This is a genomic window from Vibrio sp. 1CM8B, from assembly GCF_023161685.1.
GTDB classification, from domain to species: Bacteria; Pseudomonadota; Gammaproteobacteria; order Enterobacterales; family Vibrionaceae; genus Vibrio; species Vibrio coralliirubri.
The window spans coordinates 1-461,373 of record NZ_JALNTU010000001.1; the positions used below are offsets into that span (position 1 = coordinate 1).

The following is a 461,373-nucleotide window of genomic DNA, read 5'->3' on the forward strand; positions in this document are numbered from 1 at the left end:
GAGTGCGCTTAATGTAGGTATTATTTGAAGTAGTCATAATTCGTCCTCAATGTGTAAACACATTTCAGGACGGGACAGAAAAATACAAAAAAGCCAGCTTTGTTAGCTGGCTTTAACTTCTATACGAATTGCTTTCTATGGCACACCGTGACCTTTAGATGCAACCCATACGCGATACCACTGTTCGCGCGTCAGCTCGATTTTCAGTGCATCAACCGCAGTCTTCACACGCTCAACCTTACCTGAACCAATAATTGCAATTGGATTCGATGGTAAACGACGAACCCAAGCGTAAATCACTTGATCAATGCTGTCTGCACCCACTTCTTGACGAATCGCCTCTAGCTCATCACGAACACGAATTGCTTGCGCGGAATCGCCACTGAAGATGCTACCACCACCGAGACAAGACCATGCCATCGGGCGAATGCGGTTCATCTGCAGTTGATCTAGCGTGCCATCATGAGCCACTTCAAAGTTCAATGGGTTGATTTCAACTTGGTTGGTCACTAACGGCTTACCGAGTCGAGATTGAAGCAGTTCGAACTGACGCGGTGAAAAGTTAGAAACACCGAAGTGCTTAACTTTACCTACTTTGTGTAGCTCTGCGAACGCTTCTGCTACTTCATCAGCATCCATTAACACGTCTGGGCGGTGAATCAACAATACATCGATATCGTTAACACCTAAGCGCTCTAATGAGTTATTTACTGATTGGTAAATATGCTGCGCGCTGGTGTCATAGTGATTGATCTTGCGATCTGGAGTGTGGTCACCACATAGGTTGATATCGCACTTGGTGACGATTTGAATATCATCACGAAGGCTTGGTTCAAGCGCTAACGCCTCACCAAACAACTTTTCACATTGGTAGTTACCGTAAATATCCGCGTGATCAACAGTTGTGATGCCAAGATCAATATGTTGCTTCAGGAAAGTCAGGCGTTGTTGCGGGGTCATGCCCCACTCTGCTGTACGCCAGTATCCTTGCACCAACTCAGAAAGTTCTGGGCCTTGTGGCGCTATCGTTACTCTTGCAACCATGGGTTGTCTCCTTTATCAATACTGAACGTATCCTAAGCTCGTTTTACCGAAGGCTCAACGTATAACAAATGGCAAAGGTAAACGCTTATTAAAAATGTGAGAGCCGCAGAAAAACGAACACTTAAATGAATTATAACTTGCTGTCTGCCCGCGAGCCGTTCTCCTGAAAGGCTTGTTTAGCCTAATAAATAACGAAACTATCTATAAATTTGAGCAATTAAAAACGATTAAGTTCAACCGTTAAGTTGTCACCATCACTCTGTAACTGGATCCAAGGAGAAGCAGATCTAGAAGAAGATAAGCTAGGCACATTCCATACACTCAGTTGCTCTGCTGAACCGTGAGGCGCGTTGATGAATTCGACCAGTTGTTTATCCACCTTATCGAAACCAACACCTTCATTTCGAGCTTGTTCGAGTTGAGCAGTAACATCGAATTCATCTTCACCAATACGAATTGAACTGAGAGCAAAGCCATCTTGGCGAAGGTATGCCTGAAGCTTTGTGTAACTTAGGTCCGAATATGGCAGGTTTAAGCGAACTGTTTCGACGCTTGAGTCGCCCAACTCCAGTTCAACATACACATCCAGATCGTAATATTGGGTTAAGTCACTGCACAACAGAGTACCTTCGATCTCACCACAATCCATCAACTCGATATCGTCAATATAGTTTTGAGAATTCGGCTGACTTGGGCTGCTGTTAAATACTGTTCTTAGCCACCAGCTTTCGGTTGCTTGCGCTGAAAATGAAATAGCATTGAGGAACAGCATTAGAGGCAAGATTAGAACTTGAAAGATTTTCATCGACTGGGCTTATTTAGCGCTATATGAAGTGTCCATTATACGTGACCAATCGACAAACAACCGCTCGAGTCGCAAATTTTAGGCGAAAAAAAACGGGCATACATGCCCGCTAGATAAATTCATCACCGAATAACGTAATCCGTCACGTTGAGAACCATTACGAAAGAGAGGATATCACTCTCCCACAACAGTTACAATACATCGTACTCATTACTTATAGCCACCTTCAATCGCAGGCTCTTCAAGAGACAATCTCACTTTGTTACGTTGAATAGCTTCTGGCGGTAAACTGATGAAGCCGTATTGGTTCAACACGCCTTGATGATCTTGTGACAAGGTAAGCCCAACAAAGAACTCCTCTTGTTCCGTAAAGCCTTTGCGATGCGCTGGAATATTCAAGTACATGTAATAAACCGTTGCTAACGGGTAACGACCAGAGAGGATCGTTTCCTTGTTTAGATCGTAGTTCACACCTAAGTTATCAACAACGCTCAACCATTTCACGTCTGAAATTTGATCTGAGTAAACGGTGTACCCAATAGCTGCATCTTCGTCTTCAATCTTATTAATCAGATCAGGCAGATCCGCTAAGAACTGAGTATGGGCATATTCGCCTTCCGTTCCACATTCGACCCAACTTGAAAAAGTAGTATGTCCTTTCAGGTTGTGATCAATGGCAAAGGGCAACATATGAGTATCTAGGCTTTCACCGTTACGAATATCACTGCTTGGTGACCATTTGGGATGTTTAGGATCGTTAGAACAACCAAACACATCAATTAATTCAGCGACGGTGATTGATGTTGCTGGGTTATTTTCATTGGCTAGAATCGCTATGACATCGGCAGTGAACATCAACTCTGTAGGCCTATAACCGTAACGCATATCAAACCTTGCCATCTCTTTGTCAGTCCACTTTTTGGAAGTGATACCAACACGCGAGCGCTGCATAATCATTTGCTCTGGGACGCTGTCACTCAACAAGATTTCTAAGTCGATCTCTTGGCTTTTAAGCAAGTCTTCAACAAGCCCCTGCATATTCGGCTCAATCGCGACCAAACCCATGTCAGTGGCGTCATTCGCAAACGTCGATACAGAGAACAACGCAGGTACAGCAGCAAGCAGCAAGCCCGATTTATTAGCTAGACATTTCATTACTGGCCTCCTAATGGATCAATCGACGTTTTAGACTCAACATCGCTATTACTATCGAGCTGCATTTCTGAAGTGAAGATGTTCCAAGATGGATTCACTTCCATGCTCTCTGTCTTAATCACCGCAATCGTTCTACGCTTACGCTTGTGAAGATGCTGAGTTAAGCTGGTTATCTGAGTAAACTCTTGTTCAAAGATTCGCTCACCATTGATTCCTCTATCAATCAATGCGTCTCGAATCACGCCAGTTCTTTTCTTAGCTAATGCCTTGTTATACACGTTTGTACCTTCAGCACTGGTATCTCCGACCAAGGTAACCGAAGCATCAGGCTGCTCTCCTAGTAAACGCACCAGCTCATTTAATACAACGGTATGATCAGGTTTAAGGTCATACTTATCAAAATCAAATGCCACACTTAATACTTCAACATCTTCGACAATTTTCCAATTGGCACACCCTTTAATGTCTACCGTTACACCTTCTGGCGTATCGGCACATAGATCTCGCTGGTTAATCACACCGTCTCGGTCATTATCGGCTAAGTCATCAATTTGATGGCGCGTCATCGTCGTATCAGGCGTTTCTGCACATCCCATTAGCAAGATAGAGCTAAGTAGCGCTAGTTTAAAATGTCTCATTACTTATCCTCCCCTTGCCACTCTTCTGGATGTTCAATCCTCAACGCATACGTCAACATACCCATCGCATTTAATACTCGATAAGCCGCTAACGTTTGATCATATTCAGTGCTGATGAAGTTTCTTCGAGCCAAGAACACTTCAACTTTTGCATCAAGTACATCAAGAAGGCTTCGTCTGCCAACATTGAATTGCTGGATATAGCCAAGCTCTGCAATTTTCGCTGCATCAACGTTCTGTTGAAGTAACGATTTCTGCTGCTCTAGCATCTTGTATGCGTTCCAAGCCAATTGTGTACCTTCTCTAACCTCACGCTCTGTTCGTAATCGGATCGCCCTTGCTTCTTCCACTCGCCAAGCTGACGATTCAACTCTAGAGTCGGTAGAGAAGCCATTAAACAGGTCATAATCCATCGTCAACATCAGTCGAGCGTCTTCATCGACACCGCCTGGTGGGTTAGATACGTTGTCATTCTTGTTCGCATGAAGCTCAAGTTTTAGCTCTGGGTAGTAATCCCCCTTCTCGCGGTGCATCTCTTTACGAGCCGCATCGATATCAAGTAAAGAGGCTTTGATTTCAGGGTGGTTCTCGACAGCCTGTTCTAGGGCGACTTGAGAAGAGCTTGGTAACAAGGCGTAATCAAAACGTGGATATACCAAGTTCACCGCAGGTTTGCCAACCAAGCGTAGATACTGAGTTTGCAAATCAAACAGGTTGTTCTGAGCGGCGATAAGTGAAGACTGCGCGGTCGCGACACGGGCGGAGATCTGAGCCAGATCAGAGTTGCTACTCAAGCCTTTGCTCTTTTTATCTTGGATATCTTGATAGATCTCTTGGTGCTCTTTTACATTACGCTTAGACAGTTCAAGTAACGTCTCTGCCTTAAGAATATCGAGGTAATTTCTCACCACATCTAACGATACGTTTTCAGCGCGAGAAATCAGAGTTAGACGCTCAGCTTCCGCTTCGAACGTCAGTCGATCGACATTCGATGTGGTTTTAAAACCATCAAATAGTAACTGGGATACTTTAACGCCAATTTCCGTTCTCGTTAGACCTCGATCATCGGTGTCGAGTTTACTACCACTGTTATAGCGCGTCTCTTCATAGCCTGCCGCCGCGTACAAGTTCACTTGTGGCATATACAAACCACTCGCCGCGTCTCCGTCTCTGACCACCGATTGGTATCGGGAGTATTGCGCCAATATCTCTGGGCTATAGTCGATGGCAAAGGCCACGGACTCTTCTAATGAAGCTGCTTGAGACAGCCCACTCATTAGCAAGCAAGAAGAGAGTAAGAATTTTGAATGCATTACACTTCCTTTTATATTTATGCTTTAACCCACTTCATCGTTCGCGAAGTGAGTTTTCCTTAGCTCGTAAAATAGGTTTTAACCAATAACTCAATACTGTTTTCTCTCCGGTTAATATATCAACCGCGACTTGCATCCCTGGGATAATGCTAAAGGCAGAGTTTTGTTGCTGGTCTTCGTTTAACTGAATATGGGCGCGATAATAGGCGTTTCCGTCTTCCGTTTGTAAGGCGTCGGCACTCACGTAAATCACCTCGCCTTTAAGTCCGCCATAAATGACGAAATCGTAGGCCGTGAATTTCACTGTTGCACCTAACCCGTTATGAACAAACGCAATATCTTGTGGAGAGATTCTCGCTTCAACAATCAGGTCACTGTTTGATGGGATAATCTCAATGATCGGCTCGCCGGGACGAACAACGCCACCAATGGTACGCACAAAGATCTCTTTGACTGTGCCATCAACGGGCGCAACAATTTCGGTACGCTTGAGTTGGTCGGCAATCGCCTGCTGGCTTTCGTTCAGCTGTGCTATCTTGCTCGCCACTTCATTCAACTGACCTTGCACTTTGGTACGAAAATCTAAGGCAATGCTTCGATGATCCGCTATCGACTCTGAGTAGGCGGCTATCTGCTTCTGCGCTGCCACTTTTGAGCTAGCAATATCACCTTTGAGTTTGACCACATCACGGTTCAGTTTCAGCAGTTCAACTTCTGCTACGGCACCACTCGCCACCACGTCTTTCAACATGTTGCGCTCTCGAATTACGATATCTAGGCTGCTCTCTAACGTCTGAATATTATTGAGCGTATCGACTCGAGCCTGGTCTTGTTGCTCGATACGAAGTGCCGCCTCTTCCAGTTCAGATTTCAACTGTCCTAAACGCTCTCGATAGTTCGCCTTAGCATTCATTAACGCAGGGTGGCTTGATACATCAACAATGATATTTTGCGGTACTAAGACTACTCGCTCATACCACTCTTCTGCAGCGTTATTTAAAACGACCGTCGACAGCTCCGCCTTTAATCTTAATTGCTGAGCAAGCAAGGTATCCGCTTGTTGAGCCGACTCTAAAAACGCCGCCTTAAAGCGTGTGTCTTCTAACTTAGCGAGAGGTTGCCCTTTCACAACAGATTGGCCTTGTCGCACCATGATCTCTTGAACCAGCCCGCCTTCTAAGCTCTGAATAGTTTGCACCGAAAGGCTTGGAACGACTTTGCCTTCACCGATCACGACTTCTTCGAGAGTTGCCCACGTCGCCCAGCCAATGATCGACACAATTAATAATGCACTTAGCCAAATCAGCTTTCGAGAGCGGAATGCTAAGTGGTTGTTGGTCCATTGAATATCGTTACTCATGACGGCCTCCCTTCACCACTGAAACAGTCTTAAATCGACTCGCCCCTTTGGGTACACTTTTCTTCTGTAGAGAGAGGATATCTTTTGGCTCACCTTCCGCCACGATCTGACCTTTGTCCAACACAATCACTCGATCACACATCATCAAGAACGAAGATTTGTGCGAACTGATCAGCATCGAAGTTTCTCTTGGCATACTTTGAAGTGCATTGAAGAACTGTATCTCAGCCTGATTATCTAGCGCGCTGGTTGGCTCATCCATGATCAATAACTTTGGACAGCGATACAGAGCTCTCGCGATGGCAACGGCTTGACGCTGACCACCAGAAAGTAACCGACCACCCTCACCGACAGGTGTTTCAAGGCCATTGCTTAAGCGCCCCATGTAACCATTCAAACCCGACTGTTGAAGTGCTTGTCTTAGCTTTTCTTCATCAACGTTGGTCGCACCAAGCGTAACGTTGTCGTAAACACTGCCAAAAATAAGATTGGTGGTTTGCCCCACCCAACCCATGCCACTACGCAGAACACTGGTTGGCCATAATTGCCCATCAATCTCTTGATAGAAAGCTTGTCCTGTTGTTGGCATATACTGGCGAGCAACAACCGATAGTAGGGTTGTTTTGCCCGCGCCTGCCGCACCAACAAGACCAACTCGTTCACCCGGCTTTATCTCCAGTGAGATATCCTTCAATGTAGGGCTTTGAGTTTCTGGGTAAGTGAACGTCACTTCATCAAGCCTTACCCCACCGTCAAAATCCCCCTTGTCTATCACCTGATGTTTCGACTCTTCCTGAGGCAGTTCCATTATCTGATTCAAGCCTTCGACTGCCGAACGGGTTTGTTGAAACCTCAGTAATAGAAGGGAAAGCTGATTCACTGAACTCGCGGCTCGCCCACTCAGCATCACCACTGCAATTAACCCACCCATGCTGAGTAGGCCTTCAGAGATCTGATACACACCGAAGATAATCAAAGTGATGGTGACGATCTGCTGACTCGATTGAATAGAGTGCGTCACGATATTGGAGTAGTGACGAGATTGAGTCTGCCATTGAGAGAGCGACGAAATCGTCTGTTCCCAGCGTTTTTGAGTAATACCTTCAGCGTTATTCTGCTTGATATCAGGAAGCGTTGTTAAACAATCAAACAGCTGTGCTTGTCTTTGTGTCGACAAACGTGCGGTTTCATCGAATGTTTTTTCCACCTTGCCTTTCATCGCAATGCTAAGCACGATCAGCACCAGCATGATGGCAACAGGAATAAACATCATCGCGCCACCGAGCCAGCCGATAAGCAAAAGGAACAGTAAGGTGAACGGTAGATCGACTAAGGTCACTAAAGAGATGGAAGTGAAGAAATCTTTTACGCTGTCGAAATCTTGAAGCTGCCTTGCGAAGGCGCCCACCGATTGTGGTCGGTTTTCTAGCTTCATGCCAAGGACTTTAGAGAACAATTGGGAAGATAGCTTGTTATCAATATAGCGCCCGGCCATGTCAGTCACAGAGCTTCGTGAGCTTCTCAACACCCAATCAAATATAACGACAATACCTACACCTGCCGCCAACACCCACAGCGTATTAAACGCTTGGTTTGGTACCACACGGTCGTACACATTCATAGTAAAAAGTGGAACCGCCAACGCCAGTACGTTGATCAAGAACGAAGCGATAAACAGGTCTCGATACCAAGGTTTCACTTCTTTGACCACACGCCACAACCAGCGCGTGTTCGATTTACTATCACTGCGTTCGTGAGATTGAACACGAGCATCGTCCAGAGCTTGTGCACCGACTTGCCAAACATAGGGTTCGACTTGAGCGACCAGCTCTTTTAACGAGGTTTGCTGGCTTGAATTCGTTTCACAATCCAAGACATCAAAGTCATCTCCGGAGCCTTGGGTAACGACAACAGGAGTCCCTGTCGCAGAGTTAACAGCAACAACAGGAAACTGACATTGAGTCAGTAATTCTTTTTTTACGTGGCTCAGAGTTAAACCCGATTTCTCAATCGCTCTTGGAAAAAGGGACTCATTAAGCCTTCCTTCATCTAAAGGAAGGCCAGACACTATTTTGGACGAGTGGCTACGAACATTAAAATGCTCACATAACCACTCCACACAACCTAGCCAGCTGTCTTTTTGTTCTACCAATCTAAAACTTCCTTTTATAGACTGTACATCTAACTTACAGCGTTAAATTATTGTCTTCTATCATTTTTTGTAGAATCTGTGCTTCTAATGCACTACTGCTATCACCTTGGTACAAGTCATCATATGTAACATCGGCGAGCAAAATATTTTGCTGAACGTCATCGTCTCCATTGGTCTTGATAGATATCGTTACGCCTTCCACTGATTCTTCTAGATCGAGGTATTGTGTTGCACCGATACCAGTCGCTATGCCTAAGCCTCCTAGAATCCCTGACAAATCAATCGCATCCGTGTCCGGTGACGCATCAAAGTCTTGAACCACATCGTAGCTTGGTGCCTCAGCGCTGCCCAAACCTGATGATTCAAACACAAAATTGTCAGAGCCTGTACCGCCAATCAGCAGATCGTTATCGTCTGTCGCGGTAATCGTAGAATCTCCTTCAGCGACAAACTCAATCGATACGGTTTGGGGTAACCCGACCGCTTGGTTATTGCCTATCTCTGCAGACGGCTCTATCGTTAGGTCAAATTGATCACCACTGTTGTAGCCTCCTGTTATCGCTAGGTTAGGCACATCTGCTAAGTCCACCACGTATTGTCCGCCGACCGTCGAACCATGTGAGAAGGTCAAACCTGCGGGGATGTCATAGATGGTGATAAAACCTTCCTCTGAATCAGCAGGGTTAACCAAAGCAAGATCTAAGCCTAGAGGAATCGTGCCGCTTGCTTCCGCGACTATTGATGGATATTCAACGCTCAGTAACGGAGCGTCAGGTTCTGGTGTGATAACCAAGGTCATATCTTGTGAACTTGGATCACCAATATCTGTGGCCAAGTCACCAAGCACCGTATTTTGGTCGACAGTTTGACCAGTGATCGTAATATCGAGGTTACCAAATGCGTCGCCCGCAAAGAATTCGAGCTCATCAACAGAGCTTGCTTTAACGAGAATCGTCGCCTGCACAATATCACCAACACGGATAAAAGAACTGGTTTCAGAGCCAATTCGAATTCGATCTAGCCCAACTAAACCTGAAGGATCCGAAGTCGAATTCACCGTTACCGTAATTGATAAGAATTCATCACTATTAGTCTCAAAACTATTGGCATCGAGCGGTATAACAATGCCGTCATCCTCACTACCAGATAGTTGCTCTGGCAAGTCGAAGAACTCAACCTTGTCACCTATAGGGTTAACACCTACAGTAAATTCAGATTGGGTATAACGGATATCCGTCGTACCAACTTCTTGAGTAATCGCCTCTAGAGACAGATTAATGTCACCACTAAAGTCTCGCGGAGGCAAAATAACTAAGTTAGCAAGCTGACTTGGATCCAGTTGCCACTCGTAAGTAGGGTTACCATCAAAGGTCCCTCCATCGACGCCATTGTTAGGAACTAATTGGTAGCTGTCGCCCACCTTTATCGCAACAACCGCACCTTCAGGCACGCCTTTCAATGCCAAGGACATATTTTCAGAGCCATCTTGGTCAATCAACTCCGCGCTCAGTGATGACAATGAAATGTAGTTATCTTCGTCACCTACTATATCCTCTGTTACCAAGTTCGCCGCATCAGCAACAGGTTCAACGGTGATAGTCACCACGGTCGTTTTATCTTGCGTATCCGTTTCAGTCACACAATCCGCTTCATCGGTAATATTGGCGGTTACTGTTAAGATGATTTCGCCACTGTAATGCTCAGGTGGCGTAACTAACACGTCACTCAATCGGCTAGGGTCTGTGACCGTCCAAGTGCCATCGCCATTGTCAACTAACAGCCCGGTGTCTGTTGGAGTTTCAGACAAGGTTGCTCCATTCGAAATGCTCACCGTTAGAGAGTTAACGGTTTCTTTACCAGTCGCGCTGTTACCTTCACCTGTTATTAACTGCCCAGTTTCAACACTGTCACCAAGGACTAACTCAAGATTAAGGTCTGTCGCGGTGTCTTCTTGAATGGTTGTAGTGTCAGTCACGACCGTAATGTCATCCACAACGGGTAGAACTTGAATACTGATGGTTTGGTCTGTTGTGACGGTATCTCCGTTACAAGGAGAGGTCTCAATGGTTTCAATCGTAAAGTTGATACAGCCAGCAAAGTCTTCATCTAAGCCCGTTAACGTTAGTTTCGAGAGTCCATCTGCAGTAATTGAATAACCGACGATCTCACCAGAAGCATCGTATTCAGCAATCACACCATCACCGGAGATCTCAACACCTTCAGGAAGTGAATCGGCAGGAATATAAAAAGAGATTTCATTGTCTGGATCACTGCCAACATCGGTGTCTAACAAACCAGTAAGATCAATATCTTCCCCTTCAGGTGTTTTAATTTCGCCATCGGGTTGAATCGGGCTTGGTGGACCAACAGGATCACAACTGCCGCCACCGCCATCATGACCAATAATTTGCAGCGGGAAAGTCGCATCAATATATCTCGCATCTTCGCCATCAATCACACGAGCACGAACCACAATATCCAGTACCGGAGTATCACTTGGACTGGAAATCGTCGCATTGTCTAAAATGTACGCAGCAAGCTCTTGGAAAGAGTCACTCGTTAGCCCATCCGCCGATATGATCCAGTTCCCCGAGCTATCTTGAGCGGCACCATTAGGGTGCTCAACAATCAACGAATAGCCGTCTGGAATCTCGATCAAAATATAATCGAGGTACTCTGAGCCATCGATATCCGCGTCGACGAACGTCACGGCGTTAGATATATCAACAGGCGAGCCATCTGTACTCTGTAACAGCTCTGTAGAACCTTCTAATCGAGTATCTAGTTCGACACGAGCATCTACGGTCACACTAATGGAGCCTGCAATGTCTTTAACAGCAGTTGCACCCGTTGGAGAGGTGTCGGTAACTTGATAGGTAATTGGTATTGAGAAGGTACCACTCAAATCTTCCGTTGCAGTTACTGACAATCTCCCACTGTTTAAAAGCTCAGCCAGAGTTGGCGTTGTGCTATCCAATAAACTTTCTAAGTCTAAACCTAAAGTAGGAACTTCAATTATACTGCCGTCGAAATAAAGAGTGAGATCTGCAGGTAGGCTATCAATGACATATCCCGTCAAGGATTCGCTGCCATCAATATCCTGATTCACTGAAGGCTCAAGGTTAAGGCCTATTTGACTATCTTCGATCCCTTGAGTACTCACCACTTGACCGTCTTTTTGATCAACAACCGGAGCCAGTTCTACACGAACCGTCATTGGGAACTCGCCAGTATCACCATCGGGTTCGGTCGAAATCGCGATTACCGTTAACTCAAGTTCACCACTAAAATCATCGACGGGCTTTAGGTAGAGGTTGCTTAATTCTTCATTTGAGACTTGAAGTACAGGGCCTGTCACACTATCAACTCGTGCAATAGTCAGCGATACAGGGTTACCTAATGCGTCCACCAGCAAAGTGCCTTCCGGAATGTTGGTAAGCAGTATGTTGATCTCTTCTGAAACATCGTCGTCCGAAGTTTGGACCACAAAATCCAGTCGAATTAAACCATCTTCGTTAAGCACCGATTGATTGCTGACAACTTTAGTATCGCTATCGTATTCCCAGTGTGCGTTGCCCCCGTCTACAACGATCGGCTCATCGACCACACCTTTAAGGAAAATATTGATGGTTTTAGTGTCGCTAACCGCCGTCACATTAATAGGCGCTAGCGAGTCAATCGTCGATTCATAAGAGACGGCCGTTACCTTAATGTATAGGTCTTCTGTAAATGAACTGATGTCTTCTTTTGGTATTAGATAAGCAGTACCGTTCTCGATCGCTTCAGCGGATACAAGGTATGTGTTGGGACCAATTAGATCAAATAACCCACCTTGAATTGACCAACCGTCTTGTACTTCAATTTGATAGCTTAAGGACTCGGAACCATCGGTATCAGTCAGCGCACCACTGATTACGTTCTTCAGGAAAATGTTCTCATCTTCCAAACCTTTGTAATCTTTAACAGATAAAATTGGCTTATCCGCATCAGGAGAAATATCTACGGTGACAGTATGAACATTATCAGCCGTTTTATCGGCAGGATCAGCAAAGGAGTTTCCCGATTCAGTGGCAATCGCAGTAATTTCAAATTCAAATCGACCCGCTAAGTTTTCATCAGCTCTGATTTCCATTTTGTCGATTTGATTCTGAGTGTACTCCTTACCCTCTTTAACGGCATTTCCGTTCAAGGTGATATTCAGACCATCTGGAATACCACTTATCGTATAAGTTAGTGTTTCCGACAAATCTTGGTCAACGAGTTGAGCGGTAATATCAAGCTTGATAGGGTCGGCGTCATCTTCCACTGATTGATAAGTGAAGACCGAATCAGACCAATCAGGTGCGTCAGCTACAGGCAAAACAGAAACAGCAATATCAGCGATAAGCTCTTTTGGTACTGTGTCAGTACTAATGATGGCATTGATTGCCAAAATAACCGTCGACGTAGTATTAGACTCATGAAGCGCAGGGCGATAGGTTAACTGCCCATTCGGCCCCGTAAACTGACTATCAATCATCGTCAGTTGGCTTCCAGATAAGGTGACCTTGCCGTCAACAACTTGAAGCAATACCCCATCAAGATACAAGCTACCGCCATTTAATGATGCTTCGGAGAACTCGATAGCGGTAACGGTTTCACTTTGGTCAATATCACCGGTTGAAACACTAACGACAATTATTGCATCGTTATCTTCCGTGGTTTCTGAGTCTTCATAACGAATGAAACCTTCGTTATCGTCCAATACGAGCTCTGCGTTACTGGTGACTTCATCGCCATCCGCATCTCGCACCAAATAATCAATGTCATCAACGATCTTTGGATCAGCTGGATTAGTGGTTACGTTAGGATTCGTAGTGAGTTGGTAGCTACCATAAGGTGAAAGCGTAAACTGTCCGTAAGTCGACCCACCATCATAATCATTAATCAGGTTGATCGTGATTGGCGTGCCTGCATTATCAAACGTATAAGTGACATTACGATAAGTGAAGCTAATGATTTCTGCACCGTCGGCGCCTGCGAATTCTTCGGTTAAGAATTGCCCAGTAAGGTTGTCACCCTCAACCATTTCAATAGAACCATCTCGAGCAGTCGGCACATCATCTTTTACGTTGACGGAATAAGTAGCAGGATCTGAGCTGTCTCCATCCGCATCGTTCACCACTAACTCAAAATTAAGAGCTAAGTTATTCTCACCATTATTACCATATGCATGATCTAGTGGCGCATAGAGATCAAATTCAGTGGTCCCGTCAGTATTAAAGCGAATCCTAAATACGTTATTGCCGTCAGTATCTTGCCCGTAATACCAACCATCAGAATCAACAGCTTGAAGAGAGATCGCTTTCCCAGCGCTAGTGTAGCTTAGTGCATCAAATGCAGCGGTGTTAACAGTGACAGAGACAACATCATCAGAGCCCTCAATAATACCCAAAGATGGGCTGCTATCTTCTACTCCAACTTGCTGACCATCCCCTAACAAACCATCTTCATCAACTGAGATGCTTCCAGTCACCGAGATTTCAGGATCTTTACCGTCATAGATTTTTATATCAGACGCTTGCGTGTCTCTCGAACCATCGGAGTCAATGGTGACGATAGAAGCAGGAATCGTCAGCTCCGTGTCTTTAGAACCAGAGCCATGATCAACGGACTGATAGAGCTCAATAACGACATCAACGTTTGTGGAACCATTGGCTTCAAGGCTGAAGCTATCTGGTAATTTGATTCTGAAAACAGCATCGCCATTACCAAGAACCGCATCAAAGGTACCATTACCATTATCACGCCAAGTCAGCGCTTCACCATTGCTGGTTACTGCTACACCATCGCTATCAAGAACAGCTTGGCCCGTGGTCACATCCAAACCTAAGAAAACCAGCGGGTCATTACCTGCGGTAACGGCTAAGCTCACGTTTGCTGTTGACCCAACTCCCGATGGAGTACTATCAGCAACAGGAATTTCACTCAATTCAACCATTCCAGAACCAATCGTGGGCTCGCCGCCATCAGTCACTGATACATTCAGGGTTAATTTGGTTTCATCGTTGTCATCATCTCTAGCGGTAACAACAAATGGAATTTGGTCCGTAGGAGAGCTTTGATCCAAGCCTTTGTTTAGAACAAATGTGTAGGTGACATTAGAGTCAACTTGGCTATCGGTTTGAGGGAAGCTAAGCGTAAAAGCAACGTTCTCTGCACTTACAGAACCAACGTAACCGGTGAGTAAGTTTCCGTTAGGCGAGATAGTGTAGACAATCTGTTCGCCTCCGCTAAACAACAAGGGTTGATCTGCTAAATTGAAAAAGAGTGCCCCCTCATAATCACTACCTAAATTGAGGCTGAAAACACCTGTGCTTGATGTGACGCCACTTGAGAGATCAGATTCATCAACGGCAGCATTGCTCACACTATCTAAGCTAGGATTCCCCCCATCTTTGACTACCCATTTAAAATTGCCGTCAGTTAATGCGGTACCATCCAAATCAGTCCCTTTAACGTTCAGTGATAATGTGAGTGAATCTCGGACAAAGTCGTGGTTAAGCGGTTTATTCAACACTAGGGTAACGTCTGCCAAGACATCATCACCACTCGCGCTTGCTGCTAGCGTCAGCGTAAAAATAGTTTCGCCGCCAACTTGTGCTGTAATCACTTTACCGTCAACTGACAAGGTGTAAGAGAGCGGTATCAGAATATCACTCGTAGTTATATTCAGCGCATCAAGTTGATTCAAAGTACTAATATCAAAAACTAGTGAGTCTGGATCAGGGTTATCAGAACCTCCTAAGACGGAGAACTGACCGACTACCGTTTGAATACCCTCTGCAACATCTGTTTCTATTGTTGTCGTACTACCATCTACAATTTGACCACCTGCACCATCAATAATATTGATAACAGCTGTACCACTACCAAAGTCGTTGCTGATATCCCCAGCGACATAATTAAATGTAATATTTTGGCTGACCGTATGATCAAGGTTTCTATTAGCAACAAAATTCCAATGACCATTCGCAAATACAGTCAAAGTACCTTCGCTAGTAGTAAATGAAACTGGAGAGCCACCGACAATCGTCTTAGTCATGCCATCAACTTCAACACTTTTTATCGTAAGTTGAGTATCTAGGTCTATATCGTTATTAAGAACGTTACCAGATGCTACTTCCCCCTCGACCATTTGATAAGATTCATCAAAAATAAGCGGCTCAGAATCTTTAATGACAATAGGCAAATGGCCGATGACCAGCTCCGTAGTACCATCTGAGTCCGTTTGCAAACCTTCAATAACCAAAGACGTTTGAATAGAATTTAAACCCGCTTCCTGATCAATCGCCTTATAGAATGTGATATTAACGTTATTACCAGAGATAGCAGCATCGAACACTACTTGCCCATCGCTTCGAGTACCCGTTAGGCTTTGTTTGTCACCTGATACAGCAATCGTTATTGACAAACCTTGAGATGTTAACGACTCAGCTATATTTTGGTCATCGCTAAATGAAAAATCTGCAAAATCAATCCGTATATCTGACGACTGGCTTTCACTTCCAAAGATCCCGACAATAGTTTCCGAAAACACCACTGACTCAGGAAGAATAATCGTCGGCATATCATCGATGGCTTGGTTGCCTACTGTATTGAAAACTTTTGCGTCGATCGTCCATTCCGAAGACGAATCTAGGGCAGAAATATCAATATTCTCTACCACCCAGTTACCCGAAGAATCAACAACCCCTTCAAAGACTAGGGTCTGAGTCCCATCGCTTACTTCAATGTAAACTGGGAGCCCTTCTGCAACATTGGTTGTACCCTGCATGGTGGTAAGTTGGCTACTACGAAAGGCCAAAATGCTAAAGCCGTCTAACGTATCAATATCAATAACAGGCGAGACGGTATCAATGACAATGACCCCTGTACTATTTACCGCAGTAGCTGGGTTACCAGCTATGTCAATAGTATCAGCCTCGATGGTAATACTACCGTCAGCAAAACTCGTTAAATCCACACCTTCCACAGACCAAGCGCCATTGACTACCGTTGCCGTCAGCACGATAACGTTGGTGGTGCTGTCTGAAATACGGATGTTTACCGTTTGGCCATCCTCAACATTTTGAACGATACCGAAAAATTTAGCGGATTGAATTTCGAAACTGTTGAGGACACCATCTCCGCCATCATCAACACTTGCAGTAATACTCGCAAGCGTATCTTTGACAATGGTGTCAGTCGCTGTGGTTGGGTTTCCGGCGATATCTATGGTGTTAGCAACAACCGTCAGCTCCCCTTCCGCAAAACTTGAATAGTCTTGAAGGGTGAGAGTCCATGTACCACCCGATACAGTCGTTGTGTATTCTTGGGTGAGGCCTTGGCTATCAGTAATGGAAATGCTTATCGTCTGACCATCTTCAACATTGGCAACGGTGCCGACTAGCGCTCCGTTGGCAATTTCGAACTGGTTGTAAAACTCATCACCAAAACCATCAAAATCGACATCGATTGTGGCTAGGGTGTCTTTGATTGTTGAGTCATTAGCTGCAATGCTATTGCCAAACTCATCAGCAATCACCGCATCGACCTTGAGATCACCCTCAGTTAATGAAGAGAGATCAACGCCGTTTACTACATAAGTTTCATCGCTTGTGATTGCCGTTGTGGTTACCGTATTACCATTAATGTCAGTGATCGTTAGCAGAACGGTACGCCCGTCTCGAACATCAACAGCAGTACCCGTTATCGTAACCGAAGGCACTTCGAACTGATTTTCGTACCCATCACCACCATCTAAAATATCTACGGTTAACGCGGCACTCGGTAAAAGTATGTCGAGGTTGCCTTCATTCGATGTTGCGTCGTCTTCAAAGTATTCTGTTGGTCGAGTATCAAAACCGGCTTCTGCCAGGGTTTCGTCTAGTGTAGATCGGACATAGGCAATAAAAGAGGCACTAGCGCTAGGTTGGTCGTTTGAAGCACTCGGCTGTTCTCGCGAGCTTTCAATGTTGTTTACAAGCTGTGTCACAACTTTTTCCAACTGTTGTTCTACCGCTTCTATTTGTGGTTCTGTCAGAGGTTGATTCTGGTCCAAGTTTTGAGGTTCAATACTCACCACTTGCACGCCATCGACCTTCGCTTGCGTAGCGGGTAATGGCTGCCAAGTACCGTCAGGAAACACCTGCCAAATTACCCCGCCAACTTCGATATATAAAATAGGATCCATCCTAAACCTCTTCATTCAAAAAACCCTGATTTGGCGAAGATTTTCAGCTTCATACAAACAGCGCAAATCAGCAAACAATCTCTTATTAATACTAGCAAACAACAAATCATTAACAGTTAATTAATTACCATTGATACGCTGTAAAGTAAACCGATATGCTGTGACTTGCATTCAGTTATATCTATCGTCACAAAATACATTCAATGAATGTGTCATAATGTTGAAATTACTGGTTAATTTTCAAGGAATGTCATGACTGCAACGAACTATCTCAACCAATTGAATCAAAAGTACCTTGCGACTCATAAAGCGAAAGAGGACTTCTTTTGGGATACCTATATGGGAATCAGTGACGACCACGATGGTTCGACACTCGCGCAGACTCAGTGGACCAAGTTTCTAAGCTCTGCCGAACAGATTACCGCTATTGAAATGCAACTTGCTGCTATCGATGAGATTCAAGATCCCCAAGAAAAAGAAAGTACGTTTATAGGCTTAAATGGTTGGTTAGCGACCTTTAGAGCTCACGCTATTGAGTCTGAGCAGTCACAGAAGCTTAAGGCAGACCTCATAAAATTTGAGGCTGAACTGTTTGAGAAAAAACAAAATCACGTAATGACTTACGTAAATGAAGCGGGACAAGAAACAGAAGGGTCACTGCCCGTTTTAGGTTCAGCCGTTAGAAGTAATGGTAATGAACAAGTTAGGCTTTCTGCACATCAAGCATTATTAGATTTAGAGCAATGGCTGCTGGCTAACGGCTTTATTGAGCTGATCAAAAAACGTAACCAATTTGCTCAATCACTGGGTTTTAAAACCTTCTTTGATTACTCGGTGGTTAAAACCGAACAGATGACGACAGAGCAACTGTTTACGATTCTGGATGACTTCGAAGCACGTACACGCGATAGCCATCAGCAAAGTCTAGCCAATTTGGCAGAGCAGAAAGGCGAGAATGCACTTCAAGCCCATAACTTTACCTACTCTTTTGCAGGTGACGTTATGAATGATCTTGATCCTTATGTTCCGTTCTCAAAGTCACTTCGACGCTGGATTGAATCTTTTGGTCGCCTCAACATCGAATACTCTCAAGCGACATTAAAATTGGATCTGCTTGATCGTAAAGGTAAGTACCCTAATGGCTTCTGCCATGGCCCTATCCCATCCTTCTACGATCAAGATACTTGGGTAGCGGCTCAAGTTAACTTCACGAGTAACGCCAAGCCCGACCAAATTGGCAGCGGTTATGATGGTATCAACACGCTATTTCACGAGGGTGGTCATGCAGCACACTTTGCTAACGTAAAAATGAACGCACCGTGTTTCTCTCAAGAGTTTGCACCAACCTCAATGGCTTATGCCGAAACGCAATCCATGTTCTGTGACAGCTTGTTGAATGACGCCGATTGGCTCAAACAATACGCGCTTAATGCAGATGGCCAAGCAGTACCTGACGAGTTAATCAAAGCAATCATCGATAACAAACAACCCTTCAGAGCTTATCAAGAACGTAGCATTTTAGTGGTTCCGTATTTCGAGCGAGCACTTTACGAATTGGCGGATGAAGATCTGACACCTAAAAAGATCACTGCTCTTGCTCGTAGCAGTGAGAAAACGATTCTTGGATTAGCTTGTAGCCCTCGCCCATTAATGGCGATCCCACATCTGTTGTCGGATGAGGCGTCTTGCGCGTATCAAGGTTACCTGCTGGCTCATATGGCGGTGTATCAAACTCGTGCGTATTTCACCGATAAGTTTGGCTACCTAACGGATAACCCAGAGATTGGCCCTTTGTTAGCTAAGCACTATTGGTACCAAGGAAATAGCGTGAATCATAATGGGACAATCGAAAGCCTGACTGGTGAAGGTTTTAATGCCAAATACCTCGCTGACGAGTGCAACTTATCGCCAGAGGAAGCATGGGCTATTGAAGAGCAAAAAATCAAACAGCTGTCGACAAGAGAGCGTGCACCAGTTGCTGATTTGAATGCGAAGATATCGATCGTTGATGGGGCTACCGAGTTGGCGAATAATGACAAATCAAACCATCATATGTGTGATGAGTTTGAGCACTTTATCGTTGGGCAATACGGTCGATAGATTGTGTTTGAGCCTCTGTAACAAAAATTGAGTTCAAAACTAAAATGAAAAAAAGGACGATAAGTTATCGTCCTTTTTAGATTCAGCTTGGGATCTATATCGTGAAACATGCTGAGCGAATTTTGCTATTAAACTCAACATCAACAGAATCAACACTTCTTAGTGATTTTCGATGAATGCCGAATACCTGCCCCGTCAAAACAATATAAAACTTTTCTGTTTTGAGTAAATTCCAAGCTTCATCAAGAGACTCAGCATAAACCTTGTTCTTGAGATCTTGTGGACGAGTACCAGCGGCTCTTCCATGTTTACGTGCCAATTCAAATAGTCCGTTTCGATTCGGTTTACATGTAAACAGGGTGTCATTTCCGTAAATAACACCCTTGGCTGTAATGCTTTTAATCATTACATTTCTCCAGATAATAATTTCACTCGTAGCACTTGAGTGACAAACCACATATCAATCTGTGGATGCTTACACTGCAAAAAGAAGAGAACATGGTGTAACGACCGGGCAAGCTATTACACCATTACCATCAAATGTCTTAGAAGTTCTTAAGAGGTCAAGTTCTTAGAAGTAGTAGTAAGCCGCAGCGAATACGTGTGTTTCTTCGTCGTATTGTGCGCTTGTCGAACCAATACGTGCACCATCGATGTCTTGCTTAATATCGATACCCATGTCAGCGTTGTCAGCGATACGGTACATTGCCGCGATGTTGATGTAAGAAGCATCTACATCTGCGTGGCCATCAAGTTCATTGTTGCTAGACGCGTAACCTGCTGCGATTGTTAGGTCTTCAGAAACCGTGTAACCACCTGAAACGTAGTAGCCTGTGTTCTTAGCAGAATCACTCTCTTCAATCCAAGAGTTCATACCCAGTTTAAGAGCACCAACCTTCACGTTACCTGTTACTGTGTAAACTTCGTAATCAGCATCGTCATCACGAGCTTCATAACCTGCGTATAGGTTGAATACCTCTTGCTCTAAACCGATGTAACCATTAATGCCTTTATCCGCATCATTATGATCATCACCTGTTTCAAAGTAAGAAATACCGTAAGCGATACCGCTTGTCGCACCTTGGAACTTAACCACGTTGAAGCCGTCAGAAGCATCACCAGCAGAAGCGCCAAACTCGTAAGTGTTATCGCCAGCGCCATCCACTTTGTCTAGTGCTGTGTCGTTTTCCCAACCGAATGAAGCGATACCGAAACCAGTATCGAAACCAAGCCATGCTTTATCTACATCGGTTGCTGGACCAGTATCGATACCGTTTGTCCAACCAGCTGTTGCCGCGTCATTCGCAGATACGTTATTGTCTGTCGTGTAGTTCACCATTAAGTCAGTTTCGAAGTAACCAACAATACGGTTGTTACGGTAGTTAACTGCAAGAGTAAGGCCTGTTGCCCAGTCATCGTAGAACGCTTTAGAGCCAGTATCGTAGTAACCACCAACACCGAAAGAACCTGATACTGAGAATTGATCTTTGTGCATTGAATCGAATGCAAACATGTCTTCGTTTTGGCTGTTTTGGCTGCTTGTGCTTACAGCGAAAGCTGAACTTGAAATGCTCGCAATCGCAAGTGCTACTAATGTCTTTTTCATGATAACCACTACCTATATATATTGATTCGGCCTTGTTAGTCCGGCCTTTTGGAGTGGCGCTATTGTTCAAAAAAACACGTTATTGATATACCGTAAATTTACTGAAAATTTTATAACTTTGGTGAATTTCATGAAATAAGAATATATTAATGTGTCGTTTATATTGAAAAACTTAATCCGAGTGTAAAACCTATATCCGTGCTGTTATCCATATTACGGATGTTCTCAATCATCAGCGCTTCGACTGCGAGTTTGTGTTGAAAGTACATTTGAATGAATGGGTGACTGAGCATACACAAACATTGGAGAATTATTTGCGTGTGTAGTCGGATGAAAAAAGCTCAACATCGAGACTGAAATAGGCAGTAACGTCCTTAAACTTATCACAGTGGTTACTCGGTTATAGAAGTGCCCGATTTTATTAAAAAACACCGTTCAATTAATGCAGTAGATGTACTGCTTATCACCCCTCCACATAGAACCAAGAGTTATAAAAAACTTTATATTAGAACCTCTGATATATATAAGAATCTTATCTTGCACTGAGCGATTCGAACGAATATCTTCTGTGCATTGATGAAATGAATGTATCTATAAAGGATAAATGTGTCTGCTTTAAAGCTAAGTTTTGAACAACTGTTAATGAAACAATCGACATCTCTCATTAACAGCGATCCAAAAAACTTTCAAACAACTTGGTCAGAAGCAAGCTTTGATGTACTCGATTGGTTTGGGATTGATCGTTTGACACTCTACCCTAATTCAATGGTCTTACTTGAAGAAGGGAAAACGTGTTCAGTTTCCAAAGCACACATACCTCCTGTCAATATAAAAAGCTTAGTCGGCGGTAACTACCTTGATTACCTCAAGCTTTTAAAAACCAATGAAACCTACCTCGCTTTTACCAGCAACGAACTCGTTTCAAGCAAAAACTATGTGTTAAAGAAACTCTATAAAGAAGGGGGAAGATGGCACTGCATCATCCCTTTGCAGCTCTTTAACCAACGCTGGGGTGCGTTGTCTTTTACTAACTTTCACGACAACGATACTACCTTCGACCTCGAAGACATCCAGCGCTTAAAATTAGTCTGTGAACTTTGGCTCTGTTATTGGCAACATTCAACGTTAGCCAGAACACTAAAGCAAAACGAGAACTTGTTAGAAGATGACAGTGAGAAGCTATTGTTACTCACCAAAAAACAAACCAAAGTTCTGGCGCTGATTGCTCAAGGATTTAGTGCAAAAGAGTGTGCTGACAAGCTTCACTTAAGCTCACGAACCATTGAGTCGCACAAATACCGCATGTTAGGTTTGCTGAATCTCAACAGCCACAATGACTTGATTCAGTTCGCCTTACGCAATGGTTTGGGGATTGCAGAGAACATACACACAACACGTTAGAACAAGTTGTTCGATGTCCTTCTTCTGTTTATATCTTAACGTTCGATGTTTCTTGAGTTCAGCTTTTCTTAAATTCAATCACGCACGCTACTCATTGCCTTCACTCAGAGCAAATTTGATCTCGTCTGAAGAGAACCCTTTTCGACTTAGCATCGCGTAAGCCTTAGAGCGTTCTTTATGATCGTTTAGATCATAAGATTTCTTCTGTAACTGTTCTAAACACGAAGAATAGAAATCTAGCTGCTCTTCATTAATCAATCGGTCGATGAGCGATGACAGTTCACTTGTGTCGATTTGTCGTTGTCTAAGTTCTTGCTGAATGGCAGTCAGTCCCTTGCCTTTACGAGCATACTTGAGTACCTCTTTTTCCAAGTCGGCTTTCTCGGCCTTAATTTGAATGTTACTTTTCAGTTGATGCGCTTGTGGGTGCTGGTCAATCGCTACCTTAACTTGTTGATAGCTAAAGCCACGCTTTTGCAGAGTCGCGACAAGCTTTTCACGGCTCATGGTAAAGCTTGAGTAGTAGTGGTTGATTCGGTCTATCAAGATGGTTTGTTCATCGATAGACTTTTCGAAAGACACTTTATGGATTGCATCAGAAATCACTGAGTCGGTCAGGCCCTTCTTCTTCAATTTTTCGACAATATATCGAGAACCGAATTCACCAGAAAAAGCTTGTTCTACGAATTGTTCTGCAAACACTTGATCAGACTTGAGATACCCAAAGCCTTTCAGAGCCCCTAAAGTTTCATCGATCCATTCTTGATTGTCGGTTTTCACTTTGAGCTTCGCAACCAACTCGCTTTCCGTCATATCTCTCTGAGTTAAATGCCACATCGCAGAGTTCATAACGCTTTCAATTCGCGTCGCTTTTCTTACCGTTGTATTTCTACTATTCGTTTTTTGCTGGGAATCATCCATTCGCTTTCAACTGTCCAAATTAAGCCTGCCCCATCATAACGTAATTCTAAGGCGGTTGAGTGACATAAAAGAATGAAGCTCAATATAATACCAATCGTAGTAAATAGCTGTTCACCCTAGCTGGTTAAAACGCTCGATAACTGCGTTAGAACTTTTGATTGTAGAATAACTACTTATCAAAAAGTTCTGCCTTGTTCTCAAGCCTTTTTCCTGCGCTATTTCTGATCACTTACTTACTGTGATTGGTATAAACTGACAGCCAATAAAAATGGACGCTTATTCAGCGTCCATTTGATATCACATTAAGAATGTCGACTCTAAGATGCGCTTAGCTGTTTCGTAGTAGCTCTTTTCGAAATCGCTTCTCGTAATAGCTCTTTCGTTTAGTTCTCTTCGTGATTGTAAATATGTACATCTCGTTGAGGGAATGGAATCGTGATGCCTTCTTCATCGAAGCGTTTCTTCACGGTTTCCGTTACATCCCAGTACACATCCCAATAGTCATCAGTCTTAACCCAAGGTCGTACTACGAAATCAACAGAAGAGGTATTCAAGGTATGAAGCTTGATCATATGTTCTGGTTTTTTCAACACTAGAGGGTGCGCAAGAATGATGTCGTTCAATACCGCTTTCGCTTTATCGATATCATCTGAGTAACCAATACCGAAAACCATATCAACACGTCTCACACGTTCTGCCGTGATGTTGTTGATCACGTCACCCCAGATCTTGTTATTTGGGATCACTAAGCGTTGATTATCGATAGTTTGAACGGTCGTCGACACTAAGCTCATGTCTTTTACCGTGCCTTGCACGCCCGCTACTTTAACCATGTCACCGACATCGTAAGGACGGTAGATCAAGATCATCAAACCCGATGCAAAATTAGATAGTGTGTCTTGCAATGCGAAACCAATGATGACACCGGCTACACCGAAACCAGTAAGAAGTGGTGCTAGCTCTATCCCTATTTGAGACAGTGCGATAAGCAAACCAATAAACACGACCGCTTTAGATGCGATGGATACGAAGAACTCCTGCATCAAAACGCTAAAGTCCATTTTAGAGTGCGAGACACTCTTACGAACGGTCTTACGAGCCACATTAGCAATAAGGCGAGTTACGTACAAAATACCGAGAAACAGAGCGAGTTTAACGACAAAGGAAGGGGTATTTTCGAAAGCCCATGAACTGAACGAACGAAGCCAGCCATCCAACAGTTCCAGTGCAACATCAACATCCAACACATCGGCGTTAATGTCACCTGTCGTCGCTAGCAAAACACGTTTGTATGAAGTCACATCGACGCCAAACGGTTCCATTAGCGTGATGGTTTCTTCTAAGCTCGCGACCATAACGCTAGTGCGCTCGCTGAAACGCTCAAGCTCCTTTTTAATCGTCGCTTTCTCTTCTTCATTCACAAAAGACAAACGCGCTTCTAGATCTTGTCGCTGTGTGTCTGTGTAAAGAATGGCATTTGTCAGGTATTTAGAACGAGCAATTAGCGCCGTTTTAAGTTCACCTTCAGGAACAGCAACATCAACACCACGCTCTTTCGACCAATTTAAGGTCTTAGCAAGCTGCTGATAATAGACATCCATCATTCCGATTCGTTTTTGAATACGCAACTCAAGGCGTTTTTTTGCGTCACCCTCAGCGGAACGGTTTTCTTTACTCATTGAAACGATTTTAGTTTCATTCAATGACAGCAATTTTTGTAGCAGTTCAACCTGCTGAGCAAGAGTGACATCCAGCCCCTCTTTTTTATCTGACGATAGCTGTGAAAAAATCTCTTCGCGTAGACCCTGATTCTTACGCCTTAAGATATCTTCAAGAAAGGGTTTCTCAGCATCATGCGCCGTTTCTAATGTTGCCAGATCGAGCATTAACTGATCTTGTACTTCTGCGATTTTCTCAACGCTCTGCGCATAACTTCCAAATGCGACAAACGCCAACATTAACAATAGACAACGCCAAACCTTCATCATATTAATTCCTATTACTGTCTAAATTGACCCTATAAATAGTAGTAAAAAGAATATGGATAACAAGCATTTAAACGTATGTTATGTTAAAAATTCGCAAATTAGCAGCCAGCTTCTAATATTTGAGAGTTCCAATCCCCTCTTATGACCTGTAGAGTACGCATCCAACAAAGAACAACGGCCAATATCTTCACTCTGGTGCATGTCCTAAAGCACCCTAAATACGATGTTGGCTCACAGCAAGAGAGCATAAAAATGAACAACGAACTTGATATTATTGAGTCTCTAGAAGAACTAGAGCAATTCCTAATTTCAGTGGAAGCTGGCGGTTTAGGCCTTGAAGGCGTTGAAGGTGTAGGCATGGCAACCAATAATTCAGATGGTCGTCACTTCGTTGCTGTATTCAACAGCAGCCACAAAGTTCTGCTTGCTCGCTGGATCACCAAAGAAGTGTTTGATAACGGTAAAGACTTGGTACGTAACGGCCCTCGCCGCACTCACTAAGCCTTTCCAATAGCACCAATGATTAAAGCCCAACACGTTCAACGACGATCTGTTGGGCTTTTTTGTATCGCCTCATGATGAATAAACAACTCGATAAAGAATAAATTAGCGATAACTTTCAGTTGAAGTGAACTTTAGCTAGAGCTCAATGTCCTATTCGCGTGAATTGGTGTTTATGCGTCGTTTATCGTGTACCTGCCGTTTTCCGCGTTTATACATAGTTTCACTTTAACCATTTTATGACTTGTGGCGCGAAGATAACTTATCTAAGCTAGCCACAATTCAATGAGCTGGCTTTAACTAATAACAGATTTGATTACTGACTAATTTGCTGAACACATCACTACTTTTCTTATCCACACAGAACCGCCGACAAAAGCATTCGCTTTGGGCGCTCTTCCTTACCGGGCTGGTTATCGTAACTTGTCTGGCGAGCACTTTGGTCGTAAAGAAAGTATCGTTATCTGCATCCGCTAATGGTCAATCAGTCCTAGTTGGCGCGCAAACTCATACAGAAACCAGTAATCCTCAAACCGACATCGCTTCTTCAGAAAAAATGGCCACTCTATACGCCAGTGTTTTCGGCTTAGAAGCGTCAAAAATGTTAACGTCCCCCAATTCAAGTTCATGCAGCCTGAGTTCGAAAATGCTGACCTTTGCCGCCCCAAAAACCGGCTGGCTGATCCCATTCGTACTTATTATTGCTGTTGCATTTAACTTACCTCCCCACATATCGAGATTATCTAGAGACAATCATCGCTCTACTCGACCGACAAAACACCGATTGCATCTAAAGCACTGTATATTTAGAGAGTAAATAAGCGGGCTACTACACCCTTTTATTTATTTTTTGGAGATACATTTGTGTACAACACACTACTAACTAAGTTTGTCGATTCATTGGCATTCTCTATGCGTACATGCGCGAAAACCTTAGTCACTGCCCTTTTGGTTATGACGTCATTTACCGCCTTGGCACAGACAACAGGCTGGCTTAGTGTGCCTGAGCATCCGCCTGTGAAGATGCGAATGATGTCGACGGGAGAACAGTCGGATGACGGCTCTAAGATCCAAACCGTGCTCGATGTCGTGCTCGACGGCGACTGGAAAACCTACTGGCGTAGCCCAGGCGAAGGTGGCATTCCGCCAAGCTGGGACTGGTCTGGTTCAACAAACATTGAGTCAGTAGAGTGGCACTGGCCGATACCTAAGTACTACGAGCAGCTTGACGTCATGACGTTAGGCTACAAAAAGCATGTCAGCTTTCCTGTCACGTTAACCCTGAAAGACAACACGAAGCCTGCGATATTCAGGGCGTCGTTTACCTTTCCGTCGTGTACCAATATCTGTGTGTTAACCGATTACGATATCGAACTGCCGATTGACCCACAAGCTTTAGCACTCGATGAAGAAGCGATGTTCTTGTTCAACCAAGGCATGAGCCAATCTCCACGAGAAGCTAACCGCACTTCAGTCAATGGTCTATTTTGGGACAAGAGCAAGCAGCAACTGGTTACTCAGCTGACAAGTAAAGATGGCTGGGATAAGCCGATGGTGTTGATTGACGGGCAAGAAGTGATTGATGACTTCTTCTCTCAACCAAGCGTCCACATCACAGACAATACAATGACTGCCGTATTTGATGTGAGCAACTGGATAGGTGAAGTCGATTTAACGGACCGTACAGTAAGTGTCACTGTTTCAGATACTAATTTCGCCGAAGAGATGACGGCCCAAATTGGCTCAGAGCCGATCGCTTACCAAACAAGCAACAACGGCTTTCTAGCAATGATTGGCTTTGCTTTAATTGGTGGTTTGATCCTCAACATCATGCCATGTGTGTTGCCAGTATTAGGAATGAAATTAAACAGCATCATTCAAAACCAAGGCGCATCTAATCGTCATATCCGACTCTCATTCTTAGCTTCTGCTTCAGGTGTCATTACATCATTTGCGCTGTTAGCCCTAGGTATGACCGCTCTAAAAATGGGTGGTAATGCGATTGGTTGGGGAATCCAATTCCAAAACGTTTGGTTCATCGGGTTCATGCTGATCATCACTTTGCTGTTCTCAATTAACCTGCTTGGGTTATTCGAATTCAGACTACCGTCAGGTTTAAACACTTGGATGGCAACCAAAGGCGATAACTCACATTCAGGCCACTTTGTTCAAGGCATGTTTGCGACGCTACTAGCAACGCCATGTAGCGCGCCATTCCTAGGAACCGCTGTCGCGTATGCACTCGGAGCAAGCTACCAAGAGCTATGGGCAATCTTCATCGCGCTTGGTATCGGTATGAGTGCACCTTGGTTGATCTTTGCACTATTCCCAAGCCTAACCAAATTGCTTCCAAAGCCTGGGGCATGGATGTTCAAAGTTAAGCTTATCTTTGGCTTAATGATGTTCATTACCAGCTTATGGCTAACAAGCCTTCTGAGCCCATTCATTGGCAAATTCCCAACTATCCTGCTGTCGCTATTTATCGTGATTTCAGTACTGGTTTGGATTGGCATGAAACTGGGTCGCAAGGTACTGATTCCTATCATGGCAACCACAACCTTGGTGTTTGGTGCTGCATTGATCGTCGGTAGTGTCACCGCTGATAACTGGGCGACTCCGATTGTTGACGATCTCGCTTGGCAAAAGCTGGATGCGAAGCAAATCCCTCAGCTCGTTGATGAAGGCAAAACGGTGTTTGTTGATGTGACTGCTGATTGGTGTATCACCTGTAAAGCCAACAAGATCGGCGTCATCCTTCAAGACCCTGTCTACAGCCACCTACAGCAAGAAGACATTGTTTTGATGAAAGGTGATTGGACAACACCAAGTGAAAGTGTCACTCAATACTTACAAAGTAATGGGCGATTTGGTGTGCCATTTAATATCGTCTATGGTCCGAGCTATAAAAGTGGTATTCCACTGCCTGTCATTCTCAACAGTGACACTGTCGTTCAAGCCATCGACGCTGCGAGATAACTGATGAAGACTCCCAACAATGAAGATAAATCTAGCACTACTGAAGACAACGTAGTAAAGGGTGAGGCAAAAAAGCCAAGTCGTCTTAAGAAGTGGGGAAAGGAACTGGTTTCAATGATCTTGATCGTTGGCGTGGTTTCATTTGCCATGGACTTTTATCACAGCAGAAGTATGCCTCAGGGTGATGCGATTCCAATTGTGGGTCAATCGCTCCAAGGCGAAGATATTGATGTTATCGAGCTAAGCAAAAATGGTAAGCCAGTCATTGTCTATTTTTGGGCGACTTGGTGTGGTGCCTGCAAATTTGTAAGCCCAACCGTCAATAGCTTCAGCGATTCCCATCAGGTGGTTTCGGTTGCTCTATCGTCTGGTCCAGACGAACGTGTCCAGCGCTACTTGGATGCAAAAGAGTATGACTTCCCTGTTATCAATGATCTTTCTGGATCAATCAGCAGAAGTTGGGGCGTTAATGTCACTCCAAGCATCGTCATCATCAAAGACGGAAAGATCAGCAGTATCGCAACAGGCGTTACTTCTCCTATTGGGCTGTGGTTAAGAACCTACTTTGCCTAACTCGCTCACAAAGAAAAACAGAGCAAAGCTAAGCGAATAAACCGACTCAGCCAGTTTAACAAACAATATTAATGTGAGCGCAACCCAATAAGCGCTCACGATTATCACGAATTAGAGAAAAGACAATATGAAAAAGCATCTGATAAGCGCACTGATTTTAGGCTCACTAATGAGTACTAATGCCTTCGCAGAATTAAACAAAGAACAAACTCAACAACTTGAAGAAATTAATCAATTCCTGAAAGAAAACCCATCGACGATCTCTGGATTGCATACCAGTTTAGAGCAGTACGTAGCAGGTCAAGAGCAAGCGAAGAAAGCCCAAGCGGAGAGCCATAATTGGTTATACAACAATGACGCTCACCCGATCCTTGGCAATCCAGATGGCAAATCGGTCATCGTTAATTTTACCGACTACAACTGTCCTTTCTGTAAGCGTTTAGAAAAAGGGTTAACTCAACTCACCTCTGAAAATAGCGACATTAAGGTAATCAATGTCTACCTATCATTTAAGCAGCAACAGGTTTCGGGTCTAAACACCAACGCAGCGCTATACGCGATGAAAGTATGGAAAGATAATCCAGAAGCGTTCCCTGAAGTAGACCGACTATTAATGGCGAAAAGCGGTAGCCACACAAAATCGTCACTGCAAGCTGTAGCCAAGAAGACGGGAACAGAAGCGCAACTAGACACCACCACAGAACAAAGCAACACACTAATGACCAACCACCAAACCTTTAGCGCATTGGGTTTAACTGGCACACCAACATTAATGATGAACGGGCAGATCTTACCGGGATACGTGCCTTACGACCGATTAAAAGAGATCGTAGATGACGCTTTTTAATCGGGTGTAGTTAGAGATAAAAATTCGAAAGAGAAGTGAATAAAAAGCCGACTCGCGTAACTCGCAGTCGGCTTTTTTATGAGCTTAAGATAATGTTTTCAATATTATTTTTGAAACAGAAAAGCAGTCGAAGTGTCACTATCTTGCAATGGATTCTTAATCTAGCCTCGCTACTCTAAAAGCAGTTCTCTCGATGAGTCCAAGACGTGCTTACTCTAGACAACTGTCCTTTGGCCGAGCCCTGCTCGGTCTTTTTTTTCGTGTTTTAAATGGCGACACAGTGCATTAACACGGAAATGTCCAATCGACTGAGCCTTAACTTAGCAAGCGACAAACAAGCGCACCCGGCTCCCTTAACGCATCCACGTTATAGCTAAGGACACGTCCAGCAGACGGCGCGTGATAACGGCGACACTCATTACCAAAAGCGTCATATTGAATGGCCAATAAATCATCTTGTTCTACGCTCTGTAGAAGCTCAACCTGCGGCAATACAAAGCCACCAATATCAGCGCGGATAGAAACCACATCATTACCCTCTATCCAATCCATGCTCGGCAGTTGCATTTTCTCGGGATGATTTATTTCAATCTTGAACATTTCATAATAAGACAGCATGTTAAAAACACCGTCTACCGCTCGTTGAATCATGTCAGGCTGAGTAAATTTCCCCATCCCAACTTCCACCGTGATGCTCGGAATTCCACTTCGATTCCAAACTGTTTCTAAAATACCTGGGTCGCCAGGGTCATTCAGAACACAATCGGGCTGCATCAGCCTCGCCATCTCCAAACATTGTTCTATGCGGTAATCAGCAAACACGTAAAGTGGGTAGACTGCGCCACGAGTTTGAGTGTGGAGATCAACGGCGAAGGTGGCATTATGCTTAAGCAAACGCTCCCACAAAGACGCAACAAAGCGCTCCGCTGCCAAGCCATTAGCATCACCCGGAAAGAGTCGATTAAGGTTGGCAGGGCAAGAGCCCGGATCCGAAGAGATAAAATCGCGGCTGTGGTTAAGCAAACCCGACAAGTTCACAGTAGGCACTATCGTGACCGTGCCTTTGAGAGTTTTACCGACTAAGTCTCTGATAATTTGCTGAGCAGCCAACACACCGTTGAGCTCATCACCGTGAATACCGGCGGTGATCATCAACTTAGGACCTGCTTGACTGCCTTTGAAAACAGAAACCGGCATGTTCTTGGGTTGCCCTAGCCCATCACTGGTTACTTGAAACCAAAACTGGTGCTCTCCAACGGGTAGGTCTTCAACATTCAAGGAGCCAATAACCTGCCTACCTTGTAAAACGTCGCCTAAGTACTCTGTTTTCATCCAACGTCTCCATCTTGTTGAGCAAAATCTATTCTCTTCTAAGTTTTTGCATCATAGAGGATATCTTAATCAGTACAAACAGTTAATAAGATGAACAAGCTCTGACTTTCCCATAATACTCACGCATATCATCATCACTTCTCCTAAATAGAAGCTTGTGAAAGTCAGCTCTCAAGAACAGATAAGTTGTATAACCATTCACAAACCGCTCAGTCTATTGAAATAAAAATGCAATAAAATCAACACTTAAAAAGTTCCCTATTCACGAAAATGTAATTTTATAGAAATGAAAGCTTAATTTAGCTGCTCTAAATTAGCTTCATATCGAAACGGAGAGCACATTGCTCACGGATTTTAAAATACAAGGTAAGTGATTATGAAAAAGGCAGTTCTAGCTTCTGCAGTGGTAGCGGCACTAGTTTCAGGTTCATCTCTAGCAGCAACAGTTTACAGCTCTGATGGTACTGAGCTTAAGATTGGTGGTCGTGCTGAAGCTCGCTTCAACATCTCTGACAATAATGAAAGTGCATCTGATAGCACTTTCAAAGATAAGTCACGAGCTCGTCTAAATATATCTGGTAAAACTCAAGTTTCTGATGAGCTATACGGTTTCGGTAAGTATGAAGCTGAATTTACTGGAGATACGGCAGTTGGTGTAAATGGCGAAAAAACAGATTCACTTACTAACCGTTATTTCTACGCTGGTCTTGGTACAAACTTTGGTGAGTTCTCTTACGGTAAGCAAGATTCTGCACAGGTAATGTTAACTGACATTACAGATACAATGGCTACATTTGGTGCAGATGCTGCTGATGCCGTTGATGGCAACAAAGATAAGCGTGAGAATAACTTCCTTTACTCTGGTGAGTTTGACGCGTTGACAGTACAAGCTAACTACATTGCCGCAAACGAAAAAGATGCAGATAGTTTTGGCCTCGCTGCTATGTACAACCTAGGCGCTTTTGACCTTGGTGCAGGTTATGTTTCTCAAAAGAATGGTAACTTCGATGACGATCAAATCAACCTTGTAGCTCAGTTCTCTATGGATGCGTTTACTGTTGGTGGCCTATACACTATGGCTTCAGTTGAAGATGACGATTACACAGGCTACGAGCTTTCAGCCATCTTCAAAGCAACTAAACAGCTATCATTAATTGGCGTATACAACTACGGTGAGTTAGATAAAGCAGATGAAGAAAAAGCAAACAACTTTGCTATCGAAGCTGTGTATAAATTCAACGGCCACATCCGTACATACGCAGGCTACAAATTTGAACAACTAGACGACCTAGATGACCAACTACAAGCTGGTATTCGCTACGACTTCTAATCTAAATCGACTTTAGATACAGACTAAAAGGTTGGGCAATGGCTCAACCTTTTTTCATATTCAAATATTCTGACTGACTTCATCAATGCTTTTTCTGGTTAAGTGGTGCTAAATCCGTATCATAGGTGGACCACATCAAATAATTAGAAGCATCATGTCACAACACCATCCGATCCAAGGCGCTAGCTGGATGCTAACCGCAGGCCTAGCCTTTGCCGTTATTAACAGCCTAACTCAAATTGCTAGCATTCATTTCGGACTTACTTCTACCACCGTTGCCGTCATTCAATACGCTATCGCGTTGTTCGCTATTCTTCCTTATCTGAAAACGCTGGGCATTCGCCGTGCGCTAAAAACCGACAACCTAAAATTGCACGTATTCCGTGTCTTCTTGTCTGTTATTGGTATTCAACTTTGGATATGGGCACTGGCTTACCCAGTACCAATTTGGCAAGGCATTGCCCTTCTCATGACGTCGCCATTGTTTGCAACCATAGGTTCAGGGCTATTCTTAAAAGAGAAAGTTGGGGCTGCTCGCTGGGGCGCAACCTTAGCCGGCTTCGTAGGTGCGATGGTGATTCTAGAGCCGTGGGCTGAAGATTTTAACTGGGCAACGTTATTACCAGTCGGTGCCGCTTTCTTCTGGGCATGTTACTCACTCATGGTGAAAAAGCTATCTTCGCAAGACAGTCCTTCAACCATGGTGGTGTACCTGCTGCTATTAATCACACCATTTAACATCCTGCTTGCCGCGCCAGATTGGCAGACGCCAAGCGGCGGTACAATTTGGGCTATCTTGATTGTTATCGGTGTTATGACGGCACTCGCTCAATGGGCGATTGTAAAAGCCTACTCAGTCGCTGATGCTTCGTTTGTGCAACCTTTTGACCACGCCAAATTACCGCTAAATGTTTTAGCAGGTTGGATTGTGTTTAGTTGGGTTCCACCGGGTCGTTTATGGCTAGGGGCTGCTATTATTATTGCGTCAGTTGCATTTATAACGCACTGGGAAACCAAAAAACCTTCAAAAGTGAAGAAAGTTTAAGGTTGGTGAAATAAATAGTTCGACTGTCCGTTCTATATGGATAAGAGAATTCAAACGAGGCCGTAACCATGAAGAAACCAGTCAAGATTACACTATACCGTTGGGCAGGCAGCTGGGGTCCATTTAAAGTTAATATCCCATGTGGGGAATGTACCCTTACCAAAGACATTCTGAAGGATACTTTTGAGAATGAGTTGGCTGATGTCGATGTCGAACTGGAAGTGAAAGATTGGTTGTCTCACTGGTGGGAGCCGCTAAAACTAGGGTCTTGGCATGCTCCAATTCTTGTTGTTGAAGGCAAGGTTGTAAGCCAAGGTGAAGCGCTTAATCGTGGAGTCTTGGTTCAATCGGTGATCAAAGAGTGGACCAAACGAGACAGCCTAAAAGGAAACATCGTTTATGGTAAGGCGACCTGCCCATTCTGTGTTAAAGCAAAGAAAATGTTGGATGAAGCGGGTGTTGAATACCAATACCACGATGTCGTAAAAGACAGCGCCGCTTTGTACCGTATGATTCCAGAGGTAAAAGCACACATTGGTGAAAAAACACCGGTCACCGTCCCGCAGATCTGGCTTGATGGTAAGTACATCGGTGGTGCCGACAACTTAGAAGCGTGGATGAAAGAGAATGGCTTAGATAGCATCCCTAATAACGTAGTCGACTTATCCAATCAATCTGCTGGCTGATTTCATTAAAAGCCATTAGTCAGAAGCTTAATCAGTATTTTTTGTGTCCATCCACAACAAAACAAAGCGATAACTTTCACCAATCGCTAAAACGAAAAAGGCCTTAAACTTCATCGAGTTTAAGGCCTTTTAAAATTCCGTTTTTGAAAATGCTTATTTAGCCATTTTCTTCATCATTCGCTTAAAGAACGATGGTTTCTTTGGCTTTGAAGTGCCGTACAATGCTTCGTGCATCATGTTTTTTGCTGCCATTTGACCAAGGTATGCGTGGCCTAGTTCGTAATTCATGCTTATCTCCGCACATAATCAACTTTCTTTAGCGCGGATTTTACACTTAAAACGCCCAAAAACAAGATCTAAATCACACTTTAATGCAATGTTAGCTATTAAATTGCAATAAACCTAATTTTTTCTGTGTGCTAGTCAGCATTGTATATGTATATCAATGAGTTAACCTGATGTCCGGTTTGGCTTTAATGCTCCATTCCTAATATCAATCCAAGACATTGGTTAAGACACTTATAAAAAAAGCAGCTCAAGAGAGCTGCTTTCTAAAATGCTTTACTGAGAAACCTAGCTGCGCTTCGGCTGTCTGTAAGTTTTACCGGCAATTTGGTATGTGTCTTTTTGCTTCAATTCAAACATCGTTTCAAAGAACCAAGCTGCAAATTTGATTAAGTCATCGCCTTCATTCATGACATGTTCGATGTACTCTTGCTCTTCGCCTTGTTCATTTTCTTGAAGCGTGACGTGGTAAATACGCTTTTCGCCTTCCACTTCAGCAAGTGCAAATTGACCAGTCAGTGATGCAGCAGCCTCAGCGACTTCTGTATCCTCATTGGATTTCAATAGCTCAAGCGCTTGAGGCAGGCCATCTAGTGCGCAGATAGCTTTTACCAGTACTTCAAATTCATTTTGCTGCATTTTGTTTTTACCTATTCAATGGACCGAAGCATTGTAGAAAACCATCAGCACAAATACAACGTATTAACGATGGTGCGTTAAACGATAGTGAATTTAGTGTTTAGCTATATTCCACTTCAACAGTATCACCTTTGTTGTTCATTTTGGTTGAAGACCAAAGCACTCCGCCCATGGCTGCGCCAATAATGAGGTAGAACACGCCTAACTGTAGATGAGTCGTGACCCAACTTTCTACTAGATACCCACCCAATAAACCCGCTAAACACATCTGAATTGAGCCTGACAATGCCGACACTGCGCCCGCTTGCTTCTTATGAGGTTCTAACAACATACTGATCGATAGAGGGAACGAGATACCTTGCGCTATCGCCAACCAAGTAAACGCCCAAACCAAGTTAAAGATGGATAACTCATGAGTAAGAAGCCAAGTTCCCGATGCTAAGATAATCAAAATAGCTAGGCTCATAAGTTGGGGCGTACTAAACCTACGATTGAGTAAGTTTAAAGCGACGCTACCTATCAGTAAGCCTGCCGAAGGAACAATCATCAATGAACCATATTCAGCGGCAGTCAGCCCCAATTGCTCTTGCATTAAGAATGGAAACAATGATAACGATACCAAACTCGCCATGTAGCTCATCCAGTTGTAACTGGCACTGCTCAACACTTGGCGATTGGTCAACAAGCGCCCGTAGTTCTTCACTACTTGGCACACATCAAAGCGGCTCTTTCCGTATGGCAAAGTTTCATGCAGAACAAAGTAACCCAGCGTAAATATCGCTAATAAGTACAATAAAACGAACAGGAACACCGCCTGCCAACCGAGGTGAAATGAAATCCAACCGCCGAATACCGGCGCAATGATCGGCATGATCGAAGCGGTGATCGATATATAAGACAACGCTTTGGTAAGCTGCGAACCATCATAGCTGTCACGAAGCACACTTCGCCCAAGAACCGAGGCACTCCCCGCCCCTAAACCTTGCAGCAAGCGACCAACTTCTAGCGCCGTCATATTGTCAGAAAACACAACACAAACGACTGTACCAATCAAATAAACACCCTGACCTAACAAGAAGATAGGTCTTCTTCCCACCGCATCAGACATTGGTCCGTAAAATAGCTGAGACAAGCCAAAACCCACCAGAAACAGCGTGACGAGAAGCTGTACATCTACTTGAGTAGCACTTAAATCAGAAGCAATTAACGGCAATGCTGGCAAGTAGATGCTCACACCCACCTGCCCCGTAGCAATAATCATCATTGCTAAGAGTAACGGCGTTTTTTTAAAGGTCGATTGGCTCAAAAAATTCCCTATTCGTTTGATATTTGTTCATTAGATGAGTTTACATTCAAAACCAATAATTGATAATTAGCTAAATTGGAATTTTATTAAGTCCCAACAGGAAATAATATGGATTGGATTCTTAACGTAAAAAGCTACGTCAGAGTAGTCGAAGAAGGCAGCTTCAATGGTGCTGCTAGAAAACTGAACACCACCAGCTCGGCGATCAGCAAAAGAGTGAACTGGTTAGAAGAGCGTATTGGCACTCAACTATTAAAGCGCACCACACGCTCAATTAGTCAAACCGAAGCCGGCGCGCTCTTTTACCTGCGAGCCAAGGATCAGCTCGATAATTGGCAGTCCATAATTGATGAGACTCGCTCGGTTAACCAAACCCCAGCAGGCCTATTAAAGATAGGTGCAACGATAGCGGTTGGCTCTAAGTTTCTCGTGCAATACATGGACGACTTCTTAGAAAAGTATCCGGACATTAAGGTGCAGCTGATCACGACCACGCCAGGGCAATTACCAGAGTTGGGCTTAGATCTAGTGATCAGCCGTGAACTGGAACAGCTCAACTCTTTAAGCTTCAAGAAAACACCGCTGTTTGAGCACAAAGCCAGCTTCTATGCGGCGCCAAGCTATTTAGCTAAACATGGTTACCCCACCAACGAGCAGGACTTAGAACAACACAACTCTTTAATTTGGGGAGAGCGCCCTACCCGAGAAGTCACACTTACCAAAGGGCAACGCATCACCCTCAATGGTAACTTTGCTACCACCAATCCGGAGGCTTTGTTTCATGCTGCGAAGCGAGGAATGGGCGTACTGTTAACCATCAAAGCGATGATCAAAGAGGATCTAAAACAAGGGACATTAGTTCCAGTATTGCCAAATATTACTGCCGACGAAGTGATGGTTTACGCGTACTACCCTAAGCTTGATTACTCACACACGCGAACCAAGCTCTTTTTGGACCATCTGAAAGATAGACTAGACAAAGAGCGTAGCACGCAAGCTCTGTGAAATAAGTCACATTTTAATTTGAAAAGTTATACGACACGGCCGATAATAAACTTGACGCATATAGATTATACGAGTTCGCACATATACAAGATAATACGTATACCGCTTACACAGTGAATCTGGTTAACTAGGGATGGTGACTATGACTCAACATACGCACAACAGCATGATAGACACAGAGCGCATTGGCCGTTTGCTGAAATTGGAAGGTATCGACCTTTTAGAGTCAGCTGTGCTTACTTTACATCAGACCTTTGATACTCAATACACTAGCATCATTGAGAAGAAGCACTTCCCTGACCAAATCGTTCCCTTGGTGATCGCCCATTCTGACCATGTATTGCATGACAAAATCAATGCGCGCCATGGTCACATCTACCAACAAGCCGTCAATCAAAGACACCCAGATTGCTCGTTTGCTCAGTATGTAGTCCAGTCATTGCCAACATCGGCATTTAGGCAGGAAATCACCTCACAAAACTCCATCGCGATCCCGACTCGAACTCAAAGTGGCGAAGTGATGGGCGTGCTGTTTTCAACGTTTACCTCGCCTCTTAGTCCTGATCAGCAGCAAGACGTAATAAAGCATCATCAATTGTTCGCCGACATCATCATTCACACCTTACGTGAAATGTGGTTTAACGATCGCTCCGAACAACTTGTAAATCAGCTTAGTTATGAGGTGTCACACGACAGCCTAACCGGGTTGCTCAACCGAAGCTGTCTATCAGATACCTTAGAGTCTATTACTCAACAGAGCGTCACTCCGTTTACATTGGCTTTACTCGATATCAATAGCTTCAAAGCCATCAATGACATGCACGGCAATTATATTGGCGATAAAGTGCTTCAATTTGTCGCAGAAACCTTGCGTCGAACCTTACCCGAAAGCAACCTGACTTTCCGGACTGCTGGCAACGAGTTCGCCTTCATTACCTACCATTCCGATCCAATATCCGTTTGCGAACAAATATTGGCTAAGATTAAACAAGGTTACAGCAGTGTCGATATCAAGATCGATGTCAATCTCAGCATTGGTATTGCGCGCTCAGACGGAGACATCAAAGACATTGAGCAGATCATCTTCAACACCAGTTTAGCGCTTAAAGAGTGCAAACATAGCCAAGATACTCACATTCAATGTTATGACACCCATCTAAGGGTACGCTACCAAAGAAAGGCTGAGTTAGTCGCCGCTTTACGAAATGAGCTTGAAAACCCAATTTCAAATAATTATGTACCTAGTGGCAATGGTATGTACGTGGTTGTGCAGCCAATTGTCAGTCAAGGTGATACACAATGGGAATACTTCGAGGTACTGACTCGCTGGAAAACCGCCAGACACGGTGATATATCGCCTGTGGAATTCATTCAAGTGGCTGAAGAGTCTGGGCTGATTGTCGAGCTAGGTGAGCGTATTATTGAGTTAGTGTGTCGCGCTAAAACCACCTTAGAGCAAGGCTTAGGTTACAAGGTTAAGCTTGGGATAAACTGTTCCGCTCATGAGCTTACCGACTCGAAACGCTATATTTCCTACCTCACTCGAACCATTGAGGAACATCACTTTAAAGCTGAAGAGTTTGTTATTGAGTTAACCGAAACAGTGTTGTTATCTCCAACCCAAGAAACCAAATCGGCACTTAACTTTTTGAGAGGGCAAGGCTTCACCATTGCGCTCGACGATTTCGGTACTGGATACTCCAGTTTGAACTACATTCACAGCTACCCCATCGACTGCATTAAAATTGATGCCACCTTTATCCGTAACTTGCTGACTAGCTCAACATCTGAGAGCGTCGTTTGGTTGATTGTTCAGCTTGCTCATAGGCTTGATGTGTCATTGGTTGCGGAAGGCGTAGAGAAGCGTGAGCAACTAGAAAAGTTGCACGCTATGGGATGTGACAAGATACAAGGTTACCTCTACTCACCACCGATGCGACCAGAAGCTATCGTCAGCCATATCACGCATTCGGAACCCTTAGCTTAGACCGCTATCCTTGTTTTAGCCTAGGATCAAAAAACCGCGAGATCATCACTCTACTCGGAGTGATGCTCTCGCGGTTTTAGTTGGCTGCTTGGTGAGTAACAGCCTTATTCAGGGTTATCTCTAAACGATCTGGCTAGCTGTTATTAGCTTGGGCTAACGCGACCTTTAGTAACTTATCAGCTTCATCTCTTGCTGCTACAAACGTCGCTTTTTCCTTTTTAGGCACAGAATCTGCCATCGGGATATTTGCTGTCATTGCATTGACAGGGCGACCACGCTCAATCAGCTCGTAGTGCAAGTGTGCACCTGTCACTCGGCCAGTTTTGCCAGACAAACCAATACGCTGACCACGCGATACCGTTTGTCCTTTACGAACCAGAATCTTACTCAAATGTAGGTAACGTGTTTTGTACGTGCTGCCGTGCTGAATGACCACGTAGTTACCCGCGTATGGGTGCTTACGCGTCATAATCACTTTGCCGTCACCCGTTGCTTGAACCGGCGTGCCAATTGGCGTCGCGAAGTCTGTACCGTTATGCGGCGAGACTCGGCCTGTCACGGGGTGTAAGCGCTTAGGGTTAAACTGAGAACTTTGTCGCCAACTACTGCTCACTGGGTAACGTTGGAAAGCACGTTGTAAGCTATCGCCATTGGCATCGTAATATTGCCCATCAGTGTGTAAGTAAGCTGACACTACGCGGTTACGATTCATGATCTTAATTGCTTCAATTTCACGTTTGCCAGTTGCAACACCATCAACATATTGTGCTTTTTGAAGTACTTCAAACTGATCGCCAGCGCGTAGGTCTCGGCTAAAGTTCAGCTTGTCCTTAAGAAGAGTGACAATATGGTCAATCTCAAGACTGCTCAGGCCAACCTTGTTCGCCGACATAGAGAAGCTGCCTTGAATATCACCGACTAAAGGTTTTTGTTTCCATTCACCAGGAATAGAGATGTCTTCGAATTCGTAGCTGCCGTCATCCAGCAGTCGGTAAACCACTTTGTCCGCGACGCTAAATTGAAGTTCCATTTTAGAAAGGTCGCCGGTCGCTTCATCACGCCAAAAGCGTAATGTATTACCCGGACGAAGCGTATCTAAAGCAAGGAAGTTCAAATCGGTTTCCATCACGCTCATCATCGATTTATAAGAAAATCCAAGTTGCGTGAAGATGCTACTCAAGTTATCGCCAGATTGAATTTGATACTCAAATGTCGGCGGCTCAATAACGGTAACAGAAGATGGTGACAGAATAGACTCAATAACGGTTGAGTCTGGTAGATCAAGCTCGATCGTTTTCGTCAGATTTGATTGCGAAGATTGCAGAGCAACTCCAATCGCTGCAATAAGTGGCAGTCCTAAAATAGCTACTTTTTTTACAGGTGAAAGCTCGGCAAACGGAGAGGAAAATATTTTTGAATACACGGTAAACAGGTCTTTCTACGATATAAAGGCATAGGATATGCTTTTCAAACGCATAAATCATCAATGCATTGTCATAATATGATGTGAATCTGCCCAACTTAGCCTAAGTCATTGAGTTGCCGTAGATGAAGGCCATTAAATGAAAAGTAAAATTAACCGCTAAATTTAAAAATAAAAAAGCAGAAACGGCTAGTTTCTGCTTTCTATTGGTTGACGTTATTCCGTTTCGAATAATTAATAAACGAAGCGAATTAGTCGCTGGTTTTAAAAAAGACTATGCGTTTACCGTCGACACTAAGCAGTTGTCTTCACCAAACTCATTTGGGATGTAACGGTCAGCATTCGCATCGTTCACCCATTGTTGATCATCAACTAGGTAGCGGAATTGAAACTCGCCATCTTTAGGTAGACGAGTTTTAAACTTGTAAACCTTACCTTTGGCCAGTTTTTTCATTGGGGTGGCTTTCCAATCAAGAAAGTCAGCAACGATGGATACAGAGTTCGCTTCTTGAGCTTCTAGCTCGAAGGTCACTTCAACTTCATCTTTCGTCTTAAAAAAACGTTTATTAATCATTCGCAAGCTCCATTTGTAAAAATAAGCGGACACAAAGCTAAGTGTGTCTAAATTTCATTCATCTAACTAAGATAATATGTAATTTGGCTCACATAAACAACAGATCCTTACATTCACGCAAACGTTATTGCTTACCAATTGATTGCGTATCAAAAGAAAAACTCATTAACACCTTTTCAGAAGGGGGTTCTGCAAATGATTGTTCCGCAGAATGCTGAGTAAAGCCGATAAAACCTTCCCCAGTGAGTTTATTCTGTGATTGCGAATCTGGCTGCTGAGCGACCTCCAATGTCTGAATTTGTATACGATCACCCAGTAAAAGTTGGTCGACTAACACCACGCGGCTTCGTTGCTGGTCATGTTTAAACAGGCCAAGATAATAGAAAACACCGCTGCCTTGGTTAGATATCCACATCGGCGCGACAAAGAAACTCGCCTTGCCCAGCGTGACAGCTGAAAGATTATTGGTGTCTACCGTTACCACACCGCGCTCAACACCTGAGTCATAACGTCCAAACGCGATGGCTCTAGGCTCATCAACTTCATTGATAAACGCGTAGGCGTTAGTTTCAGGAACTTTAATTGTCCATGGGTTGGTCGTCTTCAAATCAAAAACGGCTTCTACGACTGGCTCATAACTCACTTGAGAAGAAGGAAACTTCGCCAAGATCTCTTCATCACTTAAGCTAAAGCGATAAATACCCGCTACTATCACCACAACCAGCATGACAATTGGAATCAGTAGAATCAGGGGAATAGGTAAGATTTTCTTTTTCATGGGCATTTATATTCTTTTGTTTTCATCCAGTTGTGCAGACCATAAAGGGCTTTAGTATAATTATCAATACAGGGTTAACCAGAAGTGGAGCATGGATGGATATCAATCATATTAAAGATAGAAATATCAGAAGTTGCGAATGCCGCTGTGGAGCAGTCAACCTAGTATGCCGAGGCGAACCTCAACGTACCTCTGTCTGCCATTGCTATGAGTGTCAGAAACGCACCGGAAGTGTGTTCGGCGTTCAGGCACGGTTCCCAATAGAACAAGTCACACTCAGCGGGGAAGTGACCTCTTTCTCACGCATCAGCGATACGGGTAATGAAGTCACCTATCAGTTTTGCCCCAAGTGTGGCACCACCATGCTTTTGCAGTCGGTTGCCGCCGCCGATTTTTATATCGTCCCGCTCGGATTATTTAAAGAGCAAGACTTCCCACTGCCGAGCTTTTCGGTTTATGAAGAACGCAAACACGGTTGGGTTAAGTTCGACCACCAAATGAGCCATTACAGCTAGTTTGTCATTGAGCGTTATCTTTACCTCGTTATTGACCGTTATCTTTATATCGCAACAGTATTAAAACAAACTGCAATACTGTTGCCTAAGATCAAATATCAACGCTCCACAGCGCTAGCGTATCTTTTGTCTAGCGTTATAATCTTGCTCCTCTATTTAACCCAGGGTGAACCACATGATTTCTAAGCTACCTCGCTGGGTTGAATACGGCGCCCTTTTGTTAGCTGGTCTTGCTGGCAGTGTTAATGCTATCGGCTTACTTGGCTTCCAACATCAAGCTATCTCCCATATCTCCGGCACCATGTCTTTGCTAGGCAGTAGCCTGCTTACACCGACCTCGGCTTCTGTTCACCTCCTATTGGTGATCATGAGCTTCATGTTAGGTGCGGCGTTCAGCGGGTTCTTTATTGAAAACCAAGCATTGAAGTTAGGACGCCGTTACGGTGTTGCGCTATGTATTGAGGGGGGATTGCTGTTTTTGGCGCTGTGGACACTGTTGCAAGGCTATACTTCAGGTCAGTATTTCGCTTCAGCCGCGTGTGGTTTGCAGAACGCGATGATCACCACTTACAGCGGGGCGATCATTAGAACAACACACATGAGTGGGATCATTACCGATCTGGGGATCATGATTGGTGCTCGCTTAAAGGGGATGCCTTTTGACCGCCGTAAAGCCAAACTACTGATGTTCATTGTGGTTGGCTTCCTGTTTGGCGGCTTAAGTGGCGCTTGTCTGTTCCAACGCTTCGAAATCTTGGCATTGGCTTTCCCAGCCTCTTTCGCCTTCATTATTGCGTTTAGCTACTGGTTATACTTGACCTATCGAACTGAAACCCCAGTCAATTTATAAATATCTGGCAATATAACCTCAAACTACGTAACATCCGCAACACTTTATTCTAAACTCTTAATACGTTGCAGAATAACCAGCATGAATATTTAGCGATATTTGATGAATAGTATTGCAAGCGATATTAATACTGGGTAATCTTGCACCCAATGAGAAAATACGGACGTTTAGTGAATAAAAATGCCAAGGATGTGGCTTTTTTACGTGTAGAAATTCGAGAACAATAACATGTCTAACAACACGAATACTGCTCAAACAGAGAAATCTAAAGGCAGTTTCTGGGTTTTCTTAATCCCATCATTGATTGGTTTATTCCTTTTCATGGCGCCAATCAGCTATCAAGGTGATCTAACCATCCCTGTAGCTATCTTAGCCAAATCAATTCAAGCGGTTTTCGGTGAATATCTAGTCCCTATCATCACTGCGATCGTTGCCTTCATGTCTGTAGCTTCAGTTTTAAGCACCATTTTTAAGCCTACATTCATTACATCAAATTCATTTTTAAACGGCCTTTTCAACCCATCTCCACTATGGTTGCTGGTTCGTTTAATTGGTGGCGCTGCAGCCGTTATGGCTTTCTTCCAAGTTGGCCCTGAGGTTATTTGGGAAGAAAACACCGGTGGTCTGGTTCTAGAAGGCCTGCTTCCAACACTGTTCTCGGTATTTATCTTTGCGGGTTTACTACTGCCTCTTCTACTTAACTTTGGTCTACTAGAGCTGTTTGGCACGCTACTAAGTAAAATCATGCGTCCAATCTTCAACCTACCAGGTCGTAGTGCTATTGACTGTATGGCTTCTTGGTTAGGTGACGGCAGCGTTGGTATCCTGCTTACAAGCAAACAGTACGAGAAGAAATTCTACACTCAGCGTGAAGCCGCGGTTGTTGGTACGACTTTCTCAGCAGTATCTATCACATTCAGTCTTGTGGTTATTGCTCAGGTAGAACTAGAGCACCTATTCCTACCTTTCTACGCAGCAATCTGTTTAGCGGGTATTGTGGCAGCGGTAATCATCCCTCGCCTTCCACCACTAAGCATGAAGAAAGATACGTTCATTGACGGCAGCAAGCCTCACAAAGACGCTGACGCGATCCCAGCGGGTCACTCAACATTCTCTTGGGGTCTTGAGCTAGCAGTAAGCAAAGCATCACAAGTTAAGTCTGCTAAGTCAGTATTTGCTGAAGGCATCCGTAACGCCGTAGATATGGTATTTGGCGTACTGCCTGTTGTTATGGGCCTTGGTACGATGGCGCTGGTTATTGCCGAATACACGTCTGTATTCTCATTCCTGGGTCAGCCTTTCATTCCATTCCTAGAGCTACTTGGTGTTCCTGAAGCGGTTGCAGCATCTGAAACCATCGTTGTTGGTTTTGCGGATATGTTCATTCCTGCGATTCTTGCCGCTTCTATCGACAACGAGATGACTCGCTTTGTTATTGCAGCAATGTCGGTTACTCAACTGATCTACATGTCTGAAGTGGGCGCTCTACTTCTTGGCAGTAAGATTCCAGTGAACATCTTAGAACTGTTTATTATCTTTATTCTACGTACGTTAATTACGCTTCCAGTTATCGCTGGTGTAGCGCATCTAATATTCTAAATTAGATACTACTTATATAATTCAATAAAGATTCAGTTTATAAAGCCTCACTTTTGTGGGGCTTTTTATTTGCGAAAATATATACACAGTATTATTTGGAGTTCAATCAATTTATAAGTTCTGCATATCATTCGATTTCATATCGTTTATTCACCCCGCCTCTTGTTAATAGAAAACCGAACGCATAACTATCAAATTAATACATTCTTAATTCCCCCTTAAACTCCGTCTAGCCCCGCCCCCCAACTTATTGAACCAAATACTAAAAGTAACAAATATGTGATTTAGTGAATTTTGTATTGTTTAGGTTGTTGTATTTTTGTAGTCTATTTTGTGAAATTACATTCAAGTAAAATTCAATCTAGTCGATATATATAATTACAAAAACACGATTAACTTTAGTCTTCGCAAAGCCTGTGAGAAGGGGAAAACTCAATGAAATTTAGCCATAAGGTGGTTGCTGCATCATCAGCCTTGCTGCTAGTGACAGTATCATTGCTTTCAATACAACAACTGTACACTGTAAGAAGTGCAGTAGAAAACCACGTCAATGCGAGCCTAGAAGAGATGGTCTCGGGCGTGAAAAATACCGTCGTATCAGAGATGAACGCCAAGAAAGCGTTGGCTCAATCGACGACTGAAGTCATCGAGATCAACCCTGAAGATCGCGCTTACGTTAAAGAAATCTTAGAAAAGCCAAAGCTTAAAAACAGCTTCCTAGCGGTTGGTTTTGGTTATGAAGCAAACGGTTTCGTTATTGAAAATGATGATGGTTGGGATGCAGGTCCAGATTACGACCCGCGAATTCGTCCTTGGTACATTGATGCTAAATCCAAAAACAGTTTAGTTGTTACCGCTCCTTATGTGGATGCATCAAGTAAGAAAGTCATCATATCAGTGGGCACTCCAGTTAAAGACAATGGCCGCTTTACTGCGGGTATGTTCTACGACCTAGAACTGACGAACCTTGCTACCTTGGTCAACCAAGTGAACTTGTTTGATGCGGGTTACCTGTTCCTAGTAACAGCCGACGGCACCACGATTGCTCACCCGAATGCGAAAAACAACGGTGAAATGCTTTCAAGCTACATGCCTCAAGCGACTATTCGTGAAGGCTCTCAGGAGATTGAAGTCGACGGTAAAATGTTCCTAGTTAACTTCACCCACATCCCAAGTGAAGATTGGTACATTGGTGCCATCCTTGATGAAGAGATCGCCTTTCAAACCGTTGAAGAATTGAAGAACAGCTCAATGATCTACTCTTTGATTGCGGTGATTCTCAGCATCATTGCTCTAACAGTTCTGATTCGCGTGTTAATGCGCCCACTGGATGCACTTAACCAAGCGATTCAAGACGTAGCAAGCGGACAAGGTGACTTAACTAAGCGCCTAGATACCAACACAGACAAAGAGTTCTCTGACCTAGCGAAAGGCTTCAATACCTTTACTGAAAATCTGCAAAATCAGATCATTCAATCGAAAGCGATTGGTGTTGAGATTAAACGCGGTACTGAAATCACAGTGAAAGGTGCGGGCGAATCAGCGAAAGCAATGAATACCCAGCTGCAAGAGCTTGAACAGTTAGCGACTGCAATGAACGAGATGGCGGTTACTGCAACTGAAGTTGCAAACAATGCTCAAGGCGCAGCAGCGGCAGCCCGTGAAGCAGACGAAGCAACGCTAGACGGCACATCTGTAGTCAGTGACACCACTCAAGCGATTGATAATCTTTCAGCACGTATCGACCAAGCGGTTGCCGAAGTACAAGTACTTGAATCAGCAACAGCCAACATCGAAACGATTCTAAAAGTAATCAACGATATTGCAGACCAAACCAACCTACTGGCATTGAATGCGGCTATTGAAGCGGCGCGTGCTGGTGAGTCAGGCCGTGGTTTCGCAGTCGTTGCCGATGAAGTTCGAACTCTGGCGCAACGTACTCAAGAATCGACTACTGAAATCCGCAACATGATTGAACAGCTCCAAGCGGGTGCAAGCTCAGTATCGAACGCGATGAATCAAAGTAAAGACACAGCCACTGACGCCGTTGAACGCGCTCAGCAAGCGAACTCTTCACTTGACCGTATCCGTGACGCGATTCAACGCATCTCAGATATGAACATTCAGATTGCTTCAGCAGCAGAAGAGCAGAGCTTGGTAGCGGAAGAGATCAATAACAACACTGTTAAGATCAAAGACCTTTCAACACAAGTATCCAATGCAGCCCAAGAAGCGAACACAGCTATGCAGGTCCAAACGGACAATGTTCGCCAACAAGACGAGCTATTGAACAAATTTACGGTTTAACCGCCTTACCGTTGAACTAACGCTCTTGTTTAGTAACTAATAAACAGCTTCAAATAAAAAGCCCCACTTACTGATTGCCAGTAGCGGGGCTTTCTTTTCAATATTTTCTTACTTACCGATTGGGCTTAACTCATAACAGATTCGGTCGAGTTGGTTGTCAGCATCATGCACTGATTAGGCTCAACCTTAATGGTTAACTCCTTACCAACACAGTCGAACACTTCTCCAGACAACAAATCGGTCACTGCACCAGTCCAATTTAATGAAGCTGTTTTGCTTCGTTTCGACTTGTTGATCACCACAATGCCTTTATCGCCACGAACAAACACCAACAAATCATCATTCGCTTCAACCACACGCATCGCTTCGCCATGAACATGGTTATGGAATTGAATCATGTTTTTCATGTAAGGCGCTTGCCAGTCGTTGAGCCAACGAGGCTGACCGCTCTTGTCCAGAATACCGCTGGTGCTCAGTTCACTGTAAACAAGCGGCACACCGCCGTCTCGACCAAGAATGAAAGCATGAGCCAATCGCTCATCCACTTCATCCATCACATGCTCCAAAAACACCTCGTTATTGGGAATATCATGAGTGACCGCAAACGTGATAGCTCGCATATTCGACAGTGCCTGACCAAAACAGTATGGGTTAATCAGAGACTTAAAGCTGCCCTGCTCTTCAAATGCTTTGAAGATGGTGTTGAACAGCGGGAAATCGTACGCCCCTAAACGAGTGTGTTTAAGGTAAGGCTCAAGGAACAGCTCATACTCTTCTTCTGTCGCACCGCCATCGGTAATGATCTCACCGAAGATGTGCATTTCTTCACAGATGTCATCCGTCCACACCTTGCGTAGGTGGGCCAGTGTCATATGCTTTGCCGCATCAATGCGAAATCCTTTCACACCGATGTCTTTCAGTGCTTTTAGGTAGGCTCTTTGTTGTGCCACCACATTATCGTTGTCCAACAGCGTTGGCAGGCCAGGATCGCTAGCGCCGCCAGTAATACGTCCGTTTTGCACTTCCCACGTGTCTTTCCAGTTCTTGATACCAAACGCTTCCACGAAGTCGTTCTCATCAAAAAGAGGCTCAGAAAGGTCACCAAACAAACGTATGGATTCATAATAGTCAGCATCTTTTTGATAAGACGCCATGTCTTGCTGATTGGGATACGTTAGATCACCGCGGATACCCGATTCGTTGGCCATGTGGTTAAACACGACGTCTACATAGGTACGAAGCCCGTGTTGCTTTAACGTGTTCACCATCGCTGTGAAGTCTTGAGTGTCACCAAGTTGATTATCGATCACACGGTAATCTTGGGGCTGATAACGTTGCCACCATTGGGTGCCAGAATCTCGGTCGCAACCTTTAGGGCCGCGTAGCGATTTCATCGCTGGTGAAACTAAAACCGATTTATAACCCAACTCTTGGATCAGTGGGGCGTTCTTCATTACGTCAGCGTAGCACCAGTCAAAAGCATGCAATATGACATCTGTCGCTGGGTTGCTTAACATAGCTGAACTCTCCATGTTGTTCTCCTACCAAACTCGTTTACAGCTTTCTAGATAAAGACAAAGGCTAAAAGGCAAAGCTGCATAAATTTCCTTAAGAATGGTATTTATTATATGAGTTACTCATTAAAACCCCTCCTCCTCCTACCAATTAGTCACGGCGGATGGTTGAGGGCGTAGCACCAATTATCGCATAACGTCTGGGATGAACACTCAACCATTGTGCTTTTAAATGCACCAAAAAGTGACAAAAAAGGAGCGTATATACGCTCCTTTTATTCAATCTAACACATATTTATGACTAAGTTCTGTAAAGAACCTTCACCACATGCCAACCGAATTTTGTTTTCACAAGGTGTGGTACAAGCGTCTCGCCAGAGAAACAAACCTTATCAAACTGAGGCACCATTTGACCTTTTTTGAACTCACCTAGGTCGCCGCCCTTCTTACCAGATGGACAGGTTGAATGTTTCTTCGCTAGCGTTTGAAATTTAGCGCCCTTTTTAAGCTGCGTCATGATGTCTTCTGCTAGTTCTTTATGCTTCACCAAAATATGAAGCGCTGCTGCTGTTCTTGCCATGATAATTCTCAGTTTGTTGCTGCCAGTTTACTTGCGACGGTTGCTTAGAATATCGCTAATGTACTGACTGTTGTAAATCTGTTTGCCGCTAACGACTTATCGACATAAATCCATCGACAGCCTGCGTTTAGCGTGATTTTAACCCAAGAACCGCTATTCTTCACTCTATAACCGAAAACAACTGCCTTAAAGGCCATTAAAAACCGCATCGCGACTTGCTGCGGCTTCCATTTCCCTTTAAATTAATCCTTATAAATTAAGCGCGTATTAAGTAGGAGCCACTTATGGCCAAACCGATCAGTAAAGCGAGTCAGTCACAGGGAATGTTGATGTTCAAGTTATCCCTCACTCAAAGTTTTGCGATTGGCACGCTTAAGGTCAGAGAAATCGTCCCTTTTCAGCCGATGACTCAGATCCCCTACTCCCATCATCACGTGATTGGTACAGTGACTATCCGCGACCTTACGGTTCCAGTTATTGATATGTCCGCTGCGATTGGCTTCCGCCCGATAACACCCGCTGAATACCAAGATTGTGTACTCATCGTTACTGACTGTTTGAGAACAGTTGTGGCGTTCTTGGTTCGTTCGATTGATAAAATCATTGAATGCGACTGGAAGAGTATTGAGTCTCCACCCACGAGTGTGGGTCGCAATGTGTTTGTTACCGGTATTACACGTTTCGAAGACCGTATTGTGCAAATGCTCGACGTGGAACTGCTGCTTTCTAAGATCTACCCAGCTTATGAAAATGCGCACATTCCGATGCTGACCGATGTAGAAAGGGAACGCCTCAAAGCGTTGAACATCTTATTGGTGGATGACTCTTTGATTGCGCGTAAACAGTTATCAGATGCCTTAGACAGCATCAACATCCCTTACAGCATTTGTAACAACGGCTTAGATGCCATCGACCTGATGCGACGCCAAGCCAGCGCTGGCAATGCCATTGATCTTCTGGTGAGTGATATCGAGATGCCGGGATTAGATGGTTATGAGCTTGCATTTGAAGTGCAAAACGACAGCGCTTTAAGTCACGCTTATTGTATTTTGCATACCTCACTATCCAGTGAGATCTGTGTTGATCGTGCCAATCAGGTAGGGGCACATGAAGCGCTTGAGAAGTTCAACGCGGGTGAATTAATCGAAGCTATGCTACGCGGTACAAAAGTCTTAAACGGCGCCTCTACGGCTGCTTAGGCTCTGTTTTAGAAGCTAAACCTAGCATAGTGCTCAATGGTTTAGCTTCTTAGTCTCTTCTTTCTTCAAATCTTAATAAGAATAGAGCTAACCGTTAGTCTTTGTTTTCTGGCATAGACTTTTTCGGCATAGAGTAGCTCTTACTCACAAATTCCACTTCCTCGACTTCATTGACATGATTGGTAAAAGAGGCCAGTGCATAGAGAGTGTTCGCCACTAGGTTTGCGTATTTAAAAAGAATCGGGTCTGGCGACTTTTTACTTTCATGATGTTCAATACTCACCAAAGCTCGCACGACCTTTTTAGCCTGACAACGACACAAGTGAAGTTCACTAGATACTCGGTGTCCACCGGGTAAGACAAAACCTTTAAAACCCCCTTCTAACTGCTCACGGATACGATGATAGTCTTGCTTGAGCTCGACCAATTCAGACTCGGTGATGGCAAGCTTACCGCGCACAGAGCCATTCAAGTGATAGATGTTTGGCTGCAAGCGTTGCAGGATCTCACGAACCTGAGGCTCTAGCTCTAAAGACAACACCAATCCAACTCGACAACAAAGTTCATCCGACAAAATCTCAAAATCACAGATAGGACTGTCTTCATAGATAAATGGGTAACAGAACTCGTCCCAATCTCGACTTACTGGTTTCACGTACCGATCCTTACACATAAATAGTCATCAAACGCCAATATACCAAACTCTTTAATTTAGACATAAAAAAGCCCTCACATTGGAGGGGCTCCTAAAGAAATCGGTTAAACGAGATTACTCGTTAGATACTTTTTTATGGCCTTCTTGTAGGTGAACGAAATCCACCAGATCGTCGCCTGACACTTGATATGCTTGACCAAAGCCTTTAACGAACAGGCCGTTCTCTGCTTTAAGGTTGAACAGAGAGAAGTCTTGAAGTTGGCTTAAACCATCAATGATTTCACCAAAACGCTCTTGCATCTGGCCGATCACTTGAGTCCAAAGTTCCGTTTCACGCTCCACAACACTTGCTTGAGCATCAAACGTTAAACGCTTACGTGCGTAAAGCTGCTTCGAGCTCTCTTCGTCTTCAATCATCATCAAAGATACCTGAGGGTTCGCTTTCAAGTTACGAGCATGACGAGCAATATCAGAAATTAGAACAAAGTAACCTTCTTGGTTCTGAACGAAAGGTGCGTAACTTACGTTCGGGCGACCTTCTTCATCAACCGTTGCAAGTTGAAGGGTACGGCGCTCTTGGCGAAACTCTTTGATTTCTGGACCTAGGCGACCTTGTAGACGTTCTTGTTTTACTTGCTGTTCCATGGGTAATTCCTTTCTTCACTTTCTCTGATTTATTATTTTTGCCCGAGGTTGAGCGATCATTAGCGAACTAAACGATCCTCGAGCATTGATGTCTTGTTTAAGCCAGTTGGCAACCCTATGTCAGATTGCTGCTGATTATTTACTATTGCCTATACTTAAGCTTGTTCTTTTAACGCTTTGAAGCGTTCTACTTGGTCGGCAATAAGCTCACGCTTTTCGTTGCGGCCTAGGTAAATCTTAAAAATGTTCTCACCGGTTTCACTGAAGAAGCCAAAGTAATGGCTTTCACGACCCATGAACGCCTTGCTCACCAAACCGATATGTTTAACGTTATCCAGTTTTAGGTGGCCATGAAGCTCGCCCTCTTTGCCCATCAGGTTGTAGTAACCACGCGCTACTTTACCTTTCGGGAATGGTGCTTTTACTTCAAAGATAGAACCAAACGAATGCACGATAGTGGTCACAGGGCCCCAACCCACTAAACCTTCTAGAATCTCCTGAGCACGGCTGCCATCTAGCATTACCGCCATGTCGTTTGGAAAAGCAGCAACCACTTCAACCTCTGAAACACCTAGCTTCTCAGCAATTGCTGTTGGCAGTAGTTTTGGCTCTTCTTCTAAAATTAAAGCTACGCGTTGTTCTAGAGTTTCTGTCATTTCTAATGTTGTATCTGTCATTGAATATGTTCCGTATAAACGAGTAATTTACGTAAGTTATAAACCAAAAATTCGATATTAAGCGTGCTTCAAACTTGCATGCGGGTGTACGCCCGAACCTGACGCTTTAGGCGCTGGGTGCATAGCTTGGTATTCAGCGTTAAGCACTTGAATTACACTCTGCGCTAGGCTTACCGCCCAAAAGCTGCCAGCAATAGTCAGGCTCAGATAATCTTCCGAAAGCTCAACTAAACCGTTATTTTCCCAATGTGCGAACAAAGGTTTTAGGTAGTCGAACGTGTCTTGTCCCATAAAGCTCGGTAGCGTACTTCTTCTAACAACACCAGAATCGAAACCGGCCTTTAATGTTGAGAAGATAGGCTCTAATGAGCTTTGTTTCGTCATCATGGCAATAGGTAATTGACCTTGCTTTATAGACTCCATGTAGCTGTCTAAAGTTCGATGCTGCATCACACCATGACCGCCGATGTTGCCACCAGCGCCACAACCAATGGGTAGAACTTCGGCATAAGTTTTCGCTAAGCTGTTGTAAATGCTGCGTTCGCGGTTATCACGAGTCCAGTGGTTTACGCTCAGTTGCTTGACCTTAGTTTTTGCCATGAACTCCACACCCGCCAAATACATGCTCGCCTTATCTGGCGTATTCGCAGGCGGTGGGATTTTTCCTTTCTCAACAAGATTCAGCATAGGTGCATTGCCCGCAACAATCAGTTGGTAGAGGTCAATGCCGTGTGCGCCAGTAGACATGTAGTCTTCTAAATCTTGTTGGAACACTTCCATAGATTGGTGTGGCAATCCGTATAGCAGATCAAGAACGATTGGCGCTTGCTCGGTACGACTCAGTGAACTGATACGTTCTAGCACAACCTCTCGGTCATCAAGGCGCTTAGCACTACGTCGAACTTGAGTATTGAAACTTTGAATACCGAATGAGAAACGATTGAAGCCACCTTCAAGCGCACGATCAAACATCTCGTCACCAAATCGATTGATGCGCCCTTCCAATGTCATCTCAACATCGTTTGCTAGTGGGAAATATTGACGAATCGCTTTACCCAACTGTTCAACTTGCTGAGGTGACAAATCGGTGGGTGTTCCGCCACCAATATAGACGGCGTGAAATAGTCCAGACTGAGCCCAAGGCGTTTTGGCTTTCTGCTTTAGCTCGACCATCAGTGCATCGAAATACTCATCCACTAATTTACGGCTTGCGGCATTTTGGAAGAAATTGCAGAACGTACAACGCACACGACAGAAAGGAATGTGGATATACAAGCAACGCTTATCCTGTTTTTTCCCTTCACTCAGCATCAGTTCGTCAAAGAGTTCTAACTTCTTACTGGGGTCGACCGGAATTGAACTTCCTCCGGCATGTGCAGAATGCTTTTTCGCAAACGCAAAACGAAGCGGATCAGGGCTAGAAATGCCCAAGATTGATTCGTCAAATTTATAAATATTAAGACTCATATAATCTCTCTAAACACTTACATAGCAAAGTCTGGAAGACTATTCGCTAAAAACTGAGAGAATCATAAATACACGCAAATGATAATGCAATTGATAATTGATCTTATTTAGATTCTAAGCAATAATCCGATACAGAATTTTGATTTGGTAAAGGATTGATTGTGAACGTTCCTAGATATGTTATTGCAGGCGGTGCATCGTTAGTGATTCATGCAGCGTTGTTGTTTGTCGCTCAAGAATCCAAAGTATTTGCAATGCCTGCAGGTAGCCAATCAAACACGGTATCGATCAACTTCACTCCTAAGAGCGTTCCTTCACAAGCTCAGCAAAAAACAATCACAGAGCCAGTTGAACCAGAACCAGTAAAAGAAACCGTCTCACAAGCTGAACCTAAACCAGTCGAACCAAAAACAGTTGAGCCAAAGCAAGCTAAGCCAACCCCAAAGAAAAAAGCGATCACCAATAAACCTCAACCGAAGAAAGTAGAGAAAAAGGTTGTTGAAAAGAAAGTCGAGAAGAAGCCGGTTCAAAAGAAACCTGTGACTGAGAAAAAGGTCGTGAAGAAAGAGCGCCCAGAACCAGTACCGCAACCAGTCACTAAACCAGAGAAGCTGGCCGACAAGAAAGTCGATAAGAATATGGACGAGTCTGCGAACCAACCTCAGGAAGTAAACCAAGGCGTATCAAACCAAGAGCCAGTTTTGGTCACTAAACCTTCGTTCTCTGCGCGTCCTACCCCACCGAATTACCCTCGCCAAGCAAGACGTCGTGGCGTTGAAGGTGTCGCGACTTATGAGATCTGGCTAGACGCTGAAGGTAAACAAATTAAACAAGCATTAGTAAATTCATCAGGCGCACTAATGCTCGATAACGCCGCATTAGATGCCATTAAACAATGGAAATTCTCACCTCACACTGTCAATGGTCGAGCGATTGCTCACCGAGTACAAATACCTGTTCGTTTTAGGTTGGATTAATCATGCAACAAATCAGTTACTTACAAGATCAACTTGGCTTAATGACTTGGCCTCTTCTTATCTGTTCAGCATTAACAGCAATGATCATCGCTGAACGTGTCTTCCAAGTCATGCTCAGCATTGGTGTGGGCAAACGTGCCATTCGTCGCGAGCTAAACCAAATCTCACCAACCAACAGTAAAGAAATTGAAGCGCTTGCTCAGTCGATTTCAGGTAAACGCCCGCTACTGTACAAGGGCGTGTCAATGTTGCTTGCTCACCACTCTTTCTCAAAAGGGCTACGTGAAGATGCTGCTGGAATCTGGCTACAAGAAAAACGCCACCAGCTTCATGCCGGTTTAAGACTGCTTGGTTTGATCGGCGTGATCAGCCCACTCATCGGCTTGCTTGGTACGGTACTTGGTCTTATTGAGATGTTTAAAGGCGTTGCCGCCACAACAGGCAGCATCACGCCCAATGATTTGGCAGACGGTCTTGGATTAGCAATGAGAACCACAGCAGCAGGTTTGATGATTGCGCTTCCTGCTATTTCTGGTGCTCAGCTACTAGGGCTCTGGGCTGACCGAGTGCTGGCTCAATTGGAGCATACATTGAACTATGTGAATGTGTGGCTAGAAGGCATGTCGATTCAAACCAATCAGTCTGATGATACTCAAGGTAAGCCTGTCAACAAAACCTCTATCGGTGATGTGAGCCAAGCATGATTAAAACGCCCCACTCATCTCACACACAGAGCCTAGCGCCGGACTTAACACCGCTGCTCGACATCATTTTTATCGTGATGGTTTTTCTATTGCTTACGGCATCAGTAAAGCTGGAGTCACTGGAAGTTGAGCTGCCAAGCTCGGATGTCAAAAACGTTTCTGAAGTCCACAAGGATTCGATTAGCGTCAATATTTTAGACCGCGAACCCTACTGGGCAATTAACGGCCAAGAATACATCGACTGGGAAAACTTTAAGATTGCCCTGTTAGAAGAGACTGGTTCAACGGATAAAAAACCGATCATCATTGGCGCGGATAAAGCCGCCAACGTTGAAAACTTAGTGAAATTGCTGTCATTCCTTCAAGAGAACGGAATACCAGCGACTCAACTGCTCACGGACGATGGCTAGAACAATACTCAATTTTCACGAGGTTTGGCTTCTGGTTAATAAGACTAAACAAGCAGAACTAAGCCTCTCTATCGATTCGAACTCACAATGCGAACGGACTGCTCACTGAGTATCTTCGCGATACAAAAAGAAAATATAAAGAACTTATTATGAACAACTTAAACGTGCTCAATAAAATAAAGACCAAGACACATCTCCTTTCAATTGCCGCTATGAGCTTGGCACTTAGCGCACCCGCAATGGCCAACGATGCTGAACAACCTCGAATCATCAGTGCTGGCAGTGCCGTTACTGAATTGGTTTTGGCATTAGGTGCTGAAGAGCAGCTAGTCGCGATTGATGTAACCAGCCACTTTCCTCAAGCAGAAAACCTGCCAAAGATTGGTTATCACCGAAACCTGTCAGCGGAAGGCTTACTTGCCCTAGAACCGACCACATTGATTGGCTCAGATGAAATGGGACCAGACAACGCGATTTCTCAATTGAAATCGGCGGGTGTCGATGTAGAGATCGTCAACACTGAAGCAAACGTTGAAGGGCTATTAAAACGTATCGACCAAATCGCTAAGATTACCCATACCGAAGCACACTCACAGCAAGTTAAAGCTGAAGTAAATCAGAAGATTGCTGCACTGAAGGCGAACCAAGTACCAAGCGACGAAGCGAAGAAGGTGCTTTTCTTATTGCTGCATGAAGGCCGTCCTGCGAACGTTGCTGGCGGTGAAACTTCGCCAAATGCAATCATCGAGTTAGCTGGCGGTGTGAACCCTGCAGCTCAAAGTCTAACGTCTTACAAGCCATTATCGATGGAGTCACTGGTAGAAATGCAGCCAGATGTGATTTTAGTCAGTGGCCGTAGTTACCAAAAAATGGGCGGTGCTGATGCCATCCTGAAATCGCTACCTATGTTAGCGGCAACGCCTGCAGGTATGAACAAGAAAATCATTACCGTAAATGGCAGTGCTTTGGTTGGCGGGCTTGGTCTCGAGAGCCTTTCAGAAGCTAAGCGATTAAACGCACTTATCTATCCGCTATAACTTATCTACCCGCTATAACGCGACTACCCTATTTTTACTGTTGCTAGTTCAATGCCCGTCACCAGCCTACTTTCGCAATGTTGGTGATGGATATTGAAGTTAGCGACAGACATTGAGGCCCTTTATGTTGTTACGATCCGTCCCGCTGAAAACATCGATGTTAGGCCTAGGTGCTACCCTAGTCTTCGTCGCACTGTTTTCAATCACCGTTGGGCCAATGAACATTAGCTTGGCTGACAGCGCAGCGAGCTTACTCCAGCCAAACAATGACTTAGCCCCCCACATCAACTTAGTGATTCAAGAGATTCGCTTACCTCGAACCATTTTGTGCATGTTGATTGGTGCGATTCTCGCATTATGTGGCGCTGTCATGCAGGGCTTATTTCGAAACCCGCTTGCTGAGCCTGGGATCATCGGTGTGTCTGCTGGTGCGGCGCTAGGTGCAGCACTGGCCATCGTACTTTTCTCTGAGCTATCACTTCAATACCCTGCTTTCATGAACTTTGCTGCGGTTCCTGTGTTCGCTTTTCTTGGCGGCGCTTTAACCACGCTGCTGGTGTATAAACTGGGTACAGGTAAATTCGGCACCTCTGTCACCATCATGTTGTTGGCGGGTGTGGCGATCAGTGCGCTCTCTGGCGCAGGTATGGGCTTCTTGAATTTCATTGCTGATGACCAAATGCTGCGCGATCTTTCATTGTGGTCGATGGGTTCATTGGCAGGCGCTAAGTGGTCAGGCATTTTGCTGGCTGCTGTCACGCTCGTTGGATTGTTTGTTGTTTTCTACCGCCAAGCGATGTCTCTAAATGCTCTACTATTGGGCGAGTCAGAAGCGCAACACCTTGGCATCCCAGTTCAAAAGCTTAAACGAAAGCTGATTCTACTGACGGCTGCAGGCGTTGGTATCACGGTTAGCCTGTCTGGCATGATTGGTTTTATTGGATTGGTTATCCCACATTTAGGTCGCATGTTGGCAGGCCCTGACCACCGAGTTCTGTTGCCACTATCAGCGGTACTAGGCGCACTACTGCTAACCGCCGCAGACATGTTCTCACGTGTGGTACTTGCTCCGGCAGAGCTACCTGTAGGTATTGTCACTGCGATTATCGGCGCTCCATTCTTCTTGTATCTACTATTTCAACAGAAAGGGAGAATCCTTTAATGTTTCCTTCAGCTTTAAAAGCGACCGATATCGAAGTGAAGTTCGGCAGTAAAGTGATATTAGATGGCGTTTCTATTGAGATTGAAGCGGGAAAGGTAACCACACTGCTTGGGCCAAATGGCGCAGGTAAAAGCACGCTGCTTAAAGCTTTGTGCCAAGAGATATCAAGCAACGGCGATATCCAGTATTTTGGACACAGTAAAGACAAATGGCCTTCTCAAAAGTTAGCTAAGCACCTTGCTATGCTTCCTCAACACAGCACATTGACCTTCCCATTCTTGGCACATGAAGTTGTCGAGCTTGGTGGGATTCCCCTACAAGAATCCAACAAAAAACTAACTAGCATTGCGAGCCAAAAAATGGATATTGCTGATGTGACTCACTTGAGTGAAAGGCTTTATCCTTCGTTATCAGGCGGTGAAAAGCAGCGAGTGCACTTGGCTCGAGTATTAACTCAGCTTCACCACTCTGGTGACCAATGTATTTTGATGCTTGATGAACCAACGTCTGCACTGGATCTTGCCCACCAGCACAACACCTTAAAGATTGCGAGAGAATTAGCCGATAACCACAATGCCGCGGTTATCGTGGTTTTGCATGATCTCAACTTAGCCGCGCAGTATTCCGATCGATTGGTGGTATTGAAAGATGGCAATTTGGTGTGTGATGGTAAGCCCTGGGATGCGCTGAAACCTTCGATGATAGAAGATGTGTATGGTTACAAAAGTATCGTAGAAAAACACCCAACCATGAGTTTCCCTCAGGTTCACCCCGCACAATAAGTCCGATTAAGGAGCGACTCATTTTGAGTATTCGTTCTTGATAACAATGACGTAATCCTAAGCCTCGATTTGTTCGAGGCTTTTTATTGGCTCACAGCTACTCTCTCGGCTTAAACTCAATTTTATTAATAACCATGGCAGCAAGCACCAAAACGCCTCACCTTGAACGTTTGAGGCTCTAGAAATGAACACTACCCGTTAGGGTTACTTAGCTTTTAACACTAAAGAGGAAAACAAGTCACGGGCGTAAGCATATAAAAAGAAAAGAAATAACATCATTCAGCATCAATCAACATCATTCAACAAGACAGCGACATCGGTGTGGGACTGAGAGAAAAACGCACAAGAAGTGAAACTGCAGGCACAAAAAAAGCCCCCGCAGGAGCTTCTTTTATTGAGTGCTGATTATTGGCTCATACGAATCAATGATTTACCAATCAACCACTCTAGTTCTTTACCGCTAGTATCGCCAAACTGAGTTTCAGTCAGCTTGTATAGACGATCAATACCGTTTGCAGCGAACTCATGCGCGCTCTCAGCAGTAACGATATGATGGAAAAGTAAACGTAAGATTGCTAGGAACTCAGCGTCTTCAAGTGCTGCAACCCAGCTAGCTGAAAATGCGTCAAGGCCATTTTCAAAGTCAATGTGTTCCATGAACATCTTGAAAATACGACCGTCTAGAGCAGCAGTAAAATCCGTTTTCTTTGGAAAGTGATGACTTATACCTGTACGAGAAACACCCGTTTGTTGACTCAACGTCGTGTATGACATCTTGTCGTAACCCAATCTTAGTAGCTGGTCTACAACGGCATCCATGATTTTCTGGATCGTGATTTCTGTATCTTCTTTACTACGCTTTGGCATATTCAGGCTCTTCTCTTTGTAAATCCATCTAACTCAATCAAATGAAGTCAGAATGAAAATCGTTATCAGCATTATGTGAGCAAGGTATTTTTTCGCAAGTATTTCCATTAAATACCAACAAATACTTTGTACGAACAATTTTACAGTGCTGCCTCTTTGGGCACTTTGTCTAATTATTCTTCGAAAGTCACCTTACCTCTCTAAGTGGTTAATCTAAAATAACAACTTAGAATATCAAATACCCAACAATAAATTCATTGTATAAATACCTATCAAGCAATAGATAGTCTTATAAAATTAGTTACGACGCAACTAACTGAATGATATTCTAACAAATTAATGACACTGCTTATCAACAAAACATGAGATAGATCACATACATATTTGGCGACGCGAATGTACACATTCATTTAACCCCTTCAACAAACAACATAGCATACCAGTACAAATTAGTTCAAAGATTTTAATTTTTGTAGATACAGTTCAAATTGCTCGTTAGAATAACCTCAGACTTTGTAAGAGGATTATTATTATGAGCCAAGATATTGGTAACAACGATGTATGTGAAGCTTGCGGCTGTGCAGGCGAAATCGGGTTCATCATTAAAGAAGGCGACGATGTTGCTGAAGTAACGGTTTACGGAAACTCAAAAGCACTTATTGAAGCTGAGTTTGCTAAGTACGTTGAACTTGCTAAACAAGTGTCTAGCAACGTTGAATTTGAAGCATCAGAGATGAGTGAAGAAAGCACAGAGTTGCACGCTCGCTTTAAATTTGAAGTTAGCGCTGAGAAGATTATTTTTGAACTTAAGACTCGCTCTCTAGCGCGTTAATATAAGCATTTATATTCTTATTGAAAGACGAGTGAATTACTCGTCTTTTTTTAATTGAACCCAAGCCAGTGAACCATTTTGCTCAAAATCGTTTTCTGCAGCGCACTGAATCACTACGCCCCCCACCTCTAACACCGCCCCAATGCTATAAGCCTTGTCATCATAATAACAAACTCGTTGCTGTTGACCGCCTTGTGTCACTACCACCGCAGCTTTACCGGGCGTTGAAATTACTTTGTTGGCACTCGCAGACATTGAGCCAAACATTGAAGCGGCTATCAGAAAGACCTTAACAATTCGTATATTTACTCTAATCATTGATTTACCTACCATCTTTGTTCCATTCCTCGTTAATCTACCGCCAAATGGGTAAAACACTATGCGAGATTAATTTTTCCATTATAGTGTAAGCGTCTATCGTAATAAGAAGCCTGTTATGCTCAGAATAATTGCACTTATTATTGGTTCCTTAACCATAACAAATGTCAGTGCTGAACCACTCGATCACTATCAAATATTGAACCATCTCGATAATTACGGAAACTTATATCTAAGAAATAAGCCTTACACATCACTTCCAACGGGCTTGGTGGTAGATGGTAATCTCAATATAGAGAACACTGCGATCACACGCCTACCCAAAGGGTTAGAAGTGAACGGCAGCCTTAAAGGCTCTAACAGCCAACTCGCTCGAGTCCCGAGCGGGGTTAAGATAAAAGGTTACGTCGACTTGATTGGCAGCCAAGTCACCAGTTGGCCAAGAGGTGTAAGAGTGGGCGGCTTTATCAACCTCACCGACACTCCACTAGAAAGGCTACCGAATGGCTTTAGAGTGAAAGGCGATCTGAGCGTGATCCGTACTCCTTTAACCGAGCTACCCAACGGGATCGTGATTGATGGCGACTTATATATAGGCGGTTCTGGGATTACAACATTCCCCGAGACCATGACAGTCAAAGGCAACATCTATCTGGGTGGTAACACTGTAACCACATGGCCAACCAATCTAGAGCTCGGTGGTGCAGTCGCTCGCTAATTCAGGCTGAAGCTCTATTGCTCTATTGCTCTATTGCTCTATTGCTCTAATACGTTAATGCTCGATCGCAGCAGCAAGTAGCGATTTAGAAACAAAAAAGGAGCCCAAGGCTCCTTTTTCAATTCAATCAAGTTGCTAATCAACTGGCAAGCTAACGTTCGTTAACCAATGTTCTTCACTGGGTTCGCGTAGCTATCGATCAAGTACTGACGCGCACCCTGTGGCAGGCTCGATAGTTTAGCTTCAAACTCTTGCTTAACGGCCGCTGTAATCGACTCATCTTCTTTTTCTGCTGCCAGCAAGTTCACTGGGAACAGTTTGTAGTTATCGTGGATCTGACGATCGATCTCTTCAGCAAGCGCTTCAGGGGTATCAAAATCTTGGTCGATAACCTGACCGAAGCCAACGTGAACGCGTCCTTTATTACCGATGATGCCTTGAATGATACTTTCGATATCTTCAAACTCACCCTTTTCGTAACTGCCGTTTACGTCTTTCTCGAAAAGCTCTATCGCTTTAGCCGTGTCACATGGGTCGTTCTCGTAAGAAATAGCGACAGGAACAATCTTTAATGACTTCACGTATTCAGGGAAAGCAATTTTTTGCTTACGTCCTTCAACGTGGAACATTTTCAAAATTGCTGGCTCAGTAAAATCGTTACCGTCTTTCGCACGACCTTCCTTTTGAGCGATCCAGATTGAGTTGCCTGTTTCTAGAGAGTGCTTAATGTAGGAAGACAACTGCCCTAGCGCTTTCATCATCTCACGCGGTCCTTTCAGAGAACGCTTTACGATGAAGCTCTTGTTTAAACGCATCAATTCAGTCGCACATGGCTTCTTCAACAGGTTGTCACCGATAGCGATACGACAAGTCTGATGATTATTTTGATGCAGAGCGTAATTTACCAACGCAGGATCCATAGCAATGTCACGATGGTTTGATACAAACAGATAAGCTTGGTTCGCATCCAGTGACTCGATACCAGTGTACGTCACACCGTTAGTGGTTTTCGCTAACGTGTCGCGTAAGTACTTTTTCACTTCAATCTGAATGGATTCAACGCTAGTCAGCTTGCTCCACTTCATTTTTAAGTACACACGCAAAATCGGGCTCATTAATGCTTTGAACCAAGACGCATGGTTTGAAAAACGGTAGTGCAAGATTGCACTGATAAATTCTTCATCATTAATAAGACGGTTTAGTGCCGCTGGAATTTCATCATCGCCGTAAGGACGAATATCAACATATGGATCGGTTGGAGAGGTCATTTTTTAATTCATATAATAAAAAGCTGGCTCATTCTACGCGTTGTTTTGACTTCTCGCAGCTACAGAGCCCATACTTTTGACAAGGTCAGACCAGAAACATTGAAAATCCCCTGTTATTGTTGGCATTCTTTAAGATTAACGGTAATCTTGACGCCCCAAAATTAAGGTACTATCTATGAACTTCGCTATTGAATATACATCGGCTTACTTTTCACACTTGGTGATCACACCACGCAAGAAAGTACTTAAACATAGCCTTGTATCGGTTCAAAGTGGCTTGGTTTTGATTAAGTTAGGCAAACAAGAGTATGCCGTTGAACCAGGACAAAGCGTCTGGATTCCGCACGACTGCCTAACGTCACTGACCTACTTTCCAAACACTCAGGTTAACCGCGTCGACTTTTCTGTTCGTTTGACGGATTCATTCCCAAGACAAGCGGGTTACATCACGCAAACTAACCTCTCTTCGGCACTACTAGAAAAGCTAGAACAAACCAAAGCTCGCGCTTCCAATGCCAATAATACGGAACAAGCGTTTAAAGATATGCTTTCTGTATTGAAGCAAGAAGTGTTGTCGTTTAAACCCCTGCTTTGCGAAAGTGCTCTTTCTCAGCGATTCAATCAATGGAACATTGATGATTCAAACCTGCCACAAGAGCACACTCTGGTGATGGTGATGCGAGAAGCGAAGAAACGCATGCAGTCAGGCCAGAAACGTTCACTTGTGATTGATGATCTGTTCTCAGGTAAAGAAGAAGAGTTCGAGCAACTGTGTATGCTTGTTTTTGGTGAAGATTTATAGCTTGGCGGAAAGTGAGTGCTGGTATTAAAACTAGCAAGCCAGATACTAAAAAGCCGCAAAAACTGAGTTTTTGCGGCTTTTTTAATTCTTAGTGTTTAGACGTAGTTAGCAATCTATCTGTATATCTAGAATCTAGAATGGCAACTCAACCTGCATCATTAGGTCGGCGTCACGTGAGTCATGCCAACGATAATCAAAGCGCATACGCGGCTGCCCTTCTACTTTCTCGCCAAACCCGATGCTGAGTTGAAGACCATGATTCATCAACCACTCTTCAGTCGACATATCATACTGCTCGTCTTCAAGGTCTTCTGGAAACCACATACCCAAGCCAACATAGTTTGACTCAATGCTTTGTGTCAGCAATGGCGAGTCTTTACTTTGAAGAACCCAATCAGACCAATAGTCCGGTGTGCTTTCAGGCTCATCATCGCTCAGTCCGCTGATTTCCATCATACGTTGGCCAAAAGACTCGATGCTGGTCGAGAAATCTAGACAATTGTCATCTTCATCAGAAGTCAGCATGATTGAATCTAGGCTAAAAAAATCACACTCAGCATACGCAGGCATACTGCATGCTGCCATGATCAACGTCGCTGGTATCGCGCTCTTTAGCATAGTCCTCTGACCTCTTGATTAGTGAACTTACATTATCTGATACAGTCCACTATCTTGCAACATCTTTGTAACTGACTTTGTACTCAGTTTTGCCACATCGCTTCCACTTATCAGTGCATTACGTATGTCTGTGCTGCGAATTTTCACTTTTTCAGGGCAAGCCATTACAGACCACTGCTCGGTAATCTCATCTGATTTATAGAAAGATGAGAACTTGGAGAAGTTATCTGGGCCAATAACAAATGTCAGTTCAGCGTCACGATGTAACTTTTGAAGTTCACTGAGCACCGCGTAAGTCGTGACGCTTTCACCTGGCGTAAATAGGCTCTTTTCGATCAAAGAAAGCTCCACTTGATCCAGTGAAAGATCGCTAATAAATGCGTTAACTAACTGACATCTCGTATCAAAGTCTAGCATCTCTTTTCCCCAAGCATGGGCAATACTTGGAACGAGTAGAATTTTGTCAAAGTGAGCCAACGAATCAATCACACTTTTGTGCCCTAAGCTCGGTGGATTAAACGCACTACCGAAAATGGCTATTTTTTCCATTATTAATTACTGCCTTCTCTTTCTAAGCTTGTGCAAAGAGGTTTTTAAATCGGATGATTTAGGTATGATAACACTAGATTTTTAATTTGCTTGCAGGAAAGGAATACGAATGGAACAGTTAATTCGTGACGAAATGCGCGTACTACCTTCAATTGACCCTCACTTCGAAGTGACTCGTCGTGTGGACTTTATCAAAACGAAACTTCAGCAGTCAGGCTGCAAGTCTCTGATCCTTGGTATCAGTGGCGGTGTGGATTCGACAACTTGTGGCCGCTTAGCACAAATGGCCGTTGATAGCCTAAATGAAAGCGCTGGTAGCAACGACTACCAATTCATCGCGGTTCGCCTGCCTTACGGTGAACAAAAAGATGAAGACGAAGCGCAACTTGCTCTGTCTTTCATTCAGCCTTCTCAATCTGTTTCTGTAAACATTAAAGCGGGTGTTGATGGGCTTCACGCTGCATCTCACGTTGCTCTAGAAGGCACAGGCCTGCTACCAACAGATTCAGCAAAAATCGATTTTGTGAAAGGCAATGTGAAAGCTCGCGCTCGCATGATCGCACAATACGAAATTGCAGGTTACGTTGGCGGCCTTGTAATCGGCACCGACCACTCAGCGGAAAACATCACAGGCTTCTACACTAAACACGGTGATGGCGCATGTGATTTAGCACCTTTGTTCGGCCTGAACAAACGTCAAGTTCGTGAACTAGCAGCAACACTGGGCGCTCCAGAGCTACTGGTTAAGAAAGTACCAACCGCTGATCTAGAAGAGCTTGACCCACAGAAAGCCGATGAAGCAGCATTGAACCTTTCTTACGATCAGATCGATGATTTCCTTGAAGGCAAAGCCGTTTCTCAAGACGTATCCGATCGCTTAGTGAGCATCTACAAAGCAACACAGCACAAACGTCAACCAATCCCAACGATCTACGATTAATTCGTTTTTGAATTAGTCTCAGAATCAAAAAGGCCGGAAGCTCATTCACGAACTTCCGGCCTTTTCTATTTAGTGCTTTTCCTTTTGACCGAACGCGTCGTTAATCAACAACTTCGATATCGGTTTGAGGCACGCTGCAACACGCCAGTATCTGACCCATATTACGTTCATGTTCTTGCAATGCTGGTACATCCGGTTGGTGAACTTGCCCAGACTCAAGGGTCACTTTACAAGCGCCACAGAAACCAGCACGGCAGCTTGAAGCGATAGACACACCCGCCGACTCCGCTTGCTCTAGCAGGGTTAATTGGTTATTACCTTCAAACAGGTAACCATTGACACTTAACTGCAGTTGCTTCACCGCCTCTTCGGTAGACTGAGCAACACCAAACGCTTCTTGATGATAATGTTGAGGGTTAAGCCCCATTTGAATCAGCAGTTTCTTGGCATTATCCATAAAGCCGTCAGGGCCACACACGAAGGCTTGGCGCTTGTGTAACTCTTCAATTTTAGCGACATGAGACACGCTCAAACGTCCTGATAAACCATCCCACTCTTTCGCTGGCTGGCTTAACGAATAGATAACACGCAATCCTGCATGGTCATTGGCAATTTGATCGATCTCCGCTTGATAAGGGATATCTTCTTCGCTGCTGCATTGATGATAGAAAACCACATCATCAATCTGGCCATGGTCGGCTAAATAACGAAGCATCGACAACATTGGCGTAATGCCGCTACCCGCAGACAAAAGCAGTAGTGGATGCTTAGGGTTTTGCTCTAAATAGAAAGCACCATCTGGATTTTGAGCAACAAGCGTGTCACCGACTTGGAAGTGATCATTGAGCCAGTTTGAGATTTGACCATCGTCCACTCGCTTCACGGAAATCGCCAAACGACCTGCGCGTGAAGGACTAGAAGATAGCGTGTAACGACGAGACACTTTTTCGCCATCAATCACCATCTCAATCGGTAAATGTTGCCCTGGCTGATAGCTTGGTAATGAATGGTTCTCTTTCGCTGGCTCTAGCCAGAACGTCGTGAAGTCGCGAGCGATCTCTTCACGCTCGACGCAAGTTAAGTGCAGTGATTCTACCCAAGTGTCTTCGTAGTGCTCTTTCTCTTTGGTTTCAAGTACCTCAACCACATCACCCGCTTTCACCAGACCTTCATTTTTTGCGACAAGGTTCTGACCAAAGAAAACACCACCACGCTCGTTAGCTCTGAATGTAGAGAAGGTATTGAGTGGTTCTTTTGTTGCTCTGAATTCTCCACTCTCAACATCGACTGTTGTTAGGATACAGCGCTCGCAAGGCTTCACTGCTTCGAATTCAACCTCACCAATTCGGATACGCTTCCAGCCGTCTTCGGCAAAGGCTTCTGTATTTGAAACAACAAAGTTAGTGCGGAACTGATCCATTGAATGAACTTCAGGGCTGCGGCGATTCAACTCATCAAGAGAAGCTTGGCTGATGATTAACATTGGATAGCCGTCGGCAAAGCTCACGTTATGACCAAGTTTTTCACGAACACGATTCGATTTTTCGCCCGAAAACAGTAATTCAACACGCACGCCCAACACATCGCTGAACCAATCATCGGCTTCATCACATGTCGTGTATGCCGTGAAGCTGTCTTTCCACACCGTTGCTGGTGCTTCTTGCATCTTGAAGTTTGCATATTTCAGGCGCAGCGGCTCTTTGCCTTCGTAAGTAAAAATCAAACCATCTGGCTGCAAGCTTGAAGACACCTTGACCATTTTCGGATATTTACGCGCCGTCACCATTGAGCCGTCAGCCAACGCCAACATAAAACGTCTGTCGAAGGTAAGGCCCTGTTTTTCGACCCAAGCAGAAGAGAGTGCAATCCCGCCCACAGATTTAACCGGAAACACGTTGATTTGAGATAAGGAAGGAGCTTGCTCTGAAGCCTTTCGATCTATAGGTGACTGCGACATAACGATTCCAATGTTTTGTTGTTTGTCCCAATGCTAACAAATGGTTATAAATAGATAAACTGGCAGCTATTAAACACTTGATACTAAGTAGACATAGGTAAAATGTTAGAGTCACAATATGTTCTAGTAGATCTACAATCTTAGAAGCTAACGACGATGATGCTAGACAAACTAATATCGCCCCTTTGTTATCCAACAGCATCAATATTTTCTTGCTATAACAACCAACAAAATTCAACTTCAGCGCCAAGTCCCCTTACGGTTCAATAAACACAATGAACCCAAAACTACATTTAAGGAGATGAGCAATATGCTGTATGTTTTTTTGACAACTGATTCAGTGAGCCCGGCTTACCCAAGTAATACCCTTGGAAGTAAGCTATGCCCTGTGCCTTGGCAAAACGCAGGTCTTCATAACTTTCAATCCCTTCTGACAGCAATTCAATTTGATATTTTCGAGATAAAAACCTAAGACGCTCCCAAAAAGCCGAATGCTGACTCCTGTTTCTCATTAAAGACCTATCAATCTTTAACACGTTTGGTTTTACGACACTAAGTAGAGCTTCTCCGACGTTATACCCGCTGCCGTAATCATCGATTGCAATCTTACTCCCAAGGCCACGACATACTCCAAACTGAGAAATCATACGTTTTTTATCGATACCCTCTGGATATTTTTCATTTTCTGTCAGTTCGATCCACGGAGTGATACCTCGGTTATTACACTCTCGCCAAATTGGAAAGATGTCACGTATGAACGTAAAGATCAAAAGGTGCAGAGGAGAAATATTAATCGTCAAAAATCTCAATTATATGGGCACATTAAACTTAGCAACAAACATCAATGCCTAGTTGAAGTAAGAGTTGGCTACAGATTTTTAAATCTAGAAATGATCCTACACCTCAAACTACGTAATAATCTAAGTACTTGGCTACACAAAAACTACGGTTTCCCTCTATACTAAACGAAGTGCTTTATATCAATGGATTGAATATGTTTGGAAAATACCTAAAACAGATCAGAGGAGAGCTTGGGCTAACTCAAACAGAACTCGTGGCCAAGCTCAACCTCGCTAACGAAGAATTCCTTTCGCTTGACGTTGTCACTCTAAGCCGTTGGGAAAGAGAGAAAACCAAACCTCACCTCTCTAAGTGCATTCGCATACTACGCTGTCTAAAAACCGACCTCAGCGAGTTCTATGACATGCTACCAAACCCCAATGATCATGAATTGTATAATGACGTATCTAAGGTACGGTTTAACTCTCCTTTGTCCAAAATTTCATCATCCGGTTATAACGATGAAGAGCGAAACGACCACAACAAAATCTTAGAGCAACCGCTACTGCTAAATGACAATGATAAAATGTGGGATAACCTTAGATATTTCTACGATCAATTAGGGTATACCCCACAGCAGTTGCTGGAAATAAATCTATTTGAATATCACAAAAGCCGCAAAGCCGTTGGTAAAAAGTTCGTATCTAAATTGGATGAACAAGTTTTAGGGCATTCGATTAGTTTTATCTTTCCTGCAGATTATTTTAAACAAACAATCAAAGCGAAGACATTTAACCTAGACCTTTCGAATTCGATTACCTATCGAGAAAACGTTAAACTTGCCGGCTTCAATTATGATAGATACTCAACGAATTTCGAGGTATTCAAATGCATGCTTACCTCTCAGGTCAAGAACTTAGTAAAACATACAAACATCCACCGTTACTACTATTTCAGTGCAATCGATATTATGGACCCATTTTTTGAAAAGCTTGGATTTGAAAGAATTGCTGTCGACGTCGAATCAAAATTTGGTGGAGTAAAACTCGGCAGTAAACGCTTCGAACGCTGTCTCTATGGTATTGATAGTGATAAGTTTATCTCAAGACCTGAAGTCATAACCTTGCTAAAGACTGTCCATTGGGAAAGAGACTATTGATATCATCATGCTTAGCTAACTCATGCAAACAAAGCAGCATTGAATCTTTCTTACGACCAAATCGATAATTTCCTTGAAGGTAAAGAAGTCCCTCAAGACGTGTCTGACCACTTAGTAAGTATCTGCAACACAACACAAGCGTCAACCGATCCCAACGATCTACGATTAATTATCTGAATTAGTCTCAGGCTCAAAAAAACCGGAAGTTCATTCAGTGAACTTCCGGCCTTTTCTATTAAATTGTCCCGTCCTGAAATGTGTTTACACATTGAGGACGAATTATGACTACTTCAAATAATACCTACATTAAGCGCACTCAGCGTGATTACACACTAGGCTTTAAATTACAGGTTGTCGCCGCTGTAGAAAGAGGTGATATGACATATAAACAAGCCCAAACCATTTATGGTATCCAAGGCCGCTCAACTGTTTTAACTTGGCTTCGAAAGCACGGTAAGATGAATTGGGCGCAAACTCCAAGGATCCATACCATGCCCCAATCAACTAAGCCTAAAGAGTCACCAGTACAGAAAATAAAGCGTTTTGAGAAAGAGTTGGAAGACGAAAAAATCAAGAATCTCTTTTTAAATAGAGTGGTTGATATTCTTGATGCTGAACACGGAACTAGCCTCAGAAAAAAGTATCTCACCAAGGAGCAAGAAGTCTTCAAGAACAAGAAGGAATAAGTTTAGTTCGAGTATGTAAGCTATGCGGGATAACGAGACAAAGCGTTTATCAACGAGAAAAGCGAGCTGCTCATCGCCAGTTAGAACTTAAACCCATCAAACAAATGGTGTTGGATATTAGACGCTATATGCCTAGGGTTGGCACTAGAAAACTCTACTTTTTACTTAAACCAAAGTTGCAAGAGCAAGGTATTAAGCTAGGTCGAGATGCTCTTTTCAACTACTTACGTGATGAACAATTGTTGGTAAGACCTAAACGTAGTTTTACAAAAACGACAAACAGTAAGCATTGGATGAAAAAACATCCGAACTTATTAAAGAACTACAAGCCATGCAATCCAGAGGGTTGATCTGCTCCAGTAAGACTGGACACCGCATTAAGCGACATATTGTTTTTCAAAGTTAACTGGGCTTAGATACCCAAGAGCACTGTGCCTTCTTGTTCGATTATAATCAACTTCGATGTATTCAAAGAGTGCTTGACGCATCTCTTCTCGGGTCATTATCGGCTCGTATTGGACGGCTTCTACTTTCATTGAGTGGAAAAAGCTTTCAACACAAGCGTTGTCCCAGCAATTTCCCTTCCTATTCATACTTTGCTTTAGATCATGAGCTGCGATTAAGTCGCGGTAGTCTTTTGAACAATATTGGCTACCTCTATCACTATGGATAATCACTTCTTCTGGCATGCCTCTGCGGAACAATGCCATTGATAGCGCATCACAGACCAGAGTTGCGGTCATTCTGGTACTCATTGACCAACCAACTACTTGCCGTGAGTACAAGTCGATAACAACGGCTAAATACATCCAGCCTTCGCTTGTCGCTAGATAAGTGATATCTCCAGCCCATTTTTGGTTTGGTGCTGTCGCATTAAAGTCTTGCTCAAGCAAATTCGGGGCTACAGGAAGTCTATGCTTACTGTCTGTCGTACATTTGAACTTACGGGCGGCCTTCGCGACTAAGCTCTGGCGCTTCATGCTCGCGGCAATGGTTTTTACATCGTGCTTATTACCATTTGCCTCAAGTTCTTTTTGAATGCGCCTTGCACCGTCGCGTTCCTTTTTATCATCAAAGACTTCTCGAACTTTGTTATCAAGCTGCTTGCGGTGCTCGTTGCGTTGAGTGACTTTATGGCGATTATCAATCCAATAATAAAACCCACTTTGAGAAACCCCAAACACCTTAGCCATACGGACAATCCTATATTGCATCAGGTGTTCGAGCATAAACTCATAGCAATCTATTTTAGATTTTTCGCGAAGTAGGTGGCGGCCTTTTTTACGATATCTAGCTCTTCAGCTTGCTCTGCTAATAATCGCTTGAGCTTGGCATTTTCAGTGGCGAGTTCTCTTTCTCTATCGCTGATTTTCGCATCTTTTTTGACGGCTTTACGCCACCCATAAATTTGAGATTCATATAGTGAAAGCTGTCGTGCGGCGGCAGCGACACCGACTTTCTCTGCTAACTTAAGCGCTTCGGCTTTAAATTCAGGAGCATGTTTAATTCGTGTTTTCTTAGTTGTCATTGTTCACCTCGTTAGTGATTGTACTCACTTAACTCAGTGTCCAAAACTTCTGGTGCGGATCAGAGTCGACATAGGTAAACTGTTAGAGTCACAATATGCTCTAGTAGATCGACAATCTTAGGAGCTAACGACGATGATGTCGAACAAACTAATATCGTCCCTCGGTTATCCAACAGCATCTATGCTTTCTTACTATGAAAACCAGTAAAACTCTACTTCAGCTCCTGCTCCCCTTCTTGAGCAATAAACATAATCAACTCAACACTGTATTTAAGAAGATGAGTAATGTGCTATATCTTGTTTCGACAGTTGATTCAGTGAGCCCGGTTTACCCAAGTGATAGCCTTGGAAGTAAGCGATACCCTGAGACTTTGCAAAACGCAGATCTTCATGGCTTTCTATGCCTTCTGATAACAATTCAATCTGATACTTTCGAGCTAAAAATCTGAGTCGTTCCCAAAAGGTCGAATTATCGCTCCGATTTCTCATCAACGATCGATCTATTTTCACGATGTTCGGCTTGACGACCCTAATCAGAGCTTCGCCAGTATTATAACCACTGCCGTAATCGTCTATCGCAATTTTGATCCCAAGACCACGACATACCCCGAACTGGGACATCATCCTTTTCTCGTTGATTCCAACAGGATATTGCTCATTCTCGGTAAGCTCAATCCATAAGGTTACATCTAACTTATTGCACGCTTGCCAAATTGGATAAATATCACGTAGAAATGTGAAACTTAAAACGTGACCAGGCGATATATTAATAGTCAGAAAATCAATCATTTTTTCCCGAGACAATAGTTCCTCGGACACTCTTAACAAGAATTTTTGAGTAAACAACGCAATCTTATCAGAGTCTAATAGGCAGCGGATTGACGCTTCAACATCATGCCCTCTTTTCCAACGCAATAAAACCTCAGCACCGACAGTTCCATTGCCATTAGTTATCGGTTGAAAAACAGGATAAAACAGCCCCTGGTTAACCTCTTCAATAAGTGCTTCGGCTTGCAAATTCTCAGGCAACATATTCGTATTCATAAACAAACCTCTTTTTGTGATTGATCGATAGTACAGATCAATAAATAGCAAGGTTTAGCATGAGCAAATCGAATGTCACTTTGAATGCCTATTTTCTAACCGAAGAAGAAGTGAACGCAACAAGTTAAACGAATACCTGAGTGAGCTACTTTTAGGTATGTTACTAAAAATACGCAAGATCTATCTTTGCTAACTATACTTCAATAAATTCAAATTAAGCATAGGGGTAGTAAATGTTTGGTGACTATTTAAAAGAATTGAGACTCTCACTTGGCCTAACACAGAGTGAACTTGCTGCTAAGTTAAACCTGGCTGATGAAGAGTTTAGATCACTAGACGTGGTAACCCTAAGTCGTTGGGAGAGAGGAAAAACCAAGCCAACACTCGCCAAGTGCCTCAGGGTTTTACGTTGCTTACAACTTGATTTGAGCGATTTTTATGAATTAATACCAAACCCAAACGAATCAAAACTATTAAATGAGTTTTCTAGGCTACGCTTTAATAGCCAATTAAGCAGGCTTTCATCATCAAATTACGAAACGGAGCAAAAACCACAAGTATGTTTGATTACTGAGTTACCACTTCTGCTGAAAGACGATGACAAAATACTATATAACCTTAAAGCCTTTTACGAAACTTCTAGCTATATCCCAAAAGGGTTGTTCGATATCAATTTATACGACTATCAACAAAACAAACGAGCTATTTTCAAAAGGTTTACAACACAAAGTGGTCGACTCATAGGCCATTCTCTTAGTTTTATATTTGAAAGTGAATATTTTGACAAAGCTATCCATTCCAAAAACTTCGACATTAACCTAAAAAAACTGTCGGTTATAAAAGTACGACTCAACTAGCCGTCTGTAACTATAACCGTTACTCTACTAGTTTCGAGGTGTTTCGGTGCATGTTAGTTTCTCAGTATATAAACCTAATTCGCTATTCAAATGTGCAACGCTATTACTTCTTTAATGCCCTACCTGAAAGTGGACAAATTTTAGAGCAGCTTGGATTCACCAAGGTAGCGTTTGATATTGAATCAGATACCGGAGGTTTTAAACTAGGTAACCGAACATTGTTTGTATGAAATTGACACTGCGACACTGCTTTCTCAACCAGAAATAATAACCCTCATAAAACGACCCAGTGGAATAACAAATACTCAATAAAAAGTCATTAGGCATACCCAAACAGCCTTCAACTTAAGATGCCTACCATCTTAAGTTTCTACACATAATAATACTTCGTCTTATGCAAAAGATTGGAGAAAACTACTGTGTTTGGCGAATACTTAAAAAAATATCGAATCGCGAATGAACTAACACAAAGTCAAGCCGCTACAAAGCTCAACTTACTCGGAGGAAATTTATCGAACATTGATACCGTTACACTTAGTCGATGGGAAAGGGGAACAACTAAACCAACTCTCAGCCGTAGTATTCGTGTCTTGCGGGAATTGACGAACGACCTTGAGCCTTATTTATCTGAAGTTAGTCTTACACAACAACAAGAAGTTACTTATAAAAACAGAGTTGCTCAGTTCGATACTCTGATGGAAGAGAAATACCATAGTTTAAATAACTTGATCGCCAGAGCAAACTATCAGTCAACATCGATGTCCGAACACAATTCTGTTTGTGAATGTCCGATTGGAAATTCTAATGATAGTGATACTGTAAATTCTGTACTTGTTTTTCATGATAAAACCTCTGATGAATATATTAAGCATGGACTCTATAAAATCGATCTTTTAAACTATTGCAATGAAAAACGTTTCATTGCCTATAAATATGTCGACAGCGTCACAGGGGAGCTATTAGGACATAACATAGGCGCTATATTCACGACTGAAGGCATGATCTCCGAAATTGAAATACTTTCTAAAAAGTCGATTGATGAAATAGATTTAAGAAAAACCGTTCCTTATAATCAAAGCCGAAAATTAGCTTATTTTGCGGCGAGCCAGCATTCACTGTACGAGCGACCTTTTCGCCTACAATTAAAAAGAGAATTCAGGTTTCTAGCAAAACACGCTAACATTACCGACTACTACACAACAGTTGCTATAAAAAGCTCAGCAGAAGTACTCGAAAAAATGGGATTTTCTGTTGTTTCGTACGAGAAAAAATCAACCAACGGTGCAATCAAAATTGGTAAACACTATTATTCTAAAGCTTTAATGCACATAAAAACAAGGCAGCTATTTACTCAACCCGAGTTCTTGAACTTGCTTACAGGCTGTCAAACCTGTTCAAACCAATGCTCAATTAGCTCTCAGTGTTGCTAAGCGGTCTCTTTCAGCGCACATAGGAGTACCAATCCATCGAAAGATAGTTCTGATGGATGAACTCCTACTTGCTTCAACCTTTCAAAACACAGCTCTACAGTTTTGACATTCGTATTCGATATTATTGAACCAATATACCTCATTATTTGCCCACTTAAATTATCAGTACAATCTATATACTATGTAATTAAGCGATTGAGTATTAAAGCATATGGTAAAAAGTTAGAATCTAATATGCTATGTTCGCTTGACTACATGTCAACCTCACGAACAATTACATCATCTACTTCATTGTTTAGTAATGTTACATAACTGCTCTGAGTCATGCCTCTTACAGCTTTCGTGTTTTGCATGCCATCTACATTCGTTAGACTCTTGTCAGAATAAATTGCTCGTATATCTCCACCGACTCGGCCTGAAAATGTAACATCATCGGTACTAATAGAACCATGCGCTGAGGTTACCGAAAACAAAAATGAACATAAAAAGACCAAAATATTAACAAACGACTTCATAAACACCTCAAATGTAATTGGTTACACATGAGAGTTTAGCTTATTCGCAAAAAAAAGAAGTCAAATGCCTACCACTCACCCTTCCATCCATGAATTGGACTTATAAGCATTCATTTGCAATAATTTGTTCAGCATAGTGACACTTGTAACAATCAGCCATTAACATAAATATATGTCACATCAATTCACCAAAAAATCTATGAATGTGATGATAACTATTTGATGGCAGTGAAACCTTAGAGAAAAGCCGGAGAATGAATAGCTAATACATATCTTGCAGAACTTCATAATAGTTCAATGATTTTCACATTAAGAAAATTTAAGTCTATCTATCTTCGTAATCTTTAATACCCGAACCTAAGATCTGGTATGTAAACAATGATTCTTGGCAACACTTGATTATTCACATCAACGTAAGCTATGTAAGATCATAGATGAAGAGTTAGACAGATTTAATCGAGTGCAAAAAAAAAGGTTCATCGCGGATTAGCGGGAACTAATAACAAAAACGGTAGTAAGTGATATGGTTTAGTCGCCAAACAAAAATCATACACAAACTACCGTTTTCATGCCGAATCATACTTTCCTATCTTCATTCTGGGAAGGCTTTCAAATAGTAAAGTCTCACCAAACAGCATCACTTATTACCCTGACTCTTAAACCTAACTCTGAGGCTAAGTGCCTTTGTGGTCTTGAAGCCGAAGCTATCCATGAGTATCAATGGCGTTATGTGAAAGAAGCATGTTGCTCGGTGTTCCTGTTGAACTTTCCGTTCAAACTCGAAGAATTAAGTGTCGTGACTGCGGCATAAAAACAGAGTCTCTATCTTGGCTAGAGCCTTATGCTCGCATCACGAAGCGCCTAAAAAGTTATATAGAACAACTGCTGCCTCTTCTTCCCATTAAGCATATCTCCCAGTTAACGAGTGTACATTGGCACACCATTAAAGAGATAGATAAACGCCGACTTCGACAAGTTGTACCGTCAAGTGAAATGGGAAGAGCTAAGGCAACTCGTCATGGACGAGTTCGCTATCTTTAAAGGGCATAGGTATGCCACGGTCATTGCTGACGCTAAGACTCATCAAGTCATTTGGATAGGGTTAGGCCGTAGCCGCAAGGACATACGACCGTTCTTCGAGCTGTTAGGCAAGCATGGCAATAATATCGAAGCGGTCGCGATGGACATGAATACGGCTTTTGACCTTGAAGTTCAAGCGCACTGCCCGAACGCAAAAATCGTTTACGACTTATTCCATGTTGTTGCTAAGTTCGGTCGTGAGGTCATGGATAGAGTCAGAGTCGACCAAGCCAACAAACTCAAGCAAGATAAAAAAGCGAGGCAATGGGTCAAGCGTTCACGCTGGGTGTTGTTGAAAAATAGAGGCAACTTAAATACACAGCAAGACAGCTATCTTACAGAAATATTGAATATCAATAAGGACTTAATGACCACTTACATCCTCGGAGCACAACTCAAAGAGCTTTGGTATTGAGAATCAGAAGTGCATGCCAAAGGGCTCTGGGAGGCGTGGTGGGCACAAGTACAAGAGAGTGGGATTAAGCCATTGAAAGAGTTCGCACGAAAACTGAGTCCTTATCTTCATGGGATTCTCGCATCGGCAAGTTATCCGCTCAACACCTGCACATTGGAAGGGATAAACAACAAGATAAAGCTAATCAAGCGAATGGGGTATGGCTATCGAGATACCGACTACTTCTTCTTGAAGATAAAAGCGGCTTTCCCCGGAAAGCCGCGATGAACCAAAAAAAAGCATCACCATACCTTATAAAAACTAAGTCTAGTAATACTTTTAATATTGATCAGGTTACCGGTAAGAAGTTTATTCTAATACTTGGCCTGGGTAGATTAAGTCTGGATTATCAATTCCATTACGTTCAATGATCTCATCCAAGTCGAACCCAAACTTTCTGCGCAGCTTGTATAACCAGTCACCCTCTTGCACGACATAAGGTAAGCTCGACTTAGCATCCACTTTCGCCTTGGGTTTTTCTTCTGTTAACGTCTCAGGCTCTACATCAGGAGTACATTGACCTTTCTCCAAGTTCGTCGAGCATTGTGGCTTTTCATCTATATCTAATGAGGAAGGGCGGGGTTCAATGTCTTTCAATTCATGCTCTTTACGGCTGTCGAAAAAGTAGTAAGCTAAACCAACAACTGCCTCTCTTTGATTCTGTCCAAAATCATCGTTTAGTGTCTGGTTGAGAGCAATGGTCGCGCCAAGATTCTGAGTCAACGCATAATCCACCACATATTCTAAAGTTGGGTACTTATCTTCAAGACCAAGGCCGATCTTCAAATCAAGCACATCACCATCATGAACGCTATAGAGTGCAGAGAGGTCGGATATATATTCAGAGCTACCCTCAAACTGATAGTGCTTCGCCCCTAGATTTACTTGAACTCGTTTGTATTGGTAAAGTAGTTGGAGTGATTGAGAGTCTTCATACATTCCCCCATCAAAGTTATAGCCATAAGTTGCGCCAACACCAACACGGTGTAAATCTGATTCCGCAGCGTTCACCGACCCACATGCAATCAAACATATTAAAAAATGAAAAGTTATTGAAATATGGTTCACAGGTTTACCTCATAAACGACATTGAACGACCCTTGATAATTCCCCGAATTAATCGAGTTGCCATCAACATCAAAACTGATGTCATACTTAACGTTAACCTGATTGCTGCCCACCCCATTGACAGTAATCACTTTTGAATCTGGAAATGAGCTGGTATTCATTAGACCATCTTGAACAATGACTTTATCAGCACTCGCACATCCAGCCGTACAAGTGATACTGTAGGGGATTTTGTCTAACGAATTTTCCGTATTGGTCATCTCATAGTCACCGGATGTGGGACTAAACGTCATAACAACTCCCGAAGGAAGAGTACCGCCTAACACCACATCATACGACGTTGAGCCTGTAATCCTTTTTGTAGCAGTGTCATACTCAGGTTCAATATCCCCTGTTCCAAGGACTGTTAACGATTCAAGAATCGCTGCTTGATAATCAATGGTAATCATTAACGTTTCCGGAACTCGGGTGTAAGTCATCGTGCCTGTCTGACTGGTAAAGAAGTACGTCGGCGCAATATTGATAGAAGCAGTGTACGTGCCAGTTCCTACCGGCGCGGTAAATATGTCGCTACTAATGTTAGGTAACGAAAAGGCTGGACGATAAAACTTGAATGGCTCAACTCGGGCTGCAGATACATATCCCGTTCTTGAAACACAGAGCGTAGACTCCTGAACCACTTTCGCGATTGGACCACCAGTGCTTGTGCCTGCACATCCGTTGGCAACTCCCATGCCGACATTTGAGCCATAATCATTTGCGATAAAGTGGCTAGCGGAACTTCCTAAGTTATATTCAACACCCAGTAACTCCAAGCTAGTGGTAAAGCTTTCACCTGTCGTATGATTGACGAAGCTAATCGTATTTGTGGATTGGTTATCCATTGTTGCCGGATACCACTCTGCGGTAGTTCGCTCTTGCGCTATAGTCCATGCTGAAGGTGATATCGCTTCACTTCCAAAATAGCTGTTTGCCGCAGCATTGTTCCATACCACCGGGGTGTTCGCTGTGATCGTTCCATACACCTCTGCTGCATAACTCGTGTTTACGGCAGTAAGTAGTAATACTATCGAAAGAAAGCTACTTCTTTTGAATAGTGATTTTTTTGTTGTAACTGTAGTCATGGGTAGCAACCTTTACGAATAACGAATCTACATTTGTTAGACCTTCTGCCAACTTGATGGTTTTCTTTCGGCCGGCTAGTATTGTGTTAGTTTGCTTACATTTATTACTAATCGAGTCAGGTCGGCAGTTATCTATTTGCATATAGAAAAAAGTGTTCCCCTTATTTTCCACAGAAACTTCAGAACCATTGTATTGGATTTCATATTCAACCTTTGCGTTCTCCGCAGGAACGATATAATAAGGTGCATATCCATAATTAATTCCTACCCTACTCTTACTCTTTTGACCGTCCATAACACTCGGCATAAAAGTCACTTGGTAGACCTTATCTTTTTTCAAGTTGTCACAGTCAACTTGACACAAGTTTTTTACAGAGACTCGGCGCCGCTCACCTGGGTTGAGGATCAATTTATTGGGTAATAGCGCGAGATCCCATAAAGGTAAATTGTCTTTAGTCAATTCTATTTTCTCTAATTCGCCATTAACTACATTAACTTGACTAACACTTCCCTTTATATATTCCTCTTCACCTTTAGAACTAGTAAGTGTAAAGACACCATTTCCGTCACCGCTTGAGATCAACAGCATCTTGTCGATACTAAAAGCATGGCTCAAGGAACTTATTATCAATAACATTGGGGTTATTACTACACGTTTCATAATTTTCTCTTTTAATAGTTTGAAGCATATGGCGTCAATTCCATATAGACAGCATAATTAATAAGCTCATCAACATACACTTTATGTACAGCTGTTAATAAATCAGTAGATTTAGCAAATATATAAGAGTAATCACCCAATTTTTTATTGATAATTTCAACTCCAGATTCACTAATTTTTCTTTGATAATCTAAAACAATATTACTATCCTTGTATTGACCTAAATAATAGTAATAGACACCACCTACTGAGGCAACCTGATAGCCTTCGCTATTTTCTTCAAAAGAAGGCATACAGAAATTGTTCCCCAAGTTTAGATTATTTACTGTTGACAACTCGGGTATCACACATTGATTAGCTTTGGATATTATTTTATATGGTAACTTACTTTTAACTTTAAACTGGTAGACTCCTTCGACTAACCTATCTGAAGAAAAGCAACCTTCTCCAATACATTCCACATTATCGATAGGGTTGCCGTTAATATCACTAAATGTTGAAAGAAATGATTTCAACTCTGATAGTGAAGTATCAAGGCGAATAACCGTGCCCGGGTAGCTCGTCGCAAAAACATGAGACTCGCCGTTGTTATAGAAATCCGATGCTTCTGTATCCAACTCAAATTCATACTCTTGATATTCTTTTAACGGGTAAATATTTGAAGCATCCTCACTAACATATGCATTACTTTGCTTGCCATTTTGCTCAGAGTTTACGACTGCTAAAAACTTGCCCTCAGCCGAAAGATTTCCAGTGTCATTGGCAGATATAAAATAACTTGAAGATCTTTCACTAGTAAGATCAAAACCTGTTGAGGTGATAATATTATTTGTTCCAATATACGCCGAAATACTTGCACTACTATCAGAGTTAACATAAAAATATGAGTTAGAGTCAATATTTTTATTTTTATAATTTGCAGACAAAGACAAATCTGCATTATGTGAATCTTTTTCTCCGTCTTGGTAGTAAATACCACCAGAGCTTGAGACACTAAGGCCTTTTTTATTTAAAATAGTGGTTGAGACTGTATCTCTATGTGATAATGTGGTATCACCGTTATCGTCAAACTGAATTTGTGTACTATGCATGTAAGTGTTTTTTTGCCCCAAAGGTATCGTCACAGAAGCCATAACACCATAGTTTATATAGTATGATTCACTAGCTGAGAACTCCACGTTTAGCTTTGAATCAAGGGGCAATGATGAAATCTGGACGCCACTTCTAGCGGACCAACTTTCTGAATCGTTAACGTAAATATTGGTAAAATCTCGATATTGATTTTTGGTGTATACCCCTGAAATATACGATGACACATTCCTCGATAAATACTTGTTATAGTTGAACGATAAAGACATATAACTTGAGTTACCAAATAACAAATCAGAGAGCCTTATATCTCGAAAACTAGCATATTCAGTCTCAAAATTTGTATATGATAGATTTAGGTCATAAATTCCTAAGTCCACATTATAAAAGCTAGCACCATCATTAAACACTCCTGCAACTGCTGATAATCTAGAGACTTCACCCAGCGATAAATTTCCGCCAATATAATTATAGTTATCATCAGCTGTGACAAATGACCCACCGCCTAACGCAAAAAAATCAGCTACCTGATAACTCAGTTTTCCATTGGTAAAGACTGGACTTTCATAATTATCATACGCAAACCTGATTGAATTTTCGTCAAAATTCTCATCTAAACCTGAGTTAGTTAACTCGCGAGATAGATAGCCAGCAGTGATATGATAATCAACCTCTCCGGAAACTAATGAGGACGAATCGTTATTCACAATGAGTCTGTCTTCATTGTAAAACTCTTCTCCTCCATCAAACATTCTGACTGTAGCGGTATAAGTACCGACAGGAAGCTCGTTATAATCAAAGAAGTCTTGGCCCGCACTCACATTACGACTGAGGAGTACGCGCCCTCGGTCGTCATTTATTTCCAGCCGCCCGTCTCTTGGGATATTCAAATAGACACGTCTAGATTTTCCACTCAGCTTTTTAACTAACTCCTTTGTTGAACCAATGGATGTCATGTAACCAGAAGTCTTGCTATTATTCTCTAAAAACTGAGTACTATTCCACGAACGTTCTTGGTATTTATACCCCACTGAAACACGCGTATTACCGTCAACATAGTTATATGATGAGTCATCCGAGCTAAAACCGTTCACGTCGCTAAAGTTGACGTCATTGTGTAAGTAACCGTACTTACCAAAGCCAACGTAATTTTCATGTTGGTAAGAGTATGCTGACGTATAATTTGTGGTATCACTGTATGAACTAGATACATTCAAGCCATGTGACATAATGATTGAATCATGATCAGTTTCCGCTCTCACAAACTCTAACGCGACTTGCTCTTCTTTATCTTCAAGAAACTGGGAGTTAACATGAGCAATTAAAGAGTGACTTTCTGGGACATAAACAAAATCATAAAACTCAGGTAATAAACCACATTCACTTCGGTAGCCTATACACTCTTTGCTAGATTCGACCCCAATTACTAGCGATTCAGCCATAGCTAGGCTCATCGCTCGTTCTACCCCAAACGCTTCTTGTAACATTTCTTCTACTATTAGTTGTTGAGAAGCTTGAATTCTAATCTCATCACCAGCAACAAGTGCTTCCAAAGGAAATGATCGGTTTTTATCAGCAGATAGAATTAACTTTAACTTCAAAGACTGCTCTGAGAGTAAGTCCTCAAATCCTTCTGGGATATTAGCACTCACTTTTACGCTATAAGTTATAATAGAGGTAATTATAATCAGGCTGCTTATACTTACCCATAATTTTAAAAACATTATAACTTTAACTCCATGTTAAATGTAACATTTCCGTTACAAGTTAATGGCTGAACATTTGATATATTTTGGTTAGTTACTAATGAAAACACGTTAGTTGCCCTCTCAAACTCAGTGCTATTATCAGCGTCAAAAGAAAATTTTTTAATATCATTCACATCCTGATAATTAACTCCATCAATATAAAGATCAATGAAATCATTAACTATTACTGAACCAGTTCCATTAATCTCACATGATGAGCTGAACTCAGATATGTTATAACTATATTCAAATGATTCACCTAAATTTATAGGAATCGTTGTCGTAACATAGGACAAAAACAAACCGTCATGAAAGCTCTCATTGTCATCATCATATTGAAGAACAATGTGTTCTTTTGATAACCTCACACTAATGGAATATTCATATAAATTAGCTCTATTAATCTGCGTACTTAGAGGAAATAAATGACTTTCAGCACTAAAAGCATAGTGACTAAATATAACTAATAAACAAAGAAATAAAAAATTCATATTGATATTCCTTTAGGACAGACGTAAAAATAAGGTACTAAAATTAAGTACCTTATGAGAAAATAAGGCTTTTATTAAGGCAAAGTTGCAACAAGATCCACATTAACACTTACTTCTGAACCAGCAATATCATCGGCATTAGAGTGGGGTGTGTTGTTAGATACATACAATTGAATTGTATGGGACCCTGAGAGTTGTTCTGAAGCTAAGTATTCCGTTGCTGTAAGCTCTTTGGTTGAGATCCTATCACCTACAACAATATTTGGTTGAACCTCACTCATTGTAGCGGGAGCTATCATTACTTGAGATACCGTCCAATTCGCTTCTGTAAGATCACCAACTGTATCACTTGTATAGCTATGAGTTTCTAACACGATAGGCGAGCTGGAAAATGTGCCGTCAGCATTAATCAAAAGTGAACCTGTATAAGCTGTTAAATCCGTATTACCACCAGCACCTGTGATGATAATATCACCATTCGAGACAAAACCTGGGACGAATCCGCTAAATACCACAGAACCAACTGAAGTATCTCCAGATGCTGCGAATGTTGGAGCAGTAGCAATTGTCGACAGTAATGTAATTAGAATTAGTTTTTTCATTATATTATCCTTTGTATATTTATGTACCTGTTGTATTGGCGTCGTTCCAAGGAACTAAGTAATAGTAACGAACGAGCAACACTTTGAGTTAGCATTCTAACTTCTTACTACCAGTAACATGCCTAGTTATCAATTGAGCATGTAAATAATAATTAAGCCAATGTTTTTGTTATTAACTTCGAAAGTAATAGTAGTAATTTAATTGATAACTACCTGTTTTGATTTTTAATGTGCATGAAAAAAACCACCTATTTTAATAGGTGGTTTTAGTGGAGGTTGTTCTTATCAAATTGCAATTCTACTTTTTAATGAATGATGAAAACCTTGCTGAACTTACAACAGCATTCGTACCGTCTGTATCGTTTCCGTTATAGCCTCCAAACCCAACCCAGTAAGTAGAATTTTCATCAATATTTCCCCATGGCATTGGCAAAGTGATAACCGGAGTCAAAGGTTTCCACCCAATCAGACCATTACGAGTGTATACAGAGAAGTTACCGTCGCGGCTTTCGAACCACAGTTTGCGTTCTCCCGATAAGTCCGTGTTATACACGGCGATGCTGTTTCCATAACCATCAAAAATTTCAACTTTTGCATCCCATACATTTATGACGATAGAAAATACTTTTGTCGAATTAGGCGCTCCAGGCTGCGTATGATTTGGTCCCCATGATGCCTGTGGAGCGTCCCCTCTAACCTGTTGAACATAGAATGAGTATTTCCCTGAGACGATGGTATTAGTTGGTGACTCAATAATAAACTCCCCTATAAACTCTGAACCTTCATACGCCTCGGCAGAATAAAGATTGGTACATTGGACTTGGTTAAACATAATCGGAAGTCCCGCCGCGGTGTGTGGACGTAATGCACTTTGGGCATTATTTTGATGTGTGAGAGCCATTCGAGACCAATTCGAAGGCGTTGCGACATCGAGTTCACCGGTATCTGGCTCTACAACGGCATAACCAAATTCATTGTAAATACTGGTACGAATAACGCTATTTTCCATCGAGTAATCAAAGTAGGTAACATCAAAATCACCGGATGTATCAGACGTAACCACATCTTCTGATAAATCTCCCTTTGTTTCGTTCTCTAACTTTAAGTTTGCCTTTTGAAATGGCGCAATGTTTCCGTCAGGATCATAGGTGGTTGCACTTAAAATGTAAGTCCCACCTACTTGCTCAGAAGTAACGAGATCCCTGACGGCAAAGTTTTTTACCGCTTCAGAGTCGAGCAGCACACATGTTACTAACCGCCCTTCAGATGGTTCATCTATTAGCGCTACGTTACCTGAATCACTCACTAAACTGTAAGTCTTGGCCTGATTTCCTGCCGCTTTATCTGCTAACCAGAAAGACTCAGAAGCAGGCCAGTTGTGAGATGAATAAACATTTCCAAGTACACTAAACAGCGTTTGCATTTCGCGCTCGATCGGAAGCCTTCCACCTACATCGATGCAGTGCTGGTAAGCATCGTTGTAAGTCATGGTGATGTACTGCTCACCCAGTGGCGCATTAATACCGTCTCCTGTCAGGACTTCGTGATAAGGAACCTTGGATAATTCTGCATAGGCCAATGACATTGGAGCGGTGAAGGAAATCGGTGCGCTGATGTACGGGTCGGTGATCGTAATATCACCCCAACTTTGAAGAACACTAATATCAGTCTCGACGTTAACTTTGATTGTTGATGATGCATAGCCACCATTTTTGTCCGTCACGGTATAACTTAGGTAGTGGTCACCAAACTGACTGGTTTCAAACGTGAATGAGTTCGAGTCAAAGTTAGATGTAGATCCAGGCTGAATGATATTCGTCGAGTTGTAACCAAACACATCAATTAGCTGCAGAACGTCCCCATCTGGGTCGCTTATCACACTCGATAAATCGATGCTTGTCGGCGTGTTCACTCTAACTAAACTCGGATGCTCGTATTGGTCGGCAACTGGACGGCTGTTTAAGTCCACCGAGACACCAATATCAATGATTCCACCAGCCACACTGCTTAAATCGTTACTTAAGTAGCTATAATTAATACGCTCTACGCCAACAAAACTATTACCAGGAGTATAAGTGATAGTATTACTCGCACTATCAAATGTTGCGCTTGAGCCTGTAGTCCCTTGGTCGGGTAACGTCACAGAATCCAATGTAAAATTGGCCGTATCGAGCTCTCCGCCTACCTTAGCGAGTTCATACCTAACATTGATAGGTTCACTCCTGTTCACTTGAGTTTGGCTATGAATTGGAATCAATTGTTCAGTCGTATTACCCACCAATGCACGAGTAGTCGCCGAAGATAATTCATCATTGGTTGACGAATAACGTGTCGCGTTCACCAAACTTGTTTTCTGAGCAACCTCTCCCCCTCCCACCGAGAATTGATAATCACACGCTTTAGCGCTATCTGCAGTTATACTAAATCCATGACTATCCAGCGACACAACGGTACACTCGGGGTTTTGCGATAACGGCGTCACGCCCATTAGTGCAGTAGCGCTACCATCAGAAGCCTCCATATTTTCAGAAAGATCGATATACAATGACTGCTGGCTTATTCGAGATTGCACCATTTTATCTTTCACGTAGTAGATAACACTACCGTTATTGGAACCGGAAGCCGCTCCAGAATCACCAGAATTAGATTCACCACCATTACACCCAGATAGTGTTGTTAATAAAATAATTGATAATAAACTTCTATTCAGCATAACTACGCTCTAAATTACGATTAGCCTTCTATCATTGGAAAGGCTAAAAATTGAAATCTCTAAGTCTTTATAAGACAAGCAATTTGGTTATTTAGCTAGCTTTTCAGCTTTATAACTCCGCTCGAAAACTGGCTTCATTTATATAGGTTTCACACGCATCATACGCACGTCCGCCAAAACCTATCCAATATTCAGAGTTTGGGTTGATCGACCCCCAATCCATTTCAAAATCAAATAACGCTGTTTCAGGTTTTTCTGACACTAATGAGGTATAGAGCTTGAATCTATTGTTTTTCACTTCGAACCAAACATATCGATCTCCCTGTAGATCAATATCGGTTACCGTATATTTAGGCGTATCGCTATCAACAAATATATTCACTTCTTTTCGAAATATATCGATAACCACTTCAAAGTTTTTGCTGGCTGGGCCACCCGGCCTCCAGACCTCTTTCCCCCAATTACTAGCCGGCGTATCGCCCACTTGTTGAAGATAAAATGAGTATGTGCCGCTTCCGACACCAACATTTTGGTAGCTGTAATAATGACCGATTAATGTTGACCCGGTATAAGACTGAACGTTGTAAACTGACGTGAGTTTTATACCCTTAAACGTGATGGGCAAACCGAAATTGGCGTCTACAGCAGGCATGCCGCTTCCTGACGTAACCCTCCGGTTCCATGAACCCGCATCTTTTACACTCAATGCATCAGCTTCACTATCGATACTAATAAGTTGCTCTTTGACAATGTCGTAGACGGACACCACACCAACGTTGTTTTCGAAAGAGAGGTCCGTATAGTCAGCATCAACCCAGCCAAACTCATCGGTATCGTAGTACTCTTGCTTGAAGTATCCATTCTTCTCGATGCCCGCAGTCACATAAACATTTTTGGCGTAGTGCGCGGGCTGTAGATCAGGTGTCAGTACTTGAAATCGGTATGGAGTTTTACCGTCTACCACTTGTAGGCTAGTTTGGTCGATGGAATATCGACGCACCTCTGGAGAGTCGTATAGCATACACGTGACCAAATTAGGGTTTGGCCTCAACTCTTGAGATACAGTCACTACATTTGTGGGTGAAATATCAATAGACCAGCCTTGGTCAGCCCCTATGAGGTTTATTCCTTGATCTGTTCTTGAACCAACCCAGTAGCTACCATCCGTTGGCCAATTATTGGATCGAAAAAGCTGAATTGACTGCTCAAGCTCCCCTTGAGTTGGTAGACGCCCACCCATTGATTTACAGATTTCCATTGCCTCATCGAACGAATGAAGGGTTATTTCACTATACGCAGGGCTGTGTACTCCATCTCCAATATGCGTATCAGAGTATGGCAATCTAACGTAGTCAGCTTCGGCTTTAGACATAGGCGCCGTAATGGTTACATCAGTAGTATTAGCGGTGTCGTTGTACGTTATATCTTGCCAATCTCTTACCATTGAAGGCTGAGGTTCAATTGTGACACTGACGACTGCGGAGCTGTAACCACCTTTGCCGTCTGATACAACATAGGTGACATAATGCACACCTGACACCGTTGAACTGAACTCTAATGTCGAGTCGCTTGTGACTGAGACAGTAGCGTCATAACTGATCACATCTTGCAGAGTCACAGCATCTTCATCGGCATCCGAGACAAAACTTGATACATCGATAGCTATTAAAGCTCCGTTCTCTACGAGAGTAGAACCCGTTACTGAGTCTTGAAATTGGAAATTACTGCTCGTTGGTGCATTGTTACTGCTGGTTGAAACAGAGACATCAATGTCACCGGTTAGAATGTTGGTGCCATCGCTGTAGCTGTAAGAAATACGTTCTACACCTAAAAAGCCTGCGCCCGGTGTATAAGTGATCTTATTTGTTGACGGGGAAGCAACCGCGCTTGACCCTGAATCAGTGCCATAAGGCATAGTGACGTCGCTAGACAAGGTATAAACGCCTGTGTCGATGGCACCACCATTTGAAACATCAATGGGAATTGCGATGCCTTCTGAAGTTGCGGAAGACAGCGGCGCTAGTATTGTGACAGTTTCACCGACAGCAGCTCTAGCCGTAGCCGTTGAAGCACTCTCTTCAGTCTCGGCCATAGCCATTGGCGTAATGCTTCTAGTACTCTTTGCCCCCACACTATAGCGATATTCACAGACATTCGCTGAAGTCGCATCTATAGTGAAACCTTTATCGTCTACGGAAATTGGAGCACAAAAACTATCGGAGCTCATTGAAGCAACATGAATAACTGAAACTTCGCTGCCATCATTAGAACTTATATTGCTCGAAAGGTCTAAATAGAACGTTTCAGATAAAGGGCCTGTACGTATCGCATCAACTGCTTGATATAACGTTTCGGTATTAGGTGAGGCTGTATCAAGCTCTTGATTGTTAGCTGTGTTATTACCTTCCGCTCCACATCCGTATAGCACGCTAACGAAAAGAAATAACAATATGTTATTTGTAGTATGTTTTTTCATGTCTAATATCTGCTTCCAATGAGTACGCCTTAATTTACCGAAATACATAGCAACAAAGTTAGCATCAACTCATCACGCAAAGCCCAGCATGCCTAGTTAAATCATGCAAAGGAATTATATAGTCAGCATTAAACACTTGATACTAAGCTAGTATCTTGAGATGTTTAGCTTTCTATCTTGATACATTAAGGCAGCAATGCAGTAACACTCTCCATACGTTCTATAATGTGAACACGGTTATCGCATTGAACTTTCATTGAATAAAAAGGATTTATCATGAACAAACTCGTCATTATCATTTTATGTGTATTGCTTCCGCCTGTTGGTGTGTTCTTCGCTCGTGGCGCAGGTAAAGATTTGCTGATTAACATCGTCCTGACCTTCTTCTTTTGGGTACCAGGAATGATCCACGGACTCTGGGTGGCGACTCGCTAACCCGTATCCAAAAATAAATACCGAATTAAAACGCCATAAAAACAAGCTCCTAGCCCTGAAGAGTTAAAAATAGGATGAAATGAAAGTGCTTTTCCACTATCATCCTGTCGCCTAAACGTAAGCGATTGCTTTCACAGATTTCGCCGAGTTTAGGCTCCAACTACATAACACTTCAAATGGTGGGAGCCTTCAATGACACAACTTACGATTACTCGTCCTGACGACTGGCACGTTCATCTACGCGATGGCGAAGTATTAAAAGATACAGTGCGCGATATCAGCCGCTACAATGGTCGAGCGTTAATCATGCCAAACACCATCCCACCGGTAACCGATACCGAAATGGCTTTAGCTTACCGTGAACGCATCATGGCAGAGCAGCCAAGCGAGCAATTCCAGCCTCTAATGGCACTTTACCTGACAGACAACACAACACCTGAAGAAATTCGCAAAGCGAAAGAGTCTGGTGCAGTAGTGGCAGCAAAGCTTTACCCAGCGGGCGCGACGACTAACTCTGATTCAGGTGTAACGTCAGCACAAAAGATTTACCACGTGTTAGAAGCAATGCAAGAAGTGGATATGTTGCTATTGGTTCATGGTGAAGTTACCACTCACGATGTTGATATCTTCGACCGTGAGAAGCAGTTCCTAGACACAGTGCTAGCGCCGATTGTGAACGACTTCCCTAACCTAAAGATTGTTCTTGAGCACATCACAACCGCTGACGCAGCAAACTTCGTTAAAAACGCGAATGGCAACGTAGCGGCAACCATCACCGCTCACCACCTGCTTTACAACCGCAACCACATGTTGGTTGGCGGCATTAAGCCACACTTCTACTGCCTTCCTATTCTGAAGCGTAACACGCACCAATTAGCGCTTATCGAAGCTGCAACAAGCGGTAGCAAGAAGTTCTTCTTGGGTACAGACTCTGCACCACACGCAAAAGGCGCAAAAGAGTCAGCATGTGGTTGTGCAGGTTCTTACACAGCGCACGCTGCCGTTGAACTGTACGCAGAAGTGTTCGACCTAGAAGGTAAGATTGAAAACCTAGAAGCGTTTGCAAGCCACAACGGCCCTGACTTCTACGGTATCCCACGTAACACGGACACCATCTCTCTTGTTAAAGAAGAGTGGAACGTTGCTGAAACTATGCCTTTCGGTTCAGACATCGTTGTGCCAATCCGTGGCGGTGAGACGATTGCTTGGTCTGTAAAGTAAACGCTTAGTCGGTAAATAAGCGCTCATATTGCAAAATAAGAGCGTGGTGTTAATTAAACACGACTCATTAGATTAAAAGGAGCGCCATAGTGATTATGGTGCCCCTTTTTCGTTTCGTGGAGAGAGGGTTTTATTAAGACTGATAATGAGCGATTACTTACCGCGAATTTTTCCAACCACAGTCCAAACAGCAACAACGATCAATCCAGCTAAGACACCGATAACACCGTTCAATAACGTTGGAACAACCGCTGTCGCTACCGTATGTCCACGAAAATCCATAATAATTGGCTCAATTAAGTGATGAATCGCAGGAACGTTGTGCACCACAATACCACCACCAACCAAGAACATCGCAGCCGTCCCAACCACCGCAAGCGTCTTCATTAACTTTGGCGCAAAGACAACAAGCCCATTGCCAAGCTTTGTTTTTACTGCACTACCGTTAGATGTGCGTTGAAGGTAGAAACCTAAGTCGTCCAACTTAACGATCCCTGCCACTAAACCATAAACACCAATCGTCATCACAACTGCAATTAAACTTACGACAAGAACCTGAGTAAGGATACTTGTACCTGTCACAGTACCCAGTGCTATCACTATGATTTCTGCGGATAAGATGAAGTCGGTACGAATCGCGCCTGCGACCTTTCTCTTCTCATATTCCTCTATGGATTCACCAGTACTTGTGTCCTCCCCCTTTTCATCGTCTTGATGAGCATGAGGAAAGAGCTTCTCTAAGATTTTCTCGGCACCTTCAAAACAAAGAAACAGACCACCAATCAAAAGCAAAGGCATGATCAGCCAAGGAATAAAGGCACTGATCAATAATGCCGCGGGCACCAAAATCAACTTGTTTTTAAATGAGCCTTTGGCAACCGCCCACACCACTGGGATCTCTCGTTCAGCAGAAACACCAGATACCTGCTGGGCATTCAGCGCTAAATCATCCCCCAGCACACCAGCGGTTTTTTTCGCGGCAACCTTAGACATCAGTGCGACATCATCCAGCACGGTTGCAATGTCATCCAGTAGCGTTAATAAACTTGCTCCAGCCATTTTATGGTCTCTTTTAAGGGATTAAACAATTGATAAAATGTAACACCATCAATCCAGTCATCAAAGTTATGAGTCTGTAAAAAATAGAGTCACAAGTTGTGTTTTCTATTGCCGTCTCAACTAGACAGGACTAGTCTGTCTTCATCTTTCGCGAACATAAAAGAAGAAGTATAGATGAAAAGTGAATACTCCTACCCAATTGGTAAGCCAGGACAAAAATGGCAAGAAGCAGAACGTCAAGCATGGTTCGCTCAAAGAACCGTTAAGCGTGAATACCAGCAAGAAGTCGTGCCAAAAATCCAAGCATTGGCAGACCGCTTTGACATCGAGCAATACGGCGCACTGAGCTACGATGAAGCTCGCTTCCCGCTTTTCGCAATCAAAAGCAAAAACTGGGACGCATCAAAACCGACGATCCTTGTAACGGGTGGTGTTCACGGTTACGAAACCAGTGGTGTGCATGGCGCGATCAAGTTCGCCGCAACTCAAGCAGAGAAATATGCAGCGCACTTCAACATTGTTGTTGCACCTTGTGTGAGCCCTTGGGGTTACGAAGTGATCAACCGTTGGAACCCAAATGCTGTCGATCCAAACCGCTCTTTCTACGACGGTACGCCAGCAGAAGAATCAGCAAACCTACGTGCGTTAGTCGCTTCTTTACCAGAAGTGTTGGTTCACGTTGATCTACACGAAACGACGGATTCTGACGAAACAGAATTCCGACCAGCACTCGCAGCGCGTGATGGTATTGAGTACATTGAAGGTATGATCCCTGACGGCTTCTACACGGTTGGCGATACAGAAAATCCGCAGCCTGAATTCCAAGCGGCGGTAATTGCTTCAGTTGAAAAAGTAACGCACATTGCGCCAGCAGATGCAGATGGCAAGATCATTGGTTCTGAAGTTACTCAACATGGTGTAATTAACTACCCAATGAAGAAGCTTGGCTTATGTGGCGGTGTGACTGATTGTAAGTACGGCACAACCACTGAGGTTTATCCGGACAGCGACAAAGTGACAGACGAAGAGTGTAATGACGCTCAAGTTGCTGCGGTAGTCGGTGCTTTAGATTACGTAATTCAGCATGAATTAAACGCGTAAGCTAGTACTTAGACCTGCTCCCTAAAACTAAAAAAGAGCCACAAGTGACGATTCACTTATGGCTCTTTTTTTACTTTTCTGCTTGCCTGTAATTTCTTCTTGGGCATAAAAAAGCTCCCTTGCACACAGTACAAGAGAGCTTTGAAATAACGCTTAACAAGGAGTCATTCACTAACTCCCTGCTTGGTTTCTTTAGTTAGCCGTTTCGCTAACGCTTGCTTGCCCTTTATCTACTTCAGTCAGTAGACCTTTCAACAAGCTGAAACAACCAATCAGAAGAATGATCGTAAACGGCAGTGCTGCAATGATCGTGATCGATTGCAGAGCTTGGATAGATTGAGTACCACCAATCCACAACATCACCATTGCGATAGCACCTGAGATAACCGCCCAAACCACTTTCTGTTTAACAGGAACTTCAAGCTTACCGCCCGCCGTCATGCCATCGATAACGATAGAACCTGAGTCTAGCGTAGTCACGAAGAATACGATGATCAGTGCGACTGCGAGAACTGACAGAATGCTACCGAACGAGTAAGCATCTAGCATGTAGAACAAGCTTAGAGATACGTCTGTAATGCCTTGGTCGAGGCCAAGTTGTCCCACATGGTTAATTACTTGCTCGATAGCCACGCCACCGAAGATCGACATCCAAGCCGACGTTACCAATGTTGGGATAATCAGTACGCAAAGTAGGAACTCGCGAACCGTACGGCCCTTAGAAATGCGCGCTACGAACATACCGAAGAATGGTGCATACGCAACCCACCATGCCCAGTAGAACACCGTCCAGCCATGCAGCCATGTTGTGTCTTCACGGCCAGAGCTTTGGCTCAGTGCAATGATGTTTTTCGCATAGCCCGTCACAGCAGTCGCGACAGAATCAAGCACAGTTGTGAAGTTCAGAACAGCGATCAGACCAAGGAATACGAACGCAATAACCATGTTCAGGTTACTTAGGAATTTAACACCACCGTCCATACCACGTAGTACAGAGATGATCGCTAAGCCCATGATCAGAACGATGATAGATTGCTGAAGAAAGATGTTGTTATCCAAGCCAAACACGTGGCTGATACCACTTGCTGCTTGTGTACCACCTAAGCCTAGTGAAGTCGCCAGGCCAAACAGAGTAACCAGTACCGTTAGTACGTCGATCACATCACCGGTTTTACCCCACACTCGCTCACCCAAAATTGGGTAGAACACAGAACGCATTGATAGCGGTAAGCCTTTGTTGTAAACAAAATATGCAAGGCAAAGTGCCGTCATGCCATAGATAGCCCAAGCATGGAAGCCCCAGTGGAATACGGTCGCACCGAGTGCCAGTTCACGGCCGGCTGCCGTAAAAGGTTCTGCATCGAGTGGCGTTCCGAACCAGTTGGTGAAGAACGCGGTTGGCTCTGCAACACCCCAGAAAATAAGTCCAATACCCATACCCGCAGCGAATAACATCGCAATCCAAGATGACATTGAATAATCCGCAGTTGCATCTTCGCCACCTAAGCGAACTTTACCTAAAGGTGAGAATGCAAGAATAACGGCAAAAACTAACATGATGTTGGCTCCCCACATAAAGAGGAAGTCAAACTTTGATAAAACAGCACCCTTGATAGAATCAATCGCAGCTTTGGCATCTGCAGGAGGAAGAGCAAGAAGAGTGATGATGAAGAGAAGAGATAAGCCTACTGAGGCTACGAAGACTGTGTTATGGACATCCATGCCCCATTTACTGACGTTATCTTGACCAACTTGATAGTCAGTAGAATCAATACTGTATTTTTTTGATTTAAAACTCATAAATTATGATGTTCGCATATCCGAATCAACGAATATAAGGACGCTCTCCGTATCCAATTACTACTTGATTGGCTCGCCGAACCGCCTAAATAAAAGGCAATAAAAATCACAATAATTAGTGACAAATGGACTTACTGGCTCAATCCCAAGGCGCGCATTATAGCACAGCTCAAAGCATTTTGACTGAGTTTTAGCTCAATAGTCAGCCAAACCACCGCTGATAGTGATAGTTAATCCAATAAAAACAGAATAAAATAAAAGAGCAAAAACCTTTAAATACAACAATTTAAAATAAAATATCGCACCGTAAAATCTCATTCAAACTTTCTAAAGATAAATTTAACAACAGCCTAATTTATTTATAGCTCTAACAAAAAAGCCCCGCTATAGGGGCGGGGAAATTACCAAAGGTAAAAGAGAAATGGATATTAGCACTGCGTACTGCAGCGCTCGATATTAGAGTGCGAAACAAAATCCAAGATTGTAGTCATCACCATTTTTCGCGGTGAACTCTTTGTCTTCACTTGATGCGTTTGGTCGGCCGCTTTCGTCGCCTTTTACTAGACTCACCCAGTGTCGGATTCCAGAAGAAATGCTTGCGTCTGTTTGGCCGAAGGTAGTGCATGTCTCTAGTTGGATATCTTCAATATCAACAAGCTCTAGATTACCTGTACCTTTTCGAGCACCAATCGTCACTTCAACGTGCGTACCACTTTCATCACGGAATAGGATTGCTGAAGGCTTAGACTTGTCACCCGTGTAAGCTACAAAGTGCTTAGCACGTTTCAGGCCTGTATGTTCGCCATTTTTGAAGTAAACCTGAACATGTCGGTAGTCAATCTCGTAGCTCACTACATCTTCATGCGAACCTGTCTCTAGAGGAAATAGAGTATCAAGCAACTGTTTCGCCATTATTTGTTTTTCGACTTGCTTGTCTGCTTTCACCATTTCGACGGCAAAGACAGCTTCAGCAATAAATGTTGAATGGTTTCTGTGAAGTTCTGTTTTGTCTAGTGTCAGCATATTCATAGTCTATCCCTCGTACGGCTTTAAGTTTCATTTAGGTCAAACATCCCAATTGACCCTTTTCAGATTTGTTCTTTACTGCGTGGTTTCCATGTTTTTCATACTACTGTTATTTCTGAAACAATTTCACAACAAAAATTACACAGTGTGAATTTTACTAAATCGCTTTTTTACACAAACCGGCATTTCGAGCCCCCAGCCCTTTATTTAACTGGGTTGAGGGTTCCATAGAAACGCGTTTACGTGTTGTTTGAATTTGTGTAATAACCCACCCCAACCAACTTATTGTCGATCACTCGATAGTAAGTGTGCTTGGTTTCCACTTTGCTCGACAGCGGGTTTAACCATCGATAGGTGTAAACACCTCGGCCATTTTCTTTGGCAAGGTTCAACATCTCAGTAAGAATCGGCTTATCGTCAGGACTTAGGATTTCGTTGTGTGATCGCCCCACAAGCTCAGGAGACACACCATGTGCGAGCAGTTTTCCAGAGCTCATATCCATCACAAACACATACAAATCCCCTTCGACAAAACTGCCTTCAGCGTCATTAAACTCAGCAAGGCTCTGTTGCTCAGACTCCACTATCGCGGTCATCGCTCTCGCCAGTAGGTTCTTAGCCTCGGCCGCACTGGAACGCTCTGGGTAAAAGCCCACAGCAACAATCACATCTCCAACACGCTCAAAGAAAGTGGTTTTCGGCTCACCCATGCGATCAGTTGGGTTGGTCCAGTGATACTTAACTTCACCAAAGCCGTTGTGAACCGCTTTAGTGATCATTTCACGGAAAAAAGGATTGCCGTAAACGTCTTGGGTATCCAACACACTGTCGCCCACCAACACCATCGAAGAGCCGCCACTGGCAAGGAATTGGCCATCAATACCAAGAGCAAACACATAGAGTTCACCGTCTATATATTCGGCATCACTCATGAAGTCTTTCACGCTGTCGTCACCTTCTTTTTGAACGTGCACCACCGCTTTCGCAAGCAAGGTTTTGGCTCTTCTTTCCGCGTCACTGACCACATGTGGCTCAGAAATGTCGAGAACATTGACTGGCTTGGTTTCTTTCTCAACTTCTGAATGTTCGGCACGTAAACCAATGCCACTCACTACAGTAAACACGGCACATCCAATGAGGATTAATCTGGATAAATTCATGGTTATCTCTCCTAATATCCGACTAAGGACGGTAGCCAAAGCGTAATTTGTGGGAAGAAAGCGATAACAAACACGCCCACAACAGAAGCAAGAACAAAGGGATGGATCTTCGCGGTAATTTGCTCAACCGTGGAGCCACCGATCCCCGAGGCGACAAAGATGTTTTCGCCGAGCGGCGGCGTTGCAAAGCCTATAGATAAGGTACACACCACCACAATACCCACGTGAGTTGGATCCGCGCCCAACATGTACATGATTGGTAGCAGTACTGGCACAATGATCATGATCGCCGCCAAGGTTTCCATAAACATGCCGATGAACAACAACAAGGTAATCGTCAGAGCCCACACCATGTACATGTTGTCGGTGAAACTGAGTAGTGATTCCGCCACAACAACTGGGATTTTTTGCTCAATCAACAAGCGTCCGAACACAGTGGCAGCAAAGAGGATTAACAATACGCGTCCGGTGATCCATGTGGTGGTCGACAAAGATTTCATCACGCTTTTGAACGATAATTCTCGGTGAATAAACACACCCACAAATAGCGAATAAAAAATCGCCACAACCGCAGACTCTGTTGGTGTGAACATACCGCTGTAGATACCACCAAGAATCAGGAATGGCGCTAATATCGACCATAAACCGCGGCGCAAGTAATGCCTTACATCACCAAACGACCATGTTTCGGTTAACCCTTTATAGCCTTCACGCTTAGCAATAAAATAGTTAGTGACCACTAGCGTCGATGCCATAATGAAACCCGGCACAACCCCAGCAACAAACAGTTTTGGAATAGACAAAGAAGCAAACTGCCCATGCTGAGCAATGGCTTCTGGCGGTGCCATTAAGCCCATCGCAGAAATGCCGAAAATAACCAAAGGAATGGATGGCGGAATGATGATGCCCAAGCCACCTGATGCGGCCGTTACTGCCGATGCGTAGCTCTTATCGTAGTCTCGCTTAACCATCGCGGGCACCATTAACATACCCACCGCTGCGGTTGTTGCAGGGCCTGAACCTGAGATAGCGCCAAAGAAAAGACACGCCATTACCGTTGCCGCGCCAAGGCCACCCGTTACTGGGCCAGCTAAGCTTTCGGCGATATCCACCAGACGTTTGGAGATCCCCGCCGCCTCCATTAGTGCGCCAGCAAGAACAAAGGCTGGCAGCGCCATTAATGGGAAGTTACCCACCGAAGTAAACGCAATTTGTACCAAAGCGATGGGATTTTTGTCGAGCAACATATAGGCCGCCATTGAAGCGCCGGCCAGTGATACTGTGATTGGTGCACCCAGAATTAACAGGGTTAAGAAGCCACCAAATAAAATTAGAGTTAAATAGGATTCCATTATTACATCTCTCTATTACGACTATTCTCTGTGATGACTACTGCGCTGACTTTTGTGCCGTCATTTTTCGCAGCTCTTTGACTTCTGGATCTTCGTTGGTTGCGCCTTTGAATAGACGCTCGTAGTTGTTCCAGATAATTCGAATCATCATTAGGGAAAACGCGATAGGTAAAATCATGTAGAAATACTTCATCGGGATGCCTGTGGTTTGAGATTTCCAAAACAGGTTCATTTTGTTAAACACGAAGTCGTAACTGAGGTAAACAAAGTAACCGTTGAAGCAGAGCCATAAGAAGTCAGCGATGGTTTCGCTAACGGTTTGTACGATTGGCGGAAAGAATTTGAAGTGAAAGCTCACTCGGTTATGAGCCGACATCTTGGCCGCAACAACAGCCCCTAGATAGGCAAACCAAACGAACATGTAGGTCGCCACTTCATCACCCCAAGGGATAGAGTAATCAAAAAACTGACGAGTAATAATTTGTGTAAACAGCAATAGGACAAAGCTTGCAAGCAACAAACAACAGGTATATTCCTCAATGTTGTTCAGGTGTTTTTTTATTGTTTTAGCGACTGACATATAACCTCCAATGTTGATTTTTACATGACAACCAGTCGCTCACGGTCCTAAAAGATCAGGTACAGAACAGATCAACGAGTACAGCCATGTAAATGCCCTATCTCACTGTTCTACCGCTAGGTGATTAAGTAGCGGAGAACAGCAGATAGGGCGAATCTAATCGTTACTTTCTACCTAGTAACTCAAGAACGTCGTCTAGCTTGTCTTTGCCCCCAATACTTGAGTAGAACTTAGGCCAAACTGACTTAGTCACTTTGTTGATCCACTCTTGCTCGTTGTCTGCTGGGTCTGTGAATACCATGCCTTTCGCTTGTAGCTCTTCGCGAATCTTGTTTTCCGTATTTTCTAGATAAGCAAAGCTGTGCTCTGTTGCTTCCTGACCCGCTTCAAGAATGATTTTTTGCATTTCAGGTGTCTGTTGTTGGAAGACCGTTTCACTCACGATTAGAGGTTCTAGAGAGAAAATGTAGCGAATGTTGGTCACGTACTTTTGTACTTCGTTGAACTTCATCGCGTGAACTGTGATGTAAGGGTTATCTTGTCCGTCTACCACGCCTTGTTGCAAACCAGTGAAAGTCTCAGACCATGCCATAGGCGTTGGGTTTACACCCCATGCTTGGTAAGACGCGATCATGATTTCGTTACGAGGTACACGAATCACGAGCCCTTTCAAATCTTCTGGTGAAGCTACGGGCTTTTTCGAGTTAGTCAAAACCCTAAAGCCTGAATAAGCCCAACCGACAATACGGACACCAGCATCACGAATCGTGTTATCGACTAAGTCCTGACCTACTTGCCCTTGAGTCAGTAGTACCGCTTCTTCTGCGCTTTGAATCACGTAGGGCATGGTCAATAGACCAACAGTTGGAGAGAAAGGCGTCACGTTGTTAATCGCCAGTACAGAGAAGTCGAGAAGACCTATTGCAGCATCGTTTACGGTGTCTTGCTCATTGCCTAATTGGCCGTTCGGAAACAGATCGATTTTCACTTTACCGTCTGTTTTTTGCTCCATCAGTTCCGAGAATGAAGTCGCTAATTCCCACTGCGTACCACCAGCAGCATCGCCGATAGCCATTTTAAAATTCGCTGCTGCCGCGGTATGAGATAGCACCGCTGTTGCTACAATGGTGACACCAGCAATAATTTTATTTTTAATCAATTTCATAGTCTTAACCTTTCCTATCGTACAGACTTCCTGCCTGTACTTTGCTCACAAGGTGACCTGGTACAACTTTCCTGGTCGTAGTTCTATTTCCCTATTTTGGAAACAATGTTCGGGTAGTTACAGCCTTTCATCCTTTAACGAATACCACTGATAAAGGAACCGCTGCCCCATTCTTCGAAACGGTGCAAACATCTCTGATTCCACCACTTCCCTCACGTTGGGGAACGGAAGTTTTGATTCAAATATTGGTAGGTCGAGCTTGTGACCTTCACCTGCTATCCATTGAGCAAGGCGTTTACCTGCTTGAGCGGAATACATCACGCCATTGCCGCCATAACCCAATGCGTAGAAAATCGATTGCTTTGGATTCGGCTGATAGATTCTCGGCATCATGTCGTGGCTAACATCCACCCAGCCCCACCATGAATAATCGATTTTTATCTGATCGAGAGACGGGAATTTTCGGGTTAAATCCGCTCTCAGCATGTCTTCATATTTCTTGTCAGGTGCGTTCTTGCCACTGATGGCACTACGTGTACCAATCTGTACTCGGTTATCCGGTAACAAACGGTAGTAGTGGCGCAGAATTCGAGTATCAGTAATCACTTGATTGGTTTTGAAGTTACACGCAGCGATCTCGTCTTGAGTTAAAGGACGTGTCACCATCGAGTTAGAAAGCACTGGCAGAAGGCGATTCTTAAGCTCGGAATGCAAACCTTGGCTGGTATACCCACCCGTACAAACACCGACAGAACGCGCCTTCACCACACCACCTGGCGTTTTCAGGTAATGCACACCGCCACGAGTTTCCCAACCCATAACTGGGCTCGACGGGTGAACTTTCACACCGAGAGCTCGCGCCTTTCTTAGGTAACCAAACGCCAGTTTTCCTGCATGAATACCAATCCCTTCGGGTTCATGCATCGCGCCTGCCGCTTCTTGGTCACCAACGTAATCACGCTTTACGGTTTCCGCATCTAAGATCTGCGCATCGTAATCGAACGTGTCACGCAGCAACTTGGCTTCTTTCTCGAGTGTTGACATCACTTTTGGACGATGAGCCACATATAAGTGGCCGCCCGGTTGTGGGTCACAATCGATGTCTTTGATCAGTGACTTGAACGTTTCCATGCCATCCACACACTCGCGGTGCATTTTTAGCGCGGTTTCTAGGCCCCAGCGTTCAATCCACTGAGAACGCTTCAAACGCCCAGAAGCACACTGTGCTTGGCCACCATTTCGGGTACTGCAGCCCCAACTCATACGGTTAGCTTCAATCACAGTCGCTTTAATGCCGTACATTTCAGCAAGGTGTATCGCGGTACTCAGGCCTGTGTAGCCTGAACCGATAATAGCCACATCGACATCCATGTCTGACGTGATTGGGCCATCATCTTCAGGTGGTGCGCCTGCCGTATCTACCCAGTACGTTGGTGCGTATTCCTTACCGTGACCTGGGCTCTTGTCTTTAAGTGGATCGTATTTTGGATCGTATTTATCTCTTGCTTGGGTACTTTCTTTTGCTTGGGTGCTTTTCACCTTTGGCGGCACATCGGCTGCCGGTTGTTCCATTACTAAACTCATAATTCGACTCTCCTAGTCATAACACGTGAACGGGTTGTGGTTTCGTGTCTAGCTCTTGGGAGTATTGTTGGGAGTCAAAAGAGGTCGTGTTTTACGGAAGGCATTTTTTACGCTGATTTTTCCATCTTTCAGGGTAAACACGTCGACCATGCGAGCTTCGATGATGCTGCCATCAGGATTAGTCGCAGAGAACGTCGATTCACTCACCGCGCGGTCACCACACACAAAATGGACAGGATCGCTCCAAGCTGCATCTGGAAAGTTCTGCCAAACCAATTCAAAGCTATTGCGAACGGCTTCGTACCCTTCAATAGTATTTCCAAGCAAGCCTTCACCTGCCACGGTGTGGAAGACACAGTCTTCAGTCACAAACGACATCAGTGCTTCGATGTCGTGGTTATTCCACGCATCACTGAAAGACTGTAAAAAGGCGGTGTCGACTTGGTTTTCCAGCACGAATGTCGCTGCATTGGTTTGCATATTCATATTCCAGAATCCTTTATGTTTTCGTTATTGGTTTAAATTTCAGTGGCTTTGCGCCACTTTTTTATTAGATTGTTTAAACTAGATCTGTGGAAATTTAACAACTTGATAACAAGCTTCGTCACTCTAACTTCGAGTTACTTTGTAAACAATCTCTAAGCTCACAGATTTCATCTTTTTATAAACTAATTAGTGTTCTAATTTTATTTACCTGAAAACTAACTACGTTAAGTCTAAAACTAATTTAATATAGATATTAGCCTTTAGTCGAAGTCAAAATCTTGATGATACTTTCGGCCATACTGCTCAAGTTTACGGTTATGGGTATTCACTTGTAATTCAATATTACCCTCACCTTTATTAATAACTTGATTGTTATCTACATGGGCTTCATTTTTTATATCAGTTAGCGTCTCTTCGATATAATCAGTCGGTTCATTTAAAACATTCATGGGTATTAACTCCTTTATCAGGTTTACTTTTGCTGATGGAAGAATATGAACGGACACTAGACCGTTTGAATATTCTTTCTCATCGTACAAAGGTTGAATGGCATCATTACTGCCGTCCTTAAATGGATGAATGGAATACCACTTATCCGCTCGTTGCTCCTGCTTATCGCAGTCCGCCACTTTAAAGATCTGAGTTCTTTCAAGTTCATAGGGTGAGTTAAAAACACTAACCCTATGATAATTATCCGCTTTAATAATATTAATGCAGTCTTTACTTTGGCTATGACACACAGACCATAACGCATTAATCAGGCTATCGGTCCATTCAAGCAAGCGGGTTGGAAACCCCTGCTTCTTGGCTAAACACATCAGTAACCAATCGTTTATCTCGTGTGAACTCAGTGAATGCCCACCGTAAACTCTCACAGTTGAGAGCAACTCTTGTTCGACACAGCGAATGTTTTTACGATTTGACCGGCCTAAACTTGGCATCAGATTACTGTTTTCATAATCACACACGTTATAAATCAAACCACGTTCTCCACGACACCTCGAGATAAGTGAATCGATTATTTCATACAGCTCTTCGAGTGAGCTTATATAACGTTTATTGTTCACAGTATGCATGTAATAGATCGCTTAATTTAAAATCCTGACAATTAAAAGTTTAATTATCAGGATTAATCAGTATCGTTACGAATTATTCTGAAAAATGATAACAGCTATATATCCTCATCAATAACTAACAGTTATAAAACCATTAACTAAAGAGAAACTATATAAGGGTCGATTAATAAAGAACGACAAAGTTTATATAACTAAAACCACTTATATGTACAACGGTCATTTAATTCGTGTTCTAACGTTTGACTAAGATTTATTGAAATACGGGTTGGCGGTCTTCACTTAAGTACATTGCCAATCCCCGTTCGTATTGCCCGATCACATTCTCGATTGCACTTCCTCTAACACTCTCGAAAATACCGTGGCCGGGCAAACTTCCTATGCCTTATACGTAATCTTTGTATTTATCTAGGAAACGAACCGGTGTTGATAGTGCATCTCGGCGGAACGGGTCGCCCAATTCCTGAGTACACATAATTTCAATAATGGTTGTTTTGCCTTCGTTCATTTGCATGTCGATGGCTTTTTGTAAGGTTGGTCCTACATCTTCTAGCTTATCAACCGTGATACCTTCGGCGCCCATTGCTCGTGCTATTTCCGCAAAGCTCTGGTTATCCAATTCACCAGCAACAAAGCGTCGGTTGTAGAAGTCGACTTGGTTCTTCTTCTCTGCACCCCATTGACGGTTGTGGAATACCACGGCTGTCACAGGAATGTTATGACGAACACATGTCATGGTCTCCATCAAGCTCATGCCCCACGCACCGTCGCCTGCGTATGAAATGGCTGGACGATGAGGTGCCGCGGCTTTCGCACCAATGATGGTAGGGAAGGCGTAACCACAGTTACCAAAACTCATTGCAGCAAAGAAGCTGCGTGGTTTTTCAAAACGTAAGTAGCTGTTTGCAACCGAGTTGATGTTACCGATATCCGTTGAGACCATTACATCTTCAGGCATCGCTTTTTCTAGTTCACGAAGTACTTGGCGTGGGTGAAGATATTCACCACCAGAGAACGGAGTCTCATGTGAGTTTTCTTCAATCATGTCCAAGCTGAACGAGTCACGTTCGTGCGTCCACTCATCAAGCTCTTTTTCCCACAGCGCTTTTTCTGTTGCGACTGTGTCTTGGCGAGCACCTTTGTTGTCATCACACAACAATGCACGACCTTCTAGTCTTTCAGCTAATGCCACCGCCGCTGCTTTTGCATCACCACAAATACCAACAGAGATCTTCTTAACGAGGCCAAGCATCTTGTTGTCTGCATCGATCTGAATGATTTTCGCGTCTTTCGGCCAGTAGTCCATACCATGTTGAGGCAAGGTACCGAATGGACCAAGACGTGTACCCAAGGCAATAACCACATCCGCTTGAGCCATCAACTTCATTGCGGCTTTCGAACCTTGGTAGCCTAAAGGACCACACCATAATGGGTGACTAGCAGGGAAAGAGTCATTGTGTAGGTAGCTGTTTACTACGGGTGCGCCTAGTCGTTCTGCCAGTGCCGCACACTCTTGAACTGCGTCAGCCATTACCACGCCGCCACCAGAAATGATGACTGGGAATTTCGCTTCAGCAATCAGGTCTGCCGCTTCATTCAGAGACTTCTCGCCGCCCGGGCCACGGTCTAAACGCGCTGGTTTAGGGATCTCGGTTTGAGTTTCACCATAGAAATAGTCACGTGGAATATTCAGCTGAGTCGGCCCCATTTCGCTCATTGCGCGGTCAAAACATCGACCTGTGTATTCCGCCATACGGTCTGGGTGCGTTACGTGTCCTTGATACTTAGTAAACTCTTGGAACATTGGAAGTTGGTTACACTCTTGGAAACCACCTAAGCCCATTGTTTTTGTGCCAGTCTCTGGCGTCACAATCACGACCGGGCTGTGTGCCCAGAATGCCGCTGCAATCGCAGTTACACAGTTACTAATACCTGGGCCATTCTGCCCGATAACCACACCATGGCGACCAGATACACGAGAGTAACCATCTGCCATGTGAGCAGCACCTTGCTCGTGTACCACTGGGACCAATCGAATGCCAGCAGGAGCAAAGATATCCATTGCGTCCATAAATGCTGACCCCATGATGCCGAACATGTCGGTAACATCATTAGCAACCATAGTTTCAACGAACGCTTCTGATGGTGTCATTGTTACTGTGCCGGAAACAACCGTACGTTTTTCTTGCTCACTCATTCTTCCATTCTCCTTGAGTTAACCAAAATTTCATTTTTCGGAATGAATTGTCTCTTTTTCGAATTCATTTTCACCTTAGTAGTAGATTTTTTGCGCGTCAACTTTTTATATTAAATTGGAACAATTCATTCTAATTAATAAAACTGGATCACATTATTGATAGTTTTTCGTACAAAAAGTGCCGTTAACTTAGAGTGAGCTGTTAATAATCGATGACATATCGCCCATCGCGGCAGTCATGGAAGCTATTAAGAGGGAAGAAAAATGAATGATGCGGAATTGATACCAACACAACCAATAAGTGTGAGAGAGTGTTTTGGCATCGACAGCAACCTAACCGTATTGGCGTTTGAACATGCGGGAGAGTATGTACCGAAGATCGATCCTAACTACTGTTTTGATCCTGAAGTCACGCTAGCGATATTGGCGGGTTTCACCTCTAATCGCCGCACGTTGATACAAGGCACACACGGAACTGGCAAGTCTTCTCATATAGAGCAAGTGGCAGCACGATTAAATTGGCCATGCTTGAGGATCAACCTAGATGGACACTTAAGCCGATTGGATTTCATTGGCAAAGATTGCATCGTCATTAAAGATGGAATGCAGGTAACGGAGTTTAAGGAAGGCATTCTTCCACAAAGCATTCAGCAACCCATCGCATTAGTATTGGACGAATACGATGCGGGTCGCCCTGACGTGATGTTTGTGATTCAACAGCTGTTGGAGCAAGACGGCAAATACACTTCTTTAGAACAAAACCGAGTGATCACGCCTCACCCTTCTTTCCGCCTGTTTGCTACTTGTAACACGCTAGGTTTGGGCAATTTCTCGGGGTTGTATTCGGGCACTCAAATGCTTAACCATAGTCAGTTAGATCGTTGGAACATCATTGCTACGCTCAACTATTTAGACCCACAACATGAAACCAAGATCGTGTTATCCAAGCGCCCAGAGCTGAACAATGAAAGTGGTCAGCAGTTAGTAGAGAAAATGATCGCAACCGCTGGTTTAACTCGAAATGGCTTTAGAGCAGGCGATCTGTCGACAGTAATGTCCCCAAGAACCGTGATCACATGGGCTGAGAATATTAGAATATTCAACAATGTAGCCACGGCATTTAGGCTTTCATTCCTAAACCGTTGTGAAGATGAAGAGAAAGAGTTGGTAAGCGAATATTACTTCCGCTGCTTTGGTGAGGCCCTAGAGACGCCTACTCAGAGTTATGCGCAGTCGGAGTCTTAATCGATGGCTAATATTTCCTCCCAACAGAAAAAGATCCTCGATATTGGCGTGTCGGTTGCCAGAGCTATCAGCGGTGAGTTGAACCTGAATTACCGAGGAGAGCGCCTCTATAAAGGTAGTCGTCCTTGTTATCACTTATCGGCACACACCAACGATCTCACCTTTGTTTCTCGCCATGATTTAACAAACAGCAAGCTCTCAATGCAAGGCAAGATCGATTCATCGGCACTGAGACTATTGTTGTCAGATACTGATCTTCACTATTCATTACGACCAAAAAACGAAGTCGAACGTCTGTTATATGATTTCTGCGAACAAGTACGAATCGAATCGCAAGTTCCGCTTTATCTAAAAGGCGTGATTAAGAGCATTCAGTTCAACTTTGCGTATTGGAGCGATCAATATCATCAGAATGGCTTTACCGAATCACGAATCGGCATGTTGCTGTTCACGCTGATGCAGGTCATCCATACTCGGTTAACCGGTGTTCCCGTTTCTGAACCGATTGCCGAAACCATTGAATCAACTCGTGCGGGCATCGTGCCTATTTTCGGAAGCAGTCTGAAGCGCTTGAAGGAACATCGAGCAAACCAACAGCAGTTTGCTCACTGCGCCAATGAACTGGCCTTTTTAGCGCAAGAGCTCATCAACCAAGAGCAAGAGAGTAATAGCTCAACCACGCCAACGGTTGAAGAAGACATCAAGATCCTCGCGCAGCTTGCCCTTATCGTTGATGGCGACATTCAAGATGAAGACGTCGATACCGATATCACGGGTAGTAGTAAGGTGTTTGAACTGTCGGGCGCCAATTATCAGGTCTTTAATTCAGAATTTGACCAAGTGGTTGCCGCAGATAAACTCGTCAGGCGCGCCCTGTTACTCGAGCTTAGGCAAAAGCTCACCGATGACATTATGGCGAGACAAGTGAACACCCGCCGTTTAGCCGCTATGCTCACCAGCTTTGTTGCGACGCCCCAAAGGAATCGACGTCAGGATCATTTGGAAGAAGGCATCGTCAACGCCACCACTATCACCAAACTCATCACATCACCGTTGGATCGTGCTGTCTTCTATCAACCTGACATTGGCGCATCTCATCAATGTGCCATCACATTTCTAATGGACTGCTCAGGCTCAATGCAAAAACACAGTCACAAGCTCAGTCTACTGATGGATACGATTCTCAAATCCGTCGGGCTAGCCAACATCCCTTTCGAGATTATCGGCTTCACCACCAACAACTGGAATGGTGGCAAGGTTTATCGACAGTGGCTCAAGCAAGGTCAACCGGAACACCCAGGCCGTTTAAACGAGGTTCGACACATAGTGTTTAAGGATTTTGATACCCATTGGAGACGGTCTCGCCTTGGCATTGCGAGTCTTCGTAAAGCAGACATCTTTAAAGAAGGGATTGATGGCGAAGCGGTGCAGTTCGCTAGTCAGCGCTTGCAACAGCACACTGCACAAAGAAAGGTTTTAATCGTGTTCTCAGACGGCTGCCCGATGGATACCGCCACCAGCACCGCCAACGATCAGTTCTATTTGGACAACCATCTCAAACAAGTGATTGAGCGCGAGTCGATCAAAAACAATATCGAAATTCATGGCGTGGGAATGGGCGTCGATTTGAGTCCGTATTACCGGAACAACATTACCTTGGACGTACAAGAAAGTTGCTTGTTCGGGCTATGTAGGAACATCTTTGAGATGCTAAAGCGTGTTTAAACAGGGAAGCTTAGGCTAGCGAATCACTAGCCTCCTTTGTCGAAAATGGTTTAGGAAGAGCCAAGCAACGACCATGCAGAAACAGCCATCAAATACCCACCAATCAACATCAACACTATAAATACCAACTTTCTGAGTTGGTCATTCGACAACGGCGGTGGAAAACGTCGAGCAAACATGGTGACAAGCGCCACCAGAGGAACAGCAATAGCGGATAACCACAATATACTCTGTTCCATATCACCCGCCGCATAGACATTGACCGTACGGGACATAGACGTACAAGCGAAAACCATCAGCAGTGTGCTTCGCACCAAATCGAGCGTAAAAGGTTGCCGATAGAGATGATAAACAATCGGTGGACCTGCCATCCCAAATAACCCACCCGCTAACCCAGAGCTAAATCCTGAGGCAAGGAAAGATACGGTTGCCGAACGGACCGTTCTGGTTTTAGGTTTAAACATAAAGCTCAAGCCTGCGAACAACACCATGGCACCCAATAACCCTCTTAGGATTTGGGTTGCAGACTCGCTCAACTCATCCAGTAAGTACACGCCCATCGATACACCGGGAATAATACCGATGACTAACACCACCAGAATCTTGAGGTCCCCAAGCAGTGGCTTACCCATCAACGCAACCAAGCAATTGAACAAGGTCACAATACTGACCACCGCGGCAATAACTGGCAGCGATACCAAATTAAGGCTGACCGTTAACCCAATCACAATGATACCGAGACCAAATCCAGTGACAGTTTGGAAATAGGTACCTACCGCAATCGTGGCAAGAATGGCGAGTAAAACAGGTAACTCCATTAGCTATCCTAATTAGGTTATTGGGGGTAAATATGAGTGCAAGATTCAGCATTAGTTTAAGCAACGAGTGTTAATACCGGAATTCAAACTCCGACTCTTCTCTTTCTTCAACATCAGCCTTAGAGTCAGACGCTTTCCCTTGCTGCGCTTGTACCGCGGTAACGGCAATGACATTAAAGATATCTTCGGCACTACAGCCTCTGGACAAGTCATTCGCTGGTTGATTTAACCCTTGCAGCAACGGGCCAATAGCAACCGCGCCACCTAACCTTTCTGCTAGCTTATAGCCTATATTCCCCGCTTCTAAATTGGGGAAGATCAATACGTTAGATTGGCCTTTCACTTCTGAATCGGGCAGCTTTTTCTCGGCTATTTCAGTGACAATCGCGGCATCAAGTTGAACGTCCTGATCGACAGCGATTCCGGGACAACGTTGTTTCACTAACTGAGCGGCATTACGAACCTTATCGACTGATTCGTGTTTGGCACTGCCGTTGGTCGAAAACGACAGCATTGCGACTTTAGGTTCTTCCATCAGCAGCGTTTGAGCACTGTTTGATGCAGCCATGGCAATCGACGCCAGCTCCGTTTCATTGGGGTTAATCACCAAACCACAATCGCTGAAAATCATGCCGCCTTTAAGATTATGGAAAGGCTCGCACAACATCATTAAAAAGAAGCTCGATACCAATTCGCTGTCTGGTGCTGGGCCGATGATCTGCAGCGCAGCTCTCACCACATCAGACGTGGTATAAACCGCGCCATTGACCGTGCCGTCAACCAGCCCTTCTCTGACCATCAAATTGGCAAAAACAAGTGGATCTTGAACCAGCTCTAGGGCGTCATCATAGGTCATGCCTTTAGCTTTTCTCAATGTATACAGCCGCTCAGCGAGCACCTCTTTGAGTGGCGACGCTTGTGGAGAAACAATATGAATGCCAGCGAGGTTAATATGGTGAAGTTCTGCAGCAGCGATGATCGCCGATTCATCGCCCACAAGTGTGATGTGAGCGAGCTGTTTGTCGATCGCCATTCTTGCAGCAGCTAGCACTCGCGCGTCCTCCGCTTCGCTCAAAACAACACGCTTACGATCTAAATGAGCTTTATCAATAATCCGTTCAATCGCCTTCATCTTTAAATTCCATTTATTGAGATTAATTGTTCCATAATTTATATTTATATTATTGAAATAATAAAAAAGGTCAAATTTTATTCAGATAATTGAAGAATATTGATTTGGTATGTACACTCTTACACATAGACATATCGCAAGGATGAATCACTTTATGCAAACAGAAACACCACAAGTTCAAGGAGATACACCGACCCTCCGACTTTTTGCACTATTAGAGGTGATAGCCCAAAAAGACGAGTTTATTTCTCTGCAAGGTTTAGTCGAAGAGACCGGATTACCAAAGCCTACGCTGCACCGAATGCTTCAGCAGTTAGAAGCCGCAGGCATCATTCAAAGAGACGGTGACGAAAAGCACTACAGCTCAGGTATTCGACTCCGAAAGCTTGCCGAAAACCTACTATTGAATAGCACCATGCACAGCGCCCGACGCACCATCCTTGAAAGCCTAAGAGCAGAAGTCGGTGAGAGTTGTAACCTGACGGCTCTTTCAAGTGGTGAAATCATCTATCTCGATCGTGCCGAAACTGAAGCTCCCCTCCGCTTTCATCTGCAACCCGGCTCTCGTGTTCCTGTTCACTGCTCTGCGACAGGTAAACTGTTTTTGGCTCACATGTCGAAATCACAGCGCAGAAGACTGATTGAAAACGTGCCACTGACTCAGTACACAGTCAAAACCATCACCGACTACTCTGTGTTAGAGCAAGACATCGAAGAAGCAAAAATCCAAGGTTTTGCTATTGATGATGAAGAGTTTTTGCCGGGCTTAGTCTGTATCGCTGTGCTGATCCCGTCCCCGACAGGTCAATCAAACTTAGGTCTAGCGATACAAGCACCTGTGATTCGAGTGAAACCGGATGAAGCAATAAAATTCTTGCCCGCACTTCAAAAAGCAGCAAAAGCGCTAGCGAAGATCGAAGCTGATAATTGGAGTCAGCAGTAAGCACTTTCTTAGAGAATTTCGAAGTCCATGACTTAGCTGATCATGGATTTCGAAAGCCCTACTTTGGTAAACAATGCTTGCGCAAACAAGGGCTTCAAAACTATCGAATTAAACACCACAATCTGCGACTAATGAACATTTGGTCGAAGTGTTCTGAACACTCACCAACCCGCACATCAGCAACACGTCTAAAGTAATCACGACAAAGGAATCACGATGCTAAACATTGATAACCAGCACTTACTCTCTTTTATGGTGACAGAAGCGAACAACGCAGTTGCAGTCACAAACCCAGCAACGGGTGAACTCATCGGGCACGCACCGATATCATCAGAAACAGAGTTAGCGAGCGCGATTGAACGAGCTCATGTAGCGCAGAAAGAGTGGGCAAAAATTCCTGCTAAATCTCGTGCTGCACTACTTCATCGTTGGCACCAGCTGATCCTCGAAAACAAAGATGACCTTGCTCGAGTCATGACAATGGAACAGGGCAAACCGTTAGCCGAGGCGATAGGCGAAGTCGTGTATGGCGCAAGCTTTATTGAGTGGTTTGCAGAAGAAGCAAAACGCACTTATGGTGATTCCATTCCTAGCACGGTTGCAGGCAAACGCTTGGTGACCATCAAGCAACCGATCGGCGTAGCGTGTGCGATTACGCCATGGAACTTCCCGATTGCAATGATCACTCGTAAAGCGGCTCCTGCCTTAGCTGCCGGTTGTAGCTTTGTCGTGAAACCTTCGGATGAGACACCACTTTCTGCGTTTGCTGTGGTTGAATTGGCTTATCAAGCGGGTATCCCTAAAGATCTGCTCCAAGTAGTGCTTGGTGAAAGCCCAGAGCAAGTGGGCAACCTATTCACTTCGCATCCGCTTATCAAAAAAATCTCTTTCACTGGCTCTACTCGAGTGGGCAGTATTTTGATGGCTCAAGCGGCAAAAGGCATCAAGCGCACCTCTATGGAGCTCGGCGGCAATGCACCTTTTATTGTGTTTGACGATGCCGACATCGATGCGGCCGTGCAAGGCGCAATGGCCTCGAAGTTCCGTAATGCAGGTCAAACTTGTGTCTGTGCAAACCGATTCTACGTTCACAGTAAAGTGTACGATGAGTTTGTGGCTAAATTCGATCAAGCAGTTCAGCAGCTTAAGATTGGTAACGGCTTAGATGAGGGTGTCACGATTGGACCTGTTGTCAGCCTTAATGCAAAGAACAACATCCAAGCATTAATAGACAGAGCAGTAGAACAAGGTGCAACACCTGTAACACCAACTCAAGAGCTTGATGGGCTATTCCTTCAGCCTGTCATTCTTAAAGATGTCAAACACAGCATGGACATTGTTCAGCAAGAGATCTTTGGCCCTGTCGCTCCTGTGATGCAATTCGACACTGACGAAGAGCTTATTGAAATGGCAAATGACACAATTTACGGTTTAGCATCTTACTTCTACAGTCAGAACATTCACCGTGTATGGAACATTGCAGAGACACTTGAATACGGGATGGTCGGCATAAATGATGGCCTAATCTCAACTGAGGTCGCACCTTTCGGAGGCGTTAAGCAATCAGGTATTGGCCGAGAAGGTGCGAAAGAAGGCATCGATGAGTACATGGACATTAAATACTTATGTTTTGGTAGTAACTAGGTTTCAGTAGCAATTAGGTTTCGCAAGTAATTAAATCTTAGTGAGCACTAACCTGGACCACTCTTCCCCTTCCCACCACAAAAATGAATCAAAAAAAAGCCGCGCTATAAAAGCGCGGCACCTTGGGCTCGGTTAAAGGGGGGTTCTTTTTTTTAGTATTTTACATTCTCTGTTTTTGTTATTCGGTTGCTTCGCTATTCCTGCGCTTTCAGTTTTATACGCATCGCGTGCAGCACTGGTTCGGTGTAACCACTAGGCTGAGCACACCCTTCGAATACCAACTGACACGCCGCTGAAAATGCAATGTTGTTCTCAAAGTCAGGCGCCATATTACGGTAACTCGGGTCGCCAGCGTTTTGCTCATCCACCACTGCGGCCATACGCTTCATGGTTTTCATTACCTGAGCTTCCTCGCAAATGCCGTGACGTAACCAGTTCGCGATGTGTTGGCTTGAAATACGCAGTGTCGCTCGGTCTTCCATCAAGCCGACATCGTTAATATCTGGTACCTTCGAACAACCAACGCCTTGGTCAATCCAACGAACCACATAACCCAAAATACCTTGGGTGTTGTTATCAAGTTCACTTTGAATATCTTGCGCGGTAAGCTTTTGATCGCCCAGTAGTGGGATAGTAAGAATATCATCGACATTGGCTCTCACTCGCTCACGAAGCTCTTTCTGACGGCTTGGTACACTCACCTTGTGATAGTGCAGCGCATGCAAAGTCGCGGCGGTTGGAGAAGGAACCCAAGCAGTATTGGCACCCGCTTGTGGATGACCGATTTTCGCGTCCATCATCTTCGCCATATTGTCTGGCTCTGGCCACATACCTTTACCAATCTGGGCTTTACCTTGCAGGCCACAAGCTAAGCCAAGATCAACGTTTTGATCTTCGTATGCGCCAATCCAAGTCATGGTTTTCAGCTGAGTTTTAGGTGCAAATGGTCCCGCTTCCATACTGGTGTGAATCTCATCGCCGGTACGGTCTAAGAAACCTGTGTTGATGAACACAACACGATCTTTAGCTGCACGAATACATTCTTTAAGGTTAACCGAAGTACGACGCTCTTCGTCCATGATGCCGACTTTGATCGTAAATCGGTCTAAGCCTAATGCATCTTCAATACGGCCAAACAACTCATTAGTAAAGGCGACTTCTTCAGGGCCATGCATCTTAGGTTTTACGATGTTGATACTGTTCGCAGTCGAGTTTTGGTACGCGCTGTTGCCTTTTAAATCATGCATCGCAATTAACGAAGTGATCATGCCATCCATAATGCCTTCAGGCACTTCATTACCTTCGGCATCAATAATCGCAGGGTTAGTCATCAAGTGGCCGACATTACGGATGAATAACATGCTGCGGCCTTTAAGTGAAATCTCACCACCCGTCACGCTGGTGTATTGGCGATCTGGGTTAAGGTTACGAACAATGGTTTTGCCGTTTTTCTCTAGTGATTCTTGTAGATCACCTTTCATCAAGCCTAACCAGTTAAGGTAAGCCAATGCTTTGTCTTCACCATCAACCGCAGCAACCGAGTCTTCGCAATCCATAATGGTTGTTAAAGCGGCTTCGACTAATACATCTTTAATACCCGCCACATCAACGCTACCAATCGGTGCGCTCGGGTCAATTTGAATCTCGATGTGTAGATTATTGTGTTTAAGAAGAATGCACGAAGGGGAACTTGCGTCACCTTGATAGCCAATGAACTGGTCGCTATCAATGAGAGTGACTTCTTCACCGTTATCCAGTGTCGCTATCAGCTTATTGCCGATGCTAGCGTTACTGATGCTGTATTTAGTCACGTCTTTATGGGAGACACCGTTTAGCGGTGCAGCATCATCAAGGAATTCACGAGCATAAGTCACTACTTTAGCGCCACGAGCAGGGTTAAAGCTTCCGCCCTTTTCCGCGCCATCACTTTCACTGATCACGTCCGTTCCGTAGAGCGCATCATATAGGCTTCCCCAACGCGCGTTGGCTGCGTTAAGTGCAAAGCGTGCGTTCATGATTGGAACCACAAGCTGCGGCCCTGCTTGTGTTGCGATCTCAGGTTCTACGCTTGCTGTCGTCACTTGAAAGTCATCGCCTTCAGGAACCAAATAACCGATCTGCTGTAAGAACTGTTTGTACTCCACAGGATCTAGCGTTTGCCCTGCACGCTCTTGGTGCCAGACGTCAATTTGATGTTGAAGATCTTCACGCTTGATAAGCAATGCGCGATTTTTTGGAGCCAAATCTTCAAGGATGGTTGCAAATGATTGCCAAAAGTCTTCAGCGACAATGCCTGTTCCAGGAATCACCTGCTCATTAATTAATTGGTAGAGGGTGCTATCAATGTTCAAGCTTCCCTGTTGAATACGACTGCTCATAAAATCTCTCTCAAACTAATTGATGGCTACTCAATAAATTTTCGTGACTAGCTCAAATTTACTTTACTGATTTAAACTTACTTAACGGACATGAATTTAGCTAATTTATGCCGGTTATATTGGATATTCATATAAAAAATACCCTACAAACTGTGTTATTCCGTCACTCCACTCTCGATTTCATTGGCGACACTTTTAATCAAACGACGCATCCACTGATGGTCTGGATTGGTTTGTAACAATGGACTCCACGCCATCTTCACCTCAAAGGGTTCAATCGCAAATGGCGCAGGCTTGATCAACAATCTAGGGTTATTGCGCTGCAGTTGAGCCGCTTTGGTAGGAATAGTCAGGATCAGGTTTTTCTGTTGAGCGAAGAGAATCGCCGACAAATAGTGTCGTGTAAACACCGTGATGTTACGGGTTTTACCGATGCGCATTAATGCCTCATCTATCCAACCAAGCTTTTGTGCTTCACTTGGGTTTATTCCCACTCCCGTTCCCATACCCGTCTTACTTACCCAAATATGTTGCGCCTTTAGATAAGACAAAATATCGAAATTGTCGGCTATCGGGTTATCACAACTAAATAGGCAAGAAAACCCGTCGTGCCAAAGGCTCATCTGGTGAAACGACTGAGGAATATCGTCAAATCGGTTGATAATTATATCAACGGTACCTTGCTCTACATCCTGATAACTCACGTCACTTGGCGTCATGATATCCAGTCGTATTTTCGGTGCGATCTCACTTAGCCTTTTCAGAAGAGGTTGAATAATGGTCGACTCTGCATAGTCACTCGCCATGATACGAAACACGCGTTCACTGTCTTCTGCATTAAACTCTGTGGTCGGCTGCAGTGTCTTCTCTACATTCGCCAAGATGTTTCGAATCAGTGGCTGCAACTTATGCGCGCGTTCAGTCGGTATCATCCCTTCACTTGTTCTTACTAATAGCGGGTCTTCAAACAGATCACGTAATCGGCGAAGGCCATTGCTCATGGCTGGCTGAGTAATACCCAATTGATTTGCCGCTCGTGTAACGTTTCTTTCACGTAGCAACATGTCTAAATACACAAGTAAATTAAGGTCTATACGAGCAATATTCATAAGAAAAATACCGAATATAATAACTATAAATTAACAAAATTATCACATACATGATTATTATTTGTCCATGGTTAGATTTAATCCAAATCAAATGACCTCGCCAAATTGGCCAACATGTCCACGTGAAACTAAGGAATAGTTATGTCGCAAATTACACAAGATATCGAAATGATTGAAGTTGCAAAAAGCGCTGCTGGTGCTCCATGGGATGCAATTAACCCTGAATCTGCTGCTCGTATGCGAGCTCAAAACAAATTCAAAACAGGTCTGGATATTGCGCAATACACGGCAGATATCATGCGTGCAGACATGGCGGCTTACGACGAAGACAGCTCTCAATACACTCAGTCTCTGGGTTGCTGGCATGGTTTCATCGGCCAACAAAAGCTGATTTCTATTAAGAAGCACTTTGATGGCAAGACTGACCGTCGTTACCTATACCTTTCTGGTTGGATGGTTGCTGCACTTCGCTCAGACTTTGGTCCACTTCCAGACCAATCTATGCATGAGAAAACCTCCGTTGCTGGCCTAGTAGAAGAGCTATACACCTTCCTACGCCAAGCCGATGCTCGTGAACTGGGTGGTTTATTCCGTGAGCTAGACGCTGCGCGTGAAGCGGGCGATGTGAACCTACAAGATCGTATCCAAGACAAAATCGACAACCACGTGACACACGTAGTACCAATCATTGCCGATATCGATGCTGGTTTCGGTAACGCAGAAGCGACTTACCTAATGGCTAAGCAGATGATTGAAGCGGGTGCTTGTTGTCTACAAATCGAAAACCAAGTAGCCGATGAAAAACAATGTGGTCACCAAGACGGCAAAGTAACGGTTCCACACGCTGACTTCCACGCGAAACTTCGTGCGCTTCGTTACGCTTTCCTTGAGCTAGGCATCGACAACGGCATCATCGTTGCTCGTACCGATTCACAAGGTGCTGGCCTAACAAAAGAAATCGCAGTAGTGAAAGAGCCGGGCGACCAAGGTGACATCTACAACTCATACCTAGATGTTGAAGAGATTGATGTTGCTGATATGGCTGAAGGCGACGTTTGCTTCAACCGTGACGGCAAGCTAGTTCGACCTAAGCGTCTACCTTCAGGCTTATACCAATTCCGCCAAGGTACTGGTGAAGACCGTTGTGTATTTGACTGTATCGAAGCAATCAACGCGGGTGCTGACCTACTTTGGATTGAGACTGAGAAGCCACACATCGGTCAAATCAAAGAGATGATGGACGGCGTACGTGAAGTTCACCCTAATGCGAAACTGGTTTACAACAACTCTCCATCATTCAACTGGACGCTAAACTTCCGTCAACAGGCTTACGATGCGATGGTAGCAGAAGGTAAAGATGTTTCAGCTTACGACCGTGCAAGCCTAATGAGCGCGGAATACGATGAAACTGAACTTTCTGCAAGCGCTGACGAGAAGATCCGTACATTCCAAGCAGACGCATCACGTGAAGCGGGTATTTTCCACCACTTGATTACTCTACCGACTTACCACACTGCTGCGCTGTCTACTGACAACCTAGCGAAAGAGTACTTCGGCGACCAAGGCATGTTGGGTTATGTTGCGAATGTTCAACGTAAAGAAATCCGCCAAGGCATCGCATGTGTTAAACACCAAAACATGTCTGGTTCAGACATGGGTGATGACCACAAAGAGTACTTTGCTGGTGAGAACGCACTAAAAGCTGCAGGTGAAGCGAATACATCGAACCAATTTGATTAATCGCTAGCACTTTGATTAGTCGCTAACGCTAAAGCCTCCCCCGTCCTTCTCTCTTACTTAGGTAAGATCCGGGGGAAGGCTTTGAGATAAAGCTTGTACTGCCAGCTTTATCTCAAAGCCTCAGATTTGTGTTCCACACCACGGTTAACCGAACAACTTCTGTTTAAGCTAACCACATTGTTATTTTTTGAGATTCTTATTTGTTGAGAGTGCCTATGACTTCAATACCTACACACCTACAAGATGCAAAAACACTGTTATCAGAGAATGGTTTCGCGACGGGTGATACTTGGTATCACGGCACATCTTCAGCTTTATTAGCTTCTATTCAAGGCCAAGGCCTAAAACGCTCTGGTGACAAAGCGCTCAACGAAGCCGCTTCAAAAACCATGGCGACCATCGGCAACAACTATACCGAATCGGTTGAGCCAGTATTTCTCACTCAGAGTAAAGAACTGGCGTATTACTGGGCTCAACAAACCGTTCGTGAGCGAGGCGTTCGATTCGAAGGTGAAGAACAACCTATCGTATTAGCGGTAGATCTATCGGAAAAGCAACGTGCTAAAGTAAGACCGGACGTAGGCGCAATGAGCCTATTGATGATGAGTGTGGGCGAGCAATTCATGTCTCATCTCACTGAAATTTATCAAGCCAACAACATTGCAGGCCCTGATATCGAGCTTCGCACTGCCGATCGCATGGACTACCTCAATAAACTTGGTATGGCCTACATTGACGAAGACATCAGCCGTGCTTGTGTTCAAGAGTTAGCTGAGCCCGAGCTGGCCGACTGAAATCGTTCAGTGAATCAGTCTTCTTAAAAACAAAAATGGCTCCCAATACGGAGCCATTTTTATTTACTATCAGCCTATCTCACAAGATACAGGCGCATCTAGGCTATGAGCACAGAAGACCTTTCTGTGCAGGTTGCGTCATTTCGATGTCACCTTGTAGAGAACGGTAAACGATGGTGTTCCACACTTCACCATTATCCATTTCAAACTCAATAGCGTAATTCAAACCCGCGACAACCTGAGTTCGCACACTCAGGATCTGCTTGAGCTCAGCTGAAGTGTTCATTTGACCAAGAACTGCGTTTAAAGCTTGCTTAGCTTCTGGTGTAATCTCACTTTGCGACCAACCACCCGTCAGGTTTTTAGTACTGCAGATAGGGTTCGCATTCTCTTGTGGTTGAGTTGGTACCTCTGATTTCTGACTACACCCAGCTAACGCCACGACACTAAACAAGGTTGCTATTCCAAGTAATGATGTTAATCGTACTTTCTTCATAAATTCTCTCTACCTCAATCATTTACGAGGGATTACTCGCAATAATGTTTCATATTCAGGCAAGCTTAAACCTCGAATGTCATCACTTAATCAGAGATTATGGTGTAACTACTCTATAAACACAGGAGATTGTCAGGAAAACAAACCGTGCGCTGGAGCCCTTCGTTTATCCACCTGATATTTAGAACATTAAAATGGGTAGCGAGAGAATAGGCGAGTATAAGAAAGGCACAATTAATCAGTTAATTACATGCTTCACACCCAAAACATTCCCATTACGATTAATAAGATGAGCTCATCTTGATGTGGATTATGATATTGGTTCAAAAAATAGATATTTGAAATTATTTTATAAATTCAAAAGTTTATGCTCGGCTTAATCATGTCTGATTTTAAAACTGTGATCCAACCCTACAAGTTGTTGATAATAATGTATTTTGTTCATCTGTGAATTCATTCAAATATGGCAAATCTTTATTGTTAAGGGTGAGTGCAAGTAGTAAAATCTCGCCCGATTATGCAACTTACTTCTCACACCATAGACACAAGTAAAGTTACGATTGGCTCTCTCAAAGTAACGTAACTTCAAACACATACCTAAAATCAGTGTCCTATAGATAGTACAGATCAAATAAAAATAATTATATAAACCTAGGCTAGGTTAAACATGAAATTAACGTCGTCTTTAGGCTCACTGTTGGCTAGCAGTCTGTCTATCGAAATAAAACAGCGAGCGCTGATAGAGCTCGTCATCAGCACTTATCAGCCACAACAGCGCACTGAGCTTTTTCAAAACGTGACTGAATATCGTAGAAGCCAGTTAGAATTGCTTTTCCCAGAGCATCAAAACAAAAGCTACTCTGTATTGTTTGAGGTGATGGACTACCGCGATCTGATTCTGCGCTATCCAAATACACTATCTGCAGAGATTGCTCTTCTAGAGCAGGCCGTAGGGCAGTGCTATATGCATTGGCTAGATTTCTGGTGTGAGTGTGAAATTGCTGCGATCAAAGCAAAATCTCCATTAAATCCAAGCTCCATTTCTCATGTCGACCTCCCTATCAATGACAGTGCTTATTACGGTGCGATCATCGAACAGATAGAACATGAGCCACTTTTGGTACAAACACCGAGTCACCCACAGGGAATGCCAATCAGCGATGCCATTGCTTTAAGCAACCTTGAGGTATTCATCAAGGGTGAAAAATGGTTTGAGATGCTGCCTTTATTACACCTTTCTCAGGCAGGTAAGCATTTTATTCTGCTCAAACATCCAGTCGATGAAGCCTTTCCAACACTGGTTTCCTCTGCGCTGATTCAAGACTGGTCTAAGAATGACACTTGGCTAAGCTACGCACCGCCGTTCAGCAATGAGCAATGGCAATACTGTTTACCCAATTACGGCTACGATGAACTCTCAGGGTTACAACTTTTCACACCGCCTACACTGTCAAAATGTTACTCTCTCCCAGAATTTGACCAACAATTCCAGTTACAATTGTCCGACAAAAATGCCCTATGTGAAGTGTTGCGTCTGACAGTCAGTGGCAATACCCAACAAAAGCTCTATTTCCTCTACCTTGCTCAAAAAGAGCTGATGAGTGTGTTACACCAAATAGGCTATAAGATTGGCTTCACTATTATCGAGCAACCTTTCATGCTTCAGTTTTATCAAACCATTGATTCGAATGCGTACTTCCATGCTGGGTATTGCGAATTAAATGATGATGGCACAACAATTTATCGAGGGTTCTGGAATTTCGAGATGATGGTAAAAGCGTTCAATAATATCGATTTTCGGAGCTACAAACGCGCAGTGCGAGAGAGCAGAAAGTCATTAGAAAAGTCGCGCTCGGCAGGAAAAACTAGCTCGGTGAAAAAGGATGAACATGTTTGATTTCGGCCTAGAGGCGATCATCTATGCAAAAGCAATCACACTGCTTGCAACCGTGGCTGTGGTTGTCATGTGGTTGTTCTATTACTGCTATCGCCTGAAACAGAAGAACGAAGTGATCGCGGGGACACACCATGCCCCTTACATCGCGTATTCGATCTGCATTGTTGCGTGGATCAGCAGTAACGCTTATTTCCATACCGACTTATTACCAGAGCTTGGGGCCTCGGCCGCCGTGTTCGCCGCAAAGTTTGCCAACCTCGCCTCATTCTTTGCGTTTGCCTTTGCCTATTACTTCTCGTGTAAACTCGCCGCCGAACAACGTAACGGTAAGGTTCATGTGTGGCAACAAGCCATTTTCGTCACCTTAACCGTCTACTCCTTCTTTATCAATTTAAGTCCGGGGTTAACCGTTGAACACGTCACCATTGCAGGCCCAAGCCAGTTCGTGATTGAGTTTGGCCCGCATACGCCGTACTTCTTCATTGGGATGATTAGCTTTGTTATCCTGACACTGCTCAACCTAGTGGCCATGCGCGCCAACAGCAGCAAGCTGACCTTAGCTAAAACCAACTACATGATCGCAGGCATATTAGTCTTCATGCTGTCTACTGCGACGATCCACCTAGGCATGACCTACTTCTTGCGTGATTTCTCGCTCACTTGGCTGCCACCAGCTTTGTCGATAAGTGAAATGTTGTTCGTTGGCTATGCCCTGCTGACCTCACGCTTCTACAGCGTGAAATACCTGGCGTACATGAGCCTAAATGCGATGTTGGTTTGTGCTATTTTGGTGATCCCTTTTGGCGCGATATTTATCCCGCTGACAGACGACAGTCAATGGCTCGTTGCTATCCCAATCTGTGCGATTATCGGCATCACTTGGCATGTTCTCTACAAACGCGTAAGCCACTACGCCTCGTTCTTTGTCTACGGCAACAAGAAAACGCCAGTACAACAGATCCTCTCACTAGAAGACGATTTCAAGCTGTCGATTGATGATGCAATGCGTCGATTAGGCAGCCTACTGCAGATCCCTGAAGACAAGCTGCGTCTGGTGAACAGCAACTACAACGAAACCTTCTACGAAGATTATCTGTCTACCAACAAGTCCGTTTTAGTGTTCGATGAGCTGTCTCAGGAGCTTGATTACACCGCGCCAGCTAAGCGCTCGATAAAAGCCCTGTATGACAAGATGAGTTCAAACGACACCGCTTTGGTGATGCCTTTATTTGGTCAGGGGAAATCGGTCACGCACTTATTGGTCTCGTCACACAAGAGCAACGATAAGATGTTCTCTAACGAAGAGATCTCTGCACTGCAAACCTTGTTAACTCGTGTTCAAAGCACCATTGAAGCCGATAGACGCATTCGCCAAAGTCGCGCTCTAGCTAATTCTATCGCACACGAAATGCGTAACCCGCTGGCTCAAGTGCAGCTGCATTTTGAGGTGTTAAAACAGCACATTGATAACCAAGCCCCAGCTAAACAAATCCTAAAGGATATTGAGAATGGCCAAGCGGCGATTCAACGCGGGCGACAACTGATTGATATTATCCTGCGCGAAGTCAGTGACAGTACGCCTGAACACGGCCCTGTGACCATGACCTCTATCCACAAAGCCGTGGATCAAGCCGTAAGCCACTATGGTTTTGAGAATGAAAAGATCATTGAACGCATTCGTTTACCACAACACGCTGATTTTGTAGCAAAGCTGAATGAAACCTTATTCAACTTCGTCATTTTCAACCTGATACGCAATGCAATCTATTACTTTGATTCTTACCCAGAAAGCCAAATTGAGATCAGCACCAACACCGGACTTTACGAGAACGTTCTGATATTCCGAGATACTGGCCCCGGCATTGACGAAGCCATTACGCATAAAATTTTTGATGATTTCTTCTCGTACCAAAAAAGTGGTGGTAGCGGCCTAGGACTCGGTTATTGCCAACGAGTGATGCGTTCATTTGGCGGCCGAGTTGAGTGCCACTCTAAACTTGGGGAATTTACTGAATTCCACCTGTACTTCCCGGTGGTACCCAATGCACCCAAAGCAGACGCACTTCGTACGCCTTACTTCAATGATTGGAAAAGTAATCAAAACGCAACTGAAAACAAAACCAACGCAGAAGCTAAGCCAGATAACCAAGCGAAAACGCAAAGTTCAGAACCAACAAGTGCGCTAACCCCAGAGAACCATTTGGCTCCAACCGTGCTTATCGTCGATGATAAAGAAGTGCAACGCACGCTTGTTCAGATGTACCTGAGTCGACTTGGCGTAAATAGCTTACAAGCTAAAAACGGCGAGAATGCCGTCGAGCTGTTCAAAACACACAAGGTCGATTTGATCTTAATGGACGTACAAATGCCGATAATGAATGGTTTTGACGCAAGCCAAATCATCAAGGCACGCTCTCCTCAAACGCCAATCATTGCTTTGTCTGGCGAATCAGGACAGCACGAGTTAGATATGATCAGCAAGTTGATGGATGGTCGCCTAGAGAAACCAACCTCTTTGAACGCGCTGCAACACGTGCTCGATAACTGGCTTGAAAAAGGCTGGGCGTCGAATGCTCCCAAAGAAACCGAAAGTGAAGAGTAGCTAATGGCTAATGGCTAATGGCTAACAAGTTAATCAACGACTGATAAAAAATCCCCTCAAGAAAGGTTCTTGAGGGGATTTTTATTTGGGAACATTTCAGCCATTAGAAAAGATATTAAAGCTCTTTAATCTCAATCTGACGCAGCGTCTCCATGTATTCCAAAGTTTCATTCACATCGACTGGCTCGTACAAACGTAATACACCAGCCCAACCTTCAGACACTTCAAAATCATAAGCTGTACCGGTACCACAATTGAATGTGACAGACACTGTGCCATCACCGTTATCACGCATGGATTCACCAGAAGCATAGAAGTGCTCAGAGTCGATCCAACCATCCGCTCCATAAGTGGTTAGAGAGTAGTAACCACCGCGCCCCTCAAAGTCCAAATTTGGCGTTGGAATCGTCCACTCTTGGCACGTTGTTTTACCTTGGCCAGGAACACGCTCTAGATACTGCGCAGTGTCTGCAGGTAACCCAGCATAACCAAATGCCGTCACGTATTTGAAGTGGTGGTCTTCTACGTCATCCAAAGTCGCACCAAATCCCTTTAACCCTTCAATAGGCGCGCCGTGTTGCATCACGTTATTAATAAGTTTCAGTCGGTAGTTTTCAACGTCACTTGGGTTATAGCCTTTGCCCTGATAAGGCTTGTTAGAGTTCGCTTTGATAGAAAGTAAACTCTGACGGCGCTTAGTGTCTTCAATAGAATCTGCTATACGCGTTCTTGCTAGCACATGAACATGAGTTCCGGTCGTCAAATCATCTGCCGTTAGGTGAAGTGTTTCACCTCGGCGAACCACTTTATGCACAAGATGATTTTCGTCCATGATATGAATAATCTGGAAGTAATCGTTGTCTTCGCCTGGCACATGGAATGTTGCGCCTTCTGATACATCCACAACCATAGTTGAATAAACGACATCACGATTTGAGCGAATCACCGTTTGCGCGTCTTTGGATACTGGGTCAGCGTGCAGCCAATGGTTAACACCCACTTTGTTTTGCAGGCCAAGGAAGTTCCAGTCAGACTCCGCTTCAGGATAGTTATCCCAATTAACACCACCGATAGCCGCGTGGTCATAAACCGCTGAGCTGTTATTGTCTGCGGCCGTTACGCCAAATGCAGTTAACGCCAATAGCGTCACTAACGTCGTTTTCTTCATAATAGTTTCTCGTGTTTGTTTCGATGAGCTCAGTATGTAGATGCTGCGTGATATACTCCAATTGATTATATGAAATCAAGATATACAATATGGGTATATCTCAACAGTTTCGATGATGGAGTCTCGCGATGATGAGTAACCGCTTTAAACAACTAGACCTCAATTTACTTAAAGTATTGAAGGTGTTGGTTGAGGTAAAGAATACACGCAAGGCTTCAGATCTGTTGTTTACAAGCCAACCCTCTATCAGTCGTTCACTACAAAAGCTACGTGAGTACTTTAACGATGAGTTGTTTATACGCTCACAACATGGCCTAGAACCGACCGCCAAGTTGCTTGAAATTAAGCAGACCTTGTTACCGGTATTGCTGCAGTTAGAACAAGTACTTGAACCAAAGTCTGAATTTGATGTTGCTCAGTTTGATGGCACTGTGAACATCGCGATTAACGGATTTATTGCCAACAGCATCTCCGCAAAGCTAACTCAAATATTGTTAACACAGGCGCCGAAGGTGAAAGTGAACATTGTGGATTGGGGTGCCCATACGTTGGATTTGATCACCTCTGGCGAGGTTGATTTAGGGGTCAATTATTACCCATTAGAACTATCTAAACAGGTATACCAGAAACGTATCGCAAGTGATGATTTTGTATTGGTTTGCCGCACAGGCCACCCACTTGCCAACACATTATTGAAAAGTGACCAGCAAGAACCTTTGCAATTAGCGAGCTTGGTCGTCAGTGATTGGAACGACAATATTGCGTTAGCACCAAACGTGTTAGCCGATGTCGGCATCAAGACTGAGGTCAAAATACGTTCGACTTACTTACACAGCTTATTGTCTATAGTGAAACAGAGCGACGTATTATTCCCATGCTCAAAACTACTGGCTAATTCGCTTTCAGATGAATTTTCCTTTGTGCAGTTTCCTCATATGCCCAATATACCAAATGGCGATATTGGCATGACTATCGGGCGTAAACATCGCAATCAACCGAAAATGCGCTGGTTGGAATCGTGTATCGAAGAGGTATTCAGAGGTTAGTTACCGCATCTCTAAAAGTTGAAAAACAAAGCTAGCTCTTACTGGTGATTAGCCTCTGCCATCGCCGTTTCAATCAAATCCAGCAGCCATTTGTATTTGGCTGAGTGCTGGTTTTTCTTATGAAGATAGGCGAACACCTCCATCTCCTCGGGGCCCTCTTCCAACCCCTCAATCGCGATTGAGCGCAATACGCCTTTATGTTGTTCAATCACCGGAGGCATACAAGGAGCGATAATATTGGAGTGCTTGATCGTTTCAATTAACCCAACAATAGAAGTCGTTCGCAGTGCCATGTTAATTGTCTTACCTTGGCTTAATACTTCCTCTTCCAACCGCGAATGTTTGTTTTGGTCGAAATAAGCAAGGTCAACGTGAGCAAATGGAAACGACAACAAATCATCAATCGTTGCGATGGACGCCTTGAAAGGATGATCTTCTCTCACTGCCAATACAAACTTTAAGTTCACGAGCGGTACAGCAATGATCTCAGCAGGCAAATTCTCAGCTTCAAAGTGAATGACAAAATCAACCTCGTCACTTTTGAGCCTTTCTAAAGAATTTTGGGAACTCGTATGACTGATCAGCCTTGAAAATGGACTTTCTATTGATAGCTTATGAAAAAGAGCGGGCGTCAACCAAGGCAGGATATGAGGGTTTGCCTCTATCTTGAAATCTTCGCTTAAATCCGCAGGATTAAACTGCTTTCCTTCTTCTATCGCCGTGAATAGCCCGTCCAATAAAGGAAAAACTCGTCGATACAGGTTGTCTGAATAAGGGGTTGGCAAAAACTGCTTATGGGACAACACAAACAATTCTTCACCTAGAGACTCCTTAAGCTTCTTGATGCTTTGGCTAACGGCAGGTGTCGAAACAAACAGCTTCTCAGCGGCTTTTCGCAAGCTCTTCTCTTGATATACCACCACAAACACTTTCAATAAATTCAGGTCGACGTTGTTCAGTTTCATAGCTAACCATAAAGTATTGCTTAACGAATGGTTAAGTTTATATGAATTAACTTAACAAAGTCCACTTTGTATAGTTGTCCCACCTTCACGATGTACACGGATGTAGTGAGATAATTCTATGAGGCAGCTATGTTATTACAACGTTCTATCCTTTCCCTAACTCCTCTTTTGTTGGCCAGCGGTGTTATCGCTGAAGAAACAGAAGTTCAAGACATGTCAGACCCATTGGCGGTCTACACACAAGCTGGCTTCGGCTACACAGATAAAGGCTTAAACCTCAAAGTAGGACAAACCTACGACACAGGCAGCGACACAACCATGGGCATGAATGTCTTCGAAATCAAAGGCATCGCTGGTGAAGCTGTTGGTTGGAACAACCGAGGTGCCGACGACAGTATTGACTCGATCCGCTTTAGAAACTTTGGAGTAGACCTAACCAACGGTCGAGGTACTCAAGTTGATATGTCTTGGGATTTCGATAGCAACCAAGGTAGCGCGTCTTATAGCTTTATTCAGGCATTACCACAAATGGGCATGTTTAATTTCTACCCACTTGCGGGTGTCGGTGTTGCTGCTGGTGAAGAGTTGGTTGAAGGCACTGGAGGCGATCTCGACGCCGATCAGCTTCGCGACCGCTACAACATGCACGGTACTTTCTACGTGGCGGGTATGTACGCAAAAATGCAACTTACCGATAAGGTTTGGTTGAACTACAACCCCATGTATTTAGGCACAATGTCAGGGTCTTCAACGTTCAAAGATTTTGGGTTTGAGGGCAATGATTCAGTACTCGCACATGAATTTGCAGCGAGCTATCAAATCAATCCTAGAGCCAACGTTCGTTATTTCGCAAACTGGACAGAAAACACCAGTATCGAAGACGGTGATCACCGCATCGAATTTAACTACCAATTTTAAGTAGTGATTTCGGCTTTAACGAGCCGGTTTCGCTTGAACGAATAAGTTTAAGTTTTGAGGACACATTATGAACATGATATCTAAAGCCCTTACCGGTACTTTCACACATCCACTGCGATCAACAGCGATGCTCGTTTCTTTAACAGCCTTGTTTTCAGCAACGGCGATTGCTGGAAACGATAACCCAACAGAAACCCTTCAAACACGTGCGGGAGACTTCACTTTCGAAACCGACTTTCTTCATGGTATTCCAACACAAGAAAGCTCAGCAAAACTGTTCGAACTGATGGACTATCAACGCGCGTCACAAGCTTACATTTGGTCCGTCCCTTTGGTGTCAAACTACGCATGGAAACAAGCCTATGCCGACATGGGTGCAGAGGATGGTCAAATTACTTATGTTGAGTCTCATGAATCTAAGCTAGGAGGCTTAACTTACAACACCTCTACGCCTTACGCGATTACTTGGTTTAACGTAGAAAAAGAGCCCGTTATTATAGAAATCCCCACAAATGAACTGCGCGGCGCAGTACACACTATGTGGCAAATCGGTATTTCTCAGATGACTGAGCCGGGCATCTACGTGGTAAAAGCCAAAGGGTCTGAAACACCGAGCAACCTGCCAAAAGGCGCTAAGGTTTTTGAGTCAGACACCAACTATGTTTTCTTCGGCGTTCGCTTAATGGCAAATTCAGACCAGCAACGTATGAAAGACTTAGAGGCCCTGAAAATTACCGACCTTAACGGCAAGCCACTGAGTGATAACGGCGTAAACTTCCCTGAGCGTGGTGAAGATGCCAAACACCCAAGAGGTATGGCATTTTGGAATACGTTGAATGAAGCCATTCAAGCAGAACCAGTAGCAGAGCGTGATCGCATGATGCACGACATGCTACGCCCACTGGGTATTGAGAAAGGTAAGACGTTTGAACCATCAGGTCAGCAGCGTGAAATCTTAGAGCAAGCTGTAGTTATGGGGGAAGCTATGGTTAAGAATATCGACTTCAACAAAACAGAACGCTTGCCACACGCAGCTTACGGTAAAGAAGGCAACTTTTGGGAAGTCGCGACGGCTTCAACACCAAACCAAGATCGTTACTACGGTATGGATCTCGATGGACGTGCAGCTTGGTTCTATGAAGCTGTAACTAACGACGTAGCAATGCACGGTTTTGAAAATGGCGGCTGGGGTCAGATCTACCTAGACAACTACCGTGACGACAATGGCAAAGGGCTAAATGGCAGTAACCACTATACTTTGACGCTAGATGGAGATGTAAATTTCGCCGATTTGTTCTGGACAATTACAGTCTACAACGTAGAGAACCGCGCCATCATCGACAACGATATTGAGCGTGCCGACGTGGGTTCTAACATTGAAGGGACAGTTAAAGATGCACAAGGCAATTACACCTTCCACTTTTCACCAACTAAGCCAGCGGGCGTTAATGAGGCTAACTGGGTGCAAACTCGAGAAGACGAAAACTGGTTTGTTTACTTCCGCGCATACTCACCAAGTAAAGCATTTGTAGCGCAGCAGCCAGAAACCTTACTGCCTAACTTTAAGCGTGTGGACTAGCCGTTAAGTCTATGTACTAACGATTAAGCCCTTTACGACCTACGATAAAAGAGGAGCCTCAATGCTCCTCTTTTTTACTTTGGCCAAATTGTAAAAACCAAGGGTATCGTCTTAGGAACCTAACCAAAGATGAAGAGTAGATGGCTAACGGCTAACAAGCTAATCAACGACTGATAAAAAATCCCCTTAAGAAAGGTTCTTGAGGGGATTTTTATTTTGGGGTGAACTCGTAAAATTCAGCGAGTTACAATTCTTTAATATTGTTGTTCGATCAAACGAATAAAGTAACACCCGTTTCTTGGTTAATTGAAATAGATTGTGCCACTCCATTTCTTACCAACCTTAAATTGATAACGTCCGTTCGCCACTCGATATCAGAAACTCGAACCTCATCGTTTTGCGTCAAGTTATGTACCGTGGCAACTTTAAGAACCGCTTCTTGGCTACGCAAAATCGTGTAAGCTAAATCACTGGTTGCAGGGTTGTCTGGCGCATACCCCAACAACAGAGTCGCTGAACTATCCGTTATCAGCTGCTGATTAAATTCGGTTTGTCCATCAATCGAATAATGTAAATTAGTGGACGCTTTAAGAGGCATCTCATGGCAGCTCGTCATTCTTGCTAAAGGCCCATCTAGTGGATTGTCGCAACCTTGTGCCTCCATCAAAGCGCTGTGTTGCCCTCTGACATGCCAGACCAAATCTAGTTGTTGGTGGTGAGGGTTTTCCGCAGTATTGAATTCAATCGCCACATCCCCTAACCACAGAATTTGACGGCGAAACACAACGTCTTTGTACGCGGCTAAATCCCACTGAACAATAGTATGGCTATCGACCGTCGGTAACTCACCACACCAATCTGTTTGTGTGTCTAACCATGTGTAGGACTGTTCTTTTACAAACGTATTCACTTGAGGGTTGGCTGGCGGTTGATTCTTCTGATTCACCGCCAAGGTGTTGTGCGTCACCGTATTTTTATAATACCCGTAATGCAGTTCAGCACCGTACCCTGTTGTTCCCAAATCAGGCAAAATTTCTTTACCATTTCGAGTAATGATCATCCCTAGTCGATCATAGTGATCATGCTCACCACCATACGGAGAGTGCTTAATTAATAGCATGTTATCGTGCTCTCGATCGTGCATGATCGTGACGCCTGATTGTTCTGCATGAATAGATTGGCACATAAGCGGCTCTGCCACAGGTAATGCATCAACACCGTACAACAGCGCGTCGATATTGTTGCGTGGCTTATCTTGATAGATGCTCTGTAACGCCGATGCAAATAAAGGGTCTCGGAACTCGCGATACCCGAATTCGAACAGGTGGCTATGAGTTAACTTCTCTTGACCGGCAATACAATCGTTCAGACGTGGAAAGTCACCCGTATTGATGAGTAGCTTGAGCGGGAACGCCAACATGGTATGGAAGTTTGGCACCGATTGTAGTGAGTACCTTGTTTTACATGCCATTTTTTCGAAATTCAGAAGTGCTTGTAAAGCGTAGTAATGATAATGGATAGAACCTTCAAACCATAAGCCCTCCCCTTTTACACCATGCTCTAACTGATACTTCAAGCCATAAGGGGTGCTCACCGCAAAGTCGATGAATTCTCGCTCACCAAGTATCAAGCCTATCACGCCAATAGTCGCAGAAATCTTCATTTCATGGTTATGCAATTGATCAGCTCGATGTTGCATCAGGAACTCAGCGCCTTCACGTAACAAGCGCTGTTCAATGAACAATTGCTCTTCGGTATTCAACTGCTCTTTAACGAAATCATAGCCTCGGGCAAAATCAATATTGCAATTCGCTTCACAGAGAGTCTGCGCATTTGCTTTTCCTGGACCGTTATATGGAATACCGCCATGTTCTTCGTAATTCGGGTAATATTCTGCATAACCCAATAAGATCTCACGAACTTTTTCGAAGTATTTGCGGTCTTGAGTAATGTGCCAAAGCAAGCCTAGGTCATTACACGCTTTCGAATTGAGCCCATTAAGCCAACGCCACCATGCACCGTCATAAGGTTCCCCAGTAAGCACCTCGCCATCAACAGGACATACATGTTCAGTGGGTCGGTCTCTATCCCAACTTAAGCGAACCCCATGCGTGGGGCAAAAATAATATAAATTCCATGTTGCGCGGGCATCAGGTGGAACGAGAGTGTCTGAAGTAAGCACAACCTGATTATCATGAATAATTTGTTCGATGATCTCTTGGCTGGCATTTTGACGAATGACCGCCATTTCCTGAGAGGTAAACTGCAGCATAATGGATACCTATACTAAATCTTTAGATGAATGAAAATTGAAGTATTGTTTGGCGTTTTGATAACAGATATTCTCGACACTCTGTTTAAGCAAAGGCTCATCATTCGGTAATTCCCCGTCATCGACCCACTTACCGAGTAAGTTACATAGAATGCGACGAAAATAGTCATGACGAGAGAGTGAGAACACGCTGCGAGAGTCGGTTAACATTCCGACAAAACGTCCTAGAGCCCCTAAATTTGCTAGGTCTTGAAGTTGTTTTTCCATACCCGCCTTATGATCGTTAAACCACCACGCAGAACCAAGCTGCACTTTACCTGGCTGCGCATCACTGTCTTGAAAGGCGCCTATAATTGACCCAAGTACAGGGCTATCTTTCGGGTTAAGGCTATATACGATGGTCTGAGGGAGTTGGCGGTCTTGATCTAACAAACTCAATAAATGACTCAGGTTTTCTGCAATTGGGTTGTCACTGATAACACTGAAACCCGTACCGCCGCCTAGATCATCAAAGCGGCGCTTATTCACATTAGTTAACACTCCAATATGAATTTGCATCGACCAACCATGCTTATGATAAGCCTTGCCAAGCACTTCAAAAACGGCCGTCTTAAACTGCGAGATTTCTTCACTATTCAGCGCATCACCACGTTTGACCTTTGCTATAGCTTGATCAAGTACATCAGGGTGATAGTGTGAAAAATCTACAACTTTTAACCCTAGGTCAGATAATCGGCAGTTATGCTGTGCAAAATAGTCCACACGAGACGTGATTGCTTGAGCGTAGCTTGCAAAATCGACGATATTAATGTCACTGATGAACGCCAGTGAATCGAGTGTCTTTTGAAAACTACTTTGATTCTCTATTTCAATCAGACTGTCAGCGCGAAATGTCGGCAAGACTTGTACAGTAAATTCTGAACGATTCAGTTTATCGTGATACCTCAAATCGCTAAGTGGATCATCGGTAGTGCACAAGGTATCGACTCGACTCTCTTTAAGCAGACTTTGGAATCGGTGAGACTCTTGGCTGAGTTTTTGATTACAGTGTTGCCAAATAACCTCGCAATTCTCTGAGTTGAGTAGTAAATCGAGACCGAAGTATCTCTTAAGCTCCAAATGACACCAGTGATACAGCGGATTGCCGATAAGATACGGCATGGTCTCACACCACTTTTGAAACTTTTCATAATCACTCGCATCACCTGTGATGTAATGCTCATCGACTCCGTTACTTCGTAATGCACGCCACAAGTAGTGATCGCAACTCAACCAAGCCTGAGCAATATTGTCGTATTGATGGTTGTCATAAATCTCTTTGGCATCTAGGTGGTTGTGATAATCAATAATGGGAAGCCCTGCCGCGTAATCGTGATATAAACGCTTGGCAGTGTCCCCCTGCAATAGAAAATCTTTGTGTATGTATGAAGACATAATTCAAACTCTTGTAAAAAACTGTATTGATGAACTTTAGGGAAAAATTCAATCATGAAATTGTTTCCTAAAACCCCTCTACGAGGTGGTTCATATAAACCAGAGAGCGTCCCCTCTGGCCTATACCCTTGTTACTTTTACATGACTAGTTATTGCCGATTACTTGGATGTAGATACTTCTAACCGAGGCGTTTTCCTCGCACTCTTCAATAACAGAGAACCCACAGTAACAATCACTGCGCCACAGAAGATAAAGGCCATGCGACCCCAGAACGGGTTCGGGATTAGTACCATCGCAGTTACAAGTGCACCGAAAACCAGAATGAGTTTGCCTAGCATGTCGCGTTGTTGGCGATCCATTTCATCTTGTCCTTCCTCTTCGATAACAGGAGTCGCAACATCACTCCAAAACTCTTTAAGTTCTGTGTTTCGTTTGCCCACTGGCTCTTTGTAGAACTTAGTTGTTAGACAGAAGAAACCACCCGTGATCACAAGGTGACCAATAACCCCAAGCAGAACTTTTAGGTCACTCGCTTCACGTCCTGTGAACGGAACCTCTAGGTTTAATAGATTGGCAACGACGTCTGCTGTAAGCACAAAACTCACGATGTAAGACACCAACATGCCCACAGCCAATGTCGCCCAAGCTGCCCAGTCGGGCGTTTTCTTAATAAACATACCGAAGAATAGCGGCACTAGAATTGGCATCTGTAACAGCGTACTTACGTACATCATTGCATCGAAAAGGCTCAAGCCACGAAGAGAGTTAATGAACAACGCCACCATGATGATCAATATGCCAAAGACCATGGTCATAAACTGACTTACTCGCATCAGCTTCTTGTCATCCGCATTTTTGTCCATGATTGGCGCGTAAAAGTTACGCACGAACACACCTGAATTTCGGTTTAGACCTGAATCCATTGAAGACATTGTTGCTGCAAATACAGCCGACATAAGAAGTCCCACCATACCAACCGGCATGACGTTTTCGACAAACACTAGGTAGACTGCATCAGCTGCTTTACTACCAAGTTCAGCCGCGTGCACAGTTGCCGCTTCAGGATAGATAATTGCCGTTACCCAAGGTGGTAAGAACCAAATTGCAGGTCCAACCAGCATCAATACAAACGCAAGGAGTGCCGCTTTACGTGCGTTAACAGAATCTTTCGCCGTTAAGAAGCGATATGAATCTTGCATGTTGTTGATGTTTTGCAGCTGCTTAACGAACATGAAGATAAACCAAGATACGAACAGCAATGGATAGTTCATATCAGAACCCATGACACTGTCGGCAGGGAATTGCTCGATAAGATTCGCTGGACCACCAATTTTTGCCAATGCAGCCACAGCACAAACCACCGTCACCGCCATGATCACAACCATTTGTACAAAGTCTGAAGCAACAACCCCCCATGCTCCACCCAGAACTGAAATGAAGAGAACAATCAAGCCAGTCACAACGATCGTGGTTTCGATATCCACTTTAAACACAGCACTAACGAAGAGTGCGAGACCATTTAGCCAAATGCCGGTGTAAACCACACTTGTCGGCATTGTCGCCCACGTAAACACTTGTTCATTCGTTGCACCGAAGCGACGACGCACACCTTCAATAGGTGTAACAACACGCATTTGTCGAAAGCGGTATGAAAAGAACAACCACGAAAGTAGAAAGCCAAATGCGTTCGCCATGAAAATAACCATGATTGGGAACCCATCGGTAAAAGCTTTACCCGCAGCGCCAGTAAATGTCCAAGCACTAAACTGCGTCATGAATGCGGTAGAGCCAACCATCCACCACAACATCTTGCCTCCTCCACGAAAGTAATCACTGGTAGAGCTGCCTGCAAAACGTTTGAAGATGACGCCAATCGCTATCATAAAGATAAAATAGACACCAACAACGAGCATGTCGATATTCATTACGAACCCCTTTTCATTATTGTTCCGTTTAAATGATTTAATTTTTAAAATGCCGTTTCATTATTGCATTAACGACATTTTATTTAAGGGTGATCTGTGATTTTTGTGATCCAAATAATGCAAAAGTCATACAAATGAGATCGAGGTTGGATTATTGAGATCAGCGCTTTTTAGGTTGAAAAGATCATTGATGGATATTTGGATACATCGTGGCGAGAAGGAGCAAAAATAGATCAAGTAACCTAGGGATATAGCGACCAAATTACGAGCCTAGGAGGTATACCAAGCCATGACTCAGGCGCCTATCGCTTGGTATTTACTGAATATCAGCCACTAATTATCCAAACACCGGATATAAAAAAGCCAGCCTCATTGGGCTGGCTCTCTGAAATCAAGCGTTAGAATTAGTCCAAAAGCGAACGAACATAATCTGCAATTTCTTGGTTTTGGCAGTTATCAAAGAAACACTGTTGGAAACGAGGGCTACCCACAGCAGTCTTCACTAGATCTTGATCGATAGCGCGCAGTGAATCAATAAAGTTATCCTTCACTACCGCTGCTTTTACCTCATTAAGAAGCGCGGCATTGCGTTGTTGTGGCTCTGCTCGCTCTAACGGGTAACCTTGACCACGCTCACCTGTGAACGCTTTTTCAAAGATGTAACGAACGTTCAGTTCACCAGCCCAACCAAAACCTTTCGCAAAAGCGAGCGCGATAGCGTTGCCGTTGTTGATTTGGTTAAACAAGAACGCATCAGAAGGCTCTAAACAGTAACCACAAACCACGCCTGGATGTAAGTTCAGCGACATCAAAGCACCTTGGCCAGTGCCACATCCTGTCACAACAAAGTCAACCGCCTTTGAGTTAATCAGAATGCTCGCCATAATACCTAGATGAATATACGTTAAGTGGTGATCATTCTCGTCTGTCATTCCTAGGTTGAAAACATCGTGACCAAAACCACCAGCAACTGACTCTAGTTCAGCTGATACCATTGCATTTTTGCCTGCTTGACTGTTTTCCATCATTAGTGCGATTTTCATTTACTTTCTCCCGCAGCATTACTGCAAATTTAAAAATTAGTGCTCAAATGTTCGTTCTAAAAAATCTAGAGCTTAAACAAAGTCTTTACGCATTGGCGTAAAGTTATCAATTAATACGCCGGCTTCTAGGCAAACACAGCCATGTTCGATACCCGGCTCTTTGTACATAGTGTCGCCTGCGCACACCACTTTCGTTACATCGCCAATAGTGAACTCAAAGGCTCCCGACAAAACGTATGTGAGCTGCTCATGAGGATGGGTATGCAACGCACCAACAGCGCCTGTTTCGAAATGAACTTCTACAGCCATCACGTTCTCGCTATGAGCAAGCACCTTGCGAGAAACTCCCGCGCCAAGATCTTCCATTTTCACGTCTTCGTTATACACAAACATGTCGTTTTTATTCCTGTTGTTGCGGCGTAATTTTGCACTGGGCGTTATCTTGGTATAGACGAAAAATAGTAACGAGGTTAATCCCTATCACTGATATTTCCATCAGCGAGCCACCAATTGAACCAATAATCAGATTATTAGTTAGCCAGCATGCAGCTCCCAATAAAAAGCCGACTCTTAGTGCAATACCGTTCAATCTAAATATTGAGTACGTTCCAATAATCGTTCCCGCTAAAGGCAGAAGTTGATACCAATGCTGAGCAAAACCGATTCCGCTGCCAACCGCGAGGGCAATAAATAACCCTGCAACCCACGGCGATTTGGTATACATCGCGGTGCCAGTTCTTAATGCTGAAATCAAAGCACCGATTGCCGATGTAATGGAACCCAATAATAAAAAGTGAATAAGATGGTTAACGTTCAACATCAACATAACCACTTTGAGCTTTTTGTCGTCCTTCTGGTAAAAGGTCGAAAGGCCGAGAAGGAAACTTACTAGCCCTACAGCTTGTGCAACGATCTCGTTAACCATCTTATATTACAAAAATCTTTATCGTGCTAACCATCCACCATCAACAGCAATGGTATAACCATTAATGTAATCCGATGCCGGTGATGCTAAGAACACACATGGGCCAGCGACATCTTTTGGTGTACCCCAGCGATCAGCAGGAATGCGCTCAAGAATAGCTTGGTTACGATCAGCATCTTCACGCAGTGCTTGAGTATTGTTGGTTGCCATATATCCAGGTGCAATCGCATTAACATTAATGTTATCGCTCGCCCATTCGTTCGCCATTGCACGGGTGATGCCCATTACAGCACTCTTAGACGCAGTATACGAAGGAACACGAATACCACCTTGGAAAGAGAGCATTGATGCGATATTAATGATCTTGCCGCCAGTGCCTTGCGCTTTAAACTGCTTCGCAACCGACTGAGACATAAAGAAAACGGTCTTAGTATTGATGTTCATTACGTCATCCCAGTTTTGCTCAGAGAACTCAATCGCGTCTTCTCGGCGAATAATGCCGGCATTATTAACAAGGATGTCGATGTGGCCAAACTCAGTCAGCGCTTTATCTATAATTCCAGGAATATCTTCCTGCTTTAGAAGGTCGGCACGCACGTCTAAAAACGTATGACCCGCTGCATTCATTTTTTCAATGGTATCTGTTGGCTCAACACGATTTACGCCAACCACTTTACATCCGGCTTCAGCTAAACCAATTGCCATACCTTGACCAAGACCGGTATCACAACCCGTCACTATCGCTACTTTACCTTCCAGATTGAATGACTCTAACATCATGTTCGCTTCCTCAATTACGTTTAGTGTTGTGGCATTTCTGTAATGTCGCCCACTCGATTTAGTCATACAATAAAACATAAATTCGTTGCTGACAATTATTTTTGAAACGACATTTCAAAAATAATTTCTAATTAAGTTAAAACTTTGAAGTCGATCGTTCTCGTTTTTTATTTTTTTGAAAAGGCTTTTTAGAAATTACGAAAAGTGGTATTTTGTCTTGATATTAGATAGCCCAAAGGAAGAAAAATGGAGAAGTCCACCCAACCAGAAGCCGTTTCATCGGTATTAAAAGTTTTTAATATTCTTGAATCTCTGGGGGAACAGAAGGAAATAGGCGTATCAGACCTTTCACAACGTCTAATGATGTCTAAAGCCACTACCTACCGCTTTCTACAAACAATGAAAATGCTTGGCTATGTATCTCAACAAGGCGAAGCTGACCGATACTCACTCACATTAAAGATGTTCGAACTTGGTTCAAAATCACTCGAGTGGGTTGATATGATCACAATTGCAGAGAAAGAGATGCGTGTGATTTCAGAAGAGACTAATGAAACCATTCACTTAGGTGCGTTGGACCATGGCTCTATCATCTACATACACAAGATCGATTCTAGCTTCGCGCTGCGCATGCACTCGCGCGTTGGTCGAAGAAATCCTCTGCATACAACTGCGATAGGTAAGGTTTTATTGGCAGAACGTGACGAAGAATTCGTTCGCACTCAGTTGGCAGACGCCGAGTTTGTGAAAAGCACAAAAAATACCCTTGAAAACGTCGACCAACTTATCGATGAACTTAAAGCGGTTAAGCTACAGCACTTTGGCGAAGATAATGAAGAACAAGAGCCAGGCTTACGTTGTATCGCAGCTCCAGTTTACGACCGTTTTGGTACCGTAATTGCTGGCGTCTCAATTTCATTTCCTACCATTCGATTTGATGAAGAGAAAAAAGCTCACTATGTGGCGTTACTGCACAACGCAGGTAGAAATATATCCAAGCAATTAGGGTTTAATGATTACCCAATCAAATAATGAAAAGGCAGCAATTATTGCTGCCTTTTTTATTGCGAGTTGTCCCATCGATTACCTACCCAAGAATCATCGACAAATCATGCCGTGCGTAAATTGAACAACATAAAGCTCAGATAGATCACTCCCCCTTCCTCAAATCATGTGAAGACCATCAAGCCTATAACACACCATGAACCATGATCTCGAAGATCACCTAAAACAGATATTTTAGGGATTTGGCAACAATTCCATGATTTAAAAGAGTAAAAGGGTTATACATAATGATGTGTTATCTAAATTACTGAAATTATCATGACGCTCAAAGAGATCCTTAAAATTCCCAATGTCCGCTACTTCTTGATGTTTAGAAGCAGCTACTTTGCGCGTTTTTACTACCCTATATTCACCCTACTTTATTTAGATTACGGGTTAACCCTGTCTCAATTCGCGATGCTCAATGTAGTGTGGGCGGCCACCATTGTGCTTGCTGAAGTACCGTCGGGTGCATTCGCCGACACCTTAGGCCGCAAGAAACTGGTGGTGCTGTCTTCGATTGTGATGTTTGTTGAGATCGCAATGATCGCCTTAGTGCCAACCGGAAACCCCGACTTGGTGTTCATAGTCTTTCTGATTAACCGGATTCTCAGTGGCTTAGCGATGGCACTGGCCAGCGGTGCTGACGAGGCATTGGCTTACGACACCTTAAAAGAACAAGGCAATGAAGAGCTGTGGCCGCGAGTGCTGCAAATTCAGCTTCGTGTCGCCTCAACGGTCGGTATCTTTGTCACACTGATTGGTGCGGCGATGTACGACGTGAATTTTATGACGAACATCTTTCATTTCCTTGGACTAGCCGAACCAGAAAGCACTAAAGATCTGATGCGTATTCCTGTGTTCGCCACCCTATTTGTTGCGATGATCGCTATCTATGCCGCGATTAATATGCGCGAAGAGAAAAAGGTGATGCCAAGCGACCAAACCAAATTGGCAACCACCATCTCAAGTCTTAAATTGACGATCGATGCAGGTAAATGGGTATTCGCTACGCCTTACGTGCTGTTCATCTTGCTCTACTACAGCCTATTCGAACACACCTCACGCATGTTCCTAACCATGAACAGCCAATACTATCTGGCCATTGATATTCCAATTATCTACTTTGGTTTTATTGGTGCGGGTATAAGTTTGCTTAAGATTATATTGGCAGGACAAAGCCGAAGATTAGCAGAGAGTATTGAGCCTAAAACCTTCATTGTGGTCATGGGTTTAGCAAGCATGGCGACTTATTACTGGATCAGTTTAGGTTGGTCGATTTACGGGGTCATTCCGGCACTGGTATTAATCTTTATCATAATGACGATGAACATTTTCATCAGCTACCACCTAAATAAAAAGACCGAATCGCACAACAGAGCCACCGTTCTTAGTTTCAAAGGTTTGATGTTTAACCTCGGATACGGGCTGATCGGGATCTTGTACGCTTACTACTATAAGTTGGTGTCTCAGGGCTACACCGAACAAGAAATAGAGCAGAACCTTGCCTTCTTGGCCTCACTGTCTTCGTTTTTCTATTACTTCACCTTACTGTTCATTTCGATCAGCGCGCTGTTCTATTTCAAAAACAAGAAACAGCCGATCTTCTGAAGAAAGCATCGAACTGTTGAAGAGATCTCTACTGCCGAATAGAGAATAAAAGTGAGCCTGTGGCTATAAACAGATCATGACACTTCTTATCATGTGATTTTTTGTTAGTATCACCACCAAATTACATCACTCATGGAAGCGTCATGTCTTTTAGTTGGATCGCCTTTACTCTCCTTGCCGCCTTTAGCCAATCTTGGCGCAATGCCTTTCAAAGTAAATTAAGTGGTACCATGAGTGTGGCTGGCGTGACGTTGGCGCGTTTTATTTGGGCTGGCCCAATCGCCCTTATTTACCTCTACGCCCTCTATCAATGGCAGCCAGTCTCCGCACCGGATTTTTCGGGTGAGTTTGTTTTCTACATTATTGCAGCAGCCATTATGCAGATCCTCGCGACCGGCTTAATGGTGATGTTATTTAAGCTAGAAAACTATGCGATAGGCGCAGGATTAGCCAAGTGTGAAGCTCCCGTTTCTGCAGTGCTCTCCGTGTTGTTTTTTGGCACCGCATTAACAATGACAGGTTGGATTGGCGTACTTATTGGTACTTTAGGCGTGTTAATCATGAGTAGTGCTTCTGGTTGGCGAAGCTTGTCCCCGAGAGTGTTCTTATTAGGTATGGCTTGTAGCACCGCCTTTGCTTTAACGTCTCTTTGGGTACGGGAAGCAAGTTTGAGCATAGGGTTGCCCTTCCCTCATAGCGCTGCTTGGGTGCTGTTCCTCGTCATTTCCCTTCAGACATGCATTATCTGCACGTATCTTTTCTTCAAGGAACGCGACACGCTGCGCCTGATATTCAAGAAGTCGAAACTGGTCGTCATGACAAGCCTAGCGAGTGTTATCGGTTCTCTGGGTTGGTTTAGCGCAATGTCACTTCAAGCCGTTCCGTACGTAAAGACGCTTGGGCAAGTCGAAGTGATCTTCATGGTGTTGATATCCTACTTCTGGTTAGGGCAAAGCATCGCACGCAAAGACATTGTTGCACTCATCTTACTCTCTATCGCAGCGGTATTGGTGATGTGGCAGTGACTTGAACGTCGCCATACTTAGAGGTTGGATCAAAGAGAACTGGAAATCATACCCAAGTGACATATTCATCCACCGTATAAATATTACCGTGGCGTAAAATGATAAGAACGGCCTCCACATAATTTTTATAGTGCACGTATCAGCTATTAATCATTACCCAATAGGATACAGCCCAATGAAAACCCTTACTCAAATCGCACTAGCAACGATCTTTTTTACAACCTCAATGATGGCATTCGCCGAGCCCGCGACAACAAACCAAGCCCAACTAGAAGCGTCAACCACAACAGTGAAGCATGAAGGAATGACCGTGACGCTAACAGATAAGCATTTTACGCCTGCAGAAGAAACTGAAGCCACTGCTTCACAGACTTTAACGCAAAGCCAAAAAACAGACTCAGCGCCACAGCCAACAATATAATGGCTGTATCAAAATAGTGGCGGGGCAAACTAACACATAAAGACCTGTCATCATCAGGCAGTGACGAGCTCGTTAATATGGCTAGGACAAATTGAAGTCATATTGCGACCGTTTGTTTTCGCTTGATACAACGCTTTGTCGGCTCGGCTAATAAACCCATCCCAATTCTCATGTGGGTGAAGCTGAGCGACACCGAAACTCGACGTCAGAAACATCTCATTCCCTTGCACGGCTGAGATCTCTGAAATAGACAATCGCAGCTTACAAGCAATAGCCTGTGCTTGTAGGAAATTAACATTGGGCAATAAAATCATTATCTCGTCTCCGCCAAAACGGAACGCGCTGGCTGTTGGCGATGTTTTGATTGCACTTTGAACCATTTCAGCAAAAGACTTGATGACGAGATCACCCACAATATGTCCGTGTTGGTCATTGATCGACTTAAAATTATCAATATCCATCATAATGGCACTAACAGGCGTAGTCCCCGCCTGCTTCATGATGACTGGAACCATTTCATCTAATGCTCTGCGGTTTCCAAGTGCCGTTAGAGGGTCGCTGTAAGACAGGTCATGAATAGACCTAAGCAACCTTGCATTAATCAACCAAAGCATTGTGAAGCTCATCGACACGATAAGAACAATACTCATTAAAAAGGCAAGTTGATGAATGAGTGCGGCTGCCATGAAATCCTGAAGCTCAGCTGAAAATAGCGTCACCAAGACCCGGAAAACCATAAATCCGCCATATATCAAAAATGATAAGGCCATCATCCGAGTAGCTAAGTTCAAGTCATCACGTTGACCCTTTAACACCACAAAGGCAGTGCAAAGAGTGACAAAGGCTAAATAGAAACTAATGAGAATAATTCGAGCCTTGATGGAAGGTTCATAGTACGTGAAGTGAATAAAACCTAGCAGAAGAGCTAACATCATCAGACTGCTGAGGTAGGTACATTTTAAAGAGTATTCTCGGAACAAGCATAAACTATACAAAGCGAGATGAAAGCCTAGCGCAATGACCATATTGGCGCCAATAACAGTGACCCAATCCGGTAACTCCCCCCTTAGGCTCAACATCAACGGCCCAGTTCCAATAACAAATATTGAAAGGGAAAAGCTAGAGAGCCCTTTAATTGGCTGTTGGGTAAATTGGAACAGCAACAAGCCAATGCAGTAAATGAAAGAGAACAAAATAATAATAAAATTAAGTGTTCTCATATCCAGCGAAAAACCATCCATGATTTACTCTCTTCCCTAAGCCAATTAAATCACAATATGGTCAATAATTATCTAAACCATAAATTTATTCACTATATGAATCATTACACTTTGTAAAATAGGGGATGTGTCACATATGGGGAGATCGGTATCACATGAGTCCATAACATAGATTGGCATGTAAAAGTCGCCCCCCATATGGCTTCATAGCATCACTGAATCTACAGGCTTCTGCACTCGTTACTTGGTTGAATGACGACTGTCTGGCATTATGCGCCCAAGAAATCTCTAGGGGCTGTCGACCTTTCGAGCTGGGTTTGCAGCATCTTGTGGAAAATTTATACAAGGAAGAGGCTTTGACGTGTAGCTGGCCTACATGAAAAGGCGATAACGCAGTAGAAATGAACCACAAGAGCTGCCCGAAGGGTTCAGCTAGGCGCCCCCACAAAAATCGTTTTATGCTTTGTTGAAGAATATTTGCTTAGAATGCTAGGCTACATACTCTTCGCCGCGCCTAAAACGATTTTGACTAGGCGTCCCCATCCGAACAAAACTTAACCACGAAAGGTCAACAGCCCTTAGTTATTGCACAGCAAAGAATGAACGAAGGTAGTCAGTGGTAGAAAACAGCCAACAATTAAGTGACCGTTACGACGAACATGGTTACTTTGTTATCAGAAATTATTTCAATGAAGCTCAAATTGCATCGCTTAGAAAAGTCGTGCTGAAATTCCATGAATCATGGAAAGCAGACAACGAAGAATTCTATAAAGAAGAGGCATTTAACTCATCTTTAATTACGGGAAGCGAGTATTTGCCTGCCGACGATAGAAGCGTGCTTTTCGACTTCATCAGCTCGAAACAAGTGATGGACGTGGTTGATGCGGTGATTCCGAACAAGCCGGCATTCATGAATACACAGCTGTTCTTCAACCCAGTAAACCCGCAGCAAAAAGACTTCTGGCATCGTGACTGTCAATACGACTACGACATTGATGACCAGATGAAAGTCATCATGGAAACCCAAGTACTGCACCTGCGAGTGCCCCTTTTTGATGAGCCAGGAATGGAGCTTATCCCCGGTACGCACAAACGCTGGGACAACGAAGAAGAGTACAATGTTCGCCAAGAAGAAAACGGCAAAGTGAGCAGCGATGACATCTCTGGCGGTAAGCAGATACCGTTAGCCGCCGGTGACTTATTGGTGTTTTCAGCGGATATGATCCATCGAGGCCGATATGGCTTGGATCGTTTGGCTTTGGATATTTTGATCTTCGATTCGGCGGCAGATTATGTCGACTACGTTGATGACGACTGTTTACCAACACCAGCCATGTTAAACAATATTGCCGACCCAAGATTGTTTATGAACACGCTACACTTAAAATCGATGCAGTACTCATAACCCATAAAGGTATCCGAACTATGACTGACACTAAGCAAAACACCCGAATTAGCCAGTTCCGTTTCGGTCAGCCAAAAGAATCTCTCAAGTTAGAACATGTCGCTTTAGGCGCACTTGATAAAGATAAGGTGCGAGTACGAGTTGAAGCGACCAACATCAACCCTAGTGACCTATTGTCGATTTACGGTGTTGGGCAATACAAACACAGCCACCAGCCGCCAAGAGTACCGGGATTTGAAGCGGTAGGAAGGGTTGTAGAGTCCAACAATGTTGAGTTTGTAGTGAATCAGCGAGTGCTTGTGGCAACCAGTGGGACATGGCAGAACTATGTCGATGTATCACCAGATGATCTATTCCAAATTCCTCAGCATCTAGAAAATGGCTACGCCTGCCAGTTGTACATTAATGCGCTAACCGCATGGGTGCTGACGACAGAAATAGCCAAGCTGACCCAAGAAGATGTGTTGATCATCAACGCGGGCAGCTCTGCCATCGGTAAGATTTTTTTCCAGTTATCAGCATCACTCGGCTTCAAAATCATTGTTGTTACATCACAGCCGGAACAATACCTAGCCACTTCCAGTTGGGTATTAGATACGGACGATGATTTAGCTTCGCAAATTAAGGCGTTAGGCTTGCCGATGCCAACCGTTGCCTTTGATGCGATTGGCGGTTCACCCGGAACCAACCTTATTCACACCCTTGGCAACAATGGGCGTTTTATCAACTATGGGACGCTGTCGTTGGATTTTTACGAACCACGCTTCTTTGAGTACGCGAAAAGCCAAGACATCGATTTCAGCACCTTCTTCTTGCGTTATTGGGAGGAAGCGGAAGGTAAAGATATTCGCCGTAATAAGTTCACGACCATGCTAGATCACTTCATCACAAACGACATTCAGCTCGACGTTGACCGCTATCTGCCATTCGATGAAGTGCAAACCGCGATTGATCTCATTGAATCGAAAACCACACGCTTAGAGGGCAAGATCATCTTACTGCCACAGTAAGTGAGAGTTGGACGATATATACCTTGTTTATTTCAACAGGCAAGACGTTCAACAATTAATACCCCAACGCTTAGAAAGTTTGATTCAAGTAATTGAGTATTGAGAACGCAGTAAAGAGTTGTAATGCATTTCTCCATAACTTAAGTGGTTACGAGATAGTCATGAGTCACATTTATTTGAAACATCAATAAGTTGTATCACTAGAAATATGACACTGGTCACCCATAAGGTAATCTCGATTCTATATGGTAGCGTCATACTTAAAACCACGATGTGAACGTACTTATGAAAAGACACATACTATCAAGCGCCATCCTACTCTCTTTAGCCTTTCCCACCTTTGCAGCTGATGGCGACATACACGATGTCACGATACTGGGTACTTCAGATATCCATGGTCATTTTATGGCGTGGGATTACGCGGCAGATAAACTCAACACTCGTGGTAGCTTGAGCCAAATCGCGACCAAGGTTGGTGAGATCCGCAAAGATCAATCTAACATTATCCTTGTCGATGCTGGCGACACCATCCAAGGCAACTTCGTAGAAACCTTCAAAGACGAGCCTGTTGATCCAATGATGCTTGGCTTTAATCACATGAAATACGATGTATGGGTTTTAGGTAACCACGAATTCGACTTTGGCCTTAAAACGCTCAACAGAGCCGTTACCCAATTTAAAGGGCAGTCTCTCGGCGGCAACATCAAGAACAAAAACGGAAATCCATTCTTACCGGGTTACACCATTCTAGAACGCGGTGGCATTAAGATCGGTGTGATAGGAATGGATACCCCAATGACAGAGGTTTTTGCGCAAGGCACCAACCGTTTAGAAGGCGTCACTTTCACTAACCCAACCTTGGAAGTGAAGAAAATCGTCAAAGAAATTGATGATAAAGTGGATGCCATCGTATTGGTTGCCCATATGGGGATTGAGAACGAGAATGACATTGCCGACACCGGTGTCACCGACATTGCCAATGCAAACCCAGAGCTTGATGCCATCGTCGCTGGTCACATGCACACTCGCATTGATAAAGCCGTTGTGAATGGCGTTATCATTACTGAACCCGACAAATATGGCCGCGCCTTATCTCGTATTGATCTTCAATTTGAAGAGCGCGATGGCACATTCACTCTCGTCAACAAAGACAGTTTCACCTATAAAATTAAAGGTATCGACTCTGATGAGAATATGGACGAGTTATACCAGCCTTATCACAAACAACTCCGAGAAATGGCGAATAGACCTGTCGCTCAGCTTACCGGCGTTGATTTAGTCCCAGAAAACGAAATCCGCGGTATCCCTCAAGTCCATGTTCAAGACACAGGCATCAGTGCGCTATACCAAGAAGCGAGCTTCTTCTATGCACCTAAAGCCAATGTCATCGCGCTTCAAATAGACAACGACAATGCAGAGCTTGATGTTGGCCCAATCAAAGCCAAAGACATCGCGTACAACTACCAATACGCAGGTGGCGAAATCACTGTCTACCAGATGACAGGCAAAGAGTTAAGAACCTACATGGAATGGTCTGCGGGCTACTTCAACTCAGTCCAACCTGGCGATGTAACCTACAGTTTTAACCCTGAACGCAGAGCTTCAAAATACTCAACTAATGACTTCTTCGCAGGCGTGACTTATACCATCGACCTCACTCAGCCAGCAGGTACACGCATCACCAACCTCGCGTTTGCAGATGGCACTCCGGTTACTGATCAAACAGAAATCCGTATTGGTATGAATAGCTATCGAATGGGTCATCTAACCAAGAAAGGTGGCGTGCTAGAAGGCGAATCGTTCCCTGTACTTTTTGATACGGAAGCAGAGTATGGAGAAGAAGCAGGCACGATCCGTAACATGACTATCAAGTATCTTAAAGAGGAAAAGAACGGTCAGTATGAAGGCAAGCCTCAACAACGATGGACACTTTCTGGTTTAGAAAACCGCTACAATGAACAGCGAGAGATCGTAAAGTCGTTGATCAATGATGAAACCATATCAATCCCAACAAGCGACGATGGCCGCTACACAAACATCGCTTCTATCAACGTGAAAGAGCTGATGTTCAAATCTGACGAAGCCAAACAAGCAGACATAACCACACGCGAAAAGAAACTGGCGCAGGCGACTGAGCAAGAGAGTGAGCAAATCAAACGTGAAATCACTCTGATTGAAGCGCTCAATTAATCCCTGACCTCAAACCAATAACGACTTAACGACGCTTAGCGCGTGGTTAGGTCGTTGATAATAGCATCTTGTACTTGTCCTATAGCGTTCCTATGTTCTCTTAATACACATATTGACCAAAAGCATCTCATCCTCACCAAGTGAAGCGGTTTAGATTGAACATCCCAAAACGTTTCTAGACATAACCTTGTAGCAAACTTTATATTATTGAGTGAACTCGGATAGCTTCATCGGCTACACAAAACTTCCAATCGCCAACAAAGTCATGGTCAATTTTGCTCAACCAATACATGCAAACGGAAAACCTTTAAAGAGGGCTGAGTATCAGTATTAATTCATCCTTCCGGCAAAGTCCTAAAATGAGATATTCCTGACAAGTTCATTTGCTGTGACAGCCCTTAAGTGATAATACCCCTGCACCATGTCACAACCAACCTCTTCAAGGTAGCGCTTTTGTTGCTCAGTTTCGACACCCTCCGCGACAACAGACAATCCCAGGTTCTGTGCTAAGTCTACCACTGATTTCACTATCATCTTGTCATGCACACTGGTCGCCAAGCTATCAATAAATGACTTGTCAATTTTCAGAATCTGAGCGTTAATTCTTTTCAAGTACGATAGAGACGAAAACCCTGTACCAAAGTCGTCGATAGCGATACAGAATCCAACATGCTCTAACTGTTGCAGCACACACATTGTTTTTTCTGGGTTACTCATCAGTACCGACTCTGTCACTTCTAGTTCAAAAATGGTAGGTGATAGCCCCTCCTCAGCAATAATACTGGTGATGCCTTCAAAGAAGTCAGGGTGTTCTAGTTGTTGAACGGAGATATTTATAGCCATTCTACCTGGTAGCACTCTACCTTCAGATCGCCACTGACGCAGTTGTTTACAGGCAGCCTTGATGACCCATTTACCAATAGGGCACATTACTCTATGCTTCTCGGCAATAGGAATGAACTCTGCAGGGCTAATCATGCCTAGTTCAGGTTCCTCCCAACGAAGTAGAGCTTCAATGCCTGCAACTTCAGCAGTCGCTGTATAAAATTTCGGCTGATACACCAGATGAAATTGCTCTGTGTTGTGTATTGCCTGCTTTAATCTACACGATAAGTCAAATTCGCGATAAAAGTGTGTGCCTATCTGGTCCGTATAGGAGACAAAGTCCTGCTCAGCCGACTTTGCTTCATACATGGCTAAATCTGCATGCGAGAGTACATCATTAAATGTTATACCGTCCGAAGGCCATGTAGCGGAACCTATACTGACGCCAAGAAAGGCTTCTTCTTCTATATTAATTGAAATAGGTCGACTCAGTGCTGCTGCCAATTGAGCACCTAAGTTCGCTGTACTTTCTTTAGTTGCTCGTCGATGAATCACAACAAACTCGTCACCGCCCACTCTAGCAGCTAAATCACCTAGTGGAAGGGCTTGTTCAAGACGTCTAGCCACTTCTTTTAGTGCCCTATCACCAGCAAGATGACCACTACTATCGTTAAGTTCTTTAAATCGGTCTAAGTCTGCAAACAATATTGAAAAGCTGTTCTCTTCAGTTGGGTGGAAGGCCATTAGCTTATTGGCTTCTTCGATAAAGTACGCCCGATTAGGTAATTCCGTTAGGCTATCAAAATGAGTCAATTTTCGTACACTTTCCTCTGCAATTTTTTGAAGAGTAATGTCTTTTTTTTCTGCCAAGTAACCAATAACTTCTCCGGTATCGCACGTTATCGGAGATATAACAGCTTCTTCAATATATTCAGTGCCATCCCTATGTATATTGAAAAATACCCCCTTCCAGGAGTTCCCCGCCTGTAATGTGCGATACATATCGCGGTAGCTATCAACTGGGGTATTGTTTGATTTCAATATTCTTGGGTTCTTGCCAATAACTTCATAGAGTGCATATCCACTCAACTCTTCAAATTTTTTATTGGCGTAAATAATATTTTTATCAACGTTTGTGATGACAACGGCGTTTTCACTCTGGTTTACGATAGAGAAAAAAAATGAAAGTTTTTCTTGTTGAGTCATCATCGAGACGCTGTTATTTGGACTTAATGGGGACTCAGTGTAACCTTTATTAAGTGCGTCGATAAGACGACAACTACCTGACATAAAGATGGTTTTATCTATTTTCATATATACTTCTGCGATGTTACATATCGAATGGCGCACCATTTGAGGTCATTCAATATGCAATATGAATCAATTTAAAGCAGCCGCTTTATCTATACTTTAAATTCAGAAACAAGCTGACCTAAGCCTTCAGCAAGCCTTGCAATCTCTGTGCTTGAACTATTTGTTTGATGAGCTGCAAGCGAGTTTTCTTCTGCAATGCGCTTAACGTTTACTACATTCCTGTTAATATCCTCTGCAACGGTACTCTGTTGTTCGGAAGCGCTCGCAATTTGCATGTTCATATCATTAATGACGCTAATGGCATTGGTAATTTCTTCTAACGCCATGCTTGCTTTATTGGCCTGGTTAACGCAATTATCAGCCTCAATTTGACCTTGCTTCATTGCTTCTACCGTACTTTGAGTCCCCATCTGAAGTTGCTCGATAATGGATTGAATTTCTGAGGTAGATCCTTGTGTTCTTGCAGCCAAGGAACGAACTTCATCAGCAACCACAGCAAAGCCTCGTCCTTGTTCACCTGCACGGGCAGCCTCAATAGCGGCATTCAGCGCCAGCAAATTTGTCTGATCTGCTATCTCTCTGATTACATGTAGAATTTTACTGATATTAACGACTTCCTGCTCTACGTCATCGAGCTTTACAGATGAATCATTAACTCTTTCAGACAGAGAGTTAATGGAAGCAATGGTCTGCTGAACAACTTGAGAACCAGATATTGCTTCCGTATCCGCTTGATTGGCAGCGTCAGAAGCCTTAACTGCATTATCAGCAACGTCATGAACCGTTGTAGCCATCTCATTCATAGCCGTTGCCACCATTTCGGTTTCCGTTTCCTGTTGACTGATACCCTTGGATGTCTGCTCAGTCACCACCGCCAATTCTTCCGAAGCGGAAGCTAACTCACTACTCGCATTTGATATGGTTGAAATCATCTGTGTTAAACGATTTGCAGTATTTTGCACCGCATCTAAAAGTTTACCTGTTTCATCTTTGCTGGTTATTCCAACGTCAACTGTTAAATCGCCTTCAGCAAGTTGATTGGCCGCATCGACCGCTTTTTGAATCGGCCGGGTAATCGCATTAGTTAAGAAGTAAGCAGAAAGGATACCAACCATAATCGCAATCACAGATAAGGTTAAACTCAGCATCACACTTGCGTCGGTATTTGCTTTCAGTTCAGGCCCAAGCGTATCTTGGTCTTTCATGATCGACATCTTCATATCTTCAATGTATTTCGCCACCTCAGGGCCAAGTACATCCAACGTGTTTTGAATGATGTCGTTTCTTTTCACAATTAGGTAATTGATATCACGCATGTCCTGGACATAAGCTTCATGCGCATCGGAAAACTCTTTGAACAGCACCCTGAGCTTAGGGTTTTGCAATTTACCGTTCAGGTCTTCAATTTCCTCTGAAACCAACACTTGCATATTTTTAATGGCGATCTCAAAGTCACTGCTAAGATTCGATTGAAGAAATTTTACAACAAACAACCTACCTATCAGCATCTTTTGCTGAACATGGCCAGCATGATAAGCGGCTTCAGAGTCACCGTCTTGATATGCAGATTTTATAATATCATCGATAGCTACCCGCATCCTTTCACCATTAGGCACGAGGCGAGAGTCATATAAAATCTTACGTTCAACAATTAGGTCTACCGTTTTGTCAAAGGCACTTTGATAGCTCACCATCGCTTTGCTGACATCAGCAATTAGGGATGCCCGATCTGGTTGCTGGATCTCCTGCTTTGCATCATTAAGAAGGTCTTGCATTTTTGAAAGATACTCACTGTATTGTTGTAAGTCCTTCTCGCTATTAGTGATAATGTAATCTTTGACGTTCATACGAACCATAAGCATATTAGCTTGGATCCTTCCAGACAAGTTAGTGTCCCGTGCAAGCCCTCTATATTCTGATATACCCTCATCAGTTCGTTGAAGAGCATTAATGCTGATACCCAATACAATCGAAAGCATCGCCAGTACAAAGCCAAACATCAATCCAATCTTTGTTTTTAATCTTAAATTCTTAAACATAACCACCACATCTTTGCTGTGCGAAACTTAACTAGATCTACATCCAAATATATTCAACAGCTAAATATAAGGACATTCTTATATAACGATAACAGGAGGTGTCATTTACAAATTGATGCACATCAACAAAGAAAGCGCTTTCTTTGGTGTTATTTCGATTTGAACTGTTTTTTAAGTTTGAGCTTTTCTTTCGGTTGCGGTGTCACTTGAAGAAAACAAATACACGGGTGTCAACATGTCTTGCGTTCACATCAATTACATACCTAGTTATTGAATATCACTCACCAAGGGAAAGACTTAAATCTAAGATTAGGAGCCATTCTGATAGCCCTCCAACTGTAGCCTCCCTCCTCACACTGATCTATTTCCCTCTTTTCGAAGTACAAGTTATTAATAATTCGGTATAAATCGCTCTACTGTTTGAAATTGTTGTCTACAGTTTTATAGAGCTTGTCGCTTCGGTAATTGCCACAAGTAACGACACCTTTTGATGGTAAGTATTGGTTATAAGGAGAGGAAATGGAAAGCCCTATTGTCACACTCACACATGCCAGCAAAAACTTTATTGATGGTAAAGACACCCATAGCGTGTTGGACAGTGTCGACTTCACTTTAGCTACGGGTGCTAGTGTGGCTTTAACAGGAGCAAGTGGCAGCGGTAAAAGTACTCTACTCAACCTAATCGCGGGCTTTGAACCGCTTTCGACTGGTGAACTGTGGCTCGATGGCGAGAACACTTCAGATTGGAAAGATCCACAGTGGAGCCGATTTCGCCATCAAAAACTAGGCGTGATCTTTCAACAGTTCAACTTACTAACCCCACTCAACGTAAAACAAAACATCGCCTTCCCGCTCCATTTAAATCAACAAAAATGGAGCGACTGGTGCGATTATTTAGTTGATGCATTGGGCATCAGTGAGCTACTCGAAAGACACGTATCAGCACTCTCTGGCGGTCAACAACAACGAGTCGCTATTGCGCGCGCGCTAGCCCATAAACCTAAGCTACTGCTTGCCGACGAACCCACAGGCAACCTCGACCACAAAGCAGGCATTGAGGTAATGAAGCTGCTGAGTAAAATCACCACACAAGGCAACACTGCGGTGCTTTTGGTTACGCACAGCCCAGAATGCGCGAGCTTTATGCAGACAAAATTGGTGTTAGATGATGGTTGTTTAAGGAACGCAGATCTAACCCCAGGAGCAGCAACTTTGTGAGTAATCCAATGAAGCAAACTGCCTTCGCACAGAGTCAGCTCACCCATACAAAACTGACTCTGAATCTATTTTCGGCGCACTATCGACAATCGCCACTGCAAGCCGCAGCGATTCTGATAGGCATTGTGCTTGCGGTCACCTTGTTTGTCGCGGTGCAAGCCATCAACCTCAATGCCAAGCGCAGTTATGCAGAATCGACCGAGCAACTTAGCGCCCAAGCGCAGAACCTTATCATTCCACCAGCAGGGCAAAACTATTTGTCGGAATCGCTCTACTTCAGCTTAAGACAAAGTGGATTAAGCGCAGCGCTACCTGTTATAGAAGGGCGAGTAAGAGACGAGCAAGGTCGACGTTGGTCAGTTCAAGGCAGTGAGTTGATCGCCGCCCTCACTTCAAGATCTCGTCACGCTCGCATCGACGAAAAAAACAATACTCAAACCAAAGAGCCAAACATTTCCCTGTTCGACAATGTCTTACCTTTGCCGCAACTCTTAGCGGGTGAACCCATTGTGATGATGAGCCAATCTCAGCACCAGAGTTTGGACGAAGTGAACACGCTCACTTTGGATGAAGTAGTCACCAAGGTTGTGGTACTGCCCGATGAATGGCAGCTCGGTAGCCGAATATTGATGGACATTGGATTCGCTCAGCAGCTGCTTAACAAGCAAGGGCAACTGAGCTATATCGCTATTTTTGACACTAAGAGCGACACTAACAGCAATGCTCAGGATAAATGGCAAAGCCTTATTGGCGAGCAAGGACAATGGATATCCAACAACCAAAGCACAGATCTCGGTTCAATTACCGATAGCTTTCACCTCAATCTCACCGCCATGAGTTTGTTGGCGTTTTTGGTTGGCCTGTTCATCGCTTACAATGGCGTGAAGTACAGTTTGCTGAAACGTAATCGGCTGTTGGTACAAATTCAACAAGCTGGGATTGCGCCAAGCATCGTATTTTCAGCTCTGTTAGTCGAGCTGACTGTTTTAGTCACACTGGGCGCGTCGCTTGGTTTCATTCTCGGCATTCAACTCAGCCATTGGCTACATCCCACCGTCGCAATAACGCTTGAGCAACTTTATGATGCAACACTGCTTCCCGGCACATGGCAGTGGCAATGGTTAGTGCAGGCACTGCTACTCACGCTAGCCGCAACGCTTGTCGCGTGTTGGCAGCACTTTAAACAGCGAGTGCGACAGCCCCTCTCTTCCCATGGCGGTTTCTATCAAGCGCCGGAAACGTCTAACGAAAATCAGCTGTTTGTTATCGGGTCAGTATTAACTATTCTCGCGTTAGCAGGGTTATGGATGAGCGAACATCATCGCTTCACCATGGCATGGCTCGGAGTGTTAGTGGTGTCGATTCCTTTATATCTACCCAAAACACTCAGCGTGCTAGCGAACTGGAGCGAAAAACGCACCCAATCGGGGTTAATACAATATCTGTTCGCTGAGCTGCGTGAACTTATCTCCCCTCTCTCCCTTGCCATGATGGCGTTGCTTCTCGCCGTCACCGCCAATATCGGAATGAATACCTTAGTCGGCAGCTTTGAATCCACGTTAAAGCAATGGCTTGAACAGCGCTTACATGCCGATATTTACGTTAGCCCTGCCCAAGGTGAAATCGCGAATGTGGAACGTGCGTTAGAGCAGTTTGAAAATGTTGAAACCGTTTATAAGCAATATTATGTCGACGATAACTTGCAGGGCTTACCGACTTTGCTCGGCACCAAAGACAAAGACACACTTGAGCAAACCATGGTATTCCAATCCTACCTTGATGATTTCTGGACGCGCTTTTACCAAGGTGAGTTAGTGGCAATCAGCGAACCTACGGCAGTGAAGCTCGGCTTGTCCCTTGGAAGCCAACTCAAGCTCGACGCGATCCAAGACAAAACACTCATCGTCGGGGCGATTTTCCACGATTACGGCTCACCGAATGGCGAAGTGTTACTTGCACCTAATTTATGGCTCGAAAGCGGGTTTACTGACTTACCCACCAGCTTGGGAATCAAAGTCTCTGGCGACCCACAAGTGGTGTACGAACAGCTACGCCAACAACTCAATCTTCACCCAAGTCAGCTTTACGATCAAGCGCAGATCAAATCGATCGCTTTAGATATCTTCTCACAAACCTTTGCTATCACTCGGGCGCTTAATGGCGTCACTTTAATGGTGGCGGTGATTGGGTTGTTCTGCGCCTGTTTCATGTTGCTCGATGCACGCAAAGCCGCCATTGCAAGGCTGTATGCGCTCGGTGTTAGTCAGAAAAAATTGATGGCGATGGTGGTCGGGCAAATCGTTGTTCTGGTCGCCTTCACTCTGGTTATCGCCTTACCACTCGGCGCTATGGTCGGTTATGTGTTGACGGACATCGTTACCCTGCGCGCCTTTGGTTGGAGTTTAAATTATGTGTGGAATTGGAGTGATGCACTGAGCATCGCAGCCATCACCATTTTAGTGGCTGTGATTGCGACCTTGATCCCACTGTGGCGTTTGGTCAGTAAACCCGTGGTATCTAGCTTGCAAAGTGAGGTGTTGTGATGAATCGATCAATGAGAGTTTTCATTCTCACACTTGGCATCTTACTCCTTTTAGGGTGTGAGGAGTCCACTCAACCATCAGCTCAAAATATGGGTTCGATACTCGGTACTGAAACACAAACCGACGATGAAACACAAACCGACGATGAAACACAAAGAGAGGCTGAGCAATTCACTCCGGTAGTAAAAGGTATCGACATCACCTTCCCTGCCGACCATCAAGCACACCCTGATTTTCGTCATGAATGGTGGTATTTAACCGCAAACTTGATTGATGAGAATGGTAATGCTCTGGGCGTACAATGGACACAGTTCCGCTTTGCGGCTGCACCACAGGAAAGTGGCAATAGCACCAAGGAAACCACGTGGCAAAGCCAGCAAATCTACATGGCGCACAGTGCTGTCACCACTAAAAACAAACACTACGCCGATGAAAAGTGGTCTCGCGACCAAGCTGAACTGGCGGGTGTCAGCACTTCACCGTTTCGGGTCTATCTCGATGATTGGCAATGGACGTCGACGACCGATGACCTGTTCCCAGCTACATTGGTCGCCAACTCGGATCAATTTGGATACTCGCTTAAGTTAACCAACAACGCGCCTTATCAAAAGCAAGGCGAACAAGGCTACAGCACTAAAAGTAGCGATGGCAAAGTGGCTTCCTACTACTACAGCCAACCATTCATCGATGTATCGGGCGAGGTAACTATTGATGGCGTGACGCATCAGATTTCCGGTAAAGGTTGGATAGACCGAGAATGGAGCTCACAGTTCTTACTCGACTCACAACAAGGTTGGGATTGGTTTGCGCTAAGGCTGAGTGATGAAACCAGCTTAGTGGTATTTCAGCTTCGAAACTCAACATCAGGTAAAGCTAGTTATTCCCATGCAAGGTTAATGCAGCAAGATGGATCTGGCATCACGATTAAGCAGCAAGACATCAGCTTAACCGCTATTAATCAAACAGAAATCGATGGACGTGACTACCCAACAGAGTGGCAAGTTTCAATCCCAACTCAACAGATCGAACTGACCGTCTCAGCACTCAATCCAAATGCCAAAATGCCGCTGTCTGTTCCCTATTGGGAGGGGCCAATCGTGATTAAAGGTTCTCATTCCGGATCTGGCTATATGGAATTGACTGGGTACTAAGCCAACAGCATATTTCTGAAATGAGAAGCTTTAATTTTTAATTTTTAATTTTTAATTTTTAACAGACGAATAAGAATAAAATCAACCGTTACATCGGCTGCCATAAATATCGTTTACCCAGCTTGGGTTATCAATACAAGTTGCTCTAGTTTGTCACTCCCCAACAAACTAGAGCAACTTAAAAATCAACGCCGTAGACAAACATATCAATAGGTTTTCTATTCAGTCGATAGTGCTAGTGCAGAAATCCCTTGGAATATTTCTTGTCCTTTATCTGTTTTAATTTCAAAATCATCGAGCCAATAGATGTCAGTTAATAACCGAACATCTCCGATTAATTCACAGCGATCCTTTTCGCACAGTGTGTCGATTTCTCCACTCCAACATGTTGATATATCGATGACTATCATTCTTTCTATCTCAAGAAACTGATGGCTAAAGTGCTCATGCAATGACTCTATACCTTCTGCGTAACTAAGCACTAGAGTGCATCTCCCTTCACCAATATCGCAAACTCTATATTTGCGATCGTTTAAATATATTGTGCAATCCACGTAGATTTATCCTCAATCATTAATTCAGATTACATTGTTTTAAATAAATCGAATCTCTGCGAGGAATTAGAGAAATTCATATATGCAAAGTCGAGCAAACCAAATATGAATTTCTCTAACCCATAGTTCTATTGAATCAAGAAACTAAGATAGCTCAGTAACCAACAGTTAGGTTTATCGATAAAACCGAAAGCGCCATCGATAACCTTTAGGATCCCTTAGTTTCAACTCATACATGATTAATACTGGTGCTTATTTAATAAATAAGCTTGGTGCTATTTACGTATGCGTTAATCAATAAGATGCAACCAAAATGAAGTTAAAGCGCTCAATCGCACCCATAAATTATTCAGCTAAATGGAAGGTCATCGTTCTCGTGTTGTCTGTAGTACTGATGCTTCTCAGTGCCCTACCCTCTGCATTTGGTGAACGTGAAGCTTTGCACATTTCAAACCAAACGCATTCGACACACGCTGATGATGTATATCGTTATCTTGTGGACAATAGCATTGATGTTCACAGTGTTAGCGAAAACAACGATAGGTTAGTTGTGACGTTTGCTTCAAGCGGACAACAAGCCCCCGCACAAGCTTTGATGTCCGATTTTATCCAATCATCGGAGACCGTTGCCCTCACGCTCGAACCTTCAGCTCCTTCTTGGCTAACCTCGCTGGGCTTTCAGCCGATTAAGTTTGGATTAGATCTGCGCGGTGGTGTGCAATTTCTCTTAGACGTTGACCTAGCCCCTGTCTTTAATGCTCACGCGCAATCAGTGATCGACGACCTTCGTCAGGAGTTTCGTGTACGCGGTCGTGTAGAAAGCGGTGAGGTAGTCATTGCTCGATATAACGAAGCATTACTTGGCGATATTCGAACCCACTTAAGAACACAGTATCCAAATTGGACTCTGAGCCAATCTGGTGAGCGCTTAATGATCTCAATGGATGAGGAAGAGAAACGCGCAATTCGAACTTTGACCGTGACACAAAATCTTCAAACAATGCGAGGCCGCATAGAAGAGCTAGGGATCACGGAAGCCGCAGTCCAACGCCAAGGTGAAAATCGAATTCGCATCGAACTGCCAGGAGTACAAGACCCGACATCCGCAAAAAACATTATCGGCGCCACTGCATCGTTAGCGTTTTACCATGTGGAGCCTAATGTCAGCGCACGAACAAAATCCATCAATGACCAAAATGGTAGACCTGTCATTCTGCATAGAAACAGTATCTTAGGGGGCGAGCATATTATCGATGCACGCGCCAGCCTAGGAGAAATGGGAACACCCGAAGTTAACATCACTCTTGATAGCACGGGGGGGCGGCTGATGACCAATCACTCGCGCAGCAATATCGGAAACCCGATGGCGACTCTGTACAGTGAATACAGTCAATCAGAGACAGGACAATCCATTGAGCAAAGCGAAGTTATCAGCGTAGCGACAATTCAATCGACGCTGGGTAACCGCTTTCGCATCACTGGCGCGGGGTCAATGGCAGATGCTCAAAACCTGGCTCTTCTATTGAGAGCTGGCTCACTCACCGCTCCTGTTACCATTGTTGAAGAACGCACAATCGGGCCAACTCTTGGTGCTGAAAACGTCAAAAATGGCTTTGCTGCACTCGCCTTGGGGCTTGGTTTTACATTGGTATTTATCGCTTGTTGGTATCGACGCCTTGGCTGGGTTGCGAATGCTGCACTGACTATCAACTTAGTGTGTCTGTTTGGCCTATTGGCGCTCATTCCTGGCGCTGTGCTAACGCTTCCGGGCATTGCTGGGCTCGTGCTAACCGTGGGGATGGCTGTCGATACCAACGTGCTTATCTTTGAACGCATCAAAGACAAAATGCGAGAAGGCAGAAACTTTTCCCAAGCCATAGATCGAGGGTTCGATAGTGCATTCTCTTCAATTTTCGATGCCAACCTCACCACTATGATCGTTGCCATCGCTTTGTATGCAATAGGTAACGGCCCAATTCAAGGCTTTGCTATCACACTCGGATTAGGCCTACTGACTAGCTTATTTACCGGCGTATTTGCGTCTCGAATTCTTATCAATTATTTGTGGGGAAGAGACACCTCACATGAGGTGAAACTGTAATGACCAAATCAATTAGCGTCACCAAAATACGTCAATTGATGACGATGATATCTCTGATTCTTTTGACGCTTTCCATTACATCAATCGTTGCAAGGGGGTTCAATTGGGGACTCGACTTTACGGGAGGTGTTGTCGCCGATATTCAAACAAAACCAAACGTAACTCAAGTTCAGCTCAAATCTCACCTCGACTCAGCACTGAGCCAAGATGTTCAAGTGACAGCGGCAGGCAGTGAGGGAAATTGGCAACTGCGTTTCAATGATACAGACCTCGATTTGCGAGACGCACTTAACCAAGCACTGTTGCCAATAGACAGCAATTTTCACATTGCTAACAGCAGCGTAATTGGCCCTCAGGTTGGGTTAGAAATGGTCGAACAAGGCGGTTTAGCGATTTTGGCTTGTTTCGTTCTTACCTTGCTGTACTTGAGCTACCGATTTGAATGGCGATTAGCGCTAGGTTCAATTGCGGCGTTGATTTACGACATTGTTATTGTGCTAGGGCTCTTTGCGGTGACTCAAATTGAATTCAACCTAACCGTGTTGGCCGCTTTACTGGCAGTGATGGGCTACTCCCTGAATGACTCGATCATCATTTCAGATCGAATCCGTGAGGTATTTCGTGCGAAGCCAGACGGTGAAACCGATGCCCTTCTCGATCAGTCCATCGTGTCAACGTTGTCACGAACGCTTGTCACATCAGGCACCACCTTAGTCACAGTCTCAGCATTGTGGTTGTTAGGAGGGAGCGCACTAGAAGGTTTCGCCATTGCACTGTGTGTCGGGATTTTAAGTGGGACATGGTCTTCTATCTCTATTGGCACACTCTTGCCAACTCGTGTGGGCTTGAAACCAACCCACTATAAACCGGAAGAAACTGAATCCCTTGAAAGCATGCCTTAGCTTTTACTTACTGCGCTCATTGCTTACTGCTTACTGCTTACTTAGCACGCTATTAGGCGAATGTCGGTCGTCTGATAGCAACAAAGAATTTCTCTAATTCATAGTCTGAATCATCGGTTCACCTTAAGTTAGCAACATGGTTAGACGCATAGCTTTGTAGATATCGTTTTAGATGCAAAAGCTTAAACGCATAACTTGAAACGAACCGTTTGCTGCACAGGAAATTGCAGTATTCACCCGATTTACTCTCGTTAAAGGACATTAGCGAGCCTTCGGTTACTCAATAAAGGCTCAACATGCTCAACGTACTCAAACAAGAATACAAACTGCCACTTGGCATCGTTACCGTTCTATTTTTCAAACTGATCGGCGACAACTTACTCACAGGAGAGCTGTCTCAGTTCGCCTACATAATGGTTACTGCGGTGCTGTTTTACGCGGTGATGAGCGCCATTTTTTCGGTTGTTCGCCACTCAGATGCGCTGGCGATCAAGCTTGGAGACCCATACGGTACTCTTATATTAACGCTGTCTGTTGTCTTGCTCGAAGTCATTATGGTCTCGTCCGTTATGCTGACTGGAGAATCGAATCCCTTCCTAGCGCGTGACACCATGTTTGCTGTCGTGATGGCGGTGCTTAATGGCTTTGTCGGTATCACCTTGTTAATCGGTGGAATGAAATACCATACCCAAACCTACAACCTTGATGGAATAAAAGCGTACTTGGTGGCCATTATTCCACTCTCATTACTGTGCTTGGTACTGCCTAATTTCACCAGTATGGATTCACTGGGTAACATGTCGACCAGCCTAACTTGGACATTAGTGCTCGCTTCGATCGCCTTGTATGCCGTATTCCTGTTCATCCAAACACGCAGCCATACCGACTACTTCATTGATGGTGATAATGAAGATCATCACGAACATCACGGCCCTCTGCACAGCAATATATTCCACACGATTATGCTGGTGAGCTATTTGATGGTGGTAATTTTGTTAGCGAAAAGCCTCGCGATTCCAATTAACGATGGCATCACGGAAATGGGCGCACCTGCGGCTCTAGGTGGTTTGATTGTTGCCTTGATTATTCTCGCACCTGAAGCGGTTGGTGCCGTTAAAGCCGCCGTGACCAATCAATTACAGCGTGCGATGAACCTCTTCTTTGGCTCAGTTCTCGCCACTATTGCACTAACCGTTCCCGCTGTTCTGCTGATTTCAGGGGTAATGAACGAACCCATCCAACTCGGCCTCGCCCCTGCAGAAATGGTGTTATTAGGTGCAACGCTATTAATGACAAGCGTGAGCTTTAGCAGCGGGAGAACTAACTCGCTCAATGGTGCAACCCACCTCATCTTGTTCTTTGCCTACATCATCTTGATGTTTGATTAAAACGCATTGTGGGCTCCGGCTATCAACAGCCAGAGCCCACGTTAACTTGGAGTTTCCATGCAAGAGATTATTTCCGCGATTTGGCTGCAAGACTTCGATGCCTTACTTGAATTGAATTCACTGCACGTTTTATTGCTTTTGCTTGGTGTCGTGCTTTTTCTTGAGTCGAGTTTTGTTTTCTTACCACTACCCGGTGACGGCCTAGTGCTGTTTGTCGGGGGCATGGTTGGTTTGGGCGCGATTGATTTTTCAAGTGCTCTAATGCTTCTAACCAGTGCCTCTTTTTTGGGCAGTATCATTGCCTACCTTCAAGGGCGATGGCTGCACAATACTCCGTTCATGCGTAAAGCTGAACAAACACTGCCAGATGAATCGTTACCCAAGGCAAAAAAACTATTAAACCGATTCGGTTTTTTGTCCCTGTTCGTTTCGCGGTTTGTCCCATTTGTTCGCGTACTGACCCCAATGTTGATGGGCGTTGCACAACTCAGCGCAATAAGAACGCTGATTGTTAGCTTCACTAGCTCGATTACATGGGTCTTCAGTTTATTGCTGATAGGAAAGTGGATCATGCGACACCCATTCGTCTCGCAATATCAAGAGTTGATTACAAAGTGGTTCTTAATGGGCAGTTTAATCCTGATGGTTACTGCATTTATCGCCCTCTTTATTCGGCTTGCGACCAAGAAGCGACAACCACAAACATCCGAATAAAAATCGCTTCAATTGTATTCTCACTTATTGTCAAAGGTCTAACATATGACATTAATTACATTAGCTTTTTCATCAGAAGGGGCGGAAAAGCTGTACCTAAAAATACTGGAGTGTCTCACTCTGAGAAAGGCTAAACGACTGAATCAAACGCTTCTAGAGGCTGAACCCGTCGAACTGCCATCAGTCTTAAGGAAGCTCTCTGACCAGCAACGTATCGCCACTTGGACTCTATTAAGCGAAGTAAACCCAAGCCTTGCTGCCAACTTACTTGATCACTTATCTGATCCCGAGCTTCTATGGCTGATCAGTCAGCTATCTGAAAGTAGCACCATAGTGCTATTTCAATATTTGCATTCCGCAGACCGCCGGCTGCTACTCAATGAGCTGCCAAGCGGCCTACAAAAACAGCTCAGGCAAGCCCTACCTTCAACATGGAAAGACGAGGAGCGTGCAGCCTTGATCTACCCACAAGACTCTGCCGGAGGGATTTGTAAAAGCGAAGTCCTCAAACTGGCAGCAGACGCTACCATCGACAGTTTGAGCGCAATATTAAGCGCAGAAGAACACAACTTAGATCGACTAGAGTGGCGCTACGTTTACTTGCATGACACTGAAGGCAGCTATTTAGGCGGGCTGAAGATCCGTGATGTACTGCTGCTACCACGTGGTACGTCATTAAGGGAATACATAGATACCACAGTGCCCGTTATCAGCCCTGACACGGATCTAAATACGATTAAAAGTACGCTGGACACCACTTTACACCCCGTTGTTCCCATCGTTGATGAACAAGGTTTCCAAATAGGCATCGTCGGTTTTAAACATCTCAATGAAGCCTTATACCAACGTTCGAAGCAGCAAATGCTGGAGCAATCCGGTGTATTTGGAGGTGATGAGTCTCGCACCATGCCAGTACTAAAACGTAACCTACGTCGACTCGCCTTTTTATTGCCTTCAGTCGCCTTAAGTTATGCCGCGATTTCAATCATTGCTATTTACGAACCCATCATTGAACAAATTGCCGTCTTAGCGGCCGTGTTGCCGCTTGTCGCCAATCTTTCTGGTGCGGCTGGGAATCAATCCGTTGCAGTGTCGATACGTGAATTATCGATGGGCCAGATCTCGGCCAAAGACCTGCTGTATGTGGTCGCGAAAGAGATTCCAATCGGCGCGATCAATGGAATATTAATTGGTGGTGTTCTGGCTCTGCTTACGCTGTTCACGCTTGGCGGGGAGCACTCTGGATTGCCATTGGTTATCGCCATTGCTTACACACTTTCTTCCACTCTTGCCGTCGTGATTGGAGGTACATTGCCCTTGCTACTAAAGCGGCTCAACTTCGACCCAGCCATGCTATCAAGCCCAATGCTGACAACATTAACCGACGCAATTTCGTTCTTCAGTGTTCTGTATCTAGCACACGCTTTTTTACTGTGATTTAACTTTTTCTTCCACCACAAAATGGGGATTCTTATGCATTTAGAAACATTGTTCACCTATATGACACTCACGGTTCTTGGCCTATTACCCATCATGAACCCACCCGCAGCAGCAACGGTTTTACTCGGTTTGAGTAAAGGACGAGATAAGAGCTATATTGTGTCGCAAGCCAAAACGACTGGAGTCTATCTTTTCATTGCCTTGTGCATCACCTTCTTCATTGGTGCATCGGTACTCGAACTCTTCAGTATTTCAATACCGAGCTTGCGTTTAGGTGGTGGCATCATCATTGTCGCGATTGGTTTCAATATGCTGTTTCCTCGCCCCGACAATGGAGCCGCCGCCTCTGGGCAAGATTCAATCGCACTAGTACCTTTAACCATTCCTTCACTGTGTGGCCCTGGTTCTATGGCGATGATCATCAGCCTGGCCGCTCAAATTGCTACTTATGAAAACCACACAAGTATGACTAGCGTCTATGGTGGTGTAGTCGCAGGGCTTGCTCTCGTCGCACTTATTGCGACCTTCACATTAACCATGGCGTACCCTCTGCTCAAAGCGCTTGGTCAAAATGGCATCAATGCATTTACCCGAATTATGGGCTTCCTATTGATCTGTATGGGAGTGCAGTTTTTCACTCTCGGGATTCAAGAAATCGTTCTTGAGATCAATGAACTCTTATAAGTAAACAAATAGCCCAATTTTGAGCCTCAGCCATTTTTGGTTGGGGCTTTTTTATGTCTATACCCAAGTAACCTCAAGGTGCTTGGGTATATACGTTTAGCAAATATGAATCGCTGTAATTCATAGTCTATTCCCCGGTCAGTAAATAAAATAGCGGCATAAACAAACACAACTTGGATTTATATTTATGAAACTAACTAAAACATCTCTATTAATTGCATCACTTATTTCTTCACCTTTAGTACTTGCAAATAACAATGTTGATTTCTCTGACTCTAAACAACATTATTCGGGGTTTGATATTGGTTACGGCAGCAACGATTTTGATATTGGTCTTCAATATGCAAAGTCACTAAATAACGATTGGAGTTTGCTAAGTTCATATAGCAGTGACGACAATTTTTATAACCACGAATTGGGATTTGATTTTCAAAGAAGCGATGGCTTAGGGCTTGTTTTTGAGTATGAACATGATACCAACTTCCAATCCGATAATTTGCGCGCGAATGACTATAGCTTCAGTCTCTACAAGGCCAATACGGTTAACGAACAGTTTTCTGTTGTACCTCAAGTAACGCTTGGCAACCTGAAGCATCAACAGATGAGCAGCAGTGTTTACTACACCAATGCATCACTTGATATGACTTACAACCTGAACCCAAGCATGTGGGTAGGATTTACACCGGAATACACTTACAGCTTAGGTAAAGTGAAAGAAAAGAATGGCAACCAATCGACGCTTAGAGATTGGGATTACACGGCAGAACTTGGTTATCAATTAAATAGCACAAGCGCGTTCGTCTATAGCTATCAATATGATGATGGTAATAACCTTTCATTATTCTCTTTTAAACATTCATTCTAAATAATTAGAGCTGCCGGTAATAGGCAGCTCATTTTTTAATACCTAATTTTAAAATACTTAAATAAGTGAGCCACTTTGAAAACTAAACTAATATTACTGAGCTGTATTATCAGCGCTTATTCCATTGCTGATGAAAACACAATTGATTTTGAATCCGCGGTAGAAGAGTTTACAGAAGCGACCATTGAAACAACACCCATTGATTTCACCGACCCGACTGCCGCTTATAGCTCCCTTCAATTAGGGTACAGCAATGAAGGCCTTGATGCGGGATTTGGATATGCTAGAGCAATCAATGACGATTGGGCGGGATTGATTTTTGCTCAGTCTCTAAACAGTTTTGACACATACAGAGTCAGAGCCGCGGCACTGAGCACCAATTTCGGTAGTGGCGTTATGGGAGACTATTTATATGATGACCGACATGACACACACACTTTCGTATTGAACGCGATGCAAGTCCTGCCGCTGCATGAACGACTACTGATTGCACCGACTCTTGGCGCGGGTGTCATATCCAGCGATAACCTTAATAAAGACGTACCTATTGCTATGGCGCAATTGTACGGTGTCGTTACCATTACAGAGCAAGTCTCTATGATGATAGCACCTATCTACACGACGTCTTTGAGTGACAAAACACTTAAAATCAACACGTTAGACTGGGAAGGTAATTTTTCATACCAAATCGCAGATAACCAAAATATTTCATTTAAGTATAGTATCTACGATGAAACCGACAACAAGGTGGGCATTCACTACACCTATGCGCTGTAGCTACACTCATTCACTATAATGCCCTTGACTCTACCTAAAACGAGTACTCTAACTCGAAGCTCTTGTATCACATCAAGCCCTAAGCGCCTTTAGTAACACGGATGTTGCTAGCCCTCCTTTTACTTACTCAAGATATTTAGAACGCCTTTCGTTGAAAGCTAACTTCTGCTCACAGCGCATTGCTGCGAACCGTATCAAACATTCTTTAACACATATCGTTCTTAAACTATTGAACAAAGGCTAATTTCCCTTATTCTTAGGTTACGCTTTCGAACTTCATTACGAAAAGGTAACCCATGAAAGAACTTCAAGACTTAGACCTAAATCTGCTCAAGTTACTTAAAGCGGTTGTTGAAACTCGTAATACCCATGCAGCAGCAGACAAGCTTGGTATATCGCAAACCAGTGTCAGCAGAGGGATGGCGAAGTTAAGAGAAACTTTTGGCGACCAGCTTTTTCTTCGTAAAGCACACGGCGTCGAGCCTTCAGAATTGGCAGAGAAACTCGCCGAAGCGGCCGATGAAATGTACTCCCCTTTGATAAAAGTGGTTGAGTCCTACCACAACTTTGACCCTAAAATATTTACTGGCGAAGTCACTATTGCATTAAATATATTTCTACTTGAACTGTATGGCGACGGGGTTTTTAAGGTTCTGCAAGAAGCTTTACCACAAGCGAGCTTTAAATTGATCTACTGGCAAGATAAAAGCTTGGTAGAAGTACTGAATGGACAAGTCGATTATTTACTACAACTTTCAGGCATTCCATTACCTCAAGATATCTACCAACATAAGCTCACCGAAGTAAAATTGAGCCTAATTGCGCGTAAAGATCACCCTGTGTTAAGTAAAAGCAGTGAATGGGAAGATATTCATCACCTACCAATAACAAGAATCTTAATTGATGGCATTAACACCAAGCGTGCTCCGATTGAAGATCTCTATATATCAAAAGGCTACAGCGCGAATATTGTGCTGGCGACGCATAGCCTCACAGTATTACGAAGCAAGCTCAGAAATTCGGATGCCTTCTCTTTTGGCAGCAGTTTTATGACGGAAGATGATTCGGAACTCCGCTGTTACCCATTACCTAATTTACCAAAAGAAATGCGCCAAATTGGTGTAGAGGGCGGCTACCTGCAATCCAAACGAGGCTTCCCACTTCACCAACTATTGCATCAAACCATGCAGAGCTACTTTGATAGTATTGTTCAACCTGACGGTCGATAGCGAGCGGGATTTCTGGCCTCAATTGAAAAACTATTAACGATAAGCTCTGGCCCCTAAAGCGATATATAGGTCGCTTTAGAGGCACGTTGTCTTTAGGGGCAAGGTGTCTTTAGGTTAATCGTGTCTGAGGCTGCTTTAAGCAGAAGGTGGGCGCACAGCAGAGGTTGCCGCAGGATACATGATGGTATTTTTAATTTCGTACTTATATTCAAAGCTGAAATCAGGAAATGGGAAGGCTTGCTCTTCATGCCACTGCGCAACAACCTGTTCGGCTTTTCGTTTCTGTTCCTCATTGTCATTGGCATTTACATCCACAAGTTGATATTGCGTAGAGTGAGCTATCTTCGCACCAATGCTCTCGACTTGGGTCAATACAGAAAACAAAATATCCTCTTGGACAGCCATGAACTCTTCATGGTCACGACAGCTAATGTAAGCCATCAGATTAATATTGATGGAGTATTCCCCAACACCCATGAGCCTCACTCGAACTGGATCTTCTTCGATGATTGGATGTTGTAGTAACAACCGGCGCAGATTAACGATCAGTACGCGTAATTGCTCAAGGGTGGTTTCGGAACGCAATCTCAACACATGATCCATGCGTCGCTTATCACGTCGCTCCAAGTTATCAATTTCCATGTTGGCAAATTCCGAGTTAGGAATGGTAATTAAAGAGCGCTCTAGCGTCCGGACTCGAGTCGAACGCAAACCAATACTCTCAATGGTTCCTAGTTTGTCTCCATAACGACAAAACTCACCAATCTTTACGCCCCCGTCAGCATAGAGCGTTAATCCGTTGATTACGTTCTCCAATATAGGGCGAATGGCCAGTGCAACCGCTAAGCCACCCACACCCAAACCTGCCAATATTGGGGAGATTGAGAACCCCATAAATTCGATGACATAAATGCCAAGAATCGCGATCGTCAACCCGCCAAATATACGTGCCAATACGGTAATCAGTGACGAATCTACGTGCTTTCCATTGTGCTTTTTGAATACATAAATATCAGCGAAATAGTTGAAAATGGCCATAATAAGCCATGAGACGAAGAAGAACTGAGCCAGTAGGAAGAAGGTGGTGAACAGCTGATAAACACCACCTGTAATCCATATCCCATCATCAATCACCCATCTTGCTAAAAACAGCAAATTCACCACGCCCACCAGCGACAACAGTCGACCTGCCCGCCATTTCAAGCCTTTTCCTTCCCAGCGACGATTCCAGCGTTCACCAAGCAAAAAGCTAATTCTTATCATTATCTTACATAGTGACAAAACGCCAGTGAGTGCAAGCCATTGCCATAAAGGAAGCGGCCCATAAAGTTGATTAAAAGATGAAGGTAAAGAAAGAACAAATTGCTTAGAGAACATAGGTCCGGGGCTAATCAGAAATTCCTGATAATAGTCTGGACGTGCTTTGGCATAGTACGGAAGGACTGACATCGTTCTATACCACCGAGAAAGGCTTTGAATGGTGTTAGAACTAAATAGGAACTGATCGGTTCGATCGCCTAGAGTTTGGCGAGACAATACGATCTCAGTGTTGCCTAAACGCCAGTGATCAATATCTTCTCCCCTTATTTGCTCGACATTTGGCACTAGTTGATGAGTACCTTGATCGATTCGATCCAACAACTCACGAAGAAGAATTATTTTCTCCATCACGACAACTGTTCGGCTTCGATTCGGAACCATAGACAAATCCATGGTTCTGATCACTTGTGAATAAGCATGCTGCGCTTCTTTAAGATGCAGTGTTTCATTTTTCCAATGCTCGATAACCACACTCGAATCCCTGATGAAGCTCGAAAGAGTATGTTTGGGGCTCGACGTGTCGGCGAGCTCCAAAGCAATACTTTGCATGGCTAGCGCATTAGGTATGGTTAGACATAAGGGTATGGTTAGAAAAACGGCTACTAACATCGAATAAAAACGTCTTATCACAACGATCTCCCGTCATCACTTTGTTCCAATGAAAACATAGGGGCTAGCGAATAAGAATGATCCATGACAGATTGATGTTGAGAGTAATGATAATTAGCTTGTAGTAACGTAGATATACATTTTAAAAGTGAAGTGAATAACGTTGTCATTATATCCTCCAAATAAAAATCCACATCCATGTGATTCAATATTAGCTTGCTGAAATAAACTAGTTGATATGTTTATTAAAGAACTGGCCTAACTCATTAATAGCATCTTCAGACTCTGGCATGTCGATTAAGATACCAGTCATATAATCACCATGAGATTGGCCATCATATATATGCAGGTCAGTTTCTACGTCTGCACTGCGTAATAATCGATGCATACGAACCGTATCACTTAACAAGAGATCTCGAGTACCTGAAATGAATATCGTTGGTGGGAATTCATCAATATCAGCGTATATTGGTGAAATAAGAGGATTATCAAGCGCTTCTCCACCAGCATAGACATCGAAAGTGCCCTCAATCAACCCTTCTCGCTGACCTAGAGGGTCTAAGCCTTGCATCGTTAACCATGAATCCGATGTCTCTTTAAGGTCGACGGAAGGGGTCCCAACAAACAATGCGCCAGGTGCGGGAAGATCGAGCTCTTGCAGTTTAAGTGTCGTTGCTAACGTTAAGTTGCCGCCTGCGGATGTGCCAAAAATCGCTGTTGATTCTGGTGATTGAGTTTTTATTAGCTCTTTCCATACTGCAACTGCATCATCAATTGCCGCTGGGAATGGATGCAGTGGCGGTTGACGATAGTCAACAGAGATCACCTGAGCACCAAGCCCGTTCGCAACCCAAATAGCTTCTCGTAAAGCTGATTCACCCCCACCGAAAACAAATGCACCACCATGGATATGGACTAGCCACTTATCTTTGTATTCAGGGGCGATATTCTTCGGCGTAACAAAGAACGTATCGACTCCGGCAAACTGCTTAGCTTCATAAGTAACGTCCAAGCGCTCTAGAGCTTGTTGAGCAATCTTAATACCTGGCGCATCAAATTGGGCTTGTAACGCCAACCACTCTGCCGTGTTGTTAGGAACAGGAATTGCCGGTGAGATAACTCTGTTCTCAAATAACTGAGCAAACTCTGTCGATATTCCTGCTGGGGTCGGAACCTTTCGCTCTTGCAGTTCCATTCCAGCAAACGCCGCTGTGCTTGATAAGGTGAGTAGCAATGCAGGAATAACAGTGCGTAGTGATTTGGTTTTCATAGTAACTCCGGTAATGAATCTAAAAGCCGTGATTGGCGAACTGAGGCTATTATTCACGTCCGAATCCATTAGCACTATGAATTAGAGAAATTCAAATTTGATTATAGCTAAGTAGCAATAATGAATTTCTCTAATTCCTACTAATTCTAAAAATCAAATGCGATATTAAATGAAGAAAAGATAAGGAGCTTACATGAAATACTTACCAGAAAGTATGGTATTAACAGGCTATTTAGTTTTCTTTTTTATATTGGTTATGCGTTTAAATAGCTAAACAATATAAAAAGACAACACTCAATCACTTATTTAACTTCTTACTAGTTTAATAAATAAAATAGTAAGAGGAACATTAAATTTAGTATCGGTCATCAGAATTAATTCGGACAGTATTAAACCATGAGAAAACCAATGAAACTTAATTCAACAACAAAATCAATCAAGCTATTCATTCTGACAGCTTCATTAAGCGCAACTGCCATCGCTCAAGACACGATGTTTACCTCTCCACAAAACGTATATAACGACAGTGAAGTAGTGCTGACTAAGTATAACAATGGCGGAGTAGTGAATGCTTCGGTGATAGAAAACGTAGCAAAGACTCAGCCTGAAGAGGCGTACATCAAACAAGTAACAGATGGAGTTTGGGCAATCACTGGCTATCATTTCGGCTACAAAACAGTTATTGAGGGCGAAACTGGCCTTATCATTTATGACTCTGGTGACGACATTGAAGAAGCAACGGAGATCTTGGAATTAGTACGCAAACACATTAGTGAAAAGCCGATCCACACCGTCATTTATAGCCATTCTCATTATGTATTTGGTGCACAAGCGATTCAACAAGCCTTTGATGGCGAGCTCAAGGTGATTGGTCATCCAGAGATCAACAAAAACGTTCTAGAAAGCGGCGGCTTAGGTGCGTCGATTCCTGAATTATCACCAACGCTAACAGCCCGTGCCTATGAGCAATTTTCGGTGCTTCTGCCTGCTGAGGGGCCTGACGCAAAATCACCAACACCGATAGGTAAAACACAAGGGTTTGTGCCAGTAAATACTCCTGTAACACAAGGCCAAACAATGACGGTTGATGGTGTCGAGATGGTTTTCTACACCGACTTTGATAGTGATACCGACGATCAAGTGATCGTCTATCTGCCTGAGTCCAAAACGGTACTCAACAACCACCTATGGCCAACTTACCCAAACTTCTACACATTAAGAGGTTCAGTGTATCGTGATCCGACAGTCTGGGCTGAAGGTATCCGCCTTATCAGAGACTTAAATCCAGAACATCTTATCAACACGCACACTGAACCACTCAGTGGCCATGATGAGATCCAAACCACATTGAACGGTTACTATGATGGAATTATGTACCTCTATGACCAAACTATTCGAGGGATTCTGCAAGGTAAAACACCTGAAGAGTTAACCTACTCGGTTCAGTTACCACAAGACCTCGCCGAATTACCCCATAACCAGATGACTTATGGTGAGTTTTCTTATTATCCGAAAAACATCTATTACCATGCGCTTGGTTGGTTTAACGGTGAAGCTGAAACCTTGAACCGTATTGAGCCGAACCTTCAAGCTAAGAAAATCATTGAAGGGTTTGGGGGAGTAGACGCGGTAAAACAAGAGCTAAACAAGACTATTGCCAACAATGAACTCGCATGGTCAGCAGAACTCGGCGGCTACTTAGTCCGTGTTGTCCCGAACGATGAAGAAGCTAAACAGCTTTTGGCAGACACATTAAGACAAATGGGCTACCAAACAGAGGCATCAATCCCCCGATCTTGGTATCTAACCAAGGCTCTTGAATTAGAAGGAAAAGTCCAAATACCAAGCGTGGTGTTTTCAGATGCTAATTCAATCATAGGATCCCCAGCCGAGACGTTGGTGGGCCAATTTCGAGTGCGTCTAGACCCAATCGCAAGCTATGGGGAAGACCAAATGATGGCAATTACGATAAAAGACTCGGATGCCCCAACAATGGGATTGCATGTACGTAGCACTGTCGCTGAGTTTATCTCAGACACCGAAGACTACAATCGCCAAGCTGACCTTGAAATCAGCGTATCTAAACGCACTTGGGCAGAGTACTTTGTTGGGGAGAAGAGCTTAGATCAAATGCTAGAAAGCGCTGACGTGAGCACTAACCACAAAGATGATGTGAGAGGATTCTTTAGCCTCTTTGACCAATTAGACGAATCGAAAACCCGGTTTGTATCCCCATCGCAGTCTTAGACTTGAGCTTCGACATAGACTTAGTTTTTGGGCTTAAACATAGCGATAGCCATGGACTAAACCACTTTTATTCAAAGCCTCCACGACGGAGGCTTTTTGCTATTTATCATGTTCTATTTATCTAAACGCTTGTTACAAAATATCTAATTTAACCAAACACTGAGCTCCCCTAAAATACCAATCAAATGATTAGGGGAGATAGAACATGATTAGCTCAGCACACAATGACGAACTCAACAGATACATAGAAAGACTAGACTTAAACCTTACCAAGGCTCAGGTTCGTGAACTTGGTTGGCAGCAAAGCAATGAAGAGGTAGGAAAAGAAAAAACAGTATTAGGCTCGTGGTTTTTCTTTTCTTTCTTTGGTTTATGTACGTCTGCATGTCTTGCGCTGCTGATGTATATCTCATGAAGATAAACAAAACAATGACCACGTATAACCAGCATGGAACGTTCAATTGGTTCGAGGTCGATGGAGAAACGTACATACTGTTCAAGGTCGGTATCAACAGCGCGCTATTGAACCAACACTATGAGGATGTCACCGAACAACAGAGTAAAATATATAAGCTGTTAAAGACTAGTAAAGAACCCTAGGTGCCTCGCTTGTTAAATTGATCGCATGATGTTTGAGTTATGTTCCAGATAACAACAAAAAATAGATTGGCGATTCCACGATAATTCACACATCCTACTCCTTCATCTGGCGGGAACAGACTCACCCATGTACTATTGTATAAAAATCAACAAAATATAGTAGCTACGGTTATGGATGACGGTCTGTTAAGGAAACTGGATTTTAACTCTATTAAACTTCTCAAAATTCTTGGAGAAGAACGCAATACTAAACGTACTGCGGAACGAATGTTTTTGTCGCAACCTGCGGTTAGCAAACAGCTCAAAAAACTTCGTGAAGATATTGGTGACGAATTATTCATCCGCCGACAATACGGGTTAGAACCAACGCCTTATTGTTTAGAGCTTCTAGATAAATTACCGGCGCTATTCGAGTTACTGGAAGATGTTTTTTCTCGAAACCAAAATTTCAAACCTAGCGAGTACACTGGTGATATTTGCATAGCCATCAATACTTCAATGTATCGCCCTATCTCCCGAAAATTGTATACACACCTTAGCGCCTCAATGCCAAATGCAACATTGAAAATAATCAATTGGGGTCAAGATACCGAGCATAACCTGGCCATGGCAAGAGTGCACATCGGTATTAACTATCTTCCGCTCGATATTTCCAAACAAATAATTCAGAAGAAAGTGGCGCGATGTACCTTCAAGCTTGTCTGCAGAGAAGGACACCCAATCATCAACACCCAGCGTACTGCTCACGATGTAGGGCAATACCCTCTCGCTCTTCTCCAACTTCCAGATTTCAATAAAAAAGAGAATCTAATTGAAACAAAGTTACGCGAATCGGGAGTCACACCAAACGTGGCACTTCGAGCAGACCAGTTAAGTATCTGTTTGCACGTTGTATCTCAATCCAACGCACTAATGCCTTGCATCGATATCTTTGACACCGAACTCCCAAAAGGGACGAGGTTTATATCCCCGAACAAAGAAGACACACCAAGTAGTGATATTGGTGCTTTCATCCCATCGAAACTCTCTAGAACACCCTTAGTGACATGGTTGCACAAAGAAATCGATCAAATCTTTTCGCATGCTAATTAGGTCAATTAAATTCGTATCGGTAGCTCATGGGAATAAGGCGCTGTCCTTAGCTGCCCGATAAACATTAATTTCCATAGTTAAACGAAGCTTTCGGAACCATTAGACTTTCCAAAGGTGAGCCCTGATAAATCAAACTTTGCACGGTACTACCTGCTAAGCCTTCCTGAGGTAGGTAGTAACGAACGACAAAGTAGTAGTCTTCGCCATCCACTACTGGCATCCAGTAGGTTTCGTTCTCTGGATTATGGCTTGAGAACGTAATGGTGATATTGCCATCAGCGTCAGGTGACGTGTTTCCTCCAGCCCATACTTGTCGCTGTGACCCACCAATCGTTGCAGGATCGAGAGGCAAACGGGTCTCATCCGAGTAACGCGTGACAGACCAGAATTGTCCAACGGCTTGGTCATGAGGCATAGTCAAGACAAAATCTTCAGCTCCGTTCAACTTTTCGCCTTCAGGCGTCATCGGGATCAACTCATAATATGCATGCTCTGCAGGAAAGCCAAGATGCCCTAAATGCGTTAATACTGAACGTCTTCTTTCATCGGCAAGATCATCAACATGACCAGGGTGTTCAAAGCCAGACAAATTGTTCACTACTAGCCCGGACGAGGCTAAGTTATGCACGTAACTCCTAACCTCGGTTAGCCTTTCTTGGTCGAAGTTTTCATCTGCGATAATGGTTTGGATGTTGTCGTGAGTCTGAACCCAGCCATCGGTAATTTGGTCTGCAAAGCGGAGGACCTCTCGAACATTGGCACGATCAGGCAATACAACATTTGAAACAGCTGAGTGATTGTCGATAACAAGTTGCTTACGCCACTCATCAGCCCCTCCGTTGTCACGATACTCGAATGTTTGCACTCGAATAAAAGCAAAAATCAGGTCATCGTTGACCTCGATGGTGTCGATATAGTTCCCCTCTGGCGTGTCATAATCTGAACCAGAACGAATAATAAGGTAGGTTCCACCTTCATCAGGAGTCACTTCGTGATAAGCCGCGAAATGCTCAGCGTCCAGTAAATGGAATGAAGCATATCGACTAGATTCACGAGCTGGTACCGTCACTTCAATAGGGCCATTGGATACGTCAAGCATCGCTTTAGCGTAAATGTGGTCCAGTGCAGGCGTGATAACGTCCCAGGTATGATCGGCTAAGCCAGGAAATTCAAATTGATTTAGTCCATTTTTCTCCATGAAACCAATCATGTTTTCCATGTGGTGATACACTCGTTGCCCTGTTAATTCAGCATCCGTTGGTACAATTTCTTCTGCATTAACTACATTTCCAAGAGAAATAGATGCAATCAACAATGATATTGCTGTGTTTTTCATAATAATCCTATTTTTAAATTAATAGTTAAAATAATTTAATTGATATTGTTAGGTTGATTTATTTACTGTGGTTTTTTCTAAATTTAAAATTGATGGTTATATTCGATTCTAAAATCGGTACCAGTGATAACTTCACCAAAATTCCAGAATGCCCGTATATTACTCTGGCTATCTATTTGGTAACTTGCAGCCACTTCATGCTGCCAACCATAAAAATCGCTCGCGAGCTCTACACCACCAAGTTGGGTTGTATACATGGGGTTATAGTTGAGCCAAATATTGTCCGTGACGTCGATCTTGGAATACGAACCGATCACCGCAAAACTAGATGGAATGGTGTAGCCAATAGAGCCTTCATAGTCGGCGCCTGGTTTGATCAAGTGTGAATGCACATCTGCAACTGACAGTCCCACACCGGCAAGAGGATACAATTGCACTGGCCCTATGCTTGGTAATGCTTGAATAAAGGAGTAAGAAGTAGAACCTACTTTGTTATCGAAGTCCCAGTTCAAATCAAGTTGAGAGCCCAATCCACTCTCTATGTTTACGTTGAAGTGGCGATAGCGCAACGAGTCAAAACTGTCATCACCTTTTAGGCTTAAACTTTCGGCAGCAAAGCCTTTTACCTCTAGAACATGCATAGCCATTGTTTCATCATTTCTTGTGTCATAGGCTTGGCCAAACTTAAAATTAACACCTTTATTTGTAAAACCTAATCCTGCTTGAGAATAGACAGCCATAGGGTCAGACATGTCCTGATATTCATCCGCAAAAACTGAGGTGAATGATAATGATAAAATAGAAGCAAGTGCTAACGTCAAATTTGATTTGTTTTTATTTAATAATTTCATACTGTTCTCTCTTATTTATTATGCTCTCCTTTGCAATTGCAATTATTAATTTAACTGCATCATGATTTTTTAATTAACCCCGAAGCGAGATTGTTATTCCTAAACAACCTCGTTTCGATAGAACAATATTAAATAATTAAATTTAGATTCGGAAATGAACTAATGAACATCAAATATTACCCAGAGGCATATCTGACGTATCTTAGCTTTCGGATCCAAAGTTGTCAGAGGTCTAAAAAGAGGAAAAGTCAGCCATAAATGATTAAGGTGTAGTCAGTATTAACTGAAAAATAAGATGAAAAGCGTTGAAAGAATATGGAGAGAGGCAGGATATGCAGTTTACTACGTCCAAGAATAAAGAGTCTCTCTGGAGCTTTAGAGGTTTTCTGAGTGGTTAAGCAGTTAAGTAATCCAATGGAACAAAATTAGGAAACTAGGAGGGAGGCCAGTGGTGGTTCTACAACTTCACTATCCGAAACAACCGCGTATCGATTGAAATTCAAACACTTTATCTACGATACATCTTGAATTCATCGGCAAAATCTCAGATACGCCCAAACAGAGTTCCAGGACTTGATTGGGCATGTTGTAAAGTTTAAGTACATAGAACGAACTACAACAAACGGTTCTTATACTGCTCTGGCGTTTGGTTCGCGTAACGTTTGAACATGGTGATAAATGGACTTGCTTGGTTATAACCCAATGTAAGAGCGACCTCTTTAACCGATTGGCCGTTTCTCAACAAGTCCATTGAGTAAAGGTAGCGCACTCGCAGTCGCCACTCGGTAAAGCTCATTCCAAGCTCCGTCTGGCAGTGGCGAGAAAGGGTTCTTTCCGTGGTGTGGACACGTTCAGCCCAATCTTTCAGTGTCACTTCGTCGGTTGGGTTCTCTTCAACAGAAGCCAATATAGGCGCTAGATACTTATTGTCGGTTGAAGGCAAGAAGTGATGCTCAACCTCACGCTGCGCAAGCTGATCAAGCAGTACCTGGACAAGCCTTTGATCTTGTTCTGTTTCCGCAACATTTATTCCACGCTCGCGAAAGTCATCGATGATAGAAGACACAATCGGCGTGATCTTTATAAGACTGGTTTTTTCTGGCAAGTGTTGCGTGAGTTCTGGCGCGATATTTAGCGAGCAGTAGTCCAGAGGCTTACGGTTATAACTGCAATGCATCACCCCGGCCGGTACCCAAATCGCCAAATGTGGTGGCGCCAGAAATCGGGTGCTTTCCGCTTCCATCTCTAATATACCGCCACTGATCAATTGAACCTGTCCCCATGAGTGGCTATGAACTCGGGTTTCAGTATTCGAAAGAAACGCTTCAAAATTCATAAATACGTTGGATGGTGCCTTATCAATTGATAAGGATGGATGAAGGTTTCTGGAGTGTTTTTTCAAACTTGTCTTCCTATCGCGCCTGATGTCTTTCTAAAGATACTTGTAAGTATAACGACCTGTCAAACTAGCCGCATCAACTCATTTGCGACGGAATTCACATGCATTATCTCTTACCATTTTTTACAGTCTGTATCTGGGGCGCCAATGCAATCGTCAACAAGCTTGCTGCAAGCACCATAGAACCGAGCGCAATGAGTTTTTACCGCTGGTTTTTTGCGATGTTAATTCTCACGCCTTTCTGTATTCGCCCGGTGATGAAGCAGTGGACTGTCATTAAGCCAAACCTATCGAAATTAGCGTTCCTCGGCTTTTTGGGCATGGTGTTGAACCAATCTCTAGGGTACTACGCAGGCTTAACCACAACCGCTTCCAACATGGCATTGATCACGTCTTTAGTCCCGTTAATCAGTGTGTTTCTAAGCGTTCCTTTGTTGCACAAGTCGATTTCTAGTTTGAGTATTGTGGGTGGTGTGTTGTCACTGTCAGGCTTAGCTCTGATGTTAGGTAAAGGCGATCCTTTATTCTTCATGCATCAAGAGCTGACTCAAGGCGATGGCTATATGCTGATTGCGGCCTTTGTTTATGCGTCTTACTGTGTGCTATTGAAACGCTGGAAAATGCCGATCAGTAGCTGGGTGGTGATTTACATTCAGGGTCTGTTTGCTGTCGCGATGCTTACGCCACTTTGGCTTACCAGCGAACAGCTTTTACCACCGCAACAAGCGATCCCATTGATAGCTTACGCCGCGGTTGCCGCTTCAATTTTAGCGCCTTGGATGTGGGTGAAAGCGATTGACACCATTGGTGCTGACTCAAGCGCGATGTTCATGAACTTGCTTCCGGTTGTTGCGATCGTATTAGCCGCGACATGGCTTGGCGAAGAGATTAACCAGTTCCACATCATTGGTGGTGTTATGGTGATTTCAGGTGTCATTCTTGCTCAAATCAAAAGAAAACCAAGGCTTGAGGCTCCTCTCCCTCAACAAAGCTAAACACATTACCCAACGCTCACATTAGGGTAAATATTCAAACTCACTTTTCTCACAGTGCCTACTCCCCAGTAGGCACTGTTGTTTTATTCACAAGCCTTTCAAATGCTTTTAATACGCGTTCATTGTAGTTGCAACATGTTACCGACTCAGGTTTAATGCATTGAGTACTGTTTAAGTTGTAAAAGGAATTACAATGACTCAACCAACGATCCCTGCGATCATCTCGTCCCTGCTTGCTTTATCCTCGGCTTCAAGTTTTGCTGCGACTGTTCCTGCTAATGCACCATTAGCTGAAGAACTATTAGCTGAGGAACAACATTTTGTACGTGGCAACGGTGCAGAGCCCAACACACTAGACCCAAGCTTCGTAAATTCAGGTATGCCCGGTGACATTATCGTCAATGATATGTTTGAAGGCTTTGTGATTGAGGACAGTGACGGGCAAATCATCCCAGGGCAAGCCAAAGAGTGGTCTATCAGCAAAGACGGCAAAACAGTGACGTTTGTATTGAAAGAGAACCTCAAATGGTCGAATGGCGATCCAGTCACTGCATCTGATTTTGTGTTTGGTTGGCAGCGAGCTGTGTCTCCTAAAACAGGTAACAACACGGGTTTTGTTTTTTCGACGGCTAACATCGTGAACGCTAGCGAGATTCTATCAGGAGACAAAGATCCCTCTGAGCTTGGCATCAAAGCATTAGATGAGCGCAAGGTTGAAATTTCACTTTCAAAACCTACGCCCTACTTTATGAGTTTAATGAGCATCAAGACCTTTTTCCCTTTGCCTACTGAGTTGGTTCAAGAGAAAAGCGACCAATGGACTCGCGCAGAAAATATCGCGACTAACGGTGCTTACACTTTGAGTAAATGGGTACCCAACGAATACGTGGAAGTCGTGAGAAACCCAAATTATTGGGATAACACATCGACAGTCATCAACAAGGTGACCTATCTCGGTCTATCCTCTCAAAATGCCGAGCTTATCCGTTATCAAGCGGGTGAAATTGATATGACCAATCGCGTTCAGCTTGAGTACTACCAGAAATTAATCCAAGAAAGCCCTGAACAGATCAAAGCGCAAGCTCTACTGGGTTCTTACGTCTATTCATTCAATACACGTCAAGCACCCTTTGATGACGTAAGAGTACGCCAAGCACTGAGCATGGCCGTCAATCGTGAGATTCTGGTCGAGAAAGTGACAGGTCAAGGTGAGCCAGAAGCATACAGCGTGACGCCGAATAATATTCCTGACTACACAGCGCCTTTGTCCGAATTCAATTCTCTAGACAGCGAGCAGCGTTTAACCAAAGCCAAAGCGTTACTTGAAGAAGCGGGATACAACGAAAACAAGCCGCTCAAGTTCACCCTGACATACAACACCAGTGAGAATCATAAAAAGATCGCTATTGCGATTGCCTCAATGTGGAAGCCACTTGGCGTAAAAGTCGAGCTAGAGAACATGGAATGGAAAGCCTATGTTGCAGCGAAAGGGAGTGGCGACTATCAACTAGCTCGATCATGGGCATTTGGTGACTATCCAGAACCTTCTGCACTATTAGAAGCCTTCACTTGTGATCACACAGCAAATGAGAGTGGCTACTGTAATCCAGATTATGATGAGCTCTTACAGCAAGCGAGTAAAACGGAAGATCAGTCTAAACGCTTTACTTTATATCAGCATGCTGAGTCGTTACTCAACGATTCTGCAGCAGTTATGCCTCTGTATCACTACAATCACACACGATTAGTGCGAAATACACTAAAAGGCTTCCCAAACAATAATCCGAAAGGAAATATCTACGCGAAGGATCTATACTTTTTAAAACAGTAAAAGTGAGCTGATAAGAAAACAATAATCACTACCACTTTAGTGGTAACTGGGATACAGTCACTTTAACTAAACCAAATCAACAGCGGTTAGTTGGCTAACACAAAAAAGGTACCGACATGAGTACCACACGGCTTAGAAACACCTAGCATTGCGCTAGGTGTTTTTTTTTGCAATCGACCTATCTAGTGACTTAATCAGTATTTCTATTCTCTTGCTTGATATCACTTCATCCATGTTTGCCATTCGCCGGATACGCCTTTAAGCACCAATATTCATCAACTGATCATCTGTTTGAAAAAAATAGTCTTAACCGTGAAATTATCCGCTTTAACTTATGTCATCTTAAGTATATTGTTACTAGTAAGTAACAAGCATGTTATGCAGCAAAATAATAATGAAGGAAGATAGATGAGCAGTAGCAATAGCCGACAAGATGGTAAACGAGACGTTACTCTGCGTTTTTTAGCTGAACCCGGGGATGTGAACTTTGGTGGTAAAGTTCATGGTGGTGCAGTAATGAAATGGGTCGATTTAGCGGCTTATGCTTGTTCTGCTGGATGGAGTGGTAAGTATTGTATTACCGCTTATGCCGGTGGTATTCGATTCGTTGCCCCAATCCATGTAGGGAACCTTGTTGAAGTAAGTGCGAAGGTCATCTATACAGGCTCATCTTCCATGCACATAGCTATCGACGTTCAAGCCAGCGACCCTAAAGAGCTCAATAACCGACTAACGACTCACTGTATCGTTATTATGGTCGCTGTCGATGAAAATGGTAACCCGACAAAAGTGCCGGAGTGGACGCCAGAAACGCCAGAAGACATAGAATTAAGAGATTCAGCTATTCGTCTAATGAACATGCGAAAACAGATCGGCGAAGAGATGGAAGCGCACGTGAAGTACCTTAAGTAAAGCCCACCAACCGCTCTACCCTACAAAACCTTATTACTATGCCAAGTACCTGCTTGGCATTTGCTTATCTAACCCCTTAGCTCTATGTATCTATACAAGGCACGCCTATGAAAGCGTGATAGCCAGCCAAAGGTTGAAATGAATCGAAGCTGTCTCTCGGATTTATTTTAACTGTAATAAAGTCGTCATTTTGCTCTGTTTAAATACCGCCAATCATAATGGATGTATTTGAATTTCCCGGAGCCACTCTTGAGCGTCACACGCCCCACTCTTAGCGAATCTACACTGAACAATTTAAAGGCTGTTGAGTACCAATGGGTTAGAACTTTGTACGTCGAAGGCTACGACAGCAATGAAATCAACCACTACATCCAAACTTGTTTTGGCGGTGACCAGACGTTTGCGGATCTATTTCGCCGTGTGGCACTCGATCAAGAAAGCATCTATGTGCTGTTGCAGCATCTTGGTTGTGCTCCTTCTAGTAGAGAATTCTAATCCCAACATCTGATTCCCTCTTAGCTTTAAATCGAAACATGCTTCCAAGCAAATTAATAACCGGCAGTGATGATTACTCGCGATACATCAACAGTCGCCTGCCGTTATAGACATTTCCTGTGTAATCTGGCTAATCGTTGCATACAAATCATTGAAGTATCACGCATTGGATTATTAGCAATATATCAATAGATCGACAGCCCCTTATACTGAGTGTCTGATTTGTGAGACTCGTTCATGCCTTCAAGTAAGAGGAATGAGTCAAGAAAAGCGTAGAAGAGAAGTGACTCGAAGCTTTTAATACTAAAGCGCTTATCAGCACAATAACGGGGATGGATACAAGAGTTGACGAGTAACGCTGACACAAAAAACAAAAAGTAGTAGGCATAAAAAAACCCAAGTAAATACCTGGGTTAGAGTTACAAAAACCACTAATCATTAATAGCGTAAGGAACCTGATTAGTAGCCAGCTATGCGTAACCTGAGGGTTATTTTTATTACTGATCGGCGGCCAAACCAAATGATGTAATAAAAATGCCAATATAGAGCGACCTAACGGTCGCTCTTTTTCTTTCTTATAGGGTATAGCTTATCCTTTTACACCACCTGCCGTCAAACCGCCAACTAACCAACGTTGAGCAAGTAAGAACACGATAGTAATCGGAAGTGCTGATAGTACAGCCGCTGCCGCAAAGTCACCCCAAAGATAGTTCTGAGGGTATAGGTACTGCTGCATACCTACTGCTAGCGTATAAGAGTTCACATCTGTAAGTAGGATAGACGCTACTGGCACCTCACCCACTGTCGCGATGAAAGATAGGATAAACACAACCGCTAGGATTGGCACAGACAGCGGTAGTAGAACCAGTCTGAATGCTTGCCAAGGCGTTGCACCATCAAGGGCTGCAGCCTCTTCCAGAGAGTTATCAATCGTTTCAAAGTAACCTTTAATCGTCCATACGTGCAGTGCAATACCACCTAGGTAAGAGAAGATTAGACCACCGTGTGTGTTCAAGCCTAAGAACGGGATGTATTGACCAAGTTTGTCAAACAGCGCGTAGATTGCTACTAGAGCCAGTACTGCAGGGAACATTTGGAAAATCATCATCGCTTTCAGGATAGTTTCTTTACCTTTGAAGCGCATACGAGCAAATGCGTAAGCCGATGTCGTTGACAGTGCCACGATTAAAATCGAAGTAACACCTGCCACTTTAATCGAGTTCCACAACCAAGTCAGTACTGGGAACGGAGGTGCCGTTACCGAGCCATCTGCGTTCGTCACTGAAATACCCAAAGCTAGCTTCCAGTGTTCCAATGATGGGTTATCTGGAATCAAACTACCGGTTGCGAAGTTACCTTCACGGAACGAGATCGCGATGATCATCAGTAGTGGGAAGATAATCATTGCCAAGAAGCACCACAACACTGCATGCGTTGCCCACACTCGGTATTTAAGGCCTTTACCTTGTACCATAGCCATTGTCGAGCTCCTTAATCTTGAGACAGTTTAGTGAAACGAAGGTTTAGTAACGCTAGTGCACCAACCAATAGGAAGATAAGCGTTGCGATAGCACTTGCTAGACCGAAGTCTTGACCGCCGCCGCCTTCGAATGCAATTCGGTACGTGTAGCTTACAAGCAAGTCTGTGTAACCCGCTGGCTCAGAAGTACCAATCATGTTCGGGCCACCGTTCGTCAATAGTTGAATCATTACGAAGTTGTTGAAGTTAAAGGCAAACGCTGCAATCAATAGCGGTGTAAGCGGTTTAATCATCAATGGGAACGTAATGCGCTTGAAGTTATCAAGGAAGTTCGCACCATCGATTGCTGAAGCTTCGTATAAATCATCAGGAATCGCTTTAAGCAGACCCATACATAGAATCATCATGTAAGGGAAACCGAGCCATGTGTTAACCATCAACACCATGGTTTTCGCAAGAATCGGGTCTGAGAACCAGTTCGGGCTTAAGCCGAAGATATTCTCGAGCACCATGTTGATCTCACCAAAGCTTTGGTTGAATAGACCCTTAAAGATAAGAATCGAGATGAACGCAGGTACGGCGTAAGGCAAAATCAGTAGAACACGATAAATAGAACGACCTTTCAACTCTTCCCATTGCACGATGTTAGCCAGTACAAGGCCGATAACTAGCGTGAAGGCAACAGTACATACCGAGAAGATAACCGTCCAAATAAAGATGCTGATAAACGGTTCTTTAATGCCGTCATCTTTCCATACACGCTCAAAGTTATGCGTACCAATGCTAACCACGAAACCTGGAGAGATGGTATTACCCGTAAACTCACCGTTTGCATCAACAGGCTGGTAGAAACCCACATCCATATTTGGCTTCAGAACTTCACCCGTTTCATTGTTGATTAACGTTTCTTCATCGTCTTGTAGCGTGTAAAGCGGAGCAACAGAAGCAAACTTACGTAAGCCACTCATGCGGATGTCACCACCGTCCGGTAGATTGAAATCAACACCACTGATCGCTGCTCGGTTTTGGATGATTGCTTTGATCTTCTCTTTTTCACCTTGCGCAGACTCGATAACAGATAGGTCCATCTCTGTTTCTGTCATATTGTCTAGAGAAAATACGTCAGTCGCTAACAGTTGGTCGCCATCTTTTACAACGATCTGGTGACCGTCATCTGTCTTGTACAAAGTAAATGGGTAGCTCTCACCGCTTTGGAAAGAACGGTCTAAAAGAACGGTTTGAGTACGCTCTAGAGAAAGCTGGTTTTTCGCGCTGTAGTTAGTAAACGCAAGCCCTACGGTGTATGCCAATGGGAAAAGAATGAACAAGATCATTCCGGCAATACCTGGGTAAATATAACGGTGGGCGTAAGTTTTTTTACTACCAAAAATGTAAAGTGCCAAAGCCGTTAAGATCACCGTAAGCAGCGCAAAAGCGAGCTCACCGCGAGAATACATTAGAATTGTAGCGTAGCCGTTTATTAAGCCAACGCTACCAAGCAACCCCCATTTGATGAAGACGCTTTTACTGCCTGGAAGGCTTGATGGTGCTGGGATAGCATCTGTACCTTGAACTGACTGCATAGAGGAACCTGCTAGCGATATAGATAAAAAATAGAAAAGTAAGGAGAGGTTACCCCCTCCTTAAAAGGTAGTGCCTGGGTGTTACTTAACCATACGACCTTCAGCAGCTTTTAGTGCTTGGTCTACTGATTGACGGCCGTCAACTACGTTGCCGATCGCTTCTTCCATGCTGTACCAGAATGTTGTGAACTGAGGGATGTTAGGCATGATTTCACCGTTCATCGCGTTGTCCATTGTTGCTGCAATACGAGTATCGCTGTCTAGTTGACGTTGGAAAGAGTTAAGAGCAACAGCGCCTAGTGGCTTGTCGTCGTTCAGGCTCTTCATACCTTCATCAGTTAGTAGGTAGTTTTCCATGAACTCAACAGCTAGGTCGCGGTTTGGAGACGCAGTGCTGATACCACCCGCCCATACACCAACGAAAGGTTTAGACGCTTTACCGTTGAACTTAGGTAAAGTTGTTACGCCGTAATCTACGCCAGCTTTCTTGATGTTTTCCCAACCCCAAGGGCCGTTGATTGTCATTGCAACGTTACCTGCAACGAATTCAGACTCAGCTACTGAGTAATCCATGTCTGCAGAGATAACCTTGTCTTGTACCATCTTCTCGATGAAACCTAGAGACTTCTGAACACCGTCAGTCGCTACGCCCGCATCTTTAATGTCGTAACCTTCTGCAGTCTGTTTGAATGCGTAACCGCCGTCAGCTGCAAGTAGAGGCCATGTGAAGTAAGCGCCGCCACGTAGAGGCCACATGATTGCTTTCTTGCCGTCTTTTTTAAGTTCAGCATCAAGTGCTGGGATCTCTTCCCAAGACTTAGGTGGGTTAGGAACAAGCGCTTTGTTATAAATTAGAGAAACTGACTCAACCGCTACAGGGTATGCGATTGTTTTACCTTCGTATGAAACAGCGTCCCATGCGAAGTCTACGATACCTTCTTTAGTCTCTTTAGAAGGTTTGATATCAACAAGAAGTCCCGCTTCTGCATAGCCGCCAAAACGGTCGTGAGCGTAGAAGATCATGTCTGGGCCATCGCCCGCTGCTGCTACTTGAGGGAATTTCTCTTCTAGCTTGTCAGGGAAAGCGACTGTTACTTTAACACCAGTATCTTCTTCGAAGCGTTTACCTACTTCAGCCATGCCTTCATAAGCTTTGTCACCACCTACCCAGATTGTTAGTTGTCCTTCTTCGATAGCAGCATTTGCACCAAAAGAACCCAGAGCAACTATTGTACCTAGAGCTACAGCGCTTAGAGCGTTTTTCATGTGAATATCCTTTTTATATTTATACGTAGGGCACATCTACCAAGACGAGCCAGTTTTCGGAGGTTATGATCTGAGAAAACAGACCCTAGCTCATCATCCTAGCCACTACGCCCTAGCTATTATGGCTTAAATTCGTGATCGCCATCCGGTCAGATTAGAGACTGCAATCACAAAACGCATACTCATCGTGATCAACATCACCGTTACGTGGTGGATTTATTTGAACTGGATCGCCAATTATTAATAACCCCATTTATCTACTCCTCCCCTCCTACTCCCCCTAGTTAATTTTCCATTAGGAGGATGTACCCTTACGCCAATTCACCGAAACTGCATTCATCCAAGAGTGGATAGTAAGAACCCTTTACCGGCAAGTGTTATGCGTTGACGCATTATTCATTTAGTTGGCTTCACTGCCCGCTGGTGTCTTATATTAGCATCGAGCTAAATCTGTGATTGAATCACGGGGGAGGTTTAGCTGGATGTGGGGGAAATGGGCATCAGTTTGGCTATGACGGGTGGGCTTGGTTAAAGAAGCCAAGTCTCACCCACTTTTTTCTTACTCACTCAATACTTACCAATTCCTACAGTTACTGCTGACCCAAAAATTTCTTATAATGATAAGCAGTAAAACTTAAAATTTGATCGATCGAGGACAAGCTAGATGGCGAGTGTCACGTTAAAAAACGTTTATAAATCATATGGTGATGTACAGATTTCTAAGGACGTAACCTTAGACATCAACGAAGGTGAATTCGTAGTATTCGTAGGACCATCAGGTTGTGGTAAATCGACGCTATTACGTTGTATCGCAGGTCTAGAAGACATTACGTCTGGTGATTTGTACATTGGCGACCAACGCATGAATGACGTTGAACCGTCAAAGCGTGGTGTGGGTATGGTATTCCAATCATACGCGCTTTACCCTCACCTTAACCTATATGACAACATGTCTTTCGGTCTTAAGCTAGCTAACGCAAATAAAGCTGAGATCGACAAGCGTGTTGAACATGCTGCAGAAATTCTTCAGCTTGGCCACCTTCTTGAGCGTCAACCTAAAGCGCTTTCTGGTGGTCAACGTCAACGTGTTGCGATTGGTCGTACTTTGGTTTCTCAACCAAACGTATTCCTACTTGATGAGCCTCTATCAAACCTAGATGCTGCACTACGTGTTCAAATGCGTTCGCAAATCACGAAACTACAGCGTCAACTGGGTTGTACCATGATCTACGTTACCCACGACCAAGTGGAAGCGATGACAATGGCGGATAAGATCGTTGTTCTTGATGGTGGTTATGTATCTCAAGTCGGTAAGCCGCTTGACCTTTACCACTATCCTCAAAACCGTTTCGTTGCTGGCTTTATTGGTTCACCGAAGATGAACTTTATGTCGGTACACATTGAGCAAGCTGAAGCAGAGCGCGTATTGGTACAGCTTTCTAACGGTATGACTTTCTGGATTCCTGTTGACGGGACGACGGTTAATGCTGGCGATCGTATGTCGCTGGGTATTCGCCCTGAACACTTGATGTCTGCTGAATCAGGTGACGCGACGATTGAAGCTGACGTGATGATGGTAGAGAAACTAGGTAACGAAACTCAGGTTTACCTAAACCTTGAAAGTGCCGATGCTGATGTTATCTATCGCCAGCCAGACACGTTAAAAATCGAATCAGGTGACAAGTTGGCGATTGGTATTCCAGCGCACCGTTGTCACCTGTTCCACAGCGATGGCCGCGCATGTCGTCGTTTGTACAAAGAGTACGGCACAGACTAATCGCTTAGCCTTTTAGGATATAACTTGCCCATATCGAATCCCTCTTACTCAGTAAGGGGGATTTTTTTTATGCGCTGGAGACGGTTTCACTTACATTGAATAGTTCATGAGTCAGCCACTAGGTCTTTCGCTAGCGGCAATAAAAAAGGCCTAGCAACCGCTAGACCTTTATCTGTTAGTCAGGCTATAAACCCAACCGCTAATATCACTTCTTTCAGACAAAAGACCTGCCTAAATCAACTTAGTGAATTGGCGTATCATTCTGTTTGTTGAACTGGCCAAAATGCTTCTCTAACACTTCTGGTGTCAGTTTGCCTTCCGCTTCTAGTCGCTTGAACTCAGCAACAATTGCTTTTTGCTCTTCAAGTGATGGCAGTTTCACCTCAGGCTCATCACCCATCTCTTGAGTCATCTGCTCTAGTTCTTTTTCAAAATCGCTCATGATACATACTTACCTAAATATTAAACCTAATCAGATTTTACTCATTTCCGCCCTATGATGCTAGGTTGATTGAAAGCAAAGCCCGAAACCAGATCAAGCTAAAGGCAGTTAGAGGCAAATTAGCGCACCAATAAAAAGAGCCGGATTCACGATGAAATGACCCCAGCTCTTCGTCTATATCCCTTTCTAAGCCGTGTTATAGCTTGAAAGAATTAAAGCTTAAATGAACCAACCATCTTATCTAGACGAGACGAAAGGTCTCGAAGCTCTTGGCTCGCCTCAGCAAGTTGCTCAGCCGTGCCCGTTGTGACTTCGTTGATCGCGTTGATCTCTTCAATGTTCTGATTGATGGTGTGAACTACGGTTGATTGCTCTTCCGTTGCCGTTGCCACTTGAGTGTTACGGTCTGTGATATCAACGATACGGTCTGAAATGCCACCCAGCACGTCCACCGCTTCATCCGACGCTGATACACCTTCAAGAGTAATCACTTTACCCGCACTCATTGCGGTCACCGCGTCTTTAGCATCGCTTTGCAGTTGGTTGATCATCTTCTGGATTTCTTCCGTTGAATCTGCAGTACGACTTGCTAGGTTACGAACCTCATCCGCTACAACCGCAAAACCACGACCTTGCTCACCGGCACGGGCTGCTTCAATCGCTGCATTCAATGCGAGTAAGTTAGTTTGCTCTGAAATATCACGAATAACACCCAGAATAGAACCGATGTCTTGAGTTGTAGAAGCCAGTTGCTCTACTACCTGACCTGTGCTTTCAATATCTTGCGCCAAACGACTGATCGCGTCTTTTGCTTTGTTCACCACAGAGCGGCCTACTTCCGTATTGCCTGAAGCTTGAGTTGCCGTTTCTGCTGCGGTTGCCGCGTTCGATGCAATCTCGCTGATGGTCATACCCATTTGGTTAATTGCAGCAACTACTTGAAGCGTTTGGTCACGCTGTTCTTGGCTGTTGTCGTGAGTAATATGCGCTTTATTAGAGACACTCTCTGCTGCCACTTGAAGCGCCTGGCTTGTCGAACACACCTCTTTCATCGACTCGTGAATCTTTTCAATGAATCCGTTGAAGCCCTTTGAAAGCTGTGCAATTTCATCGTTGCCTTTCACTTCGATACGCTGTGCAAGATCACCGTCGCCTTCGCCAAGGTCACCGAAGCGCTTAGCCAACAGCTTAATTGGCTGGGTGATGCTATTTGCTAGCACTACGCCCATTAGGATAAAGACTAACGCCACAACCGCAGTCATGATCAGCATCTTTTGTGCTGTCGCATCTAACTCTGCAAATACTTCACCAGTCGGAACTACACCAATGACAAACCAGTCCATTGAAGACACATACAAGCTCGCTACAAACAGCTCTTGTCCTTGGCTTTCAGTGGTAATCAGATTGAAACCCGATTTGTTCAGTAGTTGATTTGCTTGAGGGCCGTAAAGTTGTTGAAGTGAAGAATCACTGCGAGAACGTTCACGGTGAATTTGAACATCACCTTGGCTATCGGTTAAGAATACGAAGCCTGTATTTTCAATCTTAAAACCGTTTAGCAGGTTAACCATGTCATCCATCGACTTTGATAGACCTGACATCGCCAAACCAGAAGGCTGTTGGTAGTTAGCAAACATCTTAACTTCGCCATTAGCTTCTTGGAACATGCTCACCATGGTTGGCTGACCAGATTGAGTAAAGCCAAAGAACCAACCATCTTGTTGTTGGTTTAGCTGACGCAAGAATCCGTTTTGGTTCCAGTAATATGCAGTTTGACGGTTCGCTACCGATGCATCATTCAACTTATATTGGTTGCGAACATTGTTCAGCTGTTTAACCAGTTTATTTTCTAGTGCTGGATCGCGATCGGTCGATTCAATAGCATCAGAAATAAATTCATTTGAAGCAATTTGCTCCGCCGCTAGTAATAGCTGAGAGACTTCTCGGTCAATTTCACCATTGATTCGCTCTAGCATTCCTGGAAGTTCAATATCGATCAATCGATGACTTAGTACATCTCTTGCTTGCTGTTGCGCCATCGCGCCGACAATCACTGTCGATGCAAGAACCGCGAAGGTAATTCCAAGTACAACTTTTTGCTTGATACTCAGAGAGTTAGTTTTAAACATATTGGGACCTTTAAAAAGAATCGCTCGTTATCGGTATACCCTGAACAGGACTTTTTAGTGCACGCCAACAGCAATGCACAATCTGAGTGATGTATCGGCCACAACCAATAAAACTAGAGACTTTTCTCTCAAAAAATTGCAAATGTGATGTAACAACTAAATTATTTAACCTTGGAGTAATCATCCATCAGGAAATGTGATTATTTAGCTTTATTCAAATTCATTATGTGTGACGCGATATTTACCTAGCTAACCCTTCCAAAATGAATGTATTTAGCTTGTCTTGATTGATGATATCAATACGGCGATAACCTATTTCAATCATGCCTTCCTTCGCTAGCAACTGGAGCGAACGACTCAGTGTCTGACGAGTACATCGAGATAGATGGGCAAGTTTGTCTTGGGTATACAAGATTGGATTTAACTCATTAGGAGCCCCATTCAAACGGCTTACCAATAGAAGTAATTTAGCTACGCGATAGTCATTTTTGAGAAGCACAGATTCTGTCGTCCACTCCATCAAGAGCCGGAACCGAAAACTGATTTCTCGAATCGCAATCTTATAAAGTTGAGGGTAACGGTCAGCGATAACTCTCATTTTTTTGACCGGAATGGCCACGACTATACAGTCAGACGAAGAGTAGAAGTTATGATTAGTAGGATGATCGTCAAAGCAGCCAATCCACGTCAACCAACTGCAAGGGCCTAACATGGCGATACATGCCTCATCACCACTTTCGCTATAACTCATCAATTCAATATGCCCCCTAACGACAAGACGCATGGTATCTACAACAGCATGAGCTGAATTCAGTAATGTCGGTACCTTATAGACTTCTATTTTCGCAGCACTAACTATTTCCTCAACAGCTTTCGGGTCTAGCTGATTTAGTGTTGGATCATTTCTTAAAACCAACTCAAGTATCGAGTGCTGCTCTTCACTGCCCATCGTAGGAACAAAATTAGAATGTAAAATTTTACACATTGTTCTCATCCAACCCCTGATAGCTTGTTAATTAATTGTTAAATACAGATTAGCAATTTATCGAATAGAAAAGCTAGGAAAACCACAAGGTCGTGAAACGAGGATTCAAGAATGCAAATACCATGCGTAATCACATTGAGCCGCTGGCTCATTAAAGGCTCTATAGCAACAGTTTTAATTACCTGCGCTAGTTGGAGTACGATCTCAATAGCCAACGATAAGTTTGGGGGGATCCCCGGCGAAAGAACATGCTTCTTCCGTTATGGCCCCGTATCTGCAGACCCATATATCAACGTTGCCTACCCCGATGCTGCGGTCAAATATTGGGGAGCAGCTTTTACAGTACCGGATGGTGCCAAACTAAGGTTAGAGGGACAATTCCCACATTCTCGCTACATGTCGTTCATTAGCTATGATGATCGTGGAAGGCCAGTGCAATCCTTACCGGATTATATGATCAAACCTAGCCAAAGCAGCGTGAACCCTTTCAGGGAGCAGAGTCAACGTGACAGCGTTCTTAGAAGCTATCAAATCAATATTCTCAACTCTCAACCAAAAACCGATTACACCGCAGGCCAAATACGTGATGGTGTTGAAATGGATGAGTTGCATACGCCGAAGTCCTCAGCCAATCAGCAGGTGGTCATTTACCGTATCTATGCAAGAGATGAAAACACTGATGGCACAGGGAACACTGCATTACCGCAACCAGTGGTCACTCTTGCTTCAGGAAAAGAACTGCGTGGACAGGAAGCGTGCGATTCTCTGCAAAGTTCACAACCCTTAAAAGCTCAGTTGAATGCGCTAGGAATCCCAGTCGAGAAATACCGAGAGTTAGTTACACAACCCAACAAACCCGCGGGTTTCCCTGCGACAAATCCATCTACATGGCATATTCAGTTAGATCGCAAAAGCTTATTAGGCATCTATACAGGGCAAATAAATCCAGAAGCTCGACGTAGTACCGGTGGCTTCTATCCCAACCTAGATAACAACTATATAAGAACCGTCGTAAACCGAAAACATGGCCCAGTATTCGTGCTCAGAGCCAAAGCGCCAGTGACGCCAAAAACTTTCCATGGCGAAAAGATAATGACCAGAGGTGACCTTCGTTATTGGTCGGTTTGCTCGAATAAAGGCTTCGCTGTAACCAAAGTAAACGACTGCCTGTACGATGAAGCGATTCCAGTGGACAAAGATGGGTATTACACCATCGCCGTAAGTCGCGCGGCCGATAGGCCACGTAATGCCTTTGCCCAGTGCGGTGTAGGCTGGTTACCAATGGCCGATGATGGCGATGGTATTATTGATAAAGATGCATCCATTGTTCAAATTCGTCACATGCTCGCAGCGCCAGAATTCAGCCACGCCATACAAAATATCCAACAAGATAAAGATATTGCCCCTGTGATGGGGGAATACTACCCAAGAACCTTCTACACCACGACCAACAACTTCGAGCTCATGATTCCTTGCTCGGGGTAATACTCTCCATCTGAATAACCAATTAATAAAACTATGAAATGGCAGGTTCCCCGCCTGCCATCTATGACCGAATACCATCAATTTCTGAGGTTGTCATGCTACCCAAGCTAATATTATGTCTTGCCGTTCTTTCCGTAATAATGACGGCACAAGCATCACCCACTTTAAAATCAAAACAAGTCGAAGACCTTGACGATCCTACAGCACTAACGTCATTTCTGGGGATACGAACCGGAACCAATGGATATGGCGCTATAGCACAATTTGGATTCAACAGCCCCGACAGTGCTTTGGGTCACAACAGCTTCATTCAATTTAAAGACGATTTTGAAACCGTACACTTGCGCCACTTTTCAATCTATAAACAAAGTGGGACAGGATTGTTTGTCGATATGCAGCGCAACAATGCCAATGCAATTCCCGTTAACCGAGCTTCTGTTGGCGCAATCCAGATAGTCCCTATATCAGATAAGCTTAGAATCAACCCAGCCCTTTTATACGGCGAAACCTGGACAGACGATAAGAAAGCTCAAAAAACACTATTTCCAAATACGTCGATCATGACCTTATATACTTTCATTCGCTGGCAGGTCGCCGACGACTGGTTCGTCAATTTGGTACCTCAATATACCTACAGCGTAAATGGACGAAAGATTCGCTTGTTTGAACTCGTGACACAACTTGGGCACAACATAACCAAGGAGACGAGCATGGCGATAAATACCGATGAAGACGACAACTTCTGGTTAACACTAAAACACGCCTTTTAAGTCTGACTATGGTAAAACTCATTGAGACTAGCTGTGTTGTGGCTAAACACTTGTAAATCTTTTCAATTTTGGAAAAATAAATTACGCAAATGTACTGGAACTTTTTCCTCGAAATCAGTGACCAATACTCAAAATAAAAATCAAATGGATACCCAGAGAGTCCAAAATGCACAAATCAAATTTCGAAGTCCTTCAAAACTATTTAGAGTCTCAAATCATTGGTCAGCAAGAGCTCGTCAAGCAACTGATGATCGCACTACTTGCTGATGGTCATATTCTTGTTGAAGGTCCACCGGGGTTAGCGAAGACCCGAGCAGTCAAATCACTCGCTGATTGCGTTGAAGGGGATTTCCACCGTATTCAATTCACTCCCGATCTGTTGCCTGCTGATTTGACGGGTACCGACATTTTTCGTCCTGAAACTGGAGAGTTCACCTTCCAATCAGGCCCGATTTTCAACTCACTGATTCTAGCGGATGAGATCAACCGAGCTCCGGCGAAAGTTCAAGCGGCAATGCTGGAAGCGATGGCAGAAAAACAAGTGACTGCCGGTCGAAAAACCTATGCGCTGCCTGAGCTATTCTTGGTCATGGCAACACAGAACCCGATTGAACAAGAAGGGACTTATCCGCTGCCGGAAGCTCAGTTAGACCGTTTCTTACTTCACCTAGAAGTTGAATACCCAGATATGGAAAGCGAGCTTGAGATCTTACGACTCAACCGTGGTGAGGCTCAAGGCAACGGATCAACTCAGCCACAAGAAATATCTCAGCAAACGATCTTTGAAGCGCGCCAAGAAGTGCTCAACATTCACATGGCAGACACCATTGAGCAGTACATCATCAGACTGGTAATGGCGACTCGCCAACCTAAGCAATACAGTGACCAACTTGATCAATGGTTAGACATGGGTGTCAGCCCGCGTGCAACCATTGCGTTAGACCGTTGTGCCCGCGCTCACGCTTGGCTTGCAGGACGAGATTACGTCACTCCACAAGACGTTCAAGCGATGGCATTCCCTGTGTTACGCCACCGTCTACTGCGCAGCTACCACGCACAAGCTGAAGGTGTCACCGCAAACCAAGTGATCGCACACCTTATTTCATTGGTTGGCAGCGCATAGGGATACGCGCATGAATAATCAACTACCCAACCATAGTGACGGCGTCACGTTGAATCTAGATGAGCTACTGCAATATAAAGCGCAGTCTGTTCGCTGGTTGCCTCCAGCCAAGAGCCTTTGGTCGCAACTTAACGGTCAACACGAGAGCAACCGCAAAGGTCGTGGGATGAATTTCTCTGAAGTTCGTCAGTATCAAGCGGGAGATGACATTCGCAGCATAGATTGGCGTGTGACGGCGAGAACGGGCAAGGCGCATACCAAATTGTTCTCTGAAGAAAGGGAGCAACCTGTCATTCTGTTCTTAGACCTTTCAAGCAGTATGATTTTTGGCTCAACCTTATTGCTGAAATCGGTTCAACTTGCACACTTTGCTAGCCAACTGTGCTGGCTCACTGTGGCTCAAAAAGACCGAATTGGCGCGGTGATCGATACTGGCAAAGAGGTCATTGAGATTAAGCCAAGTGCAAGCAACCATGCTCCACTGCGTATTTTGCAAAAAGTCATAGAAATCAACAATGCGGCACTGTCTAATCACGACAATCATAATGACACGACCTTAGAGCATGGACTGAAATCTCTGCACCAGCTTTGCCCTAAAGGAAGCGATATTATTATGCTCAGTGACTTTGTGCGTTACCAAGAAAGTGACTACTCACTTATCAGTCAAATTCGCCGACACAACAGAGTACGTCTGGTGCATTTCTACGATCCGCTAGAGCAAGGTGAAACCGCCTATAAAGGTTCTAAACAGGTCACCGATGGCAGCAAAACTCAATGGTTTAATTTCTCTTCTAATAAAGAAAAGCAAAAGCTTAACCATGCTTTTTCGCTTAAGAAACAGCAGCTGCAACAGATGGGGTTGTCTCTCGCGATACCTTATAGCTCGCTGTCGAGTGCGCAGTCACTCATGAGCCAGATATCAGGAGCTCAGTCATGAAACAGCCCTTAGATTTAAGTCCGGTTATTGCGCCAGACGCACCGACTTGGTGGCCTTTGGCGTGGGGCTGGTGGGTAGTGATTATCACAGCCATTGTCCTGATTGCCTTGGTGTTTTTTATTGTAAAACGCAGAAAAAACAATCAACAGGCGAAGCAAGAAGCGCTGTCCTACTTTAGTAATAGTCAGTCCCAAGATGGCTTGTCTCCGAGCAAAGCTCAAGACATCGTTCGTCAGGCAGCTCTGGGCTATTTCCCTCGTGAAAAAATTGCAGGCTTGTCTGGTAATGATTGGTTGGAGTTCTTAGATGCGCAATTAGCGAAGCCGTTGTTCGCCGCAAAACAATCCCAGTGGCAACAAGCGCTCTATCAAGATGCCGCCTTAATGAACGACGAACAGAAAAAGGCTCAACAGCAATTGGTTAATGACTGCGAAACTTGGCTTCGTAAAGCCCTTCCTCCTAAGCGAGGTCATTATGAGTGATTTTCTAAGCACTATGTTTCTAAGCAGGGACTTGCTAAACATCGAGTTCGTTTGGTGGTGGATGTTCTTCATCGCGCCACTGCCGTTGCTCGTTTACCTGTTCTCACCAAAGTCAGAATCAAGCAATGCCCTAAGGCTTCCATTTCTGCCAGAAGACAGCAATACCAAAACACCGAGCAGTCGCTTACCAAAGGCGTTGTCCGTGATTATCTGGCTTCTGTTGGTTACGGCGAGCGCACGCCCTGTATGGTATGGCGAACCGGTGGAGTTTCAGCCGAAGCATCGTGATTTAATGTTAGTTGTCGACCTCTCCTATTCGATGAGCCAAGAAGACATGCAGTTCAATGGCGAATACATCGATCGCTTGTCGGCTGTGAAACGCGTATTGAGTGACTTTATCGAGCGTCGTAAAGGTGACCGAGTGGGCCTTGTGCTATTTGCTGATCACGCCTACTTGCAGACGCCGCTTACGCTAGATAGAGATACGCTTTCACAACAGCTCAATCAAGCGGTGTTAAAGCTTATCGGTACTCAAACCGCGATTGGTGATGGTATTGGCCTTGCCACCAAAACCTTTGTCGACAGCGATGCCCCTCAACGTGTAATGATTCTACTCAGCGACGGCAGTAATACGGCCGGGGTATTAGACCCATTAGAAGCGGCGGATATTGCAAAGAAATACGACGCGACGATTTACACCGTGGGTGTCGGTGCAGGCGAGATGATGGTCAAAGAGTTCTTCATGACGCGTAAGGTTAATACTGCTCAAGATTTGGATGAACGCACACTAATGGAAATTGCCAAGCGCACTGGCGGTCAGTACTTCCGTGCGCGTGACAGCAAAGAGCTAGCGACGATTTACGACACCATCAACCAGTTAGAACCCGTGACGAACGCTACTAAGATCTGGCGACCACAACAAGAATGGTTTGTGTGGCCACTGTCGGCGGCAATGTTCTTCGCATTTATGCTGTTAGCCATTAGGAGAAACAATGTCTAACTTTAATTTTATCTACCCATATTGGTTCTTGGCGCTTGCCGTGCTGCCCGCTATTTGGTGGCTGAGCAAGACACAATCCAAGCAAGGATTACTCGCGTCACACATCGCTCGATACTTGGCGCCAGAATCGAGTAAGCCGTCGAAAAATCGCAGTACTTACTTCGGTATTTGGTGGCTGGTCGGCGTTATTGCGCTAGCTGGACCAAGCTTCGAGAAAAACGAACAGCCTAGCTTTGAAAAAACGCAGGCACGAGTTGTGATCATGGATATGTCGATGTCTATGTATGCCACCGATATTAAGCCGAATCGATTAACTCAAGCCCGATACAAGGCTCTGGATCTGCTTTCATTATGGAAGGAGGGGCTAACAGGCATGGTGGCGTATGCTGGAGATGCTTACACCATTAGCCCGCTAACGTCAGACATCAACACCATCAAGAACCTAGTCCCTAACCTATCGCCAGATATCATGCCTTATCAAGGCGGTGATGCCGCATCAGCCGTTAAGCTTGCGATTGATATGATGACTCGCGCTCATATCTACCAAGGCGATCTAGTGCTAATTGCTGACGATATTGATGCTCAAGAGAAGAAACAGATCGACTCGCTACTCTCTGGCAACGATTGGACATTGTCGATTCTAGCTGTAGGGAGTGAAAACGGTGCGCCAATCTCGTTACCTACGGGGTCGATGCTACAAAGCGACTCAGGACAAACCGTGGTGGCAAGAACCAACTTGAAGAACATGCGCGAGCTTACACGCAGCTATGGTGGCACGTTCACTGAAGTTCAATTTGATAACTCAGATGTTGAACACATCGCGAGTTACCTCGACCGCGTTGCAACAACATCAGAAGTCACCAAGACCAAAAACTCACTCAACACCAGAGTGAACAACGGTTTCTGGTTACTGCCTTTGCTATTACTTCCCGCACTTGGATTATTCAGGAAAGGGGTTATTTGGTGCGCTTTAGCCGGAGTGATCTCTATTAGCCAACCAAATACTGCGTTTGCGAACCCGTGGAAAACCGATGATCAAGTAGGCTATCAGCTGTATCAGGACGAGGACTTCCAACAAGCTGCTGAACAGTTCACCCAGCAAGAGTGGAAAGGCATTGCTCAATACAAAGCCGGTGATTTCGAAGCCGCAGAGCAGACGCTGCAAGACCTTTCTGGTGAAGATGCTCGCTACAACCTTGCTAACGCCCAAGCCCAACAAGGTAAGTACGACCAAGCGATACAAGAGTATCAACGTATTCTTGAAAGCAACCCTGAGCATGCTTATGCGAAGAAGAACCTAGAGATTGTCGAACAGGCTCAGAAGCAACAGCAACAGCAACAGCAACAGCAACAGCAAGACGATTCTGACTCCAAAGACCAGAAAGACCAAAATCAGCAAGGTCAGCAAGGTCAGCAAGGTCAGCAAGGTCAGCAAGGTCAGCAAGGTCAGCAAAATGATTCTTCGCAAAGCTCTCAGGATCAACAACAAAACTCTGCTGACAACGGCAAGTCACAAGATCAAAGCAGTAACCAAGATCAACGTGGTAGCCAAGATCAAAACTCAGCTCAAGGCCAACCTGAAAATCACTCTGACTCTGAAAAGTCTCAACAAGACGACAAGCAAGCCACTCAACAAAGTAAGAGTGATCAGCCGAAGCAGAGTGATCAAGAAGGCACTACACCTGAAAATGCTAGCGCACAACCAGCTTCAAAAGAAGATGGTGAGCAAAGTGGTCAGCAAGCTGTAGCACAAACCTCAGATCAACCTCTGTCGAGCGACCCTGACATGCGAAAACTTGAGCAAGTAGAAAGCGCCCGTGACCCGAGCCAACTACTTAAAGCTCAAATGATTTTACAAGCACGACAAAAAAGTGCTCCTAACAACCAGAACAAAAAGTGGTAACCATGCGATTTCTAAACAAGCCATTTTTATCCGTACTCCTAACATTGTTGTTGGGAGCTTTCTCGTCCTTCTCAGTATTGGCTGCCAACGCCGTGGCGAGTGTTTCACATAACAGTGTCACCAAAGATGAAGTCTTCCTTCTTAGAGTCGCAACCGATGAAAAGGTCTCTTCTGATGCTCTAGATCTAACAGCGCTCCAGCAGGATTTCTATGTCGGCACACCAAACTTTGGGTCATCGATGCGAATCGTCAATGGCAGCCGTTCGGTGTCAAGTGAATGGAACATCAGCCTTGCTCCTCTGCGTTTAGGCAAGATCCAGATTCCTAGCTTCGATATTGAAGGGGCGAAAACTCAGCCTATCACCATCAATGTTGCAATTAACAAAGCCGCTCCAACTCAACATGATATGGCAGAGTTCCAGCTTAATCTCAGCAAGAACTCGCTGTACCCACAAGAAGTGGCTGAGCTTGATGTAAAACTCATCATCAAAGCTGACCCAAGAAGGCTGCAAGATCCTAAAATAGCGCCACCGAGCTCGCCGGGCTTAGATGTGGAACCTATTGGTGAATCGAAGCAATTTCAAGATGTTCTCAATGGACAAGAGGTGACGGTAGTTCAACAGTCTTTCCGTATCTCTTCACAAAAGGCCGGACAGTTTAAGCTGAATGGACCGAAGCTGACTGGAGCCGTTGTTTACTCAACCAACAACTCCAGTGCAACGCGTCTGTTCCAGCTCGACACGCCCGTTGAAACCTTAGATGTCACCGTCAAAGAGGTGCCAAAAGGCTACCAAGGTGAGTGGTTACCAACATCAAACTTCAAACTGATTCAACAATGGTCAGATAGCCAAGGCAATCAACTGGGAAATAGTAATGGTTTAGAAGGCGACAACCAAACCATTGAAATGGAAGCGGGTGATTCGTTAACTCGTACCATAACCATGACGGCTAGCAACTTAACGCAACACCAGCTGCCAAAACTGAATATCACCTACCCTAATTCGGTACGTGTTTATGAAGAGAAGCCGCAATTTGGCACAACTCAGTCAGGTGATTCTGTCGTTGTTTACAAGCAAGTCTTGATTCCGAAAGAGGCAGGAAACATCTCGCTTCCTGATGTGTCTCAAGCTTGGTTTAACACCGATTTGCAATCAGAACAAACAAGCAAAGCGCAGGGGCTAGAGTTAGCGGTAAAAGCAAGTGATCGCGCAGCGTCAAGCACTCCACCAGTAACTGCTACGCCCGCCCAACAAGTAAGTCCGACGGTTGTAACTGTAGATAGCCCTGGGATCTGGCCTTATCTCACCGCTCTGTTTGCTGCTTTATGGGTAATCAGCTCAGCGATGGCTTTCTATTTCTGGTCACGACGTGGTGTAACGACAAAACCAACACACATAGTTGAACGTCAATCAGATACGGCAGACGCTCTGATTGAAGCGCTGAAAACGAAAGATGGCGTGATGACCAGAACCTTGTATGAACAGTGGAAAGCTGAAAACCCACACTTGGATGATGAAACGTTAGAAGCCGTCGAAGCCGAGCTAAGCAAGCTCAACCAAAGCCTCTATGCTGAAGCTGATTCACCAAGTCAATCATGGGATCCTTCTGAAGCAATCAAAGCAATTAAGAAGCCAAAGCGGGTCACAAGCAAAGCACGCAGGAGCACATTGGAAAAGCTTTAGTTAACTAGCAATCTAAGTAAGCATAAATCTAAGTAAAAAAAGAACGAAGCCGTGATGACCACATAGTGATCATCACGGCTTCATTCTTTTGCGTTAGGAAAAAACAGATACCACACTAAGAAATTAAAACTGCGACCTTTTTACGCTTTAAAGCAGAAACGATTCGATTTCTCCCAGAGTCTTTGGCTTGATACAAGGCTTTGTCTGCCTTGCCATACAGTAGGTCGAAGTCAAACTGGCGCTGATCAGAAGTTATCGAGGCATACCCGACAGACGCGGTTAGATACTGGCTGGTACTGCTTTCACAATGGAGGATCTTCGCCTCTTCAATGCATTTTCTGATCGACTCTGCTCGCCGCTTGGTCTCAGAGTGGTTGGTGCCGATCATCAACAACATAAACTCCTCTCCCCCAATACGACAGAAAGTCTCTTGCTCATCGTATACATGGTTATTCAGTATCTTACCTATCGAGCGTAAAGCAGCGTCACCTTCGGTATGGCCATAAACACTGTTGTACAAACCAAAGTGGTCGAGGTCGACAAGGATCAATCCAAATGTGACTTCATGTTGTGTGGCAAACGCACCTTGATCGTCGCAGTTCAAATCTTCTAACACTTGCGACAACATACGACGATTTCCGAGGCGCGTCAGCGGGTCTAATTTAGAAATGATATCCAACTGTTCATTGGCTCGTTCAAGCTCTTGAGTGCGTTTACTGACCTCTTGCTCAAGCGTTTCATTGAGCTTTTTAAGCTCCTCTTGCGCCATGGTTCTTTGCAACACCTCTGCGAGGCTAGAGGCAAAGATACGAATCACTTCGCGAAGCTGGGAAGTTAAGGGACTGCGAGTTAATAGGTTATCAGCAGCGATAAACGCAATCGGCTCACCTGTATTGGTGGTGAGCATGGTCATTGCCGTCCAACCTACCCCAACAATATTAAAGTCATGATAAATTGGCACTGATTCTTCAAATGCGACTTGATTAGGACAAGCGCGAGCCGCTGAAACAATGTTGCGCTCCACCAGCTCTGAACGATAGTAGGACTCGTCGACAATATCGCCTTTTATGTCGGTGCCCCATGTACCTTGCATGTAGCTGCAATTCTTATCCGTCAGGAAAACCGCCAATCGGTCGATGCCTAGGTGTTGAATAGCAAAGCTAACCGCAGACTTACACACCTCACTAACACTGTCGCAGCGAGACAACTCCACCATGCTCGAGTGCAGCATGCGTATGTTCTGCTCTTGGCGTTTACGAATGTATATCTGAGAGAGCAGCGAGCCGAAGGACTCAAGCATCTGCTTTTGATAATTGGTAATGGGTGAACGGTGGATGTAGTTATCCATCGCAATCCAGCCGACCGGTTTATCCCCTTCACGCAAGATAAGCATCCCATTCCAGCCCTGCCCCACCACCTTGCCTTCGGTGTAGAGTGGCGCTTGTTCAATAATGACTAAGTTGGTGTGGTTGTCAGACAGTGCCTCAATGTATTCGGCTTCAAGCTGGTGTAAATCATATTGAGTATGATGTTCGCTGTTGGTTTTACCCGTTTCGTCAGTGCCGTAAGTACCACTAAAGCAACGCTTTTTCATATCAAGCAACATGAAGATCGCACGATCAAAGCCTAGGCGATCGCGTACGGCTTCTACTGATGCTTTATAGAGTGCATCTAAAGTTTCGGGATTAGAAAGCTCTAACGCCACCTGATGAACTAGCTTCATGTTCTCGACAAACAATTCACGAAGCTTAATCTCATCAAGGTATTGAGCTTCACGTGTGTCTCTGTGTTTGATCTCAAGTGCCGCGTTCTTCTCAGCACGAATACACTGCCAGCGAGCGGCTGCAAGTTGAAGAACATCTAGATCTTGGTCGAAGGTTTGATTGATCTTTTCGGCATCGCAATTTTGAACAATTAAATAAGTTCTACAGGCAGGCGCATTGTCGAGCATCATGATGAACGACTCCCCACCGAGCACTTTTATGTGATCCCAGTTACAGGTATTGATTGCCATAGGTAAAACACCGTCTGCGGTGTCGAACTGTGAAACCCAAGGCCAAAATGTAGAGGGGTAATTCTCAAGAGAGGTTAATTCACCGTAACAAAACAACGGCAACGAATGGCTTTCCGGTATCGGCTCAGCAAATATCCCTATCCCTTTTGGAGCAAGCATTTTAGCCAAATAGCCAAAAAGAGACTCTGCCAATAAACGGTGATCACGCGTAGCAGATATTTGTTTTGCAAAGGCTTTTACAGGCACAGCTTCCGTCCGTTGGCTATTGAGAATACAGCAAAAATACAGAAGCCTTGATATGCAATCAATGTAACTAAAAATGAGATGTTAAGCGGGTCGCAATTTCACTTTTTACATTATCACAAGCATGAGAAGGACTACAAAAATGGGATTTCCTGCCCAAAATTTCATCGACATTGGGACTTTTTTAAAGGCATAAAAAAGCCCCACCTAAAGTGGGGCAAAACTTCCATCGCTTATAGTTATAGTGATAATTCTGTCGATCTATTCGATTATCTAACCTGCGTATCAGTTAGCGTGCTAGTTTTGCTAAAAGGCCAAACACAGCACTTGATTAATCAATTAACCAAAGTCACCGTTTACGTAACCTTTAGTACGATCATCTTTTGGCTCGCTGAAGATAACACTTGTTTCGTTGTGCTCTACAAGCTCTCCCATTAGGAAGAAAGCAGTACGGTCTGAAATACGACGCGCTTGCTGCATAGAGTGCGTTACGATAACGATAGTGAAGTCTTTCTTCAGGTCTTCCATCAATTCTTCAATCTTGTGTGTCGCGATTGGGTCAAGAGCCGATGTAGGTTCATCCATCAGGATTACATCCGGTTCCATTGCAATTGTACGAGCGATACATAGACGTTGTTGCTGACCACCAGACAAGCCAAATGCGTGTGCTTTAAGACGGTCTTTTACTTCGTCCCAAAGTGCTGCACTGCGCAGTGAACTTTCTACTACTTCATCAATGTGCTTCTTGTCTTTGATGCCTTGAGCACGCAAGCCGTAAGCCACGTTCTCGTAGATGCTCATTGGGAATGGGTTTGGCTTTTGGAATACCATGCCTACGCGAATACGCAGGTCAGCCACATCAATATTGCCGTAGATGTTTGTACCATCCATATCCAGCTTACCTTTGATAGTAACGCCTTCAATTAGGTCATTCATGCGGTTCAAGCAACGTAGTAGCGTTGACTTACCACAACCTGATGGGCCAATCAGTGCCGTAACCTGACGAGTTGGAATTGGCAGGTTGATAGATTTAAGCGCTTGGTTGTCGCCGTAAAACAGATCTAGGTTCTCAATATCAAATTTGTTCATGTTCGTAATCTCTAAATTCTTAAATTCGTGTCTAACTTGATGCTTTCTTTATCACGGGGGCTCTCTTTATTGATGAGCCAGCTAATGAGCTTAGTAAGTTGCCGTGTTGAAGCGTCTCGCAATCAGTTTTGTAACCATGTTGATCAAGAGAACCAGTACGATTAGGACTGTCGCCGTGCCGTAGGCTTGGTTCCACTCATCGATAGTAAATAGCTCTGTTGTCAGCTTATAGAGGTGAACCGTTAGTGTACGGCCAGAATCGAATACCGACTCAGGAACACGTGCCACCATACCTGCTGTTAAAAATACAGGTGCTGATTCGCCAATTACACGACCAATACTAAGAATGACCGAAGTTAAGATACCTGGCATTGCGCTTGGTAAGATCAAACGCCAGATAGTGTAGATTTTTGAAGCGCCAAGGCCATATGAGCCTTCGCGGTAAGTTTGTGGCACTGCCATCAATGCTTCTTCTGTAGTACGAATGATTACAGGAAGAATCAGGATACTTAGCGTTAGTGCACCCGACAGAATCGAGAAGCCAAGACCAAGAATCGAAACAAAGAAGGTCATACCGAACAGACCAAAGATGATCGATGGGATACCAGCTAACGACTCAGTACAGAATCGAATCACTTTCACCAATCGGCTACCTACTTTCGCATATTCAGTTAGGTATATCGCCGTCATGATGCCTAGTGGCGCGGCTACCGCAATCGATGCAATTACCATGTAGATCGTGGCAATGATCATTGGGAAAATACCACGTTCTTCACCAGTACGAGTGTAATCATCAGTGATGAAGTTCCAATCTACGTATTGCAGACCGTTCGATAGGATGTACCAAATAATCCAGAATAAGAAACCAACGGTTACAGCTGCAGCTGCCCAGATAAAACCTTTTAGGATGTTATCTTTGGTTTGACGTGCTTGTTTTAGTTTTACGCGATCCATATTACTTATCCTCGCCTACTTCGCTTTTTCACGGTTAAGATAAAGTAGAGCACCATTTAACATCATGATGAACACTAGAAGTACAACACCTGTTGCGTACAGTGCGTTAGCGTGAACGCCACTTGCGTAAGACATTTCAATTGCAATGTTTGCTGTTAGCGTACGAGCAGAGTCCAAAATGCCTTCTGGCATTGCTGGCGCGTTACCCATAACCATGATGATTGCCATGGTTTCGCCAAGTGCGCGACCAATACCCAAAATCACACCAGTCATAATGCCTGAACGTGCAGCAGGAACGAGTAGCTTAAAAATCGTGTAGATTTTCGAAGCACCCAGTGCAAGTGAACCTTCTTTGTATGTGCGAGGTACAGCACGAATCGAAGTTTCAGAAACCGTGATAACGGTAGGAAGAATCATGATACCCAGAACAATGATACCCGCTAGGATAGTGTTACCCGCTGGTACTTGGAAAACGTTCTGAATCATTGGAACGATAATTACTAGACCGAAGAAGCCGTAAACTACCGACGGGATACCCGCAAGAAGCTCAACTGCTGGTCGAATAATATCTGCAAGACGCTTTGGAGCAATCTCAGCAATAAAAATAGCGGTTAATACACCAACTGGCACACCAACAACTACAGCTCCAAGTGTCGAAACAATCGATGCAACAATCATGGTTGCAACACCGAATAGAGCTGGAGGTAACCAGTCAACACCCAGAACGATGCCAGAAACACCAGCCTCTTGGAATGCAGGGATACTCTCTGCAACGATAAAGTAAGCGATAACGGCTAGTGATACGATGCCGATTACAGCACTCGATAAGAACAAGCCGTGGAAGATTCTTTCTCTCCAGTCGATGCGCTTCTTAGCACGTAGACTTGGCTTGTTGATTTGAGTCGCTTCAGTATTCATAAGCTTTTCACTATTTGCGATGGTCATATATAAAATCTCAAACTTTGTGGCTCAATAAGAGCTCGAAATAAACAAAGTTGAAAGAAAAGGCTCAGCCTAAAGCAGGCTGAGCAATAATTAAGATTGAGTCAGTTAAGATTAGTTAACTGTGATGTAGCCTTTTTTAGCTGAGATAGCTTGAGCTTCGTCTGCAACCATCCAGTCTAGGAATTGTTGAGTTTCAGCTGATGGAGCGCCATCTTTGTAAAGAACTAGGAAAGGACGAGCAACTTTGTAAGAACCGTTCTTAACGTTGTCTACAGTCGCAGCAGCGCCGTCGATAGTTAGAGCTTGAACAGATTCGTCAACTGTACCTAGAGAGATAAAGCCGATAGCGTATGGGTTGCTTGCTACAGAAACTTTAAGTGCGCCGTTACCGTTTGCAACTTGTGCACGTTGAGAGATAGCCGATACTTTCTTATCGCCAATCTTCTTCTTAAGCTTCATGATGTCTTCGAATGCACCACGTGTACCAGATGCAGTATCACGAGTGATTGCTACGATTGGCTTGTCAGCACCGCCAACATCTTTCCAGTTAGTGATGTCGCCTTTGTAGATTGAAGTGATTTGCTCAGCAGTAAGAGCAGATACTTCGTTGTTCGGGTTAACAACAACTGCGATACCGTCACGAGCGATAACTAGCTCTTTCAGGTCAGCTGTTTTCTCTTCTTCTTTTAGGTCACGAGAAGAGATACCAAGGTCAGCACTTCCATTTTTTGCTGCTTTGATGCCTGCAGAAGAACCTGGTGCTTGAATTTCGATGAACACTGGTTCGCCTTTATTCATGTAGGTTTCTGCAAAAACTTCAACCAGTGGAGAAGCACTGTTAGAGCCAACTACAGAGATAGTTTCTTTAGCTGAAGCTGTATTCACTGTTAGAGCGCCTAGTAGTGCGATTGCACCGATAACTGTCTTTTTCATCACAAATTTCCTTTAGTGGCGTTATTGCCGTAATGTTGTGTTTTGCTTGAACGAGGCCTACTTTAGAATCTGAATATGACAGTTGTGTTTCACTTAATTGAAGCCTATATGACAACTACAACTTATTTTCTTGTTTCTCCCCTACCAAATAGCCTTAAAGTAATAAATTAGCCCCACTCATAGGCACCGAAAATTCATTCCAACCTATTTAAGCTAAACCGCTCAATATCTCGCCATCCCTTTTATTTTATTACCTAATACCACACAAGGTTCTGTGCCAAATAACCCTACCTTAAAAATGGCTAAAGCCTTGTTTGTACAATAAATATTCAAAATTTATCAAATATCTATCTCATATATCAAAATCGAATTCATTACTGATTGAATTGTCATTCTCAGAAGTTAGAATCACCTGCTAATTACAATAATAACAATTGCTTCTGCTCATTTATTTATTCAAAGAAGGACATTACATGCGCCAACTTCTCAGTGGCTTATCTATAAAAATACAAATTCTCATTCCAGTACTCTTTTCTGTCGTATTACTTTTGACGGGTGTCATTATCGGTGGTGACAAACTGGAAAGCGCTTTTAAAGATGTATCAACAGCAACCGATCAACTTATCCTACATAAAGAAGAACTCAGCGAAATCGTCGACAACAGCTATGGCATGCGTATCAAAGCAATTTACAGCCTATTCAATGCTGACGACGTAAAAACACTGGTTGAAACACTAAACCAAAAACGCGACCAAAATACTCGCCTGCTGAATTCATTAGACACAGTGCCAGGCATGCAAGATGAAGTAGCAGCGATGAACAAAGCGATGAATCACTATGTCGACTTTTCTCGCACCACCATGCTTCCGCTATTAAGAGCGAAACACGGCGATGCGTCACTCTCGTCAGATTTTGAAAACCGCTACCAGATCGCAATCGACCAATACCGACATGCGGGTAATGAAATGGTGCAAGCGATCAACACTCTGTCTAAGAAGCTGAACTTGCTTGCCGCTCAAGAGGTCGACATCAACGGCCAGCAACACGCTAGCACGCTGACTACTGCGACCATTGCACTGTTGGTGATCCTGTCTGTAGCTCTAATTATCAGTTGGACGCTGGCTGGCATCATTGTTAAGCCGATCAGCAACATTCAAGAAACCATGCGAGAAGTAGCAAAAGGTAATTTGTTAGTTAAAGCAGAAGAGTATGGCGACAACGAAATCTCACGCCTTGCTCAAGACGTAAACCAGTCTGTTGAACAGCTGCGTGACACGGTAAGCTCGCTTTCTCGAATCAGTATCGAAGTGGCTTCTGCGTCGACAGAGTTAGCGGCGGTAATGACCCAATCAAGCGTTAACTCAGACCAAGAGAAACAAGAAGTGGAGCAAGTCGCTTCTGCTGTAAACCAATTAGAAAGCACAGCAGCACACGTTAATGAGAACGCAGTACAAGCTGACTCAGCGTCTAAACAAGCTGACGAAATGGCGACACACAGCATGAGCTTGTTTAATGAAAGCAACAAAGCTAACGAACAGATGGCGATTCAGCTAAGCGAAGCTGCAAATGTTGTGGGTACGCTAAAAGAGCACTCTGAACAGATTGGTAAAGTGATTGAGGTGATTCAAAGTATCTCTGAACAAACTAACCTGTTGGCGCTTAACGCAGCAATTGAAGCCGCTCGCGCGGGTGAAAGCGGTCGTGGTTTTGCAGTGGTTGCTGATGAAGTTCGAATGCTAGCGGCACGTACACAAGATTCAACCAAAGAGATCCAAACCATCATAGAAGGTTTGCAGGTTCAATCCGGTAACGCGAATGAAAGCATGAGTAGCTCACTGACGATGTTAGAACACAACCAAACTCTTGAAGGTGAAGTAAGCGCGGCGCTTTCAGGCATTGCTAACTCGGTAACGGACATGACTGAGATTAATACTCAGGTTGCCTCTGCCGCTGAAGAGCAAAGCCAAGTAACCTCAGACATCAACCGTAATATCTCAAATATCTACAGCTTAGTAAGCCAAAACGTAACCGGCATTACTCAAGCCGCTGCAGCAAGCCACGAGCTATCTAACCTAGCTGAGCAACAGAAGCAGCAGTTGGACTACTTTAAGGTTTAAGCTTCAGGGTACGAAGTTCAAGGCAACAGATTCAAGCTGTATGCTCTTTAGAACTCGCCTATAAACAAAAAACCAGCCATCATGGCTGGTTTTTCGCTTTTAGACACTACTGACCAGATTCAGTCGCTCGAATTCTTTCAATCGCTTCTACCCTTCTAAGCTGTTCTGGTAGGAAATGCTCTGTCCGAAGTTGCGCAATTGTCTCTTGTTGTTCGGTTTCTGATAAGGCTGAGTCGTTCAAAACATCATTTCGTTCTGCGAAGTAGACCTCTAACGAGCCTTCAAAGGCCGCTCTTTGTTTATCAAGTGCTTCAAGTCTTTGGGTTGCTTCTTCACCAATAAGTTCGCTTCTCTTTAAGTATTTACCCTGTTCATCGAGACCTTCAGAGCTAGAGAGCTGTTGGAGTAACACCTGATTCTGGTGACTCGACTGAACATAATCGGGTTGCTCAGATAGATAGGATTCAAGTCTTTGTTGGTATTCTTCATCCTCTAATCCCTCCTGTTTCAGAAGTAACTTTTCTAAGGCGATTTCTCTCATTCTGTTGTCATGCGTAAACAGAATACTTATCTCGCTCTCACTGAAAAACTGAGCTTGAAGGTTAAGGAGCGCTTGATTGAGTGCGCGTAGGTCATCAGTGGAAATGGATGTGGTATCGAATTGTACGTCCAACGATGTCAGTGCCGACTTATACTCTAGATATTTGGCAAACAGTGCTTCATCGACCACGGCTGTTGATGATTGCTCGTGGTGTTTTGCTACATTGCCTCGAATATCTTCGAGGGTTAGTTCGGTATTACCGGACACGAAGTATTCCATCATGTCTTTGGCTGATGCGTTATCGATGTCGGTATCTTTCTGAGAGGCAACTTTCAATGCGGAGACGCGTTGTTCGTCGTCAGTATGTGTATCTTGATTATTTAGATATAAAAAGACCGCCGCCGTACTCATCAGGGCTATCGTGGTTATCGACAAAATGGCGGTCTTTTTCATCATACTTTCCTTGTTTTCTTATTAAACGGCTTTGCAGACTACAAACCAGCCAACTTCAATCGATTGGCATGTTGACGATATAGAGTTACAGGGTCGGTTTCAAACAAGTGGTGAATCCCCAATAACCCATTGATCTCATCTAGGTGGTTCATTTTGTAATCATCACCAATCACTTTGCCCAAATGGGCGCTGCATGCCCCTACTAACCCGTCATTAGGTTCATTGAAAGCTAAGCCTAGGATTGTCATGGCTCCGTCGGTAGGATCAAGAAGGTTGGTAAAAGTGGAAGATCCTGTCCATGAATAGTAATAAACGCCGTTACTTGCTTGCCACTCACCATCGCCACACTCAGACGTCGGAACGCCCTCAGGGTAAAACTGGTTGAATGCTAGCGAGCCTTCTGTGGTCAATGCTTCAAGAGAAGCGAGGCCGTCTTGGTCGAGATCCGTTCCACCAGATAAAAGGTTAATCAGTGTCGTTAACCCACCCGCTAATTTAACCGCAATACCTTCTGTGACTGAGCCTTCAGATACGTTCCCTCTAACGAGATCAGCAACCTTAGAACCTTTATGCACACCGCCAATACTGGTCACTGAAGCAACAAAATCCGGTCGAACCGACGCAACATAACGAGCCGTAGGCCCACCGTGGCTATGACCAACCAGATTCACCTTACTTGCTCCTGTTGCAGCTAACAGCGTTTCAACTTGGCTGAGTAACTGTTCACCACGGACCTCAGAACTGTTGGTTGCTGAGACCTGAGCGACATATACGCTCGCACCATCTTTAGTTAGGGATTCAGGTACGCCATAAAAATAGTCGACGCCCGCTAATGTATCGAAACCAAACAGACCATGTACCAACATAATGGGGTATTTCGTTTCAGTGTATCCGCTGGCTTCTAATGCTGATGCGCTCGTTCCGGCATATACGCCAAAACTGGATAGGCAGGCTATCGTCCAAATTAATATCTTTTTCAATGCTCTTTCCTTAAACAGATTAGACCTCTGATGAGTAAAAGAACCGTAGATGATGATTTTATAAAACAGAAAGTAACGATTTGATATTTGTGATGGCGAACTTGAATTAAACAGTTGCGATGAACATCAGACGACCAGAATCGTGATAAAAAATAAAACCATAAGCAATTGATTAAATTAATATTTAGTTAATATTAATGAGATTGTTCATTCAATATCCCGACTCAAATATCAATTCCAAATTCTCAATAAACCAAAATTTTTCGACAAATAACCGTTTGGAAACAGGTATTTTTCAACCATAAACTCGTTGAAAACTTGATACTTATGCCATTAACGACACACCACAATCCTGAATGTATTGACGTTAATTATTAATTTTAGATATAGGTCGTACCAGTTATTTACTTATCCAGTTATCAGCAAGAAACAAACAACAACGTTTTTGTTTGGCTCATCTAAATATAAAAGAGAATACAGTGATGAAAAATACGGCTTTAATACTCACGTTAGCCCTGCCTTTTGGCGCTTATGCCGCTGAAGACTCAATACCAACACCAGAATCGATTACATCTGCACAAGTACTCAGTACACAAGGCTCAGAGACCTATTCATATGTTAGATGTTGGTATCGAACCGATGCCTCTCATGACTCCCCAGCCACCGACTGGAAATGGGCAAAGAAAGAGAATGGTGATTACTACACGATCAACGGATATTGGTGGTCTTCTGTTTCTTTCAAAAACATGTTCTACAGTGATGCGCCTCAATCTGAAATCAAACAGCGTTGCGAACAGACACTCGACATCCAACATGACGCCGCCGACATCACCTATTTTGCGGCAGACAATCGCTTCTCTTACAACCACTCAATCTGGACCAACGACAACGCTTTTCAAGCCAATAGCATCAACCGTATTGTAACCTTTGGTGATAGCCTGTCCGACACTGGTAATCTATTTAATGGCTCACAATGGGTTTTTCCTAACGCAGATTCGTGGTTTTTAGGGCACTTTTCGAATGGTTTAGTCTGGACAGAGTACTTAGCAAAAGCGAAAGATGTCCCTCTGTATAACTGGGCAGTAGGCGGCGCAGCAGGTACCAACCAATACGTAGCATTGACTGGTGTTTATGATCAAGTCACCTCTTATCTAACCTACATGAAAGTTGCCAAAAACTATCGCCCGGAAAACTCACTATTTACTTTAGAGTTTGGTCTCAATGACTTCATGAACTACAACCGAGAAGTTGCCGATGTAAAAGCTGACTTTAGCAGCGCGCTGATCCGCTTAACGGAATCCGGTGCGAACAATATCCTGCTGTTCACCTTACCCGATGCAACCAAAGCCCCTCAATTCAAATACTCTACCGAACAAGAGATCATAAAAGTTCGTGGCAAGATCTTAGAATTCAACCAGTTCATCAAAGCTCAAGCCGAGTATTACCAAGGTATGGGGAAAAACGTGGTGTTGTTCGATGCGAGTGCGTTGTTCGCCAGCATTACCGATAACCCAGAACAACATGGCTTTCGAAACGCGAGTGATGCTTGTCTTGATCTCAATCGAAGCTCAGCGGCCGACTACCTGAAAAGCCACAGCTTAACCAATGATTGTACGACCTATGGTTCAGACAGTTATGTCTTTTGGGGCGTGACGCACCCAACTACGGCTACTCACAAATACATCGCAGACCATATCTTGGCGTACTCGTTCTCTACCTTTGATTTCTAAAGCCTTTAGAGTAACTCCGTAACCTGAGGCTGCATCTCTTAAACACAAAAGTCAGATACAAAAAAACCGCCTTTGATAGGCGGTTTTTATTTACGTTAGCATTTATGGAGCTGTGTTTTTGTAAACATCAGCTTTAACTCACGCGAGTTGATTACTCGTCGTCAGTTTTTGGTGCAACTTTCTTCTTAGGGATAAACACGGTATCGCCCACTGCCACATTCTGGTGGAAGCTCTTATCACGCTTAACTGGTTTCTTCGGCGTTTTCTTCGCTTGAGTGTTGGTTTTCTTCTTCGCCGGACCGCCTTTAGCAAACGCAGGTTTACGAGGTTTAATACCTTTGAACTTACCTTTTAGGCCTTCAAGCAGAGAGAAAGTAAGATCTTGTTGAAGGTAAAGCTCAACACGCTTGAAGCTGTCCCAGTCTTTTGGACCAACCAAAGAGATTGCATCGCCTTTGTTACCTGCACGGCCAGTACGACCAACACGGTGAACGTACTCTTCGGTGTGCTTCGGCATATCAAAGTTGATTACGTGGCTTACGTTTGGAATATCGATACCACGAGAAGCAACATCGGTTGTAACCAAAATCTTGTAAACCGCACGCTCAAACTGACTCATGATCGCATTACGCTGCGTTTGGTTTAAGTTACCGCTCAGTGCAACGGCTTTAAGCTTTTTCTCATTCAGCTTATCCGTTAGGCGGTCCGTATCAGCACGAGTTGCTGTGAAGATCATAACCTGACGGTATTCAGCTTCTTCCAGTACACGATCTAAAATCGCTTCTTTGTGATCTAGGTGATCACATAGGTAGAATTTCTGAGTGATATCAAGGTGCTGCTCGTTAGAGACACCCACCGAGATGCGCTTAGGTGCGTCTAGCATTTCATTGGCAATGCCGTTCACTTCCGCGTGATCCAGCGTTGCAGAGAACATTAGCGTTTGACGACGACGGTGCTTAGCTGCGTTTGCAATACGACGCAGTTCTGGAGCAAAACCAAGATCAAGCATACGGTCTGCTTCATCAAGGATTAGCGTTTCAACACCATCAAGGAACAATGAGCGGTGCTCTAGGTGGTCAGCAAGACGACCTGGCGTCGCTACGATAAAGCGAGGATACTTACGCAGTGCTTTAACTTGGTCGTTAAAGTTCTCACCACCTAAGATAAGCGCCGCTTCATAAGACAGACCACCAAGCATGCTACGCAATTCGCCGTAAACTTGCTTCGCTAGCTCACGAGTAGGAGCCAAAATTACACCACGAGGATCTTTAGCAGAAAACGCTTTTGTTTTTAATGCTTTATGTATCATTGGCAACACAAACGCCAATGTTTTTCCTGATCCCGTTTTTGATGAAGCCAATAGATCCTTACCAGCAATAGCAACAGGGATCGCTTTTGATTGGATCTCTGTCGCCTTCTTGAAGTCGTAATGTTTTAAGTTCTTCAGTAAGCGGTTATCTAAGCCTAAATCTTTAAAGTGCAAAGGACTCTCCAGTCATGATGGTATTGAATAAAATTAATTTAACGTGACATGATACCGCGAAAGTACTTTATAAGGATAGAGATCACAGTAAATTTATCCCTTTATCTATCTTTAGCTAGAACATTGTATGCATTGCTAGCAAAGGGATAGCTCTCCCAAAACACCTTCAAGTCGTCTCTAAATCCTTCATCTCATAAATGAGACACAACGTGATACTTAGCTAATTACCTCAAAAATTTAGCAATTTCTTTAGTTATTGTTTTTGCAGTTAAAAAATTAGTCGCTACAATCATTAATGAAGCGACTATATGATAAAGAATGTATAGCGCATCTTTTGATGATAAATAAGCAAGGAGTTCTTATGAATAAGACGTTAATCGCAGCTGCAGCATCAGTTTTCATTCTAGCCGGTTGTTCTTCAGAGCCAGAAGAAGCTGCAGTGTCAGAAATGGATCAACTAACTAACCAAGTGGCTCAACTTACAAGCGAAGTTGAAGCACTTAAGAGTGACAAAGCAGCAGCAGAAATGAAGGCTCAAGAAGCAGAAGCAGCCGCTATGGCAGCGAAAGAAGAAGCGGATCGTGCTAACGAACGTATCGATAACATCGCTGAGTCTTACACTAAGTAGTTTGAGATCTAATCGCGATTAAGCTGTAGATTAAATAAGTCGCAAAAAGCAGTATATAGACAGCACCACTTCTTTAGGGATGTGGTGCTTTTTTTGGGCGATACCAATTCGAGTAGAAGGTATTGATTCGAGTAGAGAAAAGATAAAACGCCCCTTGTTACAGAAGAAGCAGTCGAATTAAAACTCAATCACAGGTGGTGCTATCTCTACAGGCACGCCGTTTTGAGCAAAGATAACCGCTTTCGCCTTTGAATTTGGCAGTTCTGCGTCTTCAAGCCACCATTTTAGTTCCACAGGGATCTGTAATGATTTCTTTGAGCCGTCACTTCGAGTTAATGGTTCGTGCGCTTCAACAAACACACTTCTATCTGGTTCTAATGACACCTTAATCGGCTCATTGATAATAGTGACCTGTTCACCACGGTTCACTTGCTCAAATAGCCACTCAATGTCTTTAGGTTCCATTCGGATACAACCAGAGCTAACTCGTAAACCTATCCCGAAGTCTTTGTTTGTACCATGGATCAAATAGTCGCCAGCGCCATAAGCAAGCCTCAGAGCGTACTCACCCAATGGATTTTCCGGCCCAGCGGGAACCACTCTCGGTAATTCAATGCCTTTTTCAAGATACTCTTTGCGGATTGAATTTGGTGGCGTCCATGTTGGATTCGGTCTTTTTTGGCTTATCTTGGTGATCATCTCGGGAGTATCGCGCCCCACTCGACCGATGCCGACAGGGAAAACATGAACCTGATTTTTCTCGGGCTCAAAGTAATACAACCTTAACTCAGCAAGATTGATGACGATCCCCTTTCTTGGAGTATCAGGTAGAATCAAGCGGCTTGGAATGCTTAACACATAGCCTTCGGCAGGGAGAAAAGGATCCACCCCTTTGTTGGCTGCCATTAAAGAGAGAAAACCAATATCGTATTGCTTGGCAATGATGGCCAAGGTTTCGCCCGCCGCCACTTCGTGCTGCTGGATTCTGCCCACAATGCGGCTTTCTGTTGGTGGCAATTCAAAGGTTGCAGCAGACACCCACGATGAAGCTATCCCGCTGGCAAGCAAAGTAGTTCTTACAACAAGCGACACCGCCCTGTGAAGTCGTGTTTTCATTGACGGTAAAGGCGTCGAGTTAGCGCAATGCGACATACAAATCCTTGGTTTGTCTTTTATCAAAGTTTAGATTATCTCTGATCAAACGTCTCTACAACGTATTGTTGTCTCGAAACTGATAGGCAACAAGTTTATATGTAAGCCTTTTCCTCTCATTCGCTTGCAATTAACCCATACAAAATCGATTGCCTTTACGCTTTCAACAGATTTGGTTATCAATATTAATAAAACTATAATGACGGACCTATTTTGTGACTAAAGTCTCATGGAGCCACGTTCTAACTCGCTAATATTGCCTCAACAAAACGAATTCAATTCAACAGAATCGGTAATTGATTAAATCCTGTTCCTATAATTACCGTTTAAACTTTGGAGAACGACCATGGCTACACCTCATATTAATGCTCAAGCTGGTGATTTCGCAGAAACAGTACTTATGCCGGGCGACCCGCTTCGCGCAAAATACATTGCAGAAACATTCCTTGATGACGTGAAGCAAGTTTGTGACGTTCGCAACATGTTTGGCTACACAGGCACTTACAAAGGTAAGAAAGTTTCTGTAATGGGCCACGGTATGGGTATCCCATCATGCTGCATCTACGTACACGAGCTAATCGCTGAGTTCGGCGTGAAAAACGTAATTCGCGTAGGTAGCTGTGGCGCAGTACGTGACGACGTTAAACTAATGGACGTTGTTATCGGTATGGGTGCATCTACTGACTCAAAAGTAAACCGCATTCGTTTCAACAACCACGACTTCGCTGCTATCGCTGATTTCGGTCTTCTAGAAGAAGCAGTAAACCAAGCACGTGCACAAGAAGTTCCAGTTAAAGTTGGTAACGTATTCTCTGCAGACCTTTTCTACACTCCAGAAGCTGACCTTTTCGAAAAAATGGAAAAGCTAGGCATCCTAGGTGTTGATATGGAAGCGGCTGGTATCTACGGCGTTGCTGCAGACCTTGGTGCTAAAGCACTAACTATCCTAACAGTATCTGACCACATCATCCGTGGTGAAAAACTAAGTTCTGAAGAGCGTCAAAAATCTTTCAACGACATGATGAAAGTTGCTCTAGAGACAGCAATCAACATCTAACGATTTGATAAAAGATACATTGAAAAGCGTTACCCCGCAGCCAGGCTCGCTTGGCTGCTCAAATAATCCCGAGGGGGAGATCGTGTCTAACGACAAGCTGCCAAAAGATGCGGATGGTTTGCAACTCAACTTTTGTAAAACATTGGCGTGTGACAACTTTGGCTTGAGCGATGCAAAACGGTATGTTTTGCAACACGCGAACCCTAAGCGTCCAGCGATGGTTTGTCGTGAATGTGGAGCTTTCCCCCCCTTACTTAACAATCGTGAAGTGTTAAGCGAACTTCATCGCCTAAGACAACTTCACAGCGATGGGCTTCCTGCTTGTCGTAATGATGACTGCGATAATTTCGGCTTATCGGTTCATACCCACAAACATCTTTATCATGCCTTCGGCTACAGTGGCGACAGGCAGCGTTATAGATGCAAAGACTGCCAATCAACCTTCGTTGATAAATGGTCTGGATCCAATAAAAAACTCCAATTTCAAGAGAACCTCATGGGCTTACTGTTCATGGGCTATTCCGTACGTGAAATCTGCCGAAAATTAGAGATCAACCCAAAGACTTTCTATGATCATGTTGACCATATCGCGAGCCGTTGTCGTCGTAAATTAGCGATGATCGATGCACGATGGGTTAACCATGCGAAAGATTACGAATTCGCATCTCACTACCAGCGTCTTCAACCACAAAGTAACAACGGTGTGGTGTGGATAGCGACGGGCGAGGCGCATTCTGGCTATATACTTTGCCAACACGTTAACTACTCTCAAAATGAAGAACCATCAGGAAACGTCGACCACAACCCTTATGATGATGTGGCACGCTTTGTATCCAAGGAGCACTCTTCAGAAGCAAATCTCGAACTGCCTCAGCCCTCTGACAAACTAAAAGAGCGCATTGAACAGCAGTACCAAGTGATTCTTGCGAGAGGTAACGTTGAGGACCCTATGGGTAACCTCACCACATTTAGCTACCCTTCAAAAGGCGCACTCATTCGACCGCCTTATACCTCTTATGCTCACTTCTTACATGTGTTGGATATGTGTAACGAAGACAAGCATGTCGCCATCTATATGCCACAAGATCCATTACTAAGATCTGCCGCTTTGAGCGTATGTTTGCCGCGCATTCAGAGTCAAAATATTGACCTTATGTATGTCGAGGAAGATTCTGGCTGGCAAGACGATCAAAGTTTTGAAAAGATCGACATCGTTCACATGAGTTGGTGGCGAGATCGTTGGGCTATTGCGAATCAGGGTGATAACCAGAAAGGTATCTGCTACCTAACCGGTAACAATCCAGAACCAAAACAGTGGTTTAACACGGCCTCAATTCAACAAACTAAGTTCTATCAACAGCGCTTTCAGCTGTTATTTGATAGCTTTATTAATGAGCCCAGACGTAAGCTTCGTCCTGGGGGCATTCTTCCATTGCTCGACATATTTAGAGCTTGGCACAATCTGTGCTACCAAGATAAGCAAGGGCTCACGGCAGCACAACGCTTAGGCGTAGCGGAGCTGCCATTAACTCTAAAGCAACTACTTTCATAGCAACAAAGCCTCTAGGTAATTATTCGGGAACTCATTGATTTTAAAGCGACAACATGAGGTAACACCCATAATTAGAAAAGATCAATGTTCCTTTGACGCTCTAAGAAAGATAATTGGTGCTTATCTCTAATTACACTCTTATAATGATTGTGTTATCAATATGTTCGATAATCATGGATGTAAGTCTTGGACAAAAATCAGTACCTTCTTGAAACAGAATTAGAAAAACTTAAAACTCGTGTCGACTCTGAGCCGTCGGTGATCCTAGAGATTGCCCAGCAGTGCCTAGTCCGATCAGAGCAAGTTCTGTTTGAAGAGGGTGCCATCCAGTCATTAATGTTAATGACAAGATGTAGCTGGAACCTGATGGATTACCAAAAAGGTTTAAAATACATCAAGGAAGCCTACAAGCGCCAAAGCCGATTAGATACCGACCTTTTTCTCCCTGAAATCCTCCATTTACACGCGCTCCAGTTCTGGGGACAAGCCAAGTATTACTCCGCCCAACAGTTTTGGATCAATGCCTTAGAACAGTCCGCATTGGTTGATGAAGTCGAAATTCAAATTGAATGCCTCATTGGCCTTGGCAATATTTGGCGAATGACCCACGAATATAAACTTGCACGTTCAACCCACCAGCTTGCCGTGAAAGTGGCTAACAACAGCCGCATTGGTTGGTTAGAGGGCAAAGCCAGAATACTGCTCGCGTGGGATTACTACCTGCTCAACAACTATGTTGAAATGCTGTCGGTATTGGACGGTGCAGAAGAAGCATTAAAAGACCATAAAGATAACACTTGGCATGCAGAGGTGTGGGACTTTAGAGGCCTCGCCCTACTTGGTCTTGAACGCTTAGATGAAGCAGAGCGCGCCACGGCCAAAGCGCACAATCTGGCAGTTGAACACAACCTAGTTTGGATGAAGGCGCACTCATACATCAGCCGAGCGCGATTAGAGCTCCTGAGAAAAAGACCAGAACAAGCGGCGGAATTACTGAGGCTCGCAGAACAATCAGCAAACGAGTTCGATAATGGCGAGTTGCTGAGCCAAATCTGTTACCAACAATCCTTGGTGGCGGAAGAAAACCAAGACTTCCAAGCCGCGCTCGTCGCCTTTAAAAAGTACCGTCAATATTCTATCGGCATGCTCAAAGAGCAAACGACACGTGTTGGGTTAGATAAAGCGCGCAGTTCAAAACGCCAGCTAGAGCAGAGGGCGCGAAAACTGATTAACCGTATTCGTGGTCAGCACGAGTACGATCCTGAGAAGCACCTCTCTTACGTTGTCTCTGAAACCTTTTGGTGGGAAAAGTTGGTACTGTTTAAGACAGAGCTTAAACGCTCGAACCACAGCATCATTATGTTCCATCATGTCGATACTGATTACTTAGATGTCTGTACCGAGATTGCTCATGCTTTATGTAACCAGAATGACTTCATCGCAAGGCTAAGCTCTGAACGTGTGGCTCTTATGCTTTCCGAGAAAGGCGAAGCCGCAGAACAAACCTTCCAAACTCTCAGCACCATGCTCGATATCTATCCATGGCATAGAAAAGGATTAAAGGGTTCGAAACCGACCGTCAACCTCAATGATATTTTGACGTTCCCGTTCACGCTTGAACAACTCGAAGAAGACGATGCTGAGGTAATAGAATAATGGAAACTCTATTAAGCAAGATCACAGACGCCGGTTTAGACCCTTCATCAGTATCAGGTGAAGAAGCGATCATCTTCTGGAACCACATTCGTCAGCACGTTTCGACAACGCAAACAGAGCAAGCACACTGCTATATCATTAGCTCTGAATACCGTGCCGAGTTACAACAAAATCAAACCAGTATCGAAGAGTTGAGACGAGCACTCGATCTGCTCCACCTACCTGCCGATATCGAAGACATTCTGACAGTCAAAACCAGCCTAAGTGACCGCTTAGTTGAAATTGGTGATTACACGTCAGCACTCAATGAATTCGTCAGTTCATCGACAATCGCGGTTGAACACGGCCATATCGATGAGTATGTATTAGCCATTTTAGGCATGGGCAACCTGTGTGATTCCTATGGCGATCACAACAGAGCTCTTCGCTACTATCAAAAAATCAGCAGCATAGACCACGCGATAAGCAGTCGCTCACTTCGCCTCAAATTCAAGCTGCATATGGTAGCAAGCTTGCTTCTACTCAATCGCATTACTGCAGCCAGCGATTTACTGAATGAGTGCGAAGAACTGAGTATTTTGGTGAGTGACAAGTTGCTCACAGCTCAAATATTGCTTTACCAAGCGAAGGTGCTGCGCGCTAAGAAAAAATACCACGAAGCGCTACGCTGTCTGTCTAAAGTTCAATACCCAGCCAACAGCACTCAAGCAAGCTGGCTTGCGACCATGACTCGACTAGAGTTAGCACATTGCCTAAGTGCAATAGGAAAGCAAGACTATGCAAGCATGATCTTATCGAGCACAGACAAGCGTGTGAAAGCATACTCATCGCCAGTGCTTGCAAAGCGATTCTACGATTCGCTGAGTGATGTATGTATGAATCAAGGGCGTTTTCAAGAAGCGCTAAGCTATGAGAAAAAAGGCTACCGAATTGAAACCGATCTGATGAAGCAGATCCCGATCAGTGAACTCGGTGCAAGCCAACTACGCCGCCTGTCCCGTTTTGAATTACAACTCAAACTCATTCTCTCTGAACAAGAGAACAAAGAGCTGAAAGAGACAACTGAACAACACAAGAATGCGGTGGCTCAGCTTCAACAAGACGTATTCACCGATCCGTTGACAGGGTTACACAACCGTCGCTGGTTAGATGTGAAATTGAAAGACATGCTGCTGCACGATACCTCTTTCGCACTGATGGTTATCGATATTGACCACTTCAAGTCTATCAATGATGAACTGAGTCACTTAGTGGGTGATAAAGCGATTGTTAGTGTGTCTCAAGAGCTGCGTTCATACTTTAAGTTTAGAGGCGCGTCGTGTGTCAGGTTTGGCGGAGAAGAGTTCCTCGTCATTCTAGAGAACACTGATCTTCCTAAAGCGGAAATGCACTCTGAAAATTATCGAGAGCGCATCTTCCAATTTGGATGGCATGAAATACTTGGGGAGCGCGGTTTGACCGTGAGTATCGGTATCACTTTGCATCGTGACGGAGAGAATACTCAACGTACCTTCTACCGTGCCGATAAAGCGCTATACCGAGCGAAAGCCAACGGCCGTAACCAAGTGTGTACAGAATAGTGGCATGTCACTCTGTAGCTCTGTAGCTCTGTAGCTCTGTAGCTCTGTAGCTCTGTAGCTAAAGCCAACATCTTATTGATAAAAGAACAAAGAAATTCCCACAAGGGCGGCAAGCGTGCCGATGATACTTTGCTGTGACACCTTCTCACCTTTCAGCGCATAAATCACCAAAATAAAGACCGGGCTGGTCGCTATCAACGTTTGTGCAATCGCAGGGTTAGCATTTTTCAGCGCCACTTGTTGAAGCCATAGAGCGAGAAACGTCCCGACAAAGATTGCCCCTAATAACCAAAGTTTATCGAGCTTGGTCATTTCCCATAAATCTCTTTTTATCGATGAATACGGCTTCTTTTCAACAAAAGGGATAATCAGCATCACGGCAAATACGCCAATCGTCAGGCGAATCAGTGCACCTAACAATGGTGGAATGTCGCCCGCCACTAACGCGTAATGAGAAATAACCACACCAGATGCCTGACAGACACTCGCCACAAGTCCATAACCAATGCCACCCCACTGCGCTTGGTCATTCGATTCACCGCTCGCCGATTTTGATGGCTGAAAGACAACGAAGGTCACCGCCAATGTTGTAATCACAACACCGAGCCAACTTTGCACTGTCAATACAGCGCCAAGGAACATTAAAGCCAGCACACCAGAAAGAGGTGGGGCTAAAGATTCCAGTAACAGCGTCTTATTGGCGCCGATTCTTTTCAACGCTGCAAAATAGGCGCTATCTCCAATCGCAATGCCAATCACACCTGAAATTGCCAGTATCAGAAAATGGTTGGTACTCAGTTCAAACTCCGGCATCGGGATAAGAGGCATCACCAGCAACATCATCCCTGACGCCACTACACCCTTAACAATGTTCAATTGCATCGCAGAAAAGCGATGTCCAAATTGCCCATAGATCCATGTCGCACATGCCCACACAATTGCAGCGCCAATGGCCGCCAATTCACCTATATACATCCGTATTTGTCCCTTGTGGTTATGCTCGTCATTTAGAATCTTAACTGTCATCATTTCAGCTTAAATACCAACCAGAAAGCCGAAATAGCCTCTTCAAACGCGATGAGAATTTATAAGATTCATCAATGCTTTTATTCGCATTAGAAGCGACAACACATTATTTTCAACTCGGTAAATCATTTTTATAACAATTACTTGGATGATAGCGTAGTATATTTATAACTAATATCTAACATTACAAGGATCTGTTATGTTTTTAGACTACTTTGCACTCGGTCTACTGATTTTCGTAGCATTGGTTATCTTTTACGGCATCATCGTTATTCACGATATTCCCTATGAAATTGCGAAAGAACGTAACCACCCTCATCAAGATGCGATTCATGTCTCAGGCTGGGTTAGCCTATTCACCTTACACGCTATCTGGCCCTTCCTTTGGATCTGGGCAACGCTGTGGCGTAAAGATCGTGGTTGGGGCTTCGCTAAATTAGAAGAAGAGCAACACGATATTCATCATCGCGTCGATATTCTCATCGATCAAGTGAGTACCCTTCAGGAAGAAATCGCACAGCTCAAGCAAGCTGGTGCTGAGCAAAACAGTCCAGAGAAAGAGACAAACAACGTTCAAGATCAGGAGGCTAAGTAATGGATTTACTGCTGATAATGACCTATGCGGCACTTTGTATCACCATCTTCAAAGTATTTAATATCCCGCTCAATAAATGGACAGTACCTACCGCCGTTCTTGGTGGTGTCGTCATCATAGGTACTTTGATCCTACTGATGAACTACAACCACCCTTTCACGCAAATTGGTAATCAAGTTTACTCAACAACACCAGTCGTTTCAGGCGTTAGGGGTAAAGTTATCGAAGTGCCAGTAGAGGCAAACAAACCTCTAAAGGAAGGGGATATTCTTTTCAAAATCGACCCAGTTCCATTCGAAGCTGAAGTTGCAAGATTAGAAGCTAAAGTAAAGGAAGCAAGCCAAGGTGCGCTTGGAATGGAATCTGAAGTGGCTGAAGCTGAGGCTGCAAAAATCAAAGCCATCGCAGAGAGGGATAAAGCCCAACGTGAATTCTCTCGTTACAAGCGCGGTTATGACAGCGGAGCCTTTACCGAGCAACAATTAGATACTCGCAGACAAGCTTACAAGGCGTCAGAAGCCGCCGTGAAAGTGGCAGATGCTAATCTAGAACAAGCACAAATTGCCCTAGAGTCTGAAATTGGTGGCGAGAATACAGCCGTTTTAAGCTTATTGGCCGAATTGCGTAAAGCTCAGTTTGATTTAGAACAAACCGTGGTTCGAGCTCCCACTGACGGATACGTTACGCAACTAGCATTGCGCCCAGGCGTTATGGCAGTGCCGCTTCCCTTAGCTCCTGTGATGACGTTTGTTCACACAGAGGAGCAGTTCTATACCGCAGCGTTCAGACAAAACTCCTTACAACGCCTACAACCGGGTTACGAAGCTGAGTTCCTGTTTAGAGCATTGCCAGGGAAAATATTTAAAGGACGTATTGATGAAGTGATTCCAGCTATTGGTGAGAGCCAATTCCAAGCTAGAGGCGCGCTTCTAGGTACTGATGCGTTGCGTACCAGTGGTCGTGTGTTTGTTAAATTGAGCATCACTGATGATCTGTCTGACTACCATTTACCTATGGGTACCGCGGTTGAAGTTGCCGTTTATTCTGACAGCTTCACTCACGTGTCTATCATGCGTAAGGTCCTTATTCGCATGAAGAGTTGGCAAAACTATCTATACCTAGACCACTAAACGGGCGTAGATATGTGACAAACCCGCTTAACACATTGTTAAGACGAATGAAAAAGCCAGACCCGCTCTGGCTTTTTTGTTGCTTGATTAACCGTAAAATTGCGCTTTTTACACGATATTTAGGTGTTCAGATGGAATTTTAGACATCTAGACACTTACCTTCCCTTATGGAAGGGTTCTACTGTATAATGCGCGCCTTATTTTTTATATTTGCCCAAAAAACGTTCTCATTGAGACGCATATTAATAATGGCGAATATTCGTTCTTTATTAAGCTTTATCTTTCAGTATTCGAGGTTATCTATGAACTTTTCAGCTAAAACAGTGGTCGTTATTGCCATTGGCGCGGCACTGTACGGCATTGGTGGTTTACCTATGTTTGGTGTCCCAGTGTTTGCGAACACGACATTGAAACCAGCGATGGCAGTCCTAGCACTGTTTTCTGTTTTGTTCGGCCCAATTGTTGGCTTCTTAGTTGGCTTTATCGGTCACTGGGTAACGGATCTGTTCGCAGGCTGGGGCGTGTGGTTAACTTGGGTTTTAGGCTCAGGTATCGTAGGTATGGTTATCGGCTTATTCCCTATGATGACTAAGAACCGTCTTCAACAAGGCGAGCTGCCAATGAAAGATTTTGTGTTGTTCGTGATACTGGCCCTTGCAGGTAACGTTGTTGGCTATGGCTGCTCTGCGTTCCTCGACACCATCCTATACGCAGAACCGTTTACTAAAGTCTTCACTCAACTGTCTATCATCGCAGCGGGTAACACCGTTCTGATCGCTGTTGTGGGCTTCCTGATCTTAAAATCAGTCGCTAAACGCAACAAACAAAGCCGCAACCTGACTGAGGCATAAGCGATAATGACTATAGCATTTTCGAACTTCTCTTTTAGATATGAGTCGCTGGATAAACCGACGCTAAAAAATATCAATCTAAGGATAGAGAAAGGAGAGAAAATCGTCATTATTGGGCCAAGTGGTAGTGGTAAATCTACCCTAGGTCAGTGTCTCAATGGTCTGATACCTCATGCAATCAAAGGTGAGGTGACGGGCTCTTTAGAGATAAACGGCAAGAATATCTCTGAGTTTTCGATGCACGATTATACCGAGCAAGTCGGCACGGTATTACAAGATACTGACAGCCAGTTTGTGGGTTTGAGTATCGGTGAAGATATCGCTTTCGCACTCGAAAACCAGTTGATGTCGAACATTGACATGTACCCGTTAGTTAAGTCGACGGCAAAAATGGTCGACCTAGCGGACATGCTTGAACGTTCACCTCATGACCTTTCTGGTGGTCAAAAACAGCGAGTATCGTTAGCGGGTATCTTAGTTGATGACGTTGATATCTTGCTGTTTGATGAGCCTCTAGCAAGCCTTGACCCGAAAACGGGTAAGGCAACGATTGAGATCATTGATCAGCTGCATAAAGAAACCAACAAGACCATCGTGATTATCGAGCACCGCCTCGAGGATGTCCTACATCGCGATATCGACCGCGTGATCTTAATGGAGCGTGGTGAAATCGTTGCTGACACGACACCCGATGAAATCTTGGCTTCTGAATTACTTGATACACACGGCATTCGTGAACCGCTTTACTTATCAGCGCTTAAGGCGGCGAAAGCACCACTAACCAGCGAAGACAAGCTGTCAAACCTCAAAGCTTTAGACTACAAAAGGTTCCGCCCTGCTGTTCAAGCATGGTTTGCTGAGCGCCCAGCCCCGTTAGCAGAGAAGCAGTACCCACCTTTACTCGAAGTTCATGGTCTAACTTATTCTTACGACGGCGAGAAGAACGCACTCGAAGATGTGAGTTTCAAGATTGGCAAAGGTGAGTTCGTTTCGATTCTGGGCAAAAACGGTTCGGGTAAATCAACCATCACTAAACTCATCATGGGTGTGATCGATGCCGATTCAGGCTCTTCCTATCTAAATGGTGAAAACCTATCTGAGCTTTCTATCTTTGAAAGAAGCCAGAAAGTCGGTGTCGTGATGCAGAACCCAAATCATATGATCTCGCATCATATGATTTTTGACGAGATTGCTTTTGGTCTTCGTAACCGCAACATTGCAGAAGAACTGATCACAGAAAAAGTAGAGCATGTTCTCGAGCTGTGTGGACTGAGTAAGTTCCGCCACTGGCCGATCGAAGCCCTGAGCTACGGCCAGAAAAAACGTGTAACGATCGCATCTATCTTGGTGCTGGAGCCTGAGCTTCTTATCTTGGATGAACCGACTGCAGGTCAAGACTACCGTAACTACACATCCATGCTGGCATTCATCCAAAAGCTTAACCGTGATTTGGGTATTACCGTTGTGATTATCTCACACGACATGCACCTCGTTCTCGAGTACACCACACGTTCGATCGTAATCGCAGACAGCAAGTTGATTGCGAATGCAGCGATGACGGAAGTATTTAGTCAACCATCACTTCTAGAACGTGCAAATCTTTGTACCACCAGCATTTATGAACTCGCGACTATGATGAAAATCGACGACACCAATGCGTTTATGCAGTACTTCATCGACTACGAGAGAAGCGCTCAATGAACGCATCAAAAGTAAAATTCGGCATCAATTACATTGATACAAAATCACCGCTTCATGCACTCAACGGCATCACCAAATTTGCGCTCTTCTTAGCTTGGGTAACCGTGGTCTTAACTACGTTCGACCTAAGATTGATTGCACTGCTTATTGTGACTGGTTTATACCTGCTAAAGCTGACCAATGTGCCTGTACGCGTGTATAAGCCTTTGTTATTAGGAACGGCGAGTGTATTAAGCCTAAATGCTCTGTTCATGTATCTACTGGCTCCACAGCAAGGTACTGAGCTCATCGGCAGCGAGACCTTATTGCTGACATTACCGGGTAACTACTCGTTGAGCCAAGAGACTCTGTTTTACTTAGTCACTGTGACGCTCAAGTACATGAGCATGTTCCCGATAGCGTTGATTTTTGTCTTCACTACGCATCCAACTGAGTTTGCAGCTAGCCTCAACCGTATCGGTGTTCCCTACAAGATCGCCTATGCAGTCAGCTTAACACTGCGTTACTTGCCAGAAGTTAAAAAAGACTTCATCAATATCATGCATGCTCAACAGGCTCGTGGTGTAGAGCTTTCAAAGAAAGCGCCCCTAATTACTCGAATCAAAAATGTAGCTAAGGTTCTAGGCCCGCTCATTTTCTCTAGTTTGGACCGCGCAGACGAGATCTCTAACGCAATGACATTACGAGGTTTTGGTCGACACAAAGCACGCACTTGGTATAGCTATGCACCTTTGAAACGTATCGATTTTGTTTGTTTAAGTGTCATCGCTTTTATCGTGGTGTTAGCCATTGCGAAACGCATTCTAGAGCCGCAGTTATTTTGGTATCCGTTCTAGTCATCTGAATTATCAAAGATAAACAAAGACTTTAAATAACACACCGCTCAATAGGGCGGTGTTTTTGTTTATGCCAAAATCTGATTGATAATTGAACCAATGACACAATACTGACTATATTTAACGATAAATTGACCAGTTATTTACCCTTGGAGTTTGAGATTTAATTCAGAAACTCTTAATATACTGTGTTTACAGAATGTTACACTCAATAGAGATTTGTAATGGCTCGAATAACTCAAGTACAGAAATTAGAAAATCAAAAAAACTACGATAACATCGTACTAAACCTTTTTCTGGCTGAAGGACATGAAGCACTAACTTATGCAAGGATTGCTCAAGAAATTGGCATTAGTTTAACGACGCTTCAGGGCTATTATCCGTCGACCCGCGCTATTCGTTCAGTACTTCACGAACACATGCTATCGATCGTTATAGACAGTCTAGACTTTTCATCGGAAGCGCTTTTTATCCAGTCTTGGCAAAACGCTCTCGATGATGAGCAGTTTCGATACGTGATTAAATTGATGTTTTTCCATGCTTCGCAAATAAAGAACCCTGAGCAATTTAACCTCAGCTCAAGCGGCGAATTTCGTGAAAAGATGTTGGATAGTTTTGGCAACGACTCAGTTCGAATCCTTGAAATGGTAGTCGGACGCTCAATGTTCTATCTCACCAACTTCAAGTAACACTCACCAGCTTACTGAAATAGAAAAAGGGAACCCTAGGGTTCCCTTTTTTAGACTTTAAAAAAGTGAGCAGCGATGGCTTGCTCAACTTCTAGACCTAATTTAGCTTGTAAAAAACGGTCGATAATGGCGGTAAGCGTAGCTCAATCGAAGTGTCTAACCCTTCGCTTTCTACTGATTCAATCTCAGCTGTCTGCTTCACTTCAAAACCGCTGCCTGCATAGTCCACAGAGTCTGTATTCAACAGCAGTGAGTACTCACCTTTTGCAGGAACACCTAAGCGGAAATGCTCGTGAGGCACTGGCGTAAAGTTAGAGACAATTAATACACGCTCACCAGATTCACTGATACGCTCATGCGCAAGAATGCTCGCTTCTGCAGAATCCTGTAGACGCCATTCAAACCCTTTCGGATCAAAATCAAGATCGTGCATTGCAGCTTCAGAGCGATACAGATTATTCAGGTCTTTCGTTAAACGCTGAACACCTTGATGACGTTCGTAATCCAGCAAGAACCATTGCAGTTGGTCGTCATGATTCCATTCGGCCGTCTGACCAAATTCTGCACCCATGAAATTCAGCTTCTTACCCGGCTGCGCATACATGTAACCCATATAAGCACGCAGGTTTGCCGTTTGCTGCCATTCATCACCCGGCATCTTGTTGTGGATAGAGCCCTTACCGTAAACCACCTCATCATGAGACAGAGACAATACGTAGTTCTCACTGTGTGCGTACACCAGTGGGAAGGTAATCGTATCGTGGTGATACTTACGGTTGATTGGATCTTCTTGGATGTAAGACAAGCTATCGTGCATCCAACCCATGTTCCACTTAAAGCCAAAGCCCAAGCCGCCCATGAAGGTAGGTGCAGAAACACCTGGGAACGCTGTCGATTCTTCGGCAATCGTCATCGCATTAGGGAAGTGCTTGTACACTTCTTCATTCATCCACTTAAGAGTTGCGATGGCGTCATAGTTTTCGTTGCCGCCGTCTGCATTCGGTATCCATTGATCATGACTGCGCGAGTAATCGAGGTACAGCATCGAAGCGACTGCATCAACACGAATGCCATCAATGTGGAATTGCTCGAACCAGTACAATGCATTAGAAACTAAGAAACGACGAACATGCTCTTTGCCTAAATCGTAAATGTACGAGTTCCAATCTTGATGCCAACCGCGACGCGGATCTGGATCATGGAACAATGGCGTACCATCGAAGTTTGCTAGGCCGTGATCATCACTTGGGAAGTGAGCAGGAACCCAGTCCAGAACAACACCTAGACCCGCTTGGTGACATTGATCGACGAAATATTTGAAGTCATCTGGAGAACCAAAACGGCTAGTCGGTGCAAATAGACCTACTGGCTGATAGCCCCAAGAACCGTAGAATGGGTGCTCTGAAACTGGCATTAGCTCAACGTGCGTGTAGCCAAGATCCGTTAAGTATGGGATCAGCTCTGCTGCCAGCTCGCGATAATTTAAGAACTCACCTTCGGCGTTACGCTTCCAAGAACCTGCGTGAAGTTCGTAGAACGAAAGCGCTTCTTTACGCTTTTGTGTTACAGGCCGATTCTGCCATTGAGTATCTTGCCACTCGTAACGAGCATGATCGTAAGTCACGGATGAGAACGATGGGTATTGCTCAGAGTAGAAACCCCATGGGTCAGCTTTGTGTGGTAAGCCTTCGCCATTTGGTCCTTTTAATTCAAACTTGTATTGAGCGCCTTCTTCCAGTTCAGGAATGAATAGGCCCCACATACCGTAATCTAGGCGTTGCATTGGGTGGCGGCGACCATCCCAAGCGTTGAAGTTACCCACCAAGCTTGCCGCAGTTGCATGCGGTGCGTACACCAAGAAACGCGTACCTGAAATCGTCTGTCCATCACGCTCTAGCGTAATAAACTGAGCCCCCATGTGATGATACATATCTTTCGGTGTATGAAGATCTTCATAACTCGCATATAGATCGTGGTACTGGTACGGATCATCGATGATCTGTTCTACGCCAGCCCAATCAACCGCAAGCTTATAGTGAGTGAAACGTAAGTCTCTCTCTTGCTTAAGAATGAAACCACTTTCACCCTCTCGCGCTAACTCAATACGAGGTTCCTTTCCAACAATCAACTCGACTTTATCTGCCCCAGGAATCCACACACGTAATGCACCTTGCTCAGAAGGTAGGTATGGCCCTAAAAACGCGAATGGGTCTGTGAAACAAGCCTGTGATAGTTGGGTATATATTTGTTTTTGCTTTGAAATCGAACTTAGTTCCAAAACGTTTCTCCCTAACCAAACATCCAAAAAACATAATACAAAAATGCCCGCTATTAGTGCGGGCAATATAACAACGGTTTATTCTACCAGATGAGCATTCATTATTGAGTGACCGAGGTTGTAGTTTCGTATGGCGTAAGCAAAAAACCACCTAATTTCAAGTAACTCAACGTCATTACTTACCTGCTTTTTCTCGAACGTCAGTCAGCTTAGAAGCGATACGATTAACGCCTTCGTGAGCAAATATTTCGTCCAAGTTCATTGATAGTTTACGACGCCAGTTAGGGTACTCATCGACCGTGCCAGGAATGTTTACCGGCTTGTCCATCTCTAGCCAATCTTCTAGCTGAACGCTCAGTAGTGTTGAACCACCAGCCGCTACATGCAGTTGAAGTGCCTCAGCAAGGTAAGAGTCCATCGGAACTTGGCTCGCATCACGGCCCACACCTTCTGGTAGGAAACCATGCCACGCTACTGAATCTAAGATACCTTGCTTGCACTCTAGACGGTCATCGAACAAAGTTTCTAGTTGTTCTGCATCTGGGTATAAGCCAATCTCTTGGCCCATTTTCAGGTCATCACAGTGCCAGAAGCCACGAAGCGTTGGCATATCGTGGGTACACAGTGCCGCCATCGATTGTGATGCATAGTGTTTTGGTGAGATGAAACCACCGTCATCTTCTGATGTTTCGAAGAAGAACACTTTGTAAGAATGCACGCCAGCATCCGCTAGGATGTCGACAATCTCATCCGGTACCGTTCCTAAATCTTCACCGATAACGCTACATTGGTAACGGTGAGATTCAAGCGCCAGAATCGACAGCATATCTTGTACTGGGTAGTAGATGTACGCGCCCTTAGTTGCGTTCTCACCCTTTGGAATCCACCACAAGCGCAGTAGACCTAAAACGTGGTCGATACGCAGTGCACCACAGTGCTTCATATTCGCACGAAGTAGCTTAATGTAAGCGTCGTAGCTTGTTTCTTGAAGCACTTCTGGGTTTAAGGGAGGTAGACCCCAGTTCTGACCCAAAGGACCAAGAATATCAGGTGGAGCACCAATGCTCGCATCCATCACTAGGTTGCCTTCGTCAGCCCAAGTTTCGCTGCCTGAATCTGCAACACCTACCGCTAAGTCACGGTACAGGCCAACTGCCATACCTTTCTCTTCTGCAAGAGACTGTGCATCGTTGATCTGGCAATCTGCTAGCCATTGTAGGTACATGTACAGATGAACGTTTTCTAGGTTCTCTTTGATGTACTTCTGTGTCGCTGGGCTGTCGAATGTACGGTACTTCTCAGGGAATACCGGCCAACCCCACATGCCAGAATCTTCAGCGTGCAGTTCACCATGTAGAGCATCAAACGCGGCTTGATGCATCAGGCTATCGCCACCCTCTTCTACGAAGGCTAAGAACGCTTGAGCACGGTCGCTGTTCTTGTCTAAATGACGAGTCTTAAATTCTGCAAATAACAGAGGCAAGATGCTCATCTTAAGCTCAGACACTTCGGTGTAGTTTACCCAGTGTGCTTCACGCGCTTTTTGTAGACGCTGTTGGAACTCTGCGCTGCCGACTGTTTGTTGTGCTTCTGCACTTAGTGCAAATTCAGGAACTGAACTCACATCAATGTATAGGATGTTCAACCAGCGACGAGAAGACGGGCTGTATGGGCTCGCACCTTCAGGGTTCGCAGGGAACAATGAGTGAATCGGGTTTAGACCAACAAAATCACCACCGCGAGATGCGATATCAGCAACCAATTGTTTTAGGTCTCCGAAGTCACCAATACCCCAGTTGTGTTGAGTTCTTAATGTATAAAGCTGAACACTTGGTCCCCAAAGCTTTTTGCCTTGCTCGATTGGTGACTGCTTGAAACATGCTTTTGGCGTAATGATCAATGTCATCTCGTAAGGCTTCTTACGGCGCTTACGGCTCACAATGAGCTTGTGATAACCCCATGCCAAATCACTTGGCAATGCAAACACTAAAGGGCCACCCTCGGCACGCTCATCACGAACGACTTGAGATTGAAGATAGCCTTCAAGTACCTCTCCTTGCTCGGTTTCTAAGCGCCAGCTGAACTCACTTTCACGAGCACTTACACCTAGATTAAGCGCCACTTCTACTGGCTCACCGTCACGCAAGACAAGAACTGGGTCTAGTACATCTTTTTTGTGTTTTCTTTCTGCTGACTTAAGCAGTGCATCATCGCTGCTTGTATCGTAGCCCAACGAAGCCAATAGAGACGTGATCGTCTCGTCTGATACTTGTGCTTCATCGCCCCACGCACTAACGTAACTGTCGGCAATGTTTGCCATTTCTGCGACTTGTTTTAATACGGTCTGTTCTTTCATCGCTCTCTCCGAAAACGTTCTGACGCTTTCTATTTTGTAGGGTTGTTAATTTAATTTTTACTAATCAATTAGCTTGTGACAATCGGTTTGTAAGCAGCTTGTTTATAAACGAAACCTTTAAGCCTTTCGTTTGCTCACAAGCTAATTGAGCCAAGGCAGAAACTGCCTTGGCTACTTTGGAAGTATTAACGGTTAACCGCTTCAAGTTTCCAGATGTTGTTCACGTAGTCGCGGATAGAGCGGTCTGATGTGAACTTACCAACCAATGCTGTGTTAAGAATTGCTTTCTTAGCCCAACCTGCTTGGTCTTTGTATTGCGTGCCCATGTCTTCGTGCGCTTTCACGTAAGAGGCGAAGTCAGCAAGACATAGGTAAGGGTCACCACCATCTAGCAGGCTATCAAACGTTGCACGTAGAAGACCTGGTTGACCTGGAGTGAACTCATCGCCAGTCAGTAGGTCTAGAGATGCTTTCAGTAGTGGGTCTGCATTGTAGTAGTCGTATGGGTTGTAGCCCTGAGCTTTCAGTGCTTGAACACCATCAACGTCTAGGCCGAAGATGTAGATGTTTTCATCACCCACTTCTTCACGAATCTCAACGTTTGCACCATCCATCGTACCGATAGTTAGCGCGCCGTTTAGAGCCATCTTCATGTTGCCCGTACCAGATGCTTCTTTACCAGCTAGTGAGATTTGCTGAGAAACGTCTGCTGCAGGGATGATGATTTCAGCCATGCTTACACGGTAATCAGGGATGAATACCACTTTCAGTTTGTTACCGATGCGAGGGTCGTTGTTGATCTTCTCTGCAATCTTGTTAACTGCGAAGATGATCTCTTTCGCTAGGTGGTAACCCGGTGCTGCTTTCGCTGCGAAGAAACATACGCGTGGCTCACACTCGAAACCAGGTTCGTTAAGAATACGGTGGTACAGAGATAGAATGTGTAGCAAATCTAGGTGCTGACGCTTGTATTCGTGTAGACGCTTGATTTGAACGTCAAAGATAGCGTTAGTATCTAGCTCGATACCCATGTTCTCTTGAACCCAATCAGCAAGGCGCTGTTTGTTTTCTTTCTTAACAGCCATGAATTCTTTTTGGAATTTCGCGTCTGTTGCAAACTTAGCGATGCCTTCTAGCTGCTCAAGTTTTGCAGGCCACTCAGTACCGATCTTGCCAGTAATTAGCGTAGATAGACCTGGGTTACAGAACTTCAACCAACGACGTGGCGTGATGCCGTTCGTTACGTTAGTCAGTTTGCCTGGGAAGATTTCGTTGAACTCAGGGAACAAGTCTTTCTTAACCAGTTGTGAGTGAAGTGCAGCTACACCGTTTACTTTGTAAGAACCAATCACACATAGGTTTGCCATGCGAACCATGCGGTGGAAACCTTCTTGGATGATAGAAAGCTTCGCTTGCTTCTCACCGTCACCAGGCCACATCTTGCGAACTTCTTGCATGAAGCGGTGGTTGATTTCAAAAATGATTTCCATGTGACGTGGAAGAAGACGGTTGATCAGTGATTCAGACCAAGTCTCTAGTGCTTCAGGAAGTAGTGTGTGGTTCGTGTAGGCGAACGTATGTGCACTGATTTCCCATGCTTGGTCCCAAGATAAACCTTTCTCGTCAATCAAGATGCGCATTAGCTCAGGAATCGCAATCGTTGGGTGCGTATCGTTAAGCTGAATCGTTTCTTGCTTAGGCAGATCTTCTAGAGAGAAGCCTGCTGCTTCGTGACGACGTAGAATATCGCGAACAGACGCTGCTGAATGGAAGTACTGCTGCATTAGGCGCAGAGTCTTGCCTTTCTCGTGGTTGTCGTTCGGGTAAAGAACTTTAGTGATGTTACCTGCATCGATTAGCGAGTGTTGCGCTTCGAAGTAATCACCGTTGTTAAAGCTTGCTAGTGAGAATGGTGCGATTGCCTGACATTCCCAAAGACGCAGCGGGTAAACCGTGTTTGACTCGTAACCTACGATAGGTAGATCCCAAGGCATTGCTTTTACTTCCATACCTGGAACCCAAGTACGAACTTCTTTACCGTCGATGAATTCAACGTCTACATGACCGTAAAAACCAATGTGTTGTGCTAGCTCTGGACGAGCTACTTCCCATGGGTAACCTTCAACACCACGCCATGCGTCAGGTGCTTCTTGTTGACGACCGTCTTGGAAAGATTGTTTGAATAGACCGTACTCGTAGTGAAGACCGTAGCCTACTGTTGGGTATTCTTGAGCGGCACAAGAATCCATGAAACAAGCAGCTAGACGACCAAGACCACCATTACCTAGTGATGGGTCGCGTTCTTCTTCTAGAAGGTCAGTTAGGTTTTGACCAAGCTCTTCCATTGCATGAGTGATCTGTTCGTATAGACCCATGCTGATCAGGTTGTTACCTGTTAGACGGCCAATCAAAAACTCTAGTGATAAGTAGTTAACGCTCTTCGCGTTCTTAATTTTTTCATCATTTTCAGTTTCTAGCAGGTCAAAAGTCGTTAGCTCTGCAAGAGCACGACCCATTGCTAGATACCATGAACGGCTGTCTGCTGTTTCAACGGTTGTTGCGTAGGTTGCAGATAAATGTTTCTTAACACTCTCTTGGAATGACACTTTATCGAAAGTTTTTTGCTGAGTTGGTTTCATTTCAGAAATCTCGCTTTTAATAGTTCTAATTCATCTGTGACATATCGTGCATGGTCACCATAAACTAAACATCCTCCCGCTAATGCAACTGACTAGGAGTAGATGGGAGGGCGTAGGGGGCGTACCGACTTAGGGTTAGTGATCTGACTCTCATGTTCTGACTGCGAACAAAAACTTGGAGTGACTAAGATCACAAGCTCCCGTTCGATAACTTAACTTCAATTGATGTGACTTTTATTTAACCAGATTAAAGTCATTGTCAAATCTGATATTCAGATCACGAAAATAATTTCCAACTCTCATCTTTTGCATAGATTCCCGTGTAGGGATGAACGAAGTCACATTCACAAACCGACCCGCAACGTGAGCAAAGTCTCAAATAAAGGGCGTAGACACCCAAAAACATGCAGGAGCGCAAGGTTTCTGAGGAGGATCGTAGTCGGTAACGTTTTGCTTCACGTAATATGAGTAAAGACTTAAGTAATTAGGCTAATGTCATTGGAGTGCACTCAACGATAGATTGGGATATTCCAGAACATAGCCACGGAATAGGTGTAAAACTTCGATATGTGGATCCCTTCGAAACTGACTCGTCCCGGCCGCTTACATAATGCAATCCTACGACCTAGGGTTCTCGATCTGCTTCACAATGCAGATTGCTATAAGCTTGTGTTGTTCCGCTCTCCAGCGGGCTACGGCAAAACCACCATGGCTGCACAATGGTTGGTAGATAAACCTAATGTGGGTTGGTACAGCATTGATGATAGTGACAATGATGCCTTCCGCTTTATCAACTACCTACTTCAATCACTTAATAAAGCGACTCAAAATGCCTGTCCGAATGCCCAAAAACTGGCAGAAAAGCGACAGTTTTCATCGCTGCATTCTTTATTAAGTGAAGTATTTGCCGAGATGTCGGAATTCCATCACGAGTGCTTTCTGGTGTTGGATGACTATCACTTGGTCAACAATGACGACATCCACGAAGCCATGCGCTTCTTCCTCAAACACATGCCCGACAACCTAACATTGGTTGTCACCAGTCGTGGTACGCCACCACTTGGTACAGCAAACCTGCGCGTTCGTGACTTAATGATCGAATTAGGTAATGACTCGTTGGCGTTTGATACCGAAGAAACCACACGCTTTTTCAACCAACGCGTAGCCGACGGCATTGATGACACCACGGCAGACAGTATTTGTAGTTATGTAGAAGGTTGGCCTTCTGCGCTGCAACTTATCGCGCTGCAAGCACAACACCAAAAACGCACTCTTGCACAGTCCGCAGAGTCATTCTCTCACTTTAACCACGCCCATCTTTGGGACTACTTGGTTGAAGAAGTATTCGACCTGCTAGACAAAGAAACCCGACAGTTCTTGATGCAATGTTCTGTGCTTGATCACTTCAACGATGAACTTGTGTGTGCGCTTACACAGCGTGAAGATGCGTTAGGTATGATCGAATCACTCAACCGTTTTGGTTTGTTCATCTACCCGCTTGAAGGTGAAAAGAACTGGTATCGCTTCCATAACTTGTTTGGTGAGTTCCTCGCACATGAGCGTCAAGCTCGAATTCCTCAGCAAGAAGCAGAACTGCATCGAAGTGCTGCAAAAGCGTGGATCAAGCAAAACACACCACACCAAGCACTACGTCACGCACAGCGCGCTGAAGATCCAGAACTGATCATTCAAATCCTGACTGAACACGGTTGGCCGATGTTCAACCAAGGTGAGCTGTCGTCACTAGAGATGGCGATCAAGCAACTGACTACCGATCAACTCTACAGCGAGCCAAAGCTTTCGATGCTACGCGCGTGGTTGGCACAAAGTCAGCACCGTTATGATCAAGTGGGTACTTTGTTGGAAGAGGCTGAGACTCAATATCAAGCTCGAAACATTGAACTCGATACTCAGCAGCAAGGCCAATACAACGCCTTACGCGCACAAGTTGCCATCAACAGCAATGAGCCTGAGAAAGCATTGGAATTGGCTGAGCTTTCGTTGAGCCAATTGAACACCACAGTTTATCGCAGCCGCATTGTCGCAACCTCGGTTGTGGGCGAAGTGAATCACGTAATGGGTAACCTAAGCCGTGCGCTACCAATGATGCAACAGACAGAAAAACTGGCACGTCAGTATCAGGTTTACCATCAGGCTCTGTGGGCGATTCTGCAACAAAGCGAAATCTTGATTGCTCAAGGTTATGTTCAAGCTGCATTTGAGCTACAAGACAGTGCATTCAAATTGATTGAAGAACATCAGCTGCAATACGTACCTCTGCACGAATTCTTGCTGCGTGTTCGCGCTCAGATCTTCTGGTGTTGGAACCGACTAGATGAAGCGGAAGAGTGTTGCTACAAAGGATTAGATATCCTTGGCCACCACTCTCCGAGTAAACACCTGCACAGCTATTCTATGTTGGCTCGTATTTCATTGAGCCGCGGCGAGATTGATAAAGCGTCGAAATTTATCGACCAGATTCAGCACTTATTGCGTCAATCGACTTACCACGTAGATTGGACCGCAAATGCTTCTCTTTCTTTGATTCTTTTCTGGCAAGTAAAAGGCGATAAAGAAGCGATACGTGATTGGCTGAGTGTGGCTGTTCGACCTGAATCGGCAAGTAACCACTTCTGCCAACTTCAGTGGCGAAACATCGTTCGTGCTCACATCATCCTTGAGCAATACGAAGAAGCTGAAGAAGCGCTGACTTTCCTTAAGAGTGAAGCCCAGCGTTCGCACCTGATTACCGACACCAACCGCAACTTGATCGTTGAAGCCGTGTTACGCACACAAATTAACGATGAAGACAGCGCACGAGTACTGCTTGAAGAAGCGCTTCATATGACTAACCAAACCGGTATGGTTGGTAACTTCTTAGTCGACGGTGGGACTATCGGGCATATCCTAGATAAGTTGAGCAACAAGCCTGGCTTAGGTGATTTAGAACGTCACCGCGCGCAACAAATCATGAAGGATATCTCAACTACGCAACGCAGTCGTTCGGTGCATTTCGATGAAGACTTTGTTGAGAACTTGGTTAATCACCCGAATATTCCTGAGCTGGTGCGTACTAGCCCACTCACCCAGCGTGAATGGCAAGTGCTTGGTCTGATCTATTCAGGATTCAGCAATGAGCAGATCGCTCAAGAACTAGATGTAGCGGGTACCACGATCAAGACTCACATCCGCAATCTTTACCAAAAGCTCAACATTGCTAACCGTAAAGAAGCAATCAGCACTGCGGAGAACTTGCTGCAGTTGATGGGATACTAAAGCGGGTTCGAGATTCGAGATTCGAGATTCGAGATTCGAGATTCGAGATTCGAGATTCGAGATTCGAGAAAAGTTGAAGCTAGTCGCCAATGGTGGCTAGCTTTTTTTTGCTTGGAACATGGGAAAATAGCAACTTACCAAACGACAGGCAAAAAAATAGCCAACCGCAATAATCGCGATTGGCTCTATATATTTGTGAACAAATCATAAGTTCACTAACAACGTCAGTTGGCTAGGTGACCCTCGGCTTAAGAAGGGTCAATGAATATAATGCAGTTAGCGTGCCAACTTTTATTCGACGTTTTATAAGCCCTGCATCGCATAAAAACCATGAATTTATCATGCGAATTGCAAAGTGCATTTGCATAATGCAACCAAGATGCAATATCGATAAGAGATCAGTTTCATCGCTGCTGTTAATGACAAATCACTAAGTGGTTGTTATCTAAATGTTAGGCAAATATTCAGTTCAACTTATTGCCTTACAATTAATAGAGTAATAAAAGCCCTTCCCCAAAAGCATATTCATACTTTTTTTACACTAAAGTTTGTATACTGCACAAAATCATCCTCAACTCTATGAAGCAATGAACTACTTAAGTACTTTTTTCAAAGGCATGGCAATGGGCGCAGCAGACGTTGTTCCTGGTGTGTCGGGCGGAACCATCGCATTCATCACTGGTATCTACGATACGCTGCTAGAAAGCATTCGCAGAATTAACCCTAGCGTACTTGGCTTATGGAAACGCGAAGGCTTCAAAGCCGCGTTTAATCACATCAATGGTTTCTTCCTAATTTCACTGTTCGCAGGCGTATTCACGAGCATTGCGACATTTGCAAAACTGATTTCTTGGTTATTGGTCACCCACCCTGTTCCACTGTGGTCTTTCTTCTTCGGCCTGATCTTGGTGTCGGTTTTCCATATTCTTAAGCAAGTAGAAAAGCGCGATATGATTCGCTTCGTGTTTTTACTGCTTGGCGTTGCTTTCGCGTATAGCATTACCGTACTTAAGCCGCTGCAAATGGAACCGACCAGCATCAATGTTCTCATAGCGGGTGCGATTGCTATCTGTGCGATGATTTTGCCGGGTATCTCGGGTAGCTTCATTCTGCTATTGATTGGTATGTATGGCCCAGTTCTTGGTGCAGTTAAAGAGTTCCAAATCGATGTGCTTGCGCTATTCCTTAGTGGCTGTGTGATCGGCCTACTGACTTTCTCGCACGTACTCTCTTGGTTACTGCGCTCATTCCGCGATTTCACATTGGTATTCTTAACCGGTTTGATGATCGGTACGCTACCTAAGATCTGGCCGTGGAAAGAGACCATCAGCTGGCGCACAAACTCAAAAGGTGAACAAGTTCCTCTGATTCAAGAAAACCTATCACCATTTGATTTTGAAGCCGTAACCTCTCAGCCTTCTCAACTGGTCATGGCGATTGTGATGATGTTTGTTGCGATAGCCTTAGTTCTAGGACTAGAGAAGTTTGCAGAGCGTAACGCTGACTAATCATTCAGCGTACTTCTGGAACATGTTCAGAACGGATAGAACCTAGAAATACTAAGCTCACATATCTAATAAACAGACAAAAGCGAAGCCAATGGCTTCGCTTTTTTAGTTCTACCATACGCACAAAATTGCTTTTTGATACAAGCACGTATTGAGGGGTATGATAACATCGCCGCTCTTATAAAATTAGATGAGAACACGACATGCACTCTGCATTAAAGGTTGCTGCTGTTGGGATCGCTCTCGTGGCAGGCTTTTATGGGCCGCAAGCAATTCAGCAGTTTAAATCAGCAATGGAGCACTCAACTGCCGACGTCAACTTAGATGATTACTGCATGCTTTCAACCACATCATGTGAGCAAAATACCGTTGCGATGACACTCGATAGTGAGACGGCACAGCCACTCGTTCCAAGTAAAATCAAAGTAGTTTGGGAAGGCGCAGCCTCTGACACATTAATGCTGTCACTTACTGGCTTAGAGATGGAAATGGGCTCGGCACGTTTTCAATTAAAGAATATTGGCGACAATACCTATGAAGGTGACGTGATTTTACCTGTGTGCACCATGGATAAAATGACTTGGCTTGGCGAACTCACCGATGGTGTTGAAACCGTAAACCCTGCAATAAGGATGGCAAGATGAGTAAGAATTGGTCGTTAGCATTAGTGGTAGCGTTTGTACTTGGCTTTGGTGTCAAAAGCTACCTTGATGGGCAAAACGAAGCTCAAGAGCAACACGCTGCAAAGAAAGAATTCTCTGCAACAACCCTTTTCGGTAAAGACAACCAGCCAACGGAAATCTTTGACCAAACTGATGACAGAATTCGTATCGTTTACTTTGGTTTCACTCGCTGTCCAGATGTGTGCCCCACTTCTCTAGCAATGTTAGCCGGTGCACTTAACCAAGTTTCTGATGAAGCAAAAGCCAAGATTCGCCCGATGTTTGTCTCTCTCGATCCTGAGCGTGATGCAGCTGAAGCCTCATACGAATACGCACAATACTTCCACCCAATGATGGAAGGGTTAAGTGGTCCGTTAGATGTGACAACCACGCTTGCACATAACTACGGTGTTATTTTCAGAAAGACCGAGCTGGAAGGCTCAGAGTTGGAATACACCCTTGACCACAGCTCATATTTTTATTTTTTAAAGCCCGACGGCACCTTGATTACTAAAGTGCCGCATACGTTAACGCCAGCGCCGATTGTTGAGGCCATCAACCAATTGACGCAGTAAAAGTAACAATAAAGAACTTAACCAATAAAGTTCGAATAAAAAAGTCAGGTCCCAGACCAAAACATAAAAATTAAGGACAACAACATGAAGTTAAAAGCACTTGCTCTAGCAGGCTTATTGCTCACTCCTCTTGCTCACGCCAAAAGCGACATTATGGTTCATGACGCGTACGCTCGTGCAACACCGCCTTCAGCAGTGAACAGCGCGGTATTCACGACTCTGATGAACCACAGCGATAAAGATCGCGCTATTGTTTCTGCGACAACGCCAGCAGCAGGAAAGGTAGAGCTTCATGATGTTATCGTTGACGGCGACGTAATGAAGATGCGCCAAGTTCAAGAGATCACAATCCCAGCGAATGGTGAAGCGGTACTAAAACCAGGTAGCCTACACATCATGTTATTCGACCTAAAAAGTAGCCTAAAAGAAGGTCAGCAAATTGAGATGACGCTGACCTTCGCCAACGGTGAAACGCAGACCTTCGACGCACCAGTGAAGAAAGTAATGAGTGGCATGAAAAAGATGAACCACGACCATCATTAATCGTATTCACAATTGATAAAATAATTTAAGCCACGATGACTTCTCGCCATCGTGGCTTTTTGTTAAACTGAGCTCGCTTTTTATTCAAAGCCTGACACATTAATAAACCAAGGAGAATAGAAGATGATTGTAATGAACACACTAAAACTGGCAGTAAAAGTAACGCGTTAATTTGTTTGGTTAATCAAACTTAAACACCGATCTACCAACTTATCGTCACTCTTTGACGACCGCACACTTTTACCCGGTTTACTGTTGATCGTAAGTGATCAATATCTGCATGCCTGTAAAGCATGACTCAATCCGGGGTCCTATCTATTTTGAATTCGACCCAAGCTCAAACATTTTTGACGTCTCGACGCTTTTTGATCTGACTAACGCTTTTCGATCTCATCAACAATCTGGGGTCTTAACAAGAGGTTAATGCTCTCATAAGACTTTAATCCTCTCACAAGAAAAGAAAGCTCGCACGTCTGGGTAAATAGACATGAATTCACAAACTGCATTTTCTCATCCAATGTCACTTCAACAACTTGGATGGCAACCTGTATTCCAACAACAACTGACACTCGAAGACTATGACCATTCCGTCATTGCTCGTATCGTCGCACATCATCGTAGTGGCTATACCTTAGCGTCAGAGCAAGGTGAAATTGTTCTACCCATCCACCAAAACCAACCGGCAATGACCGTTGGCGACTGGGTGATTTTGAACTCTGATCTGCAATTCGACCGTTTACTAGACCGTCAATCGCTCTTCCGCCGTAAAGCAGCAGGCAGTCGCGTAGCTGAACAATATATTTCAGCCAATATCGACACGGTTTTTATCGTGGTTTCGTTAAATAACGACTTTAACCTAAGCCGCATCGAGCGTTATCTCGCTCTCGCTAATGAAGCGCAAGTTGAAGCCGTTATCGTACTGACCAAGAAAGACTTGTGTGACGACTACCAAGACAAAGTACAGCAAGTGCAAAGCTTAGATCCGATGCTGATGATCGAAGCCGTTAATAGCCTAGACCAAGACTCTACTCAAGTATTAGCACCTTGGTGTAAAACGGGAAAAACGGTGGCTTTGATGGGGTCGTCTGGTGTTGGGAAATCTACACTGGTCAACTCACTGCTTGGGGAGACTCAGCAAGCCACGGGTGGCATTCGTGAAGACGACAGCAAAGGCCGACACACAACGACGTCACGCTCAATGCATTTACTGACATCGGGCGGCTTACTGCTTGATACGCCAGGAATGCGAGAGTTGCAACTTGCAGACTGCGCCGAAGGGGTAAGCGAAACCTTTTCTGATGTCGAAGAGTTAGCTATGCACTGTCGTTTCTCTGATTGCCATCATGAATCAGAGCCTGGATGCAAAATACGCAAAGCCATTGAGAGTGGTGAGTTGTCTGAAAGACGATTTAATAACTATCAAAAGCTATTGCGGGAGCAAGCCAGAAATGGAGCCTCATTGGCAGAGCAACGTGCTAACAGTAAGCAGCTTTCGAAGATGTACAAAACCGTTCAATCGGAAAGTCGAAATCTTAAAAAAGCTTCTAACTAAACCTTTAAGTTAACGACTATAAGTTAACGACTATAAGTTATATTTGAGACAAGCTTAGCCCCATAGTGTTAAACACGTGGGGCTTTTTGTTTCAATTTGGTCTTAGTATGACTATTTATGCACACAATGTTCTTACCAATAGCCGTTTACATTTCCAAACTTACAGTATATTGAGTCTATTAAATGTCATTTTGTAGATTTATAGCTCAATCAAAACACATTAATTTAACATTTAGCTCTAAAAACACCACGTAGCGCAAACAATCACCCTAAAAGTAAACTATTCCTAGACACCCTCTTAGATCCCGCTAATATGACCGCCCATTCCACTAGTGTATAGTCGGATTTGGTACAACTTTATAAAAAGATACATCACTATAATAAATTAACAATTGCAGGTATTTTATGCAAAATCACAACATGCTCGCCCGCATCGCTCGTGGAAATCTCGTTCTACAGATCCTTGCTGGTATTGTTTTCGGTGTCGTTCTCGCCATGGTTTCTCCTTCAGCTGCTCAAGATGCAGGCCTACTAGGTAGCCTGTTTGTTGGTGCTCTGAAAGCTGTTGCCCCAATTTTAGTATTCATTCTTGTTGCAGCTTCTATCGCAAACCAAAAGAAAGGTCAGCATACTCATATGCGTCCGATCATTGTGCTTTACCTGATTGGTACGTTCTCTGCTGCACTGACTGCTGTAGTACTGAGCTTCATGTTCCCAACCACTTTGACACTGGTTGCTGGCGCTGAAGGTGCTAACCCTCCTCAAGGTATCGCGGAAGTTCTTCATACCCTTCTATTCAAGCTTGTAGATAACCCGGTTAGCGCGCTAATGAATGCGAACTACATCGGTATTCTTGCTTGGGCAATCGGTCTTGGTCTTGCACTGCACCACGCATCTGCAACAACCAAAGCGGTTTTCGAAGACCTTAGCCACAGTGTTTCACACATTGTTCGCTTTATTATCCGTCTTGCGCCATTTGGTATCTTCGGTCTTGTTTCGACAACATTCGCAACAACGGGCTTCGATGCACTAGCAAGCTACGGTCAACTGCTAGCGGTTCTACTAAGCTCAATGCTGATCATTGCACTTGTGGTTAACCCACTGCTTGTATTTGCAAAAACAAAACAGAACCCATACCCACTTGTTCTGCAATGTATTCGTGAATCTGGTGTAACGGCATTCTTCACTCGTTCAAGTGCTGCAAACATCCCAGTGAACATGAACCTTTGTAAGAAGCTAAACCTAGACGAAGATACTTACTCTGTATCTATCCCACTAGGTGCAACGATCAACATGGCGGGTGCTGCAATCACTATCACAGTGTTAACACTTGCTGCTGTGCACACAATGGGTATTGAGATTGATATCTTCACTGCGATTCTACTAAGCCTTGTTGCTGCAATTTCAGCATGTGGCGCATCGGGTGTTGCTGGCGGTTCACTACTGCTTATCCCACTAGCATGTGGCCTATTCGGTATTTCTAACGATGTAGCGATGCAGGTTGTAGCGGTTGGTTTCATTATCGGTGTGATTCAAGATTCAGCTGAAACAGCGCTTAACAGCTCAACAGACGTCGTGTTCACGGCGGCTGTATGTAAAGCTGAGCAAAACAAAGCTTAATAAGCTCTAAGCTCTAAAAGCAAATAGCACATAAATAAAAAGGGAAGCATCAGCTTCCCTTTTTGTTGTCTTGAGTGTCTCGATTAGAGCTAAAACGACCTATCAACCGTACACAACCAATGAGTGCAATTTACTGGTTTCTGTTCCAGTTAGACTCAACAGCAGACTGACTGAAATCTAGAGGATCACTATTTAGTGTCGCTTGTCTCTCTGTTGATGCTTGCTCGGTATTCACCTGTTGGCTGTAATCAACATTCGTATCTTGAGCACTCGGCGCTTGAGTCGCTATGTGGCTCGCATCTACATTCAACTCATTACCTTCTTCATCGAGCACTTCTTTTACTTTCTTCGGAATCGGTATATTGCGTTTGTAGAGCTTGTTGAGCGCTTTAATGATTGAGTGCTTAGTGATTGCTTCTTGGGTCAGCTTAGTCATTATCGGCTTAGTCAGAGCCTGTAAGCCCACGACTGCATCCACACCAAGCTCCCCGCCTACTTTATCTCTCAAATGTTTGGCTTCTGAATAACCAAAATGAGCTGATAGGAATAACCAGATATAAGCGATGGCGTTGCCGTGTTCACCATGGTCGATCCAAGCTTCGCCTGCTCTAAACATCGCTTCTGCACTGTTCTTTTCTGCAGCCGTCTCAAACCAGTAAACAGCCTCACCATGGTTAGGCTCAACACCCACACCGTTCAAGTAACTCATACCGAGTTTGATCTTGCCGTCTAGGTTGTTTTTTTCAGCGGCCTTTTGGTACCACTCGACAGAACTCTCAGCTGAGTAGTCTGGGTTTTCTTTATCGAGACACCAGTCACCGATAAACAGCATCGCTTCGGTATTGCCACCAGCCGCAGACTCTTCAATATAGGTATAACCCTTAGGGATGTTCTTATCGGTTCCACGACCAAAGACGAGCGCTTTGCCCATCTCGAATTTCGCCGATACGTCATTGTCTAAAGCAGAGATTGCTAACTGCCAAAAGTTGGCTTTCTCTCTTAAAATGAGGTCTTCTTTACGCTTCATGCTTAGGCGTACAATGCCGTACATACCATTGACATTATCGAGTTGCGCCGCTTTGTCGTACCAATACAGAGCTTCCTTAATATTGTTACGTTCCGCTTCTTTTGCCAAATACAGAATCGACGGTACATGGCCGGTTTCGGCTTTGAAGTGACGCTCTTTTTGCTCTTGTATGCGCGCTTTTTCAATCGCTTTTCGGTAAGCGACAGCACGAGCCTTACGTTCTTGTTCCAAGCGCTGCTTTCTTAGCGATAAAGAGAGCAGCCACACGGCGACAAGTATTAACGAAAGAGCCGTCGCACCAATTGCGATTCCCATTGTACTCATAAAATATTTTAACCTAACTCGGTTGATACCAGCCTCGGTGTCGAGGAGTTATCAACCTATAGTGAATGTTTCGAATTAAAGGGAAAAGCGCCGTTATTAAAACGTTCCGCCCTAAAATGAACTCAGTTCAGTATCTCAGGAATACATAACGATAAAAAGTCTACTTAGACCTATCCGTATGCACGCCATAAATGATGTGATCTTGCTTCAATATCGATGACTTATGAAGACCACCACTCATTAGAAAATCAGTAGTAAAGGGAATGATTTTCCACTCTCAATCTCTTACATTTATGGTTAGGTAAGCTGCCCATAAATGTATGCTAACTCAGCGACCGTTTTCGCAGAAAACTTCTTCATCAAGCTCGCTCGGTGCACTTCCACGGTTCTCATTGCGATGCACAATTCATCGGCTATTTTCTGGTTACGCTTACCGTCGATAATTTGTTTGAGGATGTCTATCTCACGCTCGGTTAATGATGCGTACGCTTGGCGATACACGTTCATGTGTAAGTGCTTTTCAGAAGCGTCCAAACCTTGCTTGATCGCCTCAGCTAACTCATTACCTTTAACTGGCTTTTGAAAGAAATTCACCGCGCCAGCTTGTAAGGCTTCAACCGCCATTGGCACATCACCGTGCCCCGTCAGGTAAATCACCGACAGTGGGCTCTGCGCTTTCACCATCAACTCATGAACTTGCTGCCCTCTCATCTCTGGCATTCGGCTGTCTAGTACCACACAACCCGGCGCACTCAAATCCACTGAGTCCAAAAAACTCGGGCCATCTTCAAAAGCTGACACAGTGAAATCATGCTCTTCTAATAAGAACACCAACGAGTCGCGCATCGACTCATCGTCATCAACCACATAGACAGGAAGCCTTTGATGAAGTTCAGACATAACAAGATTCCTTATGAATCATTTGAAAGAGAGAAAGGCAGTGTCACCGCAACATGACATCCATGTGGGGTAAGTGACGTGATCGTCATTTGACCACTGTGATCTTCAATAACATCTTGGCAAATCGCGAGCCCTAACCCCAAGCCGTTTTCTTTGCTGCTCACAAAGGCTTGAGTCACTTCTTGCTCAGTGAAATCTAAGCCCGTTCCGTTATCGATAATCGACAACATTATTTTATCCGGTTGATACTCGGTAATCACTTTAATTGTCGCCGGCTCACTATTTTTGTTATCAATATCAGACGCAGCGCTTTGTTCGCGATGCTGTTGTGCATTACACGCGTCCGTTGCATTGTTGATCAGGTTTACAATCACCTGTTGCAAACCCACAGAGTCAACATTTAGTTTGATAGGCTTACCTACGGCATAGCGTTCAATGGTTATCTTGTGCTTGTGTAATCGGAATTGCAGTAACTCAATGGTGTCTGTAAGCAGCTGCTCGATATCGGTCTGAGACTTCTCTGATGAGCGTTTTTTGATCATGTTTCTCAAGCGCTGGATGATTGCATCTGCACGGTCCACTTGCGACTGAATCTTCTCAAATACAGGCTCTATATCTGTCAGCGGTTTGTTCTTCGAAATCCGCAGTAAACCACCTTCGCTATAGTTACGAATCGCCGCCAAAGGCTGATTGATCTCGTGTGCTAAGCTGCTTCCAAGTTCACCAACCACAGCTATGCGCTGTGAATGTTCTAGCTGTTCACTCTTGCTTTTCAGCTTGTGCAACGTGGCTTCTAACTGTTTTTTGCTGCGGCTGAATTTGTATTCCAACCAAAAGTGGTAAGCATTCAATAGCACCACCAGAATAAAGAACGCCCATGCCCACTGCTGATTGTACTTGAGCCAGATTAACGCTTCTTTCCACCAAGGTTGTTGCAGTGGGTGCATGTCGAGTTGTTGATAAAGCTTGTCTATCGAGAGCAAACTTGTCGGTGACGTCCAACCCGATGCATTCGCTGCAATCGCCGGTGCACTGCCCTTAGGCATCGCAAATAATACCTGACTCATCTGTTTGGCCAGTGCCGAAGAAGCCCGCTCTGTTTTGGCGAACGACCAGTTGGGGTACAACGGCGTAGACACTTGGCATCTGAATCCTTCTGGCGCTTGATTCTCGATAATTCGATATTGCCCCGCCACCAGCAAACCTTCACTGATCATGTTCTCAACTAAACAACTAGGTACAACAGCCGCTTCAATGTGCCCTTCACGCAGTTGATACAAACTGGCGTCGATCGGGAAACCTAAAAATTGGGTGTTAGAGAAAAAGTGGTTGGGATTAAGCCCTTGTTGCATCACTTGATAACGCATTGTTAGATAGCCGCCAAATGCATTTTCAGATACTGCCGCAATCGGCTTACCGCTCAATTGTTCTAGAGAGATATAAGGTGACATTCTTCTCACCACCAAGGCAGAACCAATACTTCGGGTATTGCTGATGCTTCGATCTTCGAAGTTATGGCTGGTCATGGTCGCCATCCAAGAGAGGTCATATTGACGACCTAATCGAACCGCCTGACCCGGGTTGGTGATGACAAAGTCGACCTCAACACCTTTTACCGCGTCAGCCATCTCTTCTAAATTGAAAGGCTTGAGAACAAAGTGTTTGCCGGGAATGCGCTCCGACAACCAATCCATCGTCGGCTGCCAACGCTGCTGCGCAGAAAGCTTGCCTCGGATAGCCAGCACACCGACCTCAATAACCTGCTCCGACTCAACAGTGCTTGTCGTTGTAATCTCTTGCTCCGTTTGAGCGGCTAAACAGATTCCTGCGGTTAAGCTCAACCAACAAAGGCTAACGATTGATATTAGGTTTCGGACTGTCACTAAAATCTCTTTCTCCACACTGACGGCATGTCCACACTCGAATAACGCATTGACGACACGTTAAATAGAGCCTTTATACAAAGCATAACAGCTAGATTGGTAAAACCACATTTGTTCTAGATCAACTTTGATCTGGGTATGTGGAAATCCACAATACCCCGCGTACGCCCAAAATCTGACAATGAGCCCAACAGATAGAATAGCCATTTATAGGTACCAACATGGACTCATTGAAAAGACGGTTTCTCAGCCAATTCGGCAAGGTTTCCGCTGGTGCTGCGCTCATTCCCATCACCGGAATCAACACCGCAGTCGCAAGCACAGCCATCCGCAATAACAACCAACCTGACCGCAAAGGCGAAGTAGGTAAACGCTACGCCATGGCGGTTGACTTACGTAAATGCGTTGGCTGTCAGGCGTGCACCGTTGGCTGTAGCGTTGAAAACCAAGCGCCAATTGGCCAGTTCAGAACCACCGTAAAACAGTATGAAGTCTCCCTTGATGATGGTTCGACGGCTCAACAAGAGGTGAAGTCATTCATGTTGCCTCGTCTGTGTAACCACTGCGACGATGCTCCCTGCATCAAGGTATGTCCTGTTCAAGCGACCTTCCAACGTGAAGACGGCATTGTAATGGTCGACAACGAACGTTGCGTAGCTTGTGCTTACTGTGTTCAAGCCTGTCCTTACGACGCTCGCTTCATCAATAACGACACCCTTACCGCAGACAAATGTACCTTCTGTGCACACCGCCTTGAAGATGGCTTGTTGCCCGCTTGTGTCGAAACCTGTGTTGGTGGTGCGCGTGTCATTGGCGACCTCAAAGACCCAAACAGCGAGATCAACCGCCTGCTTAATGAAAACCAAGACGACATCAAGGTGCTTAAGCCAGAGCAAAATACCAACCCACATGTTTTCTATATCGGCATGAACGAGCGTTTCGTTAGCCATATCGAAGGTCAGCCTGCGATTTATGATCCAGCCGCCATCGATAACTCATCCTCTAGCAAACAAGAATTGGCAATCGCGACACAAGGCAAACAAGGAGAGACAGCATGAATATCACTGAGGTGTTAGTTCCCGCTCAAGAGATCGCTTGGCTACCGTGGGCGGTTCAATATTTCTTCTACATTGGTTCGGCTTACGCGGCCGCTATTCTGTTTTTGATTGCACTGATATTCAAGAACTCAACCAGCCACCAATTCCGTTCAGCGCTTGTGCTTGTGATGTCCATTGGCGCGATTGTTGGGCCATTAGCATTAACCGGTGATTTGCACCAACCCGGACGTGCGTGGCACTTCTATGCTCACATTACGCCTTGGTCATGGATGTCGTTAGGCTCTCTGTTTCTACCTTTGTTTTCTGGTCTGGCTGTTGCGACTGCTTGGGTTTACCTGCGTGATGACATCGCACAGCTCAAAGAGAGTGAAAACCCGCTTTTAAAGCGCTTGTCTTGGCTAACACTGGGGCAATGGCAGGTATCGACAAAAATGATGATTGCATTAGCCGCTGCAACTGCGTTATCAGGTCTAAGCATCGCGCTTTATACAGGTGCAGAGATTGCGATTTTGGCGAGCCGACCGCTTTGGCATCAACCGGCTTCTCCGCTACTTTGGTTTACGACCGCATTCTTTGCTGCAACGGGCTTAACCCTATTGATTTGGGCTCTACTACCTTCAAGTAAGCCAAGCTTAAAACCAACAGATCTCGCTCTAGTACAAAGAACCATTACCTTAACGGGTGGCCTTGCCATCATTCTTACGTCGATTTGGGCATCTAACCATGGTCACTTCAATCTGTATGAGAACGACGCTTGGGGTATAAACCTAGGCATCATGACCACCAGCATTTTGCTGTGCATGATCTTAGTGCTGCCACTGCAACGCCTATCGCAAAGTAAGCTAGGAATTATCTGTGTTGCGCTTGCGACCATCGTTTCAGCATGGGCGGTACGTTGGGTCACCATGATGGAAGTTCAAACCATTCCCCGTTTTGATGTGGGTGCATTCCCTTATGAACTGCCAATGGGTAGCGCAGGATTACTCGGCATTGTTGGTATGTGTGGCCTTTGGCTAGCACTTGCGTTGTTCGCCTCTGAGATCGTGTCAACTCGATCTACACCTAAGACAATATTGAAGCCAAACCAAAATACATCATCGTCACCACTTAACCGCTCACATAGCTTGTAGTCTGAGGAATCATCATGGATAACAAACGTCGTCAATTTTTGAAAACAGGCCTTGCTGCCGGTGGTGTTGGAGCTTTTGCTGCAGGTTATGCGACAACCACAAAGCACATGGTTCACGGTGCTATCGATGGCACCGCAGGTAAGAAAACCAATCACATCCATCACGGTAATTCGTTAGAGACGGAATACAGTGTCGATGAGCAAGGTAAGATCTCGCCAAATCCAAACCAACGCGTGGCACCTTCAATGTGTTTTGGTTGCTGGACACTGTGTGGCTTGCGTGTACGAATCGATAATCGCAATGACGAGATCTTACGTATCTCGGGCAACCCGTACCACCCGCTATCAAGTTATCAGCAAATCCCGTTCAAAACACCAGTAAAAGACGCCTACATTGGCTTGTCTGGTGAATCAGGCATCAATAACCGTTCGACAGCCTGCGCCCGTGGCAACGGCATGTTAGAGATTCAAAACAGCCCATACCGAATCACTCAACCGTTAAAACGTGTTGGTAAACGTGGTGAAGGTAAGTGGGAACCGATCAGCTACGAGCAACTTATCTCTGAGGTCACCGAAGGTGGTGACTTGTTCGGAGAAGGCGAAGTTGAAGGCTTACGATCGATTCGCGACATCGAAACACCACTTGATCCAAACAACCCTGAATACGGTCCAAAAGCGAACCAGTTATTGGTGACTAATGCCGGAAATGAAGGCCGTGACGACATCTTGAAGCGCTTTGCGTTTAACAGCTACGGCACACGCAACTTTGGTCATCATGGATCTTACTGTGGTTACGCATTCCGTGCAGGTTCAGGCGCGATCATGAACGATCTAGACAAGTTCTCGCACTTAAAGCCTGACTTTAACAACGCAGAGTTCATTCTTTTCATCGGTATGTCTCCGGCTCAAGCGGGTAACCCGTTTAAGCGTCAAGCAAGACAGCTGGCTGAGGCTCGTACCAATGGAAAGCTGAGCTACACCATAGTGACACCAAGCCTTCCAGCAGGATCGTCAAGCCTTGCGGCGGGCGATCGCAACAACTGGCTGCCGATCAAGCCGGGCACTGACTCAGCATTAGTTCTGGGTATGATCCAGTGGATCATCGAAAACCAGCGCTACAATCACGATTTCTTGTCTCGCCCAAGTGCGCAAGCGATGAAGAAAGCAGGCACCACACACTGGTGTAACGCATCTCACCTAGTGATCAGCGACGAATCGCACCCACAAAATGGGCGTATGCTTCGTGCATCGGATATAGGGTTACTAGAAACAGGCGAACCGATGTCTGACGATGACGGATTTATCGCACTAAATGTGACAACGTCACTATTGTCGTCACATATTCAAGTGAATGAAGCGGCTCTGTTCGTCGATCAAGATGTAGAAATCGATGGTCAGACTGTTCGCGTTAAATCTTCTCTACAAAGATTGAAAGAAGAAGCCTTCAAATATGACCTTGCTTACTACAGCGAACAGTGTGAAATCCCACAAGACCAGATTATTGCGCTAGCGAAACGCTTTACCAGCTACGGTACAAAAGCAGTCGTGGATACTCACGGTGGCAACATGCACACCAACGGCTTCTACAACTCGTTCTCTATTCTGATGCTGAACGCGCTGATCGGTAACATCAACGCGAAAGGCGGTGCGATGGCGAAAGCGGGCGGCTACCCGACTTCGGTTGCTGGTCCTCGTTACGACTTTACTAAGTTTAAAGGTAAGACTAAGCCTCAAGGTGTGTTCTTGTCCCGCAGCAAGTTCCCGTATCACAAAACCAGCGAATACAAGCGTCGCGTTGCCGCAGGCGAGTCACCTTACCCGACACGCGCCCCGTGGTACCCAATCTCAGCACCGCTTTTAACTGAGCACCTATCAGCTGCGATTGATGGCTACCCTTACCGAGCAAAGGCATGGATCAACCACATGGCGAACCCACTTTATGGTGTTCCGGGTTTAGACAACTTGCTGGGTGAAAAGCTTAAGGATCCAAAACAGCTTGGTTTGATCGTGTCTATCGATGCCTTCATCAATGAGACCACAGCATTATCGGATTACCTCGTGCCAGACACGGTGACCTACGAAAGCTGGGGTATGGCAACACCTTGGCATGGCGTCGCGACTAAAGCGATCACCGCTCGCTGGCCGATTGTTGAGCCTAAAACCTCACGCACTCAAGACGGGCGTGCCATCAACCTAGAGAACTTCTTTATTGATCTAGCGAAAACGCTTGGCCTAGGTGGCTTCGGCGACAACGTAATCAAAGACAATCAAGGTAACTGGCACGGTATTCATAGCGCTGAAGACTTCTACCTTCGCTCGGCTGCTAACTTAGCGTTCGTAAAAGGTGGCGTGCCGAATGTCGATGCGGAAGATATTGTTTGGTCTGGTCTCGAACGCCTAGTGCCTGTGATGAACAAAACGCTCAAGCCAGAAGAAATGCTCAAGGTAGCGTATATCTTTGCGCGTGGCGGTCGTTTCGAAGACGCCACCAATGCCTACACCAATGAAACCATGAAGTACAAATGGACCAAACCACTGGCAATCTGGAATGAAAAGCTCGGTACTTCTCGCAACACCATCAGTGGTGAGCGGTACATGGGTTGCCCGACATGGTATCCACAAAAGCTGGCAGACGGCACACCTTTGGCAGAGCAGTTCCCAGCAAAAGAGTGGCCATTTACGCTAACCAACTTTAAGTCCAACATTCACAGTGCGGTCTCTAATTTGTCACCACGCTTGGAATCTATTAAAGGAGTAAACCCTGTTTACATCCACCCGCAAGATGCTTCTTCTGCGGGTATCAAAACCGGTGACGTGTTTGCTATTGAAACACCGAGCTCAACCACACATGCGTTGGCAATGGTGATCGATGGCATCAAGCCGGGCACATTAGGCTTTGAACACGGCTTTGGTCATAAAGAACTCGGCGAACGTGCTCACTGGATTGGTGACACACAACAACCAGTGAAGATGAAGTCGAACGATGGCGTTAACATCAATGATATAGGCTTGATCGACCCGACCAGAGAAGGAAAAGGCGTGATGTTGGATTGGGTTGTGGGCGCAGCAGCAAGACAAGCGCTTCCGGCTAAAATCTACAAAGTCTAGGCGTTCAAACCTCCCCTATTTCAGTCAAATCAAGACTGGGCAGAGTAGAGCAACTTCGTCATTCGAGGTTGCTCTTCTTTTTCTAACCTATTCAACGCCAAAGCATCAATTCTTCACATCACTTCCCTGCAAGTTTCTCACCTAGCCCCATCAAGCGTCTATGCTTATACAATCGGTGCCATAAAGAGCCTTAACAAGCAGTCACACCGAGGCGAACATGGCAGTTCCCTTGCACTTCGTTAACGGCAGCTGGATTCGCCTATTGAAATCCACACTAATACCATTGTGGTGATTGAGGTTATTAATGTGAGACTTACCTCAAGTTCCCAGTGAATTAATGTGGAAATCCACAATAGCGCGAACAACCAATTATGTCGAAAATGCGTGCATTACAACCAATAGCGACGCCTCATGATTAAGCTAAACATAAAAACTCAAACTCTAACGCTTTGCATCGCTGCTCTGGGAAGCCTTTCTTTATCCGGTTTTGCACAAGCAGCGCCTAATCCAATGCCAGAAGCCGCAGAAACCTGTAGCGGTTGCCACCAAGCTGACGGGAAAGGCATGCCCAACATCGCCCCTATGCTTGCAGGGCTCAATGCTGACTACCTAGAACATCAACTGGTCTTATTCTCAAGTGGTGAGCGTCAAAGCGCGATCATGAAAGGCATGGCTGATGGTGTGTCGGATCCTGCGATTCGTCGTGAAGTTGCAGAATACTTCGCTTCACTTCCTTCATACAACTTCACCGATTTAGAACAACGCGGCTCACAAGCCGATATCGATAATCCCTATCGTAAACTTGTATTCCAAGGCGATTGGGATCGAAATATTCCTGCTTGTGCAACCTGTCATGGACCAAGTGGTATGGGCGTAGACAAATTTCCTCGCCTAGCGAGTCAGCATGCCGACTACATTCAGACTCAGCTCAACGCTTGGAAAAACGGCACTCGTAAGGGTGATGATTTAAACATGATGGGCAATATCGCCGGCAAGTTGACCGACGATGAGATCAAAAACCTCTCTTACTACTTCGCATCTTTCCGATACTAAAGGGCTCGCATGAAAACATTACTTCTAATTACCGCAACCCTTGCCTCTGGAATCGCTTATGCCGAAGCTGAGTTGCCCGATCGCCAAACCGAACTGCCCGCCGTTGAAAAACCACAAGATAATAAATATCTGGTGCCACGCGACTTGGTAGATATTCCTGATGGAGAATTTGGCGACAAAGTAAAGCTGGGCTATTCCCTGTTTGTCGATTCACAACAGATGCGTGGTACATTCGTCGGCAACGAGCAAAACTGTGTGAATTGCCACATGCAAGCAGGCATGAAGCCTAACGCAGCCCCTCTTTGGGGTGCGTACATGGCCTACCCTGCGTATCGTTCTAAGAATGACAAGGTAAACAGCTACGCAGAACGTATCCAAGGTTGCTTTACCTACTCAATGAATGGCCTACCACCGGCTGAGGGTTCAAAAGAGATGGTCGCACTGACGGCGTATTCATACTGGCTGGCAATGGGCGGCATCTTAGACAAGAACGGCATGCAAGATACACCCGTTCTTGAGATCAGCGATGCTGACTTACAAGTCGGTGGTAAAGCAGAAAGCTTCCCTCTTCCTGAAGAGCTGTTAAGCAAATACCCAATCGATGATCGCAGTAAGTTGGCTGGGCGTGGCTACCCTAAGATTGATAACCCTGAACAAGAGCCGTCAATAGCGCGTGGTGAAAAGGTTTACCAAACCAGCTGCCAAACCTGTCATGGTCAAAATGGTGAAGGCATTAAAGGATCAGACGGCCGTTCATACTTCCCACCACTGTGGGGGGAAAATGCGTATAACTGGGGCGCGGGTATGCACCGTGTGAACACCGCTGCTTACTTTATCTATGAAAACATGCCGCTTGGAAAGAGCCAGCAGCTTTCGATTCAAGATGCTTGGGATGTGGCTGCATTTGTGAATAGTCATGAACGCCCACAAGACCCACGATACAAGGGTGATGTTGCAGGTAATGCTAAGCGTTACCACAACCACCAAGGCTACTATGGCAAAGAAGTTGATGGTGATGTACTGGGTTCCAAAGCGTACTCAAGTGGCAAGGAAGTGATTCATGAGCATTAATAGGTAGTAGTAGATATGAGCCGTTCACGCCAGCTATAGCTAAGCTTTACATTGTAAATCAGTGATAGCCGGAACAATAAAAAAGGAGCCAGATCGTTCGACGATCTGGCTCCTTTTTTATGTTTGGTATATTTAAAATACAACTAACCTTGCTGCATCTTCTCCCAAATGGTCGGAGAGCCAATATAGTCTTGAACCGTAGTAATGAACTCTTTCACTAGCTTGGTCTGCTTACGGTGCGGATACACAGCGTAGATTGCGGTATCAATCGTCGAAATCGGGTAATCCGGAAGCAAAGTCACCAAGCCTAAATCTTTCATTGAGGCATACAGGTTTGATTGATCAAGGAAGCCATATCCTAGGCCATCTTTCACGCAAGAGACCATGGTACGAACATCACTCACCTTATAGTTGCCACGAATCGTCAGGCTTTGGAAAGTGTTGCCATGCGGCTCTTCACTGATACGTAAATGATCGACCGTCATATCGCCATTGGTATAAATCACAGCAGGCAGCGCGAGCAGATCTTGTGGCGTTTTCGGTTCACCGTGCTCCTTCACAAAATCGTTCGATGCGACCAACATGAAGTTACTGTCGGCAATCTTCTTCGCAATCAAATTCGATTCAACAAGCTTACTGAAGCGAAACGCGATATCAAACTGCCCTGCAATGATGTTGGCGATCTTATCGTCTAGTGAGAGTACAATCTGAACATCCGGGTACTTTCTCATGAACTGAGTGATGATAGGTTGCAGATATTGCTGCCCAAAATAGATCGGTGAAGTAATTCGTAGCACACCTTTGGGTTCAGACTGGTATGAATCTGCAATGCCTTGTATCTGATTGATGGTGTCTTTCAGCACATAGGTTTGTGCGAGAATATCTTCTCCCGCCGACGTCAACGAAAACGAGCGTGTAGAGCGGTTCAGCAGCTGAACACCTAAATCTTGCTCGAGCTTTTTGATCTGTTTAGAGAGTGATGAGTTGTCCATATCATGCAAGGTTGCCGCTTTGGTAAACGACCCTTGTTGAACCACATCTAAGAACAATAACAACTGATTGGTATTTGGCACTGCGCCTCTCCTGAAATAAAACTCGACTAGCGTTCGTCTTTAGGGGTATCCATCACAACCATAGTCGTAATCGATTGCACCTGAGCACATTCCCCAAGCACATCGGCATGAAACTTCTTATAGCCCGGTAGATCTTTGGTTTCTACCCTTAGCAAGTATTCGTTGGCACCGGTAATGTTGTGACACTCCACCACCTCTTTTTCCATACTGACGTGCTGTTCAAACTCCAGCTGAGCCGCTTTGCTGTGGCTTGATAAACCAATCGAAACATAAGCAATAAAACCGACCCCCATCAGCCCATTATCCAGAACCGCTCGGTAACCTTGAATGATACCTTTACGCTCAAGATCCTGGACGCGTCTTAAGGTCGCAGAAGCCGACAAGCCAATCCGCTCTGACAGCTCAATGTTGGAGATTCTGCCGTCCAATTTAAGCTCTTGCAATATCCTTTCGTCAAATCTGTCCATAAGTACTTATTATTGTGCATTTAGTGATAATAGAGGAAATAAAAGCACATAATTGCCTCACTTTCCACCTACTATGTTTCTCAACACGTGAAAGTCATGACCGGTCAGTCACTTCGTTCATTTTTTTGCTGGAGAACCATAATGCCTTTAGAACAACTTAGCGCACTTGCCTTGTTTGCGTTCGTCTCGACCTTCACGCCAGGTCCAAATAACATCATGCTCATGACATCAGGAGCCAATGTTGGCTTCGCCCGCACTATTCCGCACATGCTTGGTATTGCTCTAGGGTTTGCAGCCATGCTGCTGTTGGTTGGCTTCGGTTTAATGGGCATTTTCAACGCCTATCCGGTTACGCACCAAATATTGAAATACCTAAGCCTTGCTTACCTCGTGTACCTTGCAATTAAGATAGCACTGAGCGGCAAAGCCAAAAGCACCGAGGCTTATAAGCCAATGACCTTCATCGGCGCGGCAAGTTTTCAGTGGGTGAACCCGAAAGGTTGGTCGATGGCGCTGACGGCAATTTCAGTCTATAGCAGCGGCAGTTCATGGTGGGAGCTTGCGATCATCGCAGGTATCTTCACGCTCGCGAACTTACCATCCGTGACATTCTGGACAGCGGCAGGCAAGCAACTGCAACACTGGTTAACAACACCCATCCGCATCAAAAGCTTTAACTACGGTATGGCGGGGTTGCTGTTAGCCTCAACGATTCCGATGTTGTAACAAATAGCTTCCCTATGATGGTTAGTAAGTGATTACTAGCCATCACTTTACAAGTATCCAATAACCTCGCTAAGCCAACGCCCAAACGTCGCCTGCCCGCTCGGAGTTAACGTCCACACAAACGCCGCAACATTCATTGCCACTGTCACCCAATATATCGCTCTGAACGGCTGCTTCTGCGTTTTATGACGCAGCTTATCTTGAGCAATCAACGCCCCTAACCAGCCACCAACAACAGAAAAGATGTGCAAGGTTTTCTCTGGCACACGCCAATTGCCATTTATCGCTGCTCGCTTGTCCTTCGCGTACACAAAAAACGTCACCACACCGATAACCAAATACCACACCAACAGCGCTTTAGAGCTTTCTGTAAACAACACAGATACCGCCACCAGAACAAGATAAGTGATAACGATTTGAATAGATGAAGACAACATCAACTCCTTTTGGGTAACAGCTCACATACTGTAGCAATTACGCCCTGTAGATTTTGATAAGGATGAGTAAGGCATATTGTAATTCGGTTAGCCTGCAAAGAATAAACAAGCCCATTCATCCCTACATAACATGATGGAAGTTAAAGGAATTATAAATATGTACAACCAAAAGTACGCCATCTACCAAGTTTTTACGCGTTTATTTGGCAATAAAAACACCCAACATGTTCCATGGGGCACAATCGAGCAAAATGGCGTCGGTAAGTTCAGTGATTTTACCGACAAAGCGCTGTCTGAAATCCGCAAACTCGGTATGACTCATATTTGGTATACCGGAGTGCCACATCACGCCATCATCAATGATTACAAACATATCGGGATTTCAGACGATCACCCGAGCGTAGTGAAAGGCCGCGCAGGCTCACCTTATGCGGTAAAAGATTACTACTCAGTCAATCCAGACCTCGCTGAGAATCCTGATCGCCGTTTGGAAGAGTTCGAGGCACTAATCAAGAGAAGTCACGGCAATGGTTTAAAAGTGATCTTCGATATCGTACCGAATCACGTTGCGCGTCATTATAGAGGCTTAAATAACCCGCAAGGCGTCAGTGACTTCGGCGCTCAAGATGACACAACGCTGGAATACCACAAAGACAATAACTTCTACTACATTCCTAACAGCACCTTTGAATTACCAGACATAGAGCCCGCCTTTACGCCGCTAGGTGGTGAACAGCACCCTAGCCTAAGCTCCCCGTTTATCGAAACACCAGCCAAATGGACGGGTAATGGCTCACGCTTAGCTAAACCTAATTTCGACGATTGGTATGAAACCGTAAAGATTAATTACGGTGTGCGCCCTGACGGTTCAAAAGATTTTCCTGAGCTACCCAAAGACTATGTACAGCGTGACCACCTAGACCATTACCACTTCTGGAAAGGCGTGGATGTGCCAGACTCTTGGATTAAATTCCGAGACATCGCCTTGTTCTGGTTAGACAAAGGCGTTGATGGATTCCGTTACGATATGGCTGAAATGGTGCCAGTTGAGTTTTGGAGCTACCTCAACTCATCAATAAAGATGAAAAACCAAGATGCCTTTTTAATGGCTGAGGTGTACCAACCTCATTTGTACCGCGACTATATTCACCTAGGAAAAATGGACTACCTGTACGATAAGGTTGATCTTTATGACGCCCTCAAAGCCATCATGCAAGGTAAGGCTTCAACGGCAATCATTCCTGAGATTCAGCATCAAATGATGGATATTGAACACCACATGCTGCACTTCTTGGATAACCATGATGAACAGCGTATCGCGTCTCCCGAGTTCGTTGGCAATCCACATGTCGCAAAGCCTGCGATGCTAGTCAGCGCGTTATTGAGCAGTTCTCCAACCATGATCTACTTTGGGCAAGAAGTCGGAGAGCCCGGTGCAGAGAATGCAGGCTTTGGACAGCCCTCGCGTACATCAATCTTTGACTACATCGGCGTCCCACAACACCAGAAATGGATGAACAACGGTGCCTTCGATGGCGGGCTATTAAACGATAACGAAAGGCAACTGCGCCATTTCTATCAAAAGGTCATGAACTTTTCGCTTGAGCACTCTTCAATGATGGGGCTGTACCTAGACTTACACCAGAGCAATAATTTGAGTGATTCGGTTTACGCATTTCTGCGCTATAACGAACAAGAGCTGACCATCGTTGCTGCAAATTTCAACCAACATGCCACCGAGAATATTCACCTAGAGATTTCACATGACGTCATTCAAAAACTCAAATTAGTTGATGGGCGTTACATACTCAATGAACACATTGAAGGCATAGCGCAACAAGTGTTGGACATTAAGAACAGTGTTGGCAATTTTAATATTGAATTGAAACCGCTGGCGTCTTTGGCTTGGGTGCTATCCTTAAATGGATAATATATCTATCAATATAAATTACTGAACAACTATCTTTTAATTAATTGATAAATGACTTAATTTCCATATTAAATTAACACTCTCTCAATTCGATATCTTCCTCACATTAATAAGGATGAGCTCTCATCCTTATTATCTACTCCTATCCTCTACGCCTTGGGTTACTGATTCCGAACATATGAGTCATTGATCCAATTAATTCAGTACCAACCAAATACAAAGCGTGATATTGACACTAGGTTTCTTATAATTACGAATTAAAAATAACTTTATACATTGCCATCACAAATAGTTGACCTTAGTTAAAGCTAGGATATTTATCTTCATAAAAAGTGAAATATGGATATCAAAACGTGAACAACATAAATATTAATAAAATTATCTCTCTACGAAATACCTTCAATGTGACCAAAAAGAGAAGCTTCAAGCGCTCGACTTTGGCCAAAGCGATTTTACCTCTATTTACCGCTACTTTGATCGCAGGTTGTGGAAGTGATAGCGACAATGACACAGACGCAGGCAATGATGGCTTATACAAAGCAGGCGAAAACGAAGTCGTTGTGTATTACAAACGTGACGTTGCAGCCGCGAGCACTTCGGGCTCTACTTACGACGGTTGGGGACTTCACCTATGGAATGGCGAAGGTTGTACTAGCACAGACTTAGTCGCAATGGGGTTGAGTGAAACCGGAACCGATTGGAACAGCCCTTACGAATACGATGGTATCAGCGATACTTACGGTGCCTATTATGTATTGAAGGTAGATCCTGATGCTTCTGACCCACACAAATGCATGAATTTCATCTTGCACAATGGCGACGAAAAAGCGTTTGGTAGTGCCAATTCAAAGATCGAGTTAACCAAACTTGGTGATTCGCAAGGTGTATTCGGATTCCACGGCAGTAGCGAGTTATATTACGACCCAATTTCAGAGCGCCCTGTGAATATTGACGGTCAAAAAGCACATTGGTTAGATGCGACCACCATTGCTTGGGAAGCCGCTAGCAATGCCGACTCGGTGAAACTGTTCTACGCACTCGATAACAGCATCACGATGAACGACGACAAAGAGATCGTTGGTGGCACTGCAATTGAACTGAGCAAAGATGGGGAATTGTCTTCTGAATTGAAAGAGCGTTTCCGCCACCTTGCAAGCTTACCTGCCCTTGCTATCGACGTTGACGACAACACATTACGCACCATCTTAAAATCTCAGATAATTTTTGTTGCCTATAATGCCAATGGCGATGTTATCTCTTCAACTGAGGTTCAAAAGCCAGGTGTGCTTGATGCGGTATTTGCTAGCGAAGATGCTGGTAATGCAATGGGTGAAGAACTAGGCGCGATTGTTGAAGGCAGTGCTGCGACCTTCAAGCTTTGGGCACCAACCGCGCAAGATGTAGAACTCGTCTTGTACAGCGAAGATCTGCAAAGTTCACAAGTGATCCCAATGACGGAAAACACTGAGACGGGTATTTGGGCGACTGACGCGGTGTCTAATGCAGTCAACAGTTACTATCGTTACCAAGTGAAGGTCTACCACCCAACTACAGGCAATATCGAAACTCGCCTAGTAACGGACCCTTACTCACTCAGTTTGTCGAAAAACTCGGCATATTCTCAAGTGATTGACCTGAATGATTCAACCTTGAAACCAGCGAACTGGGACAACTACCAACGACCAACCGTAGAGAAAGACGAAGACCATGTACTTTACGAATCTCACCTACGTGATTTTAGTTTCAGCGATAAGCTAGGCACAGCTAACCTAAATGGAAAATACCTCGCTCTCACAGAAGCAGATCGTGAGTCGGTCAAGCACCTACAGGCTCTGCAAGAAGCAGGTTTAACAACGCTGCATATCTTACCAGCATTTGATATCGCTACCGTTGATGAAGATGCCGCGAGCCGTGTTGATATCACCGACACCGTAGGCAAACTGTGTGATGTAAAACCGACTGCTGCCTTATGTGGAAGCGAAGACGAAAACAAAGTCATCGAAGACGTACTCGATGGTTATGACCCTTCAACGGGTGACGCACAAGCATTAATGAATGACCTTCGTATGCTTGATAGCTTCAACTGGGGCTACGACCCATTCCATTACACGGTGCCAGAGGGAAGTTACGCGACCGATCCTAATGGTTCACAGCGTATTCTCGAATTCCGTCAGATGGTGAAAGCCACGCACGACATGGATCTCAAGCTGATCATGGACGTGGTATACAACCACACCAACGCGTCTGGTGTGAACGATAAGTCGGTACTGGATAAAATTGTCCCTGGGTACTATCACCGTCTTAACGTCAACACTGGTGGCGTAGAAAACTCGACTTGTTGTGACAACACTGCGACCGAAAACCTGATGATGGGTAAATTGATGGTCGACTCACTCAAGGTATGGGCTGACGATTATAAAGTGGATGGTTTCCGTTTTGACTTGATGGGTCACCAGCCAAAAGACGTGATGGTCGAAGCATTGGAAGAAGTGCGTAAAATTGACCCGAATACTCTGTTCTACGGTGAAGGTTGGGACTTTGGCGAAGTAGCGGATAACGCACGCTTCGATCAAGCAAACCAAATCAATATGGCAGGTACTGAGATCGGTACATTCTCGGACCGTCTGCGTGACGCCGTACGTGGTGGTAGCCCATTTGATGGCGGTGTCGACTCAGAAGGTAATCACCCACTTCGCTTTAACCAAGGCTTTGGTAACGCAGCGATTGCCAACGAAGAAACAAAGTCTGACCAAGACTCGATCAACGGTCGTTTACACAACCAAGACCTTGTTCGTTTAGGGATGGCGGGGAACCTCGCAGAATACGTGCTGATTGATTACAAAGGCGATACCAAACTGGGTAAAAACGTTGATTACAACGGCGCGCCAGCTGGTTACACCAAGATGCCTTCAGAGAACATCTCTTACGTGTCGAAACATGATAACCAAACGCTTTGGGATAACAACGCATACAAAATCGCCACTGGTACTAGCTCTGCAGAGCGTGCTCGCATGCAGTCTGTATCGCTTTCTACCGTGATGTTAGGCCAAGGCATACCATTCATCCATATGGGGTCTGAACTGCTGCGTTCTAAATCAATGCAGCGCGATTCTTACGATTCTGGTGACTGGTACAACCGCGTAATGTTTGATGGTACGGATAACAACTGGAACGTCGGCTTACCTCGTGAAGACAAAGATGGTGCGAACTGGGATCTGATCAAAACCATCATTGCTGACCCAACGGCGAAACCAGACGAAGAAGACATTAATCTGACTAAGCAGCAATTCCTAGAGCTATTAAAAATCCGTAGCTCAAGCGAACTGTTCCGCTTAGACACAGCTGACGAAGTTATGAAGCGTGTCGACTTCCGTAACGTTGGCGAAGATCAAGTCGAAGGCCTGATTGTCATGTCGATCGATGATGGTGTGTCTGCGGGCGACGATCTTGACCCTGCAAATGATGCGATTGTGGCAGTTGTAAACTCAACCAATGAATCTCAATCGTTCAAAATCACAGGAGCAACAGGCTTTACACTTCACACCGTTCAACAAAGCTCTGAAGATGACATTGTAAAAGGTGCAAGCTTCGCCGCTGAAACCTTCACAGTCCCTGCACTAACCACAGCTGTATTTGTACAAGCTCAAGGTGATGCACAGGGTGCTGGCCTTCCGGTTGATAATTCAGACAAGGATGTATCGAGCATTCCGCCATACGGCCAAACAACCGTTTACGTTCGTGGTGACATGAATGGATGGGGCGCAACGGATGATTGGGCAATGAGCTTTGTCGCTAATGGTGTTTATTCTGTAACAGGCAACTTGGAAGCCGGCGATTATGGCTTCAAGTTCGCAGATGCAGATTGGAAAACACCTAACTTTGGTTGTGATTCAGTCGAACTTGCTGATGGGTCAATCGACCTAGGTACTGATGGTAACTGCCAATTAAGCGTAACAGAAACTGGCAGCTACACATTCACTCTGAATGCGATTCACGAACTGGATGACGATGTAGATGGTCCAGTTGTTTCAGTAACCAAGAATTAAACTATAAAGCTTAGATTCTAATAAAAAGATAATAAAACCAGCGAAAGCTAGCCTTTGGGAGACGTCAGTCTCCCTTTTTTATCCTCAGTAGATACCCCCGTGCATGCACGGGGTACTTACTGTTACAACTCCATGCGGAGTTGACCAGAATCCTTTTCGCCCTGATGCCTAACATAATTCGCTATAACCTGTTCATTCACGCCTACGCTACTGACAAAGTAACCTGGCGACCAAACAATGTTCTCTTTCCAGTAAACCTTACTTAGCCAACTGAACGTTTTTCGCATGTGATGCGACGATTGGCTTTTTAGTTTACCCATGACGTCTGAAATGCTGTATTTCGGTGGGATAAGCATCATCATATGCAGATGATCTTCATCAAAGCCTATCGTCTCGATCTCAACGCCAGGTAAACTTCGCAGTAACTTTGGCATTACCTTCCGTAGGTAGCTGCACATACCAGGATTCAGGATTTTCCGACGGTACTTAGTCACCCAAACTATGTGATATTTCGTGTAATAGACACTGTGGGAGGAGGTGTAATATTGCATTTAGCCATCGTACCGCCTACAAAGGCATTCATCCACGGGTAAACCCGTGGTTTTCTGTATCCACAGAATAATAAACTCCAATCCCAGTTAACCACATCATTCCCTTACCTTCATTGAACCATCAATGTTAAGAGGTAACGAACCTCCTGAATTCTTAGTTCTTAGTTCTTAGTTCTTAGTTCTTAGTTCTTAGTTCTTAGTTCTTAGTTCTTAGTTCTTAGTAGAAAGTATAACGAGTGCATGTGAACATCTCATTCCAGTATACGTAAAATGTAGGAAACCGAGTTTAGGTCGGTAGATCAAATGGCGATTTGTCAAAGGAGTTCGTATTCAGCTATTTGAGAAAAGTAAAATAGACGAGAGTGTTTGTATTAGTAGTTAGCAAATCAAAACCATAAATAACGAATCACGCCCATTTATATTAACCATTGGTTATTATGTGTAAGTCTGTGATTATTTAAATTCAAGTATTCGGTTAATATCAGCATGACTTTTAATTTACTACAGGAAATAAAAAGGCTCCTAGTTAGGAGCCTTTTTCTTTATATCAATCGGTATTTACAAACTAGTTGATTACTTTTTATTGACGGCTTTTACAAATACTTCTTGTGCACCTTCAATACCAAGGGCTTTTGCTTCATCTAGTAGGCTCAGAGCTTTGGGAATATTATCTGCGTCTACTGCTGCTTGAATGGCATTATGGTAGTAAGTTTGTGTTTCTGGTTGAATTGTCTCAACCTTAGCTGCTGCCGCTGGTTTAGCGTTAGATTCACTGTTCGATGAACCAATTGAGAAGAAGCTCGCTTTATCGATTGTAACTTCTATTTTACCAACGTTAGCATTTGGAATCGGGATATCTTTCACTTCAGGTAAATAATTACCGCGGCCTTCCGCATCTAAACGTGCAGGGTGAATGACATCAGTAAAACCACCAAGATCTTCTTGATCTGTATAGATAACTAAATAAACTGATTTTGCTGTTGTCGGTGGGTAAAAATCGTTCTCAGCAACGAGACGGTTCCCCAAGTGTAGTCTTGGTTTAGCGTACTCGAAACTCTCTTTACCGTAACGCTCTAGCTCACTACCGTTTTCGTCATAGATAACCGCATTAGGAACAAACGCAGTATCGCCAATAATGCTCGTGATATTAATCGAGTACTCACCGCGATCTGCAGGCAGTTCAATCGCTACTACAGGGCTGTTTATTCCTTGATAGTTTAATACTTGGCTATTTGGTGTCACATCAAAAATTGTCGAGCTTGGAAGCTTCATCGGGGCAAATTGAAGACCAGCAATAGAATTAACTTGTTCAGCCTGTGCCACTTGCACTTGCTCGACTACTTGTGCAGATTGGCAACCGGCCAATGCAACACAGCCACTCAACATCAGAGCTTTAAAATACATAACCCTTCCTTTTTTTATTTTTTTAAGAAATTTACTAACTTTAATTACCACAAAGAGAACTATTCACCTAGGGAACGATCAACTTAATCGTACATTCCTTAAAAAAATAGCCGACGCAAGCCGGCTATGAATTAGGACAGTTTAGGATTTTAAGCTAAGTGGCTTACCACCAAGCTTCAACTTGGATACCAACAACGAAGTCGTTGTCAGCTCCTTTAGCTGTTACATCTCCGCTCGCATCTTTCACTTCGCCGAATGAATCACCTTCTAGATCCATTAGGTAGCTACCGTATACGCGGATTTCAGGACGAGCCCAGAAGCTGTCACCCATTGCCCATGCTTGAGCAACAGTAAATTTAGCGCCACCGAAGTCAACGTTGTCTACTTCACCAGCGTTATAGCCTGCTTCGAAGATAGTACGCATTGTGTCGTTCCACTTATACATTGGACGAGCCACGATAGAGTATTGGCTTGAATCATGCTTATCAACACCTAGGTCTGAACCTGCTAGGTATGCAAGTTGGTGACCCATTTCCCATGATTCGCCTAGGTTCATTACACCCCAGTTAAGGATACGGTAGCCAAAACCATCATTTTGATCACCAGAGCGATCATAGTATGCACCAGAACCCCAGAAGTTAGCCATTTGAACGCCGTAACCAGCAGTACCTAGCTGAACAACTGTTTGGTTAAAACCATTGCTCATATTTTGGTGGATAATACCTGTAGCAAGTAGGCCGTCATCACCATCGTATTTGCCATTCTTATTTTCAGTACCGAAGTTGTAAACAACGCCAAGCTCTAAACTAGCATCTTCCCATAGACCGATATTCGCTAGGCGAGCATCAGCCATGTAACCAGCGCCGTTCTCATCTTCGCCATCTTGAATAATTGCTAAAGAAAGCTTTTGGTTACCAACTGAAATGTTTTCGATACCACCACCAGTACCCGATGTATTTAGGAAGTAGAAGTCAGTAATGTGGATGTCTTTACGTTGGTAATATGTTTTACCAGCCCAAAGAGTTGCTTCTTCATCGAAAGATAGAACGCCTTTTGCTTTAACAGCGAACTGAGCAACGTTAAAGTCACCGTCTTCCCAACCATTCGCGCCATCAACACCAGAAGCAATCATTGACTCAAGACGCCAAGTTTGCTCACCAGTTTTTAGTTCTTCAGCCAAGCCAAACTCAGAGTAGTTGTCGTTTTCATTACCTAAACGGCCAATACCATTCTTCATGAATGAAACGTCACCACCATCATTTCCGCTAATACCAGTACCAGCACGCATGTAGCCATTAAAATCTACAGCGAACGCAGAGCCAGCAGCTAATGTAGTTGCCACTGCAGCAGCAATCAAACTTACTTTTTTCATTCTTAACTCCATTAAGGACGATTTATTTTAGGTTTTTATATTTTTGCTCTCTTGCGGCAACCAAAGGCAGTAATGGTAGTCGTAAGATAGAGAGGTTTAGGGTTTCCCCTGATTCGTTTCAACGGGGTCAATATTAAGAGGGGATGACAAGTTTGACTTCCTCCACCCCTAAGTTAATTAAGGGGGACTAGAGGGGAGTAGAAAATATACAGAACGGTGTTTTAAAGAGGTAGATCACTTAATCTAGGAGGAGTAGACAGCACACAGATCTAATTATTCAGCATAAGTGAGATCTACTTCAAATATATAATTTGAACTTCATCGATGAATTATTTTTTTAACCGTAATTATTCTGTGAAGTTGCTTGACCTTACTGTGACAAAGCTTTTTACTTATAGTTCACTGATGTCGATAAACGAACAAGAAATCAAGCAATGACTAGAACGCTCGCTCGCCCTTATCCACTAGGCGCAACGCTAGGTAACACTGGCTGTAACTTTTCAATTTATTCTCCTGACTGTAAATCACTCTCTCTCGCTCTTTTTGACGAGAACGACGAATTCACCACTTATAAATTGGAAAATGAATACGCTGATATCAGATATGTCTTTATTGATGGTATCAAAGCGGGACAAAAATACGGCTTCATTGCAGAAACGGACAATGGCCCTATCCTGCTTTCAGACCCGTATGCCAAGGCAATAAGCGAACCGCTAGATTACATCACGCCATATACCAATGAAAAAAGCTTTGCTATGGCGAAATGTGTTGTTGTTGATGACACCTTCGACTGGCAAGACGTAGAAAAGCCACGCATTAGCCGTGAAGATACTGTTCTTTTTGAAACGCATGTAAAAGGCCTATCTCAACTGCACCCAGAAGTGGCAGCCAATACTAAAGGTCGTTACTTAGGGTTAGTGAGCCCTGAAATGCTTGCGTTCTACAAACAACAAAATATCAACTCTCTACAGCTTCTACCCGTTGCTGCGTGTATGCATGAACCCCATCTATTGGACATGGATAAAGTGAACTATTGGGGTTACAACCCATACTTGTTCATGGTGCCAGATCCACGCTACGCAGAAAAAGACGCTGTTAATGAACTCAAAACCGCCATTCGTGAACTTCACCGCAATGGCATCGAAGTTATTCTAGACGTGGTGTACAACCACACGGCAGAGGGTGGCGAAGGTGGTACAACCTTCAACCTCAAAGCGCTAGATAGCCGTTACTACATTAAACATGGCTGCCATTACGCGAACTTTACTGGTTGTGGTAACACCGTTGATCTCACCCATCAACCAGCACTTAACTTAGTGATGGATACGCTTCGTTATTGGGTAAGTGAATTCCAAGTCGACGGCTTCCGTTTTGATTTGGCTGCAACACTGGGACGCGAAGGTGATAACTACAACCCTGAGGCTGCATTCTTTAAAGCTGTGGCTCAAGACCCTGTACTTAAAGAAACCAAGCTCATTGCAGAACCTTGGGACATCGGTCCGAATGGCTACCAAGTGGGTAATTTCCCATTAGGCTGGAATGAGTGTAACGACAAACTACGAGACATCACTCGTAGCTTCTGGCGTGGTGATCAAGGCTACCTAAAAGAGTTTGCAACCCGTTTGATGGGGTCACGTGACATCTACAGTGCAGCGCACTGGCCGTACAAATTAACCGTCAACTACATCACTTACCATGATGGCTTCACCATGCAGGATCTTGTTTCTTACAAGCATAAGCACAACGAAGAGAATGGTGAGAACAACCGCGATGGACACGGCGACAACCGTTCTGAAAACTACGGTGTTGAAGGTGAAACCGAAAACCTGTTAGTTATTGCGACACGTGAAAAGCAGAAGCGTAACTTCATGGCGAGCCTGCTGTTTGCTTTTGGTATTCCTCATATTTTGACGGCCGATGTGTTATCTCACACTCAAAAAGGTAACAACAACGCTTACTGCCAAGATGGCGTGACCAGCTGGCTTAACTGGGAAGATTCAGAGCGCAAGACTTACTTCAAGACTTGGTTATCTGAAATGATCTCTGCTCGTCAGCAATACATGGTGCCGTTTATTAAGGCATTCAGTGGCGAAAAGCGTAACTCTAACCGCATCTTCTGGAGCCGCGTAGATGGCACACTTATGGAACATGACGACTGGAACCGCTTAAGCTCAGTAGCTTTGCATTTAGGTATTGGTAAAGATGGCGACGAGTTGATTTATCTGATCAACCAAACCAATGCGCCCGCACGTTTCTCGTTACCTAATGATCGTGAACAAAACTGGGTAACCATTTGTGATACCAACTCGCGAAACGTCAAACCAGGTCATGCAGAAGGTGAAATGTTGTTGTCGCCAACTTCGATGGCAATTTTGCACTACTCGCCAGATAAAACTGATTTGATTAAAGCAAAAGCTAAGTCAGCTTAATAAAACACCGAAAATCATAGAGGCCAGTTATATTTATAGCTGGCTTTTTTGTTAGCTGAATATCTCAAAAATCATTCATCCATATGGAATCATTTGCATTGATGTGGTTAATGAAACTGTTTAGTATTGCCGTACTATAAAAATGAATCTATAACGTCTTTGGATATCATGGCTTTACCTAAAACATTAATTCGGCTTTTTAAACCATACATTATTTTATTAACTGGAGGGATGCTCTATCTTGCTGTGGCTCAGCTTGAAAAAGTAGAAACAGCAGCAACAGAACAATCATCAACAAACATTCGTATCGCAAGCTCTACCATTCGTTCCAACATCGAAGCCACATTCGGCAAACTCTATTTTTTAGAAACCAGTCTAGGCTTACCTAAAACGGCTCCAATCGGTGATAAAAAATTCAGGGAGTTGAGCGATAATATTCTAAAAAGAACACCAAACTTCTCTGATATCGTTCGTTACCAACCACAATCCCAACAATATATATCAAGTCGTGGATTACCTCTTTCCCGTGAACAAATTGACTCCATAAAATGGAACTCAATAGACAGTGTGGTTGAAGATTTCTACATCTCTTCGATTTACCAGAAAGCAGATGGTCGTTGGGTGTTCGCAGTTAAACACACCGCCGAAAAATTGAATGAAGAAATATGGATTGAGTTTGATCTTCTACACACCACACAAGGCTTGAGAGACTTAAAAACGCTTAATCACGGCTATGTGTTTGTCGTTGACCGAGCAACAGAACGACTGGTCTTCCACCCAGACCCAAAGCGTATCGGATCTAAATCAGTCAGCTATCACGCAGGTATCAGCCACCAACTCTCACAAGGTGAAACCGTTGGTAAGCACGAATACTACTATCAAGATAACTTCAAAATATCGGTGTTTGACGCTGACAACAGCTTGAACTGGGTATTCATCGCAGGCACCGATCGCCATGATATCTTAACCAGCTCACACCAGTTTACTTTAACTGGCTTGGTGCTTGGTTCACTGCTTCTATTGTGGATTGGCGCAAACTATTTGGCTTATCGTTTGAACGTGTCCTTGTCGCAACTGAATAAAGTCGATGACCTTGTAAGCTTTAAGCGAGAGTTAAAATCCATACTGGATAGCTTCACCTACCAAAAAGGCATTCAATTCTGTCTCTATCAGCCGGACAACCACTCATTCAGTACCATCGACTATCACGGAAACAAGTCAACGTTACATTGTGACAAAGCCCTTGCAGAGCGATTTACACCGGATACTATGGCTTACCGAAGTGGTAAGTACGCCGATCCACTGGCATGTAAACTCAAAATACACCAACGTCATTACTGTATTCCTTTGCACTCTCGTAAGCAGTTGATCGCAGTGTTGTACGTAAACGCAAACTTACCGATCAGCCAGAGTATTCTGCGAATGATCCGTGATTACACTGAGGTTTCTTTGTCTAACTTACTGCTTCAACATCAATTGAGTCGCAAAGACCTGATGACGCAGTTAGACAATAAAAGCAGTTTCAGCATCGCCATCGAAAACTACGTGAGCGAGCCCGACACCTATGTCGCACTGCTTGATATCGATAACTTCGACCACGTAAACCGTGCTTACGGTGAAGCAGTGGGCGACAAGATGATCAAGCTGACTGCAGAATCGATACGCTATTACTTCCCTAAACCGAAAGGCCTTTGCTTGGCGCGTGTTGGAGGAAAGGAGTTCGCGGTATTGTTCAAAGCCAATGATGTGAAAGATGCCAAATTCCAGCTAGACCAGTGCAGAGTCGGAATCGCAGAGAAAACCATCGTCACTCCAGATATCACTTTATCGCTAGGGGTTAGCGTGGGATACTCACAAATAGAAGGCGAAACAGACTCAGCTTTAGCGCTGGCGGAACAGGCAAAGCTTATCGCACAACAGCTTGGTAAGAACCGAGTGGAAGGCCATATCAGAGCCGTTGCCAAAGCATCGTAAACCTATACTAACCATTCTGTAGCCATCACACACCACAAAGCACCTAGGATTCACACCCTAGGTGCTTTTGTTTTTCTAGAAAGTCATTACAATGCGCCTTCGATAAGACAACATCCCTTTTCTAACGACGCGAACCTTATGAAGCTAAGTAACCGACTGCAAACTCTCCACTCCCTTGTCAGCAATGACTACCAACATATTTGGGACTGTTGTTGTGATCATGGCTTTTTGGGTGTTCAACTGTTGTCGGATAATAAAGCGCCTCAGATTCACTTTGTCGACATTGTCCCGTCTCTGATGTGTGAGCTTGAAGGCAAGCTAGCGCGCTACTTTCCACAAAATAATAAAGCCGAACAAACGGTTACCAGCCAATGGCAAGTCTACTGCATGGACGTCGCCGCTATCCCGCTTGAGAAACATACTGGCAAACACCTGGTGATTATTGCGGGCGTCGGTGGCGATCTCACTCAGAAGCTCGTCGATGATATTCATCGTCAACACCCAGACAAAGCGATCGATTTCTTGCTTTGTCCGGTGCATCAGCAATTCGAGTTGAGAAGCCATTTAAAGGCGCTCAATTTTGGTCTTATTGATGAAGTGTTGATTGAAGAAAACCGTCGTTATTACGAGATTTTATTGGTGAGTAATAACCAAGGTGATGCTAAAAAGAACCAAACCATTAGCGAGATATCAAACGTCGGTGACAAGATCTGGGCACCAAGCTGTGATGAAAAAATAAAGGTATCACAGCAATACAAAGCCAAAACATTGCAGCACTACTTGCGCATCCATCAAGGACAAGAGAAGCAAGGCAAACTGAGCCAAGTAAAACACATCATCGAGGCTTATCAAGCAATTTAACTTTACACTCTCTTTGAGTGTCTTCACCTTAAAGAGTTAAAAACATAGTAAGCACTAACTTCACGGTTCAAAACCAATGAAACCTATTCAATAAAAAAGCCGACAGTTCAGTGAACTGTCGGCTTTTTTGATGCTATCTGTTTGATTTGAGCTTACTGCTCTTGTTTCTTATGAACAGCATCAAGCCCATCAATCGTTTCAGCCTCACAGAGCGTATCAACCCCATAAACCGTATCAAGATAGGCGTCTTTCTCTTTCCACGTGCTATTCAACCAACTGTGGAAACGGCGCTTAAACGCTTTGTCTTCAAAGTAATTGCCGTTCACGTTCTCGTCCATCGGATGCAATTTAATACGCACCACGACCTTGGTCATTTTGCCTTTTAGCATGTCTTCAAACGGAGAAGTCTGGTTTTCTGGATAAGCCAGAGTGACATCAACAATGCCATCTAAGATTGGCCCCATTGCCGATAATGCAAATGCTACACCACCAGTTTTAGGCTTCAATAGGTGTCGGTAAGGGGTTTTTGCTGTCGCCAGTTTCTCATGATTGGCACGCGTCCCTTCAACGAAGTTAACCAAGGTTGTCGGCGCTAGCTTGAACTTAGTACACGCCTTGTTGATTGCATCGAAGTCATCATTACGACGCTCAGGATTACGCAGCAAAAACTCACGCGAGTGACGTCTCATGAAGGGCATATCTAGCCCCCAACATGCCAGTCCAACAAAAGGGACGTACAGCAGTTCATGCTTAAGGAAGAACTTAGTCATCGGCATCTTGTCTTTCAAGATAGAAGACAGAATAACAATATCCGCCCAGCTCAGATGATTCGACATCATCAAATACCACTGTTTGGTCGAGATATCTTCCCCGCCTTCGACTTGCCACTCGATGTCGTTGTTCACGTTCAACATCCAAAGGTTGAGCGAAGCCCAGCACCAAAATGTGAAGTTAGCTAAACGAGTACACGACTTCTGTACAACAGAGATTGGCAGAATCAATTTGATGAGGCCAAAGAAGCTCACGGTAAACGCAGTCATTGCGGTATTGATGGTCACGAACAATACGTTCAAGGCCATACGAAGATTATCAAGCATAAAACACGGCTATATTGAGATCGAAAGCCGCCATTATACTCATCTGCAAAATATTCTCTTTAGTAATTGGTTGAATACCCTAGGGGTCAAACCACTGCACTAATTTTGCTTGTATCTAAAGACCAATTCATCGTTCTTAATCAACAAAATCAGCATCAAAAAATACCAATAATGTCATTTAGACTCAAAGTTAAATAAGTCCATTTGACACAATTTCAAATTATTCTCACCACAAAAGCAGTATTGATAAGCGTTCTCATTATTGGCATGGTACATGCAACTCCAAAATGTAAATAGTTGAGTATCCTTAATGAGATAACTTCTCTACGTAAAGGTGATGATATGACAGATATTCCTCATGGTTTGGTAACCGGTAAAGTTTTAAACAAGACGGAATGGACAGATCAACTGTTCTCACTTCAAGTCAGTGCTCCTGTCTCTCACTATCAGGCGGGGCAGTTCACGAAACTTGGCTTGCTTAACAGTGAGGATGAGTTCGTAAGACGCGCCTATTCGATGGTAAACGCACCAGAGCACGAACAAGGTCATCAACATCTGGAGTTTTTGATTATTAAGGATCAGAACGGTCAACTTTCACCTCAACTTCATGAGTTGAAGGTGGGCGATGACATCTTTGTCGGCAAAGACCCAAGTGGCTTTATGACCTTGGATGAGATCCCAGAGATCGCCGACGATCTATGGATGCTTTCGACCGGAACCGCGGTTGGGCCTTTTATCTCAATGCTCGAAAGCATGCAGATACAACAGCAAAACGGCTCCGAATCTGAAAAAGTCGCCTCGTTCAAAAACCTTGTACTGGTTCATGCCGTAAGAACAGAACAAGACCTGACTTATCGAGACCGTATCGCTCAACTCGTTCATCACTTCCAAGGGAAACTACAATATGTGCCAATTATTTCTAGAGAATCAGTCACCGGAACTTTGCGCGGACGAATCCCAAGCTTGTTACTTGGAGGCGACCTTGAGCAAACCGCGTCTGTCGCTTTCAATCAAACCCGCAGTTTTTTCTACCTTTGCGGCAATCCGCAAATGGTTCGCGACACAAGTGAAGCACTAACCAGCTTAGGTTTCGAAAAGCACTTACGCAGAAAACCCGGTCAATTCAGTAGTGAGAACTACTGGTAAATAACAACCGCCACCCGTTAGACAGAAGCACAACTTTCAAAGAACAGTTAGAGAAGAGGTTTTATATGAGTCATTTACGTATTCCGTCACACTGGAAAATTCAACGTTCCACTCCATTTTTCACCAAAGACAACATACCAGCTGCGCTTCTCAATCATCACAATACCGCTGAGGGCGTATTCGGCCAGATCTGCGTAATGGAAGGCACCGTCACCTTCTACGGTTTTGCCGATGCAGAAGCGACAGAACCAGAAAGTGTTATCACAATCGAAGCTGGGCAATTTGCCACAAGCCCACCTCAATATTGGCATCGAGTAGAGCTTAGCGACGACGCACAATTCAACATTAACTTCTGGTCTGAGAAAGAGACCAAGAAGATGTTCAACACCCGAAAGTAAGATCCATTCAATATTGATGAACTTATAAGCAAGCTGCCTCGTACTGTGATTTTTAATGTTCAAGAACTGAAGAAAAAGACCAAATAACCATAGTAATTACAATGACTAATGGTGATAGACAAGAGAAAAAAACTCTAGCACACTGAACAGAGTTATTAGTTTTAATCCCGTTTCAGAGAATGAATCAGTGGGTTATTTATATTTTAGGTAAGAGAGGAAGCCATGCTCAACATTGCTTTTTTTAGCTCAAAATCATACGACGAAAAATCATTTGAACTGGCAAAAGGCGAACTCAACGCCGAGTTCCATTTTCACGATTTTCGACTCACCACAACAACAGCAAAAATGGCACACGACAACGAAGTGGTTTGTGCGTTTGTAAACGATGACCTATCGCGAGACGTGTTAGAGATTCTTGCTCAAGGCGGCACCAAGCTGATCGCGATGCGCTGTGCAGGCTTTGATAAAGTCGACCTAGAAGCAGCCAAAGAGTTTGGCCTGCAAGTGGTTCGCGTTCCGGCTTACTCACCAGAATCGGTAGCAGAACACACGGTTGGCATGATGATGTGTTTGAACCGTAAACTACACAAGGCATACCAACGCACTCGTGATGCGAACTTCTCTCTTGAGGGGTTAGTTGGCTTTAACTTCCACGGAAAAACAGTCGGTGTGATTGGCTCGGGTAAGATTGGCCTAGCGACCATGCGAATTCTGAAAGGTTTAGGCATGAACATCCTATGCTACGACCCATACCCAAACCCGTTAGCTGTTGAGTTAGGCGCTAAATACGTTGAACTCGACGAGCTTTACCAAGAGTCTGACGTGATTTCTCTGCACTGCCCAATGAGTAAAGAGAACTACCACCTGTTGGATGCAACGGCATTTGAGAAAATGAAAGATGGCGTGATGATCGTCAACACCAGCCGTGGTGAACTGCTTGATTCAACCGCAGCGATTGAAGCACTCAAACAAAGTAAAATCGGCGCGCTTGGCCTTGATGTTTACGACAACGAGAAAGAGTTGTTCTTCCAAGACAAATCTAACGATGTGATTGTCGATGACGTATTCCGTCGCCTATCCGCTTGTCACAACGTGCTGTTCACAGGTCACCAAGCTTTCTTGACCAAAGATGCGCTGTTCAACATCGCCAATACAACGCTCACCAGTGTCGATGCTTTCTTTGCTGACAACACCAGCGGCAACGAACTCGTTTAATAGCAGATTGAGTTAAAAACAAACTAGCTCTACAAATACAAAGCCACGCTATTCTGAAGTGAACAGCGTGGCTTTATCGTTTATTCAGTATTCTAAAACCGTTCCTAGACGCAGAAATGACAATCTTCGGTATCTAAACCATACACGCCTTTTCGAATCGCAAGGTGCTCTTCACCGGCTTTTACGCCCATCTCGTAACCTGCATTAAGAGTACTTTCATCCATAGTTAAACGCTTAACCGCGAAGGCTTCTGGCGGCGCTATCACTTTAATGGTCGCATCTTTGGGTGGGTTACGAATGAACTCCAAAGACTGGTTGTAGTTTTCAGCACGCACCGCCATCGATTCTGCAATATTTGGGAATTTCTTTAATAGTTTCTTCAGCATCCATTGGTGCTTTTGAGGCTTCATTCGGTAACTTAAAGGATGAGAAAGAATCACCGTAATGTCTCGCGCACCACGACGGTATGCTTCGCGCACCGGAATCGAATCCGCGACACCACCATCGGTATAACAGCCGCCAGAGAAACACGGTGTCTCGCGGTAAGCAATAGGTAAAGCGGTGGTCGCTTCCACCACGTTAGAAAGGTTTTCTGGCTTAATATGGTAGTAGTCTGCACTGCCCGTATCGACGTTTGTTACAGCAGCGATGAGTGGGATACTTGAAAAAAGCTCACCACAATCGAGCGGATAACGCTGATTGGATTCGTTCCATAACCATTTCACGTCCACTAAATTACCACCTTTGGCAAAGCGAGTAGGATTAAAGAAGGTCTTATCCGTCGCCATCGTGGTGATCACATCATAACTGCGTTTTGGTGCATGAGATAAGTAGCCAACCAGATTCGACACACCTGCAGATACACCGATGGCAAAGTCATAAGGACGGAAATCGTCTTGCATAAAGGCGTCTAAAACTCCGGCAGCAAAAATGCCTCTCATTGCTCCACCTTCAACGATTAATGCGCTCTTATTCATCTCAAACTCTTCTACTTTATAAACTGATAGTCGTAGAATAATCCCATCACTCTTACAAAGATAATGGGATAGATTTATCAATTCGATAGGTAAAAACTATCAATGAGGATTATTAAATTTTTCAATAATTTAGGGTTGCTTAATAACCGGCGAGATCAAAAAAGGCCATCAAATGATTCACTCAACGGCCTTTCAATTAATCAATCATCTTGATTACGACTTAAATTCACTCACATCGATTTCAAGCAGTTTACCAATGCCTTCACCATAAGCTGGATCGGCTTTGTAACAGTGTCTTAGATGACGCAGTTGAATCTCTTTTGGCACGCCGCCTAGGTTACGAGCTGTATTATCAAACAGAATCGCTTGCTTCTCTGGTGTCATTAGGCGGAACAAGTCACCCGGCTGCGAGAAGTAATCTTCATCTTCACGGTGATCCCAGTGTGCTGCTGCGCCATCTAGGTTCAGTGCTGGTTCAGCGAAATCTGGTTGCTCAGCCCATTGACCTTCGTTGTTTGGCTCATAACCTAATGTGCCACCGAAGTTACCATCGACGCGCATCGCGCCATCACGGTGGTAGCTGTGTACTGGGCAACGAGGCGCATTCACTGGAATGTGCTGATGGTTAACACCCAAACGGTAACGTTGCGCATCACCGTAAGCAAACAGACGGCCTTGTAGCATCTTGTCTGGCGAGAAGCTGATACCTGGAACTACGTTTGCAGGGTTGAATGCCGACTGCTCTACTTCTGCGAAGAAGTTTTGCGGGTTGCGGTTTAGCTCGAATTCACCCACTTCAATCAACGGGTAATCTGCATGAGGCCAGATTTTAGTCAAATCGAATGGGTTGTATGGAACCTTCGCTGCATCTGCTTCTGGCATCACTTGTACTTTCAACGTCCATTTCGGGAAGTCTTGGTTATCGATGCTATCTAGCAAATCACGTTGGTGGCTTTCGCGATCATCACCGATCACTTGTGCCGCTTCTGCATCAGAAAGGTTCTTAATACCTTGCTGAGATTTGAAGTGGAATTTCACCCAGAAACGTTCGTTATCAGCGTTGATGAAGCTGAACGTGTGGCTACCAAAACCGTGCATGTGACGGTAAGTTGCCGGGATACCACGGTCACTCATTACGATAGTAATTTGGTGCAGAGCTTCCGGAAGAGAAGTCCAGAAATCCCAGTTGTTTTTCGCGCTACGCATGTTGGTGCGTGGATCACGTTTCACCGCGTGGTTTAAGTCAGGGAACTTAAGAGGATCACGAAGGAAGAATACTGGCGTGTTGTTACCCACCATATCCCAGTTGCCTTCTTCAGTATAAAACTTCAATGCAAAGCCACGGATATCTCGCTCAGCATCGGCAGCACCGCGCTCACCCGCAACTGTTGTGAAACGTGCAAACAAGTCGGTTTTTTTACCCACTTCAGAGAACAATTTTGCCTTGGTGTATTTTGTGATGTCGTGTGTAACGGTAAATGTGCCGTAAGCACCTGAGCCTTTCGCGTGCATACGACGCTCTGGAATCACTTCACGATCAAAATGGGCCAATTTCTCCAAAAACCAAACGTCTTGAAGAAGTTGAGGACCACGTTTGCCCGCAGTTTGAACATTCTGGTTATGAGCAACAGGACAACCCGCAGCTGTAGTTAGTTTTTTACTCATCATCAATTCCTTATTACCTTTTAGGTGCAGCATCTTTGTTGCACCGCCACTTCTGTATGGTAGTTATTCATCACACAAAACCACGCAGTAACTAAGGATATAGAATAAGCTTGAATCAAAGTAAAATATAATCGTTTGTAATTATCGTTACCATGGACAAAACCTATCAAGTTAATGATCTAAATCATAATCATTTCATATTGATAAGAATATTTAAAATATAATAATCATGAACTTACGAAACACAGCAAACCAAACATCGGTTCACCCCATCTTGTAGATCCCCACTATTTTTGCGATATTTTGTGACCTAACCGTAAAGTCGCTGCAATATTTCTTGCCGTTCTCGTCAAGTTGATATCAGCCTCTTGTAGTACTTTTTCTAAGGTTTGAGGTGATCTCACGGTACCAAACAAGCTGTTCATTTCACCATACAAGGCTTCAACCTCTGTACCTAAAGAACCTGCAATCCCTATGGTCGGAATGCCCTGTAAGCTCGCACGTTTAGCAATCCCATAAGGCGCTTTTCCTTGCAGAGTTTGATTGTCCATCTGACCTTCGCCGGTAATCACAAGGTCTGCGCCTTTTAGTACTTCATCGGCTTGCAAAACATCAAGCACCATCTCAATACCCGGTTTAATCTGCATGTTAAACAACAAACCAAGTCCCATTGGAGCACCACCAGCCGCGCCATAACCAGTACGCTTGTGAACAGGGTCATCGCCACCAACAAGGCCTTGTGTTTCTGCAACTTGAGCAAAATTCGCAAGCGCCTTATCAAGCATCAAGACATGTTCTAGGGTCGCCCCTTTTTGTGGGCCGAATATATGGCTGGCACCGTTGTCACCACACAGCGGATTATCGACATCGCATGCCACAATCAATTCGATATCTGCACAGCGCGAATCTAAGCCGGTAAGATCTATTGATGCGAGTTCTGCAAGTGCAGCACCACCTCGGTTAAGCTCTTGCCCTGCATTATCTAACAGTGTCCCACCTAACGCTTGAACAATACCCGCACCACCATCATTAGTCGCACTGCCACCCAATCCAAGAATAATCGTTTGAGCCCCCTGCTCTATCGCTTCCAAAATCAATTGCCCAGTGCCAAATGAAGAAGCCACCAAAGGGTTACGCTGCTCTGGCGCTAATAAATCCAAACCTGATGCCGCAGCAATTTCAACCAGTGCCGTTTTGTTCGGGTTGCTATCGGATGGCTCAAGCATCGCCCATTCAGCATTAACCAATGCGCCCAACGGCCCTTCCACTTGATGTGTTCGCTTCTGCCCTACTAAACCTTGCAATAACACATCCACAGTCCCTTCGCCGCCATCGGCCAAAGGCAAGGTCACGTATTCAGCGTCAGGGAAGATTTCACGAAAGCCCTTTTCAATGCACGCCGCCACCAATACAGCCGATAAAGATTCTTTAAACGAGTCTGGTGCAATAACAATTTTCATACTGAGAGATCCAAAAGATTAGTAATTTTGTGAGTGTCCGATCCAAAAATGCCCCTATTGAAGATCAGCAAGCTAATCACTTAATAGGGGCAGTATATAAAGGTAAGCAGTATTAGTTAGTAACGGCTGTCTTTACTTGTGATTTCTCTTTGCTTTTTAGCCAAACGAATACAGCACCTAGAACCGCAATTGGAATCAGTGGGTCGATCAACGTACCGCCTTTACCAAACACTAAGTTTAGAATCATGATGATGCTTGCACCAATCGCCCATGCGATAGTTGAAGACACAGACCAGATCTTAATTTGGTCAGCAAGTTCAGTAATACCTAACGTACGGTTGATGATGTGGAAGTACGAATCGTTCAAATGAGAGAAGCCAACCGGACCTACCGCACATGCAAGTGCTACGAATACTGGGTCTAGACCTAACGTTTCAACCAATGGCAGCGTCATCGTTGCTGCAACCATCATTGATGCCGTTGCTGAACCTTGGATTAGACGAAGCATTGAAGCAATTGCTAGTGGTACAAGTAGAGGTGGAATACCGCTGCTCGCGATAGCTTCGGCTACTTGAGGGCCAGCACCTGATGCTTTAAGTACTGCACCCATTGCGCCACCACAGCCAGTTACCACAAGAATTAGACCTGTAGTAGACAGAGCATCATCCATAGAGCTAACCATGTCTTTGCGCTCAATATGACGAGTAAGACCGTATAGCGCCATAAGAACACCGATACCAACAGCAACCACTGGGTTACCAATCAACGAAATAACGTTGTGCATTGCAGTGTCACCTTGACCAACAAGCGTGTTGATTAGGATGAATGCGATTGGCAGCAGAATTGGACCGAATGATAAAAAGTTACTTGGTAGCTCTCTGTCATCTGTTTCTTTTACTTTCTCAAGGTTTGCCCAATCAGCTTGGTTAGTAATCCATGTCTCTCCGTTTGGTACGCGGTAGTACTCGTTACCTACTCGGCGAATATAAATCATAGAAAGAAGCATCATAGGGATAGAAACCATCAAACCCCATAACATGTATTCACCTAGGTCTACACCCAGAATTCCAGCCACAGCAACTGGACCCGGTGTTGGTGGCACAAGTGCGTGAGTGATAAGCAAGCCAAGCGCTAGAGTCACACCTAGGCCAACCGCTGACTTCCCCGTATCACGTGAAATTGCGCGAACAAGAGAATGCAAAATGATGTACGCAGAGTCACAGAAAACTGGTATAGCGACAAGCACCCCTGTAAAACCTAGCGCTAAGTCTTCACGACCTTTACCACACAGCTTTACAAACGTTTTTGCCATTCGAACAGCGGCTCCAGAGCGTTCGAAACACGCGCCCATGATAACGCCGAACGCGATGATCAAACCAATACCACCAAGCACGCCACCAAAACCAGCTTTAATTGCATCAATCAACTCTGTTGGCGCCATACCCGCAAAAAGACCCATGATGATACTTGCAATAACCATAGCAAGTGCGACTGGGATTCTCGTTTTAATAATCATACCCATCATGGCTAAGATGCCAATTACGATGCCTATCAGTGCTCCATCCATTTTTATATTCCTTTTGTCTCTTTCTTCATTTTTATGAAAATTGTAGGGTGGTGCATATAGGTGATATCGGGATCACCTATTGCACTTTATCGTTATGTGTTGGCTTACCTGTAAGCCGTGTTATCTAAATCAGTTTTTACTTTTATGGTTCGTTACATATAAACGCCATTCACACCGCGCTATAAGTAACTTTTTACCCAGCCAAGCCCCTCTTCTGTCGTGCCTCTTGGGTTATATTCACAACCAATCCAACCTTGGTAACCTGAATCATCCAAAACACTAAACAAGTGTGGGTAGTTCAGTTCGCCTTCCGATGGTTCATGCCTTTCTGGTACAGAAGCAATTTGGATATGACCGGTATAAGCAGCCACTTCACGAATCAAAGTACTTAAATCACCATCCATGATTTGCGCGTGATAAAGGTCGAGTTGCAGCTTCACATTTGGCCTATCGACTAACTTAATCAGTTCGACAGCGTCACGTTGGTGAGCAACGAAGTAATTAGGAACATCACGGCTATTTAGCGGTTCAATCATCAATTCGATGTTATGCTCAGCAAACTTATCTGCGGCAAAACGAATATTTGAGATAAAGGTTTCAACGTGTTGCTGCCTCGTGAAATTCGCATCATGTAGACCCGACATCGCGTGAACTTTCTTGCAATTCAGCGCTTTAGCGTACATAAGTGCCGTATCAACGCTGGCTTTAAACTCTTCTTCACGGCCAGGAATCGCTGCGAAGCCACGCTCGCCTGCGTCCCAATCACCTGGAGGCATGTTGAACAGCGCCTGTTCAAAACCAAATCTCTGCATTTTTGCTGCAAGCTCTTCGGCCTCAAATGCATAAGGGAATAGGTATTCAACAGCTTTGAAACCGGCTTGGTGTGCTTTTTCAAAACGCTCTAGAAATGGTACTTCTGTGAATAACATCGTTAAGTTTGCTGCGAACTTAGCCATTATTTGCCTCTCCCTTTTAAATCCATCACTTCTTCGTCCGTTAGGTAACGGATATCATTCCCTTTCAATAAGAATGCTAATTTGGCGGTCTCTTCTAGCTCTTCAGCGTTATCAACGGCATCAACAAAGTCAGTGCCTGTTACTACTGGGCCGTGGTTTGCTAACAAAAATGCTCGATAATCACCTGCTCGTTTTGCCAACTCTTCAGCGATTTGTGGGTCACCCGGACGTAGGTAAGGAATGACTGGTAACTCGCCAATTCGCATCACGAAATACGGTGTGAAAGCCTTAATCGCGTTGTTACGATCCAACCCTTCAAGGCAAGACAACGCGGTAAGGTAAGTAGAATGCAAATGAACAATGGCATTGCATACAGGATTATTACGGTAAATCGCTAGGTGGAATGCCGCTTCTTTAGAAGGCTTCTTACCTGAGATGTGGTTGCCATCGATATCGACAACCGACAATTCCTCAGCGACAAGGCGACCAAATGAAGAGCCTGTTGGTGTTGCTAGAAAATGCCCATTAGGTAATTTGATAGACAGGTTACCTGCACCACCAGTGGCGTAACCTCGTTCGAACATTGAACGAGCGAGCGTGACCATTTGCTCTCTTAACTGCTGCTCGTTCATCAAAACTTTACTCATTTGAATCTCGCTTATGAAAAGAATGATTGAGCTTTAGCGAAGAAGTTTTCATCACCAAAATTGCCCGATTTTAGCGCTAGTGATAGCTCACCTTCGACCGATTTAACCCAAGGCACACCTGGTGCGATTTGAGGACCAATATGAAAACCTTTCACGGCTAGGCTTTGCGTCACGACGCCTGATGTTTCACCACCAGCAACGATGAAGTTTTTCACGCCATGTTGTTGTAGTTTGATAGCGAGTTGACTAAAAAATTGTTCAACGGCGTGGCTTGAAGCTTGTGCGCCGTACTCTTCTTGAATTGCTTTTAGTGCGGCAGCATCTGCGGTTGCATAAACCAAAGGAGCAAACTCGCCTTGGTTATTGGTCATCACCCAATCGAACACTTCATTGGCGTATTGATCATTGGTTAAGCAAGCCTTCACATCGATAGCAAAGTGAGGAGCAAGCTGCTTGTATACCGCAACTTGTTGGTTAGTCATCACTGAACAAGAACCAGAGAACACAACGGTTGGTGCTTTGACTGGGCTACCGGCATGTTTTGCATCACTTTGGTCAGCAAGATGTTCTGTCCAATTTTTAGCGATACCAGCAGCTAGGCCTGAGCCACCTGTGATTAGTTTCAGAGATTTAGCCGCTTGACCTAACGTCACCAAGTGCTCTGCATTAAATGCGTCTACCACGGCGTAGCGACTACCTTGAGCTTTGAGTTCGTTAAAACGAGCGGTAACCGCATCAGCGCCCTGTTCAATCGTTTGAAAGTTAACTAAACCGGAAACACCTTCTGATTGTGCGTCCATCATTCGAACCACACTTGAATCCGTCATTGGTGTAACAGGGTGATTACGCATACCTGAATCACTGAGCAACTCACCAAAAACAAACAAATGACCGTTGTAAACCGTGCGACCATTTACTGGCAATGCAGGGCAAACCATAGTGAAAGATTCTCCAAGTTCAGCCAAAAGTGCATCTGTTACGGGACCAATATTGCCCTCAGCGGTACTGTCGAACGTTGAGCAGTATTTAAAGTAAAACTGTTGGCAGCCTTGAGATTGAAGCCATTTAAGCGCAGTAACCGAATCCGTCACCGCTTCGTCAACTGGGCAAGAGCGAGATTTAAGGCTGATCACCACAGCATCTGCTGATGTGTCAAACTCCCCCGTTGGAATCCCATTCAATTGAACAGTGCGCATACCGTTTTCAACCAAGAAACCAGCAATGTCTGTTGCACCTGTAAAGTCGTCTGCAATAACACCTAATAACATGATTATTTCTCCGCCTTTGACGTATTTACACCTGGTAGATCAATACCTTGGAATACTTTAATCACTGCGCTGTCATCTTCTTGACCAAAGCCAGCATTGCTCGCGCTAACGAACATGTTCAGTGCAGCACTTGATAGCGGGAGTGGGAATTTCAGGTCTTGAGCGGTATCTGATACCAAGTTCAAATCCTTCACAAAGATATCAACCATAGATTTTGGAGAGTAATCACCATCGACTACGTGCTTCATGCGGTTCTCGAACATCCAAGAGTTGCCCGCTGCATTCGTAACAACGTCGTACATCAAATCAAGCGGAATGTTTGCGCGTGCGGCTAGTGCCATCGCTTCAGCGCCCGCAGCAATATGAACACCTGCTAGTAACTGGTGGATAATCTTAACGGTCGCACCAAGGCCAATGGCCTCACCGATGTTGTAGACTTTAGCTGCAGTTGCATCGAGTACAGGAGCCAATACTTCGAATGTACTTGTCGAACCTGAAGCCATGATGGTCATTTCACCGGCTTCTGCTTTTACTGCACCGCCGGACACTGGCGCATCCAGCATCACAAGATCATGTTCAGCAAGCTGAGCTTCGATTTGTTTCGCGTCTTCTGCTGAGATCGTTGCCGAGACCATAACTGGCGTGTTAGGTCTTAGTGCCGCCGCAAGACCAGTCTTAAACAGTACCGTGTTAACTTGAGCTGCATTCACAACCAATACCAAAACTGAATCAAGTTTGTCTGCAAACTCAACCGCACTTGTCGAAACCGCTTTTGCGCCATATTCACCCAAGGTTTCAAGCGCTTGCAGATTCAAATCGAAACCATATACATCAAGCCCTGCACGCACGCATGACTTCGCTGCGCCCATGCCCATAGAACCTAAACCGATAACACCAACAGATTGAACTTCATTCATAGCAAGATGCCTTTCACGTAATTATTGAATTCTAGATTTGTTAATTCTTGTTTATGTTTGTGATTATATGTGAAGCAACCGAATGCGACTTAGTGATAAGTCACACTTTTAACAAAAGTTAACACAGTTGAGTAATTTAACCCTTTCGAGGCATTAGATAAGGGTAATTTCGGCAGCAATCACAGTTCTAATTGCTATTTCACAACAGATATTCACAGATATTCACAAAACAGCTAAAGATTGATAGGATGATGAAAAATAAGAACATAGAAGAAGAATCATGATTCCAGCGGAACGTCAGAGAACCATTTTGTCACTATTATCACACCAAGAAGTGATCAGTATTTCTGAGCTTGTTGAGCACTTAGAGGTGTCTCATATGACCATTCGTCGAGATATCGTAAAGCTAGAGACATCAGGGAAAGTGATTTCAGTTTCGGGTGGCGTTCAGCTGACTAAAGCACTTCACAGCGAATTGTCACACGACATCAAGGTAGAACAGCAAGCAAGCGAAAAAGCTCAAATAGGTCAACTAGCTGCTCAATTGGTTCCTGAGTATTCGACTATCTACTTAGACGCTGGAACAACCTCTTTGGAGATCGCTCACCAACTTGCAGGGCGAGATGATCTGCTTATCATCACCAATGACTTCGCGATTGCCGCGTACCTAATGAACAGCACACAATCTGAGATTTACCATACTGGTGGCAAGATTGACCGTGAAAATCAATCGAGTATTGGGGGCAAAGTAGCTGAGTTCTTGGCAGGGATGAATATTGATATTGCGTTTATCTCTTCTTCGTCTTGGAATCTAAAAGGGCTCTCGACACCTTGTGAAAATAAGGTATTAGTCAAACAAGCCATTGTTCAAGCAGCTCATTCAAACTATCTGATTTCAGACTCAACCAAATACGGACGTATCGCTACTTTCCACGCCTTAGATTTAAGTGCGCTTGATGGCGTGATCACCGACATTGATCTTTCGAGTAGCGTGATTGATGAGCTTCAAGACAAAGGCATCAAGGTCATTAATTCGTAACGGATCCCTCATCAAATTTCAGGCTCACCAACTAAACATTCAGAGCCTGAATGCCACCACTCCAAAACCATCTATTTATCTACTCGACAAAAATAATTCTTACAATTAAGCGTTTATATTCATTAATAATATTGGCGGCGGGCGGCATAATAGCCGCGAATCCTTTTAACGAGTTTGGTTATGTTCTACAAGCGTCTTTTGGTATTGGCTTTACCGCTTACTTTTGTGTTTCCCACCCATGCTGAAACGTTTGGTGAGCGAATGACGCGCATCGAACAAGAGAATGTACTGGCGAAAACCATGAGTGAAGAACAAGTTGAATTGATACAAAAAGTCGTACAGACCAACCACTGCGCTAAAGTGGCGTTAACCCATCACCAACGTATTTTAGGTCAATATAAGGTTGAGACATCTTCTTCTGAGTTATTCGTAAAGTGGCGTCAACTCGGTAAGCAGTTAGACGCTCAATACGAGACAGATTACCCCGGCTACCCTAAGCACGCTTTTCAAGAATATCCTGCGGCTTCAGGCAAAGTCGATGGCTACCTTTTTGCTCTAATCGACAATGGTTTAAACGAGCAATCCTGGATCGCCAAAGAGTTTAAGCAGTGTAAAAAGAATAAGCTCATATCCCGAACCTAAGCTCTAGTCTACTCTGGTTCGAGAGTACTCACTCACATTGGTTCTAATAAAGTAAGAAAAGCCCTTCATAACCGCCAATTTCTATTTCACTCACATAGTCACCAACGTTACCGCTAGCATCAACAGGTTTCATTGGAACATCCAGCGTAATGGTGAGTTTTGACGCTTCATAAAAGCTCGGATTCTTACCGTGGAAATCCGTGCGATACAACACACGACCATTGCTGAACTCTCTCGCTAACACCATGTCCTCAGGACCACCAGCAACCACCTGATTTTCAGATTGATACATAAAGTACGTGAACGTCGGTAGAACGTGAGTCATGCCATTGGGCAGATCAGCATGCACCATTTCGTTCATCGAGGAATCGCCAACGATGGTGTAGTCAGCGGGCTGAGGTGTCGTTGTCGAAAGCATCAAAGGAATCGGCTCAAAGCCTTGTGGGATGTGATGACTCGGCTCTCCCAAATCAACGGCCAATAAAGAACTGGGTTGGTAGGCGATGTTTTTAGGGACACCACTTTGCCAGAAAGTGTCAGCCGTCGTATTGCCACTTCCATAGACGTAACCATTGTTCCACTGATTGAAATAGCTATGTTGAGAATGTCGATTGAGGTGGTAGATCGCTAGGGTCGAGTATTGGTCTTGCTTCCAATTCTCTTCACTATTTCCAAGATACTGAACTCGCCCATAACGCGTTGTCGCCTGAAAAATAACACTTTGTCCATTATAGGCGAGCGCAGAATTATCCCAGAATTTAGAGATCCCTGAGTAACCACTAAAGCCAGTAGACGGAAAAATGTAGTGCTCGCGTAAATACAGAGATCCCGCCTCGCTAAGATGAGACTGTCCATTTCGACCCAGTAAGTTCGCGGTTCCGATATTCAACCCAATCGACGCATCACTTTCTAAAGCAGATAGATTTTTCAGAAACGCTGAAAATTGTTGCTTATAGAGATCATCCGCTTGATTAGAACCCGCAACTGCTCCTAACTCTTGAACATGCCCGCCAGAATGAACATAGAACTGGTTCGAACCAATAAGTTTATTTGTGTCGTCGTTGTACGCACCATTCAAACCTTGGCTTGCCCAACTTTGCTTGTAGTAGCGATGAATGGCAGATAGATAATCCGCGTTTGCGACGTTTGTTAGCGACCAAGATGAGTTAGCGCTCCACATTCGACCAAATGGCACCACTCTTGATTCCCAACGAAAACGCGCTGTTGCGTTCTTATTGGTTCGATTTCGATACTCGCTTGGCGACAAGTAGTTATCGCCATCTAGGTCTGCAGACACATCAAAACCGCGGATTTTTCGCCATTGGCTGATAGCATTGCCGTCCGGTGTTGTAGTCGGAGCGTCGGTTAACTTGACGGTTGGAAAACTGTTCTTGAGTTTCACTTCTTTTAAACGCGGCCTGTCGTCGGCGTTCTCACTTTGCCAACGAACTCTTACAACGTATAAGCGCCCGCCATCTCTCAAAAAAGTTGAACCAAAATACTGGCCGCCACCATAGCTCGCACCACTGCCATCATGAGTTGTGGCTCTTACCCAGTTATCCGGAAGGTTCCAAATCACCGATTGGTTTTTGGTCATGCTGAGCGTTTTGTCTTTCTTTACATCAAGCCTTTCCCATTGTGAAACCCTACCCTGAGAATCAATAGCCGTTGGGTATTCAATCCAAAATTCGCCGCTGCCAGCAAACTGTGAGAACTTAAAGGTCAGCCGTTCGAACTGCTCAGCATGATAGACATACAAAGCCCCACCCTGTTCGAAATTCTCAAACACATCGGCATCCCACGGAGGCTCTTGATACAGCCAAAAGCCAGCATGGTCTTCACTGGCTGTATAACCCAAGATCATAGGTTTTCGGTTTAAAAGAGTCTTTTCGCCGTGAGTTTTATCAACTTCGGCAATGACAGTATCTTCAGAAAAGTGCAGGAAATAGTCTTCGAAATTGAGGCCTTCTAACTCAGCTTGGCTACGGAGATCGTTCTCCAACCAACCCGAGTTCATCGCCATGACTTGGTTGTACATATAACCAATTGTCGTGGCCCGCTCATTGTCAGCTTTGTCGGCATAAGCTCCGAACACAATATCACTGTTGGAAATTTCCCAATCAATGACGGCATTCGCAGATAGTGGGGAGCCCGATAGATCAACACCAACTTCATGTTGCCCTGGCAGCACAACCGCTGTACCAACAGCAAAAGCGTAACCAGCGATTAAACATGACGGTATGAGTGCGAGCAGCCCAGAAATGTAGGTTTTCATGATTCAAATTTCCTAATCGATACTGTCATGCCTTAAATCACAAGACGAAAAGTCAGCCAACTTACGTGTCAATTTAGGAATCAAAATACGAAAAAAGTATCGACTACATGGCTCTATTGTTCAAGTGCTCGTCTGTCTTGTTTCATCGGTGGCAAGTAAAACGAGCAAATGCCGATTCAAAATCAATGCATTAAGGAAAAGATAAGTTTTTGTGATTTTAATTTTATTTGGAAACCAAGTATCTCCGGCTAACGAGAAATCAGCTCAGATTTTCTCAAAATGAGAATAATACGGTTTGGAAGATGAGAAGTTATCAGAGCCTAGAACTCAGAATAGGACTTGGATTTGCTGTATCGAATCTCAGTTTGAGCGCCACACTATTGAAACTCAATTTGGATAGGCTGTCTAAACAAGAACGATGACAACGCACCTTAAAGCCTCTTGTTCCACTTCCCTTGGTGGTCACGGTCGCAATTTTCTTGTGTATCGTAACTAACATGCTTATCGATATTCTTCAGTTGAATCCCAACTTGATTGAACGCGTGTTGGATAGCCCCAGAGGCACTCTGTTGACCTTCGCCACTTAAGAAGTTCGTTCTATCCTGATTGGTATCGAATACACAGACAATTTTCAAACTTTGCGGAAAAGATGAGAAGTTGACCGAGTGAGTCACCCATAAAAAACCATCGAAGCCTTTCAGCGTGTCTTCACAAACGTCAGTTAACACGTCTCTGATTTGATTTTCGATTTTCTTATCTGATTTACGCATACGGAAAGCTTCCTATTTAACACCTTAAAAAATAAGGTTTTTCAGTCAATATTGTTTGAACGACATTGGACACTGTGACTGTTTCAAATGCAAAGTATTTATTGGGAGAGTCGACTAGAAGATATAGAGGAAACGCCTCATGTTTGATAGCTTACGAGGCAATCAAACATGAGGCGAATATAGAATTTACGAAGATGTTAGCTCGCCGCTTGTTCCCAATCAGTCAGTAGCTTCATGATCACGCGAGAGTCTTGGTGGCTCGCCATTGGCGCAGCAAGCTGTGTCTTACCTTGCTCAACCGCTTGGCGGATATTGCGCACTTGATAATGGAAGCCATCGCCTTGCGCTTCGACTTTCACTTCACGTGTCGACGTCTCATAGATCTCTACCGTAAACGTGTTTTCTGCAGTCGGTAACCATGGGTTGGTATCTAGCGTAATACATCCTTTGCTGCCTAGGATCGTAAAGCCGTGCTTTAAACCGTGGTCTTCTGCAGTATGGATTTGCGCGGTAAAGCGGTCGTTGAAACGCATCATCGCCGACGACTCACAGATATTGTCATCTTCGCCTCGTCGACCGATTGCTGATATCTGCACATCATCGAACACACTCTCACCAAATTGCTGCTGCGCGACAGAGTGAATCAGCGACATTGGGTAGCAGCCAAGGTTGTATAGCGCGCCTTTACTTGCTGGGTTCACGAACTGATCAATCGCCGCAACGTAGGAACCTTGAATTGAGCGCACTTCGCCAATCTCACCGGTCGCTAGTTCTTGATGAAGCTTGGTGATAAGTGGATGGTTTAAATACATCAGACCTTCAGCAAAGAATACGCCCGCTTCTTTCACGGCTAGTAAAGCTTGCTCGGTTTTTTCCATATCTACCGACAGAGACTTCTCACACAAGATCGCTTTGCCTTTTTGAGCTGCTTTAATCACATACTCATGATGGACATGGTTTGGCAGAGCAATGTAGATAATGTCGACCGACTCATCTTCAATCAAGGCTTCATAGCTGTTGAAGGTTCGTGTTGGTTGGTATTGGGCAGCAAACTCGTTAAGTGTTTTTTCAGTACGACCAGCAACGGCATACAGATCGCTTTGAGCATCGCCTTTAATCGCATCCGCCATTACGCCTGAGATAAAACTGGTTCCTAGGATTCCCCATTTCATGTCTTAGATCTCCTGTTCTTGTGCTTTGATAGGCCCACGTTGCGTTTCGAATGCTTGCACTAATTCCGTAATATCACGCTCGATAAACGCTTGGGTATGAGGCATCACAAAGTGCTGATTAATCGCCTCGCGGTTTGCGTATTGCTCAAGCAAGATCACACGATCGCTTTGGCTTTGATCATAGGTTGCAATAGCTTGCAGGCAGCCCGGCTCGCTTTGCATGTCTAAACAAAACTGTTCGATAGCTTCGATCGCAGCAGCTCGCTCAATGTTGGTTTTGATCTTAAGTTCGGCAGTAACAAAGATGGTTTCATTCGTTTGAGGCATTTCACGCTCTTATTTTAGTTAATTATCGGTTTGCCATTAATATAATTAACCCCTAATAATTGATAAACTCGCGTTTTGTTTATTGTTTATCAACCAAGAGTGTTCAATGGATAAGTTAACTAGCATGAAAGTCTTCGTCTACGTAGTGGAACAGGGCAGCTTTCGTAGCGCCGCAAACCACTTCAACCTGTCGGCGACCATGATAAGTAAACATGTCCATTCCTTAGAAGCCAGTTTGAAGTCTCAGCTGATCCACCGCACCACGCGTAAGCAGTCTTTAACTGATTCAGGTCAGCTTTATTATCGAGAATGTAAGCGAATTCTCGAAGACATCAGCAATGCAGAGAACCTGATTCAAACCTTGGAAAACCAACCGCAAGGCACAGTAAAGATTAACTGCCCCGTCACCTACGGCAACAAGGTACTTGCCCCTATCGTAGCTAAGTTTCTCGCGCATCACCCAACCATTAACGTTGAGCTGATGTTGAATAATGACCTTGTTGATCCTTATTCATCTGACATTGATCTAATTGTGCGAATTGGTGACCTATCTGATTCAAGCTTGGTCGCAAGGTATTTAGGGGGTTATGAAATGTGTTATTGCGCGGCGCCCGATTATCTTAACCAGCATGCTGATATCAGAGTATTAGAAGACTTAGCGCAGCACCCGTCGCTTGGGTTCAGTTACAGCAGCCAAGCTCCTCACGCTACACCGAATAAAGAACGTGTGCGCTTGATGTCGAATAATGGTGATGTGTTGCGATATGCCGCTCTACAAGGCGTAGGTGTGTTGTTACAGCCGACTATCTTAGTTGCCGAAGAAATTGAGCGTGGGATGCTATTGGAGATCTTGCCCGGCATGGCGCCGTTACCAAAGCCTATTCACTTGCTCTACAAAACTAAGCAACTTTCTTTAAAGAACCGAACTTTTGTCGAATTTTTATTAGCCGCTCTTTCTGAGTAACTAACCACTTTCTAAACAACAAAGACCGCTAGACTGTTTGCCAATGGCTCATCAAGCGTTTACCAAGCTCAGAAGGTGTGGTGTTATGGACGATCATCTCATCACATTGGTTGAACACCATGAAGTGTTTAAGTTCTTCGCACAAAGCGTGAATCAATGACTCATGACTTTTAACTTTGTCTTCAACAACCAAGTTACGAATATTGAGTAAACGGGTCTTCCTATCGACCTTACAATCCATTCGCGCCACCAGCTTACCTTGCCACAGAATCGGCAAACTAAAGTAACCAAACTGACGCTTGGCCTCTGGCACATAGCACTCAAGGAGGTAGTCAAAGTTGAACAATGATTGCATTCGCTTTCGTTGAATCAACAGATTATCAAACGGAGACAGTATCTTTAGCTTGGTTCTGGAAAGGGGTTGATTCAACAACTCAAACGCATCAGGCAGGACATAGTAATCAGAGCCTTGAATCTCTACTTTCAGAACCTGCTTATCTTCAAGCATCTGTTGGAGTGTTTTCTGAATCAGAGGCTTAGTGTTCTTAAGTAGGTAACTCATTTCCGACGCTATTCCAACTCCGTTAGCCTCTAAATAACGTGTTATCAGATGCTCGATGTACTCTTGTTCTGTCGGTTCAGAGGTATCAATTCCGCTCGGTAAAACTCGCTCGGTTAGGTCATACACCTTATGAAAATTCACTCGGCTTGGCACCATTAAGTCACCTTGCATGAACAATGTTTCTAATGCTTGCTTGGCCGGTTTACCGCCCCAACCGCCGGGGTTTGGCCTATCCCCTTCAAAATCTTTCGCCATCAACGGCCCTTCATTCTCAATACGTTTGAGAACATGAGCCATCAGTGCGTCATCCTTTTTATACCAATGCTTTAGCTTACCGCTCGCAAAGCCATTCTTGCGATGTAGGCTGAATCGAAAGTCACGCATGGGTAAATACGCGGCGGCATGCGACCAATACTCAAACACCTCTCGACGCTCTAGCAGCTTGTCGAGATGATCAAGTTTGTAGTCTTGATTGCGATTCCACAACGTATGATGGTGTGCTCGCTGAATCACAGAGATGGTATCAATTTGCACATAGCCAAGGTTTTCAATCGCAGACAACGTGTTCGCCAAAGCGCCACTATTACGTTGCTTTTTAGGGGGTAATTTCTTAGGCGGCAGCTTTTGCGATAGCAATACCAGTTTTTGCGCTTGAGCGAGTGACAATGATTCCATGAAATTCAGACTCTAATTGATACCAATGACCCGTTTATGATTCAGCAAGAAGCTCTTGAAGAATCTGCTTGTAGGTTTCTACCGTCTGAGCGCCCGTTACTGCACTCTTACGATTGAACACCACAGTAGGAACTGCAGAGATCCCCATGCGTTGCCATTCAAACTCTTGCGCTTCAATTTGCTTCAAGTTGTCGGTGTTCTTTAGGCGCTTCAGTGCCTTCGTTGAGTTTAGCCCAACCGCTTGAAGTTCTTGTGCCATGACTTCAAGGTCAGACAGGTCTTTCTGCTCTGTGAAGTGAGCAGTAAAGAAGCGTAGCTTTAACTCAGTCTGTTTACCGTGCGCTAGTGCAAAATCCAGTAGCACATGCAGGTGACGTGAATTGACCATTCTCATGCTGTCATAGAAGTTGAAATCGAAACCAACCGCTTTGCCACGCGCCGCAAGCTGTTCACGTGAACGTTGGCTCTCTTCTGCGCTAGAACCATATTTTCTCATGATATGGTCACGCAGGTTTTCGCCCTCTTGCGGCATATCAGGATTAAGCTCAAACGGCTGCCATTCAAGTTCAATCTGTTGTTCTAAGTCAAGCTCTGAAACGGCTTGCTCTAGATTTTTGTAGCCGACCACGCACCAAGGGCACATCACGTCAGAAATAATATCAAGTTGAAGTTTCTTGCTCATAGTCATTCCAAATATCGTTACTAATGCGTATCCAATACAAAGTGAATACTCACCTTTCCTACTAGATTATCGTTCTACAACAGATTACAACAAACTGAACAATCGTTCAAATATCGGTATCTTCCCTCCAGAATAACTCCAACTTCTCTCAATCAACCTTTGACTTAAAGTTAACTTTAAGTTGTAGAGTTATGCAAAACAGAGACTATGAGACAACGATATGAAGAGAAAAACACCACCCTACCTTACCGGACGCTTCTTTGATGGCATCAGCTCAGGGCTGTTTATGTTAGCACTGCCTTGGTTAATGCTAGCGACACCTAACATGGGGACTTTTGTCGCGCTGACCGCCCTGCTTTGTACCGTTACAACTTTTCTAATAACCCCGTATTTTTCTGCGTTGATCGACCGCCATTCTCGTAAACACATTCTGATCATCGCGCAGATAATTCAAGCTTCAACCGCATTTACTGTCGCTGCTATATACTGGTTCGGATTTGGTTCGATTATGGTGTTAGGCGCAGCTCAGCTGATTTTTTGGGTCTCGAGTAGCCTTGCATGGCACACCAACAACGCCTTTACGCAAGAGAATTACGATCACCACGAATACGCCAAAATCTCGAGCCACCAAGAAATTATTCTGCAGTCGACAACATTAGGTGCAGGGGCTTTGGGCGTTGTGCTATTAGAACAATGGAGCATCAATGAGTTTGCAATTTTTGCAGGTATTGCTTCCACTATTTCAGCTATCAGTTACCTAATGACTCCCTACAGAAGACGAATCAAGGACAGCGTAAACACACCTTTCAAGCAGCAGCTAATCGAGATTAAGGATGTATTTGCTCAGTCACCACAATTCTACGGATTCCTGATTGTTTCTTGTCTCTCATATCCGATGATGACTTTTTTAAGTCGATTGGTTCCTATCTGGTTTTCAGAGCTCAATGTGACCGGAGATTGGCTCGCGCTTTACAACATCTCACTCGGCATAGGTGCACTGATCATTGGCGTGTCTTTACCATTAATTCTAAAGTCCGCTTCCCACAAAACAATCATCCAAATAGCCATGGTGATTATCGCCGTCTCTTTACTGCTCATGAGCCAAGTAGAAAACCCAGCATATATCATTGTGCTGACATTCATCTTCGGGGCATTCAACGCGCTCAATAGAATCGCACGTACCAATTGGATGCACCACGCGGTGGCAATGAAACAGCGAGGAAGAGTGGATGGAGGGCTAGCCCTATTCGCCACACTTACACAAAGCCTAAGCTATGTGTTGATTGCGGTATTGGCGCACGCAGATGCCATTGTGTATGGTTTTACCATTGCAGGAATTGTGGTTCTAGCTGCTACATTTTGGATGAGTAAACTTGGTAAACAAATCAAACCTGAATGCACGTTGGCCAATCAATGTTAAGACGGATTATAAATTTCAGGCTCAGCAACAAAAAAGCCAACTCCTATTACCGAGTTGGCTTTCATCAAAACCTGTTGGAGCTAAAGAGCGTTACGCTAGCAGCTTCTCAAGCACTTGGAATACACCTGCATCGACGTTACTTGGCGCGCCAAAACGAGCAATCTCTTTCAGCTTAGGATGTGCGTTTTCCATCGCGTAAGAGTGGTAGCTCTCTTTAAGCATTTCCAAGTCATTCAGGTAGTCACCAAAACTCATGGTCTGTTCGTAAGTGAAGCCAAGTGTGTTTTGTAGGTGTTTAATCGCCGCGCCTTTTGATGCCTCAGCGTTCATCACATCCAACCAAATTTTCGCACTGACAACCACTTGGTAGTTCTCACCAAACTTGGCATTGATGCTCGGGTTCACTTTCTCTTGTGAACCGTCAAAGTGACAGATAGCGACCTTGATGAAATCGTCTTCTACCGCCAGTAAGTCTTCTACTTGCTCACGGCGGTGGTAGTACTTAGAGATCTCCGCTAGAGCACGCTCATCTTTGGTTTCAATGTACGCCGATTTCTTACCACATAGCACCACATGCGCGCCTTCAATAGCACGCGCTTCTTTAATGATCTCTTTGATGGCATCTGTATCTAGCAAGCAACTGTAAAGTTCTTGGCCTTTGTGCATCACCAATGTGCCGTTTTCAGCAACGAACATCATGCGATCTTTAAGTGGAGCAAAGGTTTCCATCAGGCTGTAGTACTGACGACCCGATGCCGCAGCAAAAATAATGTCTTGAGCTTCTAAGCGCTCATAAAGATTGAAAAATTCTGGGTCTAACTTTCCGTGTTCATTAAGCAGAGTGCCGTCCATATCAGCAGCGATAAATTTGATGTTCTGTTGTGGCATTTCAGAGCTTACCTATAAGTAAATATTAAAGTGTAAATTATGATTCTTCGTTATCTTGTGTAACGGTTCTACGTTCGATTATATCGCTAGAGTAGCCAGTGAATGCAACGCTTTTCGGTTGATTTCTTTGTTTAAATCTAAGATCTTGTTTATGCGCAATAAGGGGGTGAAAACAAATAAGAAAGCGAGTATCAGCTTAACTAAAACGAATAATTTAATATGCCAATTTAAGCCGACTTTTAAATTTCGCGTTGACCAATAAAAGAAATAGGCTTACTATCAATCGTCTTTTAACGATTAGTAGTAAGTGAGTCCATTAAGTATGACTGCAACATGCCAAGCAACAGATAGCTGTTCTCTACCTCTTCCGCCGAGTAATGCTGAAGCAGAAAAAGAGATGGCTGCGTTAGCAAAAGCACTCGCTCATCCAGCGAGGATTCGCATACTTAGTATCTTGTCCGCTTTAGAAAAATCGGGCGGCTGCTTGAACAGTGATCTGGTGAGTGAATTGGGTTTAGCTCAATCAACCGTATCAGAGCACTTAAGAATATTGAAAGCCTCAGGTTTTATTACGGCTGAGTCGATTCCGCCGAAGATGTGTTACCGCATCGACCGCGACAATATTCAACGCTTCGAATCGGTATTTAGCAGCATTTTAAAATAGAAGTTCACGCTTGAATGATCGGCTTTAGTGGCCTTTACTTTTAAGCGTGTTTTTTTGCCACAACCAATCGTTTTTCGACGATTTGCGATATCAACAAAGAGAGATTATCATGAAACCAAAGTTAGGTTTTCTAGATCGCTACTTAACACTGTGGATCTTTATTGCCATGGGTCTTGGTGTATTGCTTGGCACCCTATTCCCACAGATCGAGCAGTGGAACGAATCTATGTCTGTTGGTACCACCAACATTCCGCTTGCGATTGGCCTTATCTTAATGATGTACCCACCTCTGGCTAAGGTTAACTACAACCTGCTCGGCACCGTGGTAAAAGATAAGAAAGCGATCAAGCTATCTTTGATCATGAACTGGCTTGTTGGCCCAATTCTGATGTTCGTATTGGCACTGACTTTCTTGGGTGACCACCCAGGTTACATGGTCGGCGTGATTCTGATTGGTCTTGCTCGTTGTGTGGCGATGGTTCTGGTTTGGAACGACATCGGCGGCGGTAACAAAGAGTACGGCGCGGCATTGGTTGCTCTAAACAGTGCATTCCAAGTGGTGAGCTACAGCTTTATGGCGTGGTTGTTCATCAGCGTTCTTCCACCAGTATTTGGTTACGAAGGCATGTTGGTTGATATCTCGATGATCGACATTGCACACAGTGTGCTTATCTACCTAGGTATCCCATTCTTAGCGGGCTTCCTAAGCCGTAAGATCCTTGTGTCGATGAAAGGCGAGCAGTGGTACAACGATGTGTTTATTCCACGTATCTCTCCAATCACACTGATTGCACTACTGGCAACCATCGTTCTGATGTTCAGCCTAAAAGGCGAGATGATTGTAGAACTGCCAATGGACGTATTGTTGATTGCGGTTCCACTGACTATCTACTTCACAGCGATGTTCTTCATCAGCTTCTTCATTGGTAAGAAGATGGGTATTGAATACGACAAGAACGCATCAATTGCATTCACAGCGACAGGTAACAACTTCGAGCTAGCGATTGCCGTTGCTATCTCAGTATTCGGTATCAACTCAGACCAAGCGTTTGCAGGTGTTATCGGTCCACTGATTGAAGTACCTGTGTTGATTTACCTAGTGAACGTGGCGCTTAAGATGAAAGACAAGTACTACAACGGTCAGACGGTTAAACCTAGCGTCTAGGATCTCCATCTAGCCCACACAAAAATCAGTATCACTTTGAACAGAAAGGCTCACACGTTAAACGGTGAGCCTTTCTTTTGTTAAGTTTCATCCAATTCAAGTCTCGTCCAATTTACGCTTCGTCTAGTAAGCCTTTCAAAGCTTGTTCAAGCCAAAGCAAAGCAGGGCCTTTTGAGCGTGTTTTAGACAGAACAAGATCAACGGGCGGCGACCATGTTTTGTGATCGAATGAGACATTAATTTCCACTAAACGCTGTTTATTCAGCTCCTCTTCGACAAGGTGTTTGGGTAAGTATGCCCACCCAATATCGCTGCCGAGCACCATCTCTTTGATAACAATAAAGCTGTTTGACCACCATACCTTTCCGGCAATCAGTGGAAATTGATCCATCACCTTACCTTTATCTCCCCTCAACATTAGCTGACGATGCGGGAGCAAATCAGAGAGTTTCGCCACACCTGTTTTTGCGAGCGAATGACTTGGATGACACACAGCAATAAACGGTAAGTGACCGATAAAGCAAGGCTCAGAACCGACATCAAAAGCCAAGTTAGTAAACATTAATCCAATGTCGGCCCTCTCTTCGATAATTAACGGATTGACCTCTGTCGTGGTACACGCAACCAGTTCCACTTCAGTCGCAGGGAATTGTTGACTGAACTGACTAAGGATCTTAGATAGGTTCGGAACCAGCAATGAATCATCTAATGCAATTTTGATGAGCCCCTCTTCTCCGCTACCCATCGCACTAACCGTCACATTCAGATCTTCAACCTGAAGCACGATTGCTTTCACCTGTTTAAATAACTGCTCGCCCGCTTTGGTTAGTGAAGGCTTTCGAGTCGAACGATCAAAAAGCTCAACATTAAAATCTATTTCAAGATTACTGATGCCTTGGCTCACCGCCGACTGCACCTTACCCAATTGACGAGCACTGGCAGAAAATGACCCTAATTCAACGGCATACACAAACATTTTCAGCTGTTCAATGTTGTACATTCGGTTTCTCCCAAAACTTACTATCACCATATGTGATGATAAACATCTTTATATTATCACTTAAGTAGATATTATCTAGCCAAGTCATTAGCCCATCGGCGGCTATTTAATCGTAAAGAGAGTTAGAAAAATGTCACATAAAGAACGCATGTTGCACATGGTGCTATTTGAATTGGTTGCTTTGGTTTTGATGGCAGGGCTTGCAACCTATGTTACAGGAAATGGCGCAGGTGAAATGGCAGGCTTAGCGCTCGCAATATCATTGATAGCGATGGCTTGGAACTACGTTTACAACTATGGATACGACAAAATTTACGGAACAGACAGAAGCAAAAGAACCACGAAAACACGTATCCTGCACGGATTAGGTTTTGAACTTGGCTTGATGACAGTGACTCTGCCTGTCTTGATGTGGGTTCTACAACTCGACTTCCTAACCGTACTGATCATGGACATCGGCCTAGTGATTTTCTTCGTACTTTACGCGATTGCGTTCAACTGGGCATATGACTCGGTTCGAGATCAATTGGTAGCGAAAGGAAAAGTGGCAGCTCTGGTTTAGAGCTGTATCCATTGAAATAAAAAGGGGCTAACTGGTAATCAGTCATCGTAAAAAGGAGAATAAATACGATGACCACATAAGCATAGACGGACGGGTCACATATCAGTTAGCCCATGAGTTTACTCTAACAATCTAAGCTGTCATGCGCCTGACATGACAGCAGTTAAGTTTCGATGAATCAGTGAGTGATGTAGGGGAAACCAATCACTCACCGATTTATTAGCTCACCATGAACAGAGGCACGTTGGTTTTACTTAATAATCTTCTGGTAACGCCACCCAGCATCTGTTGATGCATCTTCTTATGCGCAAGCGCGCCAGCCACTATCAAGTCAGCATGAAACTGCTCTGCATGAGCAAGGATCGCTTGAGGCGTTTTGATTCTGCCCTCTTTAAACGAAATACACTCCACTTCGATGTTATGCAGCCCCAAATAACGCTTTAAATCTTGTTGGTTAGGCTTTTTGTTGAGTGAACGCTCACTGGTTACCACCACGATGTTCTTTGCTTTTCTAAGCAATGGCATAGCTGCTTTCACAGCCCTCGCACCCGGATCATCTCCATTCCAAGCAATCATAATGCATTCTGGGTTAAAGCTTTTTTGCTCACGAGGCATCAGCAAAATGGGGCGACTGCCATGTTCTATCGCCACGTCAAAACTCACGCTACTTTTGCCATTAAGCGGTTTAGGGATAATGATTAAGTCAGACACCTTACCACGCTCAGAGACTACATCTGCTCGATAACCCGTTAGATTATGCCATTGAGCACTCACGTGTTTATTGGCCTCATTCATCACTAGGTTATCACTGTCACACAGCGGTACTTCGAGCTTGTCGCACAAGGTAGTGAACTCAAGTTCAGACTGGTTCATGTCTTCTGCAACGTAGTTATTCACCAACTGGTCGATGCGGCTTAACCACTTACTCGGTAACAGTTGACGCTCTTCTGGCATCAACTGCTGTGGGCTAATTTGAGCGTGTAACACATCCAAATGTGCACCAAAATATTGTGCAATGCTCAGCGCGCCTTCTAACCTTTCAGCGGAGTTTGCCGTAGAAGCGAAGGGCATAATAATCGTTCGAATCGTCATAATTACTTTCCTTCTATTATCCAATTGGCCAAGGCAGATTAACGGTTTCTTGTAGCAAGCCAATCGGCAAATCCAATACCATTAGGTGAGTCAAACCCAGTAAGAAACCGGTGGCAGCAACGGTAACCGATGCTGAACGCATCAAGCTCAACCCTGCTTTACTCATCAAGAACAAACAGAAGAACGCACTGATAGAAATCACATAACCCACAAAGTAGCAACCAAGGATCAATGCGCCTAGCCAGTACAGGTAGTGCATCATGCTGATACTGTTGGTATCAAAGGCGTACCCTTGCTCATACTCATTATCGAAATAGACAGCATCGCCTTCTGGTTTGGTCAGCAGTTGGAATAGCACCACAGCGGATAACACCCACATAATGCTGGCAATGATAATAGTGAACACACCACCTAAGAAGCTCTGTTGGTAGCCATCATAAATGCCATACATAAACGCGATATTGACCAAAGCAGCGAAGATAACTTGAGGCTTACGGTTACTGATTCTTACTGAAGGTTGAACCGTTTCGGTCGAAGTGTCTTGTGCTTCACTTTGCTTGTTTTTCTTCACGCTTTGACGCCACATGAAGAACAAAGAGAAAATTGTCAGCGCACCAATGATCATCACGCCAGGGCGTAGTAAGAACGCAACACCATCAAACTGCACAGCTTGATACAGGTAGGTTTCCATACCATTGGCCAGTACAAAACCAATCAAAAATGCAGGGCGAGGCCAGTCGAAACGCTTCATCAGCACACCCAACGTACCTATGCTTAATAGCGTGACTAAGTCGCCAAGGTCGCGTGTTGCTTGGAATGCCGCAAAGCAGATCACCATCACCATGAATGGAGCAAGCAAGGTGTAGCGAACCGTGGTCAGCCTAGCGACCCAAGGTGAAATCAGCATACAAGCGCCCGCACCGAACACGTTCGCTAATGCCAAAGACCACACGATAGTGTAAGTAATATCAAGGTCAGTACTCACCAACGCAGGGCCCGGTTCTAAGCCCACCAACACCATGCCACCGAGGAATACCGCCATGCTGCCAGAACCCGGAATACCAAATAACAGCGTAGGGACTAAACCACCGCCCTCTTTCGCATTATTCGACGATTCAGGGGCAATTACACCACGCACATCGCCTTTACCGAATTCAGGATCTTTCTTGGTCGTTTGCACCGCATGACCATAAGCGATCCAGTCCACTACGCTGCCACCAAGGCCGGGAAGTGCACCAACAATACAGCCGATCACGCTACAGCGCACTGCGAGCCATTTGTTTTCCAAGAAGTCACGAACGCCCGCAGACCAACCCTTGCCAAGTTTACTAGCATTGGCGATTGGCTTATTTTGACGAAGCAGATCAATAATCTCAGGAAGCGCAAAAATACCTAAGCCAACGACAACCAGAGGAATGCCATCCATTAGGTAGAAGTTGTCAAAGGTCATTCGATATTCGCCAGTTGCAGGAGCACTACCGACACTGCCAAGCAATACGCCCATGCCACACGCCGACAAGCCTTTTACCAAGCTCTTACCTGCCAGCGCGCCGACCATGCTCAAACCCAACAAGGTCAGCATGAACAACTCACCAGAACCAAAAGCGAGGATCACAGGTCGAGCGATCAGCACAAAACCCGTAAGTATCACCGCGCCAAACAGACCGCCAAATAGCGATGACGTAAAAGCAGCCGATAACGCACGCGCCGCCTCGCCTTTTTTCGCCATAGGGAAGCCATCAAGCACGGTTGCTTGCGAGCCACTTGAGCCCGGAATACCCATTAATACCGAGGTAAAAGTGTCAGACGTTGGGATAACCGCAACCAAGCCGATAAGCATCGCCAAGGCTGAGATTGGATCCATGCCATATAGGAATGGAAGCAGTAGTGATAAGCCGGCAATACCGCCAAGCCCCGGAAAGATACCAATCGCGAGACCCAGTAACACACCACCTAACATAAAGGTGATGTGCTGGACGCTTAATATGGTTTCCAGTGCAGCAAAGAGTTCGTTAAACATCGTTGAATCCTTTCTATCATGAGACTCACTTTCGCTTCGTTGACCACCGCTTACCTATCCATGGATGTCAAAAGCCCTACGGTTTAATCCGTATAAGCCACATGCTATTGGAGTTTGGCGCTTACTTTTTTACGTAGCGATATAAAAATTACGTACGCTATTGAAATTACGTAACAATATAAAAGTGAGATGAAAAGGCGTGAGCCACGATCTTGCGCCGCGGTCTCACTGCCAGTTAGTACTGAGCGTTGTTAAGACTCATGTTTTCTTGGGCTTCTGGATAGCCTGTTTAGAAACGAGTATTGTAGTTTGTGGTAAGCCAGTTTCTGACCCATTCAAGGTTGCTTTCATCAAGCGACAAGGCAGCGTTTAGCGCTAACTGTGCTTGTTCGCCAGTCAATTGCGGGTAATCACCCAAGACTTCGACTGCGCGTTTTTGAAAATCGGGTTGAGAGACCAACTCAGAAGCCGATGCGCGCCATGCTGCGACTGTCTCTTCTGGTGTCGACTTAGGCACAAAAATCATCTTTTGAGCAGCAAATCCAGCCATGAAGAATGAGCGCCACACTGCGTAGCCTTGAGTCTCAGCCTCTTCTGGGTGGAACATTTGGTAGACCTCAGCGAAGTGCGGAAGCTCAGGGAAGTTAGGGTCACGTTTCAACTTGCCGTCTTCACCCAATACACCGAAGCTAAACAATGGAATCGCTTTACCTTCATTGACTAGCGGTGTCACTTTGTCGATGTAAGATGAGCTAGTTTGAGAATCGATATTCACTTCACCACGCTCAAACGCCAGTCGACCAGCGCCACGCCCTTGCATGCCGAAAATTGCTTGTACCTCCAACCCAAGTAGATCCATGGCTAGCAGTGGTACCAAGTCAATCGAGGTCGCACCTTGGCTCGCGTATTGAAACTTGATTTGGTCTTTCTTATCGAAAAGACCTTGTACGTTCTCGATGCCCGTTTTAGGCGAAACATACACAACGCCGCCAGTTGGGGATGCGAGAATCACGCTCCAATCGTTGTAGTCGTAACGAACTCGGCGATCTTGAAGAAGATAGGGATATTGGGTTGATGCCGAGCTTGCAAAGATGTTGAGGCCGTTGTCTTTCGCACGGCGAGCAAATTGGTTAGCGCCTTTTGTTGAGCCGCCACCCGGGATATTTTTCACCACCACTACTGGATTGCCCGGTAACGATTGAGACAAATAAGGTGCATAGAAACGCCCCCATGTATCGGTACCGCCGCCCTCTTTGTAAGGCATCACAAACTCGACACGCTCACCTTTAAACGAAACCTCTTCGGCTTGTGCGTGATGAGATAATGCCCCCACACCAAGTAGTGTGACCAAGAGTGATTGGCAAACTTTTAACTTAGACAATTTTTGAGTCATAAGAAAAGAACCGTTCGAGAATAACGAACCCTTAGTAGATGGTTGTGTATTGCCGGGTAGTTGTACGTTCAGCATCGTGCCTCCTAATATCCATTTACTGCGTATTGCCTGCAGTTGGACTGTTTTTGTGGTTTCTGACAAATTAGTCGCCGAACCTGTCACCCAACTGACACGCTCCATTTTGATAACAAAAGTGTTACAAAGATCGCCCTTTAAGGCACAAAAACAGAGCAGAGTGCGCTGAATTGGTGCAGAAAATTTCTAGGTTTTACGTGGTTTGGGGGAAAGCGTTTAAAGCTAATAAAATATGAACGTGAGAATAAAAAATCGCCAACCCAAAGGCTAGCGACATGAAATAGCTAATAAAGCAGATTAGATTAGAACGTCGGGTAAACCTGACCTTTGAACAGTGGGCGAGCTGTACGTACCAGCGCTGCTTGGCGAACCGCAGGCTCAACTTCCCCCGGCTCTACTTTGATGTTGACTTGGATTTGTCCACTAGGGTGCTCAATCACAACTGTTTCAGAGTTAATGCCTTGGCTCACTTCATGTGCGACTGTGCCCGGAATCATGCAAGCCGCCGCCACACAAATCCCTCCTGTAACAGCATGACTTGCATGGCAGTTGTGTGGCACAAAGTATCGAGAGGTTATGTGTCCACCATACGTGGGTGGTGATAACAAGGAAACCTTAGGCACCACACTCCCCGTCACATCGCCCATACCCATTAATCGGCCTGCCGCCAATCGGATAGACTCAATGCGTTCTAATAAAGGATCATTTTCATCGAGCTGTTGCTTGGTTTCATTGCCCGTTAAGCCAAGGTCTTGAGCATTAATGTGTACCATAGGCACTGCCGCGTCTAAACAGGTCAATTCGACGCCTTCGACCTCATCACGCACCTTGCCTGTAGGAAATAGCTTGCCTGTTTTCGATCCGCCGACATCTAAGAAATTGAGCAAAACAGGAGAGCCAGTTCCAGGAACACCGTCCACACGCACATCACCGTCATAACGTAAATGGCCATTTGGGCTTTCGGCGGAAACTTCGATAATAGTATTGGTGTTGATGTTTCTGACACGCAACATGGTCGATGGACTGCTTAACTTAACCAAATTATTTTCACTGGCGAACGCCACGATTCCAGAGAGAATATTGCCGCATGAGGGGCGGGTATCGACTTCTTTTTCTTCAACGCCAACTTGAGCAAATAAGTACTCTAAGTCGGTACCTTCTTCTGAAGATTTAGAAACAATGGCGACCTTGCTAGTCAACGTTGTTCCGCCGCCGATGCCATTGATTTGTTGGCCTTCGCCTGAGCCCATAATACGCACGAGCAGTTCATCTCTTTCTTGCTCACTTTCAGGCAAATCACTGGCTAGGAAGTATGCACCTTTCGATGTGCCGCCGCGGATCAACATGCAGGAAATATTCTCATTCATGACCGTTTTCAACCTCTTACTCTTGAAGTGAAAGAGCAAAACCATGCTCATTTGTGGACTTCAAGAGTAAAAAACGAAACTGTCATGCAGCTGACTCGGTGACATTTAGCTGGGGCAGACAAACCAACATTTGGCTCATTCGCTTCGAAGGCAACATAACGAAGAATGAATGCCGAGGCTGAAACTGACCATAACTGAACAGACCTGACCTGACCTAAATAAAGAGTAAGCTAGTCGTAACTTTTTAAGGCACTCTCCCATTCCGTTATTACTAACGATTTTTTGCTTTGATCTGAGAAGATCAACAAGCTGACATCTAATGGCAAAGGCTTAAGTTGGTTCGCAAACTGTTCACGTAAGACAACCGCGGATTTTGCACTTTTAATATCAGTGCGCACTGGAGGCATGTTGGTTTCTTCTGCCATTAGCTTCTGTCCTGAATAGGAAAACAGATAATCGATAAAGGCTTGTGCTTGTGCTGGCCGCGGGGTGGTTTTGTTGATGAATGCAGTTCGAATAACCACAGGGGTGTAATCATTCGCAGCCACAATCACCACATCTTTGTGCTTAGATTCCCATGAGTTCGCATACGAGCCCATGATGTTGTAGGCAATCGAGATATCACCATTGGTCAACGCCTTGAGCATCGAGGCGGAGCTATCAAAGGTGCGCGCGTGATGAAGATTAAACAGCTCTAAAAACTGCCCGTAGTTACTTGTTTGTGCCCGTTCAAAGGACCAAAGTAAATAACCGATACCGACATCACGAATATCAAACAGCCCTATCTTCCCCTTCAGCTCATCACTATGCTGACGAATAAAACTCAGCAACTCAACACGGCTAAGCGGGATTTCTTTACCTTCAAGGAAAGCTTGATTAAACACAATCACTGCAGGTTCATAGCTAAAACCAAACAACTCATTTCGCCATTGGCTCCAGTGCGGAACAATCCCCGATTGAGAGCCATAGCCCGGCACATTGATTTGGTAAGGCAGCGCATAGCCATCATTAACAAGCCGCAATTGTAAATCCATCACCGAACTGATGGTGATGTCAGGTTGATCCGGCTTTTGGTCTCGAATATGAGCATCTAATACATTGCTGCTCATCGCTTGATAGCGCACCGTAATATCTGGATTTCGACGTTGGAAGTCATCGAGCAGTGGCTTCATTTCTGACAAGTAAGCCGCCCCATAGATAACCAACGCGTCTTCGTTTCCATCACCTTGGTTGCTATTGTCTTGGTGGACAGAGTTTGGATGAGCAGAACCTTGTTGACCAGTAGCTTGACTAGCTTGTGCAGTGACACCCGTAACAAACAAAGCGCTTGCTAACAACACAGTCGAGCTCAGTCCTGTTACCCAAGTTAGAACGAACTTGATCATAAAACCTCCCACCAATAAGTATGCGGGAACTGGATTTTCACCGTAAGACCACCGTTATCCGTTTCATTTGGGTTTGTGTCTTCTAAGCTCATAATCGCGTTAGATTTTTGGGCAACATCCAAAGCAATACTCATCCCTAAACCTGTGCCTTGGCTTAGTGCATTTGGGCTACGATAAAACATCTCGAACACGTGGGGTTTATCTTGCTCATCAATACCCGGCCCAAAATCACGAACGTACAGCACGGCTTTACTTCCTTGTTGCACCAACTCAACTTCGATCGTGCTGCCTTTCGGTGAATACTTGATGGCATTTTCGATGAGATTAGTCAGCATCTGAGTTAATGCGAAGCTGTCGCCTCGGATGTGAAACTTGAGTGATTCGATGTAGCTCAGTTCGATGTCTTTGCTCAATGCATTCATCGCTAAACCACGGCTGGTTTGCTTCACTAGCTCATTAAAATCAATCTCTGTGGGCTCAATACTTTGGTAACGATGGCGAATCGTCGCGTGGTTCAACAGCTGTTCAACGGTACGCTCAAGCACTTCACACGCGCCTGTGACTTTATCTAAGTAATCGAGTGTGTGGCTGTCATTGGCTTTGCTTTTGGCCAGTTCGATTTGAGCTTTAATGCCAGCGATTGGCGTCTTTAATTGATGCGCTGCTTCGCCGGTAAAGTTCTTAAGGTTTGTTAAGTTCTTATCGAGTTGAGACATAAACACATTGATGGTATCGACCAAATGCTCGACCTCTTCCGGCGCATCGAGATTAATAGGGGTCAAGTCGAGATTCGATCGCCTCTCCATCTTATTGTTGATTTCATTGACCGGCTTGAGCACCTTTACAATCAACACAAAGATGACCAATAGTGCACTCAACGTCACCGCGAGCAGTAGCTTTACCGCGTGGTCCGAGAGCTGTTTCTCCCATACTTGCCTTGCTTGTGTGGTTTGCCCCACAAGCACGTAAATGTTTTGCGGCCCTTCACGGGTATTCATGATGCGACTGACCAAAGACAAACGCACCCATTCATCTTTGAAGGTTAAGTAGAAATAAGCAGCCTCTGGTTCGAGTTTGATCTGATATTGCTCGATTTGGTCACGCACTAACTGATCATCAAGCAATTCTTTATAACCCGTGATGTAACCCGACTCCGATGAATTCGAAGAACTAGCAACCAGATAGAAAACCTTATCTCTAGGGGAATCAGCCAGCGATTTAAAGGCCGCGGTGGGGATGTCGACACTGAATGTTAAACCATTAAAACGAACCTGCTCTATGATCTGCAGGGCGGCGTTATTCAACTGGCGATCGTAAAACATCTGAGTGGTTTGATAGGCGTAGCGCTTTACCGCAACCAAAGTCAGCAAACTAATCAGGCACAATAGACAGGTCGCTGAGAACAATAATTGAAATCTCAGCGATTTTGTTCGAAAACGAAATCGGACAGGTTTGCTCAGTTCCGTCACTTAATACACCTCAGCTCAGTCTTCGACTTTATTGAGCACGTAACCAAGGCCACGCAGGGTTTTGATCTCGACATTGCTATTGGCTAGCGCCTTCCTCAAACGACCAACGTAGGTTTCAATCGCATTAGTATTGGGTGGGTTATCGAAGTTATATAAGTGGTCGATGATCTCTTCTTTGCTCATCACACGGTTGAGGTGGTTCAGGAAGATTTCTAATAAGCGATATTCACGCTGTTTAAGCTCAATGACTTCGCCCTTCACTTTCACAATGCAACCTGCACTGTCGAACTCAATGTCACCAAACGTCACTGTGTTCTGATCGCTGCCTTGACGACGTCGAACGATCGCGCGACAGCGAGCTTCCAACTCACCAAAATCAAAAGGCTTAGTAAGATAATCATCAGCGCCTAGATCCAAAAGTTGAATTCGGTCAAACACTTCACTGCGCGCGGTAAGAATGAGAACGGGGGTATCAGACGACTGGCGAATACGTTTGATGATCTGCTCACCCGATTTATTGGGCAGGTTTAGATCGAGAATAACTAAATCAAAATCGGTGTGGCTGATCATGGCGAACGCGACAGCCCCATCGTAGGCACAATCAACACCATGACCTAGGTCGATAAAGCGCTGTTCTATTGCTTCACTGATCAAGCGATCATCTTCAACTACCAATATTCGCATCTTATCCCCCGCATAAAGAAGACGATTGTTCTCAAGTATGGTGGCAATTTCAATAACAAAAGTAACAATAATAAAACAAAGTACAGTACCACATCACATTTAGAACATTCTGTTCAGTACACAAGGTAAAGTGTGTTAAATATCATCAAGCTACGTCTAATAATCCACCACTCACGAAGTAGCATCACAAATCCAAACATAAACTCCTCGTACCAGTTGTGCATCCGTTTACATACAGGTAGTTTTAGCGACCTCGAAACACATCCATTCGAACAATGACGTTCATGCGAGCGTCTTTTCCGAGCAAAAGTGTTCGGATTAACATTTCAAGTGACTTTAATTAACAATTTTATGCTCAAACGCTCATTTTTGATGTTCGTTTATTTTCGAGTTCGCAAATTTATGCACAATACGCGTGCTAGATAAGCAAAACTAAAAAGGACTCGAACATGACAACAAACAAACACCCTTCTTTATTTGGGCAATGCTTGGCTGAATTTATCGGTACAGGATTACTCATATTCTTCGGCGTTGGCTGTGTGGCAGCACTGGTACTAACCGGTGCAACATTCGGACAATGGGAAATCAGCATCATCTGGGGCTTCGGTGTTGCGATTGCAATTTACTGTACTGCCGGCGTGTCAGGCGCTCACATCAACCCAGCGGTGACGATTGCACTAGCCATGTTCCATGGCTTTGATAAAGCGAAAGTGCTGCCTTACATCATTTCGCAACTGCTTGGCGCATTCTGCTCTGCAGCTCTGGTTTACAGCCTGTACAGTAACCTATTCACTGACTACGAAATTGCACACAACTTCGTTCGTAGCAGCCAAGACGCACTATCAACTGCTGGTATCTTCTCGACTTACCCACATGCTTCACTCTCTTTCTTCGGCGCTTTTGCTGTGGAATTCGTGATTACTGCAGTGTTGATGTTTGCCATCTTAGCGTTAGGTGATGAGAACAATGGCGCATCTCGCGGTGCAATGAACCCGCTACTGATCGGTATTCTTATCGCAGTAATTGGTGGCTCTTTAGGTCCACTGACTGGCTTTGCAATGAACCCTGCTCGTGACTTCGGACCAAAACTGTTCGCTTACTTTGCAGGTTGGGATTTCGCTCTAACAGGTGCTCGTGATATTCCTTACTTCATCGTACCAATCCTTGCTCCAATTGCGGGTGCATGTTTTGGTGGCTGGTTGTACCCACGTGTTATCGGTGCTTACCTACCTATTGAAGGCCAAGGCTGCACAATTCCAAACCAATGTGAAACAGAACAAGAAGCTGAACAAGCTCAAGCTTAATCACTAAGCGCCCCTACATTTACTAAAATATAAATAACAAAAGAAAAAGGATTCTTACCATGACCGAGCAAAAATACATTGTTGCCCTAGACCAAGGCACCACAAGCTCTCGCGCTGTAATCCTCGACCACGATGCAAACATCGTAAGCTCTTCTCAACGCGAATTTACTCAGATTTATCCTAAAGCCGGTTGGGTTGAACATGATCCAATGGAAATCTGGGCGACGCAAAGCTCTACATTGGTTGAAGCGCTGGCTAAAGCAGGCATCCGCAGCGATGAGCTAGCGGGCATTGGTATCACTAACCAACGTGAAACCACCATTGTTTGGAACAAAGAGACAGGTAAACCAGTTTATAACGCCATCGTATGGCAGTGTCGCCGTACAGCAGACATCTGTGAAGACCTAAAAGCACGTGGCCTAGAAGACTACGTACGTGACAATACAGGCTTAGTCCTTGACCCGTATTTTTCAGGTACCAAAGTAAAATGGATTCTAGACAACGTTGAAGGTGCTCGCGAAGACGCTGAAGCTGGCAAACTACTGTTCGGTACGGTTGATACTTGGTTGGTTTGGAAGATGACTCAAGGACGTGTTCACGTTACGGATTACACTAACGCGTCACGTACTATGTTGTTCAACATCAACGACCTATGCTGGGATCAAAAGCTACTTGATGAAATGGGTATCCCGTCATCAATGATGCCTGAAGTGAAGCGTTCTTCTGAGGTTTACGGTCAAACGAACCTTGGTGGTAAAGGCGGTACTCGTATTCCAATCGCGGGTATTGCGGGTGATCAACAAGCGGCACTTTACGGTCAAATGTGTGTAGAAGCAGGCCAAGCTAAGAACACTTATGGTACTGGTTGTTTCCTTCTAATGAACACAGGCCAAGAGAAAGTCACATCGAAAAACGGCCTTCTAACCACACTGGCATGTGGCCCTAAAGGCGAACCTGCATACGCACTTGAAGGTGCAGTATTCATGGGCGGCGCATCAATCCAATGGCTACGTGATGAAATGAAACTACTGGCTGGCGCAGAAGACTCGGAGTACTTCGCAACCAAAGTAGATTCTTCAAACGGCGTATACGTGGTTCCTGCATTCACTGGCCTAGGCGCACCATACTGGGATGCTTACGCTCGCGGTACGATTGTTGGTCTGACTCGTGGTGTTAACTCTAACCACATCATCCGTGCAACCTTGGAAGGCATTGCTTACCAAACGCGTGACGTACTAGACGCGATGCAAGCGGATTCTGGCATCAAGCTAGCAAACCTACGTGTTGATGGCGGCGCAGTAGCGAACAATTTCCTAATGCAATTCCAATCAGACGTGCTTGATACTGAAGTTCACCGCCCTGAAGTAACGGAAGTAACGGCTCTTGGTGCCGCTTACCTTGCTGGCCTAGCGGTTGGTTTCTGGGACAGCATTGACGAGCTTCAAGACAAAGCCGTTCTTAACCGCACCTTCATGCCACACCACGACGAAGAGAAACGTAACCGCCGTTACAAAGGCTGGAAGCGTGCAATCAAGTGTGCACAGGTTTGGTCTGAGCTGCACGATGACGACGAAGAGTAATACTGAGTATTCAGCTCATCGTTAATCATTAATCGTTGACCTAGGAACTCGAGCAATCTCATCGATTAGATTGCTCGAACCTCAGCAAACGAAACTAAAAAGAGCACTATTTTGTGCTCTTTTTTGCGTTTCAGGCTCAAATTCCACGTTTTGACCAGCGTTTTTGCGGTTTAGACATGATTCCTTACCATCATTACTTCTCTCTTTTCATCAATTCGAGCACAATAGCGTGAGTTTATATTTTCGATTTTGACGCGCTAGAGCCCTTTGCGCGCAGGGAGTGGTAAGTTAAGTGAAGCAGATACCAAGACACCAGCAGATTGTAGATCTGGTAAAAACACAAGGATATGTGAGCACCGAAGAGCTCGTTGAAAAGTTCGATGTCAGCCCACAAACCATCAGGCGAGACCTCAATGAACTGGCCGATAGCAACAAGATTCGTCGCTATCATGGTGGTGCAACCATTCCTTTAAGCTCGGAAAACACCTCTTATAACACGCGTAAAGCGCTTAACTTCAACGAAAAAGACGTGATCGCCGACGAACTGGTTAAGCACATCCCAGATGGTGCAACCCTGTTCGTTGATATCGGCACCACGCCAGAATCGGTGGCACGCGCACTCAACAAGAATCACAAACAGCTAAGAGTCGTCACCAACAACATTAACGTTGCCAGCATCCTTCTGCCGAACCCAGAGATCAAGGTTATCTTAGCGGGCGGCGAAGTGAGAAACCGCGACGGCGGCATCGTGGGTGAAGCAACGCTCGATTTCGTTAAACAATTCCGCCTTGATTTCGGCATCTTAGGTATCAGCGGCATCGACTTTGATGGCTCACTGCTCGATTTTGATTACCACGAAGTTCGTGTGAAACAAGCTATCATCGAAAACAGTCGCAGCATCTTCTTAGCCGTCGACCATACTAAGTTTGGCCGTAACGCGATGGTTAAGCTCGGCAATATCTCTCAAGCCCACATGGTGTTTACTAATAAGCAGCCACCGGAAGAGATTCTCAACATCCTTAAAGATTCGGCAATACCATTAGAAGTGATCGATACCGCTCGTTCTATGAGCGAATAAATCAAAACAAGAGCTCAGTGACGCCACTTTCTTAAACGAATCACCATTCTTTATAGAAAAGTTAATAAAGTAAAACTTGCTCGCTGTCACTGTCGCTTCTATGCTCGAATTAGTCTTATTTGAACCTCTGCTTTCATAAGCAGAGGTTTTTTTATGCCCAAATCACATAAAACGCGCATAAACGAAAATAATAAATGACCGCAAACGAAAGTTCATATAGGATTCAATTATGTTCTAAAATGCTCGTTCGCTCAGAAAGAGGTCAAAACCATGAGTGCTCAACAAAATAATTCAAACAACAGTACATCTTCCACTTTAGACTTGATCGTGATTGGCGGCGGCATCAACGGTGCAGGCATCGCGGCAGACGCATCAGGTCGTGGTCTAAACGTTGGCTTATACGAAGCAAATGACTTTGCATCTGCAACGTCTTCTGCCAGCTCAAAGCTTATCCACGGTGGCCTACGCTACCTTGAACATTACGAATTTCGTTTAGTTTCGGAAGCACTCGCTGAACGTGAAGTCTTGTTAAGAAAAGCGCCTCATGTTGCTCAACCAATGCGTTTCCGTTTGCCTCATCGACCATTTTTACGCCCAGCTTGGATGATTCGCTGTGGCCTATTCCTTTACGATAACTTGGGTAAGCGCACCACTCTTCCGGGAAGCAAGACAGTCAACCTAGCGAAATCGGGCCTACTGAAACCAGAAATGAAGACGGGCTTCGAATACTCAGATTGCTGGGTGGATGATGCGCGTATGGTGTTGCTCAACGTATTAGCAGCAAAAGAAAACAACGCAGAAGTTCGTAACTACTGCCGAGTTGAAAAAGCGCACCGCGAAGGTGGTATTTGGCATGTGACGATCCTTGATGTGATGACAAACCAACGCTTTGAACGCAAAGCAAAAGCGCTTGTTAACGCTGCTGGTCCTTGGGTTAAACAGTTCTTTGATGATGGATTAGAGCAAGCTTCGCCTCGTAATATTCGTCTGATCAAAGGCTCGCACATTGTTGTGCCACGCATTCACGACGAACCACAAGCGTACATTCTGCAAAACAAAGACAATCGTATTGTGTTCATGATCCCTTACCTAGATAAGTTCTCGATCATCGGCACTACCGACCTTGAATACAAAGGCGACCCACGTAACGTCGCAATTGATGATGTCGAAGTGGATTACTTGATTGATATTGTTAACCAACACTTTGTTAAACAACTCGGTCGTGAAGACGTGGTTTGGACATACAGTGGCGTCAGACCGCTTTGTGACGACGAATCGGATTCACCACAAGCGATCACTCGTGACTACACGTTGGAATTGGATGCAGAGCTAGATCAAGCACCACTGCTTTCGATCTTCGGTGGCAAATTAACCACTTACCGTAAGCTAGGCGAAGCGGCACTTAAGAAGCTTGAGCCACACCTAACCAACATGGGTGCGCCATGGACAGCGAACGACACGCTTCCAGGTGGTAACTTTAGTTGCAGCAGAGAGCAACTTGCGAAGATGATCCACACTAAATACCCTTGGGCATCTGAAGCGTTGTTACTTCGCTACGTGACTCAATTTGGTACTTACACGTGGAAGCTACTGGAAGGCGCGAATAGTGAAGCAGACCTTGGCAGCCAATTTTCAAACGAAGCGCATGGCGTTTATCAAGTTGAGATCGATTACTTGATCAATGAAGAGATGGCGATGACTGACGAAGACATCTTGTGGCGCAGAACCAAGCTTGGCCTGTACATGAGTGAATCAGAGCAGCAAGCAGTAACGGATTACCTGAAAGAGAAACTACAAAGCAAGGTAGTGAGCTTTTCTCAAGTAGGCTAACCCCACCAGCCTAAACATGGTTCAAGAACATACTTAACAACGAAGCTTAGCGTCCCCCGCGCTAAGCTTTTTTATTGCCTGCTATTCCGGCCTAAGAACTCGATCAGATAAATCTCTCGATTGATCGTCTCCTTCGCACGGGCTGAGGCTTTGTTCACTCCCCCATTTTCAACAAAAACTAAATAGTGTTTTATTAATCAGCTTGATTATCAACTTTACAAAAGATTGCTATTCTTTACCTCAACGAAACGACACATTTAGAAACGCTCACTATGTCAGCGCTTTAATAAGGAATCTATTCCATGCAAAAAGTTATTCTGATCACAGGCTCTACCGATGGTATCGGCTTCGAAACGGCAAAAGTACTTGTTCAACAAGGTCACCACGTTTTATTGCATGGACGTAACCCAAGCAAACTCAAAGACGTTGAGCAGCAACTTGTGGCTATCTCTGCTGAAGCGAAAATTCAAAGTTACGTGGCAGACTTGTCTGTTCTGGTTGATGTGGATGCGTTGGCTGACGAAATAATTGCTGAGCACGATAAGATTGATGTACTGATAAACAACGCAGGTGTGTTCAACACTCCGAACCCAATCACTAAAGACGGTTTAGATGTTCGTTTTGTTGTGAATACCATTTCACCATACCACCTGACTAAACGTCTGTTACCTGTGCTAGATGCATCTAGCCGAGTGGTGAACCTGTCTTCAGCGGCGCAAGCAGCAGTGAACATCGAAGCGCTAGAAGGCAAGAAGCCAATGTCAGATGGTGACGCTTACGCACAAAGCAAGCTTGCGATCACTATGTGGACTCGTGAAATGGCAAAAGAGTTAGGCTCTACAGGGCCAATGGTGGTTGCGGTCAACCCAGCTTCGTTACTAGGCAGCAAGATGGTGAAAGACGCTTACGGCATTGCAGGCGGCGACCTAAGCATCGGTTCTGATATTCTAGTTCGCGCATCATTGTCTGATGAGTTCGCACAAGCGGGCGGTCAATACTTTGATAACGACAACAACACATTTGCGAACCCGCACCCAGATGCGATATACGGCGACAAGTCGCAGCAAGTTGTCGCTAAAATTGAAGAGATCATCAAAGCGACGCTTTCTTAATTGCGAAGACTCATGCTGAGTTGATTTGCAAATCTCAATAAAAAAGCCCTGTGTTTCTAATGTATTAAGTTAGAAACACAGGGCTTTTTCGTACAACGTTTGTCTCTACGTTTGCTCCCAATACGGCGGATTACCATAATATTCAGAGAAGTAGTCAATGAAGGCTCTCACCTTTGGCGCCAGTAACCTTGTGCTTGGGTACACCGCCCAAATCGCAGGTTCTGAGGTTAATGGGTAATCTTCTAATATCTGAATCAGTTGACCACTTTTCAGTTGCTCATACGCACACCAATTCGACGTCACCGTGATACCCATACCACCTGAGGCTGCGTCACGCAGTGCTTCTCCGTTATCTGCCCTGAACGATCCCGATGCCTTAATCGTCTTAGGCCCGCTTTCAGTACTGAAGGTCCAGTTTTCTAAACCAATCAAGCTAATACACTGATGATCGTTGAGATCTTGAGGTGTGGCTGGCTTACCGTATTTGATTAAATAATCAGGCGATGCACAAACAATGCGTTTGTCTGTCGCCAGTTTTCGGGCGATCAGCGTCGAGTCTTTCAGCTCCGAGATGCGAATCGCGATATCAAAGCCACCTTCAACAACATCCACCATCGAATCTGATAGTCTGAGATCGACTTTTAACCCAGGGTAGCGCTCTAAGAATCCAGGTAAAGCAGGAACAAGATGCAAACGCCCAAAAGACGCAGATGCGGTAACTCTCAGCGTTCCGGTTGGAGAGTCACAGCCCACACCAACCGCCGATTTGGCAGCATCGACGCTCGATAACACCTCTTCAGCATGAGGCAAGAACGCTTCCCCTTCTTCGGTTAAAGAGACCTTACGAGTGGTTCTATGCACCAAGCGAACGCCTAAATTGTCTTCCAGTTTACTAATGTGCGAGCTTGCAACAGCAGGAGACAAACCAAGCTCTTGCCCAGCCATGCTGATGTTATGTGTGGAAGCTAAACGAACAAACAATTTGAGGTGTTCAATATTCATGAGATTACCAATAAAATCTTAAAAATCGTGTACCAGTAACCCTCATTATGCGTCATTAACATAACAATACAACGTATTAACTCAGTTGAATTGTGAAGAAGTGATTGAGCCAAAACGAAAAAAAACTCCCGAAGGAGTTTTTGTCTAAGTCTGTAATTCGCCATTTAGCTAGTCAGCAAAATTACCAACTCACTAGCCCGTTAAACGAGCATGCAGTGAATCTTTAAGCTCAGAACGATCATGTTTCAATTGGTGCATTGAGCCGTCATCAATGGGTGAATCTTTCAGCTCTAGTTTACGAATCTCTTTATCAAGGTTGTCGTATGTCTTCATATCTTCTGCAAAGCCATCGTCAGTTTTAGCAAGCTCAGCAATTTTGTCTTTCATTTCAGGAAATTCGTGAACAAGAGAGTGATTTTCACCTAGCATAGAAACCTCTTAAGTTGAGTAAAGTGATTGGTAGTACACATTCATTATTTACCTTAGCAAGGGACTCAAATAACAAATGAGATCCAGTACACAGCCTAGAATATAGACAGTTCAGATTCACAAATTTACAACATAAATCGGCAGGGATGCGTTGTTTTACATAGAAGAAAGCCTCGCGTAATCGCAAGGCTTTGTAGAAGTGAGTTCTTTATTAGAACAGTGACAGAAATGATAATAACAGCAGCTAAAAAGTATTTTCAAAAAAGGATTAGCTGCTACAACCACCAGAATGAACTCGATTCATTTGATCATGTGAAGATGTTTCAGAGCCTGTTGATTGGCATCCCGCCACAAACAATAGCGTTACAGATAAGATAAGCCATTTCATAATTAATCCTCTTTTAGTCATGACTAAAGCATAGTGCTTAAAAGCGCGAATACCTCAGTCATTAACTAAAGCCTTACCTGCCGATAAAGCCTTAGTTAATGAACAAAGCATCGCTTCATTAATTAACGACCAGTCTCCGCGCAAAAAACTTTCACCAAACGAACAAAAAACAGTCACAACTCTCTCTAAGCTTCACAAAAACCGGTCTTTCAATTCCTTTTAGTTATTATCTAAATAACATCAATTCATTTTTAGAATCACCACCAAACCGATACATTAGTGTCATCTCCTAATGACGACCTCAAGGTAAACGATATGAAAAAGACCATTTTAGCAACACTGATTACCATCACATCAATGCAAACAATGGCAGCAGTTGAAGTAACCGACGAAAACTTCGCTCGTGCAGAAAGCGACCTTTACTTCACTCAACAGTTAGAGCATCAACCGGTTAATGTTTTTGAGCATAATCGCGAGAACGTAACGGTAGAGAACCAAATGATTATCCGCTCTAACACCGACCTGCTCTATTCAACCGCGGTTGTCGATGTCTCAGAAGGCGCAACATTCAAACTGGCGAAAGGCGATGCGTACCAGATCATGCATATCTTCAATAACAATCATGATAACCACATGGCCATTTATGGTGGCGAAGAAATTTACATCGACTCAGAAATCGCAGGTTCAGACTACATCTACATACTGATGCGAACTGCAACAAGTGCTGGCGCAGATGAAGCGCATCGACTGCAAGATGCGGCGGTCATTAATGCGAAATCAGCTAAGCCTTTTAAACCAGCTTCAGATTGGGATGATGCTTCTCGAGATAACGTCCGAGCAAAATGGGAGAAGCTAGTTAATGACATCAAGACAGAAGAAGCCTTCACACCAAACATCACAGCAACATCAGATAACAAGCAGTTTATGATTGGTACTGCGGTAGGTTGGGCTGGTATGCCGGCAGAGCATGCTGTGTATACATCACGAGCGGGTACAGGTAAAACAGAATGTGCAAACATCACGTTTGAAGCACCCTCATTACGTTATGACGAAGGCGGTTATTGGTCAATTACGGCCTATTCAAGCCAAGGCTGGTTGATGACGAACAACAACAGTGCTGATTCAACGACATCAACACCCAATAAAGACGGTTCTTACACGATCCACTTTGCGCCAAAAGGGCAAACCTGTGACGCTGAAAATAACGTAATTGAAGTAAACGATGATGGCTGGAACTTTGCGGTTCGTGCATACCGTCCTAGCGATGAAGCGGTAGCATCCGGTGAGATGCACAACTTCCCACAGGTCACGGCTAAGTAGCGGGGAATAACGACTGAGTTGCGAGTGATTAGTGTTAATTAACTGGCAATAATAACTGCTAACAATAACAGCTACTAACAATAACCTAGCCTCTCATTTGAGAGGCTTATTGCTTTTCTTTTATGATGGCTTGGGAGGTAGTGATAATTTTGCGCTTAAGCCATTGATTCATCGGGTGCATTCTCTTGTTATGAGATTCCACCAACACGATCTTTTTGAGCTCTTCCGGTGCATAATCAGGAAAAGAGAGATAATCGAACTCTTCATAAAGATAAAGAGCAAGCTGCTTGGAACACGGTAGAATCATGTCACTTTGTTTAATGACCTCTAATAGCGTGTGCAAATACGAGCTTCTTGCTTTCACTTTAAGCTGCTCTGTCGACAAATGCTTGGCGATATAAGGCTGAATATCATTCCACCCCGGTATCACCAAACTCGCGTATTCCGCTTCATCTATCTCTTGCTGTGAAATCACTTTGCCAGCTAATGGGTGGCCGGTTTTAACCAACCCGACAAAGTCATCCTCACCGATAATCTGATGGGTAAACTGCTTATTCGTGTCGATTGGAGAAAAGTTGATAGCTGCTTGTATCTCGCCATCCAACAATTTTTTCAGCGTTTGAGAGCCCCAATTAACAATATTGACTTGAGCATTCGGCGCTTCTTGAATGAGACCAAGGCATAAACGCGCCCCAAGCCAGTTCGAGATAAAACCGTTAATTGCAATCGTGATGTTGCCTTGATACTCGGCAGGGTCAAAGCTTGGGGTTTCAAGAATCACATCGTCCAAGCTTTCCATGATCATTGGCAGCCGTTCACCAAGCTCTAACGCACGTGGGGTTGGCTTCAAACCGGAATGGACACGAGTAAACAATTCGTCATCAAAGTATTCTCTCAATCGCCCTAGTGCTTTACTCACTGCGGGCTGACTCAGCGCCAATTTATTGCCAGCAATGCGAGTATTTTGGGTTTCTAGCAAAACCAGAAATACGCGGATTAAATTGAGATCCAATTGTTTCATAGTTACCTGTCATTAAAGTTTGGTCAGGGAGATATTTAGCCGTCTGGCGATAAAAGCTAACTTAGCGAATATCTCTCTCATTATGGCTCATTTGACGATTGATTCGCTTAACGATCTTTAACTCTTTCTTACTATCTAGACAAACTAAACAATAAATCATCATAGAAAAAGCAGAACTTCAATTCCTCAAAGTTCTGCTTTAACAATCCATGACTGCTTACGCTCTGCGCTTTTTGAAAGCGTGCCAGCCAGCGCTGAAAATTGTTTTTAACACCACACCGAGTGCGCTTAGTTTTGGGTCGGCGTTCTTGCCAGAGGCAATGCGCCACATCTGATGTTCATACCAAACCAGCCCGACCATAGCCACTTTGTCTAATGCGGGTTTTCCTGTGGTTGGCACCGTTAGCGGCATGCCGTGGCTAGGGTTTTCAATTAACTTGTTTGGGAAATCAGGATCAACCGCCATTGTGCGCGCAATACCAATAAAATCGGTCGCTGAGGAGTTTAATGCTTCATTCATTGCTTGCGCAGTTCGAAAACCACCCGTGACCACCAGCGGAGTGCTGACGAGTTTTCTCGCCTTCACCATGTAATCCATAAAATACGCTTCACGTTTTACCGTGCTGGCCTTGATTGGTTCAGCTTTGCTCTTTGAACCCATCATTGATGGACTTTCATAGGTGCCGCCAGAGATCTCAATCAGGTCGATACCGTTATCACTCAGTGTTTGAACAACCTGCATCGACTCTTCTTCAGTGAAGCCACCTTTCATGAAGTCGGCGCTGTTGAGCTTAATTCCGACAGGGAAATCTTCACCGACCTCTTTTCGAATCGCGCGATAAACCTCAAGCACGAAACGAAGTCTATTTTCAAGTGATCCACCCCATTTGTCTTGGCGTTGATTGTGTCTAGAAGACAAAAACTGACTTACCAGATAACCATGAGCACCGTGAATCTGCACACCGGTAAAACCCGCTTGTTTTGATAGTTTTGCACTCAGCGCGAATTTATCAATGATTGCGATGATTTCCGTCTCAGTCAGAGCTCGTGGCGTATTAAAGCCTTTTTCTAATCCACGCTCTAAAGAGATAGCCGAAGGCGCAACCGGGCTATCACATAAGAATTTAGGGATTTGCTTTCCTGGGTGGTTCAATTGCATCCATATCTGCGAACCATTCTGTGTCCCGGCACTCGCCCACTCACGAAATACGCTTAAGTCACTTTGCTCATCCAACACAACGTTTTTAGGTTCACCAAGCGCACCTCTATCGACCATCACGTTGCCCGTCATGGATAGGCCAATTCCTCCTTGAGCCCAACGCTGGTAAAGCGTGACTAAACCTTGCTTAGGGTTATGATGTTTATCACCTAGCTGTTCACTCATTGCCGATTTGAACAGGCGATTTTTGATCACTTGGCCATTAGGAAGAGAAAAAGGGTCGTTGAGGCAGATTGGATTCATGCGCGTGGTTACTTTCTTTGGTCTATATATTGCATCCAGTATGCCCTATTTTATTCGACAGTTCTGAGCATTTAGTGCCTATTTCGAAGCAAATTTCACTCAATAATAAAATGCCAGCGGCATAGCAGCTGGCATTAATCGATTATAAATAGAATCTCAAAAACTGGGCTGACGCTGCTGAAATATGTCAACCAGAAAGGCTCTAATGCCCTTTACGCTCATGGTAATTGTCGTTATTGTGATTCTCTACGTCATCACCACAAGGACTGTCTGAGAGTTATGAACAGCACGATTGAAACTATTCTGGGGCACCGCTCCATTCGTCAATATACAAATCAACCGATTGAAAAAGCACAACTTGATGTGATTATTCAGGCTGGTCTCGCGGCTTCGTCATCGAGCTTACTGCAGGCTGTTTCTATCGTGAGAGTGATAGACAAAGAGAAGCGTAAACTGCTAGCCGAATATGCAGGCAATCAAGCTTACGTGGAGAACGCGGCTGAATTTTTGGTGTTCTGTATCGACTATCAACGCCACGCTCAAATCAACCCTGAAGTGAAAACCGACTTTACTGAACTGACCCTGATTGGCGCTGTCGATTCTGGCATCATGGCGCAAAACTGCATGTTGGCTGCTGAGTCTCTAGGTTTAGGTGGCGTATACATTGGCGGGTTACGTAACAGCGCACAACAAGTGGATGAACTGCTAGAACTGCCACAACACACCGCCGTGTTGTTCGGAATGTGCTTAGGTCACCCGGCACAACAACCAGAGGTTAAGCCTCGCCTCCCTGCTCATGTGGTGATGCACGAAAACCAATACCAACCGCTGAGCCTAGATGAAATTGCCAGCTACGATGATTCAATGCAAAGCTACTACGCAAGCCGTTCAAGCAATCAAAAGCAGAGCAGTTGGTCACAGCAGATCACTCAAAAGCTGTCTGGCGAATCTCGCCCGCATATCCTGCCTTACTTGAACAGCAAGCAGCTGACCAAGCGTTAAGCCGTTAAGCCGTTAAGCCGTTAAAAAATAGCAGCAAACCACAGCAAACAGCAGTACAAACAAAAATGTCAGCGTATTATGCGCTGACATTTTTCATTATTCTGAGGTCGACTCTTTTAGAGGTATTTCTCTATCGGGAGAAGCTGTAGGAAGCCTGATTGCATGCGTTCCCACTTGCCAGTTTCTGGTTCACTGTCCCAACGTTGATCGCCTGAATACCAATACACATCACCGTCTTCCAGTTCCAAACGCCAGCTATTGTCGTCACTCATTGCTTGCTCAATAGTTTTTGCTAACGTTTCAGCAATCTCTTGATTCTCGATGATCAAAACCGATTCAGTATTGAGGTAGGTAGAACGCAAGTTGAAGTTAAATGAACCGATGCTCGCGATGCTGCGGTCGAATACGACTGATTTTGCGTGCAAGCCATAGGCCGTCTCAGGCGCACATTTAGACGCGTCTTGCGTCGATGCTTCACACAGCTTAGATTCTGGTTTTAGCTCAAACAGACCGATACCATGCTCCAACATGTCGTAACGTCTGCCTGCATAAGCGGAGTGATTAGTCACCAGATCATTAGAGGCCATAGAGTTAGTTAGCGCTTTTATCTCAACGCCCTTGTTGTTCAATACCTGCCACTCTTCAAGCTGACCATCATCGAATACAAGGTAAGCGGATTCCAATAAGATCTCTTGTTTCGATTCGCTCGCTAATTTCCCTAGAAGAATCGCGGTCGCTTTCGGTTCATCAGTATTATCGGAGTCATCAGGAACGGGTTGATCGTAAACAAAGCGCGCATTCACCCATGTCATCTCACCAATCACCTCTTTCAGTAAGCTATCCGCAGCCTTACGATCTAATGGTAACTCAGGGTAATTTTGATAATGCGGAACGACAATATTATCTATCTTTGAGAGATCAGGTTGTTCGTCATCACCCAGCATATCGACAGGGTAAGACCAACGGCTATTCCAGTACTCGACAAAGCTGGTTTGGATAGTGGTAACGACTGAGCCCATCACCAATACATCGCGATCTCGGAAATTGATTTCATCAGAAAGGTCGAAGTATTCATCACCAATATTACGGCCGCCAACCACAGACAAAGTGCCATCGACGGTAAACGACTTATTGTGCATGCGACGATTTAAGCGAGAAAAGTCACCGACAAAGCTCAGCCATTTGCTGAAGCCACGGCGTGTTGGTGTTGGATTGAAGATACGAATCTCGACGTTCGGGTGCGCATCCAGTGCCGATAATAAACCTTCACGTTCGTTGAGGTTGATATCATCCAGCATTACGCGCACCTTCACACCGCGCTCGGCCGCTGCTAATAAACGGCTGGCTAAGTAACTGCCCGATTCGTCAGAGTTCCAGATGTAGTATTGAATGTCGATGGTGTGCTCGGCACTTTCGACCAACGCTAATCGCTGTGCCAAGGCATCCCAACCCGACTCTTGCAGACGAACCGCAGTGGTGCCTTGCTCTAAAGCTTCAGGCTGAAATTCATTGGTTAGAACTGATAAAGCGCTAGGTGCAGGAGAGGTTGGCGGTTCTGTTGGATGATCGATGCCTTCAGGAAGTGAAGAACACCCACCTAAAACGGCGATTAAGATTAACGTTAAACTGATGCGTTGGAGCACAGGCATGTATCTGACTTCCTTTTCACGATGCGTCTTTAGAAACTTTCCGTACAGCTTTTCAATGAACAAGCTATTCCGATCTATTCATTGATTATTACTGCTAAAGTCTGAAATTTATAGGTAATTATCCAGTATAAATTTAAAGGTCAGTAAATTGCCTAAAGATCACTTAAGTTGAGTGAGCGCCAAACAGTATAAACTCAGCGGCTTTTCGACCATTTCAATAGTGAGTTCAGTTCGGTCTGGGTTGCAGTTCAACGCCAAAGCGTAGCCGTGTAAATAATCCACCAGCAAGTCCAACGCATTTTTGGTTTGCTCTTCGGTTAACGCTAACGGGTTCAACACCGCTTCAAAACGTTCACTAAACACTTCCATCGGCCCGAGGGATTTCATGGTCAATAAGGTCTCTAACAAGCCTCTATATTCGTTGAGCATCGACAAGTAACTCACACTGAGCCGATATAGGTTATCTTGCCAGTCTTGATTCAGCTCTGGCTGTGCCACTTCTTCAATCAAAGAAACTGTGATTGCCTCAAGCAGATCGTTTTTGTTTTTGAAGTAATGGTATATGGCCATCGCATCGACCCCGAGTTCTGTCGCCAACCCTCGAATACTTGGCACTTTGCCACTCTCTCGCATCATGCTTTTGGCAATAGTGAGAATTCTCTCTGCGCTGAGTTGGCTTGATCCACTCTTTGGTCGACCTCGCTTCTGATCCTTGACAGTCATACCGTCACCTTTTAAACTTTATTTCTACACTGTAGAATATTTTAATTTATTACCGTGTAGATGCCAAGTTTCTCATCGATATCGGAGTTAAAAATGTCAAATATTGTATTCATCGCAACCAGTCTTGACGGTTACATTGCAGACAAACAAGGCGGCTTAGATTGGCTGCAAGCGATTCCAAATCCAGACGGTGAAGACATGGGCTACAACGCCCACACCGATCGTATCGATGCACTGGTCATGGGACGAAATACAATGGACATGGTGTTGAGCTTTGGTATCGATTGGCCTTACAGCAAGCCAGTCTATGTACTGAGCAACACTTTGAATGAAGTACCTCAAGAACTTGAAGGTAAAGTATTTTTGATGAAGGGCGAGCTTAAACAGATTGTCGCGAATTTGAATAACAAAGGCCTAAAGAACTTGTACATTGATGGCGGCATCACCATTCAAAACTTCATCAAAGAAGACCTGATTGATGAGCTGATCATCTCGACCATTCCTGTCGTGCTTGGTGGTGGGTCCCCGTTATTTGGTGACTTAGTATCTCCGGTCGATTTTACATTGAAAGGCGTCACGACATACCTTGATGAGATAGTGCAAACGCATTACTTGCGTAAGCGCTAAAGCTGTTGTTGATCTAAGGGCATGAAAGGATCAACAACGAAAACATTGTTCACGCTACGTAACCTTTATCGTCTCTACACAAGCCTTCCTTATAGTAGTACTCTTTATCGTATTTCATTCTTAATGGTATTTATGTCTTATGAAGCTTTTAGTCGATCGCACTGGTGAACAGTTTTTAGAAATTCTGCAAGAATCGGGAGACACGCTGACGGTTCAATTCATTACCAATGAAGGCAATCGAAAGGGTAAGCCGTTCCAAGATAACTTGAGTGGATTGTTCCTCACAGGGTGGAAGCCGCGCACTACTTCAACCGCCATCGGATTAGAACGCTTTAAGCAAGGCAAACTTGAAGATCCCAAAGTGAGTTTCGCATTGCACCAACTCTATCCACTCGGTCGAGACGTAAAATTACCTTCTGGTGATATCGCCACAATCGCGAGTTACGCCAATACCCATGCCGATGGCTACTATATGTTTGTGCGCCTCAACGATGAGTTAACCCGACTCAAGATTACGCCTGATTGGGAACTTCAACCTTCCGATCAAAGATTGGCTCTGCCTTATTACCCAACCCCAAGAACTAAAGAAGAGCTCGACAACATTGACAATTTTGATGCGTGGGCGGACGGTTTCTAAACACTCTTACCTACGCCGATTAGCACACAATCCCCAGGTTATTATCAATTAATTTTTGACAATAATTCAAATGTAGCACTGTTTATCGCTTCAAATATTCCTACTATTATTTATCCATCGACACAGACTGCAGCTCAATGAACAAAGAGTGGCGCTGTAAAAACAGACAAATCACCATTTCGGTGAAAAATAATATAGGTACGAACATGACTCAACTAACTATCGTCGCAAACATCGTCGCTAACGAAGACAAAATTGAATTGGTTAAAGCAGAGCTGCTAAAGCTGATTGATATTACTCGCGCTGAAGAAGGCTGCATCAACTACGACCTTCACCAAGACAATGAAAACCCAGCACATTTCACTTTCTACGAAAACTGGACGTCGCGTGAACTTTGGCAAACACACATGGGTAATACCCACCTTGCTGAATACATGGCAGCAACCGAAGGTAGTGTGGCGTCATTTACTCTCAATGAGATGACTAAGATCGCTTAAGTGTGAATGAAAGCTAGCTACGAGCCTCCAAATATCCAGCCCTACAGTCTTTACTGTGGGGCTTTTTAGTTACTTTTGTTTTACCGTTTTTCTTATACAATGGTCTCTTATCCCCTCTGAAAATAGGCTCCGAGCTAATCACTTTATGCTGATCACTGAAGATGATATTTACTATACATCACATATCCTCGACTTCTTATCTGAAAACGGAGAAGCCTTGTCCTTTCGTAAGCATACAATTAAGAAAGGCGATCCTATATTTCAACAGGGGCAAGAGATCAACGACATCATCTTCATTACTGGGGGAGCTATTTCGTTGTCTCGCAGTTCACGTTACGGTCGTCGATATCAGGTAGGAACATTCAACCACAATGGTTTTCTTGGGCTTATGGAGTTGTTTTCAGGGAAACCCTGCTTCTACTCAGTGAAAGCAGAATCTGATTGTGAAGGATTCATTATGAATGGGGCGATGTTTGCCGAGCTCATCTGTAAAACCCCTATCTTGGCAGCACATACTTTTAAACACCTCACCTCCAAATGGTATTTATCGGTCGAGAGAATGTCGCGTAATATTCTCCATTCAATCACCTATTGTGTAATTGATGATTTGTTGCAGTTTCACAGCCTGAATCCAGATAAAGATTACATCGTAAACAAAAGCTTAGAGTGTGAACGACTAGGCACAAGCCTGCGCGTTTACAATCGAATTTTAAAGCAATTGAATGACAGCGGCGCGATTTCCGTTACAAGAAAAAGTATTCGAATCATCAATCTAGACAAACTCGAAGCGACTCGTTTGAAAGAGTCCGAAAAGCAATAACTTCATTCTAATACTTAGTAATTTATTCACTTATTCCAACGCTCCCACAAACGTAAAACGGTGACCCATAGGCCACCGTTTATTTTGATTATCGACAATCATTAAGACTAAGCTTGAAGAAACTATGAGTTAGTTCCACAGCTCATGTTCAATGATTTTCTCAGTAGTGAAATTGGGGTAAGCCATCTTCCACATGTTCAAACCTGAGTATTCATCACTGGAGTACTGAGCAAAAAATTCATCCAACGCTTTTATCATAGTATCTTGAACCGCTTGACGTGGTGGCTCTGCGATATACGCCTCACCCATTGGGTTACTCAAATCATACCAATGGTCGATCGGCTCATTGTTCTTATTATAGTAACGCACCAACTTCCAATGCCCGTTAGTGATCATTCGTGCATTACCACGCTCTGAGAATTGGTACTGACGCCAATCACGAACGCGCTCACCCTTCATCATAGGTAACAAAGACTTGCCTGGGCCATAGCTCGTATCATAACCTTTACCATTGCTGGCGAGCTCCATGATGGTGGTATGCAGATCTAAGATATCAACAAACTCACCACGCACTTGTTTCTGACGCACCATGCCTTCAGGACCTTTGATGATGAAAGGCACGCGAATCGTCTCTTCATAGAAATTGTATGGGAAGCTGGCGTTGATCTTACCGTATAAGCCATATTGCCCCATCAACAAGCCATGATCAGAAACAAAAGCGATCACGGTATTATCCATCAAACCACGTCCCTCTAAACCATCGATCAACTGGCCGACTTGCTCATCCAATAGAGTCACCGCCGCCAAATATTGCGCGAGTTTCTCTTCATGATCAGATGGCACTAAAGTATAAGCACTCATGTGTTCGAGTACTGAGTTACCACCATAAGAGACCACTTTATGTGCGATATCGCGATATTTCTCTACTAATCGCTCAGGTAAACCTTCAAATGGGAAATGCGGCTCAACATAGTTAAGGCTAACAAAGAAAGGCTTATCACTTGGCTCATCAATGAACTTGATCGTCTCTTTAGTTAAGAACTGAGCTTGAATACCTGTGTGCTCTTCGTTTTCGCCATCACGAGAAAACAACACAGTTCCAGAATGGAGGTATTGGTTTTTCCAACCCGCTTCTAACGCGTCGTAACTTAACCAACGATCAAAGCCACGAATTGGCTCTTTGCTGTCCGTCGTGGCGTGCCATTTACCAATTAATGCAGTGCGATACCCTTCCTCTTGCAAGCGCTCAGACAACAGTTTTTCGCCATCCAACCAATCAGCATCGTACTTAGGATCTTCCGCTAAGAAATCATACACACCATGCTGAGAGGGCATTTTACCAGTATGGAATGAAGCTCGGGCAGCAGAGCTAACAGGTGCTGGCGTCATACCATTCTCGAAACGAACACCGGTTTCTGAAAGGTATTCTAGATTGGGTGTTTCAACGTATTTGTTATGGTGGCTTGTCGCCCAATCACCAAGATCATCGGCCATGATGACCACAATATTAGGTTGTTGGGGTTGTTTGACTTCTTCAGCGATAACACTGCCTGAGCAGGTCATTGCCGCAAGCGCGAACGCTTTTGAAACCGCACTAAGCGGAAATTTTTTCATGTTCGACTCCATGAATATTCAGGGGATGAGTTATTGGGATTCTTTGTTTTTGATGATTTGCATGATGGCAGCAGGAGGATGCCCGGCTTGATAGAGCTTCTTCATAAGATCAATGTAAGGCGCTGAATACGAGAAAAACGTTTTATAGCCATGACAAAGGTAGTTTTGATCAGGCTTACCCGAAGAGGAGAAAGAAAAACGATGTTTAGGGCAGCCGCCATTGCACACCGCACGATATTCACAACGCAAACAATCTTGAGAAAGCGAATGCTTTTTATCTTGACCAAATTCTTGGTTCGCGCGGCTTTCGTTTATCTCTTTAATAGTCGTGGTATGGATATTCCCAAGCTTAAATTCTGGAAAGACATAATGGTCACAGGCGTAAATATCGCCATTGTTTTCCATCGCAAAGGCACTGCCACACGTTTCGGAAAACACACATAATTGTGCTGGCTGGCCACATGTCATTGCAAAGGTATTCTCAAATAGCTGTACCCACACCTTTCCGACATCTTGCCGTACCCACTCTCTAAAAATTGCAGCCATAAACAAGCCGTAATGTTCTGAACCCACACTCCAATCACAAAGAGCTACCGCTTCCGACCGCCCAGGATGTAACAGTGTTAAGCCATCTTCCGTTTGCTGCTGCGCTTCACGTTCCACCAACGGAATGAACTGCATGTGCGCACTTCCGATCCCCTTAAGGTAGTGATACACCTCTAACGGAGATTTGGCATTCACATCGCTGATAACGGTTAGTGTATTAAACTCAACACCAAAGGATTTAAGCAGATTAATCGCCGCTTCAACTTTGTGGTGGGTAGCTTTCCCTGAGCGTGTTTTACGATAGGCATCATGCAGATGTTGAGGACCATCAATCGAGATGCCAATTAAGAATTGGTGAGATTTGAAGAACTGACACCACGACTCATCAAGCAATAAGCCGTTGGTTTGCAGGGTATTGATGATGGTTTTACCCAAACCGTATTTGTTTTGCAAAGCGACGGCTTTTTCAAAAAAGGCCAAGCCAAGCAACGTAGGTTCACCGCCTTGCCAAGCAAAGGTCACTTCATTTGAGGATTGCGCTTCGATATGTTGAATAACATAACGCTCCAACGTCGCATCATCCATCTTCCAAGAGGTCGGTGAACTGGCAGATTCAGGATAGAGTTTTTCTTTTTCAAGATAGAAACAATAGCTGCAATCAATGTTGCATTTAGAACCCGAAGGCTTTGCCATAACATGACAGCCTTGAGGTGAAAAAGTATCTATACCCATCTTCGATTACCTACTCAATTTCGATATGGGCATGCTAAAAATTGATAAGCTTCGTCAATAGGACAAATGTCCGAAAAGCGGTGGTTTTAATCAGTGAAAGTCAGTAAACGCTATTGAGATCACATCCACCTATCGAATCTCAAGACAACAATATGTGCTCTCTAAACATTGATACGAATACCCGTTCTCAAACGATTCAAATGACGGTTTGACTGTGTGCTGCTAAAGAGTGTTTCATTCTTCCCTACAAGCTCAAACGGGGCTGTATAAAATCAATAAACGCCGAGATACGTTTAGAGACAGAGGACGACTTGTAATAAACCGCATTCACTCGCTCTCGGTCTGTGTTGGCAAGTTTGCCTTGTTCCAGAATAGGGATTAAACGCCCTGCTGCCATATCTTCCTGCACCATAAACCCCGATAAACAAGCAATCCCATTTCCAGCTAAGACTAGTTGACGCACGGTTTCACCATTACTGGCTGTCACAGTAGGCGCGACATCACTTTGGTTTGGTAAAGGCCAATGGTTAAGCACTTTGTTACCCGCAAATCCCACAATTTGATGCGAACTCAAATCTTCAGGTTTGGTGGGCAACCCACGCTTAGCGAGATAACCAGGTGACGCCACAATATGGAGTAAGCTTTTACCTAACGGTCGAGCGTGCAGTGTTGAATCGGACAGCTTACCGATTCGAATCGCAACATCAGTTCTCTTTTCGAGAAGATCAACGAAGCCTTCGTTGGAAGTGAGTTCCAACTCAATGTCTGGGTAAGCCTCTTTGAATGACTGCACCAACGGCACTAGCTGATGGAATACGAATGGACTGGCGGCATCGACTCTTAAACGACCTTTTGGCAACTCTCCGCGCGACACGATTTCTTCTTCCGCGCTCTGAATCATCTGTAACCCCACCCTGACTGAATCGACAAACTGCCGTCCTTCCTCCGTCAATTCCACGCGTCTCGTTGTTCGGTTGAATATTGAGACGCCGAGTTGCGACTCAACCTTACTCACCGAGCGAGACACCTTGGCGACCTGCACATCCAGCGCCTCTGCCGCCGCAGAAAAACCACCAGCATCGACAACGGTGAGTACCATTTCTAAATCATCTGAACGGGTTAACATAAGGATCCTTCGCTATCTTCATTTTGTTTAATGCCATCTCGCTTGTGCTCATCACAGCTCAAATCATCTATGTCTTTTCGATCTCATCAGCTTAATCCAATGAGCGGCTAACTCTTTAATTATTGCAAATTTCACAAAGGTTATTTGTTAATGATGGCATTTTTCACAAATATATTTTGCTAGATAATCCTCGCCATCAAACGAAGCGCTCCTATTGCAGTCACAAGCTGCCCCATTTTATCGCGCTCGGTATTTAACAAAGAACAGTAAGAGAGATGATTATGCCACTAGCATTACTAGCATTGACGCTCAGCGCCTTTGCCATCGGAACCACAGAATTTGTCATCGTAGGCTTGATTCCTACCATGGCGAGCGACTTGAATGTATCTCTGCCATCAGCAGGTTTATTAGTCAGTTTATACGCGCTTGGCGTTGCTATTGGCGCACCAGTATTAACGGCATTAACCGGCAAATGGAATCGTAAATCGGTGTTGCTGACCGTGATGGCATTGTTTGTCATTGGTAACTTATTGGCGTGGCAAGCTCCAGGCTATAACACGCTGATCGCCGCACGAATTTTGACTGGCCTTGCCCATGGTGTGTTCTTCTCGATTGGGTCGACCATCGCGACAGGTTTGGTTTCAAAAGATAAAGCAGCCAGTGCCATTGCGATCATGTTTACGGGCTTAACGGTTGCATTGGTGACAGGCGTACCACTGGGCACTTATATCGGCCAAACCTTTGGCTGGCAAGCGACCTTCTTGATCGTTGCTCTGCTTGGTCTTATTGCTCTTATCGGTAGCGCTATCTTGGTTCCAAGCAACCTTAAGCAACCACCAGCGGCGAAGATTTCGGCACAGCTAAAGGTTCTAACTCAACCACGCTTACTGTTGGTTTACGCTATCACAGCACTAGGTTATGGCGGCACATTCACAGCGTTTACGTTCCTTGCTCCAATACTGGAAAACGTATCAGGGTTTGATTCGAGCTCAATCAGCTTAATCATGTTGGTCTACGGTGTGTCAGTAGCGGTCGGTAACATCTGGGGCGGTAAAATGGCCGACAAGATGGGCCCAATTAAAGCACTGACCGTTATCTTCTCTGGTTTAGCCGCAGTACTGGTGGTATTCAACTTTACCGCAGTAAACCCTTATGCAGCTGTTGCCACCATTTTGGTTTGGGGTGCATTCGCATTCGGTAACGTTCCAGGACTACAAGTATATGTTGTGAAACTTGCGGAGAAATACACACCAGACGCAGTCGATGTCGCTTCTGGGTTGAACATTGCAGCCTTCAACGTCGGTATTGCATTGGGATCATGGGGCGGTGGTTTGATTGTCGCAAAATCTGGATTAATGAACACCCCTTGGGTAGGTGCTGTGATTGTTCTGATCGCTCTTGTTCTGACTCGATTCAGTGGTGCGTTAGATAAGAAGCAAGCACAACAAGCTGTTCCATCTAGCATCTAGCATCTAGCATCTAGCATCTAGCATCTAGCATCTAACAAGGATAGAAAAAACAAAGCCCGAACCTAGGTTCGGGCTTCGTCATTTAAATCTGATTATTGTCCGTTATCGATCGATTTCAGCACTTTACATGGGTTACCGACTGCAACCACATTGGCTGGGATGTCTTTAGTTACCACACTGCCTGCGCCAATCACGCTGTTTTCGCCAATAGTGACACCGGGGCAGATGATTACACCACCGCCAAGCCAAACATTGTCGCCGACGTTAATCGGTGTGCCAAACTCAACACCCTCTTCAACTCGGCCTTTCACATCGAGTGGATGACCTGCGGTCAGGATTTGAACGTTCGGACCAAGCAGCACATTGTCGCCAATGGTCACTTCAGCCACATCCAAAATCACGCAGTTAAAGTTAGCGTAGAAGTTCTTGCCCAGCTTGATGTTCGAGCCGTAGTCACAACGAAATGGAGGTTCTAGATGCGCGTTTTCACAGCCAGGAATAAGCTCTTGCGTTGCTGCTTCCCATTCAGGTGTGTCAGGAATACTGTTATTGAGTTTTTGAAGCACCTTACGACATTCGATACGAGCGGTATAAAGCTCTTTATCCCAAGCCTGATAAGGTTCGCCTGCTAGCATTTTTTGTTTTTCTGTTTTCACGTTACTTACCTGTTCTCACATCACTTAGCTATTTTCATATTACTTAGCTAGTTTCACATTACTTAACTGTTTTCACATTAACTAACTAATGCTGGTCAATTCATCGACCAAAAAACGCAATATCGCACATCTAAATAACAGTGAATAAGGAGTGTTTAAGCTTGGTTTAAGAGATGCGCAGCTCGTCACTTTTTGTAGGTGAAATATGAAATTCGAACAGTGCTAATTTAGCTTCGCTATCGAATCACGTAACACCAAACTACCAGTGGTATTGATAGTGGTCGCTTGCTCTGTTTCACCGACAATTTGCAGGATCGCCTTTTGCGTCATTTGCTCTAATGGCACACTCACAGACGTTAAGCTTGGCGTTAAAAACGCCCCCACTTTGCTGTTATCAAAACCGACGATAGAAACATCTTGAGGCAATGCATATTCCAGCTCCGTTAACGCCTTAATCGCACCAATCGCCATGTCATCGTTTTCCGACAAGATAGCAGTGAATGTTGTTTTGCTTTTTGCCAGAGCCTGAGCCGCGTGATAACCGCTCTCCATCGTCCAATCACCTTGAACAACTTTGGCCTCTTCCAATGCAATACCCTGTTTAGTTAACACATCTTGATAGGCTTGGTAACGCAGCTCATCGGTCGAAGAACCGGTTTTTCCTCGAATCACTGCAATGTCTGTATGGCCTTGCTCGATGATGTGTTCAACCATCAAACAAGCGCTCTGATAGTGGTCGGTGGTGATAGCATGATTGGGCTTCGACGGCATTTCTCGGTTGAGTACCAGAATCGGTGTGTCAGTGCTTTCGATGATCTTTGCAATCTCGCTTTCGGTTAAGCACTGTGGATAGATGATGATGCCCGCGCACTTCATATCCAGCAGGAAGTTGATCGCCTTTCTTTCGTCTTCAGCGCTGTGTTTGCCATCGGTGATCACCAATTGGTGATTCGACTTTTCGCTATAAGAAGCCGCGTGATACATCAAGGAAGAAAAGTAAGGGCCATTGAACAACTCATTGGTGATTACAAAGCCGATGAAATTGATCTTCTTGGTCGCCAATTGCTGAGCCAACAAGTTCGGTCGATAACCTGTTTCTTGAATCGCATCAAATACCTTTTTCACCACATCCGGGCGCACGATGTTCTTGCCATTTAAGACACGAGAAACGGTCGATTTAGATACGCCTGCGCGGTTCGCGACATCAAGCATGGTTACCATTCGCTTCTTTTCCTTTATAAAAAATTAGCCGACATAGGCCGACTAATTCATTGCAAAATGACAGCTCACAGTTCACATAACTGCGCTGGGAAATGCATTCTAAATAGTGGCACCGTTAGATGCAATCACGCCTTTATACCACTCGAACGACTTCTTGCGTTTGCGTTCTAGTGAGCCAGATTGATCGTTGTGCTTATCTACGTAAATGAATCCGTAACGTTTTTTCATCTCACCGGTGGTGAACGACACTAAGTCGATACATCCCCAAGGGGTGTAACCCATCAAATCAACACCATCAATCGCAACGGCTTTTTTCATCTCTTTGATGTGATCCCCAAGGTAAGCGATACGGTAGTCGTCATTAATGCTGCCATCTTCTTCAATGGTATCAACAGCGCCAAAACCGTTCTCAACGATGAACAATGGCACTTCATAACGTTCATACAGAGACGCTAAACAGAAACGCAAACCCGTTGGATCAATTGGCCAGCCCCAATCGCTAGACTGGATGAACGGGTTATCGACCGAGTTTTCGTGACCGCCGTCCATCGCTTCTTCAGTCGACTGATGCGAAGAAGAATCCAAGGTATTCGACATGTAGTAGCTAAAGCCTAAGTAATCGGCCTTACCTTCTTTTAGGATCTGCTCATCTTCTGGCTGCATCTCAATGTTGAAGCCTTTGATTGCCCAGCCACGCTTAGCGTAATTTGGGTAATGACCACGCACCATTACATCCGAGAAGAAATAACGGTCACGCATCGCTTGCTGTGCCGCCATGATGTCTTCTGGCTTTGAAGAGCGAGGGTAGAAAGGCACCATCGCACACATTGCGCCAATTTGAAGATCTGGATTGATCTCGTGACCTTTCTTAACCACTAAAGCACTTGCCACAAACTGGTGGTGAACCGCTTGATACATGGCTTCTTGTGGCTTTTCACATTGTGGGAACTTCACGCCAGAGCATAACCAGCCAAAGATATCTGCCGAAGTATTCATCTGGTTATTTATCTCATTAAACGTCATCCAGTATTTCACTTTGTGTTGGTATCGCTCCATCACCGTAGTTGAATACTTAACGAAGAAGTCGATCACTTTACGGTTCATCCAGCCGCCATATTCGTTAGCTAGATGGTAAGGCATTTCAAAGTGGCTCAGCGTCACTACTGGCTGAATGTCGTATTTCAGCAGCTCATCAAACAGATCATCGTAAAATGCTAAACCCGCTTCACACGGTTCTGATTCATCGCCATTAGGGAAAATACGCGTCCAAGCGATACTGGTACGGAAACACTTAAAGCCCATTTCAGCGAATAACTTAATGTCTTCTTTGTAGCGATGGTAGAAATCCACTGCGACTTGGTTGGGATAGTTTTCGCCATCAATCACGCCATCGGTGATTCGACGTTGTACACCATGAGCGCCCGCTGTTAATACATCAACAACACTTACACCCTTGCCATTCGCATCCCAGCCGCCTTCTAGTTGATGTGCCGCAACCGCGCCACCCCATAAAAAATCGTTCGGAAATTCGTTGTTCATACCATTACTCGCTACAAGTTATTCGCAAAAAAGATCAGGATTAGAGAGCTCATTGCAGCTCTGAAACCGATTTCAACATAGAATAAAGATACATATTGAAACCGGTTTCAGCAAGGTGGTTTTGATCTTTTTTGATCAAGCTTAGGAGCAATTTGAGCTCATACCTGCCCACACGACTCCTTTCATTAAAACCAACTCAAAAGGTAATTCCTTAATTTCCAGGATCAATCTAGGCTAAGGACTGTGCTTTGGCGCACACTCATCCCACTCGGGCTCACTAAAATAGCAAACGTTTCCTTCACTGACATGAGCACGCTATGAAAAACCTTAAAATGAAACCTTTATGCTTTGCTGTCTCCGTATTAACGACAGTGGCTTCAATGCCAACCTTAGCCGAAATAAAAGAAATCACCCTGCTTCATACCAACGATATTGAAAGTGTTTACGAGCCCGTAGATGCGTTCTGGAATGATGACATTGAGCTGATTGGCGGTATCCCTTACTTGGCGACGTTGATCAAAAACGTTCAAGCTGAGGAAGGAACCAGTTTCCTATTAGACGCTGGTGATATTTATACGGGCGCACTCTCTAAAAAGTCGAAAGGTAAGCTGCCTTTCGACCTATATAACTCAATGGGTTATGACGTAATCACACTGGGCAATCATGAATTCGAATACGGTTGGGAATCACTGGTAGAAACCATGCCTCGCGCTCGTTTCCCTGTGCTCAACGCGAACATCTTCCATGAAGCTTCTGATTCGATGTTTGCTCAACCTTACACAATCATTGAGCGTGATGGCGTCAAAATCGGCGTAATTGGTGTCATGGGAATTGATGCGTTCTACAACACTATGTGGAAGGGAAACCGTAAAGGGTTAACCATCAAAGATCCTACGGAAATCGCTCAAAAATGGGCTGATAAAATCCGCGATGATGTTGACATGATCGTAGTACTAACGCACCAAAACAAGACGGCGCCAATGCAAACCGACAAAGAAGCCGATGCAGAAGTTCAGCGCGGATTCGATGAAGACTACGAAATGGCAGGAAAGCTCAAAGGCGTTGATGTGATCTTCGGAGGTCACTCTGACAATGGCTTAGTTGAACCAGTCGTTCATCCAAAAACAGGCACCGTTATCGGCATAACCTTTGGTCAAGGCATGCACCTTGGCTACACCAAATTTACCGTCGATACCGAAAAGCATGATGTGACATTCTTAGGCGGAAAATTGATTCCCGTTGAATCTGCCAAATTAGAGCGTGACGAAGCGACTTACGCATTGATTCAGAAAATTCGCGATGCTCACCCAACATTAGCCGATCAGCTTTCTACCCTAGATAAAGCCGCATCACGCCGTTACTATCGAGAGTCGAATGTTGGCAACCTAGTGGCTGATTTGATGAAAGATGCAGGCCAAGCTGACATCGCGATGATCAGCTCAGGCAGCCTTCGTGTTGACCTAAATCCAGGTGCAGTCACTCGTGAAAATGTAATGAACCTTTTCCCGTTTACTGACACACTAACTGTGGTTGAATTAACAGGTGACAACGTTCAAGAGCTGCTGGAATACAGCTACACATTACCTTACGGTCTGGCGCAATTCTCAGGGATCAAAGCCACTTACGACAGTACACAACCGGAAGGTGAGCGTTTGATTAGCTTGAGTATCAACGGCGAGCCCGTAACCAAGAATCAGAAGTACAAAGTTGCGACGTATTCATACGCGGCAAGTGGCGGCGATGGTTACACTGTATTTAATAAAGGCGAAACACTATCGAACGGAGATCCGGTCATGCAAGTACTGATTGAAGGTTTCCAAGAACGTAAAAACATCACAGTTCCTGAACTTGGTCGTCAAGTCGATGTAAGTCGTCAGTAGCAGAGATATCCAACAACCTACGTCATAAGATACGTATCAGGGATTAGCAGGTACAACACTCATGAGAACTCAGTTCAATTGCTGTAAAACATATAACTGTTTTAACCTAGCTAATCATGATCTAAGCCTTTATCAGCGCAGCTCTCAATTAGGCTTCGCGTCTTATAAATGCCCCTTGTGTGGGGCATTTACTCCGATACTGGAAAACGAGCCGATCCTCGCTTTAGCGAAGCAAATCGAAACTAATCAACTCCGCTTACCTGAGATTGAATGCCCTACTTGCTTAAGACACACTGAAACCAGTGCCTATGGGAGCACAAAGATCGGCACACCGCGTGTTAGATGCAAACAATGCTCAACGGTGTTCAGCCTACTCAATCCGCACAAGACCAGTAGCAAACTGCAACCTTTGTTAACGCTGATCACTTCTGGCGTTTCACCTAAAGATCTTCAACGGCTATCTCAACTCAATAGCAAATTGTTCTACGCACGCATAAAACAGTTGGCTCAATTGCTGCAACAGTTCAATCAACTGCTGATTCAAAAGTATCTTAGCAAGGCCGAAAGCAGCATGTCGCTGCACACCTCAAGCTTCGTATTTTTATCACGCTCAGGAAAAGGAAATACCCTGAAATACTGGAACCTTTCGACTACCGAAAGCCAGTATGGTTTCCATGTCTTAGACACTGACAACTTTTATCGACATGACATACAGAACAGCCCCGCAGGGCTTTATTACTTAGACTCCGTCGAAACAACTGATGAGTCGTCAACTTCACCTTTAGCAAACGTTCAAGCGACTTACGACAAGATTTTCTCTCGAAGTAAATTTGATGAATTAGGTTACGCCTATCAAATGGAGTGTCATTCCAATGAAGGAAGTGTGCTTCGACCCGTCTATGCAGCCCACGCCCATTGGATAAGTTTGTCTAAGATATTGCCTCAGCATCACCGATTCGACTTCTTTCTAGAACACGAGAGTTTCATTCGCGGTAGCGCTATCACCAACCTTACCCAACAGATAGTGGCTGGTCGCTTCAACCTTTATTACCTATACACAAAACCCTCGGAAAAAAATGCAGAGACTGATATTGAGCAAAAGAGTATTGGTTGGTGGGGAGAAAACTGGTCGACTCAAACTAAGCAATATCCAAGCGGCTATTGGGATGTCACTCTATGCGCTCTAACTGAAAGCAAAGAACCTGACCTTGAATTCAACGGCACTGAATGGCACCAAGACTACTTGAACCAGCTAACTCAATGGCTTCCAACCCAATATCAAAAGAGCATCTCTTACCAGATGTCGCAGCATTGGCGTGCCATATTCAACTACTTATACAACTTCACCTATAGCCAAGATAGACGCCAATGTTTCGCTGAAGGTGAATTCGAATCAATTCTGAAAATAGTCACAACACTCAACGCCTCAGCTTCCAAATAAAGCTGTACAAACCTCTTATCATAATAAGAACGAATGGCACCCCAACATCAATGCTGCTCAAAATACTGGTCATGTTGTGATTTGCCAGATTGGTCTTGAGTTCCTGGGTAAAACTGGACGAGTGTCTGATCGGCTAGTGTGAGGTGAATCCAACCCTCTTTGACTTTCAGCCAATTGGTGCCGTTGGTCTTATAGACGGCAGGAAAATTGCCCCAGCCTGACTCTGATACCTGCAACTCTTGAAAGCGGTTAATCGGCGTTAGCTTATTGCTGGCAAAATCTGCGTCGGCATAGACTGTTAAAGGTTCGATAGCATCGTTTGGCTTAAACGTATAACAGCTGACAGAGGCTGAAGTGCGATCAAACCACTGGTAGGGCTGTGCACCGATTAAATCGTAGACCGTGCAATCATTGAATTGAATGGCCCACTCTTGATGGGCTTTGAAGCCAAGGTAACCTATGGGTTGGGATGGTTCAGGCTTCGAGTCAGCCTCTGGTTCATATACCGGTTCTGAGGTAGCACATCCCATCAGCCCAAGACTAAAAAGGAAAGTCAAAGCACGCTTCATCATTGTAATACCTCAGTTCCATTAGTGAGTTAAAAGCTATTCAAGCTCCCTCCATTAAACGGTAAGTTCTAAGCGATTACCATCCGGATCGAGTACACAGCTCTCATAATAGCCATCGCCTGTTCTTCTTGGGCCATCTAAGCGCTCATAACCATCTTTAACCAAGCGACTGGTGAGTTCATCCACCGCTTGTTCCGAGCCTAATGAAATCGCCATATGGATGAAGCCTGTGAATTGATCGTAGATGTCATCTTTCGATTCAGGCACCGAGTCCATTTCCATGATCTCTAAACGGCTCCCTGTTTCGAAAGAGAGGAAGTATGAAGAAAACCCTTTGGTTGGGTTGTGATATTTTACGTTGGATGTTGCGCCGAAATAGTTTTCATAAAACTGCTTCAACACGTCGAGTTGTTTCGTCCAAATAGCGATGTGTTCAATCTTCATTTTGTTCACCTAAGTTTGATGTCTAACGCTAGATTACTCATCAAATAAGGAACAATAAACAGAACGAAATCAATTAAAACTGTTCCTATTTAATGGACGCGATCTTATGTCCATAACTGCACAGTATTGGTATCTATGTTTGTGTAATAGTTATCTTTCCTACATAGTCGGTGTTTTACACATTCTGAGATATAAGCCGTGAACTTTATAAAACTAATAACTCTCGCTGCGATATGGGGCGGTTCGTTTCTGTTCATGAGAATTGCCGCTAATCCATTGGGCCCTGCGGTGCTGATTGAGGCGCGAGTTCTGTGCGCTGCCGTCACTCTACTCTTGGTTTCTTTTTATCTGAAAAGGAAGCTTTCTTTTAATGCCCATGCGAAACACTTTTTCATTCTTGGCTTGTTTAATACCGCACTTCCCTTTTTGTTTTTCGCTTATGCAGCGCAGACACTGAACGCCTCGACACTCGCTATTTTGAACTCTACCGCGCCAATATGGGCGGCGATCATTGGTGCGATATGGACAAAAACAACACTCGATGCAAGAGTTCTATTAGGGCTAGGTATTGGGGTAACGGGAGTTGGTGTGTTAGTTGGTTGGGACGCGATGAACATTGGCCGCGAAGCCATACTTCCTATTTTTGCAGCGGTGATGGCGGCCTTTAGCTACGGAATAGCGTCAAACTATACCAAACAAGCACCCAAAGTTGAGGCATTCAATAACGCTCATGGCAGCATGTGGGCTGCGGTATTAATCGTGTTGCCGTTTGTCTTCTTTATGCCGATGAGAGAGGCTCCTGATCTCACCATCACCACATCAGTTCTCTTGCTGGGTGCCGTTTGTACTGGCCTCGCTTACCTGCTTTACTTCAATCTCGTTTCAGAATTGGGGGCGCCTTCGGCTCTGTCTGTCACCTTCTTGATTCCTGTTTTTGGCATCTTGTGGGGCAACCTGTTCTTAGACGAAGCGATTGGCCTTAACACCATTTTCGGTTCGGTTCTTGTTATTACCGGCACCATGTTAGTAACCGGTATGACACCTTCTAGGATGATAGAGAGCGCAAAACAGAAACGAGCGGCAAGAGTAGCTCGCTAATCAAATGCCAATGAGCACTTAGAATCTCAGCAATGCATGTTGGAATAACGTTGGAGAGCTAGGCCGCTGACGGTTAACCAATCGAAACCATTAAACGGCCATGTATTGCTGAATCTTGTTTCTCAACCACTGATGAGCAGGGTTCGGTTCCGTTCTCTTATGCCAAATCATGTATTGCTGCACAGGCAACACCTCAAACGGCTGATCAAGAACTTGAAGCTGGAATCGCTCGGCAAATTGATTAGCAAAACTACGAGAAGTACTGCCGACACAATCAGAGCCTGACACCAACACACACATCATCATCAATGAGTCACATTCTGAGCTCACTTTTCTTTGTTTGATGGCCTTCTTGGCGAAATAATCGGCCGTATAAAGACGAGAACGACGCATTCTAAAAGTGATGTGCTTTTCATCGTAATACTGCTCTTCGGTCACGACGCCATCAATTCTTGGGTGCCCTTTACGAGCAATCAATACCAACTTATCCTCAAGCACTTGCTGGTTCATATAACCATTGACCTGCGGGTAGTGAATATCGATGGCGAGATCCGCTTGCTGCATGCTCAAACTCTGCAGAAGTTCTTCTTCGTTATTCGGCACCATATTGAATTCGATTGAGATATTTCCCAGCGTTTCATCTTGCTCGACAAGCGGCTGAAGCTTGGTTAAACCTATCTCATTAACCAGAAGTCGGAATACATGATGCTGCTGATTATCGAATTGCTTCAAGGTACTAACAGCGCTGGTGATGCCTTCGAGTGCAGGTTCCACTCGGCTTGCTAGTTGCACCGCAGCATTGGTTGGAATGATCCCTCGCCCTTCACGAATAAACAAGTCAGTATCAAGCTGAGATTGGAGTCTCTTCAAGGCTCCACTCACCCCGGGCTGAGTCATACCAAGCGATTCTGATGCAAGCGTGATCGACTTTAATCGATACACTTCTAAGAACACGCTCAATAGATTTAAATCCAACTTTTCCACGTCGCTCACCTTTACTCTCCCTGTCAATGTGGTCTTAATCAATCATAGGTCAGGATTCGTCTTCGTTCCCCAACCATTGCATGACTCAATACATAGCCAATCGTGATGTATTAAATAAAGCTTACTTTATTTTTTGCTATATGTCTTATTCCTATAATCGCCTCAACGAAACAAAATTCTGAAATGAAGAGGCTCTTATGACAACTTCTCGCACGTTCAAAAATGCATCACTGTTCCTAGCTATCTCGCTGGCATTCCCTGCGATTGCAGCTAACCATGATCACGCACACTTCAGCAAAATTGGCGACCAAGGTGGCAAAAGCGCAACCGAGATGACCACTAAAGCAAACCAAGAGTTCGCAAAAACACTGAACTTTGCCGACACTCGCGCTTTCGACAATAACAATAAAGGTCTTGTTGCTAGCTTTGATCAAGAGACGGGCGACATCATTCGTAATAGCTTTAACTTCATCGATCCAAGTGTGACGAATGCAGACCAAGCACCAGATTCAGTAAACCCTTCACTGTGGCGCCAAGCGGTATTGAACCAAGCGGCGGAAGGTTTATATGAAGTTGTTCCGGGTAAAGTTTACCAAGTTCGAGGTGCAGATTTGGCGTCTATCTCTTTCATTCGTAGTGACAACGGTTGGATCGCCTACGACGTTCTTCTGACCAAAGAATCAGCCGCCAAATCACTCGAATTCTTCAAGAACAATGTGCCTGATGGCGGTGAACTGCCCGTCGTTGCAATGATTTACTCTCACTCGCACGCTGATCACTTTGGTGGCGCAAGAGCAATCAAAGACGCGTATCCAGATGTAAAAGTGTACGGTTCGAAAAACATCACCAAAGAAATCGTCGACGAAAACGTATTAGCAGGTAATGCAATGTCTCGTCGTACTGCTTATCAATATGGCGCAACCCTGAACCGACACGAACACGGTATTGTGGATGCGGCACTGTCGAAAGGCCTATCAACCGGTAGCATTACTTACGTCCTGCCGGACTACGAGCTGAACCATAACGAAGAGATTGAAACTCTGGTTATCGACGGCCTAGAAATGCAATTCATGGATGCTTCAGGCACCGAAGCGGCATCTGAAATGGTGACGTATATTCCCAGCATGAAAGCACTTTGGACTGGCGAACTGACCTACCAAGGCATGCACAACCTGTACACGCTGCGTGGCGCTAAAGTACGTGACGGCTTGAAATGGTCTAAGAAGATCAACGAAATGTTAGTCACTTGGGGCGAAGAAACAGAAGTACTGTTTGCGTCTCACTCAGCCCCAATCTGGGGTGAGCAAGAGATCTCTGATTACCTAAAAATGCAGCGTGATGCTTACGGTTTTACTCATAACCAAACGCTTCGTTTAGCCAATAACGGTGTGGTTCTACAAGACATCGGTGACGAGATTTACAAGGTAATGCCAGACAGCATTCAACAGTCTTGGCACACCAATGGTTACCACGGTACCTACTCTCACAACGCTCGCGCTGTGTACAACATGTACCTTGGTTACTTCGACATGAACCCGGCTAACCTTAATCCATTACCAATCGAGCCAGAATCGGTGAAGTTTGTTGAGTACATGGGCGGCAGCGATGCTGTGATTGAAAAAGCGCAGCAAGATTTCCAAGAAGGTGAATACCGCTTCGTTGCAACAGCACTGAATAAGGTGATTCAAGCTGAGCCAGAGAACAAAGTTGCACGTGGCTTATTGGCAGATACATATGAGCAATTGGGTTATCAATCAGAAGGTGCAGGTTGGAGAAACATCTATCTAACGGGCGCTCAAGAGCTTCGCATTGGCACACAACCGGGCGCACCAAAAACTGCATCTCCGGATGTATTGGCTAACATGACCATTGAGAACTTGTTAGATTACTTAGCAGTTAAAGTGGATTCGCTAAAGGCGCAAGAAACACCATTTACGTTGAATATTCAGTTGCCTGATGTAAAAGAGTTCTACTACGTTGAAATGTCTAACGGCAACTTGAACAATATCCAAGTATCAGAGCTGCAAGATGCGGATACAACACTGATCATCAATAAGTCTGACGTGTCTGATATCGTACTTAAGAAAACAAGCCTAGGAAAACTGTTAGAAGACGGACAAGCAGGAGTGAAAGGTGACAAAACATCGCTTAACAAATTGCTGTCTTCACTGACAGAAGCTGACACCTCTTTTGAGATTGTGCCACGTCCAAACAAAGGCGAAGAAGTTGATGCCGAGCTATACCAAGATTCAGCGGTACACGCTCATTAAACGCCCGATACACTAAATAGATAAAACAACAGCAGTTAGCTAGAAAAACGTTCTATAAAGAACATAAAACAAGCCCCAACCTTTTGGTCGGGGCTTTCTTATTTGTTCTCAATAAGTGCTTCTGGAACGCTACTGCGTTTGCTCTCTGACTGAAGCTGAGAGCTTAATGAAACTGATAATTTGTTGAAGCTTATAGATTACTGAGTTTGCCCGTTTACTTCGCAATCCCAATAAGAAGGTGAACCATAATATTGAACAAAGTAGTCGATAAATACGCGAACCTTAGGCGCAAGTAACTGAGCACTTGGGTATACCGCCCAGATAGCCGCCTCATCCTTTAAAGGGTAATCTGGCAACACCTCAACCAGCGAACCTTCCGCGAGCTGCTTATAAGCAATCCAAGTCGCACACATGGCGATACCCAGCCCATCGACACATACATCCCTTACCGCTTCACCGTGATCAACACGGATAGCACCTTTTTTCTTGATGGTGACATCACCTTCTGGCGTATCGAACGTCCAACCTTCCAAGCCGGTTTGATTGATACATTGATGTTGCTTGAGGTCTTCTGGTGTTTTCGGATGACCATGACCCGCCAGATATTCTGGCGATGCACACAAAATACGTTTATCAGTCGAGAGCTTACGAGCGATCAGGCTTGAGTTTTGTAGCTTCGCATTACGAATCGCCACATCAAAGCCGCCATCGACCAGATCGACGATTGAATCACTGAGTGAAATGTCCACCGACAGATCTGGATACTTAGCCAAAAACCCTTTCAAAGCAGGCATAACATGCATGCGACCAAACGAAGACGGTGCAGATATTCGCAACACCCCTTTTGGTAATTCATTACCGGTTCCGACAGAGGCAACACCCGCTTCGACACTCAAAAGGATTTGCTTGGCGTGAGGAAGAAATGCCATGCCTTCTTCGGTCAGGGAAACCTTTCTCGTGGTGCGATGCACAAGCCGAGCACCTAGGCTCTCTTCGAGCTTTCCGATATGAATACTGGCTACCGGAGGTGACAACCCAAGCTCTTGTCCTGCTTGACTTATATTGTGCGTAGACGCGAGTCGCACAAACAATTTTAGATGTTCAATATTCATCAATAATGGCTAGCCTGCGCTGAGTACACGCTGCTTATTGGCCGCAGCGGCACGGGGAATAATGTGAGTTTTAATATAGGCATTAAGCTTAAACCATGCAAAAGCGCCCGCTAAAACATTGGCGACTGTCGCAGCAATAACCGCATTGACCATCTCTCCAGTTATCGAGCCAAGCCATAACGCTGGAATGTAGAAAACAAACAAGCGTAAGAAAGAGACATTCAAAGCTTTGCGAGGCACACCCAAAGCATTAAAGACCGAAGCAACCAACATGCAAAGCCCAAGCGGCCCATAGCTGAACGGAATAAATAACAAGGTCACTTCAAACCAGCTGCGTATGCTTTGTTCTTCCGAGATAACAGGAATAATCCAGCCACTAAACAGCGCCAGCAATGCTGCCATCACGGTGTGGAAAACCAATAAGAACTTCGCTGTTGTATTCAATAGCTCAGGGATTTTGCATCGCTGCTGCGCCCCTAGGTAACGACCAATCATAGGCGGGATAGACATCGTCAGAGCAAGAGAAAATACCAACATAAAACTTTCAACACGGGCGAGTAAGCTCCAAAAAGCCATCTCATCGGTTCCGATTCTCGCAATCAAAAGCATTGAGAAGAACGCGCTGACCGCAGGTAATATCTGATTCGCAGTGGTTGGCATTACCGTCTTGAATAACTCAAAACTGTAGCCTTTGATTTGGTTGCTGCACGCGCCATTGAAGCCAAACCAACCTTTACCGCGAGACTTGATTAGCATGTAGATTGCGCCGAATGCGTAGCCAATGCTCGATGCGATCGCCGCCCCTGCAATGCCCATATCCAATCCAAAGATCAGAATAGGGTCGAGAATTAGGTTAATCACGCTGGCAGCCAAGAACATGCTGCCGGTTGTTTTGGTATCGCCATTGGCTCGATAAACGCAGGTGGCCAGATAAAGCACTGCCACCATCAATGCACTGAACAGCCACAGCGGCCAGTACACATTAAAAATCGACAGCATGGATTGGTATTGAGCTTCGGAGACATCATTCACAAACGACGCGAAAACAGAATCGCTAAAAACAATCAGGCCTAAGCAGATTAAGGCTATTACCACCACACCAAACCCGACCGACAACGTGGCAATTGAGGTGGATTTACGTTGATCTTTTGCGCCTACCGCTTGAGAAATAATAGACGTTGCCGCCACACCGATGCCCACTTGAACACCGGTAAACGCCGCCTGAAATGGCAAGGTGATACCGTGAACCGCCAACTCATTAACCCCTAGCTGACCAATAAAGATCGAATCGACCAATTGCACCATCATGATCGCAAACACACCCAGCGTCAGTGGCAGTGTTTTCTCAATAATGGTTTTCAAAGTCGCGGATCTCATCTGCATAGGTCGGTTCACTCTTGTCTGTACCTTGGGGCTAATTACCTAGTTGAGCAGTATACGAAGCTAAATGAAAAGGATAAGAGCACTAACCAAAGAATGAGTTTTTAGATTTCGTTGACAATCGGATTGGCAAGATACTTCCAACGTCAAAATAACCCACTAACACACTGAATAAATTGAAATTATAGAACTAATCAACACTCTTAATAATTCGTTAATAGTGTTTCGTTTAATGGTTAATTGTTGGTTCGAACATTCCTCGTTAGCCTGAATTTAGGTCGCATTCACACTGAATAGGCTGAAATGAAATCTCTCAGAAGGAATATGGAAATGGCATATCAAGGTTATACAACGTTTAAAGCTCAAGCCGAGGATGGGATTCTTACCGTCACTTTTGACTTCGGTACTGTGAATGTTCAAGGGCAAGAGATGCTTGCCGACCTCAATGGTTTAGCAATGAGACTAGAGCGCGATCGTGACATCAAGGTCGTTGTATTTCAGTCAGCAAACCCTGAAATTTGGGTCTGTCACTACGACACCAATCTATTAAAAGACATGTCGACAGAAGCCGTTTCTCGTGAAGAAGCGAAGTTACTCGACCTACAAGTTGTATTGGAAAGAATCAGCAAACTGCCACAAGCCACCATTGCCAAGCTTGAAGGCTTCGCTCGAGGTGGAGGCCACGAATTTGCACTAGCATGTGACATGCGATTCGCAGCTCGTGGTAAATACAAATTCATGCAAATGGAAGTGGGTATGGGCATCCTTCCTTGCGGTGGCGGCGCATCACGTATGGCACGCCAAGTCGGCTTAGGTCGCGCACTTGAAATCGTCCTAAGTGCACGAGACTTTGATGCTGACGAAGCCGAAGCATACGGCACCATCAACAAGGCACTAGAGCCGGATGAAATTGGTGAATATGTTGATACGCTTGCCAAACGAATCTCAAAATTCCCTGCTGAATCGATCAATGCATGTAAGCAAGCGGTGTATGAGTCTATCGATAAACCGATCGACGAAGCACTCAAAGCGGAAGCTTACTGGTTGTATCAAGCTACGAGCAAAACCCCTGCGGTTAAGCGCTTCCAAATTGCCGATGAGCAAGGCCTAGAGCACGATATGGAAAACCAACGTAACTGGGAAACTCTGGTTATGAACGTTCAAGACATCAAATAACTCGGTCACTTCTCTTAATTTGGGTCAGCCACAAACTGACCCATAGTCTTACTTAATGGTTAAACGCCAACGGTTACCCACCAAGTGTTAAAATGGTCATTATTTGCCCCATAGACTCACATTTGAGTCTTCAGCTTGTGAGCCAAATGCAACTATGCGTCATTAATCTTTGTTATAACGTTGTTCAAACTATTTTTTGAAGGACGGAACATGCAAAAAATAATTCTGATCACAGGGGCCACGGATGGCATTGGTTTAGAGACCGCAAAAGCACTAACGCAGCAAGGGCACCATGTTCTGATTCATGGCCGCAACCCAGCTAAGGTCAATAAAGTCGTGACTGCTCTGTCTCGCCTGTCTAAGAATGCAATCATCGAAAGCTACATCGCAGACCTATCGACGCTCTCCGAAGTTGAGGCGCTCGCAACCCAAATCAAAAGCGATCACAAACGACTCGATATACTCATTAACAACGCAGGTGTGTATAAAGTGTCGGACATCACCACTCCAGACAATCTTGATGTGCGTTTTGTCGTAAACACCATTGCGCCGTATCTCCTGACACAAAAGCTGCTTCCTCTTTTTGATGCGACAGGTCGTATCGTCAACCTATCTTCAGCAGCCCAAGCCCCCGTAGATTTAGATGCATTGATTAGCCCGAATGCGGGAGAACTTGATGGTCCGGTTTACGCGCAAAGTAAGCTGGCGCTAACGATGTGGTCCATCGAATTAGCCAATACTCTTTTAGACAAAGGCACCGCAATTATCCCTGTAAACCCAGCCTCTTTCCTTGGCAGTAAATTGGTGAAAGATGCTTATGGCGTTGATGGTAACGACCTTGCGATTGGAGCCGATATTCTTTGTCGTGCTGCGCTCAGTGATGAGTTTACCAACGCTTCCGGTCGATATTTTGATAATGATTCTGGGTTATTTAAAGACCCGCACGCCGACGCATTAGACAACACCAAGAACCACAAGCTGGTGACAGTGCTTGATCAATTGCTCGAAGAAAAGTTGTGCGTTGCGCACTGATCATTCATCAGTAAAAAAACGACTACTAACACTCCCCCAACAATCCAAGCCGCAGTTCTATCCATCTAGACAAAGAACTGCGCGCTCTTTCGATTATTAAAATTTCTTTAATACTGATTCCCCGCTTTGCCCAATTATCACCCAAGATGCAGATTGCTAAACTTGCCCTCGTCGAAACAACACAGGCTACGGCCGAGGAGCATTTATGCGTTTTGAAGGTAAAGTTTATCGTCCTTGGATGGAAGCAGAGAGCGTACTCATCCAGACAACATTGGGGTGCAGTAACAACCAATGTACCTTCTGCACGATGTTTGATGATAAGCGTTTCAAAGTAAGAGATATCAAAGACATCTTTGAAGATATTGATGCAGCGAGAAAAATCTACCCGCATGTTGAATCTATCTTTTTGGTCGATGGTAATGTGATGGCGATTAGAACCGAAATGCTGATTTCGATTCTGGATTACATCAAGATCACCTTCCCAGAGATCAAGAACATTTCTCTATATTCAGGGTTCAATGACTTCCGTCGTAAGAGCTTGTCTGAATTAAAAGAGATTAAATCGGCAGGTTTAAGCATGGCCTATTCAGGTTTGGAGTCCGGTGACCCAATTGTGCTTGAACTCATTCAAAAGCGCATGACGCGTGAGCACGCAATTGAGGGCATGAACCTAGCCCGTGAAGCAGACATCAAGGTGCTGGCTTCTTTCATCTTTGGCCTTGGCGGCAAAGAACGTTCTGTCGAGCATGCAATTAATACCACTAGCTTGCTGAACATCATGCAGCCAGATGCAATTGCACCTATGGCTTTAGCCGTTCAACCGGGATCGGTGTTGGAAAAAGAAGTAAACCGTGGCGAGTTTGTTTTACCAACGCCATTGCAGATTCTGGAAGAAGAAAAATACTTACTCGAAAACCTAGAAGATTTCGATTGCTACTACTGGGGCGACCACGGCAACAACATATCACCAATGCGTGGCATGTTGCCTCAGGCTCGCAAGCCGTTTCTTGATAAGATCAATCAAGACATCGCGCATAACCCAATCACCAAGCAAAATGTTATTAAGACCTTTGCTTGGTAATAGCTCGATTTAATTCGTAACCAGTAAACGTAAACAGACCAAACGACAGGCGTTGCAACTCCATATTATGGAATAATCAAAGTCCAGCAGCGCCTAACGTATATCTTACTTTTTCAGATTCACAGCCCTACCTAAGCCAAAGCCGCTAACAACAAGTCAGTACTCGCTTCAACGTGAGCTGTAATCTCTTGTTCTGTGGGTGCAGGCATTCCCATCAACACACCCTCTCTGACACTCATCACCATACCAAGCCAAAGCTTAATTTTGGTTTGTGGTTCTTCAATATCGAATCGCTCATTGAAAAACTGAGCAAGCACGCGATCTGTATCATCTGGGCCAACGTCCATAAAACGACTCACTAATTCTGGAGACTTACTGCCTTCTGCTATCAACAGCTTAAAGGTCGCAATATGCTCGCTCGAAAGGTGAAACAAAACGAAGTCTTTTGCGAAGCCCAATAGCGCTTGTCGAGTATCGGCGTGTTGCAAATGCATCACCAACTTATCGTCTGTCTGGCTACCCATTTGTCTTAACGTCGCTTCAAACAACACATCTTTAGAAGAGAAGTAACGATAAAGCGTTTGCTTCGTCATTTCCGCTTCACTAGCGACTCGGTCCATGCTGGTTTGCACATAGCCTTCCGCGAGGAATATCTCCTTCGCCGCTTTTAAAATCGCGAGTCGTTTCTTCTCTTTGTTCTGCTCAATCTTGCTCATTACTTCATCCACCCCAAAACAGAGATCATACTTTAAAGTATGATTTATGTTGACTCAACTAATTTTTAAAATCATATTCACCAGTATGATTTATTGATAGCAGATAATTGGATAGAGAAATGACGACAATGAACCTCCCTAAAACTGAAGCAAGAAACACACGAACCCTCGGCTTTACGCTCGCGATCGCAGGTGCCGTATTAATGAGTATTGATCCAATCTTCATTCGTTATGCCAGTGTCAGCGGATTCGATACTGCCTTTTTGTTCGGCTTATTCAGCGCAATCTCGATGCCGATTTTGCTTAAGTTCAACGACAAACGTGGTATCCGAAAAGCAGTAACACAAAGCGGTTGGCCATTGTTAGCAGCGGGCATTCTTATGCTCGGCAGCGCCTCTGGCTTGGTGTTCAGCATCAAGATGACCTCGATTGCCAATACCTTTGTGATCCTCAGTGCGGCCCCTGCTGTTGCGGCTATTTTCAGCTGGTTGATCTTGAAAGAAGCCACTAGTCGATCGACTTTGGTTGCCATTGTTGCGGTGATGATTGGTATTACGATTGTCGTTTCGGGTTCGTTTTCTTCAGGCAATTGGATGGGAGATGCGTTGGCGGTATTCGCAGTGATCTGTTTATCTATGATGTTTACCTTGCTGCGTAAATATCAAGACGTCAGCCGATTGGCGAGCGTTGGCCTAGGTGGTTTGTTGCTAGCGGTTGTGATGTTTTTCTTTGCAACGCCATCAAGCTACAGCGTTGAAACGTGGTTAATCATGGGCATGATGGGCTTGTTTACGGCACCTGTTGGCCGAGTGTTATCTATGGTCGCAACGCGCCACATTACCGCGCCAGAAGTATCAATGACTCTGATGTTAGAAACCGTGTTAGCGCCAGTTTGGGGGTTTATCTTCTTCACTGAGATCCCGCCAATGACCAGTATTGTCGGCGGTGTGGTGATCTTGATTACGATCTTCATCTACACCTTAGTGACCATGAAAAGCGATGACAAATAAATAGATTAATAAAGAGACTAATAGGAGCTGAATATGGCTGCAGAACTGAAATTTATTGGCCGAATTACCACGCCTTATCACTCGGTTTCGGAGTGTCCGAATAACATCCAACCGGACAACGGCCCGATCTGTGAAATCATCTTAGATGACGTTTATCAGCAAGATTTGCTAGGACTAAACAGTGGCGACCACATCTTGATCTTGTATTGGTTAGAAGGCGCAAAACGAGATGAATTGATACAAAGCTGGGATGAAGAAACACCGACTAAAGGCACCTTTGCACTGCGCTCACCACACAGGCCAAACCCGATAGGTGCTGCCGTGTTACCGATTGAAAAAATCGAAAGTGGCACAGTGACAGTAAGAGGCTTGGACTGCTTGAACAACACACCACTGTTGGATATCAAGCCAGCGATCTATAGAGAGAAAGGATAAGCGAGAAGTTGGCCTTCCTAAACCAAAAGCGAGCTGTGCGTTAGCGAAAGGAAGACATTACGCATGCTTGATGAAAGCTTGGCTTAACCTCTGAAAGAGTGAATCTACGTTGGGAAGGCTCGTCAAATGCGCGGACAAGGGAGTATGAACCTGCGCATCCACCACGGTCGGGTTATCGCAAATTTGATTATAAAAATTCACTGGCGCAACGATGTTCTCTAGGTCGGCATCTAACAAGATACAAGCTTGCGAAAGTACAATTTGGCCGCCCCCTTGTTTAAGCAATACACGTTGCGCAGTACCCACTATTTTTTGTTTATTGATATTGAGGTTGTAGTCACCATCACAATAAGAGCCGGGGGTGGCGTGTACATCCACATCGATGCCCAATTCTTTGAAAAACAGGGTTAATACATTGCACAGATGTCGATACGCTTTTTGGATGTTGTAAGCTTCATCACTAGGCCAATGGTAGATGTGCGACAGGTTAATGATCCCCGGCAGTTGAGGAACGGGAGCGCCACCGGTTTTACGCGAGGTGAGCTGCCAGCCTTGTGCCGCGAGTTGCTTTCTAGACTCTACGGTCACTGGCCACTTTTTACCTGCCGGCAAAACGAGTGTTGGCGTTTTTGCTTGCCAAAGCATTAAGGCTTGCCCAATCTCACCCGCCTGTATCTGCTGCAATAACGCAGCTTCTTTTTCAAACGCACGATCAACATCAATGTGCGGGTAACGTACGAGTTTATTCGTTAACTTCAATGCACTTTCCTCTACAGATTGTGGTGACCTACCATTTAACGTTCTGAAATGGTTGATGATAGATAAGACTATATGGGATGGAAACAGCGCCAAAAGTTAGTTATTGGCGCCATAGTAGCTTGTCAGTTGCCCATCTCAAAGGTGAGTGCTAACATTTGTACACACACCAATAAAGGAATACATCATGGACACTAGAATTCAATTTCGTGTTGATGAAGAAACAAAACGCCTAGCTCAACAGATGGCTGAGAGCCAAGGTCGCACACTGAGTGGTGCTTGCCGTGAGCTTACTGAGCAACTCGCTGAGCAACAAAGACAAACATTATCTCACGATGCATGGCTAACTGAACAAGTAAACCTAGCATTTGAGAAGTTTGACTCAGGAGAATCCGTTTTCGTTGAACACCAAACTGCTAAATCTCGAATGGAAGAACGCAAAGCCAGAATCCGAAATCGAGTTAAGCAATGATTTTATGGGAAGAAGAATCACTCAATGATCGTGAAAGGATCTTTGAGTTTATCTATGACTTCAACCCTGATGCGGCAGAGAACGCTGACAACCTCATTGAAACAAAAGTAGAAAACTTGCTTGAGCAGCCTCTTATGGGTGTACAGAGAGACGGCATTCGTGGACGATTACTTATAATTCCTGAGATTTCAATGATCGTCTCCTATTGGATCGAAGGCGACATTATCCGAATTATGCGCGTACTCCACCAGAAGCAAAAGTTCCCAATGGATTGATTACTTCCTCTGGGCAACTAACGCCAAGATTGAATGAATGTGTGCCATGTCTGAACGAAGCGAGTTCGGCACGTGTTTACAGAATCACTCTTGAGCAATTTGTTATATTTACAAGTGAAGTTGAAGAAAGAGAAGTAGAGTGGGTAGCTTTATGACAAAGGGTGACTTTCATCACCCTTGCCAAAGGTTATACCGTTAACAGCAACACCAAAGCGAATGCTCTAGTAATTGCCGCAATATCGATTGAAACCATTATGTTTCGGGTCTTTACAGTAAACATACAATTCGTTGCCTGATAACTCCCGAGCCGGCTCAGGAAATAATTCCTGATTTTTCGTGGCTGGCCACCACGCGCAGAAAGAGGTTTGCAATCTCTAACGACGATTATTTTGTTGTCAGTTGCAATGACAACAGCAGCGTGTGCAACCATTAATTCTAATATCTATATCGTAAGACAGACGAGCGACCACAGATCGCTATTAGACTTAATGCACCCCTATCACACAAGGGCGCAACCCTTGTGTGAGTACTTTAATTCTCTTTTAATTTAGTAGCTTAGTCAAACAATTAAAGTGATTTTAAACATAAAATCTTAGTATCGTGCGAGCACAAACCCTTTCGCTAAACATGTCAAAAAGATTGCCTATAACCAACTAAGTGATATATAGAAAACTCTAAACTTTAAGTGTGAAATTGTTCACGCACACATTACCTCCTACGAAAGGCTCATTATCAATCTGAACTTCCCATTGAGTTATCTATTTATTAACTATCTAAAAGTGGTTGATCGTTCTATTCATGCTAAACCATAGTTAAAACCCGCTGTTGTTTAAGCCATGATTCACTCTAGGCAACACAGAGTCTTGATGGCTTCTGTCTGACAAGGTTGTCTGATATGGTGGCGGCAGAACTTCAGCAATTGTTTAGATAGTATTGAATATGAAAACACTAACCATACTTGATGGCGGCATGGGCCGAGAACTCAAAGAAATTGGCGCGCCATTTACTCAACCGCTTTGGAGTGCTCAAGCGCTGATTGAAGCACCCGAATTTGTCAGCCAAGCGCATCAAAACTTTGTCGATGCAGGTGCTGAAATCCTGATCACCAATAGCTACGCGTGTGTTCCTTTTCACTTGGGTGAAGAGCTGTTCACGCAACAAGGCTTTGAACTAGCCGCACAGTCTGGTGAGCTGGCTAAAGCAGTTGCAGACAATGCACCCCACACAGTGAAAGTAGCAGGCGCGATTCCACCGCCATTTGGCAGCTACCGACCAGACTTATTTAAGGTAGAAGAGGCGGCGCCAATCATCCAAACCCTTTACGATGCCCAGGCTCCAAACATCGACCTTTGGATAGCGGAAACCATCTGTAGCCTGCAAGAATTTGAATCCATTCATGCAGTACTTAAACAGTCCGATAAGCCGTGTTACTACGCATTCAGTTTGGAAGACACCAAGGGCGATTCTGCCAATATTCGTTCTGGCGAGAGCGTAATAGACGCGATCAAACTTGCCAGCCAATCAAACGCGACAGGCATTATGTTTAACTGCTCAGTGCCTGAAGTGATGGACCAAGCCATTATCGACGCCAAGAAAGTGATCGATGAGCTAGGCCGTGATTTAGAAATAGGTGTCTACGCCAATAACTTTGCACCTATCAGCAACGAACATGAAGCGAATGACATGTTTCAAGAAATGCGTGAATTGGATGGCAAAGGTTACTTAGCTTACGCAAAACGCTGGCACGCTCTTGGCGCGAATATTATCGGTGGCTGTTGTGGCATCGGGCCAAAACACATTCAAGCCCTAGCCGATTGGAAACGCTCCCTACAGAGCTAATCCTGAGCTTCAACTAGAATAAAATAAATAGAGAACAGGTTGAGAAATCTGTTCTCTATTTGTATGTGGCGTCTCTGAGTACACTGATACAAAACAACGATTTGGAGCAACAGATGAGCGACACGCAACGCAAAATAAAATGGGGCATCGCAGGGCTAGGTAATATTGCCAATCGATTCGCAACCGCAGTCACAGAACACTGTCTGCATGGTGAGCTTTATGCGGTTGCCGCCAGAGACCACTCACGCGCAGCCACGTTCGCCAACAAGTTTGCTTGCGACAAAGCGTATGGTTCTTATGAAGAGATGGCGCATGACCCAAGTGTTGAAGCGGTTTACATCGCTACGGTTCACCCATACCACCAGCCACTCGCTGAGTTGTTTCTAAAGAATAAAAAGCATGTATTGGTTGAGAAGCCGGCTTTCACCAACCTTGGTGATTGGCTTGAGATGAAAGCTCTCGCGAAGCAAAATGGCGTGATGCTGTTAGAAGCGATGAAAACCGTGGTGTTTCCCGCGTATCGTGAGCTCCAATCATTCTTGGTCGATAACAACATTCAGATAGATTCAATCGAAGCCAGCTTTGGTAACCATCACGACTATGAGCCCGATTTGTTTATCTTCAATCCGGACTTGTCAGGCGGAGCAACGCTCGATGTCGGCGTCTATGGGCTTTGGTTCTTCTACGACCTGTGTCGAACGCTGGGTGTAAATCCGTCAAAACCTCAGGTAGAGATGTCGTGTCTGTATGAGGGGGCGAATGTTGATACCAATGCATGCTTTACATTCTCTGGTGATATAAGCGGTAAGATATCGGCATCAACGGTGCAAAACCTTCCCCGATCAGCACACTTGAGTGGGCCTGATACTAAGATCACCATCCACGAAAAATGGTGGAATCCGGCCTTTATTGAGATTGAACATCAAGGCAACAAGTCGACCATCAACTACCGAGTGACGGGGAATGGATTCGAGTTTGAAATCGACCATTTTTCAGAGTTAGTCCTTCAAGGAAAAACTGAATCTAATATCCTAAGTTCAGAGATAACCTCTCGAGTTCTCGACACGATGGAAAAAGCACTCATTGACTCTGGCTATCCACATTTAACTCAACCTCGTCGTTAGGAAAAGAAAATTGGGCAACCTTAAGCGCAAGCTTGAACTGTATGAAAAGATATTTCAGGCTTTTGGGCCTGGAGTATCACATTGTCAGGTCAACCAACTGGCCACACTGCTGCACGTGAGTGAACGTCACGTTCAGACCTTACTCAAAGCGATGACAGCGCAAGGTTGGATTGAGTGGCAAGCTACCTCAGGCCGAAGCAAGAAGGCACAACTCACGTGTCTGGTTGAGCCCATTGAGGCATGTTACCAATACGCGCAAACCCAAGCTGACGCAGGCAACATAGAGCAGGTGTTTAGCACCTTAAGCTTCAACGGCCGCAATGCTAGCGCTGAGTTACAAGCCTTTCTAAGCAATACCAATCCGTCGGCGCAGAATATCGCGTACATCCCCTTTCACCGAGAACTCGAAGCGCTTCACCCTCAACGAGTACTTAGGCGCACCGAACGTTTCTTAGTGATGCAAGTTTGCCAACGTCTAACCTCAGTTAAGCACGGCAAACTCAGCGGCGATCTAGCGTATCATTGGCAGGCTAATCAAGATGCGACACGGTGGCACTTTCAGATTCGCAATGATGCTCGCTTTCATAACGGTCGAACGCTTGAACCTCAAGACATAGCGCGCAACCTTAACTCACTCTGCCAAAGCAAAATATGGCGTCGCTGTTATCAGCATATTGATGAGGTCTCTGTCTCGGCAGGCAATGTGGTTGTCGTGAAATTGAATCAACCTGATTGGCATTTACCGCGCCTACTTGCTAGGGCTGAAGCCTCCGTATTTGATCCCTCATCACCGACTGATAGGCTGATTGGATCTGGCGCGTTCTCATTAGACATCTTCTCAAGCAAGATGTTGAGATTGAGCCGTAATAGCGCCTATTCACACAACACGCCCATTCTCAATCGAGTCGAGTTGTGGGTCTATCCTGAATGGGCACAGAGTAAAGCCTGCGCTCAAAATCAGGTGTGCGTGAAACTGCCCGAGAAAACGACCACCGTGCGTGGCGATGACCATGCTTCCCAACCGGATTTCGGCTCAACGTTTTTCAAAATTCAAAACCCAACGTTGTCGAAAGCCGTTCGTGAGTTCACCGTTGAAGACACCTCTGAATGCCAAACCCTTTTCGAGCAGTTGTCAGTGTCTGGTGACCACAAAACCAGCGTGGAATATGGACACTACCTAACTAACTACCTAACAACCAAAGACGCCGCGCTATGCAGCATTATTGATGAGAACGACACCTTCACTTCGTGGCTAAGCTTTTTCACTCGCTTCCCATTTGAGGACTTAACTTTGTCTGCTGAGATGCTAGAGAAAATCGAACACGGCTTAGCCTCAATAACAAACCAACCCAACTTTGAGTTAGCGATGAATGCACTGTTGGAACTCAAGCATTGGTTGCATGAATCTGGGGTTGTGGTTGAGCTCAAGCAAGAGGCGTTCAATTTGGAGGTTTCAGAAAAGATACACGGATCGCAAGTGAATGGTTTCGGTTGGTGTGAGCTCGATAAGTTGTGGATTAGCCATTTGTAAATCTAGTCGTGTTCAAAATAAGTCATTAGGCACAGAGACTTATCTTTAACACTCCCCTGCCAATAGCAAAGAAATGGGGTGCTAATGTACTCTCGAAGTGAGACTCAACAAATATAAGCACAAACTAAATAGACCCAATAAGAAGGTAAACCATGACTCGACACCTAACAGGCTCATTACTGTTTCTTTGCGCACTCTCTTTTAACAGCATGGCAAGCACCCAATGCGACGCGCTAACTGGCTGTGAAAAGAAGTTCTGTGAGATCGAATATCAGATAAAGAAAGCGGAACAGTACGACAATCAGTACAAGGTGGAGCGATTAACAAAAGCGTTGAAAGCCGCGAAAGAGAACTGCACTAATGAAGGTTTGAAGGATGATCTCCGCGAGAAGATTGAATCCAATGAACAAGATTTAGCTGAATACCAAGCCGACTTAGAAGAAGCAAAAAGAGATGAAAGAGCGGATAAAATTCGAAAGTATGAGGGTAAGATCGAAAAGGAACTGCGTAAAATCGATAAATTAAAGCAAGAACTGGCTAAGATCCCTTAATCGATAATTGAAACAAAAATGGTCTTACTGCTTAGTAAGACCATTTAGAAAATACCGCTTTATGACGACTTCAGAATCAACCTAGCCAACGCCAGCCGTTATTATCCCACCAGTGCCAATTCAGACTCTTTATAGATACGGTTTGCCACTTTGTATGCCGCAGGCGACGTTAGCGTATCTTTGCATCTACGCTTAAATTGCTCGACTTCAACCGTTTGTTCTTCCAATAAATAGTACAACTCACTCAAGTAGTTAGCTTCAAAGACAGCTTGACCAAGTGGCGTACATTCGTATCGGCTAGACTCTTGGTAGCCAATTGCGGTCAACACAGATTCTGGCAGCTCCCAGAACTTAGCAATAGTGTAAGTCAGGCGAATAGAGTAGCTGTTCATCAGGCGCTTCAATGCTAACGAGTTAGGTGGAACAGAAGGATCAACATGCTTGAAGGCTTCTACCATCATCTGGAAAATGATCATCTTGCCTAAGTTTCGAATCAACCCAACAAAGTACGCAGCCGCTTGATCCTCTTGAGATGAAGAGTCTTTCATCAACTCCTTAGAAAACGACGCGGTTTGAACACTGTGATTCCAAATTTTCTCACCGAAGTGACGCCAGTAAATATTGTTCCCCGGCGTGAAGTTCTTCATGTAGCTATTCACCACCCCTTCAACAAGCCCTTGAGAACCCATATTTAGGAATGCTGTTTTTAGGTCGGTAACCTGTTTTTCGCCACGCTTATAGAAAGCACTGTTAGCCAGTTTAATCACATCGGCAGCCATACTCGGCTCGCGCTCAATCACTCTTAACAGAGCATCGACATCAAACTCATCGCTCTGTAATTCTGCCATTAACGTGGTCACAGAGGCTGGCATCACTGGCAATTCATTGAGCAAGGCTTTTGGAGAGCGAATCAAACGTTCGATCTGACAAGCGACAAAATCACTAAATGGGTCTGACTCCGTTCGAAGGCGAGACTCTCCAAACAAATAATCAAGGAACTCACCATCGTGAAGGCCAAGCGTATTATCGACGATTAATGATGATGGTTGAGCTGACGAAGGCGGAACAAAGATTGAAGACCGAACAGAATCAGTAGCAACGGTTTGTTGTTGCTCTTTTTGGACAAGCTCTGCAGAGGGTTTGTTTTTTGAATCAACAAAAGGCGAGAATAGTGCCTGCAATACCCTTTTAAACATCAATACGGCTCCTAGATGATTATCAAACAATTCGGGATATATAACGGCGGTGATTATCGCACAGTTAATTCATAAACCACACAATGACAAATGAATCATTAATTTTTCAGCTGTATAGGATCTGTTACTCAACAGGGTGCGAGACTAAACCCGCCTGTATTCGCCAGAAACAAAAAGAGCGAACACATAACGCTTGCTCGCTCTTACATAGATTAGATGTGTGACTTTCTAAAATTAGCTCTGGGCTACTTCCAACACGATCTTACCAACGTGTTTTTTCTTTAAGAACTCATCTTGCGCTTTATGGATATCGGCTAGCGGATAAGACTCTGCAACGATGGCGCCAATCTGCTGCTTCTCAATACGGTTGATTAGATTCTGGAAGACCTGTGGTTCTAAAACCGTGCAACCAAAAAAGCTGAGATCTTTGAGATACAAAGTACGAACATCAAGCTCAACCATAGCGCCACCAATTGCGCCAGATACAGCATAACGACCGTGTGGTTTTAGCACTTCAAGAAACTCTGGCCATTTGTCACCAGCGACTAAATCGATAACCACATGCACACTGCTTTCGCCTAACGCTTTAACCAAATCAGCATCACGGGCAATCACTTCATCAGCGCCAAGTTCAAGTAACTGTTGGTTCTTGCTTGGGCTAGTGATGGCAATAACATACGCGCCACGAGCTTTTGCTAGCTGAATAGCCGCAGAGCCCACACCGCCCGATGCACCTGAGATAAGCACGCGATCACCTTCAACCACATTCGAGCGAGTTAACATGTTCTCTGCTGTTGAGTAAGAACATGGGAAAGACGCTAGCTCAACATCCGACATAGAACTGTTCACCGCGTAAGCATGCTTAGCTGCTACTTTGGTGTATTCAGCGAAACCACCATCGCACTCAGAACCGAAATACCATGGCTGTGGTAGATCTTGTCCATAAACCTCGGTCAAACAAGGTTCAATCAGAACACGCTCACCAATACGCTCAGCCGAAACTTCGTTACCAACGGCTACGATGAAACCACACACGTCAGCACCTTGGATTCGAGGGAATTTCAACGCTTCACCCGACCAACTTGCGTCGTCCGAATCGTCACTTTTTGAGTACCAACCGATTCGTGTGTTGATATCTGTATTATTAACACCTGCTGCCATCACTTTGATCAGCACTTCATTAGGTTCGATTTGAGGAACAGCGATATCTTCGCGGTAGCCCAGCATTTCTGCTCCGCCGTGACCTAGCATCTCTGCACCTTTCATTGTTTTTGGTATCTCGAAATTCATACTGTTTCCTTGAGTAATTTTGTCACCATATTCTGTGCCGATGCCACTGCTTCTTCGCCTAAGACTGGCCACGCGCTTGATACGCCTTCATGAAGTAAAAACAGCGTTGTCGCGAGATCATCTCGCAGGCTCTGCTTGCCTATTAGCAAACGAACTTGTTCTTTATGCTGTGTAACCGCTTGGCTTATAAGCTCATTATCGGGAAACGCGGCCATCGCATTCATCGACATACACCCGTGAGGCGCATACTCTTCTAACCATTGTTGGAGCTTGTTGAAGATATGAGTAACCGATGCGAGCCCCTTTTCAGGCGACGTTTCCAACAAGAAATCTAGGTAACGTTGGTGTCGATACTCCAAGGCACCTACAATCATCGCTTCTTTTGAAGGGAAGTGTTTATACAAGGTTCTTAGGCTTACATCGCACGCCGTTTTCAGCTGTGCAACGCTCGGCTCAGCAAAACCTTGTTGGCTAAACGCCACCTCTAAGCTTGCTGCAATCTGTTCTCTCAACATAGTGCTCTCTTAATACCGAATACCAATCGTAGTAAATAACTGTAATTGGCATAACAATGGGTAGAATGATTGTTCTACTTACAGGGTAGAACAATCATTCTACCCCTGTCAATATCCAGATTTACAAACCAAGAAATGATAAATTCCGCGCCAAACAGGACACGGAATTTATCACTACAAATAAGAGACTTAGCGTTTAAGCTAGAGTCGACTGCGTATCGTCACCAGCACAGATAAAGCGCCGCAAAGTACCAGCACCACACCTAAATCTTGAATAATTCCCGCTAAAGCGAGCCCTGAACCGATCAAGGTGTAGTACATCAAACCAAACAGTGCGCCTGCACTTCCCGCTTGAGATTGGTAGCTGACTAATGCGCGACTCAACACATTGGGAATCGCAATACCAAACGCCATAACCACCAGCATCATCGGAAGTAAAAACCATATTGAGTGTTGTGAAAAATAGACACCCACCGCACCTAATGTTTGAAGCCCTGCTGCAATACCAATTAAAGACATTGAAGACACCTGTCGCTTCAATAATGTCTTGTTCACCAAGCTTCCTAACAGAGTCCCGAATCCAAGCACAATGCCGCTGTAGCCAAACTGCTCAACGCTAAATCCAAGTTGAATGAAGGCAAATGAACCCAATTGATAATAGGAAAACAGCGCAATATTGAACGACGCGACCAGCAACGCAGACATCCATATATCGCTATCTTTGATCATGTGAATACTGAGTGACTTTAACTGCAATGGCTGCTTAGATTGTTGCGTTTCAGGCAATGACCATAGGCTATGTGCCAACAGCGCTAACACCATAATAAACAAGGCAATAAACACATATTGATGCCCGCCCGCTTGGCTTAGTTGACCGCCAAGAAGCAGCCCGATGATTGGACTAATCGACAGCCCCATCCCCATGTAACCAAACACCTTGGCCAGTTCAGTACCGCTGAAAGCATCTCGCAGCATGGTTTGTGTCACCACCGAGCCCACGGCAAGCCCGAAAGCGCCCATGGCTCTGGCTATCATCAACCACGTAAAACTGTCGGTTTGCATAGCAATAAGTGCTGAACAGGCGAATAACCCCATGCCCAATAACATGGTTGGCCGGCGTCCCCATTTGTCTGCAAAAATGCCCCATACCACCACACCGAGCGCAAACGCTGAGAAGTAGATCGAGAGGGTTTGCGCCGCTTGTGCGTAACTCACATCAAAGGATTTCGATATTGAATCCAGAGTCGGGCTATAGATAGTTTCTGCGATTTGAGGGAACATCAGCAATAGCACCATTTGCCATAAAGAAGGTTTTGTTTTCATCATTTTTCCAAGACCAGTGAACTTGACGAGGAGTCTAGGGGAAACTAACCTTGGCTCGTTAACAACATTAAAACCAAAAACATCAAGATTGGGACAAATGGCATTAATCAGCGAAACCATTGAGTTTGATGCAGACAACTTACCTGCGCCCGTAATAGGGATTGCGGCAGAGCTAGGCCAGCATGATTCAGGAATACATCACCACGAAAAAGGACAGCTGCTGTATGCTCCGCAGGGTTGCATCACCTTGACCTTAGAAAACGCCATTTGCATTTTGCCGCCGACTAAAGCCGTGTGGATCCCGCCCTATACCAAGCATCGAGCTCAGATGACCAATGTGGTTGCTTATCGGTCGCTCTATTTTGATAGCAGTATTTACACCTGCCCAGAAGTGATTGAGATTGTGGAAGTGAATGAGCTTTTAAAAGCCCTAATCAATAAGATGGCTTTCTGGGATTGGAACGTTGCCCGCGAGCAAACCACCAATACCGCCAACCTATTTTGGGAAGAGTTTTACAGCGCTAACCAACACTCGTTTATCTTGCCACTACCGACAGATCGCCGCTTTAAAAGCTTTTGCAAACGAGTCCGAACCGCTTCCTTTCTTGCCCCAGCCCTCTCGACATTAGCGAACTCGGTTGGCGCAAGCACCAAGACGATTACCCGATTATTCAAAGCCGAAACAGGCATGACTTATCAAGAGTGGCGACAGCAATGGCGCTTGTTTAAAGCGATTGAACTGCTCTCAGAAAACCGACAAGTCGGTGATGTGGCACATTTGCTAGAGTTCTCATCCAACAGTGCGTTTATCGCTTTTTTCAAACAGCAAACCGGACAAACTCCGTTGGCCTTTACCAAGTTAGCAGCGTGATTGTTGTTATCCAAACTCTGAAGTTTTACTGAGCTCAGATACAAAAAAACCAGAACATGAGTTCTGGTTTTTAGGCGTATTTTAAAGCTAGATGCGGTCGTTACTTGGTGTAGAAAGCGCGTTTCAATGCCATCTCTAAACCACGAACTTCAGCTAAGCCTTTCAGTCGACCAATCGCCGAATAACCTGGGTTAGTGGTTTTCTTAAGGTCATCCAGCATTTGATGACCGTGATCCGGACGCATTGGAATTAAGCGGTGATCGCCCACTTCTGCACGACGATTTTCTTCATCCAAAATAGCCATCACAACGTTGTACATGTCCACATCACCATCTAGGTGCGCTGCTTCGTGGAATGTCATTGGATTACTCTCTTCACGCTTAGTTGAACGCAGGTGCGTAAAGTAAATTCGGTCACCGTGCTTTTTGATCATATTAACCAGATCATTGTCGCCACGAACACCGTATGAACCCGTACACATCGTCAAGCCATTCATTTTGCTCGGTACATGCTCGGTCAGCCAATCAATGTCTTCGATCGTTGAAACGATGCGAGGCAAGCCTAGAATCGGACGCGGTGGATCGTCTGGATGAACCGCCATCTTCAAACCATTCGCATCACAGATAGGCATCAGCTCAGCGAGGAAATAAGACATGTGCTCACGTAGCTTGTCTTTATCGATTCCCGCATAGCGATCTAGCTGCGCTTGAAACGCTTCTAGTGTGTAACCTTCTTCAGCGCCTGGCAGGCCAGCGATGATGTTATTGGTCAGTTGCTGAATTTGCTCAGGCGTCATGTTGTTGAAGTAATCCAACGCTTGAGCTTGCTCTGATTCTGAATAGTCCGATTCTGCACCTGGGCGCTTCAAGATATGCAGCTCAAATGCCGCAAATGCGATTTGGTCAAAGCGCAGTGCGCGCGAGCCATCAGGCATTTCAAATTCTAAATCGGTACGCGTCCAGTCCAGCACGGGCATGAAGTTATAACAAACCGTATCGATGCCACACTCAGCAAGGTTAGACAGAGTTTGCTTATAATTATCAATCCACTGCTGGTAGTTGCCAGTTTGAGTTTTGATCTCTTCGTGCACAGGCACGCTTTCTACAACCGACCACGTTAAACCTTTCTCTTCGATAATGGCTTTACGCTTAAGGATTTCTTCTTTTGTCCAAACTTCACCATTTGGAATATGGTGCAGTGCATTCACAATACCAGTTGCGCCCGCTTGACGAATATCGTCTAGCGAAACTTGATCATTAGGGCCGTACCAACGCCACGTTTGTTCCATGAGACTTACCTTTCTTTAAGACGCACTTAGCCGGCTCGAATTAATCAAGCTAAATGCAATAACGACTTCTTAATGGCAGCAATGAAAATTACTGCCCGAGATAGCACCGGTCTACGCCGGTCTAAAGACGATGACTTATTTGCAACCTAGTGAATGAATCAGCTTCCAAAAAGAGTCTTGAAGCTGAATTCAACGTTAGCTTTCAGAACTAACTTTCAGTACTCAGCAGCACCACTGGGTTTGAGCTAAATAAGTAACCATCAAAGTTTGGGTCATCAATGTCTGACAACGCTAACAAACGCTGTTTAACATTCTCAAGGTGTTGCCACATTGCGTTCTTAGCAGCGACAGGGTCTTTGCGCTGTAAGGCGGCGAGGATACGAGCGTGATCATCTAACCATTCTTCACGGTAATCTTGACCACTGATGTGAGAGTGGAGTTTATTCCACATTGGACTCTTTTCGCGTCGATCCCAGGATTGTTTCAGCATATCTACCAGCACAGAGTTTTGAGTGGCCTCTGCAATACACATGTGAAATCTTTCATCTCCGCTGCAATCGGTGGTGCCGCTTGCAAGCTCTTCGCGCTCGAGTTCGAGTGCAGAGCGCATCTTAATGATGTCGCCCGGAGTGACCTGAGTTGCCGCAAACTCCGCGATATTACTTTCCAGTAATTGGCGAGCCTGCAGCATCTCGAATGGACCAGCGTCATCGCTGACCACATTCTCGCGAGAATGAGTTGGAATGTTCAGGACATAAACACCCGACCCTTTTTTCACCTCAACTAAGTTTTCTAACTCCAGCATGATGATTGCTTCACGCACTACCGTGCGACTGACGTCTAAACGTTCAGCAATATCGCGTTCTGGTGGCAACCTATCTCCGACCTTATACAGACCTTCAATCAGTTCTCTTCTTAGTACTAACCCTATCTCCTGATAAGGTCTTTTCGGCTCGAAAGGCATCATGATGATATTGTCACTTCTTTCCATTGTATTTCTCTCGCCATCATAATGACCAAATATAATTGGTCAACCTCTATATCCTAAAATGCAGTAACACCTTGTTTTTGTATTACTATTTTTTCTATATTTGCTAGTTATTCAACAGACTGAATACGGTCAATAAGAGCACTCAACTCTGGATTCGTTTTCTCTAGATCGTCATACATTGGTTGTACCGCGAGTGCGAATGCTGCCTTGTCTGGCTCCACAAAAGTAACGCCCATTTTCTCAGCTTTAGCACGCTCTTTTGCTTCCGATTCAGCCCATAGTTTTTTCATCAATTCAGATGAATCACTTGCCGCTTTCATTAGCGCATCTTGTTGTTCTGTAGTCAGTTTATCGTATGCTTTGGTTGAGATAACCAACACATCCGGAACCATCGTATGCTCATCTAAGCTGAAGTATTTAGACACTTCACTGTGACGGCTCAAGCTGAAAGAAGGAATGTTATTTTCAGCCGCATCCACTACACCTTGCTGCAGTGCTGTGTACAACTCACCGTAAGCTAGTGGCGTTGGGTTACCGCCTAACGCTTTCACCATCGCAATTGCTGATGGGCTTGGTTGAACACGAACTTTCAAACCTTTCAGATCTTCTGGTGTGTTAATTGGCTTATTGGTATAGAAGCTACGCGCACCAGCGTCGTAGTAAGTCACACCAATAAAGCCGCTATCACGAGAAGAGTTAAGAATGTCACGGCCTACTTCACCATCAGTCACACTGTAGTAGTGCGCTTGATCGCGGAATAAGTAAGGCATGTTGAATGATGAATAAGCAGGAGAAAAAGCTTCTAGCTCAGCAGCATTACTTTTCACCATATCTAAAGCGCCGTTCTGCATCAGCTCCATAGATTCACGCTGTGTACCCAATTGAGCATCAGGGTAAATACGAATACGCACCTCACCATCCGTCAATTCACGTACTTCTTTCGCCATAAACGTCATCGCTTCATGTACTGCATGGTCACGAGGGTGGTTATGGCTCAGTTTCAATGTTGTCGCTGCATAAGCAGAAGCTGTTGCTCCAAAAGTGAAAGCAGCACCGACAACCGCACTAATCAAAGTTTTACGCGTCATCATCATTCTTATTCTCCGTGGATTGGTTATCCAAAATGTAGGGTGTTTTTTGTTATGGGCTCATATTGGGGCTCAAAAAAGGAACCGTCAAAGCTGAAATTAAAATTGATTGACCAATATCACAATAAAAACCCACAAATTGGTCAACCAAAATCATTTGTGAAGTTGCTCACGCCAACCAAAAAATGAATAGCTTATGATTCAGCCAGATTTTTGAACATCCCATCCCTACATAGAAACAATTTCTTACATTGGTAAACCAATTGTTATGAGATACGCAATTTTGTTGAAAGGAAATAAACATGAATAAATTGGTCAGTTACATAAATAGAGGGTTGGCCGCCTTTACAGTGTCTCTATCGTCTTTCTTAGTACTGTGTGTGATATGGCAGGTCTTATCCCGCTATGTTATTGGCAAACCAAGTACTGTTACCGACGAGCTCGCGCGTTATCTCTTTATGTGGGTAGCCTTAATTGGTGCTGCTTACACTACGGGTCTGAAACGCCACCTTGCCATCGACCTGCTTACGATGAAGCTGACTGGCAAACGCAAATTAATCAACGAAATCGTTATCCAAATAGCCATCGCTTCTTTCTCTTATATCGTTCTGGTACACGGTGGAAGCCAACTTGCTGCTAAAACGCTTGCGATGGGACAGCTGACTCCCGCTCTAGGTTTAGAAATGGGCTACATCTACTTCTGCTTACCGATTAGTGGTGCTTTGATGATTTTTTACTCCGTCGTATTTACCTACGAACGCGTTAAACAATTAATGTCAGGTGACGATTTGATCACCGACTCACAACTTGATTGATAGAAGGATTTCACAATGGAATGGCAAGTAATACTGACCTTATTCGGTAGTTTCGCTGTACTGCTTACAATCGGTGTACCGGTCTCTTTTGCGATTGGTTTATCGTCACTGGCAACCATCTTAATGAGCTTACCGCTTGAGCCTGCAATCGCTGTAGTTGCTCAACGTATGGCCGCTGGCCTTGATAACTTTGCTCTACTGGCAATCCCGTTCTTCATTTTGGCGGGCAACATCATGAACCAAGGCGGCATAGCACTGCGTTTGATCAACTTTGCAAAAGTGTTGGGTGGCCGTCTACCGGGTTCATTGGCACACGTAAACGTGATGGCAAACATGATGTTTGGTTCTATCTCAGGCTCAGCGGTTGCATCGGCGGCTGCAGTTGGTGGCACCATGTCTCCTCTGCAAAAGAAAGATGGCTACGACGAAAACTTCTCTGCTGCGGTAAACATTACTTCGTGCCCTACTGGTCTATTGATTCCGCCAAGTAACACGCTGATCGTTTTCTCATTGGTTTCTGGTGGTACTTCAATTGCGGCTCTGTTCTTAGCGGGCTACATCCCAGGTATCTTGATGGGATTAAGTATCATGATTGTGGCGGGTATCATCGCGAAACGTCGCGGTTACCCAGTGGCAGCGCGTCCTTCATTATCAATGGTTTGGGATACCTTCCTAAAAGCGGCACCTTCTTTAGCACTGATCGGCATCATCATGGGCGGCATCATTGGCGGTATCTTTACTGCAACTGAGGCTTCCGCAATTGCTGTGGTATACACGTTTGTTTTAGCTGTGCTTGTCTACCGTGAAGTGAAATGGGGTGATATTCCAAAGATCATCCTTGAGTCTGCAGTAACAACATCTATCGTTCTATTACTGGTTGGCGCATCAATGGGTATGTCTTGGGCAATGGCGAACGCCGATGTGCCTTACATGATTGCTGATGCATTACTGGCGGTTTCTGATAACCCGCTAATGATTCTGTTGATCATCAACATCATTCTGCTGATTGTGGGTATCTTCATGGATATGACACCAGCGGTACTGATCTTCACACCAATCTTCTTACCCATCGCACTAGACCTAGGCATCGACCCTGTGCACTTCGGCATCATGATGACTTTCAACCTTGCTATCGGTATCTGTACGCCGCCAGTGGGTAGTGCTCTATTCATCGGTTGTTCGGTTGCCAACATTGCCATCGACAAAGTCATCAAACCTTTGCTGCCATTCTATGCAGCACTGATTGCAGCCTTGATGGCCGTTACTTTTATCCCTGAGCTGAGCTTGTTCCTACCTGAATTAGTACTGGGCTACGGTTCGTAATTTGGTCACAGATACATTCTAGGACTCTAAACACTCAAACGTATAATCAAATAATAAAATCCCGTTGGTTCGCTGGCGGGAAAAGGAACTGAATAATGAAGACTGTTGCTAACTCTACGCTGCCAAACACTGTATTACGACCTGACTACGACCGTTCTGCACTCCAAAGCCGTATTGTGCACCTAGGTTTTGGTGCATTTCACCGAGCGCACCAAGCGCTATTCACCAATGAAATGCTCAGCAAAACCAACACTGATTGGGGCATTTGTGAGATAAACCTATTCGGCGGCGAAGACCTAATTGAATCACTTCGCGCGCAAGACCACCTTTACACCGTAGCTGAAAAAGGTGCTGAATCCACAGACGTTAAAGTGATCGGCTCAGTGACAGAGTCTCTTCATCCAAGCTTAGACGGCATCAAAACCGTATTAGAAAAAATGGCAGAGCCTCAAGTCGCTATCGTGTCTATGACCATCACAGAAAAAGGCTACTGCGCTGACCCTGCGACCGGAAAACTCGACAAAAATAACCCATTAGTCATCGCAGACCTAGCTAACCCAACTCAACCAAAATCTGCGCTTGGCTATATTGTCCAAGCCCTAAAAATTCGCCGCGAACGTGGCTTAACACCATTCACGGTGATGTCTTGCGACAACGTGCAAGAGAACGGTCATGTAGCAAAAGCAGCGATCATTGAGTTTGCTCAACTGCTTGACCCAGAATTACGTGATTGGATTGAAACTAATGTCACCTTCCCATGCACCATGGTTGACCGCATCGTACCTGCAGCAACAGAAGAAACACTGACAGAAATTGCAGAACTGCTTGGTTGTGAAGACCCATGTGGTATCGCCTGTGAACCCTTCCGCCAATGGGTGATTGAAGATAACTTTGTGGCAGGTCGTCCAGATTGGAATGTCGCTGGCGCAGAGTTCGTCGAAGATGTAGTGCCTTACGAAGAGATGAAGCTGCGCATGCTCAATGGCAGTCACTCTTTCCTTGCTTACCTTGGATACCTTGGTGGCTACGACCATATTTCCGACACCATGACAGATGCAGGCTACCGAAAAGCCGCTTTTGACATGATGATGAAATCACAAGCGCCGTCGTTAACGATGCCTGAAGGGACTGATTTAGAAGGTTACGCAAGCTTGCTGATCAACCGTTTCACTAACCCAAGCTTGAAGCATAAGACCTGGCAGATTGCGATGGACGGCAGCCAGAAGATCCCTCAACGTATGGGTGGCAGCTTACGATTCCATTTAGAGCAAGGCTCAGATTTCTCGTGGCTTGCAACCGCTATCGCTGGCTGGATGCGTTATGTATCTGGCGTTGACGAGCAAGGCAATGAGATTGATGTTCGCGATCCAATGGCAGATACACTTCGTCAGATCTGCGACCAGCATGGACTCAATGTTTCTGTGGTTCCGACATTGCTTGCGGTTGAAGCGATTTTCCCTGCTGAGCTAGGCCAAAACCCGCAGGTCATTGATGCAGTAAGTTCAGCGTACCAATCACTAATTGAACACGGTGCTGTTGCGACCGTGGCTGCGTTATAAGGAGTACAAACAATGAAGAATTTCTTATGTGAAGACTTTTTACTGTCGAATGAGACTGCACGCCGTTTGTACCATGAACACGCAAGCCACCAGCCTATTTATGACTATCACTGCCACCTAAACCCGGCAGAAGTGGCTCAAGACCGTCAGTTCGAAAATATGTCTAAGATTTGGCTTGAAGGTGACCACTATAAATGGCGTGGCATGCGTTCAGCAGGAATTGACGAGCGTCTGATCACCGGAGATGCAAGCGATTATGATAAGTTCATGGCATGGGCTAAAACTGTCCCTCAAACCTTAGGTAACCCTCTTTACCACTGGACGCACTTAGAGCTACGTCGCCCATTTGGTATTACTGGCACTCTATTTGGCCCAGAGACAGCCGACCAAATTTGGCATGAAGGCAACGAGCTATTAGCGACACCGGAATTTAGTGCTCGCGGCATCATGCAACAAATGAACGTTGTGATGGCAGGTACGACAGACGATCCGATTGATTCTCTTGAACACCATAAAGCGATCGCTCAAGACAGTTCATTTGATGTGAAAGTTCTACCGAGCTGGCGCCCAGATAAAGCGTTCAAAATTGAGCTTGATGGCTTTGCTGATTACCTGAAAAAGTTAAGTATGGTTGCTGACATAGAGATCACTCGCTTCCATCATCTACTAAGTGCTTTAGACAGCCGCTTAGCGCATTTCAATGACCATGGTTGCCGTGCAGCAGACCACGGTATTGAAGTGGTTCGCTACGCACCTATTCCATCGGAATCAGATTTAGATTCCCTATTAGCTCGACGCCGCAATGGCGAAACGCTCACAGAACTAGAATGTGCACAGTTTTCAACAGCGGTTCAAGTCTGGTTAGGCAAGCGTTACGCCGCAATGGGCTGGGTAATGCAGCTTCACATTGGTGCTCAGCGCAATAACAACACGCGTATGTTCCAACTGTTAGGCGCAGATGCAGGGTTTGATTCGATTAGCGATAAGACGTTTGCATTCGAATTAGCTCACCTGTTAGACGAGATGGATCAAAGCAACGAGTTGCCTCGCACCATCCTTTACTGCTTAAACCCTCGCGATAACGAGATGATGGCCACCATGATTGGTAACTTCCAAGGTGGCGGCATCGCGGGCAAAGTTCAGTTCGGTTCTGGTTGGTGGTTCAACGATCAGAAAGACGGCATGCAACGCCAAATGGAACAGTTATCTCAACTTGGCCTGCTTAGCCAGTTTGTCGGCATGCTGACCGATTCTCGCAGCTTCCTTTCTTACACTCGTCACGAATATTTCCGCCGTATCTTATGTGACATGGTTGGCCGCTGGGCTGAAAATGGCGAAGTACCAAATGATATGTCACTGCTTGGTCCAATGATTGAAGGCATCTGTTTTGGTAATGCTAAGCGTTACTTTGAAGAGAGGGTATAACTGATGAAACATATCGCCATTATTGGTGAATGTATGATTGAGCTGAACGGAAAACCGTTTGGCTCAATGCATCAAACATTCGGTGGCGACACACTGAATGCCGCGATTTATCTAAGTCGTGGCTGTGAAGCCAACCTCAATCAAGATGACATCAAAGTGTCCTACGTCACGGCTTTGGGCGCAGACCCGATTAGCAAGGGAATGTTAGAACGCTGGCAACAAGAAGGGGTGTCGACTGACCTAGTTCTGCAAGACAGCCAACGTACTCCAGGCCTATACCTAATTCAGCTTGATGACGCAGGTGAACGTACCTTCCTGTATTGGAGAAATCAATCGGCTGCGCGCTACCTACTGCAGCACCCAGATTTCAATCAGATAAAACAGGCACTGCGCAATGTCGATATGGTTTTTCTCAGTGGTATCACATTAGCGATTCTGCCTGAACAAGATCGTATCGAGCTATTAAACATCTTGGTTGAGTTGAAGACACAAGGCGTTGAGATAGCCTTCGACAGTAACTTCCGCCCTGCTCTTTGGCCACAGGACGAAAACCAAACCGTCAAAAACAGCTACCAAGCCATGTATACATTGACGGATTTAGCGTTAGTGACATTCGATGACGAAAAGTTAATTTGGGGAGATAGCTCTCCAGAGCAAACTATTGAACGTCTAACGGCGCTGGGGGTTAAGCGATGCATCGTCAAACTGGGTGCAGATGGCTGCCTCATTCAAGATGCCACCATTCAGGGTGACATAAATCCAGATTCTGGTACCGCTTCGGCTCCACGGGCGGTGCCGACCCTACCTGTTGAACATGTCGTTGATACGACCTCGGCAGGAGACTCATTCAATGGCGGATTTTTATCTGCTTACCTTGCGGGCGAAGACTTAATAACGTCGTGCCAGCGCGGCAATACTATGGCAGGCGTCGTTATCCAACATCGTGGTGCCATTATTGCAAAAGAACTAACTCAAGCGGCCATCACAGCCATTTAAGGAATACCAATGTCTAACATCAAACAACAACTGAAAACACTGAAAGTTATCCCTGTGATCGCTATCGACAACGCTGAAGACATCATCCCTCTGGGTAAAGTTTTAGCCGAAAATGGCCTACCAGCGGCAGAAATCACTTTCCGTTCTGAAGCTGCTGTAGAAGCAATTCGTCTACTTCGTGAATCACAACCAGATATGTTGATCGGCGCTGGCACCGTACTAAACCGTGAGCAAGCTATCGCTGCAAAAGAAGCAGGCGCAACATTTGTAGTATCTCCTGGCTTTAATCCAAACACGGTAAGAGCCTGCCAAGAGATTGGTATTGATATCATTCCTGGGGTCAACAACCCGAGTACAGTAGAAGCCGCTCTAGAAATGGGCTTAACCACATTGAAGTTCTTCCCAGCAGAAGCATCAGGTGGCATCAACATGGTTAAGTCACTTCTTGCGCCTTACACGGATATTGAGATCATGCCGACAGGTGGCATTAACCCAAACAACATCAAAGACTACCTAGCGATACCTCGAGTGCTCGCATGTGGTGGTACTTGGATGGTGGATAAGAAGCTAATTGAAGAAGGTAATTGGGAACAGCTGGCTCATTTGACTCGTGAAGCCGTTAAGTTGGTCAATTAAACCTAATGCAACAGCTCCTTTAACGTTATATCTAGCCCTCCTTTTGGAGGGTTATTTTATGGTTGAGCATTATTCTCTCAAAATTAATCGTTGATCGCGTTCTATAGCATCTTAGAAATAAAGGCTAAATATGGAAAACTGGATAACACAAGGAGTTGGCGGCCTCGCTTTTTGTATCGGTGTAATGGCCTTTTGGCAAAAAGATGATATGCGTTTTCGCTACCAGATGATGATCTTTTGTTTTGTTATGAGTATCCATTTCATATTAATGGGTGCCATAGTAGCCGCCATAGGCGTAATTATTAATGCTATTCGCAGTTACGTATCGATAAAAACTCAATCGCGCAAAGTGATGTGGTTCTTTATTGGCTTGATGTGGTGCATGACTTTGCCCAACATGAACCATTTCTTTGAGTTTATTACGGTTGTTGGTTCATCCGTTGCGACATGGGCACTCTTTTCAAGACAAGGCATCGCCTTGAGAACCTTGATCTTATTCAATTCCTTCTGTTGGGCCAGCCATAACACTTGGATTGGTTCGATTGGCGGCTCCTTTGTCGAAATCACCTTTATTGTCACCAACATGGTCACTATCTATCGTTTACATCAGCGCAGATTGTTAACTATAAAATAGGCAATATATTTTTTATTCTAAATTTAAAATATGGAAGTAACACACCACTAATTAAACGAAAGATTAATTGGATATCAAATGAATAACTCTAACTAAGTTTACGTTATTTAAACGTCGTCAATATATTTCCAAGACTAAATTGAATTAAATCACCAATTAAATTTATATGGTGATCCAAATCTTTAGTTTGCTTTATTTTGGTTAACCAATAATCCGTTAATTATTAAAATTGGTCATGTACTTATTATTATACTAACAATAGGATCGTGACCATGAAGCGTCTTACCCTGACACCTATAGCAATCGCGTTGCTTCTTGCAGGATGCAACTCATCTGATAGCGACAATAACCTCCAGCAACCCCAAGTTCACTCTCGTGTTCATGATGTATTGAACGTTGAGGGTTACCAATTCCGAGATTCTAACGGCAATGGAAAACTGGAACCCTTTGAAGACTGGCGATTATCTCCAGAAGAACGAGCAGCAGACTTGGTTAGCCGAATGACGCTAGATGAGAAAGCCGGCATGATGCTCATTGACACCTTAAATTCAGCCGAGGGTGGGCTTGTTAGCAGTGCCGGGCAAGACATGATTGCCGATGCCCAAATGACGCGCTTTATCTTCCGTAACAGCGTAGTTGAAACCCCAACTAACACACCTGATTGTGATGCTGGCCGTTCAGGCTGTCAGATAACCCCAACAGAAGCGGCCCAGTTCATGAATAGTGTTCAAGAACTGCGTGAACAAACTCGAATGGGTATCCCCGCTCTATTCAAATCCAATGCTCGTAACCACATAGACCCATCTGCAAAAGCAGGGATCAACGTTTCTTCAGGTGCCTTTTCGGCTTGGCCTAAAGAGGCAGGTTTAGCAGCCACTCGTGACATGGATTTGATCACTGAATTTGCTGGCATCATGAATGACGAATGGTCTTCAATCGGCCTGCGCAGTATGTACGGATACATGATGGATTTGGCGACAGAGCCTCGTTGGTACCGAGTACACGAAACCTTTACCGAAGATGCCGATTTAGCGTCTGACATTATGCGTTCACTGATCAAAGGCTTGCAGGATGGCGGTGAGGTCAACGAAGACAGTATTGCGCTAACCATCAAACACTTCCCTGGCGGCGGCCCACAAGAAAACGGCGGTGACCCACACTATGACTTTGGTAAAAACCAAGTCTACCCAAAGAACAATTTTGATTACCACCTAAAACCGTTTATTGCCGCGATTGAGGCTGGCGCTTCATCAATCATGCCTTACTACGGCATCCCTGTAGATCAAAAGTGGATGCCAAACGATGTTGGTATGTCCTTTTCAAAAGGCATTGTCACCGACCTGTTGAGAGACGAATTGGGCTACACAGGTAACGTGAACTCAGATACCGGCATTATTGGCGATCGAGCATGGGGTGTGGAGCACAAAACGATTGATGAACAAGTTGCAATGGCGGTCGAGGCTGGAGTCGATGTACTTTCAGGTTTTCATGATAAAGAAGTCATCGTGAAACTGGTGGAAAAAGATCTGATCACCGAAGAGCGTGTAGACCTATCAGTCACACGCTTACTTGAAGAACAATTCAAGCTTGGCCTTTTCGAAAACACTTACGTTGATGAGAAAAAAGCCCAAGAGATTTTAGGCAACGATAAGTACCAAGAACGCGCTGACTACGCACAGAAAAAGTCTGTCGTCTTACTTCAAAATACCAATAAGACTTTACCTTTAGCTGAATCAACCGCACAAAATCCTGTTGCTCTGTATGTCATGGGAATGGACGAAAACATTGTAGGAGACGACAAGTACAACTTTACCGTGACGTCTGGAGATTACGAAGCGGGAGAAACGCGTCCACCAGTACCAGCCGATACGGACTATGCGGTTATTCGTGTTCGCGTATCTAACGAAGGCTCAGATCCTGATCTTATCTTTGGTGGCGCGAACCCAGATGAACTCGATATTCTTGCGTTCAGTGAAATGGCTACAGCTGCATCTTGGCATATTGAACCAAGCCTAAGCGACATTAAAGCCGTTATGAACGAAGTGGGCGCTGGCAAAACGGTATTGTCCATCAACTTTAGACAACCCTTCGTGCTAGACGATCAAAGTAATCTTAAGCAAGCCGGTGCCGTGATCGCCACATTTGGTGTCTCGGACAGCAACCTAATGGAAGTACTTTCAGGTAACTTTGTTCCTCAAGGAAAACTGCCATTTGCTTTAGCGAACAGTGCCCAAGCCATTCAAAACCAAGACTCAGACTACCCTGGGTATGATCAAGCCGACACCCTTTACCCGTTCGGACATGGTTTAAGTTACGAATAATATTTGAGCTAATTCAGGCAGTGTTGAGCACTGCCTTTCCTTCTTAGATACCAAGGACAAAGTCATGGAACATATCTTACAACTGGGTTGGGATGATCACGCTATTCCACATAAAATCTGGATAGAACAATACTACGATGGGTGTCGTATCTGCTTGAAAGTCGTAAAGGACGTTGAGCCAGAAATGCTCTCATTGATTGTTCCAAATATTGATGTGCAAACCACTCATAAAGCGTGGCAAGGTAAAGCGACGAACATTACACCGGCCTATGATGACGGCGTGTTATTCACGCAAACTCGCTCGCTATTCAATTTGCCTCACGGCTGCGTGATCTGGGCGGTAACACATATCCAGATGCAAAACGGCTTAAAGATGTCGGCAGACAAATTGTGCTTCGTACCAAAATACAGCAATCAAGATTCTTGTTTTAAGGTTCCAGCGTAACGCAACGACAAGCTGAGTCACTAATCCAACTTGGCGCTAATCTGTAAAGAATCATAAAAAAGGCCAGCGTATAAACGTTGGCCTTCTGTCTGTCATCAGAATTAAGCACTAATCAATCAACACCAGCGAATCGAGAATCCCTTTTCCACTGTGGATTCCACCTTCATTTTCGCTAGCGGGTTTGCTGCGGATTAAGTAGCCCGCGTAGCCGCCAAGCTCTGTTACTGGTTCACCTTGGTAGTAAGCGGTGAACAAACCCACTTCGCTGACTAAGTCTGTCACGAGCGTTTGTTGGGTATCACGCACTGCAATAGTCGGCACGTCACGTTCGTGTGGGTATAAGCGCTGCATCAGTGCCCATGCGTCGTACTCTTCTGGCTTAAGTTGACTCAGTTGCTGGCTTATATCGTCACCAAAAACACAGTGGCCACCTCCCTCACCTTGGTTTTTCAACACCCACTCTTGCTTATTAGCTTGCGTGTTAAACCACTCTATCGATTCACTGGTAACTGGCTTCATATCGGCTAATACACTCTTGACCAGTTCGGCTTCTTGTAACGTTAAACCCCAGCGTGCGTATTCTGTTGCTGGCATCATGGTCAGCAGCATTTGCATGGTTTTACTGGTCGCTAACTGTTGGCTGATGGTCGCGTTCATTGCGACATGGTGTTGTTCCATAAATAAGCGAGTCTGACTTAGCGTGTGGCAACAAACCGATTCGTTGAGTTCTGGAGCCCTGTAATCAGAATACTGATAGCCAGCTCTTAGATACACCACATCGACCGCGCCAACATCTTGCAGCAACAAACGTTGGTTATCTCCTGTTGAAAGCTGACAGCTCAACTGTTCAAAAGTACGACGCACCGTGCGAATGCCTTGCTTTTGCAGTTCAACTTCGAGCAAATGTTGGTCATATACGTTGTCTTCGTTCTTCTGCACCACCATCAAGAAAACTGGTTTATCTTGCTCATTAAAATCGGTTTTCACTTGCCTTGCAGCATTAGCGATACCATAAGCCAACTGCGTTAAGCCTTGGTTTTCAGCCGGTGTTGCTGACAATTCTTCCAACCAATTGTTATAAACGTTTGGCCACTGATTTTGCATGAACGCATGAAATTCCGTTGCGCGTTGACCAAAAGGCGCCATTCCTGCAGCAATGCCATTAAACTCAATCACTTTTGCACCGTGTTGGCGGTCATCCATGAAATCAGTACGCATCAACAACAAAGGTTGTCGAGCTGGATTCAAGCGCTCATCGGCACTGCCATGGGCCTGTTGATGAAGCTCCATCAAGCGACCAAAAAACGGATCGGCTTTAGCCATATCGCTCAATGATGACTGTAAAAAGTCATGGTCTTCCGAGACATTGTTGATGAGCTTGGTGATAAGCGGCGTCACCTTCAACAGGTGTTCAAAAACCTCACGCTCAATACTCATTGGAGCAAGGCTAAAAGGGCAATGTCTCGCGGTATTGTCAGACTGACGAAAAGCGACACCGTGCATAATGGCCCACTCACAAGCATCTTCAATTACTTGCTGCGGAATCAATGGCATTGAATTCATTTAGATATCTCATTCTTGGCGGGCATTTGGCACCCGTAGTAAGACGATGCTCATTCTAAAAAGACGAAATAAATTTCAAAAAGTTATTTCACCGTTTTGCTCATCGTTGCTTGAAGTTTACAGCTGAGGTTCTTGAGTCTTATTAACAATGAGGTCGCGAAGCCATTTGTGGCTTGGTTCAGAGTCAAAGTAACGATGCCAAAGCAAAAACAAACCACCGGGAACCAACTCAATGGGAATTGGCTTCATCACCAGCTCGCCACTCTCAATATAGTCACGAACCGAGTTGTACGGATAACACATCAGCAAATCGCTTTGTTTGCACAGCTTTACTGCGCTGGTGATGTCCGACACGTTGGCGGCTTTGTTAATTTGAAGCTGTTTTGCTTGCAAGATCTCCAGAAGCAACCAGTCGCCAACGCCACCAGTGACTAACTGAATATGACGGTATTTAAGGAAGGCTTGCAGGTTCCAATCTTCTTGAAGCACCGGGTGATCATTACGCATCAAACACACAGAGTAATCTTGCAGCAATTCGACATGGTTTAGCTCAGCAGGGATATTTTGAATGTGAGTACTCGCTCTTTCATCGAGCTCAAAAATTCCAATCCCAAAATCGACCTCACGCTTTAGTAGGCGCTTGAAGGTTTCGCTACTCCAAGTAGTGCTGTTTACCGTAATGTTCGGCGCATCTGCCAACGCATTAGGCATAAATTTAGGATAGATCGCGGTATAAGCTGTTTCAACAAGATCGATATTAAAAGTGCGCTCGCTGTCTTTCGGCTCAAAAATGTCCGGCACGGTTAGCTGTTCAACTTGCAGAAGGATCTGATGAATCTTAGGCGCTAAAGAGGTGGCTTTCGGGGTTGGAAACAGACCTTTTGACTCGCGTTCAAACAAAGGGTCATCAAACAAAGAGCGTAGCTTGGTGAGTTGTTTACTCACCGCAGACTGGCTAAGGAACAATCGCTCTGCCGTTTTGCTCACGCTGCGCTCTTCAAGCAACACGTGTAAACACAGCAGTAAATTCATATCACATTTGAGTAAGCTCTTAACATCTACCATGATATTCCTTAGATTCAGATTAATGATGACTTTATGTCACTTTAAATCATATCACAAACTTGTTAATTTAAGCCCATGTAACCTATGAGTTAATAACTCAAAAAATAATAGACCTAAGGAATACTCATGAACTTTCTAGCACTCCCTAAGATTGATCTGCACTGCCACCTAGACGGAAGCGTTCGTCCAGACACCATTATTGATCTGGCGAAACAGTACGGAATCGAACTTCCAGAAGACCGTGAAGCGGTAGTAAAGTCTCTAACAGTGCCTGAAGATTGCAAAAACCTTGATGAGTACCTAGCTTGCTTTAGCCTGCCACTGCAAGTGATGCAAACGGAAGAAGCGATCGAACGTATATCTTTTGAGCTTTACGAAGACGCTGCACTAGAGAACGTTAAATACCTTGAAGTTCGTTTTGCACCGATTCTTCACGTAAACAAGGGCTTGTCTCTTGATGCGATCATCGCAAGTGCGGTTAAAGGCATGAAGCGTGCAGAAGAGAAATACGACATCAAGGGCAACTACATCATGTCTGTACTGCGTATGTTCCCTAAAGACTCGATCAAAGACGTGATCGACGCCGGCCAACCTTACCTAGGTAAAGGCGTGGTTGCATTTGATATCGCTGGCGGTGAAAAGCCTGGCTTCTGCGCTGAATTCCCGGAGTACACGCAATACGCGATCGAAAAAGGCTACCGTGTGACGGTTCACGCAGGTGAGCAATGGCATGGTCAGAACGTTTACGATGCCGTAACACTGCTTGATGCTGAACGTATCGGCCACGGTGTTCACATCCAAGGTAACGAAGACGCATACAACATCGTTAAAGAGAAGCAAGTTGCGCTTGAAACTTGCCCAACAAGTAACGTGCAAACTAAGTGTATTCACAAATTCAGCGACCACCCAATTGCTGAGTTCAAGAAAGACGGCATCGTTGTAACGATCAACACAGATAACCGTACAGTGTCGAACACAACCATGACTAACGAAGTGAAACGTGTGTGTGAAACATTCGGTCTAACAAAAGAAGATTACGCAGAAATCTACAAGTACTCTGTAGAAAGCGCTTTTGCTTCAGACGAAGTGAAACAGCACTTGATGGGTTTCGTTGAGCAAATCTAATTTAAGCAATCTTGATTGCTAAGTAGAAAAAACAGGAAGAGAAAGGCTGAGGCTTTTCTCTTTTTTTATGCCCGAAAATCGCTAATCTTGCAGTATTCGTCATTTATACCAATCACAGTAAGTAAGTGATCATAAATAGCGCAGGAAAAAGGCTTAAGAACAAGGCAGAAATTTTCGATAAGTAGTTATTCTACAATCAAAATTTCTAACGCAGTTATTGAGCGTTTTAACCAGCTAGGATGACCAGTTATTTACTACGATTGGTATTAAACCGAGACTCTCGGAAAGTGGGCAAGCATGAGTAATACAAACGTTAAAACTGAACTAGAAAAGATGCTATCTGGGCAAGTATATAATGGTGCAGACCAAGACATTGAAACCATGCGTTCCAATGCCAGAAAGTCGCTAATGGCTTTCAACAGCCACCAAGATCCAGACCAGCAACACACATTGCAAGAACAGCTATTTGGTAAGGTTGGTAGCAGCAGCTTAATCCAGCCCCCTTTTCATTGTGAGTTTGGTAAAACCATCGAGATTGGTGACGACACCTTCATCAACATGAATGTGGTGATGCTTGACGGTTCCAACATCAAAATTGGCAACAATGTATTGGTGGGACCAAGTGTCCAGTTTTACACTGCCTCTCACTCACTGAACCACCTCAGTCGTCGCAAGTGGGAAACTTTCTGTCTACCTATCGCAATCGAAGATGATGTGTGGATTGGTGGAAACTCGGTGATTAACCAAGGCGTGACCATTGGTGCTCGCTCTGTGATCGCAGCCAACTCTGTGGTCAACAGTGATGTACCACCAGACTGCTTGTACGGCGGCACACCAGCAAAGCTGATTCGACACTTGAATGCCGAACAAGCCCACGACTAAAAAAGCAAGTTGCGTATCCAAATCTAAAAACAAAAAGAGCCATGTTTCAATAACATGGCTCTTAATCTAATAAACAGCGTTGTTCTATCGTACGGTTAACTTTCTACACAGTTCATCTCATTCACTGCTCTGAGGCCTGCAATGGGCTCCGTTCTAAAGCCTTCTCATACTCGCTTTGTGGTGAGCTAAGATAGGTATTTTTCACGAAATCCTTCCACCCTGAAAATAGCGACTCTATCGGCTCATTCGTTATTCCAGATACATCACCGTTACTCTTTATGAGCTTGATAAAAGCCTCCTCCCCCCAAGAACGCTCGATAAACTCACCGATGGTATAACCGACTTCATAGATTGTTGAACCACCATTAGGGTTGATATATAACTCTTGAACAAGCCCATCAAAACGGGCTTTGATGGCATTCCTGTTATTCATGTGGAACCAATAATCTTCAGATTTATAGATAGCCACCGCTTCCCACAACCAACGAGGGTTATTCGCAAAATTGGGGTTGATGTGAAGTGTCAGTAAGTGCACAAACTCATGCAATGCTGTTCGTTGGATTTCACCACCAAAATAAAGCAGCCTGATTTCATTACTTTTAGGCTCGATGTAGCCTGTAGAAAACGCATATCGCTGTCCAATGCTACGCTCTTGCTCATCTAAATAGGCCTTTTGGCTTTGCCATACTCTCACTGTTATGACCGGTATTGAGTCCAGGCCGAAGCTCTTCATCAAAGGAGCCTGCTTGAGTAATAGCTCGTTGTGAATACTTGGAATTATCGCAGGTGAAGTTCCATCGTAAAGGACAAACTTAAACTGTCCTTTATCTGATTCATAGCAACTATCACATGCTTGTTCACCGCGGATTTGAAACACGAAAGCCACGACTAAAACCAGCACCGACATAGTCAAAAACAAGAATGTAACGATAGACTTAGGTGGGTATCTTTTCATTTTCTACATCCTCAAATTTAACTCACTCGCCAAGGTGTCAATCTATTAAATTAACGCCAAGCGCCTGCAAGCTGTTTTCACACTGAACGGCATCGGTAAACTGGATAGCAGCCATACCCACAGATCTCGCACCTTCAACGTTATAAGGCATATCGTCGAGGAAGACGGTTTCTGAAGCTTTAAGCCCATAATTAGATAAAAGCGCTTGGTAGATTTCAGGTTGTGGCTTAAGCATACCAAGCTCAGCGGAGACTGCCGCACCATCAAACAACGCCCAAAATTGATAGGTATTTTTTAAGTAATCAACAATCTCGACCACATTGTCTGTAAGCGCGTACACACCATACCCAGATCGCTTTACACGCTCGATGAGTTCAACTGAACCGTGCAGTAAGATCTGCGTTTGCTTAACGTAATAGAACAGGCGATCGCACTCTAATGGAGATAAGCCGAGCTCATGTTGATAACGCAGCTTAGCCTCACTTTCGGTCAAGAATCCTTTGTTCAAATCCAACCAAATCGTGCTTTGGAAAACAGAACGAGCTCGAGACTCCAAGTCTTCAGTATCACCAAAAGTAAGACGGGCAATTTCCAGAGGTGCCCAACGCACAATGACATTACCCACATCAAACACCACATTTTTGATTTCATTAGAACTCATACATACTCCTGTGAACGCCATGTTATTGATGAAAAAAAGACACAAAGTGCCACGTATCAAGATTCATAGCGAACGTTTATAAATTAAAAGTCTCGAGTAGAATATACAACCAATAGAGTACAAAAAAGACCATCATTACGACGGCCTTCTCAATATTCACTAACGAGTCAATCATCAACATAAATCAGCTTCAGATGGGAATATGGTCGGTGCTTTATAAGCGTTATACGTTTATAAAGCACCTGCACTCTTTTTGTTCTTTTTCCATTGAAGCGGTGTTATTCCGTTCGATCGCTTAAACGCTCTTATAAATTGTGAGGCATCTGCGTATCCCAAGTGAAGCGCAATATCTGAGATCGAATAGTCTTGCTCAGTCATAACGCGCTTGGCGAACTCAAAAGACAGAGCTTCTTTGATGGTCCGAAAAGTCGTCCCCTCTTCACTAAGCGCCCTTTGGATTGTGCGCTTACCCATTCGGTTTATCTGACCAAACGAGACCAAATCTACATCTACTCGACCGATATAAGGAAGTAATGCTTGTGTCACCTTGAAGGTAGAAGTAGTGGCCGTTGACACCGCTTTGATTGAGCAATCTCGATCAATGGGGTGATACGAAATGCACGTCTCATTTTGACCTATATACTGTGGCGTTTCCGTTTGTATTCTCAACTCACTTAACGCACTCGCCGACACCGAAACTAAATCGTAACGAATTGGCTTATCAATATTAGTCTGCTGAGTTTTGAAATAAGTGTGGCTATAAACAATCAAAAACAGCTCGGCTTCAATACCATTGAGCGAGCTATTAGATACTCGAAATGAAAGCTTCAATGACTGTGAAGACGATTCAACGGACCATTGTTCAAACGGAAAAAGGGCGAGAAAATCTTGAGCTGAATGGTTGGAAAAATCGAGTTCGAGAGCGGCTCGTTTAGCACTGCCTAATAACGAAGAAACAAACACCTCAGACGGTAATACCTTCCTCAAACCCTCTAAGAACTGAGTAAACACATTAAACGAGACATATTGAGCAACTGAAGTCTCCATTGAGAATGGCATGCTCACTTGAACTGCGAGCGCTTCTATCGCGGCATGATATAGATCTAATGACTTATCTTCCCGCACACACTGTTGAAAATGGCTCACAACACTCTTCGCAATCAATGGTAACTCAAGCATCAGTTCACGATTCCTTTATCTTGTTCAAAACAGGTAAAGTCCAAAACTCAACCCAATATCAGCATCAATATCTTCATCAATACCGGCTCTAAGCTCATTGGCACAAAATGCACATTTTACTTTTCTAGCTTAGCTACTATTACCTCAAGTTAACAAGAGACGCTTTAAGTTTTTGCATTAAGGCGAAATCACAATTCAGGACGTAACGCTTTGATTACAAAGTATGACAGGGTTATCAATTTTAAATGACTCAACTATACCGTCAGGGTCTACTATTAAATCTAGGCATAAATATAAATGGACTTAAGCCAGTAATTGAGAGGTTTTCATGTTTAAAAAGATCACGTTAGTAGCAGCAAGCATCGCAATGAGTGTTGGTGTTGCACAGGCAAGTGTTGAGAGTAAGACCTGGCCAGCATCAGACAAGGCTAAAACATTTGTCCAAGACACCATTGTCATTGGTATGCTCGCAAGCCCTTATGGTGCTGGTTGGCAGGACGAGCAACAACTGTTGGATTACTTCCAAGATGCTCGTGATGCAGGTATCACAGGGCATGAATACACCATTACCGCTGCTGATCACAACTTTGATGACTTCTTGTTTCACCATCATAAACACCGCTCTGCAATGGCAAAGCAACCTGACAATTTCATCATCGCGCATTCCAATAATGACATTGAAAAAGCGCACACCGAAGGCAAAACCGCTGTACTTTGGAACAGCCAAACCGCCACTATTCTGGAAGAAGATGTCACTAAGATGGCGATTCTAAAAGACATGGGTTTAAAAAGCATGATCTTGGCGTATAACGACATTTTCAGAACAGGTTCAGGGCAATTAGCAGCATTTAACGGTAGAGATATAGGCCTAACACCTTGGGGAGAATCTGTTATTGATTCGATGGTCGAGTACCAGGTCATTCTCGATCTCAGCCACACAGGCTCAAAGACTGCAAATGACGCGATGGATTACATGGAAGAGAAGTATCCTGGAACTCCATTTGTTTACACTCACTCAGTGCCTGCAGGGCTTTATAAGAGTGAGCCAGATGCAACACCACAAGGTTGCTACCGTGCTATTCCCGATGATGAGGCAATACGCGCGGCTAAATCAGGTGGCTACGTTGCCCCAACCTTCACGGAATGGATGATGGACGGCGTTTGGCCTGAAGATATATCTCCTGTTCAAGCTGCTGATATGATCGATTACTACGTAAAATTAGTAGGCGTTGACCACGTAGGTATTGCAACTGATGATATGTTCTCTACCGCAATGGTTGTGGATTTCGCAACCAAGAATGCAAAAATGTACGACGATGGCGGCTACATGATAGAAGCATTCAACAAAGGTGCGACCGGTAATGGTGAGCTGTCAAAGATCCTAGCGGCGATTACCGATGAACTGTGGAAACGCGGTTACAGCAACGATGATCTTGCTAAGATCTACGGTGGTAACAAGATGCGAGTATACGCTCAAGTATCTGAGGGTGCTGACCCAGACAAGTTCCAAAAAGAGTACGCAAAGCGTCTAAAAGCGCTCACCAAGTTAAGAAATGAAAACTTAGCTATGTAGCTCGCTACTAACAAAGCTCAAACACTCGAAGCACGTCCTATTGGGCGTGCTTTTTTCTTGCCTGCTTGTAGGCAATCTCCTCATTCCGCCTATCAAGCCAAGAGAGAAAGGTGAGATACCAAGTATTTTTAAGATCGAGTAATAAATAGGACAAATATATAGTAAGCTTAGGGAATAACTATATAATATGATTACGCTTCAATAATTAAACTCTCCATTTAACTAACCTCCTTACTCCTTATAACAATATTTTCACTGGTCACCTCCTCAATAAAATTCCAGTCAATCAGAAATATTTTGTGATATCAGTCTAGACTAAATTACCAAGTACAACTTTTTGATACTGCCCACCCAATAAACTAATCTCTCGTAAGAAAACTTTTACTAAAATACACCATAAACTTAATTTTACGCATCAAAACAATTATACTTATCGCATACTGACAAAGAGATAAACAGTAATAATGTTGAGTGAAACTTGTACAAATAACAACAAGTAAACACCTCAAGTTTGGCAATTATTTAACTCACAGTAAATATTAGAAATATTTGGAACCAGAATCACAAGAGTAGGACTCTCTTGAAATTATTATCAGGGATGCTGACAAAAATAAAACAGGCATTGTTAGATGAATAATTCTGCAACGTATTTACTTGCTGCTTTGCGAGAAAAAATCAAAGAGAAAGGTATTTGTTATTCCGACCTCTCTACTGGGATGGCAATTCCTCTCTCAACGATTAAAAGACAACTGCACAATACGTCTTTGGGGCTGGATAAAATACTTTCGTATGCCACTCATTTAGATACTGACTTAGTAGAATTATCTATGCGAGGCAAACAATTACAGCAAGAGAACGAGCAGTTTATTACCGACATCAACAGTGAAATATTTAACCAATATCCATATTTGTTTGATTTCCTGTATCTATTACGACGCAAGGAATGGTCACCACAAGATATTGCCAAAAAATACCAACTGAGCCATACGTCAGTCGCCATATATTTTCGCGCATTAGAAATGATGGATTATGTTGAATTGAAAGGTAATGACCAATACCGATTCAAAGATCAAGGCCGTTTTATTTTTGAAGAAGGTTCTAAGCTTGATACTTTATTCGCTAAACGTTTTCGAAATGAAGTTTTCAGCCATGATGTACGTCCCCCTATCTGTATGGGAAGCATTGCCATTACTGAAGAACAAGAAGAGAAACTGGCGAACGAAGTATACAACAAACTGATTGAGTTTGATGTACAAAACAAGAACAGTGAAGGTAGCGAACGACTCAGGAATGTGTTGATGACCTACACACCAGGCAATCAGATATTTCTTTCTGATACGATTCCAAATATTGATGGTGAATTATTAAAAGCTATATCGATGGCAAACGAAAAATAATTAATTACTTGTTGTTTAAACAAGTTTAATAAATAAAAGACGAAAATAAGCGATCTTTTCTCATACCAATAAGTGAAATAAATAAGGCTGAATCTTCTTCACGAAACTCGGCAGGGCATGTCTCGACCTTTTTTCGCCTGATCAGATTCAAAAACCAATAAATGAAGGATATAACATGCAGTTTAAAACGTCTTTATGTGCGATTGCTGTCGGGGTTGCTCTAACACTAAGCGGATGCAACAGTAGCGATAATAGCTCGAATGTGGATGCTCCACTTAAAGCGACCGAATTCCACAACACCATCGATCGTGCTGGGGTACCAGTGGCATTACGTGATTTGCACGGCGGTCACCTGCGCTACATTCCGATGTTCGATAACGGCTCATGGCATGGTCATACGCTAGACACCAAAGGTGGTGAAATAACTCTAGGTGGTACAGCACTGCTGACCGAAGAATACGTGTCATTCATGGCCGCACGTTTTGACCGTTTGGCCCTAACTGTCGACGGCCAGCCAATGCCGCTAGAACTGACAAAAGCATACTCACAACCAGGTGCGTTGATCCAAACGTATACTGGCGATAACGGTATTCAAGCCGAGCTAGAAATGCGTTTTGTGACTAATCGAACTTCTCTTGTGAAAACCACCATCAAGAACCCAAATAAGCTGGATATTCAAGGCGAATGGGATGGTGAATTGATGCAAAACTATCGTGCAGATGATGGCACGGCATACAAGAATGAAGACAGCACAGTCCGTAGTGTTGAAGAAGCTTACCCAACGTACTCTCGTGAAATTGCAGCAACAGACAGCGGTGTAGAAGTCTCTTTTGGCGCAGTTCGTGATTCCTGGTCGTTGCTGACTTCTGGCGATTCAAAATTCGAAGTAACGCGCTCTATCAAACCAGAAACTTCTACCATCAATGATGACAAGAAAGGTTTCGTGCAAACGGCCTCTCTAGGCGATGGCGAAGAGATCACCTTATACACGGCTTACACTCACGTTCAAAACACCAAAGAGCAAGCGTCTGAGTTTGCAAAACTGGATAAAGTGATGGCCGATCCAAAAGGTTACATGCACGATTCAGCAATGCGTTGGGAAGAATACCTAGAAAATGGTCTCACCAACGATGCGGCTTCAAAAGAGCATGAGTTCGTTGCAGTAAAAGCAATGGAAACATTGAACGCGAACTGGCGTGGTGCTGCGGGGGCGATTGACCATGACACGGTAACCCCTTCCGTTACGGCACCTTACTTCTCGGGCAATATGACATGGCCGTGGGATACGTGGAAGCAAGCTTATGCGATGTCTCACTTCAACCCAGATGTAGCGATGGAAAACATTCGCACTGTATTCCAATACCAAGTGCAATCTGATGATCCAGTACGCCCTTGGGATGAAGGTTACCTGCTTGATGTTGTGACGTACAACCTACCAGCAGAACGCTGGGAAGGCATGTCAGCGGAATACAAAAAAGTGTTCCCTCAAGCGACCGATGGCCTGAACTGGAATGAACGAAATACCAAACCATCACTGGCAGCATGGGCGGTATGGGAAGTGTATACCGCTCTGAAAGACGAACATAATCGTCCAGAAGAAGCACAAAGATGGCTGGAAGAAATGTATCCGAAGCTAGTTGCGTTCCACGATTGGTGGTTACGTGCTCGTGATACGAACAAGAACGGCATTCCAGAATACGGCGCAGCGAAAGATCCAATCCACACGGTTTTCACAGGTGACGTGAATGACGGTTCTTGGGGATCAGATGCGTCTGTTGACGATATGAAGTTCCAATACAAAGACGAAGCTAATGGCGACCAGTGGATCAAAGAAACGAGTATCGAGAAGTACAATGAATTGCTGACTACTGGTGATTACACAGCAATGAGTATCCCAGCGAAAGTAGCGGCGGGTTGGGAGTCGGGTCGTGATAACGCAGGCGTGTTCGGCTTTATCGACACTATCGATAACCTACAAGGATTATCTGAACAACCGACTCAAGAAAAAGCGGAAGTGATAGACCAAATGGGCCGCTACGCTCGTGACACTAATGGTTTCGACAATACGTATGACATGGCTATGGGTACAGACGGTTCAGTAGTGAGCTACCTTGATGATTCAGTTGAGAACATGGACAAACTGGCTCTGGCGAAGAAAGACTGGGAGGTGAAGTTCAACGAAAACACGAATGATTCAGACAGCTTATCTGGTTACTCATTGATGCAAGAGTCGGTAGACCAAGCCTCTTACTGGTACTCAGACAACCTATACCTATCTCAAATCGCCGACGTACTGGGTAAAGCAGACAAAGCCGCTGAGTTTGCAGAAAAAGCGGCCGACACCAAAGAGTACATCAACCGTTGTATGTACGATGAGTCAACGGGCTTCTACTACGATATCGAAGTGGTACCAAATGGACTCCCTAACCAATGTGCAGGTCCGGTACTGGTGAAGCGCGGTATGGGACCTGAAGGTTGGTCACCACTATTCAACAACGCAGCGACTCAAGAACACGCGGATAAAGTCGTAGAGAACATGCTAAATACCAGCAAGTTTAACTCACCTAAGATTCCGCTAGGTACGGCATCAATGGACAACCCAGCTTACGGCCCAGACATATACTGGCGTGGTCGCGTATGGCTGGATCAGTTCTACTTTGGTGTACGCGGTATGGACAACTATGGATACGGTGTGGAAGCGCGTCAAATGGTCGACAAGCTATTCCAAAATGCGCAAGGCTTAACAGAAGCTACCCCGATTCAGGAAAACTACAACCCAGAAACGGGTGAGGTTCAGGGCGCGAATAACTTCTCTTGGAGTGCAGCGCACCTTTACATGTTGTACAACGGTTTTGTGGGCAAATAGCAGCCACACTCATTAGATATTAGGCGTTGCAGATGCCCCCTATCATCTGCAACCACTTAAACATCTTCAAGTCAGGTTCAAAAGTCACAGTAAATGCTGTGGCTTTTTTATTATCTACTTACAGGTAACCTCGCCCTCTCCCTTATCTAACCAAGAAAGAGAATGAAGTCACACACCCAGAAGTAACCCTTGAATTCGCCCTCCAAAACACCCTATTTCTCATCATCTAATTGGCCTTCTATGTTAGAATTATCGGCTAGTTCGGAATGCGCTGAGTATCTGATTTAGTTAACTATAATTTAATCACCATGAGTGCTTTTTTAAGTTTTTAGAATGAAAAAATATGAATTAGTTGTTCAAGATATTGTGAGCAAAATTTGCCAAAACAGTATCAGCCATAAGCTTCCTGCAGAACGAGAACTGTCTGAAATATATGGATTATCTCGTTTCACGATTCGTAAAGCACTAGCCAAGCTAGAGGCTATTGGCATGGTGAAATCTAAGGTGGGTTCTGGTTACTTCGTCAACACTTCTCTCATTGGTACACCACTGGTGTACAACTCCATCACTGAAAACAGTTTTGAAGAGATCTCTTATAAAAAGCTCCAGTTGAATAAAGCGCTACCTGATAACCACGAACAGCAGATTTTTTCTTTAGACGACAATGACTACATCTGGAAAATTAGACGGCTTCGATTGATTAACAACAAAGTAGTTCAGATTGAAGAAGCCAAGATCCCTGTCAGTGTCTTCCCAGAGATGAATGCCGAGATCATTGAAAGCTCAATCCAGAAACATGCGCTAGCGAAAGGCCTTCAGATCGATAGCTACTTAACGACGTATCAAGCGATCAACGTTTCTAAAGAAGATGCGGAGTTGCTCGGCTGCAAAAAAAATGCGGCGGCGATGAATATCACCAACCGAGGTTTCTTAGCATCGGGTGAGCTGTTCATCATCAGCGATATCATCGACATCAACTACCAATGCACCTACCACACGCCTTTTAACAGTGAGAGCATGAGCTTCCGAGACAAAAAGTAACGGCTTAATTTGTATTGAGCCACTTTGTTTTCCCACGTTTAATTTCTCTAGTTTTCGTATCCCTCAAAAAACAACAACCCGCACAGTGGCGGGTTGTCAGTAGAATTGAATCAACTGTTATTAGAATTCGTAGTATAGACGTACGCGAGCACCAAAATCATCGTCTTCAGAGAACGCAGATGTATTGGTCGTTTCGTTGTCGACCGTCGTGTAGTAAGTACCAAGAAGAACAGAGAAGTCTTGTACTTCGAGCACATTCTGGAACTCATAAGATGCGTAACCCGTGTTAACCGTCACATCGCCTTTTGCCCATGTGGAATCATATTCGTTCGCACCGTAGATGTAACCTATACCGAAGTTGTTATATAGCGCGTTCAAACCCGCGGTTGCATTGGTTTCATCGACAGCATCTAAGTAAGCAAAGTTAGCGTTAACGCTCCAAGAATCATTAGACCAATTACCTGTTAGACCGTAGCCAGTTCGGTCAGAGATATCTTTACCCGAGGTGTCGACAACGGCGTCGCTGACTAAGTTAGTTTCCATTGAGGCTGCAACAGTAAAGTCACCCATTTTATATGACACAACCGGGCGAACAAGGAACGCATCTTTGGCGTTATCGTGGTCTACTTCCACACCATGGTAGCTATCAGAGAACAAATCCGAGCGATCGCCGATCATCGTTCCGACTTCGACATACAGATCCCCAAAACTTTGGCTATACATCAACTGACCATCAGAACCACGACCGCGAGCTTCTTTCATCTGATACACATAAGCGCTGCCACCCGTATAAAGTTCATTTGAGGTATCACCTGAATACTCTAGGAAAACATCGAGGCCGACAGGGAACATATCGTAGGCTTCAAAACGACCCGCTTTGATCGCCCACCCGTCTTTTTTGCCGAACTCAAAGTAGGCATCATCGAGTGCGACATTACCTGTGCTTTCAAATAGAGGCTGCGCTTTAACCCCAACATAATGACCATTACTGGTGTACTTTTCGCCAGCGAACTCAATCAGAACTCGACCATCTTGGTTGAACTCTGCGTCACCATTATCATTCGACTCTCTATCTTGGTAGTTGAAGTTCAGCTCAACGTTACCACCAACAGAGAAGTTACCTTCTTCTGTATCAATAATGGCAATGCCTGCATGAGCTCCCATTGCAGAAGTAACTAAAACAGCAGCTAAAGACAGTTTGAATGTGCTTTTCATATAAACCCTAATATTATTTTATTGTTATTAGTTGCATAGCAACTTTTTGATCTTCAAGTTGAAATATATGGACAGTATTCGACTCGATTTCTAGGGCGTATATTTACTAATTAACTCCTCACTCACAATATTATCCATCTGGAATTGCAGACCTAAATCACTGTTTTATATTTATAAAAATAGCCTTTAAATTCAATGCTTTAAATATAAAATGCAAAATTAAAAACTAAAATAATCTCTATTGCACAACACAGGTTAAATAACAGTCAAAACTTGGGTGGTTTTATAGCAATACGCTAAAAAAGTTTAATTTAAATTATATTATATTAAACTACTTTAATAACCATCAGATTATTTATTATAATTTAAATCAACCAAAGGTTAATGAAGAAATATTAATAGTACTAATTAATGTACATAATTACTTTTTTATGATTCATTTAAATAAAACTAGACCATATAAAAAAGATAAACTTTGAAAGTGGGAAAATTAATTTTCGAAATTATAGTGGAACATTTTTCATTAAAGTCAGTCTGTTATTACTGAACTATTTAAAGTCAGTTAATTGAAGAGATGTGAGAGGTAATACTAATAGTTTGGATATGAAAATTCTGATTACTTTCTGATTGATTAGCTAGTTAAGCAAAGCAACAAATTGAGAACGAAGACTGACAAAGAAGCTAAAACGAACGGTAAGTTTTAGACAAAAAAATGGCCGCTATCTGCGGCCATTTTGGTTAACTCAATGAGTTATGGAGTGTGAATCGCGCCATCAGGAAGGCGACTTTGAGTCCACTCGTGGGGGCGATACATAACAGGGAACTCGGCTGCAACCTCTCTGTCGATTTCAACACCAATACCTGCGATTTCAGAAGCGTATAAGTAGCCATTAATTGGCTCTGCAGCGTTCGGGAATACCTTGTGCGTATTCTCGTTGTACTCGACATGTTCTTGAATGGCAGCATTGTGTAAATGCACATTCAAATGCGTGTTTACCGCTGCGCCAATTGGCGTCATATCTGGTGGGCAATGCCATGCAATACGAACACCGAAGTTCTGACATAGATGGCCTAGTTTGAGGGCTGGGGTAATGCCACCAATCTGTGAAACATGGCAACGAATGAAATCAATACGACGATTAGCAATCAGAGATTTCCACTCTTCAGGGTTATTAAATAACTCCCCCAAACCTAATGAAACTGAGCTTTGGCTACGAATATTATCCAACCATTCCGTTTGATTTGGCGGCAGAATATCTTCAATGAAGTAAGGCTTATATTGCTCGACTTCTTTGGCAAATTGTATTGCTTGATTCGGGAATAGGCGCTCATGAACATCATGAAGAATATGAAATTGGTTACCATATTTCTCTCTCAACGACTTAAACATCGTTAGAGTATTGTCCATGTACTGATCTTGGTCGTAGTACGAACCTTCGGTCGGGTTTTGAGTGGTATGCAAATCGGTTGGAACACCTCCATAGAAACCAAGCTGACAACGAATGTGCTTGTAGCCTTTGTCTAGGAAAGATTCCACCAGCTCATAAATGCCTTCCATCGTGTCGCTAGTCGCGTGTGTGTATACAGGAATAGCATCACGAGACTTACCACCAAATAATTGGTGTAACGGCATGCCCGCCAATTTGGCTTTGATATCCCACAGTGCCATATCAACACCGGAAATTGCATTATTGATAACAGGGCCATTTCGCCAATAAGCGTTAACCATCATCATTTGCCATAAGTCTTCAATATTATTGGCGTTTTTACCAATAAGAATAGGTTTTAAATATTCATCGACCATTGTTTTTACAGCAAGCGGTCTTTGTTGGAATGTCGCACAACCAAACCCAGTCACGCCTTCATTCGTTTCAACTACCACGGTAATGAGATTGTGTCTGTCTGGTTTAGTAATAATACAATGGATATCAGATATAATAGTTTCTTTCACAATTAAATAACCTAAACTTAAGTCAACTCCTATTATCTAACCGCTTTAAAAACCACATTTCAAGCGCTAATTTTGCGTAAAAATAATTGGTACGTTAAGTGATTTTTTTTGATAAACAAAACATACCAATTGGCCAAAAACGGTGAAAAAATAATTTTTCGGATTTTAAGTGTGATTGAGATCTCTTTTTACTCCGTTGGATTTAAATTGGTTGTCGTTATGATTGCTCGAGTTAAATATATTCCAATAACAGGTGTAGTATGCAAATGGTAGAAAAGAGTGATGCCGTTATTAATAACTCGAAGTCATCATCGAAAAAGAAAAATTTCAAAGAAAATATACAGTTATTAATCACTGCACTTGGTGGTGAAGACAATATCGTGAGCATCACGCACTGTATGACAAGGCTGAGATTCAAATTAGCAGACGAGTCGCTGGTAGACGAAGAAGCGATCAAGCAGATCGCAGATGTGAAAGGTGTGGTACTTCAACAAGGCCAAACTCAAGTCATCATCGGTGTTGAGGTCGAGAAATGGTTCAACGCGCTATCAAACACTCAACAAGCTGACGCTAATCCGGCTGATGAGCTAGAGAAAGGCAAGCTGTTCCAAGGCGTGATGCGCATTGTCGCAGGCATCTTTGGTCCGGTTGTACCCGCAATCGCTGGCGCAGGTATGTTGATGGGCCTGTTGTCTGGTCTTATTGCAACCAATGTTATCTCTGAAACCTCAGACACAGTTTACTTCTTCCGTTCTATCTCTGTTGCTGTGTTCTTCTTCTTGCCTATGCTGGTTTCTTTCTCTGCCGCTAAGGTATTCAAAGTAAACGAATACATTGCGCTTGCTGTCTCTTCTGCAATGCTAGCGCCTCTGCTCGTTGATAAAGCAACAATGCTAAAAGATGCAGGTGCTGCTCCGGAGTTGACCGTTCTTGGCGTGGTTCCTATTGAGCTGCTCAACTACGGCGGCGCTATCGTACCTGCGATTCTAGCAATCTGGTTATTGTCTAAAGTGACTCCGTTAGTTGACCGTCTAGTTCCTTCTTCTGCGAAGCCTGTATTTACACCACTGCTTGCCTTTACGGTAACTTCGACCATCACGCTATCATTTGTTGGCCCTGCTGGTATCTGGCTAAGTAACGGCGCAGGTTGGGTGATGAGTTCACTACTGGAAATCTCTCCGACGTTAACAGGCTTTGTGTTTGGTCTAACTCGCCCGATTACCATCGTATTTGGTATCCACCACAGCATGACGCCAATCAGCCTGAACAACTTTGCACTGTATGGTAAGGATCTACTTATGCCGATCATGTGTTTGGGTAACATGGCAATTGCTGGCGCGACAATGGCTATCTGGCACAAGCAACGTAAAACGGTTTCTAAAGAGCAATCTTCAATTACGATGGGCTCAAGTGTTACCGCTATCTTAGGCATCACGGAGCCGGCTCTATTTGGTGTCCTCACTAAATACACCAAAGCGATGATGACCGCGAGTTTGGCTGCAGGTGTGTTCGGTGCTATCTCGGTAACAATCGATACGCACTTAACAAGCTACATTCTTTCTTCTGTATTCAGCTTGCCAGCTTACCTTGCAGGCGGTACGCAAAACTTCATTCAAGCACTGATGGGCGTGGTGGGTGTATTTGCACTGTCTTTCGTCCTAACGATGTTGTTCGTAAAACTAGACAACAAGTAATCGGCTAGTCTCACTCCCGTAAGATTAGAATCGAAAAAGCATGACCATATCTTGTTATGGTCATGCTTTCTTCAATACGAACAAATCCAACCTTTCCTTTCTAAGGCTATATTATGACCCACATCGCGATCATCGGTGAGTGCATGATTGAACTGAATGGGGCTCCATTTGGCAACATGCATCAAAGCTATGGTGGAGACACATTAAACGCGGCGATCTACTTGAACCGCAGCGCTGCGGTTAGCAATCCCATGAGCTGCAATAACACTGAAAATCCAGCGATACGAACAAGCTATGTCACGGCGCTTGGCTCAGACGCTATCAGCCAAGAAATGCTTAACCGATGGCAAGATGAAGGACTATCAACCGAGTTCGTGCTTATTGACGAGCAGCGTTCACCCGGACTCTATCTCATTCAGCTCGACGATGTTGGTGAGCGCACCTTCCTATACTGGCGCAACGATTCGGCGGCTCGCTACATGGTACAGCACCCCGATTTCGATAAGATAGCCAACCAACTTCGTGATGTTGACATGGTGTTTCTGAGTGGCATTTCCCTCGCGATACTGCCACACAGCGATCAGCTAAAGTTGCTCACTATCATCGAAGGCCTGCGTGAACGTGGCGTTACCATCGCCTTTGATAGTAACTATCGACCAAAGTTGTGGAGCTCAGAGGCCGCAACTAAAGAATGCTATCTATTGGGCTATAAAACGACCGATATAGCCCTAGTCACGTTCGATGATGAGCAACTGTTGTGGAGCGATCAAACACCACAAGACACCATAACAAGGCTGCATGCTCTCGGTGTCAAAACCGTTGTAGTCAAGCTTGGTGCTGAAGGCTGCTTGATCAGCGAAAGCCCCGTAAATGAGCCCGTAAAAATCACAACGACACCTGTCGAGACTGTGGTGGATAGCACCTCTGCTGGCGACTCTTTTAACGGTGGTTTCTTATCTTGCTATCTCGCTGGAGGTTCTATTGAAGAAGCCTGCCACCAAGGTAATGCATTAGCCAGATTGGTGATTCAACATCATGGCGCAATCATCCCAAAATCCATCACCGACACTCTTTCAAACTGATATTAAGAAGTACACATGTCTACAATTAACGAACAGTTAAAAGCACTTAAAGTTATCCCTGTTATCGCCATTGATAACGCAGAGGATATTATCCCTCTAGGCAAAGTATTGGCTGAGAATGGACTTCCAGCGGCTGAGATTACGTTCCGTTCAGACGCCGCTGTGGAAGCTATTCGACTGCTTCGAGAAGCTCAGCCTGACATGCTGATTGGCGCGGGCACCATCTTGAACCGTGAGCAAGCACTCGCAGCAAAAGAAGCGGGGGCTACGTTTGTTGTATCACCGGGCTTTAATCCGAACACAGTTAATGCATGCCAAGAGGTCGGTATCGATATCATTCCAGGTGTGAACAATCCAAGCACCGTTGAAGCGGCATTAGAGATGGGCTTAACAACCTTAAAGTTCTTCCCAGCAGAAGCATCTGGTGGCATCAGCATGGTTAAATCACTCGTTGGTCCATACGGCGATATTCGACTGATGCCTACAGGCGGTATCACGCCATCAAACATCGATAACTACTTAGCCGTGCCTCAGGTATTAGCTTGTGGTGGCACATGGATGGTGGACAAGAAGCTGGTTACAAACGGGGAGTGGGACGAGATCGCACGCCTAACACGCGAGATTGTTGAGCAAGTGAATCGTTAAGCGATACCGTTCTAGAAAGGACAAACTCCCTTGATTCCATAGCAACAAAGCCACAGCACATGCTGTGGCTTTGCTTTTATCGGGTTATATCAATACCGCTAACTGTCTGTCGTCGTTAATGGCCGCTTCCCATCACACGCCCCTTTCTCAAGGTCATATAGCGGGCTAGCCCCATGACTGCTCCATCGGTGATCTTCTCTCGCTAATTTTCTATATTGAGTCGGCGTGACACCAATGTACGTTTGGAAGGTTTCATAGAATCGGCTGCTCGAATTAAAGCCCACCGTGAGTGATATATCGAGAATGGTTCTATCCGTATCACTCAGTAAAGCACGAGCGTGGTTGATGCGCATCGCAGTAATATACTGCTTAATGGTCATCTGCATCGTTCGCTGAAATACGTTCATCGCATAGTTGCTGTGTAACCCGATATGTTCAGCGATACCTTTAACGGTTAATGGCTGATTATGGTGAGTCGCAATGTATTCCAACATCTGGCTGACATAGAATTGGGAGTGTTTCGATACCCCTTTTTTGGTCGACTTATCCTGCCGATTTACCAGCAGTTGTTGCCAACCATCAAGGCAGATTCGTTTAAGCATTAAGCCAATTTCATCCATAGCCAACTGTTGACGACTTTCGGACGAATGTTTTATCTCTTGTGCCCAACGGGAGATTTCAAACTCACTGATCAACGAACAGGAATTCGATTGCAATACACTGCCGTGAGTTATCTGATTAACAAAATCCCGACTGAGAGCCCACGACATAAAATGGTGAATCGGTATGTTAATGATCCCCATATTATGGCATTGCCCTGGATTGGTAAGTCGATGCGGTACCGATGCCCAAAACAAGCCAATCGATCCGCTTTTAACCACAACCGGACTGCCGTTAATGATGTACTCCACATCATCCCCAAAGGGAATATTCACCTCAACTTGACCATGCCAGTGATAGCCCGGCATGGAGTGAGGCGCTCTGAGTTCGATATCGATTTTCTCATAGGAAGAATAGAGAGAAAGCGGACTTACCGACACGGTCTCAGATGAGTACTTATCTAAAGTGATAATTCTCACCGTATCTGGGGCTGATTGCGGCATATCTCGCTCCTTAGGAAATCGTATAGCTGAGTTTTAGCAGTTCCTCGATAATAAAACTCTGAAGGCGATCATAGAGCCGTAGTACCCCAATTCATAAGATCATCACGATGTGATTAGAGTCAGTATCTTAAGTGCAAAACTCGCTTCATTGCATAAGCTCTCTCCTTAAAAGCCAGCAAGTTATCCCATTTCCTAAGATTTCTATGTAGTGATTTAAAAATATTAGAAAACAGGAGAGCTATTAGATTATCTGAGACGAATCAACATGGGTTCTAGGTGTAATTTATCTGCATCAACAAAGAACTCAGAGAGATAAAGGATTCCACTATGCAAAGCCCTAAGATCACATTCATCGGTGCCGGCTCAACCATTTTTGTTAAGAACATTCTTGGTGACGTTTTCCACCGTTCGGCATTACAAAACGCTCATGTCGCCTTAATGGATATTGATGAGACCCGTTTAGAAGAGTCTCATCTTGTCGTCAGTAAGTTGATGGAATCATCAGGCGCTACTGGCTCTATTTCATGTCACTTAAATCAGAAAGAAGCGCTACAAGACGCAGATTTTGTCGTCATCGCTTTCCAAATCGGCGGTTACGAACCTTGTACCGTCACCGATTTCGAGGTGTGTAAGCGCCATGGTCTGGAACAAACAATCGCAGACACACTTGGTCCGGGCGGCATAATGCGTTCACTGCGCACAGTCCCGCATCTTTGGAGTGTCTGTGAAGATATGACGGAGGTTTGCCCGAACGCCACCATGCTCAACTACGTCAACCCAATGGCAATGAACACATGGGCAATGTACGAGAAGTATCCGCACATTAAACAAGTCGGTTTATGTCACTCTGTACAAGGTACTGCTGAAGAACTAGCACGAGACCTAGACTTAGATTACGCAGACCTTCGCTACACCTGCGCGGGCATCAACCACATGGCTTACTACCTTACCCTCGAGAAGAAAACAGCAAGTGGCGAGTACGTCGACATTTATCCTGACCTACTGGAAGCCTTTGAGAGTGGCCAAGCACCGAAACCGGGTATTTATCACAATGGTCGTTGCACCAACTTAGTTCGCTATGAGATGTTTAAGAAGCTTGGCTACTTTGTGACAGAGTCTTCTGAACATTTTTCTGAATATACCCCTTATTTTATCAAGCCAAATCGTCCAGATTTAATTGAACGTTATAAAGTGCCACTTGATGAATACCCTAAACGTTGTGTCGAACAGATTGCCGATTGGAAAAAGGATCTTCAAGAGTTCAAAACGGCCGATAAGATCACCGTTGAAGAATCTCATGAGTACGCTAGCACCATCATGAACTCCATCTGGACAGGTATACCGAGCGTCATCTATGGCAACGTTAAAAATGAAGCCTTAATCGATAACCTGCCGCAAGGTTGCTGTGTTGAGGTCGCTTGTTTAGTTGATGCGAATGGTGTGCAACCGATCAAAGTTGGTCGCCTACCAAATCACTTAGCGGCATTGATGCAAACCAACATCAACGTTCAAACTCTATTAACCGAAGCCATTCTCACTGAAAACCGCGACCGTATTTATCATGCTGCGATGCTTGATCCTCATACCGCCGCAGTACTTGGAATAGAAGAAATATACGCGCTGGTTGATGACTTGATTGAGGCTCATCAAGGTTGGTTACCAGAGTGGGTTAACAAGTAATTTCATACTAATAAAAATACAATAACGTGAATATTAACGCCTTCTCAGTGAGGAGGCGTAAGGAGTGGCAATGAGTATCTCAATGAATACCAAGCTAAGTTACGGCTTTGGCGCATTTGGTAAAGACTTCGCAATCACCATCGTCTATATGTACCTAATGTTTTACTACACCGATGTGGTCGGTATTTCTGCCGCTGCAGTCGGTACTATTTTCCTCGTCGCACGTATCTGGGATGCGGTCAATGACCCAATTATGGGATGGCTGGTCAACAATACCCGCACTCGTTGGGGTAAATTCAAGCCTTGGATTTTAATCGGCACGCTCGCCAATTCAGTCGTTCTATTGATGGTGTTTAGTGCTCACTATATCGAAGGCCCTTGGCTAATCGCTTACGCTGCTGTCACCTATATTCTTTGGGGCATGACCTACACATTAATGGATATTCCTTTTTGGTCATTGGTTCCAACACTCACCTTAGATAAGCGTGAACGTGAAGAGCTCGTCCCATATCCTCGCTTCTTTGCTAGCCTAGCTTGGATTGTCACTGCGGCTATCGCGATGCCTTTCGTGAATTACGTAGGTGGTGACGACAAAGGGTTCGGCTTCCAGATTTTTACACTCTTGCTGATCGCTTGTTTCTTGGTATCAACTTTCATTACATTGCGTAATGTGAAGGAACGTTATTCAACCGCCAACCTAGACACAACTCAACCTGAAGAAAAGGTTTCACTCAAAAAACTACTGTCACTTATCTACAAAAACGACCAACTGACCAGTGTTCTGTGTATGGCGTTGTCTTACAACCTTGCGACCAACATCATTACCGCCTTCGCGGTTTACTATTTTACTTATGTGGTCGGCAATGAAGAGCTGTTCCCGTACTACATGGCGTATGCAGGTATCGCGAACCTTATCACTCTAGTGTTGTTCCCTAAACTTGCGAAAATGTTCTCACGCCGAGTTTTATGGGCCTGTGCATCCACTTTCCCTATCTTAGGCAGCGCAGTACTCATCTATGTCGGCATGTATGACAAACAAAGCATTCTGCTGATATCAACGGCAGGCGTCTTCCTACAAATCGGTACCGCTCTGTTCTGGGTATTGAACGTGATTATGGTGGCAGACACGGTCGATTACGGTGAGTTTAAACTGGGTTCTCGTTGTGAAAGTATCGCTTACTCAGTGCAAACCTTGGTCGTAAAGGCAGGTTCTGCGTTCGCCGCTTTCTTTATCGGCATCGCACTCACCGCTGTTGATTATGTGCCCAACGTAACGCAAAGCCCTGAAACCGTATTCGGCATGCAATGCATCATGGTCGGCCTACCTGCTTTCTTCTTTGCCATTGCGTTAATCATCTACTTCCGCTTTTACAAACTGAACGGTGCCTATCACCAAAAGATTCAAGATCACTTAACCGAGAAATACGATCACATTACAAATGATGGCTCAAGCAAAGGGGAAACCGCGAAACCGACAGAACCGGCACAAGCAACATAAATCATAAAGCGACGTCAATGGAGGTTTCGACCACATTGACGTTCATCCCCCCCCCTCACTAGCCTTTCTACTTCCAATAAAAGAGATCCGTATGAAACTCAAAGTACTTGCTTCTGCCATCACTTGTTCCCTCATGCTATCAGCTGGGGCACACGCACAAAAAAACGACAACATTCTTACTAACCCTAGCTTTGAAAATAAAGGGTTAGGATGGAGCTATTGGTTTTCTAATATCAAAAATGACTTCACTCATGAAGGAGAATACCGAGGTCGTATCGCTCAAGGCAAGAATCACCACATCAGTCAAATCGTAACGATTCCCGAGACAGGCTACTACGATTTATCCGCGTATTTTATTAGTCCTTCAAACGATGCCACCCTCGCAATGACTAACCTCACCGATCAAATATTAGTGAGTGACAAAATAAAACAAAGCACCAAATATCAACGAAAAAACCTAAAACACATCCCACTAGAAAAGGGCGAGCAGCTAAAAGTCTGGTTCTCAGGTTCTAACCAAGGAGGGGTCAGTGTCGACAGCGTTGCGTTAATCAAAAGTAATAAAAGTAAACCTCTACATTTCAACCAAATTATTCAGTTCTCAACTCAAGAACAAGTCGGTGTCACTAGCGTTAATAAGATTTCTAGGGATATAAAGTTCCAGGTCCCGTTTGGCACAGATCTAACCACATTAACCATAGGAAAATTCCTAATCTCTGAAGGCAGCTATTCGTCTATCAACACAGGTGATGTCATCGACTTCAGTCAGCCGGTACAAATAGCAGTGATAGATGACAACAATAAAGAACAGCAGTGGACGATCACGGCTATCGAGAAAGAAAAGCAAGTGGTGGTCACCTCTTCGAATACGAAGCTTCAAGACTCTTTCGAATGGGCTATGGAGAAAACTCAGCGCTTTGTAATGACAGGTCAACACGACCTCGTGAACCGGGATGAATACAATAACGATGGTGATGGCAGCGCAGATTACATTCCATCTTATTGGGCTGGCTATTTTGACCGAACAGCCTTTTACTCAAGAGACTTCTTACACCAAGCAAGTGGCGCAAAAATCGCAGGGCTTGAACCAGAAAATTTCTCAATGTTCAAAACCTTCGCCAAGCACTCAACAGAGTCAAGAAAGTGGTACACACTATGGGCTATTAATTTCGATGGTACGCCACACACTATTGATTATGATGACGACAATTGGTTTGTTCGTGAAGTGCCAGCACAGTTTGAATTTGTTGAAAAGGCATGGAAGCAATATCAATGGACAGGAGACAAACGCTATATAGAAGATGATGATCTCTGGCAGTTTTATACCAAGGTTCTCACCGATTACATCGAGCTACATGATGACCAAGATCCAAATGGTATCGCTGAAGGTTATGGCGGTATTTTTGAAGGCTCTGCAACGTACAACGAACGAGGAGAGTTTCCAATCGAAGCCGGTGACGGAATTGGCTCACAATACCAAGCTACTCTCGCTTACTCAGCAATGTTAGAAGCACGAGAAGAATATAATGACGCCACACTCTGGCGAGAAAAAGCCCAAGAACTTAAGCGTTATTTTAATGAAGACTGGAGCGTCGTAGATCCAAATAAACCACTAGAGAACTACGTTAACATTGTTCAAAAAGATGGGCTCCGCCTAAACGATTTTGGTAAGGAGAATAGTTGGTTCATGCCGATGAAACTCATCACTGAACCAGGAGAAAGAAACAACAGGTATCTTGATTTCATTGCTAACAATCTAGGCGATGGCATTGGTAGCACACCAGAGGCACCAAACAATATTGAAGCCTACACCTACATTCCTGAAACCTACTTTCCATATAATCGCAATGCCGAAGCATGGAAGTGGATGCAGTACATAATGGACACTAAAGATGAGCCACACGAACGTCCAACTCAAGGAACCAATGGTGACTACCCAGAAATATCCTTTACATTCATTTCAAATACGATTGAAGGCTTAATGGGCATAAAACCAAACGCCGCAGAGCACCGAGTGTCGACAGCTTCTCACCTCACCAATGACATAGAATGGTTAAGTGTGGATCAGTTACCAATGGGTGAGCATGAGCTAACCCTACGTCATGATGGGCTCACGAAGTCAACGCTTACCAACCGTTCTGAGCATGCCCTCGAATGGGAAGCATGGTTCTATGGCGATTACCCAACGTTAATCGTAGATGGTCAAGCCATCCGCAGTCAAACCAAACAAGTGAACGGGCAACAAGTCAGCTATGTCATTGTACCCATAGCGAAAAATTCTACTCGAGTTATTGAAAGGTAACGCTTAAAACAAAGCCTAGCGAGTAATCGCTAGGCTTTCGTACATTAAAACAATAAGTGAGATTAGGGGAAAGGTTGCCAATCATCAGTTCAAATCAGGTGAACTGCACCAGTATTCAGAACTTCTTTATTTTAGCGGGTCATTATCCGGCAGTGCCTTATGAAGCCAGAGTGCTAAACGCTTCTTAATGTTCGCGCCATCAAGCTTGTCGTCCGGTAACGGTGTGATCTGATTGACTTCAACAAGGAACAAGTACACCGCTTTAACCTTTATCGGTTGGGATGAATTTGGCAAATCAAAACCTTGTAGCTTTGCCATCTTAAAACCGACTTCAACTGCTTTTTTTACCAGCTTATCTTCATTAATGATCTTCGCGGTTTTCGACATATCATCTCCATCATCTTTATCGAATGAATACTGAGTATATCAAACCGAAAAACTCACAAGATTACTTCGTTCTCAATTTGAGGCGTCGCTTTGATAAATAACGTAAAACGAATAACAGGCTCTAGGCTGATTCTAATTCGGTTGGCATTTGCGATATCAATGGTTATACGCAAACGATCTCTTAATAAAATACTCAGTAAATGAGATCTTAAGTCAAGAAACAAAAAGTTGAATAATATTTGACTTAGCATTCCAAAGAATACGGAATACTATGTTTCTTATTTAGATGATAAACATTCTATATAATACAAATAACCTTCTGTTATTTAATCAGTTTTATACTAAAACGACTTAGATCATATTTACTGGTTCTTGTAACAGAATGTTATTTACAAAATACTCATTAAGAAAATAGAATAAACCCACTAATATTATACTGGTGTTAAAAATGCGTTACCTCTGGGCTTCATTCTGTCATAAAAACCCAATCATCGGACGAATCGTTCATATCTTGGTTATGTTAGTTGCATTAGCTTCTATCGTTGTTCCATTGATATCAAAAGACGCAACTACAATCATAGCTTCACTGTGTGTTGCTCTAGTATGCTTCGTGATTTTTGTCTTCTTTGCGCTCGCCGACAAAATGCGCTCAGGCATGCATTAATCAACCAATCAGTTCTCTATCACCAAGCATTCTCTTTTTAAAAATTCATTATAAAATGCTGGTTACCAGATACGGAAAAGCCCAAAGTTATTAGCTTTGGGCTTTTTGATACCAGTAATCATTAACTCAGCAACACACTTAATATAAGTGTGTAAATTCTTCGATACGACTCTTACCGCGCAATAATAAAAAGTTCAAAAATCGGGATGTTGAGGTCGTGATTATTTTGTCTTCTTCCACACCGTGCTTTTCAAGTAATGCTTTTACAAGACCCAGATGAGCAATCTCTTCACAGAAATGCGCATCAGAACCTGTAGAAAAGTAAACGCCAACTCGCTTGCCGATCTCGACAATTTTTGAGCATCGCACATCGCTTCCTTTTCGGCTCTTGCCTGTCAGTGACGTATTGTTCACTTCAATTGCAACATTGTGCTCCTTTGCGCACAGCAGAACCGCTTCCATATCGAACTTGTAGTTTGGGTTCCCTAAGTGCCCTAGCACATCAACTTTGCCACTCTTAATAACGTTGATTAACGCCTGTGTATGTTCTTGCTTCGTCGAGGGCTTGAAAACTGGCTCATGTAAGCTCGCAATCACCCAGTCTAAGTGTTGGTAAGAAGAGGGAGGAAGATCCAACTCCCCAGCAGTGTTCAGTGTGTTGGCTTCCACACCACGCAAGATACCTACATCGTGCAGAAAGCGGGGCAAAATCCTTTGGTTATTGAAAAACCAGTAGTGGGGGGCTCCCGGCATTTCAGGAGCATGATCCGTTGTACAAAGGAGTTTTAGCCCCTTATTTTTCGATGCCAGTGCATTTTCGATAATGGTGCTATAGGCATGGCCACTTGCCAATGTATGAGTATGGCTGTCGACAACAATCTCCATTATGACCTCCTAAATTGTTTAATTGATTTGAAACGAACCGTCTTTACTCATGAAGAGTGTTAGGTCAGCAGGAATAGAATTGTCTAACACTTTATCGACGTTTTTTGAGTCTGAATTTTTATAGAACTCGACCGCCTCTTCTAATGTGGTACCTCCTCGCACCTTGCGGTTTACTAAGCGCTCTTCGAGGAACTTAGCGTCGGTGTCTATGAAGATGGTGAAATCAGCCAACTCATGCAATCCATTCCAAACAGGCTCGTTCAGTAACAACCAGTTGCCTTCAATCACGACAATGTCCTTGTCTACCGAGATTGCGTCATCCACAGGATCATGAAGATTTCTATCGTAATACGGCCACGTAGGATTTTTTACTTTCAGCTGTTTCAACTTATCGATCAACGAGGTTAGGTTGAACGTTTCGTGAGAGCCTTTAATGGTACGGAGTTTAATTTTCTCTTCATCACGAACGATGTAGTTTGAGTCCAATATCTCATTGGGGTAATGAAAACCGTCAAATGGCAATACCTGAAGTGGCTCAACGTTGGTTTGGTGATGGGACAAATGCTCCCAAAACGCGGCTAACGTCGATTTACCACTGCCAGGAGGCGCACACAAAAAGATAATCGTACGCTCTTTTTTCTGCTCAAAAAGTCGCGTAAATTTTTCAACCAGTGGTTTATGAATCTGTTCAATATCTTTATCAGGGAATGTCGCTTCGGTTTCAAAGCCACTCACATTTAAGGAAACTTTCATGTTCAACCTTATCCTAATATCTCTTTCTCAATACTTTCCAACAAGTTCTCGCAACAGAGTTTCAGCACTGTTTTAATCAGCGATTCGTAACGTGTTTGAGTGAATGAATCGAATGACGAGAATTTTAATTGGTTAATTGAATCTAAGTAGAAGCTATCTTTGCCTTTCGAGAGGTTTGATTGATTACTGATGAAGTCGTAAACCATGTCATCGCCAAATGTCAGCACTTGCGATTGCTTACTAGTGTATTCATACATTTGATCGAATAAGCCAATATCTGCGTAGGTTTCCAAAGAGATCTTACCCATCGCAAACATCAATTTAGAGGCGACGTCGGTTGTCACAAGAGGCCCATCTTCTTTTAAAAGAGGTACGACGGCGTACTCCATCACCAAAGCATCTTGAACAAACACGTTCGGTAATAGCTTTTTCAGTTTTTGGTTTATTAACTTATTAGACGCTTCGATCAAACTCGTCGCGGAATCACACTGTTCCAATGCATCCAATAATTCATCTTGCAACAAAATATCAATTACCTCATGAAGCTGTGGTGGCAGGCTCGCCACCACAATAATGAACCATATTAAACGGTTAAGCTCACATCATAAAATTCAAGTAGCGCTTTTTCTGCCAATTCATTCCAAACGTAATTATTGGCTTTCAAGATTTCATCAAGCTCCAGGAAGAATGGAGACTGCTCTGCCAGTGTATGGAATTGGTCAATCGCTGTCAGCGGTAAGTCGATATGTGGGTAAATCAATTTCTTGCCACCCGGAATATCTAACTGATTGAGAATTGTATGCGGTGCTGCTTCTAGACCACCAACGTGTGTCAGCATAAATGAAGGGTTGATTTTATTCGCTTCTGAAAGCTCAATAGACTCGACCATATCACCCGTAGAGCCACCAGAAGTGCCAACAATGTGAGTCGCTTCGTAGTGAACGTTATAGAAGTTGAATGGTACTTTGAACTGCTTGTCCGTTGGGCCAGCAAAGAAATTTAAGCAACCATCATTGCCTAGCAACTCATCCGCTTGCTCAAGCACTTGTGCAACTGCGGCATACACCATGACATCATCATACCCCTTGCCATCATTCAACTGCTTAAGGTGTGAGACAGGATCTTCTAACTTAGCGGTATTCACATAGAACAGTTCGATACCGTTCTCTGCTGCTTTTGATACAGGAATTAGGCTCGCAGCTCGCTCTAGGCGCGCTTCGTCAATATCGGTGACAACGATTCGACTTGGTTTGACTGGACCATTAATCGCGTAGTCAATTGCACCAATACCCATAGGGCCTGCACATGCTAACAATGCAAGAGCACCGCCCTCTTTGATGCCCATTTGATGTTCATATACGTAAGGCGTTGTATGGTAGCTTGCGTGGAACGCACCAATGATGCATGACATTGGCTCTGCAAGCGATGCGTTTGCATAGTAAGAGCTCTTGTATGGCAGAACACAGTCTAAATCAATCGCTACCTTAGGGATGATTGAGTACGTCGCGTTACCACCAAATGTCTCATAGCTGTAGCCTGCTGAGTAGCCTGTTGGCAAGCCCATAGCAGGTTGCAGTACAAAAGGTTCGCCCGGCTTAAAACGGTCTTGTAAGTTAGCACCTACTTCTACAATCACACCTGCGTATTCATGGCCTGTCATTACAGGTACTTCAGCAATATTTCCCGGTACACGTTTATGGTTGCTGCCTAACAGTGCTGCTTTGTAAGTAGAAAGACAGATGCTGTTTGAGATATTTTTAACTAAAAGTTCATCATCAGAAATTTTTGGAAGATCGAACGTTCTAAGTTGAACATCTTTTTCACCACGGATAACAGCAGCAGTTGTTTGAGTCATGATTTTCTCTCCGAAAGTGGGACCACTGAGTGGCCCCAAAATTTAAATTAAGCTTGTTGACCAATGGTATTCATTAGGTTGTCTAATGCAGGGTCATGTAAGAAGTTCTTGATAGTCACTACTGGTAAACCCGTTGCTTTAATCGCTCTATTCTCTAGGCTCTCGTGAGTCACCACCACATCGGCATCAGTTGGGACTTTTTCGATGGCAAAGTTTTTAACTTGAACATCGTAGCCAGCTTTTTCTAGTTTGCGTTTGAAAGTCGATGCTCCCATGGCGCTTGAGCCCATTCCCGCATCACATGCAAAGGCAATAAATTTGATGTTCTTTGCTTCTTTTGGCTGTTCTGTTGAAGCCTGAGCTGATGCTTTTGCTACCACACCTTCTGCTTTCATATCTTTCATGTCGGTTATCGACTGTTCAAACTCGTCTTCTGATTGTTCTTTCTTGCTCACTTTCAGGATTGCACTTGCGACAAGGAAAGACACAACCGTTGCTGAAGCCACACCTGCGATGGTTGCGAAGAAGCTACCTTTTGGTGTGAGAGCTAAGTAAGAGAAAATCGAACCAGGACTAGGGCCAGCAACCAGACCACCATCAAGTAGGTTGAACGTGGCAATACCTGTCGCCGCACCAGCAATCATCGCAACAATCATGATTGGCTTCATTAGCACGTATGGGAAGTACAGCTCATGGATACCACCGAAGAAGTGAATGATGATTGCACTTGGTGCTGATTTCTTACTTAGACCTTGACCAAATTTCGCGTAAGCCAAAAGCATACCTAGGCCAGGACCCGGGTTTGACGCCACCATAAAGAAGATCGATTTGCCCGTTTCCGCCGCCGCTTGCAGACCTAATGGGTAGTAAATACCTTGGTCGATAGCGTTGTTTAGGAACAGTACTTTTGCTGGTTCATTAATAATGGCAAGTAACGGTAGAAAACCAGTTGCTACAAGCGCTTCGATACCCGATTTAACGAATAGGTTCGCAGCAGTCACAGCAGGGCCAACAATCGCGTAAGCAAATAGACACATCAACATGCCGAAGATGCCTAGCGAGAAGTTGTTTACCACCATCTCAAAACCTGAAGGGATCTTGTCTTGTAAGCGTTTATCGATTTGAACGATCACCCAGCCACTCAATGGCCCCATGATCATTGCGCCAACAAACATTGGAATCTCAGCGCCAGCGATAACACCCATGGTACCTATCGCACCAGCAACTGCACCACGCTTATCCCCGACAATTTGTCCACCGGTATAACCAATAAGCAGAGGAAGTAAATAAGTGATCATAGGGCCCACTAATTCACCAAAATATTCGTTAGGCATCCAACCTGTAGGAATAAATAATGCAGTAATAAAGCCCCATGCGATGAAGGCTCCAATATTTGGCAATACCATCGCAGTCAAATGACCACCAAAAGATTGCACTTTTGCTCTTATATTTGTAGACACGGTATATTCCTTATTTTCAAAGGTTATTCTTAGTAGCTTTTAATAATTTCAAGTACGTCAGCTTTTGAAGATGAACCCGCTAGCTTGGCAATGTTTTCTTCATCAACTAACATTTCACTAAGTGCTTGAATAACCTCGATGTGTGTATCTGAATCCTTTGCAGCTAATGTTAATAAGACATTCGCTGGTCCCATTTCTGAACCGAAATCAACTGGGGTTGAAAAAACATGGATACCTAACCCAGTCTTTAGTACACCTGCTTCTGGACGGGCATGAGGCATAGCAATGCCTGGACAAAGAACATAATAAGGTCCATTATCATGCGTTGACTGAATGATCGCGTCTGCGTAGTTATCGGTAACGTAACCTTTGTCTTGCAAATAACGAGTCGTTTCTTTAACTGCATCTTCCCACTTATATTCAGAGTGGTTAATGACATCAATTAGGTCGTGGTCAATAAGGTCATAAAGCATAATATATCCCAGTTATTCTTGTTCGTTGTTGTTGGGATTATTATCAATGGAAGTTGTCGAATCGAGAAATGGCAAAGAAACGTGACTTTAGTCACCTATAAATAACTGTCAATCGAATATTTCTACGTTACCCCTCAATTTCAACCTGTAATTAAATAACAAATTTATAATTAAAAACAAGTCAATAGTTTAAGTTTGACAGTGGACTCAATAACTAAAATTAATTTAAAACAACAAAATGAGATATGAGTTCAAATTAGACGGTTGACCATAAATTAATTGTGATAATGGTTATGTTTATATTCGTAAAACAGGGAATGTAACACGCCAAAATCAGTGACCAAGATCGCGTATGAAATCTAAACACCATTCAACTGAAATTTTACGACATAACAAACTGCTAACTCACTCATCCAGCCTCACGACATGAAAACGACCTGCATAAAAAGTCAGACGAAACTCCAAATACGGAAAAGCCCAAAGTTATTAGCTTTGGGCTTTTCTTCTAGCGACTGTGGTTGATTACAACCGAGTGATACGACAACCGAGGCTTACAGCGTCATATGCAGAATTGGAAATGGTTTTCCCATGTCATCAAGTGGGGAGCGTGATTCAATTTTGAACCCCATGTGCTGATAGAAACCTACCGCTTGTGGGTTTTGCTCATTAACGTCAACTTTGGTGGCTGCTAACTGCTCAATCGCATGTTGCAATAACACCGTGCCTACGCCTTGCCCTCGAACTTCATTTAAAACGAAAAGCATCTCAACTTTTGCATCATGGACACCCACGAAACCAACAATCGAACCACTTTCATTTTTAACGCATTTCAAAGAGACTGCAGGGAACGCATATTCCATGATGATAGGTTTAAAAAACTCAATATCTTCTTCTGTAATAAAGTCATGAGTTGCTCGGACTGAATTCTCCCAAACCTTAAGCATTTCTGCATAATCTTCAGGAAGCACATTTTCTATAGTCATAATTTTCTCTAGATTAAACTGAATATAAACATGTGCAGCCGCGAAGCTATAGTGTAACAGGCATTAATAATACAAAACAACAGCGTTCACTATCGACTCACTCTACCTCACTGCCTCTATTAATCGGGCATGACCACAATACCCATGCTTTCAAGCAGTTGCTCTTGCTGCCACGCGACGATTTTAATCCCCGATGTATCTACCTTGCGAGGATCTAACCCTTCTAATTCAGCATGGCATAAATTAGCACCTTGCATACTGAATTGACCCCATACGTCTTCCGAGAACACACCTCGGCTGAGATCAGACTCTTTCAGTGACGCGCCGCCAAGGTAAGTGCCTATCCAACGGTTCTCAAACAGCTCACACTTCTCTAAACAAGCTTGTTCAAAATTGGCGTATGACAGATTACAGCCCGTAATATACGCAGAGCAAAAATACATTCTATTGCTTACCTGATTGGCAAAGTTAGCACGAGTGAAGTTAGCCCCTTTCAAGTCGCATTCACGTAGCTCAATCCCATAGCAATTCGCATTACTAAAATTCGCCATCGCCAGCTGGCAATTCTGGAAGCTTGCATCTCGTAAGTCGGCAACATCAAAGTGGCATCCCTCAATATCGCCTTGTTCAATAAACTTACAGTTAATAAACGTTGCGTCACGTAAGTTCGAACGTCTGAAATCACAACGGATAAACGTACAGGCTGTAAATGTAAGCTCTGATAAGTCTTGCTGAGCAAAACTGTGGTGATGATAAGTGCTGTTATTGGTGTCCATTTAGCCCCCTAAAGAAATTACGCTAAGACTATCATTGCGATCTCAAGAAAACACTAAATTAAAAACCAACAAAAACAGCAACTTAAAACACCCCGATTTAGCTATTTTAAGGCACCAAACAAGCTCTTTAAGGTTGTTATTTTCGTTTTATAGCATGCGCTTATCTTGAAAAAAGTTTTGTCGCTTAGAAGTGTAAGCAAGAGAGAAATCAATTTGACGAAACGAGTCAATTATTGACCGGGTCCTAACGCGCTAGACTGGACGGTTGGTATGTTGCTGGTTACACTATTCCTCATTCTCAGCATAAAGAGTAAGAACAATGAAAGACATGCGACAAGCTATGCTCGATGCAGGGTTTAGCCTTATTAATGAACACGGGTTTGCTGGTGTTGGCCTGATGAAAATCATCAACCAAGCGGAAGGCACGAAGGGTTCTTTTTACCACTACTTTAAATCCAAAGAACACTTTGGTGAGATCCTTCTTACTAACTACTTTGATGAGCATCTCGCTAAGCTAGATGACTTTTTAAGTGATGAGTCGCTTTCTCGTCGTGATCGCGTTAAAGCCTATTTCGAGTTTTGGTGTGCATCGAAACTGACTGAAGACTTCAATATCCAATGTCTTGTCGTAAAACTGGCGGGAGAAGTATCTGGGTCTGCTAACCCATTGCAATCGACCATGGCAGAAGGCGCAGAAAAGATCATCCTGCGTATGGCAAAGCTGTTTGAAGAAGGTAATGCCGATGGTGATTTCACTATCGCAGAGCCAGAATCGCTATCTCGAACGCTTTATGGCTTATGGCTAGGCTCAACGCTCATGGCCGCGATGCAGCGCAACCGTTCGATTCTAAACAATGCCATGGATGAAACCATTCTTGCCATGAGCCCAACACAAGAATCAGCTGACTAGGTACCCGTTACTACATACCAAATACCAAATACCAAATACCAAATACCAAATACCAAAAGGCTCGCACAATTTAGCGAGCCTTCTATCTAACTTTAAATCTTGATTAAATCGATTCACGCCTACTCCGTTACCCCAGACGAGACGCAATATTATTGGCTTTGAGTAAGCCCTTAATAATAGGGTCGACATGCTTGAAGAAGCTCAGCCATCCTTCACAGAGATAATTTAACCCAGCCTCACCATCTCGGCTTGTGATGATTCTGTTTTTTGGGCACTCGCCATGGCATGCAAATTTAAACTCACAGGTTTGGCATTGTTTCGGCAGAGACTTCTGTTTGGCGAACCCAAAACTCTGCTGCTTTGGCGAGAAGGCTAAAGTTGAAAGTGCTTGTTCCTGAATATTACCCAGCTGAAATTCAGGAAAGACATAATGATCACATGAGTACACATCGCCATTGGGCTCAACTGCTAACCCTTTGCCGCAGATCTCACTCAAGGTGCACATGGTGCTTTCTCTGCCCATCCATACACCGACAAAATTTTCAAAGTACGGCACTAACACTCGACCAAAATCGTGTTCAAACCACTCATCAAAAACGGCAGTGAGGAATTGTCCCCATTGCGCAGAGCCGACACTCCACGGTTCAACCTCGCCTGATACAGGAATGATCGCTTGTTGGTTGCTCAACCATTTATTGTTGGTGTGAGCTTCGCGCTTATCGACCACAGGTATAAACTGCAATTGCTTCGAACCCACTTCATCGCGTAGAAAGCGATAGACCTCTAGTGGATACTTACCTGTTACGTCATTCACGCAGCTTAGAGTCGCGAACTCGACGTTATGTTGCTTCAAGTAGCGAATACCACGCATTGTTTGAGAAAAGGTTCCTTTGCCTGCACGGTTGGTTCGGTAGTGATTATGTAAGTGCTCTGGGCCATCAATACTCACGCCAATGATAAAGTTATTGTTCTTAAAGAACTCACACCACGCATCATTCAATAAAGTGCCATTGGTTTGAAGGTCGTTGCTGATCTTGCTGTAGCTAGGACAATATTTTTTCTGCAGCTCGACGACCTTTTGAAAGTACTCAATCCCCAACAAGGTAGGCTCTCCACCATGCCAAGAAAAGATGATTTCAGGCGTGTTCTGCCCCTCTATGTACTGTTTGATATAACGCTCTAACAGGACTTCATCCATCGTATATTGAGAGCCTTTTGGGTATTCAAGCAGCTGCTGTTTTTCTAAGTAATAACAGTAGGTGCAACTGATATTACACACCGCCCCAATCGGTTTTGCTAGCGCTTGAAGCTTGCTGTGTGCTTTACCATTGAACTGCGGAATTGAACTCAAATTTGATAGCGATAGTGTCGTCATGAAGAGTGCCTCGATGTAAAAGTTATTGTATTAGCCAAAACAATTCGTAATTCCTTTACACGGTGTTCATCGGCCAACCAAGCTTAATGGCATTAGGTTGGCCGAGTGGTTCATTTCCTCTATTTCACGTTTTCAAACGGATTCCACTCTTCGTCAACCGGGACGATGTTTTGCGCTTTTTCGTACTCTTGATATTCAGCGACCATTTCAAGGAACAGATCTGGCATTTGATTTCTCAAGTCATGTTGCTCGGCTGGGTCTTTCTTGGTGTTGTATAAGTGCCACTCGCTGTCACCGCCCATACCGGTAGAGATTCGAATGATCTTGTAATCACCTTTTAGCAGAATCCCGCTACCAAACAATTCAAATGGAATCGCATTATCGGCACTGTGCACCTCTGCCGTTTCACCTTTGAAGTAAGGCAACAAGCTCACACCACTCATCGGCGCCACTTCTCGACCTTGATATTCCGTTCCTGGATGCTCTACCTCTGCAATTTCAAGAATCGTGGCTGCAATGTCTTTCACTTGGGACAAGTCGTCTGTTTGAGTTCCCGGCTGTAACGCATCTTCACCTTCTAGAAGCGCTTTGGCTGGCTTAACAATAAACGGCACACGAATACCGCCCTCTGCTGTGTAAGCTTTGTACCAAGATAGGCCGCCGGTTGAAGCGCTTGCCCATTCAGGACCCAGTGACACACTGGAGTTCGCCTTACCTAAGTTTTCGGTCGAATTATCGAAGTGATGAGCGGTCCAGGTTCGGATCAAGTCACTGATGTTTTCACCGGTAATATCCGCCGCTTCTGGGCCGTTATCCGCTAGATACATGATGTAGGTATTATCGTATTCCCCGATTTCTTTCAGGTAATCGACTATCTGACCGACTTGTTGGTCCTGCATTTCCATCATGCCCATCGCGACAGCCATTTTCTTGCCGTACCACTTTTGTTCTTTCTCAGAAAGCGAATCCCAAGGGCGGCTTAATGAATTACGTCCTGAAATCTCAGCCTCTTTAGGAATCACGCCCATCTCTTTCATGCGTTGGAAACGATCTTCTCGAACCGAGTCCCAACCATGTTCAACGTAGTAATCGACTTTATCTTGATAAGCAGACTCAGGCGCTTGCAGTGGCAGGTGAATACCGGTGAATGGCACGTAAGCGAAGAAAGGCTTGCCGTCGTCTTTTTTACTGTCGATCATCTTGATGATCTCGTTGGTGTAAACTTGGTCTGAGTACTCGCCTTTGTATTTATCCTCAACCACTTCACCGTTGCGGTAAGTTGGCTCAACTTCAACACCAGGAATATCGCCTTTTTGCAGCGCATCCGCTGTCGCGGCATTTTTAGCCGGGAACATCATATCTCGGTTAAAGTGATTCGAACCGCCCGCTAAAATACCGTAACTCTCCCCAAAACCTCGATCATCCGGTAGGAAGCCATCCTCGTGTCCCAAATGCCATTTACCAGAGAGGTAAGTGTTATAGCCGCTCTCTTCAAGCAGCGTTGCGACCGTGACACCTTTCTTGGTGAGGTAACCTTCATAACCCGGCTTACCAATCGCGCCCGGATAGACAGCATAGTCGAAGGTGCCTAGCCCAACCTCGTGACTGTTTGCTCCGGTTAGCATCATTGAGCGCGTTACCGATGAGGTTGGTGACGCGTGAAAGTTAGTAAACTTGACCCCCTCTTCAGCCAGCGCCATCAGGTTTGGGGTATCCGCTTCTGAGCCATAAGGCTGTGTATCGGCAAAGCCCACATCATCGCCAACAATAACAACAATATTCGGCTTTTCTGATTCAGCCGCAAGAGCAGCACTGCTTGCCGCGGCCATTGCCGTGAACACTAAAGATTTCTTGAATGTCTGCATAAGACGTTCTCCAATTTCTGTGATTAATTTTTTTATGATTAACTTTTTCTGTGGTTAACCTTTCTGTGATTAACCTGAGTTAGGATTTGAATTAGTGCGCGGCTTGCGACATCCAATGTAATAAGTCGAGCGCAGGGTCATACTCTTGAGCTGCTGCCATGCCGATCCAGGTGACAGCTTCCGCTTGGCTGGCTTGAACGCCACTTCCAGAGATATACATCAACCCAAGCTGTGTTTGAGCTTCAGGGCTACCGTTATTGGCTGCGGTGACGAACCACTCCGCGGCTTTTTCATCATTCTGTTCTACGCCATCTCCGCTCAGATATAAGTAACCGACAGAGAGCTGGGCATCCAATTGCCCTTGGTAAGCCTCATCCAACAATTGCACGACATCTTGATGCTGCTGCGATTGATCCATGGTGGCTGCGTTCTTAGAGCTTTCGCTTCCAACGCTTGCTTTGGCAAAAAACAGAGCAGCCAAAACACCAGTCATAATCACGGTAGTTAAACGTTTATTGATCATTTATTTCCTCCTCGGGAATAAAGGTCACAACGTCCCTGTTGAATGAGTTAGGTGAAAAGTAGGAATGGCGCGATGATGCACAAGCTTGATAGCAATACGTTTTCAATTTTCATAATTGGCTCTCGAGTAATAGTTGTGAGTGAATCAGGGACTGAACTAAATGGTCATAAAATTCAGTCGATTAAGACAGAGACTTAAATCGCTTTCTCAATGATGGTTTCAATCGTCTGTTTCGAGATTGGGTAGAACTGAAAGCAAATGTCTTTTTCAATCGCTTCCGCAATGTTGCTCTTCTCTTGCTCATCAAAGTCCCAGCTGCTGAAACGCTTCATCGCACCGACACTGGTTTGGAAGTTGTTTAAGAAATCCAGCACTCTCTGGTAAACCATCTCATCGGTTCCCGTCGTGTCGACAGAGAACGCTTGAGCTAACTTCGCCGCATTCGGCATATAGAATTCAGGCAGCGCTTCAATCACAACCGGCATCAGTACCGTGTTGGCATCACCATGTGGAATGTGGCTAATCGCACCAAAAGCGTGAGCACAGTTATGAATTGGAATGCCGCCCAAAGACGAATAGAAAGCAGAGATCGCCATGGTGCTCGCTTGAAGAAGGTTGCCGCGTGCTGTTAGGTTTTCTGGCTCTTTAAGTGCCAAGGGTAAGTTTTCAACAATCAGTTTTGCAGCCTGAATGCCGTAAGCGTCAGTGAATGCATTACTCATTGGCGAGACAATCGCTTCAACAGCGTGTGTTAGTGCATCCATCGCGGTAGAACGAGTCAGGTGAGCTGGCAGCTTAGTGGTCACCGTTGGATCAAGGATTGCGATATCGGCTTCTAACCCAGACGCGACTAAGCTTGCTTTGATGTTTTCATGTTCGTTGTAAAAAACAGCAATCGGAGAGGCTTCTGCGCCCGTACCAGCCGTTGTCGGAACAGCAATGTGGGGCACTCGAATATCTTCATTGTTTGGCCATACATCCATATGACCACCACCTGCAATTACAGTGCGAATGTCATCTATCTTCTTATGAAATGCGTATTTCACACCTTTAGAAGCATCAATTACGCTGCCGCCGCCAACAGACAAGATCGCATCAGCATTGACGCTGTTTGCAAACTCAATGGCTGCATTGATGTTGTCGCAAGTCGCGTCTGGCGCGATATCGGTGTACACGCCAACAAGCTGAACCGATTGTTGGTTCGCTTCCTGATTCCCATTCTGGTTTACAAATAACGCCGAGAACTGCTCAACAAAACCAAGAGACTCCAAACCTTTATCAGAAAAGAGCACGACTCTTTGCGCACCTAAGCGACCAAACAGAGAAGGGATATTTTCAATGCCGTTCTCTTGAGCATGAACAATGGTTTTAAGTTGAAAGTTAAAATTATTGGTTGTCATGGTGTTTACCTCATTTCTAGTTGATGACTAAACAATAACCAAAACAAACCGGTCGGTCTAGAGTGTAAATGTCAAAGATATGTCAATTAAGATCTTTATAGATCATTGCCCCAAAACGAAAAAAGCCCGCAAATGCGGGCTGTAATCATAAGTAAGCTATTGATCATTAATGAAGTGTCATTGACTCACCCTGAGCAACTCACAAACGGTTAACGATTAACGAAGGTGAGCTGGGACCTTACTCTTATCTCTAGTGAGGTAGTAGTACAGATAAACCAAAGAATAAACGGTCACAAATCCATCGAGCGCAAACACGCCGCTCCAGCCATAGAACCACTCATAATCGTTGATACACACGTTGTATAAGAAGATGCCAACAAACATCGACTTCTCAAATGCGCTGTAAATCATGGTCGAGGTGCGCAGCGATTTGTACTTCGCAGAGAACATCAACAACACACCAATACAGCCAACCATCACACCCCAGTGTTGATAAGTCCCCAGCAAATACTCTTTGTTTTCCATCATCGTATCGTTGTATGAGAACAGCGTCTGCATACTCCAATCTGGCGCTAGGAAAGTGGAAAAAGCCGTCGCCGTTAAGAAACCTGTAATCATCAAATACGATTTGATCGTACGTTCAAAAAAACGTTCCAACATAAAAGTAACCTCTTAAAATAATTTCGTGAAAATAACTTTTTGAAAAATAAACAGTGTCATACCAACAGTGATTTACTGGCCAAGCATGCCCATCACTGCGGTTTTTAATTCGTTGTCTTCTTTTGAAAACAGATGCTTAACTCGATGATCTAAACCCGTTTCCAAGACTGTTTTGGCGTGGGAGAAAGTCAGGAAACCTTCTTTGCCGTGATAGTTGCCCTGACCTGATTCACCAATGCCACCAAACGGCGCGTCATCAACCGCTAAATGGAACACACAGTCATTAATACACATGCCACCGGAATGAACTTGGTGCTTAACCTGCGCCTGTAAGCTCAAATCAAAGCTCATCAGGTAGAGTGCCAAAGGCCTTGGTTTGCTATTGATGGCTTGGAACGCCTCTTCGACATTGCGATACGTAATCAAGGGTAATAATGGGCCGAAAATTTCTTCGTTCATCACCTTGGATGACAGGCTTGGTGCAACGATCAAATGTGTCGCCAAGCGATGAGTGTCTAAGTCCATCGCTTCGTCATGGCAAGCAACGATTCGTGTCCCTGCTTGCTGTTCTTCATTCAACAGACCAACAATACGATCACATTGGCGAGGGTTAATGAGCGAGGTTAAACTCTCAGAGTAAATCCCTTCATCGAACAATAATTGGTACTGTTTTTTGTACTCCAGAATGAAGGCTTCGAGCTTATCTTCAGGGAGTAGCACGTAATCTGGAGCGACACATACTTGGCCATTGTTTAGGCTCTTGCCATAAATGATTCGCTCTACCGCAATATCAATCGGCATGTCTTCTGCCACGATAACCGGCGACTTTCCACCCAGCTCTAGCGTGACTGGGGTTAGCGTATCAGCCGCTGACTTCATCACTTGGCGACCCACTTGGGTTGACCCTGTAAACAGAAGATGATCAAACGGCAACGCCGAAAATGCGGCTGCGATTTCTACCTCACCTTCAATCAAGCACACCTCATCGGCATGGAAAACTTCCTCCAATAGCGATCGTAATACTTGGTTTGTCGCTGGGGTAAATTCGCTCATCTTGATCATGGCGCGATTGCCTGCAGCCAGCGCCGAAATAAGCGGACCGACGGATAACATGATCGGAAAATTCCACGGAGCAATAATCCCTACGACGCCTTTGGGTTGATAAACCACCTCAACACGAGAGGTTGAAAGTAATGGTCCGGAATGACGAATTGAAGATGTCGACCAATGAGGCAAACATTCAATGCTGTGATCAATATTTCCGATACAAGGCAATATGTCAGCCATCAAAGTGTCTTGTCGGCTACGGTGACCATAGTCCTCACTCACGGCTACACACAAACGATCTGTGTAATCGATAAGCGCAGATTTAAGTGCGAGCAGCTGCTCAATTCTCTCCGATATCGCCGGCATCGGTTTCTGTGCAAAAGCTCCCTGCATGCTGTTCAACGTCATGGTCATTTGTGTTGGCGTCAATTCGTGTTTCATACATCACCTCGTGGTTAAGATGAGCACACAATAATACAAAACAGACCGGTCGGTCTAGCATTTTATTGTCAGAGAATCGTCAATGGAGTTTTGATTACAATCCAATGAGGCGGCTTCAAACGGGGCAAAAAGTCAGGGGAATTTAAAATAAGAAGGCGTAACTAACACGCAGGGCAAATAGAGGTTTTAAATGGCAGGATCAAAAATGGCCGCTTAGTGCGACCATTTGACAATTATTTAAGTTGTTGTTCTAAATAAACAATTTATAAATAAGGTTAGCTCTTGGCTACGTTTGCAATGCCTTCAAGTTGAAGTACTGGAGCGGCGTCGATGTCTTCTGCGTTCATCATTGATGATACTCGCTGCATTGAAGAAAGCAGTAAGCTTTGCTCCCACGGCTCTAGGTTTTGGAATTTTTTAACGAAGTTATCTTGCAGCGGTGGTGGCGCATTGTTTAGCAACTCTTGACCTTTTTCAGTCAGGTTTGCGTGTACTTTGCGGCGATCTGACGAGCTGCGAACACGTTGTACATAGCCATTCAGTTCCAAGCGATCGATGATCGTGGTTGTGGTGGCTTGGCTCACATTGGTGTGATTAGACAATTCTTTGATCGTCACATTACCCATTTCTTGGATTGCTCTCATTAAGATTAATTGAGGGCCAGTCAAACCATACTCTTTACTCAGCTTTTTCGAATGTAAATCGATAGCGCGAATAATTTGGCGAATAGCGACCAGGATTTCGTCATGTTTGTCCAAGATGCAGACCTTTGTACTAATATACTGTGAATGGTTTTACAGCGTCGAAGCGATGGTATGTCCTGATTATTTACGTCAGGCGAGCTCGAATTACACTGTAAATTGATAAATTACTTCATTGATTTTTCCGCATTGTACTGATGTTCATACTATTCTCAATCTTTTCTATACCACTAAACTTGCGTGGTACGGCACTTTTACTTAATGAAGGGGAAATGAAAGCTTCAATGAAGGCAAAAATAGTGAGTCAGAGAATACAAGTTCAAAGAATAATATATTTTAATAATCATAGAGGTAGAGAGACTTAACCCTCTCCACCTAATAAAAAACCAGCCCTAATCGCCAAGCTGGAAACGAAATTTTACGCGGCTGTATTCATCTGAAAATTACCCGTTAGTGCGTTGTAAAACTCGCTGTTATCCAAAATACCCACTAATTGGTTGTCTTCAACGAGAAGAATTGGGTGGTTACTGATCTGCTTGAGCTTAATCGCATCACGCATGCCAATTTCAGGGCTTGCCACAACCACACTCGACGCGCTGATCGCGGTTAGGTCGTCAGATTCGCTCCACTCGACAAGCGCCAAAGCAGATTCACCTTTCACAGATAAAGCACCTTCACTCTGTTCAACCCAGAGATCTTTAGAATCGCAGATCTTCCAGCTTTCATTCTCTTGCGTCAGTGAATCAAGAGGCTGCATTAAAGAGCGACCTTTAAGCACATTCAATGGATTGGTATGAGCAACGAAGTCTTTTACGTATTCTGTTTTTGGCGTCAATACGATCTCTTCAGGCTTACCGTGTTGAATCAGTTTGCCGGACTCCATGATCGCGATGTTGTTACCAATCTTCAGTGCTTCATCTAGGTCGTGACTCACGAACAGAATCGTTTTGTTGAGTTTGTTTTGCAGTGTGATCAGTTCATCTTGCAGCTGTGCACGAATCAATGGGTCAAGCGCCGAGAACGGTTCATCCATCAATAGAATGTCGGTGTCCATAGCGAACGCACGCGCCAAACCAACACGTTGCTGCATGCCGCCAGAAAGCTCATGCGGGAATTTGGTTTCCCATTCCGCTAGGCCGACCATTTCTAATTGTTCACGCGCTTTTGCACGACGAACATCTTTTGCTACTCCCTGCATTTCAAGACCAAACGCCACGTTGTCTAATACATTAAGCCATGGCATCAAAGCAAACTTTTGGAAAACCATGGATACGCGGTGAGTACGAAGGTGACGCAGAGTCGCTTCATCACATTGTGCTAAATCGACTTGTTGGTCACCGTCTTTGATTGTTAGTGAACCACGGCTGATCTCATTCAAGCCGTTAACTGCGCGAAGCAAAGATGATTTACCAGAACCAGACAAACCCATCAATACACAGATCTCGCCTTCTTCAACCGTCAGCGACACATTGTCTACGCCGACAACTTGACCTGTTTCATCGATGATCTCTTGGCGAGTTTTACCCTGGTCGAGTAGTTCCAGCGCTTGATTGGCTTTGTTACCAAACACAACGTCAAGGTTTTTAATGGTAATCGCGTCCATTGCCTTTTGTTCCTGAGAGATAGACATGATTAAGCTTCCTTCTGGTTTGGTGTTTTGCACAAGCGGTCAAGGATGATTGCGACTAAAACAATCGCTAATCCGGCTTCAAAACCTTGTGAGATGTTCACTGTGTTCAATGCACGAACAACAGGTTTACCAAGCCCGTCAGCACCAACAAGAGCGGCGATAACCACCATCGAAAGCGACAACATAATACATTGGGTGACACCCGCCATGATGCTTGGCAGAGCGGCAGGTAATTCAACTTTGAGCAGTAACTTCATGCGACTTGCACCAAAGGCTTTACCCGCTTCAATCAGCTCTTCAGGGACTTTCGTTACCCCTAAGTAGGTCAAACGAATTGGTGCAGCTATTGCGAAAATAATGGTCGAGATTAAGCCAGGAACGATGCCTAAACCGAATAGAACCAGAGTTGGAATCAGATACACAAACGTCGGAACGGTCTGCATTAAATCGAGAATTGGGCGCAACATCGTATAGAGCCAAGGACGGTGCGCTGCCATGATGCCAACCGGTACGCCAATTAATACGGAAATCGTTGTCGCCGCAAAGACGAGAACAAAGGTTTCCAGCATTTCTTGCCAGTAGCCGAGGTTAAGAATAGTCAGCAGTGCCGCGACCACAAAGATCACTAGCGAGGGTTTACGGTGTAAGTACCACGCAATCGCAGCGGTAATCACGATTGGCAGAGCAGGCGGCATCCACTTAAATACATCGACTAAAAACATAATGACGGTTTCTAGAAAAATCGAAATAGCGTCAAAGAATCCTGCTGCATTGATTGTTAGCCAATCAACACCCGCTTCCATCCATTGTCCGACAGGGATTTTGTTTTCCGTAATAAAATTCACAATATTGCCTTTTATTATGGGTGGGCTACTTCAAACCAATCGATAAATTGGCAAGCCCACCTTTATTATTTATGTAGCTGTTGAGATAGGTAGAACTAAGCTTTAACTTGCTTTAGGTATTCAGTCACGGCTTGAGTCGCTGATTCACCTTTATGCGTTTTTACGTTGTCTAACCAAGCTTCAACTTGTTGAGGGTTGTTGTTCAACCATTGTTGAGCCGCTTTTTCTGGCTTCACTTTTTGGTTAAGAATCTCTTCCATTAACTGGTTTTCCATCTCAAGAGTGAATTCTAGGTTTTGTAGAAGTTGACCGACGTTTGCACACTCAGACAGGTAGTTTGAACGAACGTTAGTGTAAACATTCGCGCCACCGTAGTTAGGGCCGAAGAAGTCGTCACCGCCTGAAAGGTATTCCATCTCAACATTGCTGTTCATTGGGTGCGGAGCCCAACCAAGGTAAACAATCCATTGGCTACGACGTGCTGCGCGTGACACTTGAGACACCATGCCCGCTTCGCTTGATTCCACTAGGCTGAAATCTTTCAAGCCAAACGCGTCAGAATCAATCATTGATTGGATTAGGCGGTTACCGTCGTTACCCGGCTCGATGCCGTAGATGCGGTCTTTAAATTTGTCGGCATGTTTTGCTAGGTCTGCGAAACTTTTCACGCCAGAGTCGTACACGTATTTTGGTACGGCTAGCGTGTATTTTGCGCCTTCAAGGTTGGCACGAACGGTTTCAACCGTGCCCTCTTCACGGTACTTAGCAATATCGCCTTCCATGGTTGGCATCCAGTTGCCTAGGAATACATCAATATCGCCGTTCGCCATTGAAGAGTATGTCACCGGTACTGAAAGTAGGTCGGTTTTGGTTTTGTAACCAAGGCCTTTTAATAGTTCAGAAGTAACGGCGGTTGTTGCGGTAATGTCAGTCCAGCCTACATCAGCGAAGCGGACGTTTTCACATTGCTGTGGTTCAATAGAAGCGTTAGCACCAAATGCAAATGAACTGATGGCTAATGTTGCTAATACCTTTGTTGTAGCAGTTTGCTTATGTTGAGTCGTCATAATGATTCCTTTTTATCTTTCCTTTTTCTGCCCTAACTCATACTAATCAGGGCAGTTTTGCTGACTTTTGACTAATTTTGGTTGTTACTTTTTATATTTTTATCTCAATAACAGAGGCTTACGCTTCTCTTACTGGTTTATTGATTCTTTGCTTCTCTTGCCATTCAGGTGCAATCCACACTGGAACGTCCTGCTCTTTGAGCATTGGCTTACCCAAAATCAAATCGGAAGCACGCTCAGCCACCATGATGGTCGGGGCGTTCAAGTTTCCGTTCGGAATAACAGGGAAAACAGATGAGTCGACAACACGCAGATTATCAATGCCGCGAACGCGACACTCTTCATCAAGCACTGCCATTGGATCATCATCAGCGCCCATTTTGCAGCCACATGAAGGGTGATACGCACTTTCCACGTTCTGTTTAACCCATTCGTCGATTGCTTCATCGGAAGTCACACTTAGACCCGGCTGAATCTCTTCACCTCGGTAAGCATCCATTGCTGGTTGAGACAAAATCTCGCGCGTCAGACGAATACAATCACGCCAATCTTGGCGGTCTTGCTCAGTCGAGATGTAGTTGAAAATGATCTCTGGCTTGGCATGCGGGTCAGCAGAAATGATCGCAACCGTACCGCGACTTTCTGGCTTATTAGGCCCAACGTGTACTTGGAAACCGTGACCATCAAAGGCCGCTTGTCCGTCGTAACGCATCGCAGCTGGCAGGAAGTGATATTGAATGTTTGGCCACTTCAATCCTTTGCGAGAACGAATGAACGCGCACGATTCAAAGTGGTTAGTAGCACCAAGGCCTTTGCGAGTCAGAATCCATTCCGCGCCAATCATGCCCTTGCTCACCAAGCCAAGCTTGCTGTTGAGTGTGATAGGTTCATTACAGTGATATTGGAAGTACACTTCTAAGTGATCTTGAAGGTTTTCACCGACACCGCTCAGTTCGTGTTTAACTTCAACGCCGGCCTTTTCAAGCACCGCTTTCGGGCCGATACCAGAAAGTTGCAGCAGTTGAACCGAGCCAATAGAACCCGCAGAAGAGATCACTTCTTTGTTCGCCACAGCCACCTGGGTATTGCCTGACTTTTCAAACTCGACACCGACCGCTTTCAAGCCCGATAAACCTTCTGAGTCTTGTGCTTCAAGTAAGAAACGACGCGCCACGATGCCTTTCTTCAAGGTCAGGTTTGAACGCTTCAATGCACGGCGTAGATAAGCGTTAGAGGTTGAGGCTCTAACACCCTTGTCTACCGTCATATGCATAGTGCCGAAGCCTTCTTGCTGGTAGCCGTTGTAGTCCTGTGTTTCTGGGTAACCGGCGTCTTTACCTGCATCGATAAACGCTTGGTAAAGCGGGTTGAGCTCCATATCGTTACCATTACATGTTCCTACAGGACCATTGTCGCCACGGTATTCATTACCGCCTTTATTCCATGATTCAGCACGGCGGAAGTAAGGCAGACATGCTTGGTAGTTCCAACCTGCCGCGCCCTCTTCTTCCCATTGGTCAAAATCACACGCGTGGCCACGAACATAAACCATACCGTTGATCGATGAGCTGCCGCCTAACACTTTGCCACGTGGGCAGTGCAGTTCACGTCCATCAAGGCCCGGTTCCTTCTTTGTTTCAAATTGCCAAGCGTACTTTTCAGTATTCATTGGGTAAGAAAGCGCGGTTGGCATCTGGATAAAAATGCTCTTATCCGTACCACCAGCTTCCAGTAATAAAACGCTATGTTCACCGCTTTCCGTTAGCCTATCCGCTAACACACAGCCGGCCGAACCCGCGCCGACGATAATATAATCGTAGCGTTGTTCCATGTTTTGATTTCCCTGAGATGAGTCAGTAGGGCTAGCTCTGTTAAGCTAACCCATAAAATTGAGTGTTACGCGTTAGGCATAAGGGCTGGCGTAGTCGCCAAGTTCAATAAGAATGCTCTTAGTCTGCGTATAGTGAAGTAGAGTTTCTGGTCCATTTTCACGGCCAATACCCGAAAGCTTGTAACCACCAACCGGCATTTCTGCTGGTGAGTCGCCCCACGTGTTCACCCAACAAATACCTGCCTGCATTTGATGAATAACACGGTGCGCACGAGAAAGGTTTTGCGTGAACACACCAGCCGCAAGGCCATATTTGGTGTCGTTAGCACGGCGGATCACATCGTCTTCGTCGGTAAACTTCAACACTGACATTACAGGGCCGAAGATCTCTTGCTGAACGTGAGGCATGTTATCTTCGCAATCCACAAACACGGTTGGGATAACAAAGTTGCCATTTTCGAGGCCGTTATCTGTCACTTGATAGCCGCCCGTCAGCAAGGTTGCACCCGACTGCTTAGCTAGCTCAATTGCTTCAAGGACTTTTGAAAGGTGTTCTTTAGAAATCAACGCGCCGATCTGAGTATCCATCTCCATTGGATCGCCAATGATCAGCTTCTCAGTGCGTGTCTTAAGTTGGTCGATGAATGCGTTGTAGATGTTTTCATGTACATAAACACGGGTACCGTTAGTACACACTTCGCCTTGGGTGTAGAAGTTAGCCACCATCGAAGCGGAAACCGCATCATCCAATTTCGCATCATCAAACACGATCATTGGTGACTTGCCGCCAAGTTCCATGGTGACTGATTTCAGCGTCTTAGCGCTATCCGACATTACCGCTTTACCGGTACCGGTTTCGCCCGTGAACGACACTTTCGCGATATCTGGGTGCGCCGTTAGCATCTGACCAACACGGTAATCGCCCTGAACCACGTTGAACACGCCATCAGGAAGACCAGCTTCGGTAAAGATCTCAGCAAGCTTGAGCGCTGTAAGCGGCGTTTCTTCTGAAGGTTTGAAAATCATCGCGTTACCCGCGGCCAATGCCGGAGCTGACTTCCACATCGCGATTTGGATAGGGTAGTTCCACGCACCAATGCCCGCACAGATACCCAGCGGTTCACGGCGAGTGTAGAAAAATTGAGATTCGCTCAGCGGCTGTTGGTCACCTTGTAGCGTTGGAGCCAAGCCAGCAAAGTATTCAATAACATCAGCGCCAGACGCCACGTCCACTTCAATTGCTTCTTGCAACGGCTTGCCCGTATCAACAACCTCAAGATTTGCAAGGTCATAATTTCGAGCTCTAAGTATTTCCACTGCCTTCAAAAGAATACGGCTGCGTTCCACAGCAGTCATTGCAGACCATACCGCAAACCCGCGTTTCGCAGATTCAATAGCATTGTCGACGTCTGCTGAAGATGCTTGGCCTAGAGTCGCGATAGGTTCACCGTTGGCAGGGTTAATGCTATCAAAGGTTTCACCAGAGGTTGCTTTAACCGCTGCGCCATCGATGTATAACGAGTTCATTTCCATTTGAGATTCTGACTTAATTATTGTTATTAGACTCTACTGGTCTATATGTGAGTATTGGGTGTAAATAGTGGTCGTTCTAGCTCTTGCTCTAGGTCTAGGTCTAGCGCTGCCACTGCGATCTATTGGCTGTGACACGAGTAGAACGTAAGTTGTTTATCTAGATAATCATTGATGATGGCACGCGCCTTTTGAGCATCGATACCATCTGGGTTTAGTGTGCCTCTCAGCCACAAACCATCAATCAGAGACGCAATCCCGTGAGCAACGAGATCCGCTTGTTCATGATTCAAAATACCTTTCAACTCAAGACGTAAGTGCGAAATCAAACGTTTTTCATTCACACGCTGCAGTCTTTTCAGCTGCTCGTCATGCATTGAATATGACCAAAATGCCAACCACGCCTTCGCGACCTTATTTTCTGCTTGGTAACCTTCGAAGTTACCATCGATGATCGCGTTGATTCTCTGTTGGTGAGCGTCAACAGGAAGCGCTTTTAGTGACGTGGTGATGGTATTGGAAAGTTGGCGAAGGATTTCACGCATGGTCTCTTCGAGCAGCCCATGCTTTCCACCAAAATAGTGATTAATAATGCCAGTGGAGACTCCCGCTTCTTTGCTGATCAACGCAATACTCGCGGCATGCAAACCCACTCGATCAATCACCGTCATGGTGGCTTGAACAAGCTGCGGTTTACGTATATCAGGCATCCCAACCTTCGGCATTTCTCAGTCCTTTTATTTTATATTGAACGTTCAGTTAAATATAAAATGACAGAAATTTAGTTAGGGTTCAAATGATTATTTAAAACAAACTCGTAACAACACAGCATTCAAAACAACAAAAATCATTATAAAACAATAAATTAAATATCATTTAGAGCACTAACGAAAACAATTAAAGATTTGAGGTGTGATAGTTATTGGTCAAATGTTTTTGTCTATTCTGAACGAATTTTAACCACTTGTCTTTTATACCTAAACAGGGCGAGACACAGCGAATAGGCATCGTTATTTGTGTATTGGGAGGGAGAGTCGATGATGTGATTGATGAAGAGTAAAAATGAAAATCAGATACAAAGAGAGCACCACAAGTAAGTTCGGTGCTCTCATTTTTATCGCCAATATTGAGATAATAAAGTGTGGTTGGTTCAACTAAAAAGCCAAGTGGTAGCTGTTGCTCGGTTGATCCAGTGAAATTACCCAACTTTGCTCTTGTTCACTGCTGCTCATCGGCACCCAACGAGCGTAGATTTGATCCCAGTTCCCATTCACTTCTAATTCCACCACATCGATTTTAGTTGGGTATACCGTTGTGATTCTAGACAATGGGTCAGCGACAACATCACCGTTACTCATCACAAATGCCGACTCGGAATACAAGTGCAGCGCTCCCGGAATGGTTCCCGTGTAATCCATCGACAAACTGATCTTCTCGCCGACATCAAACGAAAACCCTGCTTGTGCAACAATCTCCGAAGTGTCGGTTATCGCTGCAACGGCTGGCTGAGCAGGAGAAGCGGGCGTCTGAACCGGTGTTGGCGTGGCCGATGGTGTCTGAGCTGGCGCAGCACTTGAGCTTCCCCCGCCACCTCCGCCACCACAGGCTGCGACTAACAACGGCAGAGAACTGATGGTGAATAGTTTGATTGTATAATTCATGGTGCTCTCCTACTCGTCTGTCGCTGAAATAACTTTATTGGTGGTCGATGCTTTGTACCACTCGCCATCTGTCTCGCCACTACTGGTTACCCATGTAGGGAACGACGTATAAGCTTCACTGATGTCTATGTACTCAACAGGGTGGTCCCATTCGTCACGGATGTTAATCACCCAAGGCATGTTGTTGCTGGTCTTAAACGATTCAGAACCCGAAGAGCGGTCATCGTGACTATTGAATAAGGCATTATTCATGTCACTGGTGCCAGAAAACGCTTTGAGGTGAGTTTGCCATGTCATGCCCGGTGGCGTTCCAACAAAGTCACCGTGGTACATATCTTCAGCCGCGAAAATGAATGAGTCATAAGGTGGATAGCCGATATCATCACGCGATACTGGAGACGTAAACTCGACGTACAATTGATAGTTGAGAGCATCAGCATTTTGCTGTTCAGAGCATGCGCTTTGTGTTCGGTAGAAGACACAGCTTTCGGTGAGCTCACCTAGGTTTTCTAGCTCCACTCTCAGATCTTCAGACACCATCAGAATCGTTTCGCTGCTCCCCTCTTTGAGAATGGTATGGCCAACGGCAACACCATTTCGAGTCAACGTTGTAGATGCCACATTAGCAGGCAGAACGTTCGGCAGTTTCAAGGCATAGCCATTGGAGTAGCCTGCCCCCATCGCCTGAAGTGTGTAATCTATGGTTAAGTTTTTAAGTTCTCGCTGTCCATTGAGTTGCTCTGTCACTCGGTAACGCCACACCACATCATTAAAATCATAATCCCCTTTCAAGGGCCAATTATCTTCAAATGCGATCGTTGCGTAGCTGTTCGAGCTTGGGTAGACCGACGTGACTGTCACATCCTCATTGTTCTCTTGCACAAGCACTTCGTATTTAGAATCTGTCGTACCATCTTCATTGACCCCATCAACAGCCGCAAATGGTGTCACTTCAACAGTGAAGATCAAATCATTAAAGTCGTTGTCTCCGGTCGGGCGATAAATATCCTCAAAGCCAAGTACTAGGAACTCATTTTCTGTATCGAGGAAGGCAACATTGTGTCTTCGATATTCAGCGGTCGCCTCTGGGTTGAGCGATGGGTAGCTGTAAAAAGGTGTTCCCCAACCGCCAAGCCACGGGATATTGTTATAAGAACCCTCCCAACCCCAACCATTAGAGATAATGAAGAAAGCCAATGTTTGGCCAGCGGTAAGTTGGACACTTAAATCAATCGTGTCGCCTTCCTGCATCTCACCAACACTAGCAACGGACGTATTGGGAAACACAATCACATGCGCATTAATGTCGTCTTTGGTCGCCGGTGGGTTGTTGGTATCAAACACGAAGTAACCGAGGGAGTTTCGATAACCCGCCCCTTCATTCAAGAAAGTGATCTTCGCCGTTGCGTACTCTGCACCGTTCAACTCGTCGTCAATATCAATACTCGAATAACGCTCGGGCGCAATAAACGCACTGTTCACCGTGCTGCCTTCAGGGAGCATCGAATAGACATTAGTTAGGACATCTTGTGGGAGTGAATCGGCTATCGAGTAGGTATTGTTTGGCTTACCTTTTGCTGAATAGTTTGACGCATCTGCTCCAGATTCAAAGGTAAGATCCGCAGTTGTCAGCGCCATCGCAAAACACGGCATTAAACAACTGGGCAGTATGACTGAATTCCAATTTCTCATTATGTTCCCTCTTTCAACTAGCCATAAACGTGTAAAGAGGAACGGAGCAAGTATAGTGCCGAAAAATAAAACCATATTTAACAGAAGGTTATGATTGTAGAGTTGAATTTTCTCATTTTGAGAATGAAGTTGACGTGACTCGAGGACATCTAAAGTCACCGCGGCAAATCTCAGTCAAGCAGACACAAAAAAGATTGGTGACAACAACGTCATCACCAACCTTATCAAGTCGTTTCTTATGTTATTACGGGCCTAAGCTACTCAATGCGTGTAATGAAACCGTATTTATCTGAGTCGGCCTTAGTCACCCAGTGTTCACCAGAAGCCGGAGCAGAATCTAACGTGAATATATAGAAGTCGATTCCTGTATCTCCCATGACCTTTTTAAAGTAGGTCGCTTGCTTGCGATGGCTTTCGTTCGTATATGGGAAGTCTTTGGCTGTTTTATCATCCTCAGCCCAACTGTGCACACCAACCTGTTTATTAAGCTCAATGGCTTTAGTGGTATCAGCTCGTTGTAAAACCCGTGGATTACCCGCAGCGAACAGATCCGTGCCGCCAGAGAACACCGAACCCGTAGGCGTTACGATCGTCGTCATGTTGTTACTGTGGATCATCCGCCCGGTGTACATATTGATATCGTCGTCAGCGCTGCCACCAATATGGTTGGTAAACTTCAATGTCATCTCGCTGCCTCGATACAACTTCACGATATCAAATAGCTGAGAATAGGTTGATGCTCCCAGAGTCGACCGAATTCGATCAACGGCGCCAGTCTCGTTGAGAACATCACGGTAAAAAGCGTTGAAAGCAAACGATGTGGTGATGGTTACCTTGTTGCCACTTTTAGTGTTGCTCAAAATAGTAGACCCAAGGCTAGTCACGTATTGAACCAGTTCATTGTGATACTCAAGCTCGACCGGTTTATTAGTATTCGTCATCGTGTTAATTAACGTGGTGTCATTGCCAATTGAGCGTTGAGCAACACCACAATCAAATGAATCAAAAAACTTACCCTCACTGTAAATCGCACAATCGTCAGCCCCTGCATCAGGGAGGTACAGATCCACACTTTGACCTAAACTATCCGCAAGCCTAACCACTTTTTGCTTATCACTAATATCTTCCGCAAACAGAACGGTTTCATACTGCACACCGTCGTAATCAAGCTTTATGGCCTCTTGAACCTCTTGTCGCTCTTTATACAACTCACCCAGTTTCGCTGATGAAAATACGTAATCCGCTTGAGGTTTTGCTTGCGCTTTAGTCGCCGTTTTACCTGAGTTAGAGCTTGAATTACAGCCCGCTAACAGAATCAAAGGTAACGCCAGTAATGCATTTCTATAGTCGTTCATACAGTTATTCCCAAAATGTTTGATGGGAAAATTCTATTATTTAAAGATCAAAACATCTGTCGTGCGAATGTATGAGAATGTATATCGTTTTGAACATTGTTTTTTATTTTCACACAAATCCAAAAACATCATTGAACTAGCGTGCAAAGTGTTTAATCATTCATGTCAGGTATTTTACGTAAGGCCTGTAAATTGGGTATGCCACAATAAATAGATACTCAAAAAGGCTCCCTCACGTAATCTCAATAAATGAAACGCACGATAAGGCTGAGAATGGAATGACAAAACCTAAAATGATCATCGTAGAAGACGATTTGAAACTTCAGCGAATGCTAAAGGATTACTTTGTTACGCAGGACTTTGATGTTTCCACACTCGATGATGGCAGTGATGCCGCGCAGACCATCCTTGCCGAACAGCCTGATATCGTGTTGTTGGATTTAATGCTCCCTGTAACAGATGGACTGACAATATGCCGACAGACGCGCACTCTCTTTAAAGGTAAGATTTTAATGCTCACCGCCAGCGATGATGATTTCGACCACGTCGCAGGCTTAGAGACAGGCGCTGATGACTATGTCACCAAGCCAATCAAACCAAGAGTTCTGCTGGCCAGAGTTCGTTCGCTATTACGCCGCCAAGACGCCAACACGGCTTCAGTCGATGACTCAGACAACCTTCAGTTTGCTCAACTGGTTCTGAAAAACACCTATAAGAAGTGTGAACTTTCAGGTGCCGTTTTATCACTAACTGACAGCGAGTTTGACCTGTTGTGGTTATTAGCGAGCAACCCTGATACTCCGCTATCACGTGACTATTTGACACAAACACTGCGTGGTATTGAGTACGACGGAATCGATCGAACGATTGATAATAAAATAGTGCGCCTAAGAAAGATTCTTGGCGACGACCACACTCCAGCAGAGAAAATTCAGACCATTCGCGGGAAAGGTTACTTATTTGTTTCGACCGCCTGGCGTTAACCTCGCTCAATACGAGCGTAATAAAAGAGAGCGATTATGCGACGTATCTTTTTGGAGTCCTTAATAGGGCTGTTAGTTTGCTTTATGGCTGGCCTTGTCGCCTACGAGATTAGCGTCTATCAGCTCAATACCGACTACGAATATGTACTGGAAGATTACGAAGCAGCTGCCCACCAGCAATTGATCGAGAATATCGCTAAGAACCAAGGCCTTGAAGCTGCTCATCAAGCGATAAACCAGTTTGTAGAAACCACACGAAATAAATTGGTTACATTCAGCCCAGACGATGAAATACCAAGCCCCGTTTCAGAGTTCTTCAGTACGAATCCAAATACCTTTGTTTTTCACGATGATGAACGGGACCTATGGTTTCGCTTAGCAAGCAGTGACAATACCTACCACTACCTCCCCAACAGTGAAGCGTTCGTTAGGCAAAAAATCGAGTTGGAGGATGACCTCATTTGGTTATTCTTTTTAGCGAGCTTTATCTTATATGGCTTATGTCATCTATTTATTATCTTCCGCCGAGTTAAAAAGCTTGAGGCTGCCACTCTGCGTTTTGCGGAAGGGGATCTCTCCTCGCGAGCCGAGACTTCAAGTGGTATTGCGATTGGTTCACTGAACAAATCCTTCAACCTAATGGCCGACCGAATTCATCGCTTAGTAGAAAGTAATCGTTCACTCACTAATGCTGTCGCTCATGAACTGCGCACGCCAATATTCCGTATTCAGTGGCAAGCTGAAATGTTGAAAGACACCCAGCTAAACGCAGAGCAAGAAAGCACGATTGAGAGTATTGTCGAAGACACGGAAGAGATGGAAAAGATGGTCGATGAACTATTGTATTACGCCAAACTCGATAGCACTGACCTAGAAAACTTACAACAACCATTAGAGATACGAGATTTTCTCGACCACGCAATGATGCGTTGGAACAAAGACACTCAGCTCAGCATCGACCTATCACTGCCAGAGCAACCTAGCTCAATAATGGCGGATGAAACGCTACTCAACCGAGCACTAGATAACCTAGTGCGTAACGCAATGAAGTTCGCACGTTCGCAAGTGTCAATTGAAGCAAGCGTGCATCAAGATAAGCTACAGATCGCGGTACATGATGATGGTGATGGTGTGGCAAAAGAGCATCAAGCTCGCCTGTTTGAACCCTTTTACGTTGGCGACAAAGCGCGTAATAAAGCCAAGAGCGGCCATGGTTTAGGGCTTTCTATCGTTGAGAAGATCTGTACTCAACACAACGCAACCGTGGAGGTAGGTCAGAGCCAGACCTTAAAGGGTGCGGTATTCACCATAACCATTCAGCTATGTAATGATTCCGCTGACAAACCCATACAGTAACTACAAAACACCTCTGAAATAATGTTCAACATCGGTCGGGAGATGCTGTCTCCCAATGAACCTATTGAATCTAAATTCCAATCTTTCTTAAGGTGTTTGTATGAAAAAGTTATTAGTCGTTTTAGGCATTGTTTCTCTAGCGGGTTGTTCTGGTATTAGCCACAATGAAGAAGTTTACACAGCGCACGCTGAAAGCTTCAACATTGTCGGTTTCCAAGTTCCAGGTAATACTCAAGACCGCGCAATGGAATTAGTACCTGAAGGTGCAACGGTTGATACGATTCGCTCAACAAACTCTGATACGAGCTCTGTTCTGGGTATCATCAACCGTATTATCGGTATCGACTACGTACAAGTTGGCGGTAAAAAGTAGTAATTCGCTATAGTGACGTTAGCCACGTACCATAATTAAGTGTCGCAGTTGCCTACCTATATTCAGTAGCCTGCACAAACTAAGTTAATCTAAGCCAGTGACCCGTCGCTGGCTTTTTTCATCCAGCAGATTTTGTGCTCTGTGCCAAACAAGTGCCCGATTCCCCTTCCCTCTTTTAACTAACAATTCGAAAAATTAGCCGAAAAGTCTTCGATTTCTTATCAAAATTGCCCCTAAATTCGCTAAATGGCCTTCTGCTTAAAGTGACACTTTCAAATCGTTGATCCTTCTATCAACCCAAAATCCGTTAATTGAGGCACAGATCAATTTACTCTAAAATCTTAATTTCCAAGAGAAATTAACACTTAATAAAAGTGTCACGATTTTATAAATAAAACATATGGGTGCGTTCAAAAATAAACAGAAATGATAACTATCTGTAAATACGAGAAATATAAGTTTCATGAATAAAAGAGATCATTGCCATGCTACTAATTAATCAGATCGAATGATGTAAATTCGCTGTGATTAATTTGTTACGTTTTCTTGGATTTTACATGGAAAGAGAAAACAACAATGAAAATAAGAAAGCGTTTAGTTGCCGTTGCTATAGCCAGTGCTATGTCTTTGTCAGTGCATGCAAGTGAATCCGTTCAAATCGATCAACCGATCAACTTTACTAACTTCTCTGGGTTAAACGCTCAGTTAGGAGTCAGTAACGCCTCTAGCTTCAAGATGGTGAAAGAAGTAAACCTGAAAAAGCGTGGTATCTATAAAGTTAAGATCCAGCAGAACATCTGGGGTACCCCGGTATGGGGACATTACCTAAATGCCACCCAAAGTGCACAAGGTGGGGCGTTAAAGTCGGTTCAAGGGAGCTACCTTAAAACAACGACCTTAGAGCGATCTTTTGTTAAGCCATCAATCAACAGCGCTCAAGCGGTTGAACTCGCAAGTAAAGATCTAAATACTCAAGGCTTAACCAGCAAATCTCTAGACAACGTTCAACATCAGCTATTTATCTATCAAGGCTCTGTGAAGCAAGGCATCGGACAGCAAAGCGTAGATAAAACACGACTAGTGTACGTTGTCTCTTACCTAGTAGAAGGCAGTGAACAGCCGACTCGACCGTTCACCATGCTAGACGCGCACACAGGCGAAGTCATCGACCGCTGGGAAGGTATTGCCCATGCTCAGATCGGTACTGGCCCTGGTGGCAACGAAAAAACAGGCATGTACGAATACGGCACCGACTACCACTACCTTGATGTTCAAGAGGTGGGCACAGAGTGTGTAATGGAGTCTGAAAATGTCGTTACCGTTGACCTGAATGGCGCGACCGACGGCGACACCACTTACAGCTATGAATGTCCTCGCAACGAACACAAAGCCGTGAACGGCGCATTCTCACCACTCAACGATGCCCACTACTTCGGTAACATCGTGTTCGACATGTATAAAAACTGGTTCGACACAGCACCACTCTCCTTCAAACTCATGATGCGTGTCCACTACGGTAACAACTACGAGAATGCATTTTGGGATGGCAGAGCCATGACCTTTGGTGATGGTGAAAGCTTCTTCTACCCACTTGTAAGCCTGGATGTATCAGCGCACGAAGTGAGCCACGGTTTCACTGAGCAAAACTCAGGTTTGATATACGCAAACCAATCCGGCGGTATGAACGAAGCCTTTTCTGACATGGCAGGTGAAGCCGCAGAATACTACATGAAAGGTACCAACGACTGGATGGTCGGCCGCAATATCTTTAAAGGTGAAGGTGCGCTGCGTTACATGGACGATCCATCACGCGATGGCTCTTCAATCAACAACGCATCTGAGTACTACGATGGCTTGAACGTGCACTATAGCTCGGGCGTGTTCAACAAGGCGTTCTACCATCTTGCAACAACACAAGGTTGGGACACCAAAAAAGCGTTCGAACTGTTCGTGCTAGCCAACCAGATCTACTGGTCTGAAAACAGTGACTTTTGGCAGGGTGCTTGTGGTGTGAAAAACTCTGCAACCGACCTTGGCTACAGTGCTGATGATGTTGTTTCTGCGTTTAACTTAGTGGGTGTATCACCGTGTGGCGAACCACCACTTCCACCAGAACCGGAATACCAACGCCTTGAAAATGGTGTTGAAGCCGCAGTTGCTGGTGAAACAGGTTCGAAAACTTACTTTGATATCGAAGTACCAGCTGGCCAAGAGAAACTGACGATTGATCTTGGTGTGTCTTCGGGTGACCCAGATCTTTATGTCGGCCTAGATTATGCGCCAAGCTCTCAAGAGAATATCTGTAAGAGCGAAACCGTGACCGATGAAGTGTGTGTGATTGAAAACCCAACTGCAGGTCGTTACACCGTTAACGTTTTAGGCTACTCAGATTACGCAGGTGCAAATCTGACAGCGTCGTACGAATCTGGCAGCGCTAACGTGCCGCCCGTCTCTTCTTTCGAACACACTATTGTCGGTAAAGAAGTCGAGCTACGCAGCACAAGTTCAGACAGCGATGGTCAGATCGTCTCTTACCAATGGAACTTAGGCGATGGCAACACGCAAACAGGTGAAGTAACTCGTTATACCTATGCTGAAGCTGGCGACTACGTGGTTACCCTAACCGTGACTGACGATGCAGGCGTTGCAACATCAACCAGCAAGTCGATCACGATTGAAGGTGACTCAGCGGAAGGCTTCCCACTAAAACTGAAGTTTGGTAACAAAAACCCGAACGGCAAGGCGCGCGTTAAGCTGGCATGGGATTACGATACCAACGACTACTTCGTGATTAAGCGCAATGGCAAGAATGTTGGTGCAACAGACTTCAACTCATACATCGACAAGTTCCGTCACAACGGCACGGTAGATGTGGAGTACCAAGTGTGTACCTCAAGCGACATCTGTTCAGAAACCAAGCACTACCGTTTCATTAAAACACAGTAATCGATAGTTAATTCAGGGCTCCTTATGGGAGCCCTTTTCGCGATTGAGCTACTTGGCTTCTTGGTTAATGAGCGAATGAAACGCCTACATGAAAAACCCACGCATTACACAAAAATCAAACCCATCAACACAACAATATTCACCATAAAAAGGACGACAAATGGCTATTCAAAAAAGCATGCTAGCTTTGGCTGTACTCGGGGGATCTTTAACCCTAATCAATAGCACTTCGGCTTACGCATCCCTAGGCATCACACCACCAGCGAACCAAGAGGTTTGGATCACCACCGATGCGGACGCGCAGCATATAATGACTCAGCATGGCGCAACGGTTTACCCAAGCGTGACTGGAAACAAGCATTCCATCGTCGCGAAAATCAACCAGAAAGAGCTCGCTAAACTATCCAGCCACATGCACGAAGAAACCCACCGTTGTGGTGGCTACATGGTGCACGAAGACAAAGCAAGCGCACTCAAAGCCGCAGCAATGCCACTGACAATGAGCACGTTCGAAAAGCCGGTGATCAGCCATCAAGATACGGTGAATGACCTACTCGCTCAGGTCGAGCCAAACAACATGGTCACGACCATTGAAAATCTAACCAACTTCACCAACCGTTTTTATACGACTTCTACTGGTGTCGCTGCTTCAGATTGGCTTTTAGAACGTTGGGAAACAGAAATTAAAGATGTACCGTATGCGTCTGCACGCCAGATCACGCATGCTGAATATCCGCAAAAATCTGTTGAAGTGACACTGCTTGGCGCTAAATATCCAGAAGAGATCGTGGTGGTTGGTGGCCACCTTGATTCGACCGTCGGATCTTGGACAAGCGAAGGCACCATCTCACCGGGAGCCGATGATGATGCGTCTGGTATTGCGACCGTAACTGAGTCGCTTCGCCTGATGATCGCCAGTGGCATTCAACCAGACAAGACCATTAAGTTCTATGGTTATGCGGCAGAAGAAGTCGGGCTGCGTGGCTCACAAGATGTCGCCAACGCTTTAAGAGATGAGCAAGCAAACGTTGTATCGGTACTGCAATTAGACATGACCAACTACAACGGTTCAGCGCACGATATCACCTTCATCACGGACTACACCGACAGCAACCTCACCGCCTATTTAAGCGAGCTGATCGACACTTACGCGAGCGATATCAGTTACGGTTTTGATGATTGCGGCTATGCTTGTTCTGACCACGCCTCTTGGCACAATGTTGGCTACCCAGCTGCTATGCCATTCGAAAGCATGTTCAATGATTACAACCCAAGTATTCATACCCAGCACGACACGCTTGAAAACTCAGATCCAACGGCGACACACGCGACCAAGTTCGCCAAACTGGCGATTGCTTATCTTGTCGAAACCAGCCTTGACTCACCGGTTGTTGGCCCTAAAGAGCTGCAATACGACGTGCCTGTTGAAGGGTTATCTGCAGGATACGGTGAAGAGCAATTCTTCACCTTAACGACGGAAAGTGCAGGTCAGTTAACGGTAACATTAACCGGCCCTCGTAGTGGCGATGCGGACTTATATGTGAAACACAACGGCACCGTATCGAAAGCGAACTACGACTGCCGTCCATACCAGAACAGCAGCAACGAACAGTGTGTGTTAGACATGCCTGCAGGTGAATTCAGCATCATGGTACGCGGTTACCGTAACTTCAGCGACGTATCTATCGTTGCTAATTTCGTTCCTGATTGGCTGTAAGGTTGGTTAATTGACTAACAATTAAACCAAGCAAACACGGCTAAAACTAAAAATCCGCAAGCCCACGATCATAAATAGATTGGAGCTTGCGGATTTTTTATTGTCTTCGGAGAGCATCTCAACTTAATGACCCTTAGTTATCATCAAGCCGTCTTTTTCATTACCTTGCCACAGATGTACTCACCAATCGGCATTGCCGAAGTCGCTGCAGGCGATGGTGCATTACACACATGCAAGCTTCTTGGGCTTTCGGCAAACAGAAAGTCATGAACCAAGGTGCCATCCTTGAGTACCGCTTGAGCACGAATGCCAGCTGGGTAAGGCTTAAAATCATCAACTGTAATACTCGGGCAATATTTGTTCACTAGCTTTAGATATCCCGGCTTCCACCACGAGTTTTTAAACTCGACCAAACCGGTTTTCAGGTGATTCGCAGTCACCTTCCAAAAACCCGCAAAGCTCAGCATCTGCCAAGTGTCTTTGAAGCTAAAGTTAAGCTTGCCATAACCTTCTCGCTTCCAACCTTGAACCGCATTTGGCCCTACCGTCACCGAGCCATCAATCATGCGTGTCAAATGCACGCCCAAGAAAGGCAGTTCTGGGTCAGGGATCGGATAGATAAGATGATTCACTACTTGGTTATGCTTAGCGTCCAACTGATAATACTCACCTCGATAAGGCACGATTTGGAAGTCGGTTTCGATGTCTAACATCTTGGTCATTCTATCGGCCATCAAGCCAGAACACGTGATCAAGAATCTACTGTTCAGTTGTAGAGTTTGACCGTCGACTTTGCAGGTCAGTTGAACCTCATCTTCCTGCTCATCGGCCATGATCACTTCCGTACCAAGGCTAAGCTTGCCACCCGCTTCAACAAACTCTTGAGCCATCACTTCGGTGACTTTTTTGTAGTCGACGATACTGGTGGTTTTGACATAAATCGCACCCAAACCCGTGATGTTTGGCTCGGCAAGTTTGAGCTGAGCTTGATCCAACAAATCGACATCAATATCGTTATCGTGGCAACGCTGATAGAGCGCATTCATTCGCTCGACTTCTTGCTCATTGGTCGCGACCAACAACTTACCGCAGTTTTCGACGGGGATATCGTGTTGGCTACAAAAGGCGATGGTGCGCTCTACGCCGCGTTTACAAAAATCCGCCTTTAAACTGCCCGGAGCGTAGTAAACACCAGCATGAATCACCCCGCTATTATGGCCAGTTTGGTGCTGCGCAAAGCCACGTTCCTTCTCGACTAAAAGGATACTTTTATCAGGGTGAGCTTGCTGTAATTGCCATGCCGTCGACACGCCAACAATGCCGCCACCAACGATAATATAGTCGTATATTGAGTTCATAATATTCCTACATTCAATCCTTTTAATTATAGGGAAGACGCGACAGTGTCAGACTCGGTTTGAGGCAAAGATACTTGCTCGTCTTCCGATTCCTTTTTCACTTGGTTGATGTCGTATTTACGACCGCTGTAGATGAAGATGCTCACAAATAGAGCCACACAAACCAAGCGAATCACAATTGACACATCAGGCCAAACCAAAGCGACACCCAGTGCAATCAACACGACACGAAGAGCGAGATTGATTTCACTTTCTAAGTAACCTTCAATCGCTGCGATAAACGCATACGTACCGATAATAGCAAAGCCACCCGTAACCAAAACGGAGGTCACATCCCAACTTACCAAGTTGGTGTAAGCAATCAGCAATGGCACCAAATACAAGCCTTTGGCTATCTTCCATGCCATTAAGCCAGTTCTCATCGGTGGGGTTTTCGCAATGGTCGCAGCTGCAAACGCAGTTAAACAAACAGGTGGCGTCACGTTGCTGTCTTGCGATAGCCAGAAAATAATCAAGTGGGCAGAAAGCAGTGCAAGGCTGATCGCTTCCAAGCCTAGGCTTTGCTCAAGCAAGGTTTCCACAAAATCAGCAGGGACTAACGCAATCATCTCTTTGGCTGTTTCGAGTGCCATTGGCGCGTTCAGTAAATCAAGCTTATCTGGCGCAGCCAACATGAAGATAGCTTTCGCCTGTTCAGGTAACTGTCCCGAAACCAACAGGTCGAGCAACTGACTTTCAGCAATCAGTTTATACAAAGCTGGAGCCGAGAGTGTGCCCAAAACGATATAAGCCGCCGTCACAGGTAAGCCCATACCTAAAATTAAAGACGCCAGTGCGATCAAGGCAATCATGACTAGCAAGTCGCCGTTCGCCCAGCTGTTGATCATCAAAGAGAAGGTGTTACCAATTCCGGTGGTGCTGATAACGTTAATCACAAGGCCAATACCCACCAACAACACCGCCGTAGTCGCCATGTTTTTCGCACCTTGAGAAAGCGCTTCGATAATCGCCTTTGGACCCATTTTGTGATTTTTAGAGAACCATGAGGCCACCACAACAGACAGGATCGAGATACCCGCTGCGTAAGTCGGCGTGAAGCCCTTCACCAGCAGAGTCACCAACACCGCTAGTGGGATCAGGTTGTGCCAGCCCGATAGCAATACTTTCAATAGAGGTTCACAGCCAGAAGTCACTTTTTGCACGCCGCTACGTTTTGCTTCAATACGCACGAAAAATGCCACAGACAAAAAGTAAATAAGCGCAGGTAAGAAGGAAACCGCAATGATGTCGACATAAGGGATCTGTGTGTAAGACGCCATGATAAACGCACCTGCGCCCATCACTGGTGGCATCAACTGCCCGCCCGTCGATGCAGCCGCTTCAACACCCGCCGCGAAACGCGAAGGGAAACCGGCTTTTTGCATCAGAGGAATACTGATCACACCCGTCGATACCGTGTTAGCTACGCTCGAACCAGACACTGAACCCATTAAGCCTGAGCCAATTACCGCGATGAAACCGGGGCCACCAATTACCTTTCCAGCCGCTGCGCGAGATACATCAATGATGTAATCACCAACACCCGAACGCACTAAGAAAGCGCCAAATAGGATGAACATGAACACGAACGTCCAACTGATTCTAGAAATAGAACCGAACATCCCTTCCGATGAGTAAAAGCTTCGATAAAGCAGTGTTTCAAGGCTCAAACCTGGGAAGTGGAAGATGCCGCTAGTCCATTGCCCCCACAGCACCACATAGCTCAAACACACCAAAATAAGCACCGGAATAAACCAACCCATGGTGCGACGAATCAGCTCAATAACGATAGCAATCGCCAAGATAGAGAAGAACCAATCACTGGCGACAAACTTCACGCCTCGCTCATACAAGGCATCTTCTGCAAAGGGGATATAGATAAGACAAGCCAGAGCCGCCAAGGCGATCCCGATGTCCACTGCCAAAGCAATTTTGCTTCTTTTCAATGAGATATGGACCGGATACCAAAGCGCACAAATGATCGCAAAGCCCGCGAAGTGAGTCGCAGAGATCCAAAGCTCTGGCAAGGTCGATAAGGTATTAAACCAAATGTGTAGTAGAGAGAGTATCACTCCCATTGTTGTTATCGCTTTGCCAACCCACGGAAAATCCGTTCGGGTCGGCAGTTCAAATTTTTTCAGTTCCTGCTGCAGCGAATCGCTCATAGAAAACTCCTGCTCTCCACAGCAAACGCGCAGAGAAAATCCATAAAGTGAGGTGGTGCACGAACACATTCTTGAGCGAACGTGCACCAAGCAATGAAGTCACGAAGGGGTTAGTTGATGGCAAACAGCTAGTTGACGATCAACTCAGAAGGGATATCGATGCCCACTTCTTGGTAGTAACGTGCTGCTCCCGGGTGAAGTGGAACAGGCAGACCTGCAATCCCTTTCTCGAGTGCCATTGCTTTGGTTGCTTTGTGGATACCTTGTAGGAAAGGTAGGTTTTCATAGATCGCTTTGGTGAGCTCATACACATCTTCTTCAGAGATGTCTTCACGAACGGCTAGGAAGTTAGGTTGTGCGATAGTCGTGATCGGCTTATCAACACCTGGGTAAGTGTTGGCTGGGATCTCATACTTAGTCCAGATATTGTAATCACCGTTCGCTTGTTTGATCTGTGCATCAGTAAACGACAGGATTTGAATGTCTTCACCCAAGGCCGCAAATGCCTGAGTTACTGCGCCAACAGGCACGCCTGCAGGCGTATTCATGCCATCAATCGTGCCATTCTGTAGTGCGCTCGCACTGCCGCCGTAACCCATAAAGGCAAGTTTAAATTGTTCTGGGTTAACCGACAGGCCTTGCATGATCTGACGTCCTGAATTCTCTGTACCTGAGTTCTTCTTACCGATAGAGAATTTTTTGCCATTTAGATTTTCTAAATCACTCATGGTGCCCGTTTCTGTCAGATCAGAGCGCACAATAAAGTGTTCAACGTTTTGCCATAGCATAGAGACTGAACGCAGTTGTTTTTGACTGCCAGACTTCTCATATGGACCAAGCCCTTGCCACGCCCACGCGCCATACAAACCTTGCAGAATGGCAAACTGCGCTTCGTTCTCATTGAGAAGTTTCACGTTCTCGCCCGATCCCGCAGAGCTGATAGCCGCTAAAGAAAAGTGCTGCTTTGGTGCAAGCTTAACTTTACTCAATGTCGCTAAAGCCACCCCCACTGGATAGTAAGTACCACCCGTTGAGGCCGTCGCTAAAATGTAGCTGCGATCTTCTTGAGCAGAGGCGTTGCTGATAAGGCCAATAGAGGCCATTGCGATTGCTAAAGTTTTAACTAGCTTGTTGTATTTCATTGTTACTCTCCATGTAGAGTTATTCACGTTATATTTTTGTTAACAACAATCGTTAGATAGCAAGCGCAATGCCAGTTTTTAAGTTACTGTTTTAATTGAATTTTATTCCAAGACTGATTTAAAGTGAGCTATTTCTTGCTTATTTGACCACGAATCAATGAGCTATTTTTTGCTTATTCAAAGTAAGCTTTAACATCTATTTAAAGATAGCTAAGTCACACTGCGTCGTATTTATGTGATCAATGTTTATAAAGTAACAAATATGAGGTGAGCCATTTTTTGCTCACTGATTTATGACAGCACCTCTCATCTCCTCATCACTTACGAATCAACATAATCGCTTCGGTTTAACGCATAGCGCACCATTTTTTGATTCAATGTTCGGCGGGGTAAATCCAAGTCTTGCATCACATCATTGATGCGCCCTTGATAACGCACTAGCGCATCATGAATCACTTTTCGCTCAAAGCTCTGAACCTGAACCGCCAATGGGATGCCTGCCGTGGTTGATTCTGTTACTGAGTTAGGTCGACACGCCAAAATATCGCCAACAGTGAGGCTTTCATCCAGTGCAAAACGAATCGCCACATTACGCAGCTCGCGTACATTGCCCGGCCATGCATACGACAACAAGGCATAACGATCGGCCTCACTGGCGATTCGAGTTTCACTGTTCGCTTCTTGGGTGAAGTGTTCAAACAAAAGCAAGGCATCTTCTTCGCGATCACTGAGTGGAGGTAAATGCAGTTGTGCAACATTCAAACGATAGAAAAGATCTTGGCGAAAATCAGGGTGATTTAGCAGATCGCTTTTCGAAGCAGAGACCACTCGTAGATTAACATGTTGTTGCTGATTACCACCGACGCGTTCTACAACATTATCTTGCAAGGTTCGCAGCACTTTTACCTGCATCGACAGCGGCATACTCTCTATTTCATCAAGAAACACGGTGCCTTTGTCGGCAAATTCAAGCTTACCAATACGTCGCTTGGCGGCACCAGTAAACGCACCAGCTTCATGCCCAAACAACTCGCTTTCAAAGAGGTTTTCTGGGATCGCGCCACAATTGAGCGGTACAAAAGGGTGTCTTTTTCGCTCGCTAAACTCATGCAAACAAGAAGCAACCAGCTCTTTACCACAGCCGGTCTCACCATAAATGATCACGTTGGTGTCTATGGAAGCGACTTTCTGAATTTGCTCTCGCAGTTCACACATCACCTTGCTGCGACCAATCAGCACCTGTTCAATGCCCTTGAGGTTATCCAGATAGTTCTGACGACTGTTTCTATCTTGGCCACTTTGATGTTTTTCAACCGCTTCCGATACCGTTTGAGACAGACGCTCCGGATCGAATGGCTTTTCAATAAAATCATACGCGCCCTGTTGTAACGCCTTTACCGCCATATCGACATCGCCGTGACCTGTAATCAAGATAACGGGCACATCTGGCACAAGGCTTTTAAAGCGCCCTAGCAGTTCAACACCATCAATATCAGGTAAGCGAACATCGGTGATGATGGTCTGAAAATCACCCAACTCGACAGCATCTAACGCATCTTGCCCCACTTCAAATGCGGTGACATCAAACCCCGCCAACTGTAACCATTGGCTGGTTGCCTGACGCACAATCGCGTCATCTTCAATTAAAGCAATACGCTGCATAGTTTGGTTCCGTCGCTTACATCTGGATAATGTCGCCCACGGTATGTAAAAAAGGCGCAGACGAAAAGGAGCTAGCTCCCACTTTGAATAACACTCCTTTAACAGTTTAATAATGTTTGTTAGCTTCGATTTGTCCCACACTCCACCTTCCAAGCAATAAAACAGTGAAGCTTCGTATCTCATTAATCTAGATAGGTAAATTACTAATTTAAAAAGGATTTAATCAAGCATGGTTAACAACAATCGATATTGGTTATTCCTATGTGCCTGTTTATTGATTGGATTGGTGCAGGTCACCACCAAGAATGGCATCAGCCAGTGGAAACTCGAGCAAGCCCAACGCTACGCCGAACAACGCTTCCTTGGTTACATTGCAGAAGCGAGGCGAACCCTTAAGCGTTTCTATTATCTGCCCTACCTGGTAACCAATGATGAAACCACGGTTCGTTTTATCGATGGTGAAGACCGCCTTGAAAAACGGATCAAGAAACAGCTGATTCAATTGGATAAAGCCGCCAATACCAAGGGCTGGTATCTGCTTTCTGGTAACGGTGAACTGTTGGTTTCTAGCGTAGAAAGAAGCAAGCTGAGCAAAAAGAACGCCAGCACCATCGTGTCTAAGATCCACCAGCAAGGTGGGGCGATTTCGGTGGTGACAAAAAACAAAGGCGTAACGCCCGATTATTTTATTGCCGCGCCCGTTTATCGAGCCTCTGATGTGGTGGGTATTGTTGCGGTACAAATCGATTTATCGTTGTTGACCGATCAATGGTTTGCCGATGGTGAAGCGATACTGTTCCAAAACCCTCGCGATCAGTTCTTTCTATCCAGCGATCACCGATTGAGTGCCGATTGGTTCAATGACACCTTCAATTCACAGCCAAGCACCACGAAGCGCGAACTGTATGATCAAACCCACATTCGAGTATGGCGACTGCAAGGCAAAGATTACCTGATTCAGTCCATCAAGTTGGACGATCTGAATTGGCGTTTAACCTATCTAACACCATTAACCAACCTCAATCAGACCACCAATTGGATCAGTTGGAGCGTTGCTGTTGGCTGTCTTTTCATTCTGTTACTGTTGGTGATTCTTTACCAAAGACGCCAGAAAAAGCTCAGCAATCTGAGAATCCAAAAGCTTATCGAGGAGTCTGAGAAACGACTGTCTGGGATGATCAATAAAACCCATGTTGGGTTAATACTGATCGATAAACACGGACGCATTCACGATATCAACCTGATGGCGAAGAACTACTTTTCCCTATCCAATTCGATGATCAATAACATCAAGGCGTGGCAGCTTTTTGAGGCCGGCAACCCGAATTCAACCACCTTGCAATTGCTCAAGAACTTAGAACAACATCAAGAACTGGCCGAGATCACCAGCGTCGAAACCATGGCAAGACGCAGTGATGGCAGTTACTTCCCTGTTTTATTCTCTATTAGCGCCTTTCCTTGGCATGCGACGACTTACTACCTGTGTACCGTAATCGATATCAGCAAACGTAAGAAAGCCGAAATTGCGGTGCAAAACGCCAATAAAACGCTGCAGCTGCGAGTCGAAGAGCGAACTCAAGATCTAAAAGATGCGCAGCAAGAACTGGTCGAATCTAGCAAATTGGCAGCACTAGGACGGATGTCGAGTGCGATTACTCATGAGTTAAATCAACCGCTTACTGGTCTAAAAACCCTGCTTTCAAGTAATCAATTACTGATGGAAAGAGGCGAGACTAAGATGCTGAAAGCGAACATGGATCTCGTGATGAGCCTAATCGACCGAATGGCTAACATGACTAGCCAGCTGAAGTCATTCGCCTTTCAAAGGCTTGAGAAACCTTATCCTGTTTCGCTGACAGACGCACTGCAAGAAACCCTGCGTATTCATCAAACCGAGCTAGACAGCGTCGATATTCGTGTGCGTATCGCTTCCAATATTTCGATGGTAATGGGAGAAGAAGCACGACTTCGCCAAGTGCTTGGTAACCTGCTTAGAAACGCCATCGATGCTACTCAGAATCAAACACCCGCGACCATTGTTATCAGTGCACATGCCGATCAACAACGTGTGATTATCAAGGTGCAAGACAATGGCTGCGGTGTATCAGAAGACCAACTCGAAACCATTTTCGAACCATTTCATACCAACAAAAAAATGGGCGAAGGTTTGGGGCTGGGGTTAGCCATCACCGCAAACAACGTGCGCGATATGCAAGGTACCTTGATAGCCAAGAACAACTCAGACCAAGGCATGACATTTACGTTAACACTAAACAATAGCGATAGTGAGTAGTTACTTACACAGACCTTGAACGCCACATTCTATTGAAGCGCTAGAACTAAAAAACCGCCCACAGAGGGCGGTTTTGATGCACTTATTGGCGTGTGACTTATCAGCTCATCAGTTAGCGACTTACTCAGCTAGCTGCTTCAACAGTAGCTCTGTTGGGCGAACAATCGCGATGATCGATTCGTCGTAGATTTTCGCTGAGTCAGACAGTATCGCTTGGTAAGCATTCACGTCTGCTTCTCTCACCTTTTCGCCTGCTTGCGCTTTAGCAATCAAGGTTAACGCTAAATCTGCGACTTCAACGGTTTTCTCTGCAACCACCACAGTCTCTACCGAAGACACATTACCTGCAAAGACAGTTTCAGCGGCAAGTGCAGCCGATTTTGCTTGCTGATAATGCTGAGCGAGTTGCTCTAGCGCTTGTTGATTACCCGTCGCGACTTCATTGACTAAATCTTGCATCTCATACACTGCGTAGCTTTCCACCGGCAGCGCATCAACAAAGCGGTTTAGGCGCTCGTACTGACTGTACAAAGTGCCTTTAGGCTCTGTTGAGTTCCACTTCTCCCAGTTACGTGCGTAGTACTGTGCTGGCTCGGTGTACTTCGCAAGCACGCGCAGGTCGTGGATATCCTGCCCTTTGGCAATACGTTTTAACAGCATGTCAGCGTCCGCATGATGACGAAGTCCAACAGACACTTCAGACCATGTATCCATCGCTTTCATACGCTTGTACATGCTGCGTTCGTCCGTCAATTCCGCATCAGACCAGAAACGCTCTGCAATGGCATAACTACGCGGCCATAGGTAGTTTTCTACTGTGAGGCTATCTTTGTTCTCTAGCCACATGGTGATCTCACCACCTAAGATCAGTTCTTTTTCTTTATCTGTTAATTCAGCAGGGTAACCGCCATTTGGCTCTGGAATCACGCTGCCTTCAACATCACTGCTCGCAATCACTTCACCTGTGGTTGGCCAGCGCACGTTACCAATCAACTGATAACTGCCTTCAGCAAACCCATTTGGATGCAAATTCAAGTTGAATTCAGTATAAGACATGAAGTTATCGAAGTGACCGACAAAGGTTTTACCAGGCACATAATCAAGAATGTAGATCTCTTCGCGAGACTTACCGTTGTAATCACTAAACGCACGGAAAGTACCGTCTTTCGCTTCAATGATAGTCAGCGTTCCCTTACGTGGGCTGCCTTTAGAACGAGGTTTCTGCCATTGATACGTCACGAACTTCTCGCCACTGTGCAGCTTATCGTCAACCGTTATGCCAATTGGCATTGGGTCATTGCGATAGTGGTAGCTAGTCGGCTGAGGTTGATCTAGGTAGTAACCCGTAGAAAGGATACCTGGGTAGCCCTCTTTTGCCGCTCGACCAATACTGTCGTGCCCTTGCCAACTTTGAATCACGATCGAAGTTGGCAAATCTTTATGCCAAATCTCATCCCAACCGGTCATCTTCTTACCGCGTTCTTCGAGCATCTTCTCAACTTTTACATTGAGGTAAGACTGCAAGCCGCGCTCGCCATCGATATTGTTCTCTTCAATGAACTTTTGATGCTTTTCGCTGTTTTTCCACTGTGCGTAGTTCGGCTCATCGCCACCAATATGGAAATACTCATCTGGGAACAGCTCGGTCACTTCATCAAACACATCGCCCAGCATTTCATAAAGCTCTGGATTCAATGGATCCATTAATGGCTCAAACACGCCCCAACCACGCTCTTGCTCATAGCTTTGGCCTTCACCACCCGACATCAGGCGCGGGTAAGCATAAGCAACCGCAGAAGAGTGACCCGGAAGAGACACCTCTGGAATCACACGAATACCAAGGTTACGAGCGTACTCAACAAGATAACGAACTTGGTCTTTGGTGTAGTAATTACCATCAGCGGTTTCAGACCACAAACTCGGCCAAGATTCCGTTTGAATACGAATACCTTGGTCGTCCCAGAAGTGCCAATGGAAAACGTTCATCTTCGCCGATGCCATCGCATCTAACTGACGAATCAGCACATCGAATTCAACGAAATGACGCGAGGTATCATAAGAGACACCACGCCAACGGAAACGAGGCTCATCGACAATTGTTACGGCAGGAATATGGTAGCCAGTCGCTGTCGTTTCGACGAGTTGTAAAAGGGTTTCAATACCGTGAATAGTGCCGTATGGGCTTGGTGCGCTCAACGTGATTTGTTCACCCTGAGTGGTAATCTTATAAGACTCTTCAGAGTCGATATTCTGAATTTCAGACTTTGGTGCCGCGTCAATATCAATGATCAGGTTTGCTTGGTCTGCGCTATCAACCTGCCAATTCAGAATCGGGATACCAGTTTGGCGTACCAAACGGTCGACAAAGCGTTTCGCCGTATACTCAACACGATCAGAATTAAAGCCTTTGATGTAAACCTTGAAGTTACCGTCGACCTTTACTTGCCCTGCTTGTAGTTCAACCGTTTGTGGGTACGGCATTAAATTTAGATCGGTATTTGGAGCCATTGCTAACGCCATTGGGGACACTACTGAACCTGAAATCAATAGGGATAATATAGTTTTTTTCATTATTAGTTTTCCTATATAACGGGCGTTCTGTTTTGTTTATCGGAGGCAATTCACAAAACAGAACCATCAACCACTGTTGTTGTTTATCTTTATTTAAAACACTTATCTTTATTCCAAACGCTTCTCGTTAGTTCACAAGAGCAACCGCTTCACGAACCAACACCGCGATCTCATCCCACTGTTCGTTCTCGATCATATTTGGAGAAACCATCCACGTGCCACCGCAACAGACTACGCGATCGATCGCTAGGTAATCATTGACGTTGTGTTTGCCGATACCGCCCGTTGGCATTAGCGACACATCAACGTAAGGCGCGAGCAAAGATTTCACCATATTGATCCCACCAGACGCTTCTGCTGGGAAGAACTTCAAAAAGTTAAGACCTAGCTCCAACGCTTGCTCTACTTGGCTTGGGTTGTTTACGCCAGGAACGATTGGCATACCGATCTCTTGGCAACGTTTTACTGTGTTTGGATTCAAGCCCGGTGCTACGATGAATTCGCTGCCCGCCTCTTTCGCAAGGTCGATCTGCGCTGGCGTTAATACTGTACCAGCACCGATACACATCTCTGGGTAGGCATCACGCATCGCACGAATCGAATCCGCTGCCGCTTCGGTACGGAACGTCACTTCTGCTACTGGCAGGCCGTTTTCTACCAACACTTTTGCTAGTGGAATCGCATGTTCCACCTTGTTGATTTGGATAACAGGGATAACTTTGAACTGCTTAAGTGTGTTGATCATTTCTTGAGACATAATAAATTCGCTTTGTTTTTCTATTTTTTAATTAAGTGATTCATAGCGCTTACCGGGATGATCGCGCCTGAGTACTGAATAACGGTAGAAGCCAGTTGGTGGCCGAGTTCAGCAGCTTCGGTAGCACTCTCGCCCGTTAAGCGTGCAGCTAAGTAACCCGCCGCAAAAGAGTCACCGGCAGCGCATGTATCAACAACGTTCGCAACAGCGGTCGCTGATACGTAGCTTTCTACTACCTTGCCGCTTTCTACCTGAACAATTTTGCATGGCTCACAGCCACGTTTGATGACGATCTCTTGGCAGCCTAAGCGAAGGCAGCGTTGTTGAACGCTCTCGCCATTGCCCCAAACCAGCAGGTCGTCGTCTTCGGTAATCAGTGCGATGTCTACCAATGGCAGTAACTTCGCGTACCAGTGTTGAGCTTGCTCGGTACTCCAAAGCTGTGGGCGATAGTTGTTATCGAAAATCACCTTACCGCCTTGGTTTGAGAACACGCTAATAGCTTTGAATAGGCGCTCACGAGAGGTGTCATCCAAGATCGCGATACTAATACCGCTGATGTAAACTGCGTCGACTTGTTTCTCTGTCAGAGCGATTTCAAGCTTGTTTAAGTTATCGATTTGAAAGTAAGATTTTACTGCCGCGTCGTTGCGCCAGTAGTGGAAATGTCGCTCACCCGTTTCGTCGGTTTCGACCATGTATAAACCGGGTAACTTGTTTGGGATACGTTCAACGAAATTGGTTTGAATACCCTCTAGCTGCCAACTATCAATCATGTTCTGAGACAGTTCATCGCTACCTAAACCCGTCGCGTAATGAACGGACAAGTTTTGATGTTGGGTTAAGCGAGAAAGGTAAAGCGCGGTATTGAGCGTGTCACCGCCAAATTTTTTGGTTAATGGAGAGCCGCTTATTTCGACCATACATTCGCCGAAAAAAGCAATATTGAACAGAGAAGATGCCGACATAGCCGCTCCTAAAATAGAGATAATTGACTTTAGAAAAGGCCCTACCGTTAAGCAGGGCCTGAATTAAGCAAACAAGTTGTGGAGACCAGATTTAGCTTGTTTGATTTGCAGGGCGTTGAGGTGCCGCGTCTTCTTCAATTACACCTGAATCAGACATTTCCATCTCCATCAGAGCGCGTTCATCATCAAGAATCGCTTTCGCCATTTCTGGTGTTACTTGGTTAGCCGGAGTGCATAGGCTCACAGCCACACCTGCTGCTAGAGCAAACAGACATGAAGGAATCACAGGGTTGCCCCAGAAAGCCGTGTAATCAGCATTTAGCATCACTACAAATGAAGCCACAGAAGCACCCGCTAGCGTTGCAAGCGCACCTTGCCAGTTGTAGCGTTTCCAGAATTTACCCAACATACCGCACACGAACATGCCCGACATTACCGTTGAAATCATCTTAGTGATGTAGCCAATGATGTCGTTCGACGTCAGTGCGAACAGCAGTGCAAAACCAATCACCACAATCAGTGCCAAGCGAGAATAGTTGAGCATTGACTCTTTGTTTGGTACGCGGCCTGTGAACATCACGTAAACGTCACGCAGTAGGATAGACACGCCCGCAATCGCATCTGAGCTTGCGCTCGACATGGTTGCAGAAAGACCCGCGATAAGAACAATCATGCCAACGCCAACAGGAAGAACCGTTGCAGCTACGTAAGGGAACGAGTAGTTCGGGTTATCCAATGATGGGTCGATTGCGTGTGCAGCCATACCAATGATTGCTGGGATGATTGAGAAGAAAAGGTACAACACACCCGATGCCACAAATGAGCGACGAATGGTTTTAACGTCTTTGCCTGAGTAGATACGTTGACGGAATGAAGGCGTCGCCAGTACACCCACACCGATAACTACAGCCAAAGAAACAGCAGGCAGAATACCTAGTTTATCGATTGCTAAAAAGCTTGTAGCAGCAGGGTCCATCGCAGCGTAAAGGTTGTCCATGCCACCAATGTGATCCACAGACATAACCGCCATCAAGATGAAGCCAGCAAAAAGGATGATAGCTTGGATAGTATCGGTCCATACAACCGCTGTGTAACCACCGATCACCACGTAGATAGTAAATGCCGCAGCAATAATAATCTTCGCAAGGTTAAGGTCGATGTCAGCAATCCACGCTAGGTACATGCCGCCACCTAGAATGTGCGCACCCAACCAACCGATTGA

General features: G+C 44.5%; 374 protein-coding genes and 4 pseudogenes (1 of these 378 only partly in view). 180 read left to right on the forward strand and 198 right to left on the reverse strand.

The window, feature by feature from the left end; translation table 11 throughout:
• Positions 1-135 precede the first annotated feature (135 nt).
• From MSG36_RS00005 to MSG36_RS00040, 8 genes are all read right to left on the reverse strand, one after another.
• Positions 136-1,044 carry an aldo/keto reductase family oxidoreductase gene (locus MSG36_RS00005; RefSeq protein ID WP_248365694.1) on the reverse strand — a complete coding sequence of 303 codons (909 nt, stop codon included), beginning with the start codon at positions 1,042-1,044 and terminating at the stop codon, positions 136-138.
• Between the two features lie 217 nt (positions 1,045-1,261).
• Positions 1,262-1,849, reverse strand: coding sequence for a hypothetical protein (locus tag MSG36_RS00010; RefSeq protein WP_248365695.1), 588 nt, complete (start codon positions 1,847-1,849; stop codon positions 1,262-1,264).
• Between the two features lie 210 nt (positions 1,850-2,059).
• Positions 2,060-3,004, reverse strand: a complete 945-nt coding sequence (locus MSG36_RS00015) for a substrate-binding domain-containing protein (protein ID WP_248365696.1) — start codon at positions 3,002-3,004, stop codon at positions 2,060-2,062.
• Positions 3,004-3,642 (reverse strand): OmpA family protein, encoded by a 639-nt coding sequence (locus tag MSG36_RS00020; protein ID WP_248365697.1) that lies wholly within the window; start codon positions 3,640-3,642, stop codon positions 3,004-3,006. Before MSG36_RS00020 ends, MSG36_RS00015 begins: the two co-directional genes overlap by 1 nt.
• Positions 3,642-4,955 (reverse strand): TolC family outer membrane protein, encoded by a 1,314-nt coding sequence (locus MSG36_RS00025; protein ID WP_248365698.1) that lies wholly within the window; start codon positions 4,953-4,955, stop codon positions 3,642-3,644. Before MSG36_RS00025 ends, MSG36_RS00020 begins: the two co-directional genes overlap by 1 nt.
• 34 nt (positions 4,956-4,989) lie before the next feature.
• Positions 4,990-6,315 (reverse strand): HlyD family type I secretion periplasmic adaptor subunit, encoded by a 1,326-nt coding sequence (locus MSG36_RS00030; RefSeq protein WP_061016513.1) that lies wholly within the window; start codon positions 6,313-6,315, stop codon positions 4,990-4,992.
• Entirely contained in the window at positions 6,308-8,467 is a 2,160-nt protein-coding gene (locus MSG36_RS00035) for a type I secretion system permease/ATPase (protein WP_248365699.1), read from the reverse strand. The genes MSG36_RS00030 and MSG36_RS00035 overlap by 8 nt, the downstream gene beginning before the upstream one ends.
• A 34-nt stretch (positions 8,468-8,501) precedes the next feature.
• Positions 8,502-17,681, reverse strand: coding sequence for an RTX toxin (locus MSG36_RS00040; RefSeq protein WP_248365700.1), 9,180 nt, complete (start codon positions 17,679-17,681; stop codon positions 8,502-8,504).
• Between the two features lie 252 nt (positions 17,682-17,933).
• Here MSG36_RS00040 and MSG36_RS00045 point away from each other — a divergent pair, with 252 nt between their 5' ends.
• Positions 17,934-19,781 (forward strand): M3 family metallopeptidase, encoded by a 1,848-nt coding sequence (locus MSG36_RS00045; protein ID WP_248365702.1) that lies wholly within the window; start codon positions 17,934-17,936, stop codon positions 19,779-19,781.
• Between the two features lie 94 nt (positions 19,782-19,875).
• Here the strand turns inward: MSG36_RS00045 and MSG36_RS00050 are convergent, their stop codons facing one another.
• From MSG36_RS00050 to MSG36_RS00060, 3 genes and pseudogenes are all read right to left on the reverse strand, one after another.
• A complete protein-coding gene (locus tag MSG36_RS00050; protein ID WP_248365705.1) occupies positions 19,876-20,187 on the reverse strand; it encodes a hypothetical protein in 312 nt (103 codons plus the stop codon).
• Between the two features lie 165 nt (positions 20,188-20,352).
• The gene (locus tag MSG36_RS00055) at positions 20,353-21,387 is read right to left on the reverse strand and encodes a porin (protein ID WP_248365707.1); all 1,035 of its coding nucleotides are present in this window, start codon (positions 21,385-21,387) and stop codon (positions 20,353-20,355) included.
• Between the two features lie 158 nt (positions 21,388-21,545).
• Positions 21,546-21,644: pseudogene (locus MSG36_RS00060) on the reverse strand (DUF3187 family protein); the annotation flags it as partial.
• A gap of 349 nt (positions 21,645-21,993) precedes the next feature.
• On the opposite strand from MSG36_RS00060, the gene MSG36_RS00065 reads away from it, so the two are divergent.
• Positions 21,994-22,788, forward strand: a complete 795-nt coding sequence (locus tag MSG36_RS00065; RefSeq protein WP_048610743.1) for a LuxR C-terminal-related transcriptional regulator — start codon at positions 21,994-21,996, stop codon at positions 22,786-22,788.
• A gap of 87 nt (positions 22,789-22,875) precedes the next feature.
• Here MSG36_RS00065 and MSG36_RS00070 read toward each other — a convergent pair whose 3' ends face one another.
• Together MSG36_RS00070 and MSG36_RS00075 are read right to left on the reverse strand one after the other, a co-directional pair.
• Positions 22,876-23,709, reverse strand: a complete 834-nt coding sequence (locus tag MSG36_RS00070; RefSeq protein ID WP_248365709.1) for a regulatory protein RecX — start codon at positions 23,707-23,709, stop codon at positions 22,876-22,878.
• A gap of 383 nt (positions 23,710-24,092) precedes the next feature.
• Positions 24,093-25,697, reverse strand: a complete 1,605-nt coding sequence (locus MSG36_RS00075; protein ID WP_248365711.1) for a mechanosensitive ion channel family protein — start codon at positions 25,695-25,697, stop codon at positions 24,093-24,095.
• 252 nt (positions 25,698-25,949) lie between these two features.
• Here MSG36_RS00075 and MSG36_RS00080 point away from each other — a divergent pair, with 252 nt between their 5' ends.
• On the forward strand, positions 25,950-26,198 hold the full coding sequence (locus MSG36_RS00080) for a hypothetical protein (RefSeq protein ID WP_017062732.1): 249 nt from the start codon (positions 25,950-25,952) through the stop codon (positions 26,196-26,198).
• A 528-nt stretch (positions 26,199-26,726) separates the two neighbouring features.
• On the opposite strand, the gene MSG36_RS00085 is transcribed toward MSG36_RS00080, so the two are convergent.
• Positions 26,727-26,951, reverse strand: coding sequence for a hypothetical protein (locus tag MSG36_RS00085; RefSeq protein WP_248365713.1), 225 nt, complete (start codon positions 26,949-26,951; stop codon positions 26,727-26,729).
• Positions 26,952-27,110: 159 nt separating this feature from the next.
• Between MSG36_RS00085 and MSG36_RS00090 the strand changes: the two genes are divergently transcribed.
• The 3 genes from MSG36_RS00090 (at position 27,111) to MSG36_RS00100 (ending at position 30,594) form a co-directional block, all read left to right on the forward strand.
• Positions 27,111-29,174, forward strand: coding sequence for a protein-disulfide reductase DsbD domain-containing protein (locus MSG36_RS00090; RefSeq protein WP_248366374.1), 2,064 nt, complete (start codon positions 27,111-27,113; stop codon positions 29,172-29,174).
• Positions 29,175-29,177: 3 nt separating this feature from the next.
• Positions 29,178-29,747, forward strand: coding sequence for a protein disulfide oxidoreductase (locus MSG36_RS00095; protein WP_248365714.1), 570 nt, complete (start codon positions 29,178-29,180; stop codon positions 29,745-29,747).
• Between the two features lie 127 nt (positions 29,748-29,874).
• Entirely contained in the window at positions 29,875-30,594 is a 720-nt protein-coding gene (locus MSG36_RS00100) for a DsbA family protein (RefSeq protein ID WP_248365715.1), read from the forward strand.
• 315 nt (positions 30,595-30,909) lie between these two features.
• Here MSG36_RS00100 and MSG36_RS00105 read toward each other — a convergent pair whose 3' ends face one another.
• Positions 30,910-31,926: a succinylglutamate desuccinylase/aspartoacylase family protein gene (locus MSG36_RS00105; RefSeq protein WP_248365716.1), complete on the reverse strand. Its 1,017-nt coding sequence runs from the start codon at positions 31,924-31,926 to the stop codon at positions 30,910-30,912.
• A gap of 376 nt (positions 31,927-32,302) precedes the next feature.
• On the opposite strand from MSG36_RS00105, the gene MSG36_RS00110 reads away from it, so the two are divergent.
• The 3 genes from MSG36_RS00110 to MSG36_RS00120 all read left to right on the forward strand — a co-directional run bounded on the left by MSG36_RS00110 (position 32,303) and on the right by MSG36_RS00120 (position 34,987).
• On the forward strand, positions 32,303-33,256 hold the full coding sequence (locus tag MSG36_RS00110) for a porin (RefSeq protein ID WP_172378745.1): 954 nt from the start codon (positions 32,303-32,305) through the stop codon (positions 33,254-33,256).
• Between the two features lie 154 nt (positions 33,257-33,410).
• Positions 33,411-34,301: a DMT family transporter gene (locus MSG36_RS00115; RefSeq protein ID WP_017062738.1), complete on the forward strand. Its 891-nt coding sequence runs from the start codon at positions 33,411-33,413 to the stop codon at positions 34,299-34,301.
• A gap of 68 nt (positions 34,302-34,369) precedes the next feature.
• A complete protein-coding gene (locus tag MSG36_RS00120) occupies positions 34,370-34,987 on the forward strand; it encodes a glutaredoxin (protein WP_050620585.1) in 618 nt (205 codons plus the stop codon).
• A 153-nt stretch (positions 34,988-35,140) separates the two neighbouring features.
• On the opposite strand, the gene MSG36_RS23815 is transcribed toward MSG36_RS00120, so the two are convergent.
• The 3 genes from MSG36_RS23815 to MSG36_RS00130 form a co-directional block, all read right to left on the reverse strand.
• Positions 35,141-35,275: a hypothetical protein gene (locus tag MSG36_RS23815; protein ID WP_010431176.1), complete on the reverse strand. Its 135-nt coding sequence runs from the start codon at positions 35,273-35,275 to the stop codon at positions 35,141-35,143.
• Between the two features lie 285 nt (positions 35,276-35,560).
• Complete coding sequence (locus MSG36_RS00125; protein ID WP_017057980.1) at positions 35,561-35,911, reverse strand: hypothetical protein; 351 nt, start codon at positions 35,909-35,911, stop codon at positions 35,561-35,563.
• A gap of 100 nt (positions 35,912-36,011) precedes the next feature.
• Entirely contained in the window at positions 36,012-37,217 is a 1,206-nt protein-coding gene (locus MSG36_RS00130) for a multidrug effflux MFS transporter (RefSeq protein ID WP_248365717.1), read from the reverse strand.
• A 108-nt stretch (positions 37,218-37,325) separates the two neighbouring features.
• Between MSG36_RS00130 and MSG36_RS00135 the strand changes: the two genes are divergently transcribed.
• Positions 37,326-38,222, forward strand: a complete 897-nt coding sequence (locus MSG36_RS00135; RefSeq protein WP_048610723.1) for a LysR family transcriptional regulator — start codon at positions 37,326-37,328, stop codon at positions 38,220-38,222.
• Between the two features lie 142 nt (positions 38,223-38,364).
• Positions 38,365-40,209, forward strand: coding sequence for a bifunctional diguanylate cyclase/phosphodiesterase (locus tag MSG36_RS00140; RefSeq protein WP_048614759.1), 1,845 nt, complete (start codon positions 38,365-38,367; stop codon positions 40,207-40,209).
• Positions 40,210-40,342: 133 nt separating this feature from the next.
• On the opposite strand, the gene MSG36_RS00145 is transcribed toward MSG36_RS00140, so the two are convergent.
• The 3 genes from MSG36_RS00145 to MSG36_RS00155 all read right to left on the reverse strand — a co-directional run bounded on the left by MSG36_RS00145 (position 40,343) and on the right by MSG36_RS00155 (position 42,984).
• Entirely contained in the window at positions 40,343-41,632 is a 1,290-nt protein-coding gene (locus tag MSG36_RS00145; RefSeq protein ID WP_048610719.1) for a peptidoglycan DD-metalloendopeptidase family protein, read from the reverse strand.
• 274 nt (positions 41,633-41,906) lie between these two features.
• Positions 41,907-42,206 carry an isoamylase early set domain-containing protein gene (locus tag MSG36_RS00150; RefSeq protein WP_009845720.1) on the reverse strand — a complete coding sequence of 100 codons (300 nt, stop codon included), beginning with the start codon at positions 42,204-42,206 and terminating at the stop codon, positions 41,907-41,909.
• A gap of 124 nt (positions 42,207-42,330) precedes the next feature.
• The gene (locus tag MSG36_RS00155; protein WP_248365718.1) at positions 42,331-42,984 is read right to left on the reverse strand and encodes a hypothetical protein; all 654 of its coding nucleotides are present in this window, start codon (positions 42,982-42,984) and stop codon (positions 42,331-42,333) included.
• Positions 42,985-43,016: 32 nt separating this feature from the next.
• Here MSG36_RS00155 and MSG36_RS00160 point away from each other — a divergent pair, with 32 nt between their 5' ends.
• From MSG36_RS00160 to MSG36_RS00175, 4 genes are all read left to right on the forward strand, one after another.
• On the forward strand, positions 43,017-43,499 hold the full coding sequence (locus MSG36_RS00160; protein ID WP_248365719.1) for a GFA family protein: 483 nt from the start codon (positions 43,017-43,019) through the stop codon (positions 43,497-43,499).
• Positions 43,500-43,674: 175 nt separating this feature from the next.
• Positions 43,675-44,349: a YoaK family protein gene (locus MSG36_RS00165; RefSeq protein WP_048610715.1), complete on the forward strand. Its 675-nt coding sequence runs from the start codon at positions 43,675-43,677 to the stop codon at positions 44,347-44,349.
• 228 nt (positions 44,350-44,577) lie between these two features.
• Positions 44,578-45,948: a YjiH family protein gene (locus MSG36_RS00170; RefSeq protein WP_048609722.1), complete on the forward strand. Its 1,371-nt coding sequence runs from the start codon at positions 44,578-44,580 to the stop codon at positions 45,946-45,948.
• Positions 45,949-46,383: 435 nt separating this feature from the next.
• Positions 46,384-48,255 carry a methyl-accepting chemotaxis protein gene (locus MSG36_RS00175; protein WP_248365720.1) on the forward strand — a complete coding sequence of 624 codons (1,872 nt, stop codon included), beginning with the start codon at positions 46,384-46,386 and terminating at the stop codon, positions 48,253-48,255.
• 125 nt (positions 48,256-48,380) lie between these two features.
• On the opposite strand, the gene MSG36_RS00180 is transcribed toward MSG36_RS00175, so the two are convergent.
• Together MSG36_RS00180 and ppiC are read right to left on the reverse strand one after the other, a co-directional pair.
• Complete coding sequence (locus MSG36_RS00180; protein ID WP_248365722.1) at positions 48,381-49,787, reverse strand: alpha-amylase family glycosyl hydrolase; 1,407 nt, start codon at positions 49,785-49,787, stop codon at positions 48,381-48,383.
• 283 nt (positions 49,788-50,070) lie between these two features.
• Positions 50,071-50,352, reverse strand: a complete 282-nt coding sequence (ppiC, locus tag MSG36_RS00185) for a peptidylprolyl isomerase PpiC (RefSeq protein WP_258185064.1) — start codon at positions 50,350-50,352, stop codon at positions 50,071-50,073.
• Positions 50,353-50,633: 281 nt separating this feature from the next.
• Here ppiC and MSG36_RS00190 point away from each other — a divergent pair, with 281 nt between their 5' ends.
• Complete coding sequence (locus tag MSG36_RS00190; RefSeq protein ID WP_248365724.1) at positions 50,634-51,548, forward strand: chemotaxis protein; 915 nt, start codon at positions 50,634-50,636, stop codon at positions 51,546-51,548.
• Positions 51,549-51,642: 94 nt separating this feature from the next.
• Here the strand turns inward: MSG36_RS00190 and MSG36_RS00195 are convergent, their stop codons facing one another.
• The 4 genes from MSG36_RS00195 to hutW all read right to left on the reverse strand — a co-directional run bounded on the left by MSG36_RS00195 (position 51,643) and on the right by hutW (position 54,992).
• Positions 51,643-52,203 (reverse strand): ATP--cob(I)alamin adenosyltransferase, encoded by a 561-nt coding sequence (locus tag MSG36_RS00195; protein WP_048610703.1) that lies wholly within the window; start codon positions 52,201-52,203, stop codon positions 51,643-51,645.
• Between the two features lie 114 nt (positions 52,204-52,317).
• On the reverse strand, positions 52,318-52,848 hold the full coding sequence (gene hutZ / locus MSG36_RS00200; RefSeq protein WP_004731858.1) for a heme utilization protein HutZ: 531 nt from the start codon (positions 52,846-52,848) through the stop codon (positions 52,318-52,320).
• Positions 52,849-53,003: 155 nt separating this feature from the next.
• Positions 53,004-53,525: a heme utilization cystosolic carrier protein HutX gene (gene hutX, locus MSG36_RS00205; protein WP_016784265.1), complete on the reverse strand. Its 522-nt coding sequence runs from the start codon at positions 53,523-53,525 to the stop codon at positions 53,004-53,006.
• A gap of 57 nt (positions 53,526-53,582) precedes the next feature.
• Positions 53,583-54,992 carry a heme anaerobic degradation radical SAM methyltransferase ChuW/HutW gene (gene hutW, locus MSG36_RS00210; protein WP_248365726.1) on the reverse strand — a complete coding sequence of 470 codons (1,410 nt, stop codon included), beginning with the start codon at positions 54,990-54,992 and terminating at the stop codon, positions 53,583-53,585.
• A 161-nt stretch (positions 54,993-55,153) separates the two neighbouring features.
• Here hutW and MSG36_RS00215 point away from each other — a divergent pair, with 161 nt between their 5' ends.
• The 6 genes from MSG36_RS00215 to MSG36_RS00240 all read left to right on the forward strand — a co-directional run bounded on the left by MSG36_RS00215 (position 55,154) and on the right by MSG36_RS00240 (position 60,064).
• The gene (locus tag MSG36_RS00215; protein ID WP_248365728.1) at positions 55,154-55,969 is read left to right on the forward strand and encodes an energy transducer TonB; all 816 of its coding nucleotides are present in this window, start codon (positions 55,154-55,156) and stop codon (positions 55,967-55,969) included.
• A 2-nt stretch (positions 55,970-55,971) separates the two neighbouring features.
• Positions 55,972-56,673, forward strand: coding sequence for a MotA/TolQ/ExbB proton channel family protein (locus MSG36_RS00220; protein WP_017062755.1), 702 nt, complete (start codon positions 55,972-55,974; stop codon positions 56,671-56,673).
• Positions 56,670-57,083 (forward strand): biopolymer transporter ExbD, encoded by a 414-nt coding sequence (locus MSG36_RS00225; protein WP_017062756.1) that lies wholly within the window; start codon positions 56,670-56,672, stop codon positions 57,081-57,083. The genes MSG36_RS00220 and MSG36_RS00225 overlap by 4 nt, the downstream gene beginning before the upstream one ends.
• Before the next feature lie 149 nt (positions 57,084-57,232).
• Positions 57,233-58,120 carry an ABC transporter substrate-binding protein gene (locus MSG36_RS00230; protein WP_248365730.1) on the forward strand — a complete coding sequence of 296 codons (888 nt, stop codon included), beginning with the start codon at positions 57,233-57,235 and terminating at the stop codon, positions 58,118-58,120.
• A gap of 124 nt (positions 58,121-58,244) precedes the next feature.
• Entirely contained in the window at positions 58,245-59,282 is a 1,038-nt protein-coding gene (locus MSG36_RS00235; RefSeq protein WP_248365732.1) for an iron ABC transporter permease, read from the forward strand.
• A complete protein-coding gene (locus MSG36_RS00240) occupies positions 59,282-60,064 on the forward strand; it encodes a heme ABC transporter ATP-binding protein (RefSeq protein WP_248365733.1) in 783 nt (260 codons plus the stop codon). The genes MSG36_RS00235 and MSG36_RS00240 overlap by 1 nt, the downstream gene beginning before the upstream one ends.
• A gap of 405 nt (positions 60,065-60,469) precedes the next feature.
• On the opposite strand, the gene MSG36_RS00245 is transcribed toward MSG36_RS00240, so the two are convergent.
• Positions 60,470-60,931: a TetR/AcrR family transcriptional regulator gene (locus MSG36_RS00245; RefSeq protein WP_004731875.1), complete on the reverse strand. Its 462-nt coding sequence runs from the start codon at positions 60,929-60,931 to the stop codon at positions 60,470-60,472.
• 532 nt (positions 60,932-61,463) lie between these two features.
• Between MSG36_RS00245 and MSG36_RS00250 the strand changes: the two genes are divergently transcribed.
• Positions 61,464-61,763 carry a YfcZ/YiiS family protein gene (locus tag MSG36_RS00250; protein ID WP_248365734.1) on the forward strand — a complete coding sequence of 100 codons (300 nt, stop codon included), beginning with the start codon at positions 61,464-61,466 and terminating at the stop codon, positions 61,761-61,763.
• 36 nt (positions 61,764-61,799) lie between these two features.
• Here MSG36_RS00250 and MSG36_RS00255 read toward each other — a convergent pair whose 3' ends face one another.
• The gene (locus MSG36_RS00255; RefSeq protein WP_248365735.1) at positions 61,800-62,096 is read right to left on the reverse strand and encodes a YnjH family protein; all 297 of its coding nucleotides are present in this window, start codon (positions 62,094-62,096) and stop codon (positions 61,800-61,802) included.
• A 103-nt stretch (positions 62,097-62,199) separates the two neighbouring features.
• On the opposite strand from MSG36_RS00255, the gene MSG36_RS00260 reads away from it, so the two are divergent.
• Positions 62,200-62,799, forward strand: coding sequence for a hypothetical protein (locus MSG36_RS00260; RefSeq protein WP_248365736.1), 600 nt, complete (start codon positions 62,200-62,202; stop codon positions 62,797-62,799).
• 161 nt (positions 62,800-62,960) lie between these two features.
• On the opposite strand, the gene MSG36_RS00265 is transcribed toward MSG36_RS00260, so the two are convergent.
• Entirely contained in the window at positions 62,961-64,067 is a 1,107-nt protein-coding gene (locus tag MSG36_RS00265; RefSeq protein ID WP_017067956.1) for a 1-acyl-sn-glycerol-3-phosphate acyltransferase, read from the reverse strand.
• Between the two features lie 175 nt (positions 64,068-64,242).
• Between MSG36_RS00265 and MSG36_RS00270 the strand changes: the two genes are divergently transcribed.
• The gene (locus MSG36_RS00270; RefSeq protein WP_017067957.1) at positions 64,243-64,869 is read left to right on the forward strand and encodes a hypothetical protein; all 627 of its coding nucleotides are present in this window, start codon (positions 64,243-64,245) and stop codon (positions 64,867-64,869) included.
• 132 nt (positions 64,870-65,001) lie between these two features.
• On the opposite strand, the gene MSG36_RS00275 is transcribed toward MSG36_RS00270, so the two are convergent.
• Positions 65,002-65,487 (reverse strand): hypothetical protein, encoded by a 486-nt coding sequence (locus tag MSG36_RS00275; protein WP_048609737.1) that lies wholly within the window; start codon positions 65,485-65,487, stop codon positions 65,002-65,004.
• A gap of 27 nt (positions 65,488-65,514) precedes the next feature.
• Entirely contained in the window at positions 65,515-66,036 is a 522-nt protein-coding gene (locus MSG36_RS00280; protein WP_248365737.1) for a nicotinate-nicotinamide nucleotide adenylyltransferase, read from the reverse strand.
• A 109-nt stretch (positions 66,037-66,145) separates the two neighbouring features.
• Between MSG36_RS00280 and nadE (MSG36_RS00285) the strand changes: the two genes are divergently transcribed.
• On the forward strand, positions 66,146-66,976 hold the full coding sequence (nadE, locus tag MSG36_RS00285; RefSeq protein ID WP_048610691.1) for an ammonia-dependent NAD(+) synthetase: 831 nt from the start codon (positions 66,146-66,148) through the stop codon (positions 66,974-66,976).
• Positions 66,977-67,076: 100 nt separating this feature from the next.
• On the opposite strand, the gene MSG36_RS00290 is transcribed toward nadE (MSG36_RS00285), so the two are convergent.
• Both MSG36_RS00290 and MSG36_RS00295 read right to left on the reverse strand, forming a co-directional pair.
• Positions 67,077-68,933, reverse strand: coding sequence for a hybrid-cluster NAD(P)-dependent oxidoreductase (locus MSG36_RS00290; RefSeq protein WP_248365739.1), 1,857 nt, complete (start codon positions 68,931-68,933; stop codon positions 67,077-67,079).
• A gap of 293 nt (positions 68,934-69,226) precedes the next feature.
• Entirely contained in the window at positions 69,227-69,733 is a 507-nt protein-coding gene (locus tag MSG36_RS00295; protein ID WP_248365741.1) for an EAL domain-containing protein, read from the reverse strand.
• A gap of 194 nt (positions 69,734-69,927) precedes the next feature.
• Here MSG36_RS00295 and MSG36_RS00300 point away from each other — a divergent pair, with 194 nt between their 5' ends.
• The 3 genes and pseudogenes from MSG36_RS00300 to MSG36_RS00310 all read left to right on the forward strand — a co-directional run.
• Positions 69,928-70,872 (forward strand): helix-turn-helix transcriptional regulator, encoded by a 945-nt coding sequence (locus MSG36_RS00300; protein ID WP_248365743.1) that lies wholly within the window; start codon positions 69,928-69,930, stop codon positions 70,870-70,872.
• A 24-nt stretch (positions 70,873-70,896) separates the two neighbouring features.
• A pseudogene (nadE, locus tag MSG36_RS00305) lies at positions 70,897-71,041 on the forward strand (NAD(+) synthase); the annotation flags it as partial.
• A 112-nt stretch (positions 71,042-71,153) separates the two neighbouring features.
• Positions 71,154-71,878, forward strand: a pseudogene (locus MSG36_RS00310) (IS3 family transposase); the annotation flags it as partial.
• A 57-nt stretch (positions 71,879-71,935) separates the two neighbouring features.
• On the opposite strand, the gene MSG36_RS00315 reads toward MSG36_RS00310, so the two are convergent.
• A protein-coding gene (locus MSG36_RS00315; RefSeq protein ID WP_248365745.1) for an IS3 family transposase occupies positions 71,936-73,086 on the reverse strand; the annotation gives its coding sequence in 2 pieces (ribosomal slippage) (positions 71,936-72,843 and positions 72,843-73,086; 1,152 coding nt in all).
• 270 nt (positions 73,087-73,356) lie between these two features.
• Positions 73,357-74,130, reverse strand: a complete 774-nt coding sequence (locus MSG36_RS00320; protein WP_248365746.1) for an EAL domain-containing protein — start codon at positions 74,128-74,130, stop codon at positions 73,357-73,359.
• Positions 74,131-74,363: 233 nt separating this feature from the next.
• On the opposite strand from MSG36_RS00320, the gene MSG36_RS00325 reads away from it, so the two are divergent.
• Positions 74,364-74,987, forward strand: a complete 624-nt coding sequence (locus MSG36_RS00325; protein ID WP_248365747.1) for a helix-turn-helix transcriptional regulator — start codon at positions 74,364-74,366, stop codon at positions 74,985-74,987.
• Positions 74,988-75,406: 419 nt separating this feature from the next.
• A complete protein-coding gene (locus tag MSG36_RS00330; RefSeq protein ID WP_248365748.1) occupies positions 75,407-76,417 on the forward strand; it encodes a helix-turn-helix transcriptional regulator in 1,011 nt (336 codons plus the stop codon).
• Between the two features lie 251 nt (positions 76,418-76,668).
• Here the strand turns inward: MSG36_RS00330 and MSG36_RS00335 are convergent, their stop codons facing one another.
• A complete protein-coding gene (locus tag MSG36_RS00335; RefSeq protein ID WP_248365749.1) occupies positions 76,669-76,932 on the reverse strand; it encodes a hypothetical protein in 264 nt (87 codons plus the stop codon).
• Positions 76,933-77,500: 568 nt separating this feature from the next.
• Here MSG36_RS00335 and MSG36_RS00340 point away from each other — a divergent pair.
• Together MSG36_RS00340 and MSG36_RS00345 are read left to right on the forward strand one after the other, a co-directional pair.
• Positions 77,501-77,743: a hypothetical protein gene (locus tag MSG36_RS00340; RefSeq protein WP_248366403.1), complete on the forward strand. Its 243-nt coding sequence runs from the start codon at positions 77,501-77,503 to the stop codon at positions 77,741-77,743.
• Positions 77,713-78,694 (forward strand): annotated as a pseudogene (locus MSG36_RS00345) (ISL3 family transposase); the annotation flags it as partial. The gene MSG36_RS00340 and the pseudogene MSG36_RS00345, both read left to right, overlap by 31 nt.
• 81 nt (positions 78,695-78,775) lie before the next feature.
• Here the strand turns inward: MSG36_RS00345 and MSG36_RS00350 are convergent.
• From MSG36_RS00350 to MSG36_RS00385, 8 genes are all read right to left on the reverse strand, one after another.
• The gene (locus MSG36_RS00350) at positions 78,776-79,477 is read right to left on the reverse strand and encodes a LysM domain-containing protein (RefSeq protein ID WP_248365750.1); all 702 of its coding nucleotides are present in this window, start codon (positions 79,475-79,477) and stop codon (positions 78,776-78,778) included.
• A 53-nt stretch (positions 79,478-79,530) separates the two neighbouring features.
• Positions 79,531-80,658, reverse strand: coding sequence for a hypothetical protein (locus MSG36_RS00355; RefSeq protein ID WP_248365751.1), 1,128 nt, complete (start codon positions 80,656-80,658; stop codon positions 79,531-79,533).
• The gene (locus MSG36_RS00360; protein WP_248365752.1) at positions 80,615-81,319 is read right to left on the reverse strand and encodes a hypothetical protein; all 705 of its coding nucleotides are present in this window, start codon (positions 81,317-81,319) and stop codon (positions 80,615-80,617) included. Before MSG36_RS00360 ends, MSG36_RS00355 begins: the two co-directional genes overlap by 44 nt.
• Before the next feature lie 11 nt (positions 81,320-81,330).
• Complete coding sequence (locus tag MSG36_RS00365) at positions 81,331-84,132, reverse strand: CS1-pili formation C-terminal domain-containing protein (protein WP_248365753.1); 2,802 nt, start codon at positions 84,130-84,132, stop codon at positions 81,331-81,333.
• Positions 84,132-84,647 carry a hypothetical protein gene (locus tag MSG36_RS00370; protein WP_248365754.1) on the reverse strand — a complete coding sequence of 172 codons (516 nt, stop codon included), beginning with the start codon at positions 84,645-84,647 and terminating at the stop codon, positions 84,132-84,134. The genes MSG36_RS00365 and MSG36_RS00370 overlap by 1 nt, the downstream gene beginning before the upstream one ends.
• Positions 84,648-84,721: 74 nt before the next feature.
• On the reverse strand, positions 84,722-85,249 hold the full coding sequence (locus MSG36_RS00375; RefSeq protein WP_248365755.1) for a hypothetical protein: 528 nt from the start codon (positions 85,247-85,249) through the stop codon (positions 84,722-84,724).
• A gap of 298 nt (positions 85,250-85,547) precedes the next feature.
• The gene (locus MSG36_RS00380) at positions 85,548-87,962 is read right to left on the reverse strand and encodes a cadherin-like domain-containing protein (RefSeq protein ID WP_248365756.1); all 2,415 of its coding nucleotides are present in this window, start codon (positions 87,960-87,962) and stop codon (positions 85,548-85,550) included.
• A 109-nt stretch (positions 87,963-88,071) separates the two neighbouring features.
• Positions 88,072-90,438 carry a hypothetical protein gene (locus tag MSG36_RS00385; protein ID WP_248365757.1) on the reverse strand — a complete coding sequence of 789 codons (2,367 nt, stop codon included), beginning with the start codon at positions 90,436-90,438 and terminating at the stop codon, positions 88,072-88,074.
• A gap of 276 nt (positions 90,439-90,714) precedes the next feature.
• On the opposite strand from MSG36_RS00385, the gene MSG36_RS00390 reads away from it, so the two are divergent.
• A complete protein-coding gene (locus MSG36_RS00390) occupies positions 90,715-90,873 on the forward strand; it encodes a YqaE/Pmp3 family membrane protein (protein ID WP_008215717.1) in 159 nt (52 codons plus the stop codon).
• 192 nt (positions 90,874-91,065) lie between these two features.
• Entirely contained in the window at positions 91,066-92,094 is a 1,029-nt protein-coding gene (gene pyrC / locus MSG36_RS00395; RefSeq protein ID WP_248365758.1) for a dihydroorotase, read from the forward strand.
• A gap of 153 nt (positions 92,095-92,247) precedes the next feature.
• Here the strand turns inward: pyrC and MSG36_RS00400 are convergent, their stop codons facing one another.
• Positions 92,248-93,153, reverse strand: coding sequence for a DUF808 domain-containing protein (locus tag MSG36_RS00400; RefSeq protein WP_248365759.1), 906 nt, complete (start codon positions 93,151-93,153; stop codon positions 92,248-92,250).
• Between the two features lie 174 nt (positions 93,154-93,327).
• Here MSG36_RS00400 and MSG36_RS00405 point away from each other — a divergent pair, with 174 nt between their 5' ends.
• Positions 93,328-94,254, forward strand: a complete 927-nt coding sequence (locus tag MSG36_RS00405) for a M14 family metallocarboxypeptidase (RefSeq protein ID WP_172378726.1) — start codon at positions 93,328-93,330, stop codon at positions 94,252-94,254.
• Positions 94,255-94,446: 192 nt separating this feature from the next.
• Here MSG36_RS00405 and MSG36_RS00410 read toward each other — a convergent pair whose 3' ends face one another.
• The 10 genes from MSG36_RS00410 to xsc all read right to left on the reverse strand — a co-directional run bounded on the left by MSG36_RS00410 (position 94,447) and on the right by xsc (position 106,677).
• Complete coding sequence (locus tag MSG36_RS00410) at positions 94,447-96,054, reverse strand: BCCT family transporter (protein WP_248365760.1); 1,608 nt, start codon at positions 96,052-96,054, stop codon at positions 94,447-94,449.
• A 456-nt stretch (positions 96,055-96,510) separates the two neighbouring features.
• On the reverse strand, positions 96,511-97,083 hold the full coding sequence (locus MSG36_RS00415) for a malate synthase (protein ID WP_060980547.1): 573 nt from the start codon (positions 97,081-97,083) through the stop codon (positions 96,511-96,513).
• Between the two features lie 236 nt (positions 97,084-97,319).
• Positions 97,320-98,240 (reverse strand): cache domain-containing protein, encoded by a 921-nt coding sequence (locus MSG36_RS00420; RefSeq protein ID WP_248365762.1) that lies wholly within the window; start codon positions 98,238-98,240, stop codon positions 97,320-97,322.
• A gap of 11 nt (positions 98,241-98,251) precedes the next feature.
• Positions 98,252-99,592, reverse strand: coding sequence for a TRAP transporter large permease (locus MSG36_RS00425; protein ID WP_017064290.1), 1,341 nt, complete (start codon positions 99,590-99,592; stop codon positions 98,252-98,254).
• 37 nt (positions 99,593-99,629) lie between these two features.
• Positions 99,630-100,172 (reverse strand): TRAP transporter small permease, encoded by a 543-nt coding sequence (locus tag MSG36_RS00430; RefSeq protein ID WP_017097758.1) that lies wholly within the window; start codon positions 100,170-100,172, stop codon positions 99,630-99,632.
• A 163-nt stretch (positions 100,173-100,335) separates the two neighbouring features.
• Complete coding sequence (locus MSG36_RS00435) at positions 100,336-101,337, reverse strand: TRAP transporter substrate-binding protein (RefSeq protein ID WP_048609745.1); 1,002 nt, start codon at positions 101,335-101,337, stop codon at positions 100,336-100,338.
• Between the two features lie 117 nt (positions 101,338-101,454).
• Complete coding sequence (locus tag MSG36_RS00440; protein WP_248365764.1) at positions 101,455-102,921, reverse strand: FAD-binding oxidoreductase; 1,467 nt, start codon at positions 102,919-102,921, stop codon at positions 101,455-101,457.
• Between the two features lie 48 nt (positions 102,922-102,969).
• On the reverse strand, positions 102,970-103,407 hold the full coding sequence (locus MSG36_RS00445) for a nuclear transport factor 2 family protein (RefSeq protein ID WP_048614701.1): 438 nt from the start codon (positions 103,405-103,407) through the stop codon (positions 102,970-102,972).
• Between the two features lie 260 nt (positions 103,408-103,667).
• A complete protein-coding gene (locus MSG36_RS00450; protein WP_248365765.1) occupies positions 103,668-104,483 on the reverse strand; it encodes an FRG domain-containing protein in 816 nt (271 codons plus the stop codon).
• 382 nt (positions 104,484-104,865) lie between these two features.
• Positions 104,866-106,677, reverse strand: a complete 1,812-nt coding sequence (gene xsc / locus MSG36_RS00455; protein WP_050643312.1) for a sulfoacetaldehyde acetyltransferase — start codon at positions 106,675-106,677, stop codon at positions 104,866-104,868.
• Positions 106,678-106,941: 264 nt separating this feature from the next.
• Between xsc and MSG36_RS00460 the strand changes: the two genes are divergently transcribed.
• Complete coding sequence (locus tag MSG36_RS00460; RefSeq protein ID WP_248365766.1) at positions 106,942-107,922, forward strand: MoxR family ATPase; 981 nt, start codon at positions 106,942-106,944, stop codon at positions 107,920-107,922.
• A gap of 3 nt (positions 107,923-107,925) precedes the next feature.
• Entirely contained in the window at positions 107,926-109,647 is a 1,722-nt protein-coding gene (locus MSG36_RS00465) for a cobalamin biosynthesis protein CobT (RefSeq protein WP_248365767.1), read from the forward strand.
• 50 nt (positions 109,648-109,697) lie between these two features.
• Here the strand turns inward: MSG36_RS00465 and MSG36_RS00470 are convergent, their stop codons facing one another.
• Entirely contained in the window at positions 109,698-110,465 is a 768-nt protein-coding gene (locus MSG36_RS00470) for a sulfite exporter TauE/SafE family protein (protein ID WP_248365768.1), read from the reverse strand.
• Between the two features lie 70 nt (positions 110,466-110,535).
• A complete protein-coding gene (pta, locus tag MSG36_RS00475; protein ID WP_248365769.1) occupies positions 110,536-111,597 on the reverse strand; it encodes a phosphate acetyltransferase in 1,062 nt (353 codons plus the stop codon).
• A 154-nt stretch (positions 111,598-111,751) separates the two neighbouring features.
• Here pta and MSG36_RS00480 point away from each other — a divergent pair, with 154 nt between their 5' ends.
• Both MSG36_RS00480 and MSG36_RS00485 read left to right on the forward strand, forming a co-directional pair.
• The gene (locus tag MSG36_RS00480; protein ID WP_248365770.1) at positions 111,752-112,540 is read left to right on the forward strand and encodes an IclR family transcriptional regulator; all 789 of its coding nucleotides are present in this window, start codon (positions 111,752-111,754) and stop codon (positions 112,538-112,540) included.
• A 216-nt stretch (positions 112,541-112,756) separates the two neighbouring features.
• The gene (locus MSG36_RS00485) at positions 112,757-114,184 is read left to right on the forward strand and encodes an NAD-dependent succinate-semialdehyde dehydrogenase (protein ID WP_248365771.1); all 1,428 of its coding nucleotides are present in this window, start codon (positions 112,757-112,759) and stop codon (positions 114,182-114,184) included.
• A 194-nt stretch (positions 114,185-114,378) separates the two neighbouring features.
• On the opposite strand, the gene MSG36_RS00490 is transcribed toward MSG36_RS00485, so the two are convergent.
• Positions 114,379-116,562 (reverse strand): malate synthase G, encoded by a 2,184-nt coding sequence (locus tag MSG36_RS00490; protein WP_248365773.1) that lies wholly within the window; start codon positions 116,560-116,562, stop codon positions 114,379-114,381.
• Positions 116,563-116,717: 155 nt separating this feature from the next.
• The gene (locus MSG36_RS00495; protein WP_012600244.1) at positions 116,718-117,671 is read right to left on the reverse strand and encodes a LysR family transcriptional regulator; all 954 of its coding nucleotides are present in this window, start codon (positions 117,669-117,671) and stop codon (positions 116,718-116,720) included.
• A 141-nt stretch (positions 117,672-117,812) separates the two neighbouring features.
• On the opposite strand from MSG36_RS00495, the gene MSG36_RS00500 reads away from it, so the two are divergent.
• Both MSG36_RS00500 and MSG36_RS00505 read left to right on the forward strand, forming a co-directional pair.
• Entirely contained in the window at positions 117,813-119,411 is a 1,599-nt protein-coding gene (locus MSG36_RS00500) for an isocitrate lyase (RefSeq protein ID WP_012600243.1), read from the forward strand.
• 215 nt (positions 119,412-119,626) lie between these two features.
• A complete protein-coding gene (locus MSG36_RS00505; protein WP_248365775.1) occupies positions 119,627-120,205 on the forward strand; it encodes a hypothetical protein in 579 nt (192 codons plus the stop codon).
• Between the two features lie 103 nt (positions 120,206-120,308).
• Here the strand turns inward: MSG36_RS00505 and MSG36_RS00510 are convergent, their stop codons facing one another.
• On the reverse strand, positions 120,309-120,701 hold the full coding sequence (locus tag MSG36_RS00510) for a cystatin domain-containing protein (protein ID WP_048614685.1): 393 nt from the start codon (positions 120,699-120,701) through the stop codon (positions 120,309-120,311).
• A gap of 667 nt (positions 120,702-121,368) precedes the next feature.
• Here MSG36_RS00510 and MSG36_RS00515 point away from each other — a divergent pair.
• The gene (locus tag MSG36_RS00515) at positions 121,369-122,598 is read left to right on the forward strand and encodes an acyl-homoserine-lactone synthase (protein ID WP_050712378.1); all 1,230 of its coding nucleotides are present in this window, start codon (positions 121,369-121,371) and stop codon (positions 122,596-122,598) included.
• Entirely contained in the window at positions 122,591-125,200 is a 2,610-nt protein-coding gene (locus MSG36_RS00520) for a hybrid sensor histidine kinase/response regulator (RefSeq protein ID WP_248365777.1), read from the forward strand. Before MSG36_RS00515 ends, MSG36_RS00520 begins: the two co-directional genes overlap by 8 nt.
• Before the next feature lie 115 nt (positions 125,201-125,315).
• Here the strand turns inward: MSG36_RS00520 and MSG36_RS00525 are convergent, their stop codons facing one another.
• Positions 125,316-125,591: a hypothetical protein gene (locus tag MSG36_RS00525; protein WP_050633040.1), complete on the reverse strand. Its 276-nt coding sequence runs from the start codon at positions 125,589-125,591 to the stop codon at positions 125,316-125,318.
• Between the two features lie 905 nt (positions 125,592-126,496).
• Between MSG36_RS00525 and MSG36_RS00530 the strand changes: the two genes are divergently transcribed.
• A complete protein-coding gene (locus MSG36_RS00530; protein WP_248365779.1) occupies positions 126,497-127,414 on the forward strand; it encodes a LysR family transcriptional regulator in 918 nt (305 codons plus the stop codon).
• A gap of 38 nt (positions 127,415-127,452) precedes the next feature.
• On the opposite strand, the gene MSG36_RS00535 is transcribed toward MSG36_RS00530, so the two are convergent.
• Positions 127,453-128,379 (reverse strand): LysR family transcriptional regulator, encoded by a 927-nt coding sequence (locus MSG36_RS00535; RefSeq protein ID WP_248365780.1) that lies wholly within the window; start codon positions 128,377-128,379, stop codon positions 127,453-127,455.
• 129 nt (positions 128,380-128,508) lie between these two features.
• Between MSG36_RS00535 and MSG36_RS00540 the strand changes: the two genes are divergently transcribed.
• Both MSG36_RS00540 and MSG36_RS00545 read left to right on the forward strand, forming a co-directional pair.
• Positions 128,509-129,297, forward strand: coding sequence for a hypothetical protein (locus tag MSG36_RS00540; RefSeq protein WP_248336118.1), 789 nt, complete (start codon positions 128,509-128,511; stop codon positions 129,295-129,297).
• A gap of 67 nt (positions 129,298-129,364) precedes the next feature.
• On the forward strand, positions 129,365-130,876 hold the full coding sequence (locus MSG36_RS00545) for a DUF1214 domain-containing protein (protein ID WP_248365781.1): 1,512 nt from the start codon (positions 129,365-129,367) through the stop codon (positions 130,874-130,876).
• A 271-nt stretch (positions 130,877-131,147) separates the two neighbouring features.
• Here MSG36_RS00545 and MSG36_RS00550 read toward each other — a convergent pair whose 3' ends face one another.
• The 7 genes from MSG36_RS00550 to kduD all read right to left on the reverse strand — a co-directional run bounded on the left by MSG36_RS00550 (position 131,148) and on the right by kduD (position 139,256).
• Complete coding sequence (locus MSG36_RS00550; RefSeq protein WP_248365782.1) at positions 131,148-133,148, reverse strand: heparinase II/III family protein; 2,001 nt, start codon at positions 133,146-133,148, stop codon at positions 131,148-131,150.
• Positions 133,149-133,157: 9 nt separating this feature from the next.
• Positions 133,158-134,582, reverse strand: a complete 1,425-nt coding sequence (gene uxaC / locus MSG36_RS00555) for a glucuronate isomerase (RefSeq protein WP_248365783.1) — start codon at positions 134,580-134,582, stop codon at positions 133,158-133,160.
• Between the two features lie 159 nt (positions 134,583-134,741).
• The gene (locus tag MSG36_RS00560) at positions 134,742-136,508 is read right to left on the reverse strand and encodes a sodium:solute symporter family protein (protein WP_061032174.1); all 1,767 of its coding nucleotides are present in this window, start codon (positions 136,506-136,508) and stop codon (positions 134,742-134,744) included.
• A 404-nt stretch (positions 136,509-136,912) separates the two neighbouring features.
• The gene (locus MSG36_RS00565; RefSeq protein WP_048609763.1) at positions 136,913-137,551 is read right to left on the reverse strand and encodes an RpiB/LacA/LacB family sugar-phosphate isomerase; all 639 of its coding nucleotides are present in this window, start codon (positions 137,549-137,551) and stop codon (positions 136,913-136,915) included.
• Between the two features lie 72 nt (positions 137,552-137,623).
• On the reverse strand, positions 137,624-137,944 hold the full coding sequence (locus MSG36_RS00570; RefSeq protein WP_248336122.1) for a cupin domain-containing protein: 321 nt from the start codon (positions 137,942-137,944) through the stop codon (positions 137,624-137,626).
• Between the two features lie 7 nt (positions 137,945-137,951).
• Positions 137,952-138,476 (reverse strand): YgjV family protein, encoded by a 525-nt coding sequence (locus tag MSG36_RS00575; protein WP_248365784.1) that lies wholly within the window; start codon positions 138,474-138,476, stop codon positions 137,952-137,954.
• A gap of 18 nt (positions 138,477-138,494) precedes the next feature.
• The gene (gene kduD, locus MSG36_RS00580; RefSeq protein WP_048609765.1) at positions 138,495-139,256 is read right to left on the reverse strand and encodes a 2-dehydro-3-deoxy-D-gluconate 5-dehydrogenase KduD; all 762 of its coding nucleotides are present in this window, start codon (positions 139,254-139,256) and stop codon (positions 138,495-138,497) included.
• A gap of 246 nt (positions 139,257-139,502) precedes the next feature.
• On the opposite strand from kduD, the gene kdgR reads away from it, so the two are divergent.
• The 4 genes from kdgR to MSG36_RS00600 all read left to right on the forward strand — a co-directional run bounded on the left by kdgR (position 139,503) and on the right by MSG36_RS00600 (position 143,357).
• Positions 139,503-140,288 carry a DNA-binding transcriptional regulator KdgR gene (gene kdgR, locus MSG36_RS00585; protein WP_048609766.1) on the forward strand — a complete coding sequence of 262 codons (786 nt, stop codon included), beginning with the start codon at positions 139,503-139,505 and terminating at the stop codon, positions 140,286-140,288.
• 291 nt (positions 140,289-140,579) lie between these two features.
• The gene (locus MSG36_RS00590; protein ID WP_050643325.1) at positions 140,580-141,911 is read left to right on the forward strand and encodes an MFS transporter; all 1,332 of its coding nucleotides are present in this window, start codon (positions 140,580-140,582) and stop codon (positions 141,909-141,911) included.
• 143 nt (positions 141,912-142,054) lie between these two features.
• A complete protein-coding gene (locus tag MSG36_RS00595) occupies positions 142,055-142,936 on the forward strand; it encodes a DMT family transporter (protein ID WP_248365785.1) in 882 nt (293 codons plus the stop codon).
• Between the two features lie 175 nt (positions 142,937-143,111).
• The gene (locus tag MSG36_RS00600) at positions 143,112-143,357 is read left to right on the forward strand and encodes a hypothetical protein (protein WP_050632849.1); all 246 of its coding nucleotides are present in this window, start codon (positions 143,112-143,114) and stop codon (positions 143,355-143,357) included.
• Positions 143,358-143,410: 53 nt separating this feature from the next.
• Here the strand turns inward: MSG36_RS00600 and MSG36_RS00605 are convergent, their stop codons facing one another.
• Complete coding sequence (locus MSG36_RS00605) at positions 143,411-144,598, reverse strand: GGDEF domain-containing protein (protein WP_248365787.1); 1,188 nt, start codon at positions 144,596-144,598, stop codon at positions 143,411-143,413.
• Positions 144,599-145,193: 595 nt separating this feature from the next.
• Between MSG36_RS00605 and MSG36_RS00610 the strand changes: the two genes are divergently transcribed.
• The 3 genes from MSG36_RS00610 to MSG36_RS00620 all read left to right on the forward strand — a co-directional run bounded on the left by MSG36_RS00610 (position 145,194) and on the right by MSG36_RS00620 (position 149,182).
• The gene (locus MSG36_RS00610) at positions 145,194-145,982 is read left to right on the forward strand and encodes a phytanoyl-CoA dioxygenase family protein (protein WP_248365789.1); all 789 of its coding nucleotides are present in this window, start codon (positions 145,194-145,196) and stop codon (positions 145,980-145,982) included.
• A gap of 20 nt (positions 145,983-146,002) precedes the next feature.
• A complete protein-coding gene (locus MSG36_RS00615; protein WP_248365790.1) occupies positions 146,003-146,992 on the forward strand; it encodes a zinc-dependent alcohol dehydrogenase family protein in 990 nt (329 codons plus the stop codon).
• A gap of 285 nt (positions 146,993-147,277) precedes the next feature.
• Positions 147,278-149,182: a bifunctional UDP-sugar hydrolase/5'-nucleotidase gene (locus MSG36_RS00620; protein WP_248365791.1), complete on the forward strand. Its 1,905-nt coding sequence runs from the start codon at positions 147,278-147,280 to the stop codon at positions 149,180-149,182.
• Positions 149,183-149,536: 354 nt separating this feature from the next.
• Here MSG36_RS00620 and MSG36_RS00625 read toward each other — a convergent pair whose 3' ends face one another.
• On the reverse strand, positions 149,537-151,321 hold the full coding sequence (locus MSG36_RS00625) for an EAL domain-containing protein (protein ID WP_248365792.1): 1,785 nt from the start codon (positions 151,319-151,321) through the stop codon (positions 149,537-149,539).
• An 89-nt stretch (positions 151,322-151,410) separates the two neighbouring features.
• Positions 151,411-153,360 carry a methyl-accepting chemotaxis protein gene (locus MSG36_RS00630; protein WP_248365793.1) on the reverse strand — a complete coding sequence of 650 codons (1,950 nt, stop codon included), beginning with the start codon at positions 153,358-153,360 and terminating at the stop codon, positions 151,411-151,413.
• A 519-nt stretch (positions 153,361-153,879) separates the two neighbouring features.
• On the opposite strand from MSG36_RS00630, the gene MSG36_RS00635 reads away from it, so the two are divergent.
• The 3 genes from MSG36_RS00635 to MSG36_RS00645 are packed head-to-tail and all read left to right on the forward strand — an operon-like array spanning position 153,880 to position 158,272.
• On the forward strand, positions 153,880-154,578 hold the full coding sequence (locus tag MSG36_RS00635; protein ID WP_248365794.1) for an ABC transporter ATP-binding protein: 699 nt from the start codon (positions 153,880-153,882) through the stop codon (positions 154,576-154,578).
• 8 nt (positions 154,579-154,586) lie between these two features.
• Positions 154,587-157,121: an ABC transporter permease gene (locus MSG36_RS00640; RefSeq protein WP_248366376.1), complete on the forward strand. Its 2,535-nt coding sequence runs from the start codon at positions 154,587-154,589 to the stop codon at positions 157,119-157,121.
• Positions 157,121-158,272 carry a lipocalin-like domain-containing protein gene (locus tag MSG36_RS00645; protein ID WP_248365796.1) on the forward strand — a complete coding sequence of 384 codons (1,152 nt, stop codon included), beginning with the start codon at positions 157,121-157,123 and terminating at the stop codon, positions 158,270-158,272. Before MSG36_RS00640 ends, MSG36_RS00645 begins: the two co-directional genes overlap by 1 nt.
• A 218-nt stretch (positions 158,273-158,490) precedes the next feature.
• On the opposite strand, the gene MSG36_RS00650 is transcribed toward MSG36_RS00645, so the two are convergent.
• Complete coding sequence (locus MSG36_RS00650; protein ID WP_017091753.1) at positions 158,491-158,754, reverse strand: hypothetical protein; 264 nt, start codon at positions 158,752-158,754, stop codon at positions 158,491-158,493.
• Positions 158,755-159,139: 385 nt separating this feature from the next.
• On the opposite strand from MSG36_RS00650, the gene secD reads away from it, so the two are divergent.
• The 9 genes from secD (at position 159,140) to MSG36_RS00695 (ending at position 168,926) form a co-directional block, all read left to right on the forward strand.
• A complete protein-coding gene (gene secD / locus MSG36_RS00655; protein WP_060980575.1) occupies positions 159,140-160,927 on the forward strand; it encodes a protein translocase subunit SecD in 1,788 nt (595 codons plus the stop codon).
• On the forward strand, positions 160,927-161,829 hold the full coding sequence (secF, locus tag MSG36_RS00660) for a protein translocase subunit SecF (protein ID WP_012600222.1): 903 nt from the start codon (positions 160,927-160,929) through the stop codon (positions 161,827-161,829). The genes secD and secF overlap by 1 nt, the downstream gene beginning before the upstream one ends.
• Positions 161,830-162,125: 296 nt before the next feature.
• Positions 162,126-163,217, forward strand: coding sequence for a calcium:proton antiporter (locus tag MSG36_RS00665; protein WP_248365798.1), 1,092 nt, complete (start codon positions 162,126-162,128; stop codon positions 163,215-163,217).
• 57 nt (positions 163,218-163,274) lie between these two features.
• Positions 163,275-163,931 carry a DedA family protein gene (locus MSG36_RS00670; protein ID WP_012600220.1) on the forward strand — a complete coding sequence of 219 codons (657 nt, stop codon included), beginning with the start codon at positions 163,275-163,277 and terminating at the stop codon, positions 163,929-163,931.
• A 45-nt stretch (positions 163,932-163,976) separates the two neighbouring features.
• Positions 163,977-165,368, forward strand: a complete 1,392-nt coding sequence (locus MSG36_RS00675; RefSeq protein WP_248365800.1) for a magnesium transporter — start codon at positions 163,977-163,979, stop codon at positions 165,366-165,368.
• A 36-nt stretch (positions 165,369-165,404) separates the two neighbouring features.
• Positions 165,405-166,055 (forward strand): MarC family NAAT transporter, encoded by a 651-nt coding sequence (locus MSG36_RS00680; protein ID WP_248365802.1) that lies wholly within the window; start codon positions 165,405-165,407, stop codon positions 166,053-166,055.
• Positions 166,056-166,242: 187 nt separating this feature from the next.
• Positions 166,243-166,920 carry a hypothetical protein gene (locus MSG36_RS00685; RefSeq protein ID WP_248365804.1) on the forward strand — a complete coding sequence of 226 codons (678 nt, stop codon included), beginning with the start codon at positions 166,243-166,245 and terminating at the stop codon, positions 166,918-166,920.
• A 75-nt stretch (positions 166,921-166,995) separates the two neighbouring features.
• Complete coding sequence (locus tag MSG36_RS00690) at positions 166,996-167,697, forward strand: hypothetical protein (RefSeq protein WP_012600215.1); 702 nt, start codon at positions 166,996-166,998, stop codon at positions 167,695-167,697.
• 296 nt (positions 167,698-167,993) lie between these two features.
• Positions 167,994-168,926 carry a LysR family transcriptional regulator gene (locus MSG36_RS00695; RefSeq protein ID WP_012600214.1) on the forward strand — a complete coding sequence of 311 codons (933 nt, stop codon included), beginning with the start codon at positions 167,994-167,996 and terminating at the stop codon, positions 168,924-168,926.
• A 135-nt stretch (positions 168,927-169,061) separates the two neighbouring features.
• Here MSG36_RS00695 and MSG36_RS00700 read toward each other — a convergent pair whose 3' ends face one another.
• Positions 169,062-170,795 carry a mechanosensitive ion channel domain-containing protein gene (locus tag MSG36_RS00700; protein ID WP_050650961.1) on the reverse strand — a complete coding sequence of 578 codons (1,734 nt, stop codon included), beginning with the start codon at positions 170,793-170,795 and terminating at the stop codon, positions 169,062-169,064.
• A 289-nt stretch (positions 170,796-171,084) separates the two neighbouring features.
• Positions 171,085-172,125, reverse strand: coding sequence for an alpha/beta hydrolase (locus MSG36_RS00705; RefSeq protein WP_248365806.1), 1,041 nt, complete (start codon positions 172,123-172,125; stop codon positions 171,085-171,087).
• Between the two features lie 408 nt (positions 172,126-172,533).
• On the opposite strand from MSG36_RS00705, the gene MSG36_RS00710 reads away from it, so the two are divergent.
• The 3 genes from MSG36_RS00710 (at position 172,534) to MSG36_RS00720 (ending at position 176,064) form a co-directional block, all read left to right on the forward strand.
• Entirely contained in the window at positions 172,534-174,372 is a 1,839-nt protein-coding gene (locus MSG36_RS00710) for an alkyl sulfatase dimerization domain-containing protein (RefSeq protein ID WP_228013015.1), read from the forward strand.
• 205 nt (positions 174,373-174,577) lie between these two features.
• Positions 174,578-174,787 (forward strand): hypothetical protein, encoded by a 210-nt coding sequence (locus MSG36_RS00715; protein ID WP_050650964.1) that lies wholly within the window; start codon positions 174,578-174,580, stop codon positions 174,785-174,787.
• A gap of 356 nt (positions 174,788-175,143) precedes the next feature.
• Positions 175,144-176,064, forward strand: a complete 921-nt coding sequence (locus tag MSG36_RS00720) for a LysR family transcriptional regulator (RefSeq protein WP_050650966.1) — start codon at positions 175,144-175,146, stop codon at positions 176,062-176,064.
• 64 nt (positions 176,065-176,128) lie between these two features.
• Here the strand turns inward: MSG36_RS00720 and MSG36_RS00725 are convergent, their stop codons facing one another.
• The 3 genes from MSG36_RS00725 to MSG36_RS00735 form a co-directional block, all read right to left on the reverse strand.
• Positions 176,129-177,400: a DUF1254 domain-containing protein gene (locus MSG36_RS00725; RefSeq protein WP_050650967.1), complete on the reverse strand. Its 1,272-nt coding sequence runs from the start codon at positions 177,398-177,400 to the stop codon at positions 176,129-176,131.
• A gap of 83 nt (positions 177,401-177,483) precedes the next feature.
• Complete coding sequence (locus MSG36_RS00730; RefSeq protein WP_060980582.1) at positions 177,484-178,251, reverse strand: hypothetical protein; 768 nt, start codon at positions 178,249-178,251, stop codon at positions 177,484-177,486.
• 613 nt (positions 178,252-178,864) lie between these two features.
• Positions 178,865-179,653, reverse strand: coding sequence for a helix-turn-helix transcriptional regulator (locus MSG36_RS00735; RefSeq protein ID WP_123283566.1), 789 nt, complete (start codon positions 179,651-179,653; stop codon positions 178,865-178,867).
• A gap of 98 nt (positions 179,654-179,751) precedes the next feature.
• On the opposite strand from MSG36_RS00735, the gene MSG36_RS00740 reads away from it, so the two are divergent.
• The 4 genes from MSG36_RS00740 to MSG36_RS00755 all read left to right on the forward strand — a co-directional run bounded on the left by MSG36_RS00740 (position 179,752) and on the right by MSG36_RS00755 (position 183,883).
• Positions 179,752-180,645 (forward strand): DMT family transporter, encoded by an 894-nt coding sequence (locus MSG36_RS00740; protein WP_248365808.1) that lies wholly within the window; start codon positions 179,752-179,754, stop codon positions 180,643-180,645.
• A 193-nt stretch (positions 180,646-180,838) separates the two neighbouring features.
• Complete coding sequence (locus MSG36_RS00745) at positions 180,839-182,476, forward strand: peptide ABC transporter substrate-binding protein (RefSeq protein WP_248365810.1); 1,638 nt, start codon at positions 180,839-180,841, stop codon at positions 182,474-182,476.
• Positions 182,477-182,884: 408 nt separating this feature from the next.
• Positions 182,885-183,388, forward strand: coding sequence for an acyl-CoA thioesterase (locus tag MSG36_RS00750; RefSeq protein ID WP_060980585.1), 504 nt, complete (start codon positions 182,885-182,887; stop codon positions 183,386-183,388).
• 249 nt (positions 183,389-183,637) lie between these two features.
• Complete coding sequence (locus MSG36_RS00755) at positions 183,638-183,883, forward strand: hypothetical protein (RefSeq protein ID WP_017065644.1); 246 nt, start codon at positions 183,638-183,640, stop codon at positions 183,881-183,883.
• A gap of 589 nt (positions 183,884-184,472) precedes the next feature.
• On the opposite strand, the gene malG is transcribed toward MSG36_RS00755, so the two are convergent.
• The 3 genes from malG to malE all read right to left on the reverse strand — a co-directional run bounded on the left by malG (position 184,473) and on the right by malE (position 188,212).
• The gene (gene malG / locus MSG36_RS00760) at positions 184,473-185,363 is read right to left on the reverse strand and encodes a maltose ABC transporter permease MalG (RefSeq protein ID WP_048609790.1); all 891 of its coding nucleotides are present in this window, start codon (positions 185,361-185,363) and stop codon (positions 184,473-184,475) included.
• Positions 185,364-185,374: 11 nt separating this feature from the next.
• Positions 185,375-186,946 (reverse strand): maltose ABC transporter permease MalF, encoded by a 1,572-nt coding sequence (gene malF, locus MSG36_RS00765; protein ID WP_017060049.1) that lies wholly within the window; start codon positions 186,944-186,946, stop codon positions 185,375-185,377.
• An 81-nt stretch (positions 186,947-187,027) separates the two neighbouring features.
• On the reverse strand, positions 187,028-188,212 hold the full coding sequence (gene malE / locus MSG36_RS00770) for a maltose/maltodextrin ABC transporter substrate-binding protein MalE (protein WP_017060048.1): 1,185 nt from the start codon (positions 188,210-188,212) through the stop codon (positions 187,028-187,030).
• A gap of 664 nt (positions 188,213-188,876) precedes the next feature.
• On the opposite strand from malE, the gene malK reads away from it, so the two are divergent.
• Entirely contained in the window at positions 188,877-189,989 is a 1,113-nt protein-coding gene (gene malK / locus MSG36_RS00775) for a maltose/maltodextrin ABC transporter ATP-binding protein MalK (protein ID WP_017060047.1), read from the forward strand.
• Positions 189,990-190,230: 241 nt separating this feature from the next.
• On the opposite strand, the gene MSG36_RS00780 is transcribed toward malK, so the two are convergent.
• The 3 genes from MSG36_RS00780 to MSG36_RS00790 form a co-directional block, all read right to left on the reverse strand.
• Positions 190,231-190,431 carry a hypothetical protein gene (locus tag MSG36_RS00780; RefSeq protein WP_010431457.1) on the reverse strand — a complete coding sequence of 67 codons (201 nt, stop codon included), beginning with the start codon at positions 190,429-190,431 and terminating at the stop codon, positions 190,231-190,233.
• A 212-nt stretch (positions 190,432-190,643) separates the two neighbouring features.
• The gene (locus MSG36_RS00785; RefSeq protein WP_061016383.1) at positions 190,644-192,560 is read right to left on the reverse strand and encodes a methyl-accepting chemotaxis protein; all 1,917 of its coding nucleotides are present in this window, start codon (positions 192,558-192,560) and stop codon (positions 190,644-190,646) included.
• A gap of 241 nt (positions 192,561-192,801) precedes the next feature.
• Entirely contained in the window at positions 192,802-193,545 is a 744-nt protein-coding gene (locus MSG36_RS00790; RefSeq protein WP_081090048.1) for a Crp/Fnr family transcriptional regulator, read from the reverse strand.
• A gap of 111 nt (positions 193,546-193,656) precedes the next feature.
• Between MSG36_RS00790 and MSG36_RS00795 the strand changes: the two genes are divergently transcribed.
• The 8 genes from MSG36_RS00795 to MSG36_RS00830 all read left to right on the forward strand — a co-directional run bounded on the left by MSG36_RS00795 (position 193,657) and on the right by MSG36_RS00830 (position 202,927).
• Positions 193,657-195,030, forward strand: a complete 1,374-nt coding sequence (locus MSG36_RS00795; RefSeq protein ID WP_248365812.1) for a hypothetical protein — start codon at positions 193,657-193,659, stop codon at positions 195,028-195,030.
• Between the two features lie 140 nt (positions 195,031-195,170).
• Entirely contained in the window at positions 195,171-195,800 is a 630-nt protein-coding gene (locus tag MSG36_RS00800; RefSeq protein WP_248365814.1) for a hypothetical protein, read from the forward strand.
• A 166-nt stretch (positions 195,801-195,966) separates the two neighbouring features.
• Entirely contained in the window at positions 195,967-196,923 is a 957-nt protein-coding gene (locus MSG36_RS00805; RefSeq protein ID WP_061016377.1) for a MoxR family ATPase, read from the forward strand.
• A 10-nt stretch (positions 196,924-196,933) separates the two neighbouring features.
• Positions 196,934-197,860, forward strand: a complete 927-nt coding sequence (locus tag MSG36_RS00810) for a DUF58 domain-containing protein (protein WP_050650974.1) — start codon at positions 196,934-196,936, stop codon at positions 197,858-197,860.
• A complete protein-coding gene (locus tag MSG36_RS00815) occupies positions 197,857-198,342 on the forward strand; it encodes a DUF4381 domain-containing protein (protein WP_248365816.1) in 486 nt (161 codons plus the stop codon). The genes MSG36_RS00810 and MSG36_RS00815 overlap by 4 nt, the downstream gene beginning before the upstream one ends.
• Positions 198,335-199,342, forward strand: a complete 1,008-nt coding sequence (locus tag MSG36_RS00820; RefSeq protein WP_248365817.1) for a VWA domain-containing protein — start codon at positions 198,335-198,337, stop codon at positions 199,340-199,342. The genes MSG36_RS00815 and MSG36_RS00820 overlap by 8 nt, the downstream gene beginning before the upstream one ends.
• Positions 199,335-201,245, forward strand: a complete 1,911-nt coding sequence (locus MSG36_RS00825) for a VWA domain-containing protein (protein WP_248365818.1) — start codon at positions 199,335-199,337, stop codon at positions 201,243-201,245. The genes MSG36_RS00820 and MSG36_RS00825 overlap by 8 nt, the downstream gene beginning before the upstream one ends.
• A 2-nt stretch (positions 201,246-201,247) precedes the next feature.
• On the forward strand, positions 201,248-202,927 hold the full coding sequence (locus MSG36_RS00830; protein ID WP_248365819.1) for a BatD family protein: 1,680 nt from the start codon (positions 201,248-201,250) through the stop codon (positions 202,925-202,927).
• 115 nt (positions 202,928-203,042) lie between these two features.
• On the opposite strand, the gene MSG36_RS00835 is transcribed toward MSG36_RS00830, so the two are convergent.
• The 5 genes from MSG36_RS00835 to MSG36_RS00855 form a co-directional block, all read right to left on the reverse strand.
• Complete coding sequence (locus tag MSG36_RS00835) at positions 203,043-205,187, reverse strand: GGDEF domain-containing protein (protein WP_248365820.1); 2,145 nt, start codon at positions 205,185-205,187, stop codon at positions 203,043-203,045.
• A gap of 336 nt (positions 205,188-205,523) precedes the next feature.
• A complete protein-coding gene (gene pstB, locus MSG36_RS00840; RefSeq protein WP_004732036.1) occupies positions 205,524-206,273 on the reverse strand; it encodes a phosphate ABC transporter ATP-binding protein PstB in 750 nt (249 codons plus the stop codon).
• Positions 206,274-206,363: 90 nt separating this feature from the next.
• Positions 206,364-207,227 carry a phosphate ABC transporter permease PstA gene (gene pstA, locus MSG36_RS00845; RefSeq protein WP_017064256.1) on the reverse strand — a complete coding sequence of 288 codons (864 nt, stop codon included), beginning with the start codon at positions 207,225-207,227 and terminating at the stop codon, positions 206,364-206,366.
• 15 nt (positions 207,228-207,242) lie between these two features.
• Entirely contained in the window at positions 207,243-208,172 is a 930-nt protein-coding gene (gene pstC / locus MSG36_RS00850; RefSeq protein WP_017064255.1) for a phosphate ABC transporter permease subunit PstC, read from the reverse strand.
• A 111-nt stretch (positions 208,173-208,283) separates the two neighbouring features.
• Positions 208,284-209,105: a phosphate ABC transporter substrate-binding protein gene (locus tag MSG36_RS00855; RefSeq protein WP_048609800.1), complete on the reverse strand. Its 822-nt coding sequence runs from the start codon at positions 209,103-209,105 to the stop codon at positions 208,284-208,286.
• 473 nt (positions 209,106-209,578) lie between these two features.
• On the opposite strand from MSG36_RS00855, the gene MSG36_RS00860 reads away from it, so the two are divergent.
• Positions 209,579-211,222 (forward strand): methyl-accepting chemotaxis protein, encoded by a 1,644-nt coding sequence (locus MSG36_RS00860; RefSeq protein ID WP_248365821.1) that lies wholly within the window; start codon positions 209,579-209,581, stop codon positions 211,220-211,222.
• Between the two features lie 106 nt (positions 211,223-211,328).
• Here the strand turns inward: MSG36_RS00860 and MSG36_RS00865 are convergent, their stop codons facing one another.
• Both MSG36_RS00865 and MSG36_RS00870 read right to left on the reverse strand, forming a co-directional pair.
• Entirely contained in the window at positions 211,329-212,216 is an 888-nt protein-coding gene (locus MSG36_RS00865) for a lipase secretion chaperone (RefSeq protein ID WP_248365823.1), read from the reverse strand.
• Positions 212,217-212,254: 38 nt separating this feature from the next.
• Positions 212,255-213,196, reverse strand: a complete 942-nt coding sequence (locus MSG36_RS00870; RefSeq protein ID WP_248365824.1) for a triacylglycerol lipase — start codon at positions 213,194-213,196, stop codon at positions 212,255-212,257.
• A 482-nt stretch (positions 213,197-213,678) separates the two neighbouring features.
• Between MSG36_RS00870 and MSG36_RS00875 the strand changes: the two genes are divergently transcribed.
• Positions 213,679-214,926, forward strand: a complete 1,248-nt coding sequence (locus tag MSG36_RS00875) for an SGNH/GDSL hydrolase family protein (RefSeq protein ID WP_248365825.1) — start codon at positions 213,679-213,681, stop codon at positions 214,924-214,926.
• Between the two features lie 151 nt (positions 214,927-215,077).
• On the opposite strand, the gene MSG36_RS00880 is transcribed toward MSG36_RS00875, so the two are convergent.
• Positions 215,078-216,409, reverse strand: a complete 1,332-nt coding sequence (locus MSG36_RS00880; protein ID WP_048614610.1) for a DEAD/DEAH box helicase — start codon at positions 216,407-216,409, stop codon at positions 215,078-215,080.
• Between the two features lie 361 nt (positions 216,410-216,770).
• On the opposite strand from MSG36_RS00880, the gene MSG36_RS00885 reads away from it, so the two are divergent.
• On the forward strand, positions 216,771-217,037 hold the full coding sequence (locus MSG36_RS00885) for an Lpp/OprI family alanine-zipper lipoprotein (RefSeq protein ID WP_017061882.1): 267 nt from the start codon (positions 216,771-216,773) through the stop codon (positions 217,035-217,037).
• A 177-nt stretch (positions 217,038-217,214) separates the two neighbouring features.
• Here MSG36_RS00885 and MSG36_RS00890 read toward each other — a convergent pair whose 3' ends face one another.
• Positions 217,215-218,189, reverse strand: coding sequence for a L,D-transpeptidase family protein (locus MSG36_RS00890; protein ID WP_048609811.1), 975 nt, complete (start codon positions 218,187-218,189; stop codon positions 217,215-217,217).
• A 346-nt stretch (positions 218,190-218,535) separates the two neighbouring features.
• Between MSG36_RS00890 and deoD the strand changes: the two genes are divergently transcribed.
• The 4 genes from deoD (at position 218,536) to MSG36_RS00910 (ending at position 224,034) form a co-directional block, all read left to right on the forward strand.
• On the forward strand, positions 218,536-219,246 hold the full coding sequence (deoD, locus tag MSG36_RS00895) for a purine-nucleoside phosphorylase (RefSeq protein ID WP_017061880.1): 711 nt from the start codon (positions 218,536-218,538) through the stop codon (positions 219,244-219,246).
• Positions 219,247-219,328: 82 nt separating this feature from the next.
• Positions 219,329-220,798, forward strand: coding sequence for a lactate dehydrogenase (locus MSG36_RS00900; RefSeq protein ID WP_048610586.1), 1,470 nt, complete (start codon positions 219,329-219,331; stop codon positions 220,796-220,798).
• A 186-nt stretch (positions 220,799-220,984) separates the two neighbouring features.
• On the forward strand, positions 220,985-222,454 hold the full coding sequence (locus MSG36_RS00905; RefSeq protein WP_248365826.1) for a hypothetical protein: 1,470 nt from the start codon (positions 220,985-220,987) through the stop codon (positions 222,452-222,454).
• A complete protein-coding gene (locus tag MSG36_RS00910) occupies positions 222,454-224,034 on the forward strand; it encodes a GGDEF domain-containing protein (RefSeq protein ID WP_050650985.1) in 1,581 nt (526 codons plus the stop codon). The genes MSG36_RS00905 and MSG36_RS00910 overlap by 1 nt, the downstream gene beginning before the upstream one ends.
• 72 nt (positions 224,035-224,106) lie before the next feature.
• On the opposite strand, the gene MSG36_RS00915 is transcribed toward MSG36_RS00910, so the two are convergent.
• Positions 224,107-225,009, reverse strand: coding sequence for a DMT family transporter (locus MSG36_RS00915; protein ID WP_248365827.1), 903 nt, complete (start codon positions 225,007-225,009; stop codon positions 224,107-224,109).
• A 250-nt stretch (positions 225,010-225,259) separates the two neighbouring features.
• Between MSG36_RS00915 and MSG36_RS00920 the strand changes: the two genes are divergently transcribed.
• From MSG36_RS00920 to MSG36_RS00945, 6 genes are all read left to right on the forward strand, one after another.
• The gene (locus tag MSG36_RS00920; RefSeq protein WP_048610582.1) at positions 225,260-225,655 is read left to right on the forward strand and encodes a DUF3302 domain-containing protein; all 396 of its coding nucleotides are present in this window, start codon (positions 225,260-225,262) and stop codon (positions 225,653-225,655) included.
• On the forward strand, positions 225,655-226,785 hold the full coding sequence (locus MSG36_RS00925) for an HlyD family secretion protein (RefSeq protein ID WP_048609817.1): 1,131 nt from the start codon (positions 225,655-225,657) through the stop codon (positions 226,783-226,785). The genes MSG36_RS00920 and MSG36_RS00925 overlap by 1 nt, the downstream gene beginning before the upstream one ends.
• Before the next feature lie 302 nt (positions 226,786-227,087).
• Entirely contained in the window at positions 227,088-227,636 is a 549-nt protein-coding gene (locus MSG36_RS00930) for an ECF-type riboflavin transporter substrate-binding protein (RefSeq protein ID WP_004732085.1), read from the forward strand.
• A gap of 6 nt (positions 227,637-227,642) precedes the next feature.
• Positions 227,643-229,337 (forward strand): ABC transporter ATP-binding protein, encoded by a 1,695-nt coding sequence (locus tag MSG36_RS00935; protein ID WP_048609819.1) that lies wholly within the window; start codon positions 227,643-227,645, stop codon positions 229,335-229,337.
• Positions 229,334-230,173, forward strand: a complete 840-nt coding sequence (locus MSG36_RS00940) for an energy-coupling factor transporter transmembrane component T (protein ID WP_048609820.1) — start codon at positions 229,334-229,336, stop codon at positions 230,171-230,173. The genes MSG36_RS00935 and MSG36_RS00940 overlap by 4 nt, the downstream gene beginning before the upstream one ends.
• Positions 230,174-230,397: 224 nt before the next feature.
• The gene (locus MSG36_RS00945) at positions 230,398-230,862 is read left to right on the forward strand and encodes a TetR/AcrR family transcriptional regulator (protein ID WP_048609821.1); all 465 of its coding nucleotides are present in this window, start codon (positions 230,398-230,400) and stop codon (positions 230,860-230,862) included.
• A gap of 97 nt (positions 230,863-230,959) precedes the next feature.
• Here the strand turns inward: MSG36_RS00945 and glgB are convergent, their stop codons facing one another.
• The 3 genes from glgB to MSG36_RS00960 all read right to left on the reverse strand — a co-directional run bounded on the left by glgB (position 230,960) and on the right by MSG36_RS00960 (position 238,135).
• On the reverse strand, positions 230,960-233,140 hold the full coding sequence (gene glgB / locus MSG36_RS00950) for a 1,4-alpha-glucan branching protein GlgB (RefSeq protein WP_248365828.1): 2,181 nt from the start codon (positions 233,138-233,140) through the stop codon (positions 230,960-230,962).
• 175 nt (positions 233,141-233,315) lie between these two features.
• Complete coding sequence (gene malQ / locus MSG36_RS00955) at positions 233,316-235,496, reverse strand: 4-alpha-glucanotransferase (protein WP_019821657.1); 2,181 nt, start codon at positions 235,494-235,496, stop codon at positions 233,316-233,318.
• Between the two features lie 185 nt (positions 235,497-235,681).
• Positions 235,682-238,135 (reverse strand): glycogen/starch/alpha-glucan phosphorylase, encoded by a 2,454-nt coding sequence (locus MSG36_RS00960; protein WP_048610351.1) that lies wholly within the window; start codon positions 238,133-238,135, stop codon positions 235,682-235,684.
• Positions 238,136-238,702: 567 nt separating this feature from the next.
• Here MSG36_RS00960 and malT point away from each other — a divergent pair.
• The 7 genes from malT to sstT all read left to right on the forward strand — a co-directional run bounded on the left by malT (position 238,703) and on the right by sstT (position 247,871).
• Entirely contained in the window at positions 238,703-241,411 is a 2,709-nt protein-coding gene (malT, locus tag MSG36_RS00965; RefSeq protein WP_050620425.1) for an HTH-type transcriptional regulator MalT, read from the forward strand.
• Positions 241,412-241,998: 587 nt separating this feature from the next.
• Positions 241,999-242,919, forward strand: coding sequence for a DUF368 domain-containing protein (locus tag MSG36_RS00970; protein WP_048610568.1), 921 nt, complete (start codon positions 241,999-242,001; stop codon positions 242,917-242,919).
• A 203-nt stretch (positions 242,920-243,122) separates the two neighbouring features.
• Complete coding sequence (locus MSG36_RS00975) at positions 243,123-243,563, forward strand: hypothetical protein (protein ID WP_248365829.1); 441 nt, start codon at positions 243,123-243,125, stop codon at positions 243,561-243,563.
• Positions 243,560-244,156, forward strand: coding sequence for an SCO family protein (locus MSG36_RS00980; protein ID WP_048610564.1), 597 nt, complete (start codon positions 243,560-243,562; stop codon positions 244,154-244,156). Before MSG36_RS00975 ends, MSG36_RS00980 begins: the two co-directional genes overlap by 4 nt.
• 84 nt (positions 244,157-244,240) lie before the next feature.
• Positions 244,241-244,699 carry a copper chaperone PCu(A)C gene (locus tag MSG36_RS00985; RefSeq protein WP_248365830.1) on the forward strand — a complete coding sequence of 153 codons (459 nt, stop codon included), beginning with the start codon at positions 244,241-244,243 and terminating at the stop codon, positions 244,697-244,699.
• A gap of 487 nt (positions 244,700-245,186) precedes the next feature.
• On the forward strand, positions 245,187-246,251 hold the full coding sequence (gene rsgA, locus MSG36_RS00990) for a ribosome small subunit-dependent GTPase A (RefSeq protein ID WP_248365831.1): 1,065 nt from the start codon (positions 245,187-245,189) through the stop codon (positions 246,249-246,251).
• Between the two features lie 405 nt (positions 246,252-246,656).
• Positions 246,657-247,871 (forward strand): serine/threonine transporter SstT, encoded by a 1,215-nt coding sequence (sstT, locus tag MSG36_RS00995; protein ID WP_048609829.1) that lies wholly within the window; start codon positions 246,657-246,659, stop codon positions 247,869-247,871.
• Between the two features lie 130 nt (positions 247,872-248,001).
• On the opposite strand, the gene MSG36_RS01000 is transcribed toward sstT, so the two are convergent.
• The 3 genes from MSG36_RS01000 to MSG36_RS01010 form a co-directional block, all read right to left on the reverse strand.
• Positions 248,002-249,213, reverse strand: coding sequence for a tetratricopeptide repeat protein (locus MSG36_RS01000; protein ID WP_248366378.1), 1,212 nt, complete (start codon positions 249,211-249,213; stop codon positions 248,002-248,004).
• Positions 249,214-249,519: 306 nt separating this feature from the next.
• A complete protein-coding gene (locus MSG36_RS01005; protein WP_048609831.1) occupies positions 249,520-250,122 on the reverse strand; it encodes a response regulator in 603 nt (200 codons plus the stop codon).
• An 11-nt stretch (positions 250,123-250,133) separates the two neighbouring features.
• Positions 250,134-252,005, reverse strand: a complete 1,872-nt coding sequence (locus MSG36_RS01010) for a sensor histidine kinase (RefSeq protein ID WP_248365833.1) — start codon at positions 252,003-252,005, stop codon at positions 250,134-250,136.
• A 221-nt stretch (positions 252,006-252,226) separates the two neighbouring features.
• Between MSG36_RS01010 and dsrO the strand changes: the two genes are divergently transcribed.
• The 5 genes from dsrO (at position 252,227) to MSG36_RS01035 (ending at position 259,424) form a co-directional block, all read left to right on the forward strand.
• Positions 252,227-253,063: a sulfate reduction electron transfer complex DsrMKJOP subunit DsrO gene (gene dsrO, locus MSG36_RS01015; RefSeq protein ID WP_050643379.1), complete on the forward strand. Its 837-nt coding sequence runs from the start codon at positions 252,227-252,229 to the stop codon at positions 253,061-253,063.
• Positions 253,060-254,193, forward strand: coding sequence for an NrfD/PsrC family molybdoenzyme membrane anchor subunit (nrfD, locus tag MSG36_RS01020; protein ID WP_248365834.1), 1,134 nt, complete (start codon positions 253,060-253,062; stop codon positions 254,191-254,193). Before dsrO ends, nrfD begins: the two co-directional genes overlap by 4 nt.
• A gap of 14 nt (positions 254,194-254,207) precedes the next feature.
• The gene (locus tag MSG36_RS01025) at positions 254,208-257,300 is read left to right on the forward strand and encodes a tetrathionate reductase subunit A (RefSeq protein WP_248365835.1); all 3,093 of its coding nucleotides are present in this window, start codon (positions 254,208-254,210) and stop codon (positions 257,298-257,300) included.
• A 411-nt stretch (positions 257,301-257,711) separates the two neighbouring features.
• Positions 257,712-258,353 carry a c-type cytochrome gene (locus MSG36_RS01030; protein WP_050712368.1) on the forward strand — a complete coding sequence of 214 codons (642 nt, stop codon included), beginning with the start codon at positions 257,712-257,714 and terminating at the stop codon, positions 258,351-258,353.
• Positions 258,354-258,362: 9 nt separating this feature from the next.
• Positions 258,363-259,424, forward strand: a complete 1,062-nt coding sequence (locus MSG36_RS01035; RefSeq protein ID WP_248365836.1) for a c-type cytochrome — start codon at positions 258,363-258,365, stop codon at positions 259,422-259,424.
• Between the two features lie 143 nt (positions 259,425-259,567).
• Here the strand turns inward: MSG36_RS01035 and MSG36_RS01040 are convergent, their stop codons facing one another.
• Both MSG36_RS01040 and MSG36_RS01045 read right to left on the reverse strand, forming a co-directional pair.
• Positions 259,568-260,497 carry a LysR family transcriptional regulator gene (locus tag MSG36_RS01040; protein WP_017058846.1) on the reverse strand — a complete coding sequence of 310 codons (930 nt, stop codon included), beginning with the start codon at positions 260,495-260,497 and terminating at the stop codon, positions 259,568-259,570.
• Positions 260,498-260,523: 26 nt separating this feature from the next.
• Entirely contained in the window at positions 260,524-260,964 is a 441-nt protein-coding gene (locus tag MSG36_RS01045) for an Lrp/AsnC family transcriptional regulator (RefSeq protein WP_009845852.1), read from the reverse strand.
• A gap of 141 nt (positions 260,965-261,105) precedes the next feature.
• Here MSG36_RS01045 and MSG36_RS01050 point away from each other — a divergent pair, with 141 nt between their 5' ends.
• Positions 261,106-261,690: a LysE family translocator gene (locus MSG36_RS01050; RefSeq protein WP_048609838.1), complete on the forward strand. Its 585-nt coding sequence runs from the start codon at positions 261,106-261,108 to the stop codon at positions 261,688-261,690.
• Between the two features lie 47 nt (positions 261,691-261,737).
• Here the strand turns inward: MSG36_RS01050 and MSG36_RS01055 are convergent, their stop codons facing one another.
• Positions 261,738-262,127, reverse strand: coding sequence for a DUF1294 domain-containing protein (locus tag MSG36_RS01055; protein ID WP_248365837.1), 390 nt, complete (start codon positions 262,125-262,127; stop codon positions 261,738-261,740).
• A 157-nt stretch (positions 262,128-262,284) separates the two neighbouring features.
• On the opposite strand from MSG36_RS01055, the gene MSG36_RS01060 reads away from it, so the two are divergent.
• Together MSG36_RS01060 and pulA are read left to right on the forward strand one after the other, a co-directional pair.
• A complete protein-coding gene (locus tag MSG36_RS01060) occupies positions 262,285-264,057 on the forward strand; it encodes an alpha-amylase family protein (protein ID WP_248365838.1) in 1,773 nt (590 codons plus the stop codon).
• Between the two features lie 404 nt (positions 264,058-264,461).
• The gene (pulA, locus tag MSG36_RS01065; RefSeq protein WP_248366382.1) at positions 264,462-268,103 is read left to right on the forward strand and encodes a pullulanase-type alpha-1,6-glucosidase; all 3,642 of its coding nucleotides are present in this window, start codon (positions 264,462-264,464) and stop codon (positions 268,101-268,103) included.
• A 122-nt stretch (positions 268,104-268,225) separates the two neighbouring features.
• Here the strand turns inward: pulA and tnpA are convergent, their stop codons facing one another.
• The 3 genes from tnpA to lamB form a co-directional block, all read right to left on the reverse strand.
• A complete protein-coding gene (tnpA, locus tag MSG36_RS01070; protein ID WP_048667491.1) occupies positions 268,226-268,654 on the reverse strand; it encodes an IS200/IS605 family transposase in 429 nt (142 codons plus the stop codon).
• Positions 268,655-269,227: 573 nt separating this feature from the next.
• Entirely contained in the window at positions 269,228-270,058 is an 831-nt protein-coding gene (locus MSG36_RS01075; RefSeq protein WP_086968736.1) for a MalM family protein, read from the reverse strand.
• A gap of 163 nt (positions 270,059-270,221) precedes the next feature.
• Positions 270,222-271,430 (reverse strand): maltoporin LamB, encoded by a 1,209-nt coding sequence (gene lamB, locus MSG36_RS01080; protein ID WP_048609842.1) that lies wholly within the window; start codon positions 271,428-271,430, stop codon positions 270,222-270,224.
• 434 nt (positions 271,431-271,864) lie between these two features.
• Between lamB and glgX the strand changes: the two genes are divergently transcribed.
• From glgX to MSG36_RS01095, 3 genes are all read left to right on the forward strand, one after another.
• Positions 271,865-273,859 carry a glycogen debranching protein GlgX gene (gene glgX / locus MSG36_RS01085; protein ID WP_086968738.1) on the forward strand — a complete coding sequence of 665 codons (1,995 nt, stop codon included), beginning with the start codon at positions 271,865-271,867 and terminating at the stop codon, positions 273,857-273,859.
• A 231-nt stretch (positions 273,860-274,090) separates the two neighbouring features.
• Positions 274,091-275,833, forward strand: a complete 1,743-nt coding sequence (locus MSG36_RS01090) for a diguanylate cyclase (protein WP_248365839.1) — start codon at positions 274,091-274,093, stop codon at positions 275,831-275,833.
• 138 nt (positions 275,834-275,971) lie between these two features.
• Positions 275,972-276,694 (forward strand): tRNA (adenine(22)-N(1))-methyltransferase TrmK, encoded by a 723-nt coding sequence (locus tag MSG36_RS01095; protein WP_248365840.1) that lies wholly within the window; start codon positions 275,972-275,974, stop codon positions 276,692-276,694.
• Between the two features lie 152 nt (positions 276,695-276,846).
• On the opposite strand, the gene MSG36_RS01100 is transcribed toward MSG36_RS01095, so the two are convergent.
• Positions 276,847-277,791, reverse strand: coding sequence for an acyltransferase (locus MSG36_RS01100; RefSeq protein WP_048614542.1), 945 nt, complete (start codon positions 277,789-277,791; stop codon positions 276,847-276,849).
• A gap of 342 nt (positions 277,792-278,133) precedes the next feature.
• On the opposite strand from MSG36_RS01100, the gene MSG36_RS01105 reads away from it, so the two are divergent.
• The 3 genes from MSG36_RS01105 to MSG36_RS01115 all read left to right on the forward strand — a co-directional run bounded on the left by MSG36_RS01105 (position 278,134) and on the right by MSG36_RS01115 (position 280,550).
• On the forward strand, positions 278,134-278,937 hold the full coding sequence (locus MSG36_RS01105) for a ferredoxin--NADP reductase (protein ID WP_050632784.1): 804 nt from the start codon (positions 278,134-278,136) through the stop codon (positions 278,935-278,937).
• A gap of 65 nt (positions 278,938-279,002) precedes the next feature.
• Positions 279,003-279,335, forward strand: a complete 333-nt coding sequence (locus MSG36_RS01110; RefSeq protein ID WP_009845875.1) for a DUF1971 domain-containing protein — start codon at positions 279,003-279,005, stop codon at positions 279,333-279,335.
• Between the two features lie 222 nt (positions 279,336-279,557).
• Positions 279,558-280,550 carry a 2-hydroxyacid dehydrogenase gene (locus MSG36_RS01115; protein WP_050620406.1) on the forward strand — a complete coding sequence of 331 codons (993 nt, stop codon included), beginning with the start codon at positions 279,558-279,560 and terminating at the stop codon, positions 280,548-280,550.
• A gap of 104 nt (positions 280,551-280,654) precedes the next feature.
• Here the strand turns inward: MSG36_RS01115 and MSG36_RS01120 are convergent, their stop codons facing one another.
• The 8 genes from MSG36_RS01120 to ltnD all read right to left on the reverse strand — a co-directional run bounded on the left by MSG36_RS01120 (position 280,655) and on the right by ltnD (position 290,007).
• Positions 280,655-281,527 carry a patatin family protein gene (locus tag MSG36_RS01120; RefSeq protein WP_248365841.1) on the reverse strand — a complete coding sequence of 291 codons (873 nt, stop codon included), beginning with the start codon at positions 281,525-281,527 and terminating at the stop codon, positions 280,655-280,657.
• 213 nt (positions 281,528-281,740) lie between these two features.
• A complete protein-coding gene (locus MSG36_RS01125; protein ID WP_048609850.1) occupies positions 281,741-283,192 on the reverse strand; it encodes a catalase in 1,452 nt (483 codons plus the stop codon).
• Positions 283,193-283,479: 287 nt separating this feature from the next.
• On the reverse strand, positions 283,480-284,652 hold the full coding sequence (locus tag MSG36_RS01130; protein ID WP_248365842.1) for a glycerate kinase: 1,173 nt from the start codon (positions 284,650-284,652) through the stop codon (positions 283,480-283,482).
• Between the two features lie 112 nt (positions 284,653-284,764).
• The gene (locus MSG36_RS01135) at positions 284,765-286,219 is read right to left on the reverse strand and encodes a TRAP transporter large permease subunit (protein WP_050620404.1); all 1,455 of its coding nucleotides are present in this window, start codon (positions 286,217-286,219) and stop codon (positions 284,765-284,767) included.
• 179 nt (positions 286,220-286,398) lie between these two features.
• Positions 286,399-287,175, reverse strand: coding sequence for a 2-oxo-tetronate isomerase (gene otnI, locus MSG36_RS01140; protein WP_050620403.1), 777 nt, complete (start codon positions 287,173-287,175; stop codon positions 286,399-286,401).
• The gene (locus MSG36_RS01145; protein WP_017086591.1) at positions 287,175-287,822 is read right to left on the reverse strand and encodes an aldolase; all 648 of its coding nucleotides are present in this window, start codon (positions 287,820-287,822) and stop codon (positions 287,175-287,177) included. Before MSG36_RS01145 ends, otnI begins: the two co-directional genes overlap by 1 nt.
• A gap of 11 nt (positions 287,823-287,833) precedes the next feature.
• Positions 287,834-289,090: a 3-oxo-tetronate kinase gene (gene otnK / locus MSG36_RS01150; protein WP_102442334.1), complete on the reverse strand. Its 1,257-nt coding sequence runs from the start codon at positions 289,088-289,090 to the stop codon at positions 287,834-287,836.
• Between the two features lie 2 nt (positions 289,091-289,092).
• Entirely contained in the window at positions 289,093-290,007 is a 915-nt protein-coding gene (ltnD, locus tag MSG36_RS01155) for an L-threonate dehydrogenase (protein WP_102442333.1), read from the reverse strand.
• Positions 290,008-290,287: 280 nt separating this feature from the next.
• On the opposite strand from ltnD, the gene MSG36_RS01160 reads away from it, so the two are divergent.
• Together MSG36_RS01160 and MSG36_RS01165 are read left to right on the forward strand one after the other, a co-directional pair.
• Positions 290,288-291,046 (forward strand): DeoR/GlpR family DNA-binding transcription regulator, encoded by a 759-nt coding sequence (locus tag MSG36_RS01160; protein WP_017072299.1) that lies wholly within the window; start codon positions 290,288-290,290, stop codon positions 291,044-291,046.
• Between the two features lie 180 nt (positions 291,047-291,226).
• Positions 291,227-291,688 (forward strand): hypothetical protein, encoded by a 462-nt coding sequence (locus tag MSG36_RS01165; RefSeq protein ID WP_248365844.1) that lies wholly within the window; start codon positions 291,227-291,229, stop codon positions 291,686-291,688.
• Positions 291,689-291,731: 43 nt separating this feature from the next.
• Here the strand turns inward: MSG36_RS01165 and MSG36_RS01170 are convergent, their stop codons facing one another.
• From MSG36_RS01170 to MSG36_RS01185, 4 genes are all read right to left on the reverse strand, one after another.
• Positions 291,732-293,963, reverse strand: coding sequence for a hypothetical protein (locus tag MSG36_RS01170; RefSeq protein ID WP_248365846.1), 2,232 nt, complete (start codon positions 293,961-293,963; stop codon positions 291,732-291,734).
• 431 nt (positions 293,964-294,394) lie between these two features.
• Positions 294,395-294,733 (reverse strand): Fis family transcriptional regulator, encoded by a 339-nt coding sequence (locus MSG36_RS01175; protein ID WP_065675754.1) that lies wholly within the window; start codon positions 294,731-294,733, stop codon positions 294,395-294,397.
• A 197-nt stretch (positions 294,734-294,930) separates the two neighbouring features.
• Positions 294,931-295,905 (reverse strand): Gfo/Idh/MocA family oxidoreductase, encoded by a 975-nt coding sequence (locus MSG36_RS01180; protein ID WP_248365848.1) that lies wholly within the window; start codon positions 295,903-295,905, stop codon positions 294,931-294,933.
• A gap of 3 nt (positions 295,906-295,908) precedes the next feature.
• Positions 295,909-296,232 carry an antibiotic biosynthesis monooxygenase gene (locus tag MSG36_RS01185; RefSeq protein ID WP_059017622.1) on the reverse strand — a complete coding sequence of 108 codons (324 nt, stop codon included), beginning with the start codon at positions 296,230-296,232 and terminating at the stop codon, positions 295,909-295,911.
• A 106-nt stretch (positions 296,233-296,338) separates the two neighbouring features.
• On the opposite strand from MSG36_RS01185, the gene MSG36_RS01190 reads away from it, so the two are divergent.
• Positions 296,339-297,196, forward strand: a complete 858-nt coding sequence (locus tag MSG36_RS01190) for a LysR substrate-binding domain-containing protein (RefSeq protein WP_248365850.1) — start codon at positions 296,339-296,341, stop codon at positions 297,194-297,196.
• A 28-nt stretch (positions 297,197-297,224) separates the two neighbouring features.
• Here MSG36_RS01190 and MSG36_RS01195 read toward each other — a convergent pair whose 3' ends face one another.
• Both MSG36_RS01195 and MSG36_RS01200 read right to left on the reverse strand, forming a co-directional pair.
• Positions 297,225-298,433 carry a crosslink repair DNA glycosylase YcaQ family protein gene (locus MSG36_RS01195; protein WP_248365851.1) on the reverse strand — a complete coding sequence of 403 codons (1,209 nt, stop codon included), beginning with the start codon at positions 298,431-298,433 and terminating at the stop codon, positions 297,225-297,227.
• A 34-nt stretch (positions 298,434-298,467) separates the two neighbouring features.
• The gene (locus MSG36_RS01200) at positions 298,468-299,115 is read right to left on the reverse strand and encodes a DsbA family oxidoreductase (protein ID WP_248365852.1); all 648 of its coding nucleotides are present in this window, start codon (positions 299,113-299,115) and stop codon (positions 298,468-298,470) included.
• A 220-nt stretch (positions 299,116-299,335) separates the two neighbouring features.
• On the opposite strand from MSG36_RS01200, the gene MSG36_RS01205 reads away from it, so the two are divergent.
• Complete coding sequence (locus MSG36_RS01205) at positions 299,336-300,535, forward strand: MFS transporter (RefSeq protein WP_248365853.1); 1,200 nt, start codon at positions 299,336-299,338, stop codon at positions 300,533-300,535.
• 90 nt (positions 300,536-300,625) lie between these two features.
• Here MSG36_RS01205 and MSG36_RS01210 read toward each other — a convergent pair whose 3' ends face one another.
• On the reverse strand, positions 300,626-301,423 hold the full coding sequence (locus MSG36_RS01210) for a Cof-type HAD-IIB family hydrolase (protein ID WP_048614472.1): 798 nt from the start codon (positions 301,421-301,423) through the stop codon (positions 300,626-300,628).
• A gap of 322 nt (positions 301,424-301,745) precedes the next feature.
• On the opposite strand from MSG36_RS01210, the gene MSG36_RS01215 reads away from it, so the two are divergent.
• A complete protein-coding gene (locus MSG36_RS01215) occupies positions 301,746-302,087 on the forward strand; it encodes a metalloregulator ArsR/SmtB family transcription factor (protein WP_248365854.1) in 342 nt (113 codons plus the stop codon).
• A 109-nt stretch (positions 302,088-302,196) separates the two neighbouring features.
• Positions 302,197-303,252, forward strand: coding sequence for an ACR3 family arsenite efflux transporter (gene arsB, locus MSG36_RS01220; RefSeq protein WP_017078537.1), 1,056 nt, complete (start codon positions 302,197-302,199; stop codon positions 303,250-303,252).
• A gap of 112 nt (positions 303,253-303,364) precedes the next feature.
• On the opposite strand, the gene MSG36_RS01225 is transcribed toward arsB, so the two are convergent.
• The gene (locus MSG36_RS01225) at positions 303,365-304,252 is read right to left on the reverse strand and encodes a LysR family transcriptional regulator (protein ID WP_248365855.1); all 888 of its coding nucleotides are present in this window, start codon (positions 304,250-304,252) and stop codon (positions 303,365-303,367) included.
• Between the two features lie 130 nt (positions 304,253-304,382).
• Between MSG36_RS01225 and MSG36_RS01230 the strand changes: the two genes are divergently transcribed.
• The gene (locus MSG36_RS01230; protein WP_048610473.1) at positions 304,383-304,814 is read left to right on the forward strand and encodes a PACE efflux transporter; all 432 of its coding nucleotides are present in this window, start codon (positions 304,383-304,385) and stop codon (positions 304,812-304,814) included.
• 219 nt (positions 304,815-305,033) lie between these two features.
• On the opposite strand, the gene MSG36_RS01235 is transcribed toward MSG36_RS01230, so the two are convergent.
• The 7 genes from MSG36_RS01235 to MSG36_RS01265 form a co-directional block, all read right to left on the reverse strand.
• Positions 305,034-305,906 (reverse strand): universal stress protein, encoded by an 873-nt coding sequence (locus tag MSG36_RS01235; protein WP_048610471.1) that lies wholly within the window; start codon positions 305,904-305,906, stop codon positions 305,034-305,036.
• 16 nt (positions 305,907-305,922) lie between these two features.
• On the reverse strand, positions 305,923-307,926 hold the full coding sequence (locus MSG36_RS01240) for a tripartite tricarboxylate transporter permease (protein WP_248365856.1): 2,004 nt from the start codon (positions 307,924-307,926) through the stop codon (positions 305,923-305,925).
• Positions 307,927-308,215: 289 nt separating this feature from the next.
• Positions 308,216-309,394 carry a tripartite tricarboxylate transporter substrate-binding protein gene (locus tag MSG36_RS01245; RefSeq protein WP_248365857.1) on the reverse strand — a complete coding sequence of 393 codons (1,179 nt, stop codon included), beginning with the start codon at positions 309,392-309,394 and terminating at the stop codon, positions 308,216-308,218.
• Positions 309,395-309,696: 302 nt separating this feature from the next.
• A complete protein-coding gene (locus tag MSG36_RS01250) occupies positions 309,697-310,761 on the reverse strand; it encodes a 4-oxalomesaconate tautomerase (protein ID WP_157373158.1) in 1,065 nt (354 codons plus the stop codon).
• Between the two features lie 230 nt (positions 310,762-310,991).
• Positions 310,992-312,146, reverse strand: coding sequence for an ABC transporter substrate-binding protein (locus tag MSG36_RS01255; protein WP_231625639.1), 1,155 nt, complete (start codon positions 312,144-312,146; stop codon positions 310,992-310,994).
• Positions 312,143-313,531 (reverse strand): sensor histidine kinase, encoded by a 1,389-nt coding sequence (locus tag MSG36_RS01260; RefSeq protein ID WP_231625640.1) that lies wholly within the window; start codon positions 313,529-313,531, stop codon positions 312,143-312,145. Before MSG36_RS01260 ends, MSG36_RS01255 begins: the two co-directional genes overlap by 4 nt.
• Before the next feature lie 99 nt (positions 313,532-313,630).
• Positions 313,631-314,299 (reverse strand): response regulator transcription factor, encoded by a 669-nt coding sequence (locus MSG36_RS01265; protein WP_016795398.1) that lies wholly within the window; start codon positions 314,297-314,299, stop codon positions 313,631-313,633.
• A gap of 449 nt (positions 314,300-314,748) precedes the next feature.
• Between MSG36_RS01265 and MSG36_RS01270 the strand changes: the two genes are divergently transcribed.
• The 5 genes from MSG36_RS01270 to MSG36_RS01290 all read left to right on the forward strand — a co-directional run bounded on the left by MSG36_RS01270 (position 314,749) and on the right by MSG36_RS01290 (position 321,203).
• Positions 314,749-315,603, forward strand: coding sequence for an MIP/aquaporin family protein (locus MSG36_RS01270; RefSeq protein WP_048609888.1), 855 nt, complete (start codon positions 314,749-314,751; stop codon positions 315,601-315,603).
• Between the two features lie 59 nt (positions 315,604-315,662).
• Positions 315,663-317,183, forward strand: a complete 1,521-nt coding sequence (glpK, locus tag MSG36_RS01275; protein WP_017064019.1) for a glycerol kinase GlpK — start codon at positions 315,663-315,665, stop codon at positions 317,181-317,183.
• A gap of 292 nt (positions 317,184-317,475) precedes the next feature.
• Complete coding sequence (locus MSG36_RS01280; RefSeq protein WP_050651041.1) at positions 317,476-318,261, forward strand: DeoR/GlpR family transcriptional regulator; 786 nt, start codon at positions 317,476-317,478, stop codon at positions 318,259-318,261.
• A gap of 270 nt (positions 318,262-318,531) precedes the next feature.
• Positions 318,532-320,091: a glycerol-3-phosphate dehydrogenase gene (gene glpD, locus MSG36_RS01285; RefSeq protein ID WP_102511268.1), complete on the forward strand. Its 1,560-nt coding sequence runs from the start codon at positions 318,532-318,534 to the stop codon at positions 320,089-320,091.
• A gap of 302 nt (positions 320,092-320,393) precedes the next feature.
• Positions 320,394-321,203 (forward strand): SDR family NAD(P)-dependent oxidoreductase, encoded by an 810-nt coding sequence (locus tag MSG36_RS01290; RefSeq protein ID WP_248365858.1) that lies wholly within the window; start codon positions 320,394-320,396, stop codon positions 321,201-321,203.
• Positions 321,204-321,308: 105 nt separating this feature from the next.
• Here MSG36_RS01290 and MSG36_RS01295 read toward each other — a convergent pair whose 3' ends face one another.
• Together MSG36_RS01295 and MSG36_RS01300 are read right to left on the reverse strand one after the other, a co-directional pair.
• Positions 321,309-322,205, reverse strand: a complete 897-nt coding sequence (locus tag MSG36_RS01295) for a LysR family transcriptional regulator (RefSeq protein ID WP_052879230.1) — start codon at positions 322,203-322,205, stop codon at positions 321,309-321,311.
• A 192-nt stretch (positions 322,206-322,397) separates the two neighbouring features.
• Complete coding sequence (locus MSG36_RS01300; protein WP_065606862.1) at positions 322,398-322,634, reverse strand: YdcH family protein; 237 nt, start codon at positions 322,632-322,634, stop codon at positions 322,398-322,400.
• A 667-nt stretch (positions 322,635-323,301) separates the two neighbouring features.
• Here MSG36_RS01300 and MSG36_RS01305 point away from each other — a divergent pair.
• Complete coding sequence (locus MSG36_RS01305) at positions 323,302-324,342, forward strand: DUF1214 domain-containing protein (RefSeq protein WP_248365860.1); 1,041 nt, start codon at positions 323,302-323,304, stop codon at positions 324,340-324,342.
• A gap of 106 nt (positions 324,343-324,448) precedes the next feature.
• On the opposite strand, the gene MSG36_RS01310 is transcribed toward MSG36_RS01305, so the two are convergent.
• Both MSG36_RS01310 and MSG36_RS01315 read right to left on the reverse strand, forming a co-directional pair.
• Positions 324,449-325,363 (reverse strand): LysR family transcriptional regulator, encoded by a 915-nt coding sequence (locus MSG36_RS01310; protein WP_248365862.1) that lies wholly within the window; start codon positions 325,361-325,363, stop codon positions 324,449-324,451.
• 217 nt (positions 325,364-325,580) lie between these two features.
• Positions 325,581-326,825 carry an NADH:flavin oxidoreductase/NADH oxidase family protein gene (locus MSG36_RS01315; protein WP_248365864.1) on the reverse strand — a complete coding sequence of 415 codons (1,245 nt, stop codon included), beginning with the start codon at positions 326,823-326,825 and terminating at the stop codon, positions 325,581-325,583.
• Positions 326,826-327,104: 279 nt separating this feature from the next.
• On the opposite strand from MSG36_RS01315, the gene nfsA reads away from it, so the two are divergent.
• A complete protein-coding gene (gene nfsA, locus MSG36_RS01320) occupies positions 327,105-327,827 on the forward strand; it encodes an oxygen-insensitive NADPH nitroreductase (RefSeq protein ID WP_248365865.1) in 723 nt (240 codons plus the stop codon).
• 116 nt (positions 327,828-327,943) lie between these two features.
• On the opposite strand, the gene MSG36_RS01325 is transcribed toward nfsA, so the two are convergent.
• Positions 327,944-329,476, reverse strand: a complete 1,533-nt coding sequence (locus MSG36_RS01325) for a phospholipase D family protein (RefSeq protein ID WP_108223655.1) — start codon at positions 329,474-329,476, stop codon at positions 327,944-327,946.
• 159 nt (positions 329,477-329,635) lie between these two features.
• On the reverse strand, positions 329,636-330,199 hold the full coding sequence (locus tag MSG36_RS01330; RefSeq protein WP_012600113.1) for a TetR/AcrR family transcriptional regulator: 564 nt from the start codon (positions 330,197-330,199) through the stop codon (positions 329,636-329,638).
• Positions 330,200-330,259: 60 nt separating this feature from the next.
• Between MSG36_RS01330 and MSG36_RS01335 the strand changes: the two genes are divergently transcribed.
• The 4 genes from MSG36_RS01335 (at position 330,260) to MSG36_RS01350 (ending at position 332,780) form a co-directional block, all read left to right on the forward strand.
• A complete protein-coding gene (locus MSG36_RS01335; RefSeq protein WP_248365866.1) occupies positions 330,260-330,826 on the forward strand; it encodes a dihydrofolate reductase family protein in 567 nt (188 codons plus the stop codon).
• Positions 330,827-330,965: 139 nt separating this feature from the next.
• Positions 330,966-331,463, forward strand: coding sequence for a hypothetical protein (locus tag MSG36_RS01340; RefSeq protein WP_017087633.1), 498 nt, complete (start codon positions 330,966-330,968; stop codon positions 331,461-331,463).
• Positions 331,464-331,669: 206 nt separating this feature from the next.
• Entirely contained in the window at positions 331,670-331,960 is a 291-nt protein-coding gene (locus MSG36_RS01345; protein ID WP_029405115.1) for a putative quinol monooxygenase, read from the forward strand.
• 145 nt (positions 331,961-332,105) lie between these two features.
• Positions 332,106-332,780, forward strand: a complete 675-nt coding sequence (locus MSG36_RS01350; RefSeq protein ID WP_048609911.1) for a Crp/Fnr family transcriptional regulator — start codon at positions 332,106-332,108, stop codon at positions 332,778-332,780.
• Positions 332,781-332,909: 129 nt separating this feature from the next.
• Here the strand turns inward: MSG36_RS01350 and MSG36_RS01355 are convergent, their stop codons facing one another.
• The 3 genes from MSG36_RS01355 to MSG36_RS01365 all read right to left on the reverse strand — a co-directional run bounded on the left by MSG36_RS01355 (position 332,910) and on the right by MSG36_RS01365 (position 336,798).
• Positions 332,910-334,394 carry a sulfatase-like hydrolase/transferase gene (locus tag MSG36_RS01355; protein WP_108223652.1) on the reverse strand — a complete coding sequence of 495 codons (1,485 nt, stop codon included), beginning with the start codon at positions 334,392-334,394 and terminating at the stop codon, positions 332,910-332,912.
• 30 nt (positions 334,395-334,424) lie between these two features.
• Complete coding sequence (locus MSG36_RS01360) at positions 334,425-335,633, reverse strand: anaerobic sulfatase maturase (protein ID WP_241910290.1); 1,209 nt, start codon at positions 335,631-335,633, stop codon at positions 334,425-334,427.
• A 283-nt stretch (positions 335,634-335,916) separates the two neighbouring features.
• The gene (locus MSG36_RS01365; RefSeq protein WP_121602210.1) at positions 335,917-336,798 is read right to left on the reverse strand and encodes a LysR family transcriptional regulator; all 882 of its coding nucleotides are present in this window, start codon (positions 336,796-336,798) and stop codon (positions 335,917-335,919) included.
• 281 nt (positions 336,799-337,079) lie between these two features.
• On the opposite strand from MSG36_RS01365, the gene MSG36_RS01370 reads away from it, so the two are divergent.
• The gene (locus tag MSG36_RS01370; RefSeq protein ID WP_029222798.1) at positions 337,080-338,267 is read left to right on the forward strand and encodes an MFS transporter; all 1,188 of its coding nucleotides are present in this window, start codon (positions 337,080-337,082) and stop codon (positions 338,265-338,267) included.
• Positions 338,268-338,359: 92 nt separating this feature from the next.
• Here the strand turns inward: MSG36_RS01370 and MSG36_RS01375 are convergent, their stop codons facing one another.
• The 3 genes from MSG36_RS01375 to MSG36_RS01385 all read right to left on the reverse strand — a co-directional run bounded on the left by MSG36_RS01375 (position 338,360) and on the right by MSG36_RS01385 (position 341,683).
• A complete protein-coding gene (locus MSG36_RS01375) occupies positions 338,360-338,923 on the reverse strand; it encodes a sugar O-acetyltransferase (RefSeq protein WP_102561725.1) in 564 nt (187 codons plus the stop codon).
• 222 nt (positions 338,924-339,145) lie between these two features.
• Positions 339,146-340,144, reverse strand: a complete 999-nt coding sequence (locus MSG36_RS01380; RefSeq protein WP_248365867.1) for a LacI family DNA-binding transcriptional regulator — start codon at positions 340,142-340,144, stop codon at positions 339,146-339,148.
• A gap of 99 nt (positions 340,145-340,243) precedes the next feature.
• The gene (locus tag MSG36_RS01385; protein WP_248365868.1) at positions 340,244-341,683 is read right to left on the reverse strand and encodes a 6-phospho-beta-glucosidase; all 1,440 of its coding nucleotides are present in this window, start codon (positions 341,681-341,683) and stop codon (positions 340,244-340,246) included.
• A gap of 317 nt (positions 341,684-342,000) precedes the next feature.
• On the opposite strand from MSG36_RS01385, the gene MSG36_RS01390 reads away from it, so the two are divergent.
• Together MSG36_RS01390 and MSG36_RS01395 are read left to right on the forward strand one after the other, a co-directional pair.
• Positions 342,001-343,563 (forward strand): bifunctional UDP-sugar hydrolase/5'-nucleotidase, encoded by a 1,563-nt coding sequence (locus MSG36_RS01390; RefSeq protein ID WP_108086782.1) that lies wholly within the window; start codon positions 342,001-342,003, stop codon positions 343,561-343,563.
• Between the two features lie 361 nt (positions 343,564-343,924).
• On the forward strand, positions 343,925-345,004 hold the full coding sequence (locus MSG36_RS01395; RefSeq protein WP_248365869.1) for a hypothetical protein: 1,080 nt from the start codon (positions 343,925-343,927) through the stop codon (positions 345,002-345,004).
• 47 nt (positions 345,005-345,051) lie between these two features.
• Here the strand turns inward: MSG36_RS01395 and MSG36_RS01400 are convergent, their stop codons facing one another.
• Entirely contained in the window at positions 345,052-345,576 is a 525-nt protein-coding gene (locus MSG36_RS01400; RefSeq protein ID WP_248365870.1) for a hypothetical protein, read from the reverse strand.
• Positions 345,577-345,627: 51 nt separating this feature from the next.
• Positions 345,628-346,017 (reverse strand): VOC family protein, encoded by a 390-nt coding sequence (locus MSG36_RS01405; RefSeq protein ID WP_017089523.1) that lies wholly within the window; start codon positions 346,015-346,017, stop codon positions 345,628-345,630.
• 198 nt (positions 346,018-346,215) lie between these two features.
• On the opposite strand from MSG36_RS01405, the gene MSG36_RS01410 reads away from it, so the two are divergent.
• Complete coding sequence (locus MSG36_RS01410) at positions 346,216-347,115, forward strand: DMT family transporter (protein ID WP_080544706.1); 900 nt, start codon at positions 346,216-346,218, stop codon at positions 347,113-347,115.
• 90 nt (positions 347,116-347,205) lie between these two features.
• Here the strand turns inward: MSG36_RS01410 and MSG36_RS01415 are convergent, their stop codons facing one another.
• A complete protein-coding gene (locus MSG36_RS01415; RefSeq protein WP_102445484.1) occupies positions 347,206-348,108 on the reverse strand; it encodes a LysR family transcriptional regulator in 903 nt (300 codons plus the stop codon).
• Between the two features lie 188 nt (positions 348,109-348,296).
• On the opposite strand from MSG36_RS01415, the gene MSG36_RS01420 reads away from it, so the two are divergent.
• A complete protein-coding gene (locus tag MSG36_RS01420) occupies positions 348,297-350,369 on the forward strand; it encodes an alkyl sulfatase dimerization domain-containing protein (RefSeq protein WP_248365872.1) in 2,073 nt (690 codons plus the stop codon).
• Positions 350,370-350,566: 197 nt separating this feature from the next.
• On the opposite strand, the gene MSG36_RS01425 is transcribed toward MSG36_RS01420, so the two are convergent.
• Both MSG36_RS01425 and MSG36_RS01430 read right to left on the reverse strand, forming a co-directional pair.
• A complete protein-coding gene (locus tag MSG36_RS01425) occupies positions 350,567-351,481 on the reverse strand; it encodes a LysR family transcriptional regulator (protein ID WP_215919300.1) in 915 nt (304 codons plus the stop codon).
• Positions 351,482-351,490: 9 nt separating this feature from the next.
• Positions 351,491-352,864: an MATE family efflux transporter gene (locus tag MSG36_RS01430; protein ID WP_248365874.1), complete on the reverse strand. Its 1,374-nt coding sequence runs from the start codon at positions 352,862-352,864 to the stop codon at positions 351,491-351,493.
• 327 nt (positions 352,865-353,191) lie between these two features.
• Here MSG36_RS01430 and MSG36_RS01435 point away from each other — a divergent pair, with 327 nt between their 5' ends.
• From MSG36_RS01435 to MSG36_RS01445, 3 genes are all read left to right on the forward strand, one after another.
• Positions 353,192-354,037 (forward strand): enoyl-CoA hydratase/isomerase family protein, encoded by an 846-nt coding sequence (locus tag MSG36_RS01435; RefSeq protein WP_102561737.1) that lies wholly within the window; start codon positions 353,192-353,194, stop codon positions 354,035-354,037.
• Between the two features lie 210 nt (positions 354,038-354,247).
• Positions 354,248-355,069 carry an SDR family NAD(P)-dependent oxidoreductase gene (locus MSG36_RS01440; protein ID WP_231899659.1) on the forward strand — a complete coding sequence of 274 codons (822 nt, stop codon included), beginning with the start codon at positions 354,248-354,250 and terminating at the stop codon, positions 355,067-355,069.
• Between the two features lie 205 nt (positions 355,070-355,274).
• Entirely contained in the window at positions 355,275-356,150 is an 876-nt protein-coding gene (locus MSG36_RS01445) for a radical SAM protein (RefSeq protein ID WP_248365876.1), read from the forward strand.
• 131 nt (positions 356,151-356,281) lie between these two features.
• On the opposite strand, the gene MSG36_RS01450 is transcribed toward MSG36_RS01445, so the two are convergent.
• On the reverse strand, positions 356,282-356,866 hold the full coding sequence (locus tag MSG36_RS01450; protein WP_248365878.1) for a TetR/AcrR family transcriptional regulator: 585 nt from the start codon (positions 356,864-356,866) through the stop codon (positions 356,282-356,284).
• A 119-nt stretch (positions 356,867-356,985) separates the two neighbouring features.
• Here MSG36_RS01450 and MSG36_RS01455 point away from each other — a divergent pair, with 119 nt between their 5' ends.
• Both MSG36_RS01455 and MSG36_RS01460 read left to right on the forward strand, forming a co-directional pair.
• Positions 356,986-357,876 (forward strand): DMT family transporter, encoded by an 891-nt coding sequence (locus MSG36_RS01455; protein ID WP_248365879.1) that lies wholly within the window; start codon positions 356,986-356,988, stop codon positions 357,874-357,876.
• 33 nt (positions 357,877-357,909) lie between these two features.
• On the forward strand, positions 357,910-358,311 hold the full coding sequence (locus MSG36_RS01460) for an SAM-dependent methyltransferase (protein ID WP_248365880.1): 402 nt from the start codon (positions 357,910-357,912) through the stop codon (positions 358,309-358,311).
• A 57-nt stretch (positions 358,312-358,368) separates the two neighbouring features.
• Here MSG36_RS01460 and MSG36_RS01465 read toward each other — a convergent pair whose 3' ends face one another.
• A complete protein-coding gene (locus MSG36_RS01465; protein WP_248365881.1) occupies positions 358,369-359,070 on the reverse strand; it encodes a lipoate--protein ligase in 702 nt (233 codons plus the stop codon).
• Between the two features lie 184 nt (positions 359,071-359,254).
• Here MSG36_RS01465 and MSG36_RS01470 point away from each other — a divergent pair, with 184 nt between their 5' ends.
• The 6 genes from MSG36_RS01470 to MSG36_RS01495 all read left to right on the forward strand — a co-directional run bounded on the left by MSG36_RS01470 (position 359,255) and on the right by MSG36_RS01495 (position 364,859).
• Entirely contained in the window at positions 359,255-359,539 is a 285-nt protein-coding gene (locus tag MSG36_RS01470) for a damage-inducible protein J (RefSeq protein WP_050647669.1), read from the forward strand.
• A complete protein-coding gene (locus tag MSG36_RS01475; protein WP_017059447.1) occupies positions 359,536-359,814 on the forward strand; it encodes a type II toxin-antitoxin system mRNA interferase toxin, RelE/StbE family in 279 nt (92 codons plus the stop codon). The genes MSG36_RS01470 and MSG36_RS01475 overlap by 4 nt, the downstream gene beginning before the upstream one ends.
• A gap of 939 nt (positions 359,815-360,753) precedes the next feature.
• On the forward strand, positions 360,754-361,653 hold the full coding sequence (locus MSG36_RS01480; RefSeq protein WP_248365882.1) for a homocysteine S-methyltransferase family protein: 900 nt from the start codon (positions 360,754-360,756) through the stop codon (positions 361,651-361,653).
• A 113-nt stretch (positions 361,654-361,766) separates the two neighbouring features.
• Entirely contained in the window at positions 361,767-362,777 is a 1,011-nt protein-coding gene (locus MSG36_RS01485) for a Gfo/Idh/MocA family oxidoreductase (RefSeq protein ID WP_248365883.1), read from the forward strand.
• 10 nt (positions 362,778-362,787) lie between these two features.
• Positions 362,788-364,308 (forward strand): SgrR family transcriptional regulator, encoded by a 1,521-nt coding sequence (locus MSG36_RS01490; RefSeq protein ID WP_248365884.1) that lies wholly within the window; start codon positions 362,788-362,790, stop codon positions 364,306-364,308.
• A gap of 152 nt (positions 364,309-364,460) precedes the next feature.
• On the forward strand, positions 364,461-364,859 hold the full coding sequence (locus MSG36_RS01495) for a DUF1090 domain-containing protein (RefSeq protein WP_248365885.1): 399 nt from the start codon (positions 364,461-364,463) through the stop codon (positions 364,857-364,859).
• Between the two features lie 101 nt (positions 364,860-364,960).
• On the opposite strand, the gene MSG36_RS01500 is transcribed toward MSG36_RS01495, so the two are convergent.
• The 4 genes from MSG36_RS01500 to MSG36_RS01515 all read right to left on the reverse strand — a co-directional run bounded on the left by MSG36_RS01500 (position 364,961) and on the right by MSG36_RS01515 (position 369,183).
• The gene (locus MSG36_RS01500; RefSeq protein ID WP_248365887.1) at positions 364,961-366,055 is read right to left on the reverse strand and encodes an HDOD domain-containing protein; all 1,095 of its coding nucleotides are present in this window, start codon (positions 366,053-366,055) and stop codon (positions 364,961-364,963) included.
• Positions 366,056-366,289: 234 nt separating this feature from the next.
• Positions 366,290-367,345, reverse strand: coding sequence for an alcohol dehydrogenase family protein (locus tag MSG36_RS01505; RefSeq protein ID WP_248365889.1), 1,056 nt, complete (start codon positions 367,343-367,345; stop codon positions 366,290-366,292).
• Entirely contained in the window at positions 367,342-367,860 is a 519-nt protein-coding gene (locus MSG36_RS01510) for a TetR/AcrR family transcriptional regulator (RefSeq protein WP_248365891.1), read from the reverse strand. The genes MSG36_RS01505 and MSG36_RS01510 overlap by 4 nt, the downstream gene beginning before the upstream one ends.
• A gap of 201 nt (positions 367,861-368,061) precedes the next feature.
• Positions 368,062-369,183, reverse strand: coding sequence for a multidrug effflux MFS transporter (locus MSG36_RS01515; RefSeq protein WP_248365893.1), 1,122 nt, complete (start codon positions 369,181-369,183; stop codon positions 368,062-368,064).
• Positions 369,184-369,280: 97 nt separating this feature from the next.
• Between MSG36_RS01515 and MSG36_RS01520 the strand changes: the two genes are divergently transcribed.
• Positions 369,281-370,054, forward strand: a complete 774-nt coding sequence (locus MSG36_RS01520) for a helix-turn-helix transcriptional regulator (protein ID WP_248365894.1) — start codon at positions 369,281-369,283, stop codon at positions 370,052-370,054.
• 100 nt (positions 370,055-370,154) lie between these two features.
• On the opposite strand, the gene uxuA is transcribed toward MSG36_RS01520, so the two are convergent.
• From uxuA to MSG36_RS01535, 3 genes are all read right to left on the reverse strand, one after another.
• Positions 370,155-371,342: a mannonate dehydratase gene (gene uxuA / locus MSG36_RS01525; RefSeq protein WP_017068145.1), complete on the reverse strand. Its 1,188-nt coding sequence runs from the start codon at positions 371,340-371,342 to the stop codon at positions 370,155-370,157.
• Positions 371,343-371,550: 208 nt separating this feature from the next.
• Positions 371,551-372,333 (reverse strand): FCD domain-containing protein, encoded by a 783-nt coding sequence (locus tag MSG36_RS01530; RefSeq protein WP_048660902.1) that lies wholly within the window; start codon positions 372,331-372,333, stop codon positions 371,551-371,553.
• 107 nt (positions 372,334-372,440) lie between these two features.
• Entirely contained in the window at positions 372,441-373,424 is a 984-nt protein-coding gene (locus MSG36_RS01535; protein WP_060981131.1) for a TRAP transporter substrate-binding protein, read from the reverse strand.
• A 299-nt stretch (positions 373,425-373,723) separates the two neighbouring features.
• Between MSG36_RS01535 and MSG36_RS01540 the strand changes: the two genes are divergently transcribed.
• The 9 genes from MSG36_RS01540 to MSG36_RS01580 all read left to right on the forward strand — a co-directional run bounded on the left by MSG36_RS01540 (position 373,724) and on the right by MSG36_RS01580 (position 383,575).
• Positions 373,724-374,236, forward strand: a complete 513-nt coding sequence (locus tag MSG36_RS01540; RefSeq protein ID WP_048609952.1) for a TRAP transporter small permease — start codon at positions 373,724-373,726, stop codon at positions 374,234-374,236.
• 15 nt (positions 374,237-374,251) lie between these two features.
• Complete coding sequence (locus tag MSG36_RS01545; RefSeq protein WP_048609953.1) at positions 374,252-375,559, forward strand: TRAP transporter large permease subunit; 1,308 nt, start codon at positions 374,252-374,254, stop codon at positions 375,557-375,559.
• A 95-nt stretch (positions 375,560-375,654) separates the two neighbouring features.
• Positions 375,655-377,118 carry a fructuronate reductase gene (locus MSG36_RS01550; protein ID WP_248365895.1) on the forward strand — a complete coding sequence of 488 codons (1,464 nt, stop codon included), beginning with the start codon at positions 375,655-375,657 and terminating at the stop codon, positions 377,116-377,118.
• A gap of 12 nt (positions 377,119-377,130) precedes the next feature.
• Complete coding sequence (gene uxaC, locus MSG36_RS01555) at positions 377,131-378,543, forward strand: glucuronate isomerase (RefSeq protein WP_248365896.1); 1,413 nt, start codon at positions 377,131-377,133, stop codon at positions 378,541-378,543.
• A 3-nt stretch (positions 378,544-378,546) separates the two neighbouring features.
• Entirely contained in the window at positions 378,547-379,539 is a 993-nt protein-coding gene (locus MSG36_RS01560) for a sugar kinase (RefSeq protein ID WP_248365897.1), read from the forward strand.
• A 9-nt stretch (positions 379,540-379,548) separates the two neighbouring features.
• Positions 379,549-380,175, forward strand: a complete 627-nt coding sequence (locus MSG36_RS01565; RefSeq protein ID WP_048610332.1) for a bifunctional 4-hydroxy-2-oxoglutarate aldolase/2-dehydro-3-deoxy-phosphogluconate aldolase — start codon at positions 379,549-379,551, stop codon at positions 380,173-380,175.
• 130 nt (positions 380,176-380,305) lie between these two features.
• Positions 380,306-380,809: a YgjV family protein gene (locus tag MSG36_RS01570; RefSeq protein WP_248365898.1), complete on the forward strand. Its 504-nt coding sequence runs from the start codon at positions 380,306-380,308 to the stop codon at positions 380,807-380,809.
• Positions 380,810-381,081: 272 nt separating this feature from the next.
• Entirely contained in the window at positions 381,082-383,130 is a 2,049-nt protein-coding gene (locus MSG36_RS01575; protein WP_248365899.1) for a glycoside hydrolase family 3 N-terminal domain-containing protein, read from the forward strand.
• 64 nt (positions 383,131-383,194) lie between these two features.
• Positions 383,195-383,575 carry a hypothetical protein gene (locus MSG36_RS01580; RefSeq protein WP_017057786.1) on the forward strand — a complete coding sequence of 127 codons (381 nt, stop codon included), beginning with the start codon at positions 383,195-383,197 and terminating at the stop codon, positions 383,573-383,575.
• A gap of 108 nt (positions 383,576-383,683) precedes the next feature.
• Here the strand turns inward: MSG36_RS01580 and MSG36_RS01585 are convergent, their stop codons facing one another.
• Both MSG36_RS01585 and MSG36_RS01590 read right to left on the reverse strand, forming a co-directional pair.
• Positions 383,684-385,138: a glutathione synthase gene (locus MSG36_RS01585; protein ID WP_248365900.1), complete on the reverse strand. Its 1,455-nt coding sequence runs from the start codon at positions 385,136-385,138 to the stop codon at positions 383,684-383,686.
• Between the two features lie 117 nt (positions 385,139-385,255).
• Positions 385,256-386,203 (reverse strand): LysR family transcriptional regulator, encoded by a 948-nt coding sequence (locus MSG36_RS01590; protein WP_060980720.1) that lies wholly within the window; start codon positions 386,201-386,203, stop codon positions 385,256-385,258.
• A gap of 126 nt (positions 386,204-386,329) precedes the next feature.
• On the opposite strand from MSG36_RS01590, the gene add reads away from it, so the two are divergent.
• Both add and MSG36_RS01600 read left to right on the forward strand, forming a co-directional pair.
• Positions 386,330-387,328, forward strand: a complete 999-nt coding sequence (gene add / locus MSG36_RS01595; RefSeq protein ID WP_048609962.1) for an adenosine deaminase — start codon at positions 386,330-386,332, stop codon at positions 387,326-387,328.
• Positions 387,329-387,625: 297 nt separating this feature from the next.
• On the forward strand, positions 387,626-388,210 hold the full coding sequence (locus tag MSG36_RS01600; RefSeq protein ID WP_248365901.1) for a sugar O-acetyltransferase: 585 nt from the start codon (positions 387,626-387,628) through the stop codon (positions 388,208-388,210).
• A gap of 121 nt (positions 388,211-388,331) precedes the next feature.
• Here the strand turns inward: MSG36_RS01600 and MSG36_RS01605 are convergent, their stop codons facing one another.
• From MSG36_RS01605 to MSG36_RS01615, 3 genes are all read right to left on the reverse strand, one after another.
• Positions 388,332-389,165 carry a hypothetical protein gene (locus MSG36_RS01605; protein WP_248365902.1) on the reverse strand — a complete coding sequence of 278 codons (834 nt, stop codon included), beginning with the start codon at positions 389,163-389,165 and terminating at the stop codon, positions 388,332-388,334.
• A gap of 37 nt (positions 389,166-389,202) precedes the next feature.
• Entirely contained in the window at positions 389,203-389,826 is a 624-nt protein-coding gene (locus tag MSG36_RS01610; protein WP_060980724.1) for an HAD family phosphatase, read from the reverse strand.
• Positions 389,827-390,057: 231 nt separating this feature from the next.
• Complete coding sequence (locus MSG36_RS01615) at positions 390,058-391,005, reverse strand: helix-turn-helix domain-containing protein (protein WP_248365903.1); 948 nt, start codon at positions 391,003-391,005, stop codon at positions 390,058-390,060.
• Between the two features lie 328 nt (positions 391,006-391,333).
• Here MSG36_RS01615 and MSG36_RS01620 point away from each other — a divergent pair, with 328 nt between their 5' ends.
• From MSG36_RS01620 to MSG36_RS01635, 4 genes are all read left to right on the forward strand, one after another.
• Positions 391,334-392,578, forward strand: a complete 1,245-nt coding sequence (locus tag MSG36_RS01620) for a membrane dipeptidase (RefSeq protein WP_060980726.1) — start codon at positions 391,334-391,336, stop codon at positions 392,576-392,578.
• A gap of 629 nt (positions 392,579-393,207) precedes the next feature.
• Entirely contained in the window at positions 393,208-393,975 is a 768-nt protein-coding gene (locus MSG36_RS01625) for a transcriptional regulator (RefSeq protein ID WP_248365904.1), read from the forward strand.
• Between the two features lie 175 nt (positions 393,976-394,150).
• A complete protein-coding gene (gene ygjK, locus MSG36_RS01630; protein WP_248365905.1) occupies positions 394,151-396,841 on the forward strand; it encodes an alpha-glucosidase in 2,691 nt (896 codons plus the stop codon).
• A gap of 333 nt (positions 396,842-397,174) precedes the next feature.
• Positions 397,175-397,882 carry a GntR family transcriptional regulator gene (locus MSG36_RS01635; RefSeq protein ID WP_048609974.1) on the forward strand — a complete coding sequence of 236 codons (708 nt, stop codon included), beginning with the start codon at positions 397,175-397,177 and terminating at the stop codon, positions 397,880-397,882.
• A 120-nt stretch (positions 397,883-398,002) separates the two neighbouring features.
• Here the strand turns inward: MSG36_RS01635 and MSG36_RS01640 are convergent, their stop codons facing one another.
• On the reverse strand, positions 398,003-399,097 hold the full coding sequence (locus MSG36_RS01640; RefSeq protein WP_248365906.1) for a carbohydrate porin: 1,095 nt from the start codon (positions 399,095-399,097) through the stop codon (positions 398,003-398,005).
• Between the two features lie 751 nt (positions 399,098-399,848).
• Complete coding sequence (locus MSG36_RS01645) at positions 399,849-401,048, reverse strand: enolase C-terminal domain-like protein (RefSeq protein ID WP_004732372.1); 1,200 nt, start codon at positions 401,046-401,048, stop codon at positions 399,849-399,851.
• A gap of 260 nt (positions 401,049-401,308) precedes the next feature.
• On the opposite strand from MSG36_RS01645, the gene MSG36_RS01650 reads away from it, so the two are divergent.
• From MSG36_RS01650 to MSG36_RS01660, 3 genes are all read left to right on the forward strand, one after another.
• Positions 401,309-402,742 carry a PTS transporter subunit EIIC gene (locus tag MSG36_RS01650; protein WP_017068132.1) on the forward strand — a complete coding sequence of 478 codons (1,434 nt, stop codon included), beginning with the start codon at positions 401,309-401,311 and terminating at the stop codon, positions 402,740-402,742.
• A 113-nt stretch (positions 402,743-402,855) separates the two neighbouring features.
• A complete protein-coding gene (locus MSG36_RS01655) occupies positions 402,856-403,824 on the forward strand; it encodes a sugar kinase (RefSeq protein WP_086968912.1) in 969 nt (322 codons plus the stop codon).
• 15 nt (positions 403,825-403,839) lie between these two features.
• Positions 403,840-404,469 carry a bifunctional 4-hydroxy-2-oxoglutarate aldolase/2-dehydro-3-deoxy-phosphogluconate aldolase gene (locus MSG36_RS01660; RefSeq protein WP_248365908.1) on the forward strand — a complete coding sequence of 210 codons (630 nt, stop codon included), beginning with the start codon at positions 403,840-403,842 and terminating at the stop codon, positions 404,467-404,469.
• A 98-nt stretch (positions 404,470-404,567) separates the two neighbouring features.
• On the opposite strand, the gene melR is transcribed toward MSG36_RS01660, so the two are convergent.
• The gene (gene melR / locus MSG36_RS01665; protein ID WP_050712298.1) at positions 404,568-405,572 is read right to left on the reverse strand and encodes a transcriptional regulator MelR; all 1,005 of its coding nucleotides are present in this window, start codon (positions 405,570-405,572) and stop codon (positions 404,568-404,570) included.
• Between the two features lie 327 nt (positions 405,573-405,899).
• Between melR and MSG36_RS01670 the strand changes: the two genes are divergently transcribed.
• The 3 genes from MSG36_RS01670 (at position 405,900) to MSG36_RS01680 (ending at position 411,052) form a co-directional block, all read left to right on the forward strand.
• Positions 405,900-407,252, forward strand: coding sequence for an alpha-glucosidase/alpha-galactosidase (locus tag MSG36_RS01670; protein WP_050643483.1), 1,353 nt, complete (start codon positions 405,900-405,902; stop codon positions 407,250-407,252).
• A gap of 70 nt (positions 407,253-407,322) precedes the next feature.
• Positions 407,323-408,750 (forward strand): melibiose:sodium transporter MelB, encoded by a 1,428-nt coding sequence (gene melB, locus MSG36_RS01675; RefSeq protein ID WP_050620309.1) that lies wholly within the window; start codon positions 407,323-407,325, stop codon positions 408,748-408,750.
• A 91-nt stretch (positions 408,751-408,841) separates the two neighbouring features.
• Positions 408,842-411,052 (forward strand): hypothetical protein, encoded by a 2,211-nt coding sequence (locus MSG36_RS01680; RefSeq protein ID WP_248365910.1) that lies wholly within the window; start codon positions 408,842-408,844, stop codon positions 411,050-411,052.
• A gap of 126 nt (positions 411,053-411,178) precedes the next feature.
• On the opposite strand, the gene MSG36_RS01685 is transcribed toward MSG36_RS01680, so the two are convergent.
• On the reverse strand, positions 411,179-411,439 hold the full coding sequence (locus MSG36_RS01685; protein ID WP_017061084.1) for a DUF5062 family protein: 261 nt from the start codon (positions 411,437-411,439) through the stop codon (positions 411,179-411,181).
• A gap of 448 nt (positions 411,440-411,887) precedes the next feature.
• On the opposite strand from MSG36_RS01685, the gene MSG36_RS01690 reads away from it, so the two are divergent.
• Positions 411,888-412,103, forward strand: coding sequence for a hypothetical protein (locus MSG36_RS01690; RefSeq protein ID WP_017065847.1), 216 nt, complete (start codon positions 411,888-411,890; stop codon positions 412,101-412,103).
• Between the two features lie 138 nt (positions 412,104-412,241).
• On the opposite strand, the gene MSG36_RS01695 is transcribed toward MSG36_RS01690, so the two are convergent.
• The 8 genes from MSG36_RS01695 to MSG36_RS01730 all read right to left on the reverse strand — a co-directional run bounded on the left by MSG36_RS01695 (position 412,242) and on the right by MSG36_RS01730 (position 419,288).
• A complete protein-coding gene (locus MSG36_RS01695) occupies positions 412,242-412,988 on the reverse strand; it encodes a phosphatase (protein WP_248365911.1) in 747 nt (248 codons plus the stop codon).
• 18 nt (positions 412,989-413,006) lie between these two features.
• Positions 413,007-413,741: a nucleoside/nucleotide kinase family protein gene (locus tag MSG36_RS01700; RefSeq protein ID WP_050620304.1), complete on the reverse strand. Its 735-nt coding sequence runs from the start codon at positions 413,739-413,741 to the stop codon at positions 413,007-413,009.
• Positions 413,742-413,749: 8 nt separating this feature from the next.
• Positions 413,750-414,268, reverse strand: coding sequence for an MltR family transcriptional regulator (locus MSG36_RS01705; RefSeq protein ID WP_164091097.1), 519 nt, complete (start codon positions 414,266-414,268; stop codon positions 413,750-413,752).
• A gap of 56 nt (positions 414,269-414,324) precedes the next feature.
• Positions 414,325-415,596: a zinc-binding dehydrogenase gene (locus MSG36_RS01710; RefSeq protein WP_248365912.1), complete on the reverse strand. Its 1,272-nt coding sequence runs from the start codon at positions 415,594-415,596 to the stop codon at positions 414,325-414,327.
• Between the two features lie 47 nt (positions 415,597-415,643).
• A complete protein-coding gene (locus MSG36_RS01715; protein WP_082152263.1) occupies positions 415,644-417,056 on the reverse strand; it encodes a PTS mannitol transporter subunit IICB in 1,413 nt (470 codons plus the stop codon).
• 29 nt (positions 417,057-417,085) lie between these two features.
• The gene (locus MSG36_RS01720; protein ID WP_050620302.1) at positions 417,086-417,529 is read right to left on the reverse strand and encodes a PTS sugar transporter subunit IIA; all 444 of its coding nucleotides are present in this window, start codon (positions 417,527-417,529) and stop codon (positions 417,086-417,088) included.
• A 551-nt stretch (positions 417,530-418,080) separates the two neighbouring features.
• Entirely contained in the window at positions 418,081-418,512 is a 432-nt protein-coding gene (locus MSG36_RS01725; protein WP_048610289.1) for a GNAT family N-acetyltransferase, read from the reverse strand.
• 119 nt (positions 418,513-418,631) lie between these two features.
• The gene (locus tag MSG36_RS01730) at positions 418,632-419,288 is read right to left on the reverse strand and encodes a QnrS family quinolone resistance pentapeptide repeat protein (protein WP_048614309.1); all 657 of its coding nucleotides are present in this window, start codon (positions 419,286-419,288) and stop codon (positions 418,632-418,634) included.
• 319 nt (positions 419,289-419,607) lie between these two features.
• On the opposite strand from MSG36_RS01730, the gene MSG36_RS01735 reads away from it, so the two are divergent.
• Positions 419,608-420,198: a TetR/AcrR family transcriptional regulator gene (locus MSG36_RS01735; protein ID WP_248365913.1), complete on the forward strand. Its 591-nt coding sequence runs from the start codon at positions 419,608-419,610 to the stop codon at positions 420,196-420,198.
• A 127-nt stretch (positions 420,199-420,325) separates the two neighbouring features.
• Here MSG36_RS01735 and MSG36_RS01740 read toward each other — a convergent pair whose 3' ends face one another.
• From MSG36_RS01740 to MSG36_RS01815, 16 genes are all read right to left on the reverse strand, one after another.
• Positions 420,326-421,573: an anaerobic sulfatase maturase gene (locus tag MSG36_RS01740; protein ID WP_248365914.1), complete on the reverse strand. Its 1,248-nt coding sequence runs from the start codon at positions 421,571-421,573 to the stop codon at positions 420,326-420,328.
• A gap of 119 nt (positions 421,574-421,692) precedes the next feature.
• Positions 421,693-423,438 carry an arylsulfatase gene (locus MSG36_RS01745; RefSeq protein ID WP_248365915.1) on the reverse strand — a complete coding sequence of 582 codons (1,746 nt, stop codon included), beginning with the start codon at positions 423,436-423,438 and terminating at the stop codon, positions 421,693-421,695.
• 91 nt (positions 423,439-423,529) lie between these two features.
• Positions 423,530-423,961, reverse strand: a complete 432-nt coding sequence (locus MSG36_RS01750) for a tetratricopeptide repeat protein (RefSeq protein WP_048614300.1) — start codon at positions 423,959-423,961, stop codon at positions 423,530-423,532.
• A 194-nt stretch (positions 423,962-424,155) separates the two neighbouring features.
• Positions 424,156-425,361: an iron-containing alcohol dehydrogenase gene (locus MSG36_RS01755; protein ID WP_248365916.1), complete on the reverse strand. Its 1,206-nt coding sequence runs from the start codon at positions 425,359-425,361 to the stop codon at positions 424,156-424,158.
• A gap of 216 nt (positions 425,362-425,577) precedes the next feature.
• Positions 425,578-426,021: a hypothetical protein gene (locus MSG36_RS01760; protein WP_017070129.1), complete on the reverse strand. Its 444-nt coding sequence runs from the start codon at positions 426,019-426,021 to the stop codon at positions 425,578-425,580.
• 72 nt (positions 426,022-426,093) lie between these two features.
• The gene (locus MSG36_RS01765) at positions 426,094-427,509 is read right to left on the reverse strand and encodes a coniferyl aldehyde dehydrogenase (RefSeq protein ID WP_248365917.1); all 1,416 of its coding nucleotides are present in this window, start codon (positions 427,507-427,509) and stop codon (positions 426,094-426,096) included.
• Positions 427,510-427,784: 275 nt separating this feature from the next.
• Positions 427,785-428,267 (reverse strand): MarR family winged helix-turn-helix transcriptional regulator, encoded by a 483-nt coding sequence (locus MSG36_RS01770; RefSeq protein ID WP_017061075.1) that lies wholly within the window; start codon positions 428,265-428,267, stop codon positions 427,785-427,787.
• Positions 428,268-428,628: 361 nt separating this feature from the next.
• Positions 428,629-429,840, reverse strand: a complete 1,212-nt coding sequence (gene choV, locus MSG36_RS01775; RefSeq protein WP_248365918.1) for a choline ABC transporter ATP-binding protein — start codon at positions 429,838-429,840, stop codon at positions 428,629-428,631.
• Positions 429,841-429,842: 2 nt separating this feature from the next.
• Complete coding sequence (gene choW, locus MSG36_RS01780; RefSeq protein ID WP_019824535.1) at positions 429,843-430,685, reverse strand: choline ABC transporter permease subunit; 843 nt, start codon at positions 430,683-430,685, stop codon at positions 429,843-429,845.
• Between the two features lie 95 nt (positions 430,686-430,780).
• Positions 430,781-431,752, reverse strand: coding sequence for a choline ABC transporter substrate-binding protein (locus MSG36_RS01785; protein WP_050620295.1), 972 nt, complete (start codon positions 431,750-431,752; stop codon positions 430,781-430,783).
• 118 nt (positions 431,753-431,870) lie between these two features.
• A complete protein-coding gene (gene betA / locus MSG36_RS01790; protein WP_248365919.1) occupies positions 431,871-433,583 on the reverse strand; it encodes a choline dehydrogenase in 1,713 nt (570 codons plus the stop codon).
• Between the two features lie 72 nt (positions 433,584-433,655).
• Entirely contained in the window at positions 433,656-435,116 is a 1,461-nt protein-coding gene (betB, locus tag MSG36_RS01795) for a betaine-aldehyde dehydrogenase (RefSeq protein WP_248365920.1), read from the reverse strand.
• Between the two features lie 119 nt (positions 435,117-435,235).
• Complete coding sequence (gene betI, locus MSG36_RS01800; RefSeq protein WP_017078460.1) at positions 435,236-435,838, reverse strand: transcriptional regulator BetI; 603 nt, start codon at positions 435,836-435,838, stop codon at positions 435,236-435,238.
• Positions 435,839-436,267: 429 nt separating this feature from the next.
• On the reverse strand, positions 436,268-436,774 hold the full coding sequence (locus tag MSG36_RS01805) for a hypothetical protein (RefSeq protein WP_248365921.1): 507 nt from the start codon (positions 436,772-436,774) through the stop codon (positions 436,268-436,270).
• Between the two features lie 9 nt (positions 436,775-436,783).
• The gene (locus MSG36_RS01810; protein ID WP_050647627.1) at positions 436,784-438,466 is read right to left on the reverse strand and encodes an LruC domain-containing protein; all 1,683 of its coding nucleotides are present in this window, start codon (positions 438,464-438,466) and stop codon (positions 436,784-436,786) included.
• A 257-nt stretch (positions 438,467-438,723) separates the two neighbouring features.
• Entirely contained in the window at positions 438,724-439,821 is a 1,098-nt protein-coding gene (locus MSG36_RS01815) for an alpha/beta hydrolase (RefSeq protein ID WP_248365923.1), read from the reverse strand.
• 278 nt (positions 439,822-440,099) lie between these two features.
• Between MSG36_RS01815 and MSG36_RS01820 the strand changes: the two genes are divergently transcribed.
• The 5 genes from MSG36_RS01820 (at position 440,100) to MSG36_RS01840 (ending at position 447,196) form a co-directional block, all read left to right on the forward strand.
• Positions 440,100-440,804, forward strand: coding sequence for a response regulator (locus MSG36_RS01820; RefSeq protein ID WP_248365925.1), 705 nt, complete (start codon positions 440,100-440,102; stop codon positions 440,802-440,804).
• 36 nt (positions 440,805-440,840) lie between these two features.
• Positions 440,841-442,160, forward strand: a complete 1,320-nt coding sequence (locus tag MSG36_RS01825; protein WP_248365928.1) for an ATP-binding protein — start codon at positions 440,841-440,843, stop codon at positions 442,158-442,160.
• 100 nt (positions 442,161-442,260) lie between these two features.
• Complete coding sequence (locus MSG36_RS01830) at positions 442,261-442,533, forward strand: hypothetical protein (RefSeq protein ID WP_248365930.1); 273 nt, start codon at positions 442,261-442,263, stop codon at positions 442,531-442,533.
• A 576-nt stretch (positions 442,534-443,109) separates the two neighbouring features.
• Positions 443,110-445,479, forward strand: coding sequence for a M4 family metallopeptidase (locus MSG36_RS01835; protein ID WP_248365932.1), 2,370 nt, complete (start codon positions 443,110-443,112; stop codon positions 445,477-445,479).
• 160 nt (positions 445,480-445,639) lie between these two features.
• Complete coding sequence (locus MSG36_RS01840) at positions 445,640-447,196, forward strand: M28 family metallopeptidase (RefSeq protein ID WP_248365934.1); 1,557 nt, start codon at positions 445,640-445,642, stop codon at positions 447,194-447,196.
• A 143-nt stretch (positions 447,197-447,339) separates the two neighbouring features.
• Here MSG36_RS01840 and lhgO read toward each other — a convergent pair whose 3' ends face one another.
• From lhgO to MSG36_RS01860, 4 genes are all read right to left on the reverse strand, one after another.
• Entirely contained in the window at positions 447,340-448,554 is a 1,215-nt protein-coding gene (gene lhgO / locus MSG36_RS01845; RefSeq protein ID WP_017065174.1) for an L-2-hydroxyglutarate oxidase, read from the reverse strand.
• Between the two features lie 26 nt (positions 448,555-448,580).
• A complete protein-coding gene (locus MSG36_RS01850) occupies positions 448,581-450,758 on the reverse strand; it encodes a TRAP transporter permease (protein ID WP_248365937.1) in 2,178 nt (725 codons plus the stop codon).
• 128 nt (positions 450,759-450,886) lie between these two features.
• The gene (locus MSG36_RS01855) at positions 450,887-451,900 is read right to left on the reverse strand and encodes a TAXI family TRAP transporter solute-binding subunit (protein ID WP_050620281.1); all 1,014 of its coding nucleotides are present in this window, start codon (positions 451,898-451,900) and stop codon (positions 450,887-450,889) included.
• A gap of 321 nt (positions 451,901-452,221) precedes the next feature.
• Positions 452,222-453,562, reverse strand: a complete 1,341-nt coding sequence (locus tag MSG36_RS01860; protein ID WP_061037818.1) for a sigma-54 dependent transcriptional regulator — start codon at positions 453,560-453,562, stop codon at positions 452,222-452,224.
• A gap of 229 nt (positions 453,563-453,791) precedes the next feature.
• Here MSG36_RS01860 and MSG36_RS01865 point away from each other — a divergent pair, with 229 nt between their 5' ends.
• Complete coding sequence (locus MSG36_RS01865; RefSeq protein ID WP_061037817.1) at positions 453,792-455,855, forward strand: ATP-binding protein; 2,064 nt, start codon at positions 453,792-453,794, stop codon at positions 455,853-455,855.
• A gap of 120 nt (positions 455,856-455,975) precedes the next feature.
• Here MSG36_RS01865 and MSG36_RS01870 read toward each other — a convergent pair whose 3' ends face one another.
• From MSG36_RS01870 to MSG36_RS01885, 4 genes are all read right to left on the reverse strand, one after another.
• A complete protein-coding gene (locus tag MSG36_RS01870; RefSeq protein ID WP_248365939.1) occupies positions 455,976-458,426 on the reverse strand; it encodes a family 20 glycosylhydrolase in 2,451 nt (816 codons plus the stop codon).
• Between the two features lie 127 nt (positions 458,427-458,553).
• Complete coding sequence (locus MSG36_RS01875) at positions 458,554-459,183, reverse strand: bifunctional 4-hydroxy-2-oxoglutarate aldolase/2-dehydro-3-deoxy-phosphogluconate aldolase (RefSeq protein WP_248365941.1); 630 nt, start codon at positions 459,181-459,183, stop codon at positions 458,554-458,556.
• A gap of 20 nt (positions 459,184-459,203) precedes the next feature.
• Positions 459,204-460,151 (reverse strand): sugar kinase, encoded by a 948-nt coding sequence (locus MSG36_RS01880; RefSeq protein WP_248365942.1) that lies wholly within the window; start codon positions 460,149-460,151, stop codon positions 459,204-459,206.
• Positions 460,152-460,242: 91 nt separating this feature from the next.
• Positions 460,243-461,373, reverse strand: partial view of a sodium:solute symporter family protein gene (locus MSG36_RS01885; protein ID WP_048610233.1) — the 3' portion only. Its footprint extends 384 nt past the window's final position; 1,131 of the gene's 1,515 nt are visible here — the last part of the coding sequence; the start codon falls outside the window, past its right edge; the stop codon is at positions 460,243-460,245.

Coding starts and splice junctions, on each gene's coding strand:
- MSG36_RS01870 (WP_248365939.1), bottom strand. CDS start 458,426: ATGAAAAAAACTATATTATCCCTATTGATTTCAGGTTCAGTAGTGTCC.
- nrfD (WP_248365834.1), top strand. CDS start 253,060: ATGAATATCACTGAGGTGTTAGTTCCCGCTCAAGAGATCGCTTGGCTA.
- MSG36_RS01615 (WP_248365903.1), bottom strand. CDS start 391,005: ATGCTTGAGTTACCATTGATTGCGAAGAGTGTTGTGAGCCATTTTCAA.
- MSG36_RS01650 (WP_017068132.1), top strand. CDS start 401,309: ATGCAAATGGTAGAAAAGAGTGATGCCGTTATTAATAACTCGAAGTCA.
- MSG36_RS00500 (WP_012600243.1), top strand. CDS start 117,813: ATGTCGCAAATTACACAAGATATCGAAATGATTGAAGTTGCAAAAAGC.
- MSG36_RS01350 (WP_048609911.1), top strand. CDS start 332,106: ATGCTGATCACTGAAGATGATATTTACTATACATCACATATCCTCGAC.
- MSG36_RS00280 (WP_248365737.1), bottom strand. CDS start 66,036: ATGGAAAAAATAGCCATTTTCGGTAGTGCGTTTAATCCACCGAGCTTA.
- MSG36_RS00435 (WP_048609745.1), bottom strand. CDS start 101,337: ATGAAATTGATTAAAAATAAAATTATTGCTGGTGTCACCATTGTAGCA.
- MSG36_RS01225 (WP_248365855.1), bottom strand. CDS start 304,252: ATGTACAACATTGAACAGCTGAAAATGTTTGTGTATGCCGTTGAATTA.
- MSG36_RS00785 (WP_061016383.1), bottom strand. CDS start 192,560: ATGTTTAAAACTAACTCTCTGAGTATCAAGCAAAAAGTTGTACTTGGA.
- MSG36_RS00885 (WP_017061882.1), top strand. CDS start 216,771: ATGAATAAGACGTTAATCGCAGCTGCAGCATCAGTTTTCATTCTAGCC.
- MSG36_RS00355 (WP_248365751.1), bottom strand. CDS start 80,658: ATGACTACAGTTACAACAAAAAAATCACTATTCAAAAGAAGTAGCTTT.
- MSG36_RS01205 (WP_248365853.1), top strand. CDS start 299,336: ATGAAGAGAAAAACACCACCCTACCTTACCGGACGCTTCTTTGATGGC.
- MSG36_RS00550 (WP_248365782.1), bottom strand. CDS start 133,148: ATGCTGCAGTTTACCTCTCAGGAAATGGCGGTCATTCGTCAAAATGCC.
- MSG36_RS00320 (WP_248365746.1), bottom strand. CDS start 74,130: ATGAATACGAATATGTTGCCTGAGAATTTGCAAGCCGAAGCACTTATT.
- MSG36_RS00055 (WP_248365707.1), bottom strand. CDS start 21,387: ATGAAAAAGACATTAGTAGCACTTGCGATTGCGAGCATTTCAAGTTCA.
- hutZ (WP_004731858.1), bottom strand. CDS start 52,848: ATGGAACAGCAAGTAAAACAAGAACGTCTACAAGGTCGCCTAGGTCCA.
- MSG36_RS00860 (WP_248365821.1), top strand. CDS start 209,579: ATGCGCCAACTTCTCAGTGGCTTATCTATAAAAATACAAATTCTCATT.
- MSG36_RS00025 (WP_248365698.1), bottom strand. CDS start 4,955: ATGCATTCAAAATTCTTACTCTCTTCTTGCTTGCTAATGAGTGGGCTG.
- MSG36_RS00360 (WP_248365752.1), bottom strand. CDS start 81,319: ATGAAACGTGTAGTAATAACCCCAATGTTATTGATAATAAGTTCCTTG.
- MSG36_RS00390 (WP_008215717.1), top strand. CDS start 90,715: ATGAACAAACTCGTCATTATCATTTTATGTGTATTGCTTCCGCCTGTT.
- MSG36_RS00465 (WP_248365767.1), top strand. CDS start 107,926: ATGGCTAATATTTCCTCCCAACAGAAAAAGATCCTCGATATTGGCGTG.
- MSG36_RS01720 (WP_050620302.1), bottom strand. CDS start 417,529: ATGCTTTATGACCTTATTGACCACGACCTAATTGATGTCATTAACCAC.
- MSG36_RS00445 (WP_048614701.1), bottom strand. CDS start 103,407: ATGAATATGCAAACCAATGCAGCGACATTCGTGCTGGAAAACCAAGTC.
- MSG36_RS01435 (WP_102561737.1), top strand. CDS start 353,192: ATGGCATATCAAGGTTATACAACGTTTAAAGCTCAAGCCGAGGATGGG.
- MSG36_RS00940 (WP_048609820.1), top strand. CDS start 229,334: ATGAACGCATCAAAAGTAAAATTCGGCATCAATTACATTGATACAAAA.
- MSG36_RS01735 (WP_248365913.1), top strand. CDS start 419,608: ATGAAAGACATGCGACAAGCTATGCTCGATGCAGGGTTTAGCCTTATT.
- MSG36_RS00865 (WP_248365823.1), bottom strand. CDS start 212,216: ATGAAAAAGACCGCCATTTTGTCGATAACCACGATAGCCCTGATGAGT.
- MSG36_RS01270 (WP_048609888.1), top strand. CDS start 314,749: ATGACAACAAACAAACACCCTTCTTTATTTGGGCAATGCTTGGCTGAA.
- secD (WP_060980575.1), top strand. CDS start 159,140: ATGAAGTTAAAGCGCTCAATCGCACCCATAAATTATTCAGCTAAATGG.
- uxaC (WP_248365783.1), bottom strand. CDS start 134,582: ATGTCTTCATACATACACAAAGATTTTCTATTGCAGGGGGACACTGCC.
- MSG36_RS01370 (WP_029222798.1), top strand. CDS start 337,080: ATGCCACTAGCATTACTAGCATTGACGCTCAGCGCCTTTGCCATCGGA.
- MSG36_RS00620 (WP_248365791.1), top strand. CDS start 147,278: ATGAAAAGACACATACTATCAAGCGCCATCCTACTCTCTTTAGCCTTT.
- MSG36_RS01355 (WP_108223652.1), bottom strand. CDS start 334,394: ATGAAAAAATTTCCGCTTAGTGCGGTTTCAAAAGCGTTCGCGCTTGCG.
- MSG36_RS00985 (WP_248365830.1), top strand. CDS start 244,241: ATGAAGTTAAAAGCACTTGCTCTAGCAGGCTTATTGCTCACTCCTCTT.
- MSG36_RS00135 (WP_048610723.1), top strand. CDS start 37,326: ATGGATTGGATTCTTAACGTAAAAAGCTACGTCAGAGTAGTCGAAGAA.
- MSG36_RS00515 (WP_050712378.1), top strand. CDS start 121,369: ATGAAATTAACGTCGTCTTTAGGCTCACTGTTGGCTAGCAGTCTGTCT.
- MSG36_RS00925 (WP_048609817.1), top strand. CDS start 225,655: ATGGATTTACTGCTGATAATGACCTATGCGGCACTTTGTATCACCATC.
- malE (WP_017060048.1), bottom strand. CDS start 188,212: ATGAAAAACGCTCTAAGCGCTGTAGCTCTAGGTACAATAGTTGCTCTG.
- MSG36_RS01330 (WP_012600113.1), bottom strand. CDS start 330,199: ATGACTGTCAAGGATCAGAAGCGAGGTCGACCAAAGAGTGGATCAAGC.
- MSG36_RS00040 (WP_248365700.1), bottom strand. CDS start 17,681: ATGGATCCTATTTTATATATCGAAGTTGGCGGGGTAATTTGGCAGGTG.
- MSG36_RS01680 (WP_248365910.1), top strand. CDS start 408,842: ATGAAACTCAAAGTACTTGCTTCTGCCATCACTTGTTCCCTCATGCTA.
- betB (WP_248365920.1), bottom strand. CDS start 435,116: ATGGAAATGAACTCGTTATACATCGATGGCGCAGCGGTTAAAGCAACC.
- malG (WP_048609790.1), bottom strand. CDS start 185,363: ATGGCTATGGTACAAGGTAAAGGCCTTAAATACCGAGTGTGGGCAACG.
- MSG36_RS00405 (WP_172378726.1), top strand. CDS start 93,328: ATGAAAAGTGAATACTCCTACCCAATTGGTAAGCCAGGACAAAAATGG.
- MSG36_RS00430 (WP_017097758.1), bottom strand. CDS start 100,172: ATGTCAGTCGCTAAAACAATAAAAAAACACCTGAACAACATTGAGGAA.
- MSG36_RS00070 (WP_248365709.1), bottom strand. CDS start 23,709: ATGGATGATTCCCAGCAAAAAACGAATAGTAGAAATACAACGGTAAGA.
- MSG36_RS00890 (WP_048609811.1), bottom strand. CDS start 218,189: ATGTCGCATTGCGCTAACTCGACGCCTTTACCGTCAATGAAAACACGA.
- hutX (WP_016784265.1), bottom strand. CDS start 53,525: ATGACAGATACAACATTAGAAATGACAGAAACTCTAGAACAACGCGTA.
- MSG36_RS01195 (WP_248365851.1), bottom strand. CDS start 298,433: ATGGAATCATTGTCACTCGCTCAAGCGCAAAAACTGGTATTGCTATCG.
- MSG36_RS00635 (WP_248365794.1), top strand. CDS start 153,880: ATGGAAAGCCCTATTGTCACACTCACACATGCCAGCAAAAACTTTATT.
- MSG36_RS00665 (WP_248365798.1), top strand. CDS start 162,126: ATGCTCAACGTACTCAAACAAGAATACAAACTGCCACTTGGCATCGTT.
- MSG36_RS00090 (WP_248366374.1), top strand. CDS start 27,111: ATGCGTACATGCGCGAAAACCTTAGTCACTGCCCTTTTGGTTATGACG.
- glpD (WP_102511268.1), top strand. CDS start 318,532: ATGAGTGCTCAACAAAATAATTCAAACAACAGTACATCTTCCACTTTA.
- lhgO (WP_017065174.1), bottom strand. CDS start 448,554: ATGAACTCAATATACGACTATATTATCGTTGGTGGCGGCATTGTTGGC.
- MSG36_RS00930 (WP_004732085.1), top strand. CDS start 227,088: ATGAACTTTTCAGCTAAAACAGTGGTCGTTATTGCCATTGGCGCGGCA.
- MSG36_RS00005 (WP_248365694.1), bottom strand. CDS start 1,044: ATGGTTGCAAGAGTAACGATAGCGCCACAAGGCCCAGAACTTTCTGAG.
- MSG36_RS00815 (WP_248365816.1), top strand. CDS start 197,857: ATGAAACAGCCCTTAGATTTAAGTCCGGTTATTGCGCCAGACGCACCG.
- MSG36_RS00565 (WP_048609763.1), bottom strand. CDS start 137,551: ATGAAAATCGCACTAATGATGGAAAACAGTCAAGCAGGCAAAAATGCA.
- MSG36_RS00720 (WP_050650966.1), top strand. CDS start 175,144: ATGGATGACGGTCTGTTAAGGAAACTGGATTTTAACTCTATTAAACTT.
- MSG36_RS01660 (WP_248365908.1), top strand. CDS start 403,840: ATGTCTACAATTAACGAACAGTTAAAAGCACTTAAAGTTATCCCTGTT.
- MSG36_RS01580 (WP_017057786.1), top strand. CDS start 383,195: ATGGAACATATCTTACAACTGGGTTGGGATGATCACGCTATTCCACAT.
- MSG36_RS01105 (WP_050632784.1), top strand. CDS start 278,134: ATGACAGATATTCCTCATGGTTTGGTAACCGGTAAAGTTTTAAACAAG.
- MSG36_RS00470 (WP_248365768.1), bottom strand. CDS start 110,465: ATGGAGTTACCTGTTTTACTCGCCATTCTTGCCACGATTGCGGTAGGT.
- MSG36_RS00365 (WP_248365753.1), bottom strand. CDS start 84,132: ATGTTTTTAAAATTATGGGTAAGTATAAGCAGCCTGATTATAATTACC.
- MSG36_RS00590 (WP_050643325.1), top strand. CDS start 140,580: ATGACGCTCAAAGAGATCCTTAAAATTCCCAATGTCCGCTACTTCTTG.
- MSG36_RS00595 (WP_248365785.1), top strand. CDS start 142,055: ATGTCTTTTAGTTGGATCGCCTTTACTCTCCTTGCCGCCTTTAGCCAA.
- MSG36_RS00980 (WP_048610564.1), top strand. CDS start 243,560: ATGAGTAAGAATTGGTCGTTAGCATTAGTGGTAGCGTTTGTACTTGGC.
- uxaC (WP_248365896.1), top strand. CDS start 377,131: ATGAAGAATTTCTTATGTGAAGACTTTTTACTGTCGAATGAGACTGCA.
- MSG36_RS01600 (WP_248365901.1), top strand. CDS start 387,626: ATGAGTAATACAAACGTTAAAACTGAACTAGAAAAGATGCTATCTGGG.
- MSG36_RS01385 (WP_248365868.1), bottom strand. CDS start 341,683: ATGAACAACGAATTTCCGAACGATTTTTTATGGGGTGGCGCGGTTGCG.
- MSG36_RS01135 (WP_050620404.1), bottom strand. CDS start 286,219: ATGGATGGAGCACTGATAGGCATCGTAATTGGCATCTTAGCCATGATG.
- MSG36_RS00260 (WP_248365736.1), top strand. CDS start 62,200: ATGCTCAGAATAATTGCACTTATTATTGGTTCCTTAACCATAACAAAT.
- MSG36_RS00510 (WP_048614685.1), bottom strand. CDS start 120,701: ATGAAGAAAGTACGATTAACATCATTACTTGGAATAGCAACCTTGTTT.
- MSG36_RS01185 (WP_059017622.1), bottom strand. CDS start 296,232: ATGCCTCAAACGAATGAAACCATCTTTGTTACTGCCGAACTTAAGATC.
- MSG36_RS00125 (WP_017057980.1), bottom strand. CDS start 35,911: ATGCAGCAAAATGAATTTGAAGTACTGGTAAAAGCTATCTGCGCACTA.
- MSG36_RS00030 (WP_061016513.1), bottom strand. CDS start 6,315: ATGAGTAACGATATTCAATGGACCAACAACCACTTAGCATTCCGCTCT.
- MSG36_RS01610 (WP_060980724.1), bottom strand. CDS start 389,826: ATGAGTTCTAATGAAATCAAAAATGTGGTGTTTGATGTGGGTAATGTC.
- MSG36_RS00685 (WP_248365804.1), top strand. CDS start 166,243: ATGAAACTAACTAAAACATCTCTATTAATTGCATCACTTATTTCTTCA.
- MSG36_RS01130 (WP_248365842.1), bottom strand. CDS start 284,652: ATGAAAATTGTTATTGCACCAGACTCGTTTAAAGAATCTTTATCGGCT.
- MSG36_RS00250 (WP_248365734.1), top strand. CDS start 61,464: ATGAGCCAAGATATTGGTAACAACGATGTATGTGAAGCTTGCGGCTGT.
- MSG36_RS00790 (WP_081090048.1), bottom strand. CDS start 193,545: ATGTGTAAAATTTTACATTCTAATTTTGTTCCTACGATGGGCAGTGAA.
- xsc (WP_050643312.1), bottom strand. CDS start 106,677: ATGAGTGAGCAAGAAAAACGTACGGTTGTTTCCGGCACAGTAACAATG.
- MSG36_RS01315 (WP_248365864.1), bottom strand. CDS start 326,825: ATGAATCCAATCTGCCTCAACGACCCTTTTTCTCTTCCTAATGGCCAA.
- MSG36_RS00290 (WP_248365739.1), bottom strand. CDS start 68,933: ATGTCGCAGTCACCTATAGATCGAAAGGCTTCAGAGCAAGCTCCTTCC.
- MSG36_RS01400 (WP_248365870.1), bottom strand. CDS start 345,576: ATGATGAAGCGTGCTTTGACTTTCCTTTTTAGTCTTGGGCTGATGGGA.
- kdgR (WP_048609766.1), top strand. CDS start 139,503: ATGGAGAAGTCCACCCAACCAGAAGCCGTTTCATCGGTATTAAAAGTT.
- MSG36_RS00275 (WP_048609737.1), bottom strand. CDS start 65,487: ATGCTAAAGAGCGCGATACCAGCGACGTTGATCATGGCAGCATGCAGT.
- otnK (WP_102442334.1), bottom strand. CDS start 289,090: ATGTTATTAGGTGTTATTGCAGACGACTTTACAGGTGCAACAGACATT.
- MSG36_RS00490 (WP_248365773.1), bottom strand. CDS start 116,562: ATGAGCAGTCGTATTCAACAGGGAAGCTTGAACATTGATAGCACCCTC.
- MSG36_RS00180 (WP_248365722.1), bottom strand. CDS start 49,787: ATGGAGAGTTCAGCTATGTTAAGCAACCCAGCGACAGATGTCATATTG.
- MSG36_RS00480 (WP_248365770.1), top strand. CDS start 111,752: ATGCAAACAGAAACACCACAAGTTCAAGGAGATACACCGACCCTCCGA.
- MSG36_RS00165 (WP_048610715.1), top strand. CDS start 43,675: ATGATTTCTAAGCTACCTCGCTGGGTTGAATACGGCGCCCTTTTGTTA.
- MSG36_RS00805 (WP_061016377.1), top strand. CDS start 195,967: ATGCACAAATCAAATTTCGAAGTCCTTCAAAACTATTTAGAGTCTCAA.
- MSG36_RS01365 (WP_121602210.1), bottom strand. CDS start 336,798: ATGTTAACCCGTTCAGATGATTTAGAAATGGTACTCACCGTTGTCGAT.
- tnpA (WP_048667491.1), bottom strand. CDS start 268,654: ATGCAATATTACACCTCCTCCCACAGTGTCTATTACACGAAATATCAC.
- kduD (WP_048609765.1), bottom strand. CDS start 139,256: ATGATGTTAGAGTCATTCAATCTGGAAGGTAAAGTAGCGATAGTGACG.
- malK (WP_017060047.1), top strand. CDS start 188,877: ATGGCGAGTGTCACGTTAAAAAACGTTTATAAATCATATGGTGATGTA.
- MSG36_RS00910 (WP_050650985.1), top strand. CDS start 222,454: ATGGAAACTCTATTAAGCAAGATCACAGACGCCGGTTTAGACCCTTCA.
- glgX (WP_086968738.1), top strand. CDS start 271,865: ATGACTAGAACGCTCGCTCGCCCTTATCCACTAGGCGCAACGCTAGGT.
- MSG36_RS01290 (WP_248365858.1), top strand. CDS start 320,394: ATGCAAAAAGTTATTCTGATCACAGGCTCTACCGATGGTATCGGCTTC.
- MSG36_RS00170 (WP_048609722.1), top strand. CDS start 44,578: ATGTCTAACAACACGAATACTGCTCAAACAGAGAAATCTAAAGGCAGT.
- otnI (WP_050620403.1), bottom strand. CDS start 287,175: ATGGCTAAGTTCGCAGCAAACTTAACGATGTTATTCACAGAAGTACCA.
- add (WP_048609962.1), top strand. CDS start 386,330: ATGAACTTTCTAGCACTCCCTAAGATTGATCTGCACTGCCACCTAGAC.
- MSG36_RS01170 (WP_248365846.1), bottom strand. CDS start 293,963: ATGAAAACCTACATTTCTGGGCTGCTCGCACTCATACCGTCATGTTTA.
- nfsA (WP_248365865.1), top strand. CDS start 327,105: ATGAACAGCACGATTGAAACTATTCTGGGGCACCGCTCCATTCGTCAA.
- MSG36_RS01175 (WP_065675754.1), bottom strand. CDS start 294,733: ATGCGTAAATCAGATAAGAAAATCGAAAATCAAATCAGAGACGTGTTA.
- MSG36_RS01180 (WP_248365848.1), bottom strand. CDS start 295,905: ATGAAATGGGGAATCCTAGGAACCAGTTTTATCTCAGGCGTAATGGCG.
- MSG36_RS01640 (WP_248365906.1), bottom strand. CDS start 399,097: ATGAAAAGCACATTCAAACTGTCTTTAGCTGCTGTTTTAGTTACTTCT.
- MSG36_RS01190 (WP_248365850.1), top strand. CDS start 296,339: ATGGATAAGTTAACTAGCATGAAAGTCTTCGTCTACGTAGTGGAACAG.
- MSG36_RS00325 (WP_248365747.1), top strand. CDS start 74,364: ATGTTTGGTGACTATTTAAAAGAATTGAGACTCTCACTTGGCCTAACA.
- MSG36_RS00255 (WP_248365735.1), bottom strand. CDS start 62,096: ATGGTAGGTAAATCAATGATTAGAGTAAATATACGAATTGTTAAGGTC.
- MSG36_RS01635 (WP_048609974.1), top strand. CDS start 397,175: ATGAAAAAATATGAATTAGTTGTTCAAGATATTGTGAGCAAAATTTGC.
- MSG36_RS00410 (WP_248365760.1), bottom strand. CDS start 96,054: ATGAGTTTTAAATCAAAAAAATACAGTATTGATTCTACTGACTATCAA.
- MSG36_RS01850 (WP_248365937.1), bottom strand. CDS start 450,758: ATGAGCGATTCGCTGCAGCAGGAACTGAAAAAATTTGAACTGCCGACC.
- MSG36_RS01620 (WP_060980726.1), top strand. CDS start 391,334: ATGTTTAAAAAGATCACGTTAGTAGCAGCAAGCATCGCAATGAGTGTT.
- MSG36_RS01520 (WP_248365894.1), top strand. CDS start 369,281: ATGGCATTAATCAGCGAAACCATTGAGTTTGATGCAGACAACTTACCT.
- MSG36_RS01605 (WP_248365902.1), bottom strand. CDS start 389,165: ATGAAAAGATACCCACCTAAGTCTATCGTTACATTCTTGTTTTTGACT.
- MSG36_RS01510 (WP_248365891.1), bottom strand. CDS start 367,860: ATGTTGAGAGAACAGATTGCAGCAAGCTTAGAGGTGGCGTTTAGCCAA.
- betA (WP_248365919.1), bottom strand. CDS start 433,583: ATGGAACAACGCTACGATTATATTATCGTCGGCGCGGGTTCGGCCGGC.
- MSG36_RS01880 (WP_248365942.1), bottom strand. CDS start 460,151: ATGTCGGCATCTTCTCTGTTCAATATTGCTTTTTTCGGCGAATGTATG.
- secF (WP_012600222.1), top strand. CDS start 160,927: ATGACCAAATCAATTAGCGTCACCAAAATACGTCAATTGATGACGATG.
- ltnD (WP_102442333.1), bottom strand. CDS start 290,007: ATGAATGAAGTTCAATCTGTTGGTGTTATCGGTTTAGGTTCTATGGGC.
- MSG36_RS01505 (WP_248365889.1), bottom strand. CDS start 367,345: ATGAATTTCGAGATACCAAAAACAATGAAAGGTGCAGAGATGCTAGGT.
- MSG36_RS00615 (WP_248365790.1), top strand. CDS start 146,003: ATGACTGACACTAAGCAAAACACCCGAATTAGCCAGTTCCGTTTCGGT.
- MSG36_RS00415 (WP_060980547.1), bottom strand. CDS start 97,083: ATGAATATGCTGACACTAGACAAAACAGAACTTCACAGAAACCATTCA.
- MSG36_RS00810 (WP_050650974.1), top strand. CDS start 196,934: ATGAATAATCAACTACCCAACCATAGTGACGGCGTCACGTTGAATCTA.
- MSG36_RS00570 (WP_248336122.1), bottom strand. CDS start 137,944: ATGTTTGTGTATAACGAAGACGTGAAAATGGAAGATCTTGGCGCGGGA.
- MSG36_RS00645 (WP_248365796.1), top strand. CDS start 157,121: ATGAATCGATCAATGAGAGTTTTCATTCTCACACTTGGCATCTTACTC.
- MSG36_RS01655 (WP_086968912.1), top strand. CDS start 402,856: ATGACCCACATCGCGATCATCGGTGAGTGCATGATTGAACTGAATGGG.
- MSG36_RS01335 (WP_248365866.1), top strand. CDS start 330,260: ATGCCAAGTTTCTCATCGATATCGGAGTTAAAAATGTCAAATATTGTA.
- MSG36_RS01440 (WP_231899659.1), top strand. CDS start 354,248: ATGCAAAAAATAATTCTGATCACAGGGGCCACGGATGGCATTGGTTTA.
- MSG36_RS00575 (WP_248365784.1), bottom strand. CDS start 138,476: ATGGTTAACGAGATCGTTGCACAAGCTGTAGGGCTAGTAAGTTTCCTT.
- MSG36_RS00115 (WP_017062738.1), top strand. CDS start 33,411: ATGTCACAACACCATCCGATCCAAGGCGCTAGCTGGATGCTAACCGCA.
- MSG36_RS01265 (WP_016795398.1), bottom strand. CDS start 314,299: ATGCGAATATTGGTAGTTGAAGATGATCGCTTGATCAGTGAAGCAATA.
- MSG36_RS00705 (WP_248365806.1), bottom strand. CDS start 172,125: ATGAAAACCAAATCACTACGCACTGTTATTCCTGCATTGCTACTCACC.
- MSG36_RS00370 (WP_248365754.1), bottom strand. CDS start 84,647: ATGAATTTTTTATTTCTTTGTTTATTAGTTATATTTAGTCACTATGCT.
- lamB (WP_048609842.1), bottom strand. CDS start 271,430: ATGAAAAAAGTAAGTTTGATTGCTGCTGCAGTGGCAACTACATTAGCT.
- pta (WP_248365769.1), bottom strand. CDS start 111,597: ATGAAGGCGATTGAACGGATTATTGATAAAGCTCATTTAGATCGTAAG.
- MSG36_RS00540 (WP_248336118.1), top strand. CDS start 128,509: ATGTTATTACAACGTTCTATCCTTTCCCTAACTCCTCTTTTGTTGGCC.
- MSG36_RS01430 (WP_248365874.1), bottom strand. CDS start 352,864: ATGCAGATGAGATCCGCGACTTTGAAAACCATTATTGAGAAAACACTG.
- MSG36_RS00745 (WP_248365810.1), top strand. CDS start 180,839: ATGACTCAACCAACGATCCCTGCGATCATCTCGTCCCTGCTTGCTTTA.
- deoD (WP_017061880.1), top strand. CDS start 218,536: ATGGCTACACCTCATATTAATGCTCAAGCTGGTGATTTCGCAGAAACA.
- MSG36_RS01405 (WP_017089523.1), bottom strand. CDS start 346,017: ATGAAGATTGAACACATCGCTATTTGGACGAAACAACTCGACGTGTTG.
- MSG36_RS01125 (WP_048609850.1), bottom strand. CDS start 283,192: ATGAGTAAAAAACTAACTACAGCTGCGGGTTGTCCTGTTGCTCATAAC.
- MSG36_RS00225 (WP_017062756.1), top strand. CDS start 56,670: ATGATTAAAACGCCCCACTCATCTCACACACAGAGCCTAGCGCCGGAC.
- hutW (WP_248365726.1), bottom strand. CDS start 54,992: ATGAGTCTTAATATTTATAAATTTGACGAATCAATCTTGGGCATTTCT.
- MSG36_RS00920 (WP_048610582.1), top strand. CDS start 225,260: ATGTTTTTAGACTACTTTGCACTCGGTCTACTGATTTTCGTAGCATTG.
- MSG36_RS01535 (WP_060981131.1), bottom strand. CDS start 373,424: ATGATGACGCGTAAAACTTTGATTAGTGCGGTTGTCGGTGCTGCTTTC.
- MSG36_RS00155 (WP_248365718.1), bottom strand. CDS start 42,984: ATGAAAAAGAAAATCTTACCTATTCCCCTGATTCTACTGATTCCAATT.
- MSG36_RS01860 (WP_061037818.1), bottom strand. CDS start 453,562: ATGCAGCGTATTGCTTTAATTGAAGATGACGCGATTGTGCGTCAGGCA.
- pstA (WP_017064256.1), bottom strand. CDS start 207,227: ATGGATCGCGTAAAACTAAAACAAGCACGTCAAACCAAAGATAACATC.
- MSG36_RS01095 (WP_248365840.1), top strand. CDS start 275,972: ATGAAGCTAAGTAACCGACTGCAAACTCTCCACTCCCTTGTCAGCAAT.
- MSG36_RS01480 (WP_248365882.1), top strand. CDS start 360,754: ATGAAAACACTAACCATACTTGATGGCGGCATGGGCCGAGAACTCAAA.
- MSG36_RS00440 (WP_248365764.1), bottom strand. CDS start 102,921: ATGAGTTTAGTAATGGAACAACCGGCAGCCGATGTGCCGCCAAAGGTG.
- MSG36_RS00825 (WP_248365818.1), top strand. CDS start 199,335: ATGTCTAACTTTAATTTTATCTACCCATATTGGTTCTTGGCGCTTGCC.
- MSG36_RS00340 (WP_248366403.1), top strand. CDS start 77,501: ATGCCGAATCATACTTTCCTATCTTCATTCTGGGAAGGCTTTCAAATA.
- MSG36_RS01575 (WP_248365899.1), top strand. CDS start 381,082: ATGAAGCGTCTTACCCTGACACCTATAGCAATCGCGTTGCTTCTTGCA.
- MSG36_RS00535 (WP_248365780.1), bottom strand. CDS start 128,379: ATGAAACTGAACAACGTCGACCTGAATTTATTGAAAGTGTTTGTGGTG.
- MSG36_RS00935 (WP_048609819.1), top strand. CDS start 227,643: ATGACTATAGCATTTTCGAACTTCTCTTTTAGATATGAGTCGCTGGAT.
- MSG36_RS01540 (WP_048609952.1), top strand. CDS start 373,724: ATGAATAAATTGGTCAGTTACATAAATAGAGGGTTGGCCGCCTTTACA.
- sstT (WP_048609829.1), top strand. CDS start 246,657: ATGCAAAATCACAACATGCTCGCCCGCATCGCTCGTGGAAATCTCGTT.
- MSG36_RS00710 (WP_228013015.1), top strand. CDS start 172,534: ATGAAACTTAATTCAACAACAAAATCAATCAAGCTATTCATTCTGACA.
- MSG36_RS00970 (WP_048610568.1), top strand. CDS start 241,999: ATGAACTACTTAAGTACTTTTTTCAAAGGCATGGCAATGGGCGCAGCA.
- MSG36_RS00520 (WP_248365777.1), top strand. CDS start 122,591: ATGTTTGATTTCGGCCTAGAGGCGATCATCTATGCAAAAGCAATCACA.
- MSG36_RS01255 (WP_231625639.1), bottom strand. CDS start 312,146: ATGATCAAGTTCGTTCTAACTTGGGTAACAGGACTGAGCTCGACTGTG.
- MSG36_RS01475 (WP_017059447.1), top strand. CDS start 359,536: ATGATTTTATGGGAAGAAGAATCACTCAATGATCGTGAAAGGATCTTT.
- pstB (WP_004732036.1), bottom strand. CDS start 206,273: ATGAACAAATTTGATATTGAGAACCTAGATCTGTTTTACGGCGACAAC.
- MSG36_RS00730 (WP_060980582.1), bottom strand. CDS start 178,251: ATGAAATTATTAAATAAAAACAAATCAAATTTGACGTTAGCACTTGCT.
- MSG36_RS01495 (WP_248365885.1), top strand. CDS start 364,461: ATGACTCGACACCTAACAGGCTCATTACTGTTTCTTTGCGCACTCTCT.
- MSG36_RS01830 (WP_248365930.1), top strand. CDS start 442,261: ATGAAAAAGTTATTAGTCGTTTTAGGCATTGTTTCTCTAGCGGGTTGT.
- glpK (WP_017064019.1), top strand. CDS start 315,663: ATGACCGAGCAAAAATACATTGTTGCCCTAGACCAAGGCACCACAAGC.
- MSG36_RS00190 (WP_248365724.1), top strand. CDS start 50,634: ATGGCCAAACCGATCAGTAAAGCGAGTCAGTCACAGGGAATGTTGATG.
- malF (WP_017060049.1), bottom strand. CDS start 186,946: ATGCAGTCAGTTCAAGGTACAGATGCTATCCCAGCACCATCAAGCCTT.
- MSG36_RS00175 (WP_248365720.1), top strand. CDS start 46,384: ATGAAATTTAGCCATAAGGTGGTTGCTGCATCATCAGCCTTGCTGCTA.
- MSG36_RS00075 (WP_248365711.1), bottom strand. CDS start 25,697: ATGATGAAGGTTTGGCGTTGTCTATTGTTAATGTTGGCGTTTGTCGCA.
- MSG36_RS00740 (WP_248365808.1), top strand. CDS start 179,752: ATGCATTATCTCTTACCATTTTTTACAGTCTGTATCTGGGGCGCCAAT.
- MSG36_RS01740 (WP_248365914.1), bottom strand. CDS start 421,573: ATGACGACACTATCGCTATCAAATTTGAGTTCAATTCCGCAGTTCAAT.
- pstC (WP_017064255.1), bottom strand. CDS start 208,172: ATGACCATCGCAAATAGTGAAAAGCTTATGAATACTGAAGCGACTCAA.
- MSG36_RS00140 (WP_048614759.1), top strand. CDS start 38,365: ATGACTCAACATACGCACAACAGCATGATAGACACAGAGCGCATTGGC.
- MSG36_RS00220 (WP_017062755.1), top strand. CDS start 55,972: ATGCAACAAATCAGTTACTTACAAGATCAACTTGGCTTAATGACTTGG.
- MSG36_RS01090 (WP_248365839.1), top strand. CDS start 274,091: ATGCTCTATCTTGCTGTGGCTCAGCTTGAAAAAGTAGAAACAGCAGCA.
- MSG36_RS01585 (WP_248365900.1), bottom strand. CDS start 385,138: ATGAATTCAATGCCATTGATTCCGCAGCAAGTAATTGAAGATGCTTGT.
- MSG36_RS00945 (WP_048609821.1), top strand. CDS start 230,398: ATGGCTCGAATAACTCAAGTACAGAAATTAGAAAATCAAAAAAACTAC.
- MSG36_RS01565 (WP_048610332.1), top strand. CDS start 379,549: ATGTCTAACATCAAACAACAACTGAAAACACTGAAAGTTATCCCTGTG.
- MSG36_RS01730 (WP_048614309.1), bottom strand. CDS start 419,288: ATGGACACCAATAACAGCACTTATCATCACCACAGTTTTGCTCAGCAA.
- MSG36_RS00680 (WP_248365802.1), top strand. CDS start 165,405: ATGCATTTAGAAACATTGTTCACCTATATGACACTCACGGTTCTTGGC.
- MSG36_RS01455 (WP_248365879.1), top strand. CDS start 356,986: ATGACGACAATGAACCTCCCTAAAACTGAAGCAAGAAACACACGAACC.
- MSG36_RS00095 (WP_248365714.1), top strand. CDS start 29,178: ATGAAGACTCCCAACAATGAAGATAAATCTAGCACTACTGAAGACAAC.
- MSG36_RS01820 (WP_248365925.1), top strand. CDS start 440,100: ATGACAAAACCTAAAATGATCATCGTAGAAGACGATTTGAAACTTCAG.
- MSG36_RS01515 (WP_248365893.1), bottom strand. CDS start 369,183: ATGAAAACAAAACCTTCTTTATGGCAAATGGTGCTATTGCTGATGTTC.
- MSG36_RS00045 (WP_248365702.1), top strand. CDS start 17,934: ATGACTGCAACGAACTATCTCAACCAATTGAATCAAAAGTACCTTGCG.
- MSG36_RS00450 (WP_248365765.1), bottom strand. CDS start 104,483: ATGCATACTGTGAACAATAAACGTTATATAAGCTCACTCGAAGAGCTG.
- MSG36_RS00425 (WP_017064290.1), bottom strand. CDS start 99,592: ATGGAATCCTATTTAACTCTAATTTTATTTGGTGGCTTCTTAACCCTG.
- MSG36_RS01045 (WP_009845852.1), bottom strand. CDS start 260,964: ATGGACAGATTTGACGAAAGGATATTGCAAGAGCTTAAATTGGACGGC.
- MSG36_RS00100 (WP_248365715.1), top strand. CDS start 29,875: ATGAAAAAGCATCTGATAAGCGCACTGATTTTAGGCTCACTAATGAGT.
- MSG36_RS00640 (WP_248366376.1), top strand. CDS start 154,587: ATGAAGCAAACTGCCTTCGCACAGAGTCAGCTCACCCATACAAAACTG.
- MSG36_RS01485 (WP_248365883.1), top strand. CDS start 361,767: ATGAGCGACACGCAACGCAAAATAAAATGGGGCATCGCAGGGCTAGGT.
- MSG36_RS00270 (WP_017067957.1), top strand. CDS start 64,243: ATGAACTTCGCTATTGAATATACATCGGCTTACTTTTCACACTTGGTG.
- MSG36_RS00960 (WP_048610351.1), bottom strand. CDS start 238,135: ATGAAACCAACTCAGCAAAAAACTTTCGATAAAGTGTCATTCCAAGAG.
- MSG36_RS01250 (WP_157373158.1), bottom strand. CDS start 310,761: ATGAATGAGAATATTTCCTGCATGTTGATCCGCGGCGGCACATCGAAA.
- melB (WP_050620309.1), top strand. CDS start 407,323: ATGAGTATCTCAATGAATACCAAGCTAAGTTACGGCTTTGGCGCATTT.
- uxuA (WP_017068145.1), bottom strand. CDS start 371,342: ATGGAACAAACGTGGCGTTGGTACGGCCCTAATGATCAAGTTTCGCTA.
- MSG36_RS01110 (WP_009845875.1), top strand. CDS start 279,003: ATGAGTCATTTACGTATTCCGTCACACTGGAAAATTCAACGTTCCACT.
- MSG36_RS01310 (WP_248365862.1), bottom strand. CDS start 325,363: ATGAAACAATTGGATCTCAATTTAATCCGCGTATTTCTGGTTTTGCTA.
- MSG36_RS00975 (WP_248365829.1), top strand. CDS start 243,123: ATGCACTCTGCATTAAAGGTTGCTGCTGTTGGGATCGCTCTCGTGGCA.
- MSG36_RS01160 (WP_017072299.1), top strand. CDS start 290,288: ATGATTCCAGCGGAACGTCAGAGAACCATTTTGTCACTATTATCACAC.
- MSG36_RS00605 (WP_248365787.1), bottom strand. CDS start 144,598: ATGGATGGTTTTTCGCTGGATATGAGAACACTTAATTTTATTATTATT.
- MSG36_RS00780 (WP_010431457.1), bottom strand. CDS start 190,431: ATGAGCGATTTTGAAAAAGAACTAGAGCAGATGACTCAAGAGATGGGT.
- MSG36_RS01750 (WP_048614300.1), bottom strand. CDS start 423,961: ATGATCAATAAACGTTTAACTACCGTGATTATGACTGGTGTTTTGGCT.
- MSG36_RS01695 (WP_248365911.1), bottom strand. CDS start 412,988: ATGGAGATTGTTGTCGACAGCCATACTCATACATTGGCAAGTGGCCAT.
- MSG36_RS00670 (WP_012600220.1), top strand. CDS start 163,275: ATGCAAGAGATTATTTCCGCGATTTGGCTGCAAGACTTCGATGCCTTA.
- MSG36_RS01545 (WP_048609953.1), top strand. CDS start 374,252: ATGGAATGGCAAGTAATACTGACCTTATTCGGTAGTTTCGCTGTACTG.
- MSG36_RS01855 (WP_050620281.1), bottom strand. CDS start 451,900: ATGAAATACAACAAGCTAGTTAAAACTTTAGCAATCGCAATGGCCTCT.
- MSG36_RS00875 (WP_248365825.1), top strand. CDS start 213,679: ATGAAAAATACGGCTTTAATACTCACGTTAGCCCTGCCTTTTGGCGCT.
- MSG36_RS01120 (WP_248365841.1), bottom strand. CDS start 281,527: ATGAATAAGAGCGCATTAATCGTTGAAGGTGGAGCAATGAGAGGCATT.
- pyrC (WP_248365758.1), top strand. CDS start 91,066: ATGACACAACTTACGATTACTCGTCCTGACGACTGGCACGTTCATCTA.
- MSG36_RS00695 (WP_012600214.1), top strand. CDS start 167,994: ATGAAAGAACTTCAAGACTTAGACCTAAATCTGCTCAAGTTACTTAAA.
- betI (WP_017078460.1), bottom strand. CDS start 435,838: ATGCCGAAGGTTGGGATGCCTGATATACGTAAACCGCAGCTTGTTCAA.
- dsrO (WP_050643379.1), top strand. CDS start 252,227: ATGGACTCATTGAAAAGACGGTTTCTCAGCCAATTCGGCAAGGTTTCC.
- rsgA (WP_248365831.1), top strand. CDS start 245,187: ATGAATTCACAAACTGCATTTTCTCATCCAATGTCACTTCAACAACTT.
- MSG36_RS01875 (WP_248365941.1), bottom strand. CDS start 459,183: ATGTCTCAAGAAATGATCAACACACTTAAGCAGTTCAAAGTTATCCCT.
- MSG36_RS01240 (WP_248365856.1), bottom strand. CDS start 307,926: ATGTTTAACGAACTCTTTGCTGCACTGGAAACCATATTAAGCGTCCAG.
- MSG36_RS01765 (WP_248365917.1), bottom strand. CDS start 427,509: ATGAAACACGAATTGACGCCAACACAAATGACCATGACGTTGAACAGC.
- MSG36_RS01060 (WP_248365838.1), top strand. CDS start 262,285: ATGTACAACCAAAAGTACGCCATCTACCAAGTTTTTACGCGTTTATTT.
- MSG36_RS01805 (WP_248365921.1), bottom strand. CDS start 436,774: ATGAATTATACAATCAAACTATTCACCATCAGTTCTCTGCCGTTGTTA.
- MSG36_RS00050 (WP_248365705.1), bottom strand. CDS start 20,187: ATGATTAAAAGCATTACAGCCAAGGGTGTTATTTACGGAAATGACACC.
- MSG36_RS01450 (WP_248365878.1), bottom strand. CDS start 356,866: ATGAGCAAGATTGAGCAGAACAAAGAGAAGAAACGACTCGCGATTTTA.
- MSG36_RS01115 (WP_050620406.1), top strand. CDS start 279,558: ATGCTCAACATTGCTTTTTTTAGCTCAAAATCATACGACGAAAAATCA.
- MSG36_RS00020 (WP_248365697.1), bottom strand. CDS start 3,642: ATGAGACATTTTAAACTAGCGCTACTTAGCTCTATCTTGCTAATGGGA.
- MSG36_RS01420 (WP_248365872.1), top strand. CDS start 348,297: ATGACAACTTCTCGCACGTTCAAAAATGCATCACTGTTCCTAGCTATC.
- MSG36_RS00915 (WP_248365827.1), bottom strand. CDS start 225,009: ATGTATATAGGTGAATTGGCGGCCATTGGCGCTGCAATTGTGTGGGCA.
- MSG36_RS01815 (WP_248365923.1), bottom strand. CDS start 439,821: ATGAACGACTATAGAAATGCATTACTGGCGTTACCTTTGATTCTGTTA.
- MSG36_RS00725 (WP_050650967.1), bottom strand. CDS start 177,400: ATGAAAAACACAGCAATATCATTGTTGATTGCATCTATTTCTCTTGGA.
- MSG36_RS00400 (WP_248365759.1), bottom strand. CDS start 93,153: ATGGCTGGAGCAAGTTTATTAACGCTACTGGATGACATTGCAACCGTG.
- MSG36_RS00150 (WP_009845720.1), bottom strand. CDS start 42,206: ATGATTAATAAACGTTTTTTTAAGACGAAAGATGAAGTTGAAGTGACC.
- MSG36_RS01075 (WP_086968736.1), bottom strand. CDS start 270,058: ATGTATTTTAAAGCTCTGATGTTGAGTGGCTGTGTTGCATTGGCCGGT.
- MSG36_RS01685 (WP_017061084.1), bottom strand. CDS start 411,439: ATGTCGAAAACCGCGAAGATCATTAATGAAGATAAGCTGGTAAAAAAA.
- MSG36_RS01245 (WP_248365857.1), bottom strand. CDS start 309,394: ATGCTGAACGTACAACTACCCGGCAATACACAACCATCTACTAAGGGT.
- MSG36_RS23815 (WP_010431176.1), bottom strand. CDS start 35,275: ATGAATTACGAACTAGGCCACGCATACCTTGGTCAAATGGCAGCAAAA.
- MSG36_RS00245 (WP_004731875.1), bottom strand. CDS start 60,931: ATGCCAAAGCGTAGTAAAGAAGATACAGAAATCACGATCCAGAAAATC.
- MSG36_RS01360 (WP_241910290.1), bottom strand. CDS start 335,633: ATGGCAAAGCCTTCGGGTTCTAAATGCAACATTGATTGCAGCTATTGT.
- MSG36_RS01590 (WP_060980720.1), bottom strand. CDS start 386,203: ATGGTAGATGTTAAGAGCTTACTCAAATGTGATATGAATTTACTGCTG.
- MSG36_RS01865 (WP_061037817.1), top strand. CDS start 453,792: ATGGTTAACAACAATCGATATTGGTTATTCCTATGTGCCTGTTTATTG.
- melR (WP_050712298.1), bottom strand. CDS start 405,572: ATGCCGCAATCAGCCCCAGATACGGTGAGAATTATCACTTTAGATAAG.
- MSG36_RS01230 (WP_048610473.1), top strand. CDS start 304,383: ATGTCACATAAAGAACGCATGTTGCACATGGTGCTATTTGAATTGGTT.
- MSG36_RS01445 (WP_248365876.1), top strand. CDS start 355,275: ATGCGTTTTGAAGGTAAAGTTTATCGTCCTTGGATGGAAGCAGAGAGC.
- MSG36_RS01670 (WP_050643483.1), top strand. CDS start 405,900: ATGCAAAGCCCTAAGATCACATTCATCGGTGCCGGCTCAACCATTTTT.
- MSG36_RS00010 (WP_248365695.1), bottom strand. CDS start 1,849: ATGAAAATCTTTCAAGTTCTAATCTTGCCTCTAATGCTGTTCCTCAAT.
- MSG36_RS00015 (WP_248365696.1), bottom strand. CDS start 3,004: ATGAAATGTCTAGCTAATAAATCGGGCTTGCTGCTTGCTGCTGTACCT.
- arsB (WP_017078537.1), top strand. CDS start 302,197: ATGAAACCAAAGTTAGGTTTTCTAGATCGCTACTTAACACTGTGGATC.
- MSG36_RS01745 (WP_248365915.1), bottom strand. CDS start 423,438: ATGCAGACATTCAAGAAATCTTTAGTGTTCACGGCAATGGCCGCGGCA.
- MSG36_RS01210 (WP_048614472.1), bottom strand. CDS start 301,423: ATGCCACAACAGAACATCAAATTTATCGCTGCTGATATGGACGGCACT.
- MSG36_RS01380 (WP_248365867.1), bottom strand. CDS start 340,144: ATGGTAACCATGCTTGATGTCGCGAACCGCGCAGGCGTATCTAAATCG.
- MSG36_RS00120 (WP_050620585.1), top strand. CDS start 34,370: ATGAAGAAACCAGTCAAGATTACACTATACCGTTGGGCAGGCAGCTGG.
- MSG36_RS00235 (WP_248365732.1), top strand. CDS start 58,245: ATGTTGTTACGATCCGTCCCGCTGAAAACATCGATGTTAGGCCTAGGT.
- MSG36_RS01700 (WP_050620304.1), bottom strand. CDS start 413,741: ATGAAAGTTTCCTTAAATGTGAGTGGCTTTGAAACCGAAGCGACATTC.
- MSG36_RS01300 (WP_065606862.1), bottom strand. CDS start 322,634: ATGCTAGGTGAAAATCACTCTCTTGTTCACGAATTTCCTGAAATGAAA.
- MSG36_RS00300 (WP_248365743.1), top strand. CDS start 69,928: ATGTTTGGAAAATACCTAAAACAGATCAGAGGAGAGCTTGGGCTAACT.
- MSG36_RS01000 (WP_248366378.1), bottom strand. CDS start 249,213: ATGGGAATCGCAATTGGTGCGACGGCTCTTTCGTTAATACTTGTCGCC.
- MSG36_RS00830 (WP_248365819.1), top strand. CDS start 201,248: ATGCGATTTCTAAACAAGCCATTTTTATCCGTACTCCTAACATTGTTG.
- MSG36_RS01345 (WP_029405115.1), top strand. CDS start 331,670: ATGACTCAACTAACTATCGTCGCAAACATCGTCGCTAACGAAGACAAA.
- MSG36_RS00625 (WP_248365792.1), bottom strand. CDS start 151,321: ATGAAAATAGATAAAACCATCTTTATGTCAGGTAGTTGTCGTCTTATC.
- ygjK (WP_248365905.1), top strand. CDS start 394,151: ATGCAGTTTAAAACGTCTTTATGTGCGATTGCTGTCGGGGTTGCTCTA.
- MSG36_RS00600 (WP_050632849.1), top strand. CDS start 143,112: ATGAAAACCCTTACTCAAATCGCACTAGCAACGATCTTTTTTACAACC.
- MSG36_RS01200 (WP_248365852.1), bottom strand. CDS start 299,115: ATGAGCAAGAAACTTCAACTTGATATTATTTCTGACGTGATGTGCCCT.
- MSG36_RS00750 (WP_060980585.1), top strand. CDS start 182,885: ATGAGCAGTAGCAATAGCCGACAAGATGGTAAACGAGACGTTACTCTG.
- MSG36_RS01560 (WP_248365897.1), top strand. CDS start 378,547: ATGAAACATATCGCCATTATTGGTGAATGTATGATTGAGCTGAACGGA.
- MSG36_RS01530 (WP_048660902.1), bottom strand. CDS start 372,333: ATGGAAAGAAGTGACAATATCATCATGATGCCTTTCGAGCCGAAAAGA.
- MSG36_RS01785 (WP_050620295.1), bottom strand. CDS start 431,752: ATGACGACTCAACATAAGCAAACTGCTACAACAAAGGTATTAGCAACA.
- MSG36_RS00820 (WP_248365817.1), top strand. CDS start 198,335: ATGAGTGATTTTCTAAGCACTATGTTTCTAAGCAGGGACTTGCTAAAC.
- MSG36_RS00460 (WP_248365766.1), top strand. CDS start 106,942: ATGAATGATGCGGAATTGATACCAACACAACCAATAAGTGTGAGAGAG.
- MSG36_RS01550 (WP_248365895.1), top strand. CDS start 375,655: ATGAAGACTGTTGCTAACTCTACGCTGCCAAACACTGTATTACGACCT.
- MSG36_RS01810 (WP_050647627.1), bottom strand. CDS start 438,466: ATGAGAAATTGGAATTCAGTCATACTGCCCAGTTGTTTAATGCCGTGT.
- MSG36_RS01030 (WP_050712368.1), top strand. CDS start 257,712: ATGATTAAGCTAAACATAAAAACTCAAACTCTAACGCTTTGCATCGCT.
- MSG36_RS01840 (WP_248365934.1), top strand. CDS start 445,640: ATGGCTATTCAAAAAAGCATGCTAGCTTTGGCTGTACTCGGGGGATCT.
- MSG36_RS00545 (WP_248365781.1), top strand. CDS start 129,365: ATGAACATGATATCTAAAGCCCTTACCGGTACTTTCACACATCCACTG.
- malQ (WP_019821657.1), bottom strand. CDS start 235,496: ATGAAAGAACAGACCGTATTAAAACAAGTCGCAGAAATGGCAAACATT.
- MSG36_RS01050 (WP_048609838.1), top strand. CDS start 261,106: ATGCCTTTAGAACAACTTAGCGCACTTGCCTTGTTTGCGTTCGTCTCG.
- MSG36_RS00715 (WP_050650964.1), top strand. CDS start 174,578: ATGATTAGCTCAGCACACAATGACGAACTCAACAGATACATAGAAAGA.
- MSG36_RS01425 (WP_215919300.1), bottom strand. CDS start 351,481: ATGAATATTGAACATCTAAAATTGTTTGTGCGACTCGCGTCTACGCAC.
- MSG36_RS01005 (WP_048609831.1), bottom strand. CDS start 250,122: ATGTCTGAACTTCATCAAAGGCTTCCTGTCTATGTGGTTGATGACGAT.
- MSG36_RS01235 (WP_048610471.1), bottom strand. CDS start 305,906: ATGACGATTCGAACGATTATTATGCCCTTCGCTTCTACGGCAAACTCC.
- MSG36_RS01165 (WP_248365844.1), top strand. CDS start 291,227: ATGTTCTACAAGCGTCTTTTGGTATTGGCTTTACCGCTTACTTTTGTG.
- MSG36_RS00675 (WP_248365800.1), top strand. CDS start 163,977: ATGACATTAATTACATTAGCTTTTTCATCAGAAGGGGCGGAAAAGCTG.
- MSG36_RS01295 (WP_052879230.1), bottom strand. CDS start 322,205: ATGAATATTGAACACCTCAAATTGTTTGTTCGTTTAGCTTCCACACAT.
- MSG36_RS01340 (WP_017087633.1), top strand. CDS start 330,966: ATGAAGCTTTTAGTCGATCGCACTGGTGAACAGTTTTTAGAAATTCTG.
- MSG36_RS01055 (WP_248365837.1), bottom strand. CDS start 262,127: ATGTTGTCTTCATCTATTCAAATCGTTATCACTTATCTTGTTCTGGTG.
- MSG36_RS01500 (WP_248365887.1), bottom strand. CDS start 366,055: ATGTTTAAAAGGGTATTGCAGGCACTATTCTCGCCTTTTGTTGATTCA.
- choV (WP_248365918.1), bottom strand. CDS start 429,840: ATGTCTATCTCTCAGGAACAAAAGGCAATGGACGCGATTACCATTAAA.
- MSG36_RS00560 (WP_061032174.1), bottom strand. CDS start 136,508: ATGAATATCGACATGCTCGTTGTTGGTGTCTATTTTATCTTTATGATA.
- MSG36_RS01470 (WP_050647669.1), top strand. CDS start 359,255: ATGGACACTAGAATTCAATTTCGTGTTGATGAAGAAACAAAACGCCTA.
- MSG36_RS00230 (WP_248365730.1), top strand. CDS start 57,233: ATGAACAACTTAAACGTGCTCAATAAAATAAAGACCAAGACACATCTC.
- MSG36_RS00265 (WP_017067956.1), bottom strand. CDS start 64,067: ATGACCTCTCCAACCGATCCATATGTTGATATTCGTCCTTACGGCGAT.
- MSG36_RS00485 (WP_248365771.1), top strand. CDS start 112,757: ATGCTAAACATTGATAACCAGCACTTACTCTCTTTTATGGTGACAGAA.
- MSG36_RS00335 (WP_248365749.1), bottom strand. CDS start 76,932: ATGAAGTCGTTTGTTAATATTTTGGTCTTTTTATGTTCATTTTTGTTT.
- MSG36_RS00530 (WP_248365779.1), top strand. CDS start 126,497: ATGATGAGTAACCGCTTTAAACAACTAGACCTCAATTTACTTAAAGTA.
- MSG36_RS01835 (WP_248365932.1), top strand. CDS start 443,110: ATGAAAATAAGAAAGCGTTTAGTTGCCGTTGCTATAGCCAGTGCTATG.
- MSG36_RS00385 (WP_248365757.1), bottom strand. CDS start 90,438: ATGAAAAAACATACTACAAATAACATATTGTTATTTCTTTTCGTTAGC.
- MSG36_RS01390 (WP_108086782.1), top strand. CDS start 342,001: ATGAAAAACCTTAAAATGAAACCTTTATGCTTTGCTGTCTCCGTATTA.
- MSG36_RS01145 (WP_017086591.1), bottom strand. CDS start 287,822: ATGAGTAAAGTTTTGATGAACGAGCAGCAGTTAAGAGAGCAAATGGTC.
- MSG36_RS00105 (WP_248365716.1), bottom strand. CDS start 31,926: ATGAAAACAGAGTACTTAGGCGACGTTTTACAAGGTAGGCAGGTTATT.
- nadE (WP_048610691.1), top strand. CDS start 66,146: ATGGAACAGTTAATTCGTGACGAAATGCGCGTACTACCTTCAATTGAC.
- MSG36_RS00855 (WP_048609800.1), bottom strand. CDS start 209,105: ATGAAAAAGACAGTTATCGGTGCAATCGCACTACTAGGCGCTCTAACA.
- MSG36_RS01460 (WP_248365880.1), top strand. CDS start 357,910: ATGGCTGCAGAACTGAAATTTATTGGCCGAATTACCACGCCTTATCAC.
- MSG36_RS01025 (WP_248365835.1), top strand. CDS start 254,208: ATGGATAACAAACGTCGTCAATTTTTGAAAACAGGCCTTGCTGCCGGT.
- MSG36_RS00110 (WP_172378745.1), top strand. CDS start 32,303: ATGAAAAAGGCAGTTCTAGCTTCTGCAGTGGTAGCGGCACTAGTTTCA.
- MSG36_RS01215 (WP_248365854.1), top strand. CDS start 301,746: ATGACTGCAACATGCCAAGCAACAGATAGCTGTTCTCTACCTCTTCCG.
- MSG36_RS00505 (WP_248365775.1), top strand. CDS start 119,627: ATGACTTCAATACCTACACACCTACAAGATGCAAAAACACTGTTATCA.
- MSG36_RS00240 (WP_248365733.1), top strand. CDS start 59,282: ATGTTTCCTTCAGCTTTAAAAGCGACCGATATCGAAGTGAAGTTCGGC.
- MSG36_RS01755 (WP_248365916.1), bottom strand. CDS start 425,361: ATGACAACCAATAATTTTAACTTTCAACTTAAAACCATTGTTCATGCT.
- MSG36_RS01035 (WP_248365836.1), top strand. CDS start 258,363: ATGAAAACATTACTTCTAATTACCGCAACCCTTGCCTCTGGAATCGCT.
- MSG36_RS01710 (WP_248365912.1), bottom strand. CDS start 415,596: ATGACTCAAACAACTGCTGCTGTTATCCGTGGTGAAAAAGATGTTCAA.
- MSG36_RS01725 (WP_048610289.1), bottom strand. CDS start 418,512: ATGACTATAGAAAATGTGCTTCCTGAAGATTATGCAGAAATGCTTAAG.
- MSG36_RS01760 (WP_017070129.1), bottom strand. CDS start 426,021: ATGTTGGAACGTTTTTTTGAACGTACGATCAAATCGTATTTGATGATT.
- MSG36_RS00700 (WP_050650961.1), bottom strand. CDS start 170,795: ATGCAAAGTATTGCTTTGGAGCTCGCCGACACGTCGAGCCCCAAACAT.
- MSG36_RS00495 (WP_012600244.1), bottom strand. CDS start 117,671: ATGAATATTGCTCGTATAGACCTTAATTTACTTGTGTATTTAGACATG.
- MSG36_RS00630 (WP_248365793.1), bottom strand. CDS start 153,360: ATGTTTAAGAATTTAAGATTAAAAACAAAGATTGGATTGATGTTTGGC.
- MSG36_RS00080 (WP_017062732.1), top strand. CDS start 25,950: ATGAACAACGAACTTGATATTATTGAGTCTCTAGAAGAACTAGAGCAA.
- MSG36_RS00795 (WP_248365812.1), top strand. CDS start 193,657: ATGCAAATACCATGCGTAATCACATTGAGCCGCTGGCTCATTAAAGGC.
- MSG36_RS01570 (WP_248365898.1), top strand. CDS start 380,306: ATGGAAAACTGGATAACACAAGGAGTTGGCGGCCTCGCTTTTTGTATC.
- malT (WP_050620425.1), top strand. CDS start 238,703: ATGTGGATCCCTTCGAAACTGACTCGTCCCGGCCGCTTACATAATGCA.
- MSG36_RS00375 (WP_248365755.1), bottom strand. CDS start 85,249: ATGAAAAAACTAATTCTAATTACATTACTGTCGACAATTGCTACTGCT.
- MSG36_RS01625 (WP_248365904.1), top strand. CDS start 393,208: ATGAATAATTCTGCAACGTATTTACTTGCTGCTTTGCGAGAAAAAATC.
- MSG36_RS01325 (WP_108223655.1), bottom strand. CDS start 329,476: ATGCCTGTGCTCCAACGCATCAGTTTAACGTTAATCTTAATCGCCGTT.
- MSG36_RS00800 (WP_248365814.1), top strand. CDS start 195,171: ATGACGGCACAAGCATCACCCACTTTAAAATCAAAACAAGTCGAAGAC.
- MSG36_RS01690 (WP_017065847.1), top strand. CDS start 411,888: ATGCGTTACCTCTGGGCTTCATTCTGTCATAAAAACCCAATCATCGGA.
- MSG36_RS01825 (WP_248365928.1), top strand. CDS start 440,841: ATGCGACGTATCTTTTTGGAGTCCTTAATAGGGCTGTTAGTTTGCTTT.
- MSG36_RS00420 (WP_248365762.1), bottom strand. CDS start 98,240: ATGAATTTATCCAGATTAATCCTCATTGGATGTGCCGTGTTTACTGTA.
- MSG36_RS00380 (WP_248365756.1), bottom strand. CDS start 87,962: ATGCTGAATAGAAGTTTATTATCAATTATTTTATTAACAACACTATCT.
- MSG36_RS01100 (WP_048614542.1), bottom strand. CDS start 277,791: ATGCTTGATAATCTTCGTATGGCCTTGAACGTATTGTTCGTGACCATC.